Annotated in this window: 320 protein-coding genes and 1 riboswitch (1 of these 321 cut by a window edge); of the genes, 217 read left to right on the forward strand and 103 right to left on the reverse strand. The window is 71.5% G+C overall.

What is annotated here, in order from left to right:
• Positions 1-1,902, forward strand: partial view of an RHS repeat-associated core domain-containing protein gene (locus DAE25_RS15950; protein ID WP_159083774.1) — the end only. It extends 3,012 nt beyond the left edge of the window; the window shows 1,902 of its 4,914 coding nt (coding positions 3,013-4,914); its start codon lies beyond the left edge, outside the window; it ends in the stop codon at positions 1,900-1,902.
• A 664-nt stretch (positions 1,903-2,566) separates the two neighbouring features.
• Positions 2,567-2,923, forward strand: a complete 357-nt coding sequence (locus DAE25_RS23235; RefSeq protein ID WP_159083775.1) for a hypothetical protein — start codon at positions 2,567-2,569, stop codon at positions 2,921-2,923.
• A 24-nt stretch (positions 2,924-2,947) separates the two neighbouring features.
• On the opposite strand, the gene DAE25_RS15960 is transcribed toward DAE25_RS23235, so the two are convergent.
• The 11 genes from DAE25_RS15960 to DAE25_RS16025 all read right to left on the reverse strand — a co-directional run bounded on the left by DAE25_RS15960 (position 2,948) and on the right by DAE25_RS16025 (position 21,708).
• Positions 2,948-4,288 carry a hypothetical protein gene (locus DAE25_RS15960; RefSeq protein WP_107767140.1) on the reverse strand — a complete coding sequence of 447 codons (1,341 nt, stop codon included), beginning with the start codon at positions 4,286-4,288 and terminating at the stop codon, positions 2,948-2,950.
• Between the two features lie 1,820 nt (positions 4,289-6,108).
• Positions 6,109-6,978 (reverse strand): hypothetical protein, encoded by an 870-nt coding sequence (locus tag DAE25_RS15970; RefSeq protein WP_107767142.1) that lies wholly within the window; start codon positions 6,976-6,978, stop codon positions 6,109-6,111.
• Positions 6,975-7,955 carry a trypsin-like serine peptidase gene (locus DAE25_RS15975; RefSeq protein WP_159083776.1) on the reverse strand — a complete coding sequence of 327 codons (981 nt, stop codon included), beginning with the start codon at positions 7,953-7,955 and terminating at the stop codon, positions 6,975-6,977. The genes DAE25_RS15970 and DAE25_RS15975 overlap by 4 nt, the downstream gene beginning before the upstream one ends.
• Before the next feature lie 134 nt (positions 7,956-8,089).
• Positions 8,090-9,316, reverse strand: a complete 1,227-nt coding sequence (locus DAE25_RS15980; RefSeq protein WP_159083777.1) for a hypothetical protein — start codon at positions 9,314-9,316, stop codon at positions 8,090-8,092.
• A 563-nt stretch (positions 9,317-9,879) separates the two neighbouring features.
• A complete protein-coding gene (locus DAE25_RS15985; RefSeq protein WP_159083778.1) occupies positions 9,880-10,821 on the reverse strand; it encodes a hypothetical protein in 942 nt (313 codons plus the stop codon).
• Positions 10,822-11,173: 352 nt separating this feature from the next.
• Complete coding sequence (locus DAE25_RS15990; RefSeq protein WP_159083779.1) at positions 11,174-12,115, reverse strand: ATP-binding protein; 942 nt, start codon at positions 12,113-12,115, stop codon at positions 11,174-11,176.
• Between the two features lie 168 nt (positions 12,116-12,283).
• Positions 12,284-17,875: a MobF family relaxase gene (mobF, locus tag DAE25_RS15995; RefSeq protein WP_107767147.1), complete on the reverse strand. Its 5,592-nt coding sequence runs from the start codon at positions 17,873-17,875 to the stop codon at positions 12,284-12,286.
• Positions 17,876-18,653: 778 nt separating this feature from the next.
• On the reverse strand, positions 18,654-18,953 hold the full coding sequence (locus DAE25_RS23590; protein WP_199907634.1) for a hypothetical protein: 300 nt from the start codon (positions 18,951-18,953) through the stop codon (positions 18,654-18,656).
• Between the two features lie 341 nt (positions 18,954-19,294).
• A complete protein-coding gene (locus tag DAE25_RS16015; RefSeq protein ID WP_157559559.1) occupies positions 19,295-19,453 on the reverse strand; it encodes a hypothetical protein in 159 nt (52 codons plus the stop codon).
• A 369-nt stretch (positions 19,454-19,822) separates the two neighbouring features.
• Positions 19,823-20,833, reverse strand: coding sequence for a sensor histidine kinase (locus DAE25_RS16020; protein WP_234411093.1), 1,011 nt, complete (start codon positions 20,831-20,833; stop codon positions 19,823-19,825).
• 110 nt (positions 20,834-20,943) lie between these two features.
• On the reverse strand, positions 20,944-21,708 hold the full coding sequence (locus DAE25_RS16025; RefSeq protein ID WP_107767150.1) for a winged helix-turn-helix domain-containing protein: 765 nt from the start codon (positions 21,706-21,708) through the stop codon (positions 20,944-20,946).
• Positions 21,709-21,857: 149 nt separating this feature from the next.
• On the opposite strand from DAE25_RS16025, the gene DAE25_RS16030 reads away from it, so the two are divergent.
• The 8 genes from DAE25_RS16030 (at position 21,858) to DAE25_RS16065 (ending at position 28,247) form a co-directional block, all read left to right on the forward strand.
• A complete protein-coding gene (locus tag DAE25_RS16030) occupies positions 21,858-22,106 on the forward strand; it encodes an SHOCT domain-containing protein (RefSeq protein ID WP_107767151.1) in 249 nt (82 codons plus the stop codon).
• A gap of 174 nt (positions 22,107-22,280) precedes the next feature.
• Positions 22,281-22,610: a hypothetical protein gene (locus DAE25_RS16035; RefSeq protein WP_107767152.1), complete on the forward strand. Its 330-nt coding sequence runs from the start codon at positions 22,281-22,283 to the stop codon at positions 22,608-22,610.
• A gap of 132 nt (positions 22,611-22,742) precedes the next feature.
• Positions 22,743-22,985 carry a YgaP family membrane protein gene (locus tag DAE25_RS16040; protein ID WP_107767153.1) on the forward strand — a complete coding sequence of 81 codons (243 nt, stop codon included), beginning with the start codon at positions 22,743-22,745 and terminating at the stop codon, positions 22,983-22,985.
• Positions 22,985-23,317 carry a hypothetical protein gene (locus DAE25_RS16045; RefSeq protein WP_107767154.1) on the forward strand — a complete coding sequence of 111 codons (333 nt, stop codon included), beginning with the start codon at positions 22,985-22,987 and terminating at the stop codon, positions 23,315-23,317. Before DAE25_RS16040 ends, DAE25_RS16045 begins: the two co-directional genes overlap by 1 nt.
• 218 nt (positions 23,318-23,535) lie before the next feature.
• Positions 23,536-25,917 (forward strand): heavy metal translocating P-type ATPase, encoded by a 2,382-nt coding sequence (locus DAE25_RS16050; protein ID WP_107767155.1) that lies wholly within the window; start codon positions 23,536-23,538, stop codon positions 25,915-25,917.
• Between the two features lie 31 nt (positions 25,918-25,948).
• Positions 25,949-26,452 (forward strand): hypothetical protein, encoded by a 504-nt coding sequence (locus DAE25_RS16055; RefSeq protein WP_159083780.1) that lies wholly within the window; start codon positions 25,949-25,951, stop codon positions 26,450-26,452.
• A 134-nt stretch (positions 26,453-26,586) separates the two neighbouring features.
• On the forward strand, positions 26,587-27,234 hold the full coding sequence (locus DAE25_RS16060; protein ID WP_107767157.1) for a DUF305 domain-containing protein: 648 nt from the start codon (positions 26,587-26,589) through the stop codon (positions 27,232-27,234).
• Between the two features lie 131 nt (positions 27,235-27,365).
• Positions 27,366-28,247, forward strand: a complete 882-nt coding sequence (locus tag DAE25_RS16065; RefSeq protein ID WP_159083781.1) for a F510_1955 family glycosylhydrolase — start codon at positions 27,366-27,368, stop codon at positions 28,245-28,247.
• A 379-nt stretch (positions 28,248-28,626) separates the two neighbouring features.
• Here the strand turns inward: DAE25_RS16065 and DAE25_RS16070 are convergent, their stop codons facing one another.
• The gene (locus DAE25_RS16070; protein WP_107767159.1) at positions 28,627-29,088 is read right to left on the reverse strand and encodes a DUF3093 domain-containing protein; all 462 of its coding nucleotides are present in this window, start codon (positions 29,086-29,088) and stop codon (positions 28,627-28,629) included.
• A gap of 241 nt (positions 29,089-29,329) precedes the next feature.
• On the opposite strand from DAE25_RS16070, the gene DAE25_RS23240 reads away from it, so the two are divergent.
• Positions 29,330-30,193, forward strand: coding sequence for a hypothetical protein (locus DAE25_RS23240; RefSeq protein WP_159083782.1), 864 nt, complete (start codon positions 29,330-29,332; stop codon positions 30,191-30,193).
• 165 nt (positions 30,194-30,358) lie between these two features.
• Here the strand turns inward: DAE25_RS23240 and DAE25_RS16080 are convergent, their stop codons facing one another.
• On the reverse strand, positions 30,359-30,970 hold the full coding sequence (locus DAE25_RS16080; protein ID WP_107767161.1) for a vitamin K epoxide reductase family protein: 612 nt from the start codon (positions 30,968-30,970) through the stop codon (positions 30,359-30,361).
• Complete coding sequence (locus DAE25_RS16085; protein ID WP_107767162.1) at positions 30,967-31,626, reverse strand: DsbA family protein; 660 nt, start codon at positions 31,624-31,626, stop codon at positions 30,967-30,969. The genes DAE25_RS16080 and DAE25_RS16085 overlap by 4 nt, the downstream gene beginning before the upstream one ends.
• Before the next feature lie 258 nt (positions 31,627-31,884).
• Here DAE25_RS16085 and DAE25_RS16090 point away from each other — a divergent pair, with 258 nt between their 5' ends.
• Positions 31,885-32,451, forward strand: a complete 567-nt coding sequence (locus tag DAE25_RS16090; RefSeq protein ID WP_159083783.1) for a TlpA family protein disulfide reductase — start codon at positions 31,885-31,887, stop codon at positions 32,449-32,451.
• A 20-nt stretch (positions 32,452-32,471) separates the two neighbouring features.
• On the opposite strand, the gene DAE25_RS16095 is transcribed toward DAE25_RS16090, so the two are convergent.
• Both DAE25_RS16095 and DAE25_RS16100 read right to left on the reverse strand, forming a co-directional pair.
• Entirely contained in the window at positions 32,472-33,437 is a 966-nt protein-coding gene (locus tag DAE25_RS16095) for a M56 family metallopeptidase (RefSeq protein ID WP_159083784.1), read from the reverse strand.
• A gap of 11 nt (positions 33,438-33,448) precedes the next feature.
• Positions 33,449-33,829, reverse strand: a complete 381-nt coding sequence (locus tag DAE25_RS16100; RefSeq protein ID WP_107767165.1) for a BlaI/MecI/CopY family transcriptional regulator — start codon at positions 33,827-33,829, stop codon at positions 33,449-33,451.
• Between the two features lie 83 nt (positions 33,830-33,912).
• Between DAE25_RS16100 and DAE25_RS16105 the strand changes: the two genes are divergently transcribed.
• Both DAE25_RS16105 and lnt read left to right on the forward strand, forming a co-directional pair.
• Complete coding sequence (locus DAE25_RS16105) at positions 33,913-34,725, forward strand: cytochrome c biogenesis CcdA family protein (RefSeq protein ID WP_107767166.1); 813 nt, start codon at positions 33,913-33,915, stop codon at positions 34,723-34,725.
• Between the two features lie 11 nt (positions 34,726-34,736).
• Positions 34,737-36,302: an apolipoprotein N-acyltransferase gene (lnt, locus tag DAE25_RS16110; RefSeq protein ID WP_107767167.1), complete on the forward strand. Its 1,566-nt coding sequence runs from the start codon at positions 34,737-34,739 to the stop codon at positions 36,300-36,302.
• On the opposite strand, the gene DAE25_RS16115 is transcribed toward lnt, so the two are convergent.
• Positions 36,273-38,330, reverse strand: coding sequence for a cytochrome c oxidase assembly protein (locus DAE25_RS16115; RefSeq protein ID WP_159083786.1), 2,058 nt, complete (start codon positions 38,328-38,330; stop codon positions 36,273-36,275). The genes lnt and DAE25_RS16115 overlap by 30 nt on opposite strands.
• Positions 38,327-38,953 carry a copper resistance CopC family protein gene (locus DAE25_RS16120; protein ID WP_159083787.1) on the reverse strand — a complete coding sequence of 209 codons (627 nt, stop codon included), beginning with the start codon at positions 38,951-38,953 and terminating at the stop codon, positions 38,327-38,329. Before DAE25_RS16120 ends, DAE25_RS16115 begins: the two co-directional genes overlap by 4 nt.
• A gap of 222 nt (positions 38,954-39,175) precedes the next feature.
• On the opposite strand from DAE25_RS16120, the gene DAE25_RS16125 reads away from it, so the two are divergent.
• Positions 39,176-40,087, forward strand: a complete 912-nt coding sequence (locus tag DAE25_RS16125) for a cation diffusion facilitator family transporter (RefSeq protein WP_107767170.1) — start codon at positions 39,176-39,178, stop codon at positions 40,085-40,087.
• 16 nt (positions 40,088-40,103) lie between these two features.
• On the opposite strand, the gene DAE25_RS23245 is transcribed toward DAE25_RS16125, so the two are convergent.
• Genes DAE25_RS23245 through resB form a run of 3 tightly spaced genes read right to left on the reverse strand, consistent with a single transcriptional unit; the run spans position 40,104 to position 42,747 of the window.
• A complete protein-coding gene (locus DAE25_RS23245; RefSeq protein ID WP_159083788.1) occupies positions 40,104-40,265 on the reverse strand; it encodes a hypothetical protein in 162 nt (53 codons plus the stop codon).
• Between the two features lie 2 nt (positions 40,266-40,267).
• Positions 40,268-41,227: a c-type cytochrome biogenesis protein CcsB gene (gene ccsB / locus DAE25_RS16130; protein WP_107767171.1), complete on the reverse strand. Its 960-nt coding sequence runs from the start codon at positions 41,225-41,227 to the stop codon at positions 40,268-40,270.
• Positions 41,224-42,747: a cytochrome c biogenesis protein ResB gene (gene resB, locus DAE25_RS16135; RefSeq protein WP_107767424.1), complete on the reverse strand. Its 1,524-nt coding sequence runs from the start codon at positions 42,745-42,747 to the stop codon at positions 41,224-41,226. Before resB ends, ccsB begins: the two co-directional genes overlap by 4 nt.
• Positions 42,748-43,026: 279 nt before the next feature.
• On the opposite strand from resB, the gene DAE25_RS16140 reads away from it, so the two are divergent.
• The 5 genes from DAE25_RS16140 to DAE25_RS16160 are packed head-to-tail and all read left to right on the forward strand — an operon-like array spanning position 43,027 to position 46,097.
• The gene (locus tag DAE25_RS16140) at positions 43,027-43,407 is read left to right on the forward strand and encodes an ArsR/SmtB family transcription factor (protein ID WP_107767172.1); all 381 of its coding nucleotides are present in this window, start codon (positions 43,027-43,029) and stop codon (positions 43,405-43,407) included.
• Positions 43,407-44,213 carry a cation diffusion facilitator family transporter gene (locus DAE25_RS16145; RefSeq protein ID WP_107767173.1) on the forward strand — a complete coding sequence of 269 codons (807 nt, stop codon included), beginning with the start codon at positions 43,407-43,409 and terminating at the stop codon, positions 44,211-44,213. The genes DAE25_RS16140 and DAE25_RS16145 overlap by 1 nt, the downstream gene beginning before the upstream one ends.
• Positions 44,213-44,893, forward strand: a complete 681-nt coding sequence (locus tag DAE25_RS16150; protein WP_107767174.1) for a cation diffusion facilitator family transporter — start codon at positions 44,213-44,215, stop codon at positions 44,891-44,893. Before DAE25_RS16145 ends, DAE25_RS16150 begins: the two co-directional genes overlap by 1 nt.
• The gene (gene lspA, locus DAE25_RS16155; protein ID WP_107767175.1) at positions 44,868-45,440 is read left to right on the forward strand and encodes a signal peptidase II; all 573 of its coding nucleotides are present in this window, start codon (positions 44,868-44,870) and stop codon (positions 45,438-45,440) included. The genes DAE25_RS16150 and lspA overlap by 26 nt, the downstream gene beginning before the upstream one ends.
• A gap of 15 nt (positions 45,441-45,455) precedes the next feature.
• A complete protein-coding gene (locus DAE25_RS16160) occupies positions 45,456-46,097 on the forward strand; it encodes a methyltransferase family protein (protein ID WP_107767176.1) in 642 nt (213 codons plus the stop codon).
• Here the strand turns inward: DAE25_RS16160 and DAE25_RS16165 are convergent.
• The 5 genes from DAE25_RS16165 to xylB form a co-directional block, all read right to left on the reverse strand.
• On the reverse strand, positions 46,076-47,296 hold the full coding sequence (locus tag DAE25_RS16165; RefSeq protein WP_234411095.1) for a hypothetical protein: 1,221 nt from the start codon (positions 47,294-47,296) through the stop codon (positions 46,076-46,078). The two genes, DAE25_RS16160 and DAE25_RS16165, sit on opposite strands and share 22 nt — an antisense overlap.
• Positions 47,297-47,572: 276 nt before the next feature.
• A complete protein-coding gene (locus DAE25_RS24225) occupies positions 47,573-48,349 on the reverse strand; it encodes a M23 family metallopeptidase (protein WP_107767178.1) in 777 nt (258 codons plus the stop codon).
• A gap of 260 nt (positions 48,350-48,609) precedes the next feature.
• On the reverse strand, positions 48,610-49,620 hold the full coding sequence (locus DAE25_RS16175) for an NAD(P)-dependent alcohol dehydrogenase (protein ID WP_159083789.1): 1,011 nt from the start codon (positions 49,618-49,620) through the stop codon (positions 48,610-48,612).
• 577 nt (positions 49,621-50,197) lie between these two features.
• The gene (locus DAE25_RS16180; RefSeq protein WP_199907636.1) at positions 50,198-51,211 is read right to left on the reverse strand and encodes a tyrosine-type recombinase/integrase; all 1,014 of its coding nucleotides are present in this window, start codon (positions 51,209-51,211) and stop codon (positions 50,198-50,200) included.
• 515 nt (positions 51,212-51,726) lie between these two features.
• Positions 51,727-53,109 (reverse strand): xylulokinase, encoded by a 1,383-nt coding sequence (gene xylB / locus DAE25_RS16185; RefSeq protein ID WP_107767181.1) that lies wholly within the window; start codon positions 53,107-53,109, stop codon positions 51,727-51,729.
• Between the two features lie 167 nt (positions 53,110-53,276).
• Between xylB and DAE25_RS16190 the strand changes: the two genes are divergently transcribed.
• The 7 genes from DAE25_RS16190 (at position 53,277) to DAE25_RS16220 (ending at position 61,736) form a co-directional block, all read left to right on the forward strand.
• Positions 53,277-54,551, forward strand: coding sequence for an ROK family transcriptional regulator (locus DAE25_RS16190; RefSeq protein ID WP_107767182.1), 1,275 nt, complete (start codon positions 53,277-53,279; stop codon positions 54,549-54,551).
• On the forward strand, positions 54,548-56,062 hold the full coding sequence (locus DAE25_RS16195) for a sugar ABC transporter ATP-binding protein (protein ID WP_107767183.1): 1,515 nt from the start codon (positions 54,548-54,550) through the stop codon (positions 56,060-56,062). Before DAE25_RS16190 ends, DAE25_RS16195 begins: the two co-directional genes overlap by 4 nt.
• Positions 56,059-57,132: an ABC transporter permease gene (locus DAE25_RS16200; protein WP_107767184.1), complete on the forward strand. Its 1,074-nt coding sequence runs from the start codon at positions 56,059-56,061 to the stop codon at positions 57,130-57,132. Before DAE25_RS16195 ends, DAE25_RS16200 begins: the two co-directional genes overlap by 4 nt.
• A gap of 82 nt (positions 57,133-57,214) precedes the next feature.
• Positions 57,215-58,273 (forward strand): substrate-binding domain-containing protein, encoded by a 1,059-nt coding sequence (locus DAE25_RS16205; protein ID WP_107767185.1) that lies wholly within the window; start codon positions 57,215-57,217, stop codon positions 58,271-58,273.
• Between the two features lie 79 nt (positions 58,274-58,352).
• Positions 58,353-59,522 (forward strand): Gfo/Idh/MocA family protein, encoded by a 1,170-nt coding sequence (locus DAE25_RS16210; protein WP_107767186.1) that lies wholly within the window; start codon positions 58,353-58,355, stop codon positions 59,520-59,522.
• Positions 59,519-60,691, forward strand: a complete 1,173-nt coding sequence (gene xylA, locus DAE25_RS16215; RefSeq protein ID WP_107767187.1) for a xylose isomerase — start codon at positions 59,519-59,521, stop codon at positions 60,689-60,691. Before DAE25_RS16210 ends, xylA begins: the two co-directional genes overlap by 4 nt.
• A 37-nt stretch (positions 60,692-60,728) precedes the next feature.
• On the forward strand, positions 60,729-61,736 hold the full coding sequence (locus tag DAE25_RS16220) for a sugar phosphate isomerase/epimerase family protein (protein WP_107767188.1): 1,008 nt from the start codon (positions 60,729-60,731) through the stop codon (positions 61,734-61,736).
• A gap of 83 nt (positions 61,737-61,819) precedes the next feature.
• Here the strand turns inward: DAE25_RS16220 and DAE25_RS16225 are convergent, their stop codons facing one another.
• Positions 61,820-62,938 (reverse strand): ThuA domain-containing protein, encoded by a 1,119-nt coding sequence (locus tag DAE25_RS16225; protein ID WP_107767189.1) that lies wholly within the window; start codon positions 62,936-62,938, stop codon positions 61,820-61,822.
• A 160-nt stretch (positions 62,939-63,098) separates the two neighbouring features.
• On the opposite strand from DAE25_RS16225, the gene DAE25_RS16230 reads away from it, so the two are divergent.
• The gene (locus DAE25_RS16230) at positions 63,099-64,367 is read left to right on the forward strand and encodes an ROK family transcriptional regulator (RefSeq protein WP_107767190.1); all 1,269 of its coding nucleotides are present in this window, start codon (positions 63,099-63,101) and stop codon (positions 64,365-64,367) included.
• 80 nt (positions 64,368-64,447) lie between these two features.
• Here the strand turns inward: DAE25_RS16230 and DAE25_RS16235 are convergent, their stop codons facing one another.
• Positions 64,448-65,281: an SAM-dependent methyltransferase gene (locus tag DAE25_RS16235; RefSeq protein WP_159083790.1), complete on the reverse strand. Its 834-nt coding sequence runs from the start codon at positions 65,279-65,281 to the stop codon at positions 64,448-64,450.
• Positions 65,282-65,492: 211 nt separating this feature from the next.
• Here DAE25_RS16235 and DAE25_RS16240 point away from each other — a divergent pair, with 211 nt between their 5' ends.
• Positions 65,493-67,589, forward strand: a complete 2,097-nt coding sequence (locus DAE25_RS16240; RefSeq protein ID WP_159083791.1) for an ATP-binding protein — start codon at positions 65,493-65,495, stop codon at positions 67,587-67,589.
• Positions 67,590-67,594: 5 nt separating this feature from the next.
• On the opposite strand, the gene DAE25_RS16245 is transcribed toward DAE25_RS16240, so the two are convergent.
• The 3 genes from DAE25_RS16245 to DAE25_RS16255 form a co-directional block, all read right to left on the reverse strand.
• Entirely contained in the window at positions 67,595-68,734 is a 1,140-nt protein-coding gene (locus tag DAE25_RS16245) for a hypothetical protein (protein WP_107767192.1), read from the reverse strand.
• Positions 68,731-70,857, reverse strand: coding sequence for a multicopper oxidase family protein (locus DAE25_RS16250; RefSeq protein ID WP_199907637.1), 2,127 nt, complete (start codon positions 70,855-70,857; stop codon positions 68,731-68,733). The genes DAE25_RS16245 and DAE25_RS16250 overlap by 4 nt, the downstream gene beginning before the upstream one ends.
• Positions 70,858-71,230: 373 nt before the next feature.
• Positions 71,231-71,614, reverse strand: coding sequence for an AsnC family protein (locus DAE25_RS16255; RefSeq protein WP_107767194.1), 384 nt, complete (start codon positions 71,612-71,614; stop codon positions 71,231-71,233).
• Positions 71,615-71,779: 165 nt separating this feature from the next.
• Here DAE25_RS16255 and DAE25_RS16260 point away from each other — a divergent pair, with 165 nt between their 5' ends.
• Positions 71,780-72,385, forward strand: a complete 606-nt coding sequence (locus tag DAE25_RS16260) for an HAD-IA family hydrolase (RefSeq protein WP_159083792.1) — start codon at positions 71,780-71,782, stop codon at positions 72,383-72,385.
• Positions 72,386-72,391: 6 nt separating this feature from the next.
• Here the strand turns inward: DAE25_RS16260 and DAE25_RS16265 are convergent, their stop codons facing one another.
• Positions 72,392-72,964, reverse strand: a complete 573-nt coding sequence (locus DAE25_RS16265) for a 1-acyl-sn-glycerol-3-phosphate acyltransferase (RefSeq protein ID WP_107767196.1) — start codon at positions 72,962-72,964, stop codon at positions 72,392-72,394.
• Between the two features lie 122 nt (positions 72,965-73,086).
• Here DAE25_RS16265 and DAE25_RS16270 point away from each other — a divergent pair, with 122 nt between their 5' ends.
• Positions 73,087-74,883, forward strand: coding sequence for an ABC transporter ATP-binding protein (locus DAE25_RS16270; RefSeq protein ID WP_234411097.1), 1,797 nt, complete (start codon positions 73,087-73,089; stop codon positions 74,881-74,883).
• Between the two features lie 56 nt (positions 74,884-74,939).
• Positions 74,940-76,949 carry a threonine--tRNA ligase gene (thrS, locus tag DAE25_RS16275; RefSeq protein WP_407669392.1) on the forward strand — a complete coding sequence of 670 codons (2,010 nt, stop codon included), beginning with the start codon at positions 74,940-74,942 and terminating at the stop codon, positions 76,947-76,949.
• A gap of 11 nt (positions 76,950-76,960) precedes the next feature.
• Here the strand turns inward: thrS and DAE25_RS16280 are convergent, their stop codons facing one another.
• Positions 76,961-77,455 (reverse strand): GNAT family N-acetyltransferase, encoded by a 495-nt coding sequence (locus DAE25_RS16280; RefSeq protein WP_107767199.1) that lies wholly within the window; start codon positions 77,453-77,455, stop codon positions 76,961-76,963.
• A gap of 34 nt (positions 77,456-77,489) precedes the next feature.
• Between DAE25_RS16280 and DAE25_RS16285 the strand changes: the two genes are divergently transcribed.
• On the forward strand, positions 77,490-78,029 hold the full coding sequence (locus tag DAE25_RS16285) for an HIT family protein (protein WP_107767200.1): 540 nt from the start codon (positions 77,490-77,492) through the stop codon (positions 78,027-78,029).
• Positions 78,030-78,122: 93 nt separating this feature from the next.
• A complete protein-coding gene (locus DAE25_RS16290; RefSeq protein ID WP_199907638.1) occupies positions 78,123-78,746 on the forward strand; it encodes a hypothetical protein in 624 nt (207 codons plus the stop codon).
• Between the two features lie 30 nt (positions 78,747-78,776).
• Here DAE25_RS16290 and DAE25_RS16295 read toward each other — a convergent pair whose 3' ends face one another.
• Both DAE25_RS16295 and DAE25_RS23600 read right to left on the reverse strand, forming a co-directional pair.
• On the reverse strand, positions 78,777-79,919 hold the full coding sequence (locus tag DAE25_RS16295; RefSeq protein ID WP_107767201.1) for a N(5)-(carboxyethyl)ornithine synthase: 1,143 nt from the start codon (positions 79,917-79,919) through the stop codon (positions 78,777-78,779).
• Entirely contained in the window at positions 79,916-80,053 is a 138-nt protein-coding gene (locus DAE25_RS23600; protein ID WP_199907639.1) for a hypothetical protein, read from the reverse strand. The genes DAE25_RS16295 and DAE25_RS23600 overlap by 4 nt, the downstream gene beginning before the upstream one ends.
• A gap of 71 nt (positions 80,054-80,124) precedes the next feature.
• Here DAE25_RS23600 and DAE25_RS16300 point away from each other — a divergent pair, with 71 nt between their 5' ends.
• From DAE25_RS16300 to DAE25_RS16330, 7 genes are all read left to right on the forward strand, one after another.
• Positions 80,125-80,880 carry an inositol monophosphatase family protein gene (locus DAE25_RS16300; protein ID WP_234411098.1) on the forward strand — a complete coding sequence of 252 codons (756 nt, stop codon included), beginning with the start codon at positions 80,125-80,127 and terminating at the stop codon, positions 80,878-80,880.
• Between the two features lie 9 nt (positions 80,881-80,889).
• On the forward strand, positions 80,890-81,513 hold the full coding sequence (pgsA, locus tag DAE25_RS16305; protein WP_107767203.1) for a phosphatidylinositol phosphate synthase: 624 nt from the start codon (positions 80,890-80,892) through the stop codon (positions 81,511-81,513).
• A 66-nt stretch (positions 81,514-81,579) separates the two neighbouring features.
• Positions 81,580-82,482: a pyridoxal 5'-phosphate synthase lyase subunit PdxS gene (gene pdxS, locus DAE25_RS16310; protein ID WP_107767204.1), complete on the forward strand. Its 903-nt coding sequence runs from the start codon at positions 81,580-81,582 to the stop codon at positions 82,480-82,482.
• A gap of 298 nt (positions 82,483-82,780) precedes the next feature.
• Entirely contained in the window at positions 82,781-83,341 is a 561-nt protein-coding gene (locus DAE25_RS16315) for an alternate-type signal peptide domain-containing protein (RefSeq protein ID WP_107767205.1), read from the forward strand.
• Positions 83,342-83,361: 20 nt separating this feature from the next.
• Positions 83,362-83,967: a signal peptidase I gene (locus DAE25_RS16320; RefSeq protein WP_107767206.1), complete on the forward strand. Its 606-nt coding sequence runs from the start codon at positions 83,362-83,364 to the stop codon at positions 83,965-83,967.
• A 96-nt stretch (positions 83,968-84,063) separates the two neighbouring features.
• Positions 84,064-84,657 carry a M73 family metallopeptidase gene (locus tag DAE25_RS16325; RefSeq protein WP_107767207.1) on the forward strand — a complete coding sequence of 198 codons (594 nt, stop codon included), beginning with the start codon at positions 84,064-84,066 and terminating at the stop codon, positions 84,655-84,657.
• The gene (locus DAE25_RS16330) at positions 84,654-85,637 is read left to right on the forward strand and encodes a signal peptidase I (RefSeq protein WP_107767208.1); all 984 of its coding nucleotides are present in this window, start codon (positions 84,654-84,656) and stop codon (positions 85,635-85,637) included. Before DAE25_RS16325 ends, DAE25_RS16330 begins: the two co-directional genes overlap by 4 nt.
• Positions 85,638-85,641: 4 nt before the next feature.
• Here the strand turns inward: DAE25_RS16330 and DAE25_RS16335 are convergent, their stop codons facing one another.
• Complete coding sequence (locus tag DAE25_RS16335; RefSeq protein WP_107767209.1) at positions 85,642-86,772, reverse strand: serine hydrolase domain-containing protein; 1,131 nt, start codon at positions 86,770-86,772, stop codon at positions 85,642-85,644.
• A 44-nt stretch (positions 86,773-86,816) separates the two neighbouring features.
• On the opposite strand from DAE25_RS16335, the gene pdxT reads away from it, so the two are divergent.
• From pdxT to DAE25_RS16375, 8 genes are all read left to right on the forward strand, one after another.
• The gene (gene pdxT, locus DAE25_RS16340) at positions 86,817-87,413 is read left to right on the forward strand and encodes a pyridoxal 5'-phosphate synthase glutaminase subunit PdxT (RefSeq protein ID WP_107767210.1); all 597 of its coding nucleotides are present in this window, start codon (positions 86,817-86,819) and stop codon (positions 87,411-87,413) included.
• Between the two features lie 44 nt (positions 87,414-87,457).
• A complete protein-coding gene (locus DAE25_RS16345; protein ID WP_056889593.1) occupies positions 87,458-88,228 on the forward strand; it encodes a YebC/PmpR family DNA-binding transcriptional regulator in 771 nt (256 codons plus the stop codon).
• 113 nt (positions 88,229-88,341) lie between these two features.
• Positions 88,342-88,863 (forward strand): crossover junction endodeoxyribonuclease RuvC, encoded by a 522-nt coding sequence (gene ruvC, locus DAE25_RS16350; RefSeq protein ID WP_107767211.1) that lies wholly within the window; start codon positions 88,342-88,344, stop codon positions 88,861-88,863.
• Positions 88,860-89,459 carry a Holliday junction branch migration protein RuvA gene (gene ruvA / locus DAE25_RS16355; RefSeq protein ID WP_107767212.1) on the forward strand — a complete coding sequence of 200 codons (600 nt, stop codon included), beginning with the start codon at positions 88,860-88,862 and terminating at the stop codon, positions 89,457-89,459. Before ruvC ends, ruvA begins: the two co-directional genes overlap by 4 nt.
• 13 nt (positions 89,460-89,472) lie before the next feature.
• A complete protein-coding gene (gene ruvB, locus DAE25_RS16360) occupies positions 89,473-90,591 on the forward strand; it encodes a Holliday junction branch migration DNA helicase RuvB (protein ID WP_107767213.1) in 1,119 nt (372 codons plus the stop codon).
• A 105-nt stretch (positions 90,592-90,696) separates the two neighbouring features.
• Positions 90,697-91,008 carry a preprotein translocase subunit YajC gene (gene yajC / locus DAE25_RS16365; protein WP_107767214.1) on the forward strand — a complete coding sequence of 104 codons (312 nt, stop codon included), beginning with the start codon at positions 90,697-90,699 and terminating at the stop codon, positions 91,006-91,008.
• A 52-nt stretch (positions 91,009-91,060) separates the two neighbouring features.
• The gene (locus DAE25_RS16370; protein ID WP_107767427.1) at positions 91,061-91,594 is read left to right on the forward strand and encodes an adenine phosphoribosyltransferase; all 534 of its coding nucleotides are present in this window, start codon (positions 91,061-91,063) and stop codon (positions 91,592-91,594) included.
• A gap of 59 nt (positions 91,595-91,653) precedes the next feature.
• The gene (locus tag DAE25_RS16375; protein ID WP_234411099.1) at positions 91,654-93,951 is read left to right on the forward strand and encodes a RelA/SpoT family protein; all 2,298 of its coding nucleotides are present in this window, start codon (positions 91,654-91,656) and stop codon (positions 93,949-93,951) included.
• A 143-nt stretch (positions 93,952-94,094) separates the two neighbouring features.
• Here the strand turns inward: DAE25_RS16375 and DAE25_RS16380 are convergent, their stop codons facing one another.
• The gene (locus DAE25_RS16380; RefSeq protein WP_107767215.1) at positions 94,095-94,394 is read right to left on the reverse strand and encodes a GIY-YIG nuclease family protein; all 300 of its coding nucleotides are present in this window, start codon (positions 94,392-94,394) and stop codon (positions 94,095-94,097) included.
• 147 nt (positions 94,395-94,541) lie between these two features.
• Positions 94,542-95,795, reverse strand: coding sequence for a DUF349 domain-containing protein (locus DAE25_RS16385; protein ID WP_107767216.1), 1,254 nt, complete (start codon positions 95,793-95,795; stop codon positions 94,542-94,544).
• Between the two features lie 90 nt (positions 95,796-95,885).
• On the opposite strand from DAE25_RS16385, the gene DAE25_RS16390 reads away from it, so the two are divergent.
• From DAE25_RS16390 to DAE25_RS16425, 8 genes are all read left to right on the forward strand, one after another.
• Positions 95,886-96,596, forward strand: a complete 711-nt coding sequence (locus tag DAE25_RS16390) for an MBL fold metallo-hydrolase (RefSeq protein ID WP_107767217.1) — start codon at positions 95,886-95,888, stop codon at positions 96,594-96,596.
• Positions 96,597-96,602: 6 nt separating this feature from the next.
• Positions 96,603-98,012 (forward strand): histidine--tRNA ligase, encoded by a 1,410-nt coding sequence (gene hisS / locus DAE25_RS16395; RefSeq protein ID WP_107767218.1) that lies wholly within the window; start codon positions 96,603-96,605, stop codon positions 98,010-98,012.
• Positions 98,009-99,814 carry an aspartate--tRNA ligase gene (gene aspS, locus DAE25_RS16400; protein ID WP_107767219.1) on the forward strand — a complete coding sequence of 602 codons (1,806 nt, stop codon included), beginning with the start codon at positions 98,009-98,011 and terminating at the stop codon, positions 99,812-99,814. The genes hisS and aspS overlap by 4 nt, the downstream gene beginning before the upstream one ends.
• 220 nt (positions 99,815-100,034) lie before the next feature.
• Entirely contained in the window at positions 100,035-101,021 is a 987-nt protein-coding gene (locus tag DAE25_RS16405) for an ABC transporter permease (protein ID WP_234411100.1), read from the forward strand.
• Between the two features lie 76 nt (positions 101,022-101,097).
• Positions 101,098-102,855 carry an ABC transporter substrate-binding protein gene (locus tag DAE25_RS16410; protein WP_107767221.1) on the forward strand — a complete coding sequence of 586 codons (1,758 nt, stop codon included), beginning with the start codon at positions 101,098-101,100 and terminating at the stop codon, positions 102,853-102,855.
• 141 nt (positions 102,856-102,996) lie between these two features.
• On the forward strand, positions 102,997-104,001 hold the full coding sequence (locus tag DAE25_RS16415; protein ID WP_107767222.1) for an ABC transporter permease: 1,005 nt from the start codon (positions 102,997-102,999) through the stop codon (positions 103,999-104,001).
• Positions 103,998-105,101: an ABC transporter ATP-binding protein gene (locus DAE25_RS16420; protein ID WP_107767223.1), complete on the forward strand. Its 1,104-nt coding sequence runs from the start codon at positions 103,998-104,000 to the stop codon at positions 105,099-105,101. Before DAE25_RS16415 ends, DAE25_RS16420 begins: the two co-directional genes overlap by 4 nt.
• Positions 105,102-105,304: 203 nt before the next feature.
• Complete coding sequence (locus tag DAE25_RS16425; RefSeq protein ID WP_234411119.1) at positions 105,305-106,423, forward strand: ABC transporter ATP-binding protein; 1,119 nt, start codon at positions 105,305-105,307, stop codon at positions 106,421-106,423.
• A 34-nt stretch (positions 106,424-106,457) separates the two neighbouring features.
• On the opposite strand, the gene DAE25_RS16430 is transcribed toward DAE25_RS16425, so the two are convergent.
• From DAE25_RS16430 to DAE25_RS16450, 5 genes are all read right to left on the reverse strand, one after another.
• Complete coding sequence (locus DAE25_RS16430) at positions 106,458-107,465, reverse strand: ABC transporter ATP-binding protein (protein WP_107767225.1); 1,008 nt, start codon at positions 107,463-107,465, stop codon at positions 106,458-106,460.
• Positions 107,462-108,526 (reverse strand): ABC transporter ATP-binding protein, encoded by a 1,065-nt coding sequence (locus tag DAE25_RS16435; RefSeq protein ID WP_107767226.1) that lies wholly within the window; start codon positions 108,524-108,526, stop codon positions 107,462-107,464. The genes DAE25_RS16430 and DAE25_RS16435 overlap by 4 nt, the downstream gene beginning before the upstream one ends.
• Entirely contained in the window at positions 108,526-109,488 is a 963-nt protein-coding gene (locus DAE25_RS16440) for an ABC transporter permease (protein ID WP_107767227.1), read from the reverse strand. The genes DAE25_RS16435 and DAE25_RS16440 overlap by 1 nt, the downstream gene beginning before the upstream one ends.
• Complete coding sequence (locus DAE25_RS16445; RefSeq protein WP_107767429.1) at positions 109,481-110,482, reverse strand: ABC transporter permease; 1,002 nt, start codon at positions 110,480-110,482, stop codon at positions 109,481-109,483. Before DAE25_RS16445 ends, DAE25_RS16440 begins: the two co-directional genes overlap by 8 nt.
• 84 nt (positions 110,483-110,566) lie before the next feature.
• Positions 110,567-112,192 carry a peptide ABC transporter substrate-binding protein gene (locus DAE25_RS16450; RefSeq protein WP_107767228.1) on the reverse strand — a complete coding sequence of 542 codons (1,626 nt, stop codon included), beginning with the start codon at positions 112,190-112,192 and terminating at the stop codon, positions 110,567-110,569.
• A 244-nt stretch (positions 112,193-112,436) separates the two neighbouring features.
• Between DAE25_RS16450 and DAE25_RS16455 the strand changes: the two genes are divergently transcribed.
• The 12 genes from DAE25_RS16455 (at position 112,437) to DAE25_RS23250 (ending at position 125,899) form a co-directional block, all read left to right on the forward strand.
• Entirely contained in the window at positions 112,437-113,780 is a 1,344-nt protein-coding gene (locus DAE25_RS16455) for a replication-associated recombination protein A (protein ID WP_107767229.1), read from the forward strand.
• 9 nt (positions 113,781-113,789) lie between these two features.
• Positions 113,790-114,296 (forward strand): hypothetical protein, encoded by a 507-nt coding sequence (locus DAE25_RS16460; protein WP_107767230.1) that lies wholly within the window; start codon positions 113,790-113,792, stop codon positions 114,294-114,296.
• Positions 114,296-114,580 carry a DUF6167 family protein gene (locus DAE25_RS16465; protein WP_107767231.1) on the forward strand — a complete coding sequence of 95 codons (285 nt, stop codon included), beginning with the start codon at positions 114,296-114,298 and terminating at the stop codon, positions 114,578-114,580. Before DAE25_RS16460 ends, DAE25_RS16465 begins: the two co-directional genes overlap by 1 nt.
• A complete protein-coding gene (alaS, locus tag DAE25_RS16470; protein WP_107767232.1) occupies positions 114,580-117,249 on the forward strand; it encodes an alanine--tRNA ligase in 2,670 nt (889 codons plus the stop codon). Before DAE25_RS16465 ends, alaS begins: the two co-directional genes overlap by 1 nt.
• 13 nt (positions 117,250-117,262) lie before the next feature.
• The gene (gene ruvX / locus DAE25_RS16475) at positions 117,263-117,724 is read left to right on the forward strand and encodes a Holliday junction resolvase RuvX (RefSeq protein ID WP_234411101.1); all 462 of its coding nucleotides are present in this window, start codon (positions 117,263-117,265) and stop codon (positions 117,722-117,724) included.
• Positions 117,717-118,889, forward strand: a complete 1,173-nt coding sequence (gene mltG / locus DAE25_RS16480; RefSeq protein ID WP_107767234.1) for an endolytic transglycosylase MltG — start codon at positions 117,717-117,719, stop codon at positions 118,887-118,889. Before ruvX ends, mltG begins: the two co-directional genes overlap by 8 nt.
• Positions 118,889-119,755: a shikimate dehydrogenase gene (locus tag DAE25_RS16485; protein ID WP_107767235.1), complete on the forward strand. Its 867-nt coding sequence runs from the start codon at positions 118,889-118,891 to the stop codon at positions 119,753-119,755. The genes mltG and DAE25_RS16485 overlap by 1 nt, the downstream gene beginning before the upstream one ends.
• On the forward strand, positions 119,752-120,543 hold the full coding sequence (locus tag DAE25_RS16490; RefSeq protein ID WP_107767236.1) for a prepilin peptidase: 792 nt from the start codon (positions 119,752-119,754) through the stop codon (positions 120,541-120,543). The genes DAE25_RS16485 and DAE25_RS16490 overlap by 4 nt, the downstream gene beginning before the upstream one ends.
• Before the next feature lie 56 nt (positions 120,544-120,599).
• The gene (gene aroC, locus DAE25_RS16495) at positions 120,600-121,778 is read left to right on the forward strand and encodes a chorismate synthase (protein WP_107767237.1); all 1,179 of its coding nucleotides are present in this window, start codon (positions 120,600-120,602) and stop codon (positions 121,776-121,778) included.
• Entirely contained in the window at positions 121,775-122,290 is a 516-nt protein-coding gene (locus tag DAE25_RS16500) for a shikimate kinase (protein ID WP_107767238.1), read from the forward strand. Before aroC ends, DAE25_RS16500 begins: the two co-directional genes overlap by 4 nt.
• A complete protein-coding gene (gene aroB / locus DAE25_RS16505) occupies positions 122,287-123,384 on the forward strand; it encodes a 3-dehydroquinate synthase (protein ID WP_107767239.1) in 1,098 nt (365 codons plus the stop codon). Before DAE25_RS16500 ends, aroB begins: the two co-directional genes overlap by 4 nt.
• 70 nt (positions 123,385-123,454) lie before the next feature.
• The gene (locus DAE25_RS23250; protein WP_159083793.1) at positions 123,455-125,899 is read left to right on the forward strand and encodes an SCO7613 C-terminal domain-containing membrane protein; all 2,445 of its coding nucleotides are present in this window, start codon (positions 123,455-123,457) and stop codon (positions 125,897-125,899) included.
• Between the two features lie 28 nt (positions 125,900-125,927).
• Here the strand turns inward: DAE25_RS23250 and DAE25_RS16515 are convergent, their stop codons facing one another.
• Genes DAE25_RS16515 through DAE25_RS16525 form a run of 3 tightly spaced genes read right to left on the reverse strand, consistent with a single transcriptional unit; the run spans position 125,928 to position 127,919 of the window.
• The gene (locus DAE25_RS16515; protein WP_107767240.1) at positions 125,928-126,464 is read right to left on the reverse strand and encodes an RNA polymerase sigma factor; all 537 of its coding nucleotides are present in this window, start codon (positions 126,462-126,464) and stop codon (positions 125,928-125,930) included.
• Between the two features lie 3 nt (positions 126,465-126,467).
• Entirely contained in the window at positions 126,468-127,199 is a 732-nt protein-coding gene (locus tag DAE25_RS16520; RefSeq protein ID WP_107767241.1) for a hypothetical protein, read from the reverse strand.
• Between the two features lie 51 nt (positions 127,200-127,250).
• The gene (locus DAE25_RS16525; RefSeq protein WP_107767242.1) at positions 127,251-127,919 is read right to left on the reverse strand and encodes a hypothetical protein; all 669 of its coding nucleotides are present in this window, start codon (positions 127,917-127,919) and stop codon (positions 127,251-127,253) included.
• Between the two features lie 163 nt (positions 127,920-128,082).
• Here DAE25_RS16525 and efp point away from each other — a divergent pair, with 163 nt between their 5' ends.
• The 4 genes from efp to DAE25_RS16545 all read left to right on the forward strand — a co-directional run bounded on the left by efp (position 128,083) and on the right by DAE25_RS16545 (position 131,318).
• Positions 128,083-128,646 carry an elongation factor P gene (gene efp, locus DAE25_RS16530; protein ID WP_107767243.1) on the forward strand — a complete coding sequence of 188 codons (564 nt, stop codon included), beginning with the start codon at positions 128,083-128,085 and terminating at the stop codon, positions 128,644-128,646.
• 1 nt (position 128,647) lies between these two features.
• Positions 128,648-129,055, forward strand: a complete 408-nt coding sequence (gene nusB, locus DAE25_RS16535) for a transcription antitermination factor NusB (protein ID WP_056889622.1) — start codon at positions 128,648-128,650, stop codon at positions 129,053-129,055.
• Positions 129,056-129,119: 64 nt separating this feature from the next.
• Positions 129,120-129,941 carry a DUF1206 domain-containing protein gene (locus DAE25_RS16540; protein WP_159083794.1) on the forward strand — a complete coding sequence of 274 codons (822 nt, stop codon included), beginning with the start codon at positions 129,120-129,122 and terminating at the stop codon, positions 129,939-129,941.
• A 15-nt stretch (positions 129,942-129,956) separates the two neighbouring features.
• Positions 129,957-131,318: a dihydrolipoyl dehydrogenase family protein gene (locus DAE25_RS16545; protein ID WP_107767245.1), complete on the forward strand. Its 1,362-nt coding sequence runs from the start codon at positions 129,957-129,959 to the stop codon at positions 131,316-131,318.
• 150 nt (positions 131,319-131,468) lie between these two features.
• Here the strand turns inward: DAE25_RS16545 and DAE25_RS16550 are convergent, their stop codons facing one another.
• From DAE25_RS16550 to DAE25_RS16560, 3 genes are all read right to left on the reverse strand, one after another.
• Positions 131,469-132,470, reverse strand: coding sequence for a serine hydrolase domain-containing protein (locus DAE25_RS16550; protein WP_107767246.1), 1,002 nt, complete (start codon positions 132,468-132,470; stop codon positions 131,469-131,471).
• A 122-nt stretch (positions 132,471-132,592) separates the two neighbouring features.
• Positions 132,593-133,522 carry an aminoglycoside phosphotransferase family protein gene (locus tag DAE25_RS16555; protein WP_199907640.1) on the reverse strand — a complete coding sequence of 310 codons (930 nt, stop codon included), beginning with the start codon at positions 133,520-133,522 and terminating at the stop codon, positions 132,593-132,595.
• Positions 133,523-133,730: 208 nt separating this feature from the next.
• Entirely contained in the window at positions 133,731-134,426 is a 696-nt protein-coding gene (locus tag DAE25_RS16560) for a TetR/AcrR family transcriptional regulator (RefSeq protein WP_107767248.1), read from the reverse strand.
• A gap of 127 nt (positions 134,427-134,553) precedes the next feature.
• Here DAE25_RS16560 and DAE25_RS16565 point away from each other — a divergent pair, with 127 nt between their 5' ends.
• On the forward strand, positions 134,554-135,321 hold the full coding sequence (locus DAE25_RS16565; protein WP_199907641.1) for a class I SAM-dependent methyltransferase: 768 nt from the start codon (positions 134,554-134,556) through the stop codon (positions 135,319-135,321).
• A 128-nt stretch (positions 135,322-135,449) separates the two neighbouring features.
• On the forward strand, positions 135,450-135,617 hold the full coding sequence (locus DAE25_RS24230) for a hypothetical protein (protein ID WP_325050376.1): 168 nt from the start codon (positions 135,450-135,452) through the stop codon (positions 135,615-135,617).
• Positions 135,618-135,661: 44 nt separating this feature from the next.
• Here the strand turns inward: DAE25_RS24230 and DAE25_RS16575 are convergent, their stop codons facing one another.
• Both DAE25_RS16575 and DAE25_RS16580 read right to left on the reverse strand, forming a co-directional pair.
• Positions 135,662-136,507 (reverse strand): AbiJ-NTD4 domain-containing protein, encoded by an 846-nt coding sequence (locus tag DAE25_RS16575; RefSeq protein ID WP_159083795.1) that lies wholly within the window; start codon positions 136,505-136,507, stop codon positions 135,662-135,664.
• 40 nt (positions 136,508-136,547) lie between these two features.
• Positions 136,548-138,065, reverse strand: coding sequence for an ATP-dependent DNA ligase (locus tag DAE25_RS16580; RefSeq protein WP_107767250.1), 1,518 nt, complete (start codon positions 138,063-138,065; stop codon positions 136,548-136,550).
• A 62-nt stretch (positions 138,066-138,127) separates the two neighbouring features.
• On the opposite strand from DAE25_RS16580, the gene DAE25_RS16585 reads away from it, so the two are divergent.
• Positions 138,128-138,751: a hypothetical protein gene (locus DAE25_RS16585; protein ID WP_107767251.1), complete on the forward strand. Its 624-nt coding sequence runs from the start codon at positions 138,128-138,130 to the stop codon at positions 138,749-138,751.
• Between the two features lies 1 nt (position 138,752).
• Here the strand turns inward: DAE25_RS16585 and DAE25_RS16590 are convergent, their stop codons facing one another.
• Entirely contained in the window at positions 138,753-139,637 is an 885-nt protein-coding gene (locus DAE25_RS16590) for a tryptophan 2,3-dioxygenase (protein WP_107767252.1), read from the reverse strand.
• 39 nt (positions 139,638-139,676) lie between these two features.
• Here DAE25_RS16590 and DAE25_RS16595 point away from each other — a divergent pair, with 39 nt between their 5' ends.
• The 3 genes from DAE25_RS16595 (at position 139,677) to DAE25_RS16605 (ending at position 143,320) form a co-directional block, all read left to right on the forward strand.
• Positions 139,677-140,630: a DNA-3-methyladenine glycosylase family protein gene (locus DAE25_RS16595; RefSeq protein ID WP_107767253.1), complete on the forward strand. Its 954-nt coding sequence runs from the start codon at positions 139,677-139,679 to the stop codon at positions 140,628-140,630.
• A 96-nt stretch (positions 140,631-140,726) separates the two neighbouring features.
• Entirely contained in the window at positions 140,727-142,436 is a 1,710-nt protein-coding gene (locus DAE25_RS16600; RefSeq protein WP_107767254.1) for an FAD-dependent oxidoreductase, read from the forward strand.
• Positions 142,433-143,320: a hypothetical protein gene (locus DAE25_RS16605; RefSeq protein ID WP_107767255.1), complete on the forward strand. Its 888-nt coding sequence runs from the start codon at positions 142,433-142,435 to the stop codon at positions 143,318-143,320. The genes DAE25_RS16600 and DAE25_RS16605 overlap by 4 nt, the downstream gene beginning before the upstream one ends.
• Here the strand turns inward: DAE25_RS16605 and DAE25_RS16610 are convergent.
• Positions 143,280-144,524, reverse strand: a complete 1,245-nt coding sequence (locus DAE25_RS16610; RefSeq protein WP_234411102.1) for a phospholipase D-like domain-containing protein — start codon at positions 144,522-144,524, stop codon at positions 143,280-143,282. The genes DAE25_RS16605 and DAE25_RS16610 overlap by 41 nt on opposite strands.
• Before the next feature lie 80 nt (positions 144,525-144,604).
• On the opposite strand from DAE25_RS16610, the gene DAE25_RS16615 reads away from it, so the two are divergent.
• The 8 genes from DAE25_RS16615 to DAE25_RS16650 all read left to right on the forward strand — a co-directional run bounded on the left by DAE25_RS16615 (position 144,605) and on the right by DAE25_RS16650 (position 152,335).
• A complete protein-coding gene (locus tag DAE25_RS16615) occupies positions 144,605-145,189 on the forward strand; it encodes a dihydrofolate reductase family protein (protein ID WP_107767257.1) in 585 nt (194 codons plus the stop codon).
• A 163-nt stretch (positions 145,190-145,352) separates the two neighbouring features.
• Positions 145,353-146,414 carry a Kelch repeat-containing protein gene (locus DAE25_RS16620; protein WP_107767258.1) on the forward strand — a complete coding sequence of 354 codons (1,062 nt, stop codon included), beginning with the start codon at positions 145,353-145,355 and terminating at the stop codon, positions 146,412-146,414.
• A 54-nt stretch (positions 146,415-146,468) separates the two neighbouring features.
• A complete protein-coding gene (gene uvrB / locus DAE25_RS16625) occupies positions 146,469-148,595 on the forward strand; it encodes an excinuclease ABC subunit UvrB (protein ID WP_107767259.1) in 2,127 nt (708 codons plus the stop codon).
• Between the two features lie 2 nt (positions 148,596-148,597).
• On the forward strand, positions 148,598-148,963 hold the full coding sequence (locus DAE25_RS16630) for an MmcQ/YjbR family DNA-binding protein (protein WP_107767260.1): 366 nt from the start codon (positions 148,598-148,600) through the stop codon (positions 148,961-148,963).
• Between the two features lie 49 nt (positions 148,964-149,012).
• Positions 149,013-149,522: a hypothetical protein gene (locus DAE25_RS16635; protein WP_107767261.1), complete on the forward strand. Its 510-nt coding sequence runs from the start codon at positions 149,013-149,015 to the stop codon at positions 149,520-149,522.
• 1 nt (position 149,523) lies between these two features.
• A complete protein-coding gene (locus DAE25_RS23255) occupies positions 149,524-150,066 on the forward strand; it encodes a hypothetical protein (protein ID WP_159083796.1) in 543 nt (180 codons plus the stop codon).
• Between the two features lie 37 nt (positions 150,067-150,103).
• Positions 150,104-151,084, forward strand: coding sequence for an NAD(P)/FAD-dependent oxidoreductase (locus DAE25_RS16645; protein WP_107767263.1), 981 nt, complete (start codon positions 150,104-150,106; stop codon positions 151,082-151,084).
• Positions 151,085-152,335, forward strand: coding sequence for an NAD(P)/FAD-dependent oxidoreductase (locus DAE25_RS16650; protein WP_107767264.1), 1,251 nt, complete (start codon positions 151,085-151,087; stop codon positions 152,333-152,335).
• Here DAE25_RS16650 and DAE25_RS16655 read toward each other — a convergent pair.
• Positions 152,332-152,934, reverse strand: coding sequence for a TetR family transcriptional regulator (locus DAE25_RS16655; protein WP_234411103.1), 603 nt, complete (start codon positions 152,932-152,934; stop codon positions 152,332-152,334). The genes DAE25_RS16650 and DAE25_RS16655 overlap by 4 nt on opposite strands.
• A 47-nt stretch (positions 152,935-152,981) precedes the next feature.
• On the opposite strand from DAE25_RS16655, the gene DAE25_RS16660 reads away from it, so the two are divergent.
• Genes DAE25_RS16660 through DAE25_RS16670 form a run of 3 tightly spaced genes read left to right on the forward strand, consistent with a single transcriptional unit; the run spans position 152,982 to position 156,088 of the window.
• Positions 152,982-154,277 carry a glycosyltransferase family 4 protein gene (locus DAE25_RS16660; protein ID WP_107767266.1) on the forward strand — a complete coding sequence of 432 codons (1,296 nt, stop codon included), beginning with the start codon at positions 152,982-152,984 and terminating at the stop codon, positions 154,275-154,277.
• The gene (locus DAE25_RS16665) at positions 154,264-154,983 is read left to right on the forward strand and encodes a class I SAM-dependent methyltransferase (protein ID WP_107767267.1); all 720 of its coding nucleotides are present in this window, start codon (positions 154,264-154,266) and stop codon (positions 154,981-154,983) included. The genes DAE25_RS16660 and DAE25_RS16665 overlap by 14 nt, the downstream gene beginning before the upstream one ends.
• Complete coding sequence (locus DAE25_RS16670) at positions 154,973-156,088, forward strand: glucosidase family protein (RefSeq protein WP_107767268.1); 1,116 nt, start codon at positions 154,973-154,975, stop codon at positions 156,086-156,088. Before DAE25_RS16665 ends, DAE25_RS16670 begins: the two co-directional genes overlap by 11 nt.
• Here DAE25_RS16670 and DAE25_RS16675 read toward each other — a convergent pair.
• Positions 156,059-156,754: a class I SAM-dependent methyltransferase gene (locus DAE25_RS16675; RefSeq protein WP_234411104.1), complete on the reverse strand. Its 696-nt coding sequence runs from the start codon at positions 156,752-156,754 to the stop codon at positions 156,059-156,061. The two genes, DAE25_RS16670 and DAE25_RS16675, sit on opposite strands and share 30 nt — an antisense overlap.
• Before the next feature lie 19 nt (positions 156,755-156,773).
• Here DAE25_RS16675 and DAE25_RS16680 point away from each other — a divergent pair, with 19 nt between their 5' ends.
• Entirely contained in the window at positions 156,774-157,814 is a 1,041-nt protein-coding gene (locus tag DAE25_RS16680; protein WP_107767270.1) for a S66 family peptidase, read from the forward strand.
• Between the two features lie 85 nt (positions 157,815-157,899).
• Complete coding sequence (locus DAE25_RS16685; RefSeq protein ID WP_107767271.1) at positions 157,900-158,235, forward strand: VOC family protein; 336 nt, start codon at positions 157,900-157,902, stop codon at positions 158,233-158,235.
• On the opposite strand, the gene DAE25_RS16690 is transcribed toward DAE25_RS16685, so the two are convergent.
• Positions 158,236-159,522, reverse strand: a complete 1,287-nt coding sequence (locus DAE25_RS16690) for an alpha/beta hydrolase (RefSeq protein WP_199907643.1) — start codon at positions 159,520-159,522, stop codon at positions 158,236-158,238.
• A gap of 169 nt (positions 159,523-159,691) precedes the next feature.
• Here DAE25_RS16690 and DAE25_RS16695 point away from each other — a divergent pair, with 169 nt between their 5' ends.
• Positions 159,692-161,230, forward strand: a complete 1,539-nt coding sequence (locus DAE25_RS16695; RefSeq protein ID WP_234411105.1) for a M28 family peptidase — start codon at positions 159,692-159,694, stop codon at positions 161,228-161,230.
• A gap of 16 nt (positions 161,231-161,246) precedes the next feature.
• Here DAE25_RS16695 and DAE25_RS16700 read toward each other — a convergent pair whose 3' ends face one another.
• From DAE25_RS16700 to DAE25_RS16715, 4 genes are read right to left on the reverse strand one after another with little or no spacing between them, the layout of a single operon-like run.
• The gene (locus tag DAE25_RS16700; RefSeq protein ID WP_107767273.1) at positions 161,247-161,630 is read right to left on the reverse strand and encodes an AAA family ATPase; all 384 of its coding nucleotides are present in this window, start codon (positions 161,628-161,630) and stop codon (positions 161,247-161,249) included.
• Complete coding sequence (locus tag DAE25_RS16705; protein ID WP_107767432.1) at positions 161,627-162,358, reverse strand: dienelactone hydrolase family protein; 732 nt, start codon at positions 162,356-162,358, stop codon at positions 161,627-161,629. The genes DAE25_RS16700 and DAE25_RS16705 overlap by 4 nt, the downstream gene beginning before the upstream one ends.
• Complete coding sequence (locus DAE25_RS16710) at positions 162,355-162,981, reverse strand: DedA family protein (RefSeq protein WP_107767274.1); 627 nt, start codon at positions 162,979-162,981, stop codon at positions 162,355-162,357. The genes DAE25_RS16705 and DAE25_RS16710 overlap by 4 nt, the downstream gene beginning before the upstream one ends.
• Positions 162,982-163,035: 54 nt before the next feature.
• The gene (locus tag DAE25_RS16715) at positions 163,036-163,578 is read right to left on the reverse strand and encodes a hemerythrin domain-containing protein (RefSeq protein WP_107767275.1); all 543 of its coding nucleotides are present in this window, start codon (positions 163,576-163,578) and stop codon (positions 163,036-163,038) included.
• A 108-nt stretch (positions 163,579-163,686) separates the two neighbouring features.
• On the opposite strand from DAE25_RS16715, the gene DAE25_RS16720 reads away from it, so the two are divergent.
• From DAE25_RS16720 to DAE25_RS16750, 7 genes are all read left to right on the forward strand, one after another.
• The gene (locus tag DAE25_RS16720; RefSeq protein WP_107767276.1) at positions 163,687-164,238 is read left to right on the forward strand and encodes a flavin reductase family protein; all 552 of its coding nucleotides are present in this window, start codon (positions 163,687-163,689) and stop codon (positions 164,236-164,238) included.
• A gap of 91 nt (positions 164,239-164,329) precedes the next feature.
• Positions 164,330-165,271 carry a zinc metalloprotease gene (locus tag DAE25_RS16725; RefSeq protein WP_107767277.1) on the forward strand — a complete coding sequence of 314 codons (942 nt, stop codon included), beginning with the start codon at positions 164,330-164,332 and terminating at the stop codon, positions 165,269-165,271.
• Positions 165,272-165,356: 85 nt separating this feature from the next.
• The gene (locus DAE25_RS16730) at positions 165,357-166,019 is read left to right on the forward strand and encodes a sulfotransferase family protein (RefSeq protein WP_107767278.1); all 663 of its coding nucleotides are present in this window, start codon (positions 165,357-165,359) and stop codon (positions 166,017-166,019) included.
• A gap of 67 nt (positions 166,020-166,086) precedes the next feature.
• On the forward strand, positions 166,087-167,166 hold the full coding sequence (locus DAE25_RS16735) for a saccharopine dehydrogenase (protein WP_107767279.1): 1,080 nt from the start codon (positions 166,087-166,089) through the stop codon (positions 167,164-167,166).
• A 335-nt stretch (positions 167,167-167,501) separates the two neighbouring features.
• The gene (locus DAE25_RS16740; RefSeq protein ID WP_159083797.1) at positions 167,502-168,164 is read left to right on the forward strand and encodes a hypothetical protein; all 663 of its coding nucleotides are present in this window, start codon (positions 167,502-167,504) and stop codon (positions 168,162-168,164) included.
• A 153-nt stretch (positions 168,165-168,317) separates the two neighbouring features.
• Positions 168,318-169,013: a hypothetical protein gene (locus DAE25_RS16745; RefSeq protein WP_107767281.1), complete on the forward strand. Its 696-nt coding sequence runs from the start codon at positions 168,318-168,320 to the stop codon at positions 169,011-169,013.
• A 640-nt stretch (positions 169,014-169,653) separates the two neighbouring features.
• The gene (locus DAE25_RS16750) at positions 169,654-169,986 is read left to right on the forward strand and encodes a hypothetical protein (RefSeq protein WP_159083798.1); all 333 of its coding nucleotides are present in this window, start codon (positions 169,654-169,656) and stop codon (positions 169,984-169,986) included.
• Between the two features lie 112 nt (positions 169,987-170,098).
• Here the strand turns inward: DAE25_RS16750 and DAE25_RS23260 are convergent, their stop codons facing one another.
• The 3 genes from DAE25_RS23260 to DAE25_RS16755 all read right to left on the reverse strand — a co-directional run bounded on the left by DAE25_RS23260 (position 170,099) and on the right by DAE25_RS16755 (position 170,915).
• Entirely contained in the window at positions 170,099-170,266 is a 168-nt protein-coding gene (locus DAE25_RS23260) for a hypothetical protein (protein WP_159083799.1), read from the reverse strand.
• Between the two features lie 89 nt (positions 170,267-170,355).
• A complete protein-coding gene (locus tag DAE25_RS24165; protein ID WP_267895269.1) occupies positions 170,356-170,478 on the reverse strand; it encodes a hypothetical protein in 123 nt (40 codons plus the stop codon).
• Between the two features lie 62 nt (positions 170,479-170,540).
• Positions 170,541-170,915, reverse strand: a complete 375-nt coding sequence (locus DAE25_RS16755; protein WP_107767283.1) for a cupin domain-containing protein — start codon at positions 170,913-170,915, stop codon at positions 170,541-170,543.
• Positions 170,916-171,200: 285 nt separating this feature from the next.
• On the opposite strand from DAE25_RS16755, the gene DAE25_RS16760 reads away from it, so the two are divergent.
• Complete coding sequence (locus DAE25_RS16760) at positions 171,201-172,580, forward strand: HNH endonuclease signature motif containing protein (RefSeq protein WP_159083800.1); 1,380 nt, start codon at positions 171,201-171,203, stop codon at positions 172,578-172,580.
• Positions 172,581-172,628: 48 nt separating this feature from the next.
• Here the strand turns inward: DAE25_RS16760 and DAE25_RS16765 are convergent, their stop codons facing one another.
• A complete protein-coding gene (locus tag DAE25_RS16765; protein WP_107767285.1) occupies positions 172,629-173,258 on the reverse strand; it encodes a sulfotransferase family 2 domain-containing protein in 630 nt (209 codons plus the stop codon).
• Between the two features lie 82 nt (positions 173,259-173,340).
• Between DAE25_RS16765 and DAE25_RS16770 the strand changes: the two genes are divergently transcribed.
• Both DAE25_RS16770 and DAE25_RS16775 read left to right on the forward strand, forming a co-directional pair.
• A complete protein-coding gene (locus tag DAE25_RS16770; RefSeq protein ID WP_159083801.1) occupies positions 173,341-173,802 on the forward strand; it encodes an SRPBCC family protein in 462 nt (153 codons plus the stop codon).
• Entirely contained in the window at positions 173,802-174,857 is a 1,056-nt protein-coding gene (locus DAE25_RS16775) for an NAD(P)H-binding protein (RefSeq protein ID WP_107767287.1), read from the forward strand. Before DAE25_RS16770 ends, DAE25_RS16775 begins: the two co-directional genes overlap by 1 nt.
• A gap of 19 nt (positions 174,858-174,876) precedes the next feature.
• On the opposite strand, the gene DAE25_RS16780 is transcribed toward DAE25_RS16775, so the two are convergent.
• The 4 genes from DAE25_RS16780 to DAE25_RS16795 all read right to left on the reverse strand — a co-directional run bounded on the left by DAE25_RS16780 (position 174,877) and on the right by DAE25_RS16795 (position 179,959).
• Positions 174,877-176,937: a M3 family metallopeptidase gene (locus tag DAE25_RS16780; protein ID WP_107767288.1), complete on the reverse strand. Its 2,061-nt coding sequence runs from the start codon at positions 176,935-176,937 to the stop codon at positions 174,877-174,879.
• Positions 176,938-176,995: 58 nt separating this feature from the next.
• Positions 176,996-177,574, reverse strand: coding sequence for a hypothetical protein (locus DAE25_RS16785; protein ID WP_107767289.1), 579 nt, complete (start codon positions 177,572-177,574; stop codon positions 176,996-176,998).
• A gap of 100 nt (positions 177,575-177,674) precedes the next feature.
• Positions 177,675-178,949, reverse strand: a complete 1,275-nt coding sequence (locus DAE25_RS16790) for a glycosyltransferase (RefSeq protein ID WP_159083802.1) — start codon at positions 178,947-178,949, stop codon at positions 177,675-177,677.
• Positions 178,946-179,959: a glycosyltransferase family protein gene (locus DAE25_RS16795; protein ID WP_107767291.1), complete on the reverse strand. Its 1,014-nt coding sequence runs from the start codon at positions 179,957-179,959 to the stop codon at positions 178,946-178,948. The genes DAE25_RS16790 and DAE25_RS16795 overlap by 4 nt, the downstream gene beginning before the upstream one ends.
• A 114-nt stretch (positions 179,960-180,073) precedes the next feature.
• Between DAE25_RS16795 and DAE25_RS16800 the strand changes: the two genes are divergently transcribed.
• The 6 genes from DAE25_RS16800 to DAE25_RS16825 all read left to right on the forward strand — a co-directional run bounded on the left by DAE25_RS16800 (position 180,074) and on the right by DAE25_RS16825 (position 184,756).
• The gene (locus tag DAE25_RS16800) at positions 180,074-180,907 is read left to right on the forward strand and encodes a DUF1028 domain-containing protein (RefSeq protein WP_107767292.1); all 834 of its coding nucleotides are present in this window, start codon (positions 180,074-180,076) and stop codon (positions 180,905-180,907) included.
• Positions 180,904-181,287 carry a hypothetical protein gene (locus tag DAE25_RS16805; protein WP_159083803.1) on the forward strand — a complete coding sequence of 128 codons (384 nt, stop codon included), beginning with the start codon at positions 180,904-180,906 and terminating at the stop codon, positions 181,285-181,287. Before DAE25_RS16800 ends, DAE25_RS16805 begins: the two co-directional genes overlap by 4 nt.
• Positions 181,288-181,351: 64 nt before the next feature.
• Positions 181,352-182,008 (forward strand): hypothetical protein, encoded by a 657-nt coding sequence (locus DAE25_RS16810; RefSeq protein ID WP_107767294.1) that lies wholly within the window; start codon positions 181,352-181,354, stop codon positions 182,006-182,008.
• 10 nt (positions 182,009-182,018) lie between these two features.
• Entirely contained in the window at positions 182,019-182,855 is an 837-nt protein-coding gene (locus tag DAE25_RS16815; RefSeq protein ID WP_107767295.1) for an alpha/beta fold hydrolase, read from the forward strand.
• A gap of 29 nt (positions 182,856-182,884) precedes the next feature.
• On the forward strand, positions 182,885-183,385 hold the full coding sequence (locus tag DAE25_RS23605) for a hypothetical protein (RefSeq protein WP_199907645.1): 501 nt from the start codon (positions 182,885-182,887) through the stop codon (positions 183,383-183,385).
• A 39-nt stretch (positions 183,386-183,424) separates the two neighbouring features.
• Positions 183,425-184,756 carry a lanthionine synthetase LanC family protein gene (locus DAE25_RS16825; RefSeq protein WP_199907646.1) on the forward strand — a complete coding sequence of 444 codons (1,332 nt, stop codon included), beginning with the start codon at positions 183,425-183,427 and terminating at the stop codon, positions 184,754-184,756.
• Between the two features lie 45 nt (positions 184,757-184,801).
• Here the strand turns inward: DAE25_RS16825 and DAE25_RS16830 are convergent, their stop codons facing one another.
• Together DAE25_RS16830 and map are read right to left on the reverse strand one after the other, a co-directional pair.
• Entirely contained in the window at positions 184,802-185,611 is an 810-nt protein-coding gene (locus tag DAE25_RS16830) for an Fpg/Nei family DNA glycosylase (protein WP_107767296.1), read from the reverse strand.
• A 3-nt stretch (positions 185,612-185,614) separates the two neighbouring features.
• Positions 185,615-186,382, reverse strand: coding sequence for a type I methionyl aminopeptidase (gene map / locus DAE25_RS16835; protein ID WP_107767297.1), 768 nt, complete (start codon positions 186,380-186,382; stop codon positions 185,615-185,617).
• 45 nt (positions 186,383-186,427) lie between these two features.
• Between map and DAE25_RS16840 the strand changes: the two genes are divergently transcribed.
• The 3 genes from DAE25_RS16840 to DAE25_RS16850 are packed head-to-tail and all read left to right on the forward strand — an operon-like array spanning position 186,428 to position 190,869.
• A complete protein-coding gene (locus DAE25_RS16840; RefSeq protein ID WP_107767298.1) occupies positions 186,428-189,133 on the forward strand; it encodes a bifunctional acetate--CoA ligase family protein/GNAT family N-acetyltransferase in 2,706 nt (901 codons plus the stop codon).
• Between the two features lie 27 nt (positions 189,134-189,160).
• Positions 189,161-189,736 carry a DUF5998 family protein gene (locus DAE25_RS16845; protein WP_056886081.1) on the forward strand — a complete coding sequence of 192 codons (576 nt, stop codon included), beginning with the start codon at positions 189,161-189,163 and terminating at the stop codon, positions 189,734-189,736.
• The gene (locus tag DAE25_RS16850) at positions 189,733-190,869 is read left to right on the forward strand and encodes an alkaline phosphatase family protein (RefSeq protein WP_107767299.1); all 1,137 of its coding nucleotides are present in this window, start codon (positions 189,733-189,735) and stop codon (positions 190,867-190,869) included. The genes DAE25_RS16845 and DAE25_RS16850 overlap by 4 nt, the downstream gene beginning before the upstream one ends.
• 9 nt (positions 190,870-190,878) lie before the next feature.
• Here the strand turns inward: DAE25_RS16850 and DAE25_RS16855 are convergent, their stop codons facing one another.
• Together DAE25_RS16855 and DAE25_RS16860 are read right to left on the reverse strand one after the other, a co-directional pair.
• Positions 190,879-191,532 carry a thymidine kinase gene (locus DAE25_RS16855; RefSeq protein ID WP_107767300.1) on the reverse strand — a complete coding sequence of 218 codons (654 nt, stop codon included), beginning with the start codon at positions 191,530-191,532 and terminating at the stop codon, positions 190,879-190,881.
• A 49-nt stretch (positions 191,533-191,581) separates the two neighbouring features.
• Positions 191,582-192,016, reverse strand: a complete 435-nt coding sequence (locus DAE25_RS16860; protein WP_107767301.1) for a hypothetical protein — start codon at positions 192,014-192,016, stop codon at positions 191,582-191,584.
• A gap of 35 nt (positions 192,017-192,051) precedes the next feature.
• Between DAE25_RS16860 and DAE25_RS16865 the strand changes: the two genes are divergently transcribed.
• Positions 192,052-192,876, forward strand: coding sequence for a sulfurtransferase (locus DAE25_RS16865; RefSeq protein ID WP_234411107.1), 825 nt, complete (start codon positions 192,052-192,054; stop codon positions 192,874-192,876).
• 231 nt (positions 192,877-193,107) lie between these two features.
• Positions 193,108-194,439 carry a carboxypeptidase regulatory-like domain-containing protein gene (locus tag DAE25_RS16870; RefSeq protein ID WP_159083804.1) on the forward strand — a complete coding sequence of 444 codons (1,332 nt, stop codon included), beginning with the start codon at positions 193,108-193,110 and terminating at the stop codon, positions 194,437-194,439.
• A gap of 63 nt (positions 194,440-194,502) precedes the next feature.
• On the opposite strand, the gene DAE25_RS16875 is transcribed toward DAE25_RS16870, so the two are convergent.
• The 3 genes from DAE25_RS16875 to sepH are packed head-to-tail and all read right to left on the reverse strand — an operon-like array spanning position 194,503 to position 198,413.
• Positions 194,503-195,342, reverse strand: coding sequence for an MOSC domain-containing protein (locus DAE25_RS16875; protein WP_107767304.1), 840 nt, complete (start codon positions 195,340-195,342; stop codon positions 194,503-194,505).
• A 9-nt stretch (positions 195,343-195,351) separates the two neighbouring features.
• On the reverse strand, positions 195,352-197,361 hold the full coding sequence (locus tag DAE25_RS16880) for an SDR family oxidoreductase (protein ID WP_107767305.1): 2,010 nt from the start codon (positions 197,359-197,361) through the stop codon (positions 195,352-195,354).
• A gap of 20 nt (positions 197,362-197,381) precedes the next feature.
• Positions 197,382-198,413 carry a septation protein SepH gene (gene sepH, locus DAE25_RS16885; RefSeq protein ID WP_107767306.1) on the reverse strand — a complete coding sequence of 344 codons (1,032 nt, stop codon included), beginning with the start codon at positions 198,411-198,413 and terminating at the stop codon, positions 197,382-197,384.
• 134 nt (positions 198,414-198,547) lie between these two features.
• Between sepH and DAE25_RS16890 the strand changes: the two genes are divergently transcribed.
• Positions 198,548-199,183, forward strand: a complete 636-nt coding sequence (locus tag DAE25_RS16890; protein WP_107767307.1) for a trimeric intracellular cation channel family protein — start codon at positions 198,548-198,550, stop codon at positions 199,181-199,183.
• A gap of 12 nt (positions 199,184-199,195) precedes the next feature.
• Here the strand turns inward: DAE25_RS16890 and DAE25_RS16895 are convergent, their stop codons facing one another.
• A complete protein-coding gene (locus DAE25_RS16895; protein ID WP_107767308.1) occupies positions 199,196-200,509 on the reverse strand; it encodes a D-arabinono-1,4-lactone oxidase in 1,314 nt (437 codons plus the stop codon).
• Positions 200,510-200,849: 340 nt separating this feature from the next.
• Here DAE25_RS16895 and DAE25_RS16900 point away from each other — a divergent pair, with 340 nt between their 5' ends.
• The 10 genes from DAE25_RS16900 to DAE25_RS16945 all read left to right on the forward strand — a co-directional run bounded on the left by DAE25_RS16900 (position 200,850) and on the right by DAE25_RS16945 (position 212,309).
• Complete coding sequence (locus DAE25_RS16900) at positions 200,850-201,785, forward strand: glycosyltransferase family 2 protein (protein WP_199907647.1); 936 nt, start codon at positions 200,850-200,852, stop codon at positions 201,783-201,785.
• A complete protein-coding gene (locus tag DAE25_RS16905; protein WP_107767310.1) occupies positions 201,782-203,953 on the forward strand; it encodes a glycosyltransferase family 2 protein in 2,172 nt (723 codons plus the stop codon). The genes DAE25_RS16900 and DAE25_RS16905 overlap by 4 nt, the downstream gene beginning before the upstream one ends.
• Positions 203,950-204,768: a polysaccharide deacetylase family protein gene (locus tag DAE25_RS16910; RefSeq protein WP_107767311.1), complete on the forward strand. Its 819-nt coding sequence runs from the start codon at positions 203,950-203,952 to the stop codon at positions 204,766-204,768. The genes DAE25_RS16905 and DAE25_RS16910 overlap by 4 nt, the downstream gene beginning before the upstream one ends.
• Positions 204,765-205,841: a GNAT family N-acetyltransferase gene (locus tag DAE25_RS16915; protein ID WP_159083805.1), complete on the forward strand. Its 1,077-nt coding sequence runs from the start codon at positions 204,765-204,767 to the stop codon at positions 205,839-205,841. Before DAE25_RS16910 ends, DAE25_RS16915 begins: the two co-directional genes overlap by 4 nt.
• A complete protein-coding gene (locus tag DAE25_RS16920) occupies positions 205,834-206,676 on the forward strand; it encodes a glycoside hydrolase family 16 protein (RefSeq protein ID WP_107767313.1) in 843 nt (280 codons plus the stop codon). The genes DAE25_RS16915 and DAE25_RS16920 overlap by 8 nt, the downstream gene beginning before the upstream one ends.
• A 45-nt stretch (positions 206,677-206,721) precedes the next feature.
• On the forward strand, positions 206,722-208,974 hold the full coding sequence (locus tag DAE25_RS16925; RefSeq protein ID WP_159083806.1) for a phosphotransferase: 2,253 nt from the start codon (positions 206,722-206,724) through the stop codon (positions 208,972-208,974).
• Complete coding sequence (locus tag DAE25_RS16930) at positions 208,971-210,758, forward strand: hypothetical protein (protein ID WP_159083807.1); 1,788 nt, start codon at positions 208,971-208,973, stop codon at positions 210,756-210,758. Before DAE25_RS16925 ends, DAE25_RS16930 begins: the two co-directional genes overlap by 4 nt.
• Positions 210,755-211,135, forward strand: coding sequence for a hypothetical protein (locus tag DAE25_RS16935; RefSeq protein WP_107767316.1), 381 nt, complete (start codon positions 210,755-210,757; stop codon positions 211,133-211,135). Before DAE25_RS16930 ends, DAE25_RS16935 begins: the two co-directional genes overlap by 4 nt.
• A complete protein-coding gene (locus DAE25_RS16940) occupies positions 211,132-211,314 on the forward strand; it encodes a hypothetical protein (protein WP_107767317.1) in 183 nt (60 codons plus the stop codon). The genes DAE25_RS16935 and DAE25_RS16940 overlap by 4 nt, the downstream gene beginning before the upstream one ends.
• Positions 211,315-211,442: 128 nt before the next feature.
• On the forward strand, positions 211,443-212,309 hold the full coding sequence (locus DAE25_RS16945) for a glycoside hydrolase family 16 protein (protein WP_107767318.1): 867 nt from the start codon (positions 211,443-211,445) through the stop codon (positions 212,307-212,309).
• Here DAE25_RS16945 and DAE25_RS16950 read toward each other — a convergent pair.
• A complete protein-coding gene (locus DAE25_RS16950; protein ID WP_107767319.1) occupies positions 212,269-213,483 on the reverse strand; it encodes an MFS transporter in 1,215 nt (404 codons plus the stop codon). The two genes, DAE25_RS16945 and DAE25_RS16950, sit on opposite strands and share 41 nt — an antisense overlap.
• Positions 213,484-213,516: 33 nt before the next feature.
• On the opposite strand from DAE25_RS16950, the gene DAE25_RS16955 reads away from it, so the two are divergent.
• From DAE25_RS16955 to DAE25_RS16965, 3 genes are all read left to right on the forward strand, one after another.
• Positions 213,517-214,611: a ferrochelatase gene (locus tag DAE25_RS16955; RefSeq protein ID WP_107767320.1), complete on the forward strand. Its 1,095-nt coding sequence runs from the start codon at positions 213,517-213,519 to the stop codon at positions 214,609-214,611.
• A complete protein-coding gene (locus tag DAE25_RS16960) occupies positions 214,611-215,465 on the forward strand; it encodes an inositol monophosphatase family protein (protein WP_107767321.1) in 855 nt (284 codons plus the stop codon). The genes DAE25_RS16955 and DAE25_RS16960 overlap by 1 nt, the downstream gene beginning before the upstream one ends.
• 161 nt (positions 215,466-215,626) lie before the next feature.
• Positions 215,627-215,917 (forward strand): DUF4193 domain-containing protein, encoded by a 291-nt coding sequence (locus tag DAE25_RS16965; protein WP_056924522.1) that lies wholly within the window; start codon positions 215,627-215,629, stop codon positions 215,915-215,917.
• A gap of 117 nt (positions 215,918-216,034) precedes the next feature.
• Here the strand turns inward: DAE25_RS16965 and DAE25_RS16970 are convergent, their stop codons facing one another.
• Both DAE25_RS16970 and DAE25_RS16975 read right to left on the reverse strand, forming a co-directional pair.
• Positions 216,035-216,367, reverse strand: a complete 333-nt coding sequence (locus DAE25_RS16970) for a DUF4235 domain-containing protein (protein ID WP_056886105.1) — start codon at positions 216,365-216,367, stop codon at positions 216,035-216,037.
• Positions 216,368-216,376: 9 nt separating this feature from the next.
• On the reverse strand, positions 216,377-216,826 hold the full coding sequence (locus DAE25_RS16975) for a DUF3093 domain-containing protein (RefSeq protein WP_107767322.1): 450 nt from the start codon (positions 216,824-216,826) through the stop codon (positions 216,377-216,379).
• A gap of 44 nt (positions 216,827-216,870) precedes the next feature.
• Here DAE25_RS16975 and dut point away from each other — a divergent pair, with 44 nt between their 5' ends.
• The 4 genes from dut to DAE25_RS16995 all read left to right on the forward strand — a co-directional run bounded on the left by dut (position 216,871) and on the right by DAE25_RS16995 (position 219,224).
• Positions 216,871-217,365, forward strand: a complete 495-nt coding sequence (gene dut, locus DAE25_RS16980) for a dUTP diphosphatase (protein ID WP_267895270.1) — start codon at positions 216,871-216,873, stop codon at positions 217,363-217,365.
• Between the two features lie 76 nt (positions 217,366-217,441).
• Entirely contained in the window at positions 217,442-218,104 is a 663-nt protein-coding gene (locus DAE25_RS16985; protein ID WP_234411108.1) for a DUF3710 domain-containing protein, read from the forward strand.
• Positions 218,105-218,109: 5 nt separating this feature from the next.
• A complete protein-coding gene (locus tag DAE25_RS16990) occupies positions 218,110-218,496 on the forward strand; it encodes an OB-fold nucleic acid binding domain-containing protein (RefSeq protein ID WP_107767324.1) in 387 nt (128 codons plus the stop codon).
• The gene (locus tag DAE25_RS16995; protein WP_199907648.1) at positions 218,493-219,224 is read left to right on the forward strand and encodes a DUF3159 domain-containing protein; all 732 of its coding nucleotides are present in this window, start codon (positions 218,493-218,495) and stop codon (positions 219,222-219,224) included. The genes DAE25_RS16990 and DAE25_RS16995 overlap by 4 nt, the downstream gene beginning before the upstream one ends.
• Positions 219,225-219,257: 33 nt before the next feature.
• On the opposite strand, the gene DAE25_RS17000 is transcribed toward DAE25_RS16995, so the two are convergent.
• Both DAE25_RS17000 and DAE25_RS17005 read right to left on the reverse strand, forming a co-directional pair.
• Positions 219,258-219,929 carry a potassium channel family protein gene (locus DAE25_RS17000; RefSeq protein ID WP_056886110.1) on the reverse strand — a complete coding sequence of 224 codons (672 nt, stop codon included), beginning with the start codon at positions 219,927-219,929 and terminating at the stop codon, positions 219,258-219,260.
• Position 219,930: 1 nt separating this feature from the next.
• Complete coding sequence (locus DAE25_RS17005) at positions 219,931-220,593, reverse strand: potassium channel family protein (protein WP_056886111.1); 663 nt, start codon at positions 220,591-220,593, stop codon at positions 219,931-219,933.
• A gap of 68 nt (positions 220,594-220,661) precedes the next feature.
• On the opposite strand from DAE25_RS17005, the gene DAE25_RS17010 reads away from it, so the two are divergent.
• Together DAE25_RS17010 and DAE25_RS17015 are read left to right on the forward strand one after the other, a co-directional pair.
• Positions 220,662-222,704 (forward strand): APC family permease, encoded by a 2,043-nt coding sequence (locus tag DAE25_RS17010; protein ID WP_107767325.1) that lies wholly within the window; start codon positions 220,662-220,664, stop codon positions 222,702-222,704.
• Positions 222,701-223,861 carry a class I SAM-dependent RNA methyltransferase gene (locus DAE25_RS17015; protein ID WP_107767326.1) on the forward strand — a complete coding sequence of 387 codons (1,161 nt, stop codon included), beginning with the start codon at positions 222,701-222,703 and terminating at the stop codon, positions 223,859-223,861. The genes DAE25_RS17010 and DAE25_RS17015 overlap by 4 nt, the downstream gene beginning before the upstream one ends.
• A gap of 76 nt (positions 223,862-223,937) precedes the next feature.
• On the opposite strand, the gene DAE25_RS17020 is transcribed toward DAE25_RS17015, so the two are convergent.
• Entirely contained in the window at positions 223,938-224,786 is an 849-nt protein-coding gene (locus DAE25_RS17020; RefSeq protein WP_159083808.1) for a universal stress protein, read from the reverse strand.
• A gap of 181 nt (positions 224,787-224,967) precedes the next feature.
• Between DAE25_RS17020 and DAE25_RS17025 the strand changes: the two genes are divergently transcribed.
• The 6 genes from DAE25_RS17025 (at position 224,968) to DAE25_RS17045 (ending at position 230,497) form a co-directional block, all read left to right on the forward strand.
• A complete protein-coding gene (locus tag DAE25_RS17025) occupies positions 224,968-225,315 on the forward strand; it encodes a UBP-type zinc finger domain-containing protein (RefSeq protein ID WP_107767328.1) in 348 nt (115 codons plus the stop codon).
• Between the two features lie 19 nt (positions 225,316-225,334).
• Positions 225,335-225,691 (forward strand): hypothetical protein, encoded by a 357-nt coding sequence (locus DAE25_RS17030; protein WP_107767329.1) that lies wholly within the window; start codon positions 225,335-225,337, stop codon positions 225,689-225,691.
• Between the two features lie 136 nt (positions 225,692-225,827).
• Positions 225,828-228,497 carry an aconitate hydratase AcnA gene (gene acnA, locus DAE25_RS17035; RefSeq protein ID WP_107767437.1) on the forward strand — a complete coding sequence of 890 codons (2,670 nt, stop codon included), beginning with the start codon at positions 225,828-225,830 and terminating at the stop codon, positions 228,495-228,497.
• Positions 228,498-228,499: 2 nt separating this feature from the next.
• The gene (locus DAE25_RS23265; RefSeq protein WP_159083809.1) at positions 228,500-229,090 is read left to right on the forward strand and encodes a hypothetical protein; all 591 of its coding nucleotides are present in this window, start codon (positions 228,500-228,502) and stop codon (positions 229,088-229,090) included.
• The gene (locus DAE25_RS17040) at positions 229,087-229,851 is read left to right on the forward strand and encodes a sulfite exporter TauE/SafE family protein (protein ID WP_159083810.1); all 765 of its coding nucleotides are present in this window, start codon (positions 229,087-229,089) and stop codon (positions 229,849-229,851) included. Before DAE25_RS23265 ends, DAE25_RS17040 begins: the two co-directional genes overlap by 4 nt.
• A gap of 37 nt (positions 229,852-229,888) precedes the next feature.
• A complete protein-coding gene (locus DAE25_RS17045; RefSeq protein ID WP_107767331.1) occupies positions 229,889-230,497 on the forward strand; it encodes a DUF3105 domain-containing protein in 609 nt (202 codons plus the stop codon).
• 42 nt (positions 230,498-230,539) lie between these two features.
• On the opposite strand, the gene DAE25_RS17050 is transcribed toward DAE25_RS17045, so the two are convergent.
• Positions 230,540-231,376 (reverse strand): alpha/beta fold hydrolase, encoded by an 837-nt coding sequence (locus DAE25_RS17050; RefSeq protein ID WP_107767332.1) that lies wholly within the window; start codon positions 231,374-231,376, stop codon positions 230,540-230,542.
• Positions 231,377-231,575: 199 nt separating this feature from the next.
• Here DAE25_RS17050 and DAE25_RS17055 point away from each other — a divergent pair, with 199 nt between their 5' ends.
• The 8 genes from DAE25_RS17055 to DAE25_RS17090 all read left to right on the forward strand — a co-directional run bounded on the left by DAE25_RS17055 (position 231,576) and on the right by DAE25_RS17090 (position 236,811).
• Positions 231,576-232,925, forward strand: a complete 1,350-nt coding sequence (locus DAE25_RS17055) for a hypothetical protein (RefSeq protein ID WP_107767333.1) — start codon at positions 231,576-231,578, stop codon at positions 232,923-232,925.
• Positions 232,912-233,397 (forward strand): SigE family RNA polymerase sigma factor, encoded by a 486-nt coding sequence (locus DAE25_RS17060; protein ID WP_107767334.1) that lies wholly within the window; start codon positions 232,912-232,914, stop codon positions 233,395-233,397. The genes DAE25_RS17055 and DAE25_RS17060 overlap by 14 nt, the downstream gene beginning before the upstream one ends.
• Positions 233,398-233,439: 42 nt before the next feature.
• Complete coding sequence (locus tag DAE25_RS17065; protein ID WP_107767335.1) at positions 233,440-233,742, forward strand: thiamine-binding protein; 303 nt, start codon at positions 233,440-233,442, stop codon at positions 233,740-233,742.
• Entirely contained in the window at positions 233,732-234,136 is a 405-nt protein-coding gene (locus tag DAE25_RS17070; protein WP_107767336.1) for a YjbQ family protein, read from the forward strand. Before DAE25_RS17065 ends, DAE25_RS17070 begins: the two co-directional genes overlap by 11 nt.
• 2 nt (positions 234,137-234,138) lie before the next feature.
• Complete coding sequence (locus tag DAE25_RS17075) at positions 234,139-234,684, forward strand: SRPBCC family protein (RefSeq protein ID WP_107767337.1); 546 nt, start codon at positions 234,139-234,141, stop codon at positions 234,682-234,684.
• A complete protein-coding gene (locus DAE25_RS17080; protein ID WP_107767338.1) occupies positions 234,681-235,298 on the forward strand; it encodes a GNAT family N-acetyltransferase in 618 nt (205 codons plus the stop codon). The genes DAE25_RS17075 and DAE25_RS17080 overlap by 4 nt, the downstream gene beginning before the upstream one ends.
• Before the next feature lie 105 nt (positions 235,299-235,403).
• Positions 235,404-236,393 carry a formylglycine-generating enzyme family protein gene (locus tag DAE25_RS17085; RefSeq protein WP_234411109.1) on the forward strand — a complete coding sequence of 330 codons (990 nt, stop codon included), beginning with the start codon at positions 235,404-235,406 and terminating at the stop codon, positions 236,391-236,393.
• Positions 236,394-236,439: 46 nt separating this feature from the next.
• Entirely contained in the window at positions 236,440-236,811 is a 372-nt protein-coding gene (locus DAE25_RS17090) for a hypothetical protein (RefSeq protein ID WP_107767339.1), read from the forward strand.
• On the opposite strand, the gene DAE25_RS17095 is transcribed toward DAE25_RS17090, so the two are convergent.
• Positions 236,779-237,360, reverse strand: coding sequence for a hypothetical protein (locus DAE25_RS17095; protein ID WP_159083811.1), 582 nt, complete (start codon positions 237,358-237,360; stop codon positions 236,779-236,781). The genes DAE25_RS17090 and DAE25_RS17095 overlap by 33 nt on opposite strands.
• A 69-nt stretch (positions 237,361-237,429) precedes the next feature.
• Here DAE25_RS17095 and DAE25_RS24235 point away from each other — a divergent pair, with 69 nt between their 5' ends.
• The 3 genes from DAE25_RS24235 to dxs are packed head-to-tail and all read left to right on the forward strand — an operon-like array spanning position 237,430 to position 241,127.
• Positions 237,430-238,278, forward strand: a complete 849-nt coding sequence (locus tag DAE25_RS24235; RefSeq protein WP_107767341.1) for an NUDIX domain-containing protein — start codon at positions 237,430-237,432, stop codon at positions 238,276-238,278.
• On the forward strand, positions 238,275-239,207 hold the full coding sequence (locus DAE25_RS17105) for an SMP-30/gluconolactonase/LRE family protein (protein WP_107767342.1): 933 nt from the start codon (positions 238,275-238,277) through the stop codon (positions 239,205-239,207). Before DAE25_RS24235 ends, DAE25_RS17105 begins: the two co-directional genes overlap by 4 nt.
• A 15-nt stretch (positions 239,208-239,222) precedes the next feature.
• On the forward strand, positions 239,223-241,127 hold the full coding sequence (gene dxs / locus DAE25_RS17110) for a 1-deoxy-D-xylulose-5-phosphate synthase (RefSeq protein ID WP_107767343.1): 1,905 nt from the start codon (positions 239,223-239,225) through the stop codon (positions 241,125-241,127).
• A 25-nt stretch (positions 241,128-241,152) separates the two neighbouring features.
• On the opposite strand, the gene DAE25_RS17115 is transcribed toward dxs, so the two are convergent.
• From DAE25_RS17115 to DAE25_RS17140, 6 genes are all read right to left on the reverse strand, one after another.
• Positions 241,153-242,331, reverse strand: coding sequence for a hypothetical protein (locus DAE25_RS17115; protein ID WP_107767344.1), 1,179 nt, complete (start codon positions 242,329-242,331; stop codon positions 241,153-241,155).
• A complete protein-coding gene (locus DAE25_RS17120; protein ID WP_234411110.1) occupies positions 242,328-242,879 on the reverse strand; it encodes a SigE family RNA polymerase sigma factor in 552 nt (183 codons plus the stop codon). The genes DAE25_RS17115 and DAE25_RS17120 overlap by 4 nt, the downstream gene beginning before the upstream one ends.
• Before the next feature lie 75 nt (positions 242,880-242,954).
• Entirely contained in the window at positions 242,955-243,083 is a 129-nt protein-coding gene (locus tag DAE25_RS17125; protein ID WP_107767346.1) for a methionine/alanine import family NSS transporter small subunit, read from the reverse strand.
• The gene (locus DAE25_RS17130) at positions 243,083-244,630 is read right to left on the reverse strand and encodes a sodium-dependent transporter (protein WP_107767347.1); all 1,548 of its coding nucleotides are present in this window, start codon (positions 244,628-244,630) and stop codon (positions 243,083-243,085) included. The genes DAE25_RS17125 and DAE25_RS17130 overlap by 1 nt, the downstream gene beginning before the upstream one ends.
• A gap of 145 nt (positions 244,631-244,775) precedes the next feature.
• Positions 244,776-246,878 (reverse strand): 3-hydroxyacyl-CoA dehydrogenase NAD-binding domain-containing protein, encoded by a 2,103-nt coding sequence (locus DAE25_RS17135; RefSeq protein WP_107767348.1) that lies wholly within the window; start codon positions 246,876-246,878, stop codon positions 244,776-244,778.
• The gene (locus DAE25_RS17140; protein ID WP_107767349.1) at positions 246,875-248,098 is read right to left on the reverse strand and encodes a thiolase family protein; all 1,224 of its coding nucleotides are present in this window, start codon (positions 248,096-248,098) and stop codon (positions 246,875-246,877) included. Before DAE25_RS17140 ends, DAE25_RS17135 begins: the two co-directional genes overlap by 4 nt.
• Before the next feature lie 130 nt (positions 248,099-248,228).
• Here DAE25_RS17140 and DAE25_RS17145 point away from each other — a divergent pair, with 130 nt between their 5' ends.
• Together DAE25_RS17145 and DAE25_RS17150 are read left to right on the forward strand one after the other, a co-directional pair.
• Positions 248,229-249,155 carry a PAC2 family protein gene (locus DAE25_RS17145; protein WP_107767350.1) on the forward strand — a complete coding sequence of 309 codons (927 nt, stop codon included), beginning with the start codon at positions 248,229-248,231 and terminating at the stop codon, positions 249,153-249,155.
• The gene (locus DAE25_RS17150; RefSeq protein ID WP_107767351.1) at positions 249,155-250,015 is read left to right on the forward strand and encodes an acyl-CoA thioesterase; all 861 of its coding nucleotides are present in this window, start codon (positions 249,155-249,157) and stop codon (positions 250,013-250,015) included. Before DAE25_RS17145 ends, DAE25_RS17150 begins: the two co-directional genes overlap by 1 nt.
• A gap of 67 nt (positions 250,016-250,082) precedes the next feature.
• On the opposite strand, the gene DAE25_RS17155 is transcribed toward DAE25_RS17150, so the two are convergent.
• Both DAE25_RS17155 and DAE25_RS17160 read right to left on the reverse strand, forming a co-directional pair.
• Positions 250,083-250,967, reverse strand: a complete 885-nt coding sequence (locus tag DAE25_RS17155; RefSeq protein WP_107767352.1) for a MaoC/PaaZ C-terminal domain-containing protein — start codon at positions 250,965-250,967, stop codon at positions 250,083-250,085.
• A gap of 1 nt (position 250,968) precedes the next feature.
• On the reverse strand, positions 250,969-252,303 hold the full coding sequence (locus tag DAE25_RS17160) for a 3-oxoacyl-ACP reductase (RefSeq protein WP_107767353.1): 1,335 nt from the start codon (positions 252,301-252,303) through the stop codon (positions 250,969-250,971).
• A gap of 147 nt (positions 252,304-252,450) precedes the next feature.
• Here DAE25_RS17160 and DAE25_RS17165 point away from each other — a divergent pair, with 147 nt between their 5' ends.
• Positions 252,451-253,746, forward strand: a complete 1,296-nt coding sequence (locus DAE25_RS17165) for an acetyl-CoA C-acetyltransferase (protein WP_107767354.1) — start codon at positions 252,451-252,453, stop codon at positions 253,744-253,746.
• 21 nt (positions 253,747-253,767) lie between these two features.
• On the opposite strand, the gene DAE25_RS17170 is transcribed toward DAE25_RS17165, so the two are convergent.
• Positions 253,768-254,370, reverse strand: a complete 603-nt coding sequence (locus DAE25_RS17170) for an SAM-dependent methyltransferase (RefSeq protein ID WP_159083812.1) — start codon at positions 254,368-254,370, stop codon at positions 253,768-253,770.
• 148 nt (positions 254,371-254,518) lie between these two features.
• Here DAE25_RS17170 and pyrR point away from each other — a divergent pair, with 148 nt between their 5' ends.
• Genes pyrR through DAE25_RS17205 form a run of 7 tightly spaced genes read left to right on the forward strand, consistent with a single transcriptional unit; the run spans position 254,519 to position 259,299 of the window.
• Entirely contained in the window at positions 254,519-255,049 is a 531-nt protein-coding gene (gene pyrR, locus DAE25_RS17175; protein WP_107767356.1) for a bifunctional pyr operon transcriptional regulator/uracil phosphoribosyltransferase PyrR, read from the forward strand.
• Positions 255,046-255,972, forward strand: a complete 927-nt coding sequence (locus DAE25_RS17180) for an aspartate carbamoyltransferase catalytic subunit (protein ID WP_107767357.1) — start codon at positions 255,046-255,048, stop codon at positions 255,970-255,972. Before pyrR ends, DAE25_RS17180 begins: the two co-directional genes overlap by 4 nt.
• The gene (locus tag DAE25_RS17185) at positions 255,972-257,237 is read left to right on the forward strand and encodes a dihydroorotase (RefSeq protein WP_107767358.1); all 1,266 of its coding nucleotides are present in this window, start codon (positions 255,972-255,974) and stop codon (positions 257,235-257,237) included. Before DAE25_RS17180 ends, DAE25_RS17185 begins: the two co-directional genes overlap by 1 nt.
• A gap of 11 nt (positions 257,238-257,248) precedes the next feature.
• A complete protein-coding gene (locus DAE25_RS17190) occupies positions 257,249-257,797 on the forward strand; it encodes a cysteine hydrolase family protein (protein ID WP_199907649.1) in 549 nt (182 codons plus the stop codon).
• Between the two features lie 17 nt (positions 257,798-257,814).
• On the forward strand, positions 257,815-258,429 hold the full coding sequence (locus DAE25_RS17195; protein ID WP_107767359.1) for a pyridoxamine 5'-phosphate oxidase family protein: 615 nt from the start codon (positions 257,815-257,817) through the stop codon (positions 258,427-258,429).
• Entirely contained in the window at positions 258,429-258,842 is a 414-nt protein-coding gene (locus tag DAE25_RS17200) for a VOC family protein (protein ID WP_234411111.1), read from the forward strand. The genes DAE25_RS17195 and DAE25_RS17200 overlap by 1 nt, the downstream gene beginning before the upstream one ends.
• Before the next feature lie 10 nt (positions 258,843-258,852).
• Positions 258,853-259,299, forward strand: a complete 447-nt coding sequence (locus tag DAE25_RS17205; protein WP_107767360.1) for a hypothetical protein — start codon at positions 258,853-258,855, stop codon at positions 259,297-259,299.
• Between the two features lie 2 nt (positions 259,300-259,301).
• Here the strand turns inward: DAE25_RS17205 and DAE25_RS17210 are convergent, their stop codons facing one another.
• Both DAE25_RS17210 and DAE25_RS17215 read right to left on the reverse strand, forming a co-directional pair.
• Entirely contained in the window at positions 259,302-260,531 is a 1,230-nt protein-coding gene (locus DAE25_RS17210; RefSeq protein ID WP_107767361.1) for an acetyl-CoA hydrolase/transferase family protein, read from the reverse strand.
• A 12-nt stretch (positions 260,532-260,543) separates the two neighbouring features.
• Positions 260,544-261,644 carry a DNA glycosylase AlkZ-like family protein gene (locus DAE25_RS17215; protein ID WP_107767362.1) on the reverse strand — a complete coding sequence of 367 codons (1,101 nt, stop codon included), beginning with the start codon at positions 261,642-261,644 and terminating at the stop codon, positions 260,544-260,546.
• Positions 261,645-261,791: 147 nt separating this feature from the next.
• Here DAE25_RS17215 and DAE25_RS17220 point away from each other — a divergent pair, with 147 nt between their 5' ends.
• The 22 genes from DAE25_RS17220 to DAE25_RS17325 all read left to right on the forward strand — a co-directional run bounded on the left by DAE25_RS17220 (position 261,792) and on the right by DAE25_RS17325 (position 285,528).
• Positions 261,792-263,405 (forward strand): ABC-F family ATP-binding cassette domain-containing protein, encoded by a 1,614-nt coding sequence (locus DAE25_RS17220; protein WP_107767363.1) that lies wholly within the window; start codon positions 261,792-261,794, stop codon positions 263,403-263,405.
• Between the two features lie 113 nt (positions 263,406-263,518).
• On the forward strand, positions 263,519-264,667 hold the full coding sequence (gene carA / locus DAE25_RS17225; RefSeq protein ID WP_107767364.1) for a glutamine-hydrolyzing carbamoyl-phosphate synthase small subunit: 1,149 nt from the start codon (positions 263,519-263,521) through the stop codon (positions 264,665-264,667).
• Position 264,668: 1 nt separating this feature from the next.
• Positions 264,669-267,956: a carbamoyl-phosphate synthase large subunit gene (carB, locus tag DAE25_RS17230; RefSeq protein WP_107767365.1), complete on the forward strand. Its 3,288-nt coding sequence runs from the start codon at positions 264,669-264,671 to the stop codon at positions 267,954-267,956.
• Positions 267,956-268,987: a quinone-dependent dihydroorotate dehydrogenase gene (locus DAE25_RS17235; RefSeq protein WP_107767366.1), complete on the forward strand. Its 1,032-nt coding sequence runs from the start codon at positions 267,956-267,958 to the stop codon at positions 268,985-268,987. The genes carB and DAE25_RS17235 overlap by 1 nt, the downstream gene beginning before the upstream one ends.
• Positions 268,984-269,820 (forward strand): iron-sulfur cluster-binding protein, encoded by an 837-nt coding sequence (locus tag DAE25_RS17240; protein WP_159083813.1) that lies wholly within the window; start codon positions 268,984-268,986, stop codon positions 269,818-269,820. Before DAE25_RS17235 ends, DAE25_RS17240 begins: the two co-directional genes overlap by 4 nt.
• Entirely contained in the window at positions 269,817-270,683 is an 867-nt protein-coding gene (locus DAE25_RS17245) for a tRNA-dihydrouridine synthase (RefSeq protein WP_107767368.1), read from the forward strand. Before DAE25_RS17240 ends, DAE25_RS17245 begins: the two co-directional genes overlap by 4 nt.
• Positions 270,680-271,510: an orotidine-5'-phosphate decarboxylase gene (gene pyrF / locus DAE25_RS17250; RefSeq protein WP_107767369.1), complete on the forward strand. Its 831-nt coding sequence runs from the start codon at positions 270,680-270,682 to the stop codon at positions 271,508-271,510. The genes DAE25_RS17245 and pyrF overlap by 4 nt, the downstream gene beginning before the upstream one ends.
• Positions 271,507-271,944, forward strand: a complete 438-nt coding sequence (locus DAE25_RS17255; protein WP_107767370.1) for a hypothetical protein — start codon at positions 271,507-271,509, stop codon at positions 271,942-271,944. The genes pyrF and DAE25_RS17255 overlap by 4 nt, the downstream gene beginning before the upstream one ends.
• A gap of 136 nt (positions 271,945-272,080) precedes the next feature.
• A complete protein-coding gene (mihF, locus tag DAE25_RS17260) occupies positions 272,081-272,407 on the forward strand; it encodes an integration host factor, actinobacterial type (protein ID WP_107767371.1) in 327 nt (108 codons plus the stop codon).
• Complete coding sequence (gene gmk / locus DAE25_RS17265; RefSeq protein WP_056886156.1) at positions 272,404-273,009, forward strand: guanylate kinase; 606 nt, start codon at positions 272,404-272,406, stop codon at positions 273,007-273,009. The genes mihF and gmk overlap by 4 nt, the downstream gene beginning before the upstream one ends.
• A 36-nt stretch (positions 273,010-273,045) precedes the next feature.
• Positions 273,046-273,375 carry a DNA-directed RNA polymerase subunit omega gene (rpoZ, locus tag DAE25_RS17270; protein ID WP_056886157.1) on the forward strand — a complete coding sequence of 110 codons (330 nt, stop codon included), beginning with the start codon at positions 273,046-273,048 and terminating at the stop codon, positions 273,373-273,375.
• Between the two features lies 1 nt (position 273,376).
• The gene (gene coaBC / locus DAE25_RS17275) at positions 273,377-274,642 is read left to right on the forward strand and encodes a bifunctional phosphopantothenoylcysteine decarboxylase/phosphopantothenate--cysteine ligase CoaBC (protein ID WP_107767372.1); all 1,266 of its coding nucleotides are present in this window, start codon (positions 273,377-273,379) and stop codon (positions 274,640-274,642) included.
• Positions 274,643-274,711: 69 nt separating this feature from the next.
• Entirely contained in the window at positions 274,712-275,914 is a 1,203-nt protein-coding gene (gene metK / locus DAE25_RS17280; RefSeq protein WP_107767373.1) for a methionine adenosyltransferase, read from the forward strand.
• Between the two features lie 140 nt (positions 275,915-276,054).
• Positions 276,055-278,067, forward strand: a complete 2,013-nt coding sequence (locus tag DAE25_RS17285) for a primosomal protein N' (protein ID WP_159083814.1) — start codon at positions 276,055-276,057, stop codon at positions 278,065-278,067.
• Between the two features lie 51 nt (positions 278,068-278,118).
• Positions 278,119-278,664: a peptide deformylase gene (gene def, locus DAE25_RS17290; RefSeq protein WP_107767374.1), complete on the forward strand. Its 546-nt coding sequence runs from the start codon at positions 278,119-278,121 to the stop codon at positions 278,662-278,664.
• Positions 278,664-279,590: a methionyl-tRNA formyltransferase gene (gene fmt, locus DAE25_RS17295; RefSeq protein WP_107767375.1), complete on the forward strand. Its 927-nt coding sequence runs from the start codon at positions 278,664-278,666 to the stop codon at positions 279,588-279,590. The genes def and fmt overlap by 1 nt, the downstream gene beginning before the upstream one ends.
• Positions 279,591-279,681: 91 nt before the next feature.
• Entirely contained in the window at positions 279,682-281,214 is a 1,533-nt protein-coding gene (locus tag DAE25_RS17300; protein ID WP_107767376.1) for an OFA family MFS transporter, read from the forward strand.
• Positions 281,215-281,272: 58 nt separating this feature from the next.
• Positions 281,273-282,115: a LamG domain-containing protein gene (locus DAE25_RS17305; RefSeq protein WP_107767377.1), complete on the forward strand. Its 843-nt coding sequence runs from the start codon at positions 281,273-281,275 to the stop codon at positions 282,113-282,115.
• Positions 282,116-282,150: 35 nt separating this feature from the next.
• The gene (locus tag DAE25_RS17310) at positions 282,151-282,564 is read left to right on the forward strand and encodes an MmcQ/YjbR family DNA-binding protein (protein WP_107767378.1); all 414 of its coding nucleotides are present in this window, start codon (positions 282,151-282,153) and stop codon (positions 282,562-282,564) included.
• On the forward strand, positions 282,557-283,876 hold the full coding sequence (locus DAE25_RS17315; RefSeq protein WP_107767379.1) for a transcription antitermination factor NusB: 1,320 nt from the start codon (positions 282,557-282,559) through the stop codon (positions 283,874-283,876). Before DAE25_RS17310 ends, DAE25_RS17315 begins: the two co-directional genes overlap by 8 nt.
• Before the next feature lie 164 nt (positions 283,877-284,040).
• Positions 284,041-285,045, forward strand: coding sequence for a hypothetical protein (locus DAE25_RS17320; protein ID WP_159083815.1), 1,005 nt, complete (start codon positions 284,041-284,043; stop codon positions 285,043-285,045).
• Positions 285,046-285,123: 78 nt separating this feature from the next.
• The gene (locus DAE25_RS17325) at positions 285,124-285,528 is read left to right on the forward strand and encodes a hypothetical protein (RefSeq protein ID WP_107767381.1); all 405 of its coding nucleotides are present in this window, start codon (positions 285,124-285,126) and stop codon (positions 285,526-285,528) included.
• Between the two features lie 9 nt (positions 285,529-285,537).
• Here the strand turns inward: DAE25_RS17325 and DAE25_RS17330 are convergent, their stop codons facing one another.
• Complete coding sequence (locus DAE25_RS17330) at positions 285,538-286,761, reverse strand: cation:proton antiporter domain-containing protein (RefSeq protein ID WP_107767382.1); 1,224 nt, start codon at positions 286,759-286,761, stop codon at positions 285,538-285,540.
• A gap of 127 nt (positions 286,762-286,888) precedes the next feature.
• Here DAE25_RS17330 and ligD point away from each other — a divergent pair, with 127 nt between their 5' ends.
• The 12 genes from ligD to DAE25_RS17390 all read left to right on the forward strand — a co-directional run bounded on the left by ligD (position 286,889) and on the right by DAE25_RS17390 (position 295,905).
• Positions 286,889-287,890 (forward strand): non-homologous end-joining DNA ligase, encoded by a 1,002-nt coding sequence (ligD, locus tag DAE25_RS17335; RefSeq protein ID WP_107767383.1) that lies wholly within the window; start codon positions 286,889-286,891, stop codon positions 287,888-287,890.
• Between the two features lie 62 nt (positions 287,891-287,952).
• Positions 287,953-288,876, forward strand: a complete 924-nt coding sequence (locus DAE25_RS17340; protein ID WP_107767384.1) for a lipid kinase — start codon at positions 287,953-287,955, stop codon at positions 288,874-288,876.
• 22 nt (positions 288,877-288,898) lie between these two features.
• The gene (gene rpe, locus DAE25_RS17345) at positions 288,899-289,561 is read left to right on the forward strand and encodes a ribulose-phosphate 3-epimerase (protein ID WP_107767385.1); all 663 of its coding nucleotides are present in this window, start codon (positions 288,899-288,901) and stop codon (positions 289,559-289,561) included.
• Positions 289,558-289,971 (forward strand): MmcQ/YjbR family DNA-binding protein, encoded by a 414-nt coding sequence (locus DAE25_RS17350; RefSeq protein WP_107767386.1) that lies wholly within the window; start codon positions 289,558-289,560, stop codon positions 289,969-289,971. The genes rpe and DAE25_RS17350 overlap by 4 nt, the downstream gene beginning before the upstream one ends.
• A 96-nt stretch (positions 289,972-290,067) precedes the next feature.
• A riboswitch (FMN riboswitch) is annotated at positions 290,068-290,197 on the forward strand.
• Between the two features lie 70 nt (positions 290,198-290,267).
• Positions 290,268-291,299, forward strand: a complete 1,032-nt coding sequence (gene ribD, locus DAE25_RS17355; RefSeq protein ID WP_234411112.1) for a bifunctional diaminohydroxyphosphoribosylaminopyrimidine deaminase/5-amino-6-(5-phosphoribosylamino)uracil reductase RibD — start codon at positions 290,268-290,270, stop codon at positions 291,297-291,299.
• Positions 291,299-291,910, forward strand: coding sequence for a riboflavin synthase (locus tag DAE25_RS17360; RefSeq protein ID WP_107767387.1), 612 nt, complete (start codon positions 291,299-291,301; stop codon positions 291,908-291,910). Before ribD ends, DAE25_RS17360 begins: the two co-directional genes overlap by 1 nt.
• Complete coding sequence (pnuC, locus tag DAE25_RS17365; protein WP_407669398.1) at positions 291,907-292,608, forward strand: nicotinamide riboside transporter PnuC; 702 nt, start codon at positions 291,907-291,909, stop codon at positions 292,606-292,608. Before DAE25_RS17360 ends, pnuC begins: the two co-directional genes overlap by 4 nt.
• Positions 292,605-293,864, forward strand: a complete 1,260-nt coding sequence (locus DAE25_RS17370) for a bifunctional 3,4-dihydroxy-2-butanone-4-phosphate synthase/GTP cyclohydrolase II (RefSeq protein WP_107767389.1) — start codon at positions 292,605-292,607, stop codon at positions 293,862-293,864. Before pnuC ends, DAE25_RS17370 begins: the two co-directional genes overlap by 4 nt.
• Positions 293,861-294,331: a 6,7-dimethyl-8-ribityllumazine synthase gene (gene ribH / locus DAE25_RS17375; protein ID WP_107767390.1), complete on the forward strand. Its 471-nt coding sequence runs from the start codon at positions 293,861-293,863 to the stop codon at positions 294,329-294,331. Before DAE25_RS17370 ends, ribH begins: the two co-directional genes overlap by 4 nt.
• 24 nt (positions 294,332-294,355) lie before the next feature.
• Positions 294,356-294,619: a phosphoribosyl-ATP diphosphatase gene (locus DAE25_RS17380; protein ID WP_056886174.1), complete on the forward strand. Its 264-nt coding sequence runs from the start codon at positions 294,356-294,358 to the stop codon at positions 294,617-294,619.
• Positions 294,606-295,472 (forward strand): ATP phosphoribosyltransferase, encoded by an 867-nt coding sequence (gene hisG, locus DAE25_RS17385; protein ID WP_107767391.1) that lies wholly within the window; start codon positions 294,606-294,608, stop codon positions 295,470-295,472. Before DAE25_RS17380 ends, hisG begins: the two co-directional genes overlap by 14 nt.
• Before the next feature lie 10 nt (positions 295,473-295,482).
• Positions 295,483-295,905, forward strand: coding sequence for a PH domain-containing protein (locus DAE25_RS17390; RefSeq protein ID WP_234411113.1), 423 nt, complete (start codon positions 295,483-295,485; stop codon positions 295,903-295,905).
• Positions 295,906-295,912: 7 nt separating this feature from the next.
• Here the strand turns inward: DAE25_RS17390 and DAE25_RS17395 are convergent, their stop codons facing one another.
• Positions 295,913-296,860: an aldose 1-epimerase family protein gene (locus tag DAE25_RS17395; protein WP_107767393.1), complete on the reverse strand. Its 948-nt coding sequence runs from the start codon at positions 296,858-296,860 to the stop codon at positions 295,913-295,915.
• A 33-nt stretch (positions 296,861-296,893) separates the two neighbouring features.
• Here DAE25_RS17395 and DAE25_RS17400 point away from each other — a divergent pair, with 33 nt between their 5' ends.
• Positions 296,894-297,859 carry a GNAT family N-acetyltransferase gene (locus DAE25_RS17400; RefSeq protein ID WP_107767394.1) on the forward strand — a complete coding sequence of 322 codons (966 nt, stop codon included), beginning with the start codon at positions 296,894-296,896 and terminating at the stop codon, positions 297,857-297,859.
• Here the strand turns inward: DAE25_RS17400 and DAE25_RS17405 are convergent.
• The 3 genes from DAE25_RS17405 to DAE25_RS17415 are packed head-to-tail and all read right to left on the reverse strand — an operon-like array spanning position 297,829 to position 300,072.
• Positions 297,829-298,380 (reverse strand): nucleoside/nucleotide kinase family protein, encoded by a 552-nt coding sequence (locus tag DAE25_RS17405; RefSeq protein ID WP_234411114.1) that lies wholly within the window; start codon positions 298,378-298,380, stop codon positions 297,829-297,831. The two genes, DAE25_RS17400 and DAE25_RS17405, sit on opposite strands and share 31 nt — an antisense overlap.
• A 7-nt stretch (positions 298,381-298,387) precedes the next feature.
• The gene (locus DAE25_RS17410; protein ID WP_107767395.1) at positions 298,388-299,617 is read right to left on the reverse strand and encodes an amino acid deaminase/aldolase; all 1,230 of its coding nucleotides are present in this window, start codon (positions 299,615-299,617) and stop codon (positions 298,388-298,390) included.
• Complete coding sequence (locus DAE25_RS17415; RefSeq protein WP_199907658.1) at positions 299,614-300,072, reverse strand: hypothetical protein; 459 nt, start codon at positions 300,070-300,072, stop codon at positions 299,614-299,616. Before DAE25_RS17415 ends, DAE25_RS17410 begins: the two co-directional genes overlap by 4 nt.
• A 46-nt stretch (positions 300,073-300,118) precedes the next feature.
• Here DAE25_RS17415 and DAE25_RS17420 point away from each other — a divergent pair, with 46 nt between their 5' ends.
• From DAE25_RS17420 to DAE25_RS17450, 7 genes are all read left to right on the forward strand, one after another.
• The gene (locus tag DAE25_RS17420) at positions 300,119-300,631 is read left to right on the forward strand and encodes an SseB family protein (protein ID WP_234411115.1); all 513 of its coding nucleotides are present in this window, start codon (positions 300,119-300,121) and stop codon (positions 300,629-300,631) included.
• A 294-nt stretch (positions 300,632-300,925) separates the two neighbouring features.
• Positions 300,926-301,579, forward strand: coding sequence for a translation initiation factor IF-3 (infC, locus tag DAE25_RS17425; protein ID WP_234411121.1), 654 nt, complete (start codon positions 300,926-300,928; stop codon positions 301,577-301,579).
• Positions 301,580-301,665: 86 nt separating this feature from the next.
• Positions 301,666-301,860: a 50S ribosomal protein L35 gene (gene rpmI, locus DAE25_RS17430; protein ID WP_056886183.1), complete on the forward strand. Its 195-nt coding sequence runs from the start codon at positions 301,666-301,668 to the stop codon at positions 301,858-301,860.
• 66 nt (positions 301,861-301,926) lie between these two features.
• Positions 301,927-302,313 carry a 50S ribosomal protein L20 gene (gene rplT / locus DAE25_RS17435; protein WP_056886184.1) on the forward strand — a complete coding sequence of 129 codons (387 nt, stop codon included), beginning with the start codon at positions 301,927-301,929 and terminating at the stop codon, positions 302,311-302,313.
• 16 nt (positions 302,314-302,329) lie between these two features.
• Positions 302,330-303,139, forward strand: coding sequence for a TrmH family RNA methyltransferase (locus DAE25_RS17440; protein WP_107767398.1), 810 nt, complete (start codon positions 302,330-302,332; stop codon positions 303,137-303,139).
• 15 nt (positions 303,140-303,154) lie between these two features.
• Positions 303,155-303,421 (forward strand): DUF4031 domain-containing protein, encoded by a 267-nt coding sequence (locus DAE25_RS17445; protein WP_107767399.1) that lies wholly within the window; start codon positions 303,155-303,157, stop codon positions 303,419-303,421.
• 9 nt (positions 303,422-303,430) lie between these two features.
• Entirely contained in the window at positions 303,431-304,504 is a 1,074-nt protein-coding gene (locus DAE25_RS17450) for a sensor histidine kinase (protein WP_234411116.1), read from the forward strand.
• Between the two features lie 26 nt (positions 304,505-304,530).
• Here the strand turns inward: DAE25_RS17450 and DAE25_RS17455 are convergent, their stop codons facing one another.
• Entirely contained in the window at positions 304,531-305,163 is a 633-nt protein-coding gene (locus DAE25_RS17455) for a LysE family translocator (protein ID WP_107767400.1), read from the reverse strand.
• 127 nt (positions 305,164-305,290) lie between these two features.
• On the opposite strand from DAE25_RS17455, the gene DAE25_RS17460 reads away from it, so the two are divergent.
• From DAE25_RS17460 to pheT, 4 genes are all read left to right on the forward strand, one after another.
• A complete protein-coding gene (locus DAE25_RS17460) occupies positions 305,291-306,001 on the forward strand; it encodes a response regulator transcription factor (protein ID WP_107767401.1) in 711 nt (236 codons plus the stop codon).
• Entirely contained in the window at positions 305,998-308,601 is a 2,604-nt protein-coding gene (locus DAE25_RS17465) for a DUF4153 domain-containing protein (RefSeq protein ID WP_159083816.1), read from the forward strand. The genes DAE25_RS17460 and DAE25_RS17465 overlap by 4 nt, the downstream gene beginning before the upstream one ends.
• A gap of 203 nt (positions 308,602-308,804) precedes the next feature.
• Entirely contained in the window at positions 308,805-309,902 is a 1,098-nt protein-coding gene (gene pheS / locus DAE25_RS17470; protein WP_107767403.1) for a phenylalanine--tRNA ligase subunit alpha, read from the forward strand.
• Positions 309,903-309,917: 15 nt separating this feature from the next.
• Entirely contained in the window at positions 309,918-312,401 is a 2,484-nt protein-coding gene (pheT, locus tag DAE25_RS17475; protein WP_107767404.1) for a phenylalanine--tRNA ligase subunit beta, read from the forward strand.
• Between the two features lie 6 nt (positions 312,402-312,407).
• Here the strand turns inward: pheT and DAE25_RS17480 are convergent, their stop codons facing one another.
• Both DAE25_RS17480 and DAE25_RS17485 read right to left on the reverse strand, forming a co-directional pair.
• Complete coding sequence (locus DAE25_RS17480) at positions 312,408-313,217, reverse strand: maleylpyruvate isomerase family mycothiol-dependent enzyme (protein ID WP_107767405.1); 810 nt, start codon at positions 313,215-313,217, stop codon at positions 312,408-312,410.
• A 40-nt stretch (positions 313,218-313,257) separates the two neighbouring features.
• Entirely contained in the window at positions 313,258-314,049 is a 792-nt protein-coding gene (locus DAE25_RS17485) for a hypothetical protein (protein WP_107767406.1), read from the reverse strand.
• A 51-nt stretch (positions 314,050-314,100) separates the two neighbouring features.
• Between DAE25_RS17485 and argC the strand changes: the two genes are divergently transcribed.
• From argC to DAE25_RS17535, 10 genes are read left to right on the forward strand one after another with little or no spacing between them, the layout of a single operon-like run.
• Positions 314,101-315,129, forward strand: a complete 1,029-nt coding sequence (gene argC / locus DAE25_RS17490) for an N-acetyl-gamma-glutamyl-phosphate reductase (RefSeq protein ID WP_107767445.1) — start codon at positions 314,101-314,103, stop codon at positions 315,127-315,129.
• Entirely contained in the window at positions 315,126-315,680 is a 555-nt protein-coding gene (locus DAE25_RS17495; protein WP_159083817.1) for an ACT domain-containing protein, read from the forward strand. The genes argC and DAE25_RS17495 overlap by 4 nt, the downstream gene beginning before the upstream one ends.
• Positions 315,677-316,828, forward strand: a complete 1,152-nt coding sequence (gene argJ, locus DAE25_RS17500; protein ID WP_107767408.1) for a bifunctional glutamate N-acetyltransferase/amino-acid acetyltransferase ArgJ — start codon at positions 315,677-315,679, stop codon at positions 316,826-316,828. The genes DAE25_RS17495 and argJ overlap by 4 nt, the downstream gene beginning before the upstream one ends.
• The gene (argB, locus tag DAE25_RS17505) at positions 316,825-317,766 is read left to right on the forward strand and encodes an acetylglutamate kinase (protein WP_107767409.1); all 942 of its coding nucleotides are present in this window, start codon (positions 316,825-316,827) and stop codon (positions 317,764-317,766) included. Before argJ ends, argB begins: the two co-directional genes overlap by 4 nt.
• A complete protein-coding gene (locus DAE25_RS17510) occupies positions 317,763-318,953 on the forward strand; it encodes an acetylornithine transaminase (RefSeq protein ID WP_107767410.1) in 1,191 nt (396 codons plus the stop codon). The genes argB and DAE25_RS17510 overlap by 4 nt, the downstream gene beginning before the upstream one ends.
• A complete protein-coding gene (argF, locus tag DAE25_RS17515; protein ID WP_107767411.1) occupies positions 318,950-319,873 on the forward strand; it encodes an ornithine carbamoyltransferase in 924 nt (307 codons plus the stop codon). The genes DAE25_RS17510 and argF overlap by 4 nt, the downstream gene beginning before the upstream one ends.
• The gene (locus DAE25_RS17520) at positions 319,870-320,421 is read left to right on the forward strand and encodes an arginine repressor (RefSeq protein ID WP_107767412.1); all 552 of its coding nucleotides are present in this window, start codon (positions 319,870-319,872) and stop codon (positions 320,419-320,421) included. The genes argF and DAE25_RS17520 overlap by 4 nt, the downstream gene beginning before the upstream one ends.
• Positions 320,422-321,852 carry an argininosuccinate synthase gene (gene argG, locus DAE25_RS17525; protein WP_107767413.1) on the forward strand — a complete coding sequence of 477 codons (1,431 nt, stop codon included), beginning with the start codon at positions 320,422-320,424 and terminating at the stop codon, positions 321,850-321,852.
• On the forward strand, positions 321,852-323,288 hold the full coding sequence (gene argH / locus DAE25_RS17530; protein ID WP_107767414.1) for an argininosuccinate lyase: 1,437 nt from the start codon (positions 321,852-321,854) through the stop codon (positions 323,286-323,288). The genes argG and argH overlap by 1 nt, the downstream gene beginning before the upstream one ends.
• Positions 323,272-323,895 (forward strand): DNA-3-methyladenine glycosylase, encoded by a 624-nt coding sequence (locus tag DAE25_RS17535; protein ID WP_107767415.1) that lies wholly within the window; start codon positions 323,272-323,274, stop codon positions 323,893-323,895. Before argH ends, DAE25_RS17535 begins: the two co-directional genes overlap by 17 nt.
• Positions 323,896-324,204 lie beyond the last annotated feature (309 nt).

Here is a 324,204-nt window from a genome sequence, read left to right on the forward strand (position 1 = left end):
CTCGAGCAGGCGGTCGAGCGGGACGCGCAGCGCCTGTGGGAGCACGACGGGCTCGACCGGGTGGACGGGATCGCCGACGACTTCGCGCTCAGCCTGTCCGCAGCCCCCGGGGACCAGGCCGCGCAGGACGCAGAGATCGCCACGGCGGCGACGACTGCGGTCGGCTCGGCTGCCCGGTGGGAGCACATCAGCTATAACGACGGGGATGAACGGGTTGCGCGGCAGGTCGACGGGGTAGCCCCTGTCGCCTATTCGCACCTCCCCGGCCACCGGCTGTCCCAAGCAGGTCCTGAGCCGGTCACCCACCAGGCCGACGGCATCCGCGAAACGGACGGCGGCCGACGCTACGTCGCCGACGCGCTCGGCAGGATCCGCGCGGTCCAGCGCCTTGACGGCACCGCCGTGTTCGAGCTGGACTACGACGCCCTGGGACGGCCGGTGGTGCTGGGTGTCACCGGGAGCACCACCACTCAGCTTCACTATCTCGGCGATCGGCTCCTGCTCGAGTCCAGGGCCGGAGCAGCGGTCCGAGAGTACTCACCGCAGCCCGTCACCGGCGCACCTCTGCTCGTGCACGTCGCCGGCCGCTCGCTGACGCCGGTGGTGGACCTCTCGGGGAGCGTGCGGGGCTATTGGGAGCCCCAGGCAGGGCTGGTCGAATCCCACGAGTTCGACCCGTTCGGCACGCCTACGATGACCGACGCCGGCGGAACACCGCTGACTACCTCGAACGTCGGACTCGAGCCGTCCTTCGCGGGGATGCGGTGGCTGCCGGAGGCGGGCCTCTATCTGACCCGGTCCCGGCTCTACGACCCACGGCACGGGGCCTTCCTTAGTCCGGACCCTGCAGGCGCCAGCGACAGCCCGAACCCCTACGCCTACGTGCGGCACGACCCCGCCGACCTAGTGGACCCCCGTGGCGAGCTCGCGTTCCTCGCGGTGCTCGGCATCGTCGCTATCGGGGCGCTCGTCGGAGGCGGGCTGAACGCCGTCCGGCAGGGCATCGCCATCTCCGAAGGCGCCCAAGAGGAGTTCAGCTGGGGTGAGCTCGGACTCAACATGGCCATCGGCGGGGTGCTGGCCCCGGTCGCAGTCTTCGCCCCGGAGATCGCGATCCCGCTCGCGGCCATGGGCGTGAGCAGCGGTGCGCAGGAAATCAGTCGCGGCCACTATGCCACCGGGCTTTTCGACATCGGGACCTCGATCGTCGGGCTGCGGGGGGCCACGCGCTCGCCCAGCTTCCTCGCGCCTCGCTCGGTGCGCATCACAAACGCCAAGGTGGTCATCGCCCGGACGGACCTCAACCAGGCCGAACTCGGTCTCCATCTCCGTCGCGTCCTCACTACCAACCCCGAGACACGTGCCTCACTTCAGCGACAGATTGGCGACGTCCGCATCGCGCGGGCGATCCTGGACGATCCCGGCATCACCGTCCGCAGCCTTGACCCCGAGACCCGCTCCGTCACCGAGCGGCCACTGGGCTTCGACCCCAGCGAGCTTGGCTGGGACGGCATCCGTCGCGACGTGCAGTTCTACCGCCCGGACGGAACGCGCGGCGGCGACCTCGACATCTCGCTGCCCAGGCTCGACGTCGAGATCAAGCTCGGCGAGCGGGCCGGGGACACGGCGGGCAAGGTCGACGCGCGCAACACTTTCCTGCCCGAACGCGCAGGGACACCATACGTTCTCGCCAGCGAGATTCCACCTGACGTATTGGGGCGTTGGCAGCAGCACCCCCGGGCGGTACCGATCGACTTGCGCACCGCTGCCAACCACGGGTTTGACGGACACCTCCAGGTCACCCCGGAGATGCGTGGCGGCACGCCGTACTTTCTGCGTGACCTGCTCTCCCCGGAGGCCCTGCGATACGTCTTCCCGTCGGTGGGCACGGGACGGAAGTAGAGGAGCGGAACATGGCGAAGGCAGACGCAATTCTCGAACGGACAGCACCTCATGACATGCGCGTGAGATGGCCGGTGACGGCCGCGCCAGGCCCCGCCTACTCCAGACGTGCCCCCGCCGAATTCCCAACGCACCGTCGCCCGATCCAGACGGCCCCCGGCCGGGCTGAAAGGCTCTCCTGTCAAGCAGGACGGGGCTTCTATGAGTGCGAGGGCTGCCCATGCTGAGCAGCTACCTGTGCTGGATTCGGAGGGTGCGAACGGTCAGAAGCCGCCCGATACGGGTCAGGACGAGGCCCGTATCGGTCTTGATGCGCCGTCCGATCGACTGGTTGGCTCACCCGCGTTGCGGGATGAACAGCATTCCCGCGCGGCAGCAGTTAGCGGCGCGAGACGGGCTGCTGAGGCCCCTGCCATCGTGACAATCGGGGATGACGATGCTGTGTCTGCGAATCGCAACCCCGTGCAACAACCCGGGGGGAAACTAGAAGAGCCGTCCCCTGAACTCGAGGATGGCCCGCGACTGGACCATGAAGTTGCGGGCGCCGATTCGGTGACGATCGAGGCGACACGGGCATCACGGCCTGACCTCACGCAGACGACGCGCCGCCACTGAATGTGCGTTTTCAGTGGCGGCGGAACTCGTGGTGCAGCACCCTGATCTCGTGGACCGTCGTGCGTTGTGGCAATGGGCGGTAGCCATCAACGCGGTTGCGATGGCTACCACGCTGGCGATCGCGATCCTCTTCGGTGTGTTCGCAACGACCAATGGGCAGCCTCGCGGGCCAGGGACATCGCAGTCACCGTCGCCCGGCACCGAGCCGGACAACCCGGAGCCGGACAACCCGGAGCCGGACAACCCGGAGCCGGACAACCCGGAGCCGGACAACCCGGAGCCGGACAACCCGGAGCCGGACAACCCGGAGCCGGACAACCCGGAGCCGGACAACCCGGAGCCGGACAACCCGGAGCCGGCCGAAGGTTGCCCGGATGGAGCACTGCTGCCGTGCACTGGCAACTGATCTGCTGCGCTCCTCGTGGGTTCGCTACTCGTCCTGGCCGGCTGGAGCTGTGTTGCCCTTCCACAGCCGTGGGCGCTGCGGCACCTCGCGGAGTTCGTCGAAGCGTGTGCTGATCGTCTCGACGTGGTCTCTCACCTCAGCGAGCGATCCGCTGCTACGGAGCGTGTGCGGCAAGTCGATCCGGATCAGCACGTCGATCTCCTCGGCGAGGCTTCCACACGACGCACCCACCTGTGATGCCTGCTGCGCTTGGCCAGCCGGGTTGAGCAAGGTCACGGTCGCTGACAGTCCAGCGCCGACGAGTGCGCTGATCGCTGCGAGCTCCGCCACCTGCCCTGATAGGCCGGTGACACCGGCGCCGGCAGACAGGAGTGCAGCAGAAGCGCCCAGAATGATGAACCATCGCTGCCACAGGCGGGCGCTGTCGACCTTCGCGAAGGACTCGTTGAGGACTGCTACTCGCAGCTCCTCGAGATAGTCGCCGAGACGCTTGGCGTACTCGGGGTCCTCGAGATCGGCAGGCAGATCGACTCGTCGACGCGTAGCGAAGCGACGAACTGGTCGCCGGCCGTCGAGCGTCACGGCAAGGATCAGCAAGGCGAGCACCAGCAGCACAGTCGCAGCCAGCCAGATCTCGTCGTTCGCGCTGCGGAGCTCGTCCCTGAGCATCCAGACCGACAGCGCGACGGTCAGCACCAGTGGCGGCAAGAGCGTTATCGACCAGAGCCGCTCGGCGCTCATCCGGCCCCGCAGCCGATGGTTGGCGATGAATGAGCCTGCCACTGCCGACGCCCATGCGGAGAGGTACGCCGCCCCGCTGCCGTCCCACACCACGATCCACTGAAAGCACAGCACCAGCGAGGCCAAGGCGATGGCCAGTGCGACCAGCGAGAAGCGGTCTCGTTGGGCCTGTCGCCGTGTCGCGCGCTCCTGCGTCGCGTGGACGTCGTCGACCCTGCGGTCCCAGTCGCCGGGCAGCCTGTTCTCTGGATCCTGTGCGAGCCAGCTTGCCCACACGTCGTCGACCTGCATGTCGAGGGCGGTCAGGGTGTCCAATGCGGCGCGGACCGAGTCGGTGTCGCGCGCCCCGACGAGTTCGGCGACCTTCAGGTCACGGTCGCGGTCTGCGCGGTGTTTTCGCAGCCGCGCCGGGACCGAGGCGCGGAGGGTCTCCATCTCGTCGTCGGTGAACCTGAAGTCGGCGCCCGGTTCGATGCGGTCGCCCACCGGTGCGCCCAGGTGCCTGGTCGCCGGGTCTCGGGAGGTCACTTCGTGCCGCACCTGCTCGCGAACGAGCTCAATCTGGTGGCGTGCATCCACGCGCTCCTCGCCTGGCGACCCATCGCTGATGCTCATCTCGCTCATCCAGACCTCCCTTGGTGGGCTTCATGCTGCCCGGTTCTGCGGCGGACGTCATCAGAACAGGACAGCAGCCAACCAGGGGCAACTTGCCCAATGGCAACCGCCTTGCGGTCCGGGACCTCACGCGCATCAGCTCCCCCGGCCCGGAAGGAGCCGCGCCGTAGCCGCAAGCTTGGCTTCCGCCAAGCCCACCGGCGCCCTCTTCCGTGCAGAGTCCGCGCCGCTGCCCAGCGCCAGCAGTCACGCAGGGGCGTGGGCCCCAACACCACCGACGAATGCCCCGTCACACCAAGCTAGTTGGCACACTCAGCGCGGAGAGGTTCGAGTTTTGGCGCCCTGAACAGGCTTGGCGAACCACAACGTCCGGTGTGTCCACCGGCCCGGGCCGAGCCGGGTGCCGGAGCACACCAAAACGGTGAGCTCAGGTGGTCCCGAAGTGGAGTAGAAGCGCGCCAACACACCTGGAGGAATCGCAGCGATCGCGACTTGTACCTTTTCTCGCACGCGATAGCAGACCCGCTCGCCTTCGGATCCTCGTACAACCATGAGGTCGCCGACCTCGAGCCGTCGAAGCAGAGCGTTCCCGAGGGCTGAACCGTCCGACCAGGTGTGCGCATTGAGCTTGACATTGCCCTGCGCGGATCCTGGCTTCGCTCCGTAAAGATCCCAGGCGAAAGCCTGCTTCCCAGCGATGGAGATCGGTGGAACGCCGGGCACGTTCTGCAAATCACGCTTAAGCGCGAGCGCTGACGCGCTCATTCTGAATCGCGGTAGAAGGACCATGCTGGGGACAAACGTGCCAGAACTCGGGCGGCACCTCAGTTGGGATTGCCCCGAACCAGCACTAACCTGGCGCGGGAACCCTGTCCAAGCGGTTGGCGACGACTCGCGCTCGGTTGGAGCAGCGCGGTAGTCCGTTGGGCTGTTCTGCAACGCCTGTAGCCAGTAGGTCAGGCCCACCAAGCCGAACGCGACGGCCAATGCGCACCCGGCGGTCAAGGATGCTGCAGCTGCCCGGCCCACGTCCTACCTCAACCGCTGGGTGCTGGGGATCGAGAGCAAACGTCGGACCGCGGACTCGGCGAGCCGACCGGCTAGTGAGTCTAGGTCGGCCGCTCGTGCCCGGAGGTTTCCGTTCTCAGTTCTTCTACTCACGGCTGTGGCCAATCGCGATCGCTTGGAGCTCAACCGTATCTCCGAATCCGGCCAACGCAGAGACTGAAATTCCCAATGGGAGGAGACGGACCGGCGAAGGGTGCTGCGGAGGGATGCTCAGCTATTCGAACGGCGACGCCTTCACGCTCATGAGGGAGCCGGCTCGTCCGCGGGACCGATAGCTCATAACGCCCATTGGGGGTTCACCGTCGCTTCTCAAGTTCCTGCGCCAGGACATCGCGCCATCCACACGGACTCGGACTCCCTCGCCGACGCCGAGCTGTGTCTCGACGCGGCAGTCCCTTCTTGAGCCACGCCTCGTCACGGTGACCGGCGAGCCGCAGACCGAAAGAGAGCCACACCAGAACAGCCGGTGGGCAGCCGCATAGAGAGCTGCCCGCCGATCACCTACTGGAATCGTCTAGTAGCCGCCTGAAACCGTCGTGCGAAGAGGTTGATCCGGCAAAGCTGATGGCCACCGGCGGGTCGCACGCAAGGGCGCGGTCAGGCAAAGTGCGGCTCACATCGAGACAGAACGCGTGCCCCCGGTGCGCGAGTACCACGATGCGCGATTCAGAACCAGCGTCGTAACCCTCGAGAATGGAACCGCGACTCAGTTGGGGCACGCGGCGCCGTTCGGCGGGCGCCTCGGGTGAGTGGGGCAGCCTTCACAGGAGGGGACCGAGCCATGCGCCAACCTCGCGGTGACTTAGATAGTGCGAGATCGAATGCGCCTCGCTGGCCGGGTTCGTCACACGGACCTCCTTAATCGGGCCGCCGTAGCGCGCGGCAATCGGGTGGCCGAGGGCGACGAAGTCGTTGCGGTCCCATACGCTCAGCCATGCCGGGACGCCGGGGTGTGCCGGCCCCGGCTCCTTAAGGTTTCGGTAGACGCCCTCGAGACCTAGCGGGTCGCCGACTGTAACTAGGGCCTGGGTCCGCTCCCTTACGCCCTGGTCCTGCAGCAGGTCCAAGGTGACGGCGGACCCAAGGCTGTGCGCGACGATGAGCAGTTGGCCCTCGGCGGGGATTCCTGCGCGTAGGGCGTCCAGGACCGCCTCGCGCGCGTAGCGCAGGTACACCGCGACGTCGCGCAGCGTCGCCTCGATGATCTCCTGGTCGGCTTTGGTGTGGTCAGCCAGCAGCTTGGCAAGCTTCCGGGCACCCGGAACGGACAGGATCCTCTCCCAGGGGCCCTCGTCGTCGATCTCCGGGTCCACCCCGTCGGCTTGCTCCGCCATCGAGCGAAGTATGTCGCTCTCGGCCTCGGCCACGTCCTCGGGCATCAACGGGTCCATGTGTTGATCGTGCAGCGACTCCAGATCGATGTCGGCGCCCGACTGGATCGCCTCGAGCTCCTTCAAGTGCAGCAGGTCGCCGTAGAAGGGCAGAACGGTCCGCATCTTGGCGAGGGCGTCATGCCCGGCCACGCTCAGCCCATAGTTGAGGCCGGCGACCCACTTGTCATGCAGCTGGGCCGGGTTCTTGCCCTGCTGGTTGCGGCCATGAATGAACACCACCGTCGTCGAGGTGCTCATGGCGCGATCCTCTTTCCTTGTTCCAGAACGGCCTGCTGCAGCATCTTGACCTCCTGTTTGCGTGGGCGCCGCGCTGCGATGTCGGCGACGATCCGGCTGATCCTTTTCGCAGCGTTGAAGTCATAGTCCTTCAGGCTGGGCGACATGTCCGGAGTCCAAATCTCGCCCGTCACGGTCAGGGCACGCCTCCGGCTGTCGCGTTTGGGTTTGCCGCCAAAATGCAGCCCAACGACTTCCCATTGATCGTTGAAGACCGGAGAGCCGGACGAGCCGCCGAGGGTGTCACCGGTGTAGTGCAGGGTGAGTTCGTCAGCGGCAAGCAATTGGCTGTTGCGGATCGTGATCCTCTTTCTGCCGCCGGACGGGTGATGAATGACGTTCAGCGGCTCGCCGTTGCTCGCCTTACCGGTGACGCCGATCAGTGGGAGGTATCCTCGGGAGGCGCCCGGCTGTGCGCCGCGTGCACCTGGCTTCACGGCCACCAGGGTGTAGTCCAGGCGGTCCTCACCACTCGTGAAGAACATCAGTGCGGGATCGAGCTCGAAAATCTGCGCTCTTCTTTCACGGCCGGCCTCGTCGTATTCATAGTCGAACTCGACAACGCACGCGCCAGCGACACCTTCGTCGGGAAGCACATGATGGTTTGTGAGCAGGACCGAGTTCGCCACCAAGAAGCCGGTGCCTTCAGCTCGGGTCTCCTCCGGCGCACCGGCAAGGCTTACCCTGCCTACCGCTCGCGCGCACCGCGCACCGCGGGTCAGGAAGCTGGACCAGAGGGTTTCGTCACGGCCTCCCCAGATTCCCTCTCGGTCGTATTCGTTGAGGAACTCCGGGTGGTGATCGGTGACGTATGCGCGGCGCGCCTGGCGCTGCTTGCGGGGTGCAGCCCTCGCAGGTGAGCCCGCCGCAATCGCGGCCAGTGTCTTCCGTCGTTGGACCGCGGTGCGCTGGGCCTGCGCCGACGGCACATCAAGCACTATGACCATGTGGCCTCCCCCAAGTCTGGGTCATGCCTACTCTCTTGGCCCTGCAGGAGCAAGGGTTCGTTCCTAGAGCCGCCATCGGAGGTCAGCGCCGCTCAGGCGCATGATCAACCTCTCCGACGAGCGCATCAGTGGCGTGTCAGCTCAAGCCGCCAACCGCCACGCCCAACCGACACCAGCGTCTTCCCAGATTTCTCACCAGCCTTAGCGGCTATCCCCGCTGATGGCTCCGCCTCGACAATCCCGGTCGCCAGGTCGAGCTTCTTCTTCCCGGTCGTCCCGGCAACTCCCTCGCCCGCCCCCGTTGTCAGCGTCTTCGTCGCCGACCCGTCATCCTTCGCTGCCGGGTCCGGCTTCGCGCCCGATCCTCGCACCGCAACCAGTCGCGTCAGCAGGTCGAACCAGAACGGGCCACCGAGCATCACCAGCAGCGCCGTCAGGATCCACCCCAGAACAACCCATAACTGCGCCCGCGTCTCGGACCACGAACCGAAGACCTTGGGATCGCTGCCCTCGACCCAGACGGCCTTCGCCTCCGCGTTCCAGCCGACCGGGAACCCGACCTTCGCAACGAGTTTTGTCGCCTCGTCCACCGAGTCCACCGAGTCGGATGTCGGGTTCGTTGATGCGTCCGTCACGTACTTCTCCGCCGCATCGGTCACCGCGGCCCGCGCGACCGGATCGGTCCACAGATCCTGCGCCGCATCGATTGCCGACACGTTCCCCGCCCCAGCCAGCAGCAAGCCGATGAAGAACAGGACCAGGGTGGCCCACCGCTTGTACGAGCCCTCGGCCCGAGCCATCGACTCGTCGAACCACGTCTCCAGACCCGCCTTCACTTCGAGCAGGTCATCGCGGCCCTCTGCGATCATCGCCGATAGGCGAACCTTTAGGTTCTCCGGCCACGACTCCGATACCGGCCGTTCATCGCTCGGTTCGACTTGCGAGATGTACTCGATGACGGCGTCAGCGAAGGCCTTCGATGAAAGGTAGCTAGGACCCTTGCTCTTGGTCCGGCGAAACAGGCTCTTCCCCGCCGCTGCCTCAGCTGCCAGCCAGACCGACGTGTTCTTCACCGCATCGAGCGCGTGTTGGTAGGTCGGATCCAGGTCACCCCACTCCTTGCCTTCGTCCTCGACGGCCTTCTTCCCCGCCTTCTTCGCCCTCTTGCCCTCATCCTTCGCCTTCTTGGCGTCCATCCCCGAGAGCAGTGCACCAATGCACCGCTCTAGATCCGTCGACCGTTTGCTGAACCAGCGCGAGATCACCTCGCAGATCGCGGATGCGCCCGTAGCCAGGATGAAGAAGAGGGTCGCCAACCCGATCGCCGTCTCGAGCGCCTGGGATCCGAACATCGCCACCACCGCTTCCCGTCGCGGACTGCGTCTCGGAGCGGGCTATCCGCTAGGGACTGGAAGGGGTCGCCGGCACTCCCGTGCACCACTTATCCTCCACTGCTAAGTGCACTGTCAAGGCACACCAGACGACTCCCGGCGTCGGAGCCCTTGTTCTGCGCTGCTGGCGACTGTCTAGATCCGGCCCTCGTTATAGGTCGCGCCACCGTCGAAGTCAGTCCATCGGTCCAAGCGCCGGAGTGCGAGCGACGGCACACCTTTTCCCTTCCGCTGTGCCCTCAGCATGCGCACCTACTGCGGATGGACGACAACACCCTCGCTGAGTTCGACAGTGGAGCATTGAGGCGAGAAGACGCACAGCCACCATCTGGCTATCAGCGCAGATCTGCTTGGCGGTGAGCCAGTCCCCGCCGTCGAGGGCTTCCTGCGCCCTCTCGATGAGGAGGTCCGAACTCACCTCGTCGGCGCCGTCCACGTCATCGATCGTGGTCCGCCGCACGGGCCGCCATCCCGGATGAGCGGACCATCCGATGGGAGGCAGGCGACAGAGCGTCGCAGAACAGCTAGTTGCCGATCTGCGGGATGAATACGGCCAGGAAGCTGGTCACCAGCGGCGCCGCCAGACTGGTCAACGCAATGGGAGACCTGAAGAGAGAGCCGTTGAGATCGAGGACCGCGAGCAACCGGTCCTTCGCCGCCGCGTCGTCGGCGGTGATGGCAACGCTGCGGGGATATGCGCGGTTGAGCAGCATCGTTGCGGTTCGTCGCCACGACATCATCAGTGGCAGCACCACTAAGGAGAGCACGACAGTGAAGAACGCCCCGTAGACCAGTACCGCCGACGCGGGGAACTCTGCCTCACTGAGCGGGTCCGGAACGAGCGCGGCGCGCAGTGCCCCGGACAGCAGGACGGCGCTGAGGACAAGGGCGAGGAGCCGTCCCACCGCTGCCGCGATGTCGCTTCTGATGTCGAGCAATCGTTCCATCATGCCGTCCAGGTCCGCGACCGAGCGCGCGTCGGAAGCGGGGGCATGGAGGCTCGGGATCTCGGCGCGATACCGGCTTAAAAGCGCATGCGAGGCCCAGACGAGCACGATCCAGGGACCTGCTCCAGCGGCGCCGAGTAGCAGCAGCGCGAGGGCGATGAACCGCCAGTGTTCGATGGGCACCTCCGGCCCGCCCCGGCCACCGCCCAGCAGCGTGACGACGACGATTGCCGCAAACAGCAGGTAGAGCCCGACGTACGCCTTTGCGGACGGCTCGCTCGCGCGGAGGCGTTCGTCGTGCAGTTCGCGGATCCCGGCAACGAGCGTGTCGATGAAGGCAACGCTTGCCAACGCGGCGACGCCGACCCAGGTCTGGAACGGTGCGCTGTCGACGAACGCTTTGTCCGTGTCGGCGCCTGCGCGCGTGACCCCGAACAGGACCAGCCAAGCCGCGAGGGCGCCGACGGCGAATGCGATGCTCGTTAAAGCCGGATTCGAGCGGCTCGTCAAGAACTCCACGGACACCCTCCCGAGGTCATCGGCCACCGACTGGCCGTTACCAGCGTCCCACCTCTCCGGCTCGGCCCACCGATCCAGGTCCCCGAAAGGGGCGCTTCTCCGCCCGCGTACGTGCACGCCTGCCGCGGACAGTAGGAGGGTCTGCTGCACAACTAGTTTCGGCCTGACCTAGTCCAAGTAGCCGCGAAGGCGGCGTCGTCCTATTGCCGCAGATACCGAACGTTCCGCCTGTCGTTTTCGTGCGGTCACCTTCGGCAGCGCGCTGCCCACTTCTTCCACCCACGGGTCTCTGACGCCGATCCCGTCGGGAGAGGGACGAGTCGGGGGCATGTGGCCGATGGTGGTGTGGCCGTCAGCCTCGCTCGCGGAGCCACTCCTCGTATGGCACGGGCTCCGCTTCTTCCTCCGCCTGGCTGACGATGGAGTAGGTGAACCAGGTGCGCAGCGACACCATCTCCGGAGTGGACCGCAGCGTGAGCAGCTGGTGGGTCTCGCTGATCTCATCAGCCAGGTTGTCGGCGGCCAGTAACTCACGGAGCGTCGCGGCCATCTCACGGGGAAGTGTCATCTCGATGTCGACGTACTCCATCCCCATTGCGGCGGCGTCCAGGGCGGTGCGACGACCCAGGTGGCGCGCAAAGGCAGGGCGGGTCACCAGTCGCTCGATGAGCAGACCCAGCTCCCGCGGTGGCGTCGCACCCTCGTTGTAGTCGATGAGCTGGAGCTCCCGAACCAGGTCGTCGAGCCGCTGGTCGATCTGGAGTGCGAGCTGCACCGGGCACCGAAGTAGCTTCACCCTCGCCCAGTCGGCGGGCAGGACGACCTGCTGCGGTGCCGCGCGTTCGCGGTATTCCACTACCGGCGGGCGTACGTCGTGCTCGACGCCGTCGCCGGCAAGTTCGGCCCATATGCCTCGTCCATCGAGGCGCTCCTCGATCCCCCAGGACTCCGCCAGGACCGACACGATCGCCAAGCCGCGACCGGTGGTGCCCTGGCTCTCGACAGGTGGCGGGGCCACCGCCGCGAGCGGGACCATGCCGCCCGCGTCCTCCACCGTGAGCCGCACGCCCGGCTCGACGTCACGCAACCGAACGCGTAGGTAAGGGCTGCCGCTGTGCAGGGCGGAGTTCGCCGCCATCTCGGTGACGCACAGGGCGGCGTCGTCGACGAGATGCTCGCGGCCCCACTGCCGCAACCCGTCGATGACGAACCTGCGCGCTCCCGGGACACTGGAGGTGTCAGCGACGAGCTGGACTCGCAACTCCGGGTGGGCCCCTCCGGGCAAGGACGTCACGCTGGCATTGTGCCCGACCTGTACGCCACCCCGATCGTGTCGATTCGCGACGACGCTGAGGGCCGTGCCCCCGCCGCAGAGTCGCTCCGGACGTGCGGTCTTCGCCGCCTTCGTGCCCAGACCCGCGCCTCTAAATCGTGTCGCCTTGTGGGCGTGCACTTGGGAGCTTTACGGAGTGGGCGGCCCGAGCGCAGGCGCCGGTTCGGACGTAGTTCTGTCCGTTCCTGGGCGGCTGGCTGGTGCGGGAAGGAGTCGAGCCAGTGAGCCTGTGGCGGTTCGGGGACGTGCCTGCAGCGAGCCTCGGATGTTAGCGAGGCGATCGGCTAGATAGGTGTCCGCATCTCTGAGCCGTGCCTCGTTCTGGTCGAGTACTTCGAGATGCAGGATACCGGGGGCGAGGTGCAGGCGCTGGGTGACATGGTCGATGGCGGGAGGCCAGGCAAGCGGCGGGCGGGACGCGATGATGCGTCCGGTCTCGCGGGTGAGGGTGAGCCGGGTGGCGGGGTTGCTCCAGTCGGGGTGGTCGAGCAGGAGTTGGTCGACCATGACGTCAGCGAGGGGTCGCCGATTCGCGAGGGCGTGCTCGAGATGGGCGGGTCCGTGCTGTTGGAGGAACTGGGCGGGGTCAAGGCCCGGCGGAAGTGTCAGGTAGGTGGGATCGGCACCCCGGGTCGTGAGGTGCCAGTAGGCGCGTCGTGCAGAAGTCCAGCCGGCGTGGTCGGCATCGGTGGCGAGGGTGATGTGGGTGGGGTCGTCGCGGTAGTAGGGGCGGAGCAGGTCGACCTGTCCTGCGGTCAACGCCGTGCCGAGGGCAGTGATCCCAACGGCGGCGCCGTCGCTGGAGAGCGTGAGGGCAAGGGCGTCAAGGGGTCCTTCAACGAGCACCGGGAGTGCTCCGGACTCGAGTGCGCTGATGTTTTCGCCGAGCCCGAACAGCGCGTGGCCCTTGGTGAACGCCGGCGTGGTGCGGGTGTTTAGATACTTCGGTCCGGCGTAGTCATGGTCGGCCTTGCGGGGGTTCCGTCGCCCGACGAACGCGATCGGGCCATCGTGGCTGTCGCGAATGGGAAACATGACGCGATCCCGGAAGACGTCGACGAAGTCGCCGCCCTCGCGGCGTCTGGCCAGTCCCGCGGCTTCGAGCTCATCTGGTGTGGCCCCCAGATTGGCGGTCAGGTGCCGGAGCAGGCTGGTGGGGCCGGGGGGTGCGTACCCGACCATCGGGTGCGGGTGGTCGGCGAGGTCGGTGCCGAGGCGGTCGTGAAGGTAGGCGGGCGCCCACGACTTCGGATAGCAGCGGGAGTAGTAGGCGACGGCGGCCTCGTGGAGTTGCACTGTCCGAGATCGGGTGAGCGGGTGTATGCCCGGTGGCGACGTCCGCGGTGCCAGGTGCTGCGTGTCACCAGGTGGCGTGGCGGCGAGGTCGGGTCGGCCTTTCGGCGGTGCTGTCCGCGCGCTGCCTACCTCGGGGTCGCGTCGCTCGATGGACGCGGTGCACGCGTGGTCGTCGCGCTCGAGCAGTGGCGGCGCCGGGTCGTCGGGTTCCTCGGGTGGGTCGGTGAGGGTAGCGATGCGGAAGACGAGAGCATCGGCGAGCTCGTGGGCGGGGAGGTCGGTGAGCAAGGGGTGAAGGGCACTTCGGAGGAGGTCGTCCGGGGCCCAGTGGTGGCGGGTGCAGGCTTCGTCGATGGCGGCGACCAGGGCGGGCCACGCGGGGGTGTCGGGGAGGCTCCGGCCCAGGTCTCCCGGCACGTGGCGGGTGAGGGTTGGCAGCCAGTCGGGGCGCAGCAGGTCGGTGGAGCGGTGGCCGCCGTGCAGGGTGGCGGGGCCGAGGTGGGGGAGGAGGCGCCACCAGAGCGCGGCTGCCGGGTGACCGTCGGGTAGTGGCGCTGCGGCGAGGGCGTCGCGCAGCAGCGCGTCGACTGGGAGCCCCGCCCGATCGAGGTGGGACAGGCGCTGGCACAGCGTCGCGTTCCACGGGTCGCAGGTGACCGCGTCGGGGAGGGTCTGGTACCAGCTCCGTTGGCGGTAGGGGTACGTCGGTCTGGTGGCCCGGACGGCACGGTCGAGACCGGCCTGGTGGTCGCCGGGGGCGCCGGCCTGCGGGTGGCCGGTGGGACGTAGGTCGGTGTCGGAGACGTCGTGGACGGCCCGCCAGATGGCGATCGCGGTGCGCAGCGACTCGGCGTCGGGATTCAGGAGGGGCTGGGCCCAGTCGGGTGCGGTGGCGGGGGTCCACGCCGTGGTGTCGCGGGTGAGCTGGTGGGTGAGGTCGACGACGCGGGTGCTGCGGGCGGTGAGGTACGGGCCCCAGTCGGGGTCGGTAGCCAGCGCGTGGGGGATGGAGGGGAGCCACGGCAAGGGTCCGGCGGCCAACCCGGTGTCGAGGCGGGTGTCGAGGACCGCAGCGGGGTCGACGGCGTCGCGCAGACCTCCCTTCTGAAGCGCGTTGCGCAGCAGGTGGGTGGGGTCGTGTCCGTCGAGGGCGCGCAGGGCAAGGTGGGAGCGCAGGGTGGGCCAGGCGGGAGCCTCGGTGAGGTCCACGATGAGCGTGTCGGCGACCTCGTTCAGGTCCTGCAGCTTGGACTCGCCGAGTGTTCGCTCGGCGGCGAAGGTGACGGCGTCGAGGTAGCGGGCGGCGGCGTCTCGCAGCTGGGCGGCAATGCCGGTGTGGGTGGCCAGCGCGGTGCTCGCCGAGACCGGTGCCTCGTCGCGGGCCAGGACGCCGGCGATCCGCTCGAGGGCGGTGGGCGGCAGGACGGCGTCGGGGCGGATCAGGGTGTGGGGGTCGCCGTCGGTGCCGACGTCGAGGTAGAGGTGGTTGCTGGTGCGGCCGCGGGACAGCGCGACGTACAGAAGCCTGCGGTCCTCCTCGCCGGTCAGGACGGTGTGGGTGGTGTCGACGGTGGTGCCTTGGGCGCCGTGGATGGTGGTGGCGTAGCCGAGCCGGACGTGTCCGGCGGCGACGTAGTCCCGCGGGAGCCTCAGGGTGTGGCGCAGCTTGTGGTGGATGACGGTGAGCGATCCGTCGGGGTGGACCGCGCGGATGGTCCACCGGTCCCCGTTCTTGACCCAGTCGGTGGGACTGATCCGCAGGGTGCGGTCGTTGCGGCGGGTGACGATGGTGTCGCCGGCGGAGGCGAGGGTGCCGTCGGCGAGGCGGAGCGCGGACTCCTTGTCGCGGGATCCCTCCGGGGAGTCGGCGGGGGAGTGACCGATGGTCGGGTCGTCGGAAGGGGCCGTGGCGAGGCGGTCGGTGCGAGCGCGGGTGTTGAGCTCGGCGACGAGTTCGCGGGTGGGCGCGAGGAGGAGGCTGTCGTGGCCGGCGGCGCGGTCGGCGGCCCAGGCGCGGTAGGCCTGGTCGGTCGCGCTGGCGAGGTCGCCGACGTGGATCCGACGGTGGTCGGCGTAGTAGCCGAGCGCGGCGGGGTCGCCGTCGCGGACGGCGAGGGTGGCGGCGGCCTCGGCGTGGTTGCGGCTCCCGTCGGGATTCGTGAACCGGACCACCTCGGTGAGGGTGACTGCCCCGACGGTGGTGGCGATGTCGCGGAGCACCCCGCCGGCGGCGACGGACGCGAGCTGCCGATCGTCGCCGACGAGGCGGACGCTGCCGCCGCGTCCGATGATGTACGCGACCACCTGGTCGAGGTCGGTGGTGGAGGCCATGCCGGCCTCGTCGATGATCACCAGCGTCCGGGGGCCGATACCGGCCACCCAGGCGGGCGGTTGGTGGGCGGCGTCGAGGGACCACACCAGTTTGCTGAGGGTGTCGCAAGGACTCGCGGCAGCGTCGTCGGGGTTGAGGGCGTCGCGCAGCTCGCGGGCGGCAACGGCGGAGGGGGCGAGCCCGACGACGGTGCCGCCGCCGTCGCGCCACACCGCGGCCAGGACTCGCAGGGCGGTGGTCTTCCCGGTCCCGGCGGGTGCGAGCGCGAGCTGCAGCCGGTGCCCTGAGGTCGCCAGCTCCCGCACGAGGGCCGTCTGTGCCGCGTTGAGGACGGTGCCGGTGGTGGCGGCGTTGGCCAGTGCGATGCCGACGCGGACGTCGCTGATCCGGCGTCCGCCGCGGCCGTGCGCGGGGGGCCGTGCGGTGGCCACGAGGCGCTGTTCAGCGTCCACGATCGTCTGGGACGTGAACCGCTGGGAGTCGTGGACGGTGTAGACCGACTCGCCGTCGTCACGGGTCAGTGCCGCCGGAACCGGCGCTGCTGGTGAGGGTGCCACCCTGGGGCGGGTGAGGGGGTCGGGCTCGGTGAACGCGATCGAGTGGTGGGTGATGGCGCGGTCCACGATCCGTTCGGCGGCGCGGTCGACGTCGTTGAGGTCGATGCCCGCGGCTCGGATGCGTCGGTGGGCCTCGGCGCGCAGGTGCCACACCTGCCAGGTGGCGCGCTCGGCCTGCACAGTGTCGACGACCTGCTCGGAGACCTGCCGTACCCACGCGCCGGTGACGCGCTGGCGGGCGGTGCGGTTGCCGAGGGTGACCTCGACCATTCGGCCGATCTGGGCGGGGGAGCCGAGGACCCGGACCGCCTCGGCGTGCCAGACAGCGCGCTGGTCGTCCTCGCTGCGCGGGGCGTGTTTGGCCTGTCGGGTCTCAAGGGTGGCCTGCTGGGCCAGGGCGTAGGACTCCACTGCGGTCGGGGGCCGGCCGTGCCTGGCCTGGAAGTCGAGGGCGAGCTCGCGGCGGCGTCCCTCGATCGCGATGGACCGGCTCGACCAGGCTTGCGACAGGCGCGGCTCGACGCCCACGAGTTCGCGGACCGCACGCTTGCCCTCGGTGTTGGGCTGTTCTTCGCGGGGTGCGAACTGGACGCCGAGACGCGCGACCAGCTCGCCTTCGAGGCGGGTGTTGTACCGCTCCGAGAGGGTGACGTTGGCTTTGAACAGCATTCGCCCGTCGACGGCCAGCCACGCGCCGGTGGCGTCCTGGGTCTTGTTGCTGATAGCGACGTGTGTGTGCAGATTGGGGTCCCCGGAGCGGGCGTCGCGGTGCGTGAACGTCGCGGCGATCAGGCCCGCCGCCTTCACCTGCTGTACGCCACCCCGGCCGCGGCGGGTGAATAGCACCTCGCGTTCGAGGTAGGCCAGGGTCTCCTCGACCGCGGCGTGGTGCGCGGCCTCGACCTGGTCCGCGATGTTCCGTTCGGCCAGCGCCCACAGCACGGACACCGACTTCACGGGCGTGAAGGTGAGGTCGTAGCCGGCGACCGCGGTGGTCTGCTGCCGCGACGCCCGGGCCAGGAAGCCCGAGCGCTCCCGGTCGTCCAGCGGGGCCCGGCCGTGCTCGGTCGTGAACATCTCGTCGGCCACTGCGGTGCGGATCCGGGCCCGCACCTCGGGGGGCACGGGCGTCTGCCAATGCTGCCCGCGCTCGCTGTTGTAGTCGGCGAGGCGTCGGGCCACCGCCCGCTGGAACGGGGCGGCGCCCTCGTAGACCGCGAATGCCCGACCTAGGCCACCGGCCCGCGCCGCCTCTCGCGGTGGACGCCCCGCTCCGAGCGCCGCGCGCTCGAGCAGTTCGGCGTCCGGGTGGCGGCCCTGGCCGAACAGGTTCGTCATCTGGGCCTCGGTGACCGTGGTCCCGGTCTCCATGCCAAGTCCCGCCAGGCCTGTACCCCACCAGCGGCCGGGGGACTCGCCCTTCTCCGAGTAGTAGTCCGCCAACCCGGCGTGGCCACGATCGGTCGCGTCGTGGGCCGCGACCTGCCGGGTCAGGTACGTGTACCCGTCCCCGGCCGTCAGCTTGTGCAGACCCATCACACGGCCCAGAAGCGCGGCCCCTAGGGCCGGGGACGGACATCACCGTCGCTGGTGAGGCCGGCAGTGCATGAGGTGTGCTGGCCCGCGGGCTTCGTTTCGCTGCGGCGGCGGTGGAGCGGAAGCTGACCTGTGGCGATGGGATGCATAGTCGCGGGGGCGGGACCTCAAGGCGTGGGGGGTGTGCGGCTTCGAGTGCCGTGCGAGTGCAGCTCTGAGGGCGTGCGTGCCGTCTCGGCCCGGCGCGCTCGCGCTCGGTGCGCCTCGACCCGCGTCAGCCACCATGGACGGTCTTCACGCTCTCGCCGTGGCGGATGAGCAGGGACGCGTAGTAGTGCCGCAGCGAGTGGAGGCCGGTGCCGAGAGCCAGGCCTGCCTTCTTGGCCTCCGGACGCCACTTGTGTCCGAATGCCTGACGCCTGATCGGTCCACCGTCGAGGGTGAAGAGGAGGTCATTCGCCCGTACGCCGAGCTCCGGGACGGGCGACCCATCTCGGACATGCGTCGGCCGCCGAGACGCTGGACACCTACAGCCACCTGTGGCCGGACTCGGACGACCGGACCCGGGAGGCCGTCGACCAGGTCCTCGAAATTCTTACGGACTGTCTGCGGACTGTTGAGGGTCCGCGACGCTGATCTCAAGGTCAGCCTCGAACCTCTGGAAACGAGCACTCGATGCCGCGACTGTGCATGACTTCCGTCGTCGAAGAACCCCTGGCCTCGAGAGCTCGACAGCCAGTTGCAGTGCTCGGCAAATCGACGAATCAGAGCTTAGGGTTTACGCGACATGTCGATGTGCGAGCGTCTCGCCGAACATCGGGCAGGCGTGCCGGCGCGGCATCGTCTCGACGTGCGCCTGGCTGTTGGGCCGGTGCACCTGAGCGGCCCGCCACTGCTCGGCGTACTCACCGAAGGTGATGCGCCCCGCGTTCGGGTCGACGTACTGGCCGGTGCCGATCGAGGCGGTGACCTTCGTCCAGACACCGTTGGGCGTCGATCTTCCGGTCGAAGTGCCGCGCGTGCTCCCGCCCCGAGGCGTCGGTAGCGCGCCAGCTTCTGGATGCTGGCCATGCGACACCGAGTGCTATCGGGGATCGACCGACCAACGTTGCCTCCTAGACCTCACCGAGGGCCTCACCACTGACCTGCGAAAACGTGATGGAGGGGCTCGGTGCTCGACGGGCAAGAACGAGAATCGCTGCCACAGTAGAAGGCTCCTGAGTCCCCAGAAGACGTCCCATTTCGCGATCGGTTGACTCAGAACATCACGGGGTCGACCCTCGGTGCGGCGCGACCCGATTCACCGATCCGAACACGCAGGTAGGCGATGGAAGTCATCGCGCTTCCGGCACGAGGTCCGGACGCGGTGGCCGATGCCTTGCTTCGATCGGGTGCGTCATGCCGTCTTCGTACTTCGCCTCACCAGGGAAGGCTGACGACATCCCCCTTCGGGGCAAAGAGGTGCATGTGCGTGACGTCCCACAGTGACGGCCCGTCGTTCAGCAGTTCCGCGACGATGAATACGGTCGTGAGTACCAGGATCACGACCCACGCCCGGAAGTAGTTCTTGTCGTTCACGACTCTCCTCGAAGCCCTGAGGTGGGCGTCATCGGAGACCGCCACACGGGTGCCATACTAGTCATCTCGGCGTCGCAGGAGCCTGTCACCGGCCCGCCGGCCCAGTCTCCTCGTCGCAGTGCCTACGAGCCATACACGCGACGAGCGCTGTTCGTGTCGCGAGGGTCGCTTGCGACCAGCTAGAAGCTTCCGATTGATAGACACGCCGCCGCGCCCTGAGTTGTGGCGAGATCGTCGATCCGACCCACGGCGGCAGGTGAGTGGAACGAGCTCGCGGGACGTGCACGCGGTCAGAGTCCGCAAACAAGTTGCCTGCAGAATCAACCGTCTTGATCGCGCGGATTGCATAGCGCCGCAAGGACAGTTTGCCTACGGTTGGCTGGGGAGGCGCACGGTGAATGTGCTGCCGTGCCCGACGCCTGAGCTGGTCGCTGAGATTCCACCACCATGCGCCTCGACGAGCGCCTTCGCGATGGCAAGCCCGATACCGGAACCTCCACGGCGCCGGTCTCGGCTGGTGTCCGCACGGTAGAACCGGTCGAAGAGGTGCGGCAGGTGCGCGGCGGACACCCCGTCGCCGGTGTCGGAGACGCGGTACTCCACCCAGTCCTCGATGCGACGACACGTCAGCGTGACGGTCCCGTTTGCGCGCGTGTGTCGCAACGCGTTGTCGAGCAGGTTACCCAGCACCTGCCCCATCCGCTCTGCGTCCACTCGCACCCGGCCGGCGTCCACGAGGTCGGTGTCCAGATGCACACCTGCGGCGACGAAACGGTCCCGAGCCGTCTCAGCCGCGGTCGCGGCGACCGTGACGGCATCGGTGAGCCCAAGGGTGAGGTGCAGTCCCTCCTCCGCCCGGGACAGCGCGGCCATGTCCTCGGCCAGGCGCCGTAACCGTGCTGTGGAACCCCGGACGACGCCCAGCGTCTGCTCGTCGAGGGGACGGATGCCGTCCTCGACGGCCTCGAGGTGCGCGTCGATGGTCGCCAGTGGGGTGCGCATCTCGTGTGCCAGGTCGCCGAGCATGCTTCGCCGTGTCGCCTCGGTCGTCTCCAACTTCTCCGCCAGCTGGTTGTAGCTGAGCGCCAGCGTCGTGAACTCCTGACCCAGGCCCGGGTCGGACACTCGCGCGCCGTAGTGACCGGTCGCGATCTGCGACGCGGCTTCGGCGATGCTGTCGATGGAGCGCTGCACCCGGCGGCTGAAATACCACGACACGGCCAGCGCTGCGAGCACTGCGGCGAGCAGTGCCAGCGAGATCGACACGAGCAGCGCCGACGCGAACGCCTCCTCCAGGTGTCCTGTCTCCTCCGTCGTGTGGTTGTCGCCGGCCTCGCGCAGGTGGTTGGTGAAGATGGTGGGGCCGACCAGGGAGGCCACCAGCCACGTGGTGAGGGCACCCGCGACCAGGACCAGCGCCTGTGCGACCAGGAGGCGGGCCGCGAAACGCGATCGGGCGCCACTCGTGGTGGCAGCGACCGGTGGGTCGGTCACTGACTCGAACCCATCCGGTAGCCGACGCCGCGCACCGTGCGCACGTAATGGCCCTCGGCCGGGTCGTCGTTGAGCTTGCGGCGCAGGTGGCCGATGTGCACATCGACCAGGTGCTCGTCACCGACCCAGGAAGGCCCCCAGACGGCTTCGATGAGCTGCTGGCGGCTGAACGCCATCCGCGGGTGCTCGGCCAGGGTGGCGAGCAGGTCGAACTCGGTGCGCGTCAACGCGACCGGTGCGCCGTCCAACCACACGTCACGACCCAGCGCATCCACGGTCAGTGCCCCGAAGTGGCGAGCACCGTCCAGGGCCGCGGCGACCGTCGCGCCGGGGCGCGGGCGACGGAACATGGCCTGCACGCGTGCCATCAGCTCGCGGGGGCTGAAAGGCTTGGTCATGTAGTCGTCCGCTCCGACCGAGAGCCCTATGAGGGTGTCGACCTCGTCGGTGCGTGCGGTCAGCATCACGAGGTAGGCATCGGAGAACGTGCGCAGCTGGCGGCAGACCTCGACTCCGTCCAGGCCCGGCAGGCCCAGGTCGAGGACGACCACGTCGGGGTCGATCTTGCGCCCCGCCTCCACGGCGTCGAGCCCGTCGTGCACCACCGTCACCTCGAACCCGTCGTGCTCGAGGTAGCTGCCGAGCAGCTCGGCGAGCTCCTTCTCGTCCTCGACGACCAGCGCTCGCAAACCGGACGGAGGTCGGGGCCCTGCGCTGGGGGCTGCTGGCGGATCGCTGCCCGTACCTCCACGTTCGGCCATACCGCTCATGGTGGCATCCCGGCACCGATCAGGGCGTCGGCGAGACCGCCCCGGCCCGCATCTTCAGCAAACCTTCACACGACCGCGACCGCCACCACGGGGTAGCCCGGCGAGGGTGGAACCACGACTAGACGAAGGAGCTGAGGACCATGATGGGCTGGTACCACGACGGCGCAGGCTGGGGCGGTTGGCTGGTGATGACCATCGCCATGATCGCGTTCTGGGCGATGGTGATCGTCGCGGTCGTCGTCCTCTTCCGCGGAAGCAAGAGCAGCGGCCAGGATCCCTCGCTGCGCCAGGACCCCCTGGACATCCTCGACCAGCGCTTCGCTCGCGGTGAGATCGACGAGGACGAATACAACACACGTAGCGCGGTCCTTCGTTCGTCGGTCCGCTGACGCGGTACCGCGTCGGCACGGACCGCTTGCCGACCCACCCCTAGCGACAGGCCAGTCATGTCCCCTGCTCGACCTGCCCAGGCCCCCGAGACGGCGGAGACCGGCGGTCGGGCAGCCCCCGAGGAGCAGCCGCAGCCCCGCGTCCGGAGGGTCTTGGCTAGCGCTTGGAATGCGGTGACGGCCGCTGTCGGCGCCGTGATGGGATTGCTACCCCACGTGCTGCATCACGTGGGGCTGCTGGGGGGCGCCGTGTTCGTGACCGGCGCGACCGGCAACGCGCTGTTCGCCGTCCTGGGCATTGTGTTCTCGTTGCCGTTGCTCCGGCGTATCTACCGACGCTTTGGCACGTGGAAGGCGCCGGGGCTCGCCCTAGCCGTCTTCGCGCTCATGTTCTCCCTGTCCGCGTTCGTCATCGGTCCCGCCATCAGCGGCGGCGACCCGGCCCCAGGCCCCGTCCCGGTACAGACACCCGACCCGGCCCAGCACGACAGTCACCACCCGTGAACGACCGAGCCCGTCCTCTGCACGGATTGTTCTTCAACGAACCTTCACAACACGCGCGCGGTCTCCTTCATCCGCGACCGACACGCTGGAAGCAGACCGAAGTGGAAGGGCCGGAAGAAGGTGGAGGACGACATGAGTACCCGTTGGAGCATCAACATCACGCCTATCGAGCGTGCAGCTCGCGTCGTCCTCGGCTCCCTGACCGCGTTGGTCGGCCTTGTGCTCCTGACCAGAGCCACCTCGGCCCTCGCCGTCACCCCCGACGTGCTGCTGGTGCTGGCCGGTCTCGACCTGGTCGTCACCGGCGCGCTCGGGCACTGCCCGCTTTACTCACGCCTGGGCCACGTGCCCACATCCTTGACAGGACGGATGTGATGAACACACCGCACGCGATGGACCACCATCCGCACCATGACCCCCAGGCGGGGCCGTACGTGACCACCGGCCCGACGCCCGCCGACTCGACGGCCGGAGGGAGCGACCCCATCGCCGAGCAGCAAGGCATGCCTGAAAGCCACTCAGGACATGGCGGACGCGGTGGACACGGGCTGATGATGCTCGTCTGCTGCATCCCCATGATCCTGATTGCCGTTGCGCTCGTGGCGACCGGTGTCGCAGGGTCCGGAGCCATCGTCGGCGCGCTGCTGTGCACCGCCATGATGGCCGTCATGGTGCTCACCATGCCCGGCAGCCACGGCCACAAATAGCCCGTGACGGAGCCGGGAACCTGGGCAGGAAGGTGGGCTTCAGCATGGCCCCCCGCCAGTCGTGCAGGTCGAAACCAGCAGGCAGACAACCGCTTAATCCCTCTGTCCGCAGGACTCCGCACGGTAGGTGCGCCCACGCCCCGTCTGTTCCCCACACCCGTCACAACAACCACCAAACGAGGGGTTGCCTATATACCCCTGGGGGGTATGATCGAATCATGAGCAGCCATCAGCACGTCACCGCTCAAACTGGAGCGGTCAAGGACCCCGTGTGCGGCATGGATGTCGACCCGGCCACGACCGAGCACGTCGCCGAGCACGAGGGCGTGACCCACCACTTCTGCTCCGCGCACTGCCAGGCACGCTTCGTCGCAGACCCCCAGGCGTTCCTTGGCACACCCAGCAGCAAGCCGGTTCCGACCGCGCCGGGCGCCGAGGAGGTCGAGTACACGTGCCCGATGCACCCCGAGATCCGGCAGATGGGGCCCGGCGCGTGCCCGATCTGCGGCATGGCGCTCGAGCCGGTCACCGCGACCGCCGACATGGGACCGTCAGCGGAGCTGCGCGACATGACCCGCCGGTTCTGGATCGGCACCGTCCTCACCATCCCAGTCATCGTGCTCGAGATGGGCCGCCACCTCATCGACCCCCTCTACGACGCCATCCCCTCCGACGTCTCCGCCTGGGCGCAGCTCCTGCTCGCCACCCCGGTGGTGTTGTGGGGCGGGTGGCCGTTCTTCGTGCGCGGCTGGCAGTCGGTGCGCACGCGCAACCTCAACATGTTCACCCTCATCGCGATGGGCACCGGCATCGCCTGGATCTACTCCGTCATCGCCACCCTGATGCCGGGCATCTTCCCCGCCGCGTTCCGCAACGACCTCTCCGAGATGAGCGACGGCATGGTCGCCGCGGCGGGTGCTGGCTCCGTCGACGTGTACTTCGAGGCGGCCGCCGTCATCACCGTCTTGGTCCTCCTCGGCCAGGTCCTCGAGCTCCGCGCCCGTGAGCAGACGTCGGGTGCCATCAAGGCCCTGCTCAACCTCGCCCCCAAGACCGCACGCCGCATCACCGGCGACGGCACCGACGAGGAGGTTGCGCTCGAGGACGTTCAGCTCGGCGACCGCCTGCGGGTCCGACCTGGCGAGAAGGTCCCCGTGGACGGCACCGTCGCCGACGGCCGCTCGTCGCTGGACGAGTCGCTGGTCACCGGTGAGTCCATGCCGGTCACCAAGACCACCGGCGACACCGTCATCGGCGGCACCCTCAACCAGACCGGCGCCCTGGTGGTCACGGCCGAGAAGGTCGGCCGCGACACCATGCTGGCCCGCATCGTGGCCATGGTGGCCGAAGCGCAGCGCTCCCGGGCCCCGATCCAGCGGATGGCCGACCGGGTGGCCGGCCTGTTCGTGCCCGCCGTGATCGGCATAGCCGTCCTCGCGTTCATCGTCTGGGCCCTTGTCGGCCCCGACCCGAAGATGGCCCACGGCCTCATCGTCGCCGTCGCCGTCCTCATCATCGCCTGCCCCTGTGCCCTGGGCCTGGCCACACCGGTCTCCATCATGGTCGGCGTCGGCCGCGGCGCCAGCCAGGGCGTCCTCATCAAGAACGCCGAGGCCCTAGAGCGCATGGAGAAGGTCAACACCCTCGTCGTCGACAAGACCGGCACCTTGACCGAGGGCCGTCCGTCCGTGACCGACATCGTCACCCATGACGCCACTTCGATACCCGAGGGTGAGCTGCTGCGCCTCGCCGCCGGAGTCGAACGTGCCTCCGAGCACCCGCTGGCCCAAGCGATCGTGACCGCGGCCACCGACCGTGGCCTTGTGATCCCCGACGTCAGTGACTTCGACTCACCCGTCGGCCGCGGCGTCCACGGCACGGTCGAAGGACACACCGTCGCGCTCGGCTCCGCCACCTTCATGACCAGCCGCAACCTGGACCCCAGTGCGCTGGATGAGCAGGCCCACTGGCTGCGCCGGGGTGGCACTACCGCCATCTTCGTGGCCGTCGACGGCACAGTAGTGGGCGTGCTCGCCATCTCCGACCCCGTGAAGGCCACCACGGCAGAGGCCCTGGCCGCCCTTCGCGAGGAGGGCGTCGAAGTCGTCATGCTCACCGGCGACAACCGAACCACAGCGGAGGCCGTCGCCCGACAGCTCGGCATCGATCGGGTCGAGGCCGAGGTGCTTCCCGACCACAAGGCCGACGTCGTCACCCGCCTCAAGGCCGAAGGCCGAGTCGTCGCCATGGCCGGCGACGGCGTCAACGACGCCCCCGCCCTGGCCGCCGCCGACGTCGGGCTGGCCATGTCCTCGGGCACCGACGTGGCCATCGAGTCCGCCGGCGTGACCTTGTTGCACGGCGACCTCATGGGCATCGTCAAGGCGCGGCGCCTCTCGGCCATGACGATGCGCAACATCCGGCAAAACCTCGTGTTCGCGTTCATCTACAACGCCGCCGGCATTCCCATCGCGGCCGGAGTCCTGTACCCGCTCACCGGCTTGTTGCTCTCCCCGGTCATCGCCGCCGCCGCGATGGCACTGTCGTCGGTCAGTGTGATCAGCAACGCGCTGCGACTGCGGACGCAGGACCTGGGCTGAGGTGGCCACCGGTGCTCCGTACGATCGGATTGTGACCAGCCCGCGCATCCGGCCCCGTTCCGGGGGCCGGGTGCGTCCCGGTCTGCTCGCTCCGGTGGTGGTCGCCATCGTGCTCGGCATCCTGGGCATGCACGGCATCGACGCCCACGGGGTGAGCTTGCAAGGCCCGAGGACCGATGCCGCCGACACGGCCCCTCCGACGGCCGTAGTGATGGCGGGACACGACCCCGCCCCCGTCACCAGCGACGAGGTGCACTCTCCCGGCGGGACCACCCCGAGTGCGTCCAGCCAGTCCGGAGACCAGACGGATGACATGAGCGGCATGGGTGGCATGAGCGGGATGGTGATGTTGTGCGTGGCGATGCTCGCCGGCGCCGCCGTGGCCCTGCTCGTGGTCCTCGTACGCCGCGGACGGCTGCCGAAGGTGTGGGCGGTCCTCGAGCCTGCCGGTCGCGTGCGGCCGGTCGTGGCCGCCGTGCTGCGGGTCGGGGCGGGGCCACCTGCGGTGTGGAGGTTCTCGGTCATCAGGTGCTGACAGGCAGGTAGCCCGCCGACCAGCACGGTCCACGCTGCGCCACCACGTTGTGGCGCGTCCAGGCCGAGTGCTGCCCGAGTGTGCTGACACGTCCTGCCTGACCCTTGATGACCTCGAACAGGAGAACCAACCTCATGCGCTGCCCCCGACCCACCGCGCTCACGCGCCACCCCGCCGTACTGCTCGGCTCCCTAACCCTCGGACTTGCCCTCACCCTGACGGCATGTGGCAACGACGAGCCCGCCGCCGACAACTCCGCGCAGGTGTCCGAGACCGATCACAACGACGCCGACGTCGCGTTCGCGACGGACATGATCCAGCACCACGCCCAGGCCCTGTCGATGGTGGACCTGACCGTCGACCGCGCCCTCGACCCCGAGGTGCAGCAGCTCGCCGAGGAGATCCGCGGGGCCCAGGGCCCGGAGATCGAGACGATGAGTGACTGGCTTCAGGAGTGGGGCGAGAAGATTCCCGCAACCATGCGCGACCACTCCAACGCCGGTCACGGATCGGACAGCATGGGCGACTCCATGGACGGGATGAACGGCGAGATGCCCGGCATGATGTCCGGCGACGAGCTCGACGACCTCGAAAATGCCCCGGACTCGGAGTTCCAGACCATGTGGCTCGAGATGATGATCGAACATCACGAAGGCGCCATCGAGATGGCGCGGGAGCAGCAGGACGACGGCCAGTACCAGCCCGCCATCGACCTCGCCGGGGACGTCGTGGACACGCAGTCCGCAGAGATCCAAACCATGGAGACGCTCCTCGGCTCCTGACCCGGCGCCAGCTCTCGACCGAACCGAGATGGGGCGGGCACCCGTCGAGGGTGACCGCCCCCGGCCGGTGGACGGCATCCTGCTCGGCGCCCTGTCACCGGACCCGCCGCACTGCACCCGACCCTCGCGAAGTGAGCACCCCAATGCCATCCAACGTCCGCACCCGAGCCACCCTCACAGCCCTCGCCGCCGGAGCCGCACTGCTGCTGTCCGGCTGCAGCACGAGCGACAGCCCCGCCCCGCCGGGCGCGCCGAACGCCGCCGGCGCAGATGAGTTGGGCCACGTTCACGGTCTCGGAGTCGATCCGCAAGACGGCACTCTCTACGTGGCCTCCCACTTCGGCGTCTTCCGCATCGCCGACGATGGAACCCGCGAACGGGTAGCCGATCGATGGCAGGACACGATGGGCTTCGCCGTCGCGGGCCCCGGCCACTTTCTCGGCTCCGGACACCCCGACCTGCGCGAACGGCTTCCGTCGAGCCTGGGCCTCATCGAGTCCACGGACGGCGCCGAGACATGGGACACGGTTTCGCTCCTCGGCGACGCCGACCTGCACTCCATCGAGCCGGTCGGCGATCGGATCTATGCCTACGACTCCACCGGCGGGTCGCTCATGATGACCACCGACAGGACGAACTGGACCACGATCAGCACACAGCCGCTCTACGACCTTGCCGCGAATCCCACCGACCCGGGCACCGTGTACGCGACGACGGACCGTGGGACCCTCGTCCGGTCCACGGACGGCCGCGAACCGCGAGCAGTACCCGACGCTCCGACGCTCACAGCGATCGACTGGCAGCCCGGCGGACCGCTGGTCGGAATCGGTGTCGACGGCACCGTGATGGTCAGTACCGACGCCACCCAGTGGGAGCAGGTCGGCCGGCTGGACGGACCGGCCGAAGCGCTCGATGCCGTCGCTGGGCGATGGCACGCCGCAACCGAGAGCGGCGTCCATGAGTCCCTCGATGACGGACAGACCTGGCGGACGGTGGTCTCTGCGGGCAACTGATCTGGCCGGGCGACTAGGTGTACCCAGCCACTAGGTCGGCCGGGACCGCATGCTGGGCCGCGGCGCGGATACGACGGGCGATGAGGGGTCAGCGAAGAGACGAGTGATGGCTGATTCGGTGCTGGGGATCGAGCCCACCGGCTGCCTGGGGACTCACATGGATGGTGGCACTCGTCAGCTGGGGAAGCTCATGGAGCAGGCGGTGTTGGGTGATGTCGTGGGGCAGGTCGTGGGCGGCGCGGAGGTGTCCAATCCACCGCATGCGGAGGTACTCGGCGTCGACGACGCCGGCCGTGCCGCGGACGACGACAGCCGGGTGTCGGGGGAATGGGGCCGCCGGGGGCTCTGCGAGCCCGATGTGGGGTGGGCGGTGGAGTGGCTACCGGTACCTGGATTCGTTGACCGCCGAAGCCAAGGCTGGCGCTCTGCGGGAGCCCACCAGCCAGTATGGAGTGGGATCGTCCGGGTCGTTGATCTCGATCCGTACGGCCTCCGGAAGGTAGGGGCGCAACAGCAGGAACGCCCTCGCGTCTGCGAGCCGTCCCGACACCTCCCGCGCGCTGGTCCGGTCGAGCGCCTGCGCCGGACCCACGAAACCCAGTTCGATCCTGGCGCGCCCCGCGCGAAGCCAACCGTCCTCCACGACGACCCGGGAACCCCCGTAGGTCCGCAGGCCCATGGCGAGGAGGAGGGCGAGTGCCGCGGAGATGCCCCACGCCAGCGCCTCGGGGACCGCCACCACGAGGGCCAACCAGAAGCTGGCCACCAGCAGGTTGCCCTGGATCCACCATCGAAGCGGCACTCGCAGTCGCTCGCGATACTGCGTGTCCGCTCGTCCCATGGCCCCGCCCTCGTCTCGAGCGGATTCGGCAACCGCTATCTCCTATGCACTATAGTAGATGCGGTTGGATGCCACCTCGTTATCGCGGTGGCATCCGCCTTGCCGGCGGTTATGGCCCTCCCACCCATCCGCCTGCGGTCGATTCGACCGGGCAAGCGAATCCCATGCCCCCCAGCAAAGGACTGCCGCCGTGGCCGACCCTCGCCACAAGCGGGACGCACGTTCCCGTCCCCAGCTCCGTGTGAGCATCGCAGCGGCTTCGCTCGCCGTGATGGCCACCGGCGCCGCCGTGGCCTCCGGAATCAGTGCGTCGCCTCGCGAAGTCGCCCCAGTGGCCGGCGCCGCTGACCCCGCGCCCCGGCCGAGCGCAATCTCACGGCCGAGCGTCACGCCGCTCGGCGAGCGCCGACCGGTCGTCTCGCGTGCCGAAACCCGCAGGCCGCCACGCCCCGCTCGGTCGGAGCCGTCTCCGGCAGCCGTCGCGACCCGCCGCCTCGTACGCAGGGCCGACGTCCAGAAGTGGACGACCGCGCCGCTCAACATCTGGACACGGCCGGGCGAGAAGGCTCGCAAGACTGGCTTGATCGATGCGCTCACCAGGGTCACCGTGACCGGTCGGACCATGCGCGGACGCGACGAGCTCGTCATCGACGGGCGCTCCCGCTGGGTGACGGGCGGCTACCTCGCCGGCCGCAAACCTCGTCCGGAGGCCGACGCGGGCGACGCGGGCGACGCCGCCGACGGACCGGCGGCGGGAGCCTCCTGCTCCAATGGCACGTCTGTGCCCTCCGGAGTGAGTCCCAACATCGTGGCGGTCCACGAAGCCGTGTGCGCCGCGTTCCCCGAGATCACCACCTACGGCACGTTGCGCAGCGACGGCGAGCACGCTCAAGGCATCGCCGTCGACATCATGGTGAGTGGAGACCGGGCATGGCAGGTCGCGGAATTCGTGCGCGAGAACTACCAGACCCTCGGCGTCTCCTATGCCATCCATGCCCGGAACATCTGGTCGGTCCAGAGAGCGAGCGAGGGTTGGCGAGGCATGGAGGACCGCGGTTCGGTGACCGCCAACCATTACGACCACGTGCACGTCACCACCTTCTGACCCCCTTGGCGTCAGCGCCGCGCGGTACGCGACAGTCGCCGAACGGGCTCCCGCGGTCCCTCTTCGAAGCACGGCGGCCCTGACCAGACTGAGGGCCGAGCGTCGACACGCGCCCACCGGTGCGTGCGAGAGCAGTGCCTGCGCGCGGTCGGGCGGCTGGTCACCTCACAGCAGGGTGGACCAGTACGACCAGAACCGGACGGTGATGAGCGTCAGCACCGCGAGGAACGCCAGGAGCAGCGCAGGAGCATGCCATTCCCTGGCGCGTCGCGTGCCTCGGCTTCGAGCGACGCGCTGGCCCAGCACCCCCTGCTCGAGATTGCGCAGCGTGACGTACCAGAACGTCGGCACGACAACGGCCCAGACCACCATGCAGTAGGGGCAGAGTGCATTGATGCGGTACAGGCTCTGGAACATCAACCATCCCACCAGGGCGAAACCAGCGGTGACGCCGATCTGCAGTCCCGTCCAGTACCAGCGGGCGAGCCTGCCGCCCGCCACGAGAGCTGCTCCCGTCGTGACGAGGACCGGGAACGCAGCCACTCCCAGGATCGGATTGGGAAAGCCCAGCAGCGAGGCCTGTGAGGACTCCATCACCGACCCGCAGCTCAGCACCGGGTTCAGGCTGCACGAGGGCACGTAGCCCGAGTCCGCGGCCAGCCGGATGCGCTCGACCAGCAGGACGGCAGAAGCCACCAGTCCCACGGCGCCGGCCACGATGAGCCCCCACGCCAGCGTGGGGGACTCGCCGCGCGCCGCGACGGATGCCCGGGTCACCCGGCGAGGGCCTCGTCGAGGACCGTGCTGAAGTCCTCCACGGACTCCGGCTGGAACGGTTCGCCGTTGACGAAGAAGGTGGGGGTGCCCTGGACGCCGAGGCTCAGACCGTCGTCAACGTCCCGCTGGACCCGCTCCTTGACCTCCGGGGAGGCGTAGTCGGCGTCGTACTGCTCCATGTCGAGTCCGATGTCCTCGGCGAAGCTGCGAAACAGGTCGTCGTGGGGCACCTGGGCCTCGCCCCAGGACTCCTGTGTCTCGTACATCTTCTGGTACATCGCCTCGAACTCACCCTGACGAGCGGCGGACTCCACCGCTCGCGCGGCCCTTTCGGCATTGAAGTGACCAGGAAGCGGGAAGTACCGGGCCACGAAGGTGACCTCGCCGGCGTACTTCTCACGCAGGTCCTCCACGATGGGGAACGCGGCTCCGCACGCCTCGCACTCGAAGTCGAGGAACTCCACGAAGGTGACGTCCTGCTCGCCCGGTTCGCCCAGGACATGGCTGTCCGACCTGACCAGGGCCGACTCCTCCGCAGGGGTGTCGGCCGCTGCAGGCCCTTCCTCGCCACCCCGGACGGTCACCGCGATCAGGGCCGCCAGCACGGCCGCCAGCAGGACGGCCACGAATGCGGCCACCTTGGTCTGAATACGCATGGAGCTCCGATCTCATCGAACGCGAAATACTAGGGCGGATAGTAACAACCCTCTCCTCAGTCCTTTGCCAACGGTGGTGACGGAGCCACGGCTTGTACTATCAGTCGTAGTAGCCAGGCGCGGTCCGCCCGCCTGCATCAGATAGCGGAAGGTACGTCTGTGACGCCCGACCTCCAGGCCGGTGGGGCCATCGACCGGGCCAAGCGGTCGGCGCCACCCCGGCGGCGGTGGCTCCTGCCGGCCGTCGCGGCACTCGTCGTGTCGGGGCTCGCCATCTGGGTGACTCTCAGTTGGGCAGACCCGCCCACCACGGGCCGAGGGACTGGGGACGCCGTCATCCAGCAGTACGCCGTCGCGGAGCGAGTGGACCTGGCCGACTTCGAGGGGGCTCTCCTGGACGGCACGAACTTCTCCAGCGCGGACATGGCCGGCCGGGTCGCCGTCTACAACGTCTGGGGCTCGTGGTGCGTGCCCTGCCGCACGGAGGCGCCAGACCTGATCAGGGTCGCCGAGGAGTACGCCGACGACGTGTCGTTCGTGGGCATCAATGTCCGTGACGGTCTCGACGCCGCGCAGGCCTTCGAACGACGCCTTGCCGTGCCGTATCCCAGTCTGCGTGCGGAGGACAGTGATCGGGCGTTGCTCGCTTTTGGCAGCTCAGTGGCCGTGGCCGCGGTGCCCACCACCGTCGTCGTCGACCGCGCCGGTGGAATCGCCGCGCGAATCGTCGGTCCCACGACGTACTCAACACTCAAGGCGTTGTTGGACGAGGTGGTCACTGAAGCAGGTGAGCCAAGACCGCGGTCAGGTCCACACGGCCGCTGAGGTGCCGCAGTCACCCACGATCACCGCCTGACGGGCTCCGACGGGAGCGCGACATGGCAGCAATCCCGAGCGGACGCCTCGAGCGCCGGCGAGAGCGCCAACGCCAGTGGTGCCGCCAGGAGAGCCAGGACGCCGAGCGCCACCGCGGCGCGATGACGAGGAAGGACGCGCCCCGGCGCGCCGATGAGTCGTCCCACCCGCGATGTGACGGAGCCAGTGGCTGTCGTCCCTGACGGCAACGGGCGCGGGGTCGCTGCTCCGGTGGCGCCGAGCGTGACCAGCGCGGTCGCCATCGCGCGACGCGAAAGCCAGTTTCGGGCGGAATCGTCGGCCTGCATCTCCGCCAGCACTGCAATCTGCTGGTGCGCCGTCCGGAACACCGCGATGCCGGCGAAGGCGCGGGCAAGAGCGCCACTGACGATCAACGCCAAGTCGTGGCGGGCTCGCAGGTGACCGCGTTCGTGGGCCAGCACCGAGTCGAGCTCCTCGGCGGTGAGCGCCGCCAGGGCTGCACTGGTGACCACCACGGTCCGGTGCCTGCCGGGGAGGCAGTAGACCAGCGGCATCGCGTGGTCGATCACCGTGTAGCCCTCGGGGGACGGAGTTCCCACCAGGCGCAACGCCTCGTGCTGCGCCCGACGCTCCCGAGACGCACGTCGCAGCGCGAGTGCGAAAAGGACAACGACTCGAGCCGTCATGGCCGCCGCGGCGAGAAGCGCCAGGAAGGCAAGGCCGTTGCCCGCCGGTGTCGCGTAGTGGTCGGTGACATCGAGGTGTGTCGTCCGCGCCAGGCTGGTCAGTTGTGCACCCACCGGCAGGATGGGCAGCGCCAGGGTGAGGCCGATGAGGATGGTCGAGGACGCCACGGCCACACTGACCGCCTGCCAGGCCAGGATGCCGCCGCTGGGGCTCCGCACCACCCACCTCGCCGCAACGAGGTAGCGCGGAGCAAGGGTTGCCGTGGCCAGTGCGAACAGGGCCAGCACCAGAGGCGCTGTCATCGGGCGGTGTCGGGCGCGTCGGAGGGGTCGCGATGGTCGAGCGCTGAGCGCAGCTCTGCGAGGTCGTCCTCGGACATGTGGCCCACGAAGTGCAACAGAGTCGCTCCGCGGTCCCCACTCTGGGACAGCACCTGGTCGAGCAGTCCTGCCGTGTGCTCCTCCCGGGACAGGGCAGGAGCGTAGAGGTAGGCCCGACCCTGCTTCTCGCGCCTGACCAATCCCTTGCCGTGCAGGTTGTCGAGCACCGTCATCACCGTGGTGTAGGCGATGTCGCGCTCGCGCTGCAGGTCCTCCAAGACCTCGCGCACGGACACGGGGCGATCGACCGACCAGAGTCGCTGCATCACCACCGCCTCCAGCTGTCCCAGCTGCCGCATTCAGCTCACCCGTTTCCTGGCCGTCGTGGACCACGTCGTACTATCGCTCATAGTAGTGCCCGTCGTCGATCTCTGAGGTCACCATGCCCGTCGTCCTGCTCGCCGGCAACGTCCAGGACGCAGTGCTCTCCGGCCCCATCATCCTCGCCCTCGCCGTGGCCGCCCTGGCCGGGCTCGTCTCCTTCTTCTCGCCGTGCTGCCTGCCCCTGGTGCCCGTCTACCTCGGATACGTCTCCGGTCTGGCCGACCCGGCGTCCATCAGGACGTCCGAACCGGCACCCACCCGGATGGGGCCGGCGCCGGGCCTGCGCCAAGGCAGGGTCGTGCTCGGCACGGCGCTCTTCGTGCTCGGCTTCTCGGTGGTCTTCACCACCTATGGGGCCGCGTTCGGACAGCTCGGTCGGTTGCTGGTCCAGCACCAGGAGTTGCTCGTGCGAGTCTCCGGGGTGATCACCGTCCTCATGGGCCTGGTCTTCATCGGGGCCTTCCGCAGGATCCCGCTGTTGACGGCCACCTACAAGCCCTCGATGACTCCACGCCTGGGCCTCGCCGGCGCGCCAGTGCTCGGCGGTCTCTTCGCCATCGGCTGGACTCCGTGCATCGGGCCCACCCTGGCCGCGGTCCTCACCCTGTCCACCACCACCGCGACGGCCGGTCGCGGTGCGCTCCTCACGTTCGTGTACAGCCTGGGTCTAGGGCTCCCCTTCCTGTTTGCCGCAGTCTCCTTCAACCGCAGCGCCCGGTCCTTCTCGTGGGTGCGGGACCACATGGGCGCCGTGTCGCGCGCGGGAGGTTTCTTCCTCGTGCTGATCGGCCTCGCGCAGGTCAGCGGCGCCTGGTCGGTGGCGCTCGCCTCGATGCAGGGGTTCATCGGTGGTTGGCAGACCCCGCTGTGACCGGTCGTTCAATGCCCCTCGTGGCCAGCCGCCGGGTCGTCAAAGCCCCCTCCACATCAGGACCGCGTCGCGGCACCGGGCGATTCCGCGCCGTCCTGCTGGCGGGGGCTGGTGGGGCGTGCCTGGTCGCTGCGTTCGAACCGGCCGGCCTGTGGCCGATGGGGCTTCTCGGACCGCTGCTGCTCGCGGTCGCCCTGCGGAGGCGCTCCGTACGCGACAGCGCTGTCGTCGGTGCCACGTTCGGACTGGTGTTCCACGGGCTACTGCTCGTGTGGTTGGCAGAGTCCATGGGGGCGGGTGCCTGGATCGCCGTCGTCCTGGTCCAGGCGGGCTGGTTCGCCGTGCTGGGTGTCGCCGTCCGTCTCACCGCGCACCTCCCGCTGTCCGCCGCGTGGTTCGCGGTGGTCTGGGTGGCCGTGGAGACGGCTCGATCGTCCTGGCCCTTCGGCGGCCTGCCGTGGGGACGACTCGGGTTCCTGGTCATCGACACCCCGTGGGAGGGCCTCCTGCCATACCTGGGTGTGGCTGCCGTCGGAGGGCTTCTCGCCTTCACGGCCGCGCTGCTGGGGCGGGGGTTCGCTCCCGACATGGCCGACCGGCGCCCGGCGCTGATGAGCGGCGCGGCCGTCCTGGTCCTGGGCGCCGCCACGATCCCGTGGGCCTGGGATCCGGGCGCGAAGGCGTCGATGCGGGTGGCGGTCGTGCAGGGCGGTGTCCCGGGCAACGGACGCCACCTCGTGGATCGTCACCGCGAGGTCACCGCCAACCACGTCCGGGCCACCCGGGGTCTGGCGGCACAGGTCGCGGAAGGCGAGCAACCCCGGCCACAGTTGGTGGTGTGGCCCGAGAACTCGACGGCAGTCGACCCGACGAACGATGCCATCGCCCGGAGGGCCGTGCAGAGCGCCGTCGACGACATACGGGCGCCGCTCCTGGTGGGCGGCATGGTGGACGGCCCGACCCCCGGCACAGTCCTCAACCAAGGCCTGGTCTGGGACGACAGCGGGCCGACGTCGTCGCGCTACACCAAGCGCCACCCGGTGCCGTTCGGCGAGTACATCCCGTTCCGCAGCTACCTCGGCGGCCTCTCACCGCGTCTGGCCGAGGTGCCGCGCGACATGCTCCCCGGCACCGCGACCCCCCCGCTCGAGGTGGCTGGCACCCCCATCGCCGACGTGATCTGTTTCGACGTGGCGTATGACGACGTGCTGCCCCAGCAGATCCGCGACGGGGCGCGGTTGGTGGTCGTGCAGACGAGCAACGCCAGCTTCATCGGGACCCCCCAGCTCGAGCAGCAGTTCGCGATCACCCGGGTCCGAGCGCTGGAGACGGGCCGTGCCGTGGCGGTGGCATCCACCAACGGGGTCACCGCCCTGATCGACCCGTCCGGGCAGGTGCTCGAGCGAGCCCCGCTGCGCGACACGGCAGTCCTGGCGGCCGACCTGCCGCTGGCCGATGCCGTGTCGCCGGCCATGCGGTGGGGGAGCGCACCCGGGACAGCAGCCCTGATCGTCGCGCTCCTCGGGTCGACCTGGGGAGCCGCCAGGCTACGCGGGATCCGTGTCGGAGGCGGGTGACTCATTGCCCGCAGCCGAGCTGCGCGCCGGCACCCGGGGGGAGCCGGAATCGGAGGCCGCGGCGAGACGGGCGAGGTAGTCGTTGTACGACGTGAGCTCCCGGTCCCCGTCGCGTGCCGCCTGACGGTCGTACCGCCGCCGTTCGCGCTGGTCGGCATGCACCCAGGAGGCCACCAGTGCCACCGCCAGGATCGCCAACGGGTAGTCGCCCAATGCCCAACCCAGCGAGGCGCCGAGGTACTGGTCGTCCGCCAGTGACGCCCCCCAGGTGCGACCGAGGGGCTCGAACCAGCCGCGCGCGAGCACCTGGTCGCTGGCCATCAGGGACACCGAGAACAAGGCATGGAAGCCGAAGGTCACCAGGATCAGCAGCACTCGCAGCGGGTAGGCGGGCCGTCGAGGACCGGGATCAATACCCACGAGGCAGTTGGCGAACAGATACCCGCTGAGCAAGAAGTGCGCCGTCATCACGAGGTGTGCGGTATGCGTGCGCAGCGAGAGCTCGAAGAGCGACGAGTAGTAGAACGCCACGAGGCTGACGACGACCAGGGCCGCCGCGACGATTGGTGACCCCGCCAGCCGAGCAGGGGCGGAGTGGACCAGCCGCAGCAGCCACTCCCGCGGGCCCATCGACCCGTCGGCACGCCGTGACAGGGTGCGGAGGGCCAGCGACACGGGAGCCGCCAACACCAGGAACGTCGGCACGGCCAACGCGATCGTCATGTGCTGCACCATGTGCATGCTGAACAGCACGCGCCCGTACGCCCCGGGGGCACCACTCGTGGCCCACACCAGCAGCAGCCACCCGAAGGCCCAGGCGACGGTGCGTCCTACCGGCCACCGGTCGCCGCGGGACCGCAGTCGGATGACCGCAGCCGAGTACCAGATGAGCATCGCCGCGGCCACGGGCAGCCAGAACGTGTCCGGCCGCCACTGCGTGAACCACTCGGCGGCACCGAGCTCCGGAGGCATCTCGTGCCCGAGGAACGCCTGCGCGGTCGTCAGCCGAGGCTCCGGCCCGGTCGTCGGAGGCACGGTCCGGCTCAAGGCCACGCCGGCCCCGGCCGCGACGGCCAGCACGGCCACCTCGAGCAGGACGATGCGCACGAAGGATCCGCGAATCCCCGATGCGAGACCCACCAGCCCAACCCTGCGCTGCCACCAGCCCACTCCGGCGAGAACGGCGATCGCGACGACCTTGATGGCGAGCAGCGCGCCGTACGCCGAGGCGAGAGACGACAGGTTCGGCAGCCGGAGCAAGACCCCGAGCACCCCCGAGACGGTCACCAGGGCCAGGCACCATCCCGCCAGGGCGGAGAACCGCTTGCTGGTGCTGGTGAGCTCCTCGACACCGAGTCGGGTGCGTACGAACACCAGCGCGGCCAGCCCGCCGGCCCAGACGGACACACCCACGAGGTGGACCGCCTGCAGGTTGACGGCATCGTCGTGGTTGAGGCTGCCTGCGGCGTGACCGGCCAGCGCCATCGGCCACAGCGCCGCCATGGAGGTCGCTGCCAGCAGGCCGACGCTGGTGATCGTCCGAGCCGCCAGGGCGCCGGTCGCCACCAGGGCGGCCAACACCGCGGTGACCACGAGGTAGCGCCCCAAGTCGTAGCTCTGGCCGAAGAGGACCGCCTGTTGGGCGAAACCTGCCGTGGTGACGGGCATGCCCAGGGCGTCCGACTGGGTGAGACCGACCAGAGCCAGACTGGTCCACATCCACGTGCTGGCAGCCACCACGACGAGGTCCAGAAGGGCACGCCGAGCTCCGGTGACCCTGTTGCGGTCGTCCGACTGCGGGGGAACGCACACCGACGCCAGGACCAGCGCGCCTACCGTGAGGCCCGCGGCGATGTTGCGCACAGCCTGGATCAGCGGCAGCCCGTAGCGGGTCAGGCCGCCGGGGTCGGGCAGTCCGGGAACCGGTTCGGCGGTCATGGCCCCGGTCGCGCTGAGGAGGACGAGGGTGACCGCGGGACCGATGGCCAGCAGCGCGAGACCGCGCACGATGCCCGCCGAAGAGGTCACTGCTGCTCCCCGCGCGAGAGGCGGGCGTGGTCGCGTCGGCGCCGGGCCAGCACCAGACCGGCAGGGACGACCAGGACGAGCAGCATCAGTGCTCCGCCAACGAGTACCCATGCCGAGCCACTCCCCTCAGCAACCTCCGCGGCTTCGGGAGGAGTGGAGTGCGGCTCAAGCTCTGGCGGCGGGGATTGGTCGCCGCTCGGTGCCACGGCCGCGACGGAGAAGGAGATGTCACCCACGATGGGATGGCCGTCCACCGAGGTCACCCGGTAGTCCACCCGCCACTCCGTGACCTCAGCCGTCGAGCTGATGGACGTCGGGACGATCGCGCTCACGATGGAAGACGAGTCGCCGGCGGAGACCTCAAGGCGCACCGGCTTGTCGCCGTCGACCGAGACAACCATGGCCGCGAAGCTGGGGTCGACGGCTTGGCTGAACTCGAGCGAAATGCTGGCGGGGGCCGCGACCAGCCGCGCCCCTTCCTTCGGTGTCGAGTCGACGAGCTCGGTGTGCGCCGAGGCAGGTGAGGGTGTCAACAGCGCGAGCGCGATGATCAGCATGAACAGGATCGCCGCTCGGAGATCGGTCGCTGCGCAACGGCTGAGATGATTCGTGGATCGGGTCATGCGGCGCTCTCCACCGGGTCGGTCGTGTGTGGATTGGGTCTGCTCGAACGTGACGACGGAATCGCCGGACGGGCATGGGATTGGCCTCGAACGAGGGAGGCGATGCGACAATCTACTATGTGGCTTCGTAGGTAATACTGTGGCCCGGCCCCCGCAGGCCGCCATCTGCCGGCGCGCACCTAGCGACCAAGGGCTCAAGGACATGACGACTCGAGGAGTGCCATGGGTGCAGGACACGGCCACGGCGGGGCCAGCGGCCACGCCGGAGCCAACCATCGCTGGAGGCTGGCCGTCGCGTTCGGGCTGGTCGCGACGTTCTTCGTCGTGGAGCTGGTCGTCGGCATCCTCAGCGGGTCGTTGGCGCTGCTGTCCGACGCCGGACACATGGCGGCCGACGTTGTCGCGCTGGGTGCTGCCCTGGTCGCGACAAAGATCGCCGCGCGTCCGGATTCCACGGGTCGTCGCACCTACGGCTCGTACCGGGCCGAGGTGTTCGCCTCCGGGCTGTCCGTGCTCCTCATGCTCGGCGTGGCCGCGTTCGTGGTGGTCGAGGCGCTCGGACGAATCGGCGACGTGGTCGAGGTCGAGACCGGTCCGATGCTGGTGGTCGGGACCGTGGGGCTGGCGATCAACGTTGTCTCGATCTTCCTGCTCCGGGGTGGCGCGGAGGAGTCGCTCAACATCAAGGGCGCGTACCTCGAGGTCGTCGCCGATGCCGCCGGCAGCGTCGGTGTCATCGCCGCCGGACTGCTGGTCGCCTGGACCGGACGCAGCTGGTGGGACACGCTCGTCGCGCTGGCGATCGGCGCCTTCGTGGCCGTGCGGGCCGTGGGGCTCGGACGTCAGGTGCTGGCCGTGCTGGGGCAGCATGCTCCGGCCGGCGTGGATGTCGACGCAATGGCCGACGACCTGGCTGCGGTGCCCGGCGTCGATGACGTGCACGACCTCCATGCCTGGACGCTGACCTCGGGGATGCATGTGGCCACGGCACACCTGCTGCTGGCGGCGCACACCGATTCGCAGGGCGTGCTGCACGAGGCCCAACGCCTGCTGCGCGTCGACTACGGCATCGAGCACGCGACCCTGCAGGTCGAGTCCAGTCCCACAGCCGGATGCGAGGAAGTCACCTGGTGATGTCGCGCTGGGGCGGTCACTCCTTGTTCCGGGGCCCCCGGGCGATGAGATACATGATCAGGACGGTCGACACCAGGGTGAACAGCCCGATCACCGCCGTTGACAGCGTCTGATTCCCACCGGCAGACGCGACCAGCAGGTCACGGGCGATGAGTACACCTCGGGTGGTCCCGGGCATGGTCACACCCCCGCATAGGAGTGCAACCCGCTGATCCACAGGTTCACCCCGAAGAAGTTGAAGAGGAACGCCGCGTATCCCGCCAGGGCGAACCAGGCGGCCCTGCGTCCCCGCCAGCCGGCCGTCGACTCGGCGTGCAGGTAGGCGGCGTACATCACCCAGGTGATGAACGCCCACGTCTCCTTCGGGTCCCAACCCCAGTAGCGGCCCCACGAGTTCTCGGCCCAGACCGCGCCCGCGAGGACCGCGAAGGTCCAGATCGGGAAGGCGAACATGTGTGCGGCGTGGGCGACCTGAGCGAGCGTCGTGCTGGCGGGCAGGGTCGCGGCGTAGCGGCCGCGGGGAGCGGGGGCTCCGGATGAGAGAGCACGGCGCTCGGCGCGGTCTCGTACCAGGAACAGTGCGGTCGCCACCGCGCCGAGGCTGAAGATGCCGCCCGAGACGATCGCGGCGGCCACATGGATGACCAACCAGTACGAGTCCAGCACGGGAACCAGCTCGTCGACCGGCGTGTAGAAGACCGTGACCGCCATGCCCAGTGCGAGCAGCACGAGTGCCACGATCCAGACGCCGAACGCCCTGACCGGTTCGCGGGTCAGGAAGAAGAGATAGGCGCCCCCGACCGCCACGGTGCTGACCAGCGCGAACTCGTACATGTTGCCCCAGGGCGCCCGTCCCGCCGCCAGGCCCCGGGTCACCGTCGCGGCCAGGGTGAGCACGAACCCGGCCAACGCGAGCGATGTGCCGACAGCGCCCCACCGCGCGCTGCGGGGCGTCTGCATGGTGGCGGTCGAGGGGGGCTCCTGGGCCGTCACGCCGGCCGGGGTGACCGTGGCACGGGCCCGGGGGGTGGTGCGCGTCGCGGTCTCGGCCGCGTGGGCGAGGAGAGCCAGTGAGTAGACGGCGATGGCCGAGTAGACGAACAGGTTGGAGAGGCTCTCCATCATCGTCGGATCAGTCATCGTCGGTGTCCTTCATGGGTCGAGTCTGCGGGGCGGGGGAGTGGGCCGGGTCTGAGGGCGGCGACGACGGCGTCGGTGTCGCGCGCGTCGAGGGGCCAACGGGTCAGCGACTGTCCCGCCACCTCGACCGTGCATCGCGATCCGCTGTCCTGAGTGACCCGGACCCATACGCGTCGTCGGCGGATCGCCAGGGACGTCGTGAGACCGACCAGCAGCATCAGCCCTGCGGCCAGGGATATCTCCTTGCCGGGGTCGTAGGCGATCTGGAAGTTCGCGAACCGGGCCACCTTGTCGAAGGTCAGGCTGCCCGCGCCCCCGGGGAGGCTCATCGTCTCGCCCACCCGCAGCGCGCGCGAGAACGGTTGTCCGTCGCGCTGCATCGCCTGTTCCATCCCGCTCTTGTCGAGGGTGAAGACAGACTGGGGACTACCGGCGTCCATGCCGAGGTCACCGGTGAAGGCCGTCAGGAACAGTTGCGGGTTGAAGGCATCGGGAAACGCGGAGTACGGCCCCTGCTCCCCGATGTCGGCTGTCGGCAGGAAGAAGCCCTCGAACCCCAGCTGCTGCGGCACCGCGTCAGGTGCCTTGATGACACCGTCGGAGGCGTACGAGCTGTCGTTGGGCAAGAAGATCACCGGTCCGGAGAACGCCACGTCGCCGCGAGCGTCGCGCACCGTCACCACGGGTGCGTACCCGTGACCGGTGAGGAAGGCCTTCGTCTCGTTGATGTCGAGGGGGTGGTTGGGGCGGACCTCCTGTCTCCTCACCTCCGGGTTCGTGCCCGTGCGATACGACAGTGCAGCGTTGAAGTACCTCGGTTCGCCGATCTTGGCGCCGCTGGTCTCGAACTTCGCCTCGAAGTCCTCGAGCGTGATCGAGAACGGCTCCAGGTTCTCCGTGTCCGTCCACACCGAGGGCGTGAAGGCGTCGTACTCCGATCGGACGTTGGTGAAGGTGGATCCCTCGGCGAGCGCGATCCTGCCCTCGAAGCCGAACAACCGCCCGGCCGCGACGCCGACGAGCAACACCAGCAGCGACAGGTGGAAGACGAGATTCCCCAGCTCGCGGACGTAGCCCTTCTCGGCGCGCACCTCATTGCCTCGAGCCTCCACCCGGAAGCCGCGGCGTCGCAGCACTCGCTGCGCCACATCCACCGGAGACTCCTCGGTGCTCGAACCGCCTCCGGGCACAGTGTCCGACCATCGCGAGTGGCATTCCATGCGCGCCAGATTCGTAGGTGCGGCGACGGGGGCGGAGCGCACCGATCGCCACAATCGGGCGCATCGGGGCAGCACACACCCGGTCATGGACACGAGGAGCAGTAGATAGACGGCGGCGAACCACGGAGAGGCGTAGACCTCGAACATGCCCAGGCGATCCAGCCATGGGTAGAGATCGGGATTGTCGCGCGCGAACTTAGTCACCGCCGCGGGATCGCTGGCGACATTGCGCTGCGGCAGAAGCGACCCCGGAATCGCCGCGACGGCCAGGAAGGTCAGGAGGATGACCGCGGTCCGCATCGATGTGAGCGACCGCCACCCCCACCGGAGCCACCCCCAACCGTGCGTGGGCGAGCCGTTGGTCTCGGTCGACGCCCCAACACTCTCGGTGATCTGTGTGGACACGGCCTGCCTCAGGGGATGCGACGGGGGAGCGGACGCCACGGTACTACTAACTCATCTAGTAGTCGCCGACGGGCCAATTCATGCGCTGGCATCGTCGCACCACGATGAATCAAGGGGAGGTGGACGCTGGGCGCGACTTGACGGGTGCCCGGCCCACCCGTCTAGTATCGCCATATGACGATGACAAAGGCGCAGGGCGTTGATGCTCATGCTGGCCCCGCTGATGGGTTGACTGCGGCTGCCTGTCTGTTCCATGGGTTTGCCGACTCGTCCCGCATCGCCCTGCTGCGGCACCTCGCACTTGGTGAGCACCGCGTCGTGGACCTCACCGCGCACCTAGGTCTCGCCCAGTCGACGGTGTCGAAGCACCTCCAGTGTCTTCGGGACTGCGGGCTCGTCACCGCCCGCCCCGAAGGTCGAGCAACCGTCTACTCGCTCAATCACTCCGACGCGCTGACGGACCTGTGGACAGCAGCCGAACGGCTCCTCGAAGCGACCGGCGACGCCGTGGTCCTGTGCCCCAACTACGGCACCGACACCCTCAGCGACGCCTGATGACCACCACCCACACCCACGCCCTGACGCTGACGGTTGATGCCCGTAAGAGGCTGGGCCGCCGTGCCCAACTCCTCGCTGGGGCATCGGTCGCCTATAACGGCATCGAGGCTGTCATCGCCATCACGGCCGGTGTGCTCGCGGGGTCGGTCGCGCTGGTCGGGTTCGGCCTCGACTCCATCGTTGAGGTCTCCTCCGGGCTCATCATCTTGTGGCAGTTCCGGCACCCACTGCCCGAGTCCCGCGAACGCACTGCGCTGCGGCTCATGGCCGTGTCTTTCTTCGGCCTCGCCGCGTACGTGACGTTTGAGTCCCTCCGGGCGCTGCTTACCGGTCACCACCCCGAACCGTCGACTGTGGGTATCGCACTGGCTGCCGTCTCGTTGGTCGTCATGCCGTTCCTGTCCTGGGCGCAGCGGCGCACCGGTCGGGCGCTCGGCTCGAACGCGGTGGTCGCTGACTCCACCCAGACGCTGCTGTGCACCTATCTGTCCGCCGTCCTGCTCGTCGGACTGGTTCTGAATGCCACCCTTGGATGGTCTTGGGCCGACCCCATTGCCGGGCTCATCATCGCCGCTGTCGCCGTTCGTGAAGGTGTGGAGGCATGGAAGGGTGAGGGATGCGCCTGCGGACCGGTCGCCTGCCTCCCGAACGCAACCTCGGACAGCGCTATCACCACTGGTGAAGCCGACGGCTGTGGTTGTACCGAAGACGCAGCGGGATGCTCCGATGGCTGCTGCACCCCTGCAAACACAGACGGTGACAGCACCGACACCGGCGTGCTGAAGATTGGTCGGAGGCCCTGATGTCGAACCCTGCCCTCAACGTCCCCGGATCCACCACCCTAACCGAAGCCGAAACCGAACGGCTCACCCGTCGCGGCCTCCGGCTCGCACAGTTCACCGTCGCCTACAACGTCATCGAAGGCGCGGTCGCCATCACCGTCGGCCTCATGGCAGGGCTTGTCTCCCTCGTCGGGTTCGGCATCGACTCAGGCATCGAGTCTGCCGCGTCCGTCCTCGTCGGCTTGCGCTTGGCGGCCCGGTTGCGCCACGGCGAGGCCGACGAGGCCAAGGAGCGTCGCGCTCTCAAGGCCGTCGCGGTCACGTTCTTCGTGCTCGCCGCCTACGTCACCATTGAAGGCATCCGCTCCCTCATCGAAGGGGAGTCGCCCGACCAGTCCACGGTCGGCATCATCCTGCTCGCCGCATCCGTCATCGTCATGCCGCTGCTGGCCCGCGCCAAGCGACAGGTCGGGGAAGCGCTCGGCGGTGACAAGCTGATTCTTGCCGATGCCGCCGAAACCAAAATCTGCGTGCTGCTCAGCATCTCCACCCTCATCGGCCTCGGCCTGTACGCCCTCACCGGAGCCGCATGGCTCGACCCGGTCGCGGGCTTCGTCATCGCCTTGTTCGCCATCAACGAAGGACGCGAAGCCTGGGAAGGCGAACTCGTCGACGATGACGACGACGACGATGACTACTGAGCGCGCCAAGCCACCACTGGCTCGGCGTGGCCTATTCCTCGTGGTCGCAGCACTCGTGGTCGCCGCCGACGTAGCCACCAAGCACATAGCAGCCACCGTGTGGACCGACCAGCCGGTCACCCTGCTCGACGGTTGGGTGCGGCTCACCGAATCACGCAACCCCGGTGCCGCGTTCGGCATGGGCACCTCGCTCACCCCCGTCCTGACTCTCCTCGCCGCAGCCGTTGTCATCGGGGTGCTCGCCTACTCAGGTCGCTACCGCACCCGTCGGGCAGCTCTTGTCATGGGGCTCGTGCTCGGCGGAGCGGCGGGAAACCTCATCGATCGGCTGTTCCGAACCCCCGGACCCATGCGCGGACACGTCGTCGACTGGATTGACATAGGAGCATGGCCCAACTTCAACCTCGCCGACTCTGCCCTCGTGACGGCCTGCGCCCTTGTGTTCGCCGCGTCCGTCCTCACACAGCCAGACACCAACACTGAGTCGCCCGGCCCCAACATCACAAGGCCCCAGACGCGCGGGTCAAAGCGCGTGCGCGAGGAATGAGGGGGGTCCAGCGTCATGACGGTCGCAGCACTCGCGATCTATGCGATCTACCTCGGTGTGGCGTTCGGGGTGCGGACCTGGGTGCAGTGGCGCAGGACGGGTGACACCGGCTTCCGCGGGCTGTCCGGACGCCCGTTCAGCGCGGAGTGGTGGGCCGGCGCGTTGTTCGCGGCGGCCCTCGCAGCAGGCCTCCTCGGCCCCGTTCTCGCCCTCGCAGGTTTGCCGCTCGTCGGCCCACTCGACCACCAGTTCGTCGCCGTGGCCGGACTGGTCGTGGCCACCGTCGGCGTGGGCGCCACCTTCGTCACGCAGTTGGACATGGGCACCAGCTGGCGGATCGGCGTGGATGCCGAGGAACGCACCGAACTGGTCACCGGCGGGACCTTCCGGCACGTGCGGAACCCCATCTTCACCGCCATGGCGGTCACCGGACTGGGCCTCACGATGATGGTGCCCAACGTCATCACCCTGCTGGGCGCCGTCCTTCTCCTCGTCGCGCTGGAGCTCCAGGTCCGTGTCGTGGAGGAGCCCTACCTGCGCTCGATGCACGGGGCGTCGTACGCCGATTACGCCGCCGGCGTGGGCCGGTTCCTGCCCGGCGTCGGTCGGCTGGAGCCTCCGGTGGTCGGCGTCCCTCACACTCCGAACAACAGGTAGAGCCCACTGAAGGTGTAGAGCGTCATGGCTGCCAGCAGGGGGAGCTGCCCGGTCGTCCGCAGACGCGCCGGCAGGAGTTCCAGGGAGCGGTCGTGGGCGGCGATCACGCCGAGCACGTGGCCGCTCACGATGGCCAGGACCTTGGTGGTGGCCAAGAACGTCGGATGGAGGGAGAGCCAGTAGTTGACCTGCAGGCCGGCCGTTCCGATGAGGTTGGACCCGTTGTCGAGCGGATCGCTCATGAGTATGAGCGTCTCCTGGCCCGTCTCCACGAAGTAGGTCAGGTAGTGGGCGACCATGTAACCCACGATGATGGGTACGAGCGAGTGGGCGAGCGCAGCCGGGTGCGTGCGACGCGACGGACCGATGTCCCCGACGCCCACCGTGGTCGCGGCCGCGAAAGTCAGCCCCACGATGAGGCACGCTGCCAGCAGCAGTCCCGTCTCCAGCAGGGCAACGTTCGCGGTGGTCTGCTGGGAGAAGCGGAGCCAGGAGTTCGACGAACGGAAACTGTCGAACGCCGTGCTCCCCAACAGCACGGAGACCACCGCCACCAGCCCCGGACCCGGCGAGACGTGCGCGAGGTTGTACAGCGGTTTGCGCACGACCAGCACGCCGTCGTCGCGTCGAGCCCACGGAGAGAGATGGGCGACCAACGTGGAGTACACCTCGAACGGATCGACACGCTCGAGCCATCGCGACCCCCAGAGCAGGCTCCCGATGATGGTCACGGCGAAGTACAGCGCGAACCACAACCGGACGGGGCCCAGGTACTGGTTACCGGGATAGACCAGCTCCAGCCAGACGAACGCAAACAACCCGACGGACGCCCCCCAGTAGCCGAGGCGTTCGGGGAACGGCGCGAGACCACGTCCCTGGTCGAGACCGGCCGCTCGGGACAGAACCAGGTGCGCGGTGCGCGATGGGCTGACTGCCTTGAAGAACGGACCGAACAGCAAGGACATGGGCACGATGCCCACCCACAACCAGACGTAGACGACACCGAAGGTGGGGTTCACCAACAGGTCTGGACCGAGGATCGCGGCCCAGGCGACGTAGGCCGCCACCAGGAGACCTGTGGCGCGCAATGCCCACACGAAGAACGTGCTGTCGACGAGGCGTGAGATCGCTGCGGGCGCGGGCCTCCCTGCGTCACGTCCGCCGAACCTGGGTCGACGCCACGCGAAGAACAGGATCACGAACGACAACGCCAGTGCGGCCGTACCACCGAGGATGGCGAAGGACGCGGGGATGGGCAGGTCACTGGCTCCGCCGAGCCCATGCGCGAGAGTCACGACAGCTCACCGAAGGTCACAGGCCGCAACCCGCGGGTCCCCGCCGGGATCGTCGAGCGGAAGCGCGTGCGGTGTCCAGACACGGTCATACGCCATCCCTTCCGTCCTCCGGGCTCATGGTCAGCGCCGGCAATCTACTACCCGTGCTCGTAGTTGCGGCGGGGTGCTCCCCGAGCATCGCTAGAGCAGAACTCCGCGGTCCATCAGGGCTGCGTAGGGATCCACCGGATCCTCACCGCCGGGGCGGACCTCGATGTGCAGGTGCGCGCCGGTGACGTTGCCCGTGGCGCCGACGAGCCCGATCTGGTCGGCGCGGTCCACTGACCGACCGGCCTCGACGTCGATCCGGGACTGGTGGCAGTACCAGATCTGCGTGCCATCGGTTGCCGTCACGATGGTCCGATAGCCGTAGGACCCCGCCCAACCCGCCTCGCTCACCTCCCCCGAGCTCACCGCCATGACGGGGGTGCCCGTCGGTGCCGCGAGATCAAGACCCGTGTGAGTGGAGCTCCACAACGAGCTGCTCAGTCCGAACGTCCCGGTGATGCGGTACGACGCAAGGGGAGCGACCCATTGCCGATCTCGGAGGTCGTTCTCCCGCTCGCTCGCCGCCGCCGACATTCGAGTGATCACGCGACCTCGGCGCGCGGCGGCCCGTTGCGCAGAGACCACGCGTGACGGTGCGGTGCGCGGCGCGGACCTGCTCACGACCCGCGGCCGCGGGCTGGCTCTCGGACTGTTGCTCGCGGAACCGGAGCTGCCCCCCGATGTCGCCGCCGGCGCAGCCGACGTCGCTTCAAAACCCCGACGAGGGTCGACGTCGGTGGCAAGGGCGCCGCCGACCGAGAGGGCGAGTGCGATGGCTCCAGAAGCCCCGGTGCCCAGGCGCGGGACGCGCCGCCCACCCCGGCGGGGACGGTGGTACTGATGACGGTGTCGACTCACCAAAACTCTCATGTCTGGTAGTTGCGTGAGCCCCTCCCTCACCAAAGACGGCGGGCGTCCGAAAGGGGAAGTCGGACGCCCGCCTGCATCTACTATGCAACATAGTGGTTATCGGAATTGCAAACTCACGACCGTTCTCACCGGGTGTCGAGGCGTCGATTGGCAACCAACGTCGGTCCCTGGCGCGGGACAGGGAGCGCGGAGTCTCCGGGCGGCGCTGGTCCGCGTCGGGCACGGAGGGGATCTGGCCGATTGTGCTGCTGAGCAACGGTTCAGTCGACGACGATCACCACACGCCCCACGGCTCGGCCGGAGGTCAGGTAGCGAAGCGCCGCGGGCGTCTGGGCCAGCGGGAAGGTGCGATCAAGGACCACCCGCAGCTGGCCAGTGTCCATGAGCTGGGTGAGGGTGCTCAGCAGTCGAGGCTTGTCAGGCGGTGCGAGCGAGCCGCCGCGCAGTGCGGGGGTAACCGCCGAGCGGGCCATGAGCCCAAGCATGCGCGGGATGCTGCCGAGCCAGGAGTGCCCGGCGGCGCCGAAGGCGTCATGGCCGATCAGGACGTAGCCACCGTGCGGGTTCAATGCCCGGCGAATCTCTCGGAAGGAGTGGTTGCCAGGTACATCGAAGATGAGGTCCCACTGCTCGCCGCCTCGCGTGAAGTCGTCGCGCGTGTAGTCCAACGTCCGGTCCGCTCCCAACGAGCGCACCAGGTCGAGCTTGCGGGGGTGGTCGACGGCGGTGACCTCAGCGCCGTAGACCTTGGCAAGCTGGACCGCGAAGGCCCCGACGCCGCCGGCGGCACCGTTGACCAACACTCGAGAGCCGCGTGGCACCCGACGCAGCGGAAGGTTGTTGAGGGCGATCAGGCCGGCGGTGGGCACAGCCGCCGCTTCCTCGAAGGTTACGCTTGTCGGCTTCAGGGCGACCCCGTCTTCGGGCGCCGTGGCGAACTCCGCGAAGGCGCCGCCGTTGCGCCACTGGACTCCGCGGACGGTCTCGGCGAGAACCTCGTCACCCGGCTGGAACCGCAGGACCGCCCGTCCAACTGCTGCCACGACCCCGGCGACGTCGGTGCCTGGCACTTGATGCTTGGGACGAGCGACGCCGGCGCCCATCAGACGCAGCACCGCAGGTCGACCTGTCACGACGTGCCAGACGTCGGGATGCAGCGACGCTGCCCTGACCTTGATCAGCACCGCGTCGTCGGCGGGTTTGGGGCGTGGGACCTCCGCAAATCTGAGGTCGTTGATCGAGCCATAGTGGTCTTGGACGATCGCCTTCATGCCCGAGCGTACTGCGTGTGATCCTCTCGGCGTCCAGGCCGCACAGGATCGACCGGCGTTCGCGTCCACAGGGTGGTTTCGCATGCACCAGGGGTTCGTTCATATCCGCTGGTACGACCTCCACCAGGGCTTCGTCACCGCCAGAGCTGTTGCTCGATTTCCCATTGGTACGACACCGCAGCGATCGGCACTCCCACCTACCAGGCCCATGCCTACTCGCTCCTCAGGGCGATCATGCGGACCGCGGCGGACCCCACCAAGAACGGCGGCCGACCCTGATCGCCTTCAACCCCTGAGTGGCGGTTGCTGGCCCCCAAACTCAAACGCACGCCCACGCCGCGATCCGCGCGCTGCTCGCTTTGGCAAGTCGCGGGGCAATGCTGGCAAGCACACGGCATCAGAAAAGCAGCACTTTGTAGCCCCAGCCGAGCCGAAACGTCCCGAGACCCGGAGGTATCGTGGTGTCGTCAACGAACATGGTCCGGAGCGTTGTCCCAGGTCAGGCGGTGTGTGAGCGAGCAGGATCGAGTTTCTCCGAGAGAGGGGATCCTGCGGACCACACCAGAGGGCATGGGGTTCAAATCTCGGATGAACCTGACGACCTACTCATCGTCGTGGTGTCCGGTGTCCAGCCGCGCGCCTCGGCTCGTTTGCGCGCCAGTTCGGCAAGGCGGTCTGAGGCTGCTTGCTGATAGCGCATGGCGGCTTGGTTGGTGGAATGTCCGCCGAGGGCCATGAGTTCGGCCAGGGTTGCACCGTGGCGGGCTGCTTCGGTGAGTGCGCCGTGTCTGAGGTCGTGGAAGCGGAGGTCTTCGCGTCCGGCGAGGCGGCGGGCTTCGTACCAGCCCCAGCCTTTCGTGTCGGTCTTCCCGCGGCGCTTCCTCGTGACCTTGCCGTAGAACGCGCTGGGGGAGAGGTGCTCGGCGTTCCGGCCGGGAAACATGAGCCCCTTCGCCCCGGGAGCTGCATGACGTGTCTTGTGGTCACGTACGGCGTCGAGGATGTCGGGTGGGATGGGGACGTCGCGGATTCCGGCGTCGCTCTTGGGGGTCTTGGCGACGACGCCTGCAGACCGAGAGCGGACGACGCCTCGTCGGACGCGGATGACGGCGTTCGTGGTGTCGACGTCGGACCGCCGCAGCTCTGCGAGCTCGCCGAAACGCAATGCACAGCCGTCCGCCAGCAGGACCATGAGCTGATGGCGCTCGGGCATCGCCGCGACGATGGTCGCCACTTCCTGCGCTGAAGCCGGTCGAATCCTGCGTTGGCTTCCCGAGGAGCCGCCGCCGGCGATGCCGCACGGGTTGAATGCGACGAGCGGGCGGCCGTTGTTCTTGGTCGGGTCTGCGGCGGTCCTCATAATCGCTCGCAGGAGTGAGTATGCGTGCGCCTGGTAGGTGGGAGTGGCGACGGCGGCAGTGTCGTACCAGTTGGCGACGGCCTCGGGGGTGATGGCCCTGAGCTCGACGTTGTTGAAGGTGGGAAGGATGAATCGGTTCAGGAGCTCTTGGTAGTGGTCGCGGGTCCGGTCTGCCAGGGGCCTGCCCTTCACCTTGCGTGCGGCCAACCATCGGGGTGCGTACTCGCCCATCGTCGGAGCCTTCTCGCGGCGATGGCGGAGACGAGCGGCGGGGGAGGTCCAGTCGCCGTTCGTGATAAGTCGCCGTTCGTCCACGAGCCAGGCCTCCGCATCGGCTCGGCTCGTGAAGGTATGGGGAGCATTGTGACGAACGACCTGGCCCGCCTCGGTCCGACGCCCGTCGGGGTCCGCGTACCGCGCCCGATACCGGCCGCTGGGCAGTTTGATGATCTGCCCGAAATTGCGACGCTCTGCTGCCTTTGCCACAGCGACGGTGCCCCTTCTCGTGTCCACTACGTGTCCACCAGAAGGGTATTCGTGTCCACCGAGGTCCATCAAGGACGTGCGATCCTGGGTGCGATAACCGCAGGTCAGAGGGCTAGTTGGCTGCTCGGAGGGCATGTCCGAAAATCTCTAGATTACTGGTTCGAACCCAGTATCGCCCACCATTCCAGCACCGCCTCCGACCTGCGAGACCGCAGCTCGGAGGCGGTTCTCGTTCCCCGGCCTTGCGCCGCGCAGTCTTGTCACCAGCTCCCGACGCGGTCACGCAGCTCGGCGTACGACGCCCGCACCTGCGGCGTCGGCGGCGCGTCGACCACGGTGCCCACCGGCCGCGGCCAGTCGGGAGGGGAGGCGGTCCCGGCGAGCGCCCAGGCGGCCTGTCGGGCCGCACCGAGCGCGACGTACTCGGCGGGGGGCGGCAGGGTGACCGGCTGCCCGAAGATGCCGGCCGCGATCTCCTGCAGCGCCGGGCTCCGTGCCGCCCCTCCGACGAGCAGGACGTCCTCGCCGCGCTGGCCGAGGTGCTCGGCCAGGTGGTCGACGGCGTCCGCGAGCGAGCACGCCAGCGCCTCGAAGGCCGCCCGTGCCAGGTCGGCGCGGTCCGTGTCGCCGCTCAGGCCGCTCCACACACCGGTCGCGCCGGGACGGTTGGGCGTCCGCTCCCCGCCGTAGTAGGGCGAGAGGGTCAGCCCGTGCGCGCCGGGGGGAGCCTGCAGCGCCAGCTCGGAGAGCCGGTCGTGGTCGATCCCGAGCAGGGCCGCCTGCAGGTCCAGGATCTGCGCCGCGTTCAGCGTCACGGTCATCGGCAGGAAACCGTCCAGCGCGTCGGCGAAGCCGGTCACCGTGCCGGTCCCGTCGGTCGGTGCGACCGGGCTGCGCGTCGAGGCCACCCCCGAGGTCCCCACCGACACCAGGACGTCGGTCTCCCGCAGCCCCATGCCCAGTGCGGCGCCCATGTTGTCGCCGGTGCCGCTCGCCAGGACGGCGCCGCGGCCGGTGTGGGCGGCGACGGCGCCTGCCGCGACGACGCGGGGGAGTGCGACCTCCCGACCGAGCGCGGACTGGACCAGCTCGGGGCGCCAGCGGTCCTCCCGTGTCGAGAAGTAGCCCGTCCCGGACGCGTCCCCGCGGTCGGTGAAGGGGGCTGTCCCGGGCTCGGCCAGGTGTGCGGAGATGTAGTCGTGGGGGAGCAGCACGCTCTCGGTCCGGGCGGCCGCATCGGGGTCGGCGTCCCGCATCCAGCGGAGCTTGGAGACCGTGAAGGAGGCCACCAGCACGCTGCCGACCAGGCGCGCGCACTCGTCGGGCCCGCCCCACTCGCGCACGAGGTCCTCCGCCGCCGCCGCCGAGCGGACGTCGTTCCACAGCAGAGCCTTGCGCACCGGCTCACCGGCCGCGTCCAGGGCCACCATGCCGTGCTGCTGGGCCGCCACGGAGACGGCCTCCGCGCGCTCGAGGAGCCCGTCGGTGGCCTCGTCCACGGCCGCACGCCAGGCCCGGGGGTCGACCTCGGTGCCGGGTGGGTGTGCCACCTGGCGCTGCTCGAGCACGGTCCCGTCGTCGGCGTCGACGAGCAGGGCCTTGGTCGACTGGGTGGAGGAGTCGATCCCCAGGACGGCAGTCATGGGCCGTATTCAGACCGACCGGGCAGGCGCCCGTCAAGGCGTCGTACCGGCCCGCAGAATCCTGTGCCGAAGTGGTTGACGTCACACCTCTGCGGCCTTAGTTTGTTGCAGCAACCGACAAATTAAGTGACGTGGACCACACGTCGTCAGGTGGGGAGGAGGACGGGATGCGGGCACGGGACGGCTGGATCGCCGGAGCGAGCACGGCCGACCAGCTCGCCGTACGTCGCCACAACCTCGCCGTCGTGATGGACCACCTGCGCCTGTCCGGCCCCATGTCCCGTGCCCGCATCGCTGCGGAGACGGGGCTCAACAAGGCCACGGTCTCGAGCCTGGTGGCCGAGCTGGGGGAGCGAGGCCTGGTCGCCGAGGGCGAGACGGAGCGAGGCGCGGTCGGTCGCCCGGGCCTGGTCATCGAGCTCGACACCACCGTCCACGTCTCGCTGGGTGCGGAGATCAGCGTCGACTACCTCTCCGTGCTGGCCATGAACCTGCGCGGTGACGCCGTGGCCGAGCGTCGCATCGCCCTGGACGCCAGTCGGCTGTCACCCGAGGAGATCCTCGCCCGCCTGGCCGAGCTGATCCGCGACGTGCTGGGCGACCTCGCCGACGGCACCACCGTCGTGGGCCTCACGGTGGCCATCCCCGGTCTGGTCGAGTCGGTGAGCGGCATCGTCCACGCCGCCCCCAACCTCGGCTGGCGCGAGGTGCGGGTCGCGGACCTGCTGCACGAGCTCCTCGACGACCCGGGCATCGCGATCCTCCTGGACAACGAGGCCAACCTCGCCGCCCTCGCCGAGCTGGACCTGCGCGGCACCGACGCCCCCGACGAGTTCATCCTCCTCATGGGCGGCGTGGGCATCGGCGGCGGACTGGTGACGGCCGGACAGCTCCTGCGGGGGGCGTGCGGCTTCGCCGGCGAGGTCGGGCACCTCCAGGTCACCCCGTCCGGCGAGACCTGCCGGTGCGGACGCCGGGGGTGCTGGGAGACCGTCATCGGCCTCCACGCCCTGCTGGCCCTGGCCGCCGGCGCCGACGACGTCGTACGCGATCCGTCGGTCGATCTCGACGAGCGCCTCGGCGAGCTCCGCGCCCGCGCGGAGCGTGGCGACCGGCGCACCCTCGACGCCATCGCCACCATCACCGCGGCGCTGGTGAGCGGTGCCGGCACGCTGCTCAACATCTTCAACCCGCGGCTGCTCGTGCTGGGCGGCTACTTCGCCGTCCTGAGCCCCTGGATCGAGCCGGGTCTCCGGGAGGCGCTGCACCGTGAGGTGTTCGCCCCCAAGTCCGGAGGGTGCCGCATCGAGTTCTCCGGCCTCGGCTACTCAGCCGCGGTGCGCGGTGGGGCCGTCCAGGCCGCGTCGGCCGTCTTCGACAACCCCTCCGCCTTCCCCCTCACCCCGCTCGTCCGCACCGTCCAGGAGGTCGGCCCCGCATGACGACGCACGAGTCCCTGCTGCGCATGAGCGGCATCGTCAAGGAGTTCCCCGGGGTCAAGGCCCTGGGCGGCGTCGACCTGGACGTGCGCGCCGGGGAGGTGCACTGCCTGCTCGGCCAGAACGGCGCGGGCAAGTCCACCCTGATCAAGATCCTGTCCGCGTCCTACCAGCCCGACGCCGGGGTCATCCACTGGGACGGGGTCGAGACCTCGCTGCCCACCCCGATCTCCGCGATCAAGGTCGGCATCTCCACCATCTACCAGGAGCTGGACCTGGTGCCCGGGCTGACCGTGGCGGAGAACGTCTTCCTCGGCCACGAGCAGTCGGTGGCCGGCTTCTCCCAGCGCTCGCAGAGCAACCAGATGGTCCGTGACCTGATGACTCGCCTCGGCCACAGCGAGATCTCCCCGACCCGGTTGGTGGGCAGCCTCTCTCCGGCCGGCCAGCAGATCGTCAGCATGGCGCGCGCCCTGTCCCACGACACCCGGTTGCTCATCCTCGACGAGCCGTCGGCGGTGCTCGACCACGAGGAGGTCGACAACCTCTTCCGGGTGATCCGCGGGCTCACCGCGGAGGGCGTCGCCGTGGTCTACATCTCGCACCGTCTCGAGGAGATCCGCCAGATCGGCGACCGGATCACCGTCCTCAAGGACGGCATCACCGTGGCCACGGGCCTCGAGGTCGCCGACACCTCGACCGCCACCCTGATCCAGCTGATGACCGGTCGTTCCATCGAGTACGTCTTCCCGCCTCGACCGGAGGTCGCGCCGGAGCGCGGCCCGGTCGTCCTCGAGGCGAAGGGCCTGTCCCTGGCCGGCGTCTTCGAGACCATGGACCTGACGGTGCACGCCGGCGAGATCGTCGGGCTCACCGGGCTGGTCGGCGCCGGCCGCTCCGAGATCCTCGAGACGGTGTACGGCGCACGCCGGGCCACCACGGGCACGGTCACCGTGGACGGCACCCGGATCCGCAAGGGCTCCGTCCCGGCGGCGGTGCGAGCCGGCATCGGGCTCGCCCCGGAGGAGCGCAAGAGCCAGGGGCTCCTGCTCGACCAGGCGGTCTACCGCAACGTCACGATCTCGTCGCTGGGTCGCTTCGCCCGCGGCGGCTTCCTCGACAGCGCCGCGGAGCGACGGCGCGCCGAGGAGCTGACCACCTCGCTCGACGTACGCCCCACCGGCGTGACCCGGGCGGTGCGCACCCTCTCGGGGGGCAACCAGCAGAAGGTCGTGCTCGCCCGGTGGCTGCTGCGCGACTGCCGCGTGCTGCTGCTCGACGAGCCCACCCGCGGCGTCGACGTGGGCGCCCGCAGCGAGATCTACCAGCTGATCCGGAGCCTGGCCGACGCCGGCGTCGCCGTCGTCGTGGTGTCCAGCGAGGTCGAGGAGGTCCTCGGCCTGTCCGACCGGGTGGTGGTGGTGCGCGAGGGCGCCGTGGTCCACGAGGCCCCGGCCACAGATCTCGACGAGGCCAGGGTGCTGGACCTCGTGATGGAAGGAAGAGTCGCATGAGCAAGGACACCCACGTGGACGTGCCGCACAACACGGTCGGCGCCACCGGCGAGAGCGGCCGGGTCGAGGCGGAAGGCGCCCGGGCCGGCGAGTCCTCGGGCGGGGCGATGGCCGTGCTGCGCACGAGCGCCGGGCGCAACCTCGGTCTCGTCGTCGCGCTCGTGGTGATCTGCGTCGTCGGCACGGTGACCGCCGGCGAGCGGTTCGCCGACGTCGACAACGTGCTGACCATCCTCAAGCTGGCCTCCGTCATCGGCGTGGTCAGCATCGGGATGACCTTCGTGATCACCGGCGGTGGCATCGACCTCAGCGTCGGGGCGATCGTCGCGTTGTCGTCGGTGTGGTGCACCACCCTGGCCACCCAGACGATGGCCGAGGACACCCACTGGATCGTCATGGTCCTGGCCGCCCTGGCGGTCGGAGCCGGCTGTGGTCTCGTCAACGGGGTGCTCATCGCCTACGGCAACATCGTCTCCTTCATCGCCACCCTGGCCATGCTGGCCAGCGCCCGCGGGCTCGCCGAGCTGATGAGCGACCGCAAGACCCAGATCGTGCGCATCGAGAGCTTCAAGGACTTCTTCGGTGCCGAGGTCCTCGGCATCCCGGTCCTGGTGATCATCTTCGCCGTCGTGGCCGCGGCCGGCTGGGTGCTGCTCAACCGGACCACGTTCGGCCGGCGCACCCTGGCCGTCGGCGGCAACCCGGAGGCCGCCCGGCTGGCCGGCATCAACGTCAAGCAGCACACGGTGATGCTCTACGTGCTCGTCGGCGTCTGCTGCGGGATCGCCGCCATCATGCTCATCTCCCGCACCACCACCGGCAGCTCGACCCACGGCAATCTCTACGAGCTCGACGCCATCGCCGCCGTGGTCATCGGCGGCACCCTGCTCTCCGGGGGGCGCGGCACGATCGTCGGCACCGTCTTCGGGGTGCTCATCTTCACCACCCTCGGCAACGTGTTCACCCTCAACAACCAGGACACCTCGACCCAGGCGGTCGCGAAGGGCCTGATCATCGTCGTCGCCGTGCTGCTCCAGCAGCGGTTGGCGTCTCGGAGCAACACCGCCTGACGCATGGGCAGGGCCCTGCCCTGCGCAGCGCGGCACCGCACCGCAACCACTCACCGCAATCCCTCAGCACAAGGAGCACCACATGTCCCTTCGGCCGATCCACAAGCAGCTCGGGACCAGCCTGGTCGCCGGCATCGCCGTCCTGTCCCTCGCGGCCTGCACCAGCAACGCATCAGACTCCGACTCGGACTCCGAGTCCTCGGGAGGCACCTCGCAGGCCGAGGAGGGCTCCAACGACGAGGCCGGCGACACCGTCGTCATCGGCTTCTCCGCACCCGCTGCCGACCACGGCTGGATGGGCTCGATCACCGAGTCCACGCGCCAGGCCGCCGAGGCCTACGACGACATCGACCTGCGGGTCGCCGAGGGCACCAACGAGGTCAGCCTGCAGATCGCCCAGGTCGAGACGTTCATCAACGACGGCGTCGACGCCATCGTGCTGCTGCCCTTCGACGGTGCCGCCATGACGCCGGTCGCCCTCAAGGCGATGGAGGCGGGCATCCCGGTCGTGAACGTCGACCGCGAGTTCGACGACCCCAACGCCGCCCGCGTCACCGTGCTGGGCGACAACTACGGCATGGGTGTCTCCGCCGGTGCCTACATCTGCGAGCAGGCCGGCGGCAACGAGGACGCGGTCGTCGCCGAGATCGCGGGCATCGACTCGCTGCCTCTGACCCAGGACCGCAGCCAGGGCTTCGAGGACGCGCTCAAGGAGTGCGGGCTCGACGTCGACAACCGGGTCGCCGCCGACTTCACCGTCGAGGGCGGCGAGAAGGCCGCCTCCAACCTGCTCCAGGCCGCACCCCAGATCGACTACCTGTGGAACCACGACGACGACCAGGGTGTCGGCGTCCTGGCCGCCATCGAGAGCGCGGGCCGCGACGAGTTCATCATGATCGGCGGTGCCGGCTCGGCCAACGCCATGCGGGCCATCCAGGAGGACAACAGCGTCCTGAAGGCCACCGTCATCTACCCGTCCACCCAGGGCGCCGACGGCGTCAAGCTGGCCCGGCTGCTCGTGCAGGGCAAGTCGATGAGCGACCTGGTCGAGATCGAGGTGCCGCGCACCGTCCAGCTCTACGCGCCGGTCGTGACCTCGGAGAACGTCGACCAGTTCATCGACACCGCCTTCGAGTCCTGACCCACCTCCGACCCGCTCCGGGCCGGGCCACGGCCCGGCCCGGAGCGGCCCCTGTCGACGCCGAACGGAGTCTGTCGCGATGACCAGCACCACCCTGTCCGTGGCGATGATCGGCCACTCCTTCATGGGAGCCGCCCACTCGCACGCCTGGCGCACCGCGCCCCGGTTCTTCGACCTGCCCCTCGACCCCGTCATGAGCGTGGTCTGCGGTCGCGACCAGGACCGCGCAGCCGCGGCGGCGCTCAAGCTCGGCTGGGCCGCGGGCGCCTCCGACTGGCGCGCCGTGGTGCACGACGACGCCATCGACCTGGTCGACATCTGCACCCCGGGCGACTCGCACGCCGAGATCGCCATCGCCGCCCTCGAGGCCGGCAAGCACGTCCTGTGCGAGAAGCCCCTGGCCAACTCCGTCGCCGAGGCCGAGGCGATGGTCGCGGCGGCCGAGAAGGCCGCCCGGCACGGCGTACGCGCCATGGTCGGTTTCACCTACCGTCGCGTGCCTGCCATCGCGCTGGCGCGCCGGCTCGTGCGGGAGGGCCGGATCGGGGAGGTCCGGCACGTCCGCGCGCAGTACCTCCAGGACTGGATCGCCGATCCCGAGGCACCCCTGTCGTGGCGCCTCCAGAAGGACCGCGCCGGCTCCGGCGCCCTGGGTGACATCGGTGCCCACGTCATCGACCTGGCGCAGTTCATCACCGGCGACCGGATCCAGGAGGTCTCCGGTCGCATGGAGACCTTCGTCAAGGAGCGTCCCCTGGCCCTCGAGCACGCCGGCCTGTCGGGGACCGCGTCCACCGAGTGGGGACCGGTGACGGTCGACGACGCGGCCGCGTTCGTGGCCCAGTTCTCGGGCGGTGCGATGGGGGTCTTCGAGGCCACCCGCTTCGCCACCGGTCGCAAGAACGCCATCCGGCTCGAGATCAACGGCTCCCGCGGCAGCATCGCCTTCGATGCCGAGGACATGGACGTCCTGCAGTACCACGACGCCACCGAGGCGTCGTACGTCGCCGGGTTCCGGCGGATCCTCGTCACCGAGCCCGAGCACCCCTACGTGGCCGCGTGGTGGCCCGCGGGCCACGGGCTCGGCTACGAGCACAGCTTCACCCACCAGGTGGTCGACCTCGTCGAGGCCATCGCCGACGGCACCGACCCCGCGCCCACGTTCGCCGACGGCCTGCAGGTCCAGCGTGTGCTGGCCGCCGTCGAGACGAGCTCCGACACCCGCCAATGGCAGGAGACAGCACCATGATCGACGCATCCGACCGCTACGCCCCCCGACCCGAGGACAAGTTCTCCTTCGGGCTGTGGACCGTGGGCTGGGAGGGCGTCGACGTGTTCGGCCCCGCCAGCCGCGCCCCCCTCGACCCCGTCGAGTCCACCTACCGTCTCGCCGACATCGGGGCCGCCGCCGTCACCTTCCACGACGACGACCTGGTCCCCGACGACGCCACCCGCGACGCCACGCTGGACCGCTTCGGCAAGGCGCTGGCCGACACGGGCATGCGCTGCGAGATGGTCACCACCAACCTGTTCAGCGCCCCGGTCTTCAAGGAGGGTGGGCTCACCGCCAACAACCGCGAGGTCCGCCGCTACGCGACGGCCAAGGTGCTGCGCAACATCGACCTGGCCGCCAGCCTGGGCGCCGAGACCTTCGTGATGTGGGGCGGACGGGAGGGCGCCGAGCACGGCGCGGGCAAGAACATCCGCGCGGCGCTCGACCGGATGGCCGAGTCGCTCAACCTGGTCTGCGACTACGTGCGCAGCCAGGGCTACTCGATGCGGTTCGCCATCGAGCCCAAGCCCAACGAGCCTCGCGGCGACATCCTGCTGCCCACCATCGGGCACGCCCTCGCCCTCATCTCCGAGCTCGAGCACCCCGAGATGGTGGGGTTGAACCCCGAGGTCGGGCACGAGGAGATGGCCGGGCTCAACTTCGCGCACGGCATCGCCCAGGCGCTGTGGCACGACAAGCTGTTCCACGTCGACCTCAACGGTCAGCACGGTCCCCGCTTCGACCAGGACCTCCGGTTCGGGGCGGGCAACCTGCGCGGCGCCTTCTGGACCGTCGACACGTTGCTCGGCGGCGGCACCTCCCGCGCGTACGACGGCTACGTGCACTTCGACTTCAAGCCGCCGCGGGCCGAGGCCGACGACGGCGTGTGGGAGTCCGCCCGGGGCTGCATGCGCAACTACCTGATCCTGCGCGAGCGGGTCCAGGCGTTCCGCGCCGACCCCGAGGTCGCCGCGGCGCTCGTCGCGGCCGGGGTGGGGGAGCTGGACGAGCCGACCCTCGGCGAGGGCGAGTCCCTCGACGACCTTCGCGCCGCGTCGTACGACGTCGTCGCGCTCGGCGAGCGCAGCGTGGCCATGGAAGCCCTCGACCAGCTCGCGATGGAGCACCTCCTCGGCGCGCGCTGAGCATCGCCGAGCCACCCACGAGAGAAAGAGGAAATCGATGGCACGACCGATCACGCTCTTCACCGGACAGTGGGCCGACCTGCCCTTCGAGGAGGTCGCACGCCTGGCGTCCGAGTGGGGCTACGACGGCCTGGAGATCGCCTGCTGGGGTGACCACCTCGACCCGTGGCAGGCGGCCGAGGACGACGCCTACGTCCAGGGCAAGCTGGACCTGCTCGAGAAGTACGGCCTCCAGGTCCACGCGATCTCCAACCACCTCAAGGGTCAGGCCGTCTGCGACGACCCCATCGACGCACGGCACCAGGCCATCCTGTCCGCGCACGTCTGGGGCGACGGCGACCCGGAGGGCGTGCGTCAGCGGGCGGCGGAGGAGATGAAGCTGACCGCGCGGACGGCCCAGCGCCTCGGCGTCAAGACCGTCGTGGGCTTCACCGGCTCCTCCATCTGGAAGTACGTCGCGATGTTCCCGCCGGCCACCGAGGAGATGGTGGCGGCCGGCTACCGGGACTTCGCGGACCGCTGGAACCCGATCCTCGACGTGTTCGACGAGTGCGGCGTGCGGTTCGCCCACGAGGTGCATCCCTCGGAGATCGCCTACGACTACTGGACGACCGTGCAGACGCTGGAGGCGATCGGGCACCGCGAGGCCTTCGGCCTCAACTGGGACCCCAGTCACTTCGTCTGGCAGGACCTCGACCCGCTGGGCTTCCTGTGGGACTTCCGGGACCGGATCTACCACGTGGACTGCAAGGACGCCCGCCGGCAGACCGGCAACGGTCGCAACGGCCGGCTGGGCTCGCACCTGCCGTGGGCCGACCCGCGTCGAGGCTGGGACTTCGTGTCCACCGGTCACGGCGACGTGCCGTGGGAGCAGTGCTTCCGGATGCTCAACACGATCGGATACGAGGGCCCGATCTCGATCGAGTGGGAGGACGCAGGGATGGACCGGCTGGTCGGCGCCCCCGAGGCCCTCGACTTCGTACGCCGGCTCGCCTTCGACGCCCCGACCGCGGCGTTCGACGCGGCGTTCAGCACCCAGGCCTGAGGCCCGCTGCAGGGATCCTCAGCAACCACGACGCCCCCCGACCGAATCGGTCGGGGGGCGTCGTACTGCTCGGCCTGGATGGCTCAGAAGCCGATCAGGCCCTGCTGCCACTCGACGAGGTCGCCGATCTTGGCAGTGAGCTCGGGGTCCTGGAGGCCGTGGGACTTGCCCCGGGCCCGGGTCAGGACCTGGACGGCGGCCTGGTGGCGGCCCTCGTTGTGGGCCTGCTCCGCGGCCGCGAGGTGGTCCGCGACGTCACCGGACAGCTTGACCGCCCGGTTCGAGCCCTGGCCGAGGTCCTCGTTGAGCGCGTTGACCTCGGGGAAGGTCACGCAGTCACCGCCGCCCTCGACGACCTCGGCGGTCCACTCGATCCCGCCGAGCAGGTGGTCGAGGAATACCGGGTCGGAATACGACGAGTCGACGTGTCCGGCACCCTCGTACCAGGAGCGGCCGCCCTCGAAGTTGTGGCACCACGAGATCGGGTGGTCGGCGCCCATGCTGCCCCCGGAGTACGTCGACTCGTCCAGGGTGAGCAGCACGTGGACGTCCTCACGCGGGTTGGCGGTGAAGTTGTACCACTCGTCGAAGCGGATCCACTCCTTCGGCAGCATCTCGGTGGAGGGGTGGGTGGGGCTCTCGACGCGCATGGTGGCCGTCTGCTGCTGGGGGTGGTTGCGGAACCGTGCCCCGCCTCCGGTCAGCTTGCCGTACCACGGGACCGCGTGCATCGCGTCCGTGGCGGCGTGCAGGCCCACGAAGCCACCGCCGTCGCGCATGTAGCCCTGGAGGGCGGCCAGCTCGGTGTCGTCGAGGGTCCGCGGCCGCGCGGGGTCCTGGTTGTTGGTGCCGTCGACGGGAGAGGCGAAGAGGATCGTCTCGTACTGCGCGAGGTCCTCGGCGCTGGTGAAGGGCGTCGTTGCCATGGTGAGCCCCGGCTGGCCCGGCGAGCGACCGATCGGCGGGTCCCAGACGTCCACGGTGAAGCCGTGCTCCTGGCCGAGCTGCATGACGGCGTTGGTCGTCTCGTCGATGTGGGAGTGGCGGAAGCCCAGCGTCTTGCCGACGACGAGCACCTTGTAGGCCGAGGCCGAGGTGCCGTCGTCAGCGGTCTCGACGGCAAGGGTCGGTGTGGTCGTGGTGACGGCGAGCGCGAGGGCCGAGGCACAGATGCCTCCGGCCAGGGCGAGGGGACGGTTCATGGCAGGTCCTTCGTCGGGCGTGGTGGGTTGGGGTGTGGTGGGTGGGGCGTGGTGGGTTGGGCAATTTGTTGTGACACAAAACAAATCCAGGTCGACTGTAGTGATCCACGTCACTCGGGGTCAACGCCGGCCGCCCGACGGGGCAGAGGAGGATGGCGCCATGGCCGACGCTGCGACCCCCACCGAATCCGAGCAGCCGCCGTCCCGGCGGCGGTCCGCCCGCACGGGGACCCGGGGCTCCGGGGTCCGCCGGCACAACCTGGCCGCGCTGCTGGAGCGGCTGCACGTGGAGGGGTCGACGTCGCGCTCCGAGCTGGGTGCGGGCCTGGGCCTCAACCGCTCGACCATCGCCGACCTGGTGCAGGAGCTGGAGGAGTGCGGTCTGGTCGTCGAGCAGGGCGTCGCCTCGCAGTCCGGCCCGGGACGGCCCTCGCCGATGGTCCACGTGAGGCCCGAGGCCGCGGTCGCGCTGGCCGTCGAGGTCGGGGTGGAGTCCGTGGCCGTGGCCACGATCGGGCTGGGTGGCCACGTCTTCGACCTCGCCAGCGCGGCCCTGCCGAGTCCGGGTACCTCGCCGGAGGACCTCGTGGGCCTGGTGGCGGACCTGTCCGTGTCGCTGACGCGCGACCTCCCCGCGGAGCGGGTGGTCGCGGTGGGGGCTGCGGTGCCGGGCCTGACCCGGCGCACGGACGGCTTCGTGCGCCTCGCCCCCAACCTGGGGTGGAAGGAGGTTCCGTTCGGTGCGATGCTCGCCGCCGCCCTGGACCTGGCCCCGGAGCAGGTGCACGTGGCCAACGAGGCGGACCTGGGGGCACTCGGTGAGCACCGCCGCGGCGCGGGACGCGGCTTCGACAACCTGGTCTTCGTCTCCGGGGAGGTGGGGATCGGCGCGGGGCTGGTGATCGGAGGCCGTCCGATGCTGGGTGCCGCGGGCTATGCCGGGGAGGCCGGCCACATGCTCGTCAACCCGACGGGGCGCCGGTGCACCTGTGGTGCCCGGGGGTGCTGGGAGACCGAGGCGGGGGAGGCGGCCCTGCTCCGGGCGGTCGGACCCTCCAGCACGCCGGACGCGGACGTGGTGAGGTCCGTGCTGGAGCGGGTGGAGGCGAAGGATCCGGTGGCCCTGCGCGCGGTGGCGCGTACCGGTCGCTGGCTGGGTCTGGGGATCGGCAACCTGGTCAACCTGCTCAACCCCGAGGTGGTGGTGCTGGGCGGCATGTTCCAGACACTCCACCCCCACCTGCGCGAGGCGATGATGGACGCCGTCCGCAGGCAGAGCCTGGACGAGGTCCTCGGCAGTCTCGAGGTGGTCCCGAGTGCGCTCGGGACCTCGGCCCAGCTCCACGGTGCCGCGGAGCTGGGCCTGGCCGGCGTGCTGGCCGACCCCACGGTGCTCCGGCCCGGGGTGCCGTCCCCGGTCGGTCAGTGACAGTCAGTGCCGGCATCGCCGGTCCCGGTCCCGGGCCCGGCCGCGCCGGGACGGCGCTCTTCCGGGACACCTGCTGACCATCACGACCGGCGGACGAAGCGGAGCAGGCGGTAGGCGAGGAGTCCTTGCTGGTGGCAACGCTGGAGGGCGTCCCCACCCACCATCGACTGTGCCCACACCGAACGGCTCCTGAGGCGGCGGAGCACCGGCTGGGCGGCACGGACGAGCCGGTCGCGCGGTCGGCCCAGGCGCTGCAACGACGAGAGGTCCCGAGATGCCTGCAGGTCCAGCCCTGCCGCGGCGGCGAGTCGGGCGGCCTCGGGCTCGGAGAGCAGCGTGGCCATGTGCCAGCCGTCACGGACGTCGCCGAGTCGTGGGTCGGAGGCGGCACAGAGGCGGAAGTCGTCGATGACGACGAGGGCTCCCCCCGGCCGAAGTGCCCGAGCGGCCTCGCGGAAGAACGCTGCGGCCGGATCGGCGTGGACGAACGACTCGATGGCGAGGGCCAGGTCGAAGCCGGCGAGCTCGTGCGGGAGGTCGGTGAAGTCGGCCGTCCGGAACCGGACGCTTCCCCGGAGCCCCTCGGTGCCTGCTGCGAACCGCTGGGCCAATCGGATCTGTGCGGGGCTGACGGACACACCGACGACCTCCAGCGGTCGGCGTCGCGCGAGGTAGAGGGCAGTCGTGCCCACGCCGCAGCCGAGGTCCAGCACCCGTGAGTCCGCCGGTCCCAGCTCGTCGAGGACCAGGGTGTGCGCGTGGTGCACCGCCTCGTCGGCTGAGGTGACGCCGGGTCCCCAGAGCTCACGGTGGATCGCGCGCTGGTTGCCGCTGAGCAGGAACTTCCAGGTGTTCGCGTCGTAGTAGTGACGAACGCGTGCGCCCGTGGCCCCGCCGTCCTGGTGACCTGTCATCGCACATCTCCCTCGCGACCACGGGCCTCGGCGTACGACGGCGGGGTCGCTGGTGCCACGGTAGCCATCAGCCCCGGCCGTGGGCGAGCGGCGGTGGTGGGTCCTCGTCGCCGGGGACGTCGGGCGGTCCTCCGACGCGGACCGGGCCTCCGTTCTGCGAGGATGCCGCCATGAGGCCCCCCACCTCGACCGGTCGGTCGGCGGCGTTGCGGTGAGCTCGCCGGGACGGCTGCGCGACGGCGAGGCGGCGGGATGGTCGACGACCCCCCATGCCTGGGTGGCCTGGTGGGCCGCGGCGCTGGTCGTCATCTTCTTCCTGGCGTCGGCGTCGGTCTGGCTGGCTCCTCCGCAGAGCAGCGTCGCTGCGTGGTGGCCGGCGTCGGGCGTCGCGGTGGCGTTGGCGCTGTGGACGCGTCGCGACCGGCTGCCCCTGACCGTGCTCGGGATCGCGGTGGTCACGACCCTCGCCAACGTCTGGGGCGGCAGGTCCTGGGAGACAGCGGTGGGCTTCGGCGTCGCCAACGCGTGCGAGGTGGTGGTGGTCGCGTGGTTCTACCGGGGTGCCTCGGCTCCGCCGGGGTTCTCCCGCCTCCCTGATCTCGGCCGGCTCGTGCTGGCGGCCGCCGCCGGGGCCGGCGCCGCCGCCGTCGTGGCCGGCGTGACCGTGGCCGGGCTGGACCCGTCCGCCTTCGTGACCATGCGGGCGGTCTTCGCGTCGCACGCGGCCGCCATCTTGATCATCGTCCCCATGACCATGGCCCACCCCCCGGCGCGCGGGCATGCGCCCCGCCAGGAGCTCGTGGTCCAGTCGGTCGTGCTGGCGCTCGTGGTCGGAGCCGTCTTCGGCACCAAGGGGGAGCTGCCCCTGGCCTTTGCGCCCATGCCGGTGCTGGTGTGGGGAGCCGCCCGCTTCGGGGTCCGCATCGCGGCCGCGCAGCTCCTGCTCTCGGGGGTCGCCATGTCGCTGCTCACCACGGCGGGCCGGGGTCCGTTCCCGTTTGCCGTGGAGAGGCTGGACTACCCGCCCGAGACCGTGGGGACGCTGCTGCAGGCCGTCCTGGTGGCCTCTGCGCTCGTCTCCCTGCCCGTCGCCCTGCTGACCGACGAGCTGGCCGCGTCCCTCACGCGAGCCCGCACGAGCGCCGAGACCCTCGAGGGGGTGATGGAGGCGGCGACCCAGACCGCGATCATCACCACCGACCTGGTCGGCAACGTGACCTCGTTCAACGCCGGCGCAGAGAACCTGCTGGGGTGGACGGCCGCGGACGTCGTCGGCCACGCGACGCCGGCCTGGTGGCACGACGCCGACCAGCTCGACCTCCGGTCCGCGGAGGCCGGCCTGGAGCCGGGCCTGCGCGTGCTGGTGGAGCCGCTCGAGGGTGGCTCGGCCTCGGACCGACGTGACTGGGTCTGGCGGACTCGCGCGGGGGAGGAGCTCATCGTCTCGCTGCGCGTCTCCCCGCGCCACGACGCCGAGGGACGGCGCATCGGGTGGCTCGGCATCGCGGAGGACGTCACCCGCAACCGCCGGGCCGAGCAGGTCCTGCGGTCGGCCCTGGACCGCGAGCGGGAGGCGGGGCAGAGGCTCGTCGAGCTCGACCGGGCCAAGACCGACTTCATCGCATCCGTGAGCCATGAGCTCAGGACCCCGATGACGAGCGTCATCGGCAACCTCGAGATGCTCCTGGACGACTCGCTCGGGGCCACGACGCCCGCGCAGCGACTCGCGCTGCAACGCACCGATCGCAACGCCCGCCGGCTGCTCATGATGCTCGAGGAGCTGCTCCTCCTCTCGCGCGTGGAGGACGGCACCTTCGACCTGCGGGTGCGTCGTACGGACCTGGTCGAGATCGTGGAGCAGGCGCTCCACACGCTGGACGTCGCGCGCGGCAGGTCCGGGGTCGACGTGGAGCTGCACGCGCCGGGTGAGCAGGTCGAGCTCGACGCCGACGCGGAGCAGGTGGAGCGCGCGGTGATGAACCTCGTGTCGAACGCCCTCAAGTTCACCCCCGCCGGAGGGCGCGTGGACATCCGTGTGCGCGACGAGGGGGCGACCGTGTCGGTCAGCGTGGGCGACACCGGGGTCGGGATCGCGCCCGAGGACGTGGATCGCCTGTTCGACCGCTTCTACCGCGCGCCGTCGGCCGTCCGGGAGGCCGTGCCGGGGACCGGCCTCGGGCTCTCGATCGTCAGGGCCATCGCCGAGCGGCACCACGGCAGCGTCACGGTCGACTCGCGACCGGGAGAGGGGAGCACCTTCACGTTGCGACTGCCCGCGACGCAGGGTGACGAGTCCACTCCCGCGTGACTCCCTCACCCGGGGACGTGGCCGGTGCCGCTGGTGAGGTCGAGCCAGCCGAGGCCGCTGCCGCCCAGGCCGAGGGCGGTGACGGCGAGGAGCGCGACGAGGGCGATGAGGGTCGTGTCGACCGTGAGCAGGGGACGGCCCGCGAGGCGGTGGCGGCGGTGCCGGGCCCACGACCCGACGAGCACCAGCGTCGCGAGCTCGAGGGTCGCGGCCGCGAGGTCGGCCACACCCAGCGGCTCGGCGGCGCCCGCCTCCGGGCCCCAGGGGAGCCCGACCGTGCGGGACCACAGCCAGACCGCCAGGGGGACGGCGCTCACCAGTGCTGCCGCCGTCCACGAGACACGACCGCCGTGGTGCACGACGGCGCCTGCGGCGCCTGCCTGGACGCATGCCAGCGCCACGAAGAACGCGCCCGCGACCAGCCACTCCGACGCATGCTCGGGAACGACCGCGGCATGCAGGACCGCTGCCCCGACGAGTGCCGAGACGACCACGGCCGTCAGCCCGTCGCGGTGGTGGACCCCGATGCGGCGGTGACCACGTGGTGGGTCCCCGGCCCGGTCGAGGCGGAGTCGACCGCCGAGGAGCGCGGCCACCCAGCCGACGACCACCAGGTTCGTGGCCAGCACGAGCGCGCTCCCGAGACCCAGGGACTTCAGCTGCAGCAACGCAGTGCTCGTGCGCTGCGAGTCCAGGCAGTCTGCGACGCAGCTCCCGTGGGCCGTGTGCCCCAGCAGCGCCAGCTCCAGCCGGTAGTCGTAGAGGGAGCTGGCGGCCAGCGCGAGCACGCCGACCAGCGTGCCGGCGCCCACGAGCACGAGTGCCGTGCCGACCCGCGACGTGCCGCCGGCCGCAGCGGACGGGGTGCGTCGACGACGTACGACGCGGACGCAGAGCACCGCGGCGACGTACGTGGGGAGCAGCAACGTCGATTCGCGGACCCAGTCGGTGAACGGATCGGAGGTGCGCTCGATGGCACCCGCGACCTGACGCAGCGACACCACCCAGAACATGTCCGCGAAGGCCATCGAGGCCGCCAGCCCCAGGACGGTGAGCCACGCGACATCTAGGTTCCCGTCGTACACCCTCGGCTGCACGACCTCCGACCGCATCGCCGCCTGCGGGGGGCGGCTGACTGCGGTCATGGCGTGATCGACCAGCCGAACATCATGGAGTGGTCCTCGTGCGCCAGGTTGTGGCAGTGGGCGACGTAGGGCCCCACGAAGTCGCGGAACCCGCGGTACACGACGACCGACCCGTTCGGGTCCAGGGAGGCGAGGTCCTCCCGGGAAACGTCGTCGGGGTGGCCGCGCTGCGGGGTGGTGGTCACGTCGCGGCCGTTGCGCATCACCGTGCGGTGCTCCTCCATGTGCAGGTGGAACGGGTGCACCCAGCCGCCGCCACCGTTGCGGATCTCCCAGAGGTTGAAGCTGCCCATCCGCTGCTCGGCGAGCGGCCTCCGGCCGGCCGGGTTCTTCAGGCTCCGCGCGACGCTGTCCGGCTCGAACGGCTCGCCGTTGATCAGCCACTCGGTCTCTCCCCCCAGCGCGCCGCGCTTGACCTCGAAGATCAGCCGGTTCGGCATGAGGTCCTTCCAGCGCGGGGGCAGCGGGGGGAGGGGGCGCAGCACGGGCGGGACCTGGCTGTCGTCCGGTGCCGTGTCGCCGATGACGAACTTCAGGATCGGGACCTTGTACGCCGCGTCGGGTGACGACCGCGAGGAGCTCTCCCACATCCGGCCGTCGGGCATCTTCATCACGTTGGTCAGGTAGACGACGTCCCCCTTCGTGGTGGGGGATCCGTCGAGGTACCGGGTGAAGTCCACGACCACCTCGCGACGCTTGGCGGGCCACAGCTCGAAGCTGTCCCGCACCAGGGGGAAGGGAAGCAGCCCGCCGTCCGACGCGATCTGCGTGAAGCGCATGCACCGCTGGCCGTCAGGTATCCGGTACTGCCCCTGGAGCTCGTCGTCGACGTACCCCAGGGAGGCCGCCGACCGTGGACCCTGGGTGGAGCTCATCAGCGCCAGCTCGTAGATCCGGGCGACGGACGCGTCCAGGAAGCGGAAGCGGTACTTCCGACGCTTCACCTCCAGCGCCGGGTAGGCCACGCCGTTGACACCGAAGACGTCCCCGACGAACCCGTGGTTGGGGAAGTGCTTGAAGAACGTCGTGCCCCACCACTCCGGGTGCTCGGCCGGGTTGCCCGTCCCCGGGAAGTCGCCCTGGGTGTCGTGGATGTCGTGGTGCAGGGTCACGCCGTCGTCGAGGCTCAGGTCGTGGAGGGCGAGGGGGATGTGGTAGGCGACGTCGAACGCGCCATCGGCGCGGTCGGTCCGGACACCCGGAAGCCGGAGCCCGCGCCGCTCGTCGCCCATGTCCATCGCGTTAGTCGGGTCGTAGATGGGATAGAGCCCGACCATGCCCTTGTAGACGTTGGAGCCGGTGTGGTCCATCCGGTGGTCGTGGAACCAGAAGAAGCTCTGCTTCTCCCGCTCGTCCCCGCCGGCGGGCCAGTTCAGGTAGAGGTTGTCGACCCAGGTGCCGGGCAGGTAGCCCATGCTCCTCGGCCCACTCGTCATCGCGTAGTGCGGGTTGCCGTCGCTCTCGGGCGCGGTGTGCCCGTTGTGCAGGTGGGTGAGGAACGACCAGTCCGGTGCCCCGAAGTCCTGGCGGTCGAGGGCGTAGGGGTTCTCGTCGAGCCGGTTGACGAACCGGACGAGGACCGGCCTGCCGTACTCCGCGTTGATCATCGGCCCCGGGAAGGTGCCGTTGAACCCGTAGATCGTGCTCGGCGGCAGCGTCCGCTCCGTGCCGGGGGCGAAGACGCGGCCCTCACGGTCGAAGGACTCGGTCGGCCTGCCCTCGTCGTCGATGGGGAGGACCTTCGACGTGGTCCAGGAGTGGGGTCGCACCAGCAGCTCGATCTGGTAGACGATCGGGTCGGGATACCCCACCTGGGACGGCCACTTCTGATGCCGTTCGTTGCGCAGCGAGCTCTGTTCCCCCAGTCCCGGGCCCGGGGGGAGGCTCCAACCCCTGACGTCCGACAGGGCCACCGGGGCCAGCGCGCGGGGCACGGGCAGCTGGTCCTCGAACGGGTGCAGGATCAGCGGGCTGATGGGGAAGTGCTCGGTGTAGAACACCGCGTCGGCCAGTGCGGTGCCCACCGCGGAGAAGACGCCGTCGGGGGACAGGAGCCCACGCTGGGCCAGAAGGGGACTCCAGGCGGCGTGGGCGGAGACTCCGAGGAGACCGGCCGTCCCCACCGCCCCGGTCCTCAAAAACAGTCGGCGCGACACCTGGGCGGCGGCTGGGGGTTCTTCCGGGCTCACGGTGCCTCCTCGACCTCACGGGACGCCGAGACGAGGCCGGACGAACGCCCCGGACGGTCCGGGCCTTGGAGCTCCGCGACCGGCCGTCGGACCCTCGGGACGCTACTCGCGGCCGCTTGGGCTTCCCTTGGGACCGGGAGGAGGTCAGGGACAGATCAGGGACACGATGTGCGCGTCCTGCAGGACACGGACGCGTGCGTCAGGGTAGTCTTGACGAGGCGGGTGACGGACTGACCCCGCCGCGCTGTGGGTTGGGCTGCACGGGGGTGAGCCCAACCCACAGCCCACGTCCCGGACGGCCCGTGTGTCAGGCGGAGACGTTGCTCTTGCGGGTCTTGCTCCCGGCGAAGCGCTCCCAGGCGGCTTGCCGCGACACCCCGAGCGCCTGTCCGATCTCCGCCCAGGAGAGGTGCCGCTCACGCGCCATCTGCACCCACTCGCCGAGGAAGCCGTTGACCTGCGTCGCGGTGTCGGCGATCAGGGGGAGCTTGGCGAGGATCTCGGTGTCGGACATCTCGTCCCACGGCGGCCGCGAGATCGTCTCCAGCAGCTCGGGCGAGCTGAACTTGTGGTGGTAGAACTCGAGGCAGTCGACGCACATCATGGCGCCGAGCCCGCCCGCGAACCGCGTCTCCGACGTCCCCTGGAGCCCGCAGAAGGAGCACGACTTGTTGGCGGAGTTGAAGTCCATGCCGGGTCCCCTCAGGTCTGCGATCGGTTCCGGGCCGTCGTGGAGGAGAGTGCCCCCCGGCGTGCTGCCCTTCCGCCCAGCATGACACACGGGGTGGCGCCCCACCCGGGCCACGAGCAACGGCCTCGACGTTTGCCCGCGCTCCGACCGGGTCAGGGTGCACGCATGAGAATCAAGGCGGTGGTGTGCGACATCGGGGGAGTGCTCGAGGTCATCGACGACTCGGTGTTCCCCGGGCCCTGGCCGGCGCGGCTGGGGCTGACCGACGCGGGGTTCGCCGAGCGGCTCGAGGGCCTCGACGGCGATGCTCTGGTCGGTGCGGTCACCTGGCCCGAGGTCCTGGGCCACTGGCGCTCGCGCCTCGGGCTCGACGAGGACCGCGCGCACGCCCTCGGGGAGGACTTCTGGCGCTGGTACGTCGGCACGCCCGACGAGCGTCTCGTCGCCTGGTTCGCGGGGCAACGGCCGGCCCTGCTCACCGCGATCCTGTCCAACTCGGGACCGGGGGCGCGCGAGCGGGAGCGCCACCACGGCTTCGAGGGGATCGTCGACCACCTCGTCTACTCCCACGAGGTCGGGCTGGCCAAGCCCGACGCGGCGGTCTACACGCTCACGGCCTCGCGGCTCGGCGTACGACCGGACGAGGTGCTCTTCCTCGACGACGTCGAGGCCAACGTCGAGGCGGCCCGCGCCGCCGGGTGGCACGCGGTGCTGCACCAGGAGACGGAGCGGTCCATCGCCGAGATGGAGCGCATCATCGCCGGGGCGTGAGCGGTGTCAGCCCTCGTTGCGCAGCCGCGGCTCGGTGCGCTTCTCCGGGTGCAGGCCGTGCTTGTCGGCGTAGAACGCGCGCACCAGGTCCATGTCGGCGGACAGGTCACCGGTCGGGGTGAAGGTCGGTCCCACGCCCACCGTGCGGGTCGGACCGTCCATGAACGCCAGCGTGATCGGCAACCCGGTCTGCTGCGAGAGGCGGTAGAAACCGGACTTCCAGTGGTCGGACCTGCTGCGGGTCCCCTCGGCGGCGATCGCGAGGAGGAACTCGTCGGACTTCCCGATGCGGTCGATGAGTGCGCGGATGTCCGCGGCCGGGTGGGCCCGGTCGATCGACACCGCTCCGGTGGCCCGCATCACCGGCGCGAGCGGGCCCTTGAAGAACTCCTGCTTCACCATGATCCGGGGGTGCCGGCCCTGGCTCCACGCCAGGAGCAGCGAGAAGACCCAGTCCCAGTTGGAGGTGTGCGGCGCACCCACCACGATGCCGTGCGACGGCAGCGTCCCCTCGGTGCGCCAGCGCACCAGTCGCAGGGCGGTGCGGGCGAGACGGGGACGGACGACCATGCGGGACATGGGCGCAGGTTAGCGGTGGCACCGGACGGTGAGGAGCCCCGCACCGGCGCCGATGCCCGGCGTCGGGTTAGGGGCACCTAACCTACGAGGGTTCGACCTGACGACCCAGCAACGGAGCAATCGTGTCCCCAGCAACCAGCCACGACGCGGACCGACCCCTCCGCGCGCTGTGGAAGCGGTACGGCGCCTACCGGGGGCGCTTCGTCGGAGCGGTCGTGGCGTCGACCGTCAACAAGGTCGCCGACGTGATGCCCGAGCTGCTGATCGGGGCCGCCGTGGACGTCGTCGTCCGCGGTGACGCGTCCTTCGTGGGCGAGCTGCTGGGCGTCGAGTCCCGTTATGCCCAGCTGGGCTGGATCGCGGCCGTCAACGTCGTGGTGTGGATCATCGAGTCCGTCTCCGACTACATCGCGAGCGTGCTGTGGCGAGGCCTCGCCCAGGGCGTCGAGCACGACCTGCGGGTCGAGGCCTACGACCACGTGCAGCACCTCGACCTCGGCTGGCACGAGTCGCGTCCCGCCGGTGCCACGCTGGCCACCCTCAACGACGACGTCAACCAGCTCGAGCGGTTCCTCGACATCGGCGCACCCGCGATCCTGCAGACGACGCTCAACGTGCTGCTCGTCGGTGCCGTCTTCGCGGCCGCCTCGGGACAGCTGCTGGTGCTGGCCTTCCTCCCGATCCCGCTCATCGTCATCGGGTCGCTGGTCTTCCAGCGCCGCCTCGAGCCCCTCTACGTCCACGTCCGCAGCGCCGTGGCGGACCTGTCCGGCACCCTCAGCGCCAACCTGGCCGGCATCGCGACGATCAAGGCGTTCACCGCCGAGGACCGCGAGCGCGACCGGGTGCGTGCGGTGTCCCAGGCCTACCGCGACGCCAACACGACGGCGATCCGCTCCTCGGCCGCCTTCGTGCCACTCGTGCGGATGGCGATCCTCGCCGGCTTCACCTGCACCCTGCTGCTCGGCGGCTGGGCCACCCTGCGGGGCGACCTCGAGGTCGGTCTCTACTCCGTGCTCGTCTTCATGACCCAGCGGCTGCTCTGGCCACTCACCGACGTGGCCGAGGTGCTGGACCTCTACCAGCGCGGGCGGGCGTCGACGGCGCGCATCCTCGGCCTGCTCGAGGAGCCGGTCTCGGTCAAGGCCGGGGCCACCGCGCTGGCGCGCCCGGTGGCGGGACGGATCGAGCTGCAGGGCGTGCGGGCCGGGTACGGCGAGGGGCCAGACGTGCTGCACGGCATCGACCTGGTCGTCCCGGCGGGGGAGACCCACGCGATCGTCGGCGCCACCGGGTCGGGCAAGTCGTCCCTGCTGCGCCTGGTGCTCCGCTTCGACGACCCGCGCTCGGGGCGCGTGCTCCTCGACGGGCAGGACGTCCGCGACCTCGACTGGGACTCGCTGCGCGGGTCGATGGGCTACGTCGCCCAGGACGTCTTCATGTTCGCCGGCTCCATCGCCGACAACATCTCCTACGGCCGTCCGGAGGCGACCCGGGAGCAGGTCCGGGCGGCCGCCGACGCGGCCGCCGCGCTCGACTTCGTCGAGCGGCTGCCCGACGGCCTGGACACGTGGGTCGGGGAGCGGGGCGTCACCCTCTCCGGCGGCCAGCGCCAGCGGCTCGCCCTGGCCCGGGCGCTGCTGCGCGACCCGTCCGTGCTCGTGCTGGACGAGGCCACCAGTGCCGTCGACAACGAGACCGAGGCCGCCATCCAGCGGTCCCTGCGGCAGGCCACGGCCGGGTGCACCGCGCTCGTCGTCGCCCACCGCCTCTCCACCGTCCGGCACGCGCACTGCATCTGGGTGCTCGACGCCGGGCGGGTCATCGAGGCCGGCACCCACGACGAGCTGGTGGCGCGCGACGGCGCGTACGCCGCCCTCTGGCGGGTCCAGACGGGGGAGCAGGTCGTGGTCGGCTAATGCGGTCGAGCCGCGCCCGGACCGGCCGATAGCATCGCCCTGTCCGCACCACCTGCATGCAGAAGGAGCACCCCGTGTCCGAGATCAAGGTCGTCCGCACCCACGCTGGCCAGCGTGAGGAGCAGACCCTGACGACGGGCACCAAGGCCTGGGAGCTCTTCCGGGACGACGCCGACGTCATCGCCGCCCGCGTCGGGGGCGAGCTCCGCGACCTGGCCCACGAGCTGCGCGACGGCGACGAGGTCGAGGGCGTCGAGATGGCCAGCAAGGACGGCCGCGACATCCTGCGCCACTCCACCGCCCACGTCCTGGCCCAGGCGGTGCAGCAGATCTGGCCCGAGGCCCGCCTCGGCATCGGCCCGCCGGTGGAGAACGGCTTCTACTACGACTTCGACGTCGAGACCCCCTTCGTGCCGGAGGACCTCGCCAAGATCGAGACCGCGATGCGCAAGATCATCAAGGCCAACCAGCGCTTCGAGCGCCGGGTCACCACCGATGCCGACGCGCTGACCGAGCTCCAGGACGAGCCCTACAAGATCGAGCTCATCGGGCTCAAGGGTGGTGCCGGGACTGCTGACACCGAGGGCGCCAGCGTCGAGGTCGGGGCCGGCGAGCTCACCATCTACGACAACATCGGTCGTGACGGCCAGGCTGCCTGGTCCGACCTGTGCCGTGGCCCCCACCTGCCGACCACCAAGCGCATCCCGGCGTTCAAGCTGATGCGCAGCGCGGCGGCGTACTGGCGCGGCGACGAGAAGAACAAGCAGCTCCAGCGCATCTACGGCACCGCGTGGGAGACCAAGGAGGCGCTCGAGGAGCACCTCCACCGGATCGAGGAGGCCGAGCGGCGCGACCACCGCAAGCTCGGTCGCGAGCTCGACCTCTACTCCTTCCCGGACGAGATCGGCTCCGGCATGGCGGTCTTCCACCCGCGCGGTGGCGTCATCAAGCGGGAGATGGAGGACTACGTCCGCCGTCGGCACCTCGAGGAGGGCTTCGACTACGTCGGCACCCCGCACATCAGCAAGGACGGCCTGTTCCACACCTCCGGGCACCTGCCCTACTACGCGGACACCATGTTCCCGCCGATGGAGATGGAGCACGCGGAGTACCGCCTCAAGGCGATGAACTGCCCGATGCACAACCTGATCTACCGCTCGCGCCAGCGCTCCTACCGCGAGCTGCCGCTGCGGTTCTTCGAGTTCGGGTCGGTCTACCGCTACGAGAAGTCCGGCGTGGTCCACGGCCTGACCCGGGTCCGCGCGATGACCCAGGACGACTCGCACTCCTACGTCACCCCCGAGCAGGCGCCCGCCGAGGTCGAGCACCTGCTCACCTTCGTGACCGGTCTGCTCAAGGACTTCGGGCTCGACGACTACTACTTCGAGCTGTCCACCCGCGACGACTCCAAGCCCGACAAGTTCATCGGCTCCGACGAGCAGTGGCAGACCGCCACCGAGGTCCTGGAGACCGCCGCGCTGAAGTTCGGTGTGGACCTCGTCCCCGACCCGGGCGGCGCCGCGTTCTACGGCCCCAAGATCTCGGTGCAGGCCAAGGACGCGATCGGTCGCACCTGGCAGATGTCGACCATCCAGTACGACTTCAACCAGCCGGCGGTCGACCGCTTCAACCTCGAGTACGTCGCCACCGACGGCACCCGCAAGCAGCCGGTGATGATCCACTCCGCCAAGTTCGGCTCGATCGAGCGGTTCATCGGCGTCCTCGTCGAGCACTACGCCGGCGCCTTCCCGCCCTGGCTCGCGCCCGTCCAGGTCCAGGCGATCCCGATCGCCGAGCGCCACAACGACTACCTGTACGACGTCGCGCGGCGGATGAAGGTGGCCGGGCTGCGGGTCGAGGTCGACGACTCCGACGACCGGATGCAGAAGAAGATCCGCAACGCGCAGCTGCAGAAGGTGCCGTTCATGATGATCGCCGGCGACGACGACGTGGAGAAGGGCGCGGTCTCCTTCCGCTACCGCGACGGGCGCCAGGACAACGGGGTCCCCCTCGAGGAGGCCATCGAGCGGGTCGCGTCCGCCGTGGCGTCCCGCGAGCAGGTCTGAGCGGAGGGGCGTCAGCCGGGTGCGACGTCCTTGACGTAGCGCCGGCACGGCGAGGTGAAGTGCTCACCGAGGGCGACCACGTCATAGGCGAGGTCGCCCTCGTCGCGCCAGCCGTGACGGGCGTAGAACGCCCGTGCGCGCGCGTTGCCGACCACCACGGCGAGCCAGGCTGACGAATGGCCCGCGGCGGCGACCTGCCGCTCGGCCTCGGCGAGCAGCAGGTCCGCCACGCCGGATCCGCGGAAGGCCCGGTCGACGTAGACCTGCTCGACCTCGTCGCCCGCGACCATGATGAAGCCGGCCACGACGCCGTCGACGTCGGCGACGGTCGTGTCGTCGGTGCCGGCGATCCGGAGCTCGACGCGCTCGCGGAACGCCCCCGGCGTACGCCGCCGGGTCAGGCCGTCGGGGACGTGGCCGCGGTGGCCGTCGTGCCAGCCGCGGTGGAACAGCTCGGCGACCTGGGCGGCATCGTCGGCGGTGGCGGGACGGAGGACCGGGGTCACGGCCGGACCCTACCGGCCCTCTAGGATCCCCGGCATGGGCGACAACGGTGAGGGGGCGTCCGTCGGGGTGCCCCCGGACGGGCTCGAGCGGCTGTGGACGCCCTACCGGATGGCCTACGTGCGGTCGGACACGACCGCGGAGGGCTGTCCCTTCTGCCGCATCCCGCAGGGTGTCGACGAGGACAACCTCGTGGTCGCCCGCGGTGCGACGACGTACGCCGTGCTCAACCTGCACCCCTACAACCCCGGGCACCTCATGGTGCTGCCCTACCGTCACGTCGCGGACCTCGAGGACCTCACGGCCGAGGAGTCGGCGGAGCTGATGGCGATGACCCAGCAGGCGATCCGCACCATCCGCGCCGTCAGCGCCCCGCACGCGTTCAACGTGGGGATCAACCTCGGCGGCCCGGCCGGCGGCTCGCTGGCCGACCACCTGCACCAGCACGTCGTACCGCGCTGGTCGGGGGACGCCAACTTCATCACGGTGATCGGGGCGACCAAGACGCTGCCGCAGCTGCTGGAGGACACCCGCGACCTGCTCGCCAAGGCCTGGCACGACCTGTCCGAGGACTGACCGCCCGCCACCCCTTGCCCCGGGCTGCGGACAGGAGGAATCTGGACGGACCGGTGGCGCCACCGGGGTGCCACCTCGGGTGCGGAGGTGCACATGATGTATGCACGCTCGACGTCGATCACCGGCGATGCCGCTCAGATCGACGCCTGTGTCGCGTTCCTGCGCGAGGAGGTCATGCCCACGATCACGGGGATGGACGGGTGCATGGGGATCTCCCTGCTCGTCGACCGTGACGTCGGCCGCTGCATAGCCACGACGTCCTGGGCGGGGGAGGACGAGATGCGGGCCACCGAGGGCCAGGTGGTCCCGCTGCGCGACCGCGCGAGCCGGATGATGGGTGGGGAGGCGGTCGTCGACGAGTGGGAGATCGCGGTGATGCACCGCGAGCACGAGACCGAGGAAGGCTCCTGGTGCCGGGTCACCTGGATGCAGTGCGATCCCGCCGAGCTCGAGTCGATGATCGACTTCTTCAAGGACACGGTCCTGGTGCGGCTCGAGGCCGACGACGACTTCTGCAGCGCCAGCTTCTTCGTGGACCGGGGCTCCGGGCGGTGCTGCGGCACGGCACGGTTCGCGACGCGCGAGGCCCTCGAGGCGACGCGGGAGATGGCGAGGCGGATGCGCGACGAGCGCAGCGCGACGTCACGGACCACCTTCCCCGACATCGCGGAGTGCGAGCTGGTCCTCGCGCACCTGCGGGTGCCGGAGCTGGTCTGAGGTCGCAGGGGTGGGCGCCGGGCGCCGCGTCTACCCGACGGGGTGGGGATGCTCCGGTGCACGCCCCTGGAAGGCCAGGATGGCGGGGTTCTGGATCCGCCCGGCGCGGATCTCGATGGCCCGGCTGATGGTCTCGTTGCCGTCCCAGGCGTCGGGGCCCGAGAGGACCGTCTCCACGAAGGGCAGCAGGGCCTCGCTGTTCTCCCAGGTCGCCGAGTTCCAGAGGTACGACGGGCTGTGGTCGACGGCGTAGTAGTGCACGCGGTCGGCCACGGTGAACATCGGCTCGTCGAAGGTCGTGGGGGTGGCCCACGAGAAGCCCATGCCCTCGTCGCAGGACACGTCCACGATCAGGCTGCCCTGCCGGAAGGCACCGAGGTCCTCGGTCTGCAGGTAGGTCAGCGGCGCCGACGTGTCCTGGAACGTGCAGTTGACGACGATGTCGTTCTCGGCGAGGTACGCCGCCAGGGGCTCTCTACCGCGATCGGTGATCACGTGGCTCACGCCGGCCTCGCGCGGGTCGTGGTCGAACTGCCGGATCCGCACCGAGTGGATCGGCGAGCCGACCGCCGCCACACCACGGGTGGTCAGCACGGCGACGTCGCCCACGCCGTGGGCCTTCAGCGCGGTCACGGCGCCGCGGGCGGTGGCGCCGAAGCCGATCACCACGGCGCTGAGCCGGCGGCCGTAGTCACCGGTGATGCCGACGAGCTCCATCGCCTGCAGCACCGAGCAGTAGCCGGCCAGCTCGTTGTTCTTGTGGAAGACGTGCAGGCCGACGTGGCCGTCCACCGTCCAGTGGTTCATCGCCTCGAAGGCGATCAGCGTCAGCTCCCGGTCGATCGCCAGCTGGGTCAGCTCCGGGTCCTGGACGCAGTGCGGCCAGCCCCAGAGGACCTGGCCGGCGTGCATGGCGGCCACGTCCTCGTGCTGGGGCTTGGGCAGCACCACGACGTCGGAGCCGGTGATGATCTCCTCGCGGGTCGCGAAACCGGCCACGTGCTCGCCGAGCTCCTCGTCGGAGCGGCCGAAGCGCGCGCCGTACCCGTGCTCGAGGGTGATCTGCCGGGCGAGGGCGGGGTCGAGGCGGGACAGGTGCTCGGGGTGCAGCGGGAGGCGGTGCTCGTTCTCCTTGGAGGAAGTGCCGACCACGCCGAGGCGCAGGAGGCTCACTTCTTCTTGTGGGGAGTGAGGCCCTCGACGGCGGTGGTGGCCCCCGCGGCCTTGGCGTGCTTCTCGGCCCGCTTCTCCTTGATGGACTTGCCGGACTTCTTGGACATGCCCTGCCGTGGCGACTTGTCGGCCATCGGGACTCCCTGGTTGGAAGCCTGGATGGCTCCGTGCGGCCACAGTACGCCGCCCCGGTAGCGTGCGGGACGTGGATGACGCCCAGCTGGCCGCCGAGCTCGTCCGGGAGGCCGGCACGCTGGCCGCCGCGATGCGCCGTGACGGCCTCGACGCCGAGACCAAGACCCACGTCTCCGACATCGTGACGGCCGCCGACCGGGCGGCAGAGCGCCTGGTCGTCGAGCGGTTGCGCGAGGCGCGGCCCGACGACGCGATCGTGGGGGAGGAGGGTGCCGACCACACCGGCACGAGCGGCCGCACCTGGGTCATCGACCCCGTCGACGGCACCTACAACTTCCACCGCGGGCTCGACTGGTGGTGCTCGGCGCTGGCGCTGGTCGACGGCGACGACGTCGTCCTCGGTGCCGTGCACCACCCGCAGCAGGACGCGACGTACGTCGGGGGGCCGGGGCTGCCGCCCACCCGCGACGCGGTGCCGCTGGCGCCGCTCGAGGACCGTCCGCTCGCGGAGTGCTGCGCCACGACCTACCTCCACCCGCCGTTCTACGACGGCGAGGTGGGTGCCGCGTTCGCCCGCGCCGTCGCCGGTGTCGCGACCCTGCGGATGATGGGCTCCGGCACGCTGGACGCGATGGCCATCGCCGAGGGCCGGTGCGACGTGCTCTTCCAGCACTCGGTCCCCGACTGGGACCGGCTCCCGGGCGCCGCGATCGTCCGCGGAGTGGGCGGCGAGTCCCGCGTGGTGGAGGCGGGCGGCCGGTCGTGGCACGTCCTCGGGGTCCCGAGCGCGGTGGCCGAGGTCTGCGAGCGGCTCCGGCAGGAGTAGCCTGCGGCCGTGCTCGACAGGTTCAAGCAGTTCTGGCAGGGCGTCATGCTCGCGCCCTTCGTCAACCTCTTCATCCGTCTCGGCATCAGCCCCGACGTGGTGACGCTGGTCGGCACCGCCGGCCTGGCCTTCGGGGCGCTCTGGTTCTTCCCGCAGGGGATGGTCTGGCAGGGCGTCCTGTTCATCACCGCCTTCGTCTTCAGCGACCTGATCGACGGTGCGATGGCCCGCAAGGCCGGTCGCACCGACGACTTCGGTGCCTTCCTCGACTCCACGCTGGACCGGGTCGCCGACGGCGCGCTCTTCGCCGGCGCGGCGCTCTACTTCGCCTGGGTGGTGGAGGACCGCCTGTACGTCGCGCTGTGCCTGGTGGTGCTGGTGATGGGCGCGGTCACGTCGTACGCCCGGGCCAAGGCCGACCACCTCGGCTACGACGCCAAGGTCGGCATCGCCGAGCGCCCGGACCGGCTCGTCGGCTTCCTCGTCCCGGCCTTCTTCGCCGACGTCCTCGACCTGCCCTGGCTGCTCGAGGCCGCCCTGTGGATCCTGGCCGTGGCGGCCACGGTGACCGTGGCCCAGCGCATCTGGACCGTCCGCCGCCAAGCACTCGCCCGCGCCGCCTCGCGGGGCTGATCCCGGGCCCATCCACGGCCCGGTCCCGACGTACGGACACGCCCGCCGCGGACGTACGATGCGGCCATGTCCGACTCCCCGCAGACCCCCACCACCGGCACCTCGCGCGTCAAGCGCGGGATGGCCGAGATGCTGAAGGGCGGCGTCATCATGGACGTCGTCACCGCCGAGCAGGCGAAGATCGCCGAGGACGCCGGCGCGGTCGCCGTGATGGCCCTCGAGCGGGTCCCCGCCGACATCCGCGCCCAGGGCGGCGTGTCCCGGATGAGCGACCCCGACATGATCGACTCGATCATCGAGGCCGTCTCCATCCCGGTGATGGCCAAGGCCCGCATCGGCCACTTCGCCGAGGCCCAGGTCCTCCAGTCGCTGGGCGTCGACTACATCGACGAGTCCGAGGTGCTGACCCCGGCCGACTACACCAACCACATCGACAAGTGGCAGTTCACCGTCCCCTTCGTGTGCGGGGCCACCAACCTGGGCGAGGCGCTGCGCCGCATCACCGAGGGCGCGGCGATGATCCGCTCCAAGGGCGAGGCCGGCACCGGCGACGTCTCCAACGCGGTGATGCACATGCGCACCATCGGCGGCGAGCTGCGCCGACTGCACGGGCTGTCCGAGGACGAGCTGTACGTCGCGGCCAAGGAGCTCCAGGCGCCGTACGACCTGGTCAAGGAGGTCGCCCGGGCCGGCAAGCTGCCCGTCGTGCTCTTCACCGCCGGTGGCATCGCCACCCCGGCCGACGCCGCGATGATGATGCAGCTCGGTGCCGAGGGCGTCTTCGTCGGGTCGGGCATCTTCAAGTCCGGCAACCCGGCGCAGCGCGCCGAGGCGATCGTCAAGGCCACGACCTTCTTCGACGACCCCGACGTGGTCGCCAAGGTGAGCCGCGGGCTCGGCGAGGCGATGGTCGGCATCAACGTCGACGAGATCCCGCAGCCGCACCGGCTCTCCGAGCGCGGTTGGTGACGACCGCCCGACGCCCCGCACCACCCCGCCCACAGGACAGCCCCGACGCCACCGGCGCCGGGGCTGTCGTGGTCCCGGCCGCGACGAGCCACGACCATGACACGGACGGGCTACTCACCCACCCCTGTCCAGCCGGCCCGATCGAGGCTGTCCAACAGTGCGTTCACAAGTGATCCACGGCCGGTGAACGGGACCTTTACTTTGGCAATTCCGCGCCGGGCGCGGCTTCAGGATCGTCTCAAGAGGTTCCGGTCCCGGGCCTCGCACAGACCTCGTCGAAGCAGAAGGATCACTCCCCATGAAGAACACCACCAAGGGTGCTTTCGCCGCCTCCGCCGCCGCCGTCCTGCTGCTCGGCGGGGCCGGCTCGCTGGCCTACTGGTCCGACGCGGAGACGATCAAGGGCGGCGACGTCACGGCGGGCAGCCTGTCCCTGGACGCCCCCACGTGCGACGCGAGCTGGAAGTACGCCGCGGGCAAGGCCGGAGCGGGCAACACCGTCGCGCGGTTCGTCCCCGGCGACGTCATCACCAAGAACTGCACGTTCACGGTCCGGGGCTCCGGTGACAACCTGACGGCCAACCTGGCCACTCCCGCCACCTACGCCGTCACCGGCACGAACGTCACCGCCACCGTCACTGCGGCGTACAAGCTCGGCACGGCCACCATGGCCAACCCGGCCGTCGTCACCGCCGCCGACAACGGCAAGGTCGTCACCGCCGCCATCACCGTCACCTTCCCGTACGGCACGGACGAGAACGCCGCGACCAAGACCAACACCAACACCATGCAGGGCTCGGTCGCGACGCTCGACGACATCGCGGTCACCCTCACCCAGGCCAACCCGAACCAGAGCTGAGTCGGACGGGGACTCCTCCGATGAGGTCTGTACTGGGATGGGCCGGCCAGGTGTTCGCCTGGCTGGTCATCCTGGTCATGGTGGTGGTCCTCGCCGCAGCCGTGCTGGTCCCGCGGCTCGGCGGGGCCACGCCGTACACCATCCTCACCGGGTCCATGCAGCCTGAGATGCCTCCGGGCACCCTCGTGGTGGTCAGGCCGGTCGGGCCGAGTGACATCTCGGTCGGCACCGTGATCACCTACCAGCTCGAGTCGGGCAAGCCGACCGTCGTCACCCACCGGGTGACCGCCGTCGGTGTCGACGCCACGGGCGAGCTGCGCTTCACCACCCAGGGAGACGCCAACAACACTCCCGACGCGGCCACCGTGCGCCCGGTCCAGATCCGCGGCGAGCGGTGGTACTCGGTCAGCCACCTGGGCCACCTCAACACCCTTCTCAGCGGTCAGGAGCGTCAGATGGCCGTCTACGCTGCCGCCGCCCTCCTGCTCGGCTACGCGGGTTACCAGTTCCTCGTCGCACTCTCGGGCCGCACGCGCCACCGCGACCCTGCGGCCCCGGCCGGTCCTGGCACCGACAGCGACGGGACGGCCGAGAGGGTCGCGGAGCCCGCGGAGAGCCTCACGTGAAGCGGCTCGCGACGCTGCTCGTCGCGGCTACCCTGATGGGGATGGGGCTCGCGCTGGTCGCGGCACGGCGCCGACGCGACCACGAGGGGGCCACCCGTGCGACTGCGTGACGAGCCCCTGCTGCACGTGCTGGGCTCGGTCCGGGTCCGCGCGGTCCTCGCCCTCGGCATCCTCGTGGCCCCGCTCGGGGTCAACACGATGGCGTACTGGTCCTCGCGGGTCGTCCTGGCGCCCGGCACCGTCCAGGCCGGCACCCTCGACCTCACGGTCAACGGCGCGAACTCGCTGGCCGAGGCCGGACTGACGGTCGGCAACATGGCACCGGGGGCAACCACGGCCGCCGTGTTCACCGTGAGGAACGCCAGCGCGGGCGGCAACGCCGTGCTCACCTACACCGTCCACGCGACGGCCGCCGACGCCGCTCCCGCCGGCACGTCCGCGGCCCTGGTCGCCAAGGTCACCACGGCGTCCACCGTGACCACCTCCGGGACGAACAAGACCTGCGGGGGCACGGTCGTCACCACCGCAGCGACGTTCAACGGCCCCCTCGTCGCCGCGCCTCGTGAGCTCGGCGTCGGCGCCAGCCAGACCCTGTGCGTCCAGGCGAGCCTGGCTGCAGACGCCCCCGCCGGGGGAAGGTCCACGATCACGATGACCTTCAAGGCCGTCCAGAAGAACCCGAACCCATGATGATCGACATCTCGCCCGCACCCGCGCCGTCCTCCCGCACGCACGGCTTGCCCGGGGCCGCTGGCGCGGTGCTCACGGTGGCAGCGGCACTCGGGGCGCTGTCCCTGGTGGCCGCGGTGGTGTTCGCCGTCGCCGGCGTCACCCCCCTGATCTTCACCTCCGGCTCGATGAGTCCCGAGATCCCGACCGGCTCCCTGGCCCTGGCGCGCACGACGCCGGTCGGCGACCTCGCGGTCGGCGACGTCGTCTCGGTGCCGGACGCCGTGGGGACCCGGGTCACCCACCGCGTGGTCGCGATCGATCCCCGGGGCCTCACGCTCAAGGGGGACGCCAACCTGTCAGCAGACTCCGGCACCTACGCGGTCGCGGACGCGGACAAGGTCCTGGTGTCCGTGCCGTACGCCGGGACGGCCCTGTCGGCAGTGACGGGGCCAAGAGGACGGGGTGCGCTCGTCCTGCTGGGGGCGCTCGTCCTGCTGTCCCTGGTGTGGCCGCGTGCCGGGGTGCGTCTCGCCCGCGCCGAGCGTGTCGCGGTGCTCGCCGCCCTCACGGTCGTGATCGGTGTCGGCGCCGGTGTGGCCCGGGCTCCGGAGGGCACCTCGGCCTTCTGGACCGACAGCGTCGACGCCACGAGCACGGTGTCCGTGGCCGTGCCGGTCCTCCCGCAGCTGACAGGCACCAGCTGCCAGACCAGCTCGGGCAAGGACGTGAGGCTCAGGTGGGCCGACGTGCCTGCGGACGACGACTTCCTGGTGGAGGCACTGCGCAGCGGTCAGGTCGTCGACTCCGTGACCAGGGACGACAGTGCGCCCAATGTCGAGATCAGCGGGAGCGCCAACGGCGGTGGCGCCCAGCTGTTCCTGCCTGACGGCACGTACGCCATCCGCGTGACGGCACGCGACAATGGTGTGGCCCACCGGTCCAGCACCTTCACGATCACGGTGTTCAACGGTGCTCGGGAGGTCCGCTGCGGGACGTGACGGCTCAGCGCACCGCCTCGGTGACCACACGGGCAGCGTCCGCGAAGCCGTAGCCCGCACCACCCGAGAGGTCCGGCCGGCCCAGCCGCACCACGACGGTCCGCGAGCGCGGGTCGACCAGCAGCACCTGGCCGCCGAGACCGATCGCGGCGTACGTCGACGACGGCGCCCCCGGGGCGAGCTGGCCACTGACCGGGGTGAGCGGTTGGCCGTCCGCGTCCACCGCATCGGTGGCGCCGCGGAGCGGGCCGGGACGGTTGAGCCACCACAGGAAGCCGTACGCCGCGTTGTGCACGGTCGAGGACGAGCCGACCGACTTCCGCACCCAGTCGCGGGTGACGATCCGCTTGCCGTCCACGGCGCCCCGCCCGAGGTAGAGCGTGCCGAACCTGGCCAGGTCCAGGCAGGTGGTCTGGAGGCCGAAGAAGACCGTGGTCGAGCGTCCGCTCGCGTCGCGCACCATCCGGGTGTGGGTCATGCCCAGCGGCGCGAACAGCCGTCGGGCGGCGAACCGGTCGACGGGCATGCCGGTGGCCCGTCGGAGCACCGCGTCGAGCACCTGGATCGCCGCGTTGTTGTAGGCCCACGCACTGCCCGGGGCGTGCTGCTGGGTCAGCCCGACGGCGTACGCCGTGCGGTTGCGGGCCTGCACCAGGGTGCCGTAGTCGGAGTCGAAGGACCAGAAGCGCCCGCTGTCGTTGGAGAGCAGGTGGCGCACCGTGACGGCGGCCGACGGGGTCCCGCGCCACTGCGGGACGTAGCGCGCCACGCGGTCGTCGAGGCGCAGCGATCCGTCGCGGACGGCGATGCCGACGAGGGCGCTGGTGACGGACTTGGTGATGGAGAAGACCTCGCGCGGCGTGGTCCGTCTCGTGCCCCAGTTCCAGTCGCGGGCGAGGCGACCCTTGCGGACGACGGCGTAGCAGGTCGAGTCCGCCTGCCTCGCCTCGGTGGCCAGGGCGTCGAGACGGGCGGGCCGCAGCCCGAGGGCCGCGGGACTGGCGGTGGGCCAGCCGTCGATCGTCGTCCGCGGGGGCGGCGCGGGCGCGGGCGCGGTGCCGGCCGGCGTCGCGCCGAGGACGAGCAGCGCGGACAGCAACGGGGTGGCGAGCGCCGCGGTGCGGAAGGACCTCATGGGGCCCGAGGATACGGCCGGTGCGGTCCGTAGGATCCTCGCTCGTGAACCAGACCATCGGCGTCCTCGCGCTGCAGGGCGACGTGCGCGAGCACCTGCGGGCCCTCGCCTCCTGCGGCGCGGACGCGATCGCCGTACGCCGGCCCGCCGAGCTCGCCGCCGTCGACGGCCTGGTCCTGCCGGGCGGTGAGTCGACCACGATGGTCAAGCTGGCCCGGATCTTCGACCTGCTCGAGCCGCTGCGGGAGCGGGTCGCCGACGGGCTGCCGGCCTTCGGCACGTGTGCCGGGATGATCCTGCTGGCCGACCGGGTCGAGGACGGCGCGCCCGGCCAGGAGACGGTGGGTGGCCTCGACATCACGGTGCGGCGCAACGCCTTCGGGCGACAGGTCGACTCCTTCGAGGAGGACCTCCACGTCGAGGGACTCGACGACCCCGTGCACGCCGTCTTCATCCGCGCCCCGTGGGTCGAGGAGGTCGGTCCGCGCGTCGAGACACTGGCGCGCGTCGCGGCAGGACCGGCCGCCGGTAGGATCGTCGGCGTTCGCCAGGGTCACCTGATGGCGACCTCCTTCCATCCGGAGGTCGGCGGGGACACCCGGATCCACCAGATGTTCGTGGACCTCGTGCGCAAGGGCTGACCGAGCGGACCACGCCGTACTGCACCGGAGAAGAAGAGGGACCCATGTCTGGCCACTCCAAGTGGGCGACCACGAAGCACAAGAAGGCCGCGATCGACGCCAAGCGCGGCAAGCTGTTCGCCAAGCTCATCAAGAACATCGAGGTGGCGGCCAAGCAGGGCGGCGGTGACCCCTCCGGCAACCCGACGCTCTTCGACGCGATCCAGAAGGCGAAGAAGAGCTCGGTCCCCAACGACAACATCGACCGCGCCGTCAAGCGCGGCTCGGGGGCCGAGGCCGGCGCTGCCGACTACCAGACGATCATGTACGAGGTCTACGGCCCGCAGGGCGTCGCGCTGCTCGTCGAGTGCCTCACCGACAACCGCAACCGTGCGGCCATGGAGGTCCGCACCGCGGTGACCCGCAACGGCGGCACGCTCGCCGATCCGGGCTCGGTGTCGAGGCTCTTCACCCGCAAGGGCGTCGTCGTGGTGCCCAAGACGCAGGAGACCCGCGAGGTCTCCGAGGACGACGTCCTCGAGGCGACGCTCGACGCCGGCGCCGAGGAGGTCAACGACCTCGACGAGGTGTTCCAGGTGCAGTCCGAGGCCACCGACGTCGTCGAGGTCCGCACGGCCCTCCAGGCGGCCGGCATCGACTACGACTCCGCGGACGTCGAGTTCGTGGCGAGCATGGAGATCCCGGTCGCCGACAGCGACTCGGCGGGCAAGGTGTTCCGCCTCGTCGACGCGCTCGAGGACCTCGACGACGTCCAGAACGTCTTCACCAACGTCGACGTCCCCGACGAGGTGCTCGCCCAGCTCGAGGACGCCTGACGGACCCGTCCGCCGCGCGTGTCGTACGCCGACTCCGCCGCGCCGCTTGTTAGCGTGCTCGTGCGAACAGATGTTCGGACGGCTGGCAGGACGACGGTGAGGAGGTGGGTGCCATGCGCGTGCTCGGCATAGACCCCGGCCTCACCCGCTGCGGCGTCGGCGTGGTCGAGGGCTCGCTCGGACGCCCGCTGAGCCTCGTCGACGTCAACGTGCTGCGCACCAGCGCCGGCATCCCGGTCGCCGAGCGGCTGGTGACCATCGAGAAGGGCCTCGACGCCTGGCTCGACGAGTTCCAGCCGGACGCCGTGGCGGTGGAGCGGATCTTCGCGCGCTCCGACTCCAGCACCATCATGGGCACGGCCCAGGCCAGCGGCATCGCCCTCGTGGTCGCCGCCCGGCGCGGGCTCCCCGTCGCCATGCACACGCCGAGCGAGGTCAAGGCCGCCGTGTCCGGCAGCGGACGCGCCGACAAGGCCCAGGTGACCGCCATGGTGACGCGCATCCTGCGCCTCGACGCGCCGCCCAAGCCCGCCGACGCCGCCGACGCCCTCGCCCTGGCCATCACCCACATCTGGCGCGGCAGCGCCCAGGCACGCATCGACGCCGCGCTGGCCGCGGCCGGGAGGAAGCAGTGATCGCATTCGTCCGGGGCGAGGTCGCCGCCGTCACGCTCACCAGCGCCGTCCTCGAGGTCGGCGGTGTCGGTCTCGAGCTCATGTGCACGCCCGGCACGCTCGCGACCCTGCGCGTCGGCCGCGAGGCGATGCTGCCCACCAGCATGGTGGTCCGCGAGGACTCACTCACCGTGTTCGGCTTCCTCGACGAGGACGAGAAGCAGGCCTTCGAGCTCGTCCAGACCGCATCGGGCGTGGGTCCCAAGCTCGCGCAGGCGATGCTCGCGGTGCTCTCGCCCGACGACCTGCGGGTCGCGGTCGCGGCCGAGGACGTCAAGACCCTCACCCGGGTGCCCGGCATCGGGCAGAAGGGCGCCCAGCGCATCATCCTCGAGCTCCGCGACCGCATCGGCTCCCCGGTCGGCTCCGGCAGCCGTACGTCGCCCGCGGCCGCGGCGGCGCCGTGGCGCGACCAGGTCCAGCAGGGGCTGGTGGGCCTGGGCTGGTCGGCCAAGGAGGCCGACAAGGCCATCGAGGCCGTCTCCGGCGATGCCGGACCGAGCCCCGACGTGCCCGCCCTGCTGCGCGCTGCGCTCCGCACGCTGAGCAAGGCCTGAGGGGGCGGGTCCGATGCCGATCGACTGGGACGACACGGGGCTGGACGACGGCGACGTCGACCTCGCCGGGGCCGAGCTGACCCCGGCCGAGGCCGCGCACTTCCGCCGGCTGACCGACGCGGAGGCCGACGGCGACGAGCGGGCCGTCGAGGCCGCCCTGCGTCCCCGGAGCCTGGACGAGGTCGTCGGACAGACCCGGGTCCGCGACCAGCTCGGACTGGTCCTCGAGGCCGCGCGCCGGCGGGGCAAGGCCCCCGACCACGTGCTGCTGTCCGGACCGCCCGGCCTGGGCAAGACGACGCTGGCGATGATCATCGCGGGGGAGATGTCCTCCCCGCTGCGCCTCACGAGTGGTCCGGCGATCACCCACGCCGGGGACCTGGCCGCGATCCTGTCGGGGCTCAACGAGGGCGACGTCCTCTTCGTCGACGAGATCCACCGGATGTCGCGCCCCGCCGAGGAGATGCTCTACATGGCGATGGAGGACTTCCGGGTCGACGTCGTCATCGGCAAGGGTCCCGGGGCCACGGCGATCCCGCTCGAGATCCCGCCCTTCACCCTGGTCGGAGCCACCACCCGGGCCGGCCTGCTTCCCGGTCCGCTGCGCGACCGCTTCGGATTCACGGCCCACCTCGAGTTCTACGAGCCGCACGAGCTCGACCTCATCGTCCACCGGTCCGCCGGCCTGCTCGGGGTCGAGCTGACCGCCGAGGGGTCCTCCGAGATCGCCTCCCGGTCGCGCGGCACCCCGCGCATCGCCAACCGGCTGCTCCGCCGCGTGCGCGACTACGCCCAGGTGCGCGCCGACGGCATCGTGACGCTGCCCGTCTCCCGCTCGGCGCTCGAGCTCTACGAGGTCGACGAGTCCGGCCTCGACCGCCTCGACCGGGCGGTCCTCGACGTGCTGTGCCGCCGCTTCGGGGGTGGGCCCGTGGGGGTCGCCACCCTGGCCGTCGCGGTGGGGGAGGAGCGCGAGACCGTCGAGGAGGTCGCCGAGCCCTTCCTCGTGCGGTCGGGGCTGCTCGCCCGCACCCCCCGTGGGCGGGTCGCCACCCGTGCCGCGTGGCACCACCTGGGCCTCTCGATGCCCGCCGGTGCCGGCATCGAGGGCTCGCTGTTCGACGACGTGTGACCCGGCCCGCACCGGCCACGTACACTCCACCGTTGGTCCCTCCCGACTGCGTCTGCAGCTCGTGGGGACCGTCGTCTCACTCCCTGACTCGCGAGGTACTCGACCGTGACGGAGCTCGTCTCCTTCCTGCCCCTGGTGGCCATTGCCCTGCTCTTCTGGCTGATGGTGGTGCGACCCGCCTCCCGCCGCCAGAAGGAGCTCGCCCGCCTCCAGTCCTCCCTGGAGCCCGGCCAGCGCGTGATGCTGTCGTCCGGCATCTTCGGCACGATCATTTCGGTGGTCGACGACCGCGTGAAGGTCGAGATCGCCCCGGGCGTCGAGGTCGAGGTCGTCCGCCCGGCCATCGGCTCCGTCGTACCCGTCGAGGAGGAGGAGCCCGGGACCACGCCCGGGACGCACTCCGACCCGGAGGCCTGAGGTGGCCCCTCGGGCTGAGACCGGGCCGGACGTGAGCGATCCGACCGGCGACCTGGCCCGGGCCCACCTCGACCGCCTCATCATCGACGTCCCCGACTACCCGGAGGCGGGGGTCGTCTTCAAGGACATCACGCCGCTGCTGGCCGACCACGTGGCCTTCGGGTCGGTCGTGGGTGCGCTGGCGCAGGCCGGTCGGGACGCCTCGGGCGCCACGGTCGTGGACAAGGTCCTGGGCATGGAGGCTCGCGGGTTCATCCTGGCCGCCCCGGTCGCCCTCGAGCTCGGGGCGGGCTTCGTGCCCGTCCGCAAGGCCGGCAAGCTCCCGCGCGCGACGCACTCGGTCTCCTACTCGCTGGAGTACGGCGAGGCGACGCTCGAGGTGCACCGCGACGGCATCTCGCCCGGCGATCGGGTGCTCCTGGTCGACGACGTGCTGGCCACCGGCGGCACCGTGGCGGCCACCCGCGAGCTCGTCGAGCGGTGCGGCGGCACGTGCGTCGGCGTGGCCGTCCTGATGGAGCTGAGCTTCCTCCCGGGCCGTGCCGCGGTCGACGGACTGCCGCTGCGCGCCCTGATGACGGTCTGACCTCGCGCTGACCTGGAGACCGCCCCACCGGCGCGCGGGGTCGTCACTAGACTGGGTGGATGGCTGAGGAGACCACCACACCGGCACCGCGGGAGCGGTCCGCCGACGTGCCCGTCTCCGCCCGCAGCATGCGGGCCCGGCTGGCCCGGATCGGGGCCAAGGCCCCCACCGGCAACCCGGTCCTCGAGCCGCTCTTCCGCGCGGTGCGCGCCAACCACCCCAAGGCCGACCTGGCCCTGCTGGAGCGTGCCTACGGCATCGCCGAGCAGATGCACGGCACCCAGATGCGCAAGAGCGGTGACCCCTACATCACCCACCCGCTCGCGGTGACGACGATCCTCGCCGACATCGGCATGACCGAGCCGACCCTGGTGGCGTCGCTGCTGCACGACACGGTCGAGGACACGCCGTACACCCTCGACCAGCTGCGCGCCGACTTCGGTGACGAGGTCGCCGTCCTCGTCGACGGCGTGACCAAGCTCGACAAGGTCCAGTACGGCGACTCCGCCCAGGCCGAGACGATCCGCAAGATGATCGTGGCGATGTCGCGTGACATCCGGGTGCTGGTCATCAAGCTCGCCGACCGGCTCCACAACATGCGCACGCTGCGCTACCTCAAGGCCGAGACGCAGGAGCGCAAGGCCCGCGAGACCCTCGACATCTACGCACCTCTCGCGCACCGCCTCGGCATGAACACCCTCAAGTGGGAGCTCGAGGACCTCGCCTTCGCCACGCTGCACCCCAAGATGTACGACGAGATCGTGCGGCTCGTCGCCGAGCGTGCGCCCTCGCGCGACCAGTTCCTCGCCGAGGTGATCGAGAAGGTCGAGGCCGACCTGCGCGACGCCAAGATCAAGGCCAAGGTCACCGGGCGACCCAAGCACTACTACTCGATCTACCAGAAGATGATCGTCGGCGGCCGGGAGTTCTCCGACATCTACGACCTGGTCGGCATCCGCATCCTCGTCGAGGACGACCGCGACTGCTACTCCGTCCTCGGCGTGCTGCACTCGCGGTGGAACCCGGTGCTGGGGCGCTTCAAGGACTACGTCGCGATGCCGAAGTTCAACATGTACCAGTCGCTGCACACGACGGTCATCGGGCCGCAGGGCAAGCCGGTCGAGCTCCAGATCCGGACCTTCGCGATGCACCGTCGCGCCGAGTACGGCGTCGCGGCGCACTGGAAGTACAAGGAGGACGGCAAGGCCGGGGTCGACACCGACCGGCCGGGCGACCTCGACGACATGTCCTGGCTGCGCCAGCTCATGGACTGGCAGAGCGAGGTCGAGGACCCGGGGGAGTTCCTGGAGTCGCTGCGCTTCGAGATGAACCGCGCCCAGGTCTACGTCTTCACCCCGCGCGGCGACGTCATGCCGCTGCCCGTCGGGTCCACCCCGGTCGACTTCGCGTACGCCGTCCACACCGAGGTCGGCCACCACACCATCGGCGCCCGGGTCAACGGTCGTCTCGTGCCCCTCGAGTCCTCCCTCGACAACGGTGACGTGGTCGAGGTCTTCACCTCCAAGTCGCCGGGCGCCGGACCGTCGCGCGACTGGCTCAACTTCGTCAAGTCACCGCGCGCCCGCTCCAAGATCCGCCAGTGGTTCACCAAGGAACGCCGCGAGGAGGCGATCGAGCGCGGCAAGGAGCAGATCGGCCGGATGATGCGCAAGGAGGGCCTGCCCCTCAAGCGCCTCATGACGCACGAGTCCCTCTCGCTGGTGGCGTCGCACTTCAACCACGCCGACGTGTCCGCGCTGTACGCCGCGGTGGGGGAGGGCAACCTCAGCGCCCAGGCCGTCGTACGCAAGGTCATCGACCTGCACGGCGGCGACGACGGGGCCGCGGAGGACCTCGCCGAGGGCGTCACCATCACCGGTCGTCGCGGTCGGGCCAAGCCCACCTCGAGCGACGCGGGCGTCATCGTCAAGGGCGTCGAGGACCTGTGGGTCAAGCTCGCCAAGTGCTGCACCCCGGTGCCCCCGGACCCGATCCTCGGGTTCGTCACCAAGGGCGGCGGCGTCTCCGTGCACCGCAAGGACTGCACCAACGCCGGCAACCTCGAGACCCAGCCCGAGCGGCTGCTCGAGGTGGAGTGGGCGCCGACCTCGCAGTCGACCTTCCTGGTCAACATCCAGGTGGAGGCCCTCGACCGTGCCCGGCTGCTGTCCGACATCACCATGGTGCTCTCGGACGCCCACGTGAACATCCTCAGCGCGACCCTCTCCACCACCCGGGACCGGGTGGCCAAGAGCCGCTTCAGCTTCGAGATGGCCGACGCCTCGCACCTCGACAGCGTGCTCCGCTCGGTGCGCTCCGTCCCGGGCGTCTTCGACGCCTACAGAGTCACTTCCTGACCGACACTGGTGGTCCAGCCGAGCCTCGGATCGGTGGTTGAGGTGCGAGCGGAGCAGGCCTCGGATCGGTGGTTGAGGTGCGAGCGGAGCAGGCCTCGGATCGGTGGTTGAGGTGCGAGCGGAGCGAGCCTCGAAACCCCCGATCAGCCGCCCCTCGCTCGTCCACCCCGCCGACGGGACGCGGCGACCAGCTCGTCGTACTCGCCGGTGATCAGCGCCTCTCGCTTGCGCCTGCTCCAGCCCTGGATCTGCTTCTCGAGGGTGAATGCCTCACCGACGTGCTCGGTCTCCGCACTCCAGACGAGCTCGACCGGGCGGCGCGCACGCGTGTAGGCGGCGCCGAGATCTGGTGTGTTGTGCTGGAAGACCCGTAGCTCGAGGTCGCGGGTGCTGCCCACGTAGTAGGAGCCGTCGGCGCAGCGGAGCATGTAGACCCAGGGCATGGGTGCCGCCTACCCATGGCGGCCGGAGGTCATGCTGAAGGAATCTGGGCTGTGGACGGCGGTTTCGAGGCTCGCTGCGCTCGCACCTCAACCTCCGAGGTGTCTCGGCCCGGCGCGGCACCGAGTGCGACTCCCGGGACGGGTGGGTCAGCCGCCGAACTCGGCGGACGCGCGACGCGCCATGTCGAGGAAGGCCTGCTTGTTGGCCAGGTCCGCCTCGAGGTCCTTGATGCGCCGGGCGTCGCCGGAGGCCTGCGCCTTGTCGAGCTTGGCCTGGGCGTCGGCGATGCCGGCCTCGAGCTTGGACACCATGTCGTCGGCGCGGGCGGACTTCTCCGGGTCGGACTTCTTCCACTGGTCGTCCTCGACCGAGCGGATGGCCTGCTCGACCTTGCGGATGCGGCCCTCGAGGTCCTTCATCCGGTCCCGGGGGACCTTGCCCGCGGCGTCCCACTTGTCGGCGATGTCGCGGAAGGCCCGCTTGGCGGCGTCGAGGTCGGTCACGGGCAGCAGGGCCTCGGCCTCGACGAGAAGCGCCTCCTTGACCTCGGCGTTGACGGCGAACTCCTTGTCGAGCTCGGCGTTGGCCGCGTCGCGGTTGCCGAAGAACGTGTCCTGCGCGCCGCGGAAGCGCTGCCACAGCTGGTCGTCGACGTCGCGCGGGGCGGGGCCGGCGGCCTTCCACTCGCGCATCAGGTCGCGGTAGCGGCCCGCGGTCGGACCCCACTCGGTGGAGGTGGCGAGGCCCTCGGCCTCGGTGGCCAGGCGCTCCTTGATGACCCGGGCGCCGTCGCGGCGCTCGTGCTCCTCGGCGAAGTGGGCCTTGCGGCGCCGGGTGTACGTCGTACGCGCCGACGAGAAGCGCCGCCACAGCGTGTCGTCGGTCGACCGGTCGAGACGGGGGAGCGCCTTCCACTGGTCGAGCAGGTCGCGCAGCCGGTTGGCGCCGTTGCGCCAGTCGTTGCCCTCGGCGAGCTTCTCGGCCTCGGCGACGATCTTGTCCTTCTCGGCCCGCGACTCGGCGCTGCGCTGGGCCTTCTCGGCCCGGCGGGCGTCGCGCTGGATGGCGATGAGGGGCGCCGTGGCGTCGAGCCGGGCGGCCAGCGCGGTGAGGTCGCCGACGGCGTTGGCCTCGACGACCTGCTCGCGGAGCGCCTTGACCGTGGAGGTGGCCTCCTCCGGGCTCAGCTTGCCGGCGCCGATGCGCTGCTCGAGCAGGTGCACCTCGAAGGCGAGCGCGTCGTAGCGGTCGGTGAAGAACTTCAGCGCCTCCTCCGGGGAGCCCTCGGGGTACTGCCCCACGGAGCGTTCACCATCGGTGGTCCGGACGAATACGGTGCCGTCCTCGGTGACCCGGCCCCAGGGGGAATCGGGCGGCGAGGACTGCTTGTCGGCGCTCATGGTCGCCCATCGTAGTCACGTGCCCGAGGGGCCTCGGTAGGCTGACTCCTCGTCGTGCCCGACCCGCCCACTGCTGAGGACTGTTGCCCCGTGTTCATCGCCGGCTTCCCCGCTGGACCCTGGGGCACCAACTGCTACGTCGTCGCCACCGGAGCGGGCAACGAGTGCGTCGTGATCGACCCCGGCAAGGACGCCGCCGCCGGTGTCGACGAGGTCGTCCGCGAGCACCGGCTCAAGCCGGTGTCCGTCCTGGTGACCCACGGGCACGTCGACCACATGTGGTGCGTGGCCCCCGTGGCAGGCACGTACGACGCGACGGCGTACATCCATCCGCGCGACCGGCACCTGCTCTCCGACCCGATGGCGGGCATGAGCCGCGAGACGACGGCGATGCTCCTCGGCGGCAGCTACGAGTGGGCCGAGCCGGACGACGTGCGGGAGCTCTCCGACCTCCAGGAGATCGAGCTCGCCGGCCTGCGCTTCCTCGTCGACCACACCCCGGGCCACACCGAAGGATCGGTCACCTTCCGGACGCCGTACGGCGAGCAGGACATCAGCGACCTGATGTTCTCCGGGGACCTCCTCTTCGCGGGGTCCATCGGCCGCACCGACCTGCCCGGTGGCGACCACGCCACGATGCTGCGCAGCCTCACCGACAAGGTGCTGCCGCTCGCCGACGACATCGTGGTGCTGCCCGGTCACGGCGAGCAGACGTCCATCGGTCGCGAGCGCGCGACCAACCCCTACCTGCTCGAGCTCCAGCACGGGGACGAGCCCGGTCGAGTCACCCGAGGTCTGTAGATCACCATGAGCAAGCCCACGCCCCTCAGCGGGTTCCCCGAGCTGCTGCCTGCCCAGCGGGTCGTCGAGCAGCAGGTCATCGACACGCTGCGCCACACCTTCGAGCTGCACGGCTTCGCGGGCATCGAGACCCGCGCGGTCGAGCCGCTCGACCAGCTGCTCCGCAAGGGCGACACCTCCAAGGAGGTCTACCTCCTGCGCCGCCTCCACGAGGAGTCCGCGGAGGGGCACGCCGGGCTCGGCCTGCACTTCGACCTCACCGTCCCCTTCGCGCGCTACGTCCTGGAGAACGCCGGCAAGCTCGACTTCCCGTTCCGGCGCTGGCAGATCCAGCGGGCGTGGCGCGGTGAGCGGCCCCAGGAGGGCCGCTTCCGGGAGTTCACCCAGGCCGACATCGACATCGTGGGCCGTGACGCGCTGGCGTTCCACCACGACATCGAGGTCACCCGCGTCATGGTCGACGCCCTGACCCGCCTCGACTTCCTGCCTGCCTTCCGGCTCCAGGTCAACAACCGCAAGCTCATCCAGGGCTTCTACGCCGGTCTGGGCATCAGCGCCGACGACGGCAGCACCGACGAGGTGATGCGCCTCGTCGACAAGCTCGACAAGCTGCCCGTCGACAAGGTCCGCGACCTGCTGCTCCAGGACGCCGGCCTGTCGGTGGAGAACGCCGACCGGGTGCTCGAGCTGGCCACCATCCGCTCGGACGACGACGGCTTCGTCGCCGCGGTGCGCGCCCTCGGTGTCGAGCACGAGCTGCTGGACGAGGGGCTGGAGGAGCTGGCCGCCCTGGTCCGGGGCTGCGCCGACCTGGTCTCCGACCGGGTGCGCGTGACGGCCGACCTGTCCATCGCCCGCGGCCTCGACTACTACACCGGCACCGTCTTCGAGACGCGCCTCGACGGCTACGAGTCGATGGGCTCGATCTGCTCGGGCGGGCGCTACGACGCGCTCGCCAGCGACGGCCGGACGACGTACCCGGGGGTCGGCATCTCCCTGGGCGTGAGCCGCGTCGTCGTACCCCTGCTGGCCCGCACCGGCCTGACCGCCTCCCGCTCCGTGCCCAGCGCCGTGCTCGTCGCCGTGGTCGACGAGGACTCGCGCGCCACCAGCAGCGCCGTCGCCGCCGACCTGCGCCACCGCGACGTCCCCTGCGAGGTCGCACCCGACCCCGCGAAGTTCGGCAAGCAGATCCGGTACGCCGAGCGGCGCGGCATCCCGTTCGTCTGGTTCGTCCAGCCGGACGGCACCCACCAGGTCAAGGACATCCGCTCCGGTGAGCAGGTCGACGCCGACCCGGCCACCTGGGCCCCGCCGGCGGCAGACCTCCGGCCCAGCATCAGCACTCCCGGTGTCGAGGCTCGCTCTGCTCGCACCTCAACCACAGACATCATCAACTCCGAGGAGACCCCGTGATCCGCACCCATGACGCCGGCGCCCTGCGCGCCGAGCACGTCGGCCAGACCGTCACCCTTGCCGGGTGGGTGGCCCGGCGCCGCGACCACGGGGGAGTGGCCTTCCTGGACCTCCGCGAGGCCAGCGGCGTCGTGCAGGTCGTGGTGCGGGACGAGGCCGTGGCGCACAGCCTGCGCAGCGAGTACTGCCTCAAGGTCACCGGTGAGGTCGTGGCCCGCAAGGCCGGCAACGAGAACCCCAACCTCGCGACCGGCGAGATCGAGGTCGTCGCCCTGCCCGGCGTCGAGGGCATCGAGGTGCTCTCCTCCTCCGACCCGCTGCCGTTCCCGATCGACGACGCGTCCGGCCACAAGGGCGGCGAGGTCGGCGAGGAGGCCCGCCTCAAGCACCGCTACCTCGACCTGCGCCGCTCGGGCCCCAACGCGGCCCTGCGCCTGCGCTCCAAGGTCAACAAGGCGGCCCGCGACGTCCTCGACGCCCGCGACTTCGTCGAGGTCGAGACGCCCACCCTCACCCGCTCGACGCCCGAGGGCGCCCGCGACTTCCTGGTCCCCGCGCGGCTGGCGCCCGGCAGCTGGTACGCCCTCCCGCAGAGCCCGCAGCTGTTCAAGCAGCTGCTCATGGTCGGCGGCATGGAGCGCTACTACCAGATCGCCCGCTGCTACCGCGACGAGGACTTCCGCGCCGACCGCCAGCCCGAGTTCACCCAGCTCGACATCGAGATGAGCTTCGTGGACCAGGAGGACGTCATCACGCTGATGGAGGACGTCCTCGAGGCCATGTGGGCGCAGGCCGGCCACACCATCGAGCGGCCGCTGCCGCGGATGACGTACGGCGACGCGATGGCGCGCTTCGGCTCCGACAAGCCCGACCTCCGGATGGGCCTCGAGCTCGTCGAGTGCACGGAGTACTTCGCCGACACCTCCTTCCGGGTCTTCCAGGCCGACTACGTCGGCGCCGTCGTGATGCCTGGCGGCGGCAGCCAGCCGCGACGCCAGTTCGACGCGTGGCAGGACTGGGCCAAGCAGCGCGGGGCCAAGGGTCTGGCCTACGTCACGATCGCCGAGGACGGCGAGCTGGGCGGCCCGGTCGCCAAGAACCTCACCGACGCCGAGCGCGAGGGCCTGGCGGCCCACGTCGGCGCCCAGCCCGGGGACTGCATCTTCTTCGCGGCCGGCCCGGTCAAGAGCAGCCGTGCCCTGCTCGGCGCTGCGCGCCTCGAGATCGGCCGTCGGGGCGACATGCTCGACGACTCCGTGTTCGCCTTCACGTGGGTCGTCGACGCGCCGCTCTTCGAGCCGAGCTCGGACGCGGTGGCCAGCGGTGACGTCGCCGTCGGTGCGGGCGCCTGGACGGCCGTGCACCACGCCTTCACCAGCCCCAAGCCCGAGTTCGTCGACACGTTCGACACCGACCCCGGCAGCGCGCTGGCCTACGCCTACGACATCGTCTGCAACGGCAACGAGCTCGGTGGCGGGTCCATCCGTATCCACCGGGGCGACATCCAGAAGCGTGTCTTCTCCGTGATGGGCCTCAGCCCGGACGAGGCGCAGGAGAAGTTCGGCTTCCTGCTCGACGCGTTCAAGTTCGGCGCCCCGCCGCACGGCGGCATCGCCGTGGGCATGGACCGCATCGTCGCCCTGCTCGCCGGCACCGACTCGATCCGCGACGTCATCGCGTTCCCGAAGTCCGGAGGGGGCTACGACCCGCTCACGGCGGCGCCTGCGCCGATCTCGCCCGAGCAGCGCAAGGAGGCCGGTGTGGACGCCACACCGGTGGAGGATGTGTCGCTCGAGGAGTGATCCGTGGGCGATCCTGCGGCGGTCCGGGCGCGACGGTCGTGTCCGGATCGTTACGCGTCAGTGATCGCCTGTGCGGTAAGCGTCACATAGAGTCCCGTCTCGGCGCTGCCCGAATGGACTAGTCAGGCCGCCACCCCGAATCACTGATCCCCCCGGACCAGCATCCCCGCCAGATAGGGAGAGCATGTCGCAGCCGACTGCACCCGAGACATTGGGCTCGTTGACCGACGAGACCACGCTCGACCCGAACAGCAAGGCCTCGAAGGAGATCGCCGGCAAGTCGCCGATGCGGATCGCCCTGGGCCGGCTCGTGAAGGACAAGATCGCGATGGCCTGCGCCTTCGTCATCCTGTTCTTCATCTTCATCGGCGTCTTCGCCGGCGTGATCAGCGGCCTGTTCGGGGTCAACACCGACACCCAGTCGCCCAGCCAGTTCCTCGACGTGCTCAACGGCGGCATGCCCAAGCCGGAGTACGGCCCGCCCAACGGTGGCTTCACGTGGGACCACCCCTTCGGCATCGCGCCCCGCACGGCCGACGACAACCTGGCCTACTGGCTCTACGGCGCCCGGACCTCGCTGATGATCGCCTTCGGCGCCACCCTCTTCGCCTCTGTCGTCGGCGTCGTCGTCGGCCTGCTCGCCGGCTTCCTGGGCGGCGTCGTCGACCGGGTCCTGTCCTTCTTCGTCGACACCTTCCTCACGGTCCCGTTCCTGCTCGCCGCGCTGACCATCGCGCCGATCCTCAACGAGCGGTTCAACGACAGCGACAACTACCCGACCATCCAGAAGGTCAGCCTCGTGGTCGTGCTGGCCATGTTCGGCTGGATGGGCATGGCCCGCCTGATCCGTGGCGAGGTGCTGTCGCTGCGCGAGCGTGAGTTCGTGCAGGCGGCGCGGGTGCTCGGCATGCCGACCCGGCGCATCCTGTTCAAGGAGCTCATGCCCAACCTGGCCGCGCCGATCATCATCAGCGTCTCGCTCATGCTCCCGGCCTTCGTGGCCGCGGAGGCCGGCCTGGCCTTCCTCGGCATCGGCGTGACCAGCGGTGCCTCGTGGGGGCTGACGATCAGCTTCGCGATCACCTACTTCGAGGCCTACCCCCTCTACCTCTGGGAGCCCCTGATCGGCGTCGTGCTGCTGGTGCTCTCGCTCAACCTCCTCGGCGACGCGATCCGCGACGCCCTGGACCCCAAGACTCGTCGCTGACCACCCGGTCACCGATGTAGACGCTGCCGACAGCACCTGCCGCCGGCACGAACACAGATAAGAAAGGCTGGACAGCATGAAGCGGAACAAGCCGCTCGCGCTCGTTGCCGGCGCTGCGCTCCTCACCCTTGCTGCCTGTGGCGGCGGGGGCGACGACAGCAGCTCCTCTGGCTCGGGCAGTGACCGAGAGTTCGGTGCCCAGGAGGGCGGGAGCAAGGACGCTGAGCGTCAGGGCCCCGCCGCGGAGATCGAGGGTGCCACCGCTGGTGGGACCGTCACGGTCTACCTGCCTGGCGACCCCGGACCCAACTCGCTTGACCCGACCGACGGCTGGTCCGTCACCGGCAACTCGATCCAGCAGGCGCTGACCCACCGCTCGCTCACGCAGTACGTGCGTGACGAGGAGGGTCAGCCGGTCCTGGTCCCCGACCTCGCGACCGACCTGGGCACGCCCAACGACGACTTCACCGAGTGGACCTTCACGATCCGCGAGGACGCGAAGTGGGAGGACGGCAAGCCCGTCACCGCCGAGGAGGTCGCCTGGGGCATCCAGCGCTCGCTCGACTCCGACACCTTCCCGTCGGGTCCCGGCACCGAGTACTCCAAGCACTACTTCCTGGGTGCCGAGGACTACAACGGTCCCTACACCGACAAGGGCAAGACCTACGACGGCATCACCGTCTCGGGTCAGGACGTCACCATCAAGATGGAGACCCCCTTCCCGGACATGGACTACTGGGGCGCCTTCATGGCGATGGGCCCGGCTCCGCTCGGCAACGCCTCCAAGCCGCCGAACTACGGCCAGGACCCGCTGTCCAACGGTCCCTACATGATCGAGGACTTCCAGCCCAACCAGGAGCTCACCCTCGTCAAGAACGAGCAGTGGGACCCCAACTCCGACCCGGGTCGTCACCAGTACGTCGACAAGTGGGTCTTCAAGTTCAACCAGGACCAGGCGCAGGTCGACCAGATCATGCTGTCGGACAACACCGACTCGCAGACCGCGATCTCGACCGCCCTCGGCTCGGACAAGTACACCGAGGCCAACGAGGCCCTGGGTGAGCGTCTCGTGCAGCAGACGTCGCAGTGTGTCTCCACGCTGACGCCTGACTACTCGAAGATCACCGACATCAACGTGCGCAAGGCCCTCGCCTACGCCTACCCCTACGAGGACATGTGGTTCGCGACGGGCGAGGTTCCCGGCGTCACCCGCATCCCGGCCAACTCCGTCATGCCCCCCGGCATGGCTGGCAAGGTGGACTTCCAGGTCGACGGTGAGCAGATCACCTACAACCCGGAGAAGGCCAAGGAGCTCCTCGCCGAGGCCGGCGAAGAGGGCTACCAGATCACGATGGTCTACTACGAGGTCGACCCGCTGGCCGTCGCCGGTCAGAAGCAGCTCACCAAGGGCTTCGAGGAGGCCGGCTTCCAGGTCAAGGCGATCCCGGTCCAGGTCTCGCCGTACGACATCTGGCTCGACCCCGACAACAAGACGAACAAGCAGCTCAACCTGCGTGGCGTCAACTGGTGCTCGGACTGGCCCGCCGGCTCGACCATGATCCCGCCGCTCCTCAAGACCGACGCTGTCTACAACACCGCCGGCTTCTCGGAGCCCGAGATCGACCAGAAGATGGACGACATCGCCACCATGCCTCTCGAGGACCAGGCCGACGCCTGGGGTGCGCTGGACGAGGAGATCATGACGGACTACTTCCCGATCATCCCCACCGCGTTCCGCAACGACCTGTTCGTCTTCGGTTCGAAGGTCGGCAACCCGACCGGTGACGGCGCCCTCGGCGCCCCGAACTACAAGGACGTCTACGTGATGCAGTGAGCCTTGCGCTCCTGCACCATCGGATGAACCCTGTGTTCTAGCAACACCGCTCAGCAACAGCAGCAACTGACGGGTGGGGGTCCCAGACCGGGGCCCCCACTCGTCAGCCCGCACACTTCCACCACCCCCGGAGAGGCTGAGATGTTCGCCTATCTCGTCAAGCGGCTGATCTCAGGCGCCCTCGTACTCACCCTGGTGTCGATCGCCGTCTTCCTGCTCTTCTGGTACGGCCCCTCGAGCCCGGCGCAGACCATCTGCGACCGCGAGACCAGCAACCGCTGCGGTGATCGCATCGAGATCTACGAGCGGACCCTCGGCTTCGACAACCCCGTCCACGAGGAGTACCTCAAGTGGGCCAAGGGTGTCTTCGTCGGCCGGGACATCCAGATCGCGTCCACCACCTACGAGTGCGAGGCGCCGTGCCTCGGCGTCTCCTACCTGACCAAGCAGCCGGTCTACGAGGAGCTCGTCGCGCGTCTGCCCGCCACCGTGTCGGTGGCCGTCGGCGGCGCCTTCCTCTATCTCCTGTTCGGCATCCCCATCGGCGTCGCGGCAGCCCGCAGGCGCGGGACCGTCGCCGACAAGGCCCTCGTCTCGAGCTTCCTGTTCCTCAGCTCCATCCCGTACTACCTCTTCGCGCTGCTGACCTGGCTCTACCTCACCGTGCTCTGGGAGGCGCCGTACGTCAGCGACACTGGTTACTTCCCGATCACCGACAATCCGGCCAAGTGGTTCGCGGGCATGTTCCTGGCCTGGGTGGCCCTGGGCATCTTCGGGTGCACGCAGTACACCCGCTACACCCGGGGCGCCATGGTCGAGGCGCTGAGTGAGGACTACATCCGGACGGCCAAGGCCAAGGGCCTGCCCCCACGGGCCGTGGTCTACAGGCACGGCCTGCGGGCGGCCCTCGTGCCGGTCGTGACGATCTTCGGCATCGACTTCGGGACCCTGCTGGCCGGCACCATCTTCACCGAACGTATCTTCGACATCGACGGCATCGGCTACTGGAGCCTCCAGGCCGTCCAGCAGAAGGACCTGCCCGTGGTGGCCGCCACCGTCCTGTTCAGCGCCGTCCTCCTGATCGTTTCCAACCTGATCGTCGACGTGATCTACAGCGTCCTCGACCCGAGGGTGAGGCTTTCGTGACCACGACCCCTTCCGAGACCCACGCTGGGCAGGCCGAGCGCCCCCAGTCCGACGGACCGATCCTCGAGGTCGAGGACCTCTCGGTGACCTTCCCGACCCAGGACGGGCCGGTGACCGCGGTCAAGAACCTGAGCTACACGGTCGAGATGGGCCAGACCCTCGGCATCGTGGGCGAGTCCGGCTCCGGCAAGTCCGTGTCCAGCCTCGCGGTCCTCGGCCTGCACGACGCCAAGTCGAGCAAGATCACCGGCTCGATCCGGGTGGCGGGGACCGAGGTGGTGGGCCTCTCGGAGTCCCGCATGCGGCGGCTGCGCGGCAACACCGTCTCGATGATCTTCCAGGACGCCCTTGCAGCGCTGCACCCGTTCTACAAGATCGGTGGCCAGCTCGAGGAGGCATATCTGGTGCACCACCGGACCGCCTCCAAGCGCGACGCGCGCCGCAAGGCGATCGAGATGCTCGACCGCGTCGGCATCCCGCAGCCGGACCGGCGCGTGGACGACTTCCCGCACCAGTTCTCCGGCGGCATGCGCCAGCGCGCGATGATCGCGATGGGCCTCGTCAACGACCCGTCCCTGCTCATCGCCGACGAGCCCACCACGGCGCTCGACGTCACCGTGCAGGCGCAGATCCTCGACCTGCTCCAGGACCTCCAGCGCGAGTTCAACTCCGCGGTCATCATCATCACCCACGACCTCGGGGTCATCGCCGAGACCGCCGACGACGTGCTGGTGATGTACGCCGGTCGCGCCGTCGAGTACGGCACCGTCAAGCAGATCCTGACCCGGCCGGAGATGCCCTACACGTGGGGCCTGCTGTCCAGCATCCCGGACGTGGCGGCCAGCACGGACGCCAGGCTGATCCCGATCCCGGGCAACCCGCCGAGCCTGCTGAGCCCGCCGTCGGGCTGCTCCTTCCACCCGCGCTGCACGCACACGGACAAGGTGCCCGGCGGTCTCTGCTCCTCGCAGCTCCCCGAGCTGACCCCGGCGAGCGGTGTCGACCACGTCAAGCGCTGCCATCTGGCCAACCCCGAGCTGATCTACCGGACCGAGGTCCTCCCGGAGATCGCCCCCGACCTGGTCGAGGAGATCCGATGACCCAGGACCCCAACGTCCGATCCCAGGTCGAGCCCACCGAGGTGGGTGCCAACGCCGCCGAGACCGGCGAGCGTGACCTGGAGGCCGAGCCGCACGACGCCTACAGCGACCACGAGGTCCAGGTGCCGGGGGCACTCGAGGGACACGTGGCCAGCCGCCTCGACCCCGACGCCCCCGCGGTGCTCGAGGTCGAGGACCTGAAGATGTACTTCCCGGTGAAGTCCTCGGGCCTGGTCCGTCGCACCATCGGTCACGTGCAGGCCGTCGACGGCGTCTCGTTCCAGGTGCCCAAGGGCGGCTCGCTCGGCCTGGTGGGGGAGTCGGGGTGTGGCAAGTCCACGACCGGCCGTCTCATCACCCGCCTCTACACGCCGACCGCGGGGTCGATGATGTTCGAGGGCCAGGACCTCGCCAAGCTCTCCAACCGGGCGATGAAGCCGCTGCGCCGCGACGTGCAGATGATCTTCCAGGACCCCTACACCTCGCTCAACCCGCGGCACACCGTCGGCGCGATCGTGGGGGCCCCGCTCGCGGTCCACAACGTCGTCCCGAAGAACAAGATCCTGCCCCGGGTCCAGGAGCTCCTCGAGGTCGTCGGTCTCAACCCCGAGCACTACAACCGCTATCCCAACGAGTTCTCCGGCGGGCAGCGCCAGCGCATCGGCATCGCCCGGGCGCTGACCCTCAACCCCAAGCTCCTCGTGGCGGACGAGCCGGTCTCGGCGCTGGACGTCTCCATCCAGGCGCAGGTCATCAACCTCCTGCAGGACCTGCAGCGGGAGTTCGACATCGCCTTCCTCTTCATCGCCCACGACCTCGCGGTGGTCCGTCACTTCTGCCCCGAGGTGGCGGTGATGTACCTCGGCAAGATCGTCGAGATCGCCGACCGCGAGACGCTGTACGCCGCGCCGTACCACCCCTACACGCAGGCCCTGCTGTCCGCGGTCCCGGACGTCAAGCAGGCCGCCATCGGTGGCCGTCGCGAGCGCATCCGTCTCGAGGGCGACGTGCCCAGCCCGATCAACCCGCCCTCCGGCTGCCGGTTCCGCACGCGGTGCCCGCTGGCCCAGGAGATCTGCGCCAAGGTCGAGCCGCCGCTGCTCCAGGTCGGTCCGCGCCACAAGGTGGCCTGCCACTTCGCCGGTGAGCTCGGCCAGCACCCGGCCACGCCGGTCACCGCGGGCCTGCTCGGCGTCGACGACCAGGGCAGCCCCTCCGCCAGCGGTCCGGCGGCGACGGAGGTGTCGACCGGTCCCGGCTACGCCAAGGAGTGGTTCGACGTGAAGGCGCGTCAGATGACCTCGCAGGCGGGCACCGCCTGACGGTCCGGGACGCGTTCGGGCCCACCTGGTCCCATCAGTGGGTCGCGCGTGTGACCACCTTGACCTCTGCGAAGTGGCAGGCCGACGGATGGTCGCCGTGGGCGCGGACCTCGAGGACCGGCTCCTGCTCGGCGCAGATGTCCTGGGCCTTCCAGCAACGGGTGCGGAAGCGACACCCGGACGGCGGGTCGGCGGCCGAGGGCAGGTCGCCGGTGAGGACGATCTGCTCCCGGCGGCCGCGCAGCCTCGGGTCCGGTACGGGTACGGCGGACAGCAGGGCCTGGGTGTAGGGGTGCATCGGGCGCTCGTAGATCTGGTCCTCGGTGCCGAGCTCCATGAGCTTGCCGAGGTACATCACGGCGACCCGGTCGGAGATGTGGCGCACGACTGACAGGTCGTGGGCGACGAAGATGTAGGACAGCCCGAACTCGTCCTGCAGGTTCTCGAGGAGGTTGACCACCTGCGCCTGGACGGAGATGTCGAGGGCGGAGACCGGTTCGTCGCAGATGATCACCTTCGGACGCAGGGCCAGGGCCCGGGCGATCCCGATCCGCTGGCGCTGCCCGCCCGAGAACTGGTGCGGGTAGCGGTTGATGTGCTCGGGGCTGAGCCCGACCACTTCGAGCAGCTCCTCGACGCGGCGCCGGCGATCCCCCTTGGGGGCGACCTCGGTGTGGATCTCGAACGGCTCGCCGATGATGTTGCCGACGGTCATCCTGGGGTCCAGCGAGGAGTAGGGGTCCTGGAAGATGATCTGCACGTCGCGGCGGATCTGGCGGAGTCGAGCCGGTTTCATGCCGACCAGCTCCTCGCCCTCGAGCCTGATCGATCCGGAGGTCGCCGGGATGAGTCCCATCAGCACTCGCGCCAGGGTGGACTTGCCGCAGCCGGACTCGCCCACGATCCCCAGCGTCTCGCCCTCGTAGAGCTCGAGGGAAACCCCGTCGACCGCCTGCACCTGACCCACCGTGCGCTTGAAGACGCCCGCGGTGATCGGGAAGTACTTGCGGACGTCGGCCGCGGCCAGGACCACCTCGCTCATGTGTCGAGCACCTCCTGGAAGAAGTGACAGGCACTGAGCCGGCCGGGTGACACGGTGTACAGGGGTGGGGTGTCGTCGCGACACCGTTGCCGGGCGAAGCGGCACCGGGGGTGGAAGGCGCAGCCCGGCGGCATCTGGGTCAGGTTGGGCGGCAGGCCCTGGATCGACGCGAGCTGCTTGCCCTTCATGTCCACGCGCGGGATCGATTCGAGCAGCGCCTGGGTGTAGGGATGGGCGGGCTTGTCGTAGATCGAGTAGACGTCGGCCTTCTCCACCTCGCGGCCCGCGTACATCACACAGATGTCGTCCGCGACGTCGGCGACCACCCCGATGTCGTGCGTGATCAGGATCAACCCCATGTTGCGCTCGGCCTGCAGGTCGGCCAGCAGCTTCATGATCTGGGCCTGGACGGTGACGTCGAGGGCGGTGGTGGGCTCGTCCGCGATGATCACGTCCGGGTCCAGGGCGAGCGCCATCGCGATCATGACCCGCTGCCGCATGCCGCCCGAGAACTGGTGCGGATAGTCGTCGACGCGCTGCGCTGCCGCCGGGATCCCGACCAGGTCGAGGAGGCGTACGGCCTCGTGCCTGGCCTGCGTGCGCGAGTAGCCGAGGCGCTTGCGGAACAGCTCGCCGAGCTGCCAGCCGACCTTGAACACCGGGTTGAGCGCGCTGAGCGCGTCCTGGAACACCATGCCGATCCGGTTGGCGCGCACCTGGCGTCGGTCGTCCTCGTTGAGCGTCAGCAGGTCGACCCCCGACAGGAGCACCCTCCCGCCGACGACCCGGGCGGGCGGGGAGTCGAGGATCCCCATGATCGCCTGCGCGGTGACGGACTTGCCGCACCCGGACTCGCCCAGGATGCCGAGGGTCCGTCCCGCCTCGAGGGTGAAGCTCACGCCGTTGACGGCGTGCGCCACTCCCTCGTGGGTGTGGAAGTCGACCCGCAGCTCCTGCACGTCGAGAAGGGGCGCGGTCGGGTCGAAGTGCAAGGAGGCGATCGCCTTGCTGTCGGCCGGCTCCGGAACCGGGCCGGCGGACAGGATGTCGGAGTCAGACATCAGCGGCCCTTCGGATCGAGGGCGTCGCGCAGTGCGTCGCCCATCAGGATGAAGCTGAGCACGGTCACCACCAGCACGGTGCAGGGAAACACGAGGAGGTGCGGAAAGCCCGCGACCGCGAAGGCCTGCCCCTGGGCGATGGTGATGCCCCAGGACACCTCGGGCGGCTTGAGCCCGACACCGAGGAAGGTCAGGGTCGCCTCGGCCGCGATGAACGACCCGATGTAGATCGTGCACAGCACGATGATCGGGGCCAGCGCGTTGGGCAGGATGTGCCGCAGGATGATCCGGTGGTTCGTCGCTCCCATGGCCCGGGCCGCCTCGACGAAGTCCTGGTCACGCAGGCTGAGGGCGGTGCCGCGCACGATCCGGGCCATCTGGGTCCAGCCCAGCACCACCAGCACCAGGATCACCGCCCAGATGCTCTGCGACTTGAGCAGGGCCAGGAAGAGCAGTGCACCCAGGAGGAACGGCAGGCCCAGGAAGATGTCGGTGACACGTGAGATCACGGTGTCGACCCGACCGCCGTAGTAGCCGGCCCACAGACCCAGCGTCGTGCCGATCAGGGCCGTCAGCGCGGTCACCACGACGGCCACCACGATCGACGGACGCGCCCCCCAGATGAGCTGGGAGTACATGTCGCAGCCCAGGGTCGTCGTCCCGAGGGGGTATCCGTCGAGGTCCGTGTCGTACCCGGGGGGCGGCGTGCCCGGGAACCAGGACGGCGGCGTCCTGTTGATGTTGATGTCGCACTCGAGCTTGCCCTTGTCGGTCCACAGTGTCGGGAAGAGTGCCCAGGAGACGACCACGAGCACGATCAACGAGCACACGATGAAGACCGGGTTGCGGATCAGCTGTCGACCGGCGTCCTTCCAGATGCTCCCCGAGGCGGACGGCCCCCTGGCCGGGGTGCCGGTCGGGACGGCACCCGGGTCCTCGGTGGCGGGACTGGTGCTACCCATAGCGGATCCTCGGGTCGAGCACGGCGTACAGCAGGTCGACCAGGAGCGACGCCACCAGGTAGACCAGGACCAGCAGGGGCACCACCGCCATGATGATCGCCGTCTCGCCGGTGACGGCTGCCCGGTAGACGAGGCCGCCGATCCCCGGGATGTTGAAGATGCCCTCGGTGACGATGGCACCCGCCATCAGTGTGCCGATGTCGATGCCGATCAGGGTGATGACGGGGATCAGGCAGTTGCGCAAGGCGTGGATGCCGACGATCCGACGGGACTTGAGGCCCTTGGCCTTGCCGGTCCGGACATAGTCCGAGCGCAGCGACTCGATCAACCCGGTCCGGGTCATCCGGGCCACGACCCCGAGCGTGGTCGCACCGAGGACCATGGCCGGGATGACCAGGCTCGCCCAGGGGAAGTCGGACTGGTAGGAGACCGAGAAGATCGCCTGCACCCAGTCGGGTGCCCCGCGGTCCCTGACCCAGTTGCCGACGTACAGGCCGAAGACGATCTGGGTGAGCACCCCGAGGACGAAGATCGGGACCGAGATGGCCAGCACGGTGACGACCCGGACGAAGTTGTCGGCGAAGCGGTCCTTGCGGAGCCCGGCGAGGACACCCGCGAGGATGCCGACGACCGACTCGAAGACGATCGCGAGGAGGGTCAGGCGCAAGGTGACCGGTGCGGCGCGCTTGATCAGGTCGACGACCGGCTGTTGGTTGAAGTCGACCCCGAAGTCGCCGCCGAAGTAGCCGGTCATTCGCTCGACGAACATGCCGATGCACGGGTTGCCGGTCTGCTCGAGGCAGGGGTCGTCCAGTCCGAAGGCCCGGGTCAGGGCGGCGATCGTCTCCGGCGGCGGCTGGCGGTCCCCGAAGAGGGCGCGTACCGGGTTGCCGTTGATCTGGAACGACAGGACCGTCATGTAGTGGAGCAGGAACAGGGTGCCGATGAGCACCGGGATGAACTGGAGCACGCGTCGCACGGCGTACGGACCCATCGCCATCCCTTCCTGTGCACGTGACGGAGGACGAACCGGCGACGGGTGCGGCCCGGAGGTGTCGGCCCGCGCCCGTCGTCACGATCACTCGGCGACGCTCACCTCGGTGAGCAGCATCTGGTCGGTGGGGCTGAACTGGAGGTTCTCGATCTTCTCGCTGAAGACGATGAACGTCTTGTCGAACCACAGCGGGATGACGACCTGGTTGTCCAGCACCACGTCCGCGGCCGCCTGGTAGGACGGGAGGCCCTCCTCCACGGTGGGCGCCGCGTCGCCCTCGGCCACCAGGTCGAGGAACTGGTCGTGCTCCGGGCCGCTCCAGTCCCCGTAGTTGGAGCTGCCGGAGCCGTAGACCGGGTCGAGGTAGTTCTGCGGCGAGGGGTAGTCCGGACCCCAGCTGAGCCGGAACGGTCCGTCCACGGTGCTCCGGGTGTCGAGAGCCCCGAGGTACGGCGTGAACGGCTGCGACTTGAACTCGTACTCCAACCCGAGGTCGTTCTGCCAGCCCTGGGCCATCGCCTGCACCCAGTCCTCGTGGCCGCCGTCGTTGTTGAACCAGATGTTGATCTTGTTGCCGGGGATGCCCCCGGCCTCCTCGAAGAGCCGCTGGGCCTCCTCGGGGTCGTAGACACAGGTGTCGCACGCGTCGTCGCGGCTGCCCGGGACGAACGGGGCGATGACGTCGGTCGCGGCCTCGTACCGGTTGTCGAGGACCCTCGCGATGATCGCCTCGCGGTCGATCGCCATGGAGAGTGCCTGCCGGATGCGGACGTCCTGGAACTCCTCCTCGTAGAGCGGGAAGCCGAAGTAGGCGAACCCGCCCCGGTCGACCTCGAGGATCTGGTCCGGGTACGCCGTCCGGGCCTGCGGCGTCTGCGACGGGTCCGGATCGACGATGTCGAGGTTGCCGGCCTGGAAGTCACGGTAGGCGGTCTTGAGGTCGGCGTAGATCTTGAACTCGATCTCGTCGGCGAGGCCGGCGGAGGCGTCGTCGCTGTAGTCGGCGTACTTCGACAAGGTGATGGCGTCGTTGTGCGCCCACGGCTCCGCGAACTCGTAGGGACCGTTGCCGATCGGCTGCTCGTTGCATGCCGCGAGATCGTCCAGGCACTCCTGCGCCATCGGCGCGCTCAGCGGGGTGTAGCTGAGGACCAGGGGGAACTGGGAGAAGGGCTTGGTCAGGGCGACCTCGATGGTGCGGTCGTCCGGGGCCGTGAGCCCGGACATCTCCTCGGCCTTCGGGTTCTCTCCCTGGAGGTCGTCGTAGCCCTCGACGTTGGCCAGGAAGAAGCCGACCTGGGTGGCGTTGGGGCCGTAGGCGGTGTGGTTCCAGGACCGCACGAAGGAGGCGGCGTCGACCGGCTCGCCGTTGTGGAAGGTGAAGCCGTCCTTGAGCGTGATGGTCCAGTTCTGGCCGTCCTCGGACTCGATCGACTCCGCCACCTGCAGCTCCTGCTCGGAGGTCTCCGGGTCGACCTTCAGCAGGCCGGTCCACACCAGGTTGATGATCTGGGCGCAGTCGGAGGAGTAGCAGTTGCTCGTGGGGGCGAAGGCCTCGGGCTCGCTGCTCGAGACGCTGAAGGCGCCACCGGCGGACTGGGCCGCCGGCTCACCGTCCGGCGGATCGTCGCCGTCCCCGGAGGAGCAGCCGGCCACGACGAGGGCCAGGACGAGAGGAATGGGCGCGAGCCAGTGCATCGATCGGTTCATGAGCGGTCCTACGACAGGAGGCCTGGAAGAGGTGTGGGGCGTCTCCCGAGAAGGCGTCGTAGCTACTCCTCCATTAACCCGCCGAGCGGTCGCGCCGCACCCGACCGACACCGAAACGACGACCAAGTCGTGAACGAATCGTGACCGGATTCGCGCCGCGACGTCCGGTGCCTCCTCCCGATCGGGTACGCCCGGGCCGGGGTCGACGGGGCGGGTGGTCTGCACGGCGGATTAGGGTCGCGCTGTGGACGGACTCTTCGACGTGCCCGGTGCCGGGCCGGCCCCGGGGACGGGATCCCTCTCGGCCAACACGCACTCATCCGCACCGCTCGCGGTGCGGATGCGTCCGCGCACCCTCGACGAGCTCGTCGGGCAGTCGCAGCTGCGGGCCCCGGGCTCGCCGCTGCGCCAGCTCATCGAGGGCGACCGGTCGATGTCGCTGCTGCTGTGGGGGCCCCCCGGGACCGGCAAGACCACCATCGCCTCCATCGTCAGCCAGCAGACGCAACGGCGCTTCGTCGAGGTCTCGGCGGTGGCGGCCGGCGTCAAGGAGGTCCGCGCCGCGATCGACGCCGCGCGGTCCGAGCTGGCCCGGGGAGGCCAGGAGACGGTGCTCTTCGTCGACGAGGTGCACCGCTTCACCAAGGCCCAGCAGGACGCGCTGCTGCCCGGTGTCGAGAACCGCTGGGTCACGCTGGTGGCCGCCACCACCGAGAACCCCTTCTTCTCCGTCATCTCCCCGCTCCTCTCGCGCAGCCTGCTGCTGCGCCTGGAGTCGCTGACCGACGACGACGTCTCCGCGGTGGTCGACCACGCGCTGGCCGACGAGCGCGGCCTGGCCGGCGGCTACACGCTCGACGACGACGCCCGGGCCCACCTCGTCCGGCTCGCCGGGGGAGACGCCCGACGGGTGCTCACCTACCTCGAGGCGGCCGCCGGTGCCGCCTCGGACACGCACATCGACCTGTCGACGGCCGAGACCGCGGTCGACCAGGCGGCGGTGCGCTACGACCGCCAGGGCGACCAGCACTACGACGTGATCAGTGCCTTCATCAAGTCGATCCGCGGCTCCGACGCGGACGCCGCCCTGCACTACCTCGCCCGGATGATGGAGGCCGGGGAGGACCCGCGCTTCATCGCCCGACGCCTGGTCATCTCGGCGAGCGAGGACATCGGGCTCGCCGACCCGACGGCGCTCACGACCGCGGTGGCGGCCGCCCAGGCCGTGCAGCTCATCGGGATGCCCGAGGCCAGGCTCAACCTCGCGCAGGCGACGATCGCGCTCGCCGTGGCCCCCAAGTCCAACGCCGTCACGCTGGCCGTGGACGCGGCCAGTGCCGACGTACGCGCCGGCAAGATCGGCCAGGTGCCCCCGCACCTGCGCGACGCCCACTACGCCGGCGCCAAGAAGATCGGCCACGGCAAGACCTACGTCTACCCCCACGACGAGCCGTTCGGTGTCGCCGAGCAGCAGTACGCCCCCGACGTCATCGAGGACGCGACCTACTACCGCCCGACTGCCCTCGGCGCGGAGGCCGCGGTCAAGGAGCGGTGGGAGCGCATCCGACGCCTCGTGCGCGGACGATAGGGTCGTGCGGTGAGCTCCGAGCAGATCTGGCTGGCAGCAGGAGGCGCCCTGGCGCTTCTCCTGCTCGTCGGCGTGCTCGCCCTCGCGCGCGTCGTACGCCGCCTGGGTGCGCGCGTCTCGTCCCTCGAGGCCGCGCTCGGGGCGGCCCTCGAGGCCCGCGCAGACGAGACGGCGCCGCAGCCCGCCGTTGCGGCCGAGCCCGCGTCGTACGTCATCACCGGCATCGACCGGGTCGAGGACGACGAGCCCACTGTCGCCGTGCAGGGGCGCATCGACGGTGCGCTGTTCGCCGACATCGTGGCCCGCGAGAGCGCGATCAGGGCCGCGGGCATCGCCCACGGCCTGCGGCGGGCGCTGGCGCCCGAGGCACGCAACCGCATCCGCTTCGAGATGAAGCGCGAGGTCAAGCGTTCCCGCAAGCAGCGACGGGCCGACCTCAAGGAGGCCCTGCGCGACATGCAGGCCCGCGAGCGGGCGCAGATGGCCGACCGGCGCGACGAGGGGGACGCTGCCTGATGGCCAGGACGTTCTGGTTCGTCGCCGGAGCGGGAGCGGGTGCCTACGCCCTGACCCGCGCCCGCAGGGTGGCCGAGTCCCTCACCGCCGACGGCCTGCGCGACCGCCTCAGCGGCCTCGCGGTCGGCGCGCGGATGTTCCGCGACGAGGTGGCCGCCGGTCAGGCCGAGAAGGAAACCGAGTTGCGCGAGCGCCTCGGTCTGGTCCCCACTGGCATCCCCGAGCTCGGCTCCCAGCCCCGCTCCACCAGCACCCGCACCACCGACACCGAGGAAGACACCTGATGGACACGTCCGAGATCCGCCGCCGCTTCGTCTCGCACTTCGAGGCGGCCGGTCACACGGCAGTGCCGTCGGCGAGCCTGCTGGTGGACGACCCCAACCTGCTGTTCGTCAACGCGGGGATGGTGCCCTTCAAGCCCTACTTCCTGGGCCAGGAGACGCCGCCCTACGACCGCGCGGTCAGCGTGCAGAAGTGCGTGCGGACGCCCGACATCGAGGACGTCGGCAAGACGACCAGGCACGGCACGTTCTTCGAGATGTGCGGCAACTTCTCGTTCGGCGACTACTTCAAGGAGCGGGCCATCGAGCTGGCCTGGGAGCTGTGCACCAAGCCCCAGTCCGACGGCGGCTGGGGGTTCCCCGAGGACAAGCTCTACCCGAGCGTCTACGTCGACGACCCCGAGGCCGTCGAGCTGTGGAAGAAGATCACCGGCCTGCCCGACGAGCGCATCGCGCGCCTGGGCAAGGCGGAGAACTACTGGTCGATGGGCGTTCCCGGTCCCGGCGGGCCGTGCTCGGAGATCCTCATCGACCGTGGCCCGGCGTACGGCGCCGACGGCGACTTCGGTGCCGAGGACCGCTACCTGGAGTTCTGGAACCTCGTCTTCATGCAGGACGAGCTCTCGGCCGTGCGGAGCAAGGTCGACTTCGACATCGCGGGCTCCCTGCCCAAGAAGAACATCGACACCGGCATGGGGCTCGAGCGCGTCGCCTTCATGACCCAGGGCGTCGAGAACATGTACGAGATCGACGTGATGTTCCCGGTCATCCAGCGCGCCATGGAGCTCAGCGGCCGGCGCTACGGCGCCAACCACGAGGACGACGTGAGGTTCCGCGTCGTCGCCGACCACGTCCGCTCGTCGATGATGCTCATCGGGGACGGCGTCACCCCCGGCAACGAGGGCCGCGGCTACGTCCTGCGTCGCCTGCTGCGCCGTGCGGTCCGCTCGATGCGCCTGCTGGGGTACGACGACCCGGCGCTGCCCGAGCTGATGCCGGTCAGCCGCGACAAGATGGCCGAGACCTACACCGACCTGACCCGCGACTGGGACCGCATCGCGCGGGTGGCGTACGGCGAGGAGGAGACGTTCCGCAAGACGCTCCAGGCCGGCACCCAGATCTTCGACCTCTCGGCCGGCGAGGTGAAGAAGGCGGGCGGCAGCACCCTGTCGGGTGAGCGCGCCTTCGCGCTCCACGACACGTACGGCTTCCCGATCGACCTGACCCTCGAGATGGCCGCCGAGCAGGGCCTGGCCGTCGACGAGCAGGGCTTCCGCGGCCTGATGGCCGAGCAGCGCGAGCGCGCCAAGGCCGACGCCCGCGCCAAGAAGGGCGGGCACACCGACACGGTGCTCTACCGCGGGATCCTCGACGCGCACGGCCCGACCGAGTGGCTGGCCTACGAGACCCTGGAGACCGAGTCCCGCGCCCTGTCCGTGCTCAGCGGCGCCGGCGCCGTGCCGGCGCTCGCGCAGGGCGAGGTCGGCGAGCTGGTCCTCGACCGCACGCCCTTCTACGCCGAGTCCGGTGGCCAGGCGGCCGACGCCGGCACCATCGACTTCGACGGGGGACGGCTCGAGGTCCTCGACGTCCAGCGCCCGATCAAGGGGCTCGTCGTCCACCAGGTGCGTGTCCTCGAGGGCGAGCTGCGCCCCGACGCGCAGCTGCACGCCCGCGTCGACCCCGAGTGGCGCACGGGCGCCCGCCAGGCGCACTCCGGCACGCACGTGGTGCACGCCGCGCTGCGCGAGGTGCTCGGCCCCACCGCGCTGCAGTCCGGCTCCTACAACCGCCCCGGCTACCTGCGCCTCGACTTCGGCTGGACCCAGGCGCTGAGCCCCGAGCAGGTCCGCGACATCGAGCAGGTCTCGCAGCAGGCGCTGCGCGCCGACCTGCCGGTGGGCTGGCAGTACATGACGCTCGAGCAGGCCAAGGAATGGGGCGCGATCGCCCTCTTCGGCGAGACCTACGACAACACCCAGGTGCGCGTCGTCGAGATCGGCGGCCCCTGGTCGCGTGAGCTCTGCGGTGGCACGCACGTCGACCACTCGTCGCAGATCGGCACCGTCGTGGTGACGGGCGAGGCCAGCGTCGGGTCCGGCAACCGCCGGATCGAGGCGCTGACCGGGGTCGAGGGCTTCGGCTACCTCGCCCGCGAGCGCGACGTGGTGTCCCAGTTGACCGGCCTGCTCAAGACCCAGCCCGACGACCTCGTCGGCCGGGTCCAGGACCTCACCGAGCGCCTGCGCGTCGCCGAGAAGGAGCTGGAGCGGGCCCGCACCTCCCAGCTGCTCGCCGGGGGCGGACAGCTGGCGGCCCAGGCCGTCGACGTCGACGGGGTGGCCGTGGTCGTGCACCGTGCCGAGGGCATCGGCGGCGGCGACGTCCGCACCCTGGCCCTCGACGTGCGCAGCAAGCTCGACCGCGCTGGCGCCGTCGTCGTCGCGGGGGTCGCGGACGGCAAGGTCGCGCTGGTGGCCGCCGTCAACGACGCCGGCCGCGAGCGGGGCGTGAGCGCCAACGAGCTGGTCCGCACCGTCGGTGGCCTCATCGGTGGTCGGGGCGGTGGCAAGGCCGACGTCGCCCAGGGCGGCGGCTCGGATGCCTCCCGCCTCGACGAGGCCCTCGGCCTCGTCCCGGGCGAGGTCGCCCGGATGGCCGGCCAGGGCTGAGCGGGAGACGGACGTGCGCACCGGAACGAGGGTCGGCATCGACCCCGGCGACGCCCGGATCGGGGTTGCGCGCAGCGACCCCTCCGGCTTCCTGGCCACGCCCGTCGAGACCGTACGCCGCGGCAAGGGCGACGTGGCCAGGCTGCGGCGGATCGTCGCCGAGGCGGAGGCGGTCGAGGTGGTCGTCGGACTGCCCCGCTCGCTCTCCGGCGGCGAGGGTCCCTCGGCCGTCAAGGTGCGGGACTTCGCCGGGCGGCTGGCGCGCCAAATTGCCCCCGTGCCCGTCAGGCTGTGTGATGAACGCTTGACCACGGTGTCCGCGGAGTCCATGCTCCGCGACCGGGGTCGCAAGGGAGCAGCACGGCGTGCCGTGGTGGACCAGGCGGCTGCCGTCCTGATCCTCCAGCACGCGTTGGACACCGAGCGCGCGAGCGGTAGCGCGCCAGGAGAGATCGTCGAGGTCAACGATGAGTGACGAGCAGCAGTACGACTCCACCGACAGGGCCGACGACGCCGTCGACTTCGAGGAGGACGCGTACGTCGAGGGCGGGCGGCGCCGCAAGAAGCGGGGCTTCTCGGGGTGCCTCGCGGTGCTGGTCGCGCTCGCGGTCCTCGTCGGTGGCTTCTACTTCGGCGTCACCCGGGGCGTGGAGTGGGTCTCCAGCCAGTTCACCACCGCGGAGGACTTCTCCGGTCCCGGCCGGGGATCGGTGACCTTCGAGGTGAGCCAGGGCGACACCACCGCCCAGATGGGCCGCAACCTCAAGGCCGAGGGCGTCGTCGCGTCCGTGCAGGCGTTCCTCGACGCGGCCGCTGCCGAGCCCGACTCGGCCGGCATCCAGGTGGGCTTCTACGAGATGCAGAAGGAGATGGCGGCCGACGACGCGCTGGAGGTGCTCCTCGACCCCGCCAACCAGGTCAAGAGCGTCGTCACGGTGCCCGAGGGCATGCGGGTGGAGGACGTCGTCACCCTGCTCGGCGAGCAGACCGACTTCGGTGCCGCCAAGTGGCGCAAGGCGCTGGGCCAGGACATCGGGCTGCCCGACTACGCCGAGGGCAACCCGGAGGGCTACCTGTTCCCCGCGACGTACGAGATCGGTCCGAAGGACAAGCCCCGCGACGTGCTGACCGCGATGGTGGACCGGTGGCGGCAGGCGACCGACGACGCTGGCCTGGAGGAGGCAGCCGCCGAGCTGGGCAAGACCCCGGCCGAGCTGATGATCATCGCCTCGCTGGTCGAGGCGGAGGGCCGCGGCGACGACATGCCCAAGATCTCGCGCGTCATCTTCAACCGTCTCGACGGTCCCGGCGACAAGGCCGGCACCAACGGCCTGCTCCAGATCGACGCCAGCGTCAACTACGGCCTCGACCAGGAGCTCGGGGTCGCGCTGACCACCGAGCAGCTCCAGCAGGACACGCCGTACAACACGTACACGCGGCCCGGCCTGCCCCCGACGCCTATCGAGGCTCCCGGTGACGCGGCCATCGCGGCGGCGGCCAACCCGGAGGAGGGCGACTGGTACTACTACGTGACCGTCGACCTGGCGACGGGCGAGACCAAGTTCGCCGAGACGTACGACGAGTTCCTGACCTACAAGGACGAGTACACCGAGTACTGCACGACGTCCGACGCCTGCTGATGGGTGGTCCGGAGGCGGGTGATCCACGGGCGACGGGTCGTCGCTGCGGCGTGCTCGGCGACCCGATTGCCCACTCGCTGTCGCCGACCCTGCACCGCGCGGGCTACGCGGCGCTCGGCCTGGACTGGGAGTACGACGCCCACCGGGTCGGGCCGGGTGGGCTGCGGGACTTCCTCGACGGCCTCGGCGCCGAGTGGCGCGGGCTGTCGCTGACCATGCCGCTCAAGCGCGAGGCGGTCGGGGTCGTCGACGACCTCACCGAGCGGGCCCGGCTCGCCGGGGCGGCCAACACCGTCCTGCTCGAGGGCGACCGCCGGGTCGGGGACAACACCGACGTCCCGGGGGCGATCGCGGCCATCCGTGAGCGCACCGGCGCCCACCTCACCAGCGCCGCGATCCTGGGCGGGGGAGCGACCGCGACCTCCGTCGGGCTGGCCCTGGCCGACCTGGGGGTGCGGTCGCTGGCGCTGGTCGTCCGCGAGCCGGCCCGGGCCGCCGAGACCCGCGAGGCCCTCAACGGGCATCCCGGGCGACCGGACGTGGTCGTCGGCATCCTCGACGACCCCGCGCCGCTCGAGGTCGACCTCGTCGCCTCCACGATTCCCGCCGAGGCCCAGGACCACCGGCTGGTCGCCCGGTGCCGCGCAGCGGAGGTGGTCTTCGAGGTGCTCTACCACCCGTGGCCCACGCCGCTGGCCGCCTCGGCGGGCGACCGCGTGCTGGTGGGCGGGCTGGACCTGCTCCTGCACCAGGCAGCGGTCCAGTTCGAGCTCTTCACCGGCCACCGGGCCCCGCTCGCCGCCATGCGCGCGGCGGGGGAGCAGGCACTGGCCGCGCGCTCGGCGGCCGGGGATCCCCGGCCGTGAGCGACACCCTGCTGGCTGCCGTGGTCGCCGGCGTGCTGTGCGGCCTGCTCGGCCTGCTCGTGCCCCGGCTGGTCGCGGCGGTGCCGGAGCCCGCGCCGAAGGACGAGCCCGCTCCGCAGGACGAGCCGGTGGAGGACGCCGCCGACGGCGCCCTCGAGCACGCCCCCGTCGCGGTCGCCCGTCCGGCCGAGGAGCCCAAGCCGCTCTACGCCGCCCTCGCCGCCCGCCCGCGCCTCGGGCTGCTCGCCGGCCTCGTCTCGCTGGTGTCCGGGGCGCTCGTCGGCGCGGCGACCGGGTGGGACTGGCCGCTCGTGTGGCTGGTGCCGCTCGTCCCGGTCCTCGTGGCGCTGTCCTACATCGACTGGCACACCCGGCTGCTGCCCCGCCTCGTCGTCCTGCCGGCCACCCTCCTCGCGGCCGTCGCGGTCGTCGCGGTGGGGCTCGCCACCGACGAGCGGGACGCGCTCGTGCGGGCGCTGGTGGCGATGGTGGCCGTCCGCTCGTTCTTCTGGCTCCTGTGGTTCGTCCGCTCCGCCGGCATGGGCTTCGGCGACGTGCGGCTCGCGGCTCTGGTGGGCCTCGTCCTGGGCTGGGTCGGCTGGGGGACCGTGGCGATCGGGGTCTGGGTCGGGTTCGTGGCCTTCGCAGTCCCGGGGCTGCTGCTGGCCGTCGTACGCCGCGACCGCTCGCTGCTCAAGCAGGCCTTCCCCTTCGGTCCCTTCATGGCCCTGGGGGCCCTGGTCGGGCTCGTGTGGGGTCCCGCGTTGTCCCGCGCCCTCTGGGGCTGATCTCGCCGCCGGAGGACGGGGGTCGGTGCCGCGGGCGCGCGTGAAAGACTGCGGGCATGCTGCGTTGGCTCACTGCGGGCGAGTCCCACGGCCCCTCCCTGGTCGCCATCCTCGAGGGCCTGCCCGCCCACGTCCGTGTCACCTCCGACGACATCTCCGACGCCCTCGCCCGGCGTCGCCTCGGCTACGGCCGCGGCGCCCGGATGAAGTTCGAGGCCGACGAGGTGACCGTCATCGGAGGCGTCCGCCACGGCGAGACCCAGGGCGGCCCGGTCGCCATCCAGATCGGCAACACCGAGTGGCCCAAGTGGGAGAAGGTCATGTCGGCCGACCCGGTGGACCCGGCGGAGCTCGACGCGCTGGCGCGCAACGCCGCGCTCACCCGCCCGCGTCCCGGGCACGCCGACCTCGTCGGCATGCAGAAGTACGACTTCGACGAGGCCCGGCCGATCCTCGAGCGCGCCTCGGCCCGCGAGACCGCCGCCCGCGTCGCCCTGGGCCGGGTCGCCACGCACTTCCTCTTCCAGTCGGTCGGCGCCGAGGTCGTCAGCCACGTCGTGGAGCTCGGTGGCGTCGCCGCGCCGGCGGGGTCCGTCCCCCAGCCCGACGACCAGGGACGCCTCGACGCGGACCCGGTGCGCTGCCTCGACCCGGAGGCCAGCGCCGCGATGGTCGCCCGGATCGACCAGGCCCACAAGGACGGCGACACCCTCGGCGGTGTCGTCGAGGTCGTCGTCCACGGACTGCCGCCGGGCCTGGGCTCCCACGTGCACTGGGACCGGCGCCTCGACGCCCGGCTGGCCGGCGCCCTCATGGGCATCCAGGCCATCAAGGGCGTGGAGGTCGGCGACGGCTTCGGCCTGGCCGCCACGCCGGGGTCGGAGGCGCACGACGAGATCGTCTCCACGCCCGACGGGCTGCGCCGCACGTCCGGCCGCTCCGGAGGCACCGAGGGCGGCATGACCACCGGCGAGGCGCTGCGCGTGCGCGCCGCCATGAAGCCCATCGCCACCGTGCCGCGTGCCCTGCGCACCGTCGACGTCGCGACCGGCGAGGAGACGGTGGCCCACCACCAGCGCTCCGACGTGTGCGCCGTCCCGGCCGCCGGGATCGTCGCCGAGGCGATGGTGGCCCTGGTGCTCGCCGACGCCGTGATCGAGAAGTTCGGCGGCGACTCCGTGCGCGAGACGCGCCGCAACGCCGAGAGCTACCTGGACACGCTGAGGTTCCGATGAGTCACCCCGTCTCCGGTCCCCGGGTCGTGCTCGTCGGCCCGATGGGGGCCGGCAAGTCCACGGTGGCCGCCCTCCTCGGTGAGGCATGGGGCCTGCCGGTCCGCGACACCGACACCGACATCGTGACCTCCCAGGGCCGCACCATCGCCGACATCTTCGTGGACTCCGGCGAGGAGCACTTCCGGGCGCTCGAGGCGACCGCGGTCGCCGACGCGCTGGCGACCCACGACGGCGTCCTCGCGCTGGGCGGGGGAGCGGTGCTCGACCCCGGCACCCGCGAGCTGCTCGCCGGCCACCGGGTGGTGTTCCTCCGCGTCGGGCTCGCCGAGGCGGTCAAGCGGGTCGGCCTCGGCGTCGGTCGCCCGCTGCTGCTGGGCAACGTCCGCTCCCGCATCAAGACCATGCTCGACGAGCGCACCCCCGTCTACGAGGGCCTGGCGACGCTCGTGGTCGACACCGACGAGCGCACCCCCGCCGAGGTCGCCATCCAGATCCAGGAGCAGCTCACGTGACCGACACCGTCCTGCACGTCGGCGGCGCGTCGCCCTACGACGTCGTCGTCGGCCACGACCTGGCCGACCGGCTCCCCGGCATCCTCGGTGAGTCCGTGCAGCGGGTCGCGGTGCTGTACGCCGGCTCGCTGGGCGAGCTCGTCCAGCCCGTCGTCGACGCGCTCGTCGACCGGTATGACGTGCTGGCGCTGGGCCTGCCCGAGGGCGAGGCCGCCAAGACCGCTGCCGTCGCCGCCGACTGCTGGGAGGCGCTGGGGGAGGCGGGCTTCACGCGCTCGGACGCCGTGGTCACCTTCGGCGGCGGCGCGACCACCGACCTGGGCGGTTTCGTGGCCGCGACCTGGCTGCGCGGCGTACGCGTCGTGCACGTCCCCACCACCGTCCTCGGGATGGTCGATGCGGCCGTCGGCGGCAAGACCGGCATCAACACCGGGGCCGGCAAGAACCTCGTCGGGTCCTTCCACGAGCCGGCCGGGGTGCTGTGCGACCTCGCCCTGCTGCGGTCGCTGCCGCGCGAGGAGCTCGTGTCCGGCCTGGGCGAGGTCGTCAAGTGCGGCTTCATCGCCGACCCGGCGATCCTCGAGCTGGTGGAGGGCACCGATCCCGCCGACCTCACCGCGGGCTCGGCCGAGCTGCGCGAGCTCGTCGAGCGCGCCATCCGGGTCAAGATCGACGTCGTCGTCGACGACCTGCGCGAGACCGGCGGCCGCGAGGGCCACCCCGGCCGCGAGGTCCTCAACTACGGCCACACGCTGGCGCACGCGATCGAGCGCGCGAGCGGGTACGCCGTCCGCCACGGCGAGGCCGTCGCCATCGGGTCCGTGTACGTCGCCGAGCTGGCCGCGCTGGCCGGCTCCCTCGACCCGGCGGTGGTGGACCGGCACCGTGCCGTCTTCGGCCGGGTGGGCCTGCCCACGGGCTATGCCGGGGCGTCCTTCGAGGAGCTGCACGAGGCGATGAAGGTCGACAAGAAGTCCCGCGGCAACCAGCTGCGCTTCGTCGTCCTCGACGACCTCGCAGTGCCGCGCGTCCTCGCCGGCCCGTCCGAGGAGCACCTGCGCGCGGCCTTCGTCGCCATCGGCGGCGACCGCTGAGCCCTCGTACTCAGCGCGACTGAGCAGCGCGGGTGATGGGTGGAGCCACCAGCCGGGTGGACCATCAGGCATGTTCACCTACGCCGACCCGCGTGCCTGCCCGGGATGCCGCGCCCCGCTGACCGCCCCTGTCCTCTCCTGTGCCGCGTGCGGTCTCTCCCTCACCGGCTCCGCCCCGCGTCAGGTCTTCGAGGCGCTCCGGCACGTCGACGGCCTCGTCGCCGCGATGTACGCCCAGGTCCCGACCCCGGCCGCCGCTCATGACGCTCCCGTCGCGGCGACCGACGTCGCCGCCCCGCCCCGCCCGGCGCCCGCGCCGTCGTACGCCCGCACCGGGCTCAGCGCCGCGTCGGTGCCCAGGATCCTGCTCGGCCTGGGAGCCCTGTGCCTGGTGGTGGCGGCGGTGGTCTTCCTCGCCGTCGCGTGGGCGGCGCTGGGCGTGGGCGGTCGCACCACGGTCCTCGTGGTCCTGACCGCGGTCGCCGCCGGGCTGATGGCCTGGCTGGCCGCTCGCGACCTCCGCGCCGGGGCCGAGGCCTTCGCCTCGGTCGCGCTCGGCCTGCTGGCCCTCGACCTCGGGGGCGCCTGGCGGGCCGGGTGGCTGGGGCCGCTCGGTGACGAGCCGTTCGTGGTGCTGGCGGGACTGGTCGTCGCCGGCACCGCCGCCGCGGTCGGGCGCTGGACGGCCACCACTCCGGTGGGCGCGCTGGTCAGCGCCCAGGCGGTCGGGGTCGTGGCCGTGCTGGTCGCCTCCCTCGGCGTGCCCGGGACGATCGAGCGGGGAGACGCGGTCGGCGTCCTGGGGGCGCTGCTCGTGTGCGTCGCCGGCGCGGCGCTCGGGCACCTCGTCGGACTCCGCGTCCTCGCGCTGGGGGCGGCTGTCGGCGCGGTCGGCTGGTGGGTGGCGCTGGTGGTCGTCGGGGTCGGTCGCCTCGACGAGCTCACGGTGGCCGGCGTGTGGGGGGAGCTGGCCGTCTGGCCGCTCCTCGTCGCCACCGCGCTGGCGGCCGTCGTGGCCCTGCCGCGACGGCTCCCGACCGAGGCACGGGTCGGGGCCGCGTCGGTCGCGGTCCTGCTCGGCACGGCGGTCGTCACGGTGGTCTCCTTCGACGAGTCCGCCACCCGGGTGGCGCTCGTGGAGCTCGCCGTCGTCGCGGCGTACGCCGTCCTCTCCGCCCGTCTGACCGGCGCCTGGCGCTGGGTCTGCGCGGCCCCCTCGGTCGTCGCGGCGCTCGGCCTCGCCGCCAGCGTCCTGATGCTGGTGGGCGCCGCGCTCCCCGTCCTGGTCCTCCACGACCCGTGGAGCGTCGGCGTCCTCACCCGCCTCGACGCCCCCGACGTGCCGTGGTCGTGGCCGCTGCTGCTGCCCGTCGGCGTCGCGGGCATCGCGGTGGCGGCATCCACGGTCCTGCGCTGCGCCGGCCTCCGCGCCGGGTCGGCGCTGGTCCCCGGGACGGCGCTCGCGCTGGTCGCCCTGGCGCTGGTACCCCCGCTGTACGCCGCCCCGCTCCTGGTCGCCGTCGTCGTCCTGCTCCTGGTCGGGGGTGCCCTCGCCGTCGGGGGAGCGGTCCTCGACCGGGTCGAGGTGCTGGCCCTGGCCGCGGTGACCCTGCTGCTGGCGCTCGGCGCCGCCCTGGCGAGCGACTGGGTCACCGCCGGGACGCTGGCCGTGCTCACCGCGGCCGCGGTGGCCCTCGAGGTCGTCCCGCCCCGCACCTGGCGCGACGTCGGCGCCGCGTTGGCCCCGCTCACCGGGGCCGGCCTGCTCTGGACCCTCGGGCACCTGGCAGGTGTCCCGGTCGAGGCCCGCGCCCTGCCCGTCCTGCTCGTCCTGGGCGTCGCGATCGTGCTCGTGCCCCGGGTCGGGCGCGAGGTGGCCTCCGCCGTCGCCGCCGCGTGCGCCGTGGCCGCCTCGGTGGTCTCGGCGGGCCCGGCCGGCTCGGTGGACCAGACGTGGCTCGCCGTCCACCTCACGGTCGCGGGCGTGGTGGCGACCGTGTCGTCCCTGGTCAACGCGGACCGACGACGCCTCGCCTGGGTCGGGCTGGGCCTCCTGACGCTGGCGCAGTGGGTGCGGCTGCAGCAGGTGGGGGTGGAGACCGTGGAGGCCTACACGCTCCCGCTCGCGCTGGTGCTGCTCGTCGTCGGCGTCGTGTCCATGCGACGGGGCAACGACTCCAGCGTGCGAGCACTCGGGCCCGGCCTCACCCTCGGCCTGGTCCCGACCCTGCTCCTGGTGCTCGTCGACCCCGTCGACCTCCGGGCGGTCCTGCTCGGCCTGGCCTGCCTGGTCCTGGTCGCCGTCGGCGTGTCCCAGCGCTGGTCGGCCCCGCTGGTCGCCGGGGCCGTGACGGGGGCGCTCGTCGTCCTCCGCGAGGGCACGTTCGCCCAGGTGCTCCCGCAGTGGGTGCTGATCGGCCTGGTGGGGGTGCTGCTCACCGTCGTCGGCGTCACCTGGGAGCAGCGCCTGCGGGAGCTCCAGCGGGTGTCGGCCTACGTCCGAGGCCTGCGCTGACGACTCCTGGCTCCGCGCACGGCACGCCTCACGAGGTGACGCTGAGGCTCGGCACGCGCCGCAGACGGGCGAGGCCGCGGTGGCGGGCGACCCGGACGGCCGCCTGGCTCAACCCGAGTGCGGTGGCGGTGGTGCGGATGTCGAGGCCCACCACCTCCAGGCAGCCGATGACCTCGCGCTCCCGCGGCGGGAGCCGGTCGATCAGCTGGCGCACGGCGGCGACCCGCAGGGCCATCTCGTCGGCGGGCGGTGTCTGCACGTCGGGCACGGCGTCCGACGGCTGGGTGTTGCGCCGCGTCGTACGTCGTCTGGCGTTGACCGCGTGCAGCCTGCCGATGCCGAACAGCCAGCCCGCGAAGTCGTCGTCCCCGCCGCGGAACTCACCGACCTTGGTCGACGCCGTGAGCCAGGTCTCCGAGGCGAGGTCCTCGGCCGAGGCTGCGACGTCCACGGGGGCCAACGTGCGCAACCACACCAGCAGGCGCCCGGCATGGGCCTCGTAGGCCTCGCGCCAGGCGCTGGGGTCGCCGTGCCGCAGGCGGTCGACGAGTCCGGTCGTGGTCACGGCCTACTCGTCGTCCTCGACCTCGTCCGCGTCGACCTCGTCGGGGTCCTCCGTGCTCGGGCTCCGGTCGGAGGTGGTCTCGTCCTGCGGCTCGGACGTCGCCGAGGACCCACCGGGTCCGGAGCTGTCGTCCTCCGAGTCCTCCGAGTCGCCTGAATCCTCTGCGTCCTCCGACTCGTCGGGCTCGTCGGGCTCGTCGTCGGAACCCGAGGTGGTGGCGGTGGTGCTCGGTGTGCCGGACACCGAGTCATCGGGATCGTCCCCGGGGCCGGAGGTGGAGGCCGTCGGGGCCGGGCTCGTGGGGCCGGGTGAGGTGGGCACGGGTGAGCCCGACGCACCCGCTCCCTCCTGCGAACCGCCCGGCGATGCGGGTGACGTCTGCGGGGGCGGGGAGGCGTCGGACGACGTCGCCGGGGGGTCGGTCGCCGTGCTGCCGTCGCGTTGTGCTGGTCGGCTCGGCCCCGGGTCGGGCCGCGCGGGGGTCTCGGTGGTGGGGGCGTCGGGCGTCCGCGTCGGTCCGACGTCGGAGTCGTCGGCCTGGCTTCCTGCCACCGCGGCGGCGGCCCCGATCACGGCAGCGCATGCGGCGGCCGCCAGGAAGGGTGCCCACCGCGGCGTGGGCGTGCGCACGGGTGAGGAGGCCGCGTTGGCGGCGAGGAGCGCGATGAAGGCGTCCGGCGCCGGGGTCGGTGCCGGTTCGATACGCAGGCCGCCTGCCTGCTGGTCGTCATCCATCACGCGCTTCTCGCCCTGTCGTCCTTGCCCCTGTCCCGACGCTACGCCTGATCAGTCGTCGTCGCCGTGGTCGTCCGAGTCGTCGCCCGAGTCGTCGTCGCCCCCGCCGTGGCTGCCCGAGTGATCGTCGGAGTCGTCGTCCGCGTCGTCGTGCCCGCGGTCCTCGGCGGCGTCCTCAGCGTCCTCGGCTGCCTCCTCGGCCGCCTCGGCAGCCTCCTCAGCCGCTTCTTCGGCCGCCTCGGCGGCCTCCTCGGCTGCTTCCTCCGCCTCCTCGGCGGCCTCCTCGGCCGCCTCCTCAGCGTCCTCGGCAGCGTCGTCCGCCTCGTCGTCGTGGTCGTCATCGGACGTGGGGGACGCGGTCGGAGAGGTCGGCGACGGTGTGGTGGTCGACGGAACGGGTGACGGGGTCCCGGACGCGTCGTCGTCGTGCTCCGCCTCGTCGTGGTCGTCACGGTCGTCGCTCTTGTCGTCCGACGGGCTCGCCGTCGCGGTGGGCGACACGGTGGGCTTCTCGGTGGGCGACACCGTCGACGTCGGCGAGGGCGCCGGGGTGGGCGAGTCCTCGTCGCTGTCGTCCGAGGAGGAGTCCTGCACCTGCGAGGTGCCGGGCGAGGGCGCGTCGTCCGAGGCGGCCGCGCCGACGGCGTACGTGCCGCCGATGATCGTCAAGGAGGCGACGGCGATGGCCGCGAGCTTGGTGTTGCTGGTGAGAGGTCGCACGAGTACTCCTGGGTTCGGTGGCGTCGCGGCCGGGGCCGCCCGACACCTCGTACACGTCGCGGGCGGTGGCTGGTGTTACATCGACACCGAATCGGAGTGCGACGGGTCGGACGCTAGGGTTGGGCGACTCCCGACCGAACGTAGTGAGGCTGATCCGCGCGCCATGGCAACCACCAACGACCTCAAGAACGGCATGGTCCTCAACATCGAGGGCCAGCTCTGGACCGTCATCGAGTTCCAGCACGTCAAGCCCGGCAAGGGCCCGGCCTTCGTGCGGACCAAGCTCAAGAACGTCGAGTCCAACAAGACGGTCGACAAGACCTTCAACGCCGGCACCAAGGTCGAGACGGCCAACGTCGACAAGCGGACGATGCAGTACCTCTACAACGACGGCACGTCGTACGTCTTCATGGACACCTCGACGTACGACCAGCTCGAGGTCGCGCCGGAGATCGTCGGCACCGCCAAGAACTTCATGCTCGAGAACCAGGAAGCCATCGTGGCGACCAACGAGGGTCGCGTGCTCTTCATCGAGCTCCCCGCCTCCGTCGAGCTCCTCATCGCCGAGACCGAGCCGGGCCTCCAGGGCGACCGCTCCACCGGCGGCACCAAGCCGGCCACGCTCGAGACGGGCCACCAGATCAACGTGCCGCTCTTCATCACCGCCGGCGAGAAGGTCAAGGTCGACACCCGCGACTCGTCCTACCTCGGCCGCGTCAAGGGCTGACGTGTCGGCTCGCGGCAAGGCCCGCAAGCGCGCACTGGACGTCCTGTACGCCGCCGAGATGCGCGGCGAGCAGCCGGTCGAGGCCCTCGAGCGGATCATCGCCGCCGGCGAGGGCCCGACCAACGACTACACCTCGACCCTGGTGCACGGCGTGGCCGAGCACCAGGCCCGCATCGACGAGCTCCTCGGCACCTACGCCCAGGGCTGGACGCTGACCCGGATGCCGGCGGTCGACCGCAACGTGCTGCGCCTCGGCGTCTACGAGCTGCTGTACGTCGAGGACGTCCCGGACGGCGTCGCGGTCTCGGAGGCCATGAGCCTCGTCCGCGACCTGTCGACCGATGAGTCGCCGAGCTTCGTCAACGGCCTGCTCGGCAGCATCGTGCGCGACAAGGCCGACCTGGTCTGAGTATCCGGTCTGTTGCCTCCCGCGGGTGAGGCGGCACTCCCGGTGGGGCCCTAGGGTGTCGCCCATGGGAGAGGTCGCCGACAAGGCACAACGCACAGGTCAGCAGGCACATCAGAGCGAGTGGCTGGACTGGGCGATCCGGGCCGGGCTCATCGCCTACGGCGTCGTCCACCTGATGGTGGGCTGGCTCGCCGCCCAGCTGGCGCTGGGGGAAAAGTCCGAGAGCGCGTCCAACGCGGGCGCCCTGCACGCGCTGGCCGAGCAGCCGATGGGCGGCGTGCTGATCTGGATGATCGCCGTCGGCATGATGCTCCTCGTCGTCTGGCGGCTCCTCGAGTTCGCGATGGGCTACCAGGACGAGACCGACGACAAGAAGCGCTGGCGCAAGCGCCTCACCTCGCTCGGCAAGGCGGTCCTGTACGGCGTGCTGGCCTGGACCGCGGTCAAGGTCGCCGTCGGTGACGGGTCGAGCGGCGGCACCGACTCCACCACCGCCAAGCTGATGGACCTGCCCGGCGGGCAGCTCATCGTCGGGGCGGTCGGTCTCGCGATCGCCGGATACGGCGGCCTGCTGGTCTACCGCGGGTGGACCGAGAAGTTCACCGAGCACCTCACTGCCCACGGGCAGTCCGGCAACGACGGCTCGGCGATCGTCCTGTTCGGCAAGATCGGCTACATCGCCAAGGGCATCGCGATCGGGATCGTCGGCGGCCTGTTCTGCTACGCCGCGATCACCCACAAGGCCAAGGAGTCGGGCGGCCTGGACCAGGCGCTGCAGACGGTCCGTGAGCAGCCGTTCGGCCAGTTCCTGCTCCTGGCGATCGCCGCCGGCATCGCCTGCTACGGCCTGTTCTGCTTCGCCCGCGCCCGGCACCTGTCGCGCTGAGCGGGGGACGGACCGATGAGCGAGCGCATTGCCTGTGACGTCGTCGTCCTCGGGCTCGGTCCCGGCGGGCAGGAGCTGGCGACCGAGCTGGCCGAGGCCGGTCTCGACACCGTCGGGGTCGAGATGCACCTGGTGGGCGGCGAGTGCCCGTTCTACGGGTGCACCCCCAGCAAGCTGATGATCCGGGCCGCCGACCACGTCGCCATGGTCCACCGGGCCGACCACCTCGCAGGACCGGCGACGGTGGAGCCGGACTGGTCGCGCCCGGCCGCACGCATCACCGACGAGGCCACCAAGGGGTGGACCGACGACGCCAACGCCAAGGCCGTCCAGGAGGCCGGGGTCCGGCTCGTCCGCGGCCACGGACGGCTCGTCGCGCCCGGCGTCGTGGAGGTCGAAGGCGTGGAGTACGAGGCGTCACGCGGTGTCGTGCTCAACACCGGCACCGAGCCCCTCGTGCTGCCGATCGACGGCCTCGCGGACACGCCGTACTGGACCACCCGCGACGTCGTGCAGGTCACCGAGCTGCCCCGCAGCCTGGTCGTCCTCGGCGGCGGCCCGATCGGCTGCGAGCTCGCGCAGGCGATCGCCCGCTTCGGGGTCGCCGTCACCGTGATCGAGGCCGACGACCGGCTGCTCGCCGTCGAGGAGCCCGAGTCGAGCGAGCTCATCACCCGGCTCTTCGAGGCCGAGGGCATCACCGTGCACACCGGCGTCCAGGTCGACAGGGTCGAGCACGACGGCACCTTCGTCCTCACCGCCGGCGACCTGCGGGTCGAGGCCGAGCGGCTGCTCGTCGCCGCCGGGCGCAGCAACAACATCCGCGACGTCGGGCTCGAGAACGTCGGCCTCGACCCGGACGCCAAGACCGTCGAGACCGACGAGCGGATGCGGGCCGGCGACAAGCTGTGGGCCATCGGCGACATCACCGGGCACGGCCGCTTCACCCACGTGTCGAGCTACCAGGCCGAGGTGGCCAAGGCCGACATCCTCGGTGAGGACGGACCGGTGGCCGACTACCGGGCGGTGAGCCGGGTGACCTTCACCGACCCGGAGATCGGCTCCGTCGGGCTGACCGAGGAGCAGGCGCGCGAGCAGGGCCTCGACGTCCGCACCGGCTTCGCCGACATCAGCGGGTCGGCACGCGGCTGGCTCGACGGCGAGGGCAACGAGGGCCACATCAAGCTCGTCGCCGACGCCGGAACGGGGCTGCTGGTCGGGGCCACCACGATGGGCCACACGGGGGGAGACCTGGTCGCGATGCTCACGCTGGCCATCCACGCGCAGGTGCCGCCGTCCGTCGTACGCCGGATGCACTTCGCCTTCCCGACCTACCACGGGTCGGTCATGACAGCCTTGGACGACCTCGGGCTCTGAGGGCTCCTCAGGCCACGGGTCGACACCGTGCGGGGCACGCCGTGTCCACGTGATCTGATCGATGAGCAGTGGTGGCGCTGTCTCCCGGAGTCGTCCGGACCTTGGACCCGTGTCTGGGTCACCAGTCCGTGCAGCGGACCCCGACGGCGGTCAGGTGTGTGACTCGACGACCTCGACGACGGGCCAGGCGCCACCCATCGTCGTCGAGATGACCGTAGCCGTCGTGCCCTGCTGCGGGTGGTGGCTCGACCAGAAGGAGACGCCCGCGTCGGCACCCGACATCGTGATTCGGACAGAGTCGTCATCCAGCCAGAAGCCGAGACCGTAGCAGCGGGACTCGCCAGGGTCGGGCTCGCTGCGCGCCCTCACCATGTCGGCGAGGGTCTCCACACGGACGATCCGCCCTGCCGTCAGTGCTGTCCAGAACCGTGCCACGTCGGCGGTGGTCGTGTATGCCCCGCCGTCTCCGCTGGCGACCACCGGCAGGTGGAAGACGTTGGTTCGCCAATGGCCCCCACTTTCGATGTAGCCCAGTGCTGCCCTGCCTGGAAGAGCGTCGGAGCGTGGGAACCCGGTGTCGACCATGCCTGCGGGGGAGCAGACGAGCTCGCCCACCAGGTCCTGGTACGGACGACCAGCGACACGCTCCGCCATCAGGGCGAGCACGACGAAGCCGCCGTTGCAGTAGGAGAACCTGTCACCGGCGCGGAACTTCGTCGGGTGGCCATCGAGGATCGGGAGGAAGTCCTCGGTCGTCACCAGGCGATGCGCCGACACCGGCAGCTCGTACTCCTCGCCGTCGAGCTCGTCCTCGTCGAGGTAGTCGCCGATGCCGGACCGGTGGGAGAGCAGGTGCTCGATGGTGACGTCGTCTGCGATCAGCGGCAGATCAGTGCCAAGTACCTGACGTGCCGTGGTCGAGAGGGCAAGGAGCCCCTCCTCCATCAGGCGGAGCACCACCAACGCGGTGAACGTCTTGGACCCACTCGCCATGCCCAGTTGGCTGTCGGTGGTCATGGCAATGCCGTGCCTCCGATCGGCCAGTCCGTACGCCGCGTCGAAGGCGACAGCACCATCTCGCTCGAACCGGACCACGCCCGCGAAACCTGTCCGCGCTGCGGTCTCGGCGACGCGACGGCTCACCTCGCTCATCGCGCCACGCTACCGGCACGAGGGGAGTCCACGTCGGCATCGGGCCGGTCACCGGGATGCCGTTGCCGCATGCCCGGTTGGCCATGCGACGGCCCGGCGTTGTGGCCCACCAGAAATGGGCCCTACCGGAGCCGGATGTCTACCTCGGCTGCGATCGTCTCGACCATCGAGGTGAGGCGCTCGACTCGGGCGGGCATGGTGCGCCGATAGTTGGCGATGGTGAGCAGGCCCGGGCCGACAAAGGCCCACGCACGGGCGCGGGTCCAAGTGGCGTCATCGGCCCCGGACGCGGCGCGGAGCACCTCGCGAGCCGGGGCGTCGAAGATGCTCCAGGCGTAGAGCAGGTCCACGGACCGATCGCCGACGCCAACGCCGCCGAAGTCGATGACCCCAGCCAGCCGCCCGTCGTTATGAGCGAGAAGGTTCTCCTCGGACAAGTCGGTGTGGACCCAGCAGGCGGCTTCGGTAGCCGCAGGGACGTCGCGCACGCGGCGCCATGCCTCACGAACGTTGCCTGGGTCGAACAGGTCCGCCAGTTCTGCAGCCGCGTGTTCGGCCCATCGGTCGATGGTGTCGGTGACCGGCTCGCCGCAGCGATAGCCCCAATGCTCGGGCTCGACCGGAACATCCGCGGTGTCGACAGCGTGGAGGCTCCCGAGGAAGGTGCCGAGGGAGCCTGCCAACCGAGCCTGCTGGGAACCGTCCAGGGCGAGCGGAAGGTCGCCAGGCACCCAGGACACGACCGCCCACGGCCGAGGGAAGGTCCCGCTGGGCTGGCCGACGGCGACGACGTCCGGGACTGCAACCGGCAGACCGGGTGCAAGGCGGGGCAGCCAGCGCACTTCATTCACCAGGTCCGCGACGTAGTCGTCCGACCGGGGCAGGCGGATGGCCAGGGTGTCTCCGAGGCGGAACACCCAGTTGCTGCTCCCGGACGCGCTGCTCGGCCGGACGGGCATGTCGGCCAGACGCGGGGCTTGCTCACGAAGCAGCCGGGTCACGACCTGGGGGTCTGGGACAACGTCGGCCGGCACAGAGGCGAGTGCGCTCACCCGCACATGGTCGTCGACTCGCGGAGTGATGCAACTCGGTTTAGCCGCCTTGAGTGCGGATCGTGAGTCGGACCGGACGTGAGACCCCCCGAGCATGCTCCGTGAGCGGGCGGACGAGTCGCGGCTGATCCGGTCACCGGCGTCGCCCAGAGGGACGCACCCAGTGAGTCTGGATCCGGGCCGAACATCCGCGAGCCTGCGCGGATCTTCAGGGTCGGCGTGTCGAGACCGAGAGCGCCGTGGCGACGAGGAAGTCGCGCACCTGCTCCGGCGACACGGCACCGACGGTCGGCATGCCCGGGGCGGACTCGCCGACCAGGATGCCGACGCGGGCGAGCTGGAGCCCGCCGAGTGCGCTGGCGTAGAGCTGGTTGGCGAGCAGGTTGGTGTCCTCGACCTCGAAGTCGCCGGCGGTGACGCCGTCGTCGATGACGCCGGACAGCACGGACAGGCAGGCCGAGATGCTGCGCCCGAGCCGGAAGAGGGCGCTCTCGCTGATCTCGTCGAGGAGCTCGGGGCCAGTACGCCGCATCAACGTCTGCGCGCAGTCGACGAACGCGGGGTAGGTCAGGCCGTAGTCGACGAACGCGGTGACGATGGCGGTGAGGCGCGTGGCGGGGTCGCCGGCCTGGTCGGCTCCGGCGGCGAGGGCGTCGCGCAGCTCGTCGAGGTAACCGGTCAGGGTGAGCGCGAAGAGCTCCTCCTTGCCGGTGAAGTGCCGGTAGACGATGGCCCGGTTGATGCCGACCGCCTGGGCGATGTCCTCGATCTGGGCGTCGCGCACGCCGCGCTCGTCGAAGAGCCGGCGGGTGGCGTCGAGGATCTCGCGCTCGCGCTGCCGGCGGCGGGCCGCGGCGGCCGATCGCCGGCCGTCCACGCGAGGCGCCTGCTCACTCGTCGACATGCGAGAAGTGTAGGCCGTGTGCAACCCGGAGTTGCACGGCTGTGACGGCCGTCGCGGCGGCTCAGAGGGGCCGACGGATCCGATCGGCAGCGGGCCCGAGTCCGTTCCTTCGGGGGAGACTGTGCAGGTGTCCGAGGACCGCAGCGCCGAGATCGCCTGGAACCGTGAGCTCTGGGCGATCGTGAACGAGCGCTTCACGGACGGGTCGGCCGAGAGCATGTGGCGCCGGCCGGAGGTGGTGTGGGGACTGTTCGCCGCACCAGAACGAGAGCTCGGCGTCGTCGGTGACGTGCGCGGCCTGGACGTCCTGGACCTCGCGTGCGGCACGGCGTACTTCGCCGCGTGGCTCGCGCGTATGGGTGCACGGCCGGTCGCCCTGGACCTCTCGGGTAAGCAGCTCGCCACGGCGCGGGGCCTCCAGGGCCGGCTCGGTCCCGACTTCCCGCTCGTCCAGGGCGATGCCGAGCGTGTGCCCCTGGCCGACGGACGCTTCGACCTCGTCGTGAGCGAGCACGGGGCGGCCGCGTGGTGCGACCCCGCACGCTGGCTCCCTGAGGCAGCGAGGCTCCTGCGACCGGGTGGGCGCCTGGTCTTCCTGACCAACAGCACCCTCTCGACGCTGTGCGTCCCGGCGGACGGTGGGGTGGCGGGGGACCGGCTGCTGCGCGGCCAGCGCGAGACCCACCGGGTGCAGTGGCCGGGAGGCGGCTTCGAGTTCCACCCGTCGCACGGCGAGTGGGTGCGTCAGCTCCGCGCCGCCGGCTTCGTCATCGAGGCCATGCACGAGATGTACGCGCCGGCGGACGGTCTCGACCACCCGTTCTACGAGATCGTGTCGCGGGAGTGGGCGACCCGGTGGCCGGCCGAGGAGCTGTGGGTGGCCGTCCGGGCGTGACGGTCCGCGTGCCCCGAGTCAGAGGCGTGCCCGCACGTCCTCGATGGTGTCGGCCTCGTGGGCCTGCTTGTCGTCGCGGTAGCGCAGCACCCGAGCGAAGCGACAGCGCCACCCCACCGGGGTAACGGGTGGAGCGCTGGAAGCCGTCGAAGGCGATCTCGACGACCTGCTCGGGGCGGACGTGCACGACGAAGGCGCTGCGGTCGGTCGGCGAGGTGGCGAGCATTCTCTCCGTCTGCCAGGCCAACATCTCGTCGGTCATCCCCTTGAACGTCTTCGCCGCAACCAATTACTGAACCACCAGCCTCGGTCATCTGGGGGACTTAGGTGAGGATGGGCGCTACTTCACCGGCTGGAGAGAGATTCCAGCAGCAGACGCCTTCGCCGTGAGCAGTCCGATAAAGGCTGAACACGACACCAAGAAGTACAGGGCGTCGTCTACCGTCACACTTGACTCAAGTTGCAGCGAATGGCGGATGCCGTCGCCGTCGCTTGTGTAGCCGTACAACTTCAACCAAGATTCCTTCAGTGCCGGATGGATTGATACTCCGGCGTCCTCAAGTTTCTTGATGGCGGCTCCCAGAGTGTCTCGCTTTCCGACAATCGACGCGCACAATGACTCGACTGCCGACACGGCCTCCTTGATGGCATTCTCTGGATCTGTGGCGTCTCGGGCGCTCAGAAGGGCCAAACTCTTCGACAGATGTGTCCGAACGCCCGTGAGAGGAGACTGGAGTGCGTCTTCAATGGTCTGAATATGTGACTCGTCAGTGATTGGAACGAGTCGTCCATTGACGAACCGGTAACCCGAGAGGTACTTCTGCAACGCGGTGTTCGCAAGTTCGAACATCTCATCGCTATGCGTCGAGTCCCAAAGATGGTTCAGGACAAACTCAAGCAGATCGTAGGGCTTGTACCACTCCGGCTGATAAAAGTAGGATTTGATGGAATCGTTTGCGTGCTGCAACCAGTCCGGTATCGCATCAATCGGCAACTCGAAGAAGTTCAGATAGATGTCTCGATATGCCTCAGCGCGTTGTGAATACTTCATCTCGCCTCCGCCGGTGTCTAGGCAGATGTAGACGAGGGACCACAATCGATTCCGGAGTGGCGCGTCGATGGTCTCAACCTGAACGACACTTCGCACTTCGGTTGCGCCGATGCGTTGAGAGAATCGGCCTGGCATTAATTTCTCCTGACTTCCGGCAGGGGAGCGCGGTGCAATCTCATAGCGACGTGCCGTGGATGAACGCGCGGACAGCCGCGATGGTATCGGCTTCATCGGGCGTTTTGTCGGATCGATAGCGAATGACCCGAGCAAACCTAAGGGCGACGCCACCCGGATATCGACTTGACCTCTGCACGCCGTCAAAAGCAATCTCGACTACCTGCTCTGGGCGAACGCGGACGACCCAACCGTTGTCCTCGGTCTTCAACTCGGTGAACCGCTCGGTCTGCCATCGGAGCGTTCGATCATCAAGACCCTTGAACGTCTTGCCGAGCATCACGAACCCGCCCTCGGGGTCGCGGGCGCCGAGGTGGATGTTGGACAGCCAGCCCTGGCGGCGGCCGCTGCCCCACTCCACGGCGAGCACCACCAGGTCGAGGGTGTGTACCGGCTTGACCTTTATCCACCCGGCGCCGCGCCGGCCCGCCTCGTAGCGGGCATCGAGGTGCTTGACGACGACGCCCTCGTGCCCGGCAGCGAGGGTGGTGGCGACGAACTCCTGGGCCGCCGCGGGGTCGTCGGTGACCAGGCGGCCGACGCGGTGCTTCGGGGGGACCAGTGCGTCGAGGGTGGCGAGCCGCTCGCGGCCGGGCTCGTCGAGGAGATCGCGCCCGTCGACGTGCAGGACGTCGAAGAAGTAGGGCACGACCACACCGCCGCCCGCGGCCTGCGCGGTGCGCGACGACGTCTCCTGGAAGGGGCGCGGGCGCCCGTCGTCGGCCAGCAGGAGCGCCTCGCCGTCGAGGACGAACCGCTGCGCCGGCAGCGACCGGGCGATCTCGACGACCTCGGGGAGGCGCCCGGTGATGTCGTCGAGGCTGCGGGTGACGACCAGGACGTCGTCGCCGTCGCGGTGCACCTGGATCCGGATGCCGTCGAGCTTGGCGTCGATCGCGACCGGGGCGCCGGCCATCTTGTCGAGCGCGGCGGTGATGTCGGGGGCGCTCGAGGCGAGCATCGGCAGGACCGGGCGGCCGACCTCGAGGCCGATGGCCGACAGCGCCTCCTCGCCCCCCTCGAAGGCCGCGACCGCGGCGGCGAGCGTGCTGCCCGCGAGCATCGCGGCGCGGCGTACGGACGTGAGCGGGACCTCGGCGACGACGGCGACCGCCTCCTGGACTTGGGCGTCGAGCGCGCCCTGGCGCACCTCGCCCGTGACGAGGCCGCGCAGCCAGGCCTGCTCGTCGGCCGTGGCCCGGCCGAAGAGGTCCGCCACGGCCGCCTTGCGGGCGGCCTGGGAGCCGGCACCGGCGATCGCGCTGATCGCGTCGAAGGCCGCGTGGACCTCGCTGACCGTCAGCGTCGGCGTTGGGGCAGGTGCGGGGAGGTCGCTGAGCCCACGCCAGCCCAGGCCGGTGCGGCGCTGGCGGAGCGTGCCGCCGAGGTAGGCCACCACGGTCTCGAGCTCCCCGGGCTCGGCCTGCCGCAGTGCCTCGGCCAGCGACGCGGCCTTGGCCTTGCGGGAGCGCGTGGCGCTGACGGCCTGCGAGGTGGCGACGAGGTCGGCGAGGAGCATGGGCCCATCCTGCCGCGCACCACCGACACCGCACCTCACCCGACGGGTGGCACGATGCGGGGGTGCGGGGGAGACGGTCGGGGGTCCGCGAGCGCTTCACCGGACGGATCGCCGGCGTCGGCAGCGCGAGCGGCGTACGCGTCGTGGTCGGCCGTTGGGACGATGGTCCGTGGGGTGCCTTCGCCGACCTGATGGTCGAGGACGCCACCGGCTACCGGGTGCTCGTCGCCCCCGATGAGCGGGTCCGCGACTTCGTGGCCTCGACGTACACCTTCGACGAGGTCGTCATCACGCCCGTCGAGGTCACCGACACCGTCGACGGCTGGCACGTCGCGTCCTCGCCGCTCGACCTCGACCTCACGGTCGGCGGCCCGACCCTGCTGGGGAGGCTGCTGGGCCTGGTGCCCCGTCGGGTGGCCACGTCGCCCGCCTGGTGCACGCTCATCGACCCCGTCGCCCGGGTCGTCCTGCGCGGCGTGCGGACCCGCGGGACGGCGGGTCAGGAGCGTCGCGAGTGGTACGGCGCGACGTCGGTGCGCGCGGTGACGTCACTGCGGGGCAGGTGGCGGGGCGAGGACCTCGGTGTGCTGGCACCGGTCGACCCGCCGTGCCGGTTCGGCTTCTCCTCGACCCCACGGCGGCCGTCGGTCACCGCCGTGGTGACCACCATCGAGCGGACCCGCTGAGCTACTCCCCGACGCGGGTGCGGACGGCGAAGAGCTCGGGGAAGAACGTCAGGTCCAGCGCCCGGCGCAGGAAGTCGACGCCGCTCGAGCCGCCGGTGCCCACCTTGTGGCCGATGGTCCGCTGCACGACCTGGAGGTGGCGGAAGCGCCACTGCTGGAAGTTGTCCTCCACGTCGACCAGCTCCTCGCAGGTCTCGTAGACGCCCCAGTGCTCGGCCGGCGCGGCGTAGACCGTCGCGAAGACGTCGACGAGCCCGGGGGAGAGGGTGTGCGCGACGGTGACGTCGCGGTCGAGGAGCTCGGCCGGGACGGCGTACCCGTGGCGAGCGAGGTAGCGGAGGAACTCGTCGTACAGCGACGGCTCGGCGAGCAGAGCGGACAGGGCGTCGTACGCCGCGCGGTCGTGGCCGAAGACGCGCACCATGTCGGCGTCCTTGTTGCCGAGGAGGAACTCGACCTCGCGGTACTGCGCCGACTGGAAGCCCGATGACGTGGCCAGGAACGGCCGGATCTCGGCGTACTCGCTGGGCGTCAACGTGGCCAGCACGGCCCACTGGTCGGTGAGCACACGCTGGATGTGCTTGACCCGCGCCAGCCGCTTGAGCGCGGGGGCGAGGTCGTCGCTGCCGAGCAGGTCGCGGGCCGAGCGCAGCTCGTGGACCATCAGCTTGAGCCACAGCTCGCTGGTCTGGTGCTGGACGATGAAGAGCAGCTCGTCGTGCTGCGGTGGGTCGCTCTGCGGTTGCTGGGCGGCGAGGAGCAGGTCGAGGCGCAGGTAGTCGCCGTAGGACATCTGGCTGCTGAAGTCGCGCTCGATGGTCGGCTCGATCTCGCGCCGGTTGGCAGCGTCGCCGGTCCCGGTCCGGCCTGTGTCGGATTCACCCATGGCAGGAACGTAGTCGGTGCCGTCGTCTACCGTCGCGGTGTGGGTGAGGCACTGACGCGCGAGTGGCGGCCGGACTGGCCGTGCGCCGCGACGGCGGTGCTGGCCCAGCAGCGCCGTGGGGCCGGCGACCCGACCCAGCGCACGGACCTCTGCGGCCGGGTCTGGCGGGCCACGCGTACGCCGGACGGGCCGGCGACGCTCCGGGTCGAGCAGCACGCCGCGGACGGGCTGGTCGTCGGGACGGCCTGGGGTCCGGGCGCGGCGTGGACGCTGGAGACGATGCCGTCCCTGCTCGGCGCCGACGACGACCCCACCGGCTTCGAGCCGCTGCACCCGGCGGTCGCCGAGGGCTGGCGGCTGCGCCCCCACTGGCGCCTCGGCGCCAGCCGGCGCGTGATGGAGGCGCTGGTTCCCTCCATCCTCGAGCAGAAGGTCACCGGCAAGCAGGCGTTCGGGGCCTTCCGCCAGCTCGTGCTCCACCACGGTGACCCCGCGCCCGGGCCCGTGGACGTCGTCGGTGAGCTGCGCCTCCACGTCCAGCCCGCACCCGCCACCTTGGCGCTGATCCCGTCGTGGGAGTGGCTCCGGCTCGGGGTGGAGCCCTTCCAGTCCCGCGCCCTGGTCACGGCCTGCCGGGTCGCCGACTCCCTGGAGCGCCTCGTCGACGTCGGGACCGACGAGTTCGACCGCCGGCTGCGGTCGTTGCCGGGGCTGGGCGTGTGGACGAGCGCCGAGGTGCGCCAGCGGGCCCTCGGCGATGCCGACGCGGTCAGCTTCGGCGACTACCACCTGGCCAACCACGTCGGCTGGGCGCTCTTCGGCCACGACATCACCGACGAGGAGATGGCCGAGGCCCTCGAGCCCTACCGGCCGCAGCGCGGGCGGGCCGCGGCGCTGGCGTGTGCCGGAGGCCGGACCCGGCCACGGAGGGGCCCGCGGATGAGCGTGCCGACCCACCTCCCGACCCGCGGCACCGGGCGTCGTACGCGCTGATCGGACCGCACCCGGACCACCAGAAATGGGGTCGCTGGACCCCGGCCCCGCGAGTAGCGTCGAGCGCACGACTGGAGGCGCCGAGGGAGGGCCACCGTGGACGACGTCGAGCCTGTCCTGCTGCTGGCCACCACCGACCCCGCCTCGCGCGCGGTGATCGGCTCGGAGCTGCGCCGGCGCTACGGCACCGACTACGAGGTCGTCGTCTGCGCCGACTACGCCCATGCGCGCGCCGTCCTCGAGGGCCTGCGCCGCTGGGGACGACAGGTCGCCCTGGTCATCGGCTGCTACGGGCCCGGGGACCGTGACGGCCTCGACTTCCTGCGGCGGGCCTACGGCCTGCACCCGTCCGCCAAGCGGGTCATCGCCGTGGTGTGGGGTGACTTCGAGAGCACCTCCACCGTGTTCTCGGCCATCGCCCATGGGCACGCCGAGGTCCTGGTGCTCAGGCCCGAGCGGCCGCGCGACGAGGAGTTCCACGGCGCACTCACGGATGCCCTCGACGACTGGCACCTGGCCCAGGGCATCGGCTTCGAGGCCGTGCGGCTCATCGGCGAGGAGCGCGACGAGCGCACCCACATGCTGCGGGACACCTTCGGCCGCAACCACATCCCGGTGGGCTTCCACCAGGTCGGCACGGAGGCGGCCGCACGGATGCTGGAGGGCCTCGGGCTGGAGGACCCGGCCCTGCCGGTGGTGGTGCTCGCCTTCACGTCCCCGCCGACGACGCTCGAGGCCCCGACCGACCTCGAGATCGCCGACGCGTTCGGCCTGACGCGGCCGCCACGGACCGACCACGTGTACGACGTGGTGGTCGTGGGCGCAGGTCCCAGCGGCCTCGCCGCGGCCGTCTACGCCTCGTCGGAGGGGCTCTCGACCCTCGTGGTCGAGCAGCAGGCGGTGGGCGGCCAGGCCGGCACGTCGTCGCTGATCCGCAACTATCCCGGCTTCTCGCGCGGGGTGTCCGGTGCCCACCTCGCCTTCCGCTCCTTCCAGCAGGCGTGGGCGTTCGGGACGGAGTACTTCTTCATGCGCCAGGTGCAGGGACTGGGCGCCGAGGGGGACGTGCGCACGGTCTCCATGTCCGACGGCAGCGTGGTGCGGGGGAGGAGCGTGGTCATCGCCACCGGGGTCGACTACCGCCGCCTCGACGTGCCCGAGCTCGAGTCGTTGGTCGGCCGCGGGGTGTTCTACGGAGCGGCCGTCGCCGAGGCCCCCTCGATGACGGGCCAGGAGGTGTACGTCGTGGGCGGCGGCAACTCCGCCGGCCAGGCCGCGTTGCACCTGGCCCGCTACGCCCGCCAGGTGACCCTGCTCGTGCGTGGAGCGTCGCTGGCGGCGAGCATGTCCGACTACCTCATCGGCCAGCTCGAGGCGACCCGCAACGTGGCCATCCGCTATCACGCCGCGGTGGTCGGTGGGCGTGAGGCGGACGGCTGCCTGGCTGGGCTGACCGTCGGCGACACCCGGGCCGACCCCCGGGAGGGCGAGCCGGAGGAGGTGCCCGCCGCCGGGCTCTTCGTGCTCATCGGCTCGGTGCCGCGCACCGCGTGGCTGCCCGACGAGGTGGCGCGCGACGAGGCCGGATTCGTCCGGACCGGACCGGACCCCGCCGACGCGGCCGGGATGGCGCAGGGCCGGGCCCGGCTGCCGCTGGAGACCAGCATGCCGGGGGTCTTCGCCGTCGGTGACGTGCGCGCCGGGTCCATCAAGCGCGTGGCCACAGCAGTGGGGGACGGCGCGACCGTGATCGCCCTGCTGCACGGCTACCTCGCCGCCCACCCGCTCGCAGGCACCCCCGCATGACCGGCCGCGACCTCGCCGTCGTCACCCCGATGCGGGTGATCCTGTTCGTCGCCGCGGGACTCGTGTTCCTCGCAGGCCTCCAGCTGACAGTTTTCCCGCTGCGCACCGCCGACTGGTTCGCCTGGACGATCGACGTGCCGATGACCGCCGTCTTCCTCGGCGCGGCCTACTGGTCGAGCGCGGTGCTCGAGGTCGCCGGCGCCCGGTCGGCCGGCTGGGGCCGGGCCCGCCTCACCGTCTGGACGGTGCTGGTCTTCACCTCACTGACCCTGGTGGTGACGCTGGTCCACCTCGACGCGTTCCACCTCGGTCCCGGCCACCCGGTCAGCGCCCGGATCGTCACCTGGGGCTGGCTGGCGATCTACGCCGGCGTGCCGGTCGCGATGCTGGTGGCGCTCGCCATCCAGACGACGTCGCGGACCCCGGCGCCGCGTTCGGCGCTGCGGCCGCTCCCGTCCGGGCTGCGGGCGCTGCTGGTGGTCCTCGCCGTCGTGCTGCTCACGGGCGGCGTGGCGCTGCTGGTCGCGCCGGGGTGGGCGCCCGGGGGCTGGCCCTGGCCGCTCACGGATCTGACCGGCCGTGCCGTCGGGGCGTGGCTCGTCGGGCTCGGCTGGGCGGCCGCCCACGCCCGGCTCATCGACGACGTGGACCGGGTGCAGCCGCTCGGGCAGACGGGTGTCGTCTTCGTCGTGCTCGAGGCGATCGCCCTGCTGCGGTACGGCGACGCGCTGGACTGGTCGGGGCGGCCCGCGGTGGTCTTCGTCCTGGTCCTCGGGGGGATCGGCGCGGCGGGTGCCTGGATCCTGCTGCTCGGCCGCGCGGGGCGGCGTACGGGCCAGGGCCTCAGAGCAGGGGACGCAGCGGCGCGAGGACGAACTCGGTGAACTTGCGGTGCAGGTCGCGCGCCTCCCACTCGCCGAGCGTCAGCTCCAGCGAGTTGGACTCGTCGGTCAGGAAGATCTCCTCGAGCACCACCGCCATCGACTCGTCGATCACCTCGACGTTGATCTCGTAGTTGCCCTGGAGACTGAGCCGGTCGACGTTGGCGGTGCCGACCGTGGACCAGTTGCCGTCGATGGTCGACGTCTTGGCGTGCACCATCGCGTCGCGGAAGCGCAGGATCCGCACGCCGGAGTGCAGGAGCTGGCCGAAGTAGCCGCGCGAGATCCAGTCGGCCACGATGTGGTTGGACTTGAGCGGCAGCAGCAGCCGGACGTCGACACCGCGACGCGACGCGTCCTTGAGCGCGTCCACGAAGTCCTGGTCGGGGATGAAGTAGGCGTGGGTCATCCAGATGTTGCGGGTGGCCCGGTTGATCGCGTCGAGGTACATCGACCGGATCGGGAAGACCCACAGCCGCGGCACGTTGCGCGCGAAGCGGATCCGCGGCTCCCAGACCGACGCCGTCTCGAGGAGCAGCGGGCGCTCGCTGCGGCCGATGCGCTTGCGGCGGTTGAGGTTCCAGAAGTCGGCGAACGCACGCTTCAGGTCCCACACGCCGGGCCCGGTGATCCGCACGTGGGTGTCGCGCCACTCGGTCGCGTAGGCCGTGCCGATGTTGTAGCCGCCGACGAAGCCGACCTCCTCGTCCACGACCAGGATCTTGCGGTGGTCGCGGCCGTAGCGGCGCAGGTCCCAGAACTTCAGGCCGGCCGAGTAGACGGGGTAGCGCAGCACCTTGACCGACGGCGGGAAGCTCAGGAAGCGTGGCGAGACGACGAGGTTGGCGAAGCCGTCGTAGATGCAGTAGACCTCCACGCCCCGCTCCGCGGCATCGATGAGCGCTTCCTTGAAGCGCTCGCCGACCTCGTCGCCCTTCCAGATGTAGGTCTCGAAGAGGACCTGCTTCCGCGCGCCGTCGATGGCCGCCAGCATGTCGTCGTACAGGTCCTGCCCGAAGGTGTACGTCGTGAGCGTGCCGTCGCCGACCTCCACGCTCTGCGGCGGGGTGACCGGGAACGGCTTGGGCTTCTTGCCGCGGCGGCGGTAGGAGTCGACGAGCGAGAGCGCGATGGCGAAGAGGAACTGGAAGGCCACGACCGACAGCAGCGTCCGGCGGACGACGGTCAGCACACGGGCGGCGGTCACACGCACAAGATAGCGACGGCGGGCCAGCGGTGCGCGGGGGCCGTTCCGGTCGACGCGACCGGCGCTGGCAGCATGGCGGCATGCGCCGACTCGTCTACCTCGTCGCCGTCACGCTCGACGGCTTCATCGCCGGCCCCGAGGGGGGTGACCCGAGCGGGAGCGACGCCTTCCCGGTGACGCCCGACCTCGTGGAGCACCTCGTCTCGACCTATCCCGAGACCCTGCCCGGACCTGCACGCGCGGCGATGGGCATCGAGGGGCCGGGCCAGCACTTCGACACGGTGGTGGAGGGACGCGCGTCGTACGAGCTCGGCCTGGCCGCCGGTCTCGACGACGCCTACCCGCACCTGCGCCACCTGGTCGTGTCGAGCTCGCTCGCCGGTCGCACCGACCTCCCGGTGGAGGTCGTCCCCGGGGATCCGGTGGGCCGGGTCCGCCAGCTCAAGGCGGAGGCGGGGCTCGACATCTGGCTGGTGGGCGGCGGCACCCTGGCGCACGCGCTCCTGCCCGAGATCGACCGGCTCGTGCTCAAGGTCAACCCGACGGTCCTCGGCGCGGGCATCCCGCTCTTCGCCGGCCCGGAGACGGTCGCCCGCTTCACGCCCGTCGACCAGGTCGACCTGGCCGGGGGAGTCCGGGTCGTCACCCTCGACCGGGTGCGCTGACCGAGGGCGGGAACGCGGTGGCCACCGCGCTCGTCCGACGGGTGTGCGCCGTCGCCCCGCTGTCCCCGTCGTCGGGTTGTTGCTCCCGCTCCTGGTCGCCTGCGGGACCGACCGCGTCGACGCGCCCGAACCGGGCGGGACGTCACCGGCGGGGGAGGGATGGGTGCGCCTCCCCGATGCACCGCTGTCGCCCCGCAGCCGCTCGGTGGTGGAGGGCGTCGGGGACCGGGTGGTCGTGGTCGGTGGGTGGGAGCTGCTGTGCCCGCCGATGGCCGACTGCGCCTTTCCCGAGACTCCGCTCCTGGCCGACGGCGCCGTCCTCGACACCCGCGCCGACGAGTGGACGCCCATGGCCGCCGCGCCGTTCGGCCTGGTGGGGGACCACCGGCAGACCGTCGCGCTGGGCGGCTCCCTGTTCACCGTGACCGGGTGCCGCGCCGGCATGGGGTGCGCCGGCCCGCCCGAGCTGCTCGAGTACGACGTGGCGGCCGACCGCTGGGTCGAGCACGGTCGGGTGCCGGGGACGCGTACGTCGTACCTCGCGCTCGTCCCCGTCGGCGACCGGATCGTCGTGCACCGGGGGTCGGACGAGCAGGGCCGGTCGCCCGACCTGGTCTTCGACCCCGGCACGGGGGCGTGGGAGAGGCTGCCGGACGACCCGCTGCCCGAGGTCTACGACCGCTTCGCCGTGGCCGTCGGGGACGACCTCGTGCTCGCGGGATCGCCCGCGGCGGCCCTGGACGACGGTGGGGTGCCCGACACCAAGCTGCTGGCCCGCCTCGACCTGGCGACCGGGACGTGGACGCGGCTGCCGGACGCCCCGGGCCCCGGATACCAGCTGTGGGCTGCGGGGGACGGGCTCCTGCTCAATGGTCACTACCGGCCGGCGTGGCTCCTCGATCCGGCGACCGGGCCCTGGAGCGACCTGCCCGTCCTGGACGGCGACGGTGGGGTCGACCTCTACGGCGTCGTGGACGGCGACGACTCGACGTACGAGCTCTACTCGGTCGGGTCTCTGGGGCGCGACGGGCGCGCTCGCCTCTACGACGTCGCGTCGGGTGAGTACCTGAGCGTCCCGGCGCCACCGGGCCGGGAGGAGGCGTACGACGAAGCCTCGACGGCGGTGGGGTCCTCCCTCTTCGTCTTCGGTGGGCAGCAGTGGTCAGGGTCCCGGGACGGGACGCTGCTCCGTGACGCCTGGCTGTGGACCCCGCCCGAGGGGTGAGCCCAGGACCTCGCTGCCGAGGCCGTTGTCGGTGCGCGGTCGTAGGCTCGACGCATGCGTCCAGTCACAGACCTCGAGCGCCGCGTCGCCCCCTTCAAGGTCGTCTCCGACTACACGCCGTCGGGCGACCAGCCGGCGGCCATCGAGGAGATCACGCAGCGCATCCAGGGCGGGGAGCAGGACATCGTGCTGCTCGGTGCGACGGGCACCGGCAAGACGGCCACGGTCGCGTGGGTGGCCGAGCAGCTCCAGCGCCCGATGCTGGTGCTCCAGCCCAACAAGACGCTCGCCGCACAGTTCGCCAACGAGCTGCGGATGCTCTTCCCTGACAACGCGGTGGAGTACTTCGTCTCCTACTACGACTACTACCAGCCCGAGGCCTACGTCCCGCAGACGGACACCTACATCGAGAAGGACTCCTCGATCAACGAGGAGGTCGAGCGGCTGCGGCACAGTGCGACCAACAGCCTGCTGACCCGGCGCGACGTCATCGTGGTCAGCACCGTCTCCTGCATCTACGGCCTCGGCACCCCGCAGGAGTACGTCGACCGGATGCTGCGGCTGCGGGTCGGCGAGGAGCACGACCGTGACTCGATCCTGCGGCGGCTCGTCGAGATCCAGTACACCCGCAACGACATGTCCTTCACCCGCGGCACCTTCCGGGTCCGCGGGGACACCCTCGAGATCTTCCCGGTCTACGAGGAGCTCGCGGTGCGCATCGAGTTCTTCGGCGACGAGGTCGAGCGGTTGATGACGCTGCACCCGGTCACCGGCGAGGTCATCACCGAGGACCAGGAGCTCCACGTCTTCCCGGCGACCCACTACGTCGCCGGCCCCGAGCGCATGGAGCGCGCGATCAAGGGCATCGAGCTCGAGCTCGAGGACCAGCTCGCGACCTTCGAGCGCCAGGGCAAGCTGCTCGAGGCGCAGCGGCTGCGGATGCGCACGACGTACGACGTCGAGATGATGCGGCAGGTCGGCTCCTGCTCCGGCATCGAGAACTACTCGATGCACATGGACGGCCGCGCCCCGGGCTCGGCGCCCAACACGCTGCTCGACTACTTCGCGGAGGACTATGTCCTCGTCGTCGACGAGTCGCACGTCGCCGTGCCGCAGATCGGCGGCATGTACGAGGGCGACATGTCCCGCAAGCGCAACCTCGTCGACCACGGCTTCCGGCTGCCCAGCGCGATGGACAACCGACCGCTGCGGTGGGAAGAGTTCCTCGAGCGGATCGGGCAGACGATCTACCTCTCGGCGACCCCGGGCAACTACGAGCTCGACAAGGTCGGCGGCGTCGACAACACCGTCCAGCAGATCATCCGCCCGACCGGACTGATCGACCCCGAGGTGGTGGTCAAGCCGACCAAGGGCCAGATCGACGACCTCATCCACGAGATCCGCACGCGCTCGGACAAGGAGGAGCGCGTCCTGGTGACCACGCTGACGAAGAAGATGTCGGAGGACCTCACCGACTACCTCCTCGACGCCGGCATCCGCACGCGTTACCTCCACTCCGAGGTCGACACGCTCAAGCGCATCGAGCTGCTGCGTGACCTTCGGCTGGGGGAGTACGACGTCCTGGTCGGCATCAACCTGCTCCGCGAGGGACTCGACCTGCCGGAGGTCTCCCTCGTGGCGATCCTCGACGCCGACAAGGAGGGGTTCCTGCGCTCCGACAAGTCGCTCATCCAGACGATCGGCCGCGCGGCCCGCAACGTCTCCGGCCAGGTCCACATGTATGCCGACAAGATCACCCCGTCGATGGAGGCGGCGATCGACGAGACCAACCGGCGTCGCCAGATCCAGGTCGACTACAACACCGAGCACGGCATCGACCCGACCCCGCTGCGCAAGAAGATCGCCGACATCACCGAGATGCTCGCCCGCGAGGACGAGACCACCCAGGAGCTGCTGCAGACCTGGGCCGACGTCGGGCAGAAGGGCCGGGCCGGGGGAGTCAAGGCCAAGTCGCCGACCCCGTCCCTGTCCAAGCTCCACTCCGACTTGCCGGACACCGCCGGGATCCCCTCGGCCGACCTGGCCGAGCTGATCCAGGGGCTCACCGACCAGATGAAGACCGCAGCCGCCGAGCTGCAGTTCGAGGTCGCCGCCCGCCTGCGCGACGAGATCAGCGAGCTCAAGAAGGAGCTCCGCCAGATGATGGAGGCGACCAAGTAGGCGTGGACGCTGCCGAGCTCGAGGCCCACTGCGCGGCCAAGCCGGGTGCCTGGCCCGACAACCCGTGGGGCCATGACCTGCCCGTCTACAAGGTGGGCGCGGGCGAGCGGGGCAAGATCTTCGCCTTCCTCGCCCGGGACCGCGTCGGCATCAAGGCCGCGACGACCCGGGAGGCCGCCGACGAGTGGCTCGACCGGCACCCGGCCGACGCCTCGGTGATGGCCTACATCGGCCGCAGCGGGTGGAACGACCTCTCGCTCGTCGGCGCTATCCCCGACGAGGAGATCCTCGAGGCGGTCGACGAGTCCTACCGGCTCGTCGTCTCCAAGCTCCCCGCCAAGGCCCGTCCGCCCGGCTGGGACGAGTGACTCCGCCCGTCGGCGCCCGATCGGCGCCGGTTGCTGCCACCATGCGTGCATGAACCGCCGCACCAACATCGGGCTCGCCGTCCTGGTGCTCCTCCTCGGTGCCGTCTTCACGGTGCTCGTGGTGCGCGACCCCGAGTCCCCACGCGCGGCCACCCCGGCCGCCGCCGATGACGCGGCGAGCCGGCAGGGTGCCGCCACCCGGACCGCCGCGGCCCAGGTCGAGGCCTTCCTGGACATCGACCACACCTCCGTCGACGCCCAGCTGGAGCAGATGCTGGAGGGCGCCACCCAGGACTTCCGGCGCCAGTTCGCCGGGCAGGTCCGCACGATCACCGCCGAGGCCGAGCGACGCCGGTCCAGCGCCGACGTGACCTTGCTGGGGGTCGGGCTGACCTCCTTCGCCGACGACGCGGCGACCGTGCTGGTCGCGGCCGACACCGAGGTCACCAGCACGGTCGGCGGAGGCACCGAGCGGCGTGCCGTCCCTTGGCGCATCCGGGTCGACCTGGTCCGGGACGGGGACCGCTGGCTCACCGACGGCCTGCGGTTCGTGAACTGACATGGCTGACGAGACCCCGCAGCGCTCGGCGCTCGCCAGCCCCTGGCTCACCGCGGTCCTGCTCCTCGCGGCCCTGGTGCTCGGCTCCCTCGCCGCGTTGGAGGCGTACGACGACCGGTCGCGGTCCACGGTCGCCCCGGCCGCAGCCAGGGTGCCCGTCCTCGGCGAGGTCGCCCGCACGCGCCTCCAGGACCAGGCCGCACGGTCGGCCGAGGACGTGCTGACCTACCGCCACGACACCTTCGACGAGGACGTCGAGTCCACCTCGCAGCGGCTCACCCCGGAGTTCGCCACCGAGTACGCCGCCGCCATGGAGCGGGTCCGCGCCGACACGATGACCGACGAGATCGACCAGCGGGCCACCGCGGTGGCGTCGGGAGTCGTCTCCGCGAGCGACGCCCGGGCCGAGGTGCTCGTCTTCGTCAACCAGGAGACGACGTCTGGCACCACGGGCGCGCGCCGTGTCGAGCGCAACCGGCTCGTCGTACAGCTCGAACGACGCGGTGGCGCGTGGACCGTGGCCGGGGTCACCTCCCTCGGCTAGGTTGGCAGCGTCCTGTCGGCGATGAAGGAGTGACCGGGTGCCCGAGGTCGATCTGCTCATCATCGGAGCCGGTCCCACCGGGCTCTACGCCGCCTACTACGCGGGCTTCCGCGGCCTCAGCGTCGGCGTCGTCGACTCGCTGCCGGAGCTCGGCGGCCAGATCACGGCGATGTACCCGGAGAAGGCGATCCTCGACGTCGCCGGCTTCCCGACCATCAAGGGCCGCGACCTCGTCGAGGGGCTGGTGGCCCAGGCCGCCACGGCGGACCCGCACTACTTCCTCGACCGCACCGCGCTGACCCTCGCGCACGGCGACGGTCACGTGCTCGTCGGCCTCGACGACGGCACCGAGATCACCGCCGGAGCAGTGCTCGTGACGGCCGGGATCGGCAAGTTCAGTCCCCGCCCGCTGCCCGCGGCAGACGGCTGGGTCGGCCGCGGCGTCGAGTTCTTCGTGCCGTCGTTCGCGCCGTACGCCGGCAAGGACGTCGTGATCGTCGGCGGCGGCGACAGCGCCTTCGACTGGGCCCAGCACCTCGAGCCGGTGGCCGCCTCGGTCACCCTCGTGCACCGCCGCGACGCGTTCCGCGCCCACGAGCGGACCGTGAAGTCCGTGCGCGACTCCAGCGTCGAGATCATCACGCGGGCCCAGGTCACGGCGCTGCGGGGCAGCGACGCCGACGGCGGGGGACACGTCGCCGAGGTCGAGATCACCGTGGACGGCCAGGAGGCGCTGGTCCGTCCGGCCCAGGCGGTGGTCGCCGCCCTCGGCTTCGTCGCCGACCTGGGTGCCTTGCAGACCTGGGGCCTGGAGACCGACAAGCGGCACGTGGTGGTCGACAGCGCGATGCGCACCAACGTCGAGCGGGTCTTCGCCGCGGGCGACATCACCGAGTACCCCGGCAAGGTCCGCCTCATCGCCGTCGGCTTCGGGGAGGCCGCCACGGCGGTCAACAACGCGGCCGTCGCCATCGACCCGTCGGCGCACGTCTTCCCCGGTCACTCCAGCGAGGCCTGAGTGCCCGAGCGCGTCGCCGTCGTCGGGGCCGGGATCGTCGGGCTGTCCACGGCCTGGTTCCTCCAGGAGCACGGCGTCGACGTCACGGTGCACGACCGTGAGCACGTCGCGGCGGGCTCCTCCTGGGGCAATGCCGGGTGGCTCACCCCGGCCATGACGGCACCGATGCCGGAGCCGGCCGTGCTCCGCTACGGGATCCGGGCGGTGGTCAGTCCCGCCTCGCCGGTCTACGTCCCGCTGCGGCCCGACCCGCACCTGCTGCGCTTCCTGGCCGGTTTCGTCCGGCACAGCACGGCACGCCGCTGGGGGACCGGGCTGCGCGCCTACGCGCCGATCAACCGGGGCTCCCTGGCGGCGTACGACGAGCTGGCCGCGGGCGGCGTCGACGCCCCGACACACCCTGCGGACCCGTTCCTCGCCTGCTTCCGCACACCGTCCGAGCACGCATCGCTCGTCCACGAGCTCGAGCAGATCCGGGCCTCCGGCCAGGACGTGCGGTACGACGTCCTGAGCGGCCCCGAGGCCCGCGCCGCGGAGCCGGCCCTGTCCACCGAGATCGGTGCCGCGGTGCGGCTCCACGACCAGCGCTACATCAACCCGCCGGCGTTCCTCGCGGCCCTCGCGGACGCCGTCCGGGCCCGGGGCGGCCGCATCGTCGAGGGCAGCACCGTGACCGGGGTCCAGGACGAGGCGGGCGGTGTGGTCGTGAGCAGCGGGTCGAGGGCCGGTGAGCGGTACGACGCCGTCGTGCTCGCGAACGGCGCCTGGCTGGGTGGCCTGTCCCGCCGGTTCGGGGTCCGGCAGCCCGTCCAGGCGGGTCGTGGCTACTCCTTCAGCGTCACCGGTGACCGGGTGCCGCGCGCGCCGGTCTACTTCCCGGCCCAGCGGGTGGCGTGCACGCCCATGGCCACGCGCGGGGGTGGACGGCTCCGGGTGGCCGGGATGATGGAGCTCCGCGCCCCCGATGCCCCACTCGACCCCAGGCGCATCGACGCGATCGTCGAGGCCCTGCGTCCGCTGGTGCGGGGCGTGGACCTCGACGACCGGCGCGAGGAGTGGGTCGGCTCCCGCCCCTGCACCGCCGACGGTCTGCCGCTCGTCGGTGCGACCAGGTCGCCGCGGGTGTTCGTCGCGGGCGGTCACGCGATGGCGGGGATCCTGCTCGGCCCGGTGACCGGCAAGCTCCTCGCGCACGGCATCGTGACCGGCACCACCCCACCCGAGCTGGTGCCGTTCGACCCGCTGCGCTAGCGCAGGATGAGTCGGACCGCGCGCTCCATGTGGGCGGAGGTCTCCTCGGCGCTGCTGCGGCCGGTGACCCAGGCCATCAGCGCCGCGAGCCACACGTCGGCGATCACGCGGGCGATCGCGGCGTCCTCCTCGGTGGGCCCGGCACCGCCGGACCCGGGATCCACGGCCTCCGGCTCCATCGCCCGGGTCAGCATCCGGATCAGCAGCAGGCCCACGCCGTTGATCTCCTGCCGGGCCGACCGGTCGGCGAACATGAACGCCCGGGTGAGGGCCTCGGTGAGGTGCTGGTCGTCCTGGAGACCCCGCGTCAGTGACCGCAGCAGGTGGATGACCCGGTCGGCCCGGGTGTCGCCCGGCACGGGGTTGCTCGACATCGCGGTGTCGGCGCGCTCGAACTCGCGGGCGAGCGCGGTCACCAGCAGGTGGATCTTGGAGGGGAAGTAGCGGTAGAGGGTCCCGAGCGCGACGTCCGCCTGCTCGGCCACCGCGCGCATCTGGACGGCGTCGAAGCCACCCTGGCTGGCCAGCGCGATCGTGGTGTCGAGGATGCGCGTCCGGCGCTCTCGCTGGACGGGCGATGCTGGGTCGTCGTTGGCCACGTGCGCCATGATAGGAACACGTTCCACTTCGAGAAAGGTCGCAGCACGTGCGCATCGCCATGCTGTCCTACCGCAGCAAGCCCCACTGTGGCGGCCAGGGGATCTACGTCCGGCACCTCAGCCGCGAGCTGGCCCGGCTCGGCCACGAGGTCGAGGTGTTCTCGGGCCAGCCCTACCCCGACCTCGACGAGGGCGTGCGGTTGACCAAGGTCCCCAGCCTCGACCTCTACCGCGAGCCCGACCCGTTCCGTACGCCGCGCCCCGGCGAGATCCGCGACCTCATCGACGTCGAGGAGGTCCTGACCATGTGGACCGCCGGCTTCCCCGAGCCCAAGACGTTCTCCCGCCGCGTCGCCCGGGTGCTCCGCGAGCGCCTCGACGACTTCGACGTCGCGCACGACAACCAGGTCCTCGGCTACGGGATGCTCGAGATCGAGAAGATGGGGCTGCCGCTGCTGACCACCATCCACCACCCGATCAGCTTCGACCGTCGCATCGACATCGCCGCCGCCCCCACGCTGCGCAAGAAGCTCAGCCTCCGCCGCTGGTACGGCTTCCTGCGGATGCAGGCCAAGGTCGCCCGGCAGGCCCGCACGATCCTCACCCCGTCCGACACGTCCGCGCGCGACATCGCCCGGGACTTCGGCGTCGAGCCCGAGCGGATGCGCACGGTGCTCCTGGGGGTCGACGACGTCTTCGTGCCGCCGTCCGTGCCGCGGGTCCCCGGCCGCATCCTGGCCATGGCCAGCGCCGATGCCCCGATGAAGGGCATCGCCACCCTCCTCGAGGCCTTCGCCAAGCTGCGGACCGAGCGCGACGTGTCCCTCGTGCTCGTCACCCGCCCCGAGCCGGGTGGACGCACCGAGCAGCTCGTCGACCGGCTTGGGATCGCCGACGCGGTCACCTTCGTCAACGGGGTCAGCGACGCCGAGCTCGTCCAGGTGATGGGCTCGGCCGAGGTGGCCTGCGTCCCGTCGCTCTACGAGGGCTTCTCCCTGCCCACTGCCGAGCTGATGGCCTGTGAGACCCCGTTGGTGGCGTCCCGGGCCGGGGCCATCCCCGAGGTCGTCGGCGAGGACGGTGACTGCGCCGTGCTCGTCGAGCCCGGTGACGTGGGCGAGCTCGAGCTGGCCCTGGCCGCCCTGCTCGACGACCCCGAGCGACGCGAGCGGATGGGCCGCGCCGGCCGCCGCCGCGTGCAGGAGCTCTTCAGCTGGCGCGCCGTCGCCGAGGCCACCGCCGCGGCGTACGAGGACACCATCGCCAGCTACCGTGCCGGCCGCGAGGCCGCGTCGGCACGCACCACCCGATCCACCCAGGAGGACATCCGTGCTGACCGTTGACTTCGACCGACTCGGGCTCCGCCCTGGTGAGCGCGTGCTCGACATGGGCTGTGGCGCCGGTCGCCACGCCTTCGAGATGTACAAGCGCGGCGCCGACGTCATCGCCTTCGACCAGGACGCCGACGAGCTCGCCACCGTGCGCGAGTGGTTCGCCGCGATGCGTGATGCGGGAGAGGTACCGGCCGGTGCCGAGGCCGACGTCAAGGAGGGCGACGCGCTGTCGCTGCCCTTCGCCGACGGCGAGTTCGACCGGGTCGTCGCCGCCGAGGTGCTCGAGCACATCCCGGCCGACATCCAGGCCATCCACGAGCTGGTGCGGGTGCTGCGCCCGGGCGGGACGCTGGCCGTCTCCGTGCCGCGGTGGTTCCCCGAGATCGTCAACTGGAAGCTGTCCGACGACTACCACAACGTCGAGGGCGGCCACATCCGGATCTACACCGACAAGGAGCTCGTCGACAAGGTCACCAAGGCCGGCACCGTCTTCGAGGGCAAGGACTACGCCCACGGCCTGCACACGCCGTACTGGTGGATCAAGTGCGCGGTCGGCGTCCGCAACGACGACCACCCGCTCGCCAAGGTCTACCACCGGCTCTTGGTCTGGGAGATCATGAAGAACCCCAAGGCCCTTCAGGTCGCGGGCAAGGTGCTCGACCCGGTCATCGGCAAGAGCATGGTGCTCTACTTCCGCAAGCCCGATGCAGCCTGAGCCCCACCTCCCGGCCGTGACGGCCGTCGACGACGTCCTCACCCCGGCGCAGGTCGCGCAGACGGCCGCGTCCATTGCGGCCATGCAGGAGCCGGACGGGGCGATCCCGTGGACGGTGGGGGAGCACACCGACGTCTGGAACCACGTCGAGGCGGCGATGGCGCTCGTCGTCGGCGGCCAGGTCGAGGCGGCCGAGCGGGCCTACGCCTGGGCGGCCCGCACCCAGCGGTCCGACGGCTCGTGGCCGATGAAGCTGGTGGCCGGCGAGGTCGAGGACCACAGCGGCGAGACCAACATGTCGGCGTACCTCGCCGTCGGGGTCTGGCACCACTGGCTGGTCCGGCACGACGAGGACTTCGTGCGCCGGATGTGGCCGGTCGTGCGCCGCGGCCTCGACTGGGTCGTCGGCATGCAGCTGCCGTTCGGCGGGATCGCCTGGTCCCGGGAGTGGCGCGACGGGGTCCCCGGGACGGTCAACGCCGACGCCCTGCTCGCCGGGTCGTCCAGCATCTACCAGAGCCTGCGGGCCGGGGTGGCGCTCGCCGACCTCCTCGACGAGCCGCAGCCGGAGTGGGAGCTGGCCGGCGGCCGCCTCGGCCACGCGCTGCGCACCCACCGCGACCTGTTCCTCGACAAGTCCGAGTTCTCCATGGACTGGTACTACCCGGTGCTCGGCGGCGCGGTCCGCGGCGACGCCGGCCGGGCCCTGATCGACGAGCGCTGGGACACCTTCGTGGAGCCGGGCCTCGGCATCCGCTGCGTCTCGCGCAACCCGTGGGTCACCGGGGCCGAGACGTGCGAGCTGGTGATGGCCCTCGACGCTCTCGGAGACAGGCCCCGGGCGTTGCGGCTGCTCGCCGACATGCAGCACCTCCGGCTGGAGGACGGGAGCTACTGGACCGGCTACGTCTTCCCCGACGACGTGAACTGGCCGGTCGAGCACACCACCTACACCGCGGCCGCGGTCGTGCTGGCGGTCGATGCGCTGTCGCAGGCGAGCCCGGGCTCCGACATCATGCGTGGCACCTCACTGGCGCCGGACTTCGACGAGCTCGCCCTCGAGTGCGGCTGCGCGTCAGCGGACCGGGTCGCCGGCGTCTCCTGACGTCCGGCGCAGCACCCGCACCGAGCCCAGCGCCTCGACCTCGGTGAAGTCGCCGCTCTCCAGCGCGCGCAGGAAGACGTGGTACGGCGGCCGCCCGCCGTCGGCCGGGTCGGGGAAGACGTCGTGGATGACCAGCAGCCCGCCGGTCATCAGCCACGGCGCCCAGCCGGTGTAGTCGTTCTGCGCGTGCTCCTCGGCGTGCCCGCCGTCGATGAAGAGCATCGACAGGGGAGTGCGCCACAGCGCGCTCACCGTCGTCGACCGACCCACGACCGGGACGACGACGTCCTCGAGGCCGGCCCGCTCGATGGTCCGGCGGAAGACGGGGAGCGTGTCCATGAGGCCGGACTCCTCGTCGACCAGGCTGGTGTCGTGGTGCTCCCAGCCGGCCTGGTTCTCCTCGGAGCCGCGGTGGTGGTCCACCGTGACGACCACGCCGCCCACCGCACGGGCCGCCGCCCCCAGGTAGATCGCCGACTTGCCGCAGTAGGTGCCGATCTCCAGCACGGGTCCGTGGGGCAGGCGCTCGCGGGCGACCCGGTGCAGGAGCAGGCCCTCCTCGTCCGGCATGAAGCCCCTCGCGGCCCGCGCGTGGGCCAGCAGGTCGGCGGGCATCCCGGCAGGCGTCTGTGAGGAGTCGGCGGGCGCGTCCGGTGGGGTGGTCACGCCGCGAGACACTAGTGGCATGAGCCATCCCGTCTCGCTGCCCCCACCCGTCGAGCCCGGTGCGCGGGTCGCGGTCGTCTCGCCCTCGTGGTGCGCGCCCGCGCACTTCCCGGCCGTGCACGAGCAGGCGATGGAGCGGCTCCGCGACCTGGACCTGGAGCCCGTCGAGTACCCGACCACCCGCCGGCAGGGGTCGCCGCAGGAGCGTGCCGAGGACCTGATGGCCGCCTTCGAGGACCCCACGGTCGGGGCCGTGATGGCGACCATCGGTGGCGACGACCAGGTCACCGTGCTCCGGCACCTCGACGCCGCGCGGATGACCGCGGCCCCGAAGCGCTTCCTCGGCTACAGCGACAACACCCACCTGGCCAACTGGCTGTGGGACCACGGGATCGGGTCCGTGTACGGCGGCTCGACCCAGGTGCACCTCGGGCCCGGACCGGCCGTGGACCCGATGCACCTGGCGTCCCTGCGCGCCGCCCTCTTCGGCGGGACGGTCGAGGTCGAGGCGGTGCCCCGCACGTATGACGTCGGCCTGCGCTGGGACACCCCCGAGGCGTTGACCGAGAGCGCGCCTGACGCACCGGCCGAGCCCTGGACCTGGGCCGGTCCCGCGGCCCGGGTGACCGGGCGGACCTGGGGCGGCTGCCTGGAGTCGGTGGCCGAGACGATGCAGGTCGGGCGCTGGATGATGCCGGGGGAGTCGTACGCCGGGTCGGTGCTGCTGCTCGAGCCGTCAGAGGAGCGGCCGGATCCCGAGGCATGCTTCCGCGTCCTGCGGGTCCTGGGGGAGCGCGGCATCCTCGGAGTCGCCGCCGCCCTGCTGTGGGGTCGGCCGCCCGTGGGGGACCACGAGCGCACACCCACGCCGGAGCGGGCCTCGGCGCGACGTGCCGACTACCGCAAGGCCGTCCTGCGGGCGGCGTCGGACTACGCCCCGGGGCTCGTTGTCGCGATGGATGTCGACTTCGGGCACACCTCCCCGCAGGTGGTGCTGCCGTACGGCGGCGAGGTCACAGTGGACGGCCAGCAGCACAGGATCAGCGCCGACTTCGGCTGACCTGTCACACCCGGGCGGGCGGGATCGTCAACCACCTGACGCACCAGCCAGCACCGGGAAGACCCGGTCGGACCCAGGAGGACCCATGACCGTCAGCTCCATCGTGATCCCCGTGAAGGACGTCGCTGCGGCGACCGCCTTCTACCGCACCGTCTTCGGTGCGGAGCCGCACACCGACACGCCCTACTACGTCGGCTTCAACCTCGACGGGCTGGAGATCGGCCTCAACCCCAACGGACACGCGACCGGCATGGTCGGGGCGACTGCCTACCACGCGACCGATGACGTCGAGGCGGCCGTCGCCACCCTGGTGGACGCCGGCGCCACCGTGGTCTCCCCGGCCACCGCGGTCGGGGGTGCCACCGTGGTCGCGATCGTGGCGGACGCCGACGGCAACCACGTGGGCCTCATCCAGTCCTGATCAGGCCCGGGCGGCCGTGCCCGGCTCGTCGCCGGGCGCGGCGCCGGCGTCGACCTCGCGGCCCTGGCGCCAGGAGTTCCAGTGCCAGTTGAGGTAGCGCTCGATCGCGCGCACCACGTGCGCGGAGCGGATCGAGGGGAAGGTGTCGAAGGCGTGCTGCGCGCCCGGCAGCTCGGCGTACACCACCGAGCTGTTCGACACCTCCCGCAGCCGGTCGACGAAGGCGCGGGCCTGGCCCACGTCGACCAGGGTGTCGCTGGCCCCGTGGATGACGAAGAAGTCGGGCTCGTCGCCGTCGACGCGCAGGATCGGGGAGGCGGCCTCGAACTTCTCGGGCTCGCGCTTCCACGTCGTCCGCAGCACCCGCGGGGCGAGGAAGGTGTCGCGCATCCCGACCGCGCTGCGCAGGCCGGTCGACCCGGCGAAGTCGTAGACGCCGTAGTGCGGGACGGCTGCCTGCACGGTGGTGTCCACCTCCTCGAAGCCGGGCTGCCACTCGGCCTCGTTGGGGGTCACCGCGGCCAGGGCGCACAGGTGGCCACCGGCCGATCCACCGGTGATGACGATGTAGTCGGGGTCGCCGCCGTACTCCGCGATGTGCTCCTTGATCCACGCTATCGCGCGCTTCACGTCGACGATGTGGTCGGGGAAGACGGCCCGGGGTGAGAGGCGGTAGTTGATGGCCACGCAGACCCAGCCGCGGGCGGCCATGTGCTGCATGAGCGGGATCGCCTGCCGGTCCTTGCGGCCGGTCATCCAGGCCCCGCCGTGGACCTGCAGGAGCACCGGGGCACCGCTGAGGTCACCCTCGGCGGGACGGTAGATGTCGAGCATCCCCCGACGTCCGTACGTCGAGTAGGCGATGTCGCGCTCCACGTGCACCCGCCGCTCGCGCATCCACAGGGGGTTGAGGAGCTGGCGCCACGGCGTGGCCAGGTCGGCGGGCGTCGGCGGCGCGTCCAGCTGCTCGACGTACTCCACGCCGAGTCCTTCGACGAGCGCGTCCTCGACGTGGTGGCGGGCACGCTGGCTCTGTCGGACCAGGTGGGCGAGGCCGAGCGCGCTGCCCGCCGCGAGGGCGAGGCCGAGCCGGCTGCGGGGACCGCGGCGCAGGGGGGACAGGTGCAGCGCCGTGTCGGCGGCCGTGAGGGCGAGCACCTGCGGTGCCAGCTCGCCGTACATCCAGCCCGCCGCGAAGGCGGGGATCCCGGCACGCTGGCCGGTCAGGGGACGCAGGGCGTTGGCGGTGAGGGCGGCGATCACGGCCTGACGGCGGAGGAAGCTCACGTACCGATGGTATCCGAGCGACCTAGAACCTGTTCTCATCGTGGGACGTCCCTCTTGAGGTACATCCGCGTCACCCTCTGTCCTTGGCCCGGGCCGATGGCTAGCGTGCGAAGTTGCACACGTGCTGCTTCTCGGGCGCTCGCGACCACCGTCGACCCCGGGAGAGAACGTGAAGAACATCAGGAAGAGCAGGACCCGCATCGCCGCCGTCACCACGGCGGCCGTGCTGGCCGGAGCGGCCGCACTGGCCGGCACGGCCCAGGCCGCCGTCACCACGGACACCGCGGCCCTGCGGCAGGCCGTCACCGTCGGCGGGGTGATGGAGCACCTCGAGGCGTTCCAAGCCATCGCCGACGCCAACTTCGACACCCGGCAGGCCGGCACGCCCGGCCACGACGCCTCGGTGGACTACATCGAGGATCTCCTCGACGACGCCGGCTACACCACCACCCGCCAGCCGTTCAGCTACGAGCGGGTCGACTTCACCGGCTCGTCGATGGCACGGACCGCCCCGGCGCCCGAGACCTACACCCTGGGCGTCGACTACTTCCCGATGGACTTCTCGGGTGGCGGTTCGGTCATCGCGCGACCGGTCACCGCGGTCGACATCAACCTGGGCGGCGACCGGGCCTCAACGAGCGGCTGCGAGGCGGACGATTTTGCGACCTTCCCGGCCGGCAACATCGCGCTCCTCCAGCGCGGCACGTGTGCCTTCGCCGTCAAGGCCGACAACGCCATCGCCGCCGGCGCCAGCGCGGTCATCGTCTTCAACCAGGGCAACGTGGTGCCGGGCGACGACCGGCTCTCCCTTTTCGGCGGCACGCTCGACCCGCCGGTCCGGACGGTTCCGGTCGTGAGCGCGTCGTTCGACCAGGGTGCGGAGTGGGCAACCACCATGGGCCTCGAGCTGTCCATCACGCTCCAGATCACCATCGAGCAGGTCACCACCGAGAACCTGCTGGCCGACACCCCGACCGGGCGGACCGACCGCACGGTCGTCGTCGGCGGGCACCTGGACTCGGTCGGTGAGGGCCCGGGCATCAACGACAACGGCTCCGGCACCGCCGCGATCCTCGAGACGGCGCTGCAGATGGCCGAGCTCGAGATCACGCCGGAGAACAGGGTGCGCTTCGCCTTCTGGAGCGGTGAGGAGGACGGCCTGCTGGGGTCCGACTTCTACGTCTCCCAGCTGACCAAGCGCGAGATCAAGGGCACCGCCGTCAACCTCAACTTCGACATGGTCGGCTCGCCCAACGCCGTCAACTTCGTGTACGACGGCGACGGCGACGCGCTGGGTGTCTCCGGACCGAACGGGTCGGGCCTCGTCGAGGACGTCTTCACCGACTTCTTCACCTCGCAGGGCAGCGCCAGCGAGCCGACGGACTTCGACGGACGCAGCGACTATTTCGCGTTCATCAACGCCGGGATTCCCGCCGGCGGGCTCTTCACCGGGGCCGAGGGCATCAAGTCGGCGGAGCAGGCGGAGATCTTCGGCGGGACGGCCGGAGAGGCGTACGACCCCTGCTACCACCAGTTCTGCGACAACATCGACAACCTCGACGCGGACACCCTGGACATCATGTCCGACGCCATCGCCCACGCGACCCTGACCTTCGCCGAGACGACCTCGGCGGTCAACGGGACCGCCAAGGGCAACGGGACGGGCAAGATCGTCTGGCAGTTCAAGGGCAACCACGCCCTGCGCTGACCGGGCCGCGGTGTCGTCAGGCCGACAGGGCGCTGACGACACCGCGGGCCGTCGCGTCCGGCTCTTGCCGGTCCGCCGTGTCGACCACCAGCACGGGGACCGGCCACGGCGTCCAGCTCTCCCGCAGGCCCACCACCCGCTCCCAGGGCACCTCCCGGATCTCCTGGTCGCGTGCGGCGAGGCGCTCCCGGTGGAGCGCCTCGTCGCTGCACTCCACCTGCACGACCCTGACCTCGTACGCCGCCAGCCCGAGGGGCTGGGCGGGATCGATGCCGGCGTCGTGGAGGCCGCGCTCCACCGTGTCCACCGAGACGACCGCGCAGCCGAGCTCGCGCGCGACCGCGGCGGCGAGCCGGCTCTTGCCACTGCCCGGGAGCCCGGACATCACGACGAGCGTCATGCGCCCAGGTGGGTGGAGAGGAACGACAGCACAGCGTCGACGGCCTCCTGCCGCCGGTGCGCCGTGACGGTCGAGTGGCCCTTGCCCTCGAGCTCGACGCGGATGAACGCGTCGCCCAGCTCTCGGGTGAGGGTGTCGAAGCGAGTGCCGACGGCCGGGTCGGAGCGGTAGCGGATCCCCAGCACCTGCTGCCCGGCCGCGCACCGCCCCTTGACCACGTCGAGGTCGCCGGGGGAGAGGTTGACGTCGGCCGCGCGCCGGCGGCCGACGGCGAACGGCGCGCTGGGCTGGCAGAGCACCGGCGCGGCCACGGCCGGGTCGACCGCCATCGCGAGGGCGAAGCCGCCGGTGAAGCACATCCCGAGGGCACCGACGCCGGGCCCGCCGAGCTCGCCGTGCAGCTCGCGGGCCAGCGAGCGCAACCAGCCGGCGACCGGCGTGGTCTCGCCGGTGCGGAGCGTGGTGAACTCGCGGCTCACGCACACCCGGCCCAGGGAGGACGCCACGGTCCGCGCCGTCATCGGCGCACCGTCGGTGCCGAAGAGGCTCGGCATCACCACGGTGAAGCCCGCGGCCACCACCTCCTCGGCGAAGGTCGCCACCTCGGGGGTGATCCCGGGGATCTCGTGGATGACGACGACCGCCGGTCCCGTCCCCTTCCTGTACGTCGCGTGCGTGACGCCGTCGTGGGTGTGCGAGCCGCGGGCCCAGCCGTCCGGAAAGGTCATGCGCGCCAGTCTGGCCCACCGGTCCACCGGGACCGGGTCCACCACGCGAGGGCCCCGGCCACCGCCAGCCCGAGGCCGATCGCGCCGACCTGGCCGAGCAGGTCCGCCACCCGCTGGTAGGAGTGGCCGGCCGCGTAGCCGAGCAGCGCCACGCCGCCCGCCCACACGACGCCGCCCACCACGTCGTACACGAGGAAGGTGCGCCAGCCGACACCGCTCATCCCGGCCACCGGGGGAGTCATGGCCCGCAGCAGGGCCGTCATCCGGCCGGCCAGGATGGCGAGCCCACCCCGCCGCCGGACGAAGCCGCTGAGTCGCTCGACGCGCGCCTCGTGGCGCACCATCGTGCGCCGCCGGCGCAGCCACGGCCCGAACCGGCGCCCCACCCAGAAACCGATCGCGTCCCCGACCACGGCGGCGGCGACGACGAGGGGCACCAGGACCAGCAGGTCGAGGCGGCCGATCGAGGCCAGCATCCCGCCCAGCAGGACGCTGGCCTCGCCGGGCAGCACGAAGCCGATGAAGAGCGCCGACTCGGCCAGCACCAGCAGCGCGATCGCGGCGTACACCCAGTGCACGCCCACGCCGAGGAGGAGGTCGCTCAGGTCCAGGAGGTCGGGCACCGGACCATGCTCGGTCCGGCGGGTGAACGCAGTGCGAACCCGCCGCGACGCGGGTCAGTCCTCCTCGAGGACGCCCTCGCTGCGCGCCTTCTCGACGATGGCCCGCACCTGGGCCGTGCTGCCGCAGCCCTCGTCGAGGAGGGCGTTGCGGCGCTCGGCGAACGCGGTGCCCAGATCTGCTCGCACCTGCTCACCGACCTCCTCGCGTGCGGGGTTGAGGATGGAGAGCTCCTCCTCGGTGAGGTGGTGGTTGATGACCTTGGCCAGCTCCTCCACCGCGTCGTCGAAGGCCTGGGTGTCGGTGCCGGAGAGCTCGAGGACCGCGAGGAGTGCCTCGTTGCCCTCGGCGTGCTCCTCGTGCCCGTGCTCCTCCTCGTGCTCGCCGATCGCGTCCTTGCGCCGCAGCTTGGGGTAGACGAGCTCCTCCTCGGCGAGGGCGTGCGCGACGTGCAGCTCGGAGAACGCGCGGCGAGCGGCGTCGCGGTCCGCGGTGGCGTCGCGCATGGTGCGCATCAGCTCCTCGAAGCGTCGGTGGTCCTCGAGGATCAGCTCGACGACGTCGCCCTGCACGGGCCGGCCCAGATCGATGGCAGTCATGGGTCCATCCCACCGCACCGACCGCCCTCGGTGCACCCCCCGCCCGGGTGGCCGGGGTGTGGGGAGGGTCTCGCCGCACTCCCTGGTCGCGTGCGCGAGACTGGCGGGATGGACCGCGACCACGACTTCGAGTGGCGACCCGGCGAGACGCTCGAGGTCGACGGTGAGGCCGCGCGCACCGAGGCCAGCTGGTTCCGCGAGGTGCTGGGCCGCTATGCCTCCGGTGTCACCGTGGTGACGACCATGACGGGGACGACCCCGGGGGAGTCGCCGATCGGGATGACCTGCCAGTCGTTCACCAGCGTCTCCCTCGACCCGCCGCTGGTCGCCTTCCTCCCGACGCGACAGTCGCGGGCCTACGCCGCGATCCGACGGTCGGGCACCTTCTGCGTCAACCTGCTCGCCGCCGACCAGGCGGACGTCTCGGACCGGATGGCCGGCCCCTCGGACGACAAGTTCGCGGGCCTCGCGTGGCACCCGGCGCCAGGCACCGGCGCGCCGATCCTGGACGGGATCGTGGGCTACGTCGACTGCACGGTGGAGGCGATCCACGAGGCCGGTGACCACGTCATCGTCGTGGGACGGGTCGTCGACCTCGCCACGGGGGAGGACGCGAAGCCCCTCGTGTATCACCGCGGCGACTACACGACGACGGACTGACACAGATTTCACCCTCGGGGTCGTAGCCCGAACGAGTCATGCCCCCTAGGTTGATCGGACCAGTGCCATCACCCGAAGGGATCACCACTCCATGCGTCCCACTCTCGTCCGCTCGGCCGCCGTCGCCGGCGTCCTCGCTCTCTCCCCCCTCACCTTTGCGGCCACCCCCGTGTTCGCCTCCGTCGCCTCCGACGGCGTCGTCGCCTGCGAGGACGACTCCTCCGCCGCCCGCGTCAAGAAGGGCCACCCGCTCGCGAAGGAGCCGGCCCTCTACGCGGCGAAGGACGCCAAGAAGTACGGCGTCATCAAGGACGTGGCCAACCTGCCGCTCGGTTCGACGACGATCGACACCGTCTTCCACGTCATCACCGGCTCGGACGCGACCGACGACGACCGCGCGCGTCTCGGCACCCTGGTCGAGGACCAGATGGACGTCCTCAACGACTCCTTCGCCGGCACGACGGCCCCCGATGCAGCGGACACCGCGTTCCGCTTCGACCTGACCGACGTCAACTACGTCACGAACGACCGGTGGGTCAACGTCTCCCCGGGCAAGTCGGAGTACGAGATGAAGAAGGCGCTGCGCGTCGGCGACTCCGAGACGCTCAACGTCTACACCGCCGACATCGGCGGCGGGCTCCTCGGCTGGGCCTACTTCCCCAAGGGCTACAACAACGGCCAGGACTACAAGGACGGCGTGGTCATCCTCGACGAGTCGATGCCCGGCGGCGACGCCGCGCCGTACAACTTCGGCGACACGCTCACCCACGAGGTCGGCCACTGGATGATGCTCGAGCACACCTTCGCCGGGGCCTGCTCGGCCAGCGGTGACGGCGTGGCCGACACCCCGCGCGAGGCCGTCCCGCAGTTCGGCTGCCCCACGGGCGCCGACACCTGCACCGCACCGGGCCTCGACCCGATCCACAACTTCATGGACTACACCGACGACACCTGCATGAACATGTTCACGCCGGGCCAGGCCAACCGGATGAGCGACGCCTGGGTCGCCTTCCGCGCCGGCGGCAACGGCTGACACCTGCCTCACTGATGCAATCGCGCGGCGTCGACCGGTCCTCCGGTCGGCGCCGCGTGTGCGTTGTCTGGAAGGATCGCGGCCCATGATGGCGTTCCCCCGGCACGGATTCGTGCTGCTCGCCATGCCCAAGTGCGCCTCGACGTCGCTCGAGGCCGCGCTCGCGCCGTACGCCGAGCTCGTCATCGACCGGCCGCCCGGTCTCAAGCACCTCGGTGCCTCCGGCTACGGCCGTCGCATCGCCCCGCGCCTGGCCGCCGACGGCCACGACCGCGACTCCTACGAGCTGGTCACGATGTTCCGCGACCCGGTCCGCTGGCTGGAGTCGTGGTGGCGCTACCGCGCCCGACCCGAGTCGGCGCGCCACAAGCCCGGGGCCGACAGCTCGGAGATGTCGTTCGACGAGTACGCCCGCCGCTACGTGGACGGCGATCCTGACGCGCCGACCCCGCGCGGGCGGCCCGGTCAGTTCCTCACCGTCGACGACGTGGTCGAGGTCGACCGGGTGCTCGCCGTCGAGCGTCCCGAGGCCTGGCAGGCGTGGTTCCGCTCGCGCCTCGGCGAGGACGTGGCGTTCGAGCGGCGCAACGTCTCGCCACCGGCCGACCCGGAGCTGGCCGACTCCACCCGAGAGGCTCTTGTCGGGTTCTTCGCCCCCGAGTACGACGTGTGGGCGCGGCTTCAGGGGACCGGTCAGTGGGCGGGCGCTCGCGGCACCCGGCTCGTCGTACCGCCCCGGGGCCGGTAGCAGCCCGTCCCCGGCGCTCACCGTGCCGGCGCCCACCCGGCAGTCGCGGTGGTGGCATCCTGACCGCATGCAGCCCGTCCATGTGTGGATCCGGTCCGAGTCCCGCGACACCGAGCGGCGGGCCCCCGTCGTACCGGCCGACGTCCCGATGTTGCTCGACGCCGGCTTCGAGGTGACCGTCGAGGAATCGCGCCAACGCGTCTTCACCGACGACGAGTACGCCGCGGCCGGGGCGACCGTGGTGGGCGAGGGCACCTGGGCCGAGGCACCCGAGGACGCCTACGTGCTCGGGATCAAGGAGCTTCCCGACGAGCCGGAGTCGCTGCGCCACCGGCACATCTACTTCGCCCACGCGTTCAAGGGCCAGGAGGACGCACGCCGCACCCTCGAGCGGTTCCGACGTGGCGGAGGGCGGCTGCTCGACATCGAGTACCTCACTGGCGAGGACGGCCGGCGCGTGGTCGCGTTCGGCTACTGGGCGGGTTACGTGGGCGCCGCCCTGGGCGTGCTGCAGGTGGCGGGCTCCCTGACGGCCCCGCTGGCGCCGATGGCCAAGGACGAGCTCGACGCCGAGCTGGAGCGGGCCGGGAAGGCCGGGGCCGACGAGCTGCTGGCGCTGGTGACGGGCGCGCGCGGGCGATCCGGTCGCGGTGCCCAGCAGGCGCTGACGACAGCGGGGATGCCGATGACCCTGTGGGATCGGGAGGAGACCCGGGACCTGCACAAGCAGGCACTCCTCGGCCATGACCTGCTGGTGAACTGCGTCGTCACACACACCCCGACGACCCCGTTCGTGGAGCAGGCGGACCTCGGCCGTGAGCGGCGACTGCGGGTGCTCGCGGACGTGACGTGCGACGTCACCGGCCCGACGAACATGCTCCCGGTCAACACGAGCATCACCACGTGGGAGGAACCGGTGCGTCGGTTGGACGGCGGCAACCGCGACCCGGACACGTCGTCGACGGCGATGGAGGTCATCGCCATCGACAACCTGCCCTCCCTGCTCCCGCGCGAGGCCAGCGAGGGCTTCAGCGCCGACCTCGCCCCGCACCTGCTCGGGCTGGCGGGTGACGGTGGACCGTCTGCGCCATGGCGGGCGGCCGGCGACGCCTTCGACGAGGCGAGCGCGGCGCTCACGACGCCGTAGGTCGACGGGCCGACGTCCGTGGCGGCGACGTCGGGGGGATCGACGGTGCAGCGACAGCTGCCCCCCGCGGCCTCGGGGGGCAGGAGTGTCACCACCGTGAGAGGTGTCAACGGTGACTCGGCTTGTCCTTCGGGCGACGCCAGCTACCGGAACTGCCGATGAGCGGACGCCGCCAACTGCAGATCACCCAGGACCGAGGAGTTGCCTCGGCCTATTCAGTGCCGCTGGTTGGCCAGCACGGCTGCAACCACCGTCGCCGGTCAGCACCCGGACGCGCCCCGTGCCGAGTGCATGCTTTCCGCCTCGGCCGTCGCTACCCTCACTACAGTCTCACCGTGACAACGCGGGGGACCATCCGAGCAGCTCAGGGCCTGCTCGCGCTGCTGACCGTCATCGCCCTCGTTGCTTGCGGCGACGAAGGCAACGGAGTGGCGGACGACGGAAGGCAGACCGGTAAGTCAGACGTGAGCACTGAGCTCTTCGACGGAGTGGTCGAGACCGACTACGGCCAGCTCGACCTGTACTGGTCGCCGGACTACCTCGGCTACGACGGCACCGACGACCGCTACTTCGCCGGCCAGGTCAACGGCCTTGTCGGCGCCGGCGACCCCGGTGGCGTTTACGTCACCCTGGCGCGTCGCAGCGGCGGTTCGTCAGTGCGCATCGTTCTCCATGACATCGAGCCGCAGCTCACCGAGGAGTGGGAAGACGTCGTCGAGGTGTCCACCGTCGTGCCCGAAGATGCACAGCCTGGCTGGGGCACCTGGGCCCAGGAGAGCGGTGGTCAACTGGCGATCCCGCCGGGCGCTTACCGGATCCGGGTGAGCGCACGCGGGCGCGACGCAGGGCGAGGAGACGGCGAGTTCGCCGACAACGTGGTCGACTTCTATCTGCTGGATCTCTGGCCGGCACCAGCCGCGGAGGATCTGATCGTTCGCGCCGGCAGCAAGGACGCGCGGTACTGGCACCGCCAGCGCGGCGGACCGCGAAGCGACTGATCGCCTGGCCAGATCGCGTCGGATGTCGAAGTCGGATAGCAACGCAGAGCGCGCGAAGGAGACCGGAACGAGCAACGTGCGGGACTGCCGAACGCTGCATCCGCTCATGCCGATGAGCGAACGCACGTCGGTTGCGTCTATACGGTTGGAGACATGACCTCTTCTGGTGAGGGAACGGGCGCCCGTGACGCCGGGACCACGGAGAGCGGCTCATCTCTGTGGGAACTAAGCGCTCATCGGGACAAGGCTGTCCGTGCAGCCGCTGCTCGGAATCCATCGACCCCAACCGACCTTCTGAAAATGTTGGCCGCGGACAAGCACCACCTCGTCCGTTTTGCGGTGGCGGAGAACCCCAACCCGCGCGCCTGGGCGGTGGCACTGGGGGCGGCTGACTCAGATGTTCGCGTCATCCTCGCCCAGCGTGGTGACCTTGATGGCGAGACTCTGGAACGGCTGATCATCGCGCCCGAGCGCGAGGTGCGTGTGTCCGTAGTCGAAAGCACTGACCGCGCAGACGTAGTGAGGCGGCTCGCCCGGGACCCCGACGTCCACGTTCGGGCCGCCGCGGCGACCCGCCCCGAGTTGCTCAGCGACGCTGACCTGGAGCTGCTGGCCGCCGACCGGATCGCCCAGGTGAGAGCCGTAGCCGTACAGAGTCGGCGATTGAGCCCTCGCACGGTCACCCGCCTCGCAGCCGATCGTTCGGGCAACGTTCGCTATTTCACCCTGCACGCACACCCAGAACGCCTCGACCTTGCAAAGATCATGCAAGAGGACAAGGAGACCGACATCGCCGAACTAGCCCGACGCAGGTTGCCTCCGGCGCTGCGCGACGGACCACGCACCTAACGCACCCTGATTGGTCGTGCTCAGGTACCGCTAGTCAACGTCCGGACATGCCGCGACGAGTGCGCTCATGCCGATGTGCGGTCAGAGCTCGAGACCTTGGCGACCTTCCTGCCTACAAGCAATGGTCCCGGCCCCTTGTACACCTGCATCTTCCCCAGACAGTGGCCTCGACACATCGAGGCAGTCAGTCGTACGCTCGAACGGAGGCCGAAGAGGAGCACCTCATGAAGCGCACGATCGCCTGCCGGCTAGGTATCCATAGGTGGGTCGTGCGCCGAGATCCGGGCATCAAGCCATACGCCGCATGCAAGCGTTGCCAGAAGGCGAAACTCCTCGACCTCAGCCCCGAGGGAATGGCAAGCGGGCCAGGGGGAAAGCAAGGATTCTTTCTGTAGCGCTGCTGTCCTCGGCATCATGGCGCTGCTTCAGGCGACATCCAGACGGGCTGAGCGAGCCTTTCAGGATCGTCCGCATCTGCCGAGATTCGTACGCATCTATCGGCCGCCGGTGAAGTGTCTGACGGACGTCCTGTCCTGTTGTGGGCGAGGACTGCGTTCACGTCCTTCTGTCCTGACCTGTGTCGGTGTGGACAGTTCTGTCTCGGGTTCGTCCGGACACTCGGCCGCCGACGCTGCCTGAGGTGCTGGAGATGGCGCCCCGGCGGGCGCTCCGTCCTTGGGTGGCGTGGCTCTGGCGAGTCGTGTCGTACCTCGCCGTAGCCGTGGTCGCGGCACTGATCGGATGGCACGCACGATCCGACCTTGTACAACCGGCCACGCCTCAGTCGAAGCTCGATGTGGCGGAGAGCGGGGTCGTCGTGACGCTGACTGGCGATCTACGTGCGCAGATGACTGTGGCCAACTACGGGGACATTGGCTATCAACTCTCATTTCTGACAGTCGACGGGGACCGCCAGAAGGCTGAGGCGACGACCGTTGGGCCCGGCGGCGCCTTCTTCGATCGCCACGACTAGCGCGGTCTCGTGTCCGGACATGGCGCAATGAGTTAGCGGCCCGCCGGTGAGCGGATGCCAGTTGTCGACGAGCATCAACGTTGTCGCCGCGAAGGAATCACCAGACGTCGAGCTACAGCACGATCACCAAGGCAAGCGTTCCGAGGATGACGGCAAAGGTGAGGAGCACCGCTCCGTTTGCCACCTGCGCATTCGCGCCCTTGGCGATCTGACCCCAGCCGACCACCAGCAACACGAGGAAGGCGACACTTACAAGTAGGGCAACGAGCGCAACGTTCATGGCGGGACCTTAGGGGCGTCGTCTCTACCAGGGGCCGGAGGGTCCTACCGCGGTCACCTTCCAACGTCCGGATCTGGAGCGGTCCGTCTCTATCCGCCGCCCATGCCGCCACCACCGCCAGTCCACTTGTCGGTCCTGTCCGTGCGTCCGGACAGCGCAAGGAGAATGATGATCGCGAGGATGCTGCCGCCGACAATGATCCAGGTCCACATGAGCGGCCTCCGATGGGTGGATCGCTCAATTCTGCTCTCATCCCGCCCGCAGTCAATGAGCCTCAGCCAGCGGCCTCCATGTTCTTCGTGATCACGTCGAGGGTCTTCTGCAGCTCCTGAGTGGGACTGAACTCGATGATCTCGGTACCGGCGTAGAGCACTGGGGTGTGACCCGGGGGGACGTAGTAGGCATCACCGGTCTCGAACGTCTCCTCGCCGGAGGGGGTCTTGAACGTCACCTTGCCAGTCGAGACGTATCCCCAGTGGGCTGCCTGACATCGGTCGTCCGGCAAGCCCTTGAAGAACTCTGCGAGGTCGGCGTCTGCGGTGTACTTCTCGAAGGCCACCGTGTAGCCCCCTTCCAGCTTCTCCATGTGGCCCTCATAGCCCTCCACCTCGATGACTTCCGAGGCGCTGATCTTCGATGTCTTGGGCATGTTCCTTCCCTTTCGGCGATGGTGTGAGAAAGCGGAACCCCCGCGATCCATTCACCTCCCCCATTGCCTGGGTCGCAAGAGCCGTTCGGGCTAGCAAGGAGGGGTCGCCGCCCCTGTGTGTCGATGGAGACAGCGGTGACGCCTGTGCGACGTACGTGCGTGTCGACCAATCCCCGGTCCGACTCTGAGACATGACGTGTCACCGATGTCCTGATGCAGAACCGTCACCGATGTCTTGAGTCACGACACTTCCCTTCCGCGCCGGCTCGGCGTACAATCGAACACATGTTCGATGAACGACGAGTTCGCTCAGGCGAACGGCCCCTCTCGGGCCGGCACGCGGTGCTGGGCGCGTCGGGCATCGAGGAGTGGGCAACAGCCCTGTCCGGCGCGCTCGAGGCCGGGAGCGGCCTCGACGACGGTGGGCGCGTCGACGCGCTGCGGGCCCTGGAGCGGCTCGACTGCGTCATCACCGCCGCGCAGGCGCACCTCGCGCGCGAGCTCGACGAATCACAGCGGGCTGTGCAGGCCGAGGCGGGCGTCCGCCCGTCGCGGCAGGTGGCGGGAGTGGCGCAGCAGGTGGCGCTGGCGCGGCGGGAGTCGCCGCACCGCGGGCGGCAGCACCTCGGGCTCGCGAAGGTCGTGGCCCGCGAGCTTCCACACACCTGGTCAGCCTGGCGGGCGGGTCGCATCACCGAGTGGAAGGCCACCATCGTGGCGCGCGAGACCGCATGCCTCTCGCTGGCCGACCGGCTGGCGGTCGACGAGGTCGTGGCCCGGGATGCGACAGCACTGGAGACGATGGGTGATCGTGAGCTGGCGTCCGCGTGCTTGGCGCAGGCCGCCCGGCTCGACGCCGCCGCGCTGGTGGCCCGGCGACGCCGGGCGGAGGGGGAGCGCCGGGTCACCCTGCGGCCCGCTCCGGACACGATGACCTACCTGACCGCCCTGCTACCGGTCAAGGACGGTGTCGCCGCGCTCGCGGCGCTCACCCGGGCCGCCGACTCGGCGCGAGCCGTCGGCGACGAGCGCAGCCGCGGCCAGGTGATGGCCGACGCCCTCGTCGCCCGGGTGTGCGGGAGCGCGGACACGGCCGCGACACCCACCTCGGGGGACATGGCGGCCCCGGTCTCGCTGGGCCTCGTCATGACGGACGCGGCCCTCTTCGGCGGAGCCGACGACGAGGCCCACCTCGAGGGCTTCGGCCCGATCCCTGCCGAGCTGGCGCGCGAGATCGTGTCCGGCGCTTGCGCACGCGACGAGGAGGTGTGGCTGCGCCGGCTCTACGCCAGTCCCACGAGCGGTGAGCTGGTCGCGATGGACGGTCGGGGACGCCGCTTCCGCGGGAGCCTCGCCCGCTTCGTCCGGCTGCGCGACCGGATCTGTCGGACGCCGTGGTGTGACGCACCTATCCGGCACGTCGACCACGTGCGACGCCATGCCGACGACGGCCCGACCCGCGGGCGGAATGCCCAAGGGCTGTGCGAGGCCTGCAACTACGCCAAGGACGCACCCGGCTGGCTCGCAAGACCCGGCCCGGGCGGCGGTGTCGAGACCATGACACCCTCCGGCCGGACCGTCTCCTCACGGCCACCGCCGGTGGCCAGGATCATCCGCGGGCGCCAGCTCCCGGCACTCACGATCGACTACGTCCTCGCAGGCTGAAAGCCTGAGCGCGCAACACATGGTGCCGCCGCGGTCGGGCCGGTCCGGTCAGAAGCGGTAGCCGAACTCCGCGACGTCCTTGGCGTAGACCTCGGCGATCCGGTCGCGGGTGGCTGGGGTGTAGTAGTCCCGCCACGAGCCGCTGGAGCGTGCGTTGCGGTGGGGGAGCTCGATCGGGGGCAGGTCGAGGTCGCGCTGGATGGTCGCGATGTCCTCGGCGAGGTGCTCGGTCCGGCCGATGAAGTCGACTCGGTGGTCGTCACCCACGAGGTAGTCGACCTGCGGCATGGCCAGCCGGTCGTGCTCGGCGGTGCCGCGCAGGATGAACTCGTCGAAGTCGGCGTACGCCGCGACCGCCCGCCACAGCGGGTTGCCGTCCCGCGTGGAGCCCCACTGCCCGTCCTGGGCGCGCCCTGACGCCGGCCCCCAGCGGTGGTTCCAGGTGTCGATCATCGAGTACCACGACACCATCCGCGACCACGGGTTGCGGACGAAGCCGAACGACCAGTAGTCCACCAGTCCGGGCTCGTGGCGCAGGATCCGCTGGAGGCGGGCGTGCCGCTGCTTGCCCACCGTGCGGGCGTCCGGGCAGGCCTCGCGGAGCAGCTGCTCGACCGACGCCCCGCCCGTCTTGGGGATGTGGACGAAGAGCATCCGGCGGTCGTCGGAGATGAGCACCCGAGCAGGCTAGACGACGGCCCGCGGCCGCGTGGCGGGGCGGCCGGTCGGGCGGTGTGCAGCCGCCACCTACGCTTGCCGGGTGAACCGCTTCCGCGCCCGCAACCAGTCCGAGGCCACGCTCCGGTCGTCCCCCGACAAGGTGTGGGACGTCCTCACCGACCCGGTCCTGCTGACCAAGCTGACGCCGTACCTCAAGCACATCGAGGTCGACGGCAAGCACTGGACCTGGAACCTCACCCACATCCCGGTGATGAGCGCGACCGTGGCGCCCACCTTCACCGAGGTGATGACCTTCGACGAGCCGACCCGGATCACCTTCACCCACGACCCCGAGCGCCCCGACGAGCGCACCGGCGTGGACGGGGAGTACCTCCTGCGACCCGATGGCACGGGCACCCACGTCTCCATCGACCTCGAGATCTGGTGCGACCTGCCCCTCCCGCGGTTGTCGCGGATCCCGGTCGAGACCGTCATGCACGGCGTCGTCGCGGCCATGGGCCGCCGCTTCGCCCACAACATGCTCCGCCACCTGGGGGAGTGATGGCCGACTCCGCCCGCCGGGTCCTCGTCCTCGGAGCCACCGGCTACATCGGTTCCCGTCTCGTGCCCGAGCTGCTCGACCGCGGCTACGTCGTCACCGCGGCGTCCTCGCGGCAGCCCACGCCGGAGCGCTTCTCGTGGGGCCACCGGGTCGACTGGGTGCGCTGCGACGTGACGGACGAGTCCGACGTCGAGGTCGCGCTGGAGGGTGTGGACGCGGTCTGCTACCTGGTCCACTCGCTGAGCTCGCGCGGGTTCTCCGAGACCGACCGGCTGGGCGCCGAGACCGTACGCCGCGGCGTCGACGCCGCGGGCGTGTCCCGGCTGGTCTACCTGTCAGGCCTGGTCCCGCAGGTGCCCCGCGACCAGCTCTCCGAGCACATCACCTCGCGCCTCGAGGTCGAGGAGGAGCTGCTCGCGTCGACCGCCTCGTCGGTCGCGCTGCGCGCCGGCGTGGTCATCGGCGCCGGATCCACGTCGTTCGAGGTGATCCGCCAGCTGGGGAGCCTCCTGGTCTTCCAGCCCATCCCGCTCTGGCTGCGCTCACGGGTGCAGCCGATCTCGGCCACCGACGCGGTGCGCGCCCTCGTCGAGGCGCTCGAGCCGGGCTCGACCCTGACGGGCGCCGTCGACATCGGCGGCCCGGACGTCCTGCGCTACCCGCGGCTGCTGGCGGCGTACGCCCGCGCCGCACGGCTGCTCCGCATCCGGGTGCCCGTCGCCATGATCCCCACGCCCGTCGCGGCGGTCGGCACGGCGGGACTCGTCCAGGCGCCCTTCTGGACCGTCAACGCGCTGGTGGAGTCCCTGCGCCACGACATGGTCTGCCGGCCCGGGGCGACCTGGGTCCCGGCCGACGGTGTGGCGCTGATCGACGTCCGCGAGGCCATGCGCCGCGCGGTGAAGGGGCAGGTCGGGACTGCGGAGGCGCCGCTGCCCAGCGACCCCGACTGGACGCGCCAGCGCGCGCCGGTCCTCGACGCCCTGCACGCCCCGCGCACCGTGCGGGCCGGTGCCAGCCTCGCCTGGCACCGGCTCCGCCAGCTGTCCGACTGAGCCGGGGCGGACCGGCGAGCTACTCCGCGCCGATGCGGCGCAGCAGGTGCGCGAGGTCCGGGTCGCCGCCACGGAAGCGGCGGTAGGACTCCATCGCGTCGACCGACCCACCCGGCCCGAGGAGGGTCCGGCGGAAGTGCTCACCGGACTCGCGGGTCATCCCGCCCTGCTCGCCGAACCAGGCGACGGTGTCGGCGTCCATGATCTCCGACCACAGGTAGGAGTAGTAGGCCGCGGAGTAGCCGCCACCGAAGATGTGGTGGAAGTACGCCGAGCGGTAGCGCGACGGGACCGGGGCGTAGCGCACGCCGGCGCGCTCGAGGGCGGCCAGCTCGAAGGCCTCGACGTCGACCGGGTCGGTGGGCAGCTCGTCGGCGGGGGTCTGGTGCCAGGCCTGGTCGAGCAGCATCGCGGCGAGCAGCTCGGCGTACCGGTAGGTCTCCTTGCCCGACGTGCCGAGCAGCTGCTCGACCCACGCGGCCGGCATCGGCTCACCGGTCTCGTGGTGCACGGCGTAGCGCGCGAGCAGCGTCGGCTCGAACGCCCAGATCTCGTTGACCTGGCTGGGGAACTCGACGAAGTCGCGCGGCACCGACGTGCCGGAGCGTGACGGGAACCGCACGTCGGAGAGCAGCCCGTGCAGGTCGTGGCCGAACTCGTGGAAGAGCGTGATGACGTTGTCCCACGACAGCAGGCTGGGCGCACCCGGGGCCGGCGGCGGGAAGTTGCACGTGTTGGTGACGACGGGCCGGTCGTCGAGCAGGTGGCTCTGGTCCACGATGCTTGTCATCCACGCGCCGCCCTGCTTGGTCGGACGCGTGTAGGGGTCGATGACGACGACCCCGAGGTGGCTGCCGTCCTCCTCGCGCACCTCGTAGACGCGGGCCACGTCGGTGTAGCCGACCAGGTCCTCGCGCGGGTGGAAGGTGATCCCGTATAGCGCGGTCGCGGCCGCGAACACGCCCTCGGTCAGCACCCGGTCGAACTCGAGGTAGGGACGCAGGGCACCCGGGTCGAGCGCGGCCTCCTCGCGTCGCAGCCGCCCGTCGACGTACGCCCAGTCCCACGGCTCGAGGGTCGCGCCGGGCTCGGTCTGCTCGAGGTGGGCCTGGAGCTGCTCGCCGCGCGCCCGGACCAGGCCGTACGCGGCGGGGCCGAGGCGGCCGAGGATCTCGTTGACGGCCTCGGTGCTGCCCGCGCAGCCGACCTCGGCGGCGTACGCCGCGTGGTGCGGGTAGCCAAGCAGCAGCGCACGCTCGTGGCGGAGGCGGGCCATGGTGAGCAGCACCTCGCGGGTGTCGGTCTCGGCGTCCGCCCCGTCGGCGCTGACGAGGCCGCGCTGGGCACTCGCCCGGAAGACGCGCTCGCGGGTGGGGCGGTGGGTGAGGGAGCCGAGCACCGGCTGGCCGGTGGTGTTGGTGATGGTGAGCAGCCAGCCGTCCAGTCCGGCAGCCCGGGCGGCCTCGTGGGCGGCGGCCCGCTGGCCGTCGTCGAGGCCGTCGAGCTCGGCCTCGTCGGTGACGTGGACGGCCGCGGCGTTGCGGCCGGCGACGAGCATCTGGTCAAACCTCGTGGAGAGGGTCGCGAGCTCGGTGTTGAGCTCACGCAGCCGGGCCTGCTGCTCCTCGGGCAACGCGATGCCGCCGCGCTCGAAGTCCTTGAGCCGCTCGGACAGCAGGTGCTCCTCCTGCTCGTCGAGGGCGACCTCGCCGGCGTCGCGGCGGGCGGCCAGTGCGGTGAGGCGGCCGTAGAGGCGGGCGTCCATCAGGATGGCGTCGGAGTGCTGCGCCAGCCGGGGCGACATCTCCTCCTCGATCGCGTCGCGCTCGTCGTTGGTGTCGGCGGACTTGGCGACCCAGAAGGCGTTCATTGCACGGGTCAGGAGCGCCCCGGACCGTTCCCAGGCCTCGAGGACGGTGGCCACGGTGGCGGGGGAGTGGTCGCTCGCGATCGCGGCCAGCTCCACCAGGTGCTCGGCCATGCCCTGCTCGATCGCCTCGCGGTAGTCGGCGTCGGTGAGGTGGGCGTAGTCGGGCAGGTCGAACGGCAGCGTCGACGGGGCCAGCAGCGAGTTGGTCATGGGCCCCATCCAAGCAAAGGACCCGCCGCGGCCGGACGCCCCCGCGCGGGCGCGACCCTCAGCCGCAGTTGTCGCAGACCTTGGTGGCCGGGAGCGCCATGTTGCAGGTGGCGCAGGTGTCGATCGGCTTGGCCAGTGCGGAGGCCTTGCGGGCCCGGGTGCGCGCGGCGCTGACCTTCTCGGTCAGGGTCGGGACGCCGCCGTCGGCCGGCAGGTCGGCCGCCTCGAAGTAGGTGTGGCACGCCAGGCGCTCACGGGCCGCGTGGTCGTCGGCGTCGCCGATCTCCTCACCGCGGGTGTCGAGGACGGTCGAGGCGTACGCCGCGCCGACGCTGCCCTGGGCGTTGACGGCGAGGGCGGCGAGGTTGGGCTCGTTGCGCTCGGCACAGTCGCGGGCCACGCGGTTGAGGACGTCGGCCATCCAGTGCTGCATGGGCTGGCGGGTGGTGATCCCCGTCGCCTCCTGCATCTGCGCGGCGAGGTCCTTGTAGCTGATCATGGCGCGGTAGCGCTCCGCGGTCCTGATGAGGACCGGGCGGGCGGCCTCGGCCCACGCGGTGCGGGTCGACTCGGTCGGGGGGCCGCTCACGTCCTCTTGCTCGATCTGGTCAACAGTGTCGAGCTCAAGGTCAGTCATACCTCGACAGTAGCCCCCGAGGGGTGGTCCGGCCCCTTCGGGGACGCGGGCACGACCGGTAGTCGGACGCTGGGAGCAGACGCGCGCTCTCCTCCGTTCGTCACTCGCCGGCCCACCCGCCGAGCCACGCGGCCAACGTGACCTCGTCCGTCCACGGCCGCAGCCGCGTCTCCAGCGGCGGCCCGTCCGGGGCGAGGTCGGGACGTCCCCACCGGGCCGCCCGGCGGAGCAGGCGCAGGTCCTGCAGCTCCGCGCAGCCACCGGCGATCTCGCGGGTGGCCGCGCGGCCGTCGAGACCCTCGAGGAGTCCGGACCAGGCCGCGGCATCCCCCGCCAGCCCGCGTCGTACGACGAGGTGCTGGCGCGCGGTGTCGGGCACGTCGTCCTCCAGCCCGACGACTCGGGGGTCGGTGCCCACGAGCGCCCGGTGCTGCGTCCCGAGCCGGACGGCAGCACGGGGCAGGGCGGCGAGCAGCGAGTCGACGGTGACGAGCAGCTCGGTGTCCTCGAGACCGGGAGCGCAGGTCACGACGACGTCGGCCGGGCCGCGCGCGAGCCCGCGCCACGTCGTGCCCGGCGCCGACGTCCGGTCGGCCACGCCCACCGTCTCGGCGAGCCGGGCTGCGGGGTCGATCTCGCGCGCCCCGGCGTCCGGGCCGTCGTGCCACGCGACCGCGTCCGGGCGGTGGGCGAGCAGCCCGCCCGCGGTCCAGGACCGGTGGGCGAGGTCCCAGTCCTCGCCGCCGTAGGTGTCGAAGGTCTCGTCGAAACCGCCGAGCTCGTCGTACCACCAGCGGCTGCACGCGAGCACGGCGCTGATCACGAAGCGGTGGCCGGACCCGTCGGCGTCCAGCAGGTCACGGGTGCCCGCGTAGGCGGTGCGCAACCAGTCGGGCTCGGGCAGCTCGAGCGCCGGCCCCACCTCCTCGACGGCGTCGCCGGGACCGGTGCCGGCGAGGTCCGCGTGTCGCCGGCGGCCGACGACCAGGGCCTCGGGCAAGGCCTCGGGCAGGGCGACCATGCGCTCGACGAAGTCCGGCTCCGGGGTCGTGTCGGCGTCCAGCAGCACCAGCACGTCACCGGTGGTCGCGGCCACGCCGAGGTTGCGGACGGCGGCGGCGCGGAACCCGTCGTCGTCCTGCCGCACCAGCCGCACGCCGGGTGGGACCACGGGCGCACAGCGCGACCCGTCGTCGGCGACCACGATCTCGTCGGGCGGCCGGGTCTGGCGACCCAGCCCCGCCAGCGTGCGGTCGAGCTCGACCTGCTGGTCGTAGTGCGCCACGACCACCGAGACGGTCCGCCGGGGAGCACCCTGGGGGGCGAGGTCCCAGCGGTTGCCGGGCACGCTCGACCCGAACGGTGGTGCGGTCATCCGCCCACCGACGCCCACCACGTGCGGTAGGCGGCGACGGTGTCCTCGAGCCGCGGCCCGAGGTCGGTCCCGGGCGGGATCCACGTCGTCTCCGGTCGGAGCAGCGCGGCCTCGAGGCGGGGGACCAGCGTCGCATCGTCGAAGAGGGTGATCGTGCCGGGCCGCAGTGCCGCCATCTCGCGGGCGTACTCGCCGTCGCGGACGAGCGGTCGCCGTCCCGCCGCGATCCACGAGTTGACGCTCCCCGAGGCGGACACGTTGCGGTGCGCGGCCACCGGCACCGCGACCCGGCGCAGCGCACGGCTCACCTCGTCCTCGGGCACGCGACCGGTGACCTCCACCGGGACGCCGCGCGCCCGGCTCGTCCGCAGCAGCTCCACGACCTCGTCGACATGGCCCGGCGCAGCGTCGCCGAGGACGCGCACCCGCACTGCCGTCCCGCCGCGACGCAGGGCCGCCGCGGCCCGCACGACCTGACGGTGGCCCTTGCCGGGATAGACGAACCCGAAGACACCGACCACCGGTGCCGTCGCGACCCGGTTGGCGCCGGACTCCAGGCCGGCCGTGTCGAAGACCGGCAGGGGGATCACCGTCCCGCGGGCGTCAGCGGCGCACCAGCGACCGACGAGGGCGTGCTCGTGCCACGAGTTGGTGGCCCAGGCGTGGGTGGCGCGCACCATCCGTCCGTACGCCGCCGCGCGGGCCTCGAACACCGGCCCGTCGGTGGGCTGGGGGACGTCGTGCAGCGTCACGGTCAGTCGCACCCGCCGCGCCAGCGACTCCACCGCGGCCGCCGCGGCCGCCGGGTCGCGGTCGAGGAGCCGGTCGGTGACGTGGAGGTGGACCGACCCTCCGGCGTACAGGTGGTCGACGTCGCGGACGACGTGCGCGCCCGCCGCGCCGCCCACCTCGCCGGCGTACCGGTTCACCCCGTGGGTCTCGGGCCCCAGCAGCAGGTGGAGCGGGGTCGCGAGGTCCGCCTCGCGTCGTCGGGTCGGGGATGGCAGCACCCCGACATCCTGCCGTTCTTCCGGAGCCTCGGGCTCCCCCCAAAGCGTGGTGCTGGCCCGGGCCCGCACGGTGACTCCCTGCCCGACGAGCCGGATCGGCGCTACGTTCGCGACATGACGTTCTCGATCGTGGCCCGCTCCGACGACGGTGAGTCCTGGGGCGTCGCGGTCGCGTCCAAGTACCTCGCCGTGGGCTCCGCGGTCCCCGCTGCCGGCGCTGGCGTGGGGGCGGTGGCCACCCAGGCCTGGGTCAACGTGGCCTACAAGTCCGCGGCCCTCACCCACCTCGGGGAGGGCGCCTCTGCTCCCGCAGCTCTCCAGCGGCTGCTCGATCCGGACGACGGGCGGGAGCACCGCCAGGTGGGGATCGTCGACGCCGAGGGTCGGGCCGCCAGTCACACCGGCACGGAGTGCCTGGAATGGGCCGGGGGAGTGACCGGCGAGGGGTACGCCATCCAGGGGAACATCCTCACCGGCGAGGAGGTCGTGATCGCGATGCAGGACGCCTTCGTGGCGAGCGATCCCTCGGCACCCCTGGCCGAACGCCTGATGGTGGCCCTGCGTGCGGGTGACGAGGCCGGTGGCGACGCGCGAGGGCGCCAGTCCGCGTCGCTCCTCGTGGTGAGGGACGAGGCCGGCCCGGACGGACGCGACGACATCGAGGTGGACCTGCGAGTGGATGACCACACCCGTCCCGTCGACGAGCTGGAACGGCTGCTCGGGCTGCACCAGCGCCTCAGCGCCGAGGTCCCCGAGTCCGAGCGCACGCCCGATACTCCTGAGCTCTTCGCCGAGATGGACGCCCGCGCGCGGTGCCTGGGCCTCCGGTCGTTCGTGGTGTGGATCGGGATGAACGACTACGAGCACCTGGGGGGCGACGGCTGGACGGCCACCCGGCTCGTCGAGGAGATGCGGGAGGCCACGCCGGACTGGACGGCCGAGGCGTGAGCACGCCGTCTCGTCCGCGTGCGCTGGCGTGGGTGGCGGGAGTGGCCGTCCTGGCCGGGGCGGTCCTCCTGACCTGGGTGGTCGTGCGAGCAGTGACGACCGAGCCGGTCCCGTGGACCAAGCCGGCGGAGGTCGACGGCGCGGTCGTGCGCCTGACGTACCTGGGCAGCGAGTGCCGCGACGGGGCGTCCGTGGACGTCGAGGAGGATGCCGGGCGAGTGGTCCTCACCGTGCAAGAGACGGTCTACAGCCGCTCGTGCAGTGACGTGGGCGTCACCTACGACCACGAGGTGCGGCTCGACGAGCCCCTCGGTGAGCGCGAGCTGGTCGACGGGGCGTGCCTCGTGGAGGAGCTGTCGCGCCGCAGCGCGTGTCGCTGATACCGACCGCCCGCCACGGCGAAGAGGCGCGCCGATCACGATCGGCGGGGCCTAGGGTGGACACATGTCGTGGAACCCGTTGCGCAGGTCCCGGGAGCGCCGTGAGGCCGAGCTCGAGGCCGTGGACCGGTGGCGCATCGCCCGGCGGGTGGCCGACGAGGACGTGACCGTCCTGGGCGAGCAGCTGGCCGACCTCCACCTCGACACGCTCGCGGACGAACTCGACGACGAGACCGCGTACCACTACGGACGTGCCCTCGAGCACTACGAGCAGGCCAAGGACGCGGTGCGCACCTCCACGACGGTGGCCGACGTGTTCGCCGTGGAGCAGGTCGTGGCCGACGCGCGTTACCACCGCGCGGCCGTGCTGGCCCTGCGGGCGGGCGACCCGCTGCCCCAGCGTCGCGAGCCGTGCTTCTTCGACCCGCGCCACGGCCCGAGCATGCGGGACATGCCGTGGGCGCCCCCGTCCGGCGTCGAGCGCACGGTCGCCGTGTGCGCCGCCGATGCCCGGCGGCTCGAGGGCGGCGAGCAGCCGGAGGTCCGGATGGTGAGGGTGGGCGACCGGTACGTCCCGTCCCACGAGGCGGGCGGGATCGAGGCGGTCGTCGACCGGTACCGCACCATGCGCGACGAGCGGCCGGAGTCGCACAACCGCAAGAACCTCGCCGAGGCCTACATCGACCAGGCCGTCAACGGTCCCGACGGTCGGTTCGGCTAGAGCCAGTGCCATGGGCGTCGTACGGGCCGGCAGTGCCACTCTCGCGAACGGACTGAGGCTGCCCTACGCGGAGACCGGGAGCCCGACGGGTGAGCCGGTGGTGTTCGTGCACGCGTACGTCGAGTCCTGGCGCTACTTCGAGGCCGTGCTCGAGCACCTGCCCGCGTCCCTGCACGGTTTGGCGCCCACCCAGCGTGGCCATGGCGACGCCGACGCGCCGGAGGACGGCTACCGCGTCGAGGACTTCGCCGCCGACGTCGTGGGGTTCATGGACACGGTCGGCCTCGGGACCGCGGCCCTCGTCGCCTCCTCCAGTGGCGGGCTGGTGGCCCAGGTCGTCGCGAGCACCTGGCCCGCCCGGGTGTCCGCCCTCGTCCTCATCAGCAGCCCTGCCCACCTCGGCGACAACCCGGCCGTCGGTGCGATGTGGAAGGAGGTCTCGGCCCTCGAGGACCCGCTGGACCGTGCGTTCGTCGAGGACTTCGTGCGCAGCACGTCGCCGGCCTCGGTGCCCGACGACGTCATCGAGGTCCTGGTCGAGGAGAGCCTCAAAGCGCCCGCGCGCGTGTGGCGGGAGACCCTGCGCGGCCTGATCCAGGCCGACGTCCGGGCCGACCTGCGGCGCATCACGGCTCCGACGCTCCTCGTCGTCGGCAGCGAGGACGAGCTCGTCGGCGACGACCAGGACGTGCTGCTCGCTGCCATCCCGGATGCGCGGCTGGTGGTGTACGACGGGGTCGGGCACGGCGTGCACCTGGCTCGGCCGGGACGCGTCGTCAGCGACGTCGTCACGTTCCTGACCGACCTGAGCCTCCGCCAGCCGCCCGCGGGCTCCTTGCCGACCTGAATGTCGGTGCCCTGCGACAGGGTGCGGCCATGGTCGACCTCGAGACACCCCACGACACCTCCGCGCGGCTGGAGGCCTACCAGGAGGTGGCGGGGCTCGCCGAGTGGTCCCCGTGGGCGCCGTTCGCCGAGGCGCTCCCGTGGGCGCCTCGCCTCCCCGGCGTCTACCTCTTCCGCGAGCACGACACCCACCGGGTCCGGTACGTCGGCATGGCCGGCGAGCGCGGTGGCGGCGGCCGGCCCCAGGGTCTCTACGGCCGGTTGTCCGTCCACCTCGCCGGCACGGGGGTGATGTCGGGCTTCGCGGAGGCAGCGCTCGACCGGGCGCTGGCCGACCCCGCGTGGGTCGAGGCCAGGCTGGACCGCCTCCGCGCCGGTCGTCCCGGGCGGACCCGGGACTGGGCCCGCGACGCCGTGCTCCGGCTCGCACCCGAGGTGAGCTGGGCCGCCTGCCACGAGCGGGCCGACGCCAGCCACCTCGAGGCGCAGGTCGACGCCCTGCTTCGGCCGTTCGGCCTGTGGAAAAGGTGATTGTCGAGCACGAGGAGCGGCCGCTGGCACGATCGTCGGGTGCCCGCCGACACCTTCCGCGACGTGGCCGAGGCCGCGTGGCGATGGGTGCTGGCCCAGGTCGGGGACGACGGGTCCCCCTGGATCCCGGAGTCCGTGCCCAGCCAGGTGCCCGGCCCTCCCGAGCAGCGCGACGGCCTGCACAGCGGCATCGGCGGACTCGCCCTTGCGCTCGCCGAGGTCCGCGCCACGCGAGCGTGGACCGACGAGGAGCAGACGCTCGCCGCGGCCCTTGCCGACCGCCTGCAGGCCCGGACCGCCACGACGACGGCGTACGACTACTTCGACGGCCTGGTCGGGGACCTCGCCTCCCTGGTCGCCCTGGGCGCGGACGGTGCCGACGCCGTCGTGGACCGGCTGATCGTCCTGGCCGCGGACGACGGGTGGACCCAGGAGGTCGTCGGTCCGCCGCGTTTCCGCCCCGCAGCGAGGATCAGCGACGCCACCCTCGGGACGGGCTCGGTGCTCCTGGGCGGCATCTGGGCCCGTCGACACGGGGTGGCGCGCTCCGGCGAGCTGGTCGAGCACGCGGCCGCGGTCCTGATGGGCGAGGCCGAGGACGTCCCGGCCGGTCTCCGCTGGCGCTTCGTCCCGATGCGCTTCAGGACCGAGGAGGACCCGACCGAGATGCCGAACTGGTCCCACGGCCAGGCCGGGATCGCTGCTGCGCTCGCCCTGGCCGGCGCCGAGCTCGACCGCCCGACGTGGGTCGAGGCGGCCCGACGTGGTGCTGAGCACCTGGTCTCCATCGGAGACGCCGCGGGGGGTGGGCTGTCCGTGCCCCGCTACGTCCCGCACCGAGTGCCCGACGAGGAGCCGTTCGCCCTGGGCTGGTGCCACGGTGCCAGTGGTACGTCGCTCCTGTTCGCCGCCCTGGAGCACGCCGGGGTCCCGGACGTCGCAGGCGCCACGCCAGGCGAGTGGCGCCAACGGTGCCTGCGGACGGTCCACACCTCCGGCGTCCCGCAACGACTACGACCCGGGTTCTGGGACAACGACGGTCGGTGCTGCGGCACGGCCGGTGTCGGCGACATCGTCCTCGACGCCTGGCAGCAGCACGGGCGCCAGGCCGACCTCGACCTCGCGCTGCGGCTCGCTGACGCCCTCGTGCTGAACGCCCAGGTGGAAGGCCCCCATGCGTGGTGGAGGTTCGTGGAGCACCGTGCTGCGTCGCCCCTGCTGTCGCCGGGAGTCGGGTGGATGCAGGGCGCGGCCGGCATCGCGGCGTACCTCTTCCGGGTGGATCGGGTGCTCGAGCACGGTCCGGCGGCAGTTGCGGTCCCGCGCCTCGACACGTGGTGGGCAGGTCCGGGCGTACGCCCGGCCCCCTGACCACGAGCGAGCACGGGCTGGCCGATCGTCCGGCCCGCCCCTGCGTCAGCCCTGCTCCTCCGAGCAGAACCACGTCGTCCGCCCGCCGACCGTGGCGCGCTGCATCGGCGCTCCGCAGCGGGGGCAGTGGCCACCGGGCGACCGGTGCTCGATGACCTCGCCGGTGTGCACGCCGCCGCGCCGGATCGCGGCGCGTGTCGCCTTCTTCAGGGCGCCGTGCAGCGCGGTGAGCGTGTCGTGGTCGAGGGTGTCCACCCGGCGTCGCGGGTCGAGCGAGGCCTGCCAGAGCGTCTCGTCGGCGAGCAGGTTGCCCACCCCGGCGAGGACCGACTGGTCGAGCAGGCGTGCCTTGACCGGTGCGGTGCCCCGCCCGACCCGCTCGCGGAAGTCCGCGACCCCCACCTCGGCGGCGTCCGGGCCGAGGCGGCTCAGGTCGGGGTCGAGCCGCACCCGGCCGAGCCGGCGCTTGTCGAAGAGGCGCAGCTCGCCGCCGTCGGCGAAGCGCACCGTGAAGCGGTCCCACGCGGGATCACGCCCGGGTGAGGTCGCGGCCGTGCCGCGCACCCGGTCGCCGCCCTCCACCGGGGAGCCCGAGCCGTCGGTGACGACGATCCGCCCGCTCATCCCGAGGTGGATCCCGAGGACCGGTCCGTCGGAGGAGGTCTCGCACCACATGCTCTTGCCCCGGCGCAGGGCGGCGGTCAGCCGGCGCCCGATCAGCGCGTCGCGGATCTCGCCGGGGGAGTGCGGCCGGCAGACCCAGGTGTCGGAGTCGTCGAGGTCGGCGATCTCGCGGTCCAGCGCCCCGGCCTCGATGACGGCGCGCGCGCTCTCGACCTCGGGGAGCTCGGGCACGCGTCAGGCCCGGGCGGTGAGGATGATCGGGTCGTCCTCGGTGATCGCGATGGTGTGCTCCATGTGGGCGCCCCGCGACCCGTCGGCGCTGCGCAGCGTCCAGCCGTCGGGGTCGGTGAAGATCTCGTCGGTCGTGTGCAGGAACCACGGCTCGATGGCGATGACCAGCCCCGGCTTGAGGGGGAAGCCGCGTCCCGGGGTGCCGTCGTTGGCGATGTGGGGGTCGCCGTGCATCGTCCGGCCGACCCCGTGGCCGCCGAACTGCATGTTGATGCCCAGCCCCGCCTCCCGGGCCACCGACCCGATCGCGTGGCCGATGTCGCCGATCCGGTTGCCCGCCCGGGCGGCTGCGATGCCGGCCTCGAGCGCCCGCCCGGTCACGTCGATGAGGCGCAGGTCCTCGGCCCGCGGCGTACCGACGACGAAGGAGAGCGCCGAGTCGGCGACCCAGCCGTCGACGGCGACGGCGAAGTCCAGGGTGACCAGGTCGCCGTCGGCGAGACGGTAGTCGTGGGGGAGGCCGTGCAGGACGGCGTCGTTGACCGACGTGCAGATCACCTTGCCGAAGGGCGAGGCCCCGAACGACGGGTGGTAGTCGATGTAGCAGGACTCCGCCCCACGCTCGCGGATCATCTCGTGGGCGATCTCGTCGATCTCGAGCAGGTTGGTGCCGACGTCGACGACGTCCGAGAGGTGGGTGAGCACCTCGGCCACGAAGCGCCCCGCGGGACGCATCTGCTCGATCTGGGAAGGACTGCGCAGCTCGATCACACCGGCCAGCCTATGGCCGGGGGGCACGACCGGTAGATTTCGGGTGTGACCGAGACCCAGGCCCAGCAGGCCACCCCTCCACCGCGTCACTGGGAGGCCGATGTCCTGCTGCGGGACGGCCGGACGGCGCACATCCGGCCGATCCAGCCCGAGGACGCCGAGCTGCTGGTCGAGTTCTACGCGCGCGTCTCCGACGAGTCGAAGTACTACCGCTTCTTCTCGCCGATGCCGCACCTGTCCGAGCGCGACGTCAAGCGCTTCACGCAGGTCGACTACACGACCCGGGTGGCCTTCATCCTCACCGTGGCCGGCGAGATGATCGCGGTCGGCCGCTGGGACAGCACCGAGCCCGGCAAGGCCGAGGTCGCGTTCCTCGTCGAGGACAAGCACCAGGGGCGCGGGATCGGCCAGCTGCTCCTCGAGCACCTCGCCCAGGCGGGTCGCGAGCGGGGCATCGAGCGCTTCGTCGCCGAGGTGCTGCCCGACAACCAGGCGATGATCCACACGTTCAAGGACGCCGGCTACCAGGTCACGAGCGTCTACGACGAGGGCGTGATGGAGCTCGAGTTCCGCATCGACCCCACCGAGACCGCCATCGGCGTCATGGAGCAGCGCGAGCACCGCGCGGAGTCGGCGTCCATCGAGAGCTTCTTCAGGCCGAAGTCCGTGGCCGTCATCGGCGCCAGCCGCCGCCAGGACACCATCGGTCGTGCCCTGGTGCGCAACCTGGTGCTGGGCGACTTCACCGGGCGCGTCCACGTGGTCAACCCGAGCGCCGACGCGGTGGCCGGCATGCCGGCGTACAAGACGGTCGGGGACATCCCCGGGCAGGTCGACGTGGCCATCGTCGCGGTGCCGGCGGAGGCCGTGCAGGACGTCGTCCTCGACTGCGCCGCCAAGGGCGTGCACGGCCTGGTCGTCATCTCGTCCGGCTTCGCGGAGACCGGCGAGGAGGGCCGTCACCGCCAGCGTCGCCTGGTCGGGCTGTCCCGCTCCTACGGCCTGCGCCTGATCGGCCCCAACGCCCTCGGCATCATCAACACGGACCCCGAGGTGTCGCTCAACGCCTCGCTCTCCACCCTGATGCCGCCCCGCGGCCGTGCCGGCTTCTTCTGCCAGTCCGGCGCGCTCGGCTCGGCGATCCTGGAGAAGGTCAACAACCGGGGCCTGGGCCTCTCGACCTTCGTCAGCGCCGGCAACCGTGCCGACGTCTCGGGCAACGACCTCCTGCAGTACTGGGAGGAGGACGACGCCACCGAGGTGGTGCTGCTCTACCTCGAGTCGATCGGCAACCCGCGCAAGTTCTCCCGCATCGCCCGCCGGGTGAGCCGGCGCAAGCCGATCATCGCGGTGCGCTCCGGCCGCAGCACGCAGGGCGTCCCGATGGGCCACGCCGTGCGCAAGATCGCGGCGCCTTCGCAGGCGGTGGACGCGATGTTCCGCCAGGCCGGGGTCATCCAGGTCGACACGCTGGAGGAGATGTTCGACGTCGCCCAGCTGCTGGCCCACCAGCCGCTGCCCCGCGGTCGCCGGGTGGCCGTGGTCGGCAACTCCGACGCGCTCGGCCTGCTCGCCGCCGACGCCGCGACCAGCGTCGGGCTCGTGGTCAACAAGCAGGTCGCGCTCGGGGCCGACGCCGGGGCCGAGGACTTCGAGGACGCCCTGGACGCGGCGATCGACGACCCCGAGGTCGACGCGGTCGCGGCGATCTACATCCCGCCGCTCAACATCTCCGGGGAGGACGTCGCCAACGTGCTCGCCGCCGTCGGTGAGCAGTCCGACAAGCCGATCGTGTCGACCTTCCTCGGCGCCGAGGGCGTCCCCGAGCTGCTGCGCGTCCCCGACGTCGCCGGGTCGAGCGCCGGCCGCGGCTCGGTGCCGTCGTACCCCGCGGTCGAGGCCGCCGTCCGCGCCCTCGCCCGGGTCGTCGAGTACGCCGTGTGGCTGCGGACCCCGGACCGGGCGCACTCCGACGAGGCGCTCGTCGATCGGGCCGCCGCCCGGCGCTTTGTCAACGAGCTGCTGATGCACCACCCCGACGGCAAGGACCTGTCCTACGGCGAGCTGCGCGAGCTGTTGTCGTCGTACGGCATCGACCTGTGGGACACCCGCGCGGTGGCCACCCTCGACGAGGCGCTGGCTGCGGGGGAGGAGCTCGGCTTCGACGTGGTGCTGAAGGCGACGGCCGACCACCTGCGGCACCGGCCGGACCTCGCGCACGTGTGGCGCAACATCGACACCGCCGAGGAGATGCGGGACGCCTGGGTGACGCTCAGCCGGGTCATCGACTCCCCGGAGCGCGCCGGCTTCGTCGTGCAGAAGAACGCGCCTCCCGGTGTGCCCGTGGGCATCTCGTCGATGGAGGACCCGCTCTTCGGGCCTGTGCTCTCCTTCGGCATCGGCGGCCCGCTCACCGAGCTGCTGGGGGACCGGTCGTTCCGCATCCCGCCGCTCGCCGAGCACGACGCCCAGGACATGGTCCGCGAGATCAAGGCCTCCCCGATCCTCTTCGGCTACCGCGGCTCCGAGATCGTCGACGTCGTCGAGATCGAGCGGCTCGTACGCCGCGTGGCGCAGGTGCAGAACGACCTGCCGGAGGTGCGGGCCCTCGAGCTGCCCCTCGTCCTGGCCGGCGCGTCGGGGGCCTCGGTCCTCGGTGGCACGGCCCGGATCGAGCCGGTCCTGGACCCGCGGTCGGACTGGTTCGTGCGTCGCCTGTCCACCCCTCCGGGAGACACGCTGCCCGACTGACGTCGGCCGCGTGACAGGATGCCCGGCATGCGCACCACCAGGCGAGACGCGGGAGCGCTCCGCGTCGCCATCGACCACACCGGCTACTACCCCGAGGTGGTGACCGACGGTGTCTTCGCGGCCGTGGCCGGCGAGGACGTGCTGTCGTTCTACGTGCACCACGAGCCGACGTTCGACCGCGACGAGGTGCGCCGCCACCTCACGGTCGTCGTCCTCACCCCGTCGCGGCTGATCCTGGCCCACACCGACGAGCACCCCGGTGACGACCTGCTGCCCGACCCCTACACGTCGACCTCCACGGAGGCCATCGCGCTCGCGTCGGTCCGCTCGGTCGTGGTCACCCGGATGATCGCCAACCCCACGTCGGGCCCGACCCCGCCCGCGGAGGCCGTGCTCACCATCGGCTGGGGAGGCGTGGGCCGGGTCGACCTCGAGCCCGCCGCCTGCTCCGACCCCGAGTGCGACGCCGACCACGGCTACACCGGCGTCATCGCGGGCGACGACTTCTCGCTGCGCGTCTCGGCCGTCGCCGAGGGCAAGAAGGCCGTCACTGGCCTGCTGGAGTTCGCCGAGGCGCTCTCGTCGCGCACCCACGGCGCGTGACAGCCGCCGAGGCGTTCACCGAGCCGGCGTACGGCGACCGCTCGCTCGGCGACGTCGTCCCCGCCGTCGCCCGCTCCCTGGGCATCGGCGCCGACGCCGTCGGCCCGCCGCCCACGGGGCTGCTGCTGCCCGACGCCGGGTCGTGGGTCGTCTTCCTCGTCGACGGGCTGGGCGCCGAGTTGCTGCAGCGCTACGCCCACGCGGCGCCGTACCTCTCCTCGCTCGTCGAGGGCAGCTCCACCGGCACCGCCGGTGTGCCGTCGACCACCGCCACGAGCCTCACGTCGCTCGGCACCGGCCTCACCCCCGGCACCCACGGGCTGGTCGGCTTCACCGCCCGGGTGCCCGGCACCGACCGGCTCCTCAACCACCTGTGGTGGGACAAGCGGGTCGACCCGATGGAGTGGCAGCCGCACCCGACGGCATTCGCACGCCTCGGCGCCGCCGGCGTGCAGGTGACGGTCGTCAACAAGCGCGAGTTCGAGGGCTCCGGCCTCACCGTCGCGGCCCACCGCGGTGCCGACTACGTCGGTGCCGACCGGGTCGGCGAGCGGATCGCCGGGGTCGTCGCGGCGGCCGCCACCTCGCCGTCGCTCACCTACGTCTACGACTCCGACCTCGACTGGACCGGTCACAAGTTCGGGGTCTCGTCCACCCAGTGGCTCCAGCAGCTCGCCATGGTCGACGCCGAGGCCGAGCAGATGCGGGAGGCGCTCCCCGCCTCCACCCGGCTGCTCGTGATCGCCGACCACGGGATGGTCGACAGCCCCACGGACGCGCGGGTGGACGTCGACGAGGTCACCGAGCTCCGCGACGGCGTCGCCCTGATCGGTGGCGAGGCCCGCTTCCGGCACCTCTACTGCTCCCGCGGGTCGGTGGCCGACGTCGTGGACACCTGGCGCGGGGTGCTGGGCGACCGCGCGACCGTGCTGACCCGCGACGACGCGGTGGCGCGGGGCTGGTTCGGCGCGGCGAGCGCCGGGGTGCTGCCCCGGATGGGTGACGTCCTGGTGGCCTGCCGGGGCGACCTGGGCATCGTGTCGAGCGTCGACTTCGCCTACGAGATGTCGCTCGTCGGCCTCCACGGCTCGCTCACGTCGACGGAGATGCTCATCCCCGTCCTCGTGGGCTGAGCGTCCTCCTCAGCCGAACGGCAGTGGCTCGGGCGCCAGGCTGACCGCCTTGGCCCGGGCGGCGGTGAGCCGGCGGCGGTGGTGCTGGCGGCACAGGACCTCGTAGGCCACCTCGGCGGGCGGCTCGTCGACGGTCTCGACGTCACCGACCACGACGACCTCTCCCTCGACCACCATCACGCCGTTCTCGGTGCGGGCGTTGTGGGTGGCCCGCTTGCCGCACCAGCACAGGGCCTCGACCTGCAGCACGTTCATCCGGTCGGCGAGCTCGACGAGGCGTGCGGAGCCCGGGAAGAGCATCGAGCGGAAGTCGGTGAGGATCCCGAAGGCGAACACGTCGATCTGGAGCTCGTCGACGACCTTGGCGAGCTGGTCGATCTGCGCGGTCGTGTAGAACTGCGCCTCGTCGCAGATGAGGTAGTCGATGCGCCCACCCGCCGTCAGGGTGCTGACGACGTACTGCCAGAAGTCGAAGTCGATCGGCACCTCGAGCGCGTCGTGCGTCAGCCCGAGCCGGCTCGACAGCACCGCCTCGCCGGCGCGGTCGTGGGACGTGAAGATCCGGCCCACCCGCCCACGCGCGGCGTGGTTGTGGTTGGTCTGGAGCGCCAGGGTCGACTTGCCGGAGTCCATGGTGCCGGTGAAGAAGTGCAGTTCAGCCACGAGGAGCGATCCTGTCACAGCCGACCGGGCGGGGCCGACGTCGCGGTACCTACGCCGCGGAGTCGCTGCGCCGTGCGATGAGGAACGCGAGCCACAGCACGAAGACCGCGTCCTCGGGCGGCAGGTCCTTCGAGGTGGTCAGCTCGGGCCGGTTGGTCCACATCCGCGACCGGCGCACCGCGCCGATGGGCTCCTCGCCGTGGGAGAGCACGAGCCGGGTCGTCCAGATGCTGGGTGCGCCGAGGGAGTACGACGAGTGGCTCGTGTCGATGTCGTAGCGGCTGGTCCAGATGCTGCGACGGCGCGCCCGCATGCGGACCAGGCCGCCCGTCTCGGCCACCCGGTCGGACCCCGTGGCTCCAAAGCGCCACGCGACCCCGTCGATGTCGACCTCGGCCCGCTCGCGCACCCAGCTCCGCGACGCCGAGGCGACGGCGCGACCGTCGGCCAGCACCACGTCGCCCTTCCCCCACACGTAGTCCACGCGCCGACGCTACGCCCGGGTGCAGGATGGGGGTCATGACCGACACTCCGCTGATCTCGGCCGACGAGCTGCGTGAGGGGCTCGACGGCGTCACCGTCCTCGACGTCCGCTACCGCCTCCTCGGGCCGCCCGGTGCGCCGGAGTTCACCGCCGGGCACGTCCCCGGGGCGGCGTACGTCGACCTGGACACCGATCTCTCCGACCCGCCCTCCGACCCGGTCGACGACCGGGGCCGGCACCCCCTCCCGTCCAGCGAGCGGTTCATCGCGGCCATGCAGCGCGCGGGAGTCGGGCTCGAGGCGTCCGTGGTCGTGTACGACGACTGGCAGGGACGTGCGGCCGCCCGGGCGTGGTGGCTGCTGCGGCACCACGGGCACCGTGACGTCCGGGTGCTCGACGGTGGCTGGGCGGCCTGGGTCGCGGCCGGGGGAGAGGTCGAGACGGGTCGGGTCGAACCGGCACCCGGTGACTTCCACGGCAGCCCCGGCTCGATGCCGGTCGTGGCCGCCGACCGCCTGCTCGACGTGCCCGTCGTCGTCGACGCCCGCGCTCCGGAGCGCTACCGCGGCGAGGTCGAGCCGATCGACCCCGTCGCCGGGCGCGTCCCGGGTGCGGTCAACGTGGACACGGGCCGCAACCTCGACAACCACGGGCACTTCCGCGACGCCGCCGAGCTCCGGGCGCTCTACGCCGAGGTCGGGGCGACGCCCGACGTCGAGGTCGCGACGTACTGCGGCTCGGGCGTGACCGCGACCCACGACATCCTCGCCATGGAGGTCGCCGGCGTCCGGGCGGCGCTCTACGGCCCCAGCTGGAGCGGCTGGGTCGCCGACCCGGGGCGGCCCGTCGAGCGGGGCTGAGGGTCAGCAGACGTACCTCCTCACAGTGATGGCCGGCCCGCCCACGCCAGAGCGGAGTTGTCCGCCGATCCCCGGAACTACCTCTCCAGGGGTGAAGCGTGGTCCAGACCTGTCGAACCGGTCTGGACAAGGTTGATGAAAGCCACCACGGCGTGTTGCCCCACGCTCCTACCGTCGCCGCATCGCCCGCCGACTCGCGGCCCGGGCAACCCACCACTGGGAGCTCTCTTCATGACTTCTCGACTGCGCCGGCCTGCGGGCGCGCTGATCGCCACCGCTCTGGTCGGCGGCCTCCTCGGCATCGCGCCACTGGCCCAGGCCGCCGTCGGCGGCCCCATCTCCGGCACGGTCACGGGACCGGGCGGCACCGCGCTGGCCGGTGTCCAGGTCGCCGCGCTGGAGGATCTCAGCGACAACGAGGACCCGTACTGGCAGAACGTCGACTTCGCCGAGACCGACGCGGAGGGTCGCTACTCGTTCCCCGACCTGGCCGACGGGACGTACCGGCTGGAGTTCGGCGACCGGTTGAACCCCAACCCGTGGGCCTCGGAGTTCTACGACGACCAGATCACCGTGAGGACCGCCGACGACATCGTGGTGGTCGATGGTGCTGCTGAAGGCACGTACGACGCCCAGCTGGCGCCCGAGTCCACGATCAGCGGGACTGTCACCGGTGCGAGCGACGAGCCTCTCGGCGACGCCGGTGTCTACGTCTCGACGTGGGCGAACGGCGAGTGGGTCCACGTGGATCAGACGACCACCGACGTGGCGGGCGACTACCTGCTGCGTGCCCTCCCGCGCGGAACCTACCGGGTCGAGTTCGGCTACGAGACTCCCGACGGCGACTACCTCAGCGAGGCGTTCGACAACGCCCACTACCTCGACCAGGGCGACGACATCGTCATCGCGTCCGATGGCTCGGTCCGGATGGGCATCGACGCCCAGCTCGTCCCAGGCGAGTTCGACCCGGTCCCCTTCACCCTCAACCAGGCTCCAGTGATCAGCGGGACCCAGCAGGTCGGCAACATGCTGACCGCAACCACCGGCTCCTGGACGCCCGCGCCGCAGCGCACCGAGATCTACTGGTTCCGGGGCGAGACCTACACCGGGGTCAGCGGACCGACCTACCCGCTCACGGCGGCCGACGCCGGTCAGGTCCTGACCGTCCTCGTCCAGGTCTACGGCTCGGAGGGTGAGTACGAGTACGCCAACGCAACCACGGGCACGATCGCCCCGGCCCCGGCCCCGGCCCCGGCCCCGGCTCCCGCACCCGCCCCTGCTCCCGATGAGCCGACGATCTCGTTCCCGAAGTCGATCGACGTCAAGGGAGACCTCAAGGTCGGCTCGACCCTGGTGCTCAAGAACTACAAGGCTCTCGTCGCTCGCTCCGCGGTCTCCTACAAGTTCCAGTGGTTCGCCGGTTCGAAGAAGATCAAGAAGGCGACCAGGACCAAGCTCAAGGTCACCAAGGCGCTCAGGGGGAAGAAGGTCTCGGTCAAGGTGACCGCCAAGCTCGGCAGCACCTCCAGGGCCGTGAAGGTCAAGGTGGGCAAGATCCGATGACTTCGGTCCAGCAGTGACCATGCAGTGAGAGCGACGGGGGTGGCCATCGGCCGCCCCCGTCCGTCACAACCGGGCCGTGACCGGGTCGCCGACCCGGACGGTCCCGGTGTTCTCGGGGACGAGGCTGACGGCGAAGAGCGTCTTGTGGTCGACGAGCCGGTGCCGGGCGAGGGTGCGGATCGGCTCCTTGCCGGTGGTCAGCGATCCGAGGTCGATCGTCGTCATCACGCACCGGTCGGTCGGCTTGGCCACCCGGAAGCTGACGTCGCCGACCGTCACGCGGGTCCAGGCGTCCTCGGCGAAGGGCCCGTCGCCGTCGACCACCAGGTTGGGGCGGAAGCGCGCCATCGGCAACGGCTCCGGCGGCTCCTCGCCGCGGGAGAGGGCGCCCTCGACGATCCAGTCGTTGAGCCGGCGCAGCGACGCCTCGCTCGCGATGGTCACCGGATAGCCGTCGGCGTACGCCGTATGGTCGCCGGGGCGGGAGAACTCCGGGTTGAGCCGGCGGCGCGTCGGGTCGTCGCACCAGACGAGCCGGACGTCGTCGCGACCCAGGGCCTTGCGCACCCACGCGTCGGCCTCCCCGCCGGCCGGGACTCCCTGGAGCTCGCGGGAGAAGAGCTTCACCCGCACCAGGTCGGCGTCGGGGTGGTCGAGCAGCAGGTCCGGCAGGTCCGCCGCCCTCAGCCTGAGGTCCCGGTCCAGCGTCGGGTCGGTGCGGGGCGTGTCGGCGACGAGCGCGAACAGGTCGTGCTGCTCACGGGCGGTGACGACCACCCCGTCGGCGTCGACGACCACCCAGGAGCGGTCGTCCTCGAAGCCCCGGGGCAGCACGGCCACGGAGGTGAGGGGTCGGCTCGCGGTGCTCTTGACGGGGTGGGCGGCCAGGGAGGTGATCTGCACGGCAGATGTCTACCAGTGCACGCCCTTGAACATCCGCGCCAGCATGATCTGCTCGCTCTCCCGGTGGCCCGCCTCGGCCTTCTCGCCCCTGGCCGCGGCCGAGTCGGGGAAGACGTTGTAGGCCATGTTGAGCAGCCGGAAGGTCGCCTTGGGGGCCACCGTGTGCGCCACGGCACCGACGTTGCCGAGGGCGGTGTTGATCTCGTGCGGGCGCTCCACCATCGCCCGGACGAGGATGTCGGCGGCCTGGGCGGGGCTGATCATCGGGAACTTGTCGTAGAGCTTGGTCGGCGCGGTCATCGGCGTCCGGACCAGCGGCATGTGGATGTTGGTGAAGGTGATCCCGTTGCCGACGACCTCGCTGGCCACGACGTTGGACCACGAGTCCAGGGCCGACTTGGACGCGACGTACGCCGAGAAGCGCGGCGGGTTGGTCTGCACGCCGATGGAGCTGACGTTGACCACGTGCCCCGACTGCTGGCGCTGCATGGCCGGCATCAGTCCGATCACCAGCCGGACCGCGCCGAAGTAGTTGAGCTGCATGGTGCGCTCGAAGTCGTGGAAGCGGTCCTGCGACAGCCGCAGCGACCGCCGGATCGAGCGGCCGGCGTTGTTGATGACGAAGTCGACCGACGGGAGGTCGGACGTGACCTGCTCGCAGAGCCGGTCGATCGACTCCAGGTCGGAGAGGTCGCACGCGTAGACGTGGGCGGTGCCGCCGCGCATCTCGATCATCGCCCGGGTCTCCTCGAGCTTGTCCTTGCCGCGCGCGACGAGGACCGGGACGCCACCGGCCTGGGCCACCTTGAGCGCGGTGACCTGGCCGATGCCGGACGAGGCGCCGGTGATGACCACGTGCTTGCCCTGGAGCGCCGCACGGGTGGCGCGGTTGCGACCGGTCGCCTGGTCGAGGTGGTCCTCCCAGTAGCCCCACAGCGTGCCCGCGTAGGACTCAAGGTCGGGCACGGAGATGCCGGAGCCCGACAGCGCCTTCTCCGTACGACGCGAGTCGAACGTCGCGGTGAAGCTGGTGTGGCCCAGCACCTCGGACGGGATCCCCGCACGACCCAGGGTCTGGTCGAGCACGATCCGACCCGGCGCCGAGCGGACGACGGCCCCGACGATGGTCGAGGGGCGCAGGGCACGGGGGACGAGCCCGAGTGGTCCGGCCGAGGTGACGTGGCGGTCGATCGGGGTGGCAAAGCGCGGGGCGCCAGCGGCGGCGCAGATGAGGTTGATGACCTCCACGACGGGCTGGGGCTCGGGGTTGACCAGGTGGAAGGCCTCCCCGTCGCGGCCGGGCAGGTGCGCCAGGTGGTCCATCGCCGAGGCAACGTAGTCGACGGGCACCACGTTGGTGTCGCCGAGGTCGGCCCCGACCAGCGGCAGCCAGGCGGGCAGGGTGTCGCGCAGCAGCTTGAGGAGCGGGAAGAAGTAGTAGGGGCCGTCGATCTTGTCCATCGCCCCCGTCTCGGAGTGACCGACGACGATCGAGGGGCGGTAGACGCGCCACGGCACGGTCGACTCCTCGCGGACGATCCGCTCGGACTCGTACTTCGTGCGGTGGTAGGGCGAGGGCAGGTGCTGGCCCTCGTGGAACATCGTCTCGTCGAAGACGCCGCGGAAGTCGCCGGCAGCGGCGACGCTGGAGACCTGGTGGAAGCAGCCCGCGTCGAGCGCCTCCGCGAGGGCGAGCGCGTGCCGGGTGCCGTCGACGTTCATCGCGTCGTTGGTCGCGTCGTCGGCGGTCATGTCGTAGATCGCGGCCAGGTGGAACACGTGGTCGATCCGTCCGGTGTGCTCCTCCACCCACGCCGGGTCGACGCCCAGGGCGGGCTCGGCGAGGTCGCCGACGACCGGGACGACGCGCGGGTCGTCCCACTGCCGCATGAGCGTCTCGAGGCGGGCCCGCGAGCCCTCGCGGACCAGGACGAAGACGTCGCCCTCGCGGTGGTCGAGCAGCTCCTCGACGAGGTGGCGGCCGATGAACCCGGTGGCGCCGGTCACGAAGTACGACATGCCAGCGGAGACTACTCGGGTCAGTCGGACTTGCCCCCGCCGAACATGATCTCGTCCCAGCTCGGCACCGAGGCGCGACCGCGACCCTTGCGGGCGGGCCGGCGCGCGGGGCGCTCGTCCTCCTCGGCGGCGGGCTTCTCCGGCTCGTCCGTGGTGGTCGGCGACTCGGCGTCCTTGTCGGCGCCGGCCTCGTCGGTGCCGGACTGCTTCTGGCCGGGCTCGTCGAGGTAGGCCTCGACGGGCTGCTCGGCACCGAGACCCGCGACCTCGGTGAGGTCCATCGTGGTCTCGGTGTCGGAGGCGGCCTCGTCGTCCGTCTCCGTGGCGGCCTGGGCGGGTGCGTCGCCGTCGTGCACCATCTCGATCGCGTCGTCGCCGAGCGGCAGCTCGTCGGCGGGCACCGACGACAGGCGACGCTGGCGGGCGTGCTGGAGGTCGTCGCGGCTCGTCGGCTCCTTCTCGGCACGCTCGGGCTGGGAGACCTGCTCGCCGACCAGCCAGCGGGCGTGGTCGTCCTCGACGGTGACGAAGTTGCCGCGCACGTCGAAGGCGAACGTCGCGGTGCCGGCGCGCTTGGGGGCGGTGAAGACGCCGACGAGGGTCCACCGGCCGTCCTCGCGCCGCCAGGCGTCCCACTCGACCGCGGACGGGTCGGTGCCGACGCTGCGCAGCTGGGCGGCTGCGGCCTCGCCGAGGGTGCGCGCACCGGTCTCGCCGGAGCGGCGGCGTACGGACGACAGCTGGGCGCGCTGGGCCACGTGCGCGCGCTCGGCCAGCACGGGCGCGGCGAACGGCATGATCCGCTCGACCGTGGTCTGCGCGGCCTGGGCCACCGACTCGGCCGACTCGCCGGCCCGGATGCGGGCCTGGATGTCGCGGGGGCGGAGGGCTGAGTCCATGGTGATCTCCAACTGGCCGATGCGTGCGTGCTCGCCGCGGAGGGCGGCCCGGAGAGCGTTGTCGGCGTCGAGGGTGTATTCGTCGCCGTTGTCCCCCACCAGAAGCAGCCGCTTGCCGTCCTCGCTCAGTCCCGCGAGCGTGAGGTGGGCCATCGGTGCTGGACTCCTTGAAGCGGTGGTGGTTCTCCGGTCCGTCCGAGCCTACGCCAGCGTCGACGCGCCGCACCGCTAGGCGGACGGCGCGCCCACCCACCAGATCTGCGGCGGCCACTCGATAGCCTGCGGCGGTGCCTCCCTACGACCCGACGTACCTCCTGGTCGGTGTCGACCTGGTGGGCATCTTCGTGTTCGCCATCTCGGGTGCCCTCGTGGCCGTGCGGCGTGGGTTCGACCTCTTCGGGGTCCTGGTGCTGGCCGGTACGACGGGGCTCGGCGGCGGCTTCCTGCGCGACGTCCTCATCGGCGCGACGCCGCCGGCGTCGCTCACCGACTGGCGCTACCTCACCGTCCCGCTGGTCGCCGGGCTGCTCACCTTCGTCTTCCACCCGACGGTGGGGCGGATGGAGCGGGTGATCGACGTCTTCGACGCGTTCGGGCTGTCGCTGTTCTGCGTCACCGGGGCGCTCAAGGCTCTTGAATACGGCCTCGCCCCGATCCCGGCCGCCCTGATGGGGATGGTGACCGGCATCGGCGGCGGGATGGTGCGCGACGTGCTGGCGGGTCGGCCGCCGGTGGTCTTCAACAGCAACTTGTACGCCACCCCGGCACTCCTCGGGGCGGCGGTGGCGGTGGGGCTGGACGCCACGACCCTGCCCCTGGGCGTGGTCGTCATCGCGGGGGCCGGCGTGTGCCTGGTGCTCCGGCTGCTGGCGATGGTCCTGGACTGGCGCGCGCCGCTCCCGCACGGTCCCGCCAACGTCTGAGCGGCCTCGCGCTCAGCCCAGCACGCGGTCGAGGTACGGGTTGGTGAAGACCCGGTCCGGGTCGAGCCGGTCGCGCAGCTGCTGGAACTCGTCCCACCGCGGGTAGACACGGGCCAGGTGCGCCGCGTCGCGGGTGTGCATCTTGCCCCAGTGCGGACGACCGTCGGCGGCTGCGAGCACGGCCTCGATGCCGGCGAAGTAGGCACGGTGGTCCGCGGCGACGGGCACGTGGAACGCGAGGTAGAGCGAGTCCCGGTCCGACGCGGTGGACAGGGTGATGTCGTCCGCGGGCGCCGTGCGGATCTCGACCGGGAAGCTCACCAGCCAGTCCGACGCGTCGACCTCCCGACGCGCCTCGCGCAGCACGTCGAGGCCGACCTCGCGCGGGACGGCGTACTCCATCTCCTTGAAGCGGACGTTGCGCGGCGTCGTGAAGACGTGGTGGGCGATGTCGGAGTAGCGGCGCTCGGAGAGCGCGCGGGCGCTGACCCGGTTGATGAGCGGGGTGGTGCGCGGGGCGCGGGTCGCGACCGTCGTGAGGGCGCCGAAGGCCGTGTTGGACAGCAGCTCGTCGTCGAGCCAGCCGCGCCACCGGGGGAGCGGCTCGGCGGTGTCGAGGTCGGCGAGCCGGTCGTTGGTCTTGGTCATCATCCGGTCGGTGTGCGGGAACCAGTACATGTCGACGTGGTGGTGCTCCGCGACCAGCTCGTCGTACGACGACAGCGCCTCGTCCCAGGTCATCGGCCGCTCGTGGGCCTCGAGCGCGAAGAGCGGCTCGACGTGGAAGGTGATCGACGTCAGGACCCCCAGCGCCCCGAGGCCGACCCTGGCCGCGGCGAAGACCTCGGGGTGCTCGTCGGCGCTCGCGCGCAGCACCTCGCCGGTGCCGGTGACCAGCTCGAGCCCGGCGATCTGGGCCGCCAGCGACGCGAGAACCCCGCCGGTCCCGTGGGTGCCCGTCGAGGTCGCGCCGGCGATGGTCTGGGCGTCGATGTCGCCCATGTTGTGCAGCGAGAGGCCCAGCCCGGCCAGCCGCGCGTTGAGCTCGTGGAGGGGGGTCCCCGCGCCCGCGGTCACGGTCATCGCCTCGCGGTCGACGGCGAGGATGCCGCTGAGGCCGTCGGGTCGCAGCTGCCCGTCGGACGCGACCGCGATCCCGGTGAAGCTGTGCCCGCTGCCCACCATCTTCACCGTGCCGCCGCGCTCGCGTGCGGCGAGCACCTCCCGCACCACCGCCGCGGTGTCCGCCGGCGAGGTCGCCCGGGCAGGGCTCGCCGACTCCGTCCGCGCCCAGTTGTGCCAGCTGCTCGTCGGCGCAGGGTCCATCGGGTCCTCCTCGGGCGGATGCTCGCAGACAGAGGCTAGACGGTGGGACGAGTCTTGGTCGTCGCCCCACGATGCCGTCATGTGTCAGACCCAATTGCGGGTATAGACGCGTCCTCAGAGCGCCACGTCCGGTAGGCGTGGTCAGGTTCAGATGAACGGCAGGTGACCGTCTGCCGTGGAATCGATCAACAAAGGGTCTGATTGGTCGGGACGGGTCCATGTCTAGTACATGGGGGTGGAGTACGTGCAGCACGCATGGGAGTTCAGCAACAACGGTCACGACCCGGGTCGCTACGTGACTCGCGGGGATCGAGCCCTGCGCAACCTCACGAACCCGCGCGTGAGTGTCGTCATCCCGACGCGCAACGAGGCCAAGAACCTACCGATGGTGATCCCGAGGCTCCCGGGAGGGCTCTTCGAGGTGCTCATCGTCGACGGGTGCTCCACCGACGGCACCGTGGACGTGGCCCGGGAGCTTCGCAGCGACGTGCGTTTCGTCGAGCAGACCGGGCAGGGCAAGGGCAATGCGCTGTCCACCGGCTTCGCGGCTGCACGTGGCGACATCCTGGTCACCCTGGACGCGGACGGATCCGCGGACCCGGCCGAGATACCTCGATTCGTCTCGGCCCTGGTCGCCGGGGCGGACCTGGCCAAGGGTTCGCGATTCGCCCAGGGGGGCGGCAGCGCCGACATCACGCGTACCCGAAGGCTCGGCAACCGGGTGCTGTGCATCCTGGTCAACGGGATCTACGGCACCGGCTACACCGACCTCTGCTACGGCTACAACGCGTTCTGGGCGGACTGCCTGCCCGCGCTCTCCACGTCACGGCCGTTGTACGCCGCCGATCCGACCCTCGAGTCGCCGCTCGGTGAGGGGTTCGAGGTAGAGACCGTGCTCAACGTGCGCGCCGCCAAGGGGGCGCTGCGGGTGTGGGAGGTGCCCAGCTACGAGCTGCGACGCATTCACGGTCAGAGCAACCTCCACGCCTTCCGCGACGGCTGGCGGGTCGTCAGGACGATCTGGGGCGAGAGTCCGGCATTCGCGGCACGCTACTCGCCGTCGGCGGCGGCTCCGCCCGGGTCGGTGGACGGGATCCTTCCCCTTCCGGCAACGAGCCAAGCGATCGCACCTGTGACCCCCGTGCGGGCCGAGGCCCCGCCAGTCCCGTTGCCGCGGACGACGCCGGTGATCGAGCAGAGCCCCGCCCTGGTGGGAGACTCTCAGCCTCCCCCGGGCACGAGAGCCAGCAACGGACACGGACCGGACAAGCAGTGACGCCCCCGGACACCGACGGTCCGCACTCGGTCTCGGTCGTGATCTGCGCCTTCACCGAGCATCGTCTGGCCGACCTCACGGCCGCGATCGACGCCCTGCGGGGCCAGAGCCGACCCGCGGACCAGGTGATCCTGGTCATCGACCACAACGAGGTGCTGCTGCGTCTGGCCCGGAGCGCCTGGGCGCCAGGTGTCGAGATCCTCACCAACCAGGGGACGCCCGGCCTCTCCGACGCCCGCAACACCGGCGCGGCGGGCGCGACCGGCGCGGTGATCGCCTTCCTCGACGACGACGCCACTCCCGAGCCGGACTGGCTCGAGCACCTCGTGGCACCGTTCGCGGACCCGCGCGTGGTCGCGGTCGGTGGGGCGGCGAACCCTCGGTGGGAGAGCGCACGCCCCCGGTGGTGGCCGGCAGAGTTCGACTGGGTGGTCGGATGCACCTACCTGGGAATGCCGACAGTTGGTGGCGAGGTCCGCAACGTCCTCGGCGCCACGATGGCCTTCCGTGCCGATGTCTTCGCCGGTGGCGAGGGCTTCTCGCTGGTGGTGGGGCGCGTCGGTGCATCCGCGACGGGGTGCGAGGAGACCGAGCTGTGCATCCGGCTACGGCAGCACCGTCCGGACGCGAGCATCCTGTTCGAGCCGCGTGCGGTGGTCCACCACCGGGTCACCCCGGCCCGCGAACGGTTCGCCTACTTCGCGCGGCGGACCTTCGCGGAAGGCCGGTCCAAGGCCGCTGTCGCCGGGTTGGTCGGACCACATGACGCGCTCAGCACCGAGCGGTCCTACGTGGCGAGGACCCTGCCGGCGGGAGTGGGCCGCGGGTTGGTCTCCACGTGCCGGCGGGGGGATCTCTCCGGCGCCGCCCGCGCTGGGGCGATCAGCATCGGGCTCCTGCTGACGGCCACCGGCTACGGCCTAGGTCGGGTCGGCGGGCTCGCGCGCCGGGCGTCGGCGTCCGAAGAGGGCTTCCTCCCGATCCGGCTGGTGCAGCTCGAGCTCACCGACCCGTCTCCTTGCGCGGCGGCACCCGGCTACGGGCGGGCACGGGTCCTGGTCCGGCGCGAGGGTCGACCGGTGGGCTCCGTGGACGTCCTGCTCGACGAAGGTCGGGTCAGTCCCATGGCCGAGGCCCGGATCCGGGCGCACTTCGGGACGCGTGGTGCCCCTCCGAGGCCGACCGGCGCGTCGCCCCGAGCCACACCCACGCCCGGTGTCGCCGTCGTGGTCGCAACCCACGACCGGCCCCGCGAGCTCCAGCGTTGCCTCGACTCGTTGCTGGCGACCCAGTACCCCTGCCTCCAGGTCATCGTCGTGGACAACGCGCCGAGCTCCTCGGTCACCCGGGACATGGTGCAGCACGACTACCCGACAGTGACCTACGTGCACGAGGACGTGGCCGGCCTGGCCCGAGCGCACAACCGGGGACTCCAGCACGTGGTTGCCCCGGTCGTGGCCTTCACCGACGACGACGTCGTCGTCGACCCGTGCTGGGTCCGGAACCTCGCGGCGCAGTTCTCGTCGGACCGGGTCGGCTGCGTCACCGGGCTGATCTGGCCGGCCGAGCTCGAGACCCCCGCCCAGGCGATGATCGAGGCGCACGGCGCCTTCGGCAAGGGATTCGCCACGCGCACCTTCGACCTGGACGGGTCCCGGCCCGACGACCCGCTCTTCCCCTACACCGCCGGTGCGCTGGGGTCCGGCGCCAACATGGCCTTCCGGACCGACGTGCTGCGCGAGCTGGGCGGCTTCGACGCGGCACTGGGCGCCGGCAGCAGGGGACGGGGCGGGGACGACCTCGCCGCATTCCTCGACGTCATCGAGGCGGGGTACTCCTTGGTCTACGAGCCCGCAGCGATCGTTCACCACCACCATCGACGCGAGGCGGGAGTCGCCCGGACGCAGGCCCTCAACTACGGAATCGGTCTGGGGGCCTATCTCACCCGGGCGGTGATGCGCCGACCTTCGAGAGCGGTCGCCTTCCTCCGGCTGGCCCCCCGGGCGGTGGTCCACCTGGTCGCGACCTCCTCGAACTGGGATCCCGGACCGGGCGCAGATCGTGCGCGCCGGCTGCTGCCCTGGCAGCTGCTCGGCCTCGTCCGCGGCCCGTTCGACTATGCCCGCAGCGCCCGGGAGGTACGTCAGACGCCCCAGGGGGCGTCATGATGACCCCCGTCCCGGTGCTGCTTTACCACAGCGTCGCGGTGGAGTCCTCGGCACGGTTCCGACCCTGGACCATGCATCCTCGCCGGTTCGCCGCGCACATGCAGCTGCTGGCGGATCGTGGTCATCACAGCCTCACCATCGGCCAGCTCGAGCCGGCTCTGTGCCCGGGTGGACCGCCCCTGCCTGAGCGCCCCGTGGTGATCACCTTCGACGACGGTTTCGCCGACTTCCACTCCGCGGCCCTGCCCGTGCTGGAGGAACACCGCCTCGCCAGCACTATGTACGCCACGACCGGCTACCTCGGCGGGACCGCTCGCTGGCTGGCGCGTGAGCGCGAGCAGGACCGTCCGATGCTCCACCCCGAACAGCTGCACGACATTGCCGCACGCGGGGTGGAGGTCGGGGCCCACAGCCACACCCACCCCAGGCTCGACGAGCTGAGCGCGGCCGACTCCCGCGCCGAGATCCGCCGCAGCAAGGAGGTCCTCGAGCAGGAGCTGCAGCGACCGGTGACCAGCTTCGCCTACCCCCACGGCTGCCACAGCCGGCGGGTGCGGGAGCAGGTGATCGAGGCCGGATACTCCTCGGCCACGGCGGTCCGGCACGCCATTTCCTCGCCGGAGGACGACGTCTTCGCCATGGCCCGCGTCATGGTGCTCGCCGACACCACGACCGCGGACCTGGCGAAGCTGCTCGCCGGTCAGGGAATCCCCCAGGCGCCCTACCGACCGCGGACGCGGACCGCTCTGTGGCGTGCTGTGCGGCGTACACGGCGGGTGCTGGTCTCCACGCCGAGGGGACACCGGGCGCCATGACGCGGACCAGTGGTTCGATGGGCGCGTTGACGACCCGGGTGCGGCCAGCACCCCGGCGGACCTGGCGCGAGCTCATCGCCGTCGACCCGGATGCCCTGCCGACCCAGTCCCCCGAGTGGCTCGACAGCTTGTGCGCGGACGGACGCTACGTCGACGCCAGCCGGTGCTACGAGCTCCAGGACGGTCGTCGAGCACTGCTGCCGCTGGTGCGGCGCACGCACCGCGCGAACCGGGCGTCGACCTTGGCGTCGATGCCTGCCAGCTGGGGCTTCGGCGGGTTGTTGGTCGAGGGGGGAGTGACCGTGGAGGCGGTGTCGGCCGTGGTCGACGACCTGGTCGGCCAGGGCGCCCTGCGAGTCCGGCTGCGCCCCAACCCCCTGCACTCGGACGTCTGGACGGCAGCGATGGCAGGGCGGCGGGGAGTCACCGCCACGCCGTCGTGCGCGCACGTGCTCGACCTGGGCGGTGGCTTCGACGCGGTCTGGGAGCAACGCTTCAAGGCGACGACCCGCAGCCAGGTGCGCAAGGCCGAGCGGATGGGGGTCGTGGTCGAGACCGACACCACCGGTCGGCTGCTGCCGGAGCTCCACGCGCTGCTGCGCACCTCGGTCGACCGCTGGGCGAGCCGGCAGCACGAGCCGGCCCGCATGGCGCAGCTCCGGTTCGCGCGTAGGGACCCCCCGGCCAAGCTTCGGGCGATCGCCGAGCACCTGGGCGGGTCCTGCCGGGTGTCGGTCGCTCGCATCGACGGCGTCGCGGTCGCCGCGATCCTGGTGCTCCAGGGTCGCAACGCCCACTACACCAGGGGCGCGATGGACGAGGAGCTGGCCTCGCACTCCCAGGCCACCAAGCTGCTGCACAAGGTCGCGATCGAGGCTGCCTGCGAAGCCGGGTGCGACACGTACCACATGGGCGAGTCCGGGGAGTCGGCCGGACTCTCACAGTTCAAGAGCCGGTTCGGCGCGGTGGCGCAGCCCTACCACGAGTACGTCATCGAGCGGGTGCCGCTCACCCGGCTCGACCAGCTGGCGCGATCCAGCGTCAAACGCGTCCTCGGGTTCCAGGATGCCTGATCGGCGGCGCTGGTCGCTCGTTGCCGCGGTGGCGGTGACGGCGGTCGTGGTGACTGCAGGCGTCATCACCGCGACCCGGGCCGACCCGGGCGCCGAAGCGCCCGAGCAGGTCCTCGTGTTCGCCGACGAGTTCGACGCGGGCACGCTGGACCAGAGTCGATGGACCACCTGCTACTGGTGGGACGACGGCGGCTGCACCAACGAGGGCAACGACGAGCTCCAGTGGTACCTCCCCGACAACGTGGGCGTCGAGAGCGGCGCCCTGCGACTGGAGGCGCGGCAGGACTGGGTGCGGGGCTCGGACGAGGAGGGCTATCCCTACACCTCGGGCATGGTGACCACCGGTCGGAGCGCAGACGACCAGGCGCAGCCGCCGCGGTTCGGGTTCCAGTACGGCCGGGTCGAGGCCCGGATGCGGATGCCTGCCGGCAAGGGACTGTGGCCCGCGTTGTGGCTGCTGCCCCTCACGCACGAGTCCCGGCCGGAGATCGACGTGATGGAGGTCCTGGGCGACACCCCCTCGACGCTGCGCGCACACTTCCGCTATCTGGACGACGGTGAGCGCGTCACCCTCGGCCACACCTGGACGGGGAAGGACTCCTCGGCCGGGTGGCACGTCTACGGTCTGCGTTGGACCCCCGAGGAGCTCGTGTGGCTGGTCGACGGCACGGAGCAGTGGCGATTCACCGAAGCGGAGTTCGTCCCCCACGAGCCGATGTACCTGCTGATCAACCTGGCCGTGGGTGGGGAGTGGCCCGGTGCGCCCACCCCCTCCACCGACTTCCCGTCCGCCCTCGAGGTCGACTACGTCCGGATCTGGCAGAAGGACGCGTGACTCCCGATGTCCACCCAAGCCCGAGCGGGCCGCCTCGGCTCCCTCTTGACCGAGCAGGTCCGCCAGCCACTGCTGCGCAACGGCTACGCGCTGGTGCTCAACTCCGGGACGACCGCACTCCTCGGGATGGGGTTCTGGGTGCTGGCCGCGCGGCGCTTCACTGTGGAGGAGATCGGGGTCGGCTCGGCGCTGGTGGCCGCGCTGGCCCTGTTGTCGACGATCGCCCAGCTCAACCTGGCGAACGTCCTGGTGCGGTTCCTGCCCACCGCAGGTCGGAACACCGCTCGGGTGATCGCCGGGTGCTCCCTGGCCTCCGGCTCCGCTGCGGTCGTGGTCGGTGTCGTCTTCCTCACGGGTGCCCGGTGGTGGGCGCCCACCCTGCCGCTGAACACCCACGACCTGCGCCTCGACGTCTGGTTCGTCGTCGCCCTGGTGCTGTGGTGCCTGTTCGTGCTGCAGGACGGCGCCCTGTCCGGTCTGCGCCAGTCGGACTGGGTGCTCGGGAAGAACACCGCACACGGGGTCCTCAAGCTGTGCGCCCTCCTGGTCCCGGTCATCGCCCTTTCCTCCTACGGTGTGTTCCTCGCCTGGACCATCCCAGTGGCCGCGATCCTGGTGGCGGTCGGCCTCGTGATGGTCCGTCGACTCGTCCCCGCCCACGTCGCCCGCACGGCCTCACTGGCGCAACCCGTTGCGCCCCGGCAGATCGTGCGCTTCGCCTCCTTCGACTACGTCGTCGCGCTCGTGGGCACCGGCCTGACCAGTGCGCTGCCCCTCGTCGTGCTCGAGACCTCCGGGGCCGCGACCGCGGCCTACTTCACCTTGGCGTGGAGCATCTCCTACTCGCTCTACCTGGTCAGCCGCAGCATGGCCACCTCACTGCTGGTGGAGGGGGCGGGCGACGTCTCGCGGCTGGGTGAGTACAGCTATCGCGCGCTCGTGCACACCAGCGCGATCCTGGCCCCCCTCGTGGCTGCCACGGTCCTGCTCGCCCCGGTGCTGATGCGGATGTTCGGGGAGGAGTACGCCGCCGAGGGGAGCACCGTGCTGCGCCTCCTGGCGCTCTCGGCGCTGCCGTCCGCCGTCGTGGTCGTCTACAGCGCCGTGGAGAGGGTCCGGAAGCGGATGCTCCGGCTGGTCGTGGTCACCGTCTCCATCAACGCCACTGCCCTTGCGCTCATCTGGGTGTTGCTCCGGACCCATGGGCTGCCGGGCCTCGGCGTCGCCTGGCTGGGCACCCAGACGGTGGCCGCGGCCCTCCTGCTCGCCACCACGTTGGGCCCGATGTGGGTTCCCCACCTCCAGGGCCGGATGGCGTCCTGGCTCGTACGGGTGGCCAGCGACGCCCGGTCCGACGCCCACCGACGAGCGCAGGGGCGACTGCTTGAGCGCCACTACCCGGAGCTGGCAGCTACCTTGGGGCTCGACCCCGCGTGGCAGGTCCAGCGGGTGTTCCCCACCGTCGGCGACGTGGCGGTCGCCGAGGTGGGGGGCGCGGTCTCCAAGGCGATCCTCAAGCTCGCACTCACCGACCGGGGGTCGGATGCACTGCTCGCGTCGTGCCGGGCGGTGGACGCCTTGTCGTCGGACCCCCGTGTGGACGGATGGGCGGGCCTGCTGCCGCGGACGCTGGCGATTGGTCGGGATTCCGGACGGTTGGTGGTGCTCGAGCGCCGTGTCGTCGGGAGGGACGGTCGGGACGTGATCGCTCAGGCGCCGGACGACATCCCGGTCTCGACGGTTCTCGGCGACATCAGCTCACTGCACCGGCGCACCGGCCGCACCGCCGTGATGGACGCGCCGCTGCTGGGATCGTGGGTGGACGAGCCCGTCGCCCTCCTCGAGACCTGGCTCGACCCCACGGCACCGCCCGGGGCGACCGGGGGCCTCCGGACGCTCCTGCGGCACGGATGGCAGGGCCGAACGGTGACCCTCAGCTGGACCCACGGTGACCTGGCCCCCGGCAACGTGGTCTTCAGTGGCGAGGGTCGTCGGACCGCGGGGATCATCGACTGGGAGCGGGCTCGCGCCGACGGGATGTCCGAGCTGGACCGCACGCACTTCCTGCTCACAGCCCGGATGCTGCGCGAGGACCGGGAGCTCGGCAGCCTGGTGTGCGAGCTCGTACGACGACCCGAGCTCGGCGCGGGGGGCCTGGGCGATCCCGCCCTGGTCCTTCTTGCCTGGCTGGACCACGTCGTGGGCATCGTCTCCAAGAGCGACCGCTTCCCTCCCAACGGCTTCTGGGCGGCCCGCAACGTCCATCCGGTGCTGCGTCAGGTCGGGAGCATGACATGAGTGCGACCGTGAAGAGCGATGTCAGGTCGCCGACGCGGGAGGAGGCCGCACGCCGCGTCCGGACAGGGTGGGTGAGCTCGCTCGTGGAGCTCGGCGTGGCGTCGAGCCTGTGGGTCCTGACGCTGTCCCTGGTCGACGTGCGCGCGATGACCGACCTGGGTCTGGTCTCGGTGCTGCCGTGGACCGCGTGGGCCGCCCTGGCAGTGGTGGCCCTCAGCTTCGCCCGCGCGCTCGGCCGGTCGACGTCACCCGGCTGGCTGCTGACGGGTTACCCCCTGGTCCTGTCCCTCCTCGTCTTCTGCACGCCGCCGATCCTCTACGGGACGCCTCGCTACTCCTGGGCCTGGAAGCACGCCGGGATCGTCGACTTCATCGACCGCACGGGAGCGGTGGACCCGCAGGTCGACGTGCTCGCCGTCTACCACAGCTGGCCGGGGTTCTTCGCCGCCAACGCGATGCTGAGCGACCTGGCCGGGTTCGACACCTCCTTGAGCTATGCCGCCTGGGCGGAGCCAATCCTGAACCTGCTGGCGCTCTCGGCGGTGCTTTCCCTCATCCGGGCCTTCACCACCGACGCCCGGACGATCGCGGTCGGCGGATGGTTGTTCGTGCTGGGCAACTGGGTCGGGCAGGGCTACTTCTCCCCGCAGGGGATCAACTTCGTCTGGTACCTGACGGTGATGACCGTCCTCCTGCGTTGGTTCCCCGGCCGTCCTGCCCCGTCCACCCCGGACCCGGGTGCGGCCAGGCGAGTGGGTCTGTGCGCCGTGGTCCTGCTGCTCCTCGTCAGCATCGTGAGCACCCACCAGCTCACCCCGGTGATCACGCTGCTCGTGCTGACCGCGCTGGTCGTCCTTCGGCAGACCAGCCTGCGAGTCCTGCCCTCCTTCCTGGGCGTGGTGCTGGGCGCCTGGGTGTTGTACGTCGCCGAGCCGTTCACCCGCACCGAGCTGCGCGAGGCACTCAGCGAGGTCGGGACGGTGGGCTCCAACCTCGAGAGCACCCTGATCGGCTACGGGACCGCCACTGCCGGTCAGATCCTGGTCTCCCTGGCGACGCGCGTCTTCACCGTGGGCTTCTGCCTGATGGCCGCACTCGGGGTCCTCACCGCCTGGCGGTCCGGACGCCGGGACCATGCGGCCCTCGTCCTGGCCGTCGTACCGTTCGTGACGGTCGGAGTCAGCACGTACGGCAACGAGGTGCTGTTCCGTGCCTACCTGTTCGCCATGCCCGGGTTGGCCTTCTTCGCGGCCGTCCTGCTGTGGCCACCGGGGACACCAGCGGTCCGCCGACGAGCGGCGCTGGTGGGTGTGGTGACCGTGCCCCTCATGGTCGGGTCCGGCCTCGCGCAGTTCGGCAACGACCGTCAGTACCACTTCACGCCCGAGGAGGTCGCGGCGGCCGAGTTCGTCTACGACAATGCTCCACCCGGGAGCCTGCTGATCGAGGGCTCCCGCAACTATCCCTCGCAGTTCCGCAACTACGAGCGGTTCACCTACGTCCCGATCGCTCGTGAGGATCCCGAGGACATCCAGCGGATACTCGACGACCCCGTGCAGGCGATGTCGCGCTGGATGAGTGACACCGACACCTACTCCGCGTCCTACCTCATCATCACCAGGTCCCAGATCGTCGCCACCACGGCCCTGGGGGAGATCCCCGGGGACGGCCTGATCGGGATCGAGGCCGCGCTGAGATCGTCGCCCGAGTTCCGGGTGGTCTTCGAGAACCGGGACGCCACCGTGTTCGAGCTGGCCACCGACTCCGGGGGCGGGGCCTCGTGAGCTGCCCGGGATCCCCGGTCGTCATCCGCGCGCTGCTGACCACCCTGTCCGGTCTGGCGGCCGTCGCCGTCGTGCTGGGGGACATGGGCGCACCGGTACAGCCGGTGCTGGTCCTCTGGTTCGTGCTCGTCTGCCCGGGGATGGCGTTCGTCGGCCTGATCCGGCCTCCTTCGCTCCTGTTCGCGCTGACCCTGTCGATAGCGGTCAGCTGCGCGCTGGCGGTCATGGTCTCCCAGGCCCTGCTCTTCGCTGGGGCGTGGAGCCCCGTGACTGGCCTGGTCGTCCTGGCAGGACTCACCGTGGTGGGTGCAGGGGCCGATCTCCGGGCCGCTCGTCGAGCCGGACCGGTGGGCGTCGACACGAGTGAGGGCCGATGAGTGCCACCGTCCCGCTGTTGTCCCTGATCGGCCTCCTGGGGCTGCTTGCCCTCATGAAGGCGCATCACCCGGGGGAGACCCGAGACGCGGACCGGTTCTTGATGGTGGTGGCGTCGGCCCAGGGATTGGTCGTGCTCGTCCTCGCCCTGAGCCAGCTGCTCGCCCTGACCCGGCCCTGACCGTCGGCCTCTCCCGCACCCCTCCCGGTGGGTGCTCGCGCCGGGTCCGGTCCCGTCCGCGCTGTACCGTGACGGGCACGTCGTACCCGGTCCCTCGATTCCCTCGATCCCCTGAGTGAGTTGATGTCGTGGCTCATCGCCTGCTGTCCCGTCTGGCCCTCGTGGTCGGTGCCGTGCTGCTCGCCAGCACCTCGGTCCCGTCGTACGCGTCGCACCCGACCGCCGGATACGCCCTCGCCGAGGAGCGCAGCTCCGCGGCCGTGACACCGGTCGGGGTGCCGGGGCGATGGAGGTTGGTCTTCAGCGACGAGTTCGGGGGCACCCGCCTCGACCTCGACAAGTGGCGGCCCAACTGGCTCGCTGGATCGGACCGGGAGGTCACCAAGCCTGTGAACAGCGCCGAAATCGCGGCGTACGACCCCCGACAGGTGCGGGTGGCCCGGGGGTCGCTGCGACTGCGCGCCGTGAGACGTGACATCAGGGACAACCGGGGCAGGCGGTACCAGTACGCCTCGGGACTGGTGGAGTCCTACCACGACTACCAGTTCCGTTACGGCTACGCCGAGGCGCGGATGTTCCTCGCGGCCAACACCGACCCCTCGCTGGGGGATGTCGGCAGCTGTGGTCCCAACTGGCCGGCCTTCTGGATGAACGGCGAGAACCACCCCCAGGACGGAGAGATCGACGTCATGGAGTGCCTGAGCGATGACGACGTCGCCTGGCACTACTGGTGGGCCGGGGGCACCAACGGCGGCTACCCTGACCGCTGGAAGGGCAGCATGCCCGGCGGGGGAGGGTGGCACACCTTCGGAGTGGACTGGCGGCCCGGCCGCCTGACGTTCTACTACGACGGTCGCAGGGTGGGTACCCACACCCGCGGCGTCACCGGGTCGCCCCACTTCCTCATCCTCAACCACGGGATCAGCGGCCCCCTGGTCAAGGTGCCTGCGACGCTCAAGGTCGACTACGTGCGCGTATGGAAGACGAGGCGCTAGCCGGGGAGCGGGTGCGGGTCGCCTGGGCGCCGACGACGGCGACGAACCCGGCGACCACGGCGACGAGGTAGGCCGCCGAGGCGCCGTGGTGGTCCACCACGAAGCCGGCGATCGCGGCCCCGGGCGCGACGCCGGCCATCAGTCCGGTGTGCAGGATGGCCATGCCCTCGGTCAGCCGCCCTGGCGGGACGGTCTGCTCGGTGAGCGACATGGTGGCGATGAGGGTCGGGGCGATCGAGCAGCCGCCCACGAGCAGGGCCAGGAACATCAGCGGGAAGCCCTCGACGAACACGGGCGGGACCATCGCCAGCATCATCGCGAAGGAGCCCCACCGCACCCGGACGGCCGGGCCGCGCTTCCAGGCGATCGCGCCGGTCACGATGCCGGCAAGCATGCTCCCGACGGCCCAGACCGCCAGCAGCCAGCCCGACACCGCCCGCGACCCGGCCTCCTCGGCGAACGCCACGGTGGTGACCTCGGCCGACCCGAACAGGGCGCCCAGCGACAGGCACACCAGGGCGAGGGGGAGCACAGTGCGCCACGGCATGGGTAGCCGGGTGCCACCCCTGCGGTGTTGCCCCGACGGGGGCTCGGTGGCCCGCTGGGCGGCGAACGCGTAGGTGCCGGCCAGGCCAGCGACCACCGCGACGACGAGTCCGGCGACCGGGTGCCAGAGCGTGGCGAGCATCGTGGCCAGGACCGGGCCGACGACGAAGACGACCTCGTCGAGGACCGACTCCAGCGCGTACGCCGTCTGCACCTCACGCGGGCGGTCGAGCAGGTGCGACCACCGGGTGCGCACGCACGCGCCGACCTGGGGCTGGAAGGCGCCGGTGAGCGCCGCGAGCACGTAGGTGAGCAGCATCGGCCAGTCGCGGGTGACCGCCAGGACGAGCAGCATCATCGACACCGCGAAGCCGGTGATGGCCAGCGGCAGCACCCGCCCCTGGCCGAAGCGGTCCACCAGCCGGCCGTGGAGCACGGCGCACGACGCCTGCCCGAGCACCACGACCCCGGAGACGACGCCGGCCACCCCGTAGGACCCGGTCTCGCCCTCCACGAGCAGCACCACGCCGAGCGTCACCATCGACATGGGCAGTCGGGCCACGAGCCCGGCCGAGCTGAAGCGGAAGGCGCCGGGCCGGGACAGCACGCGGCGGTAGGAGTCGAGCATCGCGAGGATGCTAGGCCTCACTAGGCTGGCGACATGAATCCCGACGTGTCGCCGTACGACGCCCTCCTGCTCCTCTCCTTCGGCGGCCCGGAGAAGCCGGCGGACGTCGTGCCGTTCCTCGAGAACGTCACCCGCGGACGCGGCATCCCCCGCGAGCGGCTCGAGGAGGTGGGGGAGCACTACTTCCTCTTCGGTGGGCGCAGCCCGATCAACGACCAGAACCGCGACCTGCTCGCGGCCATCCGCGAGGACCTCGCCGGCAGCGGCATCGACCTCCCGGTCTACTGGGGCAACCGCAACTGGGACCCCTACCTCGCCGACACCCTCACCCAGATGCGCGACGACGGCATCCAGCGAGCGGCGGTGATCACCACGTCGGCGTACTCGTCGTACTCCTCCTGCCGCCAGTACCGCGAGAACCTCGCCGACGCGGTCGCCGCGGTCGAGGGTGCGCCGCGCCTCGAGCGGCTCCGGCAGTACTACAACCACCCCGGCTTCGTGGAGCCCGTCGTGGACGCCACGCTGGCGGCGATGGCCGACCTCCCCGACGCGGTCCGCGAGGGCGCCGAGCTGGTCTTCGTCACCCACTCGATCCCCACCGCCATGGCCGAGTCCAGCGGGCCGCCGCTCGAGGGCGGCAACGCCTACGTGCGCCAGCACCTCGCGGTCGCCGAGGAGATCACCGGGCGGGTGCGCCAGGAGACCGGCCGCCGCCACAAGCACGAGCTCGTCTACTGCTCCCGCTCCGGCTCTCCGCGCATCCCGTGGCTGGAGCCCGACGTCAACGACCACCTCGCCGCCCTCGCCAAGCGCGGTGTCGCCGCCGTCGTGATGATCCCGGTCGGTTTCGTCTCCGACCACATGGAGGTCATCTACGACCTCGACACCGAGGCGATGGCCACGGCCGAGAAGGTCGGCATCGAGGCCGTCCGCGCCGCGACCCCGGGCATCGACCCGCGCTTCGTCGCCATGGTGCGCGACCTGCTGGTCGAGCGGGCGGCGGTCGAGCGGGGCGAGGAGGTCGCCCGCAGCACGGTCGGCGACCAGCGGCCCTGGCGCGAGATCTGCGCGGCCGGGTGCTGCCCCAACCCGCGGGGCCCGCGCCCGGCCCTCTGCGGGTCCGACTGATGTCCCACGACCCGGTCGCGCTGCGCGACATCGCCTCCACCGTCGCGCGCGAGGGCGCCGAGCTGGCCCGTCGCATGCGCCAGGGCGGCATCGACGTGGCCGACACCAAGTCCAGCGCCGTCGACGTCGTCACGGAGGCCGACCGCGCCGTGGAGGCGCTCGTGCGTCGCCGGATCCTCGAGCACCGCCCCGACGACGCGATCCTGGGGGAGGAGGGCGACGACCACCCCGGGACCAGCGGGGTCCGGTGGGTCGTGGACCCGATCGACGGCACCGTCAACTACCTCTACGGCCTGCCCGACTGCGCGGTCTCGGTCGCCGCGGAGGTCGGGGACGAGGTCGTCGCCGGCGTCGTCGTCACCATCCCGACCGGGGTCGAGTACGCCGCGGCCCGCGGCCACGGCGCCACCCGCGACGGCGTCCCCGTCTCGGTCCGACCTGCTCCGCCGCTGGCCGAGATGCTGGTCCTGACCGGCTTCGGCTACCGCGCCGAGGTGCGTGCCCACCAGGTCGCCTCGGTCGCCCGGTTGCTGCCGCAGGTCCGTGACGTTCGTCGCATGGGCTCCTGCTCGCTCGACATCTGCCACGTCGCCGACGGCAGCGGCGACGCGTACGTCGAGGAGGGGCCGGCCCGCTGGGACTGGGCAGCCGCGTCCTTGGTGGCGACCGAGGCGGGGGCCGTGTTCGCCCGCCTGCCGGGCCGGATGAGCGACCACCTGGCCCCCGTGGAGGGTGTGGTGGCGGCCAATCCCGACTGGCCCGGGCGCTCGGTCATCGCGGCGGCCCCGGCTGACGGCTGGGACGACTTCCTCGGCGCCCTGAGGGCGGCGGGTTTCGTGGCCGACCAACCCTGACGGGGCGGGGAATACCGGCGGTCCGAGGCGTGTTGCGGCGACACGTCGAGACCGGCGTGGCGCATGCGCCGGTCATGGTGCACAATCCACCCGCGACGAAGAGGATGAACGATCCAATTTTGCGCTGACGACGTGGATCGCTCGGCATGGGAGAGGGAGCAATGGCTACTGACTACGACGCGCCACGCAAGACCGAAGAGGACCAGAGCGAAGAGAGCATCGAGGAGCTCAAGGCGCGGCGGCACGACAAGAACTCGGGCAAGGTCGACGAGGACGAGGCCGAGGCCGCCGAGTCCTTCGAGCTGCCCGGTGCCGACCTGTCGCACGAGGAGCTCGCCGTCGAGGTGATGCCCCGGCAGGAGGACGAGTTCACCTGCATGAGCTGCTTCCTGGTCCACCACCGTTCGCAGCTCGCGGACGAGAAGAAGCTCATCTGCCGCGACTGCATCTGAGTCGACTCCGCCGGGGACGACCGTCCCCGCGACCGGCAGCACCGCACACGTCGAAGGCCGCGGACCCCGAGGGGGCCGCGGCCTTTCGTGCGCCTGCCCTCTCGGGCGGCCGGTGGGTCAGCTGGTGGGGGTGGGCGCCTTGTCGGCGTCCTGGTCGTCCTTCTGCAGCCCGGGCGGCAGGTGGCCGGTGGACCTCGTGTAGTAGTTGGCCGCCCTGCGGGTGGCCAGCATCCGGGCGATGGCGATGAGCGTGCCGCTCACGGCGGCCCACGCCACGGCCTCCCACACGTCGACGTCGGGGTCGGCCGGGTTGGCCGGCGGGTTCTTGCCGGTCGCCGCGCGCCAGGTCGTGTTGAGGCCCTTCTTCGCGACGGCGGCGGCGCCGAGCGCCGCGGCGAGGGAGAAGACCGACCAGACCTTGCTGCTGTTGTTGCTGCTGCTGGATGCCATACAGGCACCCTACCCAGCGGACCGGGTCCCCATGAGCGCCGCCGCCAGGCGGTCCGGGCGGCGCGTGCTGACGAGCCAGTACGGCGCGGGGTCGGCCGGGTCGGTGATCTCCACGCGCACCCCGCGCTTGAGGTAGGGGCGCAGCAGCAGGTAGGCGCGCGCGTCGGCGTCCTGCCCGGCCACCCGTCGCATCTCCTCGGCGTCGAGCGGGGTCACCTCGCCGACGTGCTCGAGCCCGATGCGGGCCTTGCCGGCCTGCAGGCGGCCGTCGGCGACGACGACCCGGGCCGCGCCGTACGACACGAACGCGACCACCAGTCCGGCCATCGCGAGCCCGGTGACCGTCCACGCCACGACGGGCGGGGTCGCCACCACCACGGCCAGCCACAGCGTGGCCACCAGCATGGTCCCCTGCACCCACCAGCGCAGCGGGACGCCCAGTCGTTCCGCGTACTCCACGCCGCAGAGCCTAGGCGGCACCCCTGCGGGTAGATTCACCGCCCGTGCCCGACGAGCTCCCCACGACCGATCTGCCCGCCGATCTCCCCGCCGACCTCGACGTCGCGATCGTGCGTCTCGACCCGGACCTGCCGCTGCCGTCGTACGCCCACCCCGGTGACGCCGGTGCCGACCTGCGCACCACCGTCGACGTGACGCTGGCACCGGGGGAGCGTGCCCTGGTGCCCACCGGCATCGGCATCGCGCTGCCGGACGGGTACGTCGCGCTGGTGCACCCGCGCTCGGGGCTCGCGGCCCGCCACGGCCTCTCGATCGTCAACAGCCCCGGGACGGTCGACGCGGGCTACCGCGGCGAGGTCAAGGTCATGCTGATCAACCACGACCCGGTCGAGGCGGTGGAGCTGCGGCGCGGCGACCGGATCGCCCAGCTGGTGATCCAGCGCTTCGAACGCGCCCGGTTCGTCGAGGTCGGGCAACTCCCCGACTCCGTACGGGGCGAGGGGGGCTACGGTTCTACAGGGGGCTTCGGTCGTCCCTGACCGCTCGCCCCCGGTCCCCACGGACCGCGAAGGATGCCCACGGCCCAACAGGGTCGTCACGAAGGAGTGATTGCACGTGAAGTTCCGCCGCAAGGCCGAGCCCACGCAGGCGCCGGACGAGTCCGCCCCGTCCGCCGCCGGTGAGACCACCGCCGCGACCGGGGACGAGACCGCAGCCCCTGTCGCACCGACCGGCTCCGGGCCGTTCGACGAGTCCGAGGTCGCCGGCGACGGCGTCGAGCGGGTCGACCTCGGGTCCCTGCTGGTCGCCCCCACGCCGGGCCGCGAGCTGCGCCTGCAGGTCGACGAGCCGACCGGCACCGTGCAGGCGGTGATGCTCGCTGGACCCGACGGGGCCCTGGAGTTCCAGGCGTTCGCGGCACCGCGCAACGGCGACCTCTGGTCGACCGTGCGCCCCCAGATCGCCGCCGACATCGCCCGGCGCGGCGGCACCACCACCGAGCGCGAGGGCCGCTTCGGCACCGAGCTGCTGTGCCAGGTGCCCGTCCAGCGCCCCGACGGCACCCCGGCGACCCAGCCGTCGCGGATCATCGGCGTCAACGGCGACCGCTGGATGCTCCGCGCCTCGCTGCTCGGTCGGCCCGCGCTCGAGCCCGAGGGGGCCGAGGAGTGGGAGGACGCGCTCGCGCAGGTCGTCGTACGCCGCGGCACCACCGCCATGCCCGTCGGCGAGCCGCTGCCGGTCGTGCTGCCCGAGCAGGCGCGACGGGTCAACTGATCACCATGCCCGACACCGCCGGCCCGTCCCCGCACCGCAGCCGACTGCGGCGCAGCCTCTCGCGCTGGGCCGACTCGGAGGACCAGCACGCCCGGGACCTCCGCAAGACGCACGCCACCGTCGCCGGCGAGACCTGCATCGCCGACGCCCCCGACCGTGAGCACGTGCGGCTGCGGGGCACCGTCAAGACCGTGACGCTGCGACCGCGCGGCGGTGTCCCGGCGCTGGAGGCCGAGCTCGACGACGGCACCGGTGTGGTCCTGATCGTGTGGCTGGGCCGCCGCCGGATCGCCGGGGTGGGGCCGGGTCGCGCGATGTACGTCGAGGGCCGCATCGGCACGGCCACCGGCCACCGGATCGTGTTCAACCCGCGCTACGAGCTGATCCCGTGAGCGAGCCGTCCGCGTCGTCCCCGTCCGCACCGTCCCACGTGGCCTCCGTCGCGACGGTCGAGGAGGTCGTGCGCCGGCAGCTCTCGCAGGCCCTCGGCGGACGCCGGGGCATGGTCGAGGCGGCCGTCCCGACCCTCGTCTTCACGGTGCTGTGGCTCACCACGAGCGAGCTGGAGCTGGCGCTGGCCGTCAGCGTGGGTGCGGCGCTGGTGCTGCTCGTCGTGCGCCTCGTGCAGCGCTCCAGCGTCCAGTTCGTCGTCAACGCGCTGGTCGGCATCGGCATCGGCTGGTTCTTCGTGCAGCGGTCGGCGGCGTCCGGCGGCAGCGCCGACGACCAGGCGCTGGCCTACTTCCTGCCCGGGATCCTCTACAACTCCGGCTACACCGTGGTGCTGGTCTTCACCATCGTGATCGGCTGGCCGCTCGTCGGCTTCATGGTCGGCAGCGTGACCGGCGACGCGACCGCCTGGCACCGCGACAAGCAGGTCGTCCGGCTCTGCTCGCTGCTCACCTGGATGCTGGTCCTGCCCTGCGTGGTGCGGGTCGCCCTTCAGGCGCCGGTCTGGCTGGCCGGGACCTCGGGATCGATGGACGCCGACACGGCCGTCGCCGCCCTGGGGATCATGAAGATCGCCCTCGGCTGGCCGCTGCAGCTCGCCGCCCTCGGCGGCATGGTGTGGCTGCTCGCCCGCAACCACACCCCCATGGAGTCCGCTCCGGCCGAGTGACGCTCTGGCGGCCGGAGCGAGGGCTTCGTACGCTCAGCCGCCGTGGTTGTGCGGCGAGAGGAGTCGCTCGAGCCCCTCCTCGACGTCTGCCGGGACGACGAAGAGCAGCTCGTCACCCGCCTCGAGGGGCTGCTCCGCCGACGGGGTGTAGACCTGCCCGTCGCGCAGGATGGTGACCAGCGCGCAGTTGTCGGGGAACGGCACCAGTCCGCTCGGGGTGCCGACGTACGGCGACTCCGGCGGCAGCGTCATCTCGACCAGGTTGGCGTTGCCCTGGCGGAAGGTGAACAGCCGCACCAGGTCGCCGACCGTCACGGCCTCCTCGACCAGGGCGGACATGATCCGCGGCGTCGACACGTTGACGTCGACGCCCCAGGCCTCGGTGAAGAGCCACTCGTTGTTGGGGTGGTTGACCCGACCCACGGTGCGCGGCACGCCGAACTCCGTCTTGGCGAGCAGCGACGTCACGAGGTTGGCCTTGTCGTCACCGGTGGCGGCGATGACCACGTCGCACTTGTCGAGCTGGGCCTCCTCGAGCGAGGACATCTCGCAGGAGTCCGCGAGCAGCCACTCGGCGTTGGGCACCCGCTCGGGCCGGATGGCCGAGGGGGACTTGTCGATGAGCAGGACCTGGTGGCCGTTGTCGATCAGCTCGCGCGCGATCGATCGGCCGACGGCACCGGCCCCGGCGATGGCGACCCTCATGTCAGCCCTCCTCCGGTCCGTGGTCGAGCACGGAGTAGGCGTGCGCGGCGCCTTCCTCGCGGATGACGAGGTGCAGCATGTCGCCCTCCTGGATGACGGTGTCGCGGGTGGGCAGCATGCCCTCGCCCAGGCGGTCGATCCACGCGATGCGGCTGCGGGACTGCTCCTGGAAGTGGATGGTGCGCTGGCCGACCCAGTGCTCGGGGACGCGGATGTGGTCCACGCGGATGGTGCCCGACGGGTCACGGAAGTCCGGCTCGGCGCCCGCAGGCAGGATCCGGCGCAGCACCTGGTCGGCCGTCCACTTGACCGTGGCGACCGTGGTGATGCCGAGGCGCTGGTAGACCTCGGCGCGACCCGGGTCGTAGATGCGGGCGACGACCTGCTGGATCCCGAAGGTCTCGCGGGCGACACGCGCGGCGATGATGTTGGAGTTGTCGCCGCTCGAGACCGCCGCGAAGGCGTCGGCGCGACGGATGCCGGCCTTCTCCAGGACCTCCTGGTCGAAGCCGTAGCCGGTGACCTTGTCGCCGTTGAAGGTCGGCCCCAGGCGTCGGAACGCGTCGGGGTCGCTGTCGATGATTGCGACCGTGTGGTTGCGGTCCTCGAGGCTGCGGGCCAGCGTGGAGCCGACCCGGCCACATCCCATGATGACGACGTGCACGGACGCACCGTATCCCAGTCGGGCGGCGATCCCGGCGGCTCGCCCCAGGGTGGCTAGGCTGTCCGCTCGTGGGTGTCGGAGATGTGTCGAAACGGATCCTGCTCGGGCGCAAGCTCCGCAGCAGCCAGCTGGGGGAGACCCTGCTGCCCAAGCGCATCGCGCTGCCGGTCTTCGCCTCCGACGCCCTCTCCTCGGTGGCCTACGCGCCCGACGAGATCTTCATCATGCTCGCGGTCGCCGGCGCCTCGGCGTACGCCTGGTCCTGGAAGATCGGCCTCGCCGTCGCGGTGGTGATGCTCACCGTCGTGGCGTCCTACCGCCAGACCGTGCACGCCTACCCGTCCGGCGGCGGGGACTACGAGGTGGCCACGGTCAACCTCGGTCGCACGGCCGGCATCACCGTCGGCAGCGCGCTGCTCGTGGACTACGTCCTCACCGTCGCGGTGTCGATCTCGTCGGCCTCGCAGTACGCCGCCGGGGCGATCCCGGCGTTGATCGGGCACGAGGCGACGGCTGCGTGCGTGGCCGTGGCCCTCCTCGCCGCGCTCAACCTGCGCGGGGTGCGCGAGTCCGGGACGCTCTTCGCCGTCCCGACCTACCTGTTCATGGTCGCCATCCTCGGCATGTGCGCCTACGGCCTGATGCGGTTGCTCGCCGGGGACCTCCCCGACGCCGAGAGCGCCCAGCTGCAGATCCAGCCCCAGGAGGGCTGGGAGGGGCCGCTGAACCAGGTGGCCCTCTTCTTCCTGCTGGCACGCGCGTTCTCCTCGGGTTGTGCCGCCCTGACGGGCGTCGAGGCCATCTCCAACGGCGTGCCGGCGTTCCGGCGGCCCAAGAGCCGCAACGCCGCCACGACGCTGCTGCTGCTCGCCCTCATCGCCATCAGCATGATGATGAGCGTCATCGTGCTCGCCAACCAGATGAGCATCCGGTACGTCGACCCGCACGACATCGACCGGCTGCAGACCGCCGCGGGGGACGCCCTGCCCGAGGGCTACGAGCAGCACCCGGTGATCTCCCAGATCGCGGCGGGCGTCTTCGACCACTTCCCGCCCGGCTTCTACTTCGTGGTGACCGTGACCGGCGTGATCCTGGTGCTGGCCGCCAACACGGCGTTCAACGGCTTCCCGGTGCTCGGGTCGATCCTGGCGCAGGACGGGCTCGCTCCGCGCTCGCTCGGCTCGCGCGGAGACCGGCTCGCCTACAGCAACGGCATCGTGTTCCTCGCCGTCATGTCGATGCTGCTCATCTGGGCCTTCGACGCGGAGACCACCAAGCTGATCCAGCTCTACATCGTCGGCGTCTTCGTGTCCTTCAACCTCAGCCAGCTCGGCATGATCCGCCACTGGACCCGGCACCTGAAGACCGAGCGGGACCCGGCCGTGCGGCGCCGGATGATGCGCTCGCGCGCCATCAACACCTTCGGCCTCGGCCTCACCGCGGTGGTGTTGGTGATCGTGCTGATCACCAAGTTCCTCGCCGGTGCGTGGATCACGATCATCGCGATGGGCTTCTTCTTCCTCGTGATGCAGGGCATCGCCAAGCACTACGACCGGGTCGAGCTCGAGCTCGCGGCGGACGAGCAGGACAAGGTGATGCCGACCCGCGTGCACGCGATCGTGCTGACCTCCAAGCTGCACAAGCCCACGCTGCGGGCGCTGGCCTTCGCCAAGGCGACCCGGCCCAACGCACTCGAGGCGATCTACGTGTCGATCGACCCGGTGGCCACGGCCAAGCTGATGGAGGAGTGGGACGAGCGGCACATCGACATCCCCCTCAAGGTCCTGCACTCGCCGTACCGCGAGGTGACGCGCCCGATCGTCCAGTACGCCCAGGAGATCAGAAAGTCCAACCCCCGCGGGGTGGTCGCCGTCTACATCCCGGAATACGTCGTCGGGCGCTGGTGGGAGCAGCTGTTGCACAACCAGACCGCGCTGCGCCTCAAGGGCCGGCTGCTGTTCGCGCCCGGGGTCATGGTCATCTCGGTGCCCTACCAGCTGCGGTCGTCCCGCATCGCCCTCGAGCGCGAGGAGGCCCTGGAGGGCCGCGTGCACGCCGGGGACCTGCGCCGCGGACGCGTCGACTCCAAGCGCAACCCCAACGAGCGATGAGCCGGTCCACCAGGCCGCGTCGGGCGCGCGGGCGCTCTCGCGTCGGGGAGCGTTTCGAGGCCGAGGTCGGCCCGGTGGCCCACGGCGGGCACTGCATCGTCCGGTTGCCCGAGCCCGAGTCCCGGGTGGTCTTCACCCGGCACGCGGTGCCGGGGGAGCGGGTGGTCGTCGAGATCACCGAGGGCACCGACGGCGACCGCTTCTGGCGCGGTGACGCCATCGAGGTGCTGTCCGCGTCGCCGGACCGGGTGGAGGCGCCGTGCCCGGTGGCCGGCCCCGGCCTCTGCGGCGGCTGCGACTTCCAGCACGTCGCGGTGCCGGCGCAGCGCGACCTCAAGGCCGCGGTGGTGCGCGAGCAGCTGGTCCGGCTCGGACGCCTGCCGGCCGACGACCCGCTGGTCGCGGGCCTCGTCGTCGAGGCGGTCCCCGGTGACGAGCACGGCCTGCGCTGGCGCACCCGCATGCAGTGGGCGCGCACCGAGGACGGCCGCCGGGGCCTGCGGGCGCACCGCTCGCGCCGCGTCGTACCCGTTGACGACTGCCTGATCGCCCACCCCGACGCCCGCACCCCCGAGCCCGGCCCGCCGATCACCGAGACCGTCGAGGGCCGTGACTTCTCGGTGGAGCCCGACGGGTTCTGGCAGGTGCACCCGGGCGCGCCGTCCGTCCTCGTCTCGACGGTGCTCGACGTCCTCGACCCGCAGCCGGGGGAGCGAGTGCTCGACCTGTACGCCGGCGTGGGGCTCTTCGCCCGCTTCGTCGGGGAACGCACCGGCTCCCGGCTGGTCGCGGTCGAGGGCGACCGGGCCGCGTGCGTGCACGCCCGCACCAACCTGGCCGGCCACGAGGGCGCCGTCGTGGAGCACGGACCCGTCGACCGGGTGCTCGCGTCGTCGTACGACGAGCCCTTCGACCTCGTCGTCCTCGACCCGCCCCGCGAGGGCGCCAAGCGCGTCGTCGTGGAGCAGGTCGTCGACCGCGCGCCGCGCGCTGTGGCGTACGTCGCCTGTGACCCCGCCGCCCTCGCTCGCGACCTCGCGATCTTCGCTGAGCACGGCTACCGGCTCGAGCGGCTGCGTGCCTTCGACCTCTTCCCGATGACGCACCACGTCGAATGCGTGGCGCTACTGGAGAGAACAGGCTCTGACCTGCGGTGACGCGACTCGCGATGACGCCGCCGGGCTCCGCCGACCCGCCTCGTGGCGCACCTGCTCACCAGCCACGTCGACCCAGTCACGACGAGCGGAGTTCTTGGGGGACCACCGCCACCGTGGTGTGGGCGCGTTCGATGACCGAGGTGGCGATGGAGCCGGTGACCAGTCGGCCCAGCGACGTCATCGGGTGATGCCCCACGACGATCATGGCCCATCCGCCGTGGCGCGGGCTGAGTGCTTCATCGGCGAAGCCGTGCTTGAGGGTGAGGGTGACGCGAACGTCGGGGTACTTCTCGGCGAGGCCGGCCACCGAGGTGGCGAGGGTGGCGCGTAGATCCTCGAGGTCAGGGTCGTCGGCCTTGTGGCCGCGTGCCTCCTGGTACTGGGCCACCGCGGCGGCTGCGTCCCAGAATGAGTGCAGGACCGTGAGCGGGAGGCCGTGTAGGCACGCCTGGCGGTAGGCGAACTCGATCACCGGTAGTGACTCGGGGGTTCCGTCGGCCCCTACGACCACCCCGGCCTGGGCGTCGCCGTCGGCTGCGGGGCGGCAGACGACCACCGGGCAGGCCGCGTGGGCACTGACCGCCGCGCTGACGGACCCCAGCAGCATGCTCTTCACCACTCCGCGACCTCGGGACCCGACGACCAGCAGGTAGGCATACCTCGAGGCATCGCGCAGCACCTGACGAGGATCCCCCGACAGGGTCTCACCGGTCACGGCGAGGTCGGGATGCCCGAGCCGCGCGGCGGCGACGGCGTCCTCGGCCAGCTCGTCCGCCGTGTCGCCCACCGACACCACTGCCACCCGGCGGTGCTCCAGCGACGCCTGTTCTGCCGCCCACCGGACCGCACGGTCGGCGTGGTCGGACCCGTCGAAGGCGACGACGATCGCACCGCGGACGTGGTCGGGATCCAAGGACCGGCTCATGAGTCGAGGATCGCGTGTGCCCGGTCGGGTCGACATGGGCCTACGACTCGCGCTGGGGGGACCATGGACCCTGCATCGACCCCGCCGTCGCCGGGTCGGTGTTGCGGCCGGATGCCGACCTGCTGGTGCCCTCTGCGCTGAGCCCCTCGCGCTCGCGGCCCCGCGTGGGTAGCGTCGCGCCATGAGCGACAACGGGTTCGACCCGAGCGCACCGCCGAGCGGTCCCGGGTGTGTGGAGTGCGAGGCGACGGGCGGCTGGTGGGTCCACCTGCGCCGGTGTGCGCAGTGCGGCCACGTCGGGTGCTGCGACTCCTCACCGAGCCAGCACGCGACGGCGCACCACCACGCGACCGGGCACCCGGTGATCCAGAGCTACGAGCCGGGGGAGGACTGGTTCTGGGACTTCGCGCGCGAGAAGGGCGTCCTGGGCCCGGTGCTCGCACCCCCGACCTCGCACCCCGACGACCAGCCGGCGCCGGGGCCGGCCGGGCGGGTGCCCGACGACTGGCGCGACCACATCCACCAGTGAGCCGGCCGGAGGGGGAGCCATGGCGTCGTACGCCGTCAACCACGATGCGGTCGCGCACGCCCGCCGGCTGATCGAGGCGCGCCAGTACGTCCTCGACAGCGACTGGGGTGAGGTCCAGCCCGACGCTGCCGCGCAGAACGCCTACCTCGAGCGGCACACCTGGGAGGAGTACGCCGCGTGGCACCTCGGGCTGACCGACGGGGCGAACGACGACACCAAGGCCCGCTACGCGTTCGGGTACGGCGACCTGCGCCGGGTCCACCGCAGCGGCCTGATCGCCTGCGTCTACCGCGCCGCGGAGTGGCGGCACAAGCAGGTGGAGCTCGCGGCCCACGACCTGCTCCAGCGGCTCGACGTGCGCGCCGGCATCACGTGACACCTCTCTCGGCATCATGTATCTTGATGTCGAGATAAACACCCGCACCCGAAGTTAGGTGTGCCTTGCTTCCGCAGGCTCGACGTCCGTGGGCAAGATGGGTGCAGACCCGACGACTCAACAGGAGATGTGGCTGATGGCCAGTCAGGACAGCTTCGGCGCCAAGAGCACCCTGGACGTGGACGGTAAGTCCTACGAGATCTTCCGCCTCGACAAGGTGGTGGGTGAGGGTCTCGACGTCGAGAGCCTGCCCTTCTCGCTCAAGGTGCTGCTCGAGAACCTCCTCCGCACGGAGGACGGTGCGGACATCACCGCCGACGACATCAAGGCGATCGCCGGTTGGGACGCGGACGCGGACCCCAGCAAGGAGATCCAGTTCACGCCGGCGCGCGTGATCATGCAGGACTTCACCGGCGTCCCGTGCGTCGTCGACCTCGCCACCATGCGTGAGGCGATGGCCGAGCTCGGTGGCGACGCGACCAAGATCAACCCGCTCGCGCCTGCCGAGATGGTCATCGACCACTCCGTGATCGCCGACGTCTTCGGCACCCCGGAGTCGTTCGAGCGCAACGTCGAGATCGAGTACGAGCGCAACCGCGAGCGCTACCAGTTCCTGCGCTGGGGCCAGGGCGCCTTCGACGACTTCAAGGTCGTCCCGCCCGGCACCGGCATCGTGCACCAGGTCAACATCGAGCACCTCGCCCGCACCGTCTTCACCCGCGAGGTCGACGGTGAGCTGCAGGCCTACCCCGACACCTGCGTCGGCACGGACTCCCACACCACCATGGTCAACGGCATCGGCGTCGTCGGCTGGGGCGTGGGCGGCATCGAGGCCGAGGCCGCGATGCTCGGCCAGCCGGTCAGCATGCTCATCCCGCGGGTCGTGGGCTTCAAGCTCAACGGCGACCTGCCCGAGGGCGCGACCGCGACCGACCTCGTCCTCACGATCACCGAGATGCTGCGCAAGCACGGCGTCGTCGGCAAGTTCGTCGAGTTCTACGGCCCCGGCGTCTCCGCGCTCCCGCTGGCCAACCGCGCCACGATCGGCAACATGAGCCCGGAGTTCGGCTCGACCATCGCGGTCTTCCCGATCGACCAGCAGACGGTCGACTACCTGCGCCTGACCGGCCGCTCCGAGGAGCAGCTCGCGCTCGTCGAGACCTACGCCAAGGAGCAGGGCCTCTGGCACGACCCGGACGCCGAGCCCCGCTACAGCGAGCGCCTCGAGCTCGACGTCTCCACCGTCGTCCCGTCGCTGGCCGGCCCGAAGCGTCCCCAGGACCGCGTCGAGGTCACCAAGGCCAAGGAGGGCTTCCGCACCGCCCTCGCCGACTACACCGACGACCCGGGCGCGACGGCCACCGTCAACCTCGACGGCCAGGAGTTCGAGATCGGCCACGGCGCCGTCACGATCGCCGCGATCACCTCGTGCACCAACACGTCCAACCCGAGCGTGATGATCGGCGCGGCCCTGCTCGCCAAGAACGCCGTCGACAAGGGCCTGTCCCGCAAGCCGTGGGTCAAGACCACGCTCGCGCCCGGCTCCAAGGTCGTCAGCGACTACTACGACCGGTCCGGCCTCACGCCCTACCTCGACAAGCTCGGCTTCAACCTCGTCGGCTACGGCTGCACGACCTGCATCGGCAACTCGGGCCCGCTCATCCCCGAGGTCTCCGCCGCGGTCAACGAGGCCGACCTCGCCGTCACCAGCGTGCTGTCGGGCAACCGCAACTTCGAGGGCCGGATCAACCCGGACATCAAGATGAACTACCTCGCGTCCCCGCCGCTGGTCGTCGCCTACGCGCTGGCCGGCTCCATGGACGTCAACCTGTACGACGACCCGCTGGGCCAGGACCAGGACGGCAACGACGTGTACCTCAAGGACATCTGGCCGAGCCCGGCCGAGGTCGAGGAGACCATCGCGCAGGCCATCAACTCGGAGATGTTCGGCGAGTCCTACAAGGACGTCTTCGCCGGCGACGAGCGCTGGCAGTCGCTGCCCACGCCCGAGGGCAACACCTTCGCGTGGGACGAGAACTCGACGTACGTCCGCCGTGCGCCGTACTTCGACGGCATGCCCGACGAGCCCACGCCGGTCGAGGACATCGACGGCGCCCGCGTCCTGCTCAAGCTGGGTGACTCCGTCACGACCGACCACATCAGCCCCGCGGGCGCGATAAAGAAGGACAGCCCGGCCGGTCGCTACCTCGCCGAGCACGGCGTCGGCCAGCGTGACTTCAACTCCTACGGCTCGCGCCGTGGCAACCACGAGGTCATGATCCGCGGCACCTTCGCCAACATCCGGCTGCGCAACCAGCTGGCCCCCGGCACCGAGGGCGGCGTGACGCGCGACTTCACCGCCGGCGGCGAGGTGACGAGCGTCTTCGAGGCGTCCGAGAACTACATCGCCGCGGGCACCCCGCTGGTCGTCCTGGCGGGCAAGGAGTACGGCTCCGGCTCGTCGCGCGACTGGGCGGCCAAGGGCACCTCGCTGCTCGGCGTCAAGGCGGTCATCGCGGAGTCCTACGAGCGGATCCACCGCTCCAACCTCATCGGCATGGGCGTCATCCCGCTGCAGTACCCCGAGGGCCAGAGCGCCGAGTCGCTCGGGCTGACGGGCGAGGAGACGTTCTCGATCTCCGGGATCACCGCGCTCAACGACGGCAGCACGCCCAAGACGGTGAAGGTCACGGCCGGCGACGTCGAGTTCGACGCCACCGTCCGCATCGACACCCCGGGCGAGGCCAACTACTACCGCAACGGCGGGATCATGCAGTACGTCCTGCGCAACCTGCTCAAGGGCTGACCTTGCCCGAGTCGTCGGACTTCATGGCCCGGGTACGGGCGGCCGCCAGTGATGGCGGTCGCCTGTCCCCGGGCTCCATGGCGTCCTGGGAGGTCTTCCCGTTCGAGCGCGAGGGCCTGCGGGTGCGCCCGCTCGAGGAGTACGTCGTCCCGGAGCCGGACCGCCGCAAGGCCCCGGAGGACTGCAAGAGCTGCTCCGCGCTCGGACGCGACGACCTCGTGCTGCACCGCGGTGACCGCCTCGGCGTGATCCGCCCCGGCGGCTGCAACCTCGTCTTCGTCGCCAACATCGTGTCGCTGTCCCACGAGATGCTCGACGACCTCGACGACGACGGGCACGTCGAGCTCGGGCGGCTCGTCGGTCGCACGTACGCCGCCATGAAGGCGCTCGACGGCGTGGGCAACGTCCACGTCAACAAGTGGGAGAACGGCACCGGCCACCTCTCCGTCACCCTGCTGGCACGCCCCGAGGGTGTGCTCCAGCTCCGTGGCTCCAACCTGGCCGCCTGGGCCGACATGCTCCCGCCCACCCCGGCGGACGAGCTGGCCGCCCGCGCCGACCTCGTGCGGCACGCCCTGACGCGCGCCGGGTGAGCCCGGCCCTGGGCGACGCCCTCGGTGCCACCTGGGTCGGCGTACCGGTCTGGACGATCGCCGTCATCGGACTGATCGTGCTGGTCGGGGCCTTCGTGCAGGCCACGATCGGGCTGGGGCTCGGCCTCCTCGGGGCGCCGTTGATCGCCCTGATGGAGCCCCAGCTGGTGCCCACCCTGCTGCTGCTCCTCGCCGTGCCGGTCTCGACCGCCGTCCTGGTGGTCGAGCGGCACCACGTCGACTGGCGGGTCGTGGCCTGGGCGCTGCCCGCCCGGGTGCCGGGCACGCTGCTCGGCGTCTGGCTCGTCACCGCCATCGCCGGTCGCTGGCTCGGGGTGGCCGTCGCGGTGATGGTGCTCGTCGCGGTCGCCCTGGCGCTCCACACCGTGGAGGTGCGGCAGACTCCGGCGACGCTGGTCGGGGCCGGGTTCGTGGCCGGCACGGCCGGGACGGCCGTGGCCGTGGGCGGACCCCCGATGGCGATCGTGATGGCCCACCGACCGCCACGTGAGGTGCGCGGCACGCTGTCGCTGTTCTTCGTCGTCGGCTCGGTGATGAGCGTGGTGTGGTTCGCCGTCGTGGGGGAGCTGCCCCGCTCGTCGATCGCCCTGGCGGTGGCCTACCTCCCGTTGCTCGCGGTCGCGTTCCCGCTGGGCAGCCTGGCCAACCACCGGTTGCCCCGCGAGCGCTTCCGGCGCGGCGTGCTCGCACTCTGCGCACTGTCGGCCGTCGTGCTGCTGGTGCGCTCGCTCGTCGGGTGAGGGTGGGCCGCTTCGACCGTCCCCGTAGCCTGACGCGGTGAGCGAGACCGAGACCGACGACCGGCCCGAGCGACGATCCCCGGTCCTGCTGGTCCTGTCCTCCGTGGTGGCCGTGGTCGTGATCGGCGGGGCGCTCGCCGCTCCGCTCGTGGCGCGGGTCGCCGGCTACGAGCGGGAGCCGCTGGACCTGTCGGCCGTGCAGACGTGGGAGATCGACGACACGCGCCACACCGACGGAGACGTCGACTACCCGCAGACGCCGCCGGCCGGCGGTCCGCACGCCCCGATCTGGCTGGACTGCGGTGTCTACGACGTGCCCGTGCGGGACGAGAACGCCGTGCACGACCTCGAGCACGGGACGGTCTGGATCACCCACGACCCCGAGCTCTCCGAGCGCGACCTGGAGGAGCTCGCCGAGCAGCTGCCCGACAACGGGATCATGTCCCCGCGCGAGGACCTGCCGTCCCCCGTGGTCGTCACGGTCTGGGGCGCACAGCTGGCCCTGGACGGGGTCCGCGACGAGCGGCTCGGCCTGTTCCTCGAGGAGTACGGCGACGGGCACACCGCGCCGGAGTTCGGCGTGACCTGCAACGGCGGCACGCCGGACCCGACCGGCGCGGTGCCGGAGCCAGGCGTCGGGGCCTGACACCCGCACCGCACGGCCGGTGCCCGCGTCGTACGTCGTGCGTCAGCGGGCGAGGAAGTCGATGAGCGCCCGGTTGAACTCGGCCGCGTGGCTGACGTTGAAGCCGTGCGGCGCGCCCTCGACCACCACCAGCTCGGAGCCGGGGACGGCCGCATGCGTCCGCTGGCCCGAGCCCTCGAAGGGCACCGTCGCGTCGCCGTCACCGTGGATGACGAGGGTGGGCACGGTGACCTCGGTCAGGTCGTCGCGGAAGTCCGTCGTGCCGAACGCCTCCATGCAGCCGAGCGCGGCCTTCTCGTCGCTCTGGTGGCTGAGCCTGATGGCGTCCTGGCGCTGCTCCTCGGTGACCTTGAGCTCGCCGTCGACGGAGAAGAAGTCCTTCGTGAAGCCGTCGAAGAACGTCGTCCGGTCGTCCTTGAGCCCCTGCTCCATCTCGCCGGCGGCCTCCTCGGTGAGCGGGCCGTCGGGGTTGTCGTCGGTCTTGAGGAGGTACGGCGGGACGGCGGCGGCGAACACCACCGAGTGCAGCCGGTCCTGGCCGTGCTTCGCGACGTACCGCGCGACCTCGCCGCCACCCATCGAGAAGCCGACCAGCGTCACGTCGGTCAGCTCGAGCTCGGAGAGCACGCCGTCGAGGTCGTCGGCGAGGGTGTCGTAGTCGTAGCCGCCGGAGGGCTTGTCGCTGCGACCGAAGCCGCGGCGGTCATAGGCGACGACGCGGTAGCCGGCGTCGCGCAGGGCGCCGGTCTGCTCGCTCCACGACTCGGCCGACAGCGGCCAACCGTGGATCAGGACGACAGGGCGGCCGCTGCCGCCGGTGTCGTCCACGTGCACCTTGGTCTTGCTCAGCAGTCCGGAGTTGGCGGTGACCTCAGCCATGGTGATGTCCCTTCGTTCGCGGCGTCCCGGGTGGGGACGCCCGTGCGGCCAACGTAGGCACGCCCGGTGCACGGGTGTTCCACCCGTACAGGTGCCTGCGTCGCCCGGGCTCCGCGAGAAATGTCGGCGGCGCACCCCTCCGGATGCGCCGGTCGTCGCGTGTGGACGTGTGAGGCTTTCCCGGACCAGGAGCTCCCACATGACCGTGCACGTGAAGGAACCGCTCGAGCGACTCTCGCAGGAGGCGCCGAGGCAGCTGGGCGCGCCCGCGGACCTCTGGCGACGCGGCAGGCGGCGACAGGTGCGCCACTGGCTCGCGGGCGCCGGGGCGCTCGTCGTGCTGGCCGGCCTCGGCGGGGTCGCCGCCGGACCGGTGCTCGCGCCCGACGGCGTCGACGTGGCCTCGACCGCCGCCACGGAGCTGCGGCTCCCCGACGTGTTCCGCCAGCCGGGCGAGTGGGAGCCCGCCTTCGACGGGCCGCCCGGGCCGCTGGTCGCGGTCGGCAGCGGCGTCCGGGGGGGTCTCCTCAACCCTCGCAACGCCTGGTGGGCGGTCTCCGGAACGACGGGGGAGTCCCGCTTCCTCGACCTGCCCGATGCGGTCGTCGACTCGGAGGCCGAACCGACGCTGTCGGAGGACGGTCGGCTGCTTGCCTACTGGTACACCGGGGCGACCATCGACGAACCGATCGTCCAGGGTGACCTCGACCCCGCGGTGGGCGTGGCCGTGCTCGACCTGGTCACGGGGGACGTGCAGCGGTGGGACGCCGAGAGCCCGTACGGACTGATGACCTCCGGCCTGGTCTGGGCAGGGGACGTGCTCTGGTGGGTGGGCGGCGACTTCGCGACGGGTGGCACGGAGGATGAGCGGGGCGGCATGAGCTCGGCACGCCTGGTGGTGCGCACCTGGGACCCGACGTCGGACGAGCGCCGGACCCGGGAGGGCGTGGGGGTCTCGATGCACGCGAGCGGCAGCGCGCCAGGTGGGGCGCTGGTGCCCGGGCGGGACGGGTCGCTGCGCCTGCTCGTGGCGGACGAGGTCGTCGGCAGGATCTGGCTCGACCAGGACCTTCTGTTCCAGGACAGCACGACGCCTGCTCTCAGCCCGTCGGGCCTGCTCGCGGGGGTCCTGCACGAGGATCCGTCCGTGTACGACGACGCCCCGCACCCGGTCCTGGCGGGGGAGGTGGACGCCGACACCGGCGCGGTGCGGACTTCCCCGGTGGGGGGCGCGCTGGCCCGGTCCGTGCTGGGCTGGCGTGGCCCGACCGAGGTGGTGGTCGACGAGATCGCCACGTCCGACGGCACGCAGCGTGTGATCGCGCAGGTCGTGGACATCGGCTCGGGGGACCTCGTCGAGACCCTCGCGGAGTTCGACGGCAACGTGCCCGACAGCTTCGCGTCCCGGGTCTGGTCCGCCGACGTGGTGGAGGCGCCGGACCCGCCCTTCGCGCCGGACCATCGACTCGTCGGCCTCGCCCTGGCCGGAGCCGTCCTGCTGCTCGTCCGGGCGGGTCTGGCGGTGAGGCGACGCCGTGACCGCCCCTGACTCCTTCGACGCCTTCGTCGTGGCCCGCCAGGCCGCACTGCTGCGTACCGCCTTCCTGCTGACCGGGCACGCCCAGGACGCCGAGGACCTCGTGCAGACCGCCCTGGTCAAGGTCGTGCCGCACTGGCGACGCATCGCGGACGACCCCGAGCCCTACGTCCGTCGCGTCCTCGTCCGGGAGAACATCTCGCGGTGGCGACGCCGGCGGTGGCGCGAGGTCACCTCCGACGCACTGCCCGAGGTCCTCGCCGAGTCGCCCGACCACGACGAACTGCTCTGGGTGCGCGCCGCCCTGGCGGAGCTGGCGCCGCGGCAGCGCGCCGTGGTGGTGCTCCGCTACTACGAGGACCGCACCGAGGCGGAGACTGCGGACCTCCTCGGCATCTCCGTGGGCACGGTCAAGTCGCACGCCCGCGACGCCGTCGCCCGGCTGCGCGCGGGACTGGTGCGCGAGCCCGCCGACAGGACCTGACGGCCGACGTCGCGACCGCTGCGCGCGTCGTACGGTGGGCCCATGCTCGTTGCCTTCTCGATCTCCCCGACGTCCAGCGACCCGACCGGGTCGGTCACCGAGGCCGTCGCGGCCGCCGTCCGCGTGGTGCGCGAGTCGGGCCTGCCGCACGAGACCAACGCGATGTTCACCAACATCGAGGGGGAGTGGGACGAGGTGATGGCCGTGGTCAAGCGGGCCGTCGACGTCGTCGCCGAGGTCTCCCCACGTGTGGGCCTGGTGCTCAAGGCCGACATCCGTCCCGGGTACGACGGGCAGCTCACCGCCAAGGTCGAGCGCATCGAGGAGACCCTCCGTGGAGAGTGAGGTCCGGTCCTACCGCACCGGCGGCCAGGAGGTCGTCCTCGACCTGACCCGTGACGCGGCGTCCTTCGTGGACGGGCGCGGCGACGGGCTGCTGCACGTCTTCGTCCCGCACGCCACCGCCGGGCTGGCCATCCTCGAGACGGGTGCCGGGTCCGACGACGACCTGCTCGCCGCCCTCGGCGACCTGCTGCCCGCCGACGACCGGTGGCGGCACCGGCACGGGTCGCCCGGGCACGGCCGCTCGCACGTCATGCCGGCCCTCGTGCCGCCCTACTGCTCCGTGCCCGTCCTCGACGGCCACCTCGCGCTCGGCACCTGGCAGAGCATCTGCCTCGTGGACCTCAACGTCGACAACGGGCAGCGCGACGTGCGGTTCTCCTTCCTCGCGGGCTGATCATGGTGGACCTGTGCCGGGCCGCGCCCGCGGAGCGGGCCGCGTCCCTGCCCGGCGACGAGCTGGTCGCGGCCGACGTGGTCATGGACCGCGGCTTCTCCCTCGCCGCTGCGCCGGAAGCGGTGTGGCCGTGGCTGGTGCAGCTCGGCAAGCGGCGCGCCGGGTGGTACCTCCCGGGCTCGGTCGAGCGCTGTCTGCCCCGCTCACGCCGCGCGCTGCGCCATGTGGACCCGGCGTTGCTCGAGCACCGGGTGGGCGACGTGATCCCCGACTGGGGAGGAGCGGACGCGACCTTCACCGTCGCTGCGATCGAGGCGCCGCGGCTGCTCCTCTACACCTCCCGCCGCGGGCGCACGGACCTCACGTGGTGCCTGCACCTGTCACCGGAGTCCGCGGGCACCCGCGCCCACCTGCGGTTGCGGCTCGGGCCGGTACGCCGTCAGCGGCTCGCCGAGGTCGGCGGCGGGTTGGTCGACGCCCTGACCGTCGCCGGGCTCGCCGCGGGGCTGCGGGAGCGTCTCGAGCGCCCGGACAGCCTGGGCCGATGAGCGAGGCGGAGCGGATCGTCGTACGTGCCGCCACCGAGGACGACCACGCCGGCATCGACCGGGTGATCCGGAACGCCTTCGGGGCCGAGGACCCGGCGGAGGGCGAGAAGGTCGGCTCGTTGTGGCCGGACGTCCGCGCGAGTGGGCACGTGCTCGTCGAGCTGGTCGCCGTCGCGGACGGCCGCGTCGTGGGGCACGTGGGCATCAGCCGGTGCTGGATCGACGCCCGTCCGGCCCTGGTGGAGGCCGCGATGCTCAGCCCGCTGAGCGTGGCGCCCGACGTGCAGCAGCAGGGCATCGGTGCGACGCTCGTGCGCGCGGCCGTGAGCGCCTCCGAGGCGCTGGGTGGTCCGGCGCTCTTCCTCGAGGGGAGCCCGGCCTTCTACGGTCGTCGCGGCTTCTCGAGAGCCAGCACCCACGGGTTCGAGGCGCCCTCGCGACGTACTCCCGACGCGGCCTTCCAGGTGGTGCTGCACCCGGGGTCGGAGGACTGGATGAGTGGACGGGTGGTCTGCCCGGAGGTGTGGTGGCGCCACGACTCCGTGGGCCTGCGCGACCCCGACCTCGCGTTCCTGGAGGAGCTGTTCGCGCGACAGCACCCACCGCCCGTGTGAGCCGATGCGGCAGACACCTCACCCGGGAGGGGTGAGGCCTGCTCCGGTGGGTGCTCCTAGCGTCGGGACCGGCGAAACCCCTCGCCGCTGGCCGAAGGAATCCCCATGCCGGACCCGCAGACCCACCCGGACGGGAGTGGGATGGACGGCCACGGCTGTTGTGCTCCCTCGCGGCAACCGGGGACGGGGACGGGGGCGGACGCCGGACGAGGTCCGGCGGTCTCCCGGGACGACCACCCTCCGGAGCCCGACACCCTCGTCGTGGTGCCCGGCGGGCCCTTCGCCATGGGGAGCGAGCACGCCGGCGCCGACCCGGCGGACGGCGAGGGGCCGGTCCACGAGGTGGAGGTCCCCTCGTTTCGGATCGACTCCGTCGCCGTCGACAACGAGCGCTTCGCAGCGTTCGTGGACGCCACCGGGCACCGCACCGACGCGGAGAGGTACGGCTGGTCCTTCGTCTTCGCGGGCCACCTCCCGGACGACTTCCCCGACACGGCCGGGGTGGCCGCCGCGCCGTGGTGGCGCCAGGTCTTCGGCGCCGACTGGCGACACCCCGAGGGACCGCACTCCACGGTCGACGACCGAGCCGGCCACCCGGTCGTGCACGTGTCCTGGACGGACGCGACGGCCTACTGCGCGTGGAGCGGCACCCGGCTCCCGACCGAGGCCGAGTGGGAGTACGCCGCCCGCGGCGGGCTCGAGGGCGCCACCTTCCCGTGGGGCGACGACCTCGAGCCCGGCGGCACGCACCGGATGAACGTGTTCCAGGGACAGTTCCCGGGGCACGACACCGCGGCGGACGGCTACGACGGCACCGCCCCGGTCACGGCGTACCCGCCCAACGGCTACGGCCTCCACAACATGACGGGCAACGTCTGGGAGTGGTGCGCCGACTGGCACGACCCGGGCTACTACCGGCGCTCGCCCCGGAGCGCGCCGGTGGGCCCGGAGATAGGGACGCACCGGGTCATGCGCGGCGGCTCGTTCCTGTGCCACGCGTCGTACTGCGAGCGGTACCGCGTGGCGGCACGCAGCGGGAGCGACCCCGCGAGCAGCACCGGGCACGCCGGCTTCCGGGTGGCGGCGGACCTCTGACCGCGCTCCGATTGCTTTCGAACAGGTGTTCGAGAGACGATGGGGCATGGTCTCCTCCGTCGCACCCCCCGGCTGGCCGCGAGAGGTCCGCCCACCAGACGCCCCCGACTGGGAGGTCACCGCGGCGAGCTGGCTCCTGGACCTGTGCCCCGCGGAGTACCGCCGCTACCCCGGGCTGCGCCGCCACGTCGTGGTGCTGGCGCGGTTCGCCGTGCTGCACGTCGAGGCCCAGCAGGCGGCGTGTCGTCGGGGGCTCAGCCAGATCCGTGCCGACCTCAAGGACGTGGCGATGCTGGAGGTCGTCGACGCGGCAGTCCAGACCTTCCAGCTGGACGACGCGCGCCTCCAGGCCACCCGACGCGCGGTCGGGCTCGTCGAGGACGCGCTACGCGGCCGCCGGTACGTCGCGCGGCTCTGACGACCGGCCCGGCACCCACCGGGGCAGCACCTCAGGCCACCAGCGCCGCAGGGTCCAGACGTACAGGAGCGTCAGCGGCAGCCAGCCCAGCAGGGCGTGACCGAACGGGTGGACCGTGTCGGGGAAGTCGAGACCGCCGTTGCCGTCGGGCTCGCAGAGGCTCGGCACCTCACCGGCCCAGCAGGGCGTCACGACGTGCGGCACGAGCTGCGCGCCGACGAGCACGACGATCGGACCGGCCACCAGGAGCACGCACCTCAGCACCACCGCCCGCGGGTGCGACTCGGCGAGCACCATCGCGGCGGAGGTGACGGCCAGGACCAGGCCCACGACCACCAGCACCGTGGGGACCACCGGGAGGTCCGCGACCCGGTCGATCCCCGACGGCAGCGGATCGGACTCCGACGCCGCGTCGGCGCCCAGGTCGGGGAAGACGAAACCCAGCAGCGCCACGGCCGTGCCCGCGACGATCGCGGTCGCGGCCGCGAGCACGGTGAACGTCACCGACCCTCGACCGACCTGCAGCGCCCTCGTCCCCCGGGTAGCCATGGACCCATGGTGCCGTGGGCACCGCACGCCTGTCATGCCCCAGGTCGGGCACGTGGCTAGGGTCGCGGGATGCACACCTTCGCCTCCGTCGCGGTCGTCGACCACCGTGGTCGGGTCCTGATGCAGGAACGCGACGAGCACGCGACGTACGACCCCGACCGCTGGTGCCTCCCCGGTGGCGGGGTCGAGGACGGCGAGGACTTCCGCGCGGCCGCCGTCCGCGAGCTCGCCGAGGAGACCGGCCTCGAGGTCGAGTCGCACCACCTGGCCTCCCTCGGCGTGACCCGCTTCCACAACCCGGCGTGCGGTGGCGAGGACGAGTTCGAGACGTTCGCGGTGCGCCTCGACGTCTCCGACGAGGACGTCGTCTGCGGCGAGGGACGCCAGATGGTGTTCGTCGACCCGGCGCGCCTCGACGAGCTCCCGCTCGTCCGCGCCGCCACCCTCATGCTGCCCCGGGTCCTGGAGTGGCGCGACGCCACCGGCCAGCACCTGTTCGCCGGCGTCCTCCTCGTCGATCGTCGGGGCCGACTGCTGCTGCAGGAGCGGGACGAGCATCCCCGCATCGACCCGGAGAAGTGGGGCCTCCCCGGCGGCCACCTCGACCCGGGTGAGGACTTCGAGCCCGGTGCCTACCGCGAGCTCGAGGAGGAGACGGGGGTCCGGCTGGCCCCGGGGACCCTGGAGATGTGGGGGGAGTTCGTCGTCGACCACCGCGCGGCGTACGGCACCTTCGACCGGATGCAGGTCTTCGTCGCCGCGACCGACCTCACCGACGACGACATCGAGTGCCACGAGGGCCGGCGCATCGTGTTCGTCGACCCGGCCGAGGCTCGCGGCCTCGATCTCTCCAGCGCGGCGGCCGACATCGTCCCGGCCTTCCTCGACTCGCCGACGTACGCCAGCATGACCCCATGACCTTCACCGTCCACCCCGTGCCCGGTCCCGGCGCCGAGGACGTGGTCGTGGCGCCCGACGGCCACGTCTACACCGGCACCGAGGACGGCTCGATCTTCCGGCTCAGCCCCGACGGCCGGCGGGTCCAGCGGGTCGCGCACACCGGCGGACGTCCGCTGGGGATCGAGCTCTTCGACGACGGCGACCTCCTCGTCTGCGACGCCCACCGGGGCCTGCTGGTGGTCCACGTCGCCGGCAGCGCGGACGGGGCCGACGCCCCCGTCGAGACGCTGCTCACCCGGGTCGACGGGACCGCGATGCGCTTCTGCAACAACGCCGCGATCGCGAGCGACGGCACGATCTGGTTCAGCGACTCCTCGACCCGCTTCGGGATCGAGCAGTGGAAGGACGACTTCGTCCAGGACACCCGCACCGGACGGCTGCTGCGGCGCGACCCCGACGGCACGGTCACCGTCGTCCTCGACGGCCTCGCCTTCGCCAACGGGGTGGCCCTGGCGGCCGACGAGGGCTTCGTCGCCGTGGCCGAGACGGGCGCTCGCACCGTCGTACGCCAGTGGCTCCGGGGCCCGCGGGCGGGGGAGCGGGACCTGCTCGTCGGCGACCTGCCCGGCTATCCCGACAACATCGCGCGCGGCAGCGACGGGCTCATCTGGGTCACCATCGCCAGCCCCCTGGACCCGGTCGTCGAGCGGCTCCAGAAGGCCCCCCACGTGGTGCGCAGGCTCGTCACCCGGATCCCCGAGCGCCTGCAGCCCAGCCCGCAGCAGACGATCCGGGTGCAGGCGTACGACGACGACGGCACGCTGGTGCACGACATCGACCTCCACGTCCCGGGCTACCACATGGTCACCGGGGTCCGGGAGCACGCGGGCCGGGTCTGGATGGGGAGCCTCCACGAGCCGGCAGTGGCTGTCTACGACCTGGCATGAAATAGACTCCCCGCCATGGGTCATCTCGAGTCGATCACGTCCCCGCAGGACCTCCGCGGGCTCAGCGACGACCAGCTGGAAGCGCTGGCTGCGGAGATCCGGGACCTCATGATCCGGACGGTCGCCACCAACAGCGGCCACCTCGGTCCCAACCTCGGCGTCGTGGAGCTCACGCTGGCGATCCACCGGGTCTTCGAGAGCCCGCACGACCGCGTCGTCTTCGACACCGGGCACCAGTCCTACGTCCACAAGCTCGTCACCGGCAGGCGCGAGGCGTTCGGGACACTGCGCAAGGAGGGTGGCGTCAGCGGCTACCCCAGCCAGGCCGAGTCCGAGCACGACATCGTGGAGAACTCCCACGCGTCGACCGCGCTGTCCTACGCCGACGGCCTCGCCAAGGCCTACGCCATCCAGGGCCTCGAGCGCCACGTCGTGGCCGTCATCGGCGACGGCGCGCTCACCGGCGGCATGGCCTGGGAGGCGCTCAACAACATCGCGATCAACCCGCAGAGCCGGCTCGTGATCGTGGTCAACGACAACGGCCGCTCCTACACGCCCACCATCGGTGGCCTCGCGACGGCGCTCACCACGCTGCGCACCGACCCCCAGTACGAACGCCTCCTCGAGGTCGTCAAGCGCCGCCTCAACGCCGTCCCCGGCATCGGGCACGCGGCGTACGACGCGCTGCACGCGGTCAAGAAGGGCATGAAGGACGCCCTGGCCCCGCAGGGCCTCTTCGAGGACCTCGGCCTCAAGTACGTCGGTCCGATCGACGGCCACGACCGGACGGCCATGGAGGGCGCGCTCACCAAGGCCAAGCGCTTCGGTGGCCCGGTCATCGTGCACGCCATCACGCGCAAGGGCTACGGCTACGACCCGGCCGAGCGGCACGAGGCCGACCAGTTCCACGCTCCTGGCCCCTTCGACGTCCAGACGGGCGCCGAGAAGCCCAAGGGACGCATCTGGACCGACCACTTCTCCGACGCCATGGTCGAGGTGGGCGAGCGGCGCAAGGACGTCGTCGCCATCACCGCCGCGATGATGCACCCGGTGGGCCTCGACACGTTCGCCACGAGGTTCCCCGAGCGCACCTTCGACGTCGGGATCGCGGAGCAGCACGCCGCGACGTCGGCCGCCGGCCTGGCCATGGGCGGCCTGCACCCGGTCTTCGCCGTCTACGCGACCTTCCTCAACCGCGCCTTCGACCAGGTCCTGATGGACTGCGCCCTGCACCGGTGCGGTGTCACGTTCGTGCTCGACCGCTCGGGCGTCACCGGCGACGACGGCGCCAGCCACAACGGCATGTGGGACATGTCGATCCTCCAGGTCGTGCCCGGCCTGCGACTGGCTGCGCCCCGCGACGTCACCCGGTTGCGCGAGCTGCTCGACGAGGCCGTCGACGTCTCCGACGCGCCCACCGTGGTGCGCTTCCCCAAGGGCCCGCCGCCCGAGGACATCGACACCCTGTCCAAGGCGGGCGGTGCCGACGTGCTCGTCCGCAACGGCGAGCAGGACGTCCTCGTCGTCGCCGTCGGCTCCATGTGCACGGTCGCCGTCGACGTGGCCGAGCGGCTCACGGCGCAGGGGATCGGCGTCACCGTGGTCGACCCGCGCTGGGTCAAGCCCGTCGACCCCGCGATCGTCGAGCTGGCGCGCCAGCACGCGCTGGTCGTCAGCATCGAGGACAACGGCCGCATCGGGGGTTGTGGTGCGGTGCTGCTGCAGACCCTCAACGACGCCGGCGTGACCACGCCGTTCCGGCTGCACGGCATCCCGCAGGAGTTCCTGGACCACGCCAAGCGCGACGTCATCCTGACTCGCATCGGGCTCGACGCCCAGACCATCGCGCGCGGCATCGTCGAGGACGTGACGGCCCTCGAGAGCGGCCAGCCGCTCGTGGAGGCGGACCACCCCGCCTGAGCCGGCGGGCGCTCGCTCCCGCCGGCTAGGGCGACATCCAGCCCGTGGCAGGGACGAGCTCGTCCGGGACCCCGCGCACCACCACGGTGCAGTCGCCCGTGCTCGCCTCGCACGAGAGCAGGTCCTCCCGTGCGGAGTCGGCGGTGTACGAACCGGCCCGTGCCGCGAAGGTGTCCGCGTCCAGCCACTGGTAGGCCAAGACGCTGTCGACGCCCCGTGGGGCGACGGAGGTCCAGCTGTCTCCGGAGACCTCGCCGACCACGGTCGTGTCGTAGGAGGGGAGGTCGCGGCGGCGCGAGACCAGGTCGTAGAGAGCGGCGCGGCGACCGTCGGGCGAGAGCCGCCCGCCCACCCCGGGCAGGCTGCGCGTGTCCTGCAGGTCGGGTCCGACGCGGAGCTCCTCCACCTGCACCATGGTCGTCGACCCGTCGGTCTCCCGTGCCTCGAACGCACGCGCCACCTGCAGGACCTGGCCGTCCCGGACGTCCAGCACCTGCGCCTCGACCCCGTCGGGAGCAGCGAGGAGCGCGGGGTCCTCGCCGTCGAGGGCGTCCCAGGCCATCACGCCGCGGGCGTCGGTGACGTAGACGGTCCGTCCGTCCACGGCCGCGACGTGGGCGCCGGCTCCGCCGATCCGTCCCGCGTCGTTCCGGGAGACGGGCTCACCCGGGAGCTCGGCCACCGGGACATCGACGCGATCGCCCGTGGCGAGGTCGAGGACGCTCAGCGTGCCCGCACCGGCGGCGTCGACCCAGGCGACGACGTCGTCGTCGGACACGAGCCGGCCACGATCGGTCTCGGCGAGCTGACCGACCTGCGTCGACTCGCCGTCCACCACGGTGTGCACGCGACCCTGCGGGTCGGCCACGACGTAGCCGCTGGGCCCCTGCACGAGGGCGCTGATCCGCACATCGGTCTCGACGGTGCGAGACCCGTCGTGGATGGTGCTGCCGACGGCGTACGCGAGGTCGTACGACACCACGGGGGCCGAGACGTCGGCGTCACGGGCGTCGCCGGACAGCAGGGCAGGAAGGGTGATGCCGGCGGCGATCACGAGCGAGGCCGCCGTGAGGCCGACGAGGCCGACGACGCGGCGTCGGCCCGCCCGGTGCTCGCCGTCGCGGACCATCGCGGCCACGTCGAGGTCGGGGGCGTCGAGGGCGTCGGCGCGGTCGTGCATGACGTCCGTGAGGAGTCCGGTCATCGGGTCACCACCATCAGGTCGCGGGGGAGCAGCTCGAGGTGCTCACCGCCGTGGGCGTCGAGGGTCTTGCGGAGGGAGGCCAGACCGGCGTGCACCTGGCTCTTCACGGTGCCGACGGCGCAGCCGAGCGCCGCGGCGGTCTGGGCCTCGGTGAGGTCCTCGTAGTAGCGCAGCACGATGGCCGCGCGCTGGCGCGGCGGCAGGGCCTGCAGCGCCGTCCACACCCACTCGCGCCGGGCGACGTCGTCGTCCATCGCGTCGGCCCGGGCCTCCGTGGAGACCTCGGGGATCGCGTCGCTCGGACGCTCCTGCCACGACTTGCGGCGGTACCACGAGATCGCGGTCGTGGTGATCACCTTGCGGGTGTAGGCCTCGGCCCTCGACGGGTCCCGCAGCGTCGGCCACGCGACGTACGTCTTGGTGAGGGCCTCCTGGAGGAGGTCCTGGGCGAGCTGGCGCTCACCGACCATGAGGTACGCCGAGCGGTGCAGGGCGGCGGACCGGGCGGCGACGAACTCGGCGAAGGCCGCCGGATCGCGTCGTGGCATCAGTGCTCCTGGAGGAGTCGTCGTGGTGGGTCACCCGTCATGACGATCCAGGTCGCGCAAAAGGTTCGGTGGGGGTCACAGGTCGCGGTGGACGGACTCCGGCTCCTCGCCCTGGTAGCGGTTGATGTTCCAGATCGCGACGGCCAGCCCGCCCCACAGGACGGCCATGGCGATCAGCATCATGATGATGGCGGAGGTCGACATCAGGAGCTCCTCTCGTCCTTCTGGGCCTGGACCTCGGGATCGCCGAGGAAGGTGCTGTCCCGCCACGGCACCCGGGCGAGCAGGAAGCCGATCACGGCCACGGCGACCGCCAGCCCCCACCCGAGGGTGACGAGCATCCAGGTCGGGTAGCCCTCGTAGGGCTCCTGGAGGTTGTCGATGAACTCGTTGACCAGGATGAAGGTCAGTGCCGCCGGCGCGACGATCCCGATCAGCCACTGCCACCAGGTGCCGACCTGGACCGAGCCGTCGCGATTGAGGTGCTCGCGCAGGAGACCCGTCTTGTGGAACACCCAGGACAGGGCGAGCATGCTGGCCACGGCGACCACGAGGATGCCGAACCGGTTGATGAAGTGGTCGATGATGTCGAGCACGTAGACCCCGGTGGTGGTGCCCAGCAGGACGATGCTGATCAGGGCAGCGGGCACGCCCACCGCCATCGAGGCGCCGATGCGGGACATCTCGAACTTGTCGCGCACTCCGGAGATCACGACCTCGATCACGCTGACCAGGGACGTCACGCCGGCCACGACGAGCGAGCCGAAGAACAGCACGCCGATCAGTGCCCCGGCGGGCGCCTCGTTGATGATCGCGGGGAAGGCGATGAAGGCCAGCCCGAGGCCGTCGGTCGCCACCTCGTCGACAGCGACGCCCGACGCCGAGGCCATGAAGCCCAGGGCGGCGAAGACGCCGATGCCGGCGAGCAGCTCGAAGCCCGAGTTGGCGAAGCCGACCACGAGCCCGGAGCCGGTCATGTCGCTGCGTCGCCCGACGTACGACGCGTAGGTGATCATGATGCCGAAGCCGACGGAGAGCGAGAAGAAGATCTGTCCGTAGGCAGCGATCCACACGCTGGTCTCTCCCAGCGCGCTCCAGTCGGGGGTGAACAGCGCGTCGAGGCCCACCGAGGCGCCGTCGAGTGTCAGGGCCACCACGACCAGCGCGATGAACGCGACGAAGAGGACCGGGATGAAGACCACCGACGCTGCGCCGATGCCCTTCTGGACGCCCAGGGCCATGATGGCGAGGACGGCGACCCAGACCAGGACCAGCGGGACGGTCACGCCGCTGACGAAGTCGAGCCCCACGCCGGGGTCGCCCGCCTGGAGGTAGTCGCCGAAGAGGAAGGCCTCGGGGTCGTCGCCCCAGGCCTTGTCCAGCGAGAAGAACGCGTAGCGGGCCGCCCATGCGATGACCGCGGCGTAGTAGACGGCGATCACGAAGCAGATGCCGACCTGCCACCAGCCCAGGCCCTCGGCCGAGCGGTGTGCCCGACGGAAGGACAGCGGGGCGGAGCCGCGGTAGCGGTGGCCGAGACCGTAGTCGAGCAGCAGGAACGGCAGTCCTGCGGTGAGGAGGGCGATGAGGTAGGGGATGATGAAGGCCCCGCCGCCGTTCTCGTACGCGACGTACGGGAAGCGCCAGATGTTGCCCAGCCCGACGGCGGACCCGATGGCGGCGAGGATGAAGACCTTGCGGGAGCTGAACGCCCCACGGTGCTCCTCGGAGTGCTCGACTGCTGCGCTCACGTGTGCCTCCTCGGTGATGACGACCAGGCCCTCAGCATGCCAGAGGTGGAGCCCTCCTGGCCGCCCCCGACGGGTGTGTGGAAAGCGCGAGGGCGCCCGACCTGAGTGGTCGGACGCCCTCGCGGTGGAGCAGTGGGTCGATGGATCAGTGGAAACGCTTGCCGTTGACCTTCTCGGAGATGCCCGCGATGTCGAGCAGCATGGTGAGTCCGCCGTTCCAGAACGAGAAGCCGGCACCGGTGATCATCGCCAGGTCGAGGTCCTCGGGCGCGGCGACGACACCCTCGTCGAGCATCAGCTGCGCCTCCTGGGCCAGGCCGGCGAGGACGCGCTCGCGCACCTCGGGCGCCGTCAGCACGACGGGCGACTCCGGCTTCTCCAGCAGCGCCTCGACCTCGGGGTCGATGGACAGGTCGGGGGCGTAGTAGGAGCCCTTCTTGGTCGCCACCACGCGCTCGAGCGCGGGGGAGACGTAGAAGCGCTCCGGGAACGCCCGGTGCAACGTCTCGTTGTTGTGCAGCGCGATCGCCGGGCCGACGAGCGAGAGCAGCATGAAGGGCGGCATCGGGGCGACGCCCGCGAAGGCGCCGTCCGCGACGGCCACCGGGGTGCCCTCGTCGACGATCCGGCCGACCTCGCCCATGAAGCGGCCGAGGAGGCGGTTGACGATGAAGGACGGGCTGTCCTTGACCAGGATGGTCGTCTTCTTGAGCGCCTTGCCGGTCGCGAAGGCCGTGGCCAGCGTGGCGTCGTCGGTCTGCTCGCCCCGGACGATCTCGAGCAGCGGCATCACCGCGACCGGGTTGAAGAAGTGGAAGCCCACGACCCGCTCGGGGTGCTCGAGGTCGGCGGCCATCTCGGTGATCGACAGCGACGAGGTGTTGGTCGCAAGCACGCACTCGGCCGCCACGACCTTCTCCACGTCGGCGAAGACGGACTTCTTGACCGACATCTCCTCGAAGACGGCCTCGATCACGAAGTCGGCGTCACCGAACGCGGCCTGCTTGTCGGTCGCACCGGTGACCAGGGCCTTGTGGCGGTTGGCCTTGTCCTGGTTGTAGCCGCGGCCCTTGGCGAGCAGCTTGTCGATCTCGGCGTGCACGTAGGCGACGCCCTTGTCGGCGCGCTCCTGGTCGAGGTCGGTGAGGACCACGGGCACCTCGAGGCGGCGTACGAACAGCAGCGCGAGCTGGCTGGCCATCAGGCCGGCGCCGACGATGCCGACCTTGGTGACCGGGCGGGCCAGCGCCTTGTCCGGCGCGCCCGCGGGGCGCTTGGCCCGCTTCTGCACGAGGTCGAAGGCGTAGAGGCTGGCGATCAGCTCGGGCGTCCGGGACATCGCCTCGAGGGCGTCGTCCTCGGCCGCGAAGCCCGCGTCACGGTCGGCGTCCCGGGCGCCGGCGATCAGCTCGACGGCCTTGCGCGCGGCCGGGGAGGCCCCGCCGGTCTTGGACTGCACGATGCCCTCGGCGCGCGCGACGGCGGCGTCCCAGGCGTCCTTGTCGACCACCGGCCGCTCCACCGTGACCTTCCCCGCCAGCACGTCGGCCGCCCAGAGCAGCGACTGCTCGAGGAAGTCGGCGCCGCCGAAGACGGCGTCGGCCAGCCCGAAGTCGTACGCCGCCCGGCCGCCCAGCGTCTTGCCGTTGTTGAGCGGGTTCTCGAGGATCAGCGTGACGGCCTTGTCGGCACCGACGAGCTGCGGCACGAGGTAGGCGCCGCCCCAGCCGGGGACCAGGCCGAGCATGACCTCGGGCAGGCCCAGGGCCGGCGCGGAGTCCATGACGGTGCGGTAGGTGCAGTGCAGGGCGACCTCGAGGCCGCCGCCGAGCGCGAGCCCGTTGATGAACCCGAAGGACGGCTTGCCGCCCTCGCCCAGCTTGCGGAACACCGCGTGCCCGAGCTCGGCCACGACGCGCACGGCGTCGGGGCCACCACCCTGGATGGAGGTGAGGTCGGCGCCGGCGGCCAGGATGAACGGCTTGCCGGTCACGCCGATCGCGGTGACCGTGTCGTCGGCGAGCGCCTCGTCGATGGCGGCGTTGAGCGCCAGCAGCGAGCGGGGCCCGAAGGTGTTGGGCCGGGTGTGGTCCTCGCCGTTGTCGAGGGTGATCAGGCCGATCGTGGCGGCGGTGCCGTCGACGGGCGGCAGGGTGACCTTGCGCAGGTGGGCGGCGGTCACGCGCTCGGCGTCGGAGGAGATCTCCTCGGCGCGGGCGAGGAGGGCGGAGATGTCGGGGGTGCTCACTTGCTGTCTCCGTTCGAGTCGGTGGTGTCGGCGCCGGTCCAGTGCGGGTTCTCCCAGATCACGGTGCCGCCCATGCCGATGCCGATGCACATGGTGGTGAGGCCGTAGCGGACCTCGGGGCGCTCCTCGAACTGGCGGGCCAGCTGGGTCATCAGGCGCACGCCGGACGAGGCCAGCGGGTGGCCCATGGCGATGGCCCCGCCGTAGGGGTTGACGCGGGTGTCGTCGTCGGCGATGCCGAAGTGCTCGAGGAAGGCGAGCACCTGGACGGCGAACGCCTCGTTGACCTCGAAGGCCTGGATGTCGTCGATGGTCAGGCCGGCCTGCGACAGCGCCTTCTCGGTGGCCGGGATCGGACCGGCGCCCATCACCTCGGGCTCGACGCCGACGAAGGAGAAGGACACCAGGCGCATCCGGACCGGGAGGCCGAGCTCGCGCGCGGTCTCCTCGTCGGCCAGCAGGGCCGCGGTGGCGCCGTCGTTGATGCCCGCGGCGTTGCCGGCGGTCACCTTGCCGTGGGCGCGGAACGGGGTCTTGAGGCCCGCCAGCGTCTCCATCGTGGTCTCGGGGCGCATCGGCTCGTCGCTCGTCGCGAGGCCCCAGCCGGCCTCGGCGGAGCGGGTCGCGACCGGGACGAGGTCGCGCTGCAGCGAGCCCGCGTCGTACGCCGCCTTGGTCTTCTGCTGGGAGCGCACGGCGTAGGTGTCGACGCGCTCCTTGGTGATCGTGGGGTAGCGGTCGTGGAGGTTCTCCGCGGTCTTGCCCATCACGAGGGCGTCGGGGTTGACGATCCGCTCGGAGAGGATCCGCGGGTTGGGGTCCACGCCCTCACCCATGGGGTGGCGGCCCATGTGCTCGACGCCGCCGGCGATGGCGACGTCGTAGGCACCGAAGGCGATGCCGGAGGCGGTGGTGGTCACCGCGGTCATGGCGCCCGCGCACATCCGGTCGATGGCGAAGCCGGGGACGCTCTGCGGCAGGCCGGCCAGCAGGGCGGCGGTGCGCCCGATGGTCAGGCCCTGGTCGCCGATCTGGGTGGTCGCGGCGATGGCCACCTCGTCGACCCGCTCGGGCGGCAGGGACGGGTTGCGACGCAGGAGGTCGCGGATGCACTTGATGACGAGGTCGTCGGCACGCGTCTCGGCGTACTGGCCCTTGGCCTTGCCGAACGGGGTGCGCACGCCGTCGACGAAGACGACCTCTCGCAGCTGACGGGGCACGGGTTCTCCTGGTCGTGTGGGGATGGGGAGAGGGGGTGGAGCGGGCGCTACGTTACCCCTCGGTAACAAGATCGTGTCAGCAACCCGGGTGTGTGCCCGCTCACGCCGCGGTCCTCACTAGGCTGGGGGCATGTCAGAACCCTCCCGGCTGGTGCACATCGTCGACGACGTCGAGGGGGTCGTCGACCCCGGCGGGCTCACGATGGTGGTCGTGCTCACCGGCTTCCTCGACGCGGGCCAGTCCGCGGAGGTCGCCGCCCGTCACCTCCGGTCGCTGTCGGAGGGTCGCGTCGTCGCCACCTTCGACGTCGACGCCCTCCACGACTACCGCGCCCGGCGGCCTCCCGTCGCCTTCGTCCGCGACCACTACGAGGGCTACGAGGCGCCGCGCCTGGTCGTCCGCGCGCTCGAGGACGCCGGCGGCCAGCCCTACCTCCTCCTCACGGGCCCCGAGCCCGACATCCGCTGGGAGGGCTTCGCCCGCGCCGTGCGCGAGGTCGTCGAGCGCTTCGACGTACGCCGCGTGGTCAGCCTGGGCGCCGTCCCGATGGCCGTCCCGCACACGCGCCCGATCGCGGTCACCCCGCACGCCAACCGGGCCGAGCTGCTGACCGGGGAGAGCCCGTGGCGCGGCGAGCTCCGGGTGCCCTCCAGCGCCCAGTCGTTGCTGGAGATCAGGCTGGGCGAGTGGGGCCACGACGCCCTCGGTTACGTCGTGCACATCCCGCACTACCTGGCCCAGATGGAGTACCCGCAGGCCGCGACCGTCCTGCTCGAGCAGCTCGAGCTCGGCGGCCACCTCGCCTTCGACCTCGCCGACCTGCGGGAGGCGGCCGAGATCACCGAGACCGAGATCGAGCGCTACCTCTCCTCGCACGACGAGGTCAACGAGGTCGTGCACGGCCTCGAGCGCCAGTACGACGCGTTCCGCGACGCCGAGGAGTCCGGCAGCTCGCTGCTGGCCGCCGACCAGCCGCTGCCGACGGGCGAGGAGATCGGCGAGCAGTTCGAGCAGTTCCTCGCCGGGCTCGACGACGAGAAGGGTGAGGAGCGCTGATGGCCGGCTCAGCCGAGGAGCTCGTCTCCCTGCTCGTGCTCGAGGAGCTCGACGTCGACCTCTTCCGGGGGATGCAGGCCGACACCTCCCGCCAGCGCGTCTTCGGTGGCCAGGTGGCCGCACAGTCCGTGGTGGCCGCCAACCGCAGCGTCGACGACGCGTTCGTCATGCACTCGCTGCACTCCTACTTCCTGCGCCCCGGCGACCCGGCCGTGCCGATCATCTACGACGTCGAGCGCATCCGCGACGGCCGCTCCTTCGCCACCCGGCGGGTGATGGCCCGCCAGCACGGCCGACCGATCTACTACCTGACCGCCAACTTCCAGAAGCCGGAGGACGGCTTCGAGCACCAGGACCTGATGCCGGACGTGGTCGGGCCCGACCGGGGCGTCCGGATGGCCGACCTGGCGGGCCAACGCGGTCCCGAGGCCGCCCAGGAGTGGGAGCGGGAGTGGTCGGCGCTCGACGTGCGCTACCTCGGGACGTCCACCATGGGCTTGCCCGAGGACCCCGGACACCCGGCCCGCGCCCAGCTGTGGATCCGGATCGCCGGCGACCTCGACGACGACCCGCTGACCCACCAGGCAGCGTTCACCTACGCCAGCGACCTGACCCTGCTCGGGGCCGCCCTCGTCCCGCACGGGGTCAACTTCGGGACGCCGGGCATGCAGATGGCGTCGCTGGACCACACCGTGTGGTTCCACCGGCCGTTCCGGGCCGACCGCTGGTGGCTCTACGACCAGGTGTCGCCCACCGCGGTGGGTGGACGCGGGCTCGCCACCGCGCGGGTCTTCACCGAGGACGGCACCCTGGTGGCGACCGTCGCGCAGGAGGGCCTGATCCGCCACCGCGCGAGCTGAGCGGGGCGCCCCGGAGCGCGACCATCAGGTTCGGACGCCCCGCCGCTGAGCGGGCCACCGGACCGGCTCAGGCCGGCGTGGCCCGGCCGAGCAGGTGCGGCGAGCCGTCACGGGGGTCGCGCAGGGCGAACGTGTGCACGCCGCCCTCCGCGGTGTCCGCGAACGTGACCGTCCCCGGCAGCAGGACCGGCCTCTTGAAGACGGCCTCCACCGTGACCGCGTCGGGAAGGCGGTTCTCGATGGCCGCCACCGACCGCGCCAGGGTCCACATCCCGTGCGCGATCTGCCGCGGGAACCCCAGGGCCCTCGCCGTCAGCGGGTGCAGGTGGATGGGGTTGAAGTCGCCGGAGACCCTGGCGTAGCGGCGTCCCAGGTCGCCGGGCAGTCGCCACTCGGCACCTCCCGACGGGGCACCCTCGACCACCAGTCCGCCGGCCGCGTCGTCGTCGCCCTGTCCTCGACGCAGGTAGGTCGACGTGGACTCCCAGGCGACCTCGCCGGCCGAGGTGGCGGTGGTGACGAAGTCGACCAGCGTGCCCTTGGCGTGCGGGCGCGGAGCACCCACCGAGGTCTGGAGGTCGAGCAGCTCCCCGACGACGATCGCCCGGTGCGCGATGATCGAGTTCTCGAGGTGGACGGTCCCGATCGCGGGGTAGGGGAACGCGGGGTCGCTCATGACCGCCATGTGCAGGCCGAAGGCGAGCAGGTGCGGGTAGGGCAGCGGGACGGTGTCCTTGCGCGGGAACCCGCACACCGCGGCGTACGCGTCGACGTGCGCCCGCCGCACCTCGACGCCCTCGCGCGCGAAGGCCAACCCGGTGAACGCCGAGGCGGGCCCCTTGCGCACGCCGGGCAGCAGGTTGACACCCGGTACGCCGGGCAGCGCGGCGCGCAGCAGGGTGCCGACCCCGCCGGGCTCGCGCGTGAGGACCGTGGGCTCGGGGGCGGTCACGTCAGGCGCCCAGCATCATCTGGCCGCACACCCGCACGACGTTGCCGTTGACGGCGGTGGAGCCGGGGCTGGCGTACCACGCGATCGTCTCGGCCACGTCGACCGGCAGGCCGCCCTGGCTCAGCGCGTTGAGCCGCTGGCCGACCTCGCGGGTCGCGAAGGGCACGGCGGCGGTCATCGCGGTGATGATGAAGCCGGGCGCGACGGCGTTGACGGTGATCCCGTCGCGGAGGTCGTCGGCGAGGCTGTCGACGAGGCCGATCACGCCGGCCTTGGAGGCGGCATAGTTGGTCTGGCCGACGTTGCCCGCGATCCCGGCAATGGAGGCGACGCCGATGATCCGGCCGTTGTCGTGCACCACGCCCTCGTCGAGGAGCACCCGGGTGATCCGCTCGGGGGCGGTGAGGTTGACCGCGATGACGCTCTCCCAGCGGTCGGCGGCCATGTTGGCGAGCTTCTTGTCGCGCGTGATGCCCGCGTTGTGCACGACCACGTCGACGCCGCCGTGCTCGGTGCGGAGGTGGTGGGCGATCCGCTGGGGCGCGTCCCTGGCGGTGATGTCGAGGACGAGGTGGTCGCCGTCGAGCTCGCGCATCAGGGCCTGGAGCTCGCTGGCCGCCTGCGGCACGTCGACCCCGACGACGGTGGCGCCGTCGCGGTGGAGCACCCGGGCGATCTGCTCGCCGATGCCGCGGCTGGCCCCGGTCACCAGGGCGACCTTGCCGTCCAGCGGGCGCGTCCAGTCGGCCACCGGCCCGGCGGTCGTCGCGCCGTGGGCGCCGACCCGCACCACCTGGCCGGAGACGTAGGCCGACTTGGGGGAGAGGAGGAAGGCGAGGGTGGACGCGATCGCGTCGTCGGCGCCCTCGGTCACGTGGACCAGCTGGACGGTGCCGCCCCGGCCGATCTCCTTGCCGAGCGACCGGGTGAAGCCCTCGAGGGCCCGCTGGGCGACGCGCTCGCTGCCGTTGACGGACTCCGGAGTGGTCCCCAGCACCACGACGCGCGGGCAGGTCTCGAGGCTGCGCATCAGGGGGGTGAAGAACTCCTGGAGCGCGACCAGGCCCGAGGGGTCGGTGATGCCGGTCGCGTCGAAGACCAGGGCCTTGTAGCGCTCGCCCTCCACGGCGGCCGTGGTCGAGGCGATGCCCAGGGAGTCCAGGAGGGCGGGGAGTCCCGCCGCCAGACGGCCCGCGCCGCCGACCACGACGGTGCCGGTCACGAGCGGGGCGCCGTCGGCGTACCGCTCCAGGCGGGTGGGGCTGGGCAGTCCCAGGTTCTTGGCCAGGATCCTGCCGATCGGCGAGGAGACGAAGCCCTGGTAGCGGTCACTCATGGCGGGAGGTCCTCCGGATGACGTGGGGTGGGGTGCGGCGCACGTGCCGCTCCCATGTGTAACGCCACGTGTAACTGGGCGTCCACATTTGGTGACGTGGCCCTCATCGGATTCCCTCGACGAGGGTCGGGGGTCAAGGATAGGAGGATGAACTCCTCCACCCGCCGCGTCGCCGTCCTCGGTGGCAACCGCATCCCGTTCGCCCGCTCCAACACCGTCTACGCCGACGCCTCCAACCAGGAGATGCTGACGGCGGCCATCGACGGGCTGGTGGCCCGCTTCGGGCTGGAGGGCGAGCGGCTCGGGGAGGTCGTGGCCGGCGCGGTGCTCAAGCACGCCCGCGACTTCAACCTGACCCGCGAGTCGGTGCTCGGCTCGAGGCTGTCCGCCGAGACTCCCGCGACCGACATCCAGGAGGCGTGCGGCACCGGCCTCCAGGCGGCGATCCAGGTCGCCAACAAGATCGCCCTCGGCCAGATCGACGCCGGGATCGCGGGTGGCACCGACACCACGTCGGACGCGCCCGTGGCGATCAGCGACAAGCTGCGCAAGAAGCTCATGAAGGTCAACGCCGCCCGGGACACCAAGGGCAAGCTGACGGCGCTGGGGCAGATCCGCCCCGGGGACATCGGCCTGGAGATCCCGCAGAACGGCGAGCCCCGCACCCGGCTGTCGATGGGCGAGCACGCCGCCCTCACCGCGCTGGAGTGGCGGATCACCCGCGAGGCCCAGGACGAGCTGGCCGCCTCGTCGCACCACAAGATGGCGGCGGCGTACGACCGCGGGTTCTTCGACGACCAGATCACCCCGTTCCGCGGGGTGGAGCGGGACAACAACCTGCGGGCCGACTCGACGGTCGAGAAGCTCGCCACCCTCAAGCCGGTCTTCGGCAGGGGCGAGGCGGCCACCATGACGGCCGGCAACAGCACCCCGCTCAGCGACGGGGCGTCCGTCGTCCTGCTCGCCTCCGAGGACTGGGCGCAGGAGCACGACCTCCCGGTCCTCGCGTGGTTCGTCGACCACGAGACGGCGGCCGTCGACTACGTCAACGGCCACGAGGGCCTGCTGATGGCCCCGGCGTACGCCGTCCCGCGGATGCTCGCGCGCCACGGCCTGTCGCTCCAGGACTTCGACTACTACGAGATCCACGAGGCCTTCGCGTCGCAGGTGCTCTCGACGCTGGCCGCCTGGGAGGACCCGGTGTTCTGCAAGGAGCGCCTCGGCCTCGACGAGCCGCTGGGCGCGATCGACCGCGACAAGCTCAACGTCAACGGCTCGTCACTGGCCGCCGCGCACCCGTTCGCCGCGACCGGCGGACGGATCATCAACACCCTGGCCCACATCCTCGACGAGAAGGCCGCGTCGACCGGAGAGGGCGCCCGCGGGCTCATCTCGATCTGTGCCGCCGGCGGCCAGGGCGTCGTCGCGATCCTGGAGCGCTGACCCCGGCAGTCGTGCGTCTGGTCAGCTCCGGCGCAGGCGGTACCACGTCGGTGAGGACCCGCGTTGTCCCCGCGACATCCCACTGGTGTCCGCCGGGGCGGCGCTGACGACGGTCCAGCCGGCGTAGGCCCGCTCGACGTCCTCCTGCGACGCACCCCGCGACCGCACCGGTGAGCGCTGGGGGCTCGTCGACATCAGCAGCATCGTCGCGTCGGGCGCGGCCAGCTGGGTCACACCGGCGGCCACCAGGGCCCGGTCGTCGTCACCGAGCCCCTCGAAGCAGCCCACGTCGAGCACGAGGGAGAAGTCCGAGCCGATGCCGGAGTGCACGAGGTGGCGGACGTCGCCGACGACGAACCGGGTGTCGGCGACGCCGGTACGGCGTACGGCGATGTCGACGGCCTGTTTGACGTTGTCGATGCCGACGGCGTCCCAGCCGCGCTCGACGAGGTGGCCGGTGCGCTCACCCGTGCCGCAGCCGAGGTCGAGGGCCCGGCCCAGGTGCGGTCCGCGCTCGCTCTCCTCGAGCTCGAGCATGACGTCGAAGGAGGCACGGCTCTCGCGTCCGGCCTTCTTCCACGGGGTGAAGCCCCACCAGTAGGCAGCGGAGTAGCCGACGCTCATGTTCAGTTCCTGACGTTGGACCGGCAACGGCCGGTTGCTCTCGACAGTACTCCCGACGACGGCTGGTAGGGTCGGCGCCGATTCATCCCCCTGCAGTGACATCCTTTAATGAGCCGTCCCGTGAGGCGGAGAAGGAGGTCCTGGCCGCATGGCCGACCCTCGCATCGTGCTCGACTCCGGTGACATCGCCCGGGCGCTGACCCGCATCTCCCACGAGATCCTCGAGCGCAACAAGGGCGCCGCCGACCTCGTCCTGCTCGGCCTCCACACGCGCGGCGTGCCACTGGCCCGCCGGATCGGCGAGCGCATCACCAGCGTCGAGGGGATCGCGGTCGCCGTCGGCGAGCTCGACGTCACGATGTACCGCGACGACCTGCGCAAGCAGCCGACGCGGCGCTCGCACAAGACCGAGATCCCGCCCGGCGGCATCGACGACAAGGTCGTGGTGCTGGTCGACGACGTGCTGTTCTCCGGCCGGACGATCCGCGCCGCCCTCGACGCGCTCGCCGACCTCGGGCGACCCTCCGCCGTACGCCTCGCGGTGCTCGTCGACCGCGGGCACCGCGAGCTGCCCATCCGTGCCGACCACGTCGGCAAGAACCTCCCCAGCGCCCGCAGCGAGCGCGTCAGCGTGCGCCTGGCCGAGGTCGACGAGATCGACGAGGTGACGATCGCGTGAAGCACCTGCTCTCCATCGACGACCTGTCCGTCGACGCCATCGCCGAGATCTTCGAGACCGCCGCCGACATGCACGACGTCCAGCGCCGCGAGGTCAAGAAGCTCCCCGCCCTGCGCGGTCGCACGGTCATCAACATGTTCTTCGAGGACTCGACGCGCACCCGCTCGAGCTTCGAGATCGCCGGCAAGTGGCTCTCCGCCGACGTCATCAACATCTCCGCCAAGGGCTCCAGCGCGTCCAAGGGCGAGAGCCTGCGCGACACAGTCCTCACCGTCTGCGCCATGGGCGTCGACGGACTGGTGATCCGCCACCCCGCGTCCGGCGCGGCCCACCAGGTCAGCCAGTGGGTCGACGCCGTGGTCGTCAACGCCGGCGACGGGATGCACGAGCACCCGACCCAGGCGCTGCTCGACGCCTACACGCTCCAGCGCCGGATGGGGTCGCTCGAGGGGCGCCACGTCGTGCTCGTCGGGGACCTGACCCACAGCCGCGTCTTCCGGTCCAACGTGCTCTGCCTGACCAAGCTGGGTGCCCGGGTCACCGTCGTGGCCCCGCCCACCCTGATGCCCAGCGGCATCGCCGCGTGGTCCGCCTCGGCGGGCTTCGAGACGTCGTACGACCTCGACGCCGTGCTCCCCGAGGCCGACGCGGTGATGATGCTGCGCGTCCAGCGCGAGCGGATGTCGGGCGGCTACTTCCCCAGCGCGCGGGAGTACACCGTCGGCTACGGCCTCACCCGCGACCGGCTCGCCACCCTCAAGCCCGACGCCCCGATCTGCCACCCCGGCCCGATGAACCGCGGTCTCGAGATCGCCGCCGACGCCGCGGACGCCGCGCAGTCGGTCGTGCTCGAGCAGGTGTCGAGCGGCCTGGCCGTCCGCATGTCCGTGCTCTACCACCTGCTTGCCGGAGAGGAGTCCTGATGGGCCTGGTGATCACCGGCGCCTCGCTGCTGGGGGAGAGGACCGGGGACCTGTACGTCGACGACGCGGGCCTGCTCGTCGACGAGGCGCCCGCGGGGGCCGAGGTCCTCGACGCCGACGGCCTCGTCGCGCTGCCCGGTCTCGTCGACCTGCACACCCACCTGCGCGAGCCCGGCCGGGAGGACGCCGAGACGATCCTCACCGGGTCGCGGGCGGCGGCGGTCGGCGGCTACACCGCTGTGCTGGCGATGGCCAACACCTCCCCGGTCACCGACACCGCAGAGGCAGCCCTGCGCGTCCTCGAGCTCGGTCGCGAGGCCGGCCTGGTCGACGTGCAGCCGGTCGGCGCGGTCACCCGTGGGCTCGGCGGCGAGGAGCTCGCCGAGCTCGGGCTGATGGCCCGCTCGCGGGCCCGGGTCCGGGTGTTCTCCGACGACGGCAAGTGCGTCCACGACGCCCGGGTGATGCGTCGCGCGCTGGAGTACGTCAAGGCGTTCGGCGGGGTCGTCTCCCAGCACGCCCAGGAGCCGACGCTCGCCGGCCCCGCCTCCTGCTGCCACGAGGGCGAGCTGTCCGGTCGTCTCGGGCTGCCCGGCTGGCCCGGCATCGCCGAGGAGGTCATCGTGGCCCGCGACGTGATGCTCGCGCGCCACACCGGCTCGCGCGTCCACGTCGCCCACGCCTCCACCGCCGGCACCGTCGAGGTGCTGCGCTGGGCCAAGTCGCAGGGCATCGACGTCACGGCCGAGGTCACGCCCCACCACCTGCTGCTCACCACCGACCTGCTCGCCGGCTACGACCCGACGTACAAGGTCAACCCGCCCCTTCGTCCCCAGGAGGACGTCGACGCGCTGCGCGAGGCGCTGGTCGACGGCACGATCGACGCCGTCGCGACCGACCACGCCCCGCACGCCCGGCACGACAAGGAGCACGCGTTCACCGACGCGGCGTTCGGGATGCTCGGGCTCGAGACGGCGCTGGGTGTCGTCCGCACGGCGCTCCCGGAGATGTCGTGGGCGCGGGTCGCGCAGGTCATGTCGACCACCCCCGCCCGCATCGCCGGGCTGGCCGACCACGGCTCGCTCGCCCTCGGCACCCCGGCCCACGTGACCCTGGTGGACCCGTCCGCCGCGGTCACCGTCGACCGGGCCGACTCGGTGTCGCTCTCGCGCAACAACCCGTGGCACGGGCGCTCGCTGACGTCGAAGGTCGTGCACACCGTGTACGCCGGGCGGCTCACCGTGCGCGACGGCGCCCTGGTCTGATCGGGGGACCGGTGGGGACCGCGCTGCTCGTCGTCGACGTGCAGCGCGCCCTCGTGGAGCCGCCGCACGACGTGGTGGGCGCCGTCGGCCTGGTCTCGCGCCTGGGTCGACTGCTCGATCGCGCCCGGAGTGCCGGCCTACCCGTCATCCACGTCCAGGACGACGGCGACGCGGATCCCTCGATCGAGCGGGGCACTCCCGGCTGGGAGCTGGTCCTCCCCGTCCTCGACGGGGACGTCGTCCTGGCGAAGACCGGGGACGACGCGTTCGACGGGACCGGCCTCGACGCCCTCCTCACCTCCCGCGGCGTTGACACCGTCGTGGTGGTGGGCATCCAGTCGGAGATGTGCGTCCTGAGCACGGCCCGGACGGCGCAGTCGCGAGGATTCGGCGTGGTGCTGCCGCGCGGCGGGCACGCGACGTACGACGTCCCGGGCGACCCGCCCGACGTGCCCGCGGTCCCGGCCGCGCACGTCGCGCGCGTGGTCGAGTGGGCGCTGGGGGACCAGGTCCGGCTGCCGGAGATCGACGAGCTGGACTGGCCCACCGTGTGCAAGTGACGATCTAGGCTCGGCCCATGGAGATCACCACCGTCGACCAGCTCGAGGCGATCGTCGGCCTGCCGACCGGGCTGGCGGTGACCAAGGAGCGCGACGCGCTCACCGACATCGACCGGGCCTGGCTGGCGGCGACACCCTTCTGCGTGCTGGCCACCTCGGACGCGGAGGGCCGCTGCGACGCGAGCCCCAAGGGCGACCCGCCCGGGCAGCTGGTCCACGTGGTCGACGAGCACACGATCGCGATCGCCGAGCGGCCGGGCAACCGGCGGGTCGACGGCTACCGCAACGTGCTGGCCAACCCGCACGTCGGGCTCACCTTCCTCATCCCCGGTCGCGGCGACACCCTGCGGATCAACGGGCGGGCCCGGCTCGTCGACGACGCGGCGTACTTCGACGCCATGGCGGTCCGGGGCAAGCGGCCGATCCTCACCCTCGAGGTCGAGATCGAGACGGTCTTCTTCCACTGCGCCAAGGCGTTCCTGCGCTCCGGGTTGTGGGACCCGGAGTCCTGGGAGCCCGGGTCCGTCCCGCGCCGGGCGGTCATCGCCCACGAGCTCGAGCACTCGCCGCGCACGCTGGAGGACCTCGACGACTACTACCGTCCCGAGGCCTACGGGAAGAACCTCTACTGATGTCCCACCCCCAGCTCCTGCACACGGTCCTCGACGCCGTCGACGTACGCCGCGAGGCCGAGTTCTGGCGCGAGCTGCTCGGGCTGGTCTACCGGGCCGGGGACGAGGTGCCCGACGGACCCGGCGCCGTCGACGACCACGACTGGCTGGTCCTCACCCATGCCGACGGCCGTCGGGCCCTGGCCTTCCAGCAGGTCGCCGAGCAGGCCCGCTCGACCTGGCCCGACCAGCAGGTCCCCATGCAGCTCCACCTCGACCTCACCGTGCCCGACGTCGACGAGCTGGCCGAGCAGCACGCCCGCGCCCTCGCGCTCGGCGCCACGGTCCTGCTCGACCGCACCGACGACGCGGACGAGCCGCTCTACGTGTATGCCGACCCGGAGGGTCACCCCTTCTGCATCTTCGTCGCCTGAGGAGGCCGCCATGACCACGCCGTACGACGTCCCGCTGGGGGACGGGGCGGGCAGCTACGCGTTCCGGCTGCTGCCCGACGACGACTTCGACGAGGGTGCGTCGACCGTGGCGGTGGACGCCGCGGCGTCGGGCCGGGCCGTCCTCGTGTCCTACACCTGGGTGCATCCCGTCGACGGCCCCCAGAGCGGGACGCTGCTCCTCGGCGTGCCGGGGGAGGACGGGGCGGTCAGCGCGGCCTGGGTCGACAGCTGGCACCAGCGCGACGTCGTCTCCCTCACCGGGACGGGCACGGCCACCGGGGCGGTGGTCGCCTACGAGTACGCACCCGGCTGGACGTGGGAGATCGAGGTGGTCGCCGTCGACGGGAGCCTGTCGATGGTCATGCACAACGGGGTGCCCGAGCGCGACGACGGACCCGCGGCCCGGTACGACGCCATGCGCGGCACCTGGTTCTGACGTCACGCCAGCCCGAGCGCCGACGCCTCCTCCCAGAGGTCGTCGCGCACGCTCGGGTGGGCGGCGTGCTCGATGAGGTGGCGTGCCTGGGTGCGCTCGTCGCGACCCCACATCCACGCGATGCCCTGCTCGGTGACGACCGCCGTGTGCTGGAAGGACGTCACCGGCTCGTCGACCAGCGGCACGATCGTCGAGACGTCGGCCCGCGGGTGCCAGCTCCGCAGGGCCAGGAACGCCTGGCCGCCGGGGGAGTGGCTGGCACCGACCGTGAAGTCCGTCTGGCCCCCGAAGCCCGAGTGGATCCGGGCGCCGATGCGCGACGCGTTGGCCTGGTCGAAGAGGTCGACCTGGAGCGCGGTGTTGACCGACGTCATGCGTGGCTGCCGAGCGATCACCGCCGGGGCGTTGGTCACCTCGGTCCGCGACATCCGCACCCGGGCGTTGCCGTCGAGCCACGCGTAGAGCTCGTCGCTGCCGAAGACGAACGACGTGGTCAGCGGGACGTCCGGGTCGAGCGAGCCGGCCCGCTCCAGCGCCAGCACCCCGTCGCTGAACATCTCGGTCCAGACCCGCAGGCCGCGCCGCCCGGCGACCCCGGCGACGGTCGCGTCGGGGACCTCGCCGATCCCGGCCTGGAGGGTCGACCCGTCCCCGACCTGGGCGGCCACGAGGGCGCCGATCGCCCGGGCGTCGTCCCCCGGGGCCGTGGGCAGGTGGGTCCGTAGTGGCACGTCGACCTCGACGCCCAGGTCGATGTCCGCGACGTCCACCTCGGCGTCGCCGAAGGTCCACGGCATCCGCGGATTGAGCTGCGCGACCACCAGCGCGCCGCGCGCCCGGGCCGCCTCGATCGCGGCAGGCAGGACGTTGACCTCGACGCCCAGCGACACCCGGCCCCGGCGTGGGGTCGTGGTGTGCACCACGACGACGTCCGGGGGGAGCGGTCCGTGGAAGAGCCGCGGCACCATCGACAGGCGGCACGGGACGTAGGAGAGGCGGGGGTGCCGGCGGAACCCGGGACCCACGAACGTCGTCTCCGGCACCACACCCTCGTGCACCGGAAGGTCGAGCTGGGCGTTGAGGGCGTGCAGCCGCGCCTGCGGGAGCTCGGCCAGGACCGCGGCGAGCACGGTGACCGGTGAGGCGAAGTTGCCGCTGGTCACGATCCGCGGCTGGAGGAGGCCCAGGGCGGACACCGCCCGGGCTGCTCCCTCGATCGACTCGGTGCGCATGCCCCCAGAGTGTCAGGAACGCTCGACGACGAGTCCCAGCCAGCGACCAAGAGACGCGATCTCGTCGTCCACCGCGGAGCGCAGCGCCCTGCTCCACCGCCCGTCCTCGTGGACGGCGTCGACGCGCAGCACGCCGTCGGCCCGGTCGGCCGTGGCGTCCACCTTGCCGACCAGCGCGTCACCGTGCAGGACGGGCAGCGCCCAGTAGCCCCAACGTCGCTTCGCGGCCGGCTTGTACATCTCGAGCGCATAGTCGAACTCGAACAGGTCGACCATCCGCCTGCGGTCGAAGACCAGCCGGTCGAGCGGGGACAGCAGCGCCGTCCGGCCCTCGAACGCGTCGAGGTCGACGAGGTACGCCGGGTCGACCCGCCACGTGCCGCGGAGTCCCTCGACGCGCGCCTCCTCGCCCACCGGCCCCACGTCGTTGGGCTCGCCGGGGGAGACGGCGGCGCGCGGTCGTGCGATGCCCAGGGCGCGCAGGCGCCTCTCGCCGCGGACGCGGAACGCCTCCTCGAGCGGCACCACGGGGTCGTCGGGGTAGACCCGCTCGGCGAGGTCCCACAGCTTGTCGCGACCCTCCGCGCCGGCCACGGCGACCTCGCCGCGCTGCACCATCATGTCGAGCAGCCTGCGCACGTTGCGGTCGTCGTTCCACCCGCTCGACCGCCACGGCACCAGCGTCGTGTCCGGCAGGACCCGCGCGGTGCACGGCCCCTCGTCGTGCAGCTGGGCGAGGATGTCGCGCCTGGTGTCGTCGTTGGCCTCCACCCAGCCCGCCAGCGCGACCTGCCACTCCGCGAGCTCGCCGACGCCCGGCCAGACCGTCATCTCGGCCCGGTGGAGGGCGAGGTCCTCCGCCGGACGGAGCATCGAGTGCAGCTCCACGAGCGAGCCGTCCGCCACCAGCTCCTCGAGCACCGACGTCCGGTACGACGCCCCGAGACGCGACCAGGCGACCACGTGCGCGCTCGGGGCCACGGCCGCCGTCGGCTCGACCTGGAGCAGCGACAGGTGGCGCACCGCCGTCAGCAGGTCGGTGTTCCGGTCGGCGTCGAGGAGCTGCGCGCGGACCGCGATCCGCCGCGCCTGCTCGCGGGTGAGCTCGTGCACGCCCCGACGATAAACGGGTGGCAGGACGAGGAACGTCCGGATACCGTCGACCCATCATGTGGATCCCGGCCTGACCCGACTCGCGCCCGCGGCTGCAGCCCCTCACAGGGCGCCCGGCGAGTCACCGCACCCCGCGAAGGCCCGCCCATGTCACTCCAGCCCCTCGTCGTCCGCGACCTCTCCGTCTCGTACGCCGCCCGCCCCGTCCTCACCGGCATCGACCTGCTCGCGCAGCCCGGTCGCCGGATCGGCCTGGTGGGCGAGAACGGCGTCGGCAAGACCACGCTGCTGCGCGCGATCGCCGGGCGCCTGCCCGCGTCCGCCACGGTCGCCGGCTCGGTCGAGCGCCCCGACGACCTCGTGGTCCTCGGCCAGGAGCCGCCGTTCCCGGACGCCGCCACCATCGCCGACGTGCTGGTCCGGACCCTGGCCCCGCTGCGCCGGGCGGTCGCCGACGTCGAGCGGCTGGCGGGCGCCCTCGGTGAAACCGCGACCGACCGGGACGCCTCCGCCGCGGCGTACGACCGGGTCCTCGAGTGGGCGCTGGCTCACGACGCGTGGGACGCGGACCGGCGCGCCGAGGTGGCGGCCGCCCGGCTCGGCCTGGCCGACCTCGATCCGGGACGGAGGGTGGGGACGCTGTCGGGCGGCCAGCGCACCCGGCTGGCCCTGGCCACGATCATGACGACCCGGCCGACCTGCCTGCTCCTCGACGAGCCGACCAACCACCTCGACGACACCGCACTGGAGGTGCTGACCGGCTTCCTCGTGGACCTGCCCGGGGTGGTGCTGTTCACCAGCCACGACCGCGTCTTCCTCGACGACGTCGCGACCGACCTCGTCGACCTCGACCCGAGCGCGTTCGGCACCGACGGCGAGGGGGGCCGCCGCTTCGGTGGCGGCTGGACGGCCTACGAGGAGCACCGCCTCGACGCCCGCCGGCGCTGGGAGGAGGCGTACGCCGCGCAGCAGGAGGAGCTCGACGCGCTGCGGGCCGCGACCCGGATCGGCACGGGCGCGATCGCCCACGGCCGGGGACCGACCGACAACGACAAGTTCGTCCACGCCTTCAAGGGCTCCCGGGTCGACCGCACCCTGGCCCGGCGCAAGAAGGACGCCGGTCGCCGGCTCGAGGTGGCCGAGCGCGACCAGGTGCGCAAGCCACCCGCGCCGCTGCGCTTCGGGGGCAGGCTCACCGGGACGGGCCCCACCGGACGGCTCGTGCTCGTGCGAGACCTCGTCGTCGACGGGCGGCTGGACCTGGACCGCCTCGACGTGCACGCCGGTGAGCACCTGCTCGTGAGCGGCGGCAACGGGACCGGCAAGTCGACCCTGCTGGGCGTCCTCGCCGGTCGGGTGGCGCCCGACCGGGGCACCGCCCAGGTGGCCGCACGCTCGGTGGCGGAGCTGGCCCAGGACGTCGTGTTCGCGGAGCCCGGTCGCAGCGCGCGGGCGACGTACGACGCGCTGGCCGGCGGCGACGCGCCACCGCTGCGCGAGCTCGGCCTGCTCCACCCGCGGGACCACGCCCGCCCGGTGGGGGCGCTGTCGGTGGGTCAGCGCCGCCGGCTCGGCCTGGCGGTCGCCGTGGCGAGCGGGCCCGACCTGCTGCTCCTCGACGAGCCGACCAACCACGTGTCCCTGGCGCTGGCCGGCGAGCTGGAGGAGGCGATCGGCACCAGTGCCGGCACCGTCGTGGTGGCCAGCCACGACCGCTGGCTGCGGCGGCGGTGGCAGGGGAGCGGTGTGGTGCTCGGCTGAGCCTGCCCGGACCGTGGTGCGTGGTCTCGGACACGGGTCCGTCGCTGGTAGGGTCACCGACGCAGAAACATCCTTTAACGATCCGTCCTGTGAGGCGGAGAAGGAGGTCGGCGTTGCCTGTACGCGCGCCCGCACTGCTCGTCCTCGAGGACGGGCGCACCTTCCGAGGCGATGCCTTCGGAGCCGAAGGTGAGACCTTCGGTGAGGCGGTGTTCTCCACCGGCATGACCGGTTACCAGGAGACCCTCACCGATCCCAGCTACCACCGCCAGGTCGTCGTGATGACGGCCCCGCACGTCGGCAACACCGGCATGAACGACGAGGACCCCGAGTCCTCGCGGATCTGGGTCGCCGGCTACGTCGTCCGCGACCCCGCCCGGGTCCCGAGCAGCTGGCGCTCGCAGCGCACGCTCGACGACTCGCTGCGCGACCAGGGCGTCGTCGGCATCTCCGGCGTCGACACCCGCGCGCTCACCCGCCACCTGCGGGAGCGTGGGGCGATGCGGGTCGGGATCTCCACGACGGAGACCGACCCCGCGGCCCTGCTCCAGCGGGTGCGCGACTCGGCCGAGATGCGGGGGTCCAACCTGAGCGAGGCCGTCTCCACGCAGGAGGCCTACGTCGTCCCGGCCGTCGGCGAGCGGCGGTTCACCGTCGCGGCGATCGACCTCGGGATCAAGGCCAACACCCCGCGGATGATGAGCGAGCGCGGCATCGCGGTCCACGTGCTGCCCGCCACCGCCTCGATCGACGAGGTCGTGGCCACCGGTGCCGACGGGCTGTTCTTCTCCAACGGCCCCGGCGACCCGGCGGCCACGACGGCCCAGGTCGACCTGCTGCGGGCCGCGCTCGACCGTGGCCTGCCCTACTTCGGCATCTGCTTCGGCAACCAGCTCTTCGGCCGGGCGCTCGGCTTCGGCACCTACAAGCTGACCTACGGGCACCGCGGCATCAACCAGCCGGTGATGGACCGCACCACCGGCAAGGTCGAGGTCACCGCGCACAACCACGGCTTCGCGGTGGACGCCCCCCTCGAGGGCAGCACCTCCACGCCGTACGGCGAGGCGACGGTGAGCCACGTCTGCCTCAACGACGACGTGGTCGAGGGCCTCGAGCTGCGCTCGCCCGCGGGCGAGCTGCTCAGCTTCTCGGTGCAGTACCACCCGGAGGCGGCGGCCGGCCCGCACGACGCGGCGTACCTCTTCGACCGCTTCACCGACCTCATGGGGTCTCGCTCGACCAACGACGGGAAGGGAGCCTGAGATGCCGAAGCGCGAGGACATCACGAGCGTCATGGTCATCGGCTCCGGGCCGATCATCATCGGACAGGCGTGCGAGTTCGACTACTCCGGCACCCAGGCGTGCCGGGTGCTCAAGGAGGAGGGCCTGCGGGTCATCCTGGTCAACTCCAACCCGGCCACGATCATGACCGACCCCGAGTTCGCCGACGCGACCTACATCGAGCCGATCACGCCCGAGTACGTCGAGAAGGTCATCGCCCAGGAGCGCCCCGACGCGCTGCTCGCCACCCTCGGCGGCCAGACCGCGCTCAACTGCGCGATGTCGCTGGCCGAGCAGGGCGTGCTGGAGAAGTACGGGGTCGAGCTGATCGGCGCCAGCATCGAGGCCATCGACCGCGGCGAGAACCGCGAGGTCTTCAAGAAGATCGTCGCCGAGCTCGGCGGCGAGAGCGCGCGCTCGGTGATCTGCCACTCGATGGACGACCTGCTCGGCGCGGCCGAGGAGCTCGGCTACCCGATGGTGGTGCGCCCGTCGTTCACCATGGGCGGCACCGGCTCCGGCATGGCTTACGACGAGCAGGACCTGCGCCGCATCGGCGGCGCCGGCCTCGCGGCCAGCCCGACCACCGAGGTGCTCCTCGAGGAGTCGATCCTCGGGTGGAAGGAGTACGAGCTCGAGGTCATGCGCGACACGGCCGACAACGTGGTGATCATCTGCTCCATCGAGAACCTCGACCCGATGGGCGTGCACACCGGCGACTCCATCACCGTCGCCCCGGCGATGACGCTCACCGACCGCGAGTACCAGAAGATGCGCGACCTGGCGATCGACATCATCCGCTCCGTCGGCGTCGACACCGGCGGCTGCAACATCCAGTACGCCGTCAACCCCGAGGACGGTCGCCTGATCGTCATCGAGATGAACCCCCGCGTCTCCCGCTCGAGCGCCCTGGCCTCCAAGGCCACGGGCTTCCCGATCGCCAAGATCGCCGCCAAGGTCGCCATCGGCTACACGCTCGACGAGATCCGCAACGACATCACCCGTGAGACCCCGGCCAGCTTCGAGCCGACGCTCGACTACGTCGTCGTCAAGGTGCCCCGGTTCGCGTTCGAGAAGTTCCCGGGCGCCGACACCACGCTGACCACCCACATGAAGAGCGTCGGCGAGGCGATGGCCATCGGCCGCAACTTCACCGAGGCCCTCCAGAAGGCCCTGCGGTCCCTGGAGAGCAAGGGCGCGGTCTTCGACTTCGCCGAGCCGACCGGCGACGTCGTCGAGCTCCTCGAGACGTCGCGTCGACCCACCGACGGCCGGCTGCGCACCGTCATGGACGCCATCCGGGCCGGCGCCACGCCGGAGCAGGTCTTCGAGCACACCGCGATCGACCCGTGGTTCGTCGACCAGCTGTTCCTCATCAAGGAGGTCGCCGACGAGGTCGCGGCGGCCCCCAAGCTCGACCTCGAGACGCTGCGCCTCGCCAAGCGGCACGGCTTCTCCGACGCCCAGGTCGCCGGCATCCGAGGGATGCGCGAGGACGTCGTGCGCGGCGTCCGCCAGGCCCTCGGGCTGCGTCCCGTCTACAAGACGGTCGACACGTGTGCGGCCGAGTTCGCCGCCACGACGCCCTACCACTACTCGTCGTACGACGAGGAGACCGAGGTGGCGCCCCGCGAGCGGGAGGCGGTCATCATCCTCGGCAGCGGGCCCAACCGCATCGGCCAGGGCATCGAGTTCGACTACTCGTGCGTGCACGCCTCGCTCGCACTGAGCGAGGCCGGCTACGACACGATCATGGTCAACTGCAACCCCGAGACCGTGTCGACCGACTACGACACCTCCGACCGGCTCTACTTCGAGCCGCTCACACTGGAGGACGTGCTCGAGATCGTCCACGCGGAGGAGCAGGCCGGTCCGATCGCCGGGGTCATCTGCCAGCTCGGCGGACAGACGCCGCTCGGGCTCGCGCAGGGACTCGCCGACGCCGGGGTCAAGATCGTGGGCACCGCGCCCGAGGCGATCCACCTCGCGGAGGAGCGCGGCGCCTTCGGCAAGGTGCTCTCCGACGCCGGGCTGCCCGCCCCCAAGCACGGCATGGCGGTCACCTTCGAGGACGCCAAGCGGATCGCCGACGACATCGGCTACCCGGTGCTGGTGCGCCCGTCGTACGTCCTGGGCGGACGCGGCATGGAGATCGTGTACGACGACGGCCGGTTGCGCGCCTACATCAATGCGGCCACCGAGATCAGCCGCGAGCACCCGGTGCTGGTCGATCGCTTCATCGACGATGCCGTCGAGATCGACGTCGACGCGCTCTTCGACGGCCACGAGCTGTTCCTCGGCGGCGTGATGGAGCACATCGAGGAGGCCGGCATCCACAGCGGCGACTCCTCGTGCGCGCTGCCGCCGATCACGCTGGGGGAGACCGAGATCGACCGGATCCGGGTCGCCACCGAGGCGATCGCGCGCGGTGTGGGCGTCCTGGGGCTCATCAACATCCAGTTCGCCCTGAGCTCCGACGTGCTCTACGTCCTCGAGGCCAACCCCCGCGCCAGCCGCACGGTCCCGTTCGTCTCCAAGGCGACCGCGACCCCGCTGGCCAAGGCCGCCGCCCGCGTCATGCTGGGCGAGACCATCGCCGAGCTGCGCGCGGTCGGCCTGCTGCCCGAGGCAGACGGCGGGCACCTGCCCTCCGACGCCCCGATCGCGGTCAAGGAGGCGGTGATGCCGTTCAACCGGTTCAAGACGATCGACGGCCGCAACGTCGACACCGTCCTCGGGCCGGAGATGAAGTCCACCGGCGAGGTGATGGGCTTCGACGCCGACTTCGGCACGGCCTTCGCCAAGGCCCAGGCCGCGGCGTACGGCTCGCTGCCCACGACCGGACGGATCTTCGTGTCGGTCGCCAACCGCGACAAGCGCAACATGATCTTCCCGATCAAGGTGCTGGCCGACCGGGGCTTCGAGATCCTGGCGACCAAGGGCACCGCCGAGGTGCTGCGCCGCAACGGCGTGAGCGTCACCGTGGTGCGCAAGCACCACGAGGGCGAGGGGCCGGAGGGCCAGAAGACGACCGTCCAGCTCATCCGCGACGGTGACATCGACCTGGTCATCAACACGCCGTACTCCACGGGCGGCTCGGCCCGCCTCGACGGCTACGAGATCCGGACGGCCGCTGTGCTCGCCGACATCCCGTGCATCACCACCGTGCAGGGCCTCGGCGCCGCGGTGCAGGGGATCGAGGCGATGACCGCCGGCGAGATCGGCGTCCGCAGCCTGCAGGACTGGCAGCGGGGGAGGACCGCTCGCTGATGGGTCGTCCCTACCGCCTGCTCTTCGACCACGTGCTGACCCGGGCCGATCCCGAGCGCGCCCACCACGCGGCGTTCCGGGCGATCCGGGCCGCGGCGCCCGTGGCCCGGCGGGTGCCGGACGTGGCGGGTCGACCGGTCGAGGCGATGGGTCTGCGCTTCCCGCACGCCTTCGGCGTCGCGGCGGGTTTCGACAAGAACGGCGTCGGCATCGACGCCCTCGGGGCGCTCGGCTTCGGTCACGTCGAGATCGGCACGGTGACCGGCGAGGCGCAGCCCGGCAACCCGCGACCGCGGCTCTTCCGGCTGCCGCTCGACCGTGCCGTGGTCAACCGGATGGGCTTCAACAACGAGGGTGCCGAGGCGGTCGCGACCCGGCTGGCCCGCCGGAGGCGGCCCGAGGGGGCGCCTGTCCTGGGGATCAACATCGGCAAGACCAAGGTCGTGCCGGCCGAGCACGCGATCGCCGACTACGAGAAGTCCACCGGCCTGCTCGCGCCGCACGCCGACTACCTCGTCGTCAACGTCAGCTCGCCCAACACTCCCGGCCTGCGGGACCTCCAGGCCGTCGAGGTCCTCGAGCCGCTGCTGACCGCCGTACGCCGTCGCGCCGACCAGGTCCGTCCCGACGACCGGGTGCCGCTGCTGGTCAAGATCGCTCCCGACCTCAGCGACGAGGACGTGCTGGCCGTGGCCGACCTCGCCGTCGCCATCGGCCTGGACGGCCTGATCGCCACCAACACCACCATCACCCGCGAGGGCCTGCGCACCGACCCCGCCACCGTCGCGGGGATCGGTGCCGGCGGCCTCAGCGGTGCCCCGCTGCGCGAGCGGGCGACCGCGGTGCTCCGGGCGGTGCGCGAGCGGGTCGGCCCCGACCTGACGCTCGTCGGCGTCGGCGGGATCAGCACCGCGGCCGACGCACGCGAGCGCCTCGACGCCGGTGCGGACCTGGTCCAGGGCTACACCGCCTTCGTCTACGAGGGCGCACTGTGGCCGCGCACGCTCGTCGCGGGGCTCCCGTCGGCATGACCTCCGAGCCCACCGGCGTCCCGGCCGTGCGCGGCCCGGTCCACGTCGTCGGCGAGGTGCTGGCGACCAAGCGTGCCGGTGCCTACCGCCACCTGACCATCGCGGCACCCGGCCTGCCGGAGCGCTTCCGGGCCGGCAACTTCGTGGCCGTGAGCGTCGGCGACGGTCGCCTGGCCCGGCGTCCGCTGTGGATCCACCGCGTCAAGGAGACCGGCGCCTACGGCCCGACGCTCGACGTGGTCGTCGAGCCGCGCGGCCCCGGCAGCACCTGGCTGGCCGATCTCCCGGTCGGTGCCCGCCTCCCGGTCACCGGACCGCTGGGGCGTCCGTTCGCGCTGCCCCGCGAGCCGGTGTCCTGCGTGCTGGTCGGCGAGGGGTACGCCGCGGCGCCGCTCTTCCCGCTCGCCGCCCGGCTGCGCGAGCGCGGCTGCCCCGTCACGCTGGTCCTCGCCGCGGACGACGAGGGCCACCTGCTCTCCGCGCTGGAGGCCCGGCGCAGCGCCCGCTCGGTCAGCGTCATCACCCGCGACGGCTCGGTGGGCGCGCGCGGCGACGTGCCGTCGCAGGTCGAGGCCGTCCTCGAGCGCGCCGACGCCGACGTGGTCTACGCCGCCGGGCCGACGGCCACCCTGGCCGCGGTGGCCGCCGCCGCCGAGCGTCGGGGCGCGTGGAGCCAGGTCGCACTCGAGACCCCGATGGCCTGCGGTACCGGCCTGTGCCAGGGCTGCCCGGTCCCGGTGGTCGCCGAGGACGGCGTCACCCGGCGGGTGCGCGCCTGCGTCGACGGACCGGTCGTCCGCGGGGACCGGGTCCACTGGGGTGAGCTCGGATGAGGTGGGGCACCGTCATGGTCGCGAGCGGGTGCGGGGGCACCGGCCGCGAGCTCGCGCCGTACGCCGACCTCGACGGCCTCGACCTCGTCACCCGCTCGATCACGCTCGACCCGCGTGCCGGCGGCCCGACGCCCCGGATCGCGGAGACGCCCAGCGGCCTCGTCCACGCCGTCGGCCACCAGAACCCCGGCCTCGAGCACTTCCTCGCGACCGAGCTGCCCTGGCTCGTGCGGGCCGGCGTGCGTGTCCACGTGTCCGTCGTCGGCGCCACCATCGGTGAGTACGCCGAGCTCGCGCGCCGCCTCAGCCGGGCCCCCGGCGTGGCGGGCCTCGAGGTCAACCTCGGTGCGCCCGACCAGGCGGGGGAGGGCCTCTTCGAGGTCCGCGAGCCCTACCACGCGGCCAGCGTGGTCGCCGCGGTCCGACGCGAGTTCCCCGCCGACCGGCCGGTCCTGGCCAAGCTGCGTCCCGACCTGTCCCGCGCGGTCGAGGGGGCCCGGGCCGTCCACGACGCGGGCGCGAGCGGCGTCGTCCTCGGGGACGCCGTCCCGGCGGCCATGCCCGACGGGCGCCCCGGCGGGCTGACCGGCCCGGCCATCACCCCGGTGGCGCTGCGCTGCGTGCACGAGGTCACCTCAGCGCTGCCGGACGTCGAGGTGGTGGGTGGCGGTGGTGTCGACGGTCCCCGGACCGCGCGGGCCTTCCTCGCCGCCGGAGCCGTCGGCGTCCAGGTCGGCACCGCACTGCTCCACGACCCCACGACCGTGGCGCGGATCCGCGCCGCCCTGGCCGACGATCACGCCGACGACACGGCCGGCGACCATGCCGGCGATACGGCCGACGACCGAGAGGACCAACGATGAGCGACCACTTCGGGGCCCGGCTGCACGCGGCCATGCAGGAGCGTGGCCGCTTCTGCGTGGGCATCGACCCCCACGCGTCCCTGCTGCGCGACTGGGGGCTGTCCGACGACGTCGCCGGGCTGGAGACCTTCGCCCGCACCGTGGTGGATGCGGTCGCCCCCGAGGTCAGCGTGGTCAAGCCGCAGAGCGCGTTCTTCGAGCGCTTCGGCAGCCGTGGCGTGGCGGTCCTCGAGCGGGTCATCGCCGACTCCCGCGCGGCGGGGGCGCTCGTGCTGCTCGACGTCAAGCGCGGCGACATCGGCTCGACCAGCCAGGCCTACGCCGACGCCTACCTCGACCCCGCCTCCCCGCTGGCCTCCGACGCCATCACGGCCAGCCCCTACCTCGGGTTCGGCTCCCTCGACCCGATGGTCGAGACGGCCCGCCGCCACGGGGCGGGGGTCTTCGTGCTCGCGCTGACCTCCAACAAGGAGGGCCCCGAGGTGCAGCACGCGTCGACCGGTGGCGGGACCGTCGCCGGCACCGTGCTCGGCCACCTCCGCGCGCTCAACGCCGGGCTGGAGCCGCTCGGCGACCTCGGCGCCGTCATCGGGGCCACCATCGGCGACAGCGGCGAGGACCTCGACTTCAACGGTCCGGTCCTGGCCCCGGGCTTCGGCGCCCAGGGCGGGACCGTCGACGACCTCCGCCGGATCTTCGGTCCCGTCGCCCGCCACGTGCTCCCCAGCTCGTCGCGCGAGGTGCTCTCCGCGGGACCCGACCGCGCCGCCCTGCGCGACGCGGCCCGCCGGGGCAACGACGCCGTCTCCGCCCTCGGCGACGCGTGAGGGGCGGGGTCCTGCCGGTCGCGGCGCTCGTCCTGGGGCTCACCGCCGGCTGCAGCAGTGAGCAGGAGACCTACTGCCAGGCCGTGGAGGACCACCGGGCCGAGCTGAGCGACATCGCCGCCAGTGAGCAGCCCGGCGCGGTCCTCGGTGCGCTCGACGCCTACCGCGACCTGCGCGAGGAGGCACCGGGCGACCTCCGCGACGAGTGGTCGCAGGTCGTCACCCGGCTCGAGGCGCTCCAGCAGGCCCTCGACGACGCGGGCGTCGACCCCGCGTCGTACGACCCCGCGACGACCCCGGACGGGCTCCCGGAGGAGGACCGCCGGGCGATCGAGGCGGCCGCCCGCGACCTCGGGCAGGCCGAGACGGTCGAGGCGATGGGTGGCATCGAGCAGCAGGCCCTCGACGTGTGCAAGGCCCCGCTGAGCCAGTAGCCACCACCGCGGTGTGTCGCCGGTCTCGCGGCACGCGCGGCGTCGTACCCCGCATTGCAGGGCGTCCGTCGTTCTGACTAGATTGACCGCGTTGCCCCAGCCGACCGCCAGCCCGACTGCCAGAAGGACCCGTTTCGTGGCCTTGCCCCCTCTCACGCCCGAGCAGCGCCAGGCGGCCCTCGACAAGGCTGCCGCCTCCCGACGGGAGCGCGCCGAGGTCAAGAACCGGCTCAAGAACTCGGGCGCCTCGATCATGGACGTCGTCCACGAGGGCCGGGACAACGAGGTCATCGGCAAGATGCGCGTCGTGGAGCTGCTGCAGTCCATGCCGGGACTCGGCAAGGTGCGTGCCCGGCAGGTCATGGAGCGCCTCGGCATCGCCGAGAGCCGCCGGGTCCGGGGCCTCGGGATCAAGCAGGTCGCCGCGCTCCAGCGTGAGTTCGGCCCCCGCGAGGAGTCTTGAGCGAGCCGCGCAGGTCTCGCCTGATCGTGCTGGCCGGCCCGACGGCCGTCGGCAAGGGCACGGTCGCCGCCGAGGTGCGTCGCCACCACCCCGAGGTCTGGCTGTCCGTCTCCGCCACCACGCGCGACCCGCGTCCCGGCGAGGAGAACGGCGTCCACTACTGGTTCGTGTCCGACGACGACTTCGACGCGATGATCGAGCGCGGAGACCTCCTCGAGTGGGCGACCGTGCACGGCACCCACCGCTACGGCACCCCGCGCGGCCCCGTGGAGCTCGCGCTGGCCTCCGGCCACCCGGCGATGCTCGAGATCGACCTCCAGGGTGCGCGCCAGGTCCGGCGGACCATGCCCGAGGCGCTGTTCGTCTTCCTGGCACCGCCCTCGTGGGAGGAGCTGGAGCGCCGGCTCGTCGGTCGCGGCACCGAGACCGAGGCGCAGCGGGAGCGCCGGCTGGCCACGGCGAAGGTCGAGCTGGCCGCCGAGTCGGAGTTCGACGTCACCGTCGTCAACCACGAAGTTCACGCTGCGGCGGACGAGTTGGTAACCTTGATGACGTTCGACCCTCAGTCGGACCCTGCCCAGGGTCCAGCCACCACCGACTGACCTCCGCACCAACTGACTTCTGTGAGGCTTCCAGCTGTGTCTGCCCCCAACATCGCCGCCGAGGGCGTGACCAACCCCTCGATCGACGACCTGCTCACCAAGACCGACAGCAAGTACAAGCTGGTTCTCTACAGCGCCAAGCGCGCCCGCCAGATCAACGCCTACTACTCCCAGCTCGGCGAGGGCCTGCTGGAGTACGTCGGCCCGCTCGTCGACACCGTCGTCCAGGAGAAGCCCCTCTCGATCGCGCTCCGCGAGATCAACGAGGACCTGCTCACGTGCGAGGACGTCGACCCGGCCGAGCTCGCCGCCGAGGAGGCCGCTGCCGCGGCCGCGCGCGCCGAGGCGTCCAGCTTCACGGAGTGACGTGACCTCCCAGGACACCTCCGTCCACGACGTGGCCGTTTCCCGCACCGGGGAGCGGCCACGTGTCGTCCTCGGGGTCAGCGGCGGCATCGCGGCGTACAAGGCCTGCGAGCTGCTCCGCCGCTTCACCGAGTCCGGGCACGACGTCACCGTGGTGCCCACGGCCGCCGCCCTGGAGTTCGTCGGCGCCCCCACGTGGGCGGCGCTGTCGGGCAAGCCGGTCTCCACCGAGGTGTGGGACGACGTCCACGAGGTGCAGCACGTGCGGATCGGGCAGGCGGCCGACCTGGTCGTCGTGGCCCCGGCGACCGCCGACCTGGTCGCGAAGGCCGCCCACGGGCTGGCCGACGACCTGCTGACCAACACCCTGCTCACCGCGCGGTGTCCCGTCGTCCTCGCGCCGGCCATGCACACCGAGATGTGGGAGCACCCGGCCACCGCGGCCAACGTCGCGACCCTGCGCAGCCGCGGCGTCGTCGTGATCGAGCCCGCCGAGGGACGCCTGACGGGCAAGGACACCGGCAAGGGCCGGTTGCCCGAGCCGGCCGAGATCTTCGACCTGGCCGTCGAGGTCCTGGCCCGCGGCACCGCCGTCCCCGACCTGGCCGGTCGCCGGGTGGTCGTGAGCGCCGGCGGCACCCGGGAGTACCTCGACCCGGTCCGCTTCCTCGGCAACCGGTCGTCGGGCCTCCAGGGCTATGCCCTGGCGCGCGCGGCCGCCGCCCGCGGCGCCGAGGTCACCCTCGTCAGCGCCAACGTCTCCCTCCCCGACCCTGCCGGCGTCAAGGTCGTCCGGGTCGAGACGACCGCCCAGCTGCGCGACGAGGTCGTGCTGGCCGCCGGCTCCGCCGACGCGGTGGTGATGGCCGCGGCCCCCGCCGACTTCCGGCCCACGGCGGTCAGCGAGGCCAAGATCAAGAAGGCCGACGACGGCTCCGCCCCGGCGATCGAGCTCGAGCAGAACCCCGACATCCTCAAGGAGATCTCGCACGAGCGCCAGCGCCCCGGCGCTGTCATCGTCGGGTTCGCCGCCGAGACCGGCGACGACACGGGCGACGTCCTCGACCTCGCCCGGGCCAAGCTGGCCCGCAAGGGGTGCGACCTGCTCGTGGTCAACGACGTCAGCGGGGGAGCGGTGTTCGGCAGCCCCGACAACGAGGCGGTCATCCTCGGCGCCGACGGTGCCACCGTCGACGTGCCCCACGGCACCAAGAGCGCCCTCGCCCACGTCGTGTGGGACGAGGTCGTGGCGCGATTCGCCCGCTGAGACGGGCATCTTGCATAGTGAGCCACCGTTATCGTGGCTAGCACAAGCACCTCGACAGGAGCACCGACTGTGGCTGGACGCCTCTTCACCTCCGAGTCCGTGACCGAGGGTCACCCGGACAAGATCGCCGACCGGATCAGCGACTCGGTCCTGGACTACCTCATGGCGCACGACTCCGACCCCGAGAACCTCCGGGTCGCGGTCGAGACGCTGCTGACCACCGGCCTCGTCGTCGTCGCCGGGGAGGTGCGCACGGACGCCTACGCCCCGGTCGCCGACCTGGTCCGCAAGGCGATCCTCGACATCGGCTACGACTCGTCCGACAAGGGCTTCGACGGCACCACCTGCGGGGTCCAGGTCGCCATCGGCGCCCAGTCGATCGACATCGCGGCCGGCGTCGACAGCGGCCACGAGTCCCGCGTGGGGTCCTCCGAGGACGACCTCGACAAGCGCGGCGCCGGCGACCAGGGCCTGATGTTCGGCTATGCCTGCGACGACACCCCCGAGCTGATGCCGCTCCCGATCATGATCGCCCAGCGCCTGGCGCAGCGGCTGACCGAGGTCCGCAAGGACGGCACGCTCGACTACCTGCGTCCCGACGGCAAGACCCAGGTCACCATCGAGTACGACGAGCAGGACCGGCCCGTCCGCATCGACACCGTCGTGCTGTCCACCCAGCACTCCGAGGACGTCGACCACGCCACCCTCGAGGCCGACATCAAGGAGCACGTCATCGACGTGGTCCTCGGCAGCTTCGACATCCCGTCCGAGGGCTACCGCCTGCTGGTCAACCCGACCGGCAAGTTCGTCGTCGGCGGACCCATGGGCGACGCCGGCCTCACCGGTCGCAAGATCATCGTCGACACCTACGGCGGCATGGCCCGCCACGGTGGCGGTGCGTTCTCCGGCAAGGACCCCTCCAAGGTCGACCGCTCCGCGGCGTACGCCATGCGCTGGGTCGCCAAGAACGTCGTGGCCGCGGGCCTGGCCCGCCGCTGCGAGGCGCAGGTCGCCTACGCGATCGGCAAGGCCGCCCCGGTGGGCGTCTTCATCCAGACCTTCGGCACCGGCGTGGTGTCGGACGAGGCGATCCAGAAGGCCGTGCTCGAGGTCTTCGACCTGCGTCCCGCCGCGATCATCCGCGACCTGGACCTGCTGCGCCCGATCTACGCCCAGACGTCGGCCTACGGCCACTTCGGCCGCGAGCTCCCCGACTTCACCTGGGAGCAGACCGACCGCGCCGACAAGCTCAAGGCCGCCGCCGGCGCCTGATCCATCGCTGCGGCAGAGTCCCCGCTCAGCCGGGGACCCTGTCACCGTGTGACCGTTGCAACAGTCACACGGTGACGGACTCGCGGACACAGTCCGCACCGGTCGGTGCGCTGTCGGTCCGCATTGATTGAATGCCGACCATGACCAACCACGAGGCCGGGCCAGCAGAGATGCTGCCCGGCCTCCGTGCATCCGTGGCCGACGGCAAGGCCCGGGCCGCCGCGACCCGGGCGCGCAAGGCCGCCGAGTTCGAGCCCGCCGGGGTGGACCCGGTCGCCCGGGTCCTCGTCGACGTCCCGCTGGCCCACCTCGACCGGACGTTCGACTACGCCGTGCCGACGGCGTACGCCGACACCGCGGTGCCGGGCGCGCGGGTCAAGGTCCGGTTCGCCGGGCAGGACGTCAACGGCTACGTCGTCGAGCGCGCCGCCACCAGCGACCACACCGGCCGCCTCCAGCCGCTGCGCCGCGTCGTCAGCCCCGAGCCCGTGCTCAGCCCGGTGGTGGCCGACCTCACCGCCGCCGTCGCCGCGCGCTACGCCGGCGCCCGGGCCGACGTCCTGCGCCTCGCCGTGCCGCCCCGGCACGCCAGGGTGGAGGCAGAGCCGTGGGAGAGGCCGCCGACAGCGGTCCCCGACGTCCCGGGAGGGGCCTGGCAGCACGTCACGCACGGGGAGACGTTCCTCGCGCACCTGACCGACGGCTCCGCACCGCGCGGCGTCTGGTCGGCCGCTCCCGGTGACGACTGGCCGACCATGGTCGGCGCGGCGGTCGCGGCGACCGTCGCCGGCGGCCGGGGGGCCATCGTCTGCGTGCCCGACCAGCGTGACGTCGACCGGGTGGGTCCCGCCCTCGACGTCGCCCTCGGTCCCGACCAGCACACGGTCCTGACGGCCGACCTCGGTCCGGCCGCGCGCTACCGCGCGTTCCTGTCCGTCTCCCGGGGGGCCAGGAGGGTGGTCGTCGGCACCCGTGCGGCGGCGTTCGCACCGGTCCACGACCTGGGGCTCGTCGTCATCTGGGACGACGGCGACGACCTGCACGCCGAGCCCCGCGCCCCCTACCCGCACGTCCGCGAGGTCCTCGGCCTCCGCGCGGAGGCCGAGGGCACCGCGATGCTGCTGGGCGGCTTCGCCCGCTCGACGGAGGCCGCGATGCTGCTGCGGTCCGGCTGGGCCCGTGAGCTCGCGCCTCCCCGCGACGTGGTGCGCGAGCGGGCCCGCACCGAGGTGGCGGCCGCGGAGGACCGGGCCGTGGGCGCCCGCCTGCCGCGCCCGGCCTTCGAGGCGATCCGCTCCGGTCTCGCCCACGGTCCCGTCCTGGTGCAGACGCCACGCGCGGGCTACGCCCCGGCCCTGGCCTGCGAGCGGTGTCGCACCCCCGCCCGGTGCGGCCACTGCGCCGGCCCGCTCGTGCTGGCGGGTCCCACGGCGCCGCCGACCTGTCGCTGGTGCGGCACGGCCGACGGGCGCTGGGCGTGCCGCGAGTGCGGCCACCGGGGCCTGCGGGCACCGGTCCGGGGCGAGGCGCGCACGGCCGAGGAGCTCGGTCGCACGTTCCCCGGCACGACCGTCCGCAGCTCCAGCGGCGATCGCGTCCTGGCGCGGGTGGGGGAGCAGCCCGACATCGTCGTCGCGACCATCGGCGCCGAGCCGGTCGCCGAGACCGGCTACGCCGCCGTGGTGCTGCTCGACACGTGGCTGACCCTGGCCCGCGACGACATGCGCGTCCAGGAGGAGGCCGTACGCCGCTGGCTCGGCGCCGCCGGCCTGGTGCGACCCGGCGGCCACGTCGTCGCCGTCGGCGATCCCGCGCACCCGGCGCTGCAGGCCCTCGTGCGGTGGGACCCGGCCGGGTTCGCCGACCGGGAGCTGGTCGAGCGGGGCGAGGCCCACCTGCCGCCGACGGCCCGGATCGCCACCATCACCGGGGAGCCCGGGGCCCTCGACGACGCGGTGACGCTGCTCGACCTCCCCGAGCCGGCCGAGGTGCTCGGACCGGTGCCGGTGAGCGCCGAGGAGCAGCGCGTGGTCGTCCGGGTGCCCCTCGCCCACGGGGCCAGGCTGTCGGCGGCCCTCGGCGAGCTGCAGCGTGTCCGGTCGGCGCGCAAGCTCGACGCCGTACGCATCCGGGTGGACCCGCCGAGCATCTGAGCGCTCCCTAGACTGGGCCGCGCATCCGAGACCGAGGAGTCACAGCACCCCATGGCAGTCCAGCCGATCCGCCTCTTCGGCGACCCGATCCTGCGCCGACGCGCGATCGAGGTCGACGACTTCGACAAGGAGGTCCGCCAGCTCGTCACGGACCTCACCGACACCATGCTGGCCGCCCCGGGCGCCGGCCTCGCCGCGCCGCAGATCGGCGTCGGGCTGCGGGTCTTCACCTGGAACGTCGAGGACGAGGTCGGCCACCTCATCAACCCCCGCCTCGAGCTGAGCGACGAGACCCAGGACGGTGCCGAGGGGTGCCTGTCCCTGCCCGAGCTCACCTACGACTGCCTGCGGGCGCTGTCGGTGATCGCCACGGGCTTCGACATGCACGGCGAGCCGGTGCGGATCGAGGCGTCCGACTACCTCGCCCGGGCGATGCAGCACGAGACCGACCACCTCGACGGGATCCTCTTCATCGACAAGCTCGACACCGCCTCCCGCAAGGCGGCGATGAAGGAGATCCGCGAGTCCGAGTGGTTCGGCCTCGAGCGGCCGACCGTCCGGGTCAGCCCGCACGCCACCCGCGGGCTCGGCCTCTGATGCGCGTCGTCTTCGCCGGCACCCCGGAGGTCGCCGTGCCCGCCCTCGACGCCCTGCACGCCTCCGCCCACGACGTCGTCGGCGTGGTCACGCGTCCCGATGCGCCGTCCGGTCGTGGGCGCAAGCTGGTCGCCAGCCCGGTCGCCCTGCGGGCCGAGGAGCTCGGCCTGCCGGTCCTGCGGCCCGAGCACCCGCGCGACCCCGACTTCCAGGCCGCGCTGCGCGCCCTGGAGCCGGATGCCTGCCCCGTCGTCGCCTACGGCGCCCTGCTGCCGCAGTCGGCGCTCGACATCCCCGAGCACGGCTGGATCAACCTGCACTTCTCGATCCTGCCGGCCTGGCGCGGCGCCGCCCCCGTCCAGCACTCCATCTGGGCCGGTGACGAGCTGACCGGTGCCACGACGTTCCGGATCGTCAAGGAGCTCGACGCCGGTCCGACGTACGGCGTGATGACCGAGCGCATCCGCGCCACCGACACCGCCGGCGACCTGCTCGCCCGGCTCGCCGAGGGCGGCGCGACCCTGCTCGTCCGCACCCTCGACGGCATCGAGGACGGGTCCCTCGAGGCCCGTGAGCAGCCCGCCGACGGCATCAGCCTGGCGCCCAAGATCCTCGTCGACGACGCCCGCATCGAGTGGACCGACCCCGCCATCGGCGTCGACCGCCAGGTCCGCGCGTGCACGCCCGGACCCGGCGCCTGGACGACCTGGGAGGGCGAGCGCTTCAAGGTGGGTCGCGTCAGCGTCGCGACCGGTCGTGACCGGCTGGCGCCCGGTGTCCTCGAGGTCACCAAGAACGCCGTCTACGTCGGCACCGCCACGGACCCGGTCGAGCTCGGCGACGTCAAGGCATTCGGCAAGAAGCAGATGCGCGCCGCCGACTGGGCGCGGGGCGTCAGCGTGCCCGAGGGCGCCCGCCTCGGCTGACCACCCCCAGGGGGGTGCTCTGCGTCACGTTTCAACGACATTGGCATTAGCCTGCGCGGAGCCAACGTCTCGGAGGTCCCCTGTGGCTGTCATGGAAATGCTCGATCGGCGCCACACGGTGGCCACCCAGTCCTACAACCGGTGGCTCATCCCGCCGGCCGCGCTGGCGGTGCACCTGTGCATCGGCCAGGCCTACGCCACCAGCGTCTACAAGAACTCGCTCATCGAGCACTTCGACGCCTCGCAGACCGCGATCGGCTTCGTCTTCTCGATCGCCATCGTGATGCTCGGCCTGAGCGCGGCCCTCTTCGGCACGTGGGTCGAGAAGGTGGGGCCGCGCAAGGCGATGTTCACCGCGGCGTGCTGCTGGGCGTCGGGCTTCCTGGTGGGCTCGGTCGGGATCGCCACCGAGCAGTTGTGGATCCTCTACCTCGGCTACGGCGTCATCGGGGGCGTGGGTCTCGGCATCGGCTACATCTCGCCGGTCTCGACGCTCATCAAGTGGTTCCCGGACCGCCCGGGCCTGGCCACCGGTATGGCGATCATGGGCTTCGGCGGCGGAGCGATGGTCGCAGCGCCCCTGTCGCGCCAGCTGCTCTCCTACTACGACCCGGCGTACGACCCGAGCGACGCCGGCTCGCTGGCCGACGGGCACGCGCTGACGCTGCTCTTCGTGACCCTCGGCATCGTCTACTTCGCGATCATGATGCTCGGCGTCGCCAACATCCGCGTGCCGGCGCCCGGCTGGCGCCCCGACGGCTTCGACCCGTCCCAGGTGAAGAAGAAGGCACTGGTCACCGAGAACGACGTGTCGGCCGCCAACGCCATCCGCACCCCGCAGTTCTGGCTGCTCTGGACGGTGCTGTTCTGCAACGTCACGGCGGGCATTGGCATCCTCGAGCAGGCCAGCCCGATGATCCAGGACTTCTTCCGCGAGGAGGGCACCTCCAGCGTCACCGTCGCCGCCGCCGGCGGCTTCGTGGGCCTGCTGTCGTTGTTCAACATGGCCGGCCGGTTCGTGTGGTCGAGCACGTCAGACTACATCGGCCGCAAGCCGATCTACATGGTCTACCTCGGCGGCGGCATCATCCTGTACGTCGCACTGGCCCTGGTCGGTTCGACGTCCACCGCGATCTTCGTGCTGGTCGCCGCGATCATCATCTCGTTCTACGGTGGCGGCTTCGCGACCATCCCGGCGTACCTCCGTGACCTCTTCGGGGTCTTCCAGGTCGGCGCCATCCACGGCCGGCTGTTGACCGCCTGGTCCGCCGCGGGCGTGGCCGGGCCCCTCATCATCAACAGCTTTCTCGACTCCGCCGGCGGGGCCGGCTCCCTCGACGCAGGCTCCTACCGTCCCGCGCTCTTCACGATGGTCGCGATCCTCGGGGTCGGCTTCGTCGCCAACCTGCTGGTCCGGCCGGTCGCGGCGAAGTTCCACGAGGACATGTCGGCCCACAAGTCCGAGGCCCAGGCGGAGCGCGAGGCCGTCGTGTCCGAGGAGGACCCGACCGGCTCGGCCGGCAACAGCACGGCCCGCCTGGTGCTGTCGTGGGCCGTGGTGAGCATCCTGCTCGCGTACGGTGTGTTCCAGACGATCACGACCGCGCTCAAGCTCTTCTCCTGAGCCTGCGACCGCGCTGGAGTTGCGGCGGCACCGCCGTCGTGACGTACGGTCTTCGGCCATGACCTCCCCCCTGGTTGCCCGTTCCCGTTCCCGGCGCGGTCGCGTCGCCTCGCTCGCCGCGGTCGTCCTCGCCTCCGTGCTGTCGCCGGTGCTCACCTCGACGAGCGCGTCGGCGGACCACGGCGGCGCCGAGCCCGGCCCCGTCCACGCCGGTACGACGTACGGCTGGTGGCACAAGGGGATCGTCTGGCGCGAGGAGTTCGAGGCGCCGTACTCCGGACCGACGGGGCCGCAGTGGCAGGCCTCCGGCCAGGGCGAGGTCGTGCACCAGAACGGCATGCTCACCCTCAACACGACCACCCAGGGCAGCCTGAGTGCCAAGCTCGGCTTCGAGGGTGCCGTGGTGGGTCGCTGGGAGACCCGGCTTCGCAGCCGGCAGTACGGCCGCGGTGGCGCGCGCTTCAAGGTGATGACCGAGCTCGTGCCCGCCGGCGACCGCGACCAGCGCTGCGGGGCGCAGAACATCGCGCTCGAGAGCTACCGCATCGGGACCAGCAAGGCCAACCTCTACGCCCGCACCCTGCCCGACGTCGCCTGGAAGGGCGCCAAGGCCGGGATGGACCTCGGTCGCGACAGGTGGCACACCTACGGCGTCGAGGTCACCCGCGACCGCATCTCGTGGTTCGTCGACGCCCACGTCGTCCACACCGAGCGGCGCCCGGAGATCTGGTCGGACGTGCCGCTGGTCCCTCGGTTCACGATGGAGGCCAAGGGTCAGAAGACCATGAACGTCAGCCGGATGCAGATGGACTGGATCCGGCACTGGAGCCTCGAGGCCCCCAACGACCTCCCGGTCGACGCCCCGCCGACCCGCAGGGGCACCTACGGGAGGGCGTGCTGAGGCCCACCGGCGGCGTCGCGACTACGCTGGCTCGGGTGAGCAGGAAGGCCCGTCCGGAGGACGTCGACGAGATCTGTGCCGGCCTGCCCGAGACCGAGCTGGGCACCTCGTGGGGAGACGTCCCCACGTGGAAGGTCCCGACCGGCGACAAGGGCCGGGGGTTCGTGCTCTACCGGCGCCCGCACCACAGCGCCGTCGACCCGGAGTCGGGCGAGATGTACGACGACCTCGTCGTCATCGTCACCCCCACCGAGGCCGACAAGGTGGCGCTCGTCGAGGACGACACCACACCCTTCTTCACCATCGACCACTTCCGCAGCACCAACGCCGTGCTCGTGCAGCAGTCGCGGCTGGGGGAGATCACGCGAGACGAGCTGGTCGAGGTCATCACCGACGCGTGGGCGCACCGCGCCCCCCGGCGACTGGTCCGCGAGCACCTCGATGGCTGAGCGCCGCCCGCGGGGCGGCCGTATCGACCCGGCGCGGCTGGCCGCCCTCGACGTGCTCAAGGCCGTGCGGGTCGACGACGCCTACGCCAACCTCGCGCTGCCCCACGCCCTCGCCGAGCACGGGCTGACCGGGCGGGACGCGGCCTTCGCGACCGAGCTGGTCTCCGGCACCATCCGGCGCCAGGGCACCTACGACGCGATCATCGACGCCTGCCTCACCAAGCCCCGGCTGGAGGCCAAGGTCCGCGACGTCCTGCGCCTCGGCGTCCACCAGCTGCTGTCGATGCGGGTGCCGGACCACGCGGCGATCAGCTCGTCGGTCGAGCTCGCCCGGGCGCGCGTCGGCGTCGGTCCCGTCGGACTGGTCAACGCGGTGCTGCGCAAGGTCGCCGCCCACGACCTCGACGGCTGGATCCGCCGGGTGGCCCCGGACCCGGGGACCGATCCGTTCGGCTACGCGTCCATCGCCCACTCGCACCCCCGCTGGGTGGTGGAGGAGCTGGCCGACGCGCTTGCCTCCGCGGTCCAGCTCGAGGACCTCCTCGCCGCCGACAACGCGCCGCCCCGCGTCATGCTCGTCGCCCGGCCGGGGCTCTCGACCGTCGCGGAGCTCGTCGCTGCCGGCGGCACGGCCAGCACGCTCTCGCCGTACGCCGTGGAGCTGGCCGGTGGCGACCCCGCCGCGATCCCCGCGGTGGCCGAGGGACGTGCCGGCGTGCAGGACGAGGGCTCGCAGCTGGTGGCCCTCGCGCTGGCCGAGGCGGAGATCGACGGCCGGGACGAGCGGTGGCTCGACGTCTGTGCCGGACCCGGCGGCAAGTCCGCGCTGCTCGCGGCCCTGGCGGCCGAGCGGGGTGCCCGGCTGGTCGCCAACGAGCGCCAGCACCACCGTTCCAAGCTCGTCGCCCGGAGCCTCCGGGCCGCCCGGGGCGGGGTGCTCGGCGTGGTCACCGGCGACGGCACCCGGCCGCCCTGGCGCGACGGGTCCTTCGACCGGGTGCTGGTCGACGCCCCCTGCTCCGGCCTCGGGGCCCTGCGCCGCCGTCCGGAGTCGCGCTGGCGCCGCACGGAGAAGGACCTGGAGGCCCTCGTCCCGCTCCAGCGCGCGCTTCTGGACCGGGCGCTGGACGCCGTCCGTCCGGGGGGCGTGGTCGTCTACGCCACCTGTTCGCCCGTCCTGGCGGAGACCTCGGAGGTGGTCGACTCGGTGGTCGGCTCCCGGGACGACACGCGCGTCGGCCAGACGCGCCAGCTCTGGCCGCACCGCGACGGCACCGACGCGATGTTCATCGCGACGTTGCACCGCCGCTGAGCGAGCCCCCCACCGGGCTGGGCATGCACCCCCAAAAGGGGGGACTCGGCATGGTCGTCTGTTCCCTCATCACCACCGGTCGTGGATGATGGTGCGCGTCGGCCACGTGGTCGGCGGGGGACGGGAAAGAGCGAGCAGTGCGACGGAGAGCAGGAGCGGTGGCCGTGGCCACCCTCGCGAGCCTGGTGATCGGGTTCGCCCCTGCTGCGAGCGCCGACGGCGTCAACGTCCGCAGCGGCCCCGGCAGCGCCGCGGACGGGATGTTCCTCACCTACCTCGGCTGCGACGGGTTCTTCGCCCCCTCGTCCGCCCCGCGGACCCGCGTCAACCTGGGTCCGGGCACCGCGCCGATGGGCCGCCGGAGCTTCGGTCTCGTCCCGTCCGGCGCCGGGACGGCGTCCGGTCCCTACGTCCCCTTCCTCTCGCTCGCCGGAGCCGGTGCCTCGGTGTCGGTCACGGCGGCCACGGGCACCACCGGCGCGTCCTACATCTGGACCTCCGCGGCGGACGCGCCGGCCGGCCACGCCTGGCTGGGTCGGGCCACGACGACGGTGCCCGCCGGTGGCTGGCACACGGTCGACACCGCCGCCCTGCGCTACGACTGGAAGCTCGTCGACCTGGTGACCGGGTCCACCACCGCGGGAGCCCCCGCGACACCGGCCGAGTTCGTGGCCGCGCACGGCGACGGCACCGGCTACGTCGTCACCGGCTTCGGCTGCGACGGCGCAGCCTTCAACATCGACGCGGTGCGGGGCGTGGGCCAGACGTGGGACTTCGAGGGCATCACCCTCGGCACGGCGATCACCGCCTCGGCACCCCAGGTGCCGGCCGGCCAGGACGTCGTCATCAGCGGCCACGTCACCGACGGCTTCGGTCGCGTGACCGGCGACCCCGTCCTGCTCCAGGCGCGTACGCCCGGCGTGGGGGAGTGGCGCACGGTCTCCGAGCTCACCATGGTCGGGCCCGACGGCTGGTCGCGGGCGTCTGCGACTGTCGCCGAGGACACCGAGTTCCGCTGGTTCCGTCCCGAGGGCGAGTACGCCGACGAGGGGGCCAGCGCGGCCGTGCTCGTCCGGGCGACCGCGGCGCCGGCACCGCAGCCGTCCCCGGAGCAGCCCCAGCAGCCAGAGCCGTCCCCGGAGCAGCCGCAGACCACGCCTGCCGGGTAGGGCCGGCGGAGTCTCCGCCCGCGACCTCACTCGTTCCGGAGGATGCCGACGGCAGCCGGCGCTCCTAGCCTCGTCGACATGAAGCCGAACACTCGCGCAGCCGCCGTCGTGCTCACCCTGGGCCTCCTGGCCGGGACATCGGCCTGCTCGGAGGAGGAGCCCGCGGTCTGCGACGACGTCGCGGCCCTGCGCGCGGACCTCGACGACCTCGAGGCCGTCGAGCTCCAGCCCGGGGCCCTGGCCGAGTTCTCCGCCGTCCTCGACGAAGCCCGTGCGGACGTGGACCGGCTCGTCGACGCGGCCGCGGACGAGTACGCGGACGAGATCGATGCCGTGCAGTCCGCGACACAGGCCCTCACGGCCAGCGTCGAGACGGCCGTGCAGGCGCCCTCCGGGGCTGCCGTGACGCAGGTCTCCGCCGACTTCGGTGCCTTCACGACCGCGGTGGACGACCTCCTGGGCTCGGTCGGCAACGACTGCTGACCGCCGCCGTCACGAGGCAGTGTCGGTGGGTGACGCGTCGCCCGAGCGGCCGGCACGGGCGCGGCCGTAGCGGAGCGCGAGCGGGGCCGCGGTCAGCCCGTGGGCGACCACGCTGAGCAGCACGGTGACCCCGATCAGGGCGACCGCCCGGTCCACCTCGGGTCCGAGCTCCTCGAGGGCGAGCAGGGCGAACACCAGGGACGCGAGGCCGCGAGGACCGAACCAGCCGATGAACAGGACCGTCCCGCGGTCGAGCCCGGCCCCGAGAGCGGCCAGGGCGACCGGGACCATCCGGACCAGGGTGAGGCTGAGGACGGCGTACAGCACCATCGTCGGCGTGACCAGGTCGAGCACGATCGGGCCGGCGACCGCCCCGAAGGCGAGCCACACCAGGAGCCCCACCAGACCTGCCGACTGCTCCACGAACACCAGCTCGGCGGGCCCACGAGGCCCGGCGGAGGTGCCGAACGCGAGCCCCGCGCAGAAGGCGGCCACGAAGCCGTTCGCCCCCACGGCGAGTGCGGCCAGGTAGGCGATGAGCGCCAGCGCCAGAACCGCGATCCCGGCGAAGTCCTCCGCAGCCCAGTCCCGCCGACGGGCCCAGCGGAGCGCCCGGCCGCCGACGAGACCGCACAGCGCACCCACCACCGCACCGACCGCCAGCGAGACCACCGCGTCGCCCAGTCCCGACGAGCCGGACAGCTCCTCCTCGGCCGCCAGGGCCGCGATCGCGAGCATCACCACCGGGGTGACGATGCCGTCGTTGAGCCCGCTCTCCACGGTGATGAGCCGCCGGACCCGGGCGGGGACGACGGGGTTGGTCACGACCGGGATCCCGAGGGCGGCATCGGTGGGCGCGAGTGCGGCGGCGACAAGGAGCGCGACCCAGACCCCCGCTGCCGGGAACAGCCACCACGCCAGCCCCCAGCCCACCAGCACGGTCAGCGGCAGGCCCACGCCCAGCAGCCGGACGTAGGGGGCCAGGTCGCGACGGATCGTCTGCACGGGGATGCGGGCGGCGTCGGAGAACAGCACCCACACCAGCGTGACCTCGACCAGCAGCGTCAGGCCCTCCGGGCCCTCGGGCGCATCGAGGAGCTCCATGCCCCCCACGACCGCGCCGACGGCGACGAAGAGGATCGGGGCGGTCAGGTCGGCGCGCTGGAGTCGCGCCGACAGGACGCCCCACAGGAAGATCGACCCGGCGATGACCAACGCGGCTGTCACGTCCATGGTTCACCACCTCCGGCCCTCGGCGGCAACGGTCTGCGGCCAGTCTCGTCCCCGGGACGTCGCGGTGCCTCACCCTGCCCGGGTGAGGCCGTGGGCGGGCGCGACGCACGCCAGTAGGTTGGGCCGCATGGCCCCGACCGGCAAGAGCCCTGCCAGCAAGAGCCCCAGCGTCGAGATCGACGTGGACGACCGGGTGGTGCGGGTGAGCAACCCCGACCGGGTCTACTTCCCTCCCACGGCGTCCGCGCCGTCGGGGGCGACCAAGCTGGACCTCGTCGAGTACTACCTCGCCGTGGGGCCCGGCATCGTCAACGCGCTCTACGAGCGCCCGTGCATGCTGCACCGCTTCCCCAAGGGTCTGGCCGGCGACAAGGTGCACCAGAAGCGCCTGCCCGCCGGTGCCCCGCCCTGGGTCGAGACCGTGCGCCTGCACTTCCCACGCTGGAACCGCACCGCCGACGAGCTGTGCGTCACCGAGCTCGCGAGCGTGATCTGGGCGGTCCAGATGTCGACGGTGGAGTTCCACCCGTGGAACAGCCGTCGCGCCGACACCGAGAAGCCCGACGAGTGGCGCATCGACCTCGACCCCGGTCCGGAGTGCGACTGGGCGACCGTCCAGCGGGTCGCCGGGATCGCCCACGAGGTGCTCGACGAGCTCGGCGCGGTCGGGTTCCCCAAGACCAGCGGAGGGTCCGGGATGCACGTCTATGTGCGGATCCCGCCCGACCACGGCTTCGCAGACGTACGCCGCGGTGCCCTGGCGTTCGCCCGCGAGGTCGAGCGCCGCGCGTCCGGGGACGTCACGACCGCGTGGTGGCGCAAGGACCGCGAGCCCGACCAGCTGTTCGTCGACTACAACCAGAACGCGCGTGACCACACCATCGCCGCGGCGTACTCCGTGCGCGGGGTGCCGACCGCGCGGGTCTCGGCCCCGGTGCGCTGGGACGAGGTCGACGCCTGCGAGCCGGACGACTTCACGATCTTCACGATGCCGGAGCGGTTCGCGCAGATCGGTGACCTGCACGCCGACATCGACGACCACGCCTTCGACATCGCCCCCCTGCTGGAGTGGGCCGCGCGCGACGAGGCGCAGGGCGCCGAGCCGCCGGTCGACCCCGAGGACGGCTGACCCACAGCCCGCGCACAGGTCGGGCTCATGGTCCTCTCACCCGGGCCGCCTAGCGTCGGGGCATGCCCGCAGACACCCGCACCCGCCACGTCGCCGTCGTGGTCAACACGGCCTCCCGCACCGGCGCCGCCGCACTGCGCCTGGTGGAGGGCGAGCTCCACCGCGCCGGGGTCGAGGCGGTCGACGTGCACCGCGTCGACAGCGGCGCCCAGCTGCCGGGCGCCCTCGCGGAGGCCGTCGGCGCCGAGCCCGACATGGTCCTGGTCGGCGGGGGAGACGGCACCATCGGTTGCGCCGCGTCGGTGCTGGCGCACACCGGTACGACGCTGGACGTCCTGCCCCTCGGCACGGCCAACGACTTCGCCCGCACCCTGGAGATCCCGTCGGCCCTGCCGGCCGCAATCGACACCCTGCTGAGCGGCAAGGTGGTCGACATCGACCTGGGTCGGGTCAACGGGTCGGTCTTCCTCAACGTCGCCTCGCTCGGCCTCTCCGTCGCGGTGACCCGGCGACTCACCCCGCAGCTCAAGCGCAGGCTCGGCCAGCTCGCCTACCCGGCCGCGACCCTCGCGGCGTACCGGCACCACCGGCCCTTCGCCGCACGGCTGGAGCTCGGCGACGGCTCGGTCCTCGAGCTCGAGGACCTCATGCAGGTGGCGGTCGGCAACGGACGTCACTACGGCGGCGGGCTCACGGTGTCACCGACGGCCTCCATCGACGACCACCTCCTCGACGTCTACGCGATCGGCAGGGGCCGGCTGCGCGACCACGTGTCGGTGGCCCGGCTGCTGCGCAGCGGACACCTGATCGAGCACGACCGGGTGCACCACGTGACCACGCGCAGCGTGCGGGTCGTCACCGACGAGCCGCTGGACGTCAACCTCGACGGCGAGCTGGCGGCAATGACCCCCGCGAGCTTCGAGGTCGACCGCAACGCGCTGCACGTCGTGGTGCCGCAGCACAGCCGGGCCGCCCAGCTCGACTGATCGGGCCCTAGACTCACCGCCCGTGGGTATCCAGATCACGCCGAGCATCCTCAACGCCGACTTCTCCCGCCTGGGCGAGGAGGTGGCCCGCATCGGCAGCGCCGACTGGGTGCACGTCGACGTCATGGACAACCACTTCGTGCCCAACCTGACCTTCGGCCCGACGATGGTCGAGGCACTGAGCCGGGCGACCGACATCCCGCTCGACGCCCACCTGATGATCGAGGACTGCGACAGCAACGCGCTGGCGTACGTCGAGGCGGGCGCCTCCAGCGTCACCTTCCACGTGGAGGCGACCAGGGCGCCGATCCGGCTGGCCCGGGAGATCCGGGCCAAGGGGGCTCGGGCGAGCATGGCCCTCAAGCCGGCCACGCCGATCGAGCCCTACGAGGCGCTGCTGCCGGAGCTGGACATGCTGCTCCTGATGACGGTGGAGCCCGGCTTCGGCGGCCAGAAGTTCCTCGACCTGTGCCTGCCCAAGATCCGCACCGCCCGCGCCATGATGCGCAGGCACGGCGTCGAGACGTGGCTCCAGGTCGACGGGGGAGTCTCGCTGGAGACCATCGAGCGCTGTGCGGAGGCCGGGGCCGACGTCTTCGTGGCCGGCTCCGCCGTCTACTCCGCCGCCGACCCGGACGCGATGGTCCGCGAGCTGAGGGCGAAGGCCGAGGCCGCCTCGACGTGAGCAGGCGGGCGACGGTCGACGACATCCACGCCACGGCGCTGGCGATGCCGCACGTCACCGTCGCCCGGACCGGCGCCCTCCCCGTCTACCAGGTGGGCGCCAAGTCGTTCGTCTTCTTCCGCACCCCGCGGGCCGACGCCGTCGACCCGGAGACCGGGGAGCGGTATGACGACGTCATCGTCATCTGGGTGGCCTCCGAGGGCGACAAGCTGGCGCTCGTGCAGGACGAGGCGTCCCCGTTCTTCAGCACCCCCCACTTCGACGGGCACCCCTCGGTCCTGGTCCGCGCCTCCCGCGTCGGCGAGGTGTCGCGCGACGAGGTCGTCGAGCTCGTGCAGGACGCCTGGCTGGCCCAGGCGTCGCGCCGGCGGGCGGAGACCTGGCTGCGCGAGCACCACCTCGGGACCTGACCGGCGTCTCGCGAGCGCCGCCATCGACGTGGCCCACGCCACGCGGACACCCCGTCCGGGAATGCGCGAGGGTGTGGCAGAGTTCCGTCCACGAGCAAGCGTGCTCTGGGGGCGGTGAAACTCCGCACCGGCGGTCACAGTCCGCGACCCGACCACTGCCAGTGGTCGGTTGACCAGGTGGAACTCCTGGACCGACGGTCACAGTCCGGATGAGAAGTGCACGCAGGTGACGCACCCGTCGTGGTGCGCGCGCCCGAGTCCCCCGGAGTCCGCGACCACGGACGAGAGGGCGAGCAATGGGTGCGACACCGGCGGAGACCGCCGCCATGCGGCGTGCGCTGCGGATCGCGGCCAACCCCGGCGTCCCGCTGGGCCCCAACCCGCGGGTCGGCTGTGTGCTGCTGGCCGACGACGGCACCGAGGTCGCGGAGGGCTTCCATCGCGGAGCCGGTACGCCGCACGCGGAGGTCGCCGCGCTCGCCGAAGCCGGCGACGCGGCCCGCGGCACGACCGCGGTGGTGACCCTCGAGCCCTGCAACCACACGGGGCGCACCGGCCCGTGCGTCGAGGCGCTCCTGGCCGCCGGAGTACGCCGCGTGGTCTTCGCCCAGGACGACCCCACCGACGAGGCGGCGGGCGGCGCCGACGCGCTGCGTGCGGCCGGGGTGGAGGTCGAGGCGGGCCTGCTCGCCGACGAGGCCGCCCGGCTCAACCGGGCGTGGACCTTCGCCGTCGAGCACGGTCGGCCCTTCGTCACCTGGAAGCTCGCCACCACCCTCGACGGCCGCAGCGCCGCAGCCGACGGCACCAGCCGCTGGATCTCCAGCGAGCCGGCACGACAGGACACCCACCGGCTGCGCGCCGAGTGCGACGTCCTGCTCGTCGGCACCGGCACCGTCGAGATCGACGACCCGCTGCTGACCGTCCGCGACGACTGGGACCGCCCGGTGCGGCACCAGCCGCTGCGCGCGGTGATGGGGCTGCGTGACCTCGCCCCCGATCGCCGGATCCTCAACAACCACGCCGAGACGGTGCACCTGCGCACCCGCGAGCCCGCCGAGGCGCTGCGCGACCTGCACGAGCGCGGTCGCCAGCACGTCTGGCTGGAGGGCGGGCCCACCCTGGCGGCCGCCTTCCTCACCGCCGGCCTCGTCGACGAGGTCGTCGCCTACGTCGCCCCCAGCCTCCTGGGCGCCGGCGCGAGCACGGTGGGCGACCTCGGCATCACCACCATCTCCGACCAGCTCCGCTTCCGTATCCGGCAGGCCGCCGTCATCGGCACCGGCGTCGACGCCAACGTCCGACTGACCCTCGAGAGGACCCCCTGATGTTCACCGGCATCGTCGAAGAGCTCGGCACCGTCGCCGCGATCGAGGAGCAGGGCGACGCCCTGCGCCTGTCGATCAGCGCGCAGACCGTGCTCGAGGGCACCGGCCTGGGAGACTCCATCTCCGTCAACGGCTGCTGCCTCACCGTCACCGACGTCACCGACGGCACGTGGACCGCCGACGTGATGGCCGAGACGCTCGACAAGACGTCGCTCGCCGGCGCCCGGCCGGGGGACCGGGTCAACCTGGAGCGAGCCGTCACCCCCCAGACCCGCCTCGGTGGCCACATCGTGCAGGGCCACGTCGACGCCGTAGGCGAGGTGCTGCGCCGCACCCCGAGCGAGCACTGGGAGGTCGTCGAGGTCTCCCTGCCGCGGCACCTCGCGCCGTACCTCGTCGACAAGGGCTCCATCACCGTCGACGGGGTCAGCCTCACCGTCGTGGAGGCCGGGGACGAGAGCTTCACGGTGAGCCTCATCCCCGAGACCCTGGCCCGCACCACCCTCGGGTCGAGGGCGGTCGGCGACCGCGTCAACCTCGAGGCCGACATCATCGCCAAGCACGTCGAGAAGCTGCTGCAGAGCGGCCTGCACACCAGGAAGCAGGACTGATGGACCTCCTCGAGTGGCTGGTCCACGGCACGATCCCCGTGGCCGGCGGCCAGCTCAGCGCCCCCGAGGTCGTGGGCAACCTCTTCGGCCTGGCCAGCGCGGTCCTGGGCATGCGACGCCTCGTGTGGGCCTGGCCCATCGGCCTGGTCGGCAACCTCCTGCTCTTCGTGGTCTTCGCCTCCGGCGAGCTCAGCGGCGTCGTGGCCGAGCCCCTCTGGGGACAGGCCGGCAGGCAGGTCTTCTTCGCCGCCGTGTCGCTCTACGGCTGGGTGCGCTGGTCGCAGTCGCGCCGCGCCGGGGGTGCCGCCGACGGCGGGGCGATCACGCCGCGGTGGGCCACCGGTGCCGAGCGGCTCCAGCTGGTCGGTCTCGGCGTCGTCGGCTACGCCGTCGCCTACGCGGTCCTCCAGCAGATCGGCTCGTGGGGCCCCGTCACGGAGGCCTGGATCCTGACCGGCTCGATGCTCGCCACCTACGGCATGGCCCGCGGCTGGGTGGAGTTCTGGCTCGTGTGGATGCTCGTCGACGTCGTCGGCGTGACCACCCTCGTCCGGGCCGGCTACTACCCGACGGCCGGGATGTACCTCGTCTACGCCGTGTTCGTCGTGGTCGGGTTCGCCGTGTGGGTGCGGGCCAGCGCCCGCAGCACGACCACGAGCACGTCCAGCCAGCCCCAGCACGAGAAGGTGACCGCATGAGCGTCCGACTGGACTCCGTCGAGCGGGCGATCGAGGACATCGCCGCCGGCCGCTGCGTGATCGTCGTCGACGACGAGGACCGCGAGAACGAGGGCGACATCATCTTCGCCGCCTCCCGGGCGACCCCGGAGCTGATGGCCTTCACCATCCGCCACTCCAGCGGCGTGATCTGCGTGCCGATGCCCGGCGAGATGCTCGAGCGCCTCGAGATCCCACTGATGACGCCGCACAACAAGGACAAGCTGCGCACCGCCTACACGATCTCGGTCGACGCCAAGGACGGCGTCAGCACCGGCATCAGCGCCGCCGACCGGGCCCACACCGCCCGCGTGCTGGCCGACTCGGCGACCGAGCCCGGCGACCTCACCCGGCCCGGGCACGTGTTCCCGCTGCGCTACCGCGACGGGGGAGTGCTCGTACGCCGCGGGCACACCGAGGCGGCCGTCGACCTGGCCACCCTCGCCGGCCTCACCCCGGCCGGCGTGCTCGTCGAGGTGGTCAACGACGACGGCACCATGAAGCGCGCGCCCGAGCTGCGCGAGTTCGCAGACGAGCACGGCCTGGCGATGATCTCCATCGAGGACCTCGTCCGCTACCGCCGCCGCCACGAGCGGCACGTGGAGCGCGTCGCCGAGACCCGCCTGCCGACCGCGCACGGCGACTTCACGGCGTACGGCTATCGCATCACCATCGACGACAGCGAGCACGTGGCGCTCGTCCACGGCGACATCGCCGGGGCGGTCGGGCGGGGCGAGCCGGTGCTGACCCGCGTGCACTCCGAGTGCCTCACCGGCGACGTCTTCGGCAGCCACCGCTGCGACTGCGGCCCCCAGCTCCAGGAGGCGATGGCCCGCATCGTCGAGGAGGGCTGCGGTGTGGTCGTCTACCTCCGCGGCCACGAGGGTCGCGGCATCGGCCTGGTGGCCAAGCTCCAGGCCTACGAGCTCCAGGACGGTGGTCGCGACACCGTGGACGCCAACCTCGACCTCGGCCTGCCCGCGGACGCCCGCCACTACGGCACCGCCACCCAGGTGCTCCGCGACCTCGGCGTGCCCCGGGTGCGCCTGCTCACCAACAACCCGGACAAGACGGCCAGCCTCGAGGACTTCGGCATCGAGGTGGCCGAGCGCGTGCCCCTCGCCATGCACCCGACCGATGCCAACCGCGCCTACCTCGAGACCAAGCGCGACCGCATGGGCCACGACCTGCCCGACCTGGGCGACCCCACCGTCACCACCGAGGAGCTGCACCAATGAGCAAGCACGGCGCCCCCGCAGAGACCGCCTTCGACGCCAGCGACTACAGCGTCGCCGTGGTCGCCGCGAGCTGGCACACCGAGGTGATGGACGGGCTCCTCGCCGGCGCCCACCGAGCCCTCGCCGCCCACGGCGTCACCGACGCGGAGATCGTGCGCGTGCCGGGCACCTTCGAGCTGCCGGTCGTCGCCGACGCGCTCGCCGAGGAGCACGACGCCGTGGTCGCCCTCGGCGTCGTCATCCGCGGCGGCACCCCGCACTTCGAGTACGTCTGTGCCGCCGCCACCGACGGCCTCACCCGGGTCGCGCTCGACCACGGCGTGCCGATCGGCTTCGGCGTCCTCACCTGCGACACCGAGGAGCAGGCGCTCGACCGGGCCGGCCTCGAGGGCTCCAGCGAGGACAAGGGCTGGGAAGCCACGGCCTCGGCCCTGGCCACGGCCCGGACCCTCGCCGGGCTCGGCTGAGCGACGGCCGTAGGCTTGCCACCCGTGAAGACGTTCGAGGAGCTGTGGGCCGAGCTCAACGAGAAGGCCCAGACCCGACCCGAGGGATCGGGCACCGTGCAGCAGCTCGACGCCGGGATCCATGCGATCGGCAAGAAGCTCCTCGAGGAGGCCGCCGAGTCGTGGATGGCCGCCGAGCACGAGGGCAAGGACGCCACCGCGCTGGAGATCAGCCAGCTGCTCTACCACGCGCAGGTGCTGATGATCGCCGCGGACATCACGCTGGAGGACGTCTATGAGCACCTCTGAGCAGCCCGAGCTGCTGCGCGTCGCCGTCCCCAACAAGGGCGCCCTCTCGCAGGCCGCGTCGGAGATCCTCAAGGAGTCCGGCTACCGCCAGCGCAGCGACTCCAAGGAGCTCGCGCTCATCGACGCCGACAACGGTGTCGAGTTCTTCTACCTCCGGCCGCGCGACATCGCGCTGTACGTCGGCGAGGGCACCCTGGACATCGGCATCACCGGCCGCGACCTGCTGCGCGACTCGGGGGCCAAGGCCGTCGAGGTGCGCGACCTCGGTTTCGGCCGCAGCCGCTTCCACTTCGCCGGGCCGGTGGGCCGCTACTCGTCGCTCGACCAGCTGGAGGGCCTGCGCATCGCGACGTCGTACGTCGGGATCGTCGAGTCGTTCCTCACCGAGCGCGGGATCGACGCGACGGTCACCCGCCTCGACGGGGCGGTGGAGACCAGCATCCAGCTCGGGGTGGCCGACGTGATCGCCGACGTCGTGGAGACCGGGTCCACGCTGCGCGCGGCCGGGCTCGAGACCTTCGGCGAGGTCGTCCTCGACTCGCAGGCGGTGCTGATCTCCCGCAACGGCGACACCCCGCCCGGCTTCGAGGTCTTCATGCGTCGCGTCGAGGGCGTCCTCGTGGCGCGCAGCTACGTGATGATGGACTACGACATCTCCCGCGACCAGCTCGACCGTGCGGTCGCGGTGACCCCGGGCCTCGAGGGCCCGACGATCTCCCCGCTCGGTCGCGAGGGCTGGGTCGCGGTGCGTGCCATGGTGCCGCGTGCCGGCGCGCAGCGTCTGATGGATGAGCTCTACGACCTCGGGGCCAGGGCGATCCTGCTCACCGACATCCATGCCTGCCGCATCTGACGGGGCCCCGGTGTCCCTCCCGCGCACGTGGCGTCCGCTCGGCGTGCGCCTCGCCGTGCTGTTCTTCGGCGGCATGCTCCTGGTGGTCTGCACGTTCGCGTGGTTCGGCTTCGACCCCTCGGTGCGCGCCCGGTTCACCTTCTTCCAGCGCTCCACCCTGCTCGCGCTCGGACTCCTGTACGCCGCAGTCGGCTACGCCCTGGCCCGGTCGCGGGTCGTGGCGGAGGAGGCCGGCCTGACCGTGGTCAACGGCTACAAGCGCCACGTCTACGACTGGGCGCAGGTCGTCGCGGTCCGGCTGCCGCAGGGGGCGCCGTGGGCGACGCTCGACCTCGCCGACGGCACCACCGTGTCGGTCCTGGCCATCCAGGGGTCCGACGGCGACCGGGCCCGTGCCGCGGTGCGCGGCCTGCGGTCCCTCATCGACCGCTGAGAACCCGTCAGTGCGCCTCGTCGGTGGCGTTCAGGGCCCGGATGCCCCACGTCACCGAGAGCTCGTCGCCCGGCTCGCCCGCCGGGGCCAGGGTCACGAGGTCGGTACCGGAGTTGAACGCGTTCGGCGGTGCCGTCATCGGCTCCACCGCCAACGAGCGCCGCTCGAGCCCGGGGGCGTCGTCGCCGCTGTAGAGCAGCAGCCACGAGATCCGCTCGTCGACCCACAGGGCGACCCCGTTGCCGGACGCGGGGTCCCGCAGCGTGGCCGTGGCGAGGCCCTCGTCGCGCGACAGGTCGCCGTACGTCTCGTCGAAGGCGGTCGACCCGATCGCCCGCGGCGTGCGGAAGTCGTGCTCGTCGTCGACCGGCACCGTCTCCACCGGGATCAGCCGGTCGTCGGTGAGCGTGCGGGTGCTCGCGGGGAGGGTGAGCTCGAGGTGGTCGATGCCCTCGCCCACGCACAGGTAGGGGTGGGCCCCGCAGGCGTACGGCGCGGCCTCGCCGCTCAGGTTGGTCGCCGTCTGCGTGACCGTCAGCCCGTCCGCACCGAGGTCGTAGAGCACGTGCAGGTCCACCGCCCACGGGTACCCGCTCTGCGCCATCAGGCGGTGGACGAGCGACACCGAGTTGGCGGTGTGCTCCTCCAGCGTCCAGGCCACCCAGCGCGCCAACCCGTGCGACGCGTTGGAGCGCTTCGGCTCGGTGAGGGCCAGCTGGTGCTCGCGCCCGCCGAAGGCGTAGCGGCCGTCGCGGATCCGGTTGGGCCACGGCATGAGCAGCTGGCCGCGACCGCCGGACGACATCTCGTCCTCGCCGAAGCCGTCCACGAGCGCCCGGCCGCCGTGATCGAGCAGGCGCAGGGCGCCGCCGCTCTCGGTGACCACCGCCCGGTAGCCGGCTGCCGCGATCTCGTACTGCTCGCCGCTGGGGGCGACGCGGTGTGAAGGGGCCATGCGCGACACCCTAGGCCCGCCTAGGGTTCCGTCATGGTCATGACCCACCGCCCCGTCACCGCCGATGATGCCGACGTCGTGGCGGCGCTGATGTCGCGGATCGCCGCGGACCACGCCACGGGGTTCGAGCTCTCCGCGTCGGAGGTGCGCGAGCTGCTCGCCGACTACCCGGGCGTCGCGGTCGAGGGCCGCTGGGACGGCGAGGACCTGGTCGCCTACACGGCGATCCTGCCGCGCGCGCCGCACGACGGCAGCCAGCACTTCCTGCTCTTCGGCGACGTCGACCCGGCCCGCCTGGGCGAGGGCCACGGCACGGCGATGCTCGGCCGCGCGATCGAGGCGGCCCGGGCGATGCACGCGGTCGCCGCGCCCTCGACGCGCCTGCGTCTCCAGACCCGAGCGCTGGCCGGTCGCGAGGACCAGGCCCGTCTGCTCTCCGAGCACGGCCTCGGCGTCGACCGCCACAACTTCCTGATGTTCTCCGACCTGACCGCGTTGCCGGAGCCCGTGCTGCCGGACGACCTCGTGGTCGGCACGTTCGACCCGGAGACCGCCGAGGAGCTGCGGGACGCCCACAACGAGGCGTTCCGCGACTACCCGAACGGCACCGCCGTCGACCAGGAAACCTGGCAGGGCTTCATGGTGGGCGCGGCCCACACCCGGCACGACCAGTCGTTCGTGCTGCGGGACCCGGCGGCGGGCGGCCGGGTCGCGGCGTACGTCTTCGTGCACGAGTACGAGCTGGCGCCGTCCGGCGCGCAGGGCCGCGAGGCGTACGTCGCCTACGTCGGCACGCTGCCGGCCCACCGTGGTCGCGGACTGGCCACCCACCTGCTCGCCCACACCCTGCACGCCTGCCGGGCGGCCGGGTTCGACACGTCGAGCCTCGACGTCGACACCCAGAACCCGACGGGCGCGCTGGGCATCTACGAGCGTGCGGGCTACGGCGTGCGCTACCGCCAGGACAACTACGCGCTCGAGGAGGAGCCGGTCGCGTAGACCAGGTCCGCCCGGTCGCGGGTGCGCTCGCGGGCGTGCAGCGCCGCCTCGTCGTCCAGCCACTGCTCCCACTGCGGACGCATCTGCTCGCCGTCACGGGCGATCCCGCGTCGCAGCCGCTCGTCGCGGGGAGCCTCGACCCACACGAGCGTGGTCACCAGGTCGTCGATGCGGGCCGGGGCGGAGCCGACGCCCTCGACCACCAGGAGGCCACCGGGGGACAACGGGTGAGACTCGGCCCAGGCGGAGGCGTGCCAGTCCCAGCGGACCCATTCCGACGACGCACCTGCGGCCAGGGGGCGCAGGACCGTGTGGAGGGTGGCCCCGAGCCCGGGCAGCCCGGACCACCCCTCGAGCAGCTCGTCGGCGTGCACGACCTGGGCGCGGGTGATGGCCGCGAGGCCGAGGGCGAGGGTGGTCTTGCCGGCCCCCGCGAGCCCGTCGATGCAGACCAGGCGCCCGGTTCCCAGCGTCGGCGGGCGGGACAGCGCGTGGGCCAGCACCTCGCGGGGGTCGGTCACCGGTCCGTCACCAGGCGTGGCCGAGACCGCGGTAGCTCGGCACGGTCTCGAGGATCCGGTCGCCCCGGACCAGGTGCACGTCGTTGACGTGCTCGAACAGCTCGCCCGACTTGGCGTGCCTGAACCACACCAGCTCGCCGATGGCCAGCATCGCCGCCGGGTGCCCGGTGAGCGGTGTCTGGACCTCCCCGGCGCCCTCGAGCCCGGTCAGGTGCAGGCCCGGGGGAGCCCACGGGATCGGGGCACGGTCGTCGCCGACGGGTCCCGAGGCGATGAGGCCACCCCCGTGCACCGTCGCGAGGGCCGGGGAGGGCTTGCGGCTGACCCGGAGACCGAAGAAGGCCGCGGGGCGTGGGGAGAAGGACTGGTAGTGGTCGAACAGCCCGGGGACGAGCAGCCCCGAGCCGGCGGCCACCTCCGTGACGACCGGGTCGGCGACGGTGGACTCGACGGAGCCGGACCCGCCGCCGTTCCAGAACTCGAGGTCGGCCAGCCCGGCGAGGGCGTCGACGACCTCGCGCCGGCGCACCTCGAGCTGGGAGACCGACGCCTGCTTGAGGCGGCGGACGAGCAGCGACTTCGTGCGCTGGCCCGGGACGTCGTCCGGCACGCCGGCGACCTGTCCCTCGTAGGTCATCGCGCCGACCAGGGCGAAGCCCGGACGGGAGACGACCTCGCGGGCGAGGGCGGTCACCGCCGCGGCGTCGTACAGCGGGGAGCGCTTGGGTCCCACGTGCTGGCTGCCCAGCCGCAGTCCGGCGTCGACGTCCACGGCGAGCCTGACGACGACACCGGGGGAGGGGCGCGCCACATCCACGGCGTCGAGGTGCGCCACGTCGTCGACCATGAGGGTGATCGCGGCGGCCGCCGCCTCCGAGGACGTCAGGCGCGCCAGCGCCCCGTGGTCGACGCTGGGGTAGGCCACCACGACGTCGTCGCTGATGCCGGAGCCGTGCAGGTGCAGCGCCTCCGCCACCGTGTAGGCCAGCACCCCCGAGAAGCCGTCATGGGCGAGTGCCCGCGCCACCAGGGCGGGGACGCGGAGCGACTTGGACGCGACGCGGACCGGCTTGCCACCCGCCCGTCTCGCAAGGTCGTCGGCGTTGGCGTCGAAGGCGTCGAGGTCCACGACGGCGATCGGCGTCGACAGCGGCTCCGGGTGGTTCGCGACGGCGGCTCCCAGTCGGGCCCAGAGCCGGTTGCGCTCGACGAACCCGTCGACCGCAGCATGGCTCACTGGATGCCGCGCTTCTTGAGCAGCGCCTCGATCTCGGCCATCTCGTCGTCCACCACGGGCTCCTGGCGGGGAGCCCGGGTCGACGAGGCCTCCGGGACCGCCCGACGGCGGGTGGAGCCCGTGACCTCCGCGTCGGGAGCTCCCGCAGCCCGGCCCAGCTGGCGGTCGCGCAGCACCCCCGCCAGCACGATCAGCACCACACCGAAGCCGGCGAGGCCGATCCCGATCCACGTGGCCGGGTTGAAGACCAGGCTGGACGCCCAGTCGGTGACGGACCCGGCGATCTCGGTGAACATCTCCAGGGTGCCGGTGAGGTAGGCGGCGACCGGCATCAGCGTGAAGCCGAGGGCGCGCATGGCCGCGGTCGTGCCGCGTCTCTGGAACGCGACCCACGTCCAGGCCAGTCCCAGCAGGGTCAGGGTCGCGGTCAGTGCCGCCCACGTTGCTCCGTCCACACCTCCAGAGTTCCACAGTGGTCCACGGAACAGGGAGAATGGCCGCGTGGAACGACACATCCCCGATCCCGGGTTCGCCGGTGACGACGGCACCGCCGACCCGACACTGCGCACAGCGCTCGCCCTCCTGGTCGCCGAACCGACGACGTACGGCGACGCGCTGCTGGCGCTCCAGGACGCCCGGCTGCTCGTGCCGGTCGTCGCCGTCCTCGGCGAGGTGGAGGTCGACGAGCACGGCCTGGCCCACGACAAGACCTCCGATATGGCGGCGGTGCTGATGACCGGTGCCGACGGCCGGCGTGCCCTGCTGGCCTTCACCGGCTCCGACAGCCTGGCCACGTGGGACGCCGGCGCGCGACCGGTCCCGGTCCCCACGAGGCTGGCCGCGCAGTCGGCCGTGCAGGACGGAGCCGCGGCCCTGGTCGTCGACATCGCGGGGCCCGCGACCGTGGTGGTCGAGGGCGACGACCTGACCCGGCTCGCGGCGGGGTGGCGGGTGGTCCGCCTCCAGGACGGTCGCGGCGACCAGCTGGGCTGGATTGGCCCGGCGGCGGAATGATCCGCTAGTCTTCGGTGTTGACCGATCAGTTCCACTCCGCCACCACCGGGAGCGGGACCGATCCTCCAAGCGGGAACAGCACCATCGTTCCCCACCCGCATCGATCGCCCTGCACCACAGGTCGTCGGGTCACGGTCCGGATGAGGCGCACGCCTGGCGTGCGTCACTGCTGGCTCCCGCTTGGTCCACCGCGGGAGCCATTGTTCATTTCGGGCAGGTGTCTCCGGCCAGGGTCATTCCAACCACTGAGTCACTGGAGGACACATCAGCACCGAGCTGCGCATCAACGAGCGGATCCGCGTTCCCGAGGTCCGTCTTGTCGGGCCCAATGGCGAGACGGTCGGCATCGTGCCGACCGACCAGGCGTTGAAGCTTGCCCAGGAGGCAGACCTCGACCTGGTCGAGATCGCTCCCCAGGGCCGGCCGCCAGTCTGCAAGCTCATGGACTACGGCAAGTTCAAGTACGAGAACGCCCAGAAGGCTCGCGAGGCGCGTCGCAACCAGACGAACGTGATCATCAAGGAGATGAAGCTTCGTCCCAAGATCGACGCCCACGACTACGAGACCAAGAAGGGCCACGTCGTCCGCTTCCTCAAGGCCGGCGACAAGGTCAAGATCACGATCATGTTCCGCGGTCGCGAGCAGCACCGCCCCGAGCTGGGCTTCCGGCTGCTGCAGCGCCTGGCCGAGGACGTCACCGAGCTCGGCTTCATCGAGTCGTCGCCCAAGCAGGACGGCCGCAACATGATCATGGTGCTCGGCCCTCACAAGAAGAAGGCCGACGCCAAGATCGACGCCGCCGCCGCCAAGGACGCCAAGGCGGCCCAGCGGGAGGCCGCCGTGGCCGAGGAGCAGGCAGAGCGCGACGCCGCCCACGCGGCAGGTCCCGTCGCGGCGAAGAAGGAGCGCGGCCGCTCCGAGAACCTCGACGACGACATCGAGGCGTGAGCCTGCGTCACCTCGCGGTCCCACCACGTCAACCGCGTCGTCCATCAAGGACGTCCCAGACATCCAGCAGCAGAAAGTAGAGAGAGATGCCGAAGAACAAGACGCACTCCGGTGCCAGCAAGCGCTTCCGCGTGACCGGCTCGGGCAAGATCCTTCGCGAGAAGGCCGGCAAGCGCCACAACCTCGAGAAGAAGCCCTCCAAGGTCACCCGTCGCCTGTCGGGCACGGTCGAGGTCGCCAAGGCCGACAACGCGCGCGCCAAGAAGCTGCTGGGTCGCTGACCCACGAGCCGCCTCCGGCGGCTGGTTGCACCACTTTCCCCAGATTGAGCACCAAGGAGTTTTGAAATGGCACGCGTCAAGCGGGCGGTCAACGCCCAGAAGAAGCGCCGGGTCGTCCTCGAGCGCGCCTCCGGCTACCGCGGTCAGCGTTCGCGCCTGTACCGCAAGGCGAAGGAGCAGGTCACCCACTCGCTCGTCTACAGCTACAACGACCGCCGCAAGAACAAGGGCAACTTCCGCAAGCTGTGGATCCAGCGCATCAACGCCGCCGCGCGTGCGCAGGGCATGACCTACAACCGCTTCATCCAGGGCCTCAACCTGGCCGGCGTCGAGGTCGACCGCAAGATCCTGGCCGAGCTGGCCGTCAACGACGTCGCCGCGTTCAACGTGCTCGTCGAGACCGCCAAGGCCGCCCTCCCCGAGGACGTCAACGCGCCCAAGGTCAGTGCCTGATCGTCACGACCCCAGCATGAGCACCCCCGTGACCGCGGGCACCCCACTCACCGTGGGCAACACCCGCGTCAAGGAGGCTCGCAAGTTGAGCCGCCGCCCGGTCCGTTCCGAGCGGCGGCTCTTCCTTGCCGACGGCCCCAAGGCCGTCGAAGGTGCCCTGTCCACCGTGCTCGCCTCCGGGGAGAGCTGCGTGGTGGAGGTCTTCGCCACGCCCGCCGCCGAGCAGCAGTACGCCGACCTGCTGGCGACCGCCGACGTCGTCACCACCGTCGACGACCGGGCGCTCGCCTCCCTCTCCGACGCCGTCAACCCGGCCGGGGTGGTCGCCCTCTGCCGCCACCTCGACGTCCCCCTCGCGTCAGCCCTCACGGGGTCGACGGTCGCCATCTGCGCCGACGTGCGCGACCCCGGCAACGCCGGCACGGTCATCCGCACGGCCGACGCGGCCGGGGCGGGCGGCGTGGTCCTCGCCGGGAGCTCGGTCGACGCCTACAACCCCAAGACCGTCCGGGCCTCCGTGGGCAGCCTCTTCCACCTCCCCGTGGCGGTCGAGCCCGACCCCGCCGCCGCCGTGGCCGCGGCCCGGGCCGCCGGTTACACCGTGCTGGCCGCCGACGGTGCCGGGGAGGTCGACCTCTTCGCCGCGGACCTCGGTGGTCCCACCGCCTGGCTCTTCGGCAACGAGGCCTGGGGCCTGCCCGCCGACCTGGCGGCGCTCGCCGACCACCGGGTCGCCATCCCGATCCACGGCCGGGCGGAGAGCCTCAACCTCGCGACTGCTGCCGCGGTCTGCCTCTACGCCAGCGCTCGCGCGCAGCGCGGCTGAGGACCTCGTCACACCGTGATCCTCATCGACCCGCCCGCCGTGCCCCGCTGGGGCCGCACCTGGTCGCACCTGGCCAGCGACACGTCGTACGACGAGCTGCACGCCTTCGCCCTCGCCCAGGGCGTCCCCGAGCGCGGCTTCGACCGTGACCACTACGACGTCCCCGCGGAGTACTACGAGGCCATGGTGGCCGCCGGGGCCGTCCCGGTGACGAGTCGCGAGCTCGTCGGCCGCCTGCGCGCCTCCGGCCTGCGACGCCCCAAGGCGGCCCGGCCCGACTAGGGTGAGCCGGTGCCCCGCATCGTCGAAGCCCGGCCCACGCGGCTCCAGTCGCTGGCCGACCTCTATCCCGACGGCATCCTCGGTGCCACCATCGGGGGCGAGATCACGTTCGTCAACGACCACGCCGCCCGTCTCCTGGGGACGACCGTCGACAAGGCCATGGGTGCGCGACTGGAGGACGTGCTGCTGCTCCAGGACCAGGACGGCGAGACGTGGCTGCACGTCAACCGTCCCGACCGCAGCATCTCCACCCGGACCGGCATCCCCGAGCAGTCGTGGCTCAACTCCCGCGGTGAGGAGGTCCTGACCACCGCGCGCATGGTGCGTGAGCGGCCGCTGGCCCCGGTGGTGGGCGTGGCCATCGGGATCCGCAGCGGCCGTGGCCGGGCCCGGCTCGACCGCGAGCGCTCGGACCTCGTCGCCACGGTCGCCCACGAGCTGCGCTCCCCGTTGACGGGTGTGAAGGGCTTCGTGCAGGCGCTGCTCAACCGCTGGGACAAGCTCAACGACGACCAGCGCAAGCTGATGCTCACCACCGTCAACGCCGACGCCGACCGGCTCGTCCGCCTGATCGCCGAGCTGCTGGACGTGGCCCGCATCGACACCGGGCGGCTGTCGCTCTACCCGCGCGGGTGCGACGCGGTCGTGCTGGCGCGACGTGTTGTCGACTCGGTCGGCGCCGGCACCAGCCGGGTCATCGAGCTCGAGGCTCCCGACGGGGTCCCCGAGATCTTCGCCGACCCCGACAAGTTCACCCAGGTCGTCACCAACCTCGTCGAGAACGCCGTCCGCCACGGGCAGGGACGGGTGACCGTGTCGCTGGCTGTGACCCCGGAGTCCTCGGACATCGAGGGGGTCCGCATCTGCGTGGACGACGAGGGTGAGGGCATCCCCGAGGAGATGCGGCGGCGGGTCTTCACCAAGTTCTGGAAGCACGGCTCCAGCGGCGGATCCGGGCTGGGCATGTACATCGTCGGCGGGCTGGCGCGCGCCCACGGTGGCTTCGTCACGGTCACCGAGGCGGACGGCGGCGGAGCGCGCGTGGTGGTCGACTGGCCGAGCGAGGACGAGCGTCCGGACTGACCCCGGGGTGAGGTGGAGCGGGTGACCTACTCCGCGGCGGCCATGGTCGCGCCGAGCCCGATCATCATGACGCCGCCGGTGGCTCCCATGACGTCCAGCCGCTCGGGTCGACGGGCGAACCAGTCGCGGGCCTTGCCCGCGGCCATCGCCCACGCCGAGTCGCTGGCCACGGCCAGCACGCCGAACAGCAGTCCCAGGAGCGCGACCTGGACGCCGACGTGGCCGGCGGTGGGGTTGGTGAACTGGGGGAGGAAGGCCACGAAGAAGACGATCGTCTTCGGGTTGCTCATCCCGACGACCATCCCCGTCCACACGGCCGCACCGGGCCGCTCGGGCCTCCGCTGCCCGCTGGTCAGCGCGACCCGCGCGTCCTTGCGGTGGCGGATGGCCGAGATCCCCAGCCACACGACCCACGCGGCACCGGCGAGCTTGAGGACGGTGTACGCCGTGGCGCTGGCGGCGACCACGGCGCCCAGGCCGAGGGCGACCAGCAGCACCTGCACGAGCAGCCCCAGCGCGTTGCCGAGCACCGAGAGCAGCGCCTCCCGACGACCGACGCTCAGTGCGCGACCGATCGTGAAGAGCAGGCTCGGGCCCGGCACCTGGATGAAGAGGATCGAGGCGAGCACGAAGGCGAGCAGCTGGCTGGTGGTCGGCACCCGACAAGGCTAGGACCCCCGGGCCCGTCGCGCCTCCCCATATCGCGGGGCGGGCGCCGGGCCATCTGCACACAACCTTCACGAGTCGTCCCCGCCTCCCACGCCGCGGGACTCCTAGGGTCGAGCCATGACACGACGACGGGTGCTGGTGGTCGAGGACGAGCGGGTCATCAACGACCAGCTGGCCGAGCGGCTGCGCGCCGAGGGGTACGACGTCGCCCAGGCCTTCGACGGCCTTGCAGCGGTCCACGAGGCGCACTCGGGCGAGCCCGACGTCGTCGTCCTCGACGTGATGCTCCCCGGCCTCGACGGCCACGAGGTCTGCCGCCGCATCCAGGCGCTGCGTCCCGTGCCGGTGCTGATGCTCACCGCCCGCGACGACGAGGCCGACATCCTCGTCGGCCTCGGTGTCGGTGCCGACGACTACCTCACCAAGCCCTTCCGGATGCGCGAGGTGGTGGCCCGCGTCGCGGCGCTCGTCCGCCGGGTCGACCGCGCGGCCGAGCTGGCCGCGAGCCCGGAGCGGTCCCCGCTGGTCGTCGGCGGGCTCACCGTCGACCCCGGGCGCCGGCGCACGACCCGCGACGGCGCCGAGGTGCACCTGACGCCCACCGAGTTCGACCTGCTCGTCTGCCTGGCCCGGGAGCCGGGCCAGGTGCTCACCCGCGAGCGGTTGCTCGCCGACGTCTGGGGGTGGGCGGAGACGGGGCTCACCGGTGTCGCGACCCGCACGGTCGACAGCCACGTCAAGGCGCTGCGGCACAAGCTGGGGGCCACCTGGATCCGTACCGTCCACGGGGTCGGCTACGCCCTCGAGCCCGGGGAGCCGGCCGCGTGAGCCGCGCCCTCGACCCGGTGACCAGCATCAAGGTCAAGCTGGGTGCCCTCGTTGCCGCCTCCGTCGTCGTCGCCGCCCTCCTCGCGACGCTCGGCTCGGCCGCCGGAGTGCCCGCCCTGCTGACGGTGCCCGTCGCGGTGGCGCTGGCCCTCGGCGTGACCCAGCTGCTCGCGGCCGGCATGGTGGCTCCGCTGCGCCAGATGACCGACGTCGCCCAACGGATGGCGCGCGGGGACTACTCCGGGCGGGTCCGCACGACCGCCACTGACGAGGTCGGGCGGCTCGCGGAGGCGTTCAACCAGATGGCGGCCGACCTCGAGCAGGTCGAGGCCGAGCGTCGCGACCTCATCGCGACCGTCTCCCACGAGCTGAGGACACCGCTGGCCGCCATGACCGCGGTCCTGGAGAACCTCGCCGACGGGGTGGTGCCGCCCGACCCCGAGCACCTGGCCGGCGCCCTGGCCCAGGCCGAGCGACTGCGGGACCTCGTCGCGGACCTCCTGGAGCTCTCCCGGCTCGAGGCCGGCGTGATCCGGCTCGAGCCCCGCGACGTCGTCCTGGCCGACCTCGTCGGCGACTGCGTCCGCGAGGTGACGCACGCCGGACGGACCACGTCGTACGACGTCGCGATCGCGCCCGACCTCGTCGTGGGCGCCGACCCCGCTCGCCTCCGACAGCTGCTGGTGAACGTCCTCGACAACGCGGGACGCCACAGCCCGTCCGACTCACCGGTGCACGTGACGGCCGGGGCCGGCGATGACCACTGGTGGCTGGAGGTCGTGGACCGCGGACCCGGTGTGCCCGCCGACGACCGCGAGCGGGTCTTCCAGCGTTTCGGCACCGACGCCACCGGAGGGGGCACCGGCCTCGGCCTGGCCGTGGCCCGCTGGGTGGCCGAGCTCCACGGCGGCACCCTGCGCTTCACCGACCCGCCCGCTGGCGCGACCGGCGCCCGGCTGCGCCTCCACGTCCCCCTCGACCTGCCCCAGGAGTCCCTCGTGCCCGCTCCCGCCGTCCCGCCCGCCCACGCTCCCGCTCCGACCGCGACCCCGCGACCGGACGGCCCTCCCGGTCCCGTCGGGCCGCCGCAGCAGGGGATGGACGCCCTCTTCGGCTCCTTCTGGCCCGAGCCGCCCGGCTCGGCCGCCCTGCGGGTCGTCGTCGCCAGCGCGCTGGTCGGGGTCCTCGCCGGCGCCACCATGACCTTCGTGGGCCCGGGCCTGGCCTGGACGCTGGTCCTCGCGGCCGCCGGGGGAGCGGCGTACGTCGCAGCGAAGCACCGCCGGGACACGTTCGTCGTCGCGGCCACCGCGCTGGGCCTGCTGCTCGTCGTACCCCTCACCCTCCTCGACAACGCGGCGATCGCCCTGCTGTGCGTGGTCGCGGCCATCGCCGTCTTCCTGGTGGCCGTCACCCGCGCCGTCACCCTCCCCGGGTTCGTGCTGGCCGGCCTGAGCTGGCCGCTGTCGTCGCTGCGGGGACTCCCGTGGTTCGGTCGCAGCCTCCGGCTCGTGGGGACGGGGGGTCGGACCCCGGCCGTCGCCCGCACGGTCGCCCTGTCCCTGCTCGGTCTCGTGGTCTTCGGCGCCCTGTTCGCCTCGGCCGACGCCCTCTTCGCGAGCTGGGTCGACGCGGTGGTGCCCAACCTGACGTTCGGCGACCTGGTCGCCCGGGTGTTCGTGGCGTGCGCGGTCTTCGGGCTCAGCCTCGCCGGGTCGTACGCCGCCCTCAACCCGGCCCGCGTCGAGGCGCCGAGGCGGCCCGCGGACCCGCTCCCCAACCGCTTCGAGTGGCTGGTGCCGGTCCTCATCGTCGACGCCGTCTTCGTGGTCTTCCTGGCCGCCCAGGCCACGGTGTTCTTCGGGGGCCACGCCTACCTCGAGGAGACCACCGGCCTCACCTACGCCGACTACGTCCACCAGGGCTTCGGCCAGCTCACCGTGGCGACCGCCCTCACCCTGCTCGTCGTGTGGGCCGCGGCTCGCCGGGCCGGCGACACCCCGACGGACCGGCTGTGGCTGCGGCTCTCGTTGGGACTGCTGTGCGTCCTCACCCTGGTGGTGGTCGCCTCGGCCCTCTACCGGATGCACGTCTACCAGGAGGCCTACGGCTTCACCACGCTGCGCCTCGTCGTCGACGTCTTCGAGGGGTGGTTGGGGGTCGTCGTGCTCACCGTCATGGTGGCCGGTGTGCTCGGGCGGGGCCGCTGGATCCCCCGGGTCGCGCTGGTCACCGGCGCCGTCGCCACCCTGGGCCTCGCCGTCCTCAACCCCGACGCGTGGGTCGCGGAGCGCAACATCGACCGTTACGAGCAGACGGGCGACCTCGACGTCCGCTACCTCCAGTCGCTGTCGGCCGACGCGGCACCGGTGATCGCCGAGCGTCTCCCTGAGCGGGTCGCCGCCTGTGTCCTCCAGGACCTCCCGGCCAACCAGCTCGCCGAGGAGGACCGCACGGTGTGGGGCTGGAACCTCGGCCGGGAGCGGGCGCGCGAAGCTCTCGCGGACGTGGACCTGCCCCCTCCGCCGGACGCCTCCGGCGACCCGTGCACGCCGGTCTACGAGGAATTCGGGGAGCCGTCCGGGTCCGGGGTCGGCTAGCATCGCGGCCATGGAGCCCCGCCTGCGATTTCGTCGCCCCGGACCGGCCGTCGATCCGGGGGCCACGGATCTCCGGGGCGCGTCGGCCTGACCGACGCCGACCGCACAGGCCAGGCCTTCGTACGACGCCGGGTCCGGGGAGCTGCCCCGTCCGACCCACTTCTACAATCGGTGCGTCCACGAAGACGTGAGGAAAGGGAGCCATGTCCGGCCCCAACACCGAGTACGACCCCGTCCAGGTCACCCCGCTCGACGCCGACCAGGTCGAGGCGATGCGCGAGGCGGCGGTGGCCGCCATCGCCGCGGCGTCCGACCTGGAGTCCCTCAAGGCCGTCCGCCTCGAGCACGTCGGCGACCGCTCGCCCCTGGCCCTCGCCAACCGCGAGATCGGCGCCCTGCCGCCGCAGGCCCGCAAGGACGCCGGCCAGCGCATCGGGCAGGCCCGCGGCGCGGTCAACAAGGCGCTGGCCGAGCGCCAGGTCCAGCTCGAGGCCGAGCACGAGGAGCGGATGCTGGTCGAGGAGACCGTCGACGTCACGCTCCCCACGGACCGGGCCCGTCGCGGCAGCCGTCACCCCATCACGCTCCAGTCCGAGCTGATCGCCGACATCTTCGTCGCCATGGGCTGGGAGATCGCCGAGGGGCCGGTCGTGGAGGCGGAGTGGCTCAACTTCGACGCCCTCAACCTCGGGCCCGACCACCCCGCGCGCACCATGCAGGACACCTTCTGGACCGAGCCCGCCGACCACCACGTCGTGCTGCGCACCCAGACCTCCCCGGTGCAGGCGCGCACCATGCTGACCCGCACGCCCCCGATCTACGTCGCCTGTCCCGGTCGCGTCTTCCGGACCGACGAGTACGACGCGACGCACAGCCCGATGTTCCACCAGGTGGAGGGCCTCGTCGTCGACGAGGGCATCACCATGGCCCACCTCAAGGGCTCGCTCGACCACCTCGCCTCGCAGCTGTTCGGCGACGGCATCGACACGCGCTTCCGCCCGTCGTACTTCCCCTTCACCGAGCCCTCGGCCGAGGTCGACGTCCGCTGCTTCGTGTGTCGGGGCGTCGACAGCGACTCCTGCCGCACCTGTCGCGGCGAGGGCTGGATCGAGTGGGGCGGCTGCGGCGTGGTCAACCCGCGCGTGCTCGTCGCCTGCGGCGTGGACCCCGAGACCTACTCGGGCTTCGCGTTCGGCATGGGCATCGACCGCAGCTTCATGTTCCGCCACAACCTCGAGGACCTGCGACCGCTCTTCGAGGGCGACGTGCGGTTCTCGTCCGCCTTCGGGTCCGAGATCTGAGAAGGAGGATCAGAGATGAAGACACCCCTGTCCTGGATCACCGAGTACGTCGACGTGCCCGACCACGTCAGCACCGACGAGCTCACCGCACGCCTCACCCTGACCGGGCTCAAGCTCGAGGGCATCCACAGCCCCGGCGCCGCGATCACCGGTCCGCTGGTGGTCGGCCGGGTGCTCACGATGGAGCCCGAGCCGCAGAAGAACGGCAAGACCATCAACTGGTGCACCGTCGACGTCGCCGACGCCAACGGGACCGGTGAGCCGCAGGGCATCGTGTGCGGCGCCCACAACTTCGCACCCGGTGACCTGGTCGTCGTGGTCCTGCCCGGCGGAGTGCTGCCGGGAGGCTTCGAGATCTCCGCGCGCAAGACCTACGGCCACGTCTCCTCGGGCATGATCTGCTCGGCCGCCGAGCTGGGCCTGGGCGACGACCACGACGGCATCATCGTGCTGCCGGCCGACGCGGGGAAGCCCGGCGAGGACGTCCGCCCCCTGCTCGGCCTCGACGAGGAGATCATCGAGTTCGAGATCAACCCGGACCGGGCCTACGCCCTGTCCCTGCGCGGCATCGCCCGCGAGGTGCTGGTCTCCGTCGACGGGGCCAGCGGCTTCCGCGACCCGGCGCTCCGTGACACGCCCGCGGCCAACGACCAGGGACATCCGGTCGTGGTCGAGGATCCGACGGGCTGCCCCGTGTTCGTGGCCCGCACGGTCACCGGCTTCGACCCGACGTCACCCACCCCGGACTTCATCGCCCAGCGCCTCACCGCGGCGGGCATGCGTCCGATCTCGCTCGCCGTCGACGTCACCAACTACGTGATGCTCGAGACGGGGCGGCCGATCCACGGCTACGACGCCGACGCGCTGCAGGGACCGATCGTCGTACGCCGCGCGCGTGCGGGGGAGCGGCTCACGACCCTCGACGGCACCGCCCGCACCCTGTCCGACGAGGACCTGGTCGTCACCGACGACTCGGGCATCATCGGCCTCGGCGGCGTGATGGGCGGGGAGTCGACCGAGATGTCGGCCACCACCACGCGTGTCCTCGTCGAGGCCGCGCACTGGGACGCGACCTCGATGTTCCGGACCGGCCGGCGGCACAAGATCACCTCCGAGGCCGGCAAGCGCAACGAGCGCGGCGTCGACGCGACCATCTGCGAGGCCGCGGCCGACCGGGTGGTCGAGCTGCTCACGACGTACGGCGGTGGGCAGGTCGACCCGGGCGTCACCGTCGTCGGGACGCCCCCGCAGATGCCGACGATCACCGTGGCCGGCGACCGCGCCGCCCGGGTGTCCGGACTCGACATCAGCGAGGAGCGGGCCGTCGAGGCGCTGCGCGCCGTCGGGTGCGAGGTGACCGGCACCGGCACGCTCGAGGTCACCCCGCCGCCGTGGCGGCCCGACCTCACCGATCCCCAGGACACCACCGAGGAGGTCATCCGCCTCGTCGGCTACGACACCATCCCCTCGGTGCTGCCCAAGGCCCCCGGTGGCCGCGGCCTCACCCGCACCCAGCTGCTGCGGCGCCGCATCGGCCGCACCATGGCCGGAGCCGGCTACGTCGAGGTGGTGACGTTCCCGTTCGTGGGTGACCACGACCTCGACGCCCTCGGGCTCCCGGCCGACGACCCGCGCCGCACCACCCTGCGCCTCTCCAACCCGCTCAGCAGCGAGGCGCCGGGCATGACGACGACCCTGCTGCCCGCGCTGCTGCGCACGGCCGGCAAGAACGTCGGGCTCGGCACGACCTCGGTCGCGATCTTCGAGGCCGCGCCCGTCACGCTTCCCCGCGCGACGGAGCCGGCGCCGATCCTGCCGGTGGACCGGCGGCCCACCGACGCCGAGCTCGACGCCCTGACCAAGGCGCTGCCCGACCAGCCGCTGCACCTCGGTGTGGTGGCCACGGGTGAGGCCGAGGCCGCCGGCTGGTGGGGCGACGGTCGTGCTGTCTCGTGGTCGGACGCCGTGGACGCCGTCCAGGTGGTGGCGGAGGCGCTCGGCCTCGACCTGACGTCGCGCCCCGCCGACACCGCCCCCTGGCACCCCGGGCGCTGCGCGGCCCTGCTGCTCGGCGACGTGCTCGTCGGCCACGCCGGGGAGCTGCACCCGCGGGTGTGCGCGGCCTTCGGCCTCCCGCCCCGGTCCGTCGCGGCCGAGGTCGACCTCGACGTGATGCTCGAGCACGCGGTGCACCTGCGGCCGTCGCCTACCTTCTCGTCCTACCCGGTCGCCAAGGAGGACGTGGCGCTCGTCGTCGACGAGACCGTGGCGGCCGCCGACGTGGAGGCCGCGCTGCGTGAGGGTGCCGGCCCGCTCCTGGAGTCGATCCGCCTCTTCGACGTCTACACCGGCGAGCAGGTCGGCGAGGGGAAGAAGTCGCTGGCCTTCGCGCTGCGCTTCCGCGCCCCGGACCGCACCCTCAAGGAGGGTGAGTCCTCGGCGGCGCGCGACGCCGCCGTGCGGGTCGCCGCCGAGCGCACCGGGGCCGTCCAGCGCTGAGCCGGGTCAGTTGATCGGGTGGTCCACGATCGCGCGGAAGCGGGCGAGGGCCTCCCGGTCACCGGCAATGGACAGCTCGGTGTCGTCGCCGCGGTGCCACAGCCAGGCATCGAGGGCGGCGGCGGGTCCGTCGACGACGACGTCGGGCTCGAGGCCGGCCGGCGCCTCGACGAGGTGCACGTCCTCCTCGTCGGCGATGACCTGACCGCTCTCGGGGTCGGTGCCGCTGAAGAGGCCCACCTGGGCCCACAGCTCGTCGCCGGTGTCGGTGCAGTCGAGCCGGACGTAGTGGGGGAGCGGCTCCCAGGAACCCCACGGCGGGCACCCGCCGTACATCACGCCGATGACCTCGGCGACCCCGTCGGCGGCCAGCCGGGGATCGACCTCCGAGGGAGTGCCCGCGACCAGCTCGGCGTCGATCCGGTGCACCAGCGCCTCGTGCGCCTGCCGGCGCAGGATGAACCCCACGGTGTGGTCGTCGGACCAGGTCCACGCCTCGTCCGTCGGCGGAGCGTCCTCCAGGGCTGCGGCCAGGGCCGCGCTGGCGACGTCGTACGCCGCGAGCAGCTCCGGGTGGGTCGCGGGGCGCTCCGCGTCGTAGGCCTCCTCGCCCTCGGCGGGCTCGGCGGGACGGTCCGTCACGGCTCCGGCCCAGAAGCGCTGGACCTTGGTGAGGTGCCAGAGCAGGTCGGCGGCGTCCCAGTCGGGGCACGACGGCACCCGGGCGGCCGGGTCGGCGTCGGCCAGCACCGCTCGGAAGCGGGCGGACTCGGCTCGGATGTGGTCGAGGTAGTCCTCGGGCGTCAGTCGCGTCATCGCCCCACGGTAGGGCGCACCACCGACAGCGCGACAGCCGTTATCCGCGCCACCAGCCCCGGCGACGGGGCACGGGGTCCACGTCGTGGCCCAGCCCCTGCCGCAGCGCGCGGAGGAGAAGGTCGTCACTCGACGAGACCTCGAGCAGGCTCTCCGCGGTGGGGTAGCCGTGCATCCACCACAGGAGCGTCGCCGCGTCCGTCGACACGATGGCGCCCGGAGCGCGGGTGCCGGTCGGGCGGAACGCCGCGTGGTCGCCCCGGTTGCTCGTGCCGCACTCGAGGTACCACGACTGGGCGGTGTCGGTGGCGCGGAGCACCACCGGATCGGGTCGCCACCCGACGTGGGCGCTCGGCTCGGCCCAGTGCGCCAGCGCGCGGTCGACACCGTCGGTCGCGACGGCGGGGCTGAGGTCGGGGGTCACGCGTCCGGCCGCGAGGCTGGCGGCATGGGCGACGCCGATCGCCTCGTGGGCCAGCAGCCGAGCGACCTGCCCGGTGGTCCCGGGCGTACCGAAGAAGTCGATGGCCGTGTCCGGTCCGGCGGCCAGCAGTCCCTCCTCGAGGCGGGTGAGCTCGGAGCCGATCGCCGCGACGACGGCGGCGTGGTCGGGCGGGGGAGTCGGCTCCGGGCGACCGCTCCAGTGCTGCCCGGGGTGCTCCAGCGACCAGGCCCAGATCTCCAGCGTGGCCCAGTGCTCGCGTGTCGCCGGGTGCGCCGGCACGCCCTGGGGTGGCAGGGTGTCGGTGGGACCCAGCTGTCCGAGGCTCGCGACGGCGGCGCGTCCGTGCAGGTCCAGCAGGTCGAGGTGCTCGGCGAAGGTGATGGCCACGGCCAGACCCTAGTGAGGCATGATCATGCACTCGCATGTATAGTCATGCACATGACCTTCTCCGTCGCCGTCGCCGGTGCCAGCGGGTACGCCGGGGGTGAGGTGCTGCGCCTGCTCCTCGGCCACCCGGACGCCCGGATCGGCACTCTCACCGCCGGCTCCAACGCCGGTGAGACCCTCGGCAGCCTCCAGCCGCACCTCGTGCCCCTCGCCGACCGCGTGCTCGAGCCGACCACGGCCGAGACGCTGGCCGGGCACGATGTGGTGGTCCTCGGACTCCCGCACGGCCAGTCGGCCCCCATCGCCGAGGCCCTGGGTGACGACGTGGTCGTCATCGACTGCGGCGCCGACTTCCGGCTCACCGACGCCGCCGCGTGGGAGCACTTCTACGGCGGGTCCCACGCCGGCTCCTGGCCCTACGGCCTCCCGGAGCTCCCCGGCCAGCGGGACCTCCTGCGGGGCGCCCGGCGCATCGCCGTCCCCGGGTGCTACCCCACCGTCTCCACGCTCACCATCGCCCCGGCGCTCGCCGCCGGGCTCGTCGAGCCGGACATCAGCGTCGTCGCCGCGAGCGGCACGTCCGGGGCGGGCAAGGCCGCCAAGCCGCACCTGCTCGGCAGCGAGGTGATGGGCAACGCCAGCGCCTACGGCGTCGGGGGAGTGCACCGCCACACCCCGGAGATCACCCAGAACCTCGGCCGCGTCCACGACGGCGCCGTCCGGGTCAGCTTCACGCCGTTGCTGGTGCCGATGTCGAGAGGCATCCTGGCCACCGTGTCCGCTCCGCTCGCCCGGGACGTCGACGCCGACGAGGTGCGCGCCGCCTACCTCGCGGCATACGCCGACGAGCCGTTCGTGCACGTCCTCCCGGACGGCCAGTGGCCGCAGACCCAGTCCGTGCTCGGCTCCAACGCCGTGCACGTCCAGGTCACCGTCGACCCCGCCGTACGCCGCGTGGTCGCGGTCGGCGCCGTCGACAACCTCGCCAAGGGCACCGCCGGCGCCGCCGTGCAGTGCCTCAACCTCGCGCTCGGCCTCGACGAGACCACCGGGCTCTCCACGATCGGACTCGCACCGTGAGCGACCAGACCCCCGACCAGACCCCTGACGAGACCACGGAGCAGCCCGCCGAGCAGGGCAATGCGACCGTCACCGGTCCCACCTTCACGCTGCTGAAGTACCCCGAGAAGCTCGCCATCGTGCGCCTCGGCCCCGGCGCCGAGCTCCCGCAGTGGGCCGAGTCGGCCACCCTCTTCTCGATCACCGCCACCGCGACCGAGACCAGCCTCGTCTGCGCCACCCGCTCGGTGCCCACCAAGACCCCGAGCATCAAGCCGCTGACGGCCTTCCAGGTGCGGGGCCCGCTCGACCCCGACGCGGTGGGCATCCTCGCCGGACTGCTGACGCCGCTGGCCGAGGAGCAGATCCCGGTCTACACCCTCTCCACCTTCGACACCGACTGGGTGATGGTGCGCCTCGTGGACGCCGCCAGGACGGCCGAGGCGTGGCGACGACGGGGTCACACCGTGACCGACGCCGTGCCCGCCAAGCCCGCCCGCGACAAGGGCCGTGACCGCCCCCGCAGCGCGCGGGGCAGCCGTGACAAGTCCGCAGGAGAGACGAAGAAGTGACCACGACCCATCCCGCAGGATTCACCGCCGCCGGCGTCGAGGCCGGCCTCAAGACGAGCGGGGGCAAGGACCTCGCCCTCGTCGTCAACGCCGGACCGACGTACGACTCCGCCACCGTCTTCACCGCCAACCGCTGCAAGGCCAACCCGATCCTCTGGAGCCAGGAGGTGGTCAAGGACGGCACCGTCCGCGCGGTCGTCCTCAACTCCGGGGGCGCCAACTGCTACACCGGCCCCGACGGCTTCCAGACCACCCACGCGGTCGCCGAGCGCGTGGCCGAGCGCCTCGGCATCGGCGCCATCGACGTCGTCGTCTGCTCCACCGGCCTGATCGGCCTGGCCAACGACCGCGACGCCCTGCTCGCCGGTGTCGACGACGCGCACGCGCAGCTCTCCTCCGACGGCGGCCCCGCGGCCGCCGAGGCGATCATGACCACCGACTCGGTGAGCAAGCAGGTCGTGGTCGAGGGAGCCGGCTGGTCGATCGGCGGGATGGCCAAGGGTGCCGGGATGCTCGCGCCCCAGCTCGCGACGATGCTGGTGGTGCTGACCACCGACGCCGTCGTCCCCGCCGCCGACCTCGACGCTGCCCTGCGCGCCGCGACGAGCGTCTCCTTCGACCGCCTCGACGCCGACGGGTGCATGTCCACCAACGACACCGTCACCGTGATGGCGAGCGGCGCCAGCGGCATCACGCCGACGCCGGCCGACTTCACCGACGCGCTCACGCAGGCGTGCACCGACCTGGCGATGCAGCTGCTCAAGGACGCCGAGGGCGCCGACCACGAGATCGCCATCACGGCCCTCAACGCCGCGTCCGAGGACGAGGCCGTCGAGGTCGCCCGCAGCGTGGCCCGCTCCAACCTCTTCAAGGCCGCCGTCTTCGGCAACGACCCCAACTGGGGCCGCGTGCTCGCCAGCATCGGCACCACGCAGGCGGCCTTCGACCCCGCCGACCTCGACGTCGCCATGAACGGCGTGTGGGTCTGCCGCCAGTCCACCCCGGCGGAGGACCCGGCAGGAGTCGACCTGACCGGCCGCGAGGTCAGCGTCACCATCGACCTCAAGGCCGGCGACGCCCGCGCGACCGTCTGGACCAACGACCTCACCCACGCCTACGTCCACGAGAACAGCGCCTACAGCTCATGACGACGACATCCAGCTCCCAGAACCGGCCCGACCCCGCCAAGGCCCGCACCCTCGCCGCGGCCCTCCCGTGGCTGAAGCGCTACCACGGCCGCACGATCGTGGTGAAGTACGGCGGCAACGCGATGACCGACGAGAAGCTGAAGGCGGCCTTCGCCGAGGACGTCGCGTTCCTGCGCTTCGCCGGCTTCAAGCCCGTGGTCGTCCACGGCGGCGGCCCGCAGATCTCCGCGATGCTCAAGCGCCTCGACATCACCTCGGAGTTCAAGGGCGGCCTCCGGGTGACGACCCCCGAGGCGATGGACGTCGTCCGGATGGTCCTCGTCGGCCAGGTGCAGCGCGAGCTCGTGGGGCTGATCAACCAGCACGGACCGCTCGCCGTCGGCCTCTCCGGGGAGGACGCCGGCCTGTTCACCGCCACGGCGACCAACACCATCGTGGACGGCGAGGAGGTCGACCTCGGCCTCGTCGGCGAGGTCGCCAAGGTCCGTCCCGAGGCCGTGCAGGACATCGTCGCGGCCGGCCGGATCCCGGTGATCTCCAGCGTCGCCCCGGACGAGAACGGCCTCGTGCACAACGTCAACGCCGACACCGCCGCGGCCGCGCTGGCCATCGCCCTTGACGCCGAGAAGCTCCTGGTGCTGACCGACGTCGAGGGCCTCTTCCGGGACTGGCCCGACAGCGACGACGTGATCCAGGAGATCAGCCCCGAGGCCCTGGACGACATGCTGCCGTCACTGGCCAGCGGCATGGTCCCCAAGATGACCGCGTGCCTGCAGGCCGTCCGTGGCGGCGTGCCGCGGGCCACGGTCGTCGACGGTCGGGAGGAGCACGCCGTGCTCCTCGAGATCTTCACCGACGAGGGCGTCGGCACCCAGGTGCTGCCCGGCGTCGAGACCAAGCTGCGCAAGGCGCACACGAGCCCGGAGGTCAAGGGATGAGCTGGCAGGAGCGCTACGAGGGCGCCCTCATGAACACGTTCGGCACGCCGAGGCTCAAGCTCGAGCGCGGCGAGGGCGTCCGGGTCTGGGACGACGCCGGTCGCGAGTACGTCGACCTGTACGGCGGCATCGCCGTCAACGCCCTCGGCCACGCCCACCCGGCGATCGTCGAGGCCGTCACCACCCAGCTCCAGACCCTGGGCCACGTCTCCAACTTCATCGCCTCCGAGCCGCAGCTCGCGCTGGCCGAGCGCCTCCTCGGGCTCCTCGGCTGGTCGGACGGCCGGGTGTTCTTCTCCAACTCCGGCGCCGAGGCCAACGAGGCCGCACTCAAGCTGAGCCGTCGTACGGGTCGCACCCACGTGGTCGCGGCGACAGGCAGCTTCCACGGCCGGACCATGGGCGCGCTCGCGCTGACCTCCAAGGCCGCCTACCGCGAGCCGTTCGAGCCGCTCCCCGGGCACGTCACCTTCGTGGAGTACGGCGACGCGGCCGCCCTCGCGGCGGCCGTCACGGACGAGACCGCGGCCGTCATCCTGGAGCCCATCCAGGGTGAGGCCGGTGTCCACGTCGCTCCGGAGGGCTACCTCGCCGCCGCGCGCGAGGTCACCACGCAGCACGGCGCGCTCCTCTGGTTCGACGAGGTGCAGACCGGCATCGGCCGCACGGGCGCCTGGTTCGCCCACCAGCTGCCGTTCGCCGGGGGAGTGACCCCCGACGTCGTCACCCTGGCCAAGGGCCTGGGCGGCGGCATCCCGATCGGCGCCACCATCGCGCTCGGTGCCGCCGCCACCCTGCTCCAGCCGGGCAACCACGGCACCACCTTCGGCGGCAACCCGGTCGCCTGCGCCGCCGCGCTCGCGGTGCTCGACACCATCGAGCACGACGGCCTGCTCGAGCACGTCGAGCACGTCGGCAAGCGTCTCGCCGACGCGCTCGCCGACCAGCCGGCGGTCACCGAGGTGCGCGGGCACGGTCTGATGCTGGCCGCCGACCTCGACGCCGAGGACGCGGCGGCCGTCGTCGACGCCGGCCGCGACGCGGGCTACCTCCTCAACGCCACCGGACCGTCGACGCTGCGCTTCGTGCCGCCGCTGGTGCTCTCCGAGCACGACGTGGAGGCGTTCGCCGCGGCGTTCGGGGGGATCGTGGCGGGTGCGCGGGCCGATGACCGGGGAGGTGCCTGATGCGGCACCTGCTGGCCGACGACGACCTGACGCCCGCCGAGCAGGCGGCGGTCCTCGACCTCGCGGCCGCCATGAAGGCGGCCCCCTTCGACCACCGCCCCCTCGAGGGTCCGCGCACAGTCGCCCTGGTCTTCGACCGGCCGACGCTGCGGACCCAGGTCTCCTTCGCCGCCGGGATCGCCGAGCTCGGCGGCCACCCGATGACCGTCGACGGAGGCCTCGCCGCCATGGGGGAGCGGGAGTCCGTCGAGGACGTCGCCCGGGTGCTGGGCCGCCAGGCCTCGGCGATCGTCTGGCGCACGGCGCACCAGACCGACCTCGCCACGATGGCCGCCTTCGCCGGAGTCCCCGTGGTCAACGCCCTCACCGACGAGTTCCACCCCTGCCAGCTGCTCGCCGATCTCCAGACCGTCCGTGAGCACGTCGGTGCCCTGGCCGGCACCCGGGTCGCCTTCGTCGGCGACGGCGCCTGCAACATGGGCAACTCGTGGGTCCTGGCGGGTGCCACCGCCGGTATGCACGTCGTGGTCGGCGCCCCCGAGGGCTACGAGCCTGACGCCGGCGTCGTCGCCCGGGCCCGCGAGGTCGCGACGCGGACCGGCGGCTCGGTGACCCTGGAGCGCGACCCGGTCGTCGCCGTCACCGGCGCGGCCGTGGTCGTCACCGACACCTGGGTGTCGATGGGTCGCGAGGAGGAGAAGGCCGACCGGCTGCGTCTCCTCACGCCGTACACCCTCACCGCCGGGCTGCTCGCCCACGCCGACCCCGGCGCGATCGTCATGCACTGCCTGCCGGCCTACCGCGGGACCGAGATCGACGCGGCCGTCATCGACGGTCCGCAGAGCGTCGTCTGGGACGAGGCCGAGAACCGCCGGCACGCCCAGAAGGCGATCCTCACGTGGCTCCTGGAGCAGGCATGAACGACACCGCGGTCAGCCCGACGACCAAGAGCGCCCGCCACCAGCGCATCATCGACCTGGTGACCCACCACGACGTGCGCTCGCAGACCGAGCTCGCCGAGCTGCTGGCGGGCCGTGGCGTGCACGTCACCCAGGCCACCCTGAGCCGCGACCTCGTCGAGCTGGACGCGGTCAAGATCCGCAGCGCCTCCGGCGCCCTCGTGTACGCCGTCCCCGCCGAGGGCGGTGACCGATCCCCGGGTGCGGGTGCCACTCGCGAGACGGCCGCGGCCATCGACAGGCTGGCCCGGCTGTGCACCGAGCTGCTGGTGAGCGCCGACGCGAGCGCCAACCTGGTGGTGCTGCGCACCCCGCCCGGCGCCGCCCAGTTCCTGGCCAGTGCGTTCGACAAGGCCGACCTGGGCGACGTCCTCGGCACCATCGCCGGTGACGACACCGTGCTCATCATCGGCCGCGACGCGGCCGGCGGGGAGGCGCTCGCGCGCCGGTTCCTCAGCCTGGCCAACCACGACACGACATCCCCCCACCCAGCAAAGGACGACATCTAAGTGAGCAAGGTCCTCACCTCCCTGCCCATCGGCGAGCGGGTCGGCATCGCCTTCTCCGGCGGCCTCGACACCTCCGTGGCCGTCGCGTGGATGCGCGCCAAGGGCGCCGTCCCGTGCACCTACACCGCCGACATCGGCCAGTACGACGAGCCGGACATCTCCGGCGTCCCCGGCCGTGCGCTGGAGTACGGCGCGGAGATCGCGCGCGCAGTCGACTGCCGGGCCTCGCTGGTCGAGGAGGGACTGGCCGCGATGGCGTGCGGCGCGTTCCACATCCGCTCCGGCGGCCGCACCTACTTCAACACCACCCCGCTCGGTCGTGCCGTCACCGGCATGATGCTGGTGCGGGCGATGCACGAGGACGACGTCGACATCTGGGGCGACGGATCCACCTTCAAGGGCAACGACATCGAGCGGTTCTACCGCTACGGCCTGCTCGCCAACCCCGAGCTGCGCATCTACAAGCCGTGGCTGGACGCCGACTTCGTCCACGAGCTGGGCGGTCGCGACGAGATGAGCCAGTGGCTCACCGAGCGCGGCCTGCCCTACCGCGACAGCAAGGAGAAGGCCTACTCCACCGACGCCAACATCTGGGGCGCCACCCACGAGGCCAAGACCCTCGAGCACCTCGACGTCTCCCTCGAGACCGTGCAGCCGATCATGGGCGTGAAGTTCTGGGACCCCTCCGTCGAGATCCCCACCGAGGACGTCACCGTCCGCTTCGACCAGGGTCGCCCCGTCGCGATCGACGGCACGTCGTACGCCGACCCGGTCCAGCTGGTCATGAAGGCCAACGAGATCGGCGGCCGCCACGGCCTGGGCATGTCCGACCAGATCGAGAACCGGATCATCGAGGCCAAGTCCCGCGGCATCTACGAGGCGCCCGGCATGGCGCTGCTGTGGATCGCCTACGAGCGGCTGCTCAACGCCGTCCACAACGAGGACACCATCGCCAACTACCACCACGAGGGCCGTCGCCTCGGCCGGTTGCTCTACGAGGGCCGGTGGCTCGACCCGCAGGCGCTGATGATGCGCGAGTCGATCCAGCGCTGGATCGCCTCGCTGGTCACCGGCGAGGTCACGCTGCGCCTGCGCCGGGGTGAGGACTACACGATCCTCGCCACCGACGGCCCCGCGTTCTCCTACCACCCGGACAAGCTCTCGATGGAGCGCACGGACAACGCCGTCTTCGGTCCCACCGACCGCATCGGCCAGCTGACCATGCGCAACCTCGACATCGCCGACTCGCGTGCCAAGCTCGAGCAGTACGCCGGCCAGCCCCAGGACCAGGGCCACGTGCTGGTCGAGAACGGCAACCTCTTCGGCGAGATCGAGCCCGGCGGTGCCGATCGGATCGCCCGCCGCAACGGCGCCGACCAGCTCGACGACGAGGCGCTCGACCACGCCGCGATGGACGTCGGGACCGACTGATGGTCGAGCCCGGCACCACCGGCGGCACCACCAACCAGGGCAAGCTCTGGGGCGGGCGCTTCGCGTCCGGCCCGTCGCCCGAGCTGGAGGCACTCTCGCGGTCGACGCACTTCGACTGGCGGCTGACCCCCTACGACCTGGCCGGCTCCCGTGCGCACGCCAACGCCCTGCACGCCGCCGGTCTGCTGACCGATGACGACCACGCCGAGCTGCTGCGTGGGCTCGAGGTGCTGGGGGAGCGGTACGCCGCGGGCGACCTGCACCCCGACCCGTCCGACGAGGACGTGCACGGCGCGCTCGAGCGGCTGCTGCTCGAGGAGGTCGGGACCGACGTGGGCGGGCGCATCCGGGCCGGCCGGTCCCGCAACGACCAGGTGGCCACGCTCTTCAAGGCCTTCCTGCGCGACCACGCCGCGATCGTCGCGGGCCAGGTGCTCGACCTCGTCGACGCGCTCGTGGTCCAGGCGCAGGAGCACCTCGACGTCGTCATGCCGGGGCGCACGCACCTGCAGCACGCCCAGCCCGTGCTGCTGTCGCACCACCTCCTGGCCCACGCGTGGCCGCTGCTGCGCGACGTGTCGCGGCTCGCCGACTGGGACGCCCGCGTCGCGGGCGACTCGCCGTACGGCTCGGGTGCCCTGGCCGGCTCCTCGCTGGGCCTGGACCCGACGGCGGTGGCGGCAGAGCTGGGCTTCACCGGCTCGAGCGCGAACTCGATCGACGGCACGGCTGCGCGGGACTTCGTGGCCGAGCTGGCGTTCGTGACGGCGATGATCGGCGTGGACGTGTCCCGGCTGGCCGAGGAGGTCATCCTCTGGACGACCCGGGAGTTCGACTTCGCCCGGCTGCACGACTCGTGGTCGACGGGGTCGAGCATCATGCCGCAGAAGAAGAACCCCGACATCGCCGAGCTGGCCCGCGGCAAGGCCGGACGCCTGGTCGGCAACCTGGCCGGGCTGATGACCACGCTCAAGGCGTTGCCGCTGGCCTACAACCGCGACCTCCAGGAGGACAAGGAGCCGGTGTTCGACTCGGTCGACACCCTCGAGGTGCTGCTGCCCGCCTTCACCGGGATGGTCGCGACCCTGCAGTTCAACACCGCCAGGATGGCCGAGCTCGCACCCCAGGGGTTCTCCCTCGCGACCGACGTCGCGGAGTGGCTGGTGCGCGAGGGCGTGCCGTTCCGGGTCGCGCACGAGGTCGCCGGTGCGTGCGTACGCCGCTGCGAGGAGCTCGGCGTCGAGCTCCACGAGCTGACGGACGACCAGCTGACCGAGATCTCGCCCGACCTCGGTCCGGGCGTTCGCGAGGTCCTCACCGTCGAGGGGTCGGTCGGCTCCCGCACCGGTCGGGGCGGCACGGCCCCGGCGCGGGTCCGCGACCAGCTCGCCGAGCTCGCCGGCCAGGTGGCCGCGCATCGTGAGCGGCTCGCCTGACCTGGTCGACCTGCTGGGGGGAGCGGTCCACGAGGTGGCGCCGCTCCTCCTCGGCTCCGTGCTCTCCCACAGGGGAGTGGCCGTCCGGATCACCGAGGTCGAGGCGTACGGCGCCGCCGACGACCCGGGTTCCCACGCCCACCGGGGCCGGACCCCGCGCAACTCCGTGATGTTCGGCCCGGCGGGCCGGCTCTACGTCTACTTCACCTACGGCATGCACCACTGCGCCAACGTGGTCTGCGGTCCCGAGGGGGAGGCGGCCGCCGTGCTGCTCCGTGCCGGCGAGGTCGTCTCCGGTCTCGAGACGGCCCGCGTACGCCGCCCCGGCTTCGGCGACCGCGACCTCGCGCGTGGTCCGGCCCGTCTCTGCACGGTCTTCGGCCTGGACCTCTCGAGCAACGGCGTCGACCTCGGCGCGGGTCCGACCCGGCTCGAGCTGGGCGACACGCCCGATCCTTCGATCGTGTTCTCGGGGCCCCGGGTGGGGCTGCGGGGCGCACCGGAACGCCCCTGGCGCTTCTGGCTGACGGGGGACCCGACGGTGTCCGCGTACCGGCCGGCGACCCCCGGGCGACGCCCGCAACGCTCTGACCTGCGGAAACGGTGACGAGGGGACCCCGATTTGTCAGCGGTTGAACGAGGGGTCTAATGTTTCACCTGTCGCCGCAAGCGGCCAGCGAAACACCAGCCTCACCGGCTGGAAGAAGCGGGTTCTTGCATGCGCGGCGGGTGCGGGTCCGGCCGAGATTGACGAGGCCGACCCGGACCGGTAAGTTACTGCAGGTTGTCCCAAGACAAGAACCGCGAGGTTCGCACTTGGGTGCGTCTGATGTTTGAGAACTCAACAGTGTGTCATAGTCGACGAATTAGTTTGTTATGCCCCGTCACCATGGCTTTTGAAGTTGTGGTGGTGGTT

The sequence above is a fragment of the Nocardioides terrigena genome (genome assembly GCF_003047265.1).
Taxonomy (GTDB): Bacteria; Actinomycetota; Actinomycetes; order Propionibacteriales; family Nocardioidaceae; genus Nocardioides; species Nocardioides terrigena.

What these genes read in the sequence shown, in the direction of transcription:
- DAE25_RS17030 (WP_107767329.1), top strand. Translation starts at nt 225,335, where the DNA reads ATGGCGTCGTACGCCGTCAACCACGATGCGGTCGCGCACGCCCGCCGG.
- DAE25_RS17075 (WP_107767337.1), top strand. Translation starts at nt 234,139, where the DNA reads ATGGTGGACCTGTGCCGGGCCGCGCCCGCGGAGCGGGCCGCGTCCCTG.
- DAE25_RS17340 (WP_107767384.1), top strand. Translation starts at nt 287,953, where the DNA reads ATGCCCGCAGACACCCGCACCCGCCACGTCGCCGTCGTGGTCAACACG.
- DAE25_RS16775 (WP_107767287.1), top strand. Translation starts at nt 173,802, where the DNA reads ATGGCCGACTCCGCCCGCCGGGTCCTCGTCCTCGGAGCCACCGGCTAC.
- DAE25_RS16720 (WP_107767276.1), top strand. Translation starts at nt 163,687, where the DNA reads ATGGACCGCGACCACGACTTCGAGTGGCGACCCGGCGAGACGCTCGAG.
- resB (WP_107767424.1), bottom strand. Translation starts at nt 42,747, where the DNA reads ATGCGGACCGCGGTCATCCTCCTGACCTTCCTGGCCGTCGCGGCGATT.
- thrS (WP_407669392.1), top strand. Translation starts at nt 74,940, where the DNA reads ATGCAGAAGGAGCACCCCGTGTCCGAGATCAAGGTCGTCCGCACCCAC.
- DAE25_RS16160 (WP_107767176.1), top strand. Translation starts at nt 45,456, where the DNA reads ATGACGGTCGCAGCACTCGCGATCTATGCGATCTACCTCGGTGTGGCG.
- argH (WP_107767414.1), top strand. Translation starts at nt 321,852, where the DNA reads ATGGTCGAGCCCGGCACCACCGGCGGCACCACCAACCAGGGCAAGCTC.
- DAE25_RS16725 (WP_107767277.1), top strand. Translation starts at nt 164,330, where the DNA reads ATGCGTCCCACTCTCGTCCGCTCGGCCGCCGTCGCCGGCGTCCTCGCT.
- DAE25_RS16960 (WP_107767321.1), top strand. Translation starts at nt 214,611, where the DNA reads ATGTCCCACGACCCGGTCGCGCTGCGCGACATCGCCTCCACCGTCGCG.
- DAE25_RS16845 (WP_056886081.1), top strand. Translation starts at nt 189,161, where the DNA reads ATGCGCACCACCAGGCGAGACGCGGGAGCGCTCCGCGTCGCCATCGAC.
- DAE25_RS16590 (WP_107767252.1), bottom strand. Translation starts at nt 139,637, where the DNA reads ATGGGTGAATCCGACACAGGCCGGACCGGGACCGGCGACGCTGCCAAC.
- ribD (WP_234411112.1), top strand. Translation starts at nt 290,268, where the DNA reads ATGGGTGCGACACCGGCGGAGACCGCCGCCATGCGGCGTGCGCTGCGG.
- DAE25_RS16790 (WP_159083802.1), bottom strand. Translation starts at nt 178,949, where the DNA reads ATGACCGCACCACCGTTCGGGTCGAGCGTGCCCGGCAACCGCTGGGAC.
- DAE25_RS16730 (WP_107767278.1), top strand. Translation starts at nt 165,357, where the DNA reads ATGATGGCGTTCCCCCGGCACGGATTCGTGCTGCTCGCCATGCCCAAG.
- DAE25_RS16895 (WP_107767308.1), bottom strand. Translation starts at nt 200,509, where the DNA reads ATGGACCCTGCGCCGACGAGCAGCTGGCACAACTGGGCGCGGACGGAG.
- acnA (WP_107767437.1), top strand. Translation starts at nt 225,828, where the DNA reads ATGGCCAGTCAGGACAGCTTCGGCGCCAAGAGCACCCTGGACGTGGAC.
- pyrR (WP_107767356.1), top strand. Translation starts at nt 254,519, where the DNA reads ATGGCCGACCCTCGCATCGTGCTCGACTCCGGTGACATCGCCCGGGCG.
- alaS (WP_107767232.1), top strand. Translation starts at nt 114,580, where the DNA reads ATGGACACGTCCGAGATCCGCCGCCGCTTCGTCTCGCACTTCGAGGCG.
- DAE25_RS17210 (WP_107767361.1), bottom strand. Translation starts at nt 260,531, where the DNA reads ATGCGCACCGAGTCGATCGAGGGAGCAGCCCGGGCGGTGTCCGCCCTG.
- DAE25_RS16415 (WP_107767222.1), top strand. Translation starts at nt 102,997, where the DNA reads ATGTTCGCCTATCTCGTCAAGCGGCTGATCTCAGGCGCCCTCGTACTC.
- DAE25_RS16335 (WP_107767209.1), bottom strand. Translation starts at nt 86,772, where the DNA reads ATGAGGTCCTTCCGCACCGCGGCGCTCGCCACCCCGTTGCTGTCCGCG.
- DAE25_RS16435 (WP_107767226.1), bottom strand. Translation starts at nt 108,526, where the DNA reads ATGTCTGACTCCGACATCCTGTCCGCCGGCCCGGTTCCGGAGCCGGCC.
- DAE25_RS16680 (WP_107767270.1), top strand. Translation starts at nt 156,774, where the DNA reads ATGAGCCATCCCGTCTCGCTGCCCCCACCCGTCGAGCCCGGTGCGCGG.
- ribH (WP_107767390.1), top strand. Translation starts at nt 293,861, where the DNA reads ATGAGCAAGCACGGCGCCCCCGCAGAGACCGCCTTCGACGCCAGCGAC.
- DAE25_RS16175 (WP_159083789.1), bottom strand. Translation starts at nt 49,620, where the DNA reads ATGAAGGCGATCGTCCAAGACCACTATGGCTCGATCAACGACCTCAGA.
- DAE25_RS16930 (WP_159083807.1), top strand. Translation starts at nt 208,971, where the DNA reads ATGAGTGCGACCGTGAAGAGCGATGTCAGGTCGCCGACGCGGGAGGAG.
- DAE25_RS17325 (WP_107767381.1), top strand. Translation starts at nt 285,124, where the DNA reads ATGAAGCCGAACACTCGCGCAGCCGCCGTCGTGCTCACCCTGGGCCTC.
- DAE25_RS17360 (WP_107767387.1), top strand. Translation starts at nt 291,299, where the DNA reads ATGTTCACCGGCATCGTCGAAGAGCTCGGCACCGTCGCCGCGATCGAG.
- DAE25_RS17090 (WP_107767339.1), top strand. Translation starts at nt 236,440, where the DNA reads ATGGTCTCCTCCGTCGCACCCCCCGGCTGGCCGCGAGAGGTCCGCCCA.
- DAE25_RS16670 (WP_107767268.1), top strand. Translation starts at nt 154,973, where the DNA reads ATGCAGCCTGAGCCCCACCTCCCGGCCGTGACGGCCGTCGACGACGTC.
- DAE25_RS24225 (WP_107767178.1), bottom strand. Translation starts at nt 48,349, where the DNA reads ATGAGAGTTTTGGTGAGTCGACACCGTCATCAGTACCACCGTCCCCGC.
- DAE25_RS16030 (WP_107767151.1), top strand. Translation starts at nt 21,858, where the DNA reads ATGATGGGCTGGTACCACGACGGCGCAGGCTGGGGCGGTTGGCTGGTG.
- DAE25_RS17315 (WP_107767379.1), top strand. Translation starts at nt 282,557, where the DNA reads ATGGCTGAGCGCCGCCCGCGGGGCGGCCGTATCGACCCGGCGCGGCTG.
- DAE25_RS17065 (WP_107767335.1), top strand. Translation starts at nt 233,440, where the DNA reads ATGCTCGTTGCCTTCTCGATCTCCCCGACGTCCAGCGACCCGACCGGG.
- DAE25_RS16060 (WP_107767157.1), top strand. Translation starts at nt 26,587, where the DNA reads ATGCGCTGCCCCCGACCCACCGCGCTCACGCGCCACCCCGCCGTACTG.
- DAE25_RS16105 (WP_107767166.1), top strand. Translation starts at nt 33,913, where the DNA reads ATGCCCGTCGTCCTGCTCGCCGGCAACGTCCAGGACGCAGTGCTCTCC.
- DAE25_RS16375 (WP_234411099.1), top strand. Translation starts at nt 91,654, where the DNA reads ATGGCTGAGGAGACCACCACACCGGCACCGCGGGAGCGGTCCGCCGAC.
- pheT (WP_107767404.1), top strand. Translation starts at nt 309,918, where the DNA reads ATGAAGACACCCCTGTCCTGGATCACCGAGTACGTCGACGTGCCCGAC.
- DAE25_RS16465 (WP_107767231.1), top strand. Translation starts at nt 114,296, where the DNA reads ATGGCCAGGACGTTCTGGTTCGTCGCCGGAGCGGGAGCGGGTGCCTAC.
- DAE25_RS16440 (WP_107767227.1), bottom strand. Translation starts at nt 109,488, where the DNA reads ATGGGTAGCACCAGTCCCGCCACCGAGGACCCGGGTGCCGTCCCGACC.
- DAE25_RS16785 (WP_107767289.1), bottom strand. Translation starts at nt 177,574, where the DNA reads ATGACTGACCTTGAGCTCGACACTGTTGACCAGATCGAGCAAGAGGAC.
- DAE25_RS23260 (WP_159083799.1), bottom strand. Translation starts at nt 170,266, where the DNA reads ATGAACGTTGCGCTCGTTGCCCTACTTGTAAGTGTCGCCTTCCTCGTG.
- DAE25_RS16245 (WP_107767192.1), bottom strand. Translation starts at nt 68,734, where the DNA reads ATGACCGCAGTCAGCCGCCCCCCGCAGGCGGCGATGCGGTCGGAGGTC.
- DAE25_RS17185 (WP_107767358.1), top strand. Translation starts at nt 255,972, where the DNA reads ATGGGCCTGGTGATCACCGGCGCCTCGCTGCTGGGGGAGAGGACCGGG.
- DAE25_RS16235 (WP_159083790.1), bottom strand. Translation starts at nt 65,281, where the DNA reads ATGACAGGTCACCAGGACGGCGGGGCCACGGGCGCACGCGTTCGTCAC.
- DAE25_RS17220 (WP_107767363.1), top strand. Translation starts at nt 261,792, where the DNA reads ATGTCACTCCAGCCCCTCGTCGTCCGCGACCTCTCCGTCTCGTACGCC.
- DAE25_RS16605 (WP_107767255.1), top strand. Translation starts at nt 142,433, where the DNA reads ATGACCGGCCGCGACCTCGCCGTCGTCACCCCGATGCGGGTGATCCTG.
- DAE25_RS16290 (WP_199907638.1), top strand. Translation starts at nt 78,123, where the DNA reads ATGATGTATGCACGCTCGACGTCGATCACCGGCGATGCCGCTCAGATC.
- DAE25_RS16485 (WP_107767235.1), top strand. Translation starts at nt 118,889, where the DNA reads ATGGGTGGTCCGGAGGCGGGTGATCCACGGGCGACGGGTCGTCGCTGC.
- DAE25_RS16200 (WP_107767184.1), top strand. Translation starts at nt 56,059, where the DNA reads ATGAGCAAGGACACCCACGTGGACGTGCCGCACAACACGGTCGGCGCC.
- DAE25_RS16715 (WP_107767275.1), bottom strand. Translation starts at nt 163,578, where the DNA reads ATGACTGCCATCGATCTGGGCCGGCCCGTGCAGGGCGACGTCGTCGAG.
- DAE25_RS16285 (WP_107767200.1), top strand. Translation starts at nt 77,490, where the DNA reads ATGGGCGACAACGGTGAGGGGGCGTCCGTCGGGGTGCCCCCGGACGGG.
- DAE25_RS17120 (WP_234411110.1), bottom strand. Translation starts at nt 242,879, where the DNA reads ATGCCACGACGCGATCCGGCGGCCTTCGCCGAGTTCGTCGCCGCCCGG.
- DAE25_RS16140 (WP_107767172.1), top strand. Translation starts at nt 43,027, where the DNA reads ATGACGATGACAAAGGCGCAGGGCGTTGATGCTCATGCTGGCCCCGCT.
- efp (WP_107767243.1), top strand. Translation starts at nt 128,083, where the DNA reads ATGGCAACCACCAACGACCTCAAGAACGGCATGGTCCTCAACATCGAG.
- DAE25_RS17020 (WP_159083808.1), bottom strand. Translation starts at nt 224,786, where the DNA reads ATGAGCCGGTCCTTGGATCCCGACCACGTCCGCGGTGCGATCGTCGTC.
- fmt (WP_107767375.1), top strand. Translation starts at nt 278,664, where the DNA reads ATGCGCGTCGTCTTCGCCGGCACCCCGGAGGTCGCCGTGCCCGCCCTC.
- ruvC (WP_107767211.1), top strand. Translation starts at nt 88,342, where the DNA reads ATGCGCGTGCTCGGCATAGACCCCGGCCTCACCCGCTGCGGCGTCGGC.
- DAE25_RS16225 (WP_107767189.1), bottom strand. Translation starts at nt 62,938, where the DNA reads ATGAACCGTCCCCTCGCCCTGGCCGGAGGCATCTGTGCCTCGGCCCTC.
- DAE25_RS24235 (WP_107767341.1), top strand. Translation starts at nt 237,430, where the DNA reads ATGCACACCTTCGCCTCCGTCGCGGTCGTCGACCACCGTGGTCGGGTC.
- DAE25_RS17305 (WP_107767377.1), top strand. Translation starts at nt 281,273, where the DNA reads ATGACCTCCCCCCTGGTTGCCCGTTCCCGTTCCCGGCGCGGTCGCGTC.
- DAE25_RS16150 (WP_107767174.1), top strand. Translation starts at nt 44,213, where the DNA reads ATGTCGAACCCTGCCCTCAACGTCCCCGGATCCACCACCCTAACCGAA.
- lnt (WP_107767167.1), top strand. Translation starts at nt 34,737, where the DNA reads ATGCCCCTCGTGGCCAGCCGCCGGGTCGTCAAAGCCCCCTCCACATCA.
- DAE25_RS23245 (WP_159083788.1), bottom strand. Translation starts at nt 40,265, where the DNA reads ATGCCCGGGACCACCCGAGGTGTACTCATCGCCCGTGACCTGCTGGTC.
- DAE25_RS17015 (WP_107767326.1), top strand. Translation starts at nt 222,701, where the DNA reads ATGAGCCGGTCCACCAGGCCGCGTCGGGCGCGCGGGCGCTCTCGCGTC.
- DAE25_RS16550 (WP_107767246.1), bottom strand. Translation starts at nt 132,470, where the DNA reads ATGAGCGAGGTGAGCCGTCGCGTCGCCGAGACCGCAGCGCGGACAGGT.
- DAE25_RS16145 (WP_107767173.1), top strand. Translation starts at nt 43,407, where the DNA reads ATGACCACCACCCACACCCACGCCCTGACGCTGACGGTTGATGCCCGT.
- DAE25_RS17510 (WP_107767410.1), top strand. Translation starts at nt 317,763, where the DNA reads ATGAGCTGGCAGGAGCGCTACGAGGGCGCCCTCATGAACACGTTCGGC.
- DAE25_RS16070 (WP_107767159.1), bottom strand. Translation starts at nt 29,088, where the DNA reads ATGGGACGAGCGGACACGCAGTATCGCGAGCGACTGCGAGTGCCGCTT.
- DAE25_RS17235 (WP_107767366.1), top strand. Translation starts at nt 267,956, where the DNA reads ATGGGTCGTCCCTACCGCCTGCTCTTCGACCACGTGCTGACCCGGGCC.
- DAE25_RS16970 (WP_056886105.1), bottom strand. Translation starts at nt 216,367, where the DNA reads ATGGCATCCAGCAGCAGCAACAACAGCAGCAAGGTCTGGTCGGTCTTC.
- DAE25_RS17400 (WP_107767394.1), top strand. Translation starts at nt 296,894, where the DNA reads ATGGTCATGACCCACCGCCCCGTCACCGCCGATGATGCCGACGTCGTG.
- DAE25_RS17050 (WP_107767332.1), bottom strand. Translation starts at nt 231,376, where the DNA reads ATGGCTGAGGTCACCGCCAACTCCGGACTGCTGAGCAAGACCAAGGTG.
- DAE25_RS17245 (WP_107767368.1), top strand. Translation starts at nt 269,817, where the DNA reads ATGAGGTGGGGCACCGTCATGGTCGCGAGCGGGTGCGGGGGCACCGGC.
- DAE25_RS16940 (WP_107767317.1), top strand. Translation starts at nt 211,132, where the DNA reads ATGAGTGCCACCGTCCCGCTGTTGTCCCTGATCGGCCTCCTGGGGCTG.
- DAE25_RS16100 (WP_107767165.1), bottom strand. Translation starts at nt 33,829, where the DNA reads ATGCGGCAGCTGGGACAGCTGGAGGCGGTGGTGATGCAGCGACTCTGG.
- DAE25_RS16580 (WP_107767250.1), bottom strand. Translation starts at nt 138,065, where the DNA reads ATGCTCCTCGCCGACCTCGTCGCCACCTCGCAGGCCGTCAGCGCCACG.
- argB (WP_107767409.1), top strand. Translation starts at nt 316,825, where the DNA reads ATGACGACGACATCCAGCTCCCAGAACCGGCCCGACCCCGCCAAGGCC.
- ligD (WP_107767383.1), top strand. Translation starts at nt 286,889, where the DNA reads ATGGCCCCGACCGGCAAGAGCCCTGCCAGCAAGAGCCCCAGCGTCGAG.
- DAE25_RS17000 (WP_056886110.1), bottom strand. Translation starts at nt 219,929, where the DNA reads ATGAGGGTCGCCATCGCCGGGGCCGGTGCCGTCGGCCGATCGATCGCG.
- DAE25_RS23600 (WP_199907639.1), bottom strand. Translation starts at nt 80,053, where the DNA reads ATGGCCGACAAGTCGCCACGGCAGGGCATGTCCAAGAAGTCCGGCAAG.
- aroC (WP_107767237.1), top strand. Translation starts at nt 120,600, where the DNA reads ATGCTGCGTTGGCTCACTGCGGGCGAGTCCCACGGCCCCTCCCTGGTC.
- DAE25_RS16920 (WP_107767313.1), top strand. Translation starts at nt 205,834, where the DNA reads ATGCCTGATCGGCGGCGCTGGTCGCTCGTTGCCGCGGTGGCGGTGACG.
- DAE25_RS16040 (WP_107767153.1), top strand. Translation starts at nt 22,743, where the DNA reads ATGAGTACCCGTTGGAGCATCAACATCACGCCTATCGAGCGTGCAGCT.
- argC (WP_107767445.1), top strand. Translation starts at nt 314,101, where the DNA reads ATGACCTTCTCCGTCGCCGTCGCCGGTGCCAGCGGGTACGCCGGGGGT.
- mobF (WP_107767147.1), bottom strand. Translation starts at nt 17,875, where the DNA reads ATGGGTCTGCACAAGCTGACGGCCGGGGACGGGTACACGTACCTGACC.
- DAE25_RS17480 (WP_107767405.1), bottom strand. Translation starts at nt 313,217, where the DNA reads ATGACGCGACTGACGCCCGAGGACTACCTCGACCACATCCGAGCCGAG.
- DAE25_RS16780 (WP_107767288.1), bottom strand. Translation starts at nt 176,937, where the DNA reads ATGACCAACTCGCTGCTGGCCCCGTCGACGCTGCCGTTCGACCTGCCC.
- DAE25_RS16575 (WP_159083795.1), bottom strand. Translation starts at nt 136,507, where the DNA reads ATGCCAGGCCGATTCTCTCAACGCATCGGCGCAACCGAAGTGCGAAGT.
- DAE25_RS23255 (WP_159083796.1), top strand. Translation starts at nt 149,524, where the DNA reads ATGGCTGACGAGACCCCGCAGCGCTCGGCGCTCGCCAGCCCCTGGCTC.
- DAE25_RS17205 (WP_107767360.1), top strand. Translation starts at nt 258,853, where the DNA reads ATGACCACGCCGTACGACGTCCCGCTGGGGGACGGGGCGGGCAGCTAC.
- ccsB (WP_107767171.1), bottom strand. Translation starts at nt 41,227, where the DNA reads ATGACTGATCCGACGATGATGGAGAGCCTCTCCAACCTGTTCGTCTAC.
- pyrF (WP_107767369.1), top strand. Translation starts at nt 270,680, where the DNA reads ATGAGCGACCACTTCGGGGCCCGGCTGCACGCGGCCATGCAGGAGCGT.
- DAE25_RS17145 (WP_107767350.1), top strand. Translation starts at nt 248,229, where the DNA reads ATGTCAGAACCCTCCCGGCTGGTGCACATCGTCGACGACGTCGAGGGG.
- DAE25_RS16955 (WP_107767320.1), top strand. Translation starts at nt 213,517, where the DNA reads ATGAATCCCGACGTGTCGCCGTACGACGCCCTCCTGCTCCTCTCCTTC.
- DAE25_RS16760 (WP_159083800.1), top strand. Translation starts at nt 171,201, where the DNA reads ATGTTCGATGAACGACGAGTTCGCTCAGGCGAACGGCCCCTCTCGGGC.
- def (WP_107767374.1), top strand. Translation starts at nt 278,119, where the DNA reads ATGGCAGTCCAGCCGATCCGCCTCTTCGGCGACCCGATCCTGCGCCGA.
- DAE25_RS15960 (WP_107767140.1), bottom strand. Translation starts at nt 4,288, where the DNA reads ATGAGCGAGATGAGCATCAGCGATGGGTCGCCAGGCGAGGAGCGCGTG.
- DAE25_RS16125 (WP_107767170.1), top strand. Translation starts at nt 39,176, where the DNA reads ATGGGTGCAGGACACGGCCACGGCGGGGCCAGCGGCCACGCCGGAGCC.
- DAE25_RS23605 (WP_199907645.1), top strand. Translation starts at nt 182,885, where the DNA reads ATGGTCGACCTCGAGACACCCCACGACACCTCCGCGCGGCTGGAGGCC.
- DAE25_RS16635 (WP_107767261.1), top strand. Translation starts at nt 149,013, where the DNA reads ATGAACCGCCGCACCAACATCGGGCTCGCCGTCCTGGTGCTCCTCCTC.
- DAE25_RS17150 (WP_107767351.1), top strand. Translation starts at nt 249,155, where the DNA reads ATGGCCGGCTCAGCCGAGGAGCTCGTCTCCCTGCTCGTGCTCGAGGAG.
- DAE25_RS16450 (WP_107767228.1), bottom strand. Translation starts at nt 112,192, where the DNA reads ATGAACCGATCGATGCACTGGCTCGCGCCCATTCCTCTCGTCCTGGCC.
- DAE25_RS16815 (WP_107767295.1), top strand. Translation starts at nt 182,019, where the DNA reads ATGGGCGTCGTACGGGCCGGCAGTGCCACTCTCGCGAACGGACTGAGG.
- DAE25_RS17460 (WP_107767401.1), top strand. Translation starts at nt 305,291, where the DNA reads ATGACACGACGACGGGTGCTGGTGGTCGAGGACGAGCGGGTCATCAAC.
- DAE25_RS16950 (WP_107767319.1), bottom strand. Translation starts at nt 213,483, where the DNA reads ATGCTCGACTCCTACCGCCGCGTGCTGTCCCGGCCCGGCGCCTTCCGC.
- hisS (WP_107767218.1), top strand. Translation starts at nt 96,603, where the DNA reads ATGAGCAAGCCCACGCCCCTCAGCGGGTTCCCCGAGCTGCTGCCTGCC.
- DAE25_RS17170 (WP_159083812.1), bottom strand. Translation starts at nt 254,370, where the DNA reads ATGAGCGTCGGCTACTCCGCTGCCTACTGGTGGGGCTTCACCCCGTGG.
- DAE25_RS16345 (WP_056889593.1), top strand. Translation starts at nt 87,458, where the DNA reads ATGTCTGGCCACTCCAAGTGGGCGACCACGAAGCACAAGAAGGCCGCG.
- uvrB (WP_107767259.1), top strand. Translation starts at nt 146,469, where the DNA reads ATGCGTCCAGTCACAGACCTCGAGCGCCGCGTCGCCCCCTTCAAGGTC.
- DAE25_RS17125 (WP_107767346.1), bottom strand. Translation starts at nt 243,083, where the DNA reads ATGTCGACCTCCGCCATCATCATGATGCTGATCGCCATGGCCGTCCTG.
- DAE25_RS17055 (WP_107767333.1), top strand. Translation starts at nt 231,576, where the DNA reads ATGACCGTGCACGTGAAGGAACCGCTCGAGCGACTCTCGCAGGAGGCG.
- DAE25_RS16870 (WP_159083804.1), top strand. Translation starts at nt 193,108, where the DNA reads ATGACTTCTCGACTGCGCCGGCCTGCGGGCGCGCTGATCGCCACCGCT.
- xylB (WP_107767181.1), bottom strand. Translation starts at nt 53,109, where the DNA reads ATGACTGCCGTCCTGGGGATCGACTCCTCCACCCAGTCGACCAAGGCC.
- DAE25_RS16045 (WP_107767154.1), top strand. Translation starts at nt 22,985, where the DNA reads ATGAACACACCGCACGCGATGGACCACCATCCGCACCATGACCCCCAG.
- DAE25_RS17115 (WP_107767344.1), bottom strand. Translation starts at nt 242,331, where the DNA reads ATGACCGGACTCCTCACGGACGTCATGCACGACCGCGCCGACGCCCTC.
- DAE25_RS16880 (WP_107767305.1), bottom strand. Translation starts at nt 197,361, where the DNA reads ATGTCGTACTTCGTGACCGGCGCCACCGGGTTCATCGGCCGCCACCTC.
- DAE25_RS16205 (WP_107767185.1), top strand. Translation starts at nt 57,215, where the DNA reads ATGTCCCTTCGGCCGATCCACAAGCAGCTCGGGACCAGCCTGGTCGCC.
- DAE25_RS23250 (WP_159083793.1), top strand. Translation starts at nt 123,455, where the DNA reads ATGTTCACCTACGCCGACCCGCGTGCCTGCCCGGGATGCCGCGCCCCG.
- DAE25_RS15980 (WP_159083777.1), bottom strand. Translation starts at nt 9,316, where the DNA reads ATGTTCGGATCCCAGGCGCTCGAGACGGCGATCGGGTTGGCGACCCTC.
- DAE25_RS24165 (WP_267895269.1), bottom strand. Translation starts at nt 170,478, where the DNA reads ATGTGGACCTGGATCATTGTCGGCGGCAGCATCCTCGCGATCATCATT.
- carB (WP_107767365.1), top strand. Translation starts at nt 264,669, where the DNA reads ATGCCGAAGCGCGAGGACATCACGAGCGTCATGGTCATCGGCTCCGGG.
- DAE25_RS16195 (WP_107767183.1), top strand. Translation starts at nt 54,548, where the DNA reads ATGACGACGCACGAGTCCCTGCTGCGCATGAGCGGCATCGTCAAGGAG.
- DAE25_RS17200 (WP_234411111.1), top strand. Translation starts at nt 258,429, where the DNA reads ATGTCCCACCCCCAGCTCCTGCACACGGTCCTCGACGCCGTCGACGTA.
- DAE25_RS16255 (WP_107767194.1), bottom strand. Translation starts at nt 71,614, where the DNA reads ATGGACTTCAACTCCGCCAACAAGTCGTGCTCCTTCTGCGGGCTCCAG.
- DAE25_RS17195 (WP_107767359.1), top strand. Translation starts at nt 257,815, where the DNA reads ATGGAGATCACCACCGTCGACCAGCTCGAGGCGATCGTCGGCCTGCCG.
- DAE25_RS16560 (WP_107767248.1), bottom strand. Translation starts at nt 134,426, where the DNA reads ATGTCGACGAGTGAGCAGGCGCCTCGCGTGGACGGCCGGCGATCGGCC.
- DAE25_RS16745 (WP_107767281.1), top strand. Translation starts at nt 168,318, where the DNA reads ATGACCTCTTCTGGTGAGGGAACGGGCGCCCGTGACGCCGGGACCACG.
- lspA (WP_107767175.1), top strand. Translation starts at nt 44,868, where the DNA reads ATGACGACGACGACGATGACTACTGAGCGCGCCAAGCCACCACTGGCT.
- DAE25_RS17085 (WP_234411109.1), top strand. Translation starts at nt 235,404, where the DNA reads ATGCCGGACCCGCAGACCCACCCGGACGGGAGTGGGATGGACGGCCAC.
- DAE25_RS16540 (WP_159083794.1), top strand. Translation starts at nt 129,120, where the DNA reads ATGGGAGAGGTCGCCGACAAGGCACAACGCACAGGTCAGCAGGCACAT.
- DAE25_RS16025 (WP_107767150.1), bottom strand. Translation starts at nt 21,708, where the DNA reads ATGGCCGAACGTGGAGGTACGGGCAGCGATCCGCCAGCAGCCCCCAGC.
- DAE25_RS17240 (WP_159083813.1), top strand. Translation starts at nt 268,984, where the DNA reads ATGACCTCCGAGCCCACCGGCGTCCCGGCCGTGCGCGGCCCGGTCCAC.
- rplT (WP_056886184.1), top strand. Translation starts at nt 301,927, where the DNA reads ATGGCACGCGTCAAGCGGGCGGTCAACGCCCAGAAGAAGCGCCGGGTC.
- dxs (WP_107767343.1), top strand. Translation starts at nt 239,223, where the DNA reads ATGGGTCATCTCGAGTCGATCACGTCCCCGCAGGACCTCCGCGGGCTC.
- DAE25_RS16230 (WP_107767190.1), top strand. Translation starts at nt 63,099, where the DNA reads ATGGCCGACGCTGCGACCCCCACCGAATCCGAGCAGCCGCCGTCCCGG.
- DAE25_RS16425 (WP_234411119.1), top strand. Translation starts at nt 105,305, where the DNA reads ATGTACTTCCCGGTGAAGTCCTCGGGCCTGGTCCGTCGCACCATCGGT.
- DAE25_RS17160 (WP_107767353.1), bottom strand. Translation starts at nt 252,303, where the DNA reads ATGAGTGACCGCTACCAGGGCTTCGTCTCCTCGCCGATCGGCAGGATC.
- DAE25_RS16190 (WP_107767182.1), top strand. Translation starts at nt 53,277, where the DNA reads ATGCGGGCACGGGACGGCTGGATCGCCGGAGCGAGCACGGCCGACCAG.
- hisG (WP_107767391.1), top strand. Translation starts at nt 294,606, where the DNA reads ATGAGCACCTCTGAGCAGCCCGAGCTGCTGCGCGTCGCCGTCCCCAAC.
- DAE25_RS17105 (WP_107767342.1), top strand. Translation starts at nt 238,275, where the DNA reads ATGACCTTCACCGTCCACCCCGTGCCCGGTCCCGGCGCCGAGGACGTG.
- DAE25_RS16085 (WP_107767162.1), bottom strand. Translation starts at nt 31,626, where the DNA reads ATGCGTATTCAGACCAAGGTGGCCGCATTCGTGGCCGTCCTGCTGGCG.
- DAE25_RS16050 (WP_107767155.1), top strand. Translation starts at nt 23,536, where the DNA reads ATGAGCAGCCATCAGCACGTCACCGCTCAAACTGGAGCGGTCAAGGAC.
- DAE25_RS16220 (WP_107767188.1), top strand. Translation starts at nt 60,729, where the DNA reads ATGGCACGACCGATCACGCTCTTCACCGGACAGTGGGCCGACCTGCCC.
- DAE25_RS16520 (WP_107767241.1), bottom strand. Translation starts at nt 127,199, where the DNA reads ATGGATGACGACCAGCAGGCAGGCGGCCTGCGTATCGAACCGGCACCG.
- ruvB (WP_107767213.1), top strand. Translation starts at nt 89,473, where the DNA reads ATGCCGATCGACTGGGACGACACGGGGCTGGACGACGGCGACGTCGAC.
- xylA (WP_107767187.1), top strand. Translation starts at nt 59,519, where the DNA reads ATGATCGACGCATCCGACCGCTACGCCCCCCGACCCGAGGACAAGTTC.
- DAE25_RS17095 (WP_159083811.1), bottom strand. Translation starts at nt 237,360, where the DNA reads ATGGCTACCCGGGGGACGAGGGCGCTGCAGGTCGGTCGAGGGTCGGTG.
- DAE25_RS16965 (WP_056924522.1), top strand. Translation starts at nt 215,627, where the DNA reads ATGGCTACTGACTACGACGCGCCACGCAAGACCGAAGAGGACCAGAGC.
- sepH (WP_107767306.1), bottom strand. Translation starts at nt 198,413, where the DNA reads ATGGCCCACCTCACGCTCGCGGGACTGAGCGAGGACGGCAAGCGGCTG.
- DAE25_RS16990 (WP_107767324.1), top strand. Translation starts at nt 218,110, where the DNA reads ATGCCCGACACCGCCGGCCCGTCCCCGCACCGCAGCCGACTGCGGCGC.
- DAE25_RS16180 (WP_199907636.1), bottom strand. Translation starts at nt 51,211, where the DNA reads ATGGGCGAGTACGCACCCCGATGGTTGGCCGCACGCAAGGTGAAGGGC.
- DAE25_RS16915 (WP_159083805.1), top strand. Translation starts at nt 204,765, where the DNA reads ATGACGCGGACCAGTGGTTCGATGGGCGCGTTGACGACCCGGGTGCGG.
- DAE25_RS16260 (WP_159083792.1), top strand. Translation starts at nt 71,780, where the DNA reads ATGAGAATCAAGGCGGTGGTGTGCGACATCGGGGGAGTGCTCGAGGTC.
- DAE25_RS16210 (WP_107767186.1), top strand. Translation starts at nt 58,353, where the DNA reads ATGACCAGCACCACCCTGTCCGTGGCGATGATCGGCCACTCCTTCATG.
- DAE25_RS16330 (WP_107767208.1), top strand. Translation starts at nt 84,654, where the DNA reads ATGATGATCGACATCTCGCCCGCACCCGCGCCGTCCTCCCGCACGCAC.
- DAE25_RS17300 (WP_107767376.1), top strand. Translation starts at nt 279,682, where the DNA reads ATGGAAATGCTCGATCGGCGCCACACGGTGGCCACCCAGTCCTACAAC.
- DAE25_RS16380 (WP_107767215.1), bottom strand. Translation starts at nt 94,394, where the DNA reads ATGCCCTGGGTCTACATGCTCCGCTGCGCCGACGGCTCCTACTACGTG.
- DAE25_RS16810 (WP_107767294.1), top strand. Translation starts at nt 181,352, where the DNA reads ATGTCGTGGAACCCGTTGCGCAGGTCCCGGGAGCGCCGTGAGGCCGAG.
- mltG (WP_107767234.1), top strand. Translation starts at nt 117,717, where the DNA reads ATGAGTGACGAGCAGCAGTACGACTCCACCGACAGGGCCGACGACGCC.
- rpmI (WP_056886183.1), top strand. Translation starts at nt 301,666, where the DNA reads ATGCCGAAGAACAAGACGCACTCCGGTGCCAGCAAGCGCTTCCGCGTG.
- DAE25_RS16445 (WP_107767429.1), bottom strand. Translation starts at nt 110,482, where the DNA reads ATGGGTCCGTACGCCGTGCGACGCGTGCTCCAGTTCATCCCGGTGCTC.
- DAE25_RS16705 (WP_107767432.1), bottom strand. Translation starts at nt 162,358, where the DNA reads ATGACCTTTCCGGACGGCTGGGCCCGCGGCTCGCACACCCACGACGGC.
- DAE25_RS16265 (WP_107767196.1), bottom strand. Translation starts at nt 72,964, where the DNA reads ATGTCCCGCATGGTCGTCCGTCCCCGTCTCGCCCGCACCGCCCTGCGA.
- DAE25_RS17520 (WP_107767412.1), top strand. Translation starts at nt 319,870, where the DNA reads ATGAACGACACCGCGGTCAGCCCGACGACCAAGAGCGCCCGCCACCAG.
- DAE25_RS17025 (WP_107767328.1), top strand. Translation starts at nt 224,968, where the DNA reads ATGAGCGACAACGGGTTCGACCCGAGCGCACCGCCGAGCGGTCCCGGG.
- DAE25_RS17165 (WP_107767354.1), top strand. Translation starts at nt 252,451, where the DNA reads ATGAACTCCTCCACCCGCCGCGTCGCCGTCCTCGGTGGCAACCGCATC.
- DAE25_RS16120 (WP_159083787.1), bottom strand. Translation starts at nt 38,953, where the DNA reads ATGACCCGATCCACGAATCATCTCAGCCGTTGCGCAGCGACCGATCTC.
- DAE25_RS16735 (WP_107767279.1), top strand. Translation starts at nt 166,087, where the DNA reads ATGCAGCCCGTCCATGTGTGGATCCGGTCCGAGTCCCGCGACACCGAG.
- DAE25_RS16615 (WP_107767257.1), top strand. Translation starts at nt 144,605, where the DNA reads ATGCGCCGACTCGTCTACCTCGTCGCCGTCACGCTCGACGGCTTCATC.
- DAE25_RS16410 (WP_107767221.1), top strand. Translation starts at nt 101,098, where the DNA reads ATGAAGCGGAACAAGCCGCTCGCGCTCGTTGCCGGCGCTGCGCTCCTC.
- pdxS (WP_107767204.1), top strand. Translation starts at nt 81,580, where the DNA reads ATGTCCGACTCCCCGCAGACCCCCACCACCGGCACCTCGCGCGTCAAG.
- DAE25_RS16385 (WP_107767216.1), bottom strand. Translation starts at nt 95,795, where the DNA reads ATGAGCGCCGACAAGCAGTCCTCGCCGCCCGATTCCCCCTGGGGCCGG.
- DAE25_RS16500 (WP_107767238.1), top strand. Translation starts at nt 121,775, where the DNA reads ATGAGTCACCCCGTCTCCGGTCCCCGGGTCGTGCTCGTCGGCCCGATG.
- DAE25_RS16910 (WP_107767311.1), top strand. Translation starts at nt 203,950, where the DNA reads ATGATGACCCCCGTCCCGGTGCTGCTTTACCACAGCGTCGCGGTGGAG.
- DAE25_RS17285 (WP_159083814.1), top strand. Translation starts at nt 276,055, where the DNA reads ATGACCAACCACGAGGCCGGGCCAGCAGAGATGCTGCCCGGCCTCCGT.
- DAE25_RS17370 (WP_107767389.1), top strand. Translation starts at nt 292,605, where the DNA reads ATGAGCGTCCGACTGGACTCCGTCGAGCGGGCGATCGAGGACATCGCC.
- DAE25_RS16685 (WP_107767271.1), top strand. Translation starts at nt 157,900, where the DNA reads ATGACCGTCAGCTCCATCGTGATCCCCGTGAAGGACGTCGCTGCGGCG.
- DAE25_RS16315 (WP_107767205.1), top strand. Translation starts at nt 82,781, where the DNA reads ATGAAGAACACCACCAAGGGTGCTTTCGCCGCCTCCGCCGCCGCCGTC.
- DAE25_RS16800 (WP_107767292.1), top strand. Translation starts at nt 180,074, where the DNA reads ATGACGTTCTCGATCGTGGCCCGCTCCGACGACGGTGAGTCCTGGGGC.
- DAE25_RS17395 (WP_107767393.1), bottom strand. Translation starts at nt 296,860, where the DNA reads ATGGCCCCTTCACACCGCGTCGCCCCCAGCGGCGAGCAGTACGAGATC.
- DAE25_RS16865 (WP_234411107.1), top strand. Translation starts at nt 192,052, where the DNA reads ATGACCGACACTCCGCTGATCTCGGCCGACGAGCTGCGTGAGGGGCTC.
- DAE25_RS16545 (WP_107767245.1), top strand. Translation starts at nt 129,957, where the DNA reads ATGAGCGAGCGCATTGCCTGTGACGTCGTCGTCCTCGGGCTCGGTCCC.
- DAE25_RS16320 (WP_107767206.1), top strand. Translation starts at nt 83,362, where the DNA reads ATGAGGTCTGTACTGGGATGGGCCGGCCAGGTGTTCGCCTGGCTGGTC.
- DAE25_RS15970 (WP_107767142.1), bottom strand. Translation starts at nt 6,978, where the DNA reads ATGAGCACCTCGACGACGGTGGTGTTCATTCATGGCCGCAACCAGCAG.
- DAE25_RS16700 (WP_107767273.1), bottom strand. Translation starts at nt 161,630, where the DNA reads ATGACGCTCGTCGTGATGTCCGGGCTCCCGGGCAGTGGCAAGAGCCGG.
- DAE25_RS17330 (WP_107767382.1), bottom strand. Translation starts at nt 286,761, where the DNA reads ATGGACGTGACAGCCGCGTTGGTCATCGCCGGGTCGATCTTCCTGTGG.
- DAE25_RS17440 (WP_107767398.1), top strand. Translation starts at nt 302,330, where the DNA reads ATGAGCACCCCCGTGACCGCGGGCACCCCACTCACCGTGGGCAACACC.
- DAE25_RS16430 (WP_107767225.1), bottom strand. Translation starts at nt 107,465, where the DNA reads ATGAGCGAGGTGGTCCTGGCCGCGGCCGACGTCCGCAAGTACTTCCCG.
- DAE25_RS16755 (WP_107767283.1), bottom strand. Translation starts at nt 170,915, where the DNA reads ATGCCCAAGACATCGAAGATCAGCGCCTCGGAAGTCATCGAGGTGGAG.
- DAE25_RS17080 (WP_107767338.1), top strand. Translation starts at nt 234,681, where the DNA reads ATGAGCGAGGCGGAGCGGATCGTCGTACGTGCCGCCACCGAGGACGAC.
- pheS (WP_107767403.1), top strand. Translation starts at nt 308,805, where the DNA reads ATGTCCGGCCCCAACACCGAGTACGACCCCGTCCAGGTCACCCCGCTC.